Origin of the sequence: Enterococcus sp. AZ050, assembly GCF_051715085.1 — a bacterium.
GTDB classification, from domain to species: Bacteria; Bacillota; Bacilli; order Lactobacillales; family Enterococcaceae; genus Enterococcus; species Enterococcus faecalis.
The window spans coordinates 2,330,858-2,690,000 of record NZ_JBIOTC010000001.1 but is presented as its reverse complement, the minus strand read 5'-3'; the positions used below and the strand labels follow the sequence as shown (position 1 = coordinate 2,690,000).

At 36.8% G+C, this 359,143-nt stretch carries 361 protein-coding genes, 5 tRNA genes, 1 rRNA gene, 5 pseudogenes, 2 riboswitches and 5 other annotated features (2 of these 379 cut by a window edge); of the genes and pseudogenes, 76 read left to right on the top strand and 296 right to left on the bottom strand.

Going from position 1 to position 359,143, the window contains the following annotated elements:
• The 9 genes from IGJ04_RS13225 to dnaE form a co-directional block, all read right to left on the bottom strand.
• Positions 1-1,099 (bottom strand): 16S ribosomal RNA (locus IGJ04_RS13225); it reaches 462 nt to the left of the window's first position.
• 643 nt (positions 1,100-1,742) lie between these two features.
• Entirely contained in the window at positions 1,743-3,251 is a 1,509-nt protein-coding gene (locus IGJ04_RS13220; protein WP_002363430.1) for a HAMP domain-containing sensor histidine kinase, read from the bottom strand.
• A gap of 10 nt (positions 3,252-3,261) precedes the next feature.
• Positions 3,262-3,948 (bottom strand): response regulator transcription factor, encoded by a 687-nt coding sequence (locus IGJ04_RS13215; RefSeq protein ID WP_002355954.1) that lies wholly within the window; start codon positions 3,946-3,948, stop codon positions 3,262-3,264.
• A gap of 157 nt (positions 3,949-4,105) precedes the next feature.
• Positions 4,106-5,527, bottom strand: coding sequence for an NADP-dependent phosphogluconate dehydrogenase (gndA, locus tag IGJ04_RS13210; RefSeq protein ID WP_002355953.1), 1,422 nt, complete (start codon positions 5,525-5,527; stop codon positions 4,106-4,108).
• Positions 5,528-5,731: 204 nt separating this feature from the next.
• Entirely contained in the window at positions 5,732-5,911 is a 180-nt protein-coding gene (gene rpmF, locus IGJ04_RS13205) for a 50S ribosomal protein L32 (protein WP_002355952.1), read from the bottom strand.
• Between the two features lie 56 nt (positions 5,912-5,967).
• On the bottom strand, positions 5,968-6,537 hold the full coding sequence (locus IGJ04_RS13200) for a YceD family protein (RefSeq protein ID WP_002363429.1): 570 nt from the start codon (positions 6,535-6,537) through the stop codon (positions 5,968-5,970).
• A gap of 373 nt (positions 6,538-6,910) precedes the next feature.
• Positions 6,911-8,668, bottom strand: coding sequence for a pyruvate kinase (pyk, locus tag IGJ04_RS13195; RefSeq protein WP_002355949.1), 1,758 nt, complete (start codon positions 8,666-8,668; stop codon positions 6,911-6,913).
• Between the two features lie 64 nt (positions 8,669-8,732).
• Positions 8,733-9,695, bottom strand: a complete 963-nt coding sequence (gene pfkA / locus IGJ04_RS13190; RefSeq protein ID WP_002355947.1) for a 6-phosphofructokinase — start codon at positions 9,693-9,695, stop codon at positions 8,733-8,735.
• 172 nt (positions 9,696-9,867) lie between these two features.
• Entirely contained in the window at positions 9,868-13,197 is a 3,330-nt protein-coding gene (gene dnaE / locus IGJ04_RS13185) for a DNA polymerase III subunit alpha (RefSeq protein WP_002361435.1), read from the bottom strand.
• 117 nt (positions 13,198-13,314) lie between these two features.
• Here dnaE and IGJ04_RS13180 point away from each other — a divergent pair, with 117 nt between their 5' ends.
• Positions 13,315-13,500 (top strand): YjzD family protein, encoded by a 186-nt coding sequence (locus tag IGJ04_RS13180; protein ID WP_002355945.1) that lies wholly within the window; start codon positions 13,315-13,317, stop codon positions 13,498-13,500.
• A gap of 54 nt (positions 13,501-13,554) precedes the next feature.
• Here IGJ04_RS13180 and IGJ04_RS13175 read toward each other — a convergent pair whose 3' ends face one another.
• The 3 genes from IGJ04_RS13175 to IGJ04_RS13165 form a co-directional block, all read right to left on the bottom strand.
• The gene (locus IGJ04_RS13175) at positions 13,555-14,751 is read right to left on the bottom strand and encodes a multidrug efflux MFS transporter (protein ID WP_002381323.1); all 1,197 of its coding nucleotides are present in this window, start codon (positions 14,749-14,751) and stop codon (positions 13,555-13,557) included.
• Positions 14,752-14,948: 197 nt separating this feature from the next.
• Positions 14,949-16,355 carry an NCS2 family permease gene (locus IGJ04_RS13170; RefSeq protein ID WP_002355943.1) on the bottom strand — a complete coding sequence of 469 codons (1,407 nt, stop codon included), beginning with the start codon at positions 16,353-16,355 and terminating at the stop codon, positions 14,949-14,951.
• Positions 16,356-16,506: 151 nt separating this feature from the next.
• Complete coding sequence (locus tag IGJ04_RS13165; RefSeq protein WP_002394351.1) at positions 16,507-17,082, bottom strand: DUF1361 domain-containing protein; 576 nt, start codon at positions 17,080-17,082, stop codon at positions 16,507-16,509.
• Between the two features lie 205 nt (positions 17,083-17,287).
• On the opposite strand from IGJ04_RS13165, the gene IGJ04_RS13160 reads away from it, so the two are divergent.
• A complete protein-coding gene (locus IGJ04_RS13160) occupies positions 17,288-18,091 on the top strand; it encodes a Cof-type HAD-IIB family hydrolase (protein WP_002355941.1) in 804 nt (267 codons plus the stop codon).
• A 114-nt stretch (positions 18,092-18,205) separates the two neighbouring features.
• On the opposite strand, the gene IGJ04_RS13155 is transcribed toward IGJ04_RS13160, so the two are convergent.
• The 6 genes from IGJ04_RS13155 to IGJ04_RS13130 form a co-directional block, all read right to left on the bottom strand.
• Positions 18,206-19,291: a hypothetical protein gene (locus tag IGJ04_RS13155; RefSeq protein WP_163402545.1), complete on the bottom strand. Its 1,086-nt coding sequence runs from the start codon at positions 19,289-19,291 to the stop codon at positions 18,206-18,208.
• Between the two features lie 142 nt (positions 19,292-19,433).
• Entirely contained in the window at positions 19,434-21,044 is a 1,611-nt protein-coding gene (gene aspD / locus IGJ04_RS13150) for an aspartate 4-decarboxylase (RefSeq protein WP_141417161.1), read from the bottom strand.
• 159 nt (positions 21,045-21,203) lie between these two features.
• Positions 21,204-21,614, bottom strand: a complete 411-nt coding sequence (gene ndk, locus IGJ04_RS13145; RefSeq protein WP_002381321.1) for a nucleoside-diphosphate kinase — start codon at positions 21,612-21,614, stop codon at positions 21,204-21,206.
• A 109-nt stretch (positions 21,615-21,723) separates the two neighbouring features.
• Positions 21,724-22,377, bottom strand: coding sequence for a DUF4767 domain-containing protein (locus IGJ04_RS13140; protein WP_002363425.1), 654 nt, complete (start codon positions 22,375-22,377; stop codon positions 21,724-21,726).
• 42 nt (positions 22,378-22,419) lie between these two features.
• A complete protein-coding gene (locus IGJ04_RS13135) occupies positions 22,420-23,364 on the bottom strand; it encodes an aminoglycoside phosphotransferase family protein (RefSeq protein WP_438709648.1) in 945 nt (314 codons plus the stop codon).
• Between the two features lie 79 nt (positions 23,365-23,443).
• Positions 23,444-25,681 (bottom strand): amidase family protein, encoded by a 2,238-nt coding sequence (locus IGJ04_RS13130; protein WP_425137320.1) that lies wholly within the window; start codon positions 25,679-25,681, stop codon positions 23,444-23,446.
• Positions 25,682-25,842: 161 nt separating this feature from the next.
• Between IGJ04_RS13130 and IGJ04_RS13125 the strand changes: the two genes are divergently transcribed.
• The gene (locus IGJ04_RS13125; protein WP_002358911.1) at positions 25,843-28,080 is read left to right on the top strand and encodes an ATP-binding cassette domain-containing protein; all 2,238 of its coding nucleotides are present in this window, start codon (positions 25,843-25,845) and stop codon (positions 28,078-28,080) included.
• A 48-nt stretch (positions 28,081-28,128) separates the two neighbouring features.
• On the opposite strand, the gene IGJ04_RS13120 is transcribed toward IGJ04_RS13125, so the two are convergent.
• Both IGJ04_RS13120 and IGJ04_RS13115 read right to left on the bottom strand, forming a co-directional pair.
• Positions 28,129-29,184, bottom strand: a complete 1,056-nt coding sequence (locus IGJ04_RS13120; RefSeq protein ID WP_002404466.1) for an endonuclease subunit UvrC — start codon at positions 29,182-29,184, stop codon at positions 28,129-28,131.
• A 22-nt stretch (positions 29,185-29,206) separates the two neighbouring features.
• Positions 29,207-29,791, bottom strand: coding sequence for a hypothetical protein (locus IGJ04_RS13115; RefSeq protein WP_002404468.1), 585 nt, complete (start codon positions 29,789-29,791; stop codon positions 29,207-29,209).
• Between the two features lie 176 nt (positions 29,792-29,967).
• On the opposite strand from IGJ04_RS13115, the gene IGJ04_RS13110 reads away from it, so the two are divergent.
• Together IGJ04_RS13110 and mprF are read left to right on the top strand one after the other, a co-directional pair.
• A complete protein-coding gene (locus IGJ04_RS13110) occupies positions 29,968-30,702 on the top strand; it encodes an alpha/beta fold hydrolase (RefSeq protein WP_002361424.1) in 735 nt (244 codons plus the stop codon).
• A complete protein-coding gene (gene mprF / locus IGJ04_RS13105) occupies positions 30,699-33,230 on the top strand; it encodes a bifunctional lysylphosphatidylglycerol flippase/synthetase MprF (RefSeq protein ID WP_002355928.1) in 2,532 nt (843 codons plus the stop codon). The genes IGJ04_RS13110 and mprF overlap by 4 nt, the downstream gene beginning before the upstream one ends.
• Positions 33,231-33,300: 70 nt before the next feature.
• Here the strand turns inward: mprF and IGJ04_RS13100 are convergent, their stop codons facing one another.
• Together IGJ04_RS13100 and IGJ04_RS13095 are read right to left on the bottom strand one after the other, a co-directional pair.
• Positions 33,301-34,113, bottom strand: coding sequence for a pyruvate, water dikinase regulatory protein (locus tag IGJ04_RS13100; protein WP_002355927.1), 813 nt, complete (start codon positions 34,111-34,113; stop codon positions 33,301-33,303).
• Positions 34,114-34,125: 12 nt separating this feature from the next.
• A complete protein-coding gene (locus IGJ04_RS13095) occupies positions 34,126-34,755 on the bottom strand; it encodes a helix-turn-helix transcriptional regulator (RefSeq protein ID WP_002355926.1) in 630 nt (209 codons plus the stop codon).
• A 169-nt stretch (positions 34,756-34,924) separates the two neighbouring features.
• Here IGJ04_RS13095 and ppdK point away from each other — a divergent pair, with 169 nt between their 5' ends.
• A complete protein-coding gene (gene ppdK / locus IGJ04_RS13090) occupies positions 34,925-37,570 on the top strand; it encodes a pyruvate, phosphate dikinase (RefSeq protein WP_033626698.1) in 2,646 nt (881 codons plus the stop codon).
• Positions 37,571-37,683: 113 nt separating this feature from the next.
• Here the strand turns inward: ppdK and IGJ04_RS13085 are convergent, their stop codons facing one another.
• The 22 genes from IGJ04_RS13085 to IGJ04_RS12980 form a co-directional block, all read right to left on the bottom strand.
• On the bottom strand, positions 37,684-38,016 hold the full coding sequence (locus IGJ04_RS13085) for a putative quinol monooxygenase (RefSeq protein WP_002355924.1): 333 nt from the start codon (positions 38,014-38,016) through the stop codon (positions 37,684-37,686).
• Between the two features lie 193 nt (positions 38,017-38,209).
• Positions 38,210-38,283 (bottom strand) — tRNA-Arg (locus tag IGJ04_RS13080).
• A 301-nt stretch (positions 38,284-38,584) separates the two neighbouring features.
• Positions 38,585-39,100: a DUF6933 domain-containing protein gene (locus tag IGJ04_RS13075; RefSeq protein ID WP_325847827.1), complete on the bottom strand. Its 516-nt coding sequence runs from the start codon at positions 39,098-39,100 to the stop codon at positions 38,585-38,587.
• 133 nt (positions 39,101-39,233) lie between these two features.
• Positions 39,234-39,623, bottom strand: a complete 390-nt coding sequence (locus tag IGJ04_RS13070) for an ArpU family phage packaging/lysis transcriptional regulator (protein WP_325847828.1) — start codon at positions 39,621-39,623, stop codon at positions 39,234-39,236.
• A 647-nt stretch (positions 39,624-40,270) separates the two neighbouring features.
• Positions 40,271-40,357, bottom strand: coding sequence for a putative holin-like toxin (locus IGJ04_RS13065; protein WP_219376566.1), 87 nt, complete (start codon positions 40,355-40,357; stop codon positions 40,271-40,273).
• A 286-nt stretch (positions 40,358-40,643) separates the two neighbouring features.
• The gene (locus IGJ04_RS13060; protein WP_438760773.1) at positions 40,644-40,847 is read right to left on the bottom strand and encodes a cold-shock protein; all 204 of its coding nucleotides are present in this window, start codon (positions 40,845-40,847) and stop codon (positions 40,644-40,646) included.
• Positions 40,848-41,034: 187 nt separating this feature from the next.
• Complete coding sequence (locus IGJ04_RS13055; RefSeq protein WP_438760775.1) at positions 41,035-41,373, bottom strand: hypothetical protein; 339 nt, start codon at positions 41,371-41,373, stop codon at positions 41,035-41,037.
• Complete coding sequence (locus IGJ04_RS13050) at positions 41,363-41,953, bottom strand: hypothetical protein (RefSeq protein WP_438760777.1); 591 nt, start codon at positions 41,951-41,953, stop codon at positions 41,363-41,365. The genes IGJ04_RS13055 and IGJ04_RS13050 overlap by 11 nt, the downstream gene beginning before the upstream one ends.
• Positions 41,954-41,968: 15 nt before the next feature.
• A complete protein-coding gene (locus IGJ04_RS13045) occupies positions 41,969-42,292 on the bottom strand; it encodes a phage replication protein (RefSeq protein ID WP_438840285.1) in 324 nt (107 codons plus the stop codon).
• A 154-nt stretch (positions 42,293-42,446) separates the two neighbouring features.
• On the bottom strand, positions 42,447-42,596 hold the full coding sequence (locus tag IGJ04_RS13040; RefSeq protein ID WP_438840284.1) for a hypothetical protein: 150 nt from the start codon (positions 42,594-42,596) through the stop codon (positions 42,447-42,449).
• Positions 42,597-42,683: 87 nt separating this feature from the next.
• Positions 42,684-42,839, bottom strand: a complete 156-nt coding sequence (locus IGJ04_RS13035; RefSeq protein WP_438840283.1) for a hypothetical protein — start codon at positions 42,837-42,839, stop codon at positions 42,684-42,686.
• A 442-nt stretch (positions 42,840-43,281) separates the two neighbouring features.
• Entirely contained in the window at positions 43,282-44,115 is an 834-nt protein-coding gene (locus IGJ04_RS13030; protein WP_438840282.1) for an ATP-binding protein, read from the bottom strand.
• A 20-nt stretch (positions 44,116-44,135) separates the two neighbouring features.
• On the bottom strand, positions 44,136-44,987 hold the full coding sequence (locus IGJ04_RS13025) for a DnaD domain protein (RefSeq protein ID WP_438840281.1): 852 nt from the start codon (positions 44,985-44,987) through the stop codon (positions 44,136-44,138).
• Between the two features lie 2 nt (positions 44,988-44,989).
• The gene (locus IGJ04_RS13020; RefSeq protein ID WP_438840280.1) at positions 44,990-45,187 is read right to left on the bottom strand and encodes a hypothetical protein; all 198 of its coding nucleotides are present in this window, start codon (positions 45,185-45,187) and stop codon (positions 44,990-44,992) included.
• The gene (locus IGJ04_RS13015; RefSeq protein ID WP_438760793.1) at positions 45,187-45,561 is read right to left on the bottom strand and encodes a hypothetical protein; all 375 of its coding nucleotides are present in this window, start codon (positions 45,559-45,561) and stop codon (positions 45,187-45,189) included. The genes IGJ04_RS13020 and IGJ04_RS13015 overlap by 1 nt, the downstream gene beginning before the upstream one ends.
• Positions 45,561-45,719: a hypothetical protein gene (locus IGJ04_RS13010; RefSeq protein WP_438840279.1), complete on the bottom strand. Its 159-nt coding sequence runs from the start codon at positions 45,717-45,719 to the stop codon at positions 45,561-45,563. The genes IGJ04_RS13015 and IGJ04_RS13010 overlap by 1 nt, the downstream gene beginning before the upstream one ends.
• A 215-nt stretch (positions 45,720-45,934) precedes the next feature.
• Positions 45,935-46,105, bottom strand: a complete 171-nt coding sequence (locus tag IGJ04_RS13005) for a hypothetical protein (protein ID WP_438840278.1) — start codon at positions 46,103-46,105, stop codon at positions 45,935-45,937.
• A 232-nt stretch (positions 46,106-46,337) separates the two neighbouring features.
• Positions 46,338-46,622, bottom strand: a complete 285-nt coding sequence (locus IGJ04_RS13000) for a DUF7336 domain-containing protein (protein ID WP_438840277.1) — start codon at positions 46,620-46,622, stop codon at positions 46,338-46,340.
• Positions 46,619-47,341: a BRO family protein gene (locus IGJ04_RS12995; protein WP_438840276.1), complete on the bottom strand. Its 723-nt coding sequence runs from the start codon at positions 47,339-47,341 to the stop codon at positions 46,619-46,621. The genes IGJ04_RS13000 and IGJ04_RS12995 overlap by 4 nt, the downstream gene beginning before the upstream one ends.
• A gap of 104 nt (positions 47,342-47,445) precedes the next feature.
• Positions 47,446-47,757, bottom strand: a complete 312-nt coding sequence (locus IGJ04_RS12990) for a hypothetical protein (RefSeq protein WP_438840275.1) — start codon at positions 47,755-47,757, stop codon at positions 47,446-47,448.
• A gap of 81 nt (positions 47,758-47,838) precedes the next feature.
• Positions 47,839-48,027 (bottom strand): hypothetical protein, encoded by a 189-nt coding sequence (locus tag IGJ04_RS12985; protein ID WP_325847804.1) that lies wholly within the window; start codon positions 48,025-48,027, stop codon positions 47,839-47,841.
• A gap of 41 nt (positions 48,028-48,068) precedes the next feature.
• Entirely contained in the window at positions 48,069-48,278 is a 210-nt protein-coding gene (locus tag IGJ04_RS12980) for a helix-turn-helix domain-containing protein (protein ID WP_438840274.1), read from the bottom strand.
• 143 nt (positions 48,279-48,421) lie between these two features.
• Here IGJ04_RS12980 and IGJ04_RS12975 point away from each other — a divergent pair, with 143 nt between their 5' ends.
• Both IGJ04_RS12975 and IGJ04_RS12970 read left to right on the top strand, forming a co-directional pair.
• Entirely contained in the window at positions 48,422-49,036 is a 615-nt protein-coding gene (locus tag IGJ04_RS12975; RefSeq protein ID WP_438840273.1) for a helix-turn-helix domain-containing protein, read from the top strand.
• Positions 49,037-49,118: 82 nt separating this feature from the next.
• Positions 49,119-50,264 (top strand): site-specific integrase, encoded by a 1,146-nt coding sequence (locus tag IGJ04_RS12970; RefSeq protein WP_325847807.1) that lies wholly within the window; start codon positions 49,119-49,121, stop codon positions 50,262-50,264.
• A 440-nt stretch (positions 50,265-50,704) separates the two neighbouring features.
• Here the strand turns inward: IGJ04_RS12970 and IGJ04_RS12965 are convergent, their stop codons facing one another.
• The 14 genes and pseudogenes from IGJ04_RS12965 to sfsA all read right to left on the bottom strand — a co-directional run bounded on the left by IGJ04_RS12965 (position 50,705) and on the right by sfsA (position 64,669).
• Positions 50,705-51,898, bottom strand: a complete 1,194-nt coding sequence (locus tag IGJ04_RS12965; RefSeq protein ID WP_033626699.1) for a GNAT family N-acetyltransferase — start codon at positions 51,896-51,898, stop codon at positions 50,705-50,707.
• A 57-nt stretch (positions 51,899-51,955) separates the two neighbouring features.
• The gene (locus IGJ04_RS12960) at positions 51,956-53,350 is read right to left on the bottom strand and encodes a glycoside hydrolase family 1 protein (RefSeq protein WP_010707738.1); all 1,395 of its coding nucleotides are present in this window, start codon (positions 53,348-53,350) and stop codon (positions 51,956-51,958) included.
• Between the two features lie 83 nt (positions 53,351-53,433).
• A complete protein-coding gene (locus IGJ04_RS12955) occupies positions 53,434-54,711 on the bottom strand; it encodes a PTS sugar transporter subunit IIC (RefSeq protein WP_002355920.1) in 1,278 nt (425 codons plus the stop codon).
• Between the two features lie 65 nt (positions 54,712-54,776).
• Positions 54,777-55,097 (bottom strand): PTS lactose/cellobiose transporter subunit IIA, encoded by a 321-nt coding sequence (locus tag IGJ04_RS12950; RefSeq protein WP_002355919.1) that lies wholly within the window; start codon positions 55,095-55,097, stop codon positions 54,777-54,779.
• Positions 55,098-55,119: 22 nt separating this feature from the next.
• On the bottom strand, positions 55,120-55,446 hold the full coding sequence (locus tag IGJ04_RS12945) for a PTS sugar transporter subunit IIB (RefSeq protein WP_002355918.1): 327 nt from the start codon (positions 55,444-55,446) through the stop codon (positions 55,120-55,122).
• A gap of 275 nt (positions 55,447-55,721) precedes the next feature.
• Positions 55,722-56,132, bottom strand: coding sequence for a DUF3284 domain-containing protein (locus IGJ04_RS12940; protein ID WP_438840272.1), 411 nt, complete (start codon positions 56,130-56,132; stop codon positions 55,722-55,724).
• Complete coding sequence (locus IGJ04_RS12935) at positions 56,132-56,332, bottom strand: DUF3188 domain-containing protein (RefSeq protein WP_002361416.1); 201 nt, start codon at positions 56,330-56,332, stop codon at positions 56,132-56,134. Before IGJ04_RS12935 ends, IGJ04_RS12940 begins: the two co-directional genes overlap by 1 nt.
• 13 nt (positions 56,333-56,345) lie before the next feature.
• On the bottom strand, positions 56,346-56,564 hold the full coding sequence (locus tag IGJ04_RS12930; protein ID WP_002355915.1) for a hypothetical protein: 219 nt from the start codon (positions 56,562-56,564) through the stop codon (positions 56,346-56,348).
• 43 nt (positions 56,565-56,607) lie between these two features.
• Positions 56,608-58,071: a PTS sugar transporter subunit IIC gene (locus tag IGJ04_RS12925; protein WP_002369870.1), complete on the bottom strand. Its 1,464-nt coding sequence runs from the start codon at positions 58,069-58,071 to the stop codon at positions 56,608-56,610.
• A gap of 141 nt (positions 58,072-58,212) precedes the next feature.
• The gene (locus IGJ04_RS12920) at positions 58,213-58,530 is read right to left on the bottom strand and encodes a PTS sugar transporter subunit IIB (RefSeq protein WP_002355913.1); all 318 of its coding nucleotides are present in this window, start codon (positions 58,528-58,530) and stop codon (positions 58,213-58,215) included.
• 229 nt (positions 58,531-58,759) lie between these two features.
• Positions 58,760-61,465, bottom strand: coding sequence for a sigma 54-interacting transcriptional regulator (locus IGJ04_RS12915; RefSeq protein ID WP_002355912.1), 2,706 nt, complete (start codon positions 61,463-61,465; stop codon positions 58,760-58,762).
• Positions 61,466-61,509: 44 nt separating this feature from the next.
• Positions 61,510-62,807, bottom strand: a pseudogene (locus IGJ04_RS12910) (DEAD/DEAH box helicase).
• Between the two features lie 26 nt (positions 62,808-62,833).
• The gene (locus IGJ04_RS12905; protein ID WP_002355910.1) at positions 62,834-63,832 is read right to left on the bottom strand and encodes a Gfo/Idh/MocA family protein; all 999 of its coding nucleotides are present in this window, start codon (positions 63,830-63,832) and stop codon (positions 62,834-62,836) included.
• 105 nt (positions 63,833-63,937) lie between these two features.
• A complete protein-coding gene (gene sfsA, locus IGJ04_RS12900; protein ID WP_002361411.1) occupies positions 63,938-64,669 on the bottom strand; it encodes a DNA/RNA nuclease SfsA in 732 nt (243 codons plus the stop codon).
• A gap of 198 nt (positions 64,670-64,867) precedes the next feature.
• On the opposite strand from sfsA, the gene IGJ04_RS12895 reads away from it, so the two are divergent.
• The 3 genes from IGJ04_RS12895 (at position 64,868) to zwf (ending at position 67,599) form a co-directional block, all read left to right on the top strand.
• The gene (locus IGJ04_RS12895; RefSeq protein WP_002355908.1) at positions 64,868-65,236 is read left to right on the top strand and encodes a DUF4828 domain-containing protein; all 369 of its coding nucleotides are present in this window, start codon (positions 64,868-64,870) and stop codon (positions 65,234-65,236) included.
• 171 nt (positions 65,237-65,407) lie between these two features.
• On the top strand, positions 65,408-66,076 hold the full coding sequence (locus tag IGJ04_RS12890; RefSeq protein WP_002355907.1) for a metal-dependent transcriptional regulator: 669 nt from the start codon (positions 65,408-65,410) through the stop codon (positions 66,074-66,076).
• Positions 66,076-67,599, top strand: coding sequence for a glucose-6-phosphate dehydrogenase (zwf, locus tag IGJ04_RS12885; RefSeq protein WP_002355906.1), 1,524 nt, complete (start codon positions 66,076-66,078; stop codon positions 67,597-67,599). The genes IGJ04_RS12890 and zwf overlap by 1 nt, the downstream gene beginning before the upstream one ends.
• A 51-nt stretch (positions 67,600-67,650) precedes the next feature.
• Here zwf and ileS read toward each other — a convergent pair whose 3' ends face one another.
• The 17 genes from ileS to IGJ04_RS12800 all read right to left on the bottom strand — a co-directional run bounded on the left by ileS (position 67,651) and on the right by IGJ04_RS12800 (position 86,146).
• The gene (gene ileS, locus IGJ04_RS12880; protein WP_002387984.1) at positions 67,651-70,431 is read right to left on the bottom strand and encodes an isoleucine--tRNA ligase; all 2,781 of its coding nucleotides are present in this window, start codon (positions 70,429-70,431) and stop codon (positions 67,651-67,653) included.
• Positions 70,432-70,741: 310 nt separating this feature from the next.
• Complete coding sequence (gene divIVA / locus IGJ04_RS12875) at positions 70,742-71,443, bottom strand: cell division protein DivIVA (protein ID WP_002355904.1); 702 nt, start codon at positions 71,441-71,443, stop codon at positions 70,742-70,744.
• A 151-nt stretch (positions 71,444-71,594) separates the two neighbouring features.
• Complete coding sequence (locus IGJ04_RS12870; protein WP_002355903.1) at positions 71,595-72,377, bottom strand: RNA-binding protein; 783 nt, start codon at positions 72,375-72,377, stop codon at positions 71,595-71,597.
• A gap of 26 nt (positions 72,378-72,403) precedes the next feature.
• A complete protein-coding gene (locus IGJ04_RS12865) occupies positions 72,404-72,661 on the bottom strand; it encodes a YggT family protein (protein WP_002355902.1) in 258 nt (85 codons plus the stop codon).
• 28 nt (positions 72,662-72,689) lie between these two features.
• Positions 72,690-73,334: a cell division protein SepF gene (locus tag IGJ04_RS12860; protein WP_002355901.1), complete on the bottom strand. Its 645-nt coding sequence runs from the start codon at positions 73,332-73,334 to the stop codon at positions 72,690-72,692.
• 13 nt (positions 73,335-73,347) lie between these two features.
• Complete coding sequence (locus IGJ04_RS12855) at positions 73,348-74,025, bottom strand: YggS family pyridoxal phosphate-dependent enzyme (RefSeq protein ID WP_002358890.1); 678 nt, start codon at positions 74,023-74,025, stop codon at positions 73,348-73,350.
• A gap of 16 nt (positions 74,026-74,041) precedes the next feature.
• Positions 74,042-75,274 carry a cell division protein FtsZ gene (gene ftsZ / locus IGJ04_RS12850; protein ID WP_002355899.1) on the bottom strand — a complete coding sequence of 411 codons (1,233 nt, stop codon included), beginning with the start codon at positions 75,272-75,274 and terminating at the stop codon, positions 74,042-74,044.
• Between the two features lie 26 nt (positions 75,275-75,300).
• On the bottom strand, positions 75,301-76,623 hold the full coding sequence (ftsA, locus tag IGJ04_RS12845) for a cell division protein FtsA (protein ID WP_002355898.1): 1,323 nt from the start codon (positions 76,621-76,623) through the stop codon (positions 75,301-75,303).
• 173 nt (positions 76,624-76,796) lie between these two features.
• Positions 76,797-77,921 carry a cell division protein FtsQ/DivIB gene (locus IGJ04_RS12840; protein ID WP_002419338.1) on the bottom strand — a complete coding sequence of 375 codons (1,125 nt, stop codon included), beginning with the start codon at positions 77,919-77,921 and terminating at the stop codon, positions 76,797-76,799.
• 8 nt (positions 77,922-77,929) lie between these two features.
• Positions 77,930-79,021: an undecaprenyldiphospho-muramoylpentapeptide beta-N-acetylglucosaminyltransferase gene (gene murG / locus IGJ04_RS12835; protein WP_002355896.1), complete on the bottom strand. Its 1,092-nt coding sequence runs from the start codon at positions 79,019-79,021 to the stop codon at positions 77,930-77,932.
• Between the two features lie 4 nt (positions 79,022-79,025).
• Complete coding sequence (gene murD, locus IGJ04_RS12830) at positions 79,026-80,396, bottom strand: UDP-N-acetylmuramoyl-L-alanine--D-glutamate ligase (protein ID WP_002415087.1); 1,371 nt, start codon at positions 80,394-80,396, stop codon at positions 79,026-79,028.
• A 22-nt stretch (positions 80,397-80,418) separates the two neighbouring features.
• Complete coding sequence (mraY, locus tag IGJ04_RS12825; RefSeq protein WP_002355894.1) at positions 80,419-81,384, bottom strand: phospho-N-acetylmuramoyl-pentapeptide-transferase; 966 nt, start codon at positions 81,382-81,384, stop codon at positions 80,419-80,421.
• Positions 81,385-81,411: 27 nt separating this feature from the next.
• On the bottom strand, positions 81,412-83,640 hold the full coding sequence (locus IGJ04_RS12820) for a penicillin-binding protein (protein ID WP_002381310.1): 2,229 nt from the start codon (positions 83,638-83,640) through the stop codon (positions 81,412-81,414).
• Complete coding sequence (gene ftsL, locus IGJ04_RS12815) at positions 83,640-84,047, bottom strand: cell division protein FtsL (protein WP_438840271.1); 408 nt, start codon at positions 84,045-84,047, stop codon at positions 83,640-83,642. The genes IGJ04_RS12820 and ftsL overlap by 1 nt, the downstream gene beginning before the upstream one ends.
• 16 nt (positions 84,048-84,063) lie before the next feature.
• On the bottom strand, positions 84,064-85,020 hold the full coding sequence (gene rsmH / locus IGJ04_RS12810) for a 16S rRNA (cytosine(1402)-N(4))-methyltransferase RsmH (protein ID WP_172616685.1): 957 nt from the start codon (positions 85,018-85,020) through the stop codon (positions 84,064-84,066).
• A 14-nt stretch (positions 85,021-85,034) separates the two neighbouring features.
• Positions 85,035-85,520 (bottom strand): division/cell wall cluster transcriptional repressor MraZ, encoded by a 486-nt coding sequence (gene mraZ, locus IGJ04_RS12805; protein ID WP_002383402.1) that lies wholly within the window; start codon positions 85,518-85,520, stop codon positions 85,035-85,037.
• Between the two features lie 233 nt (positions 85,521-85,753).
• Positions 85,754-86,146 carry a DUF3397 domain-containing protein gene (locus tag IGJ04_RS12800; RefSeq protein ID WP_002383401.1) on the bottom strand — a complete coding sequence of 131 codons (393 nt, stop codon included), beginning with the start codon at positions 86,144-86,146 and terminating at the stop codon, positions 85,754-85,756.
• A 244-nt stretch (positions 86,147-86,390) separates the two neighbouring features.
• Between IGJ04_RS12800 and IGJ04_RS12795 the strand changes: the two genes are divergently transcribed.
• A complete protein-coding gene (locus IGJ04_RS12795; RefSeq protein ID WP_438840270.1) occupies positions 86,391-87,356 on the top strand; it encodes a magnesium transporter CorA family protein in 966 nt (321 codons plus the stop codon).
• A gap of 67 nt (positions 87,357-87,423) precedes the next feature.
• Positions 87,424-87,534 carry a DUF4044 domain-containing protein gene (locus IGJ04_RS12790; protein WP_002383399.1) on the top strand — a complete coding sequence of 37 codons (111 nt, stop codon included), beginning with the start codon at positions 87,424-87,426 and terminating at the stop codon, positions 87,532-87,534.
• A 90-nt stretch (positions 87,535-87,624) separates the two neighbouring features.
• On the opposite strand, the gene recN is transcribed toward IGJ04_RS12790, so the two are convergent.
• From recN to IGJ04_RS12725, 13 genes are all read right to left on the bottom strand, one after another.
• Positions 87,625-89,298 carry a DNA repair protein RecN gene (recN, locus tag IGJ04_RS12785; RefSeq protein ID WP_438840269.1) on the bottom strand — a complete coding sequence of 558 codons (1,674 nt, stop codon included), beginning with the start codon at positions 89,296-89,298 and terminating at the stop codon, positions 87,625-87,627.
• 17 nt (positions 89,299-89,315) lie between these two features.
• Entirely contained in the window at positions 89,316-89,765 is a 450-nt protein-coding gene (locus IGJ04_RS12780; protein WP_002355883.1) for an arginine repressor, read from the bottom strand.
• A 131-nt stretch (positions 89,766-89,896) separates the two neighbouring features.
• A complete protein-coding gene (locus IGJ04_RS12775) occupies positions 89,897-90,757 on the bottom strand; it encodes a hypothetical protein (protein WP_010706683.1) in 861 nt (286 codons plus the stop codon).
• Positions 90,758-90,761: 4 nt separating this feature from the next.
• Positions 90,762-91,310 (bottom strand): matrixin family metalloprotease, encoded by a 549-nt coding sequence (locus tag IGJ04_RS12770; RefSeq protein ID WP_002409078.1) that lies wholly within the window; start codon positions 91,308-91,310, stop codon positions 90,762-90,764.
• Positions 91,311-91,675: 365 nt separating this feature from the next.
• On the bottom strand, positions 91,676-92,491 hold the full coding sequence (locus IGJ04_RS12765) for a TlyA family rRNA (cytidine-2'-O)-methyltransferase (protein ID WP_002364633.1): 816 nt from the start codon (positions 92,489-92,491) through the stop codon (positions 91,676-91,678).
• 13 nt (positions 92,492-92,504) lie between these two features.
• On the bottom strand, positions 92,505-93,386 hold the full coding sequence (locus IGJ04_RS12760) for a polyprenyl synthetase family protein (protein ID WP_002355879.1): 882 nt from the start codon (positions 93,384-93,386) through the stop codon (positions 92,505-92,507).
• Positions 93,386-93,616, bottom strand: a complete 231-nt coding sequence (locus tag IGJ04_RS12755; RefSeq protein ID WP_002355878.1) for an exodeoxyribonuclease VII small subunit — start codon at positions 93,614-93,616, stop codon at positions 93,386-93,388. The genes IGJ04_RS12760 and IGJ04_RS12755 overlap by 1 nt, the downstream gene beginning before the upstream one ends.
• A 1-nt stretch (position 93,617) precedes the next feature.
• A complete protein-coding gene (xseA, locus tag IGJ04_RS12750; protein WP_016617625.1) occupies positions 93,618-94,964 on the bottom strand; it encodes an exodeoxyribonuclease VII large subunit in 1,347 nt (448 codons plus the stop codon).
• A gap of 9 nt (positions 94,965-94,973) precedes the next feature.
• Positions 94,974-95,819: a bifunctional methylenetetrahydrofolate dehydrogenase/methenyltetrahydrofolate cyclohydrolase gene (locus IGJ04_RS12745; RefSeq protein ID WP_033625816.1), complete on the bottom strand. Its 846-nt coding sequence runs from the start codon at positions 95,817-95,819 to the stop codon at positions 94,974-94,976.
• 102 nt (positions 95,820-95,921) lie between these two features.
• Positions 95,922-96,374, bottom strand: a complete 453-nt coding sequence (gene nusB / locus IGJ04_RS12740) for a transcription antitermination factor NusB (protein ID WP_002355875.1) — start codon at positions 96,372-96,374, stop codon at positions 95,922-95,924.
• Positions 96,367-96,798, bottom strand: a complete 432-nt coding sequence (locus IGJ04_RS12735) for an Asp23/Gls24 family envelope stress response protein (RefSeq protein WP_002355874.1) — start codon at positions 96,796-96,798, stop codon at positions 96,367-96,369. Before IGJ04_RS12735 ends, nusB begins: the two co-directional genes overlap by 8 nt.
• A gap of 332 nt (positions 96,799-97,130) precedes the next feature.
• Positions 97,131-97,451, bottom strand: coding sequence for a MazG nucleotide pyrophosphohydrolase domain-containing protein (locus IGJ04_RS12730; protein ID WP_002355872.1), 321 nt, complete (start codon positions 97,449-97,451; stop codon positions 97,131-97,133).
• A 13-nt stretch (positions 97,452-97,464) separates the two neighbouring features.
• Complete coding sequence (locus tag IGJ04_RS12725; protein ID WP_002390179.1) at positions 97,465-98,529, bottom strand: M24 family metallopeptidase; 1,065 nt, start codon at positions 98,527-98,529, stop codon at positions 97,465-97,467.
• Between the two features lie 171 nt (positions 98,530-98,700).
• On the opposite strand from IGJ04_RS12725, the gene IGJ04_RS12720 reads away from it, so the two are divergent.
• Positions 98,701-99,516, top strand: coding sequence for a metallophosphoesterase (locus IGJ04_RS12720; RefSeq protein ID WP_002355870.1), 816 nt, complete (start codon positions 98,701-98,703; stop codon positions 99,514-99,516).
• 70 nt (positions 99,517-99,586) lie between these two features.
• Here IGJ04_RS12720 and psiE read toward each other — a convergent pair whose 3' ends face one another.
• Positions 99,587-100,039, bottom strand: a complete 453-nt coding sequence (psiE, locus tag IGJ04_RS12715; RefSeq protein WP_002355869.1) for a phosphate-starvation-inducible protein PsiE — start codon at positions 100,037-100,039, stop codon at positions 99,587-99,589.
• 420 nt (positions 100,040-100,459) lie between these two features.
• Between psiE and IGJ04_RS12710 the strand changes: the two genes are divergently transcribed.
• Both IGJ04_RS12710 and IGJ04_RS12705 read left to right on the top strand, forming a co-directional pair.
• Positions 100,460-100,717, top strand: a complete 258-nt coding sequence (locus IGJ04_RS12710) for a hypothetical protein (protein ID WP_025193465.1) — start codon at positions 100,460-100,462, stop codon at positions 100,715-100,717.
• 33 nt (positions 100,718-100,750) lie between these two features.
• Positions 100,751-101,218, top strand: a complete 468-nt coding sequence (locus tag IGJ04_RS12705; protein WP_128704577.1) for a hypothetical protein — start codon at positions 100,751-100,753, stop codon at positions 101,216-101,218.
• 52 nt (positions 101,219-101,270) lie between these two features.
• Here IGJ04_RS12705 and IGJ04_RS12700 read toward each other — a convergent pair whose 3' ends face one another.
• The 30 genes from IGJ04_RS12700 to IGJ04_RS12555 form a co-directional block, all read right to left on the bottom strand.
• Positions 101,271-102,521 (bottom strand): Fic family protein, encoded by a 1,251-nt coding sequence (locus IGJ04_RS12700; RefSeq protein ID WP_438840268.1) that lies wholly within the window; start codon positions 102,519-102,521, stop codon positions 101,271-101,273.
• A gap of 166 nt (positions 102,522-102,687) precedes the next feature.
• The gene (locus IGJ04_RS12695) at positions 102,688-102,888 is read right to left on the bottom strand and encodes a hypothetical protein (RefSeq protein WP_192189258.1); all 201 of its coding nucleotides are present in this window, start codon (positions 102,886-102,888) and stop codon (positions 102,688-102,690) included.
• 84 nt (positions 102,889-102,972) lie between these two features.
• A tRNA-Ile gene (locus tag IGJ04_RS12690) sits at positions 102,973-103,046 on the bottom strand.
• Positions 103,047-103,483: 437 nt separating this feature from the next.
• Positions 103,484-104,317: a peptidoglycan recognition protein family protein gene (locus IGJ04_RS12685; protein WP_016617618.1), complete on the bottom strand. Its 834-nt coding sequence runs from the start codon at positions 104,315-104,317 to the stop codon at positions 103,484-103,486.
• The gene (locus tag IGJ04_RS12680; RefSeq protein WP_010710709.1) at positions 104,301-104,705 is read right to left on the bottom strand and encodes a phage holin family protein; all 405 of its coding nucleotides are present in this window, start codon (positions 104,703-104,705) and stop codon (positions 104,301-104,303) included. Before IGJ04_RS12680 ends, IGJ04_RS12685 begins: the two co-directional genes overlap by 17 nt.
• A gap of 29 nt (positions 104,706-104,734) precedes the next feature.
• Positions 104,735-104,872, bottom strand: a complete 138-nt coding sequence (locus IGJ04_RS12675; protein ID WP_267547946.1) for an XkdX family protein — start codon at positions 104,870-104,872, stop codon at positions 104,735-104,737.
• On the bottom strand, positions 104,872-105,246 hold the full coding sequence (locus IGJ04_RS12670; RefSeq protein ID WP_002406263.1) for a hypothetical protein: 375 nt from the start codon (positions 105,244-105,246) through the stop codon (positions 104,872-104,874). The genes IGJ04_RS12675 and IGJ04_RS12670 overlap by 1 nt, the downstream gene beginning before the upstream one ends.
• Before the next feature lie 15 nt (positions 105,247-105,261).
• Entirely contained in the window at positions 105,262-105,825 is a 564-nt protein-coding gene (locus tag IGJ04_RS12665) for a hypothetical protein (RefSeq protein ID WP_240214352.1), read from the bottom strand.
• Complete coding sequence (locus IGJ04_RS12660) at positions 105,825-106,142, bottom strand: hypothetical protein (protein WP_085443288.1); 318 nt, start codon at positions 106,140-106,142, stop codon at positions 105,825-105,827. The genes IGJ04_RS12665 and IGJ04_RS12660 overlap by 1 nt, the downstream gene beginning before the upstream one ends.
• Positions 106,135-106,452, bottom strand: a complete 318-nt coding sequence (locus IGJ04_RS12655; protein WP_438840267.1) for a hypothetical protein — start codon at positions 106,450-106,452, stop codon at positions 106,135-106,137. Before IGJ04_RS12655 ends, IGJ04_RS12660 begins: the two co-directional genes overlap by 8 nt.
• Positions 106,445-107,320 (bottom strand): phage baseplate upper protein, encoded by an 876-nt coding sequence (locus IGJ04_RS12650; protein ID WP_438840266.1) that lies wholly within the window; start codon positions 107,318-107,320, stop codon positions 106,445-106,447. The genes IGJ04_RS12655 and IGJ04_RS12650 overlap by 8 nt, the downstream gene beginning before the upstream one ends.
• A 14-nt stretch (positions 107,321-107,334) precedes the next feature.
• Positions 107,335-110,049 carry a phage tail spike protein gene (locus IGJ04_RS12645; protein ID WP_438840358.1) on the bottom strand — a complete coding sequence of 905 codons (2,715 nt, stop codon included), beginning with the start codon at positions 110,047-110,049 and terminating at the stop codon, positions 107,335-107,337.
• On the bottom strand, positions 110,046-110,795 hold the full coding sequence (locus IGJ04_RS12640; protein ID WP_438840265.1) for a phage tail protein: 750 nt from the start codon (positions 110,793-110,795) through the stop codon (positions 110,046-110,048). The genes IGJ04_RS12645 and IGJ04_RS12640 overlap by 4 nt, the downstream gene beginning before the upstream one ends.
• A gap of 4 nt (positions 110,796-110,799) precedes the next feature.
• The gene (locus tag IGJ04_RS12635) at positions 110,800-113,322 is read right to left on the bottom strand and encodes a phage tail tape measure protein (RefSeq protein ID WP_438840264.1); all 2,523 of its coding nucleotides are present in this window, start codon (positions 113,320-113,322) and stop codon (positions 110,800-110,802) included.
• Positions 113,323-113,337: 15 nt separating this feature from the next.
• Entirely contained in the window at positions 113,338-113,541 is a 204-nt protein-coding gene (locus IGJ04_RS12630) for a hypothetical protein (protein ID WP_010708347.1), read from the bottom strand.
• 8 nt (positions 113,542-113,549) lie between these two features.
• The gene (locus IGJ04_RS12625; RefSeq protein WP_010708346.1) at positions 113,550-113,912 is read right to left on the bottom strand and encodes a hypothetical protein; all 363 of its coding nucleotides are present in this window, start codon (positions 113,910-113,912) and stop codon (positions 113,550-113,552) included.
• Between the two features lie 2 nt (positions 113,913-113,914).
• Positions 113,915-114,514, bottom strand: a complete 600-nt coding sequence (locus tag IGJ04_RS12620; RefSeq protein WP_016632556.1) for a major tail protein — start codon at positions 114,512-114,514, stop codon at positions 113,915-113,917.
• Positions 114,515-114,530: 16 nt separating this feature from the next.
• The gene (locus tag IGJ04_RS12615) at positions 114,531-114,848 is read right to left on the bottom strand and encodes a hypothetical protein (RefSeq protein WP_010815465.1); all 318 of its coding nucleotides are present in this window, start codon (positions 114,846-114,848) and stop codon (positions 114,531-114,533) included.
• Positions 114,849-114,850: 2 nt separating this feature from the next.
• The gene (locus tag IGJ04_RS12610; protein WP_438840263.1) at positions 114,851-115,231 is read right to left on the bottom strand and encodes an HK97 gp10 family phage protein; all 381 of its coding nucleotides are present in this window, start codon (positions 115,229-115,231) and stop codon (positions 114,851-114,853) included.
• Complete coding sequence (locus IGJ04_RS12605; protein WP_010708342.1) at positions 115,224-115,544, bottom strand: phage head closure protein; 321 nt, start codon at positions 115,542-115,544, stop codon at positions 115,224-115,226. Before IGJ04_RS12605 ends, IGJ04_RS12610 begins: the two co-directional genes overlap by 8 nt.
• Positions 115,537-115,812: a phage head-tail connector protein gene (locus IGJ04_RS12600; RefSeq protein WP_202579501.1), complete on the bottom strand. Its 276-nt coding sequence runs from the start codon at positions 115,810-115,812 to the stop codon at positions 115,537-115,539. Before IGJ04_RS12600 ends, IGJ04_RS12605 begins: the two co-directional genes overlap by 8 nt.
• A 26-nt stretch (positions 115,813-115,838) precedes the next feature.
• Positions 115,839-115,982, bottom strand: coding sequence for a HeH/LEM domain-containing protein (locus tag IGJ04_RS12595; protein WP_010708340.1), 144 nt, complete (start codon positions 115,980-115,982; stop codon positions 115,839-115,841).
• Between the two features lie 2 nt (positions 115,983-115,984).
• The gene (locus IGJ04_RS12590) at positions 115,985-117,253 is read right to left on the bottom strand and encodes a phage major capsid protein (protein WP_202579500.1); all 1,269 of its coding nucleotides are present in this window, start codon (positions 117,251-117,253) and stop codon (positions 115,985-115,987) included.
• 2 nt (positions 117,254-117,255) lie between these two features.
• A complete protein-coding gene (locus tag IGJ04_RS12585) occupies positions 117,256-117,837 on the bottom strand; it encodes an HK97 family phage prohead protease (RefSeq protein WP_010708338.1) in 582 nt (193 codons plus the stop codon).
• Complete coding sequence (locus IGJ04_RS12580; RefSeq protein WP_016632552.1) at positions 117,834-119,054, bottom strand: phage portal protein; 1,221 nt, start codon at positions 119,052-119,054, stop codon at positions 117,834-117,836. Before IGJ04_RS12580 ends, IGJ04_RS12585 begins: the two co-directional genes overlap by 4 nt.
• 10 nt (positions 119,055-119,064) lie before the next feature.
• The gene (locus tag IGJ04_RS12575; RefSeq protein ID WP_438840262.1) at positions 119,065-120,852 is read right to left on the bottom strand and encodes a terminase large subunit; all 1,788 of its coding nucleotides are present in this window, start codon (positions 120,850-120,852) and stop codon (positions 119,065-119,067) included.
• A 4-nt stretch (positions 120,853-120,856) separates the two neighbouring features.
• Positions 120,857-121,216, bottom strand: a complete 360-nt coding sequence (locus IGJ04_RS12570; RefSeq protein WP_010708335.1) for a P27 family phage terminase small subunit — start codon at positions 121,214-121,216, stop codon at positions 120,857-120,859.
• 190 nt (positions 121,217-121,406) lie between these two features.
• Positions 121,407-121,733, bottom strand: coding sequence for a hypothetical protein (locus tag IGJ04_RS12565; protein WP_010708334.1), 327 nt, complete (start codon positions 121,731-121,733; stop codon positions 121,407-121,409).
• Positions 121,734-122,053: 320 nt separating this feature from the next.
• Positions 122,054-122,284 (bottom strand): hypothetical protein, encoded by a 231-nt coding sequence (locus IGJ04_RS12560; protein WP_438840261.1) that lies wholly within the window; start codon positions 122,282-122,284, stop codon positions 122,054-122,056.
• Between the two features lie 386 nt (positions 122,285-122,670).
• A tRNA-Arg gene (locus tag IGJ04_RS12555) sits at positions 122,671-122,741 on the bottom strand.
• A gap of 244 nt (positions 122,742-122,985) precedes the next feature.
• On the opposite strand from IGJ04_RS12555, the gene IGJ04_RS12550 reads away from it, so the two are divergent.
• The gene (locus IGJ04_RS12550; protein WP_192411245.1) at positions 122,986-123,198 is read left to right on the top strand and encodes a hypothetical protein; all 213 of its coding nucleotides are present in this window, start codon (positions 122,986-122,988) and stop codon (positions 123,196-123,198) included.
• A 19-nt stretch (positions 123,199-123,217) separates the two neighbouring features.
• Here the strand turns inward: IGJ04_RS12550 and IGJ04_RS12545 are convergent, their stop codons facing one another.
• The 17 genes and pseudogenes from IGJ04_RS12545 to IGJ04_RS12465 form a co-directional block, all read right to left on the bottom strand.
• Positions 123,218-123,403, bottom strand: coding sequence for a hypothetical protein (locus tag IGJ04_RS12545; protein WP_438840260.1), 186 nt, complete (start codon positions 123,401-123,403; stop codon positions 123,218-123,220).
• A gap of 1,002 nt (positions 123,404-124,405) precedes the next feature.
• A complete protein-coding gene (locus IGJ04_RS12540) occupies positions 124,406-124,822 on the bottom strand; it encodes an ArpU family phage packaging/lysis transcriptional regulator (protein WP_002364337.1) in 417 nt (138 codons plus the stop codon).
• A gap of 320 nt (positions 124,823-125,142) precedes the next feature.
• Positions 125,143-125,892: a phage antirepressor gene (locus IGJ04_RS12535; RefSeq protein WP_047649051.1), complete on the bottom strand. Its 750-nt coding sequence runs from the start codon at positions 125,890-125,892 to the stop codon at positions 125,143-125,145.
• Between the two features lie 210 nt (positions 125,893-126,102).
• Positions 126,103-126,927 carry a DNA-methyltransferase gene (locus IGJ04_RS12530; protein ID WP_438839846.1) on the bottom strand — a complete coding sequence of 275 codons (825 nt, stop codon included), beginning with the start codon at positions 126,925-126,927 and terminating at the stop codon, positions 126,103-126,105.
• A 320-nt stretch (positions 126,928-127,247) separates the two neighbouring features.
• Positions 127,248-127,550, bottom strand: a complete 303-nt coding sequence (locus tag IGJ04_RS12525) for a hypothetical protein (RefSeq protein WP_202579554.1) — start codon at positions 127,548-127,550, stop codon at positions 127,248-127,250.
• Between the two features lie 3 nt (positions 127,551-127,553).
• Positions 127,554-128,462 (bottom strand): DnaD domain protein, encoded by a 909-nt coding sequence (locus IGJ04_RS12520; RefSeq protein WP_438839847.1) that lies wholly within the window; start codon positions 128,460-128,462, stop codon positions 127,554-127,556.
• Between the two features lie 51 nt (positions 128,463-128,513).
• On the bottom strand, positions 128,514-128,714 hold the full coding sequence (locus IGJ04_RS12515) for a hypothetical protein (protein WP_070363873.1): 201 nt from the start codon (positions 128,712-128,714) through the stop codon (positions 128,514-128,516).
• 4 nt (positions 128,715-128,718) lie between these two features.
• The gene (locus tag IGJ04_RS12510) at positions 128,719-129,360 is read right to left on the bottom strand and encodes a putative HNHc nuclease (protein WP_002363343.1); all 642 of its coding nucleotides are present in this window, start codon (positions 129,358-129,360) and stop codon (positions 128,719-128,721) included.
• Positions 129,357-130,007 (bottom strand): ERF family protein, encoded by a 651-nt coding sequence (locus IGJ04_RS12505; protein WP_192189394.1) that lies wholly within the window; start codon positions 130,005-130,007, stop codon positions 129,357-129,359. Before IGJ04_RS12505 ends, IGJ04_RS12510 begins: the two co-directional genes overlap by 4 nt.
• Positions 129,994-130,326, bottom strand: a complete 333-nt coding sequence (locus IGJ04_RS12500) for a hypothetical protein (protein ID WP_002363341.1) — start codon at positions 130,324-130,326, stop codon at positions 129,994-129,996. The genes IGJ04_RS12505 and IGJ04_RS12500 overlap by 14 nt, the downstream gene beginning before the upstream one ends.
• A 198-nt stretch (positions 130,327-130,524) precedes the next feature.
• The gene (locus IGJ04_RS12495) at positions 130,525-130,848 is read right to left on the bottom strand and encodes a hypothetical protein (protein ID WP_438840259.1); all 324 of its coding nucleotides are present in this window, start codon (positions 130,846-130,848) and stop codon (positions 130,525-130,527) included.
• A gap of 36 nt (positions 130,849-130,884) precedes the next feature.
• Entirely contained in the window at positions 130,885-131,094 is a 210-nt protein-coding gene (locus tag IGJ04_RS12490) for a hypothetical protein (protein WP_438840258.1), read from the bottom strand.
• Positions 131,095-131,274: 180 nt separating this feature from the next.
• A pseudogene (locus IGJ04_RS12485) lies at positions 131,275-131,993 on the bottom strand (ORF6C domain-containing protein).
• A gap of 21 nt (positions 131,994-132,014) precedes the next feature.
• Positions 132,015-132,332: a DUF771 domain-containing protein gene (locus tag IGJ04_RS12480; protein WP_438839853.1), complete on the bottom strand. Its 318-nt coding sequence runs from the start codon at positions 132,330-132,332 to the stop codon at positions 132,015-132,017.
• Positions 132,333-132,390: 58 nt separating this feature from the next.
• Positions 132,391-132,519, bottom strand: a complete 129-nt coding sequence (locus IGJ04_RS12475) for a hypothetical protein (protein WP_438839854.1) — start codon at positions 132,517-132,519, stop codon at positions 132,391-132,393.
• A gap of 214 nt (positions 132,520-132,733) precedes the next feature.
• A complete protein-coding gene (locus IGJ04_RS12470; protein ID WP_438839855.1) occupies positions 132,734-133,027 on the bottom strand; it encodes a hypothetical protein in 294 nt (97 codons plus the stop codon).
• 79 nt (positions 133,028-133,106) lie between these two features.
• A complete protein-coding gene (locus IGJ04_RS12465) occupies positions 133,107-133,463 on the bottom strand; it encodes a hypothetical protein (protein ID WP_438839856.1) in 357 nt (118 codons plus the stop codon).
• Between the two features lie 207 nt (positions 133,464-133,670).
• Between IGJ04_RS12465 and IGJ04_RS12460 the strand changes: the two genes are divergently transcribed.
• Positions 133,671-133,901 carry a DUF2188 domain-containing protein gene (locus tag IGJ04_RS12460; protein WP_101732120.1) on the top strand — a complete coding sequence of 77 codons (231 nt, stop codon included), beginning with the start codon at positions 133,671-133,673 and terminating at the stop codon, positions 133,899-133,901.
• On the opposite strand, the gene IGJ04_RS12455 is transcribed toward IGJ04_RS12460, so the two are convergent.
• Entirely contained in the window at positions 133,898-134,176 is a 279-nt protein-coding gene (locus tag IGJ04_RS12455; protein WP_289867998.1) for a hypothetical protein, read from the bottom strand. The two genes, IGJ04_RS12460 and IGJ04_RS12455, sit on opposite strands and share 4 nt — an antisense overlap.
• Positions 134,177-134,279: 103 nt before the next feature.
• Between IGJ04_RS12455 and IGJ04_RS12450 the strand changes: the two genes are divergently transcribed.
• Positions 134,280-134,618, top strand: coding sequence for a hypothetical protein (locus IGJ04_RS12450; protein ID WP_192189459.1), 339 nt, complete (start codon positions 134,280-134,282; stop codon positions 134,616-134,618).
• Here IGJ04_RS12450 and IGJ04_RS12445 read toward each other — a convergent pair whose 3' ends face one another.
• The 3 genes from IGJ04_RS12445 to IGJ04_RS12435 are packed head-to-tail and all read right to left on the bottom strand — an operon-like array spanning position 134,619 to position 135,406.
• Complete coding sequence (locus tag IGJ04_RS12445; protein ID WP_192189458.1) at positions 134,619-134,834, bottom strand: Thoeris anti-defense Tad2 family protein; 216 nt, start codon at positions 134,832-134,834, stop codon at positions 134,619-134,621.
• A 44-nt stretch (positions 134,835-134,878) separates the two neighbouring features.
• On the bottom strand, positions 134,879-135,193 hold the full coding sequence (locus IGJ04_RS12440) for a hypothetical protein (protein ID WP_263306298.1): 315 nt from the start codon (positions 135,191-135,193) through the stop codon (positions 134,879-134,881).
• 3 nt (positions 135,194-135,196) lie between these two features.
• Entirely contained in the window at positions 135,197-135,406 is a 210-nt protein-coding gene (locus IGJ04_RS12435) for a helix-turn-helix domain-containing protein (RefSeq protein WP_002406956.1), read from the bottom strand.
• Positions 135,407-135,638: 232 nt separating this feature from the next.
• On the opposite strand from IGJ04_RS12435, the gene IGJ04_RS12430 reads away from it, so the two are divergent.
• The 4 genes from IGJ04_RS12430 to IGJ04_RS12415 all read left to right on the top strand — a co-directional run bounded on the left by IGJ04_RS12430 (position 135,639) and on the right by IGJ04_RS12415 (position 138,471).
• Entirely contained in the window at positions 135,639-136,052 is a 414-nt protein-coding gene (locus tag IGJ04_RS12430; RefSeq protein ID WP_010716842.1) for a helix-turn-helix domain-containing protein, read from the top strand.
• A gap of 17 nt (positions 136,053-136,069) precedes the next feature.
• A complete protein-coding gene (locus IGJ04_RS12425; RefSeq protein WP_010815441.1) occupies positions 136,070-136,498 on the top strand; it encodes an ImmA/IrrE family metallo-endopeptidase in 429 nt (142 codons plus the stop codon).
• 180 nt (positions 136,499-136,678) lie between these two features.
• Positions 136,679-137,248, top strand: a complete 570-nt coding sequence (locus IGJ04_RS12420) for a DUF3221 domain-containing protein (RefSeq protein ID WP_002403734.1) — start codon at positions 136,679-136,681, stop codon at positions 137,246-137,248.
• 68 nt (positions 137,249-137,316) lie between these two features.
• Positions 137,317-138,471 (top strand): tyrosine-type recombinase/integrase, encoded by a 1,155-nt coding sequence (locus tag IGJ04_RS12415; RefSeq protein WP_438840257.1) that lies wholly within the window; start codon positions 137,317-137,319, stop codon positions 138,469-138,471.
• 87 nt (positions 138,472-138,558) lie between these two features.
• Here IGJ04_RS12415 and rpmA read toward each other — a convergent pair whose 3' ends face one another.
• The 3 genes from rpmA to rplU are packed head-to-tail and all read right to left on the bottom strand — an operon-like array spanning position 138,559 to position 139,544.
• Positions 138,559-138,846 (bottom strand): 50S ribosomal protein L27, encoded by a 288-nt coding sequence (gene rpmA / locus IGJ04_RS12410; protein WP_002355868.1) that lies wholly within the window; start codon positions 138,844-138,846, stop codon positions 138,559-138,561.
• 12 nt (positions 138,847-138,858) lie between these two features.
• Positions 138,859-139,203, bottom strand: a complete 345-nt coding sequence (locus tag IGJ04_RS12405) for a ribosomal-processing cysteine protease Prp (RefSeq protein ID WP_002355867.1) — start codon at positions 139,201-139,203, stop codon at positions 138,859-138,861.
• Positions 139,204-139,235: 32 nt separating this feature from the next.
• Positions 139,236-139,544 (bottom strand): 50S ribosomal protein L21, encoded by a 309-nt coding sequence (gene rplU / locus IGJ04_RS12400; RefSeq protein ID WP_049095730.1) that lies wholly within the window; start codon positions 139,542-139,544, stop codon positions 139,236-139,238.
• 19 nt (positions 139,545-139,563) lie between these two features.
• Positions 139,564-139,639: a sequence feature (ribosomal protein L21 leader region), on the bottom strand.
• Positions 139,640-139,811: 172 nt separating this feature from the next.
• Between rplU and IGJ04_RS12395 the strand changes: the two genes are divergently transcribed.
• Positions 139,812-139,885: transfer RNA gene (locus IGJ04_RS12395), tRNA-Arg, on the top strand.
• A 48-nt stretch (positions 139,886-139,933) separates the two neighbouring features.
• Here IGJ04_RS12395 and IGJ04_RS12390 read toward each other — a convergent pair.
• From IGJ04_RS12390 to IGJ04_RS12325, 14 genes are all read right to left on the bottom strand, one after another.
• Positions 139,934-140,239 carry a hypothetical protein gene (locus tag IGJ04_RS12390; protein ID WP_002409071.1) on the bottom strand — a complete coding sequence of 102 codons (306 nt, stop codon included), beginning with the start codon at positions 140,237-140,239 and terminating at the stop codon, positions 139,934-139,936.
• A 7-nt stretch (positions 140,240-140,246) separates the two neighbouring features.
• Entirely contained in the window at positions 140,247-140,531 is a 285-nt protein-coding gene (locus tag IGJ04_RS12385; RefSeq protein WP_010824481.1) for a hypothetical protein, read from the bottom strand.
• Between the two features lie 19 nt (positions 140,532-140,550).
• A complete protein-coding gene (locus IGJ04_RS12380; protein ID WP_002413588.1) occupies positions 140,551-142,113 on the bottom strand; it encodes a cutinase family protein in 1,563 nt (520 codons plus the stop codon).
• Position 142,114: 1 nt separating this feature from the next.
• Positions 142,115-142,528, bottom strand: coding sequence for a hypothetical protein (locus tag IGJ04_RS12375; RefSeq protein WP_002413587.1), 414 nt, complete (start codon positions 142,526-142,528; stop codon positions 142,115-142,117).
• A 78-nt stretch (positions 142,529-142,606) separates the two neighbouring features.
• Positions 142,607-142,900, bottom strand: coding sequence for a hypothetical protein (locus tag IGJ04_RS12370; RefSeq protein ID WP_002413585.1), 294 nt, complete (start codon positions 142,898-142,900; stop codon positions 142,607-142,609).
• Positions 142,893-143,303 (bottom strand): hypothetical protein, encoded by a 411-nt coding sequence (locus IGJ04_RS12365; protein ID WP_002361395.1) that lies wholly within the window; start codon positions 143,301-143,303, stop codon positions 142,893-142,895. The genes IGJ04_RS12370 and IGJ04_RS12365 overlap by 8 nt, the downstream gene beginning before the upstream one ends.
• 78 nt (positions 143,304-143,381) lie before the next feature.
• Positions 143,382-143,666 (bottom strand): hypothetical protein, encoded by a 285-nt coding sequence (locus IGJ04_RS12360; protein WP_002413583.1) that lies wholly within the window; start codon positions 143,664-143,666, stop codon positions 143,382-143,384.
• A gap of 24 nt (positions 143,667-143,690) precedes the next feature.
• Entirely contained in the window at positions 143,691-144,086 is a 396-nt protein-coding gene (locus IGJ04_RS12355; protein WP_002414265.1) for a hypothetical protein, read from the bottom strand.
• A gap of 35 nt (positions 144,087-144,121) precedes the next feature.
• Positions 144,122-144,337 carry a hypothetical protein gene (locus IGJ04_RS12350; protein ID WP_029679792.1) on the bottom strand — a complete coding sequence of 72 codons (216 nt, stop codon included), beginning with the start codon at positions 144,335-144,337 and terminating at the stop codon, positions 144,122-144,124.
• A gap of 45 nt (positions 144,338-144,382) precedes the next feature.
• Positions 144,383-144,766 carry a hypothetical protein gene (locus tag IGJ04_RS12345; RefSeq protein WP_002373582.1) on the bottom strand — a complete coding sequence of 128 codons (384 nt, stop codon included), beginning with the start codon at positions 144,764-144,766 and terminating at the stop codon, positions 144,383-144,385.
• Between the two features lie 452 nt (positions 144,767-145,218).
• Positions 145,219-145,650: a VOC family protein gene (locus IGJ04_RS12340; RefSeq protein WP_002373575.1), complete on the bottom strand. Its 432-nt coding sequence runs from the start codon at positions 145,648-145,650 to the stop codon at positions 145,219-145,221.
• Positions 145,651-145,794: 144 nt separating this feature from the next.
• Entirely contained in the window at positions 145,795-146,112 is a 318-nt protein-coding gene (locus IGJ04_RS12335; RefSeq protein ID WP_002403727.1) for a nucleotide pyrophosphohydrolase, read from the bottom strand.
• A complete protein-coding gene (locus IGJ04_RS12330; RefSeq protein ID WP_002358867.1) occupies positions 146,105-146,404 on the bottom strand; it encodes a hypothetical protein in 300 nt (99 codons plus the stop codon). The genes IGJ04_RS12335 and IGJ04_RS12330 overlap by 8 nt, the downstream gene beginning before the upstream one ends.
• Positions 146,385-147,347, bottom strand: a complete 963-nt coding sequence (locus tag IGJ04_RS12325; RefSeq protein ID WP_438840256.1) for a helix-turn-helix domain-containing protein — start codon at positions 147,345-147,347, stop codon at positions 146,385-146,387. Before IGJ04_RS12325 ends, IGJ04_RS12330 begins: the two co-directional genes overlap by 20 nt.
• Positions 147,348-147,473: 126 nt before the next feature.
• On the opposite strand from IGJ04_RS12325, the gene proC reads away from it, so the two are divergent.
• A complete protein-coding gene (gene proC / locus IGJ04_RS12320) occupies positions 147,474-148,289 on the top strand; it encodes a pyrroline-5-carboxylate reductase (RefSeq protein ID WP_438840255.1) in 816 nt (271 codons plus the stop codon).
• Between the two features lie 59 nt (positions 148,290-148,348).
• Here proC and mapP read toward each other — a convergent pair whose 3' ends face one another.
• From mapP to IGJ04_RS12305, 3 genes are all read right to left on the bottom strand, one after another.
• Complete coding sequence (mapP, locus tag IGJ04_RS12315) at positions 148,349-149,173, bottom strand: maltose 6'-phosphate phosphatase (RefSeq protein WP_002355847.1); 825 nt, start codon at positions 149,171-149,173, stop codon at positions 148,349-148,351.
• A 214-nt stretch (positions 149,174-149,387) separates the two neighbouring features.
• Positions 149,388-150,296, bottom strand: a complete 909-nt coding sequence (locus IGJ04_RS12310) for a glucose PTS transporter subunit IIA (RefSeq protein ID WP_438840357.1) — start codon at positions 150,294-150,296, stop codon at positions 149,388-149,390.
• Positions 150,297-150,355: 59 nt separating this feature from the next.
• Complete coding sequence (locus tag IGJ04_RS12305) at positions 150,356-151,555, bottom strand: PTS transporter subunit IIBC (protein WP_438840254.1); 1,200 nt, start codon at positions 151,553-151,555, stop codon at positions 150,356-150,358.
• 280 nt (positions 151,556-151,835) lie between these two features.
• Here IGJ04_RS12305 and IGJ04_RS12300 point away from each other — a divergent pair, with 280 nt between their 5' ends.
• From IGJ04_RS12300 to bopD, 4 genes are read left to right on the top strand one after another with little or no spacing between them, the layout of a single operon-like run.
• Positions 151,836-154,130, top strand: coding sequence for a glycoside hydrolase family 65 protein (locus IGJ04_RS12300; protein WP_438840253.1), 2,295 nt, complete (start codon positions 151,836-151,838; stop codon positions 154,128-154,130).
• Complete coding sequence (pgmB, locus tag IGJ04_RS12295) at positions 154,123-154,791, top strand: beta-phosphoglucomutase (protein WP_438840252.1); 669 nt, start codon at positions 154,123-154,125, stop codon at positions 154,789-154,791. The genes IGJ04_RS12300 and pgmB overlap by 8 nt, the downstream gene beginning before the upstream one ends.
• Complete coding sequence (locus IGJ04_RS12290; protein ID WP_002376138.1) at positions 154,781-155,788, top strand: aldose epimerase family protein; 1,008 nt, start codon at positions 154,781-154,783, stop codon at positions 155,786-155,788. The genes pgmB and IGJ04_RS12290 overlap by 11 nt, the downstream gene beginning before the upstream one ends.
• A 23-nt stretch (positions 155,789-155,811) precedes the next feature.
• Entirely contained in the window at positions 155,812-156,822 is a 1,011-nt protein-coding gene (gene bopD / locus IGJ04_RS12285; protein ID WP_002388885.1) for a LacI family transcriptional regulator BopD, read from the top strand.
• A 73-nt stretch (positions 156,823-156,895) separates the two neighbouring features.
• Here the strand turns inward: bopD and IGJ04_RS12280 are convergent, their stop codons facing one another.
• The 5 genes from IGJ04_RS12280 to IGJ04_RS12260 all read right to left on the bottom strand — a co-directional run bounded on the left by IGJ04_RS12280 (position 156,896) and on the right by IGJ04_RS12260 (position 160,244).
• Entirely contained in the window at positions 156,896-157,105 is a 210-nt protein-coding gene (locus IGJ04_RS12280) for a hypothetical protein (RefSeq protein ID WP_010828626.1), read from the bottom strand.
• Positions 157,106-157,274: 169 nt separating this feature from the next.
• Positions 157,275-157,796 (bottom strand): GNAT family N-acetyltransferase, encoded by a 522-nt coding sequence (locus IGJ04_RS12275; RefSeq protein WP_002396468.1) that lies wholly within the window; start codon positions 157,794-157,796, stop codon positions 157,275-157,277.
• Entirely contained in the window at positions 157,789-158,283 is a 495-nt protein-coding gene (tsaE, locus tag IGJ04_RS12270; protein ID WP_002387026.1) for a tRNA (adenosine(37)-N6)-threonylcarbamoyltransferase complex ATPase subunit type 1 TsaE, read from the bottom strand. Before tsaE ends, IGJ04_RS12275 begins: the two co-directional genes overlap by 8 nt.
• 141 nt (positions 158,284-158,424) lie before the next feature.
• On the bottom strand, positions 158,425-159,408 hold the full coding sequence (gene pta / locus IGJ04_RS12265) for a phosphate acetyltransferase (protein ID WP_002355836.1): 984 nt from the start codon (positions 159,406-159,408) through the stop codon (positions 158,425-158,427).
• A gap of 155 nt (positions 159,409-159,563) precedes the next feature.
• Positions 159,564-160,244 (bottom strand): uracil-DNA glycosylase, encoded by a 681-nt coding sequence (locus tag IGJ04_RS12260; protein ID WP_002363309.1) that lies wholly within the window; start codon positions 160,242-160,244, stop codon positions 159,564-159,566.
• 133 nt (positions 160,245-160,377) lie between these two features.
• On the opposite strand from IGJ04_RS12260, the gene IGJ04_RS12255 reads away from it, so the two are divergent.
• Positions 160,378-161,247, top strand: coding sequence for a Cof-type HAD-IIB family hydrolase (locus IGJ04_RS12255; RefSeq protein WP_002383369.1), 870 nt, complete (start codon positions 160,378-160,380; stop codon positions 161,245-161,247).
• A gap of 51 nt (positions 161,248-161,298) precedes the next feature.
• The gene (locus tag IGJ04_RS12250) at positions 161,299-161,823 is read left to right on the top strand and encodes an LURP-one-related/scramblase family protein (RefSeq protein ID WP_002355833.1); all 525 of its coding nucleotides are present in this window, start codon (positions 161,299-161,301) and stop codon (positions 161,821-161,823) included.
• Positions 161,824-162,007: 184 nt separating this feature from the next.
• Here IGJ04_RS12250 and IGJ04_RS12245 read toward each other — a convergent pair whose 3' ends face one another.
• The 3 genes from IGJ04_RS12245 to IGJ04_RS12235 form a co-directional block, all read right to left on the bottom strand.
• Positions 162,008-162,571 carry a GNAT family N-acetyltransferase gene (locus IGJ04_RS12245; protein WP_010828625.1) on the bottom strand — a complete coding sequence of 188 codons (564 nt, stop codon included), beginning with the start codon at positions 162,569-162,571 and terminating at the stop codon, positions 162,008-162,010.
• 96 nt (positions 162,572-162,667) lie between these two features.
• Positions 162,668-163,888, bottom strand: coding sequence for a 3D domain-containing protein (locus IGJ04_RS12240; RefSeq protein WP_002397936.1), 1,221 nt, complete (start codon positions 163,886-163,888; stop codon positions 162,668-162,670).
• Between the two features lie 248 nt (positions 163,889-164,136).
• Positions 164,137-164,904, bottom strand: a complete 768-nt coding sequence (locus IGJ04_RS12235; RefSeq protein ID WP_002387023.1) for a putative ABC transporter permease — start codon at positions 164,902-164,904, stop codon at positions 164,137-164,139.
• Between the two features lie 125 nt (positions 164,905-165,029).
• Between IGJ04_RS12235 and IGJ04_RS12230 the strand changes: the two genes are divergently transcribed.
• Together IGJ04_RS12230 and IGJ04_RS12225 are read left to right on the top strand one after the other, a co-directional pair.
• Positions 165,030-166,757: an ABC transporter ATP-binding protein gene (locus IGJ04_RS12230; RefSeq protein WP_002363303.1), complete on the top strand. Its 1,728-nt coding sequence runs from the start codon at positions 165,030-165,032 to the stop codon at positions 166,755-166,757.
• Complete coding sequence (locus IGJ04_RS12225; RefSeq protein ID WP_438840251.1) at positions 166,747-168,513, top strand: ABC transporter ATP-binding protein; 1,767 nt, start codon at positions 166,747-166,749, stop codon at positions 168,511-168,513. The genes IGJ04_RS12230 and IGJ04_RS12225 overlap by 11 nt, the downstream gene beginning before the upstream one ends.
• 51 nt (positions 168,514-168,564) lie before the next feature.
• Here the strand turns inward: IGJ04_RS12225 and IGJ04_RS12220 are convergent, their stop codons facing one another.
• A complete protein-coding gene (locus IGJ04_RS12220) occupies positions 168,565-169,113 on the bottom strand; it encodes a folate family ECF transporter S component (protein ID WP_002385065.1) in 549 nt (182 codons plus the stop codon).
• Positions 169,114-169,143: 30 nt separating this feature from the next.
• Positions 169,144-169,311, bottom strand: a riboswitch (THF riboswitch).
• A 66-nt stretch (positions 169,312-169,377) separates the two neighbouring features.
• Positions 169,378-169,800, bottom strand: coding sequence for a methylglyoxal synthase (gene mgsA / locus IGJ04_RS12215; RefSeq protein ID WP_002355823.1), 423 nt, complete (start codon positions 169,798-169,800; stop codon positions 169,378-169,380).
• A gap of 185 nt (positions 169,801-169,985) precedes the next feature.
• Between mgsA and IGJ04_RS12210 the strand changes: the two genes are divergently transcribed.
• A complete protein-coding gene (locus tag IGJ04_RS12210) occupies positions 169,986-171,089 on the top strand; it encodes an ABC transporter ATP-binding protein (RefSeq protein ID WP_002355822.1) in 1,104 nt (367 codons plus the stop codon).
• A gap of 50 nt (positions 171,090-171,139) precedes the next feature.
• Here IGJ04_RS12210 and IGJ04_RS12205 read toward each other — a convergent pair whose 3' ends face one another.
• The 4 genes from IGJ04_RS12205 to IGJ04_RS12190 form a co-directional block, all read right to left on the bottom strand.
• Positions 171,140-171,757, bottom strand: coding sequence for a hypothetical protein (locus tag IGJ04_RS12205; RefSeq protein ID WP_002355821.1), 618 nt, complete (start codon positions 171,755-171,757; stop codon positions 171,140-171,142).
• 126 nt (positions 171,758-171,883) lie between these two features.
• Positions 171,884-172,771, bottom strand: a complete 888-nt coding sequence (gene rsmA / locus IGJ04_RS12200; RefSeq protein ID WP_002358849.1) for a 16S rRNA (adenine(1518)-N(6)/adenine(1519)-N(6))-dimethyltransferase RsmA — start codon at positions 172,769-172,771, stop codon at positions 171,884-171,886.
• Positions 172,772-172,789: 18 nt separating this feature from the next.
• Positions 172,790-173,374, bottom strand: coding sequence for a ribonuclease M5 (gene rnmV / locus IGJ04_RS12195; protein ID WP_002358848.1), 585 nt, complete (start codon positions 173,372-173,374; stop codon positions 172,790-172,792).
• A complete protein-coding gene (locus tag IGJ04_RS12190; protein WP_010828624.1) occupies positions 173,371-174,141 on the bottom strand; it encodes a TatD family hydrolase in 771 nt (256 codons plus the stop codon). The genes rnmV and IGJ04_RS12190 overlap by 4 nt, the downstream gene beginning before the upstream one ends.
• Positions 174,142-174,275: 134 nt before the next feature.
• Here IGJ04_RS12190 and IGJ04_RS12185 point away from each other — a divergent pair, with 134 nt between their 5' ends.
• A complete protein-coding gene (locus IGJ04_RS12185) occupies positions 174,276-176,498 on the top strand; it encodes a HelD family protein (protein ID WP_438840250.1) in 2,223 nt (740 codons plus the stop codon).
• 120 nt (positions 176,499-176,618) lie between these two features.
• Entirely contained in the window at positions 176,619-177,224 is a 606-nt protein-coding gene (locus IGJ04_RS12180) for a hypothetical protein (RefSeq protein WP_438840249.1), read from the top strand.
• 58 nt (positions 177,225-177,282) lie between these two features.
• Here the strand turns inward: IGJ04_RS12180 and IGJ04_RS12175 are convergent, their stop codons facing one another.
• The 9 genes and pseudogenes from IGJ04_RS12175 to IGJ04_RS12135 all read right to left on the bottom strand — a co-directional run bounded on the left by IGJ04_RS12175 (position 177,283) and on the right by IGJ04_RS12135 (position 186,363).
• A complete protein-coding gene (locus IGJ04_RS12175) occupies positions 177,283-177,558 on the bottom strand; it encodes a hypothetical protein (protein ID WP_002361374.1) in 276 nt (91 codons plus the stop codon).
• 99 nt (positions 177,559-177,657) lie between these two features.
• A complete protein-coding gene (gene metG / locus IGJ04_RS12170; RefSeq protein ID WP_002355813.1) occupies positions 177,658-179,667 on the bottom strand; it encodes a methionine--tRNA ligase in 2,010 nt (669 codons plus the stop codon).
• Positions 179,668-179,854: 187 nt separating this feature from the next.
• Positions 179,855-181,246: an amino acid permease gene (locus tag IGJ04_RS12165; RefSeq protein WP_438840248.1), complete on the bottom strand. Its 1,392-nt coding sequence runs from the start codon at positions 181,244-181,246 to the stop codon at positions 179,855-179,857.
• A gap of 40 nt (positions 181,247-181,286) precedes the next feature.
• Positions 181,287-182,150, bottom strand: coding sequence for a GRP family sugar transporter (locus tag IGJ04_RS12160; protein ID WP_002355811.1), 864 nt, complete (start codon positions 182,148-182,150; stop codon positions 181,287-181,289).
• 147 nt (positions 182,151-182,297) lie between these two features.
• Positions 182,298-183,323 carry a two-component system sensor histidine kinase SapS gene (gene sapS, locus IGJ04_RS12155; protein ID WP_002358842.1) on the bottom strand — a complete coding sequence of 342 codons (1,026 nt, stop codon included), beginning with the start codon at positions 183,321-183,323 and terminating at the stop codon, positions 182,298-182,300.
• Between the two features lie 13 nt (positions 183,324-183,336).
• A complete protein-coding gene (gene sapR, locus IGJ04_RS12150) occupies positions 183,337-184,011 on the bottom strand; it encodes a two-component system response regulator SapR (protein ID WP_002355809.1) in 675 nt (224 codons plus the stop codon).
• 88 nt (positions 184,012-184,099) lie between these two features.
• Complete coding sequence (locus IGJ04_RS12145; RefSeq protein WP_002355808.1) at positions 184,100-184,324, bottom strand: hypothetical protein; 225 nt, start codon at positions 184,322-184,324, stop codon at positions 184,100-184,102.
• A gap of 272 nt (positions 184,325-184,596) precedes the next feature.
• Positions 184,597-185,468: pseudogene (locus IGJ04_RS12140) on the bottom strand (VOC family protein).
• A gap of 64 nt (positions 185,469-185,532) precedes the next feature.
• Positions 185,533-186,363 carry a LysR substrate-binding domain-containing protein gene (locus IGJ04_RS12135; protein ID WP_438840247.1) on the bottom strand — a complete coding sequence of 277 codons (831 nt, stop codon included), beginning with the start codon at positions 186,361-186,363 and terminating at the stop codon, positions 185,533-185,535.
• A 112-nt stretch (positions 186,364-186,475) separates the two neighbouring features.
• Between IGJ04_RS12135 and IGJ04_RS12130 the strand changes: the two genes are divergently transcribed.
• Both IGJ04_RS12130 and IGJ04_RS12125 read left to right on the top strand, forming a co-directional pair.
• Positions 186,476-187,504 carry a YeiH family protein gene (locus IGJ04_RS12130; protein WP_438840246.1) on the top strand — a complete coding sequence of 343 codons (1,029 nt, stop codon included), beginning with the start codon at positions 186,476-186,478 and terminating at the stop codon, positions 187,502-187,504.
• 229 nt (positions 187,505-187,733) lie between these two features.
• Complete coding sequence (locus IGJ04_RS12125) at positions 187,734-188,909, top strand: SulP family inorganic anion transporter (protein WP_252654206.1); 1,176 nt, start codon at positions 187,734-187,736, stop codon at positions 188,907-188,909.
• Between the two features lie 15 nt (positions 188,910-188,924).
• Here IGJ04_RS12125 and IGJ04_RS12120 read toward each other — a convergent pair whose 3' ends face one another.
• From IGJ04_RS12120 to IGJ04_RS12110, 3 genes are all read right to left on the bottom strand, one after another.
• The gene (locus tag IGJ04_RS12120) at positions 188,925-189,440 is read right to left on the bottom strand and encodes a GrpB family protein (RefSeq protein WP_002361365.1); all 516 of its coding nucleotides are present in this window, start codon (positions 189,438-189,440) and stop codon (positions 188,925-188,927) included.
• Between the two features lie 17 nt (positions 189,441-189,457).
• Positions 189,458-189,952 carry a GNAT family N-acetyltransferase gene (locus tag IGJ04_RS12115; RefSeq protein WP_002368164.1) on the bottom strand — a complete coding sequence of 165 codons (495 nt, stop codon included), beginning with the start codon at positions 189,950-189,952 and terminating at the stop codon, positions 189,458-189,460.
• Between the two features lie 67 nt (positions 189,953-190,019).
• Complete coding sequence (locus tag IGJ04_RS12110) at positions 190,020-190,379, bottom strand: DUF1304 domain-containing protein (RefSeq protein ID WP_002370721.1); 360 nt, start codon at positions 190,377-190,379, stop codon at positions 190,020-190,022.
• Positions 190,380-190,446: 67 nt separating this feature from the next.
• Here IGJ04_RS12110 and IGJ04_RS12105 point away from each other — a divergent pair, with 67 nt between their 5' ends.
• Complete coding sequence (locus IGJ04_RS12105; protein ID WP_002385048.1) at positions 190,447-190,827, top strand: MmcQ/YjbR family DNA-binding protein; 381 nt, start codon at positions 190,447-190,449, stop codon at positions 190,825-190,827.
• 47 nt (positions 190,828-190,874) lie between these two features.
• Here IGJ04_RS12105 and rplT read toward each other — a convergent pair whose 3' ends face one another.
• The 8 genes from rplT to opp1B all read right to left on the bottom strand — a co-directional run bounded on the left by rplT (position 190,875) and on the right by opp1B (position 197,659).
• Positions 190,875-191,234, bottom strand: a complete 360-nt coding sequence (rplT, locus tag IGJ04_RS12100; protein ID WP_002355799.1) for a 50S ribosomal protein L20 — start codon at positions 191,232-191,234, stop codon at positions 190,875-190,877.
• Between the two features lie 60 nt (positions 191,235-191,294).
• Positions 191,295-191,495, bottom strand: coding sequence for a 50S ribosomal protein L35 (gene rpmI, locus IGJ04_RS12095; RefSeq protein ID WP_002355798.1), 201 nt, complete (start codon positions 191,493-191,495; stop codon positions 191,295-191,297).
• Between the two features lie 113 nt (positions 191,496-191,608).
• Positions 191,609-192,130: a translation initiation factor IF-3 gene (gene infC / locus IGJ04_RS12090; RefSeq protein WP_002355797.1), complete on the bottom strand. Its 522-nt coding sequence runs from the start codon at positions 192,128-192,130 to the stop codon at positions 191,609-191,611.
• A 54-nt stretch (positions 192,131-192,184) separates the two neighbouring features.
• Positions 192,185-192,317, bottom strand: a sequence feature (ribosomal protein L20 leader region).
• A gap of 213 nt (positions 192,318-192,530) precedes the next feature.
• Complete coding sequence (locus tag IGJ04_RS12085; protein ID WP_002388929.1) at positions 192,531-193,601, bottom strand: RNA-guided endonuclease TnpB family protein; 1,071 nt, start codon at positions 193,599-193,601, stop codon at positions 192,531-192,533.
• A gap of 40 nt (positions 193,602-193,641) precedes the next feature.
• Positions 193,642-194,598, bottom strand: a complete 957-nt coding sequence (opp1F, locus tag IGJ04_RS12080; protein WP_002361357.1) for an oligopeptide ABC transporter ATP-binding protein Opp1F — start codon at positions 194,596-194,598, stop codon at positions 193,642-193,644.
• Positions 194,598-195,656, bottom strand: a complete 1,059-nt coding sequence (gene opp1D / locus IGJ04_RS12075; protein ID WP_002355794.1) for an oligopeptide ABC transporter ATP-binding protein Opp1D — start codon at positions 195,654-195,656, stop codon at positions 194,598-194,600. The genes opp1F and opp1D overlap by 1 nt, the downstream gene beginning before the upstream one ends.
• A gap of 9 nt (positions 195,657-195,665) precedes the next feature.
• Entirely contained in the window at positions 195,666-196,718 is a 1,053-nt protein-coding gene (gene opp1C / locus IGJ04_RS12070; RefSeq protein WP_002355787.1) for an oligopeptide ABC transporter permease Opp1C, read from the bottom strand.
• Positions 196,718-197,659: an oligopeptide ABC transporter permease Opp1B gene (opp1B, locus tag IGJ04_RS12065; RefSeq protein WP_002381304.1), complete on the bottom strand. Its 942-nt coding sequence runs from the start codon at positions 197,657-197,659 to the stop codon at positions 196,718-196,720. Before opp1B ends, opp1C begins: the two co-directional genes overlap by 1 nt.
• A gap of 90 nt (positions 197,660-197,749) precedes the next feature.
• On the opposite strand from opp1B, the gene IGJ04_RS12060 reads away from it, so the two are divergent.
• Positions 197,750-198,100: a DUF3899 domain-containing protein gene (locus IGJ04_RS12060; RefSeq protein WP_002355784.1), complete on the top strand. Its 351-nt coding sequence runs from the start codon at positions 197,750-197,752 to the stop codon at positions 198,098-198,100.
• Between the two features lie 78 nt (positions 198,101-198,178).
• On the opposite strand, the gene opp1A is transcribed toward IGJ04_RS12060, so the two are convergent.
• Positions 198,179-199,849, bottom strand: coding sequence for an oligopeptide ABC transporter substrate-binding protein Opp1A (gene opp1A / locus IGJ04_RS12055; RefSeq protein ID WP_010816372.1), 1,671 nt, complete (start codon positions 199,847-199,849; stop codon positions 198,179-198,181).
• Positions 199,850-200,092: 243 nt separating this feature from the next.
• Between opp1A and IGJ04_RS12050 the strand changes: the two genes are divergently transcribed.
• From IGJ04_RS12050 to fni, 6 genes are all read left to right on the top strand, one after another.
• Positions 200,093-201,166 (top strand): FUSC family protein, encoded by a 1,074-nt coding sequence (locus tag IGJ04_RS12050; RefSeq protein ID WP_002355782.1) that lies wholly within the window; start codon positions 200,093-200,095, stop codon positions 201,164-201,166.
• Positions 201,163-201,798 carry a pentapeptide repeat-containing protein gene (locus IGJ04_RS12045; RefSeq protein ID WP_002376088.1) on the top strand — a complete coding sequence of 212 codons (636 nt, stop codon included), beginning with the start codon at positions 201,163-201,165 and terminating at the stop codon, positions 201,796-201,798. Before IGJ04_RS12050 ends, IGJ04_RS12045 begins: the two co-directional genes overlap by 4 nt.
• Before the next feature lie 269 nt (positions 201,799-202,067).
• Positions 202,068-203,012, top strand: coding sequence for a mevalonate kinase (gene mvk / locus IGJ04_RS12040; protein WP_010828617.1), 945 nt, complete (start codon positions 202,068-202,070; stop codon positions 203,010-203,012).
• On the top strand, positions 203,012-204,007 hold the full coding sequence (gene mvaD, locus IGJ04_RS12035; RefSeq protein WP_002355778.1) for a diphosphomevalonate decarboxylase: 996 nt from the start codon (positions 203,012-203,014) through the stop codon (positions 204,005-204,007). The genes mvk and mvaD overlap by 1 nt, the downstream gene beginning before the upstream one ends.
• Positions 204,008-204,009: 2 nt before the next feature.
• A complete protein-coding gene (locus IGJ04_RS12030; RefSeq protein ID WP_002355777.1) occupies positions 204,010-205,116 on the top strand; it encodes a phosphomevalonate kinase in 1,107 nt (368 codons plus the stop codon).
• Positions 205,100-206,122, top strand: a complete 1,023-nt coding sequence (gene fni, locus IGJ04_RS12025; RefSeq protein WP_010828616.1) for a type 2 isopentenyl-diphosphate Delta-isomerase — start codon at positions 205,100-205,102, stop codon at positions 206,120-206,122. The genes IGJ04_RS12030 and fni overlap by 17 nt, the downstream gene beginning before the upstream one ends.
• Before the next feature lie 62 nt (positions 206,123-206,184).
• On the opposite strand, the gene IGJ04_RS12020 is transcribed toward fni, so the two are convergent.
• The 8 genes from IGJ04_RS12020 to IGJ04_RS11985 form a co-directional block, all read right to left on the bottom strand.
• Positions 206,185-206,817 carry an ABC transporter ATP-binding protein gene (locus IGJ04_RS12020; RefSeq protein ID WP_010828615.1) on the bottom strand — a complete coding sequence of 211 codons (633 nt, stop codon included), beginning with the start codon at positions 206,815-206,817 and terminating at the stop codon, positions 206,185-206,187.
• Entirely contained in the window at positions 206,807-208,936 is a 2,130-nt protein-coding gene (locus IGJ04_RS12015; protein ID WP_104876255.1) for a hypothetical protein, read from the bottom strand. Before IGJ04_RS12015 ends, IGJ04_RS12020 begins: the two co-directional genes overlap by 11 nt.
• Positions 208,937-209,023: 87 nt before the next feature.
• Positions 209,024-209,389 (bottom strand): lactococcin 972 family bacteriocin, encoded by a 366-nt coding sequence (locus IGJ04_RS12010; RefSeq protein WP_016618016.1) that lies wholly within the window; start codon positions 209,387-209,389, stop codon positions 209,024-209,026.
• 311 nt (positions 209,390-209,700) lie between these two features.
• Entirely contained in the window at positions 209,701-212,298 is a 2,598-nt protein-coding gene (gene adhE, locus IGJ04_RS12005; RefSeq protein WP_010828611.1) for a bifunctional acetaldehyde-CoA/alcohol dehydrogenase, read from the bottom strand.
• 157 nt (positions 212,299-212,455) lie between these two features.
• Positions 212,456-212,761, bottom strand: a complete 306-nt coding sequence (locus IGJ04_RS12000) for a post-transcriptional regulator (protein ID WP_002355774.1) — start codon at positions 212,759-212,761, stop codon at positions 212,456-212,458.
• Between the two features lie 261 nt (positions 212,762-213,022).
• Positions 213,023-213,421, bottom strand: a complete 399-nt coding sequence (gene yajC / locus IGJ04_RS11995; protein ID WP_002383336.1) for a preprotein translocase subunit YajC — start codon at positions 213,419-213,421, stop codon at positions 213,023-213,025.
• A 60-nt stretch (positions 213,422-213,481) separates the two neighbouring features.
• Positions 213,482-214,627 (bottom strand): tRNA guanosine(34) transglycosylase Tgt, encoded by a 1,146-nt coding sequence (tgt, locus tag IGJ04_RS11990; RefSeq protein WP_002373528.1) that lies wholly within the window; start codon positions 214,625-214,627, stop codon positions 213,482-213,484.
• A 158-nt stretch (positions 214,628-214,785) separates the two neighbouring features.
• Positions 214,786-215,892, bottom strand: a complete 1,107-nt coding sequence (locus IGJ04_RS11985; protein WP_002425395.1) for an iron-containing alcohol dehydrogenase family protein — start codon at positions 215,890-215,892, stop codon at positions 214,786-214,788.
• Positions 215,893-216,062: 170 nt separating this feature from the next.
• Between IGJ04_RS11985 and IGJ04_RS11980 the strand changes: the two genes are divergently transcribed.
• The 3 genes from IGJ04_RS11980 to IGJ04_RS11970 are packed head-to-tail and all read left to right on the top strand — an operon-like array spanning position 216,063 to position 219,411.
• Positions 216,063-217,526, top strand: coding sequence for an ABC transporter substrate-binding protein/permease (locus IGJ04_RS11980; protein WP_002355770.1), 1,464 nt, complete (start codon positions 216,063-216,065; stop codon positions 217,524-217,526).
• Complete coding sequence (locus IGJ04_RS11975; RefSeq protein WP_002355769.1) at positions 217,519-218,241, top strand: amino acid ABC transporter ATP-binding protein; 723 nt, start codon at positions 217,519-217,521, stop codon at positions 218,239-218,241. The genes IGJ04_RS11980 and IGJ04_RS11975 overlap by 8 nt, the downstream gene beginning before the upstream one ends.
• Before the next feature lie 15 nt (positions 218,242-218,256).
• The gene (locus IGJ04_RS11970) at positions 218,257-219,411 is read left to right on the top strand and encodes a pyridoxal phosphate-dependent aminotransferase (protein ID WP_002355768.1); all 1,155 of its coding nucleotides are present in this window, start codon (positions 218,257-218,259) and stop codon (positions 219,409-219,411) included.
• A gap of 46 nt (positions 219,412-219,457) precedes the next feature.
• Here IGJ04_RS11970 and IGJ04_RS11965 read toward each other — a convergent pair whose 3' ends face one another.
• The 16 genes from IGJ04_RS11965 to IGJ04_RS11890 form a co-directional block, all read right to left on the bottom strand.
• The gene (locus IGJ04_RS11965; protein ID WP_002366283.1) at positions 219,458-219,769 is read right to left on the bottom strand and encodes a hypothetical protein; all 312 of its coding nucleotides are present in this window, start codon (positions 219,767-219,769) and stop codon (positions 219,458-219,460) included.
• Between the two features lie 15 nt (positions 219,770-219,784).
• On the bottom strand, positions 219,785-220,645 hold the full coding sequence (locus IGJ04_RS11960) for a hypothetical protein (RefSeq protein WP_002385041.1): 861 nt from the start codon (positions 220,643-220,645) through the stop codon (positions 219,785-219,787).
• Entirely contained in the window at positions 220,635-222,701 is a 2,067-nt protein-coding gene (locus IGJ04_RS11955; RefSeq protein ID WP_438840245.1) for a cellulose biosynthesis cyclic di-GMP-binding regulatory protein BcsB, read from the bottom strand. Before IGJ04_RS11955 ends, IGJ04_RS11960 begins: the two co-directional genes overlap by 11 nt.
• Positions 222,702-222,715: 14 nt before the next feature.
• Entirely contained in the window at positions 222,716-223,978 is a 1,263-nt protein-coding gene (locus tag IGJ04_RS11950) for a glycosyltransferase (RefSeq protein WP_002355764.1), read from the bottom strand.
• A complete protein-coding gene (locus tag IGJ04_RS11945; RefSeq protein ID WP_438840244.1) occupies positions 223,975-225,558 on the bottom strand; it encodes a hypothetical protein in 1,584 nt (527 codons plus the stop codon). The genes IGJ04_RS11950 and IGJ04_RS11945 overlap by 4 nt, the downstream gene beginning before the upstream one ends.
• Complete coding sequence (gene wsfD, locus IGJ04_RS11940) at positions 225,548-227,068, bottom strand: glycan biosynthesis hexose transferase WsfD (protein ID WP_192189359.1); 1,521 nt, start codon at positions 227,066-227,068, stop codon at positions 225,548-225,550. Before wsfD ends, IGJ04_RS11945 begins: the two co-directional genes overlap by 11 nt.
• 13 nt (positions 227,069-227,081) lie before the next feature.
• Positions 227,082-228,290 carry a hypothetical protein gene (locus tag IGJ04_RS11935; RefSeq protein ID WP_002390400.1) on the bottom strand — a complete coding sequence of 403 codons (1,209 nt, stop codon included), beginning with the start codon at positions 228,288-228,290 and terminating at the stop codon, positions 227,082-227,084.
• 81 nt (positions 228,291-228,371) lie between these two features.
• On the bottom strand, positions 228,372-229,301 hold the full coding sequence (gene dnaI, locus IGJ04_RS11930) for a primosomal protein DnaI (RefSeq protein ID WP_002355760.1): 930 nt from the start codon (positions 229,299-229,301) through the stop codon (positions 228,372-228,374).
• Positions 229,301-230,710 carry a replication initiation and membrane attachment family protein gene (locus IGJ04_RS11925; RefSeq protein WP_085406567.1) on the bottom strand — a complete coding sequence of 470 codons (1,410 nt, stop codon included), beginning with the start codon at positions 230,708-230,710 and terminating at the stop codon, positions 229,301-229,303. The genes dnaI and IGJ04_RS11925 overlap by 1 nt, the downstream gene beginning before the upstream one ends.
• 15 nt (positions 230,711-230,725) lie before the next feature.
• Positions 230,726-231,208, bottom strand: a complete 483-nt coding sequence (nrdR, locus tag IGJ04_RS11920) for a transcriptional regulator NrdR (protein ID WP_002381296.1) — start codon at positions 231,206-231,208, stop codon at positions 230,726-230,728.
• A 179-nt stretch (positions 231,209-231,387) separates the two neighbouring features.
• Positions 231,388-231,987 carry a dephospho-CoA kinase gene (gene coaE / locus IGJ04_RS11915; RefSeq protein ID WP_438840243.1) on the bottom strand — a complete coding sequence of 200 codons (600 nt, stop codon included), beginning with the start codon at positions 231,985-231,987 and terminating at the stop codon, positions 231,388-231,390.
• Positions 231,984-232,826 (bottom strand): DNA-formamidopyrimidine glycosylase, encoded by an 843-nt coding sequence (gene mutM / locus IGJ04_RS11910; protein WP_438840242.1) that lies wholly within the window; start codon positions 232,824-232,826, stop codon positions 231,984-231,986. The genes coaE and mutM overlap by 4 nt, the downstream gene beginning before the upstream one ends.
• Positions 232,827-232,925: 99 nt before the next feature.
• The gene (gene polA, locus IGJ04_RS11905) at positions 232,926-235,574 is read right to left on the bottom strand and encodes a DNA polymerase I (RefSeq protein WP_010828604.1); all 2,649 of its coding nucleotides are present in this window, start codon (positions 235,572-235,574) and stop codon (positions 232,926-232,928) included.
• A gap of 188 nt (positions 235,575-235,762) precedes the next feature.
• Positions 235,763-236,674, bottom strand: coding sequence for an aldo/keto reductase (locus IGJ04_RS11900; RefSeq protein ID WP_033626066.1), 912 nt, complete (start codon positions 236,672-236,674; stop codon positions 235,763-235,765).
• Between the two features lie 68 nt (positions 236,675-236,742).
• Positions 236,743-238,167: a helix-turn-helix domain-containing protein gene (locus tag IGJ04_RS11895; protein ID WP_438840241.1), complete on the bottom strand. Its 1,425-nt coding sequence runs from the start codon at positions 238,165-238,167 to the stop codon at positions 236,743-236,745.
• A 123-nt stretch (positions 238,168-238,290) separates the two neighbouring features.
• Positions 238,291-240,435, bottom strand: a complete 2,145-nt coding sequence (locus IGJ04_RS11890) for a heavy metal translocating P-type ATPase (protein ID WP_438840240.1) — start codon at positions 240,433-240,435, stop codon at positions 238,291-238,293.
• 124 nt (positions 240,436-240,559) lie between these two features.
• On the opposite strand from IGJ04_RS11890, the gene IGJ04_RS11885 reads away from it, so the two are divergent.
• On the top strand, positions 240,560-241,258 hold the full coding sequence (locus IGJ04_RS11885; protein ID WP_010828600.1) for a helix-turn-helix domain-containing protein: 699 nt from the start codon (positions 240,560-240,562) through the stop codon (positions 241,256-241,258).
• A gap of 69 nt (positions 241,259-241,327) precedes the next feature.
• On the opposite strand, the gene IGJ04_RS11880 is transcribed toward IGJ04_RS11885, so the two are convergent.
• Together IGJ04_RS11880 and IGJ04_RS11875 are read right to left on the bottom strand one after the other, a co-directional pair.
• On the bottom strand, positions 241,328-243,334 hold the full coding sequence (locus IGJ04_RS11880; RefSeq protein ID WP_002381294.1) for a KUP/HAK/KT family potassium transporter: 2,007 nt from the start codon (positions 243,332-243,334) through the stop codon (positions 241,328-241,330).
• Positions 243,335-243,667: 333 nt separating this feature from the next.
• Positions 243,668-246,313 (bottom strand): calcium-translocating P-type ATPase, PMCA-type, encoded by a 2,646-nt coding sequence (locus tag IGJ04_RS11875; RefSeq protein WP_002358801.1) that lies wholly within the window; start codon positions 246,311-246,313, stop codon positions 243,668-243,670.
• 822 nt (positions 246,314-247,135) lie between these two features.
• Here IGJ04_RS11875 and IGJ04_RS11870 point away from each other — a divergent pair.
• A complete protein-coding gene (locus IGJ04_RS11870) occupies positions 247,136-247,441 on the top strand; it encodes a helix-turn-helix transcriptional regulator (protein ID WP_002355748.1) in 306 nt (101 codons plus the stop codon).
• Between the two features lie 344 nt (positions 247,442-247,785).
• On the opposite strand, the gene queA is transcribed toward IGJ04_RS11870, so the two are convergent.
• Positions 247,786-248,817 carry a tRNA preQ1(34) S-adenosylmethionine ribosyltransferase-isomerase QueA gene (gene queA, locus IGJ04_RS11865; RefSeq protein WP_002355747.1) on the bottom strand — a complete coding sequence of 344 codons (1,032 nt, stop codon included), beginning with the start codon at positions 248,815-248,817 and terminating at the stop codon, positions 247,786-247,788.
• Between the two features lie 165 nt (positions 248,818-248,982).
• On the opposite strand from queA, the gene IGJ04_RS11860 reads away from it, so the two are divergent.
• The 6 genes from IGJ04_RS11860 to IGJ04_RS11835 all read left to right on the top strand — a co-directional run bounded on the left by IGJ04_RS11860 (position 248,983) and on the right by IGJ04_RS11835 (position 254,457).
• Positions 248,983-249,873 (top strand): ring-cleaving dioxygenase, encoded by an 891-nt coding sequence (locus IGJ04_RS11860; protein ID WP_438840239.1) that lies wholly within the window; start codon positions 248,983-248,985, stop codon positions 249,871-249,873.
• A 626-nt stretch (positions 249,874-250,499) separates the two neighbouring features.
• Positions 250,500-251,693, top strand: coding sequence for a betaine/proline/choline family ABC transporter ATP-binding protein (locus tag IGJ04_RS11855; protein WP_438840238.1), 1,194 nt, complete (start codon positions 250,500-250,502; stop codon positions 251,691-251,693).
• Between the two features lie 3 nt (positions 251,694-251,696).
• Positions 251,697-252,332, top strand: coding sequence for an ABC transporter permease (locus tag IGJ04_RS11850; protein WP_002355744.1), 636 nt, complete (start codon positions 251,697-251,699; stop codon positions 252,330-252,332).
• A 2-nt stretch (positions 252,333-252,334) separates the two neighbouring features.
• Positions 252,335-253,255, top strand: a complete 921-nt coding sequence (locus IGJ04_RS11845; RefSeq protein ID WP_002355743.1) for an osmoprotectant ABC transporter substrate-binding protein — start codon at positions 252,335-252,337, stop codon at positions 253,253-253,255.
• Positions 253,256-253,258: 3 nt separating this feature from the next.
• A complete protein-coding gene (locus IGJ04_RS11840; protein ID WP_002363261.1) occupies positions 253,259-253,921 on the top strand; it encodes an ABC transporter permease in 663 nt (220 codons plus the stop codon).
• Between the two features lie 71 nt (positions 253,922-253,992).
• The gene (locus tag IGJ04_RS11835; RefSeq protein WP_002361333.1) at positions 253,993-254,457 is read left to right on the top strand and encodes a GNAT family N-acetyltransferase; all 465 of its coding nucleotides are present in this window, start codon (positions 253,993-253,995) and stop codon (positions 254,455-254,457) included.
• Between the two features lie 36 nt (positions 254,458-254,493).
• On the opposite strand, the pseudogene IGJ04_RS11830 reads toward IGJ04_RS11835, so the two are convergent.
• From IGJ04_RS11830 to IGJ04_RS11810, 5 genes and pseudogenes are all read right to left on the bottom strand, one after another.
• Positions 254,494-256,316 (bottom strand): annotated as a pseudogene (locus tag IGJ04_RS11830) (APC family permease).
• 297 nt (positions 256,317-256,613) lie between these two features.
• Positions 256,614-257,783: a cation diffusion facilitator family transporter gene (locus IGJ04_RS11825; protein ID WP_085406564.1), complete on the bottom strand. Its 1,170-nt coding sequence runs from the start codon at positions 257,781-257,783 to the stop codon at positions 256,614-256,616.
• Positions 257,784-258,003: 220 nt separating this feature from the next.
• Entirely contained in the window at positions 258,004-260,676 is a 2,673-nt protein-coding gene (locus tag IGJ04_RS11820) for a YhgE/Pip domain-containing protein (protein ID WP_252654196.1), read from the bottom strand.
• Positions 260,677-260,796: 120 nt separating this feature from the next.
• Positions 260,797-261,027, bottom strand: a complete 231-nt coding sequence (locus tag IGJ04_RS11815; protein WP_002355737.1) for a hypothetical protein — start codon at positions 261,025-261,027, stop codon at positions 260,797-260,799.
• A gap of 78 nt (positions 261,028-261,105) precedes the next feature.
• Complete coding sequence (locus tag IGJ04_RS11810) at positions 261,106-261,858, bottom strand: tyrosine-protein phosphatase (RefSeq protein ID WP_438840237.1); 753 nt, start codon at positions 261,856-261,858, stop codon at positions 261,106-261,108.
• Positions 261,859-262,031: 173 nt separating this feature from the next.
• Here IGJ04_RS11810 and IGJ04_RS11805 point away from each other — a divergent pair, with 173 nt between their 5' ends.
• Entirely contained in the window at positions 262,032-263,510 is a 1,479-nt protein-coding gene (locus tag IGJ04_RS11805; protein WP_126268328.1) for a helix-turn-helix domain-containing protein, read from the top strand.
• Between the two features lie 54 nt (positions 263,511-263,564).
• Here the strand turns inward: IGJ04_RS11805 and lepB are convergent, their stop codons facing one another.
• The 28 genes from lepB to udk form a co-directional block, all read right to left on the bottom strand.
• The gene (gene lepB, locus IGJ04_RS11800) at positions 263,565-264,314 is read right to left on the bottom strand and encodes a signal peptidase I (protein ID WP_016618063.1); all 750 of its coding nucleotides are present in this window, start codon (positions 264,312-264,314) and stop codon (positions 263,565-263,567) included.
• A 57-nt stretch (positions 264,315-264,371) separates the two neighbouring features.
• Complete coding sequence (locus IGJ04_RS11795; RefSeq protein ID WP_016618064.1) at positions 264,372-264,698, bottom strand: hypothetical protein; 327 nt, start codon at positions 264,696-264,698, stop codon at positions 264,372-264,374.
• Complete coding sequence (locus tag IGJ04_RS11790; RefSeq protein WP_010828592.1) at positions 264,679-265,974, bottom strand: hypothetical protein; 1,296 nt, start codon at positions 265,972-265,974, stop codon at positions 264,679-264,681. The genes IGJ04_RS11795 and IGJ04_RS11790 overlap by 20 nt, the downstream gene beginning before the upstream one ends.
• A gap of 24 nt (positions 265,975-265,998) precedes the next feature.
• Positions 265,999-266,694: a hypothetical protein gene (locus IGJ04_RS11785; protein ID WP_438840236.1), complete on the bottom strand. Its 696-nt coding sequence runs from the start codon at positions 266,692-266,694 to the stop codon at positions 265,999-266,001.
• A 321-nt stretch (positions 266,695-267,015) separates the two neighbouring features.
• On the bottom strand, positions 267,016-267,393 hold the full coding sequence (locus IGJ04_RS11780; RefSeq protein ID WP_002355729.1) for a type II toxin-antitoxin system PemK/MazF family toxin: 378 nt from the start codon (positions 267,391-267,393) through the stop codon (positions 267,016-267,018).
• A 15-nt stretch (positions 267,394-267,408) separates the two neighbouring features.
• Positions 267,409-268,524: an alanine racemase gene (gene alr / locus IGJ04_RS11775; RefSeq protein ID WP_438840235.1), complete on the bottom strand. Its 1,116-nt coding sequence runs from the start codon at positions 268,522-268,524 to the stop codon at positions 267,409-267,411.
• A gap of 29 nt (positions 268,525-268,553) precedes the next feature.
• On the bottom strand, positions 268,554-268,907 hold the full coding sequence (acpS, locus tag IGJ04_RS11770; RefSeq protein ID WP_002355727.1) for a holo-ACP synthase: 354 nt from the start codon (positions 268,905-268,907) through the stop codon (positions 268,554-268,556).
• A 631-nt stretch (positions 268,908-269,538) separates the two neighbouring features.
• Positions 269,539-271,086, bottom strand: coding sequence for a degradosome RNA helicase CshA (cshA, locus tag IGJ04_RS11765; RefSeq protein WP_002355724.1), 1,548 nt, complete (start codon positions 271,084-271,086; stop codon positions 269,539-269,541).
• Positions 271,087-271,388: 302 nt separating this feature from the next.
• Positions 271,389-272,762 carry a UDP-N-acetylmuramoyl-tripeptide--D-alanyl-D-alanine ligase gene (locus tag IGJ04_RS11760; RefSeq protein ID WP_002355722.1) on the bottom strand — a complete coding sequence of 458 codons (1,374 nt, stop codon included), beginning with the start codon at positions 272,760-272,762 and terminating at the stop codon, positions 271,389-271,391.
• Between the two features lie 78 nt (positions 272,763-272,840).
• Positions 272,841-273,911 carry a D-alanine--D-alanine ligase gene (locus IGJ04_RS11755; RefSeq protein WP_002355721.1) on the bottom strand — a complete coding sequence of 357 codons (1,071 nt, stop codon included), beginning with the start codon at positions 273,909-273,911 and terminating at the stop codon, positions 272,841-272,843.
• 140 nt (positions 273,912-274,051) lie between these two features.
• Positions 274,052-274,498: a YaiI/YqxD family protein gene (locus IGJ04_RS11750; protein ID WP_002361319.1), complete on the bottom strand. Its 447-nt coding sequence runs from the start codon at positions 274,496-274,498 to the stop codon at positions 274,052-274,054.
• Positions 274,495-275,523 (bottom strand): hypothetical protein, encoded by a 1,029-nt coding sequence (locus IGJ04_RS11745; protein WP_010713844.1) that lies wholly within the window; start codon positions 275,521-275,523, stop codon positions 274,495-274,497. Before IGJ04_RS11745 ends, IGJ04_RS11750 begins: the two co-directional genes overlap by 4 nt.
• A 93-nt stretch (positions 275,524-275,616) precedes the next feature.
• Complete coding sequence (locus tag IGJ04_RS11740; RefSeq protein ID WP_010828589.1) at positions 275,617-276,627, bottom strand: sugar kinase; 1,011 nt, start codon at positions 276,625-276,627, stop codon at positions 275,617-275,619.
• 9 nt (positions 276,628-276,636) lie between these two features.
• Positions 276,637-277,380, bottom strand: coding sequence for a 2-dehydro-3-deoxy-phosphogluconate aldolase (gene dagF, locus IGJ04_RS11735; RefSeq protein ID WP_002361094.1), 744 nt, complete (start codon positions 277,378-277,380; stop codon positions 276,637-276,639).
• 3 nt (positions 277,381-277,383) lie between these two features.
• Positions 277,384-278,490 carry a DgaE family pyridoxal phosphate-dependent ammonia lyase gene (locus IGJ04_RS11730; protein WP_438840234.1) on the bottom strand — a complete coding sequence of 369 codons (1,107 nt, stop codon included), beginning with the start codon at positions 278,488-278,490 and terminating at the stop codon, positions 277,384-277,386.
• The gene (locus IGJ04_RS11725) at positions 278,480-279,589 is read right to left on the bottom strand and encodes an amidohydrolase/deacetylase family metallohydrolase (RefSeq protein ID WP_438840233.1); all 1,110 of its coding nucleotides are present in this window, start codon (positions 279,587-279,589) and stop codon (positions 278,480-278,482) included. Before IGJ04_RS11725 ends, IGJ04_RS11730 begins: the two co-directional genes overlap by 11 nt.
• An 8-nt stretch (positions 279,590-279,597) precedes the next feature.
• The gene (locus tag IGJ04_RS11720; protein ID WP_002355714.1) at positions 279,598-280,686 is read right to left on the bottom strand and encodes a DUF871 domain-containing protein; all 1,089 of its coding nucleotides are present in this window, start codon (positions 280,684-280,686) and stop codon (positions 279,598-279,600) included.
• A gap of 8 nt (positions 280,687-280,694) precedes the next feature.
• Positions 280,695-280,994 (bottom strand): hypothetical protein, encoded by a 300-nt coding sequence (locus IGJ04_RS11715; RefSeq protein ID WP_002363233.1) that lies wholly within the window; start codon positions 280,992-280,994, stop codon positions 280,695-280,697.
• A gap of 25 nt (positions 280,995-281,019) precedes the next feature.
• Positions 281,020-282,333 (bottom strand): PTS sugar transporter subunit IIC, encoded by a 1,314-nt coding sequence (locus IGJ04_RS11710; protein WP_002358780.1) that lies wholly within the window; start codon positions 282,331-282,333, stop codon positions 281,020-281,022.
• A gap of 130 nt (positions 282,334-282,463) precedes the next feature.
• Positions 282,464-283,159 (bottom strand): DUF4310 family protein, encoded by a 696-nt coding sequence (locus IGJ04_RS11705; RefSeq protein WP_002361314.1) that lies wholly within the window; start codon positions 283,157-283,159, stop codon positions 282,464-282,466.
• An 18-nt stretch (positions 283,160-283,177) separates the two neighbouring features.
• The gene (locus IGJ04_RS11700) at positions 283,178-283,957 is read right to left on the bottom strand and encodes a DUF4311 domain-containing protein (protein ID WP_002355709.1); all 780 of its coding nucleotides are present in this window, start codon (positions 283,955-283,957) and stop codon (positions 283,178-283,180) included.
• A gap of 15 nt (positions 283,958-283,972) precedes the next feature.
• Positions 283,973-284,329, bottom strand: coding sequence for a DUF4312 family protein (locus tag IGJ04_RS11695; RefSeq protein WP_002355708.1), 357 nt, complete (start codon positions 284,327-284,329; stop codon positions 283,973-283,975).
• Between the two features lie 30 nt (positions 284,330-284,359).
• Positions 284,360-284,716, bottom strand: coding sequence for a glycine-rich SFCGS family protein (locus IGJ04_RS11690; protein WP_002355707.1), 357 nt, complete (start codon positions 284,714-284,716; stop codon positions 284,360-284,362).
• A 14-nt stretch (positions 284,717-284,730) separates the two neighbouring features.
• Complete coding sequence (locus IGJ04_RS11685) at positions 284,731-285,054, bottom strand: PRD domain-containing protein (RefSeq protein ID WP_002386165.1); 324 nt, start codon at positions 285,052-285,054, stop codon at positions 284,731-284,733.
• On the bottom strand, positions 285,020-286,939 hold the full coding sequence (locus IGJ04_RS11680; RefSeq protein ID WP_002388793.1) for a BglG family transcription antiterminator: 1,920 nt from the start codon (positions 286,937-286,939) through the stop codon (positions 285,020-285,022). Before IGJ04_RS11680 ends, IGJ04_RS11685 begins: the two co-directional genes overlap by 35 nt.
• A 370-nt stretch (positions 286,940-287,309) precedes the next feature.
• A complete protein-coding gene (locus IGJ04_RS11675) occupies positions 287,310-288,275 on the bottom strand; it encodes a Gfo/Idh/MocA family protein (RefSeq protein ID WP_086281159.1) in 966 nt (321 codons plus the stop codon).
• Positions 288,276-288,378: 103 nt separating this feature from the next.
• Positions 288,379-288,720, bottom strand: coding sequence for a type II toxin-antitoxin system PemK/MazF family toxin (locus IGJ04_RS11670; protein WP_002355703.1), 342 nt, complete (start codon positions 288,718-288,720; stop codon positions 288,379-288,381).
• Positions 288,721-288,888: 168 nt separating this feature from the next.
• On the bottom strand, positions 288,889-289,518 hold the full coding sequence (udk, locus tag IGJ04_RS11665; protein ID WP_002355702.1) for a uridine kinase: 630 nt from the start codon (positions 289,516-289,518) through the stop codon (positions 288,889-288,891).
• 174 nt (positions 289,519-289,692) lie between these two features.
• Here udk and IGJ04_RS11660 point away from each other — a divergent pair, with 174 nt between their 5' ends.
• Positions 289,693-290,148, top strand: a complete 456-nt coding sequence (locus IGJ04_RS11660; protein ID WP_002386989.1) for a GNAT family N-acetyltransferase — start codon at positions 289,693-289,695, stop codon at positions 290,146-290,148.
• A 176-nt stretch (positions 290,149-290,324) separates the two neighbouring features.
• Here the strand turns inward: IGJ04_RS11660 and IGJ04_RS11655 are convergent, their stop codons facing one another.
• Both IGJ04_RS11655 and IGJ04_RS11650 read right to left on the bottom strand, forming a co-directional pair.
• Positions 290,325-291,005: a YjjG family noncanonical pyrimidine nucleotidase gene (locus IGJ04_RS11655; protein ID WP_002355700.1), complete on the bottom strand. Its 681-nt coding sequence runs from the start codon at positions 291,003-291,005 to the stop codon at positions 290,325-290,327.
• The gene (locus tag IGJ04_RS11650) at positions 291,002-291,784 is read right to left on the bottom strand and encodes a 16S rRNA pseudouridine(516) synthase (RefSeq protein WP_010828583.1); all 783 of its coding nucleotides are present in this window, start codon (positions 291,782-291,784) and stop codon (positions 291,002-291,004) included. The genes IGJ04_RS11655 and IGJ04_RS11650 overlap by 4 nt, the downstream gene beginning before the upstream one ends.
• Before the next feature lie 330 nt (positions 291,785-292,114).
• Here IGJ04_RS11650 and IGJ04_RS11645 point away from each other — a divergent pair, with 330 nt between their 5' ends.
• A complete protein-coding gene (locus IGJ04_RS11645; protein ID WP_002358773.1) occupies positions 292,115-292,723 on the top strand; it encodes a 50S ribosomal protein L25/general stress protein Ctc in 609 nt (202 codons plus the stop codon).
• A gap of 251 nt (positions 292,724-292,974) precedes the next feature.
• Positions 292,975-293,298 (top strand): DUF960 domain-containing protein, encoded by a 324-nt coding sequence (locus IGJ04_RS11640; protein WP_002355697.1) that lies wholly within the window; start codon positions 292,975-292,977, stop codon positions 293,296-293,298.
• 69 nt (positions 293,299-293,367) lie between these two features.
• On the opposite strand, the gene IGJ04_RS11635 is transcribed toward IGJ04_RS11640, so the two are convergent.
• The 4 genes from IGJ04_RS11635 to IGJ04_RS11620 all read right to left on the bottom strand — a co-directional run bounded on the left by IGJ04_RS11635 (position 293,368) and on the right by IGJ04_RS11620 (position 299,023).
• Positions 293,368-296,382, bottom strand: coding sequence for a polysaccharide lyase 8 family protein (locus tag IGJ04_RS11635; protein ID WP_438840232.1), 3,015 nt, complete (start codon positions 296,380-296,382; stop codon positions 293,368-293,370).
• Between the two features lie 114 nt (positions 296,383-296,496).
• On the bottom strand, positions 296,497-297,297 hold the full coding sequence (locus IGJ04_RS11630) for a PTS system mannose/fructose/sorbose family transporter subunit IID (protein WP_002383066.1): 801 nt from the start codon (positions 297,295-297,297) through the stop codon (positions 296,497-296,499).
• Complete coding sequence (locus IGJ04_RS11625) at positions 297,290-298,081, bottom strand: PTS mannose/fructose/sorbose/N-acetylgalactosamine transporter subunit IIC (protein ID WP_002358771.1); 792 nt, start codon at positions 298,079-298,081, stop codon at positions 297,290-297,292. The genes IGJ04_RS11630 and IGJ04_RS11625 overlap by 8 nt, the downstream gene beginning before the upstream one ends.
• A 48-nt stretch (positions 298,082-298,129) precedes the next feature.
• Positions 298,130-299,023, bottom strand: coding sequence for a PTS mannose/fructose/sorbose transporter subunit IIAB (locus IGJ04_RS11620; protein WP_002383065.1), 894 nt, complete (start codon positions 299,021-299,023; stop codon positions 298,130-298,132).
• 260 nt (positions 299,024-299,283) lie between these two features.
• Between IGJ04_RS11620 and IGJ04_RS11615 the strand changes: the two genes are divergently transcribed.
• Positions 299,284-299,991 carry a GntR family transcriptional regulator gene (locus IGJ04_RS11615; protein WP_002366233.1) on the top strand — a complete coding sequence of 236 codons (708 nt, stop codon included), beginning with the start codon at positions 299,284-299,286 and terminating at the stop codon, positions 299,989-299,991.
• A gap of 24 nt (positions 299,992-300,015) precedes the next feature.
• On the opposite strand, the gene IGJ04_RS11610 is transcribed toward IGJ04_RS11615, so the two are convergent.
• From IGJ04_RS11610 to IGJ04_RS11585, 6 genes and pseudogenes are all read right to left on the bottom strand, one after another.
• Entirely contained in the window at positions 300,016-301,794 is a 1,779-nt protein-coding gene (locus IGJ04_RS11610; RefSeq protein ID WP_010828582.1) for a glycoside hydrolase family 35 protein, read from the bottom strand.
• Between the two features lie 12 nt (positions 301,795-301,806).
• Entirely contained in the window at positions 301,807-302,970 is a 1,164-nt protein-coding gene (locus IGJ04_RS11605; protein WP_010707802.1) for a glycoside hydrolase family 88 protein, read from the bottom strand.
• Positions 302,971-303,241: 271 nt separating this feature from the next.
• Positions 303,242-304,069 carry a hypothetical protein gene (locus IGJ04_RS11600; RefSeq protein WP_033624847.1) on the bottom strand — a complete coding sequence of 276 codons (828 nt, stop codon included), beginning with the start codon at positions 304,067-304,069 and terminating at the stop codon, positions 303,242-303,244.
• 3 nt (positions 304,070-304,072) lie between these two features.
• Positions 304,073-305,812 (bottom strand): annotated as a pseudogene (locus IGJ04_RS11595) (DUF2264 domain-containing protein).
• 376 nt (positions 305,813-306,188) lie between these two features.
• Entirely contained in the window at positions 306,189-306,437 is a 249-nt protein-coding gene (locus IGJ04_RS11590) for a GlsB/YeaQ/YmgE family stress response membrane protein (protein ID WP_002355684.1), read from the bottom strand.
• A gap of 106 nt (positions 306,438-306,543) precedes the next feature.
• A complete protein-coding gene (locus tag IGJ04_RS11585) occupies positions 306,544-308,175 on the bottom strand; it encodes a peptide ABC transporter substrate-binding protein (RefSeq protein ID WP_010707804.1) in 1,632 nt (543 codons plus the stop codon).
• A 147-nt stretch (positions 308,176-308,322) separates the two neighbouring features.
• Positions 308,323-308,555: a binding site (T-box leader), on the top strand.
• A 154-nt stretch (positions 308,556-308,709) separates the two neighbouring features.
• Positions 308,710-308,952: a binding site (T-box leader), on the top strand.
• 53 nt (positions 308,953-309,005) lie between these two features.
• On the opposite strand from IGJ04_RS11585, the gene IGJ04_RS11580 reads away from it, so the two are divergent.
• The 5 genes from IGJ04_RS11580 (at position 309,006) to IGJ04_RS11560 (ending at position 312,005) form a co-directional block, all read left to right on the top strand.
• Positions 309,006-309,650 carry an amino acid ABC transporter permease gene (locus IGJ04_RS11580; protein WP_002383057.1) on the top strand — a complete coding sequence of 215 codons (645 nt, stop codon included), beginning with the start codon at positions 309,006-309,008 and terminating at the stop codon, positions 309,648-309,650.
• A 12-nt stretch (positions 309,651-309,662) separates the two neighbouring features.
• The gene (locus IGJ04_RS11575) at positions 309,663-310,298 is read left to right on the top strand and encodes an amino acid ABC transporter ATP-binding protein (RefSeq protein WP_002358764.1); all 636 of its coding nucleotides are present in this window, start codon (positions 309,663-309,665) and stop codon (positions 310,296-310,298) included.
• A gap of 10 nt (positions 310,299-310,308) precedes the next feature.
• On the top strand, positions 310,309-311,142 hold the full coding sequence (locus tag IGJ04_RS11570) for an amino acid ABC transporter substrate-binding protein (protein WP_438840231.1): 834 nt from the start codon (positions 310,309-310,311) through the stop codon (positions 311,140-311,142).
• A 175-nt stretch (positions 311,143-311,317) separates the two neighbouring features.
• On the top strand, positions 311,318-311,761 hold the full coding sequence (locus tag IGJ04_RS11565; protein ID WP_002355676.1) for a hypothetical protein: 444 nt from the start codon (positions 311,318-311,320) through the stop codon (positions 311,759-311,761).
• A 46-nt stretch (positions 311,762-311,807) separates the two neighbouring features.
• Positions 311,808-312,005 (top strand): hypothetical protein, encoded by a 198-nt coding sequence (locus tag IGJ04_RS11560; RefSeq protein WP_025188885.1) that lies wholly within the window; start codon positions 311,808-311,810, stop codon positions 312,003-312,005.
• Positions 312,006-312,372: 367 nt separating this feature from the next.
• Here the strand turns inward: IGJ04_RS11560 and IGJ04_RS11555 are convergent, their stop codons facing one another.
• From IGJ04_RS11555 to IGJ04_RS11540, 4 genes are all read right to left on the bottom strand, one after another.
• A complete protein-coding gene (locus IGJ04_RS11555) occupies positions 312,373-313,311 on the bottom strand; it encodes a glycosyltransferase family 2 protein (RefSeq protein ID WP_002376017.1) in 939 nt (312 codons plus the stop codon).
• Entirely contained in the window at positions 313,277-314,851 is a 1,575-nt protein-coding gene (locus tag IGJ04_RS11550) for a hypothetical protein (protein WP_438840230.1), read from the bottom strand. Before IGJ04_RS11550 ends, IGJ04_RS11555 begins: the two co-directional genes overlap by 35 nt.
• 212 nt (positions 314,852-315,063) lie before the next feature.
• Positions 315,064-317,478, bottom strand: a complete 2,415-nt coding sequence (leuS, locus tag IGJ04_RS11545) for a leucine--tRNA ligase (protein ID WP_002364766.1) — start codon at positions 317,476-317,478, stop codon at positions 315,064-315,066.
• Between the two features lie 120 nt (positions 317,479-317,598).
• Positions 317,599-317,831 (bottom strand) — a binding site (T-box leader).
• 50 nt (positions 317,832-317,881) lie between these two features.
• Positions 317,882-320,095, bottom strand: coding sequence for an autolysin (locus tag IGJ04_RS11540; protein ID WP_438840229.1), 2,214 nt, complete (start codon positions 320,093-320,095; stop codon positions 317,882-317,884).
• Positions 320,096-320,411: 316 nt separating this feature from the next.
• Between IGJ04_RS11540 and IGJ04_RS11535 the strand changes: the two genes are divergently transcribed.
• The 5 genes from IGJ04_RS11535 (at position 320,412) to IGJ04_RS11515 (ending at position 324,460) form a co-directional block, all read left to right on the top strand.
• Positions 320,412-321,071 carry a DUF1700 domain-containing protein gene (locus IGJ04_RS11535; protein WP_002381265.1) on the top strand — a complete coding sequence of 220 codons (660 nt, stop codon included), beginning with the start codon at positions 320,412-320,414 and terminating at the stop codon, positions 321,069-321,071.
• A complete protein-coding gene (locus IGJ04_RS11530; protein WP_438840228.1) occupies positions 321,071-322,096 on the top strand; it encodes a DUF4097 family beta strand repeat-containing protein in 1,026 nt (341 codons plus the stop codon). Before IGJ04_RS11535 ends, IGJ04_RS11530 begins: the two co-directional genes overlap by 1 nt.
• A 166-nt stretch (positions 322,097-322,262) precedes the next feature.
• A complete protein-coding gene (locus tag IGJ04_RS11525) occupies positions 322,263-322,913 on the top strand; it encodes a phosphatase PAP2 family protein (RefSeq protein ID WP_002355669.1) in 651 nt (216 codons plus the stop codon).
• Positions 322,914-322,928: 15 nt separating this feature from the next.
• Positions 322,929-323,897 (top strand): TIGR01212 family radical SAM protein, encoded by a 969-nt coding sequence (locus tag IGJ04_RS11520; RefSeq protein ID WP_002355668.1) that lies wholly within the window; start codon positions 322,929-322,931, stop codon positions 323,895-323,897.
• On the top strand, positions 323,897-324,460 hold the full coding sequence (locus IGJ04_RS11515; protein ID WP_002355667.1) for a class I SAM-dependent methyltransferase: 564 nt from the start codon (positions 323,897-323,899) through the stop codon (positions 324,458-324,460). Before IGJ04_RS11520 ends, IGJ04_RS11515 begins: the two co-directional genes overlap by 1 nt.
• A 57-nt stretch (positions 324,461-324,517) precedes the next feature.
• Here the strand turns inward: IGJ04_RS11515 and IGJ04_RS11510 are convergent, their stop codons facing one another.
• From IGJ04_RS11510 to erfC, 5 genes are all read right to left on the bottom strand, one after another.
• Positions 324,518-325,186: an ABC transporter ATP-binding protein gene (locus IGJ04_RS11510; RefSeq protein ID WP_002363221.1), complete on the bottom strand. Its 669-nt coding sequence runs from the start codon at positions 325,184-325,186 to the stop codon at positions 324,518-324,520.
• Positions 325,187-325,190: 4 nt separating this feature from the next.
• Positions 325,191-326,270, bottom strand: a complete 1,080-nt coding sequence (locus IGJ04_RS11505) for an ABC transporter permease (protein WP_002355665.1) — start codon at positions 326,268-326,270, stop codon at positions 325,191-325,193.
• A 138-nt stretch (positions 326,271-326,408) separates the two neighbouring features.
• Positions 326,409-327,014, bottom strand: coding sequence for a TetR/AcrR family transcriptional regulator (locus tag IGJ04_RS11500; protein ID WP_002355664.1), 606 nt, complete (start codon positions 327,012-327,014; stop codon positions 326,409-326,411).
• A 545-nt stretch (positions 327,015-327,559) separates the two neighbouring features.
• Complete coding sequence (gene erfD / locus IGJ04_RS11495) at positions 327,560-329,329, bottom strand: multidrug ABC transporter ATP-binding protein/permease ErfD (protein ID WP_002358756.1); 1,770 nt, start codon at positions 329,327-329,329, stop codon at positions 327,560-327,562.
• Positions 329,329-331,044: a multidrug ABC transporter ATP-binding protein/permease ErfC gene (gene erfC, locus IGJ04_RS11490; RefSeq protein ID WP_002368063.1), complete on the bottom strand. Its 1,716-nt coding sequence runs from the start codon at positions 331,042-331,044 to the stop codon at positions 329,329-329,331. Before erfC ends, erfD begins: the two co-directional genes overlap by 1 nt.
• A 253-nt stretch (positions 331,045-331,297) precedes the next feature.
• Between erfC and IGJ04_RS11485 the strand changes: the two genes are divergently transcribed.
• On the top strand, positions 331,298-331,960 hold the full coding sequence (locus IGJ04_RS11485) for a TetR/AcrR family transcriptional regulator (RefSeq protein WP_002376007.1): 663 nt from the start codon (positions 331,298-331,300) through the stop codon (positions 331,958-331,960).
• A gap of 80 nt (positions 331,961-332,040) precedes the next feature.
• On the opposite strand, the gene IGJ04_RS11480 is transcribed toward IGJ04_RS11485, so the two are convergent.
• The 5 genes from IGJ04_RS11480 to rpoN all read right to left on the bottom strand — a co-directional run bounded on the left by IGJ04_RS11480 (position 332,041) and on the right by rpoN (position 339,314).
• Entirely contained in the window at positions 332,041-332,832 is a 792-nt protein-coding gene (locus tag IGJ04_RS11480; protein WP_002366213.1) for an alpha/beta hydrolase, read from the bottom strand.
• Positions 332,833-332,870: 38 nt separating this feature from the next.
• Positions 332,871-334,337 carry an MDR family MFS transporter gene (locus IGJ04_RS11475; RefSeq protein ID WP_438840227.1) on the bottom strand — a complete coding sequence of 489 codons (1,467 nt, stop codon included), beginning with the start codon at positions 334,335-334,337 and terminating at the stop codon, positions 332,871-332,873.
• 167 nt (positions 334,338-334,504) lie between these two features.
• The gene (gene metK / locus IGJ04_RS11470) at positions 334,505-335,689 is read right to left on the bottom strand and encodes a methionine adenosyltransferase (protein ID WP_002376004.1); all 1,185 of its coding nucleotides are present in this window, start codon (positions 335,687-335,689) and stop codon (positions 334,505-334,507) included.
• A riboswitch (SMK box riboswitch) is annotated at positions 335,687-335,782 on the bottom strand. (Overlaps the previous gene by 3 nt.)
• Positions 335,783-335,904: 122 nt before the next feature.
• Positions 335,905-337,782: an acyltransferase family protein gene (locus IGJ04_RS11465; RefSeq protein WP_002373449.1), complete on the bottom strand. Its 1,878-nt coding sequence runs from the start codon at positions 337,780-337,782 to the stop codon at positions 335,905-335,907.
• Positions 337,783-337,982: 200 nt separating this feature from the next.
• Entirely contained in the window at positions 337,983-339,314 is a 1,332-nt protein-coding gene (gene rpoN / locus IGJ04_RS11460) for an RNA polymerase factor sigma-54 (RefSeq protein ID WP_002366210.1), read from the bottom strand.
• Positions 339,315-339,372: 58 nt separating this feature from the next.
• Here rpoN and IGJ04_RS11455 point away from each other — a divergent pair.
• A tRNA-Arg gene (locus IGJ04_RS11455) sits at positions 339,373-339,444 on the top strand.
• Between the two features lie 656 nt (positions 339,445-340,100).
• Here the strand turns inward: IGJ04_RS11455 and IGJ04_RS11450 are convergent.
• From IGJ04_RS11450 to IGJ04_RS11425, 6 genes are all read right to left on the bottom strand, one after another.
• Positions 340,101-340,301 (bottom strand): cold-shock protein, encoded by a 201-nt coding sequence (locus tag IGJ04_RS11450; RefSeq protein WP_002355647.1) that lies wholly within the window; start codon positions 340,299-340,301, stop codon positions 340,101-340,103.
• A gap of 233 nt (positions 340,302-340,534) precedes the next feature.
• Positions 340,535-340,942, bottom strand: a complete 408-nt coding sequence (locus tag IGJ04_RS11445) for an NUDIX hydrolase (protein ID WP_002361287.1) — start codon at positions 340,940-340,942, stop codon at positions 340,535-340,537.
• A 25-nt stretch (positions 340,943-340,967) separates the two neighbouring features.
• Entirely contained in the window at positions 340,968-342,755 is a 1,788-nt protein-coding gene (locus IGJ04_RS11440; RefSeq protein WP_002363211.1) for a glycerophosphoryl diester phosphodiesterase membrane domain-containing protein, read from the bottom strand.
• Positions 342,756-342,784: 29 nt separating this feature from the next.
• Entirely contained in the window at positions 342,785-343,294 is a 510-nt protein-coding gene (locus IGJ04_RS11435) for an SA1002 family membrane protein (RefSeq protein ID WP_002361285.1), read from the bottom strand.
• 172 nt (positions 343,295-343,466) lie between these two features.
• On the bottom strand, positions 343,467-343,850 hold the full coding sequence (locus IGJ04_RS11430) for a bacteriocin (protein ID WP_002358745.1): 384 nt from the start codon (positions 343,848-343,850) through the stop codon (positions 343,467-343,469).
• 24 nt (positions 343,851-343,874) lie between these two features.
• Positions 343,875-346,763, bottom strand: coding sequence for an isopeptide-forming domain-containing fimbrial protein (locus IGJ04_RS11425; RefSeq protein ID WP_438840226.1), 2,889 nt, complete (start codon positions 346,761-346,763; stop codon positions 343,875-343,877).
• 464 nt (positions 346,764-347,227) lie between these two features.
• Between IGJ04_RS11425 and IGJ04_RS11420 the strand changes: the two genes are divergently transcribed.
• Positions 347,228-347,632, top strand: a complete 405-nt coding sequence (locus IGJ04_RS11420; RefSeq protein WP_002383026.1) for a DUF1622 domain-containing protein — start codon at positions 347,228-347,230, stop codon at positions 347,630-347,632.
• Between the two features lie 19 nt (positions 347,633-347,651).
• Here the strand turns inward: IGJ04_RS11420 and IGJ04_RS11415 are convergent, their stop codons facing one another.
• Positions 347,652-348,170 (bottom strand): hypothetical protein, encoded by a 519-nt coding sequence (locus IGJ04_RS11415; RefSeq protein ID WP_002355635.1) that lies wholly within the window; start codon positions 348,168-348,170, stop codon positions 347,652-347,654.
• A 195-nt stretch (positions 348,171-348,365) separates the two neighbouring features.
• On the opposite strand from IGJ04_RS11415, the gene clpP reads away from it, so the two are divergent.
• Complete coding sequence (gene clpP, locus IGJ04_RS11410; protein ID WP_002355633.1) at positions 348,366-348,959, top strand: ATP-dependent Clp endopeptidase proteolytic subunit ClpP; 594 nt, start codon at positions 348,366-348,368, stop codon at positions 348,957-348,959.
• A 44-nt stretch (positions 348,960-349,003) separates the two neighbouring features.
• On the opposite strand, the gene IGJ04_RS11405 is transcribed toward clpP, so the two are convergent.
• From IGJ04_RS11405 to uvrB, 8 genes are all read right to left on the bottom strand, one after another.
• Positions 349,004-349,522 carry a DsbA family protein gene (locus tag IGJ04_RS11405; RefSeq protein WP_002401214.1) on the bottom strand — a complete coding sequence of 173 codons (519 nt, stop codon included), beginning with the start codon at positions 349,520-349,522 and terminating at the stop codon, positions 349,004-349,006.
• Between the two features lie 113 nt (positions 349,523-349,635).
• Complete coding sequence (locus tag IGJ04_RS11400; protein ID WP_085443250.1) at positions 349,636-350,559, bottom strand: DUF7916 family protein; 924 nt, start codon at positions 350,557-350,559, stop codon at positions 349,636-349,638.
• 233 nt (positions 350,560-350,792) lie between these two features.
• Positions 350,793-351,728 carry a DNA-binding protein WhiA gene (gene whiA / locus IGJ04_RS11395; protein WP_002358736.1) on the bottom strand — a complete coding sequence of 312 codons (936 nt, stop codon included), beginning with the start codon at positions 351,726-351,728 and terminating at the stop codon, positions 350,793-350,795.
• A 33-nt stretch (positions 351,729-351,761) separates the two neighbouring features.
• Positions 351,762-352,757: a gluconeogenesis factor YvcK family protein gene (locus IGJ04_RS11390; protein ID WP_002355627.1), complete on the bottom strand. Its 996-nt coding sequence runs from the start codon at positions 352,755-352,757 to the stop codon at positions 351,762-351,764.
• A complete protein-coding gene (rapZ, locus tag IGJ04_RS11385; RefSeq protein ID WP_002355625.1) occupies positions 352,757-353,644 on the bottom strand; it encodes an RNase adapter RapZ in 888 nt (295 codons plus the stop codon). Before rapZ ends, IGJ04_RS11390 begins: the two co-directional genes overlap by 1 nt.
• Positions 353,645-353,809: 165 nt before the next feature.
• Complete coding sequence (locus IGJ04_RS11380; protein ID WP_016616606.1) at positions 353,810-354,604, bottom strand: YusW family protein; 795 nt, start codon at positions 354,602-354,604, stop codon at positions 353,810-353,812.
• Positions 354,605-354,775: 171 nt separating this feature from the next.
• Positions 354,776-357,595, bottom strand: coding sequence for an excinuclease ABC subunit UvrA (gene uvrA, locus IGJ04_RS11375; protein ID WP_438840225.1), 2,820 nt, complete (start codon positions 357,593-357,595; stop codon positions 354,776-354,778).
• Between the two features lie 117 nt (positions 357,596-357,712).
• Positions 357,713-359,143, bottom strand: the 3' portion of a protein-coding gene (uvrB, locus tag IGJ04_RS11370) for an excinuclease ABC subunit UvrB (RefSeq protein ID WP_002355618.1). It continues 567 nt past the right edge of the window; the window shows 1,431 of its 1,998 coding nt (coding positions 568-1,998); the start codon falls outside the window, past its right edge; its stop codon occupies positions 357,713-357,715.

Genomic DNA, 359,143 nt, shown 5'->3' with positions numbered 1-359,143 from the left:
TCACGACACGAGCTGACGACAACCATGCACCACCTGTCACTTTGTCCCCGAAGGGAAAGCTCTATCTCTAGAGTGGTCAAAGGATGTCAAGACCTGGTAAGGTTCTTCGCGTTGCTTCGAATTAAACCACATGCTCCACCGCTTGTGCGGGCCCCCGTCAATTCCTTTGAGTTTCAACCTTGCGGTCGTACTCCCCAGGCGGAGTGCTTAATGCGTTTGCTGCAGCACTGAAGGGCGGAAACCCTCCAACACTTAGCACTCATCGTTTACGGCGTGGACTACCAGGGTATCTAATCCTGTTTGCTCCCCACGCTTTCGAGCCTCAGCGTCAGTTACAGACCAGAGAGCCGCCTTCGCCACTGGTGTTCCTCCATATATCTACGCATTTCACCGCTACACATGGAATTCCACTCTCCTCTTCTGCACTCAAGTCTCCCAGTTTCCAATGACCCTCCCCGGTTGAGCCGGGGGCTTTCACATCAGACTTAAGAAACCGCCTGCGCTCGCTTTACGCCCAATAAATCCGGACAACGCTTGCCACCTACGTATTACCGCGGCTGCTGGCACGTAGTTAGCCGTGGCTTTCTGGTTAGATACCGTCAGAGGACGTTCAGTTACTAACGTCCTTGTTCTTCTCTAACAACAGAGTTTTACGATCCGAAAACCTTCTTCACTCACGCGGCGTTGCTCGGTCAGACTTTCGTCCATTGCCGAAGATTCCCTACTGCTGCCTCCCGTAGGAGTCTGGGCCGTGTCTCAGTCCCAGTGTGGCCGATCACCCTCTCAGGTCGGCTATGCATCGTGGCCTTGGTGAGCCGTTACCTCACCAACTAGCTAATGCACCGCGGGTCCATCCATCAGCGACACCCGAAAGCGCCTTTCACTCTTATGCCATGCGGCATAAACTGTTATGCGGTATTAGCACCTGTTTCCAAGTGTTATCCCCCTCTGATGGGTAGGTTACCCACGTGTTACTCACCCGTCCGCCACTCCTCTTTCCAATTGAGTGCAAGCACTCGGGAGGAAAGAAGCGTTCGACTTGCATGTATTAGGCACGCCGCCAGCGTTCGTCCTGAGCCAGGATCAAACTCTCATAATAAAAGTTAGAACAATCTTGCGATTGTTAAGCTCAATTTGTTTGCTAGCATATTGCTTGCTTGTTAAAAATGTTTGTTGTCTTGAATTGAATCAAGACGCCCTACACATTTGGTTCGTCTATTCTTTGTTCAGTTTTCAAAGGTCTACGTTACCTCGCAGCAACTTTTATATCATAACAAACTTTCGTTTGAATGTCAAGAACTTTTTTTTAAAAAGTTTTTTAAGTTGTTTTGCTCGGTCGTTGCCGTCTGTTGTGACAACTTCTATATCTTATCATTATCTCAGTTGTTTGTCAACAACTTTTTAAATTTTTTTGTTATTTTATAACAAGTTTTTTTGATCAAACGATTGATTTAAAAGCAATCTCTTTAACGACTTTGTTATTCTAACATGTTATTTATCTTTTCGTCAAGAAAAATTTTTAACTTTTTAAAACTTTTTTCTTAACGAACTGTTTGTCAGAACAGATATTAATATACCAAGGATTTTTCTAAAACGCAACTATTATTTTGCAGAAAAATAACATTTTTTTCAATTTCGAACGATGAATATTTTCTGCAAAGAAAACATTCGTTTCTTTATCTTATAATCCCTTTTCTCTTACTGAAATGTTCGTTAATCATTCGTAAAAAAAGCAACGTACTTTATTGTACGTTGCTCTCTTCTTTTATTCCAGCGATTGGAATAAAAATTCTAAAGATCGTTCCTTGATGCAATACGCTTTCTGCATCAATACGTCCTTTATAGTTTTCGACTAATTGTTTTGCAATCGATAGACCTAAGCCATTACCACCTTTATTTCTTGCACGGGCTTTATCTACTCGATAGAATCGATCAAATATTTTCTCCAAGTCTTCTTCAGTGATTCCTTCACCAAAATCTTGCACAGCTATTTCAAATTCATTCATCGTTCGAGAAATGGAAATATGCACTTCTTTTCGATCTGTTGAATATTTAATCGCATTATCTAATAGAATAATTAGCAATTGTTCAAAGTGATTACGATAGATTTTCAGTTCAACTTCGGTTGGTAAATCGTCATCTAATGTGATATGAAACTCAGGATAAACCAATTGGAAGTTATTAAATACTTGGTAGACTACTTGTTTAGCATCTGTTCGTTCATTTGCATATTGGGTGTCCACTTGTTCAGCGCGTGAAAGGTCAAGCATTTCTTGGACCAAACTCTTCATACGACTAATTTCTTGTAAACTGGCCTTTAATGATTCATCTAAAATTTCAGGATCGTCTTTCCCCCAACGATTTAAAAGGTTTAAATGGCCTTCCATAATCGCAACGGGCGTTCTTAATTCATGGGAAACATCTTCAACAAACTGCTCTTGTTGTTCGATATAGCGTCTCATACGATCTAACATTTCATTAAAGATTTCCGAGATATCTGCTAACTCATCTCTCGTATTAATCTCCGGCATGTGGACATCTGATTGCGGGTCTTTGCGGATTGTATCCATCGTATCTCTCAATACTTTTAATGGTTTTAAGAAATAAGAAGAGAGGATAAAGCCTAAGACACTACTTACAATCAGAGAAATCACTTCTAAAACTACAAGTGTTAATAATAAATGATTACGAATTTCATAAAAAGAAGAAAGTTCATAAAACGCTTGAATATAGCCAATCTTTTCTCGTGTTTCTTTTGAAAAAATAGGTTCCACGGAATAAAAACCGGTTTTATCAAAAACGGTTCGAACAACAGGTAATTGTCGATCCAATTGTAATAACTTATCATATTCATTTTGTGTTTTAAAAACTAGCTTTTGGTTTGTGTCATACACAGATAAATAAAGTTCTGGTTGTCCTAGTTCAGATATGAAACTGTCCATTTCCATAAACGAACCTTCTACTGCTGTATGCTTATTATAGTAGTTTTCATCTCTTTCACTCGGCGTTTTTAAATAGTCAAAAACGTCTGTTACCGTTAAATTTTCATTGGCATTAGCTAATCGATTTGTTACTTCTGCAATCGTTGCTTCGACATTTTCCTTTTCTTTGGCAACAATAAGACTAACAGAAGACTTATAGGTAATCACCGCAAAAATGGTAAAAACTACAAATATAAAGAAAGAACTTGCGAAAGCCCACTTTATAGTTAAAGATGGGCCTTCCAGTTCTTTTTTAATCGTTCTTTTCATTAATTAGTTCTCACGAACGCATAACGTAGCCAGTTCCACGGACAGTTTGGATGTAGCTTTCTTCTCCAGGTACGTCAATTTTATTTCGTAAGTAGCGGATATACACATCCACAACGTTTGTTTCTACTTCTGTTTCATAGCCCCAAACTTTATTTAGTAACACATCACGTGCCAAGACAACATTCACGTTTTCCATTAGCGTTAATAGTAATTCGTATTCGCGTTTTGTTAATTCAATCATTTCAGAATTACGACGAACGACACGATTTTCTTTTTCAATTGTTAAGTCACGATATGTAATCGTTGTTTGTTTTGCAACGTTTTTATCGCCCTCAATATCAATACGACGAAGTAACGCACGTAAACGAGCTAACAATTCTTCAATTGCAAATGGTTTAACAATATAATCATCCGCTCCATGGTCTAAACCAGAAACACGGTCAATTACTGAATCACGCGCAGTCATCATAATAATTGGTGTATTTTTCACTTGGCGAACACGGCGACATACTTCTAATCCATTCAATTCTGGTAACATCAAATCAAGAAGGATAGCATCCCATTCGTTGTTAAGAGCGGCTTCCAATCCTGTACGACCATTGTAGTGTACTTCTGTCGTATACCCCTCATGTTTTAATTCAAGCTCAACGAATCTCGCTAAGTTCTTTTCATCTTCAATAATTAAAATGTTGCTCATTTGATTAATTGTCCTTTCTCTTTAAAAGCTATACTCAAGCTCAACCTTTTTATTCCTTACTACTTATTAGAGAATTACTACTCAATCTGTCTGGTTCTTTTTTAAGCCACAGTAAAACCATGAGCATGGTGAGCCAGACTCATGGTCTCCAGCGTGTTTATTCTTCGTTGTACCAGCTGTAATGGTAGATTCCTTCTTTGTCTGTGCGTTCGTACGTATGAGCACCGAAGTAATCACGTTGTGCTTGAATTAAATTCGCTGGTAAGCGATCTGAACGATAAGAATCGTAATAAGCAATTGCAGATGAGAATGTTGGTACAGGAACACCTGCTTGAACAGCAATCGCAACAACTTCACGAACGGCTTGTTGATATTTTTTCGTAATTTCTACGAAGTATTCATCTAACAACAAGTTTTCAAGTGCTGGATTTTTTTCATATGCATCGGTAATTTTTTGTAAGAATTGTGCACGGATAATACAACCTGCTCGCCAGATTTTTGCAATTTCACCAAATGGTAAATCCCATCCGTATTCTTCAGAAGCTGCACGGAGTTGTGCAAAACCTTGCGCATAACTCATTAATTTACTAAAGTATAATGCTTCGCGAATTTTTTCAATCAATTCTTTTTTATCACCTGCAAAGTTAAAGGCTGCAGGTTTTGATAAAATGCCACTTGCTTTTACGCGTTCTTCTTTGTAAGCCGAAATAAAACGTGCAAATACTGATTCTGTAATTAATGGTAATGGTACGCCAAGATCTAACGCACTTTGGCTTGTCCATTTACCTGTTCCTTTGTTGCCTGCTGCATCAAGAATAACATCAACGATTGGTTGGTCGGTTCCTTCATCATCTTTACGTGTCAAAATGTCAGCCGTGATCTCGATAAGGTAACTGTCTAATTCGCCTTCGTTCCATTCTTTGAAAATCTCTGCCATTTCATCAACAGATAAACCTAAGATTTGTTTCATTAAATCGTAGGATTCAGCAATTAATTGCATGTCCCCATATTCAATCCCATTATGAACCATTTTTACATAATGTCCAGCACCATTTGGGCCAATGTAAGTCACACATGGTTCACCGTCTTCTGCTTTAGCTGAAATTTTTTCAAGAATTGGCGCAACTAACTCATACGCTTCTTTTTGTCCGCCAGGCATGATAGACGGTCCTTTCAAGGCTCCTTCTTCTCCGCCAGAAACGCCAGTACCAATAAAGTTAATTCCTGAGTTTGCTAGTTCTTCATTACGTCGCATTGTGTCTTTGAAGAACGTATTACCGCCATCAATTAAGATGTCGCCTTTATCAAGGTGTGGTAACAATTCTTGGATTGTCGCATCTGTTGCAGGTCCAGCTTTAACCATCAACATAATTCGACGAGGTTTTTCAATTGCATTCACAAATTCCTCAATTGAGTATGTTGCTTGAAAGTTTTTGTCAGGATGTTCTTCAACCACTTCTGTTGTTTTTGATCCTGTACGGTTATACAGCGCAACTGTATAGCCTCTGCTTTCAATGTTTAAAGCAAGATTTTTTCCCATGACAGCCATGCCGACTACGCCAAATTGTTGTTTTGTCATTTTATGACCTCCTATATTATAATCAACGAAAATTCTATGAGCATTCTCTTATAATCCTCACTATTATAACGCACTATCTTTCATATGAAAACAATATAGTGCCAATAAATTTCCAATTTCTTCATATTTTCTTAAAAAAATACAAATCCCCTAGGCTCCATGGTTAGCCTAGGGGATTCAACATTTCAAAAAATGTTTTTATGCTTATGCTTCTTTAGACATTACGTCTTTTCCATCGTAGTGACCACATGCTGGACATACGTGATGGCTTTTTTTCATTTCACCACAGTTTGAGCATGCATTTAAGCCTTTGATTGTTAATTTGTAGTGTGTGCGACGTTTTGCTTTTTTCGCTTTAGAAGTTCTTCTAGCTGGTACTGCCATTGTTGTTCCACCTCCTTGTAAAGATGCGTGTATTTACATACACAATATATTCCAACCTAGCTGTTATCTTCCTCTTCAGCATTATCGCTGAGTAATTCTGATAGTTTAGCCAGACGAGGATCCACTGTTTGTTCTGCTGCTTTCTGCTTACTTTCCAAATATGCTTCTTCTGAAATCACTTCCCAGTCATTGCCACTTGGCATTTCTTGACTGTTTTGTTCTTCTTCCGTAAGCACTTGAATTGGAATGGACAATAGAATGTTGTCTTCGACAGATTCATCTAAATCAATTGTTGGCTTGTCCAATAAAATAATCTCTTCAGCTGCAAATCGTTCATCTCTTGTATCCATTTGTTCTTTTGTCATAAAGACTTCATCGACCGTGATTTGCATTGGCAAAGCCACAGGTTCTAAAGAACGGGATGAAGGAACGGTTACAGTTACCTGAATAGTGTAATGAAGTAAATATTCTGATTTATTGACTGCTAATAAGCCTTCTACTTTGATTGGACTAACATCCAACAAGGTATCATCTCGTTGAAGAAGCTCTTCTTTAAGATGCAATGTTTCTGAAAACACTAGCGGCTCTTCTTTGTATTTATTTAATTCTAACAAAGACCACTTCATAATTATCACTCCTAAGCAACAAAAGCTATTATACAGGGGTATGAAAGCTTTGTCAATGAAATTTTCTTGACAGCCCTTTCTTATTTCCTGTTTTTCTTTCGTTTTTTTTATAATTGTTTTTCTGTTGAAGATAACTTAGCGCTTATTTAATTAAATAACAAAATTTTTGTGTGAAATAACATAAATAATTTAAAACTCAGACATAATTTTACTATTTGCGCCCAACTCTTTATTTACTGAATACGTGTTTTCTGAACATTTCATACCACTGTCTTCCTTGTAAAAAAAGCTGAGACAAACTGACGAATCGGTTTGTCCCAGCTTTGCGTCCGAGTACATATTGCTTAAAATCAAATGATTGAATTAATTAGACTTAGATAGCTGTTGTTGCTCCGCGGTAAACAATACCACGACGAGGATCAACAGTAATCACTTCGTCATTATTAATTAATGATGTTGCATCTGCAGCACCTACGATAACTGGAATATTTTGCGCAATCGCTACAACAGCTGCATGAGAAGTTAAACCACCTTCTTCAACAACTAATGCTGATGCTTTTTCAATTGCAGGCATGTATTCTTTATCTGTTGTTTTTGTAACTAAAATAGCTCCTTCAGTCGCTTTAGCAACTGCTTCTTCAGCAGTTCCTGCAACAACGGCTTTTGCAATAATTGCTTCTTCGCCGACACCTTGACCTTGAACTAATTTAGAACCGATCATTTGAATTTTCATTAAGTTTGTTGTGCCTTTTTCGCCAACTGGAACACCAGCAGTGATAATGATTAAATCACCTTCTGAAGCATAACCTTCTTCTTGTGATACTTTTGAAGCTAAATTAAACATTTCATCTGTGCTTGATGGTTTGTCAGCAACTGTTGCGTAAACACCCCATGATAATGATAAGCTACGTGCTTTTTGTTCTGAGAACGTAATTGCAACGATATGTGCTTTTGGACGGTATTTAGAGATCATACGTGCTGTATGGCCTGATTCTGTTGCCGCAACGATTGTTTGGATACCCAAGTTACGTGCTGTATGGCCAACAGATTGTCCGATTGCTTCAGTCATATCTGTTTTGCTATATAATTTCAATGCGAATGAATCTTGGTTAACTAATGTTTCTTCTGTACGAACTGCAATACGAGCCATTGTTTGAACAGCTTCTAATGGGTAATCCCCTGCTGCAGTTTCGCCTGATAACATTACTGCATCTGTTCCATCGTAGATTGCGTTTGCTACGTCATTTGCTTCCGCACGTGTTGGACGTGGGTTACGTTGCATTGAATCTAACATTTGTGTTGCAGTGATAACTGGTTTACCTAAAGCATTACATTTTTTAATTAAAGCTTTTTGGACAACTGGAACATCTTCTGTTGGAATTTCAACACCCATGTCACCACGAGCAACCATTAAACCATCAGAAACTTTTAAGATTTCATCGATATTATCGATACCTTCTTGGTTTTCGATTTTAGGAATGATTTGGATGTGTGTTGCGTTTTCTTCTTCTAAAATTTTAGTGATTTCTAAAACGTCAGAAGCACGACGAACGAAGCTAGCTGCGATAAAGTCAATTCCTTGACCAATTCCGAAACGGATATCGTTAGCATCTTTTTCAGTGATCCCTGGTAAGTTTACAGAAACGCCTGGTACGTTAACGCCTTTTTTGTTTTTCAAGACGCCTTCGTTTTTAACAACTGTTACGATTTCGTTTGCATCACGGTCGATATCAGTTACTTCTAAATCGATTAAACCATCATCTAAAAGAATGTGTGAACCTACGTTTACATCATTGATTAATTCTGGATAAGTGATTGAGAATTTTTCATTTGTTCCTAAAACTTCTGTCATAGAAATACGTACTGAGTCACCAATTTTCATTGTGATTGCGCCATTTTCCATGTCATTTGTGCGGATTTCAGGACCTTTTGTATCTAGTAAGATCGCTACGCGTTTCCCTGTAATTTTTACAGCTTCACGAATGTTTTTAATACGAGCACCATGCTCTTCGTAGTCACCATGTGAAAAGTTCAAACGGCAAACATTCATACCTGCATTAATTAAGTTTACTAGCATATCAACGGATTCACTAGCTGGTCCAATCGTACATACGATTTTCGTTTTTTTCATTACTAAAACGCTCCTATTCCAAATTTGTTTATACAAAGCTAATAAGATTAGCTAATATACAAGATTAAAAAGAAATTTCATGATTTAACTCATAAAGAGATAAATCTGGTTTGTGTTTATTGTTTTCTAACGTGTCAATAATATCAGCTGCAACTACTTGGTTATCTAACATACCGATACATAAACCGCCTTTGCCTTCTTTTAGAAGTTCAACAGCATATGACCCAAATTTACTTGCTAATACACGGTCACGAGCACTTGGCGAGCCCCCACGAACCACGTGTCCTAAAATTGATACACGCGTATGGAAATCACCGTATTCAGAAAGTTTATCAGCAAATTCATTTCCGCCCATTACGCCTTCTGCTAAAATGATTAAGCAATGTTTTTTCCCGCGGTCGCGGCCTTCTTGAATACGTTTGGCAACGTTTTTCATATCAAAATCATGTTCAGGAATAATGATTTCATCTGCTCCGCCTGCCACGCCTGACCACAATGCGATATCACCAGCGTTACGTCCCATTACTTCGATAACGAATGTACGAACATGAGAAGTCGCTGTATCACGAATTCGGTCAATTGATTCCAAAACAGTGTTAATCGCTGTATCAAAACCGATTGTGAAATCTGTTCCAGGAATATCATTATCAATCGTTCCAGGAATTCCAACAGCGGGGAAACCACGTTTTGTCAAAGCCATTGCGCCATGATAAGAACCGTCTCCACCAATAACAACTAAGCCTTCAATACCGAATTTTTTCAATTGTTCGATTCCTTTTAATTGCCCTTCTTCAGTAGCAAATTCAGGATAACGAGCAGAATACAAGAATGTTCCACCACGTTGAATCTTATCGCCAACGTCAGCAACATCTAAACGACGGATGTCGCCTGCGACTAAACCGGCAAATCCATAGTTAATACCGTAAACTTCGATTCCATCAAAAATACTTTTGCGTACGACTGCACGAATTGCAGCGTTCATTCCAGGGGCATCTCCCCCGCTGGTTAAAATACCAATGCGTTTCATTCGCTATTTCACCTCATATAATATACTTTCAACTGCCAAAAGAAACCTTTTCGCAAAAATTGATATACAAAAATATTACGTCATTCATTTTACCATTAAAGAACCAAAATGTCTTGAGTTAAGAAGAAAAAAATGAAAAAAGTTGAAAACAACTAGTATTTTTTACCGTAAATCATTTGAAAATGACGTTTTGCTCGCCTAAAACGTAAGCTAATTGTTGCTGACTAGCGCTTGTATGAGCGACCCAATTTTCTTCATTTAATACTATTTTCTTTCCTGTTTTTTCAAAATAGACAATCACTGGAATGTGTCCAGCATGACGACTGAGTACCTCTTTCATTTTCTGAAAAACGTCCGTTTGTTCGACATCTTTTGTAATTCTGATAAAACACGTTTCGTCACTAATTGATGTTTCTACTTGTTGCGCTTTTTCTATTCGTTGAACCAATATTTGCAATTCTTGATTGTAAGTACTGCGTTCCACTTTTCCTTCCACATAATAAACTTGCCCTTTCTCGACACTCTGTCTTAACTGGCGAAAAACGGTTGGGAACAACGTTAGTGAAATACTTCCTGTTGTATCATCCCCATCAACAAAGGCCATTTGTTCTCCCTTTTTGGTCCGAATCGTCCGAATGTTTTTGACATAAATCAATAATTTCGTGGGCTGATTTTCAACAAGTTCATGAACAAGTTGCGTTTGCTTGGCTAAGCGTGTTTTTTTGAACTCTTCTGTCGGATGTCCTGATAAATAGACCCCTAAATATTGTTCTTCTTGTTCTAGTCGCTCTTCTAGCGGATAATCGGCAATTTCTTCTTCCTTGGGCTTCAATGTTTCTAACAAATCCATACTACCACCGCTGAGAAGAATACTTTGGATATTACTCTCTAAACCTACTGCTAATTGACGGCGATTAGGCGCAATTTCGTCAAATGCACCGATGGCAATCAATGGTTCGATATTTTCAACTTTCAACCACTTACGGTCAATTCGCAAAAGAAACTCATCGAACGTTTTGTACGGTCCATTTTCTCGGCGTTCATTTAAAATATTTTGAATGAAGTCTCGGCGGATTCCTTTTAAAGAACTAAAACCAAATAAAATTTGCTGTTGCTGATTTAGGTAAAAGCTGTAGTGACTTTGGTTAATTGACGGCTGCAAAATCGTCTGCTTGTTTTTTCTAGCTTCGCCAATATATTCTTTAATTTTTGTTGGATTATGACGAACAGAATGCAACAATGCGACATAAAAAGCACTCGGATAATGAACCTTCAAGTAAGCCATTTGAAAACCAATAAAGGAATAGGCAAATGCATGCGAGCGGTTAAAGCCATAATTAGCAAAGCGCTCAATATAATCGTACACTTGGTTAGCTGTTTCTTGGGGATAGCCTTGTTGTAACGCACCATTAACAAAATGATTTCGTTCTTCATCTAGCACATCTTTTTTCTTTTTACTAATGGCCCGACGTAAAATGTCAGCTTGCCCTAAAGAGAAGCCTGCCATTTTCGCAGCAACTTGCATAATCTGCTCTTGGTAAACAATAATTCCGTACGTATTTTCCAAAATGGGGGCGAGACTAGGCTCTGGATAACTAATTTGTTCCAAGCCTTTTTTCCGGCGGATGAAAACATCAATATTTTGCATCGGACCAGGACGATACAGGGCATTGACAGCAGCAATATCTTCAATGCTAGTCGGCCCTAATTTTCTTAATACATTCCGAATTCCAGCAGATTCAAACTGAAAAACACCACTTGTTTCCCCTTTTCTAAATAAAGCCAGCGTCGTTTCGTCATCTAATGGAATCTGATTCAAACGAATGGTTTGATTATAGACGCGTTTAACAGCTGTGAGGGTATCATCAATGATGGATAAATTTCTTAAGCCCAAGAAATCCATTTTCAGAAGACCAATTTTTTCAACATCATTCATAGTAAATTGGGTCAATAAAATTTCATTCGATCCTAGTTGTAACGGAACCAAATTCAAAAGATTTTCATCACTAATTACCACACCTGCTGCGTGCGTAGAAACATGGCGAGGCAATCCTTCTAGCTGAACAGCTGTTTTATAGAGCAATTGATTATTTGGTGAAAAATTGACCAATTCTTGCATCCGTTTCGACTCTTGGTACGCTTCTTCTAACGTAATTTTCAGCTTGTTGGGGACAGCTGCCGACCAACGATTCGCTTCACTCTGGGACAACCCGAAAACACGTGCAACGTCCCGTAAAACCATTTTCGCAGCCATCGTACCAAACGTGGCAATTTGCGCCATGTGATAATGACCATATTTTTGACTGACATAAGCTAAAACTTCCTCCCGCCGATTATCAGGAATATCTAAATCAATATCGGGCATCGTGTAGCGTTCCGGATTCAAAAAACGTTCAAAGAGCAAATCATATTTGATTGGATCTACATCTGTAATTGATAGCACATAGGACACTAAAGAGCCTGCAGCTGAACCTCGGCCAGCGCCTGTAACAATTTGATTGTTATGACAGAAGTCCATCACATCCCAAACGATTAAAAAGTAATCATCAAAGCCCATATTGTGAATGATGGTTAACTCTTTTTCTAATCGTTTTTGGTAAACTTCATTTAGATGAGGCACTCTTTCTGGTAATTTTTCTAAACACAATGTGCGTAAATAAGAACCAGCCGTTTGATTATCAGGCACAGGAAAATGCGGTAATAATTTTTGATGTAAAGGAATGTCAACTCGGCAATTTTCAGCTAGCTGAATCGTATTCTGGACCACTTCTGCACCAGCTATTTGAAGCATTTGTTCCATCGTCGTCTCTGCTTCACGCAAGTAATTCAGACCTTCTATTTCCGGTGTTTGACTTGTAATATTCAATTGATTATTTTCTTTGATGCTCTCAAGAACAGTTACGGCAAAGCCTTCTTCCCTTGTTAAATGACGTACCTCTTGCAAAGCCACGCCAGGTAATTGTTCTCTTTGGTAAAAAGAAAAGAGCGCTGGATTACGTTGTTGATTCATTGAAAAAGAATGTTCAACAAATAACGACTGGGGATCAAAATATGAAGCAAGTTGTTGGAAAGCGTGAACCGCTTGTTGTTCATCTTCAAAAAATGTTTGGGCGACTTCTCCTTTGGCTGACAAAGTCACGGCAAATAAATCACTTAATAAGGATTGATGTTCCGCTAAGTAAAAGGGACCCTCTGTCGTCATTTTGCTGCTAGATAGTTGCATTAATTGCTGATACCCTTTTAAATTTTTAGCAAATAAAAGCAATTCGGAATGCCCTTCTTTTTCTGCTGGGGTATATTCTAATCTTAAACCGATAATTGGTTGAATTCCCGCTTCTTGGCATGCTTCATAAAATTCAACCGCCCCATGCAAGACATTGATATCGGTAATCGCTAATGTTTGATAACCTAACGCTTTCGCTTGTTTTACATAGGAACGAATCCTAACCGTACTAGATAAAAGCGAATAGGAAGTAACGGTATGTAATTGTGGAAATGACATTGGACAGCTCCTTTTTGAATCCTTGCTATTTTTTGCCTCTTCTCTTATTTTCCTATCGCGGATTCTTTACTTTTAAAGAAAATATGCTAAACTAAGAGCTAGAAAAGAGGTGCTCATATGCGTTATCTTGTTGTATTTTTCTGGACCTTCGCATTAGGCCAAGTCGTTGGATATATCGGCGGTGCATTATCTGGTGGTTCATACGACTTTAAAATGACAACGATTCTATCGTTGGCAACAGCCGTTATTATTTTATTAATTGCACACTTTGCAGTACCGAAAGAAACCAAACCTGTTAAATAAGAAAAAACCAGTTACTAAAGTTATTGTAACTGGTTTTTTTATCTTTTCAACTGTTTAGAGCTTTTTATTTAAAACTTTTCGGAAATTAAAGAAGGACAACCCAATGTTTCCTAAAACGAAACAAGCGGTTACCAGAAAAACAGAAGAATAGCCAAAACCATGGGCAACTGTCGACCCTACCATCGGTCCTAAAACTTGACCGAAATTACTACACATCTGATTGTAACTATAAACTCTACTTACGCCCTCTGTTGGCGTTATTTTACTAATTAACGTATTAATTGATGGCATTAAAGCACCTGTTGAAAAACCTAAAAGGAATCGTAAAACACCTAACTGAAAAGGTGTTTGCACAAACGCCATGGGAATGTAACAAATAAAAGAAAGAATTAATCCGCCTAATAAAACTTTTTGGTTCCCAATGCGGTCCCCAATTTTTCCCAAAGTTGGAGAAGAAATAATTGCTGAAACGCCGGCAATCGAAACAATCAAACCACTAACAAATAATACATTCTCTGTATCGCCACTTAAAGATCGAATATATAGCGTTAAGATTGGGCTGATACTTGTAATTCCTAATTGTAAAATTAACGTAGTCACAAACAAACCAATCAATACTGAAACATGATCCATCTTACTAAAAATTTCTTTAGTCGTTAATAAATCCTTTTTCTCAACTGGTTGAAAATCTTCTTTAACTAAAAAGATAGTCAACAACGTTGTAATGAATAAAATAACGCCGGTAATAATAAAGACATTTTCCATTCCAAACCACTGTGCCAACGCACCGCCAATCGATGGCGCAATTAACGTCCCAGCAATTGCACCTGTTGATAATGTTCCTAGAGCCCAGCCATTTTTCTCTTTTGGCGCCTGCGATGCAATCATCGCTGTTGCGTTAGGAATATAGCCGGATAAAATCCCGTTCATAAAACGCATAATCAACAGCCAGTATACATTAGGGACAAATGCTAACGCCCCCATCGTGATCGTCATTCCTGCTGCAGCCCGAATCATCATAATTTTCCGACCTTTTCGATCAGCTAAATTTCCCCAAATCGGTGCAACAATCGCAGCAGCAAACGCCGTGACGGAAATTGCCAATCCAGAAAACAACTCTACTTGACTCTTAGGCGTCCCTAATTGTTCAACATATACTGGAATAAACGGCATAACTAAGCTAATACTCGCCCCTGTAAAAAAGCAACCAATCCATGCGACTAATAAATTCTGCTTCCATTTTATTTTCATACTTTTATCCACCTTATCACCTCTTCACCTACCACTATACTCTAAAAGAGTGAATCTCTCAAAAGAAAATTCTTTAAAAAAAAGTCTGACAGACCGGTCAAAACGACCAATCTGCCAGACTTCTTAACACTTGGGCTTAAGATAAAACGCAACACCTTCAAAGCTAACCGCTGTTATCTCAGCCTCACTTCTATTTACTATAAAATAGCTAAGATTACAAAGTTTAAGATAAACAACGCATCAATGACCCAAATAATTGGTGAAACTTCTTTGGCTTTTCCTTTGACTACTTTCACCACTGCATAAAAGATGAACCCAGCAGCAATCCCATAAGAGATGCTATAACATAATCCCATGAAAATTGAAGCAAAAAATGCTGGAATCGCATCTTCTAAATCCGTCCAATTGATGTCTTTGAAAGAAGCTAACATCATAATTCCCACTAAAATTAACGCTGGAGCCGTAGCTTGTGCTGGCACAATAGCAATAAGTGGTGAAAAAAGACTACTTAGGGCAAATAGAATTGCTACCACTACCGATGTCAAACCTGTTCGACCACCCGCACCGATTCCTGCTGCACTTTCTACATAAGTTGTCGTATTCGATGTACCAAAAATCGCACCGATAGATGTTGCAATAGCATCTGCAAATAGAGCTTTGTCCATTTTAGTGCTGAAACCCTTACTATCTTCTAAAGCTAATTCATCTTCTTTAGAGAAAATCCCTGTTCGACGTCCCGTACCGATAAATGTTCCAATTGTATCAAACGTATCTGATAAACTGAAGGCAATAATGGTCATTAAAACTTGAGGAATTTTTGAAGAATCACTAAACAATGACTGTAAGCCCTCAGCACCAAAAGCAGCGCCAAAAGTTGTACCTAATTCTTTAAATGAATTGCCCAACGAATTAGCATGCCAATCAACCGAAGCAGTGTCTACCACCCCCATTGGAATTGCGACTAACGTAGTAACCACAATGCCAATTAAAATAGCCCCACGAACATTCGTGACAACTAAAATCGTTGTTAAAACTAGCCCAATTACCGCCAAAATAATAGCTGGATTATCAAAATTTCCTAAAGCGGGCACGATACTCGAACCATTCACAACACCATTTTGAGGTTCTGCTTGTACTGTGAAACTTAGTAAGCCAGCATTTTTCAACCCTACATAAGCGACAAAAATTCCAATCCCACCACCAATAGCATGTTGTAAACTCTCTGGAATTGCTTTAATAATCATTTTGCGAATTTTTGTCACTGTAATCAAAATATTAATCAAACCACAAATAAAAACCATTGCTAATGCTTGTTGCCATGTATACCCCATCCCAAAAACGACCGTAAACGTGAAGAAAGCATTGAGTCCCATCCCTGGTGCTTGAGCGTAAGGTACATTAGCAAACAGCCCCATGATTAATGTACCGATGATTGAAGCAATAATGGTCGCTAAAAAAACAGCCTGAAAAGGCATCCCTGTTTCTGAAAGAATGGACGGATTAACAAATAAAATATAACTCATTGCAAAAAAGGTCGTGACCCCCGCCATTATTTCAGTTGATACCGTTGTCTTGTTTTCCTTTAATTTGAAAAACGTATTCATAATTGCACTTCTCTCCCTTAAAATCCATGTTTTCGAATAATTACTCTTTGATTATAAGAGAATCGCTATCTTTTTACAACAAAATATTAACTATTATATATATTTTTCTATATAACGTTCGTGTTTTGCGGATATAAAAAAAGAAAAAGCTTTACATTGCTTCTTCTTTTCCTAATAATTCGATTAGCCCAAACAACAGCATCTGTAGAAACATCATTAATAAAATAAACATTAATTTTTGAAGGGACCAGTCAAAAAAGATAATTTTCACTGTTTCAATTGGACTCATAAAAAGATAGACACTGTGTAATCGATCAAAACGTCCAACATAAATCGCCAAAGCAGACAAGAAATGAAGGCTGGCTTGAAAGCCTATAATTGTTCTATAGCCGCAATAACTTTGCAATTTCCGGCTAACAGTTGTTACTGTTTTCATCCCTAAAAGTCCATATATAACAATCCCGCTAGTTAAGCAAACAAACGCCCACCAATCACCAATTTGGTTTGCAAAAATCGTATTAAAGCCTCGATAAATAGATAGCGTTTCTAAATGAAAAAAATCCGTAAATAGGTACGGCGCATTAGGATAAAAAATTAACCAAGCAAAACCTATCAACCAATCCCTTTTACGTTTTTCTGCGTTTAAAAGATAACTAAGTTCAATTGGAATATAGGCTAACAACACGTTCAACGCCATAAAATGAAAATGCGTAGCAAATAACCACATATAGATACAATAGATTAAGGTGATCACTCGTAAATAATTTCTTGAATTTTTCAAGATGCTCTGCGCTCCTTTTTCAAACGGTTTATTTTAGTGTAGCATACTTCTTAAGCTTTTTTTTAAACCTTATAAATGAACATGCTTCTCCCCTTGATAATCTTCGGTTTTATGCTAGACTGAGTAAAAGGCATTTAGGAGGAATTTTTACTTGAAAAAATTAATTGCTATTGATTTAGACGGCACAACATTAAATGCACAGTCTTTAATCAGTCCAAAAACCGAACAAACACTAAAAAAAGCGATTGACAACGGTCATTACGTCAGTATTGCCACTGGACGTCCCTATAGAATGAGTCATCAATTTTACCAACAACTTGGCCTAACGACCCCTATGGTTAACTTTAACGGCGCTTTAGTCCACATTCCAGAGAAAAAATGGGACTTGGAAAGCGAAGCCAATATTGAACGTGACCTAGTCTTTGACATTTTGGCACAGAAAAAAGAATTACAATTAGATTTTGTTGCTGCTGAAAACAAAGAAACATTTTATATCGATACGTTAGATGGGTTCGATCCGAAATTTTTTGCTTCCAAAGCAACCTTAGATAATTTACTTACTGCTAAAAATTTACGAACCAATCCTACCTCAATGATGGTTCGGACCACACCAAACCAAGCTGAAAAAGTTGCTGATACATTGACAAAACAATATGGTGATTATATTGATGTCCGCACTTGGGGCGGTCCAATGCCTATTTTAGAAATGGTCGCAAAAGGAATTCAAAAGGCCCATGGCGTTGATCAAGTGGCGAACTTTTTATCTGTCAAACCAGCTGATATCATTGCTTTTGGCGATGAACATAATGACGAAGAAATGTTAAGTTATGCTGGTTGGGGTGTTGCTATGAACAATGCCACGGATAAAATTAAATCCGTAGCCAACGATGTCACTGAAAAAACAAATGATCAAGATGGTTTAGCAGATTACTTAGAAAATTATTTAGATCTATAAAAGGCTAAAATAAAAGTATTTCTTTAAAAAGAACTCACTTTGGTTTAGCTGATAATCTTAAGATTACGAAAGTGGGGCATAAGTCGAAACGACTTATGCCCCACTTCCGTTTTTTTATTCCTTCAATGAATTTTGAAACGTGCTGATTTTTTCAGCCAATCTTTGATAAGTCGTAAAAGACGGATGCTTTAGCTCTTGTTCTTCGTTAACGGATAAAGTTTGTTGTGTCGTAATGGCCTTTGTTAGTGCATCTACAAAATGAATAAAAGAATTGTTGGTTTGTTTATTGTATCCTGGTGAATAATATTTCGATTGACGATAAAAAGGCCGCAGGGCTGTTTCTGTGATTTTTTCCTGTTCATCTGAAAAGTATTCATCATAGCTGACATGTTTTATTTTCTGCTCTTCTGTTATCACTTGAAGTCGAGCGATTAGGCCATTGCCTAAATCTTCTGCGTAACCGATATACGTTTCTTTCGATGGCTCTTTTAGCCAAGTGTCCATCTCTGCTGCTAAAGGCATTAATCCTTCACGCGCAGAAGTTGATGAACCGCGTACCGTATAAAAATTACCTGTGACACGATTTTCGTCACGCATTTGTTTTTCTACATAAGTAATACCATTAACAACGGTGACTAACGTATCGTCTGTGCGTGTGTTGCTTGCTTGAAATTCAGGATAATCCGACAGGCGTTTGTTGACACCCGAATAGCGTGTATCATAATAAGGGTCACTAGCAAACTCTGTAAACTCAACATTCAGAATCCTTTGCGTTTCAGGTTCCGTAATAATCTCTACAATGCCGTAATTTCCGCCAGTAAATACACCTTCATTTTTATAATAGTTACCCGTCATTAATCCCAAAGGCGGTTGATTGGACCAAAACATTTTTTCCTTTTTTTCTTCTGGTGTATATTTTGCTGGTGGGGTTGTCCCAAATGTCGTTTGTGTGGCCCCTGTAACCACTTCGTAAGTGTATTCATGAGAATCAAAAGTCAATTGATTAGCAATCAGTTCGTCATTTTTAGTCGGCGCTTGTTTTTCCACCGCAGAAGTCGTTTGATTGGTGACGGTAACTTGCTTCACTTGCTTTGTCTCTTGCGGACCACTTGTTGTTTGTTTCGTTGGCTCTTGATCTGGCGTACAACCGACCAAAACAAATAATCCGATAAAAACCAACATTCCTTTAATATGTTTCATTCACTTCTCTCCTTTTTATAAACGCTTAATTTCCTCTTATCTCCAGTGTAGCAAACATTTATAAACCAAAACTGACGGAAAAATGAATAAATAATAAACAAAAACGCTAAGTCTCCTGCAGCTTAAGAGACTTAGCGTTTTTTTATTTAATTGCTTGGCGCTTTTGGCGCAACCACTCTTCTTTAATGTGTTCAGATAGGCGAATCATTCGTTTACCAACTTCACTATATTGGTTAGTAGCTAAATTAGCTAAAGAAATTCGAACTGACCATTTGTCACTCCCGAAAGCATCCGCTTTTAAAAGCATTAATTTTTCTTTTTCTGCTAACGAAGTTAATACTTTTGTGATCGTCCACGATTTCGTTAAATAACTTGAAAATTCTGGGCCATAACGTTTTTCTGTCCAATCTCTAAAGTTAATTTCACAATAGTATGCTGTATTTAAACTTGCTAAAGGCTCTTCAATGCCTAAGGTGCGGAACAAGAGCTTTTCACGCGTATGACAAATATCCATCACTTCGTCTTTATATGCTTGACCGTCTTTTAACAAAGCATACAAACTAAATAAAGCCATCATTGCTTGCTGAATAGAAGAAAGTCCCGCTGCATGGTTCAACGCAATATCGCGGCTGTCTGCGACTAAGCGGCTGATAAAGTTAATTTGGCTTGTGTCTGCATTCAATGTAGCATAACGTGCCTGTAATTCCATTTTTCGAGCCACTGGCAATTCTTTTAATAATTGATCAAAGATGTTCTCTTGACTGACCGCAATAGTCCCCACACGCCAACCGGTAGCGCCAAAGTATTTAGAATAAGAATAGATACAGGCTGTATTGTAAGGTAACTCCGTAAATAGTGAACGGAAAGCTGGCACAAAGGTTCCGTAAACGTCATCTGTTAAAATCATTAACTTAGGGTTATCCACTGCAACGATTTGTTTGATTTGTTCAATGGTAGGTTTTCCCATAGCATTAGCAGTTGGATTGCTGGGATTTACGACAAAAACCGCTTTGATGGACGGGTCTTTTAGTTTATCAATTTCCTTGTTTGAGTATTGATACGTCGTTTTTCCATCAATAATCATTTGCTCTGCTTTGATTTTAACCACGTCAAAGTCATAACGTGGTAGTTCTGGAATTTCTAAATAAGGAGCAAACGTTGGTAATAACAACGCAATACGATCACCTTTTTCTAGTAAATAATTATTTGCCAACGTATCAAACAAGTAACAAATCCCTGCTGTACCACCCTCAACGGCAAAAATATCAAACGGTTGTGCTTCGCTGGAAAATAATTCTTGATTTAAATATGCTTTAATCGGTTGTTCACACGCCTTCAAGCAACGAACAGGATTCAGATAATTATCCCCAATCACATAGTCTAACATGGCATCTAACCACATTTCCTTATCCATCCCAAAATAGTTATGCTCTGCTGTCCAAATTTCTTGTAAGAAGGTTGCCCCTTTGCTTGGATTTTCTGCTAAAAAGTTTAAGAAGCGTTGCGTTCTACCAAAACTTGGCTGAATCATACCAGCCGTTTGTTCGCTCCCCTCTCTTAACGTTTCTTTTGTAGCAAATTGACCTAATAAAAAAAAGGCTTCCCTTGGTGTTGGCGCCGTCCAATTAGGATTGCCTCGCCCTGCATTTAACAATGTTTCTAAATTATGATTTTCTTCATGTAATTTCTTCTCTAAAAATAGACTTAATTCAAACGGACTAAGGTTTTCTGTCAATTCATCACTTGTTATCATTTTATCCTCCTGAAGCACACGCGGTCATTTAGTATTTAGTATGTAGTCTATACTACTCTTCTACCTCCAGATGTCAACCATTTAAGCGGAATATTCTGACAATTAATAAAAAAGAAACAATCCTTTATAAAAAATAAAGGATTGCTTCTTTTTCGCTGATTAACCAAAGAACCGTTGCATCTCAATTTTTGCTGATTGAACAGAATCAGAAGCATGGATTAAATTTTTGGTGACAGACAACCCATAATCCGCTCGTAAGGTGCCACTTTCAGCATCTAACGGATTCGTTGCTCCAACTAATTTACGCACTTTTTTAACCACATTGTCCCCTACAACGACCATCACAACCACTGGGCCACTTGTCATATAGGCTAATAATTCAGGGAAAAATAGTTCATCTTTTAAATGCTCATAGTGTTCCTTCACTGTTTCTACTGTTAGTCGTTCGAATTTAAGGTGCAATAAGTCAATACCTTTATCTTCAAAACGTTGAATGATTTTGCCAACTAACTTTCGTTCAACGCCATCTGGCTTAATAATTACTAAACTTGTTTCCTTCATTTTTTCCATCCCTTTCAAAACTTCCTTTTGCCCTTTCCCAAGGGGTAGCTACAGAATAAAATGAAAGCGGATACTTTGTCAATGATAAATTTTCTTTTCCTTTTGATTAAATAAAAAATTAAAGATTATTCACAAGGTTTGTGAATTGTTCTTTCAGTTCTGTATTACTTGTTTCTTTTAAAAACAAATAAGGTTGCTCTTCTACTGGCTGTTCTTTACTCACATAAACTTTGGCTTCACCATTCACTAAAGTAAATAAATAGACATGCTTCTGGGCAACTTGTGTCGCACTGTCAGAGTATACTGCCACCAGACAATAACCCCCTTCGCTGCCTGTTTCTGACCAATTTAACCAAATGGGATTGTTCCCAATAGCTGGTTGTATTTTAGGTTCATAACTCAATAAATCATCAGGCACTTGAATCGTGTAAAAAGCTACAGAGTGACCTGGTTGGTACGCTTGATAGTTCTGATTGCGTTCTTGACCCCAGATTTCCATGTATTGTCCTAACTGTTTTGCTTTTTGCTGATTCCAAATCGTCCCTTCTTCTGTAACTAATTCAGTTAATTCTTGTGTTTGCGTTGTTTGCTCTAATTCCAACGCCGTGGTTTGACTAACTTCGGTTGCTGAAATCGCTCTTGTTTCTTCAGTATTTACATTGTTTGTTTGTACGGTTTGTACTTTCTGTGATTCCTCTTTCGATTTTTGCCAACCACAGCTAGATAAAACGCTTCCAACAACCGCTATCATAATAATCCCGTTTAGTTTCATTTTTTAAACTCCTGTTTTTATTTTTATTCTATCGAAATAAACCTAAAATCTCAATCCCTTTCTTTGGATAGTTGAAAACCATTTGGGAACTAGTAATTCTCCACAATTATAGTCCTCTAGTAATTGTTGGTATTGCTGTTCCATAGTCCTGATTTCTTTTTCACCAAAGCTCAGTGCCCAAACTAAAGAATAGAGTCCTGCGTGAAAAGTATAAAGCTTTTGAAACTGCCAAAATAAGGTAGGAACTTTCCCAGCAAAATAACCTTGTAATTGACCATAAGCAAACAATGGCGAAACATTTCTTGAAAAAAATTGTAACTTGTAAAATTCTTCATAAGGATCCCCAAAATCCCATCGATTAAAATCAATCACACCGACCTGCCTAGTTGGCAAGTAAATAAAATTTCCTACATGGAAATCTCCATGCTGATAAACTACAGGCCGTTGTTGCAATAACGGTAATTGTTTTTCTAAATATGAAATTATTGGCTGCTGGTACGGCATACAAAATTGAGATTCCTTATACTTATTTAGTTGGCTCTGCTTTTTTTCGTATAAATTTCGCGCAATCTCTCTTTGACTAATCCTTTCAGGCAACAAAAGCTTATGGATTTTGTTTAAATAGCGGCCTGCCTCTACGCCTAAGTTCAGTTGTCCTTTGGGAGAAAGAGCGGGTAAAACACCGCTTAAGTCTTCACCTTCTAGATACGTTAATAACATGTATCCTTGTTCACTTTCAGGAATAGGTGCACATAAAAAAGGTTTAGAACTGGGAAATCCTAACGCCGCTACTTTTTTGATAAATTGATATTCTTGTTGTTTAGCTAATAACTCTTCTTGTTGAAAAATTCGCAATAAAAAGGTTTCTTGATTTTTGGTAATTTTAAACTTTAAATCAGTTGACCAACCACGGTGAATAGCTTCAACTTTTTGCCATTGCTGAAACGCTGGAATCTTCTCAAACGCCCTCATTACTTTCGCCTCCATTTCCCTATTGGTTTTAGTATACCAAAGAAAAAAGGCTGGAGACAATTGGGGATAAATTGTCTCCAGCCTTCACTGATTATCATTTTCTAGTTTTCCTTATATAAATCGTTCCACTCGTTACTAAGAAAGCTCCTCCTAAAACAATCCAGAAAGTACTAGGTACTTCTGCACCTGCTTTTGGTAATACTTTTTTGGGAAGCTGTTCTTGTTTCCCAATCATACTTTTATTAGAAAAAGCATGCGTACTTTCTGTTGATTTGGTTCCCTGATTTGCTGATGAATTCAGCGAATTAGCTAAGGATGACTCACTAGTAGTTTTTCCAGCTTTGTCTGGGTTTTGGTTTTGGTTTTGGTTTTGGTTTTGGTTTTGATCTTTTCCTTCGATTGGTCCTTCACTTGTTTTTGTTTCTTTGTCTTTTTCTGGTTTGCCACTTGCATCTGAGTCTTTATCTTTTTCTGGTTCGCCACTTGCATCTGGTTCTTTGTCTTTATCTGGTTCGCCGCTTGCATTTGGGTCTTTGTCTTTGTCTGGTTCGCCACTTGCATCTGGCTCTTTGTCTTTGTCTGGTTCTTCTACATGTGGTTGATTTATCTTGTGGTTATTTTCAAATAAAGCACCTAATTGTAGCAATGTTCGGTCTTCATTTAATGCACTATTAAATTGAATCCCCAAAGGCAGTCCTTCTTTTGAAACGTAAGTTGGTACACTTAATGCTGGATGTCCAAATAAATTTGCTTGTTGTGTAAACGGTGTATATGTGAACGCCGTCAGCCATTGGTCATAAATCAATTGTTTTTGTTCTGCTGGTGACAATTGATCAATTTTTTCCATCTGTGCTGCATGTTCTGGTTTTAGTAACGGATTATCAATACTAGGTGCCGTGGCAGCTGTCGTTGGTGTTAATAAGATAGGATACTGTTGATAAAATTCGTCCATCGCTTGTGCTTGTAAAGCAATATCTGTCCAAGCCGCAGTTGTCTCTTCACTCGTTATATTTTTTCCTGTTTGAAAAAGCGCCCATGTTAACAGTTCTACATCATTTCGTTCAAGCGGTCTTTTCAATTTCTGCCGCGCCATAAAATCGGCAATTCCTGCTGAGCCAGCAGCTACAGTATAATAATTTTTCATTAGACGTTCCCCATCAACAGGGTGCTTCACTTCAACCAATGTGTACCCTTGGTCTTTTAAAAAAGCAACAGCTTCAGCGACCGCCTCTTTTGCTTCGGCACTTACAGGCGTTCCGGCAGGAGATTCTGTTGTATAAGCAATGGGTTGCGCTTGACTTAAATGTCCCGCAGGAAGATCTTTTTTGGTTAATAAGGTTTCAAATAATGCATTTGTATCCGCCACGGTTCGACTTAAACCAAAGTGAACAGTTTGACCTTTTGCACTATTAGAATTGCCAATGATTACTCCTCTAGAAGGTTTCAAACCTACGGTGCCTGTCCAAGAAGCAGGGATGCGGATAGAGCCACCAGCATCACTTCCAGAAGCAATGGGAACAAATGCCGCGGCGACACTAGCACCCGCTCCGCCTGAAGAACCACCTGAATAATGGTTAGGATTCCATGGATTGACGGAAACACCATATAACTTCGAATCTGAAATATTCTTCCAACCTAATTCTGGATAATTCGTTTGACCAATGATTATGAATCCGGCATTTTGTAGTGCTTTGACAAAGGTCGATGTCCCACCAGCTACTTGATCTTGGAGAAAACCAAAACCGTTCGTGTTGCTTTCACCTTTCAAGGATTGTCCTAACCCTTTTAGTAAGAGCGGCACACCTAGAAATGGTTGACCTGTATCTTGTAAAGCTTTTGCTTCTGTCAAAGCCGCTTCTTCTCGTAAAGTAATGACCGCATTTAATGTAGGATTTTCACGTTTAGTGATGGCCAACGCAATTTTTACTAATTCTTCGCTCGTCACCTTTTTTTCTCTTACTAAAGTTGCTAACTCCAGTGCAGTTGCTTGTTTATAATCTGCTTCTGAAAAAGCATTCTCTGCAGAAACAGCTTTTCCATCTGTATCACTATTTTGTATCTCATTTGTGGTTTCAGTGGTTACTGCAACCACATTTCGGCTACTGCTTTCGGCGATTGTCGAAGAGGATTCTTTTTCCTGCATCACCGTTTGGCTAGTAGTTTCAGATTCCAAGTTAGCTACCGTCTGACTGGTTTCTGTTGTTACTGATTCCGTCTCTGTTTGAACGGTTGTTTCTAGTATACTTTCTTGTGCCAACATTGGTACCCCTACCAGTGTTTGGCTAATTAATAAAATAATCCCTAACTTTTTGAACAAAATCGACTTCTTCATAAGTCACATCCTTTATCTATTAATACAGTTAAAAAATCTGTATTACTTATAGCATAAATGAAAGCGATTAAAAAGTAAAGTTCTCTTGAACATTCCCATGTTCAACTTTTAGGCTAGGTTCTTTTTATATGCTAAAATAGAATAGAAACGGAGGTTTTTTAATGGAATGGATTGAAATTAAGCACGCAACACAAAATAATTTGAAGAATATCTCTGTCAATATCCCTAAAAAGCAACTAACTGTTGTTACTGGACTTTCGGGTTCAGGAAAGTCCTCCTTAGTATTTGACACATTAGCCGCTGAATCACGTCGTGAACTAAATGATACATTTAGTTCGTTTGTTCAAAATTACTTACCCAAATATGGTCGTCCAGAAGTTGAAAAAATCGAGAATCTTCCTGTTGCAATTGTCATTGACCAGAAAAAAGTAGCAGGTAATTCTCGTTCGACAGTGGGAACGTACACAGATATTTATACGTTTTTACGTTTGCTGTTTTCACGAGCAGGTTCTCCATTTGTTGGTTATTCAGATACTTTTTCGTTTAATCATCCGGATGGAAAATGTCCAACATGCGATGGCTTAGGAAAGATTACCGAAATCAATCTTCATCAGCTAGTTGATTATGACAAATCATTAAACGAAGGGTCTATCGATTTCCCCACATTTACAGTTGGCAACTGGCGGTGGAAGCGTTATGCCCATAGTGGTCTATTTGATTTGGATAAAAAAATCAAGGACTATTCCCCTGAAGAGTTAGCATTATTTTTATATGCTCCACAACAAAAACTAGCTAATCCACCCAAAGAGTGGCCTCATACAGCTTTGTATGAAGGAATCGTCCCGCGCATGCAACGTAGCATATTGCATACAGACGAAGGCAAACGTCATCAAAAATACCTTAATCACTTTGTTACCGTAAAAAGATGTCCTGATTGTTTAGGAAGTAGAGTCAATGAACGTGTTCGTAGCTGCAAAATTAATCAGAAAAGTATTGCTGATGCTGTTGACATGCCACTCACTGAATTACATTCTTTTATTCGTTCGATGGACCTTTCCTTAATAAAAAATATTCAAGAAGAGCTACTTGTACGTCTAGAAGCATTAATTAATATCGGTCTCTCCTACCTCACATTAGGACGAGCAACTGAAACACTTTCTGGTGGTGAAGCACAGCGGATTAAAATTGCTAAGTATGTAAACAGCGCCTTAAACGATATTATGTATATTTTAGATGAACCAAGTGCTGGCTTACATCCAAAGGACATCGAACGGATCAGTCGTGCATTGCTCAATTTAAAAAATAAAGGAAACACCGTGGTTCTGGTGGAACACAATCCACAATTAATTAGAGAAGCTGATTTTATCATCGATATCGGACCTTTCGCAGGCGAAAATGGTGGCCATGTCCAGTTTTCAGGAACGTATGACGCATTTTTAGCCTCCAAAACCTTGACTAGTCAAGCCCTTCAAGAGCCGCTCCCTTTAAACGACCAACCAAGAAAAGTAAGGAAGTCTTTAACAATCGAACATGCGACACTGCATAATTTAAACAATCTATCTGTCGAAGTTCCGTTAGGAGTTTTGACTGTTATTTGTGGGGTCGCTGGTTCAGGTAAATCATCATTAGCGGAAGAAATTTATCAAAAAGCCCAGGCTGATAACCAAGAAATTATTCATCTTTCACAAAAAAGCATTACCGCAAATTTACGATCCACACCAATGACCTATCTCAATATTTTTGATAAGGTCCGCAAACTGTTTGCGGAAGAAAATCATGTTAGTCCAGCTTTATTTAGCTATAATTCCAAAGGCGCCTGTCCTACTTGCAAGGGGAAAGGAATAATTGTCTCCGATATGTCTTTTATGGAGGATGTTACTAGTATTTGCGAAACCTGTCACGGAACGCGTTACAAAGAAGAGGTGCTTCATTATCTGTATAACGGAAAAAATATCGTTGAAGTACTAGCTTTAAGCGTTAAAGATGGCTATGATTTTTTCAAAGACCAGCCTTTTGCTCTTTCATTAAAAAATTTACTAGAAGTTGGCTTAAGCTATCTTAAACTCAATCAATCGCTCTCAACATTATCTGGTGGCGAATTGCAAAGGGTAAAATTAGCAGACACACTTCACCAAAAAAAAGCTATCTATTTAATGGATGAACCTACAGATGGTTTACACTTAATTGATATCCAACAAAGTCTTCAACTTTTCAATCGAATGGTAGAAGAAGGAAACAGCTTGATTTTATTAGAACATCACATTGACGTGATTAAAAGTGCTGACTGGTTGATTGAACTAGGTCCCGAAGGTGGAGAAAAAGGCGGACAGCTTCTTTTTACAGGAACACCAGCAAATATGCTAAATTCCACTCATTCTATTACTAAAGGCTATCTATAAAATAAAAAGTACAAACGGTGCAAGCAATGAGCACCGTTTGTACTTTTTCTATTTCAATCCAACTTCCATCTTCACAGGTTGGTGATCTGTATATTTAAATTGTTCGTCCTTTGTTTTCACGCTATGAACAGCCACATTATCAGAAACAATAAAACCATCAATTACATACACTTGAGATGTTTCATAAGAGCCAGTGTAAGGCTTATTAAGCACCCGCACAGTCGGTTGTTGATCATCATAAGCAAGTGAAAAATGTTTAGGTAAGTCTGCAGGATCAATTTCTCCTGGTACCCAACCAGCTTCCCCTAAGTCAGGATATCGATGACTGCCTTTGAAAACTTGATTAAAGTCACCTCCAGCAATTACATAGTTTCCTTTAGCGTATTCTTGGGATAATACGTCAGCTAACTTTTTGCTTTGAGCAATCTTCCCATCCCCATTGTCATAGGCTTCCAAATGTAAGTTAAAAACCACTAATTCTTTGTCTGTGCCTTTAATTGAAAAGCGCGTTTCTAGAAGCGCTCGTTTTAAGTTACTAATGCTAACGGGCCAACGAAAGGGATTGGGTAAAGCAATGCGTTTAGCCTCTGTTATTTTTTCATTTGATAATGTTAATAAACCACTTTCTACTCGTCCAATCGGCGGCCAAGGAATGGGCACATAATCTACCTTAAAATTATAAGCAAATGCGCTGTTCAGCTGTAGCTGTTTTTGTAATTCTTCCTCTTGATTGACTTCATAAGAACGTTGCGAGCGACGATCGACTTCTTGGAATAAGTAAATCATCGCTGGTAATTCTTTTAAGGTTTCTTCAATGCCTGTTAAATTCTGTTGGACCATTGCCTTATTAACTGGTTGGACAGTTTTGCCACCGTCCATAAAAAAATCTTCTGTTTGTCCTAGGCCGGCATAGCCTATGTTATACGTGACTAAAGAAATGGATTGCTGTTTTTCGATGGTTTGTTCTGAAAATTGTTTATTTATAGCAACTGGTTCAACCGCTCGTGGTCGAAACTCTCGGAAGGTTAAATATCCTATCAAAATTAAAGCTATGCTTAGAAGAAGGACCATCAAGCTACCGAGATATTTAAAAAACTTTTTCATTGATTCCGATGTTCCTTTCACATTATGTCAAACCAAAAGTAGTAATTATCTTCGTTGCTACTTCTTCTGGTGTCATGTTTGAATTATTTATTTTCGTTATTTTTACATTTGGAAATGTACTTTCTAGTTCACCTTCGTGGCTTACTAATCGATGTTCTTTAAAGGTATTGAGTAATTCTTTTCGAGAAAAGTCGACATCGCGTTTTGAAGGTTTTGCCTCTAGCCGTTCTGGATGAACATTTCGTTCTAGGCGGATTGCTGTTGAAGAGACGAGTTCGACGAAATAGACGGCTTCATGTTTACTAAGAAAAATTTCTGATATTTCTTCTAAAAATTGAAAATCTTGTTCTTGATCAAAAGCAATCACCACTGTAAAAATAATGTTTTTTGTTGTATTTGTGGCTGGATTTTCGACAAAGGCATGAAAAAGTTCCTTTCTAACGGAATCAGACAATTGAAATGCACGTTCCGTATACCCAAGATAGTTTGCAAATAAGTCAATGGTTTGATGATTAAATAGTAATTTAGCATCTAACTGCTTTTCTAAAGCCTTGCCAACGGTCATTTTCCCGACAGCTTGGGCACCAATTAAAACGATTAAAGACATCAACTTCCCCTCCTCTAGCCTAATTTTTAGGTGGCTATCTTCTACTATATCACACTATATTACAACACCTTACAAAACTGTTCGGAAAATTTTCTGTTTTTTATTACAAAAAAAAGACAAAAGACTCTATAATGAGAGAGGACTCGATTGATTATAGATGAGATAGGTGACGGAGAATGGCAATAGAAAAATATTTTCAAACAATAGATGGCAGTCAAATTTTTTATCAAATTTTTGGCAAAGAAACAAATTACCCCCTTGTGTTACTTCATGGTAATGGCAATGATCATACTTTTTTTAATTATCAAATTTCTTATTTCTCCAAGGAGTATCAAGTTATTGCGGTGGATACCCGCGGACATGGACGTTCCACCAATACACAAAGTCAATTAACTTTTCCGCTTTTAGCAGAAGATTTAGCTGGTATTATTCAACAAGAACACTTAACAAAAATTAATTTATTGGGCTTTAGTGACGGAGCAAATATTGCCATGGTTTTTACCCATTTATATCCTGATTTCGTCAACAAACTCGTCTTAAATTCTGGAAATGTCACCATGTCTGGTCTGAAAAAATATGTAACGATTGCCACTTATTTTCAATATTGGTTTTGTCGTATTGGCGCCTTTTTTTCAAAAAAATTGCGCGCACGGCTCCCTATCGTGGCTCTGTTATTTGAAGATACTGGACTGACAAAACAAGATTTAGAACACATCCCCTGTCCTACTCTTGTTATTACTGGCAGTCGAGATTTAATTGCGCTTTCCCATTCACGGGCGATTGCTGATGCCATTCCTGATGGTAAATTGGTCTTGGTAAATAAACAGGGTCATTTATTTGCCAAAAACTCACCAGATATTTTTAATAAAACAATCGAAAAATTCTTAAAGGAAATGAAGGTGTCTAAATGAAACAAATTATTCATTGGATCAAAACGCATACAGGATTACTAAAAACACTGTTTGTTATTGCGGTCTCAATTATTGTTGTTGCCCAACTTTTATCAATTGGTAAAACGATCTCATTTGAACAGTTAAAACAGATTTTTGATGAGATTCCGCTATGGAAATTGTTATTGATGATGGTTATCGGTTTAGTTTCCGTTACTCCGATGCTAAATTATGACTTAACATTAAATCGCATTTTAAACTTGAAAGTCTCAAAACGGGAACTCCTTGAATCTAGCTGGATTGTCAATACCATCAATAATATTGGTGGATTCGGTGGTTTGGTCAGCATGGGACTTCGTTCTGAATTTTATGGAAATAAAACAGAGGAAAAGAAAATTTTACCTGCGTTAACCCATATTTTACTTTTTGTGTTATCCGGTCTATCTATTTATAGTATTCTTTGCTTTTTCCTTGTTCAGTTTGATCCAAAGATGGCTTATTTACAGCAATATTGGATTTGGTTATTAGGTGGCGGTCTTTATTTCCCATTACTTTATCTTATTTTACATTTCCAAAAAAATAGTTCCTTTGGTAACCTCGATGCAAAAAATCGCTTATCTCTAGTTGTTTCTTCGTTTTTAGAATGGACAGGTGTTTTAATTACCTTTATCAGTATTGGTTACTTATTAGATGTACCGATTCCTTTAATTGATATTGTTCCTTTATATGTAGCAGCTTCGATTATTGGGATTGCTTCGATGATTCCAGGGGCTTTAGGTAGTTTTGATGTCATGATGATTTTAGGACTGAGCAACTTAGGTGTCGATCGTGAAATTATTGTTTTGTGGTTATTGCTCTATCGTTTATTCTATTATATTATTCCTTTCTTAATTGGCTGTTTGTTCTTTACAAAACACTTAAGCCAAAAGTTGGATACTCATTATCGTCAATTGCTAAAACAAATTACTTTGGAAATTGCCCACAAGCTGGAAGTGGTTTTACTTTATTTTTCAGGAATTATGATGGTGCTCCTAGCCACTATTCCAGAAGCCTTCACTCAAGTGCATTGGTTAAGAGATATTAACCCCTTCCGTTCTCATATTATTATTCAAATTCCGAGTATTGTCTTAGGCTTTGCATTATTAATTATGGGACGTGGGATTGCTGATCGTGTTAAAAGAGCCTATTATCCAACGATTATTTTATTAATTGGTGCTATCTTGTATTCATTTGTTGTTGACTTTAGTATGTTTTCCATTTTCTATTTAGCTATTTTATTATTTATCGTTATTTTTTCAAAATCAGAATTGTACCGTGAACAACTGGTTTACTCTTGGGAGTGGATGACGATTGATGGGTTTATCTTTGGCTTGTTGACTTTGTTATACCTGGTAATTGGTGTTTATAATTTACCGAACTTCCCACACCATCGTCATCATTTTGTGGAATTTTTCTTGTTCCCTTCCGAACGGATCTGGTTGTCAGGATTTATCGCTATCCTCTTAGTTATGAGTTTTAACTTTCTATTTGTTCGCTACCTTCAAGGGAAAAAACACCAAGTTGGTGAGTTTCCAGAAGATAGTATCTTGCATAATATCTTAACAACTTATGGCGGGAATATTGACAGTGAACTTGTCTTTCTTCATGATAAACAGGTTTTCTTATATCCCAAAGAAGAACCGACTGTCTTTTTACAATTCAACACCATTAATAATAAATGCGTTGTGATGGGCAACCCTTCTGGGAACAAAGAAGATTTTCCTGCGGCGATTGATGCATTCCTTAAAGAAACAGATCGTTTCGGCTATGTACCCGTCTTTTACGAAACCAATGAGGACAGCGTGATGTTACTACACGAATATGGCTACGAATTTATCAAAATGGGCGAAGAAGCCTTAGTTAATCTAGAAACATTTACGATGTCTGGGAAAAAATTCAAAGGTACCCGCGCAGTGTTTAATAAAATTACCAAAGCCGGCTATTCATTTGACGTACTCCAACCTCCTTTTAGTACCGAACAAATGCACGAATTAAAAGCTATTTCGGATAGTTGGTTAGACAATCGAAAAGAAAAAGGCTTTTCACTAGGATTTTTCGATGAAGCGTATCTTCAAAGAAACCCAATTGCTGTTGTCCGAAATGCTGAAGGAGAAATGGTCTCTTTCGCTAATATCATTCCTAGTTACACAAATGAAGTTGGTACCATCGACTTGATGCGTCACCATAAAGAAAAAGCCCCTTCTGGAAGTATGGATTTCTTATTTATTCATTTATTTGAATATATGAAAACAGAAAATATTCATTATTTCAATTTAGGGATGGCTCCGTTAGCCAATGTTGGTCAATCAAGAAAAAGTTTTATTCAAGAACGGATTGCTGCGTTAATTTATGAATTTGGTTCAGAAATTTACTCCTTCCAAGGATTACGCGAATACAAGGAAAAATTTGCTAGCAAATGGCAACCCCGCTATACACTTTATTCTAAAAGTAGTTGGATTGTCTACGTGATGATCGCTTTACTCATTGTCGATCAAAAAAATATTGACTAACAAAAAGAAGCCCAATTAAGTATAAAAAGCTTGACAACTTCACTGAAATTTAGTGAGGTTGCCAAGCTTTTTAATTTCTTTCATCTAGTTTTTCTTTAATCAAAAAGGCTGTTTCTTCGACAGATTTTGCGGTTACATCAATCACTGGGATACCATACTTCGCAAAAATTTCTTCAGCATAAGCTAATTCTTGTTCAATCCGTTCAACATTGGTATAACTGGTCTCATTACCTAAACCTAAGGAAGCCAACCGACTGCTACGAATCTGTCCTAATGTTTCTGGCGAACAAACTAAACCAATCATTTTTTGTGGATCCATTTCTTCCAAAATTGGCGGCAATGGAACTTCTGGAATTAATGGTAAGTTAGAAACGCGGTAGCCTTGATTTGCTAAATACATACTGACTGGCGTTTTTGAGGTCCGCGAAACGCCTAATAACAATATATCAGAATCAAGAAACCCTTGAGGATTTTTGCCATCATCATATTTTACAGCAAATTCAATCGCTGAGATTTTATCAAAGTAAGCACGATCTAGTTGGTGGCGTCGTCCAGGCTCTTCAATAGGATCTACTCCGGCTTTCGCTTGAATTAATTCAAAAAATGGCGCCATTAAATCTAAATATAACAACCCTGTTCGTTCACTAAATTCTTTCGCCGCTGTGATTAGTTGTTTACTGACTAATGTACTGACAACTAAGGCTTTATCTTTTAAGGCATCTTTTAAAATCTCTAATAATTCTTCTTCTGTTGTGACAAAAGAAAAATTGTATCGATTAAGAAAAGAAATATCTGGATATTGTGCGCTTGCTGCAGCTAACAATTTTTGTGATGTTTCTCCAAGTGAATCGGAAATAGTATAAACAATGATCTCTTTTTTCATAATTAAGCTCCCTTATCTGTTTTGTGCGGCTTCTTTCGCTTGTTGCGTAATATAGGTTAAAATTTTCGTTTTCGTAATTTTTCCAATAACTTTTTTAGGATTTTCTTTTTCAACGACTGGCAAAGAATCCACTTCGTATTTTTGCAAAGTGTCAGCAGCTTCAAGAATAGTAAATTCTGGTGTGCAGGTTTTCACATGTGGCACTCTTGTCATACAAACAGCAACAGGTGTGCCATCAATATTTGTATTTAAAGAGGCCCGTAATAAATCTTTTCGTGACAAAACCCCTAATAATTCTTTTGCTTCATCCATGACATAAAGAGAACCGACATCATACATAAACAAGTTGGTAATCGCATCTCGAATTGAGGTGTCTTGGGCAACCATCAATGGTGGACTCATGATCTCCTGAACTTTTGTTTGAAAAACATCAAAAAAGAAAAAAGCCTCCATATTATCACTTTCGTAAGTATAACCAACTTTCGGACTTGCTTTTAAAATTCCTGAAAGTGTTAAAAAAGACAAATCAGAACGCAATGTCGCACGTGAAACGGCTAGTATGTCCGAAATGCGTTCACCACTAACTGGCTGATGCTCTTTTACAACAGCGATAATTTGCTCTTGTCGTTTACTTAATTTCATCATTTCCTCCTCAATTCCTCTTAAACAAATTGTGCATTCGCTTACAATTATACACATATTTATTGTTTTTTCAACATATTGACAAGAAACTTTTTCTATTGACAAACTTATTTCCGTCAATTATGATGTTTATTGAACATATAAGACACATATTAAACGGAGGTCACGCATGAAAAAGTTTATTTATTCTTTTAACGAAACACACAATGAAGGTAAAGAGACTCTTGGTGGTAAAGGGGCGAACTTGGCAGAAATGACACGCTTAGGTTTGCCGATTCCGCAAGGATTCACGATTACAACCCGTTGCTGTATGGACTATTTGGCAGATGCTACTTTCTTTGAAGAACACTTACAATCAGAAATTTTGAAAGCGGTTAAAAATCTAGAAACTGAAACAGGCAAATCTTTTACCGCGGACAATGAGATTCTCTTAGTTTCCGTTCGCAGCGGTGCTGCCTTCTCGATGCCTGGTATGATGGATACTATTTTAAATTTAGGTTTAAATGATCAACGTGTGAAAAAATTTGCGACCTTAACCTCTCCTGGTTTTGCTTTTGACTGTTATCGCCGACTTATTCAAATGTTTGGAGACGTCGTCTATCACATTCCCAAAGAATTATTTGACCAACAAAAAGAGCGCTTGGAACAAGAGCTAAACAAAAAAATTACCGCTTTTCAAGAAGCAGATCATTTCGCCTTGATTGTCCGCTACCAAGAAGTTTTTGAACAACATCATGTGGTCTTCCCGCAAGACCCTGTCGCACAACTTTTTGAAGCAATCAAAGCTGTTTTTGATTCATGGAATAATCAACGTGCGGTGGTTTATCGAAACTTACATCATATTGCACATGATTTAGGTACAGCTGTCAACATTCAAGAAATGGTTTTCGGCAATCGTGGACTAGACAGTGGCACTGGCGTTGTTTTCACTAGAAATCCGGTCACAGGGGAAAATCAACTGTTTGGAGAGTTTCTTTTGAACGCGCAAGGAGAAGATGTAGTGGCTGGTATTCGGACGCCAGAACCCATTCGTCGTTTACGTTTGACTATGCCAAAAGTTTATCAAGATTTTCGCCATTACGCAGAACTTTTAGAATATCATTATCGTGACATGCAAGATATTGAATTTACCATTGAAAATGAAAAATTATATATTTTACAAACAAGAAACGGGAAACGAACCGCCGCAGCTACGGTTAAAATTGCTTTAGACTTAGCCAAAGAAAATCGCATTACTAAACAAGAAGCACTGTTGCGTGTGACACCTGATACGATTGATCAATTAATTCATCCCGTGTTTGATCAAGAGAAACGACAACACATGGAACGTTTAGCTATGGGACTTCCTGCTAGTCCTGGTGCAGCAAGTGGCCAAATTGTTTTTACAGCAGAAAAAGCCAAAGAACTGACCAATCTAGGAAAGAAAGTCATTCTTGTTCGTCAAGAAACTTCACCAGAAGATATTGAAGGCATGGTTGTAAGCGAAGCAATTGTGACCAGTCGTGGCGGAATGACTTCTCATGCCGCTGTGGTCGCACGAGGAATGGGAACTTGCTGTGTGACTGGTTGTGAAAGTTTAACCGTCAATGAAGAAACCAAACAACTACACTGCGGGCCACAGGTCATCTTAGAAGGAACAATCATTTCCGTCGATGGCTCAACGGGGGAAATTTATCTTGGCGAAATTCCTACAATTTCTGTTGATAATAACGATGACCTTCAAGAGCTCTTGTCTTGGGCAGATGCGTACGCTGATTTAACTGTTCGTGCCAATGCAGAAACTACACAAGATTTAGAGACTGCTATCCGTTTTGGCGCAGCGGGGATTGGTTTAGCGCGAACAGAGCATATGTTTTTCGGTGAAGAGCGTGTCTTGGAAATGCGTCGCCTGATTTTAGCAGAGTCTGAAAAGGAAGCAACCTATGCGTTGGAACAACTTCTTCATTTTCAACAGGAAGACTTTTATCAAATGCTGAAAGTAGTTCAAGACAAGCCCATGGTGGTCCGCTTGTTAGATCCGCCGATGCATGAGTTTTTACCTCATGAAAAGAATGATATTCAATTATTAGCGAAGCAACTACAACGGTTCCCGGTGACCATCGCCAAACAAATTGAACGGTTACAAGAAACCAATCCAATGTTGGGTCATCGTGGTTGTCGCTTAGGTGTGACCCAACCACAAATATACAAAATGCAAGTTACAGCCTTATTTACTAGTGCCATTCGATTAGTCAAAGAAGGAATTACTGTTTATCCAGAAGTGATGATTCCTCTAATCGCCGAAAAAGAAGAACTTCTCTATCTCAAACGCATTTTAAAAGAAACGATTGACGGTCTCTTTGAAGAACATAAAATGACTCCTTTCCCTTACGAAATCGGGACAATGATTGAACTACCTAGAGCTTGTCTGATTGCGGATCAGTTAGCAGAAGAAGCAGACTTTTTCAGCTTTGGAACAAATGATTTAACACAAATGACCTATGGTTTTTCTCGTGATGATATCGGTAAATTCATTAATACGTATCGGGAAAAGAAAATCATTACCCAAGATCCGTTTCAATCATTAGATCAAACAGGTGTTGGTCAACTGATTCAATTAGCTGTAGAGAAAGCGCGTCGCACTAAACCAAACATGAGTATCGGCGTATGTGGAGAAGTCGGTGGTGATCCGCAATCCATCACGTTTTTCCAAACACTTGGCCTAAACTACATCTCTTGCTCACCTTATCGGGTACCTATTGCGAAACTCGCAGCTGCCCAAGCCAAAATTTTAACCGAACCGGCTGTGACTGAAGAACAAATGGTCCTTCTTTAATTTAACGTGTGTAACAAATGATTCATCCTTACAAGATAAAAAGTGCTAGGAACATCAGTCGAAACGGCTGATGTTCCTAGCACTAATTTTTAAGATCAATGATTGCACTCTGGTTATTTTCTTATAAACGCAGCATCTTTTGTCAAGGGGTCTGTTACATCTGATACATATCTTTCTACTTTCATATGCAAATCATATTTTTCTCTAAGTTCCGTAATACGGGTCATCATTGGAGAAGCGTGGTGTTTGTCTAATGCTTCCTGATCTGTCCAACTATCAATCAGCAGAACTGTTTCTTCATCGTCCATTGGAAAAAAGTATTCATAGCGACTATTCCCTTTTTCTGCACGAATCGCCTCTACAATTCCGCTGGCAATCATTTCTTTGGCAAATTCTCTTGCACCTCCATTTGTCCCACTATAATAAATATTTATAGTAATCGCCATCTGTCTTCCCCCTTAAATTTACTTGCCTTTTTACGTTCCCAACTAAGGTTATTCAGCATTTTACTGTGTTTTTCTGTGTTCGAAATCACTATAATATAGCAATTCTGTTTTGTAAAGAAAAATAGAATTCTAAAATTTTTGGCACAAATAAAACAAAACACCTATCAAATCAACATTTGAAAGGTGTTTTTTACGTTCCCGACTGGAATTGAACCAGCGACCTACCGCTTAGGAGGCGGTTGCTCTATCCTACTGAGCTACGAGAACAAATTATGTTATTTAATTAATAACATATACTCTCATTTTACTTGATACAATAGGATTTTGCAACCTAGCCTATTCTATTAAATACACATAGTTTTTATTAAAAGCACAGACCTTTGCACAGACAAAACCACCACGCTGGTAGATGTTTTTTTACATAAAAAAAAGACCTGTAGCAGGTCCCATGACGGCTGGCGTATTTAGACTACGCTTAATACTTAGTATCAGTTTCATCATGTAATCAGTCTAGGTATGATACCTATCTGTTACTTAAGCATATTGTTTTATTTCTCTAGTGTCAACATTAAATTAATTTATCTAGTTCTCTTTTAGCTATATCTTTACTAAATGAAAAGCTAGGAGTTAATCTCTTATAAGGAATATTAGCTAACTTTTCCATAATTTTTGGTTGTAAGACAGTATTAAAGTCAATATCTTCCGGATTTGATTTAATAATTTGAATCATGTTATTTGTTACGCTAATCATAGAAGGATTGTAGTTTGATAACAATTCAACTTTACCTGCCATTAGAAAGTACTTTTTTATTTGAACCGAAGAAATTCCACTATAACTAAATGTTTCCTCTATCCCTTGCTTAACATATTCCTCTAGCCACTTTTTATTTTTCGCATTGATATCAGCTAAAACTATAGATGAATTAGATAGCTCATTGACTAATACTAAAACTTTTTTTCTGTTCACAGTAAAATAGTTCGCATGCCATGAATAAAAAGAACATTCATTGTTTTCGATTTTATTTTGAGAATAATCAAAAAATGAAAATAAAGGTAACGCTTTTTTTGTTGGAATAATATTCATAATCCTACCTCCAGTGTTTGCTTCTTTCACTTCTATTCTAACCAAAGTTTCTTGTACTATCTAGTTCTTTTATAGAAAAAATAAGCTGTTCATTACATATAATTATACTCTCTTTTTTTATACAGAGAGCCAACTAAAACAAAAGATCTTCATAATGATATGCCTCAGCAAATTCTACTAACGCTAACGCGTGATGGCGTTCTAAAGATTTTATACTCCATCCCATCATATCTGCTATATATAACTGAGTTTTGTGTTTTTGATAAATGTAAATGCGTTCTAATAATTCTTTGTGTTCACTATCTAACATCTCTAGCGCCTCTGAAATGCTTTGTAAGATGTTTTGGGCATCTATACGGTTAATTAGTCTATTTTCGTTATAATTAACTCTAGAAACGTTTTTAGGCATATCTGACAACACAACAGACTTTAAAGAGTCATCTTTTCCAGCAATTCTTTTATACTTGTCATAGTTCTTTAAAACTTTTTTCGCTCGCTGCCTGATTTCTTTTTCTGATACCATCAAATCACCCTTTTATGTTATAATTGAGGTACCATAATTCTATAAGTCTATTTGCTAAACTCTCCTTTTTAACTGACCAGATGTTCTTAGGTCAGTTTTTTTATTCGTTCAAATCACTGCGAGAAAAAGGGCTTTTTTCTGCACGGTTTTGACGACTAAAAATAACGCTAAACGTTGATATTTATACATTTTTTATTCAGGAAAAAAATTTTTTAAATCCTCTCGCTATTGGAAAAGTTCCCATAACCGTTTTCCCTAGTCTCTTTTTATTCTTTTAATAAAGGGGGGTGTACGTGAGAACTTTTATTTTTTTGGACAGTTGACCCCATCCACCGGTTTGTCATTTGAGCTTTTCCGATGATTTTTTTTGGTGGGGGGTCATATGAGATTAGCCTGTGTGTTTTTCGGAGTTCCCCTCCCGTTCCCTAACCAATTTTATTTTTTTAATTAGAACGGGGGATAAGATTTCCATACCTAACAAAAAGCTTTAAACGTTCTACTAATTGATTGAATTTATCTCATTTCATGATATAATGAACTAAGAAAAAGGACGTGCTGCTAACACGCCCCAATGTAGAACCGTTAAAAAGACGGTAGCCTAGTAAATAGTTTTAGTAACCATCTACTCCTGCTAAAGTGTTAGATGGTTATTTTTTTGTGTTCGTATGGTCTATAATCAGCAAAACTAACGTTGCAAATGCAATCATTAGCGATAATGCTTCGAATACAGACATGCCTACTCCCTTCTAGGGATAAAGCTATGAACCATAGGCATCACCCCTTTATGCAAGAGATTAGCCACCATCTTTTCACTTTTCTACATGGATATTATACTAATAACTAAGCGTTTGTGCTATACTATTTTTATAGTGTCAATGTATCATAATCCTATTTATTTCTGTGTTAGCCCGAGTTATTTTTAACTCGGGCTTTTTTAGTTATCTGGCTTATTATAAGCAATTATATTTAACAAGATATGCAAAAAAGCCCATCTGGTTAGATGAGCTCATACATCGGTTATTATTTAACCACTACCACATTATAGGCTTGTGGGCCTCGTTTGCCTTCCATTACTTCATACTGGACTGTTTGCCCTTCTTCTAGTGTTTTATATCCTTCCGTTTGAATTGCTGTGTAATGAACAAAGATGTCCATTGCATCCTCTACGACAATAAACCCAAATCCTTTTTTAGCATCAAACCATTTTACAATACCTGTTTTCATATTAGAACATCCCACTTTCTTATTGATTGTAGTATTTTGTAGTATTTTTTTGGTAACAGATGGTTGCAACGTTACCTTTGGATAGTTGCAACCAATGCAACCATAAAGCGATAACCTCTAGTGCTTTGCTTTATTTTTATTGAGTTTGTTTTGAAAAAATTGAAAACTGAAATAAAAAAAAGATTTATTATTTCTTATTCTTTATCTGTTTTGCATAAGTAATCATCGCTTCTTTACTCCAGCATCCAGATTCAATCAATCGTTTCTCAATTTCTGCCATTTGTAGCCGATACTTCAAATCAGTATATAATCCTGTCTTTTCAGCATTTAAATTACCTAAAGGAGCACCACCGCCTTTGTTTCCTAGCGCGTTTTTATTTCCATATGGTGCACCTCTTTTTTTAGGTACACGAATATAAAAAACACCTTTTGAACGATTCAAGTAATAATCTCCCGTGAATAACGCACGTAGTAAATACTGAACTTGTCTTGCTTTTTCTTTAGGATGAATAGCCTTATTGCCCACTTACTATCTCTACTGACTTATCCATATACATTGTATACTCTTCTACTGCATTATTAACTAAACTTTCTGATGTCAATAAACGCATAGCATCTCCTGAATGGATAGCATTAATAAAATGTGGAAAAGCTCGTTCCAATTCTTCGACTTGTTCAATATCGGCTAAATAAGAGCGCCCTAAAACACGATACCCTTTATCTATTGCAATTTTTTCTAGGCGTCTTAAAATAGCATAATTATCCGAAAACTTTTCATAATATTTTTTCATTTCTAAAATAGTTACATCACTTTTACTAATCATTTCTAACTCTGCAAACTGTTCTGGTGTGATATTTTTAAAATAACTAGCATCTAATTCTGAATAGCGCAAAGCAATCTCTTTATCTACCAAATTTTGAGCATCTGCTTTCAGTCGCTCAAGTTTGCTATTTACTTCCGCTTTTACTTTTTCATTTACTTCATGGCAATACTCTGGTGCATACTTTTGCTTATTAGATTCTATCTCTTTCGCCAAATTCTCACGAATTGTTTTTGCTTGTTTTCCTAACTCGCTTAACTTTGTAATTACTTCTTTTAAACTCATATGTGTTACTCCTCTCTATTTATCTACTTCTAGTCCATGATATGCGTACTTAAGAACAATTCTAGCGGATTCAATGCGTATTTCTGGTACTTGCGCTGGATCACTCATCATTTCCACTAATACGGTTAAAGCATCTCCTGAAGCTCTTTGTATACGATTCGTTACTTGGCGCATTCGTTTACATTTTAACCGTTGATAAATTTCTAAAAATAATTTATCTTCCAAATACTTATGCCCTGTAGCTTCCTGTATATTAGCTTTTTTACAAGCTTGAGAAACAGTGTCACTTTCTAACAAAGCTCGTAAAAATTTCTTTTGTCTAACATTCAAATCAAGCATACTTTCCCTCCTTATTCAAATAAAAAAAGGGCTATATTTCCCAACTAAATGGGAAAATATAGCCCTCTGGGTTATCCAGTCAGACATATCATTCACTTGTCATTATTATAGCATAATTAATTCGTTTGCGGTATAAATTCATGATAAAATATAGCTATTTTTTGACAATTCTTTCTCCTGAAACCTCACTTTTATAGGTAACTACATCATCTTGAATTTTTAGCGTTATCTCCCCAAAATGGATATTCGTTGATATCTCTTGTTTTTCGCCTTTGTGATTAATAAAAATGATTGTATTTCCCATTATTTCGCCCTCTCTATATTCTCTTGCTGTGCATCTTTTCGAGTTACTTATCAATATAGGTTTTAACCTTAGCATTTCTTAGCAATCTTAGTACGTAGATTCGATGAAAAAATCAACGGGGGGAATTTTCCCTTCGTTAAGATATCCGATATATCTTCTGATATCCTTCATTAATTCTGAATGTTTCTTTCCAATCATTTCTGCTACTTCATTACTCGTTAGCGTTTGCGTTAATTGATTCATTTGTATTTCCCCCTTCATATAGTTGGTATTTCTCTTTTATAGGCAGGTCGAAATTTTCGACTTGGCTATTGATTTCAAAACAGAGTTACTAATAGTTACCTCGTTATCATTCAAAGTGATAGCGACCTAGCGAATCGCTACATCATCTCTTGGCCATCTTTCAGCTAGGTCGCTATTTGATACTTAGCTCTAATAAGTAAAAAAGTCAGGTTTAGTCAGGTTCTATATTTAAAATTTAATGTTTGGTTTTGTAAAGCTCTTTTTTAGGGCGGAAGAAACGGAAGATTTTTTTAGTTCTTCTTTTCTCCCAATCGTAAATCGTGTACCATAATTAGATAAACACCATTTAACAGCTCATATATTCGATTTAAGGCGTTCTAATCTATAGATAAGGTATTTTTACTCAAAACAAACCAAAACCCCTTAAATCGAATGTGAGCCTCTATTTTTTCATACTTCTTTTATCTCTTGTTTCTTTAAACGTTACGATGTAACCTTTACTATTCCTCAACATTCTTGATAAAACTCTATTTCCATAGGAAAACTTAAGCTGTTCTGAACTTAAATTAGTTGTATAGATAGTTGCCATATTTTGTCTAGCCTCTGTTATTGAGGTCATTATTTCGGTATCGTAATCACTTGCTTTTTTTACTTTCCCAACTTGGCCCAAATTGCTTCCCACATCATCAATAACTAGCACATCCGCCTTTTTTATTTCATTCATTGTTCCACCTACTATAAGTTTCTTCACTTGATTATCACTCATAGAGTATCTCAATTGATTTAATAACTCTTGATAATTGATAAAAAGGCATTTTTTTGTATAGTTTGATTGTTCCAGTATCTCTTTTAATACACTCATAGCTAGATGTGTTTTTCCTACCCCAACACCACCAACTAGCAATAAATGCTTGTTATTGCCTTGTTTATAACTTCTACAAAATTCTATGCTCTTTCGCTTAGCAATTGTTGTTTCTTGATTATCAGGTTCGTAATTGTCAAATGTACATTCCCATGTGCCGATGTCTGTAACAATAGAACTTTGTTTCATGTAATTAATATGCAATTGTTTAATTGATTCTTTGTGTTTAGTATCTATCAAATACTCTTCTTTCTTTTGCATCTCACCATAATGACAATTCATACACGCAGGCAAACTTCTACGAACTCCATAATCACCATCACGTAATTTCCAAGCATAAAGTGGTTCTTTACACCGTGGGCAACTGCCTACAATATCAAAATGTTCTTTTAGGTCAATCTTCAATGGTCTCATTTTTTTACCTCCCAGCTCGTTTAAAAGCCTAAATCAGCATAATCACTATCTTGTCCCCACTGGTCTTTAGTCTGTTGCTCTTCTTTGTTTTTCTTGTCGTTGGCTTCAACATCTTTAACTGATAAATACTTGTTTTGTTCCCAATCTTTCAATATAGCATTGGCGTAACCGTAGTTACGTTTATTACGGTCTATTGCTATTCCTAACGCATGAATAATTAATTCCACCGCATTCTCTTGTGTAGCGCCTATTTTTTCAAAATCAGTAATCCAATAGTCAAAATCTTGCATTGTCTTTTGTGCTAATGTTCCAAATCCATTTGATTCGTAGTAGTGGTAGATTTTTTTCAGACCTTCTTCTCTACTTCTACTCTTCTCTATATCTTCTCTATCTCTATCTCTTCTCTTAGTTACATGACTGTTACTTTCGGTTACATAACCGTTACTTTGTAACGCTTTTTCGTTACTTTGTAACGATTCTTGTTTTTTTCGTTCTCTGTACCTTCTTACACGGTCTGCGCTATAACTTTCAGACCCTAATAATTCGGGAACCCGATTCAAAAAGTATTCATCATCTTCGATAATTTCTAATAACCCCTTATTTTCTAGGTAGTTTATAGTAATGGATACATCTTCTGGGGCTTCATCTAAAGTTAATGCAATTTCTTCCGAAAAATTATCTCCAATAGCTTCAAAATACAACTTTCCTTCATCTCTAAGACTTAATAAAAGCATTTTAAGATATATGATGGTATAGGTATCCCCTCCAGCTATACGCCGTAATAACTTGATTTCCTTTTGATTAAAAAAATCTTCTTTTAACTGTAGCCAGTAATAACGCTTTTTCTTTGGATTATTTTTATACTTTGTCATAATTATCCCTCCAATGATTCAACCCACTCAGCTAACTTTATAAGAGGTATGCGGATAACCTCTTTCTTTTGTTTTTGTGCTGCCTTACGTAAACACTCAATTAAAATCTCTCGTTCTTCTGGCGTTGATTGCTTTGCGTATATCATCACTTCTTTTATTTCATCAATAATTTTTTCTGGGCAAAATTGTTTTGTATTCATCAAACTAGCACCTCCATTAATTGCAATTGTTCAAGTTCGTATTTCAAACTGTCACGAACAAATTCGGCACCTTTCAATTGATTTTGATATTTGACCCATGTATTAAACGTTTTGATCCTTGCCTCTTTTAAATCGGTCTTTTGTAACCATTCTTTGAAAATCTGCTCTTTTAAATCGTGAATTTCTGTACACGTTTCTTTATATTTAGCATGTTCTCTTAAAACGTATAAAATAGCTAATTTATCTTTATAATGTCTACCAAACCGAATTTTATCGATACTAGCCTCTAATTCTTCTATCCCTACATTGATTTCTTCTAATTTATAATTATCAAGTTGTCTCAAAATTCTAGATTCATATCTATTCATTTCCATTATTTGCGCCCTCCGTTTTCCATTTGATAAGCATGTTCGTCATAAGCCATGTATAAATACACCACTAAACCTGTGAAAATAGTTAATTTTGCGATTAATGGTAATAAGCCGAAAAATCCGCCTATTAAAAGGCATAAAATTATTAAATTTCGTTTCATTTTGTATTTTCCTCCAGTTTTGAGGGCAAAAAAAAGCCCTTATTCGTTTGTTTGAATAAGGGTATAGCAAAATACCCTTATACTTTTTGCACAGCAAACAAGCCATGCCATTGACGTATAAAGGCATACAGTGGTATTATATTTGCATGCCGTTTATACGGTGGTGCTCTCTAGTTGTTCAAACTTTGGTCGGTGGGAACAGCTAGGGAGTTTTTTTATAGATCTTCTCGCAATTTTTTTATACCTCTTCGGATAGTTTCGGATTTATCAACATTCTTTTTAGCCATATATTTATTTAAAATGTCTTCTGAATCCTTGTCTAATCTAATCGTTATCCTTTTTTCTGAAGTATTTAACGCTCGACGACCTCTTTTTTTATCAGTCAAAAAGTACTCACCTCTTTTCGTCTGACGATATAATTATATTACAAAACGTCTGACGAATTGTCAAGCACTTTTTCTAAAAAATATAAACTGCATGCTTTTATTCTACTGTCAATGTGCTATACTAGAGAAAAGTTTATAGGGATGTTCCCTACTTTTCGTGCCTTTTACTCTGTCCGCCAAGACTTGTTGAGTAAAGGCTTTTTTCTTTTCTCTCGTACATGGTTGTTTACTCCTATCCAATCAATTCATACTCTAGTTTTTTATTCCGGTATTCATGATTTAACTCTACTTCATCAATAAAAAGTATATCTGCTGTAGCTTTGTATTCGTCTTGTTTAAGTAGATAGCCTTTTTCGCTGATTGGGATATCTAAAATACTTGATGCTAACTCCAAAGCGTAACTTTGCTTTACTTCCTGTGCCTTTTCAAGTGAATCAAACACTCCGATAATTTCAAAATTAGGAAACTCCTCCACACTATCCATATGCGTATTACTCATTAATAAGTACAACTTCATCTCGCTACCTCCTTCTTTTTGGTTTCAATCGTAATGTTAATTGAATCACCTTTTAAAATCGTTGCTATATCCTTAAAGGTAAATCCAGACTCCAGAAAAACGGCTATTCGATTTAGATAATCATTGTATTTCTTTAGTTGTTGCTCATCTAATAACTCAGCTAACACTCGATCATCAGATACATCTAAACTTTTCTTATAGCTTCCTACTGATTTGTAGCCTGTTACCAACTCGCATAACAATTGAGAAAAATTAATACATCTAATTTTTACTTTTTCCGCTGGAAAATGTTTAGCGATTATAGTGTTTAAATCTTTATGACTCTCTTTGTTGATTTCTCGACGTTCTTTCCATACAAGTTGACCACGCTCTAAAGCATCTAATACACTGTATATCCAATCAAAAAAGGCATCTGCTTTTGGCTGTCCTGATTTTCGGCAAATCTCATAAATACCATGTTTACTATAAAGGATTGTTTCTTGTTCTCCTCCGAGGGGGGCGCAATTTGAGCCCCCCTTAACTTTGGCTACGATTGAAAATTTATCCATCCGGCTTTTGTTTCTTATATGAATATCCTTTATCGCTTTTCTAGGATTTTTGTACCCCAATACCTCACCAATCTGCTCACGGCTCATATAGTAATTATGTTTTGAGTCCTGCCAGACTTCGACCATTTCACCCTGAAACAATTCTTCTTGTGCTAATACTAATTCTTCCATTAGTTTATACCTCCTTAAAACTGCGAGATGTCATCCACGACTATTTATTTTCTGAAACTATGTGCTTATCTTGGCTTCTCTTCTATTGGCGTGATGGATTTTTATTATTCATTTTCGAGAAGCCAAGCAGTTATCTGACGTTTTGAAAAAACCTGTTTACGTTCTGACAGTGTTTTCCCTGTTGGTAGTCCTTTTGCTATCAATTCATCTAAATAAGCTTCGGAACAGTTGTTTAAAAACCGCCTTACACCTACTCTCGTATAGATGAGGTCATTGTCGAGCTCGCTATCTTTTCTAGCTCGCTCAATCGCTTCTAAGGTAGTCTCATACACTTGCTTACTGATTTCATTCAGTTGCTTTTTATTAAGCGTATGGCACACCTCAACGACAAAAGGTGATATTTCGACTTGCTCCATTAGTTAGCCCTCCTCTTTAGGTCTGCATATTTTTATGCCCCCTCATGTTAGGGGAGCTTGCGCTTTTTTACGCAACCCCCATTAGCTTTCTTTCTGCGCTGCTAATAATTCATCAATCGCTTTTTCTACTCGTGCTTTACGATCAGAAGTTAATTCTGTACGTAACCAAACACAAAAACGGCTGTCAGAAATTCCAATTTTTTCTGCTACTTCCCAGTTACGTAGGCGATTCATGAAGATACGATCGCGTATTTCCTGATTTGCTTTCATTTTCTTACCTCCTTTGGCGGTGTTTGCAGTTGATCCATTGATTAACCCTCCTTATAAATTTTTTCATTTACTAGCCAGTCAACTAACTTTTTATAGACTGTTTTTCGCACAGACAAGATTTTTTCATTTTCAATCTGTCCTAGCGTTTTAGATGAAATACCAATTTCTTGAGATGCCTTTTCTAAAGTGATATTTTTTCTTGCTCGGCGCTCACGTAGTTTGGCAATCATTTCTAAATCTAGTTCAAACATTTCTCCACCTCCTTCACTCACGATATGTGAATATCATATACTCACAATTTGAGAATGTCAACTTTTAAATTCACAAATCGAGAATAAAATTAGACAATTGGGATGTTAACCAGTATAATAGTTAACATCGAGAGGTGAATTTAGTGGAAAATAGAATTGCGGAATTACGAAAAGAAAAAGGGCTCACATTAAAAGAACTGGGGAAAGCTCTCAATATTCGAGATAACACCCTAAGTCAATACGAGACTGGGAAAAGAAATCCTCAGCTCGGTTTGCTACAGGAAATCGCTGACTACTTTGATGTATCAATTGAATATTTACTCATGAACACCAACCGCAGAGATTATAAGTTGAAATCGGATAGAGATGCTTTACGTCTGCTTCACCACTTGGACGAAGGTATTCTTAACTTTTATGAATTATCTAAATCCACATCATTAAATCTTGCGATATGGATTGCAAAAAATACAAAAACACTTGAATCTCCTGAAAATAAACATCTTGTATCTGCTGCAAACTCATTCTTTGCAACATTTCTTTCCGAAAATGAGGTTTTAAAACACTACAGTACTTTTAGAAAGAAAGAACAAGAACTTTTTAATGATATCGAAGAAAAGTTAATGCTAGAAGAAGATTATCACGGAGCTACTCCAAAGCAGGTACTAGATTTTATCAAAGAATCAGAACGGATTAGTTTCAAAGATATTGATAAAACTTTAGATTATATGAAATCCCTACCTGATGATGATTCAGACTAGTAATTTCCCCCTGTCCAAAACTGGACAAACTCCTATACATATCTACATACTATTGGCGTGGTGGTAGATAGGAGAAAAAACAATGACACAAATTAACAAATATACAAAAAAAGACGGTACAACCGCCTATATGTTTAATGCTTATGTAGGACGTCATCCAAAAACTGGTAAAAACGTTTATCGTAAGCGACAAGGATTTAAAACAAAAAAACAAGCACAGATTGCGCTTGCCGAAATTCTGAAAGATATAGAAGAAAATGGGTTGAATAACAAGCCTTCTGTTTTAACGTTTAAGCAACTTTACGAGAAATGGTTAGCACAGCAACGATTAAACGTTAAACCCTCTACAATCGCTCTTAACAGACGTTTTATAGAAAGGCATGTCTTACCTTATATTGGTGAGTGCAAACTTGATGAAATAACTGTAATTCAGTGCCAAGATTTAGTTAACAAGTGGTTTAAGCAAGGATATAAACAATATACTTATTTTCGCAAAACAACCTCTCAAATTATGCGCTATGGCGAATCAATGGAACTGATGCATAATAACCCAATGAGTAAAACCATTGTTCCTAAACGGCAAGAAGAAGAAAAAAAGTTGCAATTCTATACGAAAGAAGAACTAACCCATTTTTTTGATTGTCTAAAACAATATGGCAATTTTAAACAGTTAGCCTTTTTTAGACTGTTAGCCTTTACTGGTTGCCGTAAAAGTGAAATTTTAGCTTTGCAGTGGAAAGACTTAGATATACTGAAAAAAAGTGTGATAATTGGAAAAACACTTGCGCTAGATGAATTTAATAATATACTCATTCAAACACCTAAAACATCTTCTAGCACACGTTCTATCAGCCTAGACAATGAAACAATTAAAATTATGTCAAAATGGCGTACAATCCAACGGAGCGATTATTTTCAAATGGGTTTTAATACATCTAGCGAAGAACAATATATTTTCACGAACGACCGCAATGAGCTGTATTATCCACAAGTGGTTAACGATTGGTTGAATTACCTAATAAAAAAGTATAAACTGCCAAGAATTACACCTCATCACTTTAGGCATACACACGCCAGTCTTTTATTGCAAGCTGGTGTTCCAGTAAAAGAAGTAAGTGAAAGGCTTGGGCATAAGGATGTGAAAATCACTCTTGAAATATATTCTCATGTTATGCCAGAAGAAGCAGAAAAAACAGCCGATAAGTTTGCTAATTTTTTAGGTTTTTAATCTATGCACAGACAAATGCACAGACCTTTACTAATTTACAGTAAACAAAAAAGCTAGAACCCCTATATAAATAAGGTTTCTAGCATATGTAATAGGTTTACCCTACGATACTACGAGAACAATCTGTTTTAATTTTAGAAGTCTTCACTACATCTGTCAATAGACAAAAAGAAAGTATCCCGCATAAACAATTATGCGAGATACTTTCTTTCAGTGAAACACGTCGTTCGTTTATCTATTATTTTTTTTGCCGCCGATCAAGAATCATTTTTCCTAAATAATAAAGTCCTGTCGCAATAGCTATATATTGCCCAATTTTATTATTGCGTGCAACTTTTTCTTGTTTCGTTTTCGCCATTGTCCCCATCACCTTTCTAAAATAATTCTTTTTACATTTTTATTATAGTAGGTTCTGTCATTTTTTGCGAATAAACACACTTTTAAAAATAATCTTCTAAAATTGGCATGTCTTTGACTAAACGTTGGCCTAAACGTTGAACTGTCGTTGCATCTCCTTGCAAGCGTTCATAAAAAGATAACGTTTCTGCTGAACGATAGCCCAAGAATAGTTGCGTCCACGTTTGGATATCTGCTTTCAAAGCAGCAGTCCCTTCTTTTTCCACAGCACCTTTAGTCACTGTTGCTTTTCCTTGTTCGTCAATTGTGATTGTCCAAATGCCTTCATTCCATGGCCCATAGGAATCTTCAATCTCTAAAGAATACGTTTCTTTTTCTCCTGATTGAAATGGATACTTTTCCAGAAATGTTTGTAACTCAACGATTCGTGCCATCATGTAAGGTAAAATTTTTACAGAAGCTGCTGGCGTTGGCATTAAATCATTTAAATCTTTTCCAGCAAAACCATTAATCCAATGGAACGATTGAACGGAACCACTATGTGAGCCAATAAACCCAGCTAAAGCTTTAAAAGCTGTATTAGTTAAATAGTTCCATTCTACGATTTCAAAGGTGCCAGCAGCTATCCGATAAATCACATAGCCTTCCGCTTTCCCTTCTGACGAATAATAAATCGCTTGATTATTTGGTTTACTTGCACGATTCAGCGTATAATCCAGCCACCAAGTTTCACGGATCACACCACCAGAGTGCGCTCTTTGATTTTCAAGGTATACGTCTTTAATGACCTCTTTACCGTCAGCCCAAGAAACTCGTTTAATGGTACCTGGAACTCGTTTAACACGTGGCCAATCTTCCGTTTTAATTGTATACTCTGCTTGTTCAAATGTTTGTTCATAGCCATATTGACGATAAAATGGATATGAAAACGGTGCTAAGTAAGAAAGGGCAACCTTTTGTTTCGCTAAATCAGCCAACATTTCTTTCATAATAGCAGAGATGCCGCCTTCACCACGATATTCTGGATAAGAAGCCACATAGCCAATTCCAGCCATGGGATAGCGGACACCATGGAAATTCACTTGAAAAGGTGTCGCCATCACTTGACTTGTTAATTGCTCATCAATTAGGAAGCCATAGCTTTGCGTATGTGACAACAATTTTTCAAAACGTTCTTGGCGTTCCGCCGTGGGTTCCTGATTAAAAGCATAGATGACAAGATCAAACATCTCTTTCATTTCTTCTTTGCCCATTTTTTTGACTCTTTTAGTTGTCATTTTCTTTCCTCCTCGCACATTGTATCAATTCATTTTATCACAGAAACGGTTCTCTTTCTAAAAGCCGTTATTTGCTGTCATTTCTTTGAACCAACGACCGCTTTTCTTAATGGTCCGTTTCGCGTCATCATCTAAATCCACAGCGATGAAGCCATAACGATTTTTATAGGCATTGAGCCAAGACCAGTTATCCATACACGTCCACATATGATATCCTTGAACATTACTACCTTCTTGAATCGCTTGGTGCACCCATTTCAAGTGATCTTGCACGAATTCAATCCGATAATCATCTTCAATGACTCCTTGTTCATTGACAAAGCGTTCTTCTCCTTCTACGCCCATGCCATTTTCTGAAATGTAGCAGCGAATATTGCCATAATTTTCTTTTAAATTCATTAATGTATCATAAATACCTTTTTCGTAGATTTCCCAGCCACGGTAAGGATTCATTTTTTTGCCAGGCATATCGTAGACATCATAAAAATCTTCTGGAAGTAAGCCTTCTGGTCGTGTTTCAACAGGTGTTTCTTTTGCTTTGGCACGACGTGGTTGATAGTAGTTTACTCCTAATAAGTCCACAGTATTTTCAGCAATTATTGCTAAATCTTCTGGCGTTGTTTCTGGCAATAAGTCATTTGCTTTCGCCCAAGCAACCATATCTTCTGGAAAATGACCTTTAACAGCCGGGTCTAAAAACGAACGGTTAAAGAAACCATCGACAAATTTAGCCGCATTTACATCGGCTTCGTTGTGCTCATCACGAGGATAAGTCGGCGTTAAGTTTAAAATAATGCCAATTTCACCTGATAAGTTCATAGAATGATAGACGGCAATCGCTTTGGCACTAGCTAAAGCTTCATGATAGAGTACTTGAATCCCTTCTTTTAGATTCACTTTATCAGGATAATGCCAGCCATAGAGATAACCACCTTCAACTGGTACAATTGGTTCATTGTGCGTAAACCATTTTTTCACGCGATCGCCAAACAATTCAAAACAGGTTTTGGCAAAGTCAACATACAAATCAACCACTTCACGGCTTTCCCAACCGCCTTTTTCTTGAAGTACCATCGGCATATCAAAATGATACAAGTTCATAAAGGGCTCAATCCCGTGTTCTAATAAATCATCAATGACTTGATTATAAAAATCAACTGCTGTTTGATTGACTTTTCCTGTTGTAGGATCTGGAATTAAACGGCTCCATTGAATGGATGTTCGAAAAGAGTTATGTCCCGTTTCTTTCATTAACCGAATATCTTCTTGGTATTTTTTATAAAATTGTGAGGTCTTATCTGGACCGACTTGTTGAAAAAATTTTTCTGGCGCTTCTTGATACCAAAAATCCCAAATATTTTGACCTTTACCATCACCTTCAAAAACGCCTTCTGTTTGAGGACCGCTGGCTGCAGAACCCCACCAAAAATTTTCTGGAAATTGATATTTCATGTTGTTTGCTCCTTTACGATTTAATCATTAAAAAAAGGATTGAACCCTCCGTAAGAGTCCGGACGATTCAATCCTTCGATTTTTTACTCAGCTGCTTCTGCGGCTGCTTCTTGTTTCAAGTATTGATCTGTTGCTACTTTTACGAAAGGCATGTAGATCAAAATAGAAATCAATAAGTTAACAGCTGCTAAAACTCCGCCGGCGATACTCTTCGTTGCTAAAAATCCGCCAATAATTGGTGGTGTTACCCAAGGTGGCATAAAGGTTGCAGCTGGTACTAAACCAGTTGCTGTCGCCACATACGCAACAGTTACAAGAACCATTGGGACTAAAATGAATGGGATAAACATAATTGGGTTTAAAACAATTGGTAAACCGAACATGACTGGTTCATTAATATTAAATAGTCCTGGTGCTAAACTTAAGTTTGTAATGACTTTGTATGGTTTGTTACGACGACCAACGATAAAGATAGCAATTAACAGACCTAATGTTGCTCCTGTTCCACCTAAGTTTACAAATGAATCAAAGAAAGGTTTGTTTACAATATAAGGAATTGCTTTACCTGCTTCTAAAGCTTTAATGTTCGCATCAATCGCTGGTACGTTGATTGTTTGCATTAATGGGTCAACCATGTTGGCACCATGTAAACCAAAGAACCATAAGAATGGTGTAATGAAAGCTAACAATAATGCTGATGGGTAGCTGTTTGCAAGTCCCATAAATGGTTGTTGAACTGCTTCATAGAATGAAATAACGATATTGTCAATTCCTAAAGCAAATAGAATTGATGTAATTAAACTAAATAAACTGATTGTAATCATTGCTGGTAATAATGCCGCAAATGATTTTGCTACTGCTGGTGGTACACCATCAGGCATTTTGATAACTAATTTAGGATTGCCAGATAAACGTTGGAATAGTTCTCCTGAAATAAGTGCAATAATCAAAGCAATAAATAATCCAGTTGCGCCCATGCCTTCTAAGCCGCCAACTGCGAAGAATGAAGCTACAGAAACTGTACCGGCTGCAATGCCGTCTTTTCCATAAGATTTAACTAAATTGTGTGCTACTAAAAAGGCTACTAAAACGGCAAAGATTGCGAATGTACCGTTCCAAATGTTGCCACCAAAGCTTTTCCAAATTGGTGCATCGTTATACATCATTGGGAAAATTTTGTTTAAAAAGTCCTCATATCCTGGAATTGGAATATTATTAATTAATACCGCCAAAGCCCCTAAAATCATTAATGGCATCGTTACGACAAACGCGTCACGAATTGCTACCAAGTGCCGTTGCGCTGCGATAACTGACGCTTTCGGCATAAAGTGTTTCTCCATCCATTGAACAAATCCGTCCATTGTTATTCCTCCTAATTAACGCTTTCTCAAGCGCGTTTTTCTTATAAGACGCATTGACAACGAGATTACTCGTTATCAATACGGCGATAAAGATCGATAATTTCTTTTGCTAAATCTGTAAATGCAATCGCAGTCATTAAATGATCTTGACTGTGCACTGTTAACAATGTTACTTGCATGTTATTGCCTTTTGCTTCTTCTGTTAACATTCCTGTTTGCGAATGATGTGCATGTACAAGTGATTCTTCTGCATCTGCAATTTTTTTGTCTGCTAATTCAAAATCCCCCGATTTTGCTGCGGCAATCGCTTCCATTGCATCGCTTTTAGCATTTCCGCCATACATGATTAAACCCATGATTGCTTCTAAGTTCTGTTGTCCGTCCATTACCTCTACCCCATTTTCTGCTCTAGTTTGATGATCCCATTAATGAAATTGCTTGATCTAAAACTTTTTCGCCATTCATCATGCCATAGTCCGCCATGTTAATTACATCTAAAGGAATCCCTTTTGGTTGTAATTTTTGTTCAAATTGCCCTTTCATGAAACGAACTTGTGGGCCTAATAATAAAACATTTACCTCTTTATTTTCCAAGTTTGTATCTGCTTCAGAAGCCGATACTGCAAAGATGTCTGCTTCCATGCCACGATCTTCTGCTGCTTTTTGCATTTTTGTTACTAATAAACTTGTGCTCATTCCTGCGGAACAAACTAACATAATTGTTTTTTTTGCCATTTTCCTTCATCTCCTAAATTCTCTTTGTTTTGCTTTACACCTTTATATAAGCAAGAAGCGTGCCAAGTTTCAACACATTGAAAACCTTGATATGACAACGTTTTTCAACATGGAAAGCGTGTACACACTAAAAATAAAACGATTACACACAGCTTTTTTGTGTGCGTTTCCAAAATAATAGGGCCACAAAAAAAAGTGAGCGATAAGTCGAAACGACTCATCGCTCACTTTCTAAAGCTGAAGAGAATCAACTGGACAAAAGCCGCTTTTTCCCTTTAAGCAGTTTCCATTATTTTAAGCATTTTATAAAACTGTTTCTTTTTAAAATAACTTAAAAAGATACCTAATACTGCATCATTCAGTTTTTGTAACGCCCCATAAGAAACCATTGTTTCTGTATAACGCAGTTCACAGCTTTTTTCATCAATTGGCTGTAGCTCATACCGCACCGAGAAATCATTTTTAGTTGTGGATGTTCGAAATTGATAGGTCTTATTTTCTACAGCTTCTTCAATAACTATTTTCACGCGACTATTTTTACTATATTCTTTGATATATTCAAACTTACGTAACTGCTTTCTTGTAAGAGTTTTGCCTGTTTGCTTACGGATATCAAAAATAACAGAATTCATTAATTGCGTGTAAAATTCATCTGCTGAAATAGTTAATGTTTTCGTAATTTCCATTACCGTTTCACCTCATCCTTTGTCGCCTCTTCTTCAGCAACTTTTTTTCCTTTAAAAAACAGGTAACCACCAAGTCCAATGAGAAAAATCCCCGTTGTCAGACTTAATAAATCATAGTTTAAGGAGCTGGGATTCAACGAATACAAAACAATCAAGAAGCCAATACTACATAAAAATAATCCATTTCTAATCATTTTCATCCATCCTATCTTTTTAGACTACCGTTGCTTGGAAGTATAAAACGCCACCCCAAGGTTGTTCCTTAATCAGCTGTTTTGCAACTTGTGCAGCAGTTTCAGGGTCTCCTTCAACTTCAAAAAATAACTTAATACCATTCTTTTCTTTAAAAGTAAATGTTTCATTTTCCCCTTGATATGCCTCTAATAAAGTAATAATTTCCTCTTGCTTCATTGCACTTGCAATCGAAATCATGCCGCTTGCTCCTTTCTATACAAGTAATTGCTGTTTTTATTGCTTATTGCTCTCTTTCGCCTAATGCAGGATCCATTTTGTTAGCAGCGATAACAAACGGTGTCCAAATCAAGAAAGTGACTACCATACATACCAACGCTACGATTGGTGCGCGCCAGTCGGCACCTGTCGCTAAGAAAGATAATAGCAACGGCGGTGTCACCCATGCGACTTGTTGAGAAACTGGGGCGACTAGCCCAAGATACGTTGCAACCCAGCCAATTGTAGTAGCAACTAATGGCGCAATTACAAATGGAATAAACATAATTGGATTCAGAACAACTGGTAAACCAAACATAATCGGTTCATTGATATTAAAGATCCCAGGTCCTAATGATAATTTACCGACTGTTAAATAATCTGCTCGTTTGGAGAATAACAAGATTGCAATAATTAGGACAATTGTACCGCCTGAACCACCAAACCAAGCAAAAGCATCAAACGAACCACGGACCCACATGTAGGCTTTACCGTCGTCAATAGCGGCTAAAACCGCAGCTGTTCCTGTTTTTCCTTCATAACCTTTTTGGAAAATATCAATATTGATTAATTGTGCTTGTCCCCAAATTCCTTCAAGAACTGGTGCCAAAACGTTTGGACCGTGAATACCAAAGAACCAGAAAATTTGAACAAAAACTGTTACGATTAACACAGCTCCTAGTCCTTGTGATAACCCAAGGAACGGTTCCGCGATATATTTTTGAATTAAGTCAATTAATAATTGACCGCCTGAAAGTTTTGACACCGTAAAGTTAATAATCGCTACGACATACAACGCGATTGTTGCTGGTAAAATTGCCGCAAACGCTTTTGAAACTGCTGGTGGAACAGAATCAGGCATTTTTATTGTTAAATCCGCTTGCATTAATTTACAAAAAATAATGGTTGATAAAGCGCCCATAATCATCACCGTAAAGAAAGCGTTACCATTTAGATGGTTGAGATTTAACCAACCCCATGGATTGACAGTCAATTGATTATTAGCAATTGACGCACCAATTTCTGCCCCATTAATTGCGTTGGCAATCTTTTCTGGCACTTTCACAGCTAATTCAGCTGTGTTATTTGGTGCAAAAGCAACACCTGAAATTAAGGTAGCTAAACTGACAATCCCACCAGCTAGCTCATTCACATTGTATGCTTTCGCTAAGTTATAGCCCCAAGAAAAAGCGAAAATCAAACCAGCGATAGCCAATGTACCATTCCAAACAAAACCATTAATCCCAATGATGACATTCAATACTGCAAAAATACCTTTGTCTGCTTCCAAACTTGCCGCATAAGTTGAGACAAACTCTTGGGGAAGATCTCGAATAATTGCGTTAATCATTACGGCGACTGATCCAGCCATTGTCGCAGGTAATGTACCAATAAAAGCATCCCTTAGTGCCACCAGATGTTTCTGTGCACCAATTTTTGCGGCAGTTGGTAAGATATATTTTTCCATCCATGCCATTAATCCGTTCATTTTTATTCCTCCTGTATCCATTTATATTTATTAAAAAGGCAGTAGCCTCATTAAACGAATGAATCGAGCGTACAAAATAAAACCTTTGGTAACATGCACTATCCTTGTTTGCTATTCACTTTTCTTAAACGTTTTAATTCCTTATCCCATTAATGAGATTGCTTGATCTAAAACTTTTTCGCCATTCATCATGCCATAATCTGCCATGTTAATTACATCTAAAGGAATCCCTTTTGGTTGTAATTTTTGTTCAAATTGCCCTTTCATGAAACGAACTTGTGGACCTAAAAGTAAAACATTCACCTCTTTATTTTCCAAGTTTGTATCTGCTTCAGAAGCCGATACTGCAAAGATGTCTGCTTCCATGCCACGATCTTCTGCTGCTTTTTGCATTTTTGTTACTAATAAACTTGTGCTCATTCCTGCGGAACAAACTAACATAATTGTTTTTTTTGCCATTTTTTCTTCATCTCCTTAAAAGTTATGACGTTATACACTTTATTTATAGCAATAATTGTGCCAAGTTTTTTCCTCATTAAAATACTGATATAACAGCTTTTGTCATCAAAAAAAGCGTGCACACACTAAAAGAAAACGCTTACACACATGAAATTGTGTGTAACTTACAAAAAGAAAACATCAAGAAAAAAGAGAGCGTTTTCTCATTTCTTGATGTTTTTTTTATTTATTATTGTTTACTTTTAATTTCATTTTCTAAAAACATTTGGGTAACATGCGCAACTTCTGCTTCCGGGATCGTCACACGATACGCCCGTTCAATTAACATAAAATTCGTGCGTACGACATCGATTTCTAAACGATGTGTTTTAACATATTCCGCTAAGTTTGGAAAAGTTCTTGCTTCTTCTCCTTTAATTAAAGCATCTACCAGAAAAGCCAAATGAATCATGATTCCGGCATCCACCCCTGGTTCAACAATAATATGCATGTCTGTTTGTATTTGATGAACTGTTTTTTGTAACATGAGAATTAATTTTTGTAAGGAGTCCACAGAAGTAATAACGCCACTTAGTGAATGAACAATTGTATCAATCGCCACTTCATCACTAGCAATCCGTTTCAGTACATTTAATTTTTCATCATCAAAAATATCATAGACGGAAAAGAAGGGAATATTTTGATATTCAACATCCACAGTTCCCGCAATGGCCTTAATTTCATATTCTTCCATCAAGTTGTCGATATGCTTTTTAAACGTTTCTCGTTCAATAAATTGCATTTGAATCAGTTCCACTTTTGTTTCATCAATAACGGGTAAGATTCGTTGGTATAGTTTTGCGGCGACCCCTTCTCCAGTAAAGCACGTCACGATTACTGCTTTTTTAACATTTTGACGTTTTTGCAGACTAGAGCGAAATTGTTCTCTCACAACGCTTTCAAAAGAAAGTTGAATATTTTGGTAAATGTCCTCTAAGCTTCGTCCCACGCTTGCCATTCGAATAGCTTCTAAGACAATCATTGTGCTCGTCATTGTAATCGCCTTCGTTCGGATACCTGTTTCTTCAAACAACATATTTCCAAACGAATTTAATGAACCCATATCCGTCAGTAATAAAATCCCATTATTTAACGATTCTTTTTGCGTAATTACTTGGTTTCGTAATTGTTCATACATTGTTTGAACTTCCATCGTTAACGGCATATTCATCGCTGTTCCGATTGATGTTCCTAAAAGTTCTTGGGCGGTTTTCAACATACTTGAGGCAGTAGAATCCCCATGCATTAAGACGAACACACCAACATTATTTTCTGGAGTTCTTTCTTCTTTACCGACATTAATAGATAAAAACATACTAATAAAGCCAATTTCATCGAAAGGAATCTCTATGTTGTTCTCTTCTTCAATAATAGAAGATAAATCTAAGGCTACTTGAAATTCTTTTTTCATGTTTTTACGGACATTATTTAAATCAGGATGGACAATCACGTGACCTTCTTTGACACGTTCAATCGTACTTTGTAAATGAAGCGCAAAGGCAAAGCGTGCTGTTTCATTGTACGTGTGTTCCAAACGCTCTTCTGCGATATCATAAAGACGATTCGTTAAGTCCCAAATAGCTTCTGGTAATAACTCCTTATGTAAAGAATGTTGGGTTAATTCTTCGACATAATTTTTAAAATACGCATTCATATCTTTAGAAATCAATTCTTCTAAATCAACATTTTCTAAGTCAGCTTCAGACAAGTCAGCAACTTTTTCTTCGATTTCATTGTAAACTTGCATGTCTCTAGCTGGATCTTGCGACCAAACAATTTTGTTGGTACCTGGTTGGAAAGATAAATAATTACTTTTACTGTCGACAAATTGATCCAAGCGCTCAGGTACTTCTTTAATTTTTAATAATCCTTTTTGGACAGGTAACGACAAATCCCGTTTACGGATAACCAAATGTTCTAAATTGTGCGTCCGATAATAAAGAAATGACTTAGCACAAACTAATTTTAAGTCCCGCTTCACCTGACCAATATTTCCTTCTGCATCGTATAACATGAACGCCAAAACTGCTTCGCGTTCGATATCAATTTGTTGGCCCAAACGTGTTGCCTCTTGCTGAATAAATAACGAAATGATGGCATAACGCTCATCTAGCGTCCGTGCATCTAAAGATGGTAATGTAATCGACATCGGAATCCGCCGATTAAAAGTGGTTAAAAAGTTTTCTGAGGATTCCGTTGTCGCACCAATAATTTGAACAGAGGCTTCATAGGTTTGGCCACTTTCTCCTAATGGACGGTACACGCCTTTATCAATAAACGTAAAGAGCATTTCTTGACCTTCTGGCGGTAAACGATGAATTTCATCTAAAAAGAGAATCCCGCCATCTGCTTTTGCCATTAAGCCTGGACTATCTTCATTCGCACCAGTATAGGCGCCTTTTTTTACGCCAAAGATATGACCAAATAATAATTGTGGGTTTTGTGCATAATCAGCACAATTAAAAGAGACAAAAGGGGCATCTTCATCTAAGGTTTTTGAATCAATGGCAAAACGGTACATACATTCAGCAAAAAGAGATTTCCCTGTTCCTGTTTTCCCAAAAATAATCGTATGCAAACCTCTTGGTGGATATAAAATAGCCGCCTTGGCCTGCTGAATACTCACTTTTAAAGAATCATTGGCACCTACTAATGTGTCAAAACTAACAGAGGTGGACTCATCTACATGGACTTGTTCTCCTTCATTGATTGTTGGCACTGAATAGATAACAGGACGTCCAGTACTTCTAGTAATTTTCTTTTCTTTGAATAATTCATTTAAATAACGGCTGGCATTACTGCGATCAATCATTAACTGTTCTGCTACCGCTCCTGCCGTTAAGCCAGTTTCATTTTTTTGAAGTAACGCTAAGATTTCTTCCTTCCGAGATTTCATGGAATCCTCCTCGATACAACGTTCTGCTTGAAGCTCGTAAAGCGTTATTTCTTCGCTTTACGAGCTCCTTTGTTTTTCGTGTTTTTCTTTTTGTTTTTCTTCTTTTTGCGTGTTTCTTGCGGTTCTTTGACAACAGAATTTACTGTTTCTGGTTTTCTTTCATACTCTTTTTTTCTGAATACGTATCTTTGGCTACGTTCTTTTTTTCTAGTTCATCTTTGGCTTTTGGCTGCTCATGAAGTGCACCATCATATAAAAAGATTTCCTGATAAGGAATGGCCAATTGTTTCATCAAACGTTGATAATCCCTTTTGGTGCCATCGTTGATAAACGTAATCACTGCCCCTTGTGCACCCATCCGGCCAACGCGACCAGAACGATGAATATAGCTCTCTTCGGTTAAAGGAACATCTACGTTTACGACGTAAGGGACCCCTGTGAAATCTAAGCCCCGTGCCGCAATATCCGTGGTTAATAACAACTTCACTCGTTCTGCTTTAAATTGATCGATCGCCAATTTACGCAACTGTTTACTTTGATCTGAAGCCAGACCAATAGCTGGCACATTCTCATAAACTAATTTTTCTTCTGCTGCACCTAAATCAGCAACTTGATTGAAAAAGACCATGCTTCTGAATGCTTCTGTATGGGCCAAACGACGTAAGTAATCAGCTTTTTTTCTTGGTGCTAACCGAATAAAGTAGTGGGCGACTTGGCCTGCTGAAGTATCTTCTTCCGTCACATCAATCACCTGTAATTTTTGGCTTAAAGATTGCGCTTGATTCACGACACGATCAGCAGTCGCTGAATAAAAAACAAGTTGGTATTCGGTTGGTGTGTGTGTCAAAATTTGCTTGGTTAAACTTAGCTCTTCCTCTTGGAAAAGTTGATCAACTTCATCCATTACGATTGTTTTTAACAACTGAGCTTTGACTTTTTTATTCTTCATTAACTCTAAAATCCGACCTGGTGTTCCGATTAACACTTCGGGACGTTTTTTTAACTTGTCAATCTGGCGTGAAACATTTGCCCCGCCGATTAACGTTTGAACCGTTAATTGAAGTGGCTTAGCCCAAGTCCGAGCAACTTCAGCAATTTGCATAGCTAATTCTTGAGACGGAGCAATAATCAACAATTGATTTCCCTGTCCTTTTTCAACAGTTAAGAGTAAAGGCAGCATGTAAGCAAGTGTTTTTCCAGTTCCTGTCGGCGAAATTCCTAAAACATTTTCTCCTTCGCGAAGGGGCGTAAAACTTTTTTCTTGAATTGTTGATGGTTCGTTAAAGCCAGAAGCTTGCCACTGTTCTTGCCAAGCCTCTGGAAGTTGTTCTAAAAATCTCATATTGTTCCTTTCCTATCGCTTAATTCTTATTTATCAGCATCAAAAATAATGCCGGCACTATGACGTAAATCAGTGACTACTTTATTGACATTTCGAGCAAGCTCAACCCATTCTTCATACTTGGTGCCCCAATACTTATCTGTTGGGTTATTTAAAACTGCTGCAAAATCACGGGCTTCTTCAATCATTGGATTATCAGCTACTTGAATATCTAAGACATCACGTTCTTCATGTGCGCGATCATGGTACTCAGCCGAAGAAATAGCATTGACACTATCTAAAATCAAGGTCCCGTTTTCAAAGTAAATTTCGGATGGCGCAAAAGAATCACTAATTTTCCCAGTGTTTAACGTCACGTCAAACTGATCATATCGTAAAATAATTGTTCCTAAGCCATCGACACCTGTCGCAATTTTACTAGCAAAATAATGGCTTTCGTTTGGTACGCCAAACCAGCCTAAGGCTGCATAAACTAAATAAACGCCTAAATCTGCTAAGGCTCCCCCAGAAAAATGAGGAGAAAAAATATTTGGCTCTTTGCCTTCTAATACTTGATCATAGCGAGAAGAATATTTCATATACGTAAAATTCGCACCTAAAATTTGGTTTTTTAATGGCAATAATTCAGCAATTTTTTGGAAACTTTGCTCATGAATATTACGGGCCGCTTCAAAGAAATACACACGATTTTTATTCGCTAATTCAATAATTTCTGCCATCTCATCAGGCGTTGAAAAAGCTGGTTTTTCAACAATTACATTTTTTTTCGCTAAAATTGCTTGTTTCGCTTGTTCAAAATGTAATGAATTTGGTGAGGCAATATAAACCGTATCCATATGTGCAATACCAAAAAACGTCTCTAAATCAATTGCATATTCCACATCCCCATAGCGAGAACCAAATTCTTGTGCCGTTGCTAGTTTCCGAGAATAAACAGCCGTTAAATCATACGCACCCGTTTCTAAAGCTGCTGCAACAAATTGATGACTAATCCAATTGGTACCAATTACGCCTAAATGTATCATAATCAAAAACCTCCATTTTTTGTTTATTTACTCTCTTTATAATAGTAATCTCTCGTACAAAAGTCACGTAATTACCCTGACTTAAAGCGCTAGGAGTTCTTCAAGTTATTTATTAGGATCATCAAATGCCTGTAATAAATCAAAGGTTACCTGTGACTTAAGTTCAATCGTTGCTGGTGTTACGTGGCAATTGTAAGCAAGGACTTGCACACCTTGATCAATTGCAGCACCCACATTTTCAGCAAAGGCAGGTTGCATCTCTTGGTGAATCGTTGCTTGCTTAATTTCTTCAAATTGGACCACAAACAAAATGTAACAGCGGTAACCCGCTTTAGTTGCAGCCATTAGTTCAGTGACATGCTTCAAGCCACGAAGTGTTGGCGCGTCAGGAAAAGCACCGATGCCTTTATTTTCTAAAGTCATGCCTTTCACTTCGACAAAAGCTTGTTCGTCCGCATCCGTTTCCACTAGAAAATCAAATTTTGAATGTGCAAATCGTTGCTCACGTTTAACAGTTTGGATCGTACCAACTAAACCAGGAAGCACAATTTGACCATTTTTTAACGCTTCATTGACTAATGTATTCGGTACTTGGCTATCAATATTAATCCAAAAAGAACCTTTTTTTACTGCAATCAAATCGTAATCTGTTTTTCTTTTAGGCGATGGTTGATAACTAAGCGCCACAACAGCACCTGGTAAAAAAACTTCTTTCCCTCTGCCAGTATTTTTGACATGTGTGACCACTTCTTCATTCGTTTCCATTAAACGACAGTGTGCAATAAACCGATTGGGTCGTTCGATAAAATAAGCAAGTTGGACATTCGGGTACTTCATACACAGACTTCCTTTCTTACACACTATACCATAAAAAAACAAGGAAAAGTATAGACCAAAACCAACAATTTTACTATCTTGTGTCAATCATTAAATATTTGTCAATTCTCAGCGATTTAGTCGAATATTTTAGACAAGTTCTATATAATAAAGGTAACGAAGACGAATAAATGAAAATGAAGGTTAGGAGGAATTTCTTTGAAAAAACATTGGACTTTCTTGGTTGGTGCATCTTTACTTACTGGATTAGCAGGCTCTATCCTCTGGAAAAAAAATAAACAGCTCCCTTCCCCACAGGAGCTTCAACACAACTATACTGGGCATTGGTGGTTTGTGGACGTGAAGAAAGCCACGCAACACACCTTAGAAATCACCTCATCTTTCAATGTTTTCATTGATGGCAAACAAACGCATGCCTTGCTTGTTGAATTAACCCCTAAACGCTTAGTTATCTTAGACAAGTTAGGTTACCATTTAATCATTCAATGTGAAAATGGTGTCCCTGCGACGCTTTACGATGAAGCCGACGACGAAACCTACACACTAGAACGGGCCATTTACAATTAATAAATCACCCACGACACATAAAATGAAGTATGTGCGGTGGGTGATTTATTTTTTTACATCCCTTGCAAAAGCATTCAGAAAGTTTTCTTACAACTTGAATATTATTAAATAGTCAAATGCGCCTTTTTCTGATAAACTTAGGATGATGTTTTTTTGAAAGGATGAGCCCCTATGACACCAAATCGCGAAGACTATTTAAAATTAATTTTTGAATTAGGTGGCGACGAAGTTAAAGTGAATAATAAACAAATTGTTTCTGGACTCGATGTTTCGGCAGCTTCGGTTAGTGAGATGATTTCAAAGTTAGTAAAAGAAGATTTGGTTGAGCATTCTCCTTATCAAGGGGTACAATTAACTGAAAAAGGCTTAAAAAAAGCGAGTACGTTAATTCGCAAACACCGAATCTGGGAAGTCTTTTTAGTAGAGCACTTAAATTACACTTGGAATGATGTGCACGAAGAGGCAGAAGTTTTAGAACATGTTACTTCACAGACGCTTGTGAACCGTTTAGCGGATTATTTAAATCATCCAGAATTTTGTCCACACGGTGGTGTTATTCCCGAAGATAATCAACCCATTCATGAGGAGAAACGCCAAACGTTAACAGACTACCCTGTTGGCACAAAAGTTCGGATTGCACGTGTCTTAGACGAAAAAGAATTACTGGATTATTTAGTTTCCATTGATTTAAATATTCAAGAAGAATATACGATTAAAGAAATTGCTGCATATGAAGGACCGATCACCATTTATAATGAAAACAAAGAATTATCCGTCAGCTTTAAAGCAGCAAACACAATTTTTGTTGAGCCGTTGATTAGAGAAAGTGAGGAAAACTAATGAATGAAAAAGTAGCATTATTTACTATTTTCGGGGGGACAGGTGATCTTGCCAAACGCAAATTGTATCCTTCCCTGTTCCGCTTATATAAAAAAGGATTATTAGCTGAGCGTTTTGCGGTGATTGGTACCGCACGTCGGGAATGGACAGACGAATACTATCGTGAAATCGTTCGTGAAACCATTCAAGACTTAAATCCCACGGCCGAAGAGGCGACTGAATTTTCTAGTCATTTCTATTACCAATCACATAATGTGAATGATACGGAACATTATAATACCTTAAAAGAATTATCTGATCGCCTAAATGAACAATACCACTTAGAAGGCAATCACGTTTACTATCTAGCTATGGCCCCTCAATTCTTTGGAACCATTGTTAATCACTTGAAATCACAACATATTATTTCGGAAGAAGGCTTTGATCGACTAATTATCGAAAAGCCATTTGGTTCTGATTATGAATCTGCCTACGAATTAAATGAAGAAATTCGTGCTGCATTTCCTGAACAAGATATTTTCCGAATTGACCATTACTTAGGCAAAGAAATGATCCAAAATATTTCAGCCATTCGTTTTGCCAATAATATTTTTGAATCACAATGGAACAATCGTTACATTGATAATGTCCAAATCACCTTCGCTGAAAGCTTAGGTGTCGAGGATCGTGGCGGCTATTATGACCACAGTGGTGCACTAAAAGATATGGTTCAAAATCATATTTTACAAGTCGTTGCTTTGCTTTCTATGGAGCCTCCTGTTGCCTTTTCTGAAAAAGAAATTCGGACTGAAAAAGTAAAAGCTTTACGTGCCATCCGCCTTTATTCTGAAGAAGAAGCCCTTCAAAATTTCGTGCGTGGACAATACGGCGAAGGTCAGCTAGCTGATCAAACATTTGCAGCCTATCGTGATGAACCGAATGTGGCAGAAACTTCATCCACTGAAACTTTTGTTGCTGGTAAATTTTTAATTGATAATTTCCGTTGGTCTGGCGTCCCTTTCTATGTTCGCACAGGTAAACGATTAACTGAAAAAGGCACACGCATTAACATCGTCTTTAAACAAGTACCTATTAATGTCTTCAAAGATGATACGTGTGAAGAATGCGATAAAACCGATTTACCACCGAATGTTTTAACTATCTATATCCAACCAACTGAAGGATTTTCATTAACCTTAAATGGAAAAGAAATCGGTCAAGGGTTCAATACAACTCCAGTGAAACTTGATTTCCGTCAAAGTGCTGAAATGACTGAAAATAGTCCAGAAGCATACGAAAAACTTCTATTAGACTGCCTAAATGGCGATAGTACAAACTTCTCTCATTGGGACGAAGTTGCCCAATCTTGGCGCATTGTTGACATTATTCGACATGCTTGGGATAAAACAGACGTTTCTTTCCCTAATTATGCCGCTGGCACAATGGGCCCGCAAGCTGCCTTCGACTTATTAGAAAAAGATGGCTTTACTTGGGAATGGCAACCAGATAACTGGTACCGTGACCGCGGTCAACTTGATCAATAAATAAGCCAAAAAAGATCCGCTAGTTAACAACTAGCGGATCTTTTTCCTTGTTTATTCGAATCCTTCAGCAACTGCTTCTGGATAATTTTCTTCAACAATGTGTGCACAACGGCCACAAAGTGTTGGTAATTTTTCATCTGAGCCGACATCTTGACGAACGGAACGACAACGGTCGCACGTTTCGCCTTCTGCTTTTTCAACTAAAATAGCCATGTCTTCAAATTGAACAGCTTCACTAGGTGCTACTTCTTTTGATACTTCAAAGTCGGAAACAATTAGTAATTGAGCAATATCTGCATCAACAGCTGTCATTAATTGACGAATTTGTTCATTTGGATAAACAGTTACTTTAGCTTCTAACGATTTACCGATTAATTTAGAATGACGAGCTTCTTCCAACGCTTTTAAGACATTGTCACGGAAATCCATAAAGGCTGCCCATGTATCCATCAATTCTTCTTCATTAGTAAACGTTTCGTAACCTGGGAATTCAGCTAATTGCACATACTCTTCTTCTTCTTGTAAGAAACTCCAAATTTCTTCCGCTGTATGTGGAATAATTGGTGTCAATAATTTTGTTAATGAAACCAATGTTTGATAGAAAACAGTCTGCATACAACGACGTTGATAATCGTTTTCAGCTTCAATATAAACGACATCTTTCGCAAAGTCTAAATAGAAAGAAGATAAATCTACAGTTAAGAAGTTCATAACTGTCCGATAAATATGCATGAAATTATATTTTTCATAACCATTTTCACGGATTTCTTGAATGACTTGATTTAAACGAACCGTCATGTATTTATCTACAGAACGTAAATCAGCATAAGCTACAGTATGCTCAGCTGGATTAAAATCACTCGTATTCGCTAACAAGAAACGCATAGTATTACGGATTTTCCGGTACACTTCAGATACTTGGTTTAAGATATCCATTGAGACACGCACATCGGCTTCCGCGTCAACACTACTTACCCACAAGCGTAAGATATCTGCCCCCATTTGATTGATAACTTTTTCAGGTAAGATAGTATTGCCTAACGATTTACTCATCTTACGGCCTTCGCCATCGAGAACCATCCCTTGAGAAATAATTGATTTATAAGGCGCTACTCCATTGATAGCGACACTTGTTGTAATACTTGAGTTAAACCAACCACGATATTGGTCAGAACCTTCTAAATACATATCTGCTGGGAAAGTTAACTCTTCTCTTTCTCGTAAAACTCCTTCATGTGAAGAACCTGAGTCAAACCAAACGTCCATGATATCTGTTTCTTTGGTAAACTCGCCATTTGGTGAACCTGGATGTGTAAAGCCTGCTGGTAGTAACTCTTTTGCTTCACGCATAAACCAGATATTTGATCCATGTTCTGCAAATAAATTCGCTACATGTTCAATTGTTTCTGGCGTAATGATGGCTTCCCCGTTTTCAGCATAGAAGATCGGTAATGGTACACCCCACGCTCTTTGGCGAGAGATTACCCAATCACCACGGTCACGAATCATATTATATAAACGTGTTTTTCCCCAAGGAATTAGCCAGTCAACTTTCTCAACTTCATCTAAAATATCTTGACGGAATTTAGAGATTGAAGCAAACCATTGTGGCGTTGCACGGTAGATAACTGGTTTTTTGGTACGCCAATCATGTGGATAACTATGCGTAAAGAAATCTAATTTTAATAACGCGCCTTTTTCTTCTAATAACTCAGTAATCATTGGATTCGCTTTGTCATAGAAAATTCCTTCAAAACCAGGTGCTTCATCTGTAAAGACCCCACGGCTGTCAACAGGAGAAATAACAGGTAAATCATATTTACGGCTGACAATATAATCATCTTCCCCATGTCCTGGTGCGGTATGAACTAAGCCAGTCCCGGCATCTAGCGTCACGTGGTCGCCTAGCATAACAAGTGATGTTCGATCATAGAATGGATGTTGAGCTGTCATACGATCTAATTTTTCACCAGAAAATTCTCGCAAGACTTCTACTTCTTCCCAACCAACCGCTTCTTTAACTGTTGCTAATAAATCTTTAGCAATTACAAATTTACGACCGTCTGCCTTCACTTCAACATACGTAAAATCAGGATTAACTGAAATACCTAAGTTGGCTGGTAATGTCCAAGGGGTTGTCGTCCAGATGACGAAGGCTGTCTCGTTATCTAAAAGACCTTTACCATCGGCCACATTAAAAGCTACGTAAATAGAAGGTGATTTTACATCTTTGTATTCAATTTCTGCTTCTGCTAAAGAAGATTCACTTGAAGGAGACCAATAAATTGGTTTTAAGCCTTTATAAATATAGCCTTTTTCTGCCATCTTACCAAAAACACGAATTTCTGCTGCTTCATACTCTGGATCTAACGTAATGTATGGATGTTCCCAATCGCCTGACACACCTAAACGTTTAAAATCGTTACGTTGTTTATCGACTTGTGATAAGGCATACTCTTTACATTTTTCGCGATACTCAGCGACAGTCATTTCTTTACGTTTAACCCCTTTATTGGTTAACACTTGCTCAATTGGTAAACCATGGGTATCCCAACCAGGCACATAAGGAGAACGGAAACCAGACATTGATTTTGAACGAATAATAATATCTTTACTGATTTTATTCAAAGAATGTCCTAAATGAATATTTCCGTTTGCATACGGAGGGCCATCATGTAAAACAAAGGTTGGTTTTCCTTCGTTTAATTTTTGACGTTGTTCATATAAGCCTTTTTCTTCCCAGTCTTTTTGCCATTCTGCTTCACGGTTTGGCAAGTTCCCACGCATTGGAAAAGCTGTTTTTCCTAATTGCAATGTTTCTTTCATTTTCATATGCATTTGCCTCGCTTTCATTTTATCGATTTAATTGTGTTAGTTCATACTAAAGATGAACGATAGCTGATAAAAGTAGATAAAAAAAGAGTACTCCATCCCAAGGGACGAAGTACTCGTGTTACCACCCAAATTCAAAGTAGAGTTGCCCCTACTTTCTCTGAAATTGATAACGGTAATTATCCGGCAGTTCCTACTCAAGTGTTCAGAACTGCATCTAGGATAGAGGATCTGTTTAATGCCAGTGTCTGTCAAACTTTCACTATCATTGACTCGCTGCTAAGAATAAACATTAAACGTTCTGTTCTATCTATTTTGATTCTTCTTCAATTGTTTCTTCAGTGACTTCAATTACAGGCTTTTTTTCTACTACAGCATCTGTGTTCTCTTCAGAGTTTACAACAGTTTCATTTTCGTTGTCAAGGTCTTGTTCATCAAGAATTTCCTTAACTGCTGTATGTTTGTCTCCGACATAACTAGAAAAAGGCTTTAAAATCTCTTCCCACTCTTCACTCTTCACTTGCTCTAATTGAGTTTCAAGCATTAAGCTTAAGCGTTGATGGAAGACACGTGTTTTCTTCTTCAAGTCTTCTGTTTCCCCAGCTAATTGACGGGCACGTTCAATTGCTTCTGCTAAGATTTGTGTTGATTTCGCTTCAGCATCTGCAATCATTGCATTTGATTTACGTTCAGCTTCTACCAAGGTTTCTTTGGCTTGGTTATCTGCCGAAGTGATAATCATTTCTGATTCTTTATTGGCACTTGATTTCACTTTATCAGCGGTATCTTGTGCAACAATAATTGATTGGTTCAATGCATCTTTCAATTCATTGAAGTATTGTAATTTTTCTTCTGCGTGTTTTAATGATTTCTCAAGTTCACGATTTTTTTGTAATGCATCTTCATAATCACGTGTGACTTGATCTAAAAAGTCATCTACATCGTCTTGGTTATAGCCTCTCATTTTTGTTGAGAAGTCTTTGTTTTGAATATCTAATGGAGTTAATGCCATATTCCTTCACCTCTTTGGATTATTTTTGTAAAACCCCTTATGAACACATTCTCATACTAATCCTGAAATAGCAAATATCTTACTTTTTTTATTATACACAACTTCGTCTGAATGAACAGCCAAAATGGTTTTCTTAAACAAAAGTTCGAGATTATTTTCTCAATACCCCTAAGAGGACACGAAATTTTTCTTTCTTTGTTTTTCCTTCTAATTCTTGAATCTGAAGGCGCCCAAATCCCCGTATCGAAACAATATCTAATAAGTCTAAAGCAAAATCTGGTCGTGTCGTTTCTGTCCAATTGACTTTTACTTTACCAGATTCGATCAATTGTTTTGATCGCTGCCTTGAAATATTAAATACGGCGGAAATCACACTATCCAGCCGCAAAGAGCTCATAGTCGTTCGCTCTTCTTGCCAACCATCCTTCGGTATCAAAATTTGTGTATAATCCCGTTCTTCTAAGCGAACAGTAATTTTACCAATTTTGTCGACTTGGTTAACAACGAAGCCAGCTACTTCTTGTGCTATAAAAACCTGCCACTTATCACCATCGGAAATAATATCTCCAAAGGCTTCCCTACGAACCCCAACATTCATCAAGGTGCCTAAAATTTTCCCATGAGATAATGTCGCAAATTTAGATGGATAAATAATTTCAAATAATACAACACCAAAATCTGTCTCTTCTGGTATGTAATACGCTGGATAAATCAAGCAGCGTTTTCGTTCTGCTTGCTCATAACCACCATAAAAAGTAAACGATAAATCACTGTTTTGTCGAATCAACGTTTCCAAAATATACGCCTGTCTAGGATCAAGAAAGTCTGTCAAATAAGGCGCGTATTGCATCTCCACTTGCTCTAGCCAATCCCCGACAGTGTCAATAAAAGGATGTTCATCTTTGCGGAAATGTTGATACACATTTGCGTTCATAGATAAATCATCCTTTCTAAAAGTTATTAATAAACAATAGCTCGTAAAATGACTGCTAAGCCACCCGCTGCTAGGTTAAGGACAATAATCCCTACCATTACGTTAAATCCAACCATTCCAATCCTTAAATTCAAACGGTCAAACAAACTTAAGTATGGTTCACAAATTCTAGAGAGCAAACGCCCGAAAGCAGAATCATATGCTCCTGGAAACCATGAAAGTAGCGCGTAAATCACTAGTAATCCTGAATAGATTTGAACGCCTTTGTATAATAGAGTAATCAGTGTTGCGATAATAACACCTCCCTAAGGCTTAGAAATCAAAGAATTGTTTGTTGGCTAAAGATTGTGCTGTCGCACTATCAATTTCCATATTCGCTGGTGTGCATAAGAAGATTTCATTGCCAACGCGCTGAATATCTCCGTCTAAAGCATACACAGTACCAGTTAAGAAATCAACGATGCGTCGTGCTTGGTCTTCTTCTACTAATGTAAAATTAACTAGCACAGCTTCTTCAGCAAATAAATGTTTCGCAATGCTCATTGCTTCTGAATACACACGTGGTTCAATAATAGTAATTTTATGTGTTTTTGCATTGGCGGTGCTTTCTTGTGCTCGTCTTGTATTCGTAGTCGCTGATTGATTAGAACTACGCATAGAAACCACTTTTTTCTCTGTGTAAGCAGCTTGTTGTGTGTCTCTTTCTTGATGCGCTTCAGCAGAACGATAGCGTGCAGAAGGTTTTTCAACTACAGGCTCACTTTGTTGTGTATAAGCTGGCTGACTGTAACTTTCCTGTTGTTGAACAGGGCGTTGTGGTTTAGGCCGAGCTGCACGACGCGGTGGTTCATTAACTGCTTTGCGCTCTTCATATTCTTCGTAGTTATCATAATAATCATCTTCTTCGCCAGATAAGCCAAAAAAGCTCGATAACGCATCCTTGTTAAAAATTGACATAAATTCCTCTCCTTTACGCATCTCTGAATAACGCTGTTCCGATTCGTATAAAAGTTGCACCTTCTTCAACTGCGATTGGGAAATCGTTACTCATTCCCATGCTAAGTTCTGTACAAGGAGCAAAAGATAAATGTTTCTCATTTACGGTCATTTGCAGCTCTTTTAATTCTCTAAATGTTGCATGTAATACTTCTTCACTTGCCCCAAAAGGTGCCATAGTCATTAGACCGACGATTTGAATTTTGTCCAAATCAGCAAGTTCTTGAATGAAAGGTAAGACGTCTTCTTTACGAAAGCCGTGCTTGCTTTCTTCCCCAGTTATATTCACTTCAACAAAACAACGAATAACTTTCGTTGCTCTTTTTTGAATTTCTTTGGCTAGACTCAGACTATCTAATGCATGAAAATAATCTATCTCATTAATAATTAATTTTACCTTCCTACGTTGTAAATTACCAATTAAATGCCACTGAATATCATTAAATTTTTCCAATCCAGCTTTCTTTTCTAGTAACTTATCTACTCGGTTTTCAGCTAAATTCTGGACACCAAGCTGAACAAGCTCTGCTGCTTCCTCAATTCCTACTGATTTAGTGACGCCAATCATTGTCACATCAGCAACAGAGCGCTGTGAGCTTTTGCATGCTAGCTGAAGTTGATTATTAATATTTGTTAAGTTTTCAGCTATCATTTCTAATCGATGCTCCTTATCGTTTTCTGCGGAAAAATGGTGGCGTACTTAATTCGTCATCATTGTGATTTGGTTCTTCACGGTGGAATGTGTCAAATTCTTTTTTGTCTACTTGTTCTAATGAAGATTCATCAACTTTTGGACGTGTATTTTGTTCTCTGCGAATATCCCAATCGCCAAAAGCACTTGCTTCTTCTTGTGATTTTGGTTGATCCATTTCCACAGATTGAGTTGTTTGTTGCATTGGTTGAACCGCTTGTCTTGTTTGACGGTGCGGTTTTCTATCCTTTTTTGATTCATCAATACCTGTAGCGATTACTGTTACACGAATTTCGTCGCCTAAATCTTCGTTGATTGATGTACCTAGGATGATGTTCACATCACCTGAAGCAGCATTTGTAACGATATCTGAAGCATCTTGCGCTTCAAACAAGGTCATATCTAAGCCACCAGTAATGTTTAATAAGACTTGTTCCGCACCATCGATTGATGTTTCTAACAATGGTGAAGAAATAGCTTTTTTCGTTGCTTCAATTACGCGTTCTTCGCCGCTCGCTACACCAATTCCCATTAAAGCTGTTCCTTGGTTTTCCATCACTGTTTTCACGTCAGCAAAGTCCAAGTTTACGTAACCTGGTGCAGTGATTAAATCTGAAATCCCTTGAACACCTTGACGTAATACATTATCAGCTTCTCTAAATGCTTCAAGCATTGGCGTTTTCTTGTCAACGACTTCTAATAAGCGGTTGTTTGAGATAATTAATAGTGTATCAACGTTTTCTTTTAATAAGGCAATTCCTTCAGCGGCAAAACGACCACGCTTTGGACCTTCAAAACTAAATGGACGAGTTACTACACCAACTGTTAAAGCGCCTAATTCTTTAGCGATTTTTGCAACTACTGGGGCAGCACCTGTACCAGTTCCGCCACCCATACCAGCAGTAATGAAAATCATATCCGCGCCTTGTAATGATTCTGAAATCACTTGTTCACTTTCTTCTGCAGCTTTTTGGCCAACTTCAGGTTGTGAACCGGCACCTAAACCACGAGTGTATTTAGGGCCTAATTGAATCACTGTTTCTGCTTTTGAATGTTTTAATGCTTGAACGTCTGTATTGGCTGTGATAAATTCCACGCCTTTAACGTTTTCTTCGATCATACGGTTTACAGCGTTTCCGCCGCCGCCACCTACACCGATAACTTTAATGACTGCACCGTTGTTAATGTTATTGTCTAATGAAAATTCCATGATATCGTATCCTCCTGTTTGTGTGATTAGTCGAAAATGTTCGAGAAGAAGTCTTTGATTTTGCCTGTCACTTTTTCACCAGACTCACGTTCGTTGAATTCTTCGTATTCTTCTTGAGGCTGTTCAGCATATGTGTCATAGCGAACTTCTTGTTGGACAGCGACTGATTGTGCTGGTTTCGATTTTTCACCAGGGATTGCATATTTGGCAATGTGATAAATATCGTTTAGTTGCGCTGAATATTCCACAATGCTAATGACATTAGCAAAGACTGGGTTACGTAAGCCCATGTGATTTGGTACGTATAGTTTTACGTTGGCTTCAAAAATCTCTTGCGCCAAATCGACAATACCTGGCATACTAGCGGCGCCACCAGTTAATACAACGCCTCCAGGTAATTCAAACGCATCAATTTCATCCAGAACTTCTTTTGATTTTCTCAAAATTTGTTCCACACGCGCTTCAATAATTTCTGAAAGGTAACGTTCGTCCACTCTTACAGGCTCTGACTTACCGATAACATCAACAGGAAACTCTTCGTTTGCTGAAGTTCTTTCTGGATAAGCATCCCCATAATTAATTTTTAAGGCTTCGGCGTTGTTAAAAGAAGTATTCAATACGATTGAGATATCTTTCGTGATGAACTCGCCGCCTTCTTGGTTAACATGAGTAAATTTCAATTGTTTGTCGTGGATAACAGATGTCGTTGTTTGACCGCCACCCATATCAATGACAATTGTTCCAAAGTCTTTTTCGCCATCTGTTAAAATTGTTTCCGTTAAAGCAAGCGGTGTAATCACTAATTCGTTAATTCCTAAGCCAGCTTTTTCAACACATTTACGGATGTTATGGATGATTGTTTTTGGTCCAGTATAGACAACGCCAAACATCTCCATGCGAACGCCAAGCATTCCACGTGGGTCTTTGATGCCTTCAAAGCCGTCGACGGTAAAGTCTTGCGGTAAGATTGCAACAATTTGACGTTCAGGAGGAGTTGAACGAACCAAAGCTGCAGATGCGACGTTGCGCACATCCTCATCTGTAATTTCTTTTGATTCACTGCTAACAGCTATCATTCCTTGACAGCTTTCTACTTCTAATAAATTCGCTGGTAATCCAACATTTACGCTTTTAATTTGAATGCCGGCTTTTTCTTCGGCTTGTCGAACGGCCCGTTGGATTGCTTGAACTGTTTGATCAATATCGACGACAATCCCTCGATTCAAACCGTCTGATTTTGCATTTCCAACGCCGATGATGTTCATTTGACCTTCAATATATTCAGCGACAACTACTTTGACAGAAGTTGTACCAATATCGAGGCCTACATACATTCCTGTTTTTGCCATGAACGGAATTCCTCCTCCTATTAATTCCAATATCTAAGCGGACAAAGGCGTCCGTTTAACTATCTCTTTTTTAGTATTATTCACTTCTTCCAATTTTACCATAAAAATGGGGGTTTTAGAAAGCAGATTATACGAATTTGTTCGTTAATTTTTGAAACATTTTTGTAAAAAACTTATTCTGCTTGTTGCACTTCTTGATTTTCTCCATTTGTCGGCGTACCGTTATTCGCTTCATCCGTTGCTACGCCTGCATTTGGGTCCGCAACTTCTTGATTTTCAACCGCTGAATCTTCGGAAACTTCACTGCCCGTTTCTTCACTTTCTTTTTCATACGGATAAGAAAAAATGCCGACTTCCATATCAACGATTCCAGGTTTGTCCATTTGCTCGGCTACTTGTGAATAATAAGCCATTTTTTCACTTAAATCAGAAATATTAACAATCACTCGGTTTCCATCATTCATATAGACATTAATCAAGTCTTTATTGGTTTTGGATGGTGCATATTTAATTTCTGAAATTCCTTGTTTAATTTCTTGAGGTAATTTGTTGTAAGAGGCCATTAATTCAGGGATTAATTTATCCTCTTTGAAATTCTCAAAAATTGGTTTGCCACTTTCAGCAGCTTTGGTGGTTTCCGCCAAAGTTTTACCATTCTCTAAAATCGGATGATAGCCGCCTTTAGTCGCAGCAAGAGCGACAATTTGATACTCTTGAATATCAATTTTAAATGAATTAATACCATTTAACTTAATGTTCGCCTTTTTTATAATTGGAAACTTTTTCTGAATATTTGCAGAAAAATAATTTCTATTTGAATACTGCTCCCATAAGCCACTGCCCGTTTCAAGTTTTGACTGCTGAATAATCGCTTGACTCTCCACACTTTTGTTGCCTGAAACTGTTACTTCACTCAATCGACTAAGAGGCGAAACAAAATACAATGCCACTAAAATGGCTGTCCCTAAACAAGTTAAAATAAAGGCTAAACGCCTATATAAGCGCTTGTTCCGTGTTTTCTTAACGTTCGGTAAACGATCTGCAAAATGCTCCTCTTCTTCCACTGTTTCTTGTGGAAGATGTTGTTGAGGCTCTTCTTGACTTTGTTCTTGTAAAGTGATGGTGACTTCTGCTTGTTCGTTTTCACCTTTTGAAGCAGCTTCTTCCGCTTGCTTCTTCAAATATTCTTGGTTTTGTTTTTGCCAAGGTGTCAGTTCAGGTTGAGACTCTTCCGATTTTTTTGGAGGTAATGGTTTTCTTTTTTTGAATATATCGTTCTCGTTACTAATCTTCCACACCTCCTATCTCAGACTAACGTTTTCACAACTTGATACAAACGATCACTTGCATCTGGGATGCCTTCCCCTTTGGACGCCGTTGCCATCTGTTGTCTTTTTTCATTGTTTAATAAAATATCATCAATTGCCGCAACTAAACGAGCGCCGGTCAATTCTGCATCTGGAATCATTTCAACAGCACCAACTTTTACTAAGCTTTGCGCGTTTTTCGTTTGATGATCATTCGTGACGTAAGGACTCGGAATTAAAATTGCTGGTAATCCTAATGCGGTGAACTCCGCAATTGAGGTTGCTCCTGCACGTCCCACCATTAAATCGGTATTAGCCATCACTTCAACCATTTTATCAATATACGGTTGCACACTTATGTTTGTCAATTTCTTTTCAGAAAGCTTTAGACTTTCTTGAAGTTCCTGATAATATCTTTCTCCTGAAGCGTATAAAACTTGATACTCTCTCTCTTCAAACAAAGGAAAGGCCTGTTCAAACGCTTGATTGATTTTCAAGGCGCCACGACTTCCGCCAAATAAAACCACCGTTTTCTTTGCTGGATCCAAGCCAAACTCTGATAAAATAGCTGACTTTTCCACCGTTACGACTTCTTGTCCCCGCGGGTTCCCTGTTAAAATTGTTTTTTCTTTCGGGAAAAAACTAGCGACATCTGGAAAACAAATCGCAATTTTATCCACATAACGACTTAAAAATTTATTTGTCATTCCAGGGATACTATTTTGTTCATGAATAATTGTCGGTATTTTTAATTGGTGGGCCGCATAAACTACTGCACCAGAAACATAACCGCCTGTACCAATGACCACATCTGGTTGAAATTCACGAATAATTTTTTTTGCTTTATTAATGCTTGTTAAAAATAAATAAATTGTTTTAAAATTTTGAGGACTCAGCGAACGCTTAAATCCTTGAATTTTAATCGTTTTAAATGGAATTTTCGCCTTTGGCACAATTTGACTTTCTAGACCATTTTCTGTTCCCACATACAAGAATTCTGTTGCAGGTGCTTCTTTTTTGACGTGTTCGACGAAGGATAACGCAGGATAGATATGCCCACCTGTGCCACCACCAGTTACTAGTATCTTCATTTTCTCACATTTCACTTTCTTTTAATTGTTGAACAGCTTGCATAAAGGCTTCCCCGCGTACTTCAAAATTCGGGTATTGGTCCCAACTTGCGCAAGCAGGTGATAGTAAAATAGTATCATCTTTTTCCGAATAATCAAAGGCAATGGTAACCGCCGTTTGAACATTTTCAGCAAATAAAATTGTTTCAATGTTCGCTTTTTTAGCAGCTTCCGCCAATTTTTCTTTGGTTTCTCCAAATAAAACAATTGCTTTGAGTCCCAGCAGAGCAGGAACCAATTCATCAAATGAGTTACCGCGATCCAAGCCACCCGCAAGTAAAAGTAGCTTTTGGTTGTCAAACCCACTTAACGCCATCTCTGTAGCTAAAATATTGGTTGCTTTTGAATCGTTATAAAAACGTCTTTGCTGAACTTCGCCAACAAATTGCGTTCGATGGGGAACGCCCGAAAAGTTTTTCAAAGTTTGTCTAATCTGAACATTCGATACATTTTTTAATTTAGCTACACAAATCGCTGCGAGTGCATTTTCAATATTGTGACTGCCAGGAATACCTAACTCATCGGCGGGCATAATATATTCTTCATTAAAATATAATTTCCCATCTAAAAGATAAGCCCCTTCTACTGCTTCTTTCGTTGAAAAAGGCAATACGTTGGCAGCTGTGGTTTTGGCTAACGTTTGAAGCTCTACTTGATTCCAATTTAAAATCAAGGTATCCTCTGCGGTCATGTTTTTTTGAATGGCCCATTTTGCAGCAACATATTCTTTCCGCGAACCATGATAATCCAAGTGTGCTTCAAAAATATTTGTAATTACTGCAATTTGTGGGTGAAACGTCTCAATTCCCATTAACTGAAAACTAGAAAGTTCCATCACAAGATCATCCTTGGCTGTTGCTTCTTGAGCCACCGTACTCGCTGGAAAACCAATATTTCCCGCCAAACGCGCCTCACCAGCCGTTCTGTCAGCGTTTAGCAGTAAACCAATCATCGTGGTCGTGGTTGTTTTACCATTGGTGCCCGTAATGCCGACAATTGGACATTCGGCAATTTGACCTGCTAATTCCACCTCAGTTATGATAGGAATTTTCCGAGTTAGTGCTTCTGCCACAAGTGGATTTGTATAAGGAATACCAGGATTTTTAACGATTAGTTCAAATTCTTCATCCAACAATTCAATTGGATGCCCCCCTGTAACAACACGAATACCCAAGGTTAATAAATCTTGGGCGTCAGGGTTTTGATCAAATTGTTTTGCGTCATTAACGGTAACGAGCGCACCTAACTCATGTAAGAGTTTCGCTGCGCTGACACCACTTTTAGCTAGTCCTAAAACCAACACTTTTTTGTTTTGATAGGTTGTTATTTTTTTCATTGTCAATTTCCCCTTTGATAGATTAGAAAAGAATCCATAATGTGATTCCTGAACAGATTAAACCGACAGACCAAAAGACAAAATCAATTTTCCATTCAGACCAACCACACATTTCAAAATGGTGATGAATTGGTGACATTTTAAAAATCCGTCGACCAAATAATTTAAATGAAGCAACTTGTAAAATAACACTTGCTGTTTCACAAACGTAGACAAGTCCAATTAAAAGTAGCGTCCATTCTTGATGCAAAATAATTGAAATTGCTGCTAACAATCCACCTAATGCTAATGAACCAACATCACCCATGAAGATTTTTGCTGGTTTTCTATTATAAGGGAAAAAGCCAATCAGCCCACCAATCACACTTAGGCAGATAATCACAACATCAAATTGTTGTTGTTTCCAGGCAATAATTGCATAAGTACCAAATGAAATTGTTCCTAAACCAGCAACTAAGCCATCAATCCCATCTGTCAAATTCACGGCATTAGAAAAACCGACTAACCAAAAAATAATAAACACGCCATAAAAAATACCTAACGGAACTTCTGCTACTCCAAACAAATCTAAGGTGTCTGAAAAGCCTTCACTTCGATAAACAAAGTAGAAAACCAACCCACCAAAAATTTGACCAATTAATTTTTGACGAGAATTCAAGCCCATGTTCCGTTTTTTAAAGACTTTAATGAAATCATCCAAATAACCTAGCAAACCGTATAACACTAAAATAAATAGAATAATTAGTAGAGACGGCGTAAATTGGTGGAAAAATAACCCCATTGCTAGCGAAGTAATCAAGCTGGCTACAAGGAAAACGACTCCACCCATTGTAGGGGTACCTGTTTTCACGCTATGCCAAGTTGGGCCATCTTCACGAGTAACCTGCCCTTGTTTTTTCATTTGAAAATAGCCAATGAATAGTGGCATTACGCTCACTGTAATGGCAAAACTCACCACTATGGGAATAAAAATCTGTGTCCACTCCATGTTATCTCTCCTAATTATTCTACGTTATTATTCTGTGCCTTCTAAAGTCACGGTTAATTTTTTCTCCGTAATTTCAGTTTCAGCAGCGATACTTTGTTTCGTCACATAGCCTTCACCTTTAAACTCGACAGTCAAACCTAATAGATCGCCAAACTTGGTAACATCGCTCTTCGACCAGCCGGTTAAATCAGGCATATAGTTCGTTCCATTTGTGATCAAAATCAATTTCTGATTAGGCATTAATGTTTGACCAGACGGCGTTGATTGTTTCTTGATTTTTTCACCATCGCCGATAATCACAGGATCCACCCCGTTCACTTTGGCATTGGCCAACGCTTCCGCTGGTGTCATGTTTTTATAATCAGCAACTGTGACTTTATCAGAAGCTACTTTCGTTGTTTCCGGATCTGTCTCTTTAATGTCTAACGCTAATTTCATTAATGGGTTTGCAATTGCCGCCATTGCTTCTGAAGGCGAACCTGATTTTGCTTGTCTAAGTGTAATATACAAAACATATTCAGGATTATCCGCTGGGACCATTTCCACTACAGAAGACAAGACTTGACTTGCTCCATCAACGTACCCTTTACCATCTGAAATCTGGGCAGTTCCTGTTTTGGCAGCAACATGATAGCCTGGTACTTTATAAATATCATACGCAATCCCGTAAGTCGGGTCTTCAACAGTATCAATCATGTACGTACGAATCTGTTGAGCTGTTTGCGCTTTGATTGGGGTTCCTACGATTTGTGGTTCCGTAATCGTTTCTTTTCCTGTATTTTTGTCAACAATTTTGCTGATGTAATGAGGTTGCAACATTGAACCGTCATTTGCAATAGCTGAGAAACCTTTCATCATTTGGAAATTAGTAACTGTAATTGCTTGACCAAATGCCGACATTGCTCTATCTACAAAGTTTGTTCCTGGCAATTTACCAGCAGATTCACCACTTAAACCTGAATGCGTGCTCGTACCAAAACCAAATTTTTTCAAATATTCCATCCATTTTTCATCACCCATTTTTTGTTCTAGTTTTACCATACCAATATTACTAGACCAAGAAATGGCTTGACGATAATTCAAATATTCTTTCCCGTTCAACCGAGTGTAGTCATGGTCATTCACAGTTACATCCCCAACTTGAATTCCACCAACACGATTGAATAATTCATTAGGATTAAACTGTCCTTGTTCCATAGAAGCAGCTGTTGTAAATAATTTGATTGTTGAGCCTGGTTCATAAGGACTTTCAACTAATAGGTTCTGCCACGTACCATTATCGTCTAACCCTTGTTTCGTTTCAGGATTAAATGTTGGCCGTTGAGACATGGCAACAATTTCGCCTGTTTTTGCTTCCATTAACATGGCAGTCATAGAAACTGGTTCATATTTTTCATTAACTTGCGTCATTAAATCTTCTAAGGTATTTTGCAAGCGACTATCCAGCGTTGTGTAAATATCTTGACCATCCACTGCTTTTTTCTCTTCCGCCACAGTTCCTGGTAAGGCATTACCGTAAATATCTTTTTCAAAATACACACGGCCATCGGTTCCGCTTAAAATATCATTATAGGTCTGTTCTAGTCCCATCGCACCTACTAAGCCTTCTTTATCATCATCTGGATTGGCTGCTTTTGTATAGCCAATAAAGTGAGAAGCAAACTGCCCATTGGGATATAATCTGGCTGGATGTTCATTGAAATAAACACCTGAGATTTTTTTCTTTTTCAAATCTGCTTCAATTTTTTGGCGTGTTTCCAAGGTGATGTTTTGACCACCCGTACCAAATTCCACTTGATATTGTGTTGACCCATCTTCATGGATCCCATTATTCAAGTATTTCAATGCTGTTTTTTTGTCTAGTTTGGTATATTTCGCTAAAATTTCAGCAATATCATCGAAGTCTTTTTTCTCCGCATATAGCTTTTCATTATTTTGTCCCGTATATTTTTTTGATAATACGACATATAACGAATAGGAAGTAGCATCTTCTGCGATTGGATTACCATATCGATCTAAAATTGATCCTCGCTTAGCTTTTACCACTTGGCTTCCTTCATATAAAGAAGCTGTTTTTTCCTTTAGTGAGACACCGGCTACTTTGCCTGTTGCCACAATGTATGTCGTTCTAAAGGCAAATAAAAAGAACAATCCAATACTCGTAGCGAATAAAATGATGCCTACTTTTTTACGATTGTTCATCGGATTTAAGTTTTTCTTTTTCATGAATTGTTTAAATTTATGTCTTTTACTCATTATTTAACAGTCCTAACATTGTCGCCGTTATTTTCTAGTCCTTGTTTTTTAGCGACATCTTTGATTCTATCTGATTTAGAAAGTTCGCTTTTTTCTTGTTCCAATTTCAAAGCGTTATCTTCCTTTTCTTTAATGACTGCTTGTGTTTCTGTAATATCGTTCATGGTTTGGACAATTGTCGTTCTTACTTGAATTGTCGCAATTGCAATACCAATCGTTGCACAAACTAATACAACACCGATTAATTTTTCTAGTAAAGAGACATTTTTTAGTTTCTTTTTGGGTAATAGAGTGGGGACAGGTAGTGTTTCCTCTTGCATTTTTCTGTCTTGCTCTGTTGCCACAGTTGGCTGATCCATTTCTGGTGCTTCATAATGGAAATCATTTACTTTCTTCAATTCAGCCATGTGTCTACCCCTCTCTCTATCTAGATTTTATTTTTTCGGCAATGCGTAACTTCGCACTTCGTGAACGATTATTCTCAGATAACTCACTGTCACTTGGTAAAATTGGTTTTCTGGTAATTACTTTTAATTCTGGTTGAAATTCTTCTGGTACCACTGGAATGCCTGGTGGCAAATCTTGTACCGTACTGTATTCTTTAAACATTGTTTTAACAATACGATCTTCTAACGAATGGAACGTAATCACACTGATTCTGCCATTTTTCGCTAGCAAATCAATTGCTTGTTCTAGCGACTCTTCAACTGCCCCTAATTCATCATTAACGGCAATGCGAATTGCCTGGAAAATTCGTTTTGCAGGATGTCCACCTTTGCGTCTTGCTGGAGCTGGAATCGCCGTCTTAATAATCTCAACGAGTTCACCTGTTGTTTCAATTGGTTGCTTTTCGCGAACACGTTCAATTTCTCGAGCAATCTGTTTCGAAAATTTCTCTTCCCCATAACGAAAGAAAATTTTTACTAACTCACTATAGCTATACGTATTCACCACTTCGCGAGCCGTCAAGGGTGCGTCTTGATCCATGCGCATATCTAAGGGCGCGTCTTGATGATAGCTAAAACCACGTTCCGCTTCATCTAATTGTGGTGAAGAAACACCTAGATCGTATAGAATCCCATCAACATGGAACACCCCGTGTTCTGCCAATTCTTCTTTAATATTTCTAAAATTTGATTTGATGAAGGTCACTTGACCTTTGTCTACATATTTCTGCAAACGAGTCTTAGCATGTGCCAACGCTTTTTGGTCTTGATCAAAGGCATATAAATGACCGTGCTCATTCAATTGTGTCAGTAAGTATTCACTATGTCCGGCACCACCGAGTGTGCAATCTACGTATACGCCATCCGGCTTCACTTGTAATCCATCCACTGTTTCTTTTAAAAGAACGGTGTAATGGCGAAATTCTCCAGTCATCATTTGCCTCATTCCTAAAATCCAAAATCAATCATTGTTTCTGCTAATTCATCAAAGTTTTCTTCGGCTTCATCAGAGAATGCATGCCAACGTTCGTCACTCCAAATTTCAATTCGGTTAGAGACGCCGATAACAACACAGCCTTTTTCTAAACTGGCATGTGTTCGTAAATTCGCCGGAATATTGATACGACCTTGCTTATCAATCTCACATTCTGTTGCAGCGGAATAAAAGAATCGTACGAAGGTACGTGCATCTTTCTTAGCTAAGGGCATTTCTTGAAGTTTTGCTTCAAGTTGTGACCATTCATTTAAAGGATAACCAAATAAACAGCCATCCATCCCTCTCGTTACCACAAATTTTTCACCAAGTTCCTCACGAAACTTTGATGGAACGATTAGGCGGCCTTTGGCATCGATATTATGTTGGTATTCACCCATAAGCATAGCCAATACACCCGCTTTTCCACTTGATAGAACAAGTCTACCACATCCCACCACTTTCTACCACTATAAATCTAAAAACTTCTATTTTTTAACTGTTATTTAAAATTTCTGTAATATTTACAGGGTTTTATGTAACAAGCATCACCCAACAAAAAATGTTATTATAACAAGGTTTTTACTATGTTTTTTATCAAATAACCCCCAAAATAACAAAAAAACCCCACGGAGTGGGGAGTTGTGGGGGACATTTTCCCACAGCGTATTTCCCCTATTGTCTCCACGCTTTATTACAGTAGATAATGACTGATATTTAGCAAGATAAGCAACACATACAACACAAACGTTAGTAAAAACGTCAACCGCCAAAACATCTTGAAATATCGTCTATATAAAATCTCTCCATAATAATAAGCTTGAAACAGGGCAACAGCGACTCCTAATAACAAAATAGAAATCACAAAATACGGCATAATCGATTCATCATAACTATCTTTGGATAACTCATGGATCCCTATGAATAAAAACGGAATGGCCAAATCCGGTGCTTTTATTTTCCAACGTTCCGTTAGGGAAAAAGTGGACACGAGAAAATTGCACGCAAAGAGCACAATTACCGGAAAAATATACCAAAATAACATTATTGCCGAAAACGACACCATTCTCTCAACAAATCCTTTCATTCCACCTGCTATAACTATACTTCATCAACGTTACACAGATGTTTCATTTCGTTTAAATATATGTGCTAAAAGCCCTTTTTGCTTGCTTTTTCATATAAAAAACGGATTACTTATCAAACCATTTTCAAAACGAGGCCTCACCTATCACGGCCACTTATTTTTGAATGTTTTTTATAAGCTTTTCTTCTCGTATTGTGTCATACTTCTATTATAATGGATTTAGAACAAAAAATGTTGATTCGGGGTGAATCTTTTGATTAATTATTTATTATTGAAAAATGACTATTTTGAACCTTGTTCACCAGACGATGAAGCCCTAAGTTGGATTTCGGTAGAATCTCCTACAGAAGAAGAAATCGAGCGTCTCGTCAATCAATACCACTTACCAACAGATTATCTTACCGGCGTTTTAGATGATGAAGAAAATGCTCGAGTGGAAGGTTTCCGCCACGAAAAATTACAAACGCCTACGTTACTTTTATTTCGTTATCCCAAAGCTAGTATCAGTCCTAGTGGCTATCTGCAAGTAGAAACGGTGCCGATTGCTTTAATCGCAACCGTCGATAACAAACTAATTACTGTTAGCAATGGGCCTAACGACATCGTTCATGGGATCCAAAAAGAGGCGTTCACCCATCAAGATCTTTCTATTGAGAAGGCCTTAATTTTAGCCCTTTCATGGAAGATGGCCCTTTCCTTCAATAAAAACTTACAAGCACTTATCCAACAAACCAACAAACTTGAAGGAGAGCTCCAAGTAGCCACAGAAAATAGTCAATTGTATCAGATTATGGACATTCAAAAAAGTCTAGTTTATTTCGAAGCAGCTTTAACGGATAATTTAAAAGTATTAAAACGTTTATATAGCACTGAAATTTTTAATCATCCAGAAAAACATTTGCCATTTTTAAGGGATATTTTGATTGAACTAGAACAAGGACTAAATACGACTAAAATACAACTAAAATTAGTTGATAACATTAGTAATACTTTTTCAGCAATCGTTTCAAATAACTTAAATAATGTCATGAAAATTTTAACATCCTTAACAATTGTCCTGACCATTCCGACCATCATTGGAGGAATTTACGGCATGAATGTGAAACTCCCTTTTGCAGAGCATGAATATTCTTTTTGGATTATTTTTGCTATCACTACCTTAATCTGTGTAATTAGTATTCGAATTTTAAAGAAAAAGAATCTCTTATAACTTTAGGTTGCTGTTTTCAGGAAAAGGTTGTACACTATTAGCAGAAATTAAAAAGGACGTGTCATTTATGAACGACAAAGAACAAAGTCGCTTTTCAAAAATCACGAAAGTCGTGGTTTGGCTAATGCTGATCGCAATTGTAGGTTCAACTGTTTTAACAGCAATTCTTAGTCTTTAAACTGGAGAACTTTTTCACACATTAAAAGTAAAAAAACAGCCCCTTCAATTGATAGAAGGGGCTGTTTTTTTACTTGCTCAAATAGAGCGGCTATTTTTTCGCCATCGCCAACAGCTCTTGTGCATGTTCAATGGTTAATTTCGTAATTTCACTTCCTGCGAGCATACGCGCAATTTCGTTTACTCGCTCTTTTTCAGATAAAATTCGGACGCTTGTTTCTGTCCGACCCGCCACAATTTCTTTTTCAATAAAATAATGTTCATCGGCAACGGCCGCCACTTGTGGCAAGTGCGTGATACACAACACCTGCGAATTTTCTGAAATTTGATAAATTTTATCGGCAATCGCCTGTGCTACACGGCCACTGACTCCTGTATCCACTTCATCAAAAACAATACTAGTGATCCCTTGCGTTTGAGAAAAGATTGTTTTCATAGCTAGCATCACTCGCGAAAGTTCTCCGCCAGAAGCCACCCGAACTAACGGTTTTAATGGTTCCCCTGGGTTAGTAGTAATATAAAATTCTACTCCGTCTAAGCCATTTTCTTGTAAATGCTCAAGTTCTGTAAAGCGGACTTCAAATTCCGTTCGCTCCAAATACAGTTCTTTTAATTCGGTTAAAATTTGTTGTTCGAGCTCTTTTGCTAGGCGCTTTCGTTCTTTTCGTAAAGCTAACGCTTGTTGATGAGCGGCTTGTTGTTTCTCTGCAAGCAACGCTTCTAAGTCATCTGTACCACCTTCCAAAAAATCAGCCTCTGCTAACTCTTTGGTGATTTCTTCATAGTAAGATAAAATCGTTTCGATTGAATCGCCATATTTACGTTTCATTTGACGGATTAATTCCAAACGATTTTCTACTTCATTCAAGCGGCCTTCGTCTAGTTCTAAGCCATCAATCAACCTAGAAAGATCTCCACTGGCTTCTTGTAGTAAGTAGTAAGCATTTTGAACAGTATCTGACAATGTTTTATATTCTGAATCAAGGGATTCAATCGAAGCGAGTTCATTCATACTTGTTCCGATTTTATCCAAACTACTATCGTCTTCACCATTTAGCGCGGCATAACTAATCGTCAGTGCATCAGCAATCTTTTGAAAATTGTTCAGTTTATTGCGTTCTTCTAGCAATTGTTCTTCTTCGCCAGCGACTAACTGGGCACTAGCAATTTCATCACTTTGAAAATGAAGCATGTCCATTCTTTGGGCAAATTCTTTTTCATTTTTTTGTCGCTTTCTGACTTTGGCTTCGAGTGCGCGATACTCTTGATACGCCTGTGTATATTTTTCTTTGACTGCTAAAAGTTTTTTCCCACCAAATTCATCTAACATATCAATATGGCGTTCACTTTGCATCAATTCTTGATGTTCGTTTTGGCCATGAATATCTACTAAATATTCCCCAATTCTTTTTAAATTAGTAATGTTGACAATCCGTCCGTTGACACGGCAAACATTTTTACCAGAAGCGGAAATATCTCGTTGAATCACTAAAGAATCTTCTTCTGTTTCAATACCTAATTCTTCTAATAATTGCTTTAATTCTTGACTTTTCGGCATTGAAAAAAGTCCTTCTAAGGTGCATTTATTTGCTCCTTGACGAATATAGTCACTGGAGCCACGTCCGCCTGTGAGTAATCCCATTGCATCAATAATGATGGATTTCCCCGCACCCGTTTCTCCCGTTAAAACGGTCATACCCATTTGAAACTCTAATTGTAACGAAGAGATAATCGCAAAATTTTTCACGGAAAGTTCTTGTAACATCTTGTTCACCTCATTCTTTATAGATAGCTTAACAGCTCTTTATGAAGTTTTTCTGCCGCCTCCTCAGTTCGTGCAATCATGAGAACACTATCATCATCGTTGATGACGGCAAAAAGTTTCTCTTGGTAATTCTTTTCGATTAAACTACCACACGCCGCCGCATTGCCAGGAATGGTTCGTAATACGACATATTTTTCCATTTGTTCTGCAGCTACAAAGGCATCTTTTAAAAGCTTTGCAAGTTTAGCACTCGTATTAGCTTGTGTTTCTAATGGAAGGCTATATCGATAACCCCCTTCTGCAGAAGGAACTTTAATCAGTTTCATATCTTTAATGTCGCGAGAAATCGTTGCTTGTGTAACAGCTACGCCCTTTTCTTGTAAATAGTGGACAAAATCTTCTTGCTTTTGAATATTTTTTTCAGTCAATAAACGTGTAATTAAACGGTGTCTATCTTGCTTTCTCATGGCGCCGCTCTCCTTTTCAGTTTACTCTTGCCCTCATCATAGCTTATTTTTATGCATTTTAAAAGACTAAACAAAGAAAAGAATAACAAAAAGCAAGGGAAGCTCCGCTGACTTTTTGTTATTCTCTACTTCTATTCTGCTGGAAGTTCAATTCCTAATTCATCTTTTAAATAGGTAGTTAAATTAGTCGTTTCTTTGGTTGATTCATTGACAACATTCCACGTTTTGCCAATCGCTCGGCGATTCCTTTGGGTTAATTCTTCAGCAGGTTGCTGCTCGTCTTCTAAACGTAAAGAACCGTATTGATAGCCCATTATTAACCCCTTATTCCATTCCTTATCCCAATAAACATAAAACAAATAGGTCTCACCAGCTTCTAAATAAAAATCTCCTTCATACTGTAGTATTTCAACAAGCTGACGACTTTGCTGAATTGGCGCCATTCGTCTTGTTGCACGCCCACGATTCAATTTATCAACATTTTCTTTCGCATCATTTAAAAACATTCGCCCTTCTTCCATAATGCCACCTGGTCGCGCAAATTCAATCGTAGATGCTAATTCGCCTTGAATATTTTTTAGTACTTGGATTTTCCCAAATGTCCATGGATAGATTTCTCCATTATAGGGACTACTAGGATCATTAGCAGGCGCGTCTGCTTTATCTAAAGAAAGAACTTTGCCAATAACAATATTTGTTGACAAAGATTGGATATCTTTTGGGATTTCAGGATTATACATTAACAGTCGTTGCGATCCACCGGATTGATTAATAACTTTACTTTGGTCAATTTCATCAAGATATGAATAATATTTTCTTTCTGAAGAATCAATACTATTTTTCAAAGCTTTTTTCTTTAATGAAGTGGAAGTTGTTGTTATTTTTTCAGCAGCAACTTGTTTCTTCTCGTTCTCTTTAACGAAATTAATCATTAAGAAAGCGCACGCCAATAAAGAAAGCGCTAACAAAAATACTATGGGATTTTTTTTCATTTTTTCACCACCCATATATTCTTGCTAAGATATCATTATTCGCTTTATCAACAGCAAGATTTGTATTAGTACTTACAGAACGTATCATAATGCCATTTGAATGTGCAATCCCGAGCGCATGCCCAATTTCATGTCTAGCAATAGTCCCATTCTTCATCGATGAAGCCCGTGAATACATAGTATTATAATTAATTTTAGCATAGTAGTAGTTTATTCGCGGAGCTTCTCGCATCCCAGTTGCAATCATCCTATCTCTGCCATCAAAAAAATCTGTAACCCCACCTATTCCCGGATTTAACTTTGTTGAATAAAAATCAATTGATGTCCCATAGTTATTTCCTTGTTTATAAATATACAAAGGATTCCCCCACGGAGTATACATCCAATTTCTAATCGCTGTATCGGTATTACCAAATGTTGCGGTTGGTCCTAGCCAATAACTAATTCCATTAATTCCTCTCGATAATACGCCAGGAAACCTAGAGGCTGCAAATGTATCAACACTAGTACCCAAAACGATTGCTACAAAAAAACCAGAAATTAATAACTTCATTTTTTTACCTCTCTATTCAATTACTTGGTCTTACTAAAATAGTTTGTCTGATCAGAACCATCCTTAGTTTAACATTAAAAAACACATCATTAAATTAAAATTAAATTAAATAATATCTATAATGTTTTTTTAATTATTATTTAAAAAAATATTAGTTTTAAAAATGTTATTTTCTCACAATAAAACAAGAGCCAATAAGTCTATTTCAACGATTATTTTTATTTAAATTCCTTTTTATCATTATTAAATGTCTCACCAATTCATTTATAAAATAAAAAAAGACCTGAGACAGCTATACTTCTAATGACTGTCTCAGATCCCTTTTTATTTAATTGCTTAGTCTACAAAATTTGCTGCCTTTATCATCATTCCGCTAATTTTTGATGCGCATGCGCGACAACTTCTTCAATGGATTCTGGCGCTTGATAGGATCCTTCCCCTTCAACAGAAACTAAATGTGCCAAAAATTCAATGTTTCCTTCGCCACCAGTGATTGGTGAAAAATCTAAGTTTTTCACATCATAACCGTTATTCATGGCAAAGCGTGTAATTTCTTCTACAACCATTTGATGGGTTTCTGGATCACGCACGATTCCTTTTTTCCCAACAAACTCTTTGCCAGCTTCGAATTGTGGCTTAATTAACGCCACCACACTACCACCTTTTTTCAAAATATCATGAAGAGGTGGCAAAATTAAGCGTAATGAAATAAAGGAAACATCAATCGTTGCAATATCCGGCACCCCTTCAGTGAAATCTTCAGGTTTACTATAGCGAAAATTGGTACGTTCCATTACCACCACGCGTTCATCTTGCCGAATTTTCCATGCTAGTTGGTTATAGCCAACATCTAAAGCGTAACTCAAACGAGCCCCATTTTGTAAAGCGACATCGGTAAAACCACCTGTGGAGGAACCAATATCTAGCATTGTTTTACCTTGAACGTTGATTGCAAAAACATTTAGTGCCTTCTCTAGTTTTAAGCCCCCACGAGAAACATAAGGCATTACTTGGCCCTTAGTATGTAAGGGTGTCTCCACAGAAATTTTTTCCCCTGGTTTATCTAAACGTTCATTTTTATCATTGTAAACCAAACCAGCCATCACGCTGCGTTTGGCTTTTTCTCGTGTTTCAAATAGTCCTTGATTAAACGCCAAGACATCGACGCGTTCTTTTTTCATAAGTGCCTTCTTTCTATCTCAATTGTAACTGAGTTAACAAGTTTGCTAAATGTTCTTCTGAAAAGTTGGGAACATTTGCTTTGATTTTTTCTAAAACAGCGCTGCCTTCTGCTAATTGATGTGTTAGCGCATCTTTCGCGCCAGCAATCCCTAGAAGAGCTGGATACGTACTTTTATTCAACGCTTCATCTCGGCCTACTTTTTTACCTAAATCTGCTTCTGTACTTGTGGCATCTAATAAGTCATCACGAATTTGAAAAGCCAAGCCATAGTGATGCGCAAACTGTGTCAGTAAACCAATGACTTCTTCTGTTTGATTGGCTAATACGCCCCCAGCAATTAAGGCGAATTCAATTAGCGCTCCGGTTTTCTTTTCATGAACAGCCGCTAACTCTTCTAAAGTCAAGCTGACTTTTTCTCCTTCAATATCCCCCATTTGGCCGGCAACCATGCCTTGATTCCCCGCTGCCTTTGCCAGTTGTTGCATCAGTAAAACTTTTTCACTTAAGCCTAATTGGCTCAAAGAAAGTAACTGAAACGCGCCTGTTAATAAGCCGTCCCCTGCTAAAATGGCAGTCGCTTCACCAAACACTTTATGATTGGTTGGTTTGCCACGACGTAAATCATCATCGTCCATTGCTGGTAAATCATCATGAATTAATGAATACGTATGAATCATCTCTAAAGAGGCAGCCACTTGATAGTCTTGTGTTTCCATCTCTTTTTGAAAAGCGGCCACTGTTGTTAACACTAATAGCGGGCGTAATCGTTTGCCACCTGCGTGTATTGAGTAGAGCATTGCTTCTTTCAAACGCTCATTTTCAGTATATTCTGCGATAAAATCGACCATGACTTTTTCAACCAACGGTAAATGCTGTTGACTAAAATTCGTCATTACGCTTCCTCGCTCTCTTCAAAAACAATTTCTTCATTGTTTTCTGTCATCATTTTCGTTAAAGTTTTTTCCGCTTTTTCCAATGTATCTTGACATTGTTTACTTAATGCCATGCCCTCTTGAAAGGCAGCTAAGGCTTCTTCCAAAGGAACATCTCCTCGTTCTAAGCGCTGAACGATTTCCTCTAAGGCATTTAATGATTCTTCAAACGTTTTTTCTTTTGCTGGCATGTTAAAACTCCTCTTTTTTCGCTGTTATTGTTTCGACGTTTGCTTGAACTGTACCGTCAGCATAATGAATCGTTAATTGATCTGCTGGCTGTAACTCGGTAACAGTTTTAACGACACGGTCCTCTTTTGTAGTATAACTATATCCTCGACCCATAATTTTGAGTGGGCTGAGTAAGTCTAATTGTTGAACAGCAGACGTGAATTGCTTTTGTTTGTTTAGGAACAATTGTGTCATTTGTGTTTGCAAGTTTCGTTGTAAAAATGCCAATTGTTGCTGACTTTCTCTTAATTGTCCCTTTGGTGTCTGTTGTTGCAATTGAGCGATAATTCCTTGGGCTTGACGTTGTTTTTGGTGATGAATCGTTGTCATTGCTTGGAAAAGACGTTGCGTCATTCGATCTAATTTAATCGTTTGACCTTCATAAAGTCGCTCAGGTTGCTTAAACACATAAGAATTTTGTAGTCGTTGGAAACGTTCTGTTCGTTGTTGCAAGAGATATAAAAAGCTTTGTTCTAAACGACTACGCCGTTCACTAATTCTTAATAGTTCTTCATTTAAAACTGGTACCGCTAGTTCCGCTGCTGCCGTTGGGGTTGCTGCACGAACATCTGCTACCATATCGGCAATTGTCACATCTGTTTCGTGACCAACCGATGAAATAATCGGTGTGGTGGCAGCATGAATGGCCCGAGCCACTTTTTCTTCATTAAATGGCCATAAATCCTCGATTGAACCACCGCCACGTCCGATGATCATCGTATCAAAATCGCCTTGCGCATCGGCTCGCTGAATGTTCCGCACAATGTCATCCGCCGCCTGATTGCCTTGGACCAAGGTTGGAAAAAGGACCAGTTGTGCAATCGGATACCGTCTTTTGACTGTCGTAATGATATCCCGAATAACAGCACCACTAGGACTTGTAACCACAGCGATTCGTTTGGGATAACGAGGCAACTGTTGTTTAGGCCCTTCAAAAAGTCCTTCTTTTCCTAGTTTTTCTCTTAATTCTGCCAATGCTTGATAAAGTGCACCGACACCATCTGGTTCCATATGTTCAATATAAATTTGATAGGAGCCGCTGTTTTCATAAAGCGAAATCCGCCCCACCACCATGACTTTCATGCCTTCTTTTGGTTGAAACTTCAATTTTTGAAAGGCTGATTTAAACATAATTGCAGAAATCTTCGCATGGTCATCTTTTAAACTGAAGTACTGATGCGCGTTCGCTCGGAAACGAAAGTTCGAAATTTCACCTGTTAAATAGACACGTCCTAAGTAAGGATCTGCATCAAATTTACGTTTTAAATACTTCGTTAAGGCTGTTACTGTTAAATACTGTTGCGTCATTTTTTCACCTTACTTTTGTTTTTTTGCTGCCTCGACTGTTTGATACATTAACATGGTAATCGTCATTGGGCCAACACCTTTGGGAACCGGCGTGATATAGCTTGCAATTTCAGAAACTTCATTGAATGCTACATCACCAATCAGTTTTCCTTCTTGATTGCGATTCATACCCACATCAATCACTACCGCACCTGGTTTCACGAACTCTTTGGTGACAAAATGCCCGCGTCCAATTGCTACAACTAAAATATCCGCTTCTTTTGCAACTTCTGCTAAATGTTCAGTTTTAGAATGGGCAATCGTCACGGTCGCATTTTTCATTAACAATAATTGTGCCATTGGCTTGCCAACAATATTGCTTCGACCAATAACCACCGCACGTTTACCTGTTAAATCAATATCATAAGCTTCAAACATCTTCATAATTCCATACGGCGTGCAAGGAATCATTTCAGGTTTGCCTACAAACAAACGGCCTAAATTCATTGGATGGAACCCATCTACATCTTTTTTGGGATCAATCGCTAATAAAATCTTTTCTTCATCAATATGTTTTGGCAAAGGTAGTTGTACAAGAATGCCATGAAAGCGTGAATCTTGATTATATTTGTCAATCTCAGCCAATAATTCTTCTTCTGAAATAGTTTCTGGCAGTTTTTCGACCTTTGACAGAATGCCAATTTTGGCTGCTGCACGTTCTTTATTTCTCACATACGTTTGGCTGGCAGGATTTTCCCCAACTAATAAAACAACTAATCCTGGTTGGATGCCTTGTTGTGTCATCTTTTCTACATCTTTTTGAATCTCTGCTTGCATTTGATCTGCTAATTCACGACCGTTAATTACTGTACTCATTCCTTCGCTCCCTCTATTGTTTCTTTACTTCTTTAATAGTATTTATTTTAGCATATAACCCAGTATCTTACACCAGTTAGATAGTAAAAAAAGATTCAGAGCTTACGCCTCTGAATCAATTTCTTTCATTACATTCGATAACACACCATTAACAAATTTACGTGAACGGTCGTCGCTGTATTTTTTACTTAACTCAACGGCTTCATTTAATGCCACAATGTTTGGCACATCTGAAACGTATAGCATTTCAAAAATAGCTAAGCGTAAAATAACAATATCTATTTTTGCTAAGCGTTGCATAGACCAGTTATTACCTAAATGGTTCGTAATCACTTCGTCTAGTTCTGCTTTGCGGCTACACACACCGCCGACAAGTAAATCTAAATACGTAGGGACTAGGTCTTCGCCATCTTCACTGACGATTTCCCGATTATCATAAGCCAATGCATAATCAATGGCATCTTGTTTGGTTAAATCAGCATTAAAATCTAAAGGAAAAAGGGCTTGGAGCGCTTTTTCACGAATCTCGTGACGGGTTAATTCTGTTTTACTCATTCTCTTCTCCATCTTCATCTTCTGGGAATAATTCATTTAAGTCTGGTTGAGGGATTTTTTCAGGTACTACCGCTACAACATGAATATTCACTTCAACTAAATCAATATCTGTCATAAATAAGACTTGTTGTTTCACACGGTCTTGCATTTCTAATGCAACTTTTGGTACAGAAACACCGTAGTTCAAGTAACAATAGATATCGACTTTTAAGCCTTCTTCTTCTGTTCGTAAATATACACCTTTGCCGTGTGCTGCACGGCCTAATAATTCATTCACATTATTGGCGAACGTGCCACGCATCCCATAAACGCCCTCTACTTTTGAAGCAGCGATTCCGATAATTACTTCAATGACTTCAGGAGCGATCACGATTTCTCCTAAAGAATCGTTTGCATTGATTACAAGATTTTTTTCTTCTGACATTTGGTTGTCCTCCTTATCTATTACGCACAAAATCGTTAAATAAACGATTTATTTGATGAATCACTAAGTCTCTTAAGGATTCTCTTTTAAGCAACGGATGATTCTTAAAAATTAAAACAACACTGGTTTCTTCAGTTAGTTGTGAAAGAACGTCCAAATTTTGCTTATCAATACTCGTTCTTAGTTTATCATTAATTAGCCTATTTCGCTACCAGAAAAGCTAAGTTCTGACTAAAAGAACAGATAATTTCTTGTCATAAATTTCTAATTCAAGCCTTTAGACGTAAAAATAAGAAAGACCAAGTAATTTTGGCTTTCTTATTTTTACGTCTTTATTCTTCAGGATAACGTTCCATTAGTTTCGTCCGATGCTTTTGCATAATCATTTCTAAAGAGATGTCATATTTATCCGCTAAAATAAATAAATTATCCAACACATCGCCTAACTCTTCCGTTAAATTTTCCAGATTCTCTTCATCCGCCAAAACTGTTTCATCCGGTCGATCACGGCCAATTTCAATTGTCCGAATGGCTCGACAAACTTCGCCGACTTCTTCTGTTAAAAAGTTGGAACGAATAAACGGATCATATTGATACCAGTTACGTTTTTTATAAAACGCGCTAATAAACCGCTGATACTCTTGGATATCCATGTTCTCCCAACCTTTATAAAATGATTAATTCTTTTGGCGCGTGTGTCAATACACGATTACCTTCAGCAGTAATCAATAAATCGTCCTCAATACGCACGCCACCAATTCCTGGCAAATAAATTCCAGGTTCGTCCGTAATCACATTCCCTGGTACAAACTGTTTATCTGCTCGGAATGAAACATTTGGTCCTTCATGAATTTCTAACCCAATGCCATGACCAGTGCTGTGACCAAACGCATCGCCATAGCCATAGGAAGCAATATGATCCCGTGCAATCGCATCTAATTGAATGCCCGTCAACCCAGGTTTAGCTTCTGCTAACACTTTTAATTGTGCTTCTAAAACAATGTCATAAATTTCTTTTAGTTTTGGCTGAATACTACCAATGGCAAATGTCCGTGTCATATCAGAAACATAGCCTTCATAATAACAACCGAAATCCAAAGTGATTAAATCACCTTTTTCGATGACTTTATGGCTAGCAACGCCATGTGGCATCGCTGAACGTAGACCGCTGGCCACAATTGTCTCAAAAGAAACACCACTGGCTCCTTTTGAACGCATGAAGAAATCTAATTGATTAGCCACTTCAATCTCTGTCATTCCAGGTTTAATCATCTCTAAGACAAAGGCAAATCCTTGATCCGCGATGGCACACGCTTTTTCAATAATCGCTACTTCTTCTTCATCTTTCACTTCTCTTAATTCTTCAATCAAACCCATTACAGGAACTAATTCACATGGTAAAATTTCTTCCAATAAGCTATAATCAGCGAAACTAACTTGCGTTTCTTCAAAAGCTAAATTATCTAATTGCAAACGTTCAGCTAAATCTGCTACTTCGTCAAAAATATGTCCTGTGTTTTTAACGATAGTAAAACCAGTTGCTTGTTCCGCAGCTTGTTCCGTATAACGAAAATCCGTTACAAAAAAAGCTTTATCTAATGTAATCATTGCCAAGCCTGTTGTCCCAGTAAAATTGGTTAAATAACGTAAATTATACGGACTTGTCACTAAAAATCCTTGTAAATTATTTTCTTTCATTAACTCCCGTAACTTTTCGACTCTTGCCATCATTGGTTCGACCTTCTTTCTTTTTTCTCATTTTTCATTATAGCAAATTTACTTCAGAAAAGCATGAATCACCAAAAAACTTCATCGAGAAAGTTTACTGAAAATTTTACCTTTCCTTATTTTTTGCTTAACACTTTTGTAGTAAACTAATTTAGCGACTTCAAGGAGGAAATTATGAACGTTTATTTATTTCTGGCACTATTTTTCATTATTATCGGCATTTTAAGCTATAGTTTTTTTATTGAACCTAACTGCTTAGTCATACACAAAAATCAAATTAAAGTAACAGAATCAGGGAAAACCTTACGGATTGTTCAACTCTCTGATATTCATTTAAAAAAGAATTATTCTGTGAAGGCCTTAAAACAGATTGTTGAAAAAACAAATACATTACAACCAGACATAGTCGTTTTTACAGGAGACTTATTTGATGATTATGCCCGTTTCGGTATCGAAATTCAGGATGAAGTGAGTCAACTTTTCCGTAAAATTAACGCCCCTTATGGCAAATTCGCTATTTATGGCAACCACGAGTATAGCGGGTTAGATACCAATTTTTACGAAACAATCTTAGAAGCTGCCGACTTTACCGTACTAAAAAACACGGGCAAATTACTGCCTGTCTCACACCGTATCTCCTTGTACGTCGCTGGTTTAGAAGATTCGTTATATGGACAAACCGACTTAGCTGCAGCTTTAGTCAACCGCCCTACTGGAACGCCCACTCTGCTACTAACCCATGAGCCAGATGTCGCAGACTCAGCAGTCAACAAAAACATTGACCTCATTTTAGCAGGACATAGTCACGGCGGACAGATTCGCTTGCCTTTTTTCACTTACAAAAATCAGCTTGCTAAAAAATATACACATGGGCTTTATCATTTAGAAGATGAAACGCCGCTAATTGTTCACCCAGGAATCGGAACCACTAAAATCAGCGCACGCTTTGGTGTCTTACCAACAATTGAACTGATTGAGTTAACTATTTAACTATGCATTAAAAAGACCGCCCCACGTTAGAGAAAACTTCTCACGTTGGACGGTCTTTGATTATGTTCGATTAATGATGAAAATCTTGCTCGTGATCTTCTTCTACTTTCGCTTTTCCTAGCGTATAAAATTTGCTGCCATTTAACCCGAGAATAAATAGCACAACCACTAGTAAAAGAATTGATAAAGATAACAATAAAGTCTGCAAGCCATCGCCATGTGCAACCATTAATTGACGTAAAATTGCGGTTAAACAAATTAAAATCAAATAACGAATCGGAATATGGTGTCCTTCTTGAATATAGCGAAGAATCATCATAATAAACTCAAATAACATAAAGAATGAAATAATTTCTTGCATGATAACTGAAAAATTATCCGGCGTCATTGGCTTCATGAGATATGTAGCGAGGTCAACTAAATAACTAGCCATAAATACTAATAAGAAAACTCCTAAAATCCCTAATACAATATCCAAAATCAAATTCACGTACTTCTTTACTACACTAAAATTCTTCTGCATAATACCCTTCTTTCTTTTGACTCAATTATTTTATAACATGCTTGTTATTACATTAAATATATCATCAATTAACCTTGTCAGACAAGCAGTTAAACCCAATGTGAGATTTTTTTTATTTTAAGATCTTCCTTCATTTTCCGGCTAACCCTTTATGCAAGACAAAAAAAGCTGAATCCGCAGATTCAGCTTTTTAATCGTATTAGTTAGCTACTGGATAAACTGATACTTTAAGATTTATTTTTTCTAATAACTTCTAACTTTCTTCAACACTTATAAAATAGGCGTTTGTATTAAATTCTATCTTCTGATAGTTTTTATATTTTCTTAAAGAGTATGGTCAAAGTATGGTCATTTCATACCTAGACGAATAAAAATAATCTTAATATAATATAGTTAACTACTAGCAAGGAGTTGATTTCTATGAAACCAAATTATGTAGGAACAATTCATAAAATTAAGGTATTAACTACTTATCCAGAAATGTTAGTCCGCTTTTCTTTGCAAACTCAAAAAGAGACTATCAACTGCATTATTTCTAAAAAAGAATTGGCGGATGAATTACTCATGTTACCTGATGGCACAGAGCTTGCTGTTTATGGTAGGTATAATCAAAAAAGACAACTAGTTGTTGTGAAAATGTGTGTGCGGAAAATACACCACAAAAATTTAATTAGCTAATTTTTGTAAAATGGCTAAGCGGAGGATAAAAAAATGGCAATGAATGATTTAGCAAACCACATAATTGCTCGTGCACAAAATACAAAATTAGGAATTACTAATTTACAACTTCAAAAAGTACTTTACTTCACGTTAATCGATGGATTAAAACAAGAAATTATAGATGAATCATGGTTAAGCAAACAGTATGATTCCAATTTTTTTGTTTGGCGATATGGTCCTGTAGTTAAAACTATTTACGAAAAATACAGCGTTTATGGTGGAGCGGAAATTTTTGAGCCTAAAGAAGAAATAGCTGAATTTTCCAAACTAAACACTGTTATTGATTTTCAGTTAAAGCAAAAAGTATCTGAGCTAACAAGCAAAAGTCTGCAACATGATTTTTGGAAAGAAAATATGTTTTATATAGTTCGTGGGCGTAGTAATATCCCTTATCAGTTAGAAAATTTGATTAATGAAACAAAAAAAGGCTTACCTCTCAAACGAGAAGTAAGTCTTTAATTATGGACCATACAGGGCTCGAACCTGTAAGCTAAAATAAACATTACTATTATCATGATATCAGGTTATTTATATGATTAATAAACCTATTTGATAGTTTATGAGCCTTTGGGTTTCGCTGAGTTTGCACTATATATTCTTCCTCGAGTAAATATTTTAAAGCTGTATTTAATCTTTTCCTCCCCACAGAACACACTTCTGCTAAATCAATGTCAGTAATTTTATTATTAGTGTGTGAAAACAAATAATCTTGAGATAAAACAAATAGAATACTAGATTGAAGTTCATTTAAACTCAATGTATCTAAATATGATGCTATAGCATCAAACGAGGATTTACCTACTCTCAAATTATCTATAATATTTTCTTGTCCTTTCACGAGTAAACCAAACATTTCAATGATAAAGATGGTTAATTCGCCATGATTTCTAGGATTTGATGCCTCCGAAAATGCTGTTCCATATACTCCTTTTTGTTTTTTTATAGAACTACTAAAACTAATAGCTGAAAGGAAATCTAACTTTCTTGATAGATAGGAACAAGCAATAAATCTTCCTAATCTTCCATTTCCATCATAAAATGGATGTATATACTCTAAATAATAATGTGATACTACGCACTTTTCTAAAGATGGCACATCATGTTTATTCATAAATTTAACAAGCTTTTCTAGTTCAGAAATGATATATACTTCTGCATTTTTAGAATTGCCAATTCCTTGATGTACTCGTTTACCATTTTTTTCGATATAAACCTTGTCATTTCTAAAAAGATTCCCATCAGGTAAATTCTTTTTTTCAATTTCATCCTCAAGTAATATATCATAAATTTTTCTAATATCTTCAACATTTTTTATATCACTATATTCACTATCTCTAAATTTCATATATAATTTAACCAAACCGTTGAACCGTTTGTTATTAGTAATATTTTTTTCCGCTTCTTCAATTGCTTCACTTATTTCTTTACGTGTACTTTGTACCCCTTCTATATCATTGGTTGCTTTTATTTCCTCTAATAAATTGTTGATAAATACTTTTTTCTGAGCAATAGGTGGCAAACTATGCAAAAGGTTCCCTATTTCCTTTGAATTTTCATATAACTTTTCTCTAAGAAAACTAATTTCTTTCGTTGGTAAATAAAACAATTGAAATTTTTTATCAAACTGCTTTTGTTCTCTGAAAAATGGATGAATTTCAAATGGAAGTTTAATTCCAATAGGATTGTTTACTCTAGCTTCCACTTCTGCATTGTATTCAACTTGATTACCATAGCTATATTTCCTTAGATAAGTATATGTCATCTTTACACCTCTTTTTTGGAATGTATTTTGACAAATTATACCAAAAGGACAAATACAAAGCAACATATTTTACAATATCTGTTTTTTGAGTTCAATATTTTTATGTAAAAAGATGCCGCCTAATTGGGGAAAGGCGGCAAGAGGTAGTAATAAAATGAAAAATAGCTTAGTCGTCAAAATCTAACTCTCTTTCAAATACAATATCATCATCAAAGTCTAAAACATCGGTTACAAAATTTACAAAGAAACATACTCCTAAAATGCTCAAAGCAAGGAAAGGAAAAAGTACTTTCTTATTCTTTATTATCCCATAAATTAAAACCGCAAGCGCTAGAATAAAGAATAGAATTGTAAAAAGTAAGCTCAAAGTACCACCACCTTTTAAAATACTTATCTCTAATTAGATAAAAATAATTTTACATTTTCAACTATTGTAAATCAACCTTTTTTATGGACCATACAGGACTCGAACCTGTGACCGAACGGTTATGAGCCGTTTGCTCTAACCAGCTGAGCTAATGGTCCAAGTAAGAACCACCTTATTGGGGATAAAATAGTTCTTACTGGTTATAGCTTGATATATAATAATTTTACTTTACTGATTTTCAATTTTCAACAAAAAAACGACCGTCTTATTGAGAAAAGACGGTCTGCGTGAAAAAATAAGAGTTTAAATATGTATCAATATTTTACAATATCTGTTTTTTGAGTTCAATAATTTTTATGTAAAAAGTTACCGCCTCGTTTGGGAAAGGCGGCAAGAGGTAGTAATAAAATGAAAAATAAAACTGTTTGGTAAATACATTTTACCGCTTTCTTTTTTGAATTTCAACAAAAAAATGCACCTATCTTAGGACTTGGAAAAGATAGGTGCACCCTTCTTTTACTCTCATAAAAGAAGGTCAAATATGGAAATATCAAAAGGTAACTATATTTTAAATCAGATGTTTTTAAATTTCAAGCTATTTTACAACTGGACAAACAGTCTCTAAACGTTTGTACCATGGAGCATTTTTAGGCCATTTCTCTTTACCAAAGAACGGTATTTCTTTTCCGTTGTTCTCTCTGTATACTGTTTTTATTACTTCTGCCTCATCGCCATGATATAAACGTCGGCAATTCACTCCATTACAGAAGAATGTAGCCCAGTGATCCCCGTTATCTTCTAATTTTCCTGTTTTACTATTAATTGGTCGTTGATATAAACAAAACATCGTTGCTTCTCTCCCTTTTATTGTATTTTGATTGTTATTACTTGAGTTGCTATTGTTTTCGTTTTGATTTCCCATATATTTTTTTATTTGGCTAATAAAATAGTCTTTTACTGCGTTTGTTTCTTTTCCATGCAATTCCCACGAACGATGAGGACATGCTGTAGGAACAAATTCTTTGTGCAATCTTACAGTATCTCTATTAGGTTGCATTCCCCAAAACTTCATATCTTCGGCTACTTGCTTAAATGTCATTTGCTCATTCGCTAAAAAGTCTGCATCGCTAGCGCCCATCGATTGACAAACCTCATAACCAACATAGTTCAAATTTCCATCTGAATTTGCTGTATGCCAAGCTGCGTTGAATGTATCTTCTACACGTGCAATTGTATTTCGATCAATATAATAATGAGCAAAACCATTCGCTAATTGCGTAGGAGACATTACAGCTAAAGCATTAACATATTGCGCAGCAGTCGCATAAATACTTCCTGCATCGTTATGAATGACAACGCCTTTTGGTGTTGCGTTGGGGCGTCTACCAGCAATTCCTCCACAAACAGATTGATTAATTACCTGTACCATCTTTCGGTTCACCTCCTTTATCATTTTCATCTTTTAATTTGCTTAGATGATTTTTAACCCAAGAAGGTAACGGAACACCTAGCTGCCCTAAGTTTTCTGTAATCGAAAGACCATAAACAGCAATGTAAAATAAAACAAAACCATCAGCAATAGATGAGAATCCCATTATTTTTAAATATGGATAGGTCACTATAACTAAACATACAACAAGTAAATGTTTAATTAATCCAGGTAATCCCTTTGTACTATTTCCTTCTTCCCTGTAGATTCCCTTACAAATACCTGTTGCAATATCTCCTAACACAATCCAAACAAACACTTGGATAAAGCCGTTTGAAATTAAATTTTTAAATTCTGCTATTAACGCTTGATTATCAATAATCACCATGTCTTCCACCTTCCAATAATAAAAACCGCTTAGCCTTTGCTAAACGGTTTTCCTGTCATTTTTGTAAATTCATCTTCTGTTATACAAAGTGGTACAAATTCTGCGACCTGTTCAGGAGTAAACAGCCCCCAGTCAAACATTAGCTTAATGTCATCGTATGAATACATTATTCTGCACCTCCGATTTGTTCTTTAATAGCGTCAATTTCTTTTGTATTTTGAAGTGAAGTAAGCATTGTTTTAGAATTGATTTGTGCTAGTAACTCTGCTTTAGCAGCAAGTTCTTCGTTTGCTTGTTTTAAAGCCGAATTATCTACTTGTAAACTAGCAGATAGATTTTCCAACAAACTCAATTTTTTGGAATAATCTTGTGTTACAGCTTCTTCCCACTTACTTTCTTCAAAGTTAAAAAATTGTGACTGCTCATTGGCTAATCCTTCTAGCGGTTGTTCATCAACAAATGGTAAAACTACCGAATATGTGTCGTTAACTTCTTGGGCTTCAAACCCTACTGGATATAAAACTTTATAAATTGTTTTCATCTATGTCATCTCCAATTATGCTTTTTCTAAAACGTAAACTGCTTTAACGGTATATCCTTTTGAACGACTATTTGTTGAATTATAGTCGTCTCCTTGTAATCTTAAACGACCACTAACATTTGCAAATTTAATTTTCTTTAGAGCTACTTCAGGAATAGAAGATGCTGCTGAACCACCATCATAAGAAATTAACGGTTGGTAAAAGAAAGTACCTAAACGAGTTTGGGGGAAATTAAAACTATGTTCAGAATAGGCGTACCGTTCATCGTTTCCTGCGCCAGTATAGCGACCGATCAATAGAATAACTTGACTGATTTTAGAAAATTCACCTAGATCACGATTTTCAGAAGCAGCACAATAAAATCCCTCGCCCCAATTTTCATAAGCAGTCCGCCAAATTCTATCAGCAGTGACTATCTTTCCTCCTATTTGAACGCCATCTTGAAAATTTTTAGTACCTAACACCGTCTCATTACCTACAGCTTTCACTAATTTTCCTTCAACGCCATCAATGGCATCTGCGTGTGTTTTCATGTACTTAACGACACCGTTTTCTTTTAACTGAACAATATCTGCCATTATGCTTCACCTACCTTTTCAAATGTAAAAACTGGTAATGCGTCCAGTTTCGCTTTATCCGTTTTTGACATTAAACCAGCTTTTTCAGCAGTAGCATTGCCGGGAAGTGTTGGAATGATAGTCGTATCAGGCAACGCTTTTACGTCAGCAGCATTCAATACAACTTCTCCTACTTTGCCATTCACCGAGGATACTGTTCCTGCACCTGCATCACCAAGTTTTGCATCTACAAATTCGTTTAGACCTACAACACCAGTTGTACTAGTTTGTACATCAATAGCTACACCGTCTTTTTTTACTACATATAAATCAGGCATTTAATTCTTCATCTCCTTTTACTTTTTCAAACTCCACAGAAGAACCACCGAGTTCCCCAGCATCATAATCGGCTATGATTTTTAACATTTTGTCATATTCTTGTTGTGATATCATAATTCCATCGCTTGGCAAATCTAAGTCTGCACGTGTGATGATCACTGCTCCAGTTTTTCCATTGACAGATAAAACATTTGCCTGTCCGTTCATTATCTCTGATAAACCAAGGATAGCTGAAACATGTGTAATAGGAAAAAACTGACGTTTAATACCATTTTCATCAGTTTCCATCATTCTCTTAGCATCAACCATTGTCTACACCTTCAATCGTAAAAACATTTTGTTTCGGATCATCAACTGTCGCTATAATCAACGCCCCTTCTCCAATTGGGTAATCGACTGTTCCTACCACTTCAACTTCATGATTCTTAGAAAATGAATTATCCTCTAAAATTTCTAGCGTGTTTATATTACCGTATTTGATGGTGTATAGCCGTTCCTCTAACCGATGATATAAATATTCCATATCTGCCAATAAGCGGTCAGAAATTGAATTATGGCGCACTCCTTGAATGTCTACACGTGCATCCATTAGTTCTGCTAACATTGTTCCGCCTGGATCAACAGTTTTTAAAATATCTTTGATTGATTCGAACCATGAAGTGAAATCTGTTTTTTGCGCATCTCGCCATGCTTCAAACTCTTCTTTTCTGACATTCATCCAATCAGTAAAATCGCCTTTATTTTCGTTGATAAAAGCGGTCATGTCTGCGATTAAATCTTCAATAGATTGCCAATAAGAACCCATTTCGCCCTCTGTTTTAGAAGCAGCATTTATTACAAAATAAGAAAAATTCTGCGTTGTGCCGATTAAATCGTCGCCTTTATAAATACTAAAATAAGCTTCTTGTCTGTGTAACGACTGCATAGAATATTCATCAAAGGTATACTGAATAATCCCGTTTTTGGCATCTATGATTTTTGCTGCTCGTTGAATCGGGAATTTATTATTAATAATTGACTCTAAAAAAACTTTGCAGAGACTTAAGTCTAACGGCAAAGCATTTTCTACAATATTTACTTCTAAGACTTCTGTGTTCTTATTCCCTTGACGTACATTAATAATACCGACATAGTTGTATGGTTCGGTTGTACTTAGCGTTGCTTGCCATTTAACCATTTGTGCGCTCCTTTCTAAAAATTAATTACATCACGTGGATTGATTCGTTGCCATTGTGCGCCTTTCCACACTTCAAAATGAAGATGAATACCTTTAGCAAGCCCAGTGGAACCCATTATTCCAACGCGTGAATTGGTCGTTACTTTATCGCCTATAGCTAAATCAACAGAATTTAAGTGACCGTAATAGGTCCAGTAGCCATCATCGTGCTTAATCACTACATAATTTCCACCTGTTCCGTCATAAGTAACGGTTTCTACTGTGCCATTACGTGCTACATAAACTGGGGGCGTACTTCCAGCAGGAACTGAAGCAATATCAATTCCTCCATGAATAACGTTCGTTCCCCAGCCAATTTGATCCCACTCTTGCGTAATCGTATAGCTAGATCGTACAGGATTCATCCACGTTGGATTGCTTGGTTGCAACCCATGCAATTTGTTATACCAGTAAATCGCCATATCAATCCGCTCTGGATGTGTAACTGCTGGTCGCTCAAAGTTGGCTTCAAACGCCATCGTAGCTGTTCCTATATCTGTTAATGCTTTAAATTGTGCAACGGAATATGGATAAGCAGAAGTAGGAATATACTGACCGTTGTGCATATGCCAGTCCAGTAATTGAAGTTGCGTATTAATGTTTCGATAGTCACCACTAATACCAGCTTGTGCTAATAAACGTTGAACATATGCACGACCACTTTCACCAGCTACAGGTGATGTCCACTGAACTAAACCATAGCCAGGACCGCCACCACCTTCGTCAATGTCTGGCATAATACCTGATTCTTGTTCCATATTCCCTAAAATACCGGCGGCTGCTTGTTCGCTGTAGCCTTTCGATTTTAAGAACTGCCAAACCGCCCATGCGTTTTTCTCTTTTTCGGTGGTTAATTCTGGAGGAACTCCTCCTCCTCCTCCGCCAGTACCACCACCAGGGATAAGTTCCTGACCATTTGAATATATTTTCTTAGCACGAATTTCATCCACGTATAAAGTTGATTTGCCATCTTTACCGATAAAATAAATATGATTGGCCAGATGCCATTGATTCGTTCCCGCTATTAACAAACCAGTACTTGTTTGATTAGATAAACCGATAATATTTTTAGGACTATCTCCTACAAGCAATAACGATTTGCCATCTGTAACTACTGGATTTCCGTTAACATCGTTTAATTCAGGAAAAGGGTTTCCTTTTGTTCCCATTGAACCAACGTGATTAGCCCCATCCCAAAACTCCATGCCTTTTTTTGTTAACTGCATAATTTTTTTACTATTATTTCTGATTTCTAACAAACCATTGACTAATCTCAATACATCGCCTGTTTTGTTAAAAGAGTTCTGAAATACATTTGCATCGATAATTCCTGTTTTAATAAAATTCGCATTAAACTTACCGTCTAAAGTCCATGCTGTAGAAAATGGACCTTTCCAGCCTTTAGAAGAAAAACCTATACCACTTTTATTAATTCTTAGTACTAATTTTGCTTTTTCTAATTTAGCATTATCACAGAAAAATAAATCTGTAGGTCTGTTTTTTGGCCACCAAATCACGTGACCACCATCATTTCCTGAAATAATATTTGTCACAACATCAATAAAATTACTTGCATATTGTTTACCTGTGTAACCTTTTAATGTTTCAGCAATTTCTTGCTTTTGTTTCTCAAAAAACGTATATTTTGTATCTCCTGCTTCTAAGGATTCTACTCTTTCAGCTAAAGAATCATAAACAATTTTTGTTACTTGTGCAGTGATTTTGATATTATATCTTTCATGAAAAACATTAAACGTATCAAATAAACCAATTGTTCGAAACGATTTAAATCGTTTTGCTAAAGCTGAATCTTCCATTTTTCTTATATTTAATTCAATGGATACTTTAGGTTTATCACAATTAGGGTTTAGTGAAGAAAAATATTTTTTTGCAACGTTGTTTAAACTAGTTTGATTCGTAACTCCTTGTTCTTCTGTAAATTGCACATATTCTGAATAAATCTCTCCATCATAATTGTTAATATAAGGAGAATCAACTTTATTCCCGTATATTCTTTCGGTTTGCCCTTCATTATTCTGAACATCTGCATATGGAAAAACTCTTGTTAATAACCCATCAAAATTAATATCTACTTTTAATCCTGATAAATTTTTTCTATATCTAAACGTTGTAACATGGTCTTTTCCTCGTCTATTCAATAGAGAAAGTTTAAATGGCTCATGTTTCATTTCCCCGCCATAAATTTGATTCAAAGACCCCTCTGTCCCTTTTATACACTGCAAAGGATTTGTCACTTCAATACTTGCAGAGCCAACACGAGTAATATCACTAAATAATTGAATATCACTTTGTTGATCCATTGCCTTTGCTAAATATTCCATTGCTTCTTCACAAGTGGCCCGTTCAAACGTTAAATTTTTAACCGCACGATTTCCTAACTTCATTGTTCGAGATTTTGCATAAACATATAAAACCCCTGTAGCCATATCTTTGTAATGATTATAGATATAAAAAATATGGTAATCATCTTCTGCGTTAGGCTTACATTTTATTTGATAATTATGATCTTCTAATTGCTCCGAATACTTAGCATTAATTGGAAAAGCTAATTCAGCAGTATAAGCTCCATTTCCTTCTTCTGTCACCAAACACTTTTTACAATCAACAAGAACGCCAATTCCTCCCGCTTCAAAATCGGTATCTGTTGGACTATATAAAATAGGCTTCATATCTTTGTTTGCCACCTCGGTTCTAAACTAATCTTTTTTACATTACTACTCCAAGTAATATGGTTTTCTCCTGCATCTAAATAAGGATACATTTGATTGTTCAATAACTTTTTATGTTCATTTACTAAGATTCCATCTACTTCTCGGTATGTTTCCATCACATCAGGATCAGAATCAATAATAATATCTGATGTAACGTTAGAAAATTTTGTTTCTCTTCCGTTAATTGAAATAGTTATATTGCCAGAGCCATATATTTTAATCTTAGGATAAGAAATATAACGTTCTGGATTAAAAATAGAACCTTGCTTATCAAGATAAATTGGATGCATACCGAAAACATTTTTCTTAAATGGAGCAATACTCAGATCAAACGAAAAAGGAACTCCTCTTAATGTCTGAGAAGTCCCTTCAAAATTAGGTTCATTTATTACAATTGCTTGGTAAATATAACTAGGGTCCCAATAAGCTACAAAATCTACATACTCGCCTTTGGTATCTAGTGCTTCAGTGATTAAATCTTCATAATGCTGAATACGATTCATAGTAGGTGATAAATAAAAACACTCCAAGGTTTGTTCTACATTGGTATAGTAACCACCATCATTGACAGCTAGTTTATTTAATCCTGAAACTTCTTCAAGAGTAAACACTCTTTTTGCTTTTTTCTTTTTTGGTCTTTCAGTAATAAATGCATTAAACTCTTTGCTCCAATGATTTCCTAATTTAAACCAACCATCTAACATATTATCACCCACCAAATACTTCTTTATTTTTTAAATCAACAAATTTATAGGTCAAATATTCTGCAATTTGATCCAATGTCTCTTTTGGTAAATTCCCGTAAGCTGTTAAATGTAAATGAATTTCATCACTTGCTTGTTGTTTAGATAAACTTTTATCTACCGCTGTTTGGATATAGCCCATTAACTTATCTAACGGTGCGACAGCTTCTTTTCCAGCTTCACCGCCACCTAACAACTTATTTCCAGAAGCGCCAAAGATTGTTGGCTTAGTTAAAATCCCTCCATCAGCAAACCATTTCACATCAATACCTGATGGATAAGAAATATTTTTACCAAATATCTTTTTCGAATTCCATTTCAAATCAAAATGAGGCATTGGTGGTAGTTCAATTTTTGGAAATTTTAATCTTAAAGATTTAAAAATATTTTTTACAGCATTTACTTTGTCCTCGAAAGAACCAAATAAAAAGCTAGTAACTGTCTTAACTGAAGAAGATAAGATTTTAAATGCCGAATCAGCAGGATCTGAAAAACGTGCCCAAAATTCAGTCCACCATTTCTGTAGCCTATCCCATTGTTTTGAGAACCATTCTGTTATTGAACCCCAATTTTTTATCACAGCAATTACTCCTGCAATAATTCCTGTTACAGCAATAAGTGCTAAAGTGACTGGTCCGCCTAATATTCCTACTAAAGCAGTTAATGCACCTGCAACTCCAGCTAAAATTCCTACTATTGTTCCTACACCTAAAAAAGCCGCTATAAAAGTTTTAACTGGCCCTGGTAAATTTTGAAAGCTTTTAAGAATTTCTGTTAATCCTAATAATAATGGTTGCAATGCAAGAGCTAACTCTTCTCCTATTGGTACTAATGCTAGCTTTAAATCATTCCATGCACCTTGCATTTTTTGACTAGTCGTTGTCGTATCTTCATTTAATTTATCTGCTGCTCCTTGAACATCCTCATAACCACCTTTAACACTCATTAGAGAAGTTAATACTTTTAGACTATTATCTTCTCCTAGAGCACTCCAGACAGTGGAAGCTAAAGATAATGCCTCAGTTTTATTCTCCATCTCACCTAAATCAGTAAGAAGTGACTGGATAACTTCTGCTTGAGAAGCTCCACCATTTTTAAATGATTCAAACAATTCTTTTGATTTTTGAGAGAATGAATCAATATTTTCTTCAATTCTCCCATCTGTTAAAGAAATTCCTATTTCCTTAACAACATCATTTACTTTATCTAAGTTGTATGCTCCATTTCGAGTACCATTTTCTAAAATTTGGAAAGTTTCAGAAGCAGTGAAGCCCATTTGAGCCCATAATTGAGAATACTCTGCCATATTATCGCCAACTTCATCTGCCCATGTACTTCCATTTCTTTGAAGTGCTACTGTAATCATGTCTAAGGCATGCTTTCCAGTAATTCCATAGTTTTCTTGCATTGCTGCAACACCACGAATTGTTTCTTTTAAATCTACTTCAAAAGTATTTTCTAACACTTTGGCATCTTGAACTAACTGACTTAAATCTTGATCGCTCATATCTCCAAGATTTTTAGACACTAAAGCAACGGCATCTGCCGCTTCTGACATATCCTCAAATAAACCACTACGAAAAACATCTGTTAATGCTTGTTCATATTTTTTAGCAGATGCCGTGCCTGCTACTCCCATAGAAGCGTTTAATTTCTTTTGAGCATCTTCTACTTCTGTAAAAGCTTCAATTGTTTTTCCAGCCATATCTTTGGCTTTATCAGACATACCGCTTAAAGCTTCTCCTGCATCTAACAAATTTCCTTTACCTATTTTGTCATCGATTTCTTCTAAAGTATCACCAATTTTATCTAAAGCATCATCTGCTTTATTTGCATCACTTTTTAAACCGTTCAAATCAGAAGAAATTTTTTGTACAGAGTTCCCATCATCAATGGAATCTAACGTTTGTTTCATTTTATTAATATCTGCAGTTTGACCTAATGCAGCCCTACCGATTTTATTTAATGCATTCTCTAGTTGAGAAGAATTGGCTTTTCCTTCTTTAATTGCGGCTACTAAGCGAGTACCTAAAACATCCGAAAAATCATTTATATCCGTTCCTGTAGCTTCAAAAAATGTAGATAAGCGTTGCGTATTTTGAGCTAGTTTTTCTTGTTCCACTTTCATACTTGATAATTGGCCTTTATACCCGTTTAAAGCACCTTCAGTTGCCTCGATTTCTCGTTTAAACTTCCGATACTGCTCTTCACCAATTTCTCCAGATTTAAATTGCCGTTCAACATCTGCTTGAGCACCTTTCAAAGCATCTAGCTTATTCGTGGTTAATTCTATTTGTCGAGAAAGCAATTCTTGTTTTTGCGATAATAGTTCTACATTATTTGGATTTAACTTTAAAAGTCGCTCGACATCTTTTAATTCCTTTGATACATTTACCGATTGATCAACAATACTTTTCAAACCACTTGTAACGCCTTTTGTATCCGCATCAAGCGCAATTGTAATACCCGAGATTTTTTTCTTCGCCATAAATTCTCCTCCTTTCTAAAATGCATCAAAATCTGCCTGAGTTGCTTTTCTTGTTTTAATTTTTGGTTCTGATTTTTCCTGATGATTATCTATCCATTCTTGAACAAAATCTAAACATGCTCCTATTTCCATTAATTGCATTTCCTCGTTAGATAATCCTACTTGTTTACAAATAAAAAGAAATGACTCCGTGGTGAGTACTTCATCACTAGAAGCCATTTCATCATTTACTTTTTTTTTGATTGAATACTATGTGAAATTAATTCTTGAAGTTCATTGGCAAAATCTGACAAAGGTAAAGAATCTAAACTTTCTAACCAAGTAATTGGATCTGGAATACTTGAATCTGCTGCTTTGGCGAATGTCCATACAAAATTATACAACAAAGTTAATTCAACTCGTTTTAAATCATCATATGAGATATTCGTTAACTCAAACTCCCCATCCTCATTTTGATTGTCTAATGCTTTTGCCAAAGTTAATAAATCAGCAAAAAAATCGCTCCCAAACTGCATTTTATACCGTAAAGGAGTAGCTGCATTAGAAGCCAACCTGATTTTAGTCGTGCCAATTTCAATAGTTTTTTCCATGATTAAGCAGCTGCTCCTTTTTCATAAACTTTTGTAAACCATTTATCGTAAACACCTGATGGAGTATCGGGACGTGTTTTGGTTTTTACTGCTTTATCTGAAGGACGTGGGCCAGCACTAAACGTTAGCTCAGAAGTGTTTGGATCGCCAGAATCTTTTGTTGTAGAGCCAATAGTTGGTCTATTTGCAGTGCAATAATATAACACATGGCGAGTTGCTGTTTTATCTCCTTCAAATTGGAACATTAACGCAAAAGGAGAGGTTTCAGCATTTGCATACTCTGTTTGAACTTTATCCGCATCATCTACTTTTTCTCCTAAAATTTCCACTGCAAAATCTTCAGGGATTCTAGCGCATGTATATGTTCCGTCATATCCTTGATTGTTTGGAGAAGTATAGTAATCTACATTATCTGCTTTAAATTTGATTAAATCTCCTGAAGGCTCAATAGACAATTCAACCGCCCCAGGAAAACGAACAGGTGTACCATAAGTAATTTCCCCTGTTTCTGGATTTAACATTGCTTTTGCATAATATACGTTTTCTAAGCCAAACTCTACACGATTTTTTTCAGGACTTCCTACTCTTTCTTTTTGTGCCATTTTTCTTCACCTCTTATTAAATTGTAATTTCATATGCTTTTAAATACATCTGTTCAGATGCTAGATACGTTTCGTAAGTATCAAATGGAATTTTTGCTGTGTTCAGCAATTCCTCTAATTTATTTTCTTCACGAATATTTTTCGTGTTCGTATATAGTTCAATGACAATCTCTGTTTTTTTACAATAGACTGCATTGTCTGCAAAAAAATTAGTACTTGTATTTTCGTAATAAAGTAAATAGGGCAACTCTGGAACTTGCCCAGGTTGCCATTCACGATATGAAATTGGTAATTCCATTTTGTCTAATAACTGTTTCAATTCTTTTAAAGTCATTGTTACGTCAATCTCCTAACCAATTCTTTTTCTAAAGAAGCGATAGCCTTTTCTTCCGCAGCTTCTATATGCGGTTTAGCGACTACCTGGCCGACTTTTCGACCACCCCTCTTTAATGCATGCCCATTTTCTAATAAATGAGTCAAACGATAGGTTGGATCATTTTGATAAATTACTTGTTTTGTTGGCCCTTGTTTTTTCTTTCGCCAATTCCGTGCATATTTTCCTGAACGTTTTGGACTATTTTGCTTCAATTCTTGAAGCGTTTCTTTCGCTACTATTTCAGTAGCTTCTCCTACGTTGATTTCAACTTCTTCCGTGTATTCTCGAACCATCTTACTGATTTCTTTAGAAAGTTCACTAATATGGATTGCCTTAGCCATTAGCATCACCTAAGCTCAAACGACAAACCACTTCAAGTTCTTCGTAACTCTTTTGGTACGTGCGAATAATTTTGTATTTTTTCTCTTCAAATTCAAGATAGTTTTCTCCAGAATATTCATAAGGATGAATAATAAATAAATGAATATTTTCTATTCCATTTTGGCCAGCTTGATAAAATTCTCCTCTACTGACGTTTTCTTTACAAGCCATGACAGGAGTACGCTTATACTTTGGTATCTGATTGCCTATATCATCACTTGTAAAGCCATCATTTTCTAGAAGAACAATATCTAAATCCCATGTTCTATCCATTTTTATTCTCCTTTTCAGAAAGTACTAGATTATGCAAACGAAATTGTAAATTTCTAGGAAGAATACCTTCTCCTCTGGAGCGATAACGCCAAGCAGAATAATCCACAATAAACATCACATGAAGTTCATTATCTAAATCAATGGATACTCCTTGTTCTGTTTGCAATTCGTTGACGACACTTTCAATAATCGTTGATAAATAAGTATCACGATTTTTTGACATAATTCCTAAATTTACTTTTAATAACTCTAGTGTTTGATCACTCATATTTATCACCTAATAAAAAGAGGGAACTATTCTGTTCCCTCTAATAATTTTAGTAACTCTTTTTTGCTAACATTGTTTTTATACTCGATGCCTTTTTCGTCAAGAATAGTTTTTAATTCAGGAATAGTCAGTTTACTTAATGAAGTTTCTGCCAGTCTTGACTCTGGCATTGTTACTCCCCCGCTGGATCTAATGTTACTTCTACAAACGCTTCTGGAAGAACTGGTTTACCGTCATAACGTCCTAATCCTCGAACAGCCGTTTGATCCTCTCTGAATTTATAGTGACCTGACATATCAACTCGAACAGATTCACGTTCTACTAAAGTATATTTATCAAATACACCAAACAAAATTTTATCTTGTGGTAAGTAATTATTGAAAACTACTTTTAATCCTAAGAAATTAGGTTCAGCCAAGTTTGGTAATTGAACAACATCTACCCCATTAGAATTTACATGTAATGTTAACGTTGCAATTCGATTATAATAAGTTTGTCGATGCATTACTGCAACGATTTCTCCTGTGGCATCTTCCCCTGTATCAATTAAGCCCAATACTGGAATCAATTCTTCATACGTTGGTTTTTTCGTTACTTTATTTTTACCAGGAATTTTAGGAAGAATACCATCTGGTTGTTTATCATCTTTCCCTGTTCCTGTAACAATTGCTTTATCTAATCCTTTTGCGATAGAGCGTGCAATTCGTTTCGTTAAATAATCATCTAAATTAATAACAGAATCCTCTAACAGAGAATTATCAATATAGACAATTCGACCAATTTTGAATCCATCAAATTCAACTGCTGTTAATTTAGAATCATCCTCTTCTGGTAATGCGCCTCGCATTTCTAACCAAGTAGCTTCGCTAGTATCTACATCTAAAATTAATTTCACACGTCCTTTGGCAATCACTTTATCTACTAATGGATAAAGAGTGGTAAAATCACCAATGCGCTCACGAATACGATTAACAATAATATCTGGAATAATCAATTCTGCGCCGCTTGGTCCATCAGGCAATACTTGACCGTTTGCACGCATTTGTAATCTTTCACGTAATTCATCATAAAATTCTTTTACATCTGAACGTTCATGATAATCCATAAGATTTTTGTTTCGAGTTTCTTTTTTATCTCCCATTTTTCTTTCTTCTCCTTTACCTGTTGGTTTCTTTTCATTTAATCCGTCTAATTCTTCTTGTAAGGAACGAATTTCTTCCTCTAATTCTTTTTTTTGTTGATCATGAGGCTCTTTTTCTTCGTTGAATTTATTCACTTCATTTTCAACCGCTTGTTGTTCTTCTTCCGTTTCTGCTTCTTCAATTGCAGCCTCTAAATTCTTTTCTCGTGTTTTAAATTCAGCATCTTTTTCTTCTAATGATCGAAGTAATTCTGTTTTACTGGTAATTTTTCTTTGTAGCATAATTTGTTTTAATGCCATGATTAATTCCCCCTATTTTTTAATTGGCTCAATAATTTTTTACGCCATTGCTTTGTTTGTTTTTCACGGTATTGTTCTAATTGTGTATGTCTAGCTTGTACACCTGTATCTTCATATGCAGGAAACGTTACGACTGAAACCTCATGGAGATCGATTTCTTTCAATAGCCATTTAACCGTGCCATCTTCTCTCCAATCTGTTTCTTCATTCAGAATATTAAAGCCAAACGAGCATTGATCAACATCTCCTCGTTTCACACGTTCATAGAGATTTAGGGCATCTGAATCATTTTCATTAATAGTAATTTGTCCCCACAAACCTCTAGAATCAACGCTTAACTTTAATGTTCCTGATTTATTTCTACCTAAAACCAAAGTGGTTTCATGATTGGTCAACGCTCGTATATCATTGCTCAAAGAGCCGTTAAATGCTTCTGGTGAAATTTCTTCAAAAGCACCTGGCCAAAGTTCCGTTTCTTGATTAAAAACAGCGAAATAACCTTCAATGATTTTTTCCCCTGAAGTTTCTTCTCTGGTAGAAAAAGTCGTTGCCATAGAACGTGTTTGATTTTCTTTTACAGTCAATCAGAGTCGCCTCCCTTAAGTTTACTTTGTTCTCCAATCATTCCTTGAGGAATAAAGTTTTCTAAAATAATTAGCTCATCTAAACCAGGCTTAGGTGAATCTCCTATCATATTCAAGACATCATTCCCTGTATAGATTCCTCGAATATACAAATTCATCCCAATTTCCGCTAATTCTTTCGTGTCATAAGCCAATAAACTCTTAGAATTGCATTTAAAATACCAATTCGGATTTTCAAGCAAGCCCTTCGTTAACGTCTGTTGAAAAATATCTGCAATAGCTTTAATTCTTGTACGAACAAAATTGTTATACTCATCTTTATCAAATGAACCAACGCCCAAAATAAATGCTGGAACATCTAATAAAGCTGCTACTGTTTTTTTGTCTATTTCCACTGATTCATTAATCGCAATATCTTTTAAAGATAATGGCTTTACTTGTTGGACATCTAATAGTTCTGCTGGAATAACCCAAGGTTCACCTGGTCTAGATTCTCCTAAATATTTTTCTTTAATTTGATTTCTTCCTGCTTCACTTGCAAGATTTTCATTCATTGCATCTACTTTCACAATAACATTCGGCATATATTGCCCACTCATAAATGATTTTTTTGTTGCATTTGCTTGTCGTAAATTATAGGTAATATCCCTTAAAGGGATTCGATAACCCGTTCCTTTCCATGGTTGTTCTGGATCAGGATTAATTGCAAAATGTAAGACTTCATCTGGTGAATAAGTCGTTGAACCATATTTCACAGAATAGCCATCTTCAAGTTCAATAAAGCTAACTTTAGATGGTTTCAAGGGTCTTAATTCATGAATAAAACCATCTTTCATTTCGGGAAAGACAATAGCATTTCCATCGCCAGGCAATAACATAGAATAAACAATGTTATAGACCCAATTTTTTCTAGTCATATATGAATAAGGTTCAATATCAATTTTTCTAGATAGTTCATTTTTCACACGAACATCGCCATTTTTTGAATTTTCCATTAAATGAATGGTCATTCCCGATACCAAATCGGCTATTTTTTGACAAGCAGTTTTTACTTCTGGATTATCTGAAAGTCTTGTATAGCCTGGTACTAATATTTCTCGAGAAATATCAGACATAAAAAAACCAACCGTAGGATCACTTGAGCCTGATGGTTGGGGAATTTTTGGTTCTGAACGTATTTTATTTGCTTTTTTTCTCTTTTTTGCCACAATAATCATCCTTTACTATTTAATATTTACGATTTAACCACTCTGTTCCGACATTTCCATAATCCATATCTTCCAACATCTGGCAACAGCTAAATACACTCGCATCGAATAAATCGATACGTTGTACCCCACCATCACCATCTAGTTTATCGTACTGAATCATATCATCAGTTTTTTCAATCGCTCGCACATTCTGAACACAATATTCGTAGGCATCGGAATGTAAGTAATAGAACTGTTTATTTTTGACTTTCACCTCGATATGACGGAAGCCTTCTGATTTCTTATAAAAGTATTGTGGTTGATCTTTAATTTTAAATCCTGCTTTTTTCATTTTAAAAAAGAACTCTCGACCAAACTTTTTATCAAAACCAACAAGTTTAATTTTGAAGCCTTTTTGTTTCATAGAAATAAACCAATTAACAATATCATCATGTAAAACGGTAGGCGTGTTACTCATCGTTAACCAACCATCTTCTTTCCAACCAAATAAAGGAATACCATCTTCTTCTGCTTTCTTTACTGCTGCTAATTTCGGGAAAAAGGCATGCGTAATACAAATATCTATTCCTTTATATGAGCTGTATAAAGCACCTGCCGTTAAATCATGTAGTTTTGATAAGTCCGCACCGCCGTACCAAACAATAGGTAATCTTGCTAAATCATCTAATGTCCAATCGTATTGCATATCCGAACTTCTAAACTCATTAATATCGAAATAGGCATCCATTGCATTCGTAAAGACATTCAGCGTTTTATTTAAAAACTCTGTTTTTAATTGTGGTTCATTCATTGCTTGTGAAGCATCATCCAATAACTCTTCTAAAGTAACTGTGACATTAATGGACGGTGTACACATTTCTAAAACTTCAGGATCATCAATTGTGGTAATTTCTCCTTTACTATTTAAAATATTCCCTTCTTCATCTTGATCTGCTTTGCAAATAAAAATGAAATAAGAGTCATACGCAGAATCAGTAATTGACCCATTCAATACCTTCTGTAAAGTTTTTAAACGATTGGCTAAAAATCCATCAGGAATATCGCCTGCCGTTGAAATACCTATCAATAATTTATTACGATAAGCTTTCATCGCATTTTTCATCAACGTGTACTTTTTAGCTCCTGCTCTTTTCCAAGAATGCAATTCATCTAATACCAAACAATTACAGTTTAAAGAGTCCAATTTATCTTCTTGGTTAGCAATTGCATAGATGTCACTTGTCCCATCTCCAAAATTAATTGAAATCGAATGTTCTTGATTGTTATCACGTATTCGTAATTTCTCGACATCCTCTTTCAATTCGTTCACATTATCCACTAAAAAATTAAAACACTCTAGTGTTTGTTTAACTGAATTTGCGACAATATAAGCTTTTGAACCAGAACGTCTATCTAAAATACTCTTTGCTTCAGTTAGCGCCGCACTAAATGCTGTTTTCCCTTGTTTTCGAGGCAAAAAAATAAGCGCTTCTTTAAACCGCCGAATATCTGAATCTTTTTCAAAAAAACCAAATAGATTCACACAGACAAATTTTTGCCAGTCTGTTAACAATAATGGTTGTCCTTTATAACTTATACCATTTCTATCTTCTCCTTGGACGTGATGAATCGTTCCTTCAATTAAATTAATGACAAAATCAAATTGTTCTTGCCTAAAATCAATATCTGTTCGTGTTAAGTCTTTCAAAAACCTTTCGCAGGCTAGCCTTCTATCTAAATTTGCTAATATTTTACAATCAACAATTGCCCGTGCATAATTTAAAGCTGTTTCAAAATGCTTAGATGTAATTTTCGATAAATCCATCAAATCACATCTTTTGTTGCTCTAAAAGTTTAGCAAAAGCTGATTTTTCTTTTTTCGGCACTTCTACTTCAGCTTGATAGGTTCTAGCGTTTAACATCAACCGATCTGAATACGTACCTATATCTTTTCTGAGGTTTTCTAAACTTGCTAAAATAGGTGACTTCTTCCCACCACTTTTTTCTGTTTCCAAAATAATTTCATACCCTTGTTCTTCAAATTCACGGCTTAAATAGTTATATTGATAAACCATATCTGCATAAACCTCAATAATTTGATTGTATTGTGGCTTATACGTTCCTAATTCTTTCATATACTTGATTGTACGTTTTTTAATGCTTTCTCGTTTTGGAATTTTTTTAGCCAAGTTGTCACCTCCTCAAACTAAGATATATTACTGCGAAAAAAAAGGCTTTTTTCTGCACGGTTTTGACGACTAAAAATAACGCTAAGCGTTGATATTTAAACATTTTTTATTCAGGAAAAAATTTTTTCAAAATCATCTCGCTATTGGAAAAAGTTCCCATAACCGTTTTCCCTAAGCTCTTTTTCATTTTTCAAAAGGAGGGGGGCTTCAAGCGTTCACTTTTCCATTTTTCAAATTCTTTCCTTCGTTTTCTTTGCCAATACAACCCTTCTCCGATAATTTTGTTGTTTTCTCTATCGTGAAAAGTATTATGCCTTTGATGCGTTAAAGGTAATAGATTCCAATCAACATATGCTAGTTCAGGATATTCTTTTCTTGGGTAGATGTGATGGACCATTTCAGCTTTTACACTTAAACCATATCTTTTACTTTCTTGACATTCATATTGATATTGTCTCAGGATTCTATTCTTTTTCTTTATCCACTTTTTATTTCTATAGAAGTGTTCATTGTCTATCTCTTTTGATTCGCTTATTTCTGTATCAATAATGTTATGAATGAAATCATACGTAAAAGTTTCAATTGCTATATCTTCTGTTTTAAATTGTGGCAAAGCACCTAATACAGTTGGTTGTTTAGATACAGATGTATCTATTAATATTTTTTTCCCTCCTATCCCATCAGCTCTACCATGTGTAACAATTGCTTTAGGATACAGCCGTTGTATTTCTTTTGCAGTACTACAAGAAGAAGCAACTATTGTATATCTGCCATCTTCAACATAATCACGTAAGGTTTTGCTTTTCAATCTGTTCCCCTCCCCTTCCCTTATATTATTTACCTCACATACTTCTCTATATTCTCTTGTATATGCTTATCACCCCAACTACCATAACCACAATAGACTAGCTTGCACGCGTCAATTTCCTTTGGCGTGGCTTCTCTCGTCATTTCGACAATAGATGCATTCTTTTTTATCTGCACAGACATAACAACACGTACTGAATCAGTTGAACGGTTCGGCTGTGGATATTTATGTGTTAGCGATACATACCAATAGCTTTTCATGTTCTCTCTCCTAATTGTTTTTATGTACTTGATTCAATAAATCACTTCTTGCTATACTATCTATAGGTAGCAACTCCTTTAAACCAAATGTAGATGTTCACACTCATAGCTAACAAATTGTGCACGAATGCTACCTAGCCACTAGAACCCATAGTCTAGTGGCTTTTTTATGTACTAAAAAAGACCACTCATTTACGTTGAGTAGTCTGCTTTAATTCTTTTTTCAAACGATTTAGTTTTTTTGCATCTTCTTGCTTAATGATTTCAAATAACTTAAACATAACAATACCTCCAAACAAAAAGAGGCACTTTTAAGCTAGTGCCTCACGTGAATGCAGCAGAAACATCTATTGACGATTCTTTTATTTAAGTAGCAAAGCTACCTATTGGCGTGACAGGAATCGAACCTGCCTCTTATCTCGCTATATGCTCGTTGCATCCCAGATGCTACACGCCAACCGAAAGGATTTTTATACTATGCCATTTTTGAGATTGCCTACCACAAACTCAATATCGCTGGCAAGGATTTGCACCTTGCATGATTAGATTTACCCGATGGGCCAAAGCCCTACATATGAACTTATACGTTGTTCCAATGTCTAATCTCACGTACGAGCGTCTACCTATTCCGCCACAGCGATAATTTTTCATATTGTGAACCAATACACATTTGGTATAATATACTCAAGGAGGTGATACATATGCCACTTTATTATTTTAACGATAATGTTGACGAACACAATCGCCATGAAGTTCATACGGCAGATTGTTCATTTCTTCCAGATGTTTTAAACAGAACTTATATTGGTGTTGAAGACAATTGTAAAGATGCTATTGCAAGAGCAAGCAACGAGCATCCATCCAAAAATTTTGATGGTTGTTTTTATTGTTGTTCTACATGCCACAAAGGCTAAATTACCTGAGTAGCAGTTTCTACTGCTTCTCTATTTTTTGAACAATCGATTGATATTTTTCCACTGAGTGATGCTCAATTACTTCTTCGAGATGCTTTTTATATTCCCTGCATACAGCTTCTTTTTGGACCAATTCCAAATGCTGCTGTTCGATAAGTTTGATTAATTCTTCTTTACTAAATCCATCATAATTTTGTTTTAACATTATGTTTACTCCTTTCTATTGCAGCGATAATTAAAAACTCAAAAATCAACAGATTTAGGCTTTTCTTCCTGCTTCCTTTGTTTACAGTGTTATTCAGTCACATACCCAAAGAGGCTGAACTATCGGGCGCTACCCAATAGCTTCTCTTTGCTTTTTCTGTATGATCTAGCTCTACTGGCTAATAACTTTCACTTGAACATTCAGCATTTACATAAGAGTCCCATTTTTATTATTTGTCATCTGTAAATAAATTGCTGCATTAAGCTACTCGTACCGACTTCTTTCGTTAAACACTGATTTCTCAGTTTCTCTGCAAAGCGCTTGGTTTGAGGTTTCTAAGGTCTGCCAAGCTTCTCACACTTCCACCTAACTTAGATTATTCTCCACTGGAGCGTCTATTGTCACGCCCGAAAGTTTCGTACCTTACACCTGCACAAATTCCACGTAGTACTTTGCGATTAATAGCTTTTACTATTAGTCCTTTTTACATTGCTGTAAAATCCACCACTAAAATCAATCAGTATCCCAATTCATTTTAGTTATCGACTTATCCCATACTACCCTAGCACATTGTTCAAATGCTCTTCACTAGGTTTAAATCTATTGATTTTTCAATTTTTAATAGTAATCACTCACAAACCTGTAGAAAAAAGAGAGAGGAATTACACCCAATTTCTTTAGTTTGAGAACGTATGATTTGTGAGTGATCATTGCAACTTACATAGCGCTATCTTGACAAGTGCTTTCGGCGTACGTCTACGTGTAAGCTTCATGCCAAGTTTATTGCAATATTTGCTACCTATGACTAAACGAGACAGAAAGAACTGGACTTTCCACATCCTTATCTTTATTTTTTTATAGGTAGCCTCAAAAGATAAGCGAAACGGAGCTAAGATAGGTAATGCATGCCTTACCTCGTCTCCTTATCTTTCGACACTACCATAATAACATCTAAATATTGATAAAAACCGCCAACTTTCCGCCAAAAAACCGCCAAAAATTTTATTTATATGCAATTATTTTTCCATTCCTATACGCTTCGGCAAATTCAATTAAAGCCTCTGATTTCATTCGTTGAATACTTCTTTCGGAATATCCAACTTCCCTAGCTATCTTGTAATTAGAGTAATGGTCCTGTACACAGAAACTATAATGCAAAATTTGTCTGCTAGTTAGGCTCAATGCCATAAGCGCAGATAAAATTGCGTCTCTTTCTGCTTCTGCATCTGCTAATTGTACCAGTGCATCTTCTGCTTTGTTTCCGTGACTTTGGCTTTTAGGCATATCTGTAATAATTGGTGATTTTAAATCTATCAAAGAGCGACCAGCTATTCGCTCTAAACGTCTAAAATTCTTCAACACATTTCTGGCATTCGCTTTTGTTTGTCGAAAATCTACTTCTTTTAGCAATTTAATCAAGTGAAATCGCTCCTTTTGTGGTATAATAACTATGTCGAAAACATTACTCACAGTCGGAGCAATCCGGCTTTTTTTATTTACTCTTATTGAAATTTCATATTTCATCATGATATAATATGAACAACTCAATTCATCTTGAGTGGTGTCATCTAGAAAACTCGACTAGAAAAAACTAGTTGAGTTTTTCTATTTATGATAAAATATTTTTATTGTGACCAATGTTTGGGGCAAAGTAACCTCACATATCACAAGCTACCACTTTTCTGGTAAAATATTCTTCTTAGTCAACCAGTGGTCGGTTGGCTTTTTTTGTTCTCTGCTTAAGAAACGTTATCCCATAGGTCCATTTGAGGTAAATAGCCTTCATCTTTTAACAAGTTATAAATAAACAATCTACCTTTCTGCGTCCACTTCGTACTCATCACTATTTTCACTGTATTATCTGATTGCTTGATTTCACTTGTATGAGATTTAGTGTAGCCGCAATTCATATGCTTTTTGTAAAGCAACCATTGTCCGCTAACTTTTCGTTGTACGCCTAATTGATGTAATAGTTTATTTAATTGAATAGCCGACATGCCATAATCTGCTGCAATCTGAGAAGTCGTGACTGTATCTTTCGAAGCTAAAATTGTATCAAGATAAGTGATTTTAGGCTCATACTCCGCTACTTTTTGTTCAAGCATCATTTTTTCTTCTTCCAAGTCAGCAGCTAACCGCAGGGCTTCCGCAAACGAACTTGGAACATTCGTATAGCTACCTGTTTTCCTAATTTGTGGTAAGACCTCTTCCATAACCCACTCTTCAAATTGCTCGGCATTTGGAAGATTAGATTTTATTACTAGTCTGTAAATATCAGATTCAGGAATAACTTTAAACGATTGACGACGACCTAGCGAATCGCTACCCCATGTTTTTATAGCTTTTTTACAATGTTTGTTAGTAGCATCACTTGGATTTTTATAACCTAATGTTTTAGCGACATCATTTGCTACGAAATATGGAACTTCATTTATAAGCATTGTTCGCACTTCTTGTTGTCCAAAATTAAAAATTTGTGGTGTATTCATTTCCTTTATCTCCCTTCTTCATCTGCATACTCCTTTACTTCAATCAAATCTCTCTTCATAAACCAAAACACTTCACCATTATCAAATTTAATCAATAAAGCGAATACTTTTCCATCCACTTTATCAATACACTCGCCGATTTGTCCTTTCGGAACAATGCAAAAGCTCGTAATACTTGCGCTTGTTGCTTATTATCTAAACTAGTAATCGCTAAACTTGAAACCTATTTTCTTCACTAGCTTTCTTAATCCGCCCAATAGCAATATCAAAATATTCCTTTTCTTTCTCAAAACCAATAAACTGACGATTAGTGTTAATTGCAGCAACTGCTGTAGTGCCTGAACCGATGCAGTTATCTAATACCACCTCGTTTTCATTTGTGTATGTTTTGATTAAATATTCAAACAATGCAACAGGTTTTTGGGTAGGGTGTCCTGTACGCTCATGGGCATTACTTTTCACTTGATTAATATCTAAAATACTAATCGGATTTTTCCAATCTTTATCGTAGTGTCTCGAATCTACTACACCTCGTATAATTCCGTAATTATCTGAATTAGTGGATTCTGGTAAAACATAGCCTTTTGCTTGATGTTCTGCTATTCGTTTACTTACTCTTGGAATCATCTGTTTGTTGTAAGTTGGAAGCTTTTTGTAAAAAACAAGAATGTTCTCATGCACCTTCAAAGGCATCTTATTAGCTAAGAAAAAATTAGTAGAATGTTTTTTGTTCCAAATTAATTCGTATCTAAATAATTTTCTGTTACTCATGATTATGTCTGTCGTAAATGGTTGTGAGCCTGTTAAGACAATTGCGCCATTGTCCTTAATGATTCGCTCATATTGTTCCCACAATTTCTCAAACGGAATAATACTATCCCACTTATTTTTCGTAGTTCCATACGGTAAATCACATAAAATCATGTCGATGCTTTTATCTGGTATCCGTTTCATTCCTTCCAGGCAATCTTCGTTATATATTTTGTTTAGTTCCATATTTTTAAAGGAGTAAAAAGCTTTTTCTTGCGGCCGCAAATCTCCCACTCCTTTCGTTTATTTTTTCTTTATCTCAGCTAACTTTTTCGCAACACTTTGACCGTTTTTGTTGCATAACGGACAATAAAAACCTTTTTGATGTTTCAACTTATCTTTTTCCCAGACAATCATCTGTCCCTTGCACTTTGGACATGTCATCGCTTTTACCTCGCTTACTGTATGTGCCGTTTGCAATAGCAGCGTTTTTTCGTTTTCGATTTTGCTTTTTTATCCGTTTTCCTTTTTTCCCACTACTTTTGTTCCTCCAAACTCATAATTTCAATTTCTGTTCGTGGTTTCATGATAACTAATTCATTCATCTAAAATTCCTCCCCGAAATCTAATTCACGTTTTAGCTTGCTGTGAATCGATTCTAGCTCTTTTTTGTATTCTTTGACTGTTTGTATTGTTTTACCACTAGAAAGCACGTAATCGCGTTCTATTGCGACGAGAGCCTTACTTAAATTGCCATAATAACCAATCAAAGCGAGTGATTCTTTTTGTGTACCGTCTTTATCAGTCAAAATGGTTAACTCTCCGTGTTCGTTTCGTCTCGCTTTATTTACGATTACTTGCTTATCATCACTAGTAATTCGATAATCAAGTATCTTCATTTCAATCATGATTTACTCTCCTCCCGACAATTCTTGTATTTGTCTTTTTAGAGCTGCTTGCTCTTCTGGTGATAGCTTTTCTTCTTCACCGTTTGCTTGATTCATCCATTCAGGCACCTTTTCTTGCCGAACAGCTTTATTTTGATAGCTACTAATCCCTGTATTTTTTTTTCTTGTTGCATTAAATGCTTTCTGCGCTTCTATTGCTTCTTCAAGCGTGGTTATGCTTTTATCTTTCCAATTCGCAAAAATTTTATCCACGTATGATTTTAGCCATCTCATATCTACGCTGTACTCATAAGCCTGTTTAACAGCATACAAAACTAGCTCTGGACCCCATTCTCTAATCCATGGACCTAAAGCACCTTTCAACAAGTTATTAGGCTGTTGTTCCCAATGGCTTTGAATAAACTCATACACACCGACATCTTCTTCATGCTCATTTATGTTTGTGTTTTCGTTTATATTTATGTTTTGTTTATGTTTATATAATGTGCCACTGTTGCGCAACTGTGTTGTACACTTTTCCGCTACTGTTTCGCTACTACTTTGTAAACTGTCTTGTACACTCTCTTGTAAACTATTTGACGTAGAAAGTTTACGTACATCTTCTTGTAAACTTCCTTGTACACTATCTGATGTATAAAGTTTACATATATGGTAAGAAGTTGCTTTTCTTCCATTGGTTTGAAAATCAATTAATCCTAGTTGTTTTAATACATTTCGATTTTTATTTATTCCTTGGCGTGAAAGACCAGCTAGAGTTTCAAGCGTTTGATTACTTGCCGTAAACCACTCACTCCATCTTGTTTTATTGTTTATGCTCATCAATGCGCGCCATAAAGCAATTTGCCCAGATGAAAGTCCCTGATTGTACATTAAATAATCGTCAAACGCTAAAATCTGCTTAATATAGTCCATCATCGCACCTCCCTAGATAAGAGGGGAAAATTCCCTCTCTTTATTTATTCACTAGTTATCCTCCTCATCAACAACGACCGTATAGACATATTTATGCCTAATTTCTCCGTTAACGACTTTTTTTATTGTTTGTGCTTCAATAGCTATTCCTTTACCATTTCTTGAACCGATATAGACAAATGCTAATAGTTCAAAAAATAGTTTTTGACTCGATGTTAATTGCCTGTATTTTTCAAGTAATTCCTCTACCAAACTGTTAACCTCCGATATTCAACTTCTTACGTTCTTCAACATTTAGTTTTACTGGTTTAATTTGATACTTGTTTAAAAAGTTCTTAGTGCCTATCTGATGTTCTTCTTGATGATGTTGACGACAACCAGCGTAAAAAGTAAATGTTTCGTGATTAATCTTTTGACGATTTCGCCCCATACCGACTACCTCGATGTGACAAACATCGGCATGTTTCCCACAAATACAACACTTACGGTATTTAAGGCAGTAATAAAACCATTTGTTATTTTCTAGCAAGTATTGGTATCTCTTTTCTAGTGGCACATCGTTTTTCAAAATAAATTCGATTAAAAAACTAATCCATTCTGTTGCCTCATGTCGTGTAGCCTTACTGTGTTCAAAATACACACCGCTTTTAGCTTCGTAGTAATACTTTAGAACTCCTTCTATCCATTTAGGCTCGTCATAACTCCAACGAGCAATGTCGGCTATTAAAACATGAGAAAGTGCATTCTGTTTTTGAGACATTTGCCGATTATCTAACAGTTCAACTTTTGCCAAATTGTCATCATTGTTAGCTAAGAGATCGAGGAAATTTGAGTTAATTTCTTCCTCGAACTCGATAGCTAATTTATTTCCTTTATGTTTTATGATTTTTCCAATCATTCCATCACATCATTAAAAAATTGTTCATTTTCTAGCTTATGAATATTTCTATTGGTTAATTCCATTAGCTTATGATGTATTTCTGTGTCTAAATCTTCTATCTTTCCATCAAATTTTATAATCGTCAGAAATTGAGCTTCTACACTTTTTTCTGAAACTTTTTTTAAGGCAGCTATTTTTTGGAAATTTGCTCTCAATTGTTCCAATTGTTTTTTAGTAATCTTCTTTACATTTTTTTCTTGTTTCTTGTATTCGTCTGTATCTGCATCTTTTGTATCATCAATTAGATATAATCCATTTAGCGCATACTTCCGTGCATACGAAGAAGCAGCTCCAGTAATTTGACTATCATCCATTCCTTTCTTAGTAAACGATTCTCTAGCATATGCGGTGAAACTTTCTTTTATAATGCCATCGGTTATAGTCGCAGTTGCCTTAATATAATGCCAATCTCCGATTAGCAAAGGTTCATCTGATAGTGTCAAAAGCAATCCTTGCTCTTTGTTTAGTGGCTTCACAGCATTTAGAATATCTTCTGCTGATCGATAGTTATAATTTCCAAACGAGTTGTATTGCCCTTTAGGAGCTTTTAATGCTGTTTGCACAGCAATTAGTTTTTCTACAAATGTTTTTTTATCTTCTGACATGTTCTCTCTCCTCCTTATAACAAACTGACCAACGACAAGGGTTTAATCGAATATAGTCTCCTGCATCAAAAAAGGTAACTTTAATGGGAATACAATCTTTATACTCATCAAGAATAAGTTCCATGTAATCTTCTGATTTCGTAATCTTTTCAATTGTTTTCCCTGAAATAGTATCCCTAAGCGTTACTTCCAATACTTCGTCATAGATTGTCAATACATTGTCTTTCCAATCTCTAATTTCTTCATTATCCTCTTCACTAAGCGTTTCAGGCGATTCTGTTAAATATCTATCTAGTGCATTTGCTTCTCTACGATTCATTCACAAAACCTCTTTTCTGTGTTACAATTTTTCTAGTATAATTTTGTATGCGACTATTTGCTTGGCGGCGTAGTCGCTTTTTTCATCATGCAATCCCTCTGCGCTCTTTTTGTTGCGCAATGTATAGTTGACTTTTTTGTTGTTTGTACCATAAATCAGCTAATCTTTTTGCTTGATTTAACTTTTCTTTTCTAGTCATTACAACTCACCTCGTAAAAAATCTTTTAACAATGTATCTAGTTTTTCCTCATTGTTTTGTTTAGTTGAAGATGATTCTGCACCAATAAATGATTCTTTTATTTGTTTACATTGCGGACAATCACAATCATGAGCAAGTGCTTTTTCTTTAAGTGTTTCAAATAATTCACTAAATGCAATTGCTTGTTCAGGCAAAGAACCTGCAAGTAAAACACTGGATGGTTCCATTCTTTCTGGATCAACAGTTGCTAAAACAAGAGCAACTTCTCCTTTCTGGCATTCTTTTACAAGTTCCATTAATAAATTTTGAATTTTATCGTTCATTTTGGTATACTCTCCTTAGTTCATTTTGTATGTGTCCTAATCGTTGGCAGACGATTGGGGCTTTTTATTTTGTCTTTTTTGAAAATGCTGATACTCCGCTTCATCCCAGTTGAAAAACCAACGGATAAAGAGGGGTACACTTAATGTTGCCAAAACTGGCACTGAAAAATGGCTTTTCAATAACACCCCTAGCGCAATCATCAATAAAAATGCGCCTATCAATCGTGCTTCACGTATTGCTTTCATGTTGTTAACCTCCTATACTTTTTTTAATATAATTTAGTTGAAAATGAGGTGATTAATTATCAAGCTTAATCGCCAAATAGATAGCTATAATTACTAAAATCCCTAAAACTATAAATCCTTTCCAAAATTCTGGATTGATTAAAAAATTAAACATTAGCTTCCATCCTTTTATTTACTGATCTAGCTCACTTCTTTAAACATATCTCCGTTTCCATTAGCCATATCAATTCTTGCTTGTAATTCCAAGTCAGGCTTCCATTTAGGAATTAGAGCTAATGCTTCTTCATATCGAACTTTTGGAATATCTACATAAGAGGCTACATCGAATAATGCTTTCAATTGTTTATAGCAATTACTAAAGGCTGATTGCTTAATACTTGAATCCTTATAAGCCGATGTTTTTTTGCCACCTAATACTTTGATAACAGTTGATGAAACTAGGCCTTGTATCTTTCGTTGTTGGCTTCTATTAATTGTTGTTTCTGTTTCTAGCTTATCTAAACGTTGATTTACAAGAGTCAATCCACGTTCATGCTTTAGCGCAGCTTCTAATAATAATTCTGTGTTATTCATCGGTAAGTTTGATTGAGTTTTGAGCAGTTCCTCCATTTGGTTAAAAGCTTCAATGTATTTCAGTTTAAACTTAAGAGCTTTTTGACCAGTGAATCCCATTGCTAGTAGCGTGAATCCGTCACGGTTCATAATAATTTGTCTATATTTTTGTTTTGTGGATGAATATAACTATCTTCGTAAAATAGGTCTGCGTAATTTTCCGCAACCCCCTCTTTTAAATCATCAATCGCTGCTAAAACATCACGATGATTTTTATTAAACGTTTCTGCAACTTGTAAACTAGTTGTTACTGCTTGTTGGTTTTTCATAATTACTAGATTCTCCATCTTCTTTCCTCCTTAAAAAATTTAATAATCAGGCAATTCGATATATAATCGTTTTAAAAACGGTCTAATGCGTTCAGCATCAAACAGCCATTGCGCATTTACGCTATCACTTTCTTTTTTAGCTAGCTTATTCTTTTTTACATACGGATCATCAACAATGTTTTGCATAATCCACGCCCGTTTATGACGAGTGATTTTTTCCATATCTGACATTGTGTACCATTCAGGCCGTAAAAAAGTTTCACAATATTGTTCAACATATTCTTTTAGATGTTTATCAAGATATTGATTATCCACTTGTACGTTAACCTGTACTGGCACTTCGGGTTGCGAAAACATGGCTACACCTCCTAAACTGGTTGTCTTGCTTTTCACCTCTACTGGGTCAGAATGGCAGCTAAGAAATTATGATTTTAGTTTTATTTATCTCATCTAAAGTTTTTTGAAGTTGGTCAGCTTGCTCCTTTGCTTGTTTGATCAACTTCATTAGGTTTTGTAAGTCAACTTTGATAATCGCTTCTTCCATTTTTACCTACACCTCCTATGCTGGTTGATTTTTATTCATTCCTTTTGATAAAATTTCCTTATCAGTGAGAAGCCCACTGAAATAACTGATAAGGTGGTGAATCTCATGGCTAAATCCAAAAGTTGCAAACCTTCTACAAAAGTTAAACAAGCAGGCAAAACTCTTGCTACTAGTAAATCAGCTTCAAGAAAATCAAATGCCGGTAAAATATTAGCTAATCACAAGAATTCAAAGCATTAAGCAGTTCAGGATTATCTACTGTAATTTGATGAAGAGCCACTGACAATTTACAAAGCTGTTCATCATGTTCGAGACCTAATTCATAAATATCGTTGATCGCTTCAAGAATTTCATGAATTACGGTCTCATTTCTTTGTTGTTTAGATAAAGATGAATCTACCTTGATCTTCTGCTCGAATGGTGAGTATTCACCTATTCTTCCCTCATTAGCTAAGATCGTTTTGCTTTCTTCTACAGAAACTACATAGCCTGCAATTTTAATTTCCATCCTTTTCTTCCCTCCCATTGGTTTTTCATAATTACTAAGTTGTCCATTTTTCTCAGTCCTTTTATTTTCTGATATGGTATTACCTTTTCGACTTCCACAATTTGTACTCTTCTCTTGCTTGCATAAATTGTTCTAAATCATAAATCTTTGCGTTACCTCTTTTGTCAATTTCTTCTAAACGACCTATTTTTTTGATCATGTTAAATGTGTCATCACCCAACTTGAATTTCTTTTGTAATTCTTTTTTGGTAAAACTAGTTTTTTTACTAGCTACATATATTTCTTCGTTCAGCAATATATATTCACGTTTTGCAACTAGACGTTGATATTTTTCTTGAAGTTCCAATGCAGATTTTTGGCAATCAATAATTTGTTCAGATACTTCTTTTATTTCGCTGTCTAGTTGTTCTGTTAGAAAGTCAATTTCTTGCCTCACATTCTCTGAATACCTCCTAATAGAACTTATCCCTTTTTAACTTCATAGCTAAAGCCATGTTTATCAAAAAGTAAAATTCCTGTTCCTGACTCAATAATTATTTGATTATTTATCATACGTATTGACCCTTCCATCCCTCTCACCTCCTATGCTGGTTGTTTCAATATCCACCTCTTGATAAAATATTTTCGAAAGGTGGTGATTTGTATGGGTAAAAATCAATGGGTATCTCCTAGAAATGGTAAATGGGCTGTTCATGGTGAAGGAAATTCCAAAGATACAAAAGTTTTTGATAAAAAATCAGATGCAATTGAGTATGGTAAAAAGATTTCTAAAAAACAGCAATCTGAATTTATTGTCCAAAAAAAGAATGGACAAATACAATCAAAGGATAGTTTTGGAAACGATCCTATACCTCCACGTGATAAAGAACATTAATCGTATCTAGGAGTCATTCGAACTCGAAAACCTTCGCATGGTTCAATATCATCAGCAGTGATAACTGCGATTGTTTTCGGGTTTTCTTCATCTGTTTCAACAGCAATTTTCGTATATTCTTCAAGAGTTGTTACATTTAAATGCTTTTCTGAACATCGCTTAACATATTCTTCATATGCTTTAATGTACTCTTCCTTTGAGACTGGTGGATATTTGAAGCTACGTCCTTCAAATATGTTTCTAGTTTCTTTTGCTTCTTGTTGATTTTTATTCATCCTTTCCACCTCCTACGTTGGTTGATTTTTATTTATTTCTTTTGATAAAATTTCCTTATCAGTGAGTGGTCCACTGAAATAACTGATAAGGCGGTGAAAATTAATGGATGATTTATCAAAAGACGCTCAAGAATTGCTTTCTGTTATCTATAAAGAATACTTAGATAGAATCAATAACGGTATTTCAAAATCTGAAGCGAAAATATTAGGAAGTGGTGAAGAATTACACCAAAATTTTTTCGAAAATTGGTTATACGATGACTTTATAGATACAATGCGTTCCTTGGCTAACAGTGGTTATATTTCTAATAAATGGGCTTCTAATAAAATTTTCCGTTCAATTCTACTTGACAAAAGTATCGTTACTATGGAAGCTCGCTTTGGTAACGATTTAGATAAAGTAATTAACTTCATTTCCAAAATTAAAAGTATTGTCAAATAGTCAAACCACTATCCAATCATCCGCAGTTAAATCCTCTAAATCCGGATTCCATCTCTTCACAGGAGCGATGGGGTCCGTTCTAGTATCAATTAGCCAACAGCAATCCGCTGTATTAGTAGCCATTACTGATAATTTAAGTCCTATATCAATCCACTTTTCACGAACTACGTATTTCCCTTGACTATGCGCTAAAACTAGTGCTTCCTTTAAGTTCATCCCTCTCACCTCCTATGCTGGTTAATTGTCTTTTTGACCGTTTTCTACATTGCTATCTTAGTTTTCTCAAATGCTTTTCTAAGATCAGATCGCTCAATTCGAACAGTTGCTTTTTCTCCAGTTCCCCACACCATCGGCGTTGCACCATTTGCGATAAGGTAATTTAAGGTATCCTCTCCAATTCCTAATGTTCTTTTGATTTGTGACTTATTAGGCGCTGGTGGTAAATCAATCACCTTATCCCATATATCCAGCTGTTTTTTTACCTTCTCCATCACAAGTGGAACAGCTAAGTCTGCAATTTTTTCTAGGATTTCATCTGATATAAAAAGTTCATTACTCACTTGTACAGTCTGCATAAGTTACACCTCCTGTTTTTCGCTTTCTAGTAATTCATCGATAGAAATATTTAAATAATTAGAAACCTTTTTTAGACTTGATAAATTAGGATTTTGTTTATCCCATCTATAAATCGCATTTTCTCCTACACCTGATTCTTTTCCAATTTGTTTAATAGTTAAATTTTTCTCTAGTGCAATTTTCTTTATATTTGCCACAATAGAAACTGACATAATCACACCTCCAATCTTTTATGATAAAACAGTTGACAAAACTACCAAATATGATACTATAAACACAAAGAAATAAGCATAATAAATCCGCCAAGATTTTATACTATTTTTATTAGTATTTTTTTGCTCATTTCTTATATCTGAAACCAGTATACTATCTAATTCGGTAGATGTCAACCATTTTCGGTAGATATTTTTATTTAGTATACTTTTTTCTCTGAAAGGTGATTATATGAATACTTTAGAAAGAATAAAATTACTTGCTAAACAAAGGGATATTACTATTAAAGAACTTTCTATTAAATTAGGTATAGGGGAAAATTCTTTATATCGTTGGGATAAAACAAGTCCTCAATCAGACAAATTACAAAAAGTTGCAGATTTTTTTGATGTCTCAACCGACTACTTGCTAGGTCGTACCGAAAAGAAAAAATATTACGAACTAAATGACAAAGAAAAAAAAGACATAGCTATCCAAGCTGAAGAATTAATTGAGGGACTAACTAACGGTGAAAATCTCAATTTCTATGGTGAACCAGCTACACAAGATCAGAAAGACCGTCTTTTAATTGCTATACGTACTGCAATGGAAATGAATAAAGAAGAAGCAAAGAAAAAATTCACTCGCAAGGATTATAGAAATTGATTTAGCGGGGGGATATGATGAATTATTATGTAGAAGAAACATTTAACAAAATAATTAATTTATATCATCCGTACAGCGTTTATCAATTAATAAAAGAAGCGAATTGCAAATTACTATATGCTGATTTAGATGATGAAACAGGAGGTTGTACTCAAACAAATAATCGTTGCCATACAATTATTGTAAATGCAAACTGGCCTGAATATTATCAACAATTTGTGATACTACATGAATTTAGTCACATCAAATTACACAGCGGTTCCAGTACACCTTTTTATAGATCTCTTGGATTAGATTCTTTTATATCAAAAATGGAATGTGAAGCAAATTCTTTAGCTATGAAGTTGCTCATATATATGCAAGACCAAGATGTTTTAGAAAATTTAACTGAATTTCAAATAATGGATTATCTAGGTTTGCCTCCTGAACTAAGAAGGTATTTGTAATTAGATTTAATAATAAAAATATCTTCCATATTCAGACAACAAACCTATTGTTTAAACTAACACATAAACACGAATTTAGAGTCGTTGGAAAAGTGGTTTTATAAATTAGAAAAGAACCACCCAACCATTTTGGCTAGGTGGTTTTTATATAAATATTTTTTAGAAATGAGGAATTATTAAATGAAAAAAGTTTCTTTAGTATTTTTATCATTATTACTTCTTACTGCATGTTCTGGAAACAAAGAAGAGGAAAAAAATTCTAGTAGCTCATCTACTAAAATAAGTTCTGTAAAAAAAGAAGCAACTATAAAAGAAAAACATACTAGTAGCTCGAATATTAATAATACCAATATTACAAAATTCCAGGAGTACCTTCAAACAAATCCACAAGATTTTGAAAGCTTTGTGGATCAGTATTATTCAATTACTCCAACTACAGACCAATCGAAAGTATTTTCAGAATTAATTAAAGGAAAATCTTTTACATTCACAGGTACCGTAATTGAACCTATGGGCAAAAGAGTTGCCGTTATTGCTAATAATAAATTTTCTAATGAAACATGGACTAATTCAATTTCTTCTAGCCCTTTAGCTTCTTATGTAATATTTGTAAAAGATCTAAATAATACAAAAGATTTTAAAACTGGTGATAAGGTAAAATTCACTGGAATAATGAGTTCTGCTGGTGCAAATCTTAATTCTGTTCATGCTCAATGGGATATGAATAACGGAACAATGGAAAAAATATAAAGACTAGCCTCCGGGCTTTTCTTAAAAAATAAAAAACGAACACATGTTCTCGAAAAGAGGTTTTGTAAATGGCAATGATAAAACAATATCAAAAGAAAAATGGTGAAAAAGCATGGTACTTCAAAACATATCTTGGTACCGATCCGCTAACTGGAAAAAAGAAGTATACAACTAAGAGAGGATTTCGCACTCAAAAAGAGGCTAAAATTGCATTAGCAAGGTTAGAAATGGAAATTCAAAAAAATGGCATTCCCTCTTCCACTAATATAACATTCCAAGAAGTAGCATTTATGTGGCTAGAAAATTATAAAAATACCGTAAAAGAAAGTAGCTACTCTCGAACAGAAATAATCTTCAGAAAACACATACTACCTTCATTTGGAAAAATTGAAATATCAAAAATTTCAACTGCTTATTGTCAGAAAATCGTGAATACATGGCATTCAAAAGGTAGTTCAAAACAATATCACCTTTTTATAAATTATATGAATCAAGTCTTCAAATTCGCTATTAACATAGGGGTTACCAATCAAAACCCAGTGATTAATGTAATAGTTCCTAAAAATCAAGATATTATTACATCAGAAAAGAAAATTAAATTCTATACAAAAGATCAACTTCAAATATTTTTAAAAAGTATTGAACAAAGCGAAAGTACCTACATTACAATAAGAGATTATACATTATTCAGATTATTAGCTTTTAGTGGATGTAGGATAGGGGAGTTGTTAGCTCTTACTTGGGACGATTTAAACATTAAAACTGGTGAACTACAAATCAACAAAACAATTGCTAAATCTGACCATTATTATGTATCAAATACTCCAAAAACAAAAAAATCAAACAGAACACTAATATTAGATGCAAAAACAATAACTATCTTAAAAAAATGGAAATTAGAGCAAAAAAAATATCTTCTTAAACTTGGTTATACACAACCCTCACGTATTTTCACCAATGAAGAAAATGAATTTACAATAAATCAAGCTATTACAGATAGATACAATATTTATCGTAAAAAGGCTAACTTACCAAACATTGGGCTTCACGGATTTAGACACACGCATGCATCTTTATTATACTATGCTGGTGCAGATCATAAAGAAGTTCAGGAACGATTAGGACATGCAAACATAAAAACAACTTTAGATACTTATACACATCTAACAAATGATGGAAAAGAAAAAACTACCGAAAAACTATCAAAATACATCGGCTTTTAACTAGTATGGTCAAAAGTATGGTCAAATATTTTTCAAACCAACTAAAAAAGCCCAAACCTTTGATAAACAAAGGCTTGAGCTATTACACTAGTTAGCTACTGGATAAACTGATACTTGTTTTTTGTCGCGGCCTTTACGTTCGAAACGTACCACACCGTCAACTTTTGCAAATAACGTATCGTCGCCACCGATTCCAACGTTCACACCTGGATAAATTTTAGTTCCGCGTTGACGGTATAAAATTGAACCACCTGTAACTGTTTGGCCATCAGCACTTTTAGCGCCTAATCGTTTAGATTCAGAGTCACGGCCGTTTGATGTAGAACCGCCACCTTTTTTATGGGCAAATAATTGTAAATTCATAGTCAATAACATAGTCTGCACCTCCTATTTCTCAGTGATTGTTTTTATTTGAATAAATTCAGTATTTTCGTTCTCTATTGATTGTAAACCTAATAAAAGATTTTCTAATAGAATTTGGGCAATATTTTTTTGTTCCTGATTGACAGTTGTTAACATCTCGACATAAAGGTAGCCACCTTCTACATCGTCAACTTCGACAATCGGTTCAAAACCTGCTAAGGCATCAATCCCATTGACTGTGCTAATTGCTAAGGCAGAAACTGCCGCGCAAACCACATCGCTGCCATAAGGACCTGCTTCAGCATGCCCGGTTAATTCGAATGAAACGATTCGGCCGGAGCCTGTCCGTTTAAAAGAACCTTTAATCATTGATAGGCCTTCTTTCCTGTCAACAAGAGAGATTAAGCGTTGATTGCTTCGATCATAACTTTTGTATACGGTTGACGGTGACCTTGTTTACGGTGAGAGTGTTTTTTAGGTTTGTATTGGAAAGTCACGACTTTCTTTTGTTTGCCGTGTTTTTCAACAGTTCCTTCAACAGTTGCGCCTGCAACAGTTGGCGTACCAACTTTTGTAGATTCGCCACCTACTAAGATAACTTCGTCAAAAACAACTTTCTCGCCAGCCTCAACGTTTAATTTTTCAACGTAGATTGCTTGACCTACTTCAACTTTCACTTGTTTACCACCAGTTTTGATAATTGCGTACATGCTATACAGCACCTCCTTCTTCTAGACTTAGACTCGCCATCCCAAGTGATGATTACTCATGCTTAAAAACTTGTTCTGTGCGGTTGTAGCTGTGGAGACCACAATTACAACACTAACTATAATAACAGAACCAGAAAACCTCGTCAATATAAACTCTCTATTTTCTTCACTTTCTCTCTCCAAAAAAACTTCTTCTGTTATTTAAATTTCCGATTGACTTTCTAACACTACTTCCATTATAATTAGCTTTGTTGTGTTACAACTATTGTCATAGTAGCTCAGCAGGATAGAGCATCCGCCTTCTAAGCGGACGGTCGGGGGTTCGAATCCCTCCTGTGACGTAACAGACTGACAAAGACAGCGTTACCTTTAGAGGTGACGCTGTTTTTTTAGAGTTTATCCAATTCTTTTCGATATGTCCTCGTCCATTCACGTTCTTTTTCCTCTAATTGTTGTCTATAACGATTTCCTTCTTGACGTATCAAGTGATCACTTTGTTCCATTGCATGGTAAAATTGCTGTTTGTGCCATTGATCATTTTTCGTTAAATAATTGACTTTATCTACCAATTGTCCAGTTTCTCTTCTAAAGTTTACTAATTGATTACTCAGCACTTCTTGTTGGCGGTGAATTTTATTTTTTTCTTCATAATATTGTTCTTCTAAATATTGCCGTTTTCTTCGCTGTTCCTCCATTTGTCGGTCACTCTCCCTTGACAGGTGTTTTTAAATTTGGTCTCTGGCTTCCTTTTAAAAATTTTTCTGCTGATTCTGCACTTTTCCCCTGCAAAGCTCCGTTCAAGGCATTAGGTAGGGCACTATTTGTTTGTTGAAACATGGCTTCTGAAAGTTCTTTCAAACTTGCGGTTGTGTTTTGTTTGGTTGTAGCAATTCGTGTTTTTTTAGCAGTAATTACTGTCTGGATTGCTACTCGTTCACGAGCTTTTTGTTCTACTTCTAATTTTTCTTGAAATTCTCTTTCATCCATAGGAAAACCCTTTCATTTATTATTTTTGAAATAAACTACTTCTTGCTTGTTGATCGTATGCTTGAATATTTTTAGCAACAGTTGTTAATTTTCCGCTAAAATCAGTTAATTTTTGCTTGTATTGCTTGGCTTGGTTGCTAGTATTTGTTGCTTCAGCGCTATCCCAAAGACGACTTTTTTCGTAAGGAGCAATCATTGCTTGGACTTCTGCATAGGATAAATACTGTCGGATATTCATTGCACTTTCACGAATTTCCTTTGAAACTGTCTGGACTTCATCTTCTGCTTCTTGGAGGATATTTTTCACAAGTAGTTCGTATTCTTTTCCAGCTTGCTGCGCTTGTTTTGCAACTAGTTCTGCTAATTCACTACGTAATTCAATCTTTTGACTACCTGAAGCACTGGCTAAACTTTTCTGAATACGACTCACTTTCCCTTGCCATTGGCTGGCAATTTTTGCTTCGTGAATGATTTTTTCATATTCTTTGATGATTTTCTGGCGATTTTCTTCAGATAGCAGACTTAACAAAAATTGGAGACTGTTTTTAGCTAATGATTCACCTGAAGCATCCATGATTTTCCCTAAATATTTATCAATAAGTTTGGAAACTTTTACTCCTGCCGCAAAAATATAGCCATGTTCCTTTAGATTGGCTTCTTTGGGCGTACCATCAGGATTTAATTGATACTGACCAAAATCATGACTAGAACCGTATTTGTCCGTCAGATCAAAAGTAGTGGTGAACGTTTTCGGTAATAGATAATGCACCCGACCAATTTCATCTACCCCTTTTTTATTTCGATTCAACATGGAGACAATATCAAACGCATTCACATAATAATCAATTTTCCCTTGTTCTTCTAATTGTTGAATATTTTCCTGAGCTTGTTGAGACATTTTATTAATGCTTTCTCGCGCATCAGGCCCTTGAAACAATACTACTTTATCAATTTTAGCGAGATCTGCTTGGGGGAGATTGGCCACCGCTTGAATAGAAATCATGGTTCCTAAAGAATGACCTGTAATCGACATAGTCGCATTTGGGGCTTTAGCACTCATCTCCATTATCTTTTGATGCATGGCTTCATTGGCTAACTTTGCTTGAGGCAAATAGGCATTAAATAACGTAAAGGAACCATTATTATTGACCCAATCATTCAAATTATTCCCTGACCAACCTTTTTTCACGTCCATTGAAACGCCGTCACTACCGCGAGTGGCAAAATATGTATGTTGCGTTTTTGGACTCAAGGTCGGCGTATCTGTTACATAATAAGAATTATAGCCAGCTTTCTCATCTGTTAATAACCCTTTTTTATAAACCTTTTCCCTACCTACCCAGTTTTTTTCTTTGATTGTTTTTACAGTGTTGTCGGGTTGGAGGTAGACAGTACTGGCGTCATTTCCGTGGGCGTCTTTGGCGTTGGGGAAGGTGAATGGAACAGCCTCTTTATTTCGGTACTTATCTAATTGTTTATCATTCCATTTCTTTGCACTATACGGAAATTGTATGGATCTGCCATTATAAGTTGCCTGCGCTAAATCCGCGTATAAATTACTATATTTTTCTAAGTCTGCCATATTATCCTCCTTCTGTATAGTAATCGTAGTCAGCATTAATCGTATACAGTTCTTTTATTTTAGTAGGCTCATTCCAATTATTTGGTTTTATTGCAAGTCCAAATGAATTTATTTTATTGTTATTATTATCAATAATTTGTATTCGGATAGATAGAATATCTCCTGCTCCTTGCGGAAGACCATTTCCCACTGACTCTTGTTCTAACGATTCCCAACAAAACGCAACTTTAGCAATCTTTTCATTTTGCTGTTTTACATACTCCGTCATTTCTTCTTCATGCTCTTTTAAAAAAGCAATTTGTCTTTCTTTTTCTGTTGGTTCAGTCATCTTCTTCACTCCAATCGTTCCAATTATGGCTATTGCTATTATTGTTGCAATTAACACACCAAATTTTATTCGCATTTTATTTTTCACTTTTTCACCTCCTTAATATGTATGGGGAAGAGTTGCTATGTGATTTTTTCTATTTTGATTGTTTTTGATTGACTTTTTCTATGTTGATAATCCTTTTTTATAAACCGTTTCCCTACGTACCCAGTTTTTTTCTTTGATTGTTTTTACAGTGTTGTCGGGTTGGAGGTAGACAGTACTGGCGTCATTTCCGTGGGCGTCTTTGGCGTTGGGAAAATGGAATGGAATAGCTTTATCTTTTTCTAAAACTCTTTTTTGTTTTTTTGTCATACCATTTACAAAGTTGTATCTAACTCCCACACTATTTTTTCGATTATGATATGAACTTTGTGCTAAATCAGCATAAATATTATATGGACTGTCTAAACTATTCATTTTCTAATCCCTCCAATGCCTCGTCAAAATTATTGGTTGCTATTTCTTCCATTTCAGTAGGTCTTTGTATATTGTTTGGTAAAATTTGAATTGTTCCCCCGTCTATTTCATTGTTAGCTAGGTCATATAGCTCAATATCCACTATATACATGTTTCTAGTGAAAGCGCCACTATCTTCTATCCGAAATGATTTCCAATCATACTTGATAATATTTATATTACTTTTCGGATTTCTCCCTTTAATATACTCCGTCATTTCTTCTTCATGCTCCTTCAAAAAAGCAATTTGTTTTTCTTTTTCTGTTGGTTCATTCATCTTCTTCACTCCAATCGTTCCGATTATAACTATTGCTATTATTGTTGCGATTAATATACCAAATTTTATTCGCTTTTTATTTTTCACTTTTTCACCTCCTTATTATGTATGAGGAAGAGTTGCTATGTGATTTTTTCTATTTTGATTGTTTTTGATTGACTTTTCCTATGTTAATAACCCTTTTTTATAAACCGTTTCCCTACGTACCCAGTTTTTTTCTTTGATTGTTTTTACAGTGTTGTCAGGTTGGAGATAGACAGTACTGGCGTCATTTCCATGGGCGTCTTTGGCGTTGGGGAAATGGAATGTAGCATGCTTTTTGGTTTCTATTTCTTTTTTCTTTTCAGGTGTTAATCGGTCATGAGGAAAAGAGTATTTTTGAGGTCTTCCATTATAAGCTCCTTGAGCTAAATCGGCATAGATATTAAAATATTCCTTTAAATTAGCCATTGTTGTCACTACTTACTTAAATATTTAGTATCTTTCAAAATTTAATATTTTTGTCGGCTTCTTTAATGAGTCAACATCAATTAACAGTTCAAAGATTTCTGTATCATTATACAAACCAGTAATATCAATCGTATAAACTTCATAAGGAATTCCACCTGCATCTCGTTGATACGTACTGTAGTTTTCATAGTCAAAACTCACTTTTTTTACTTCAGGTTGTCCTTTTTTATTTTCTGAAGTAATATAGAATTTCTGAGATTTAATGTACTCCGTCATTTCTTCTTCATGCTCTTTCAAAAAAGCAATTTGTCTTTCTTTTTCTGTTGGTTCGTTCATTTTTTTCACTCCAATCATTCCAATTATGGCTACTGATATTACTGCGATTAAGATACCAAATTTTATTTGCTTTCTATTTTTCACTTTTTCACCTCCTTATTATGTATAGAAAAGAGTTTCTATATGCTTTTTCCGATTTGAATTGTTTTTACAGTATTATCAGGTTGGAGATAGACCGTGCTAGCATCATTTCCATAGGCGTCTTTGGCGTTGGGGAAATGGAATGTAGCATGTTCATTTATCTTAAGATCTTCTTTTTGAACTTGTGTCAATTTAGCAAACATCAACCCTTCTTTTCGACCGATGTATGCTCCTTGATCTAAATCAGCATAAATATTAGTATACTTTTCTAAATTTGCCGTTAAATTTCATCTCCTTAACTATGCAATATTTTTTATCTCAGTCGGATTTTTTACATTATCTGGAAGCACATATATTTCAAACCCATCTAATTTTTTACCAGTACCATCAAAAATAGATACTTCAACAGCTATAGTTTTTGGGCTAAAAGCCATACTTTGAACTTCAATCACTGATTGCCAATTATACGTAACTTCTTTAACATCATATTTTTTTAAAAGTACATGTTCACTGTCATACTTTACATACTCCGTCATCTCTTCTTCATGCTTTTTCAAAAAAGCAATTTGTCTTTCTTTTTCTGTTGGTTCGTTCATTTTTTTCACTCCAATCGTGCCGATTATGGCTACTACTAGTATTGTTGCGATTAATATACCAAATTTTATCCGCTTTTTGTTTTTCATTCATTTAGTCTCCCTTTGTATCTACATACAAGAATTAATCTTTCGCTTTCTCCTTTTATTCCATTGTTTTATCGAGATTTTTACAGCCAGTTTTTCTTTGTTTACAGTTTATCAAAAATCAATCTGGCATTTTCTCAATTTTTTTAACGTTAGATTAATTATTAGAGAATATTGCTGTATTTCTATGACACACTGACTTTCTATCTCCAATTTTTTACTGCCTTGTTGATCACTACAGGATCATTGGTATTTTACTTCTATTGTAAAATAAAAAAAGAGCGTGGGACAAAAATCACTTTGGATTTTTGCTCCACGCTCAAAAACTAATAAACGGCGGGAACAGAAGCAACTCCTTCGGAAATAAGCCGAAATTCTCCAAAAATTAAAGAACAATTTCCGGAAATTCCTTCTTATTTCTCGGAGTTAAACACTTCTGTCCCGACCTCTCCTTACTACATTTCTTTTTCTAAAATTTCTGTTCGCTCTTCAAAATTTAGTTCTTGGTTAATTTGATGTACCATCCACATGTAACCAAATGGATCAACAAATAACGAATTTTGAATAGCTCCTTCCATCATTTCTGTAACTGGTTGCATCTCAATGCACTTATTTGCTAAGGCTTTTTTATGAGTTTGCACAATATCTGCTACCGTAATATTGAACCAAATTGTATTGGGATGTTCTGAATCTGGTGCATTTAAACCAAATTCTTCATTAGCATCTAACATATGGAACCGAGTATCATATAAGTTAAACACTACTTCATTCCTTCCAACAGGATACTTTGTCGCTTCAACTACATGGACCTCAAAGATTTCTTTATATAAAGCTAATGCCTTTAAACTATCACTAACAATAAAATCAATTTCTGTGCCTGTAATCATTGATTGTTCCTCCTTAAAATTTTTTGCAGCAGAAAACTACTTTTTATTTCTGTTTTCCGCAAACCCTTCAGAATTTCTTAATACTGGCTATTTTCCACTTCATTATTCTTTTTTAGAAGTTCTTCGATTCATTTGTTTCAACACTTATTTTTCTGGCACTGGATATTTCACCGCATTTTTCTTCAACTTTTCTTCGATAATTTCGTCCAAATCAAACCCTAAATTATCAGCCATCATGTAGGAGTAAATGAGAACATCAGCCAATTCTTCTTTGATTCGTTCTTCTTGTTTGATGCCTTCTTCTGCTGTTTTCCATTGAAAAAGTTCTAACAATTCTGCTGCTTCTAAACAAATTGAGAGCGCCAAATCTTTTTCATTATGGTGGGGGCGCCAATTTCTTTCATCACGAAATTGATTAATTTTTGCCATTGTATCCATCTGTTCCCCTGCTTTCTTATTCATTTGATGGCAACTGAAACCCATCGAACGTTTCACCATCATAGTATTTTAATAACTGTTCTGTAGACAATAACGAGGAAGTTATTTCTTCCTCTTCAACAACTGCTTGATTCTCTTCTCTATACAACAAATAAGCCTGTAAAAGCTGTTGGTAGAGTTTTTTTCGTGAAGAGGCTTCCGCTGAAAGAAACGTTAATTCTTTTAAGTGTCCGCGATAGACAGGCAAATCATCAACGAATTCGATTGGTAATTCTACTACAGTTAACTGAAATTCTTCAAAGACTTCTTCGTACATCTGCCATTCCCTCTTTCTGTCGATATTGTTTTGGGGTCATGCCCATTTCTTCTTTAAAACGTTTATAAAAAAAGGCTTTGTCTTGATAGCCGATTCGTTCAACAATCGTTTGAATCGATAAATCTGTTTGCTTCAAGTAGTTTTTCGCCAATTGGATTCGGTAGGCTAAGACAATTTCCGTAAACGTTTTGTTTGTTTTGTCTTTTAAAAAATTCGATAAGTAATTCGGATGAAAATGAAATTTAGCGGCGACTTCTGCTAAAGTGACATGCGCAATCTGTTGCTCAATATACGCTAAAATCACCTCAACACGTTGATGATTCGACAAATAATTATCTTGCATCTTTAAAGATTCTCTAGGCAGTTGACCTAGTTCCACCACCAGCAAAACAAAGGCCGCTTTGGTCACTTTATTATTAAAATAGGCCATTTTCACAATTTGTTTCAGTAATAATAGCGAATAGACGTGAACATCCGAATTTGGTTGGCTGGCAAAAACGAAATATCGAGGAATGTTTTCAAATTCACTGCTAGCAATTTCTGTAAAAAAACGATACATGACTGGTTCTTCCGCCAGCTGATTTAAGAGCGTATCAAGAAAATAGTGCTTTTTAAAATAAAATATAATCATAGACATTCCTTGCCCCTGATAGCTAACCGAGGTGGCCTCATTGACAATCATGACTTGGCCAGCCGAAAACGAACACCTTTGTTGATCCAAATAAGCATTGCCATCTTGCTCTAAACAATAGAGCATCCGAATAAATCCTTTCGGAACGTCAATGGTTTCCGAAGATGCCAACATAAAGCCCGCAATTTCTCGATGCGGATTTTCCTTAAATTGCGCTACTTCATTCTCAAGAGCATTGGTAGTGGTTAAATAACAATCTAAGGTCTCTAAAAACTGATAAAATGCTGCATATTGCTCTTCTTTGCTTGCCAATTAATCACCTCATAATCCAACACTTTTTACTTTACTCCCTCTATTTTTTTCTTTGGCGTTTCCTTCTATACTAGATACATGGTAACACGAAAAAAGAGATTCAACAGTTTTTAGGAGGAATTTTTTATGAAAATTAGTTTTATCGGTGCTGGAAATATGGCATCCGCTATTGCCAAAGGTGCGCTAAAAAAGCAATTTATTGCCGCAGAAAACCTTTATTTTTATGATATTCAAGTCGAAAAAACCGCCGCTTTTGCACAAGAAATTGGTGCACACGCGGTTGCTTCACCACAAGAAGCCATTGCAGTAGCTGACTTAGTTATTTTAGCGGTGAAACCGCAATTCGTTCAAGCAGCTTTACTTGAAGCAAAAGAAGCAATTTTAGACAAGCAACCGTTAATTGTTTCCATTGCAGCAGGTACGACTATTGCAGAATTGTATCAACTGTTTGAGACTACCCAACCGCTCCGTCTCGTTCGTGTGATGCCCAATATGAATGCATTGATTGGCGCAGGTGCAGCAGCTGTTTGTGGCAACGCTTTTGCATCCCCTGAAGACATCCAGACTGTTTTATCGTTGTTTCGAGCAGTTGGCCAAGCCTGGGAATTAGAGGAACAGTATTTTTCGATTTTTACTGCTATTGCAGGTAGCACTCATGCGTATGCTTTCTTATTTATTGATTCGATTGCCCGAGCAGCCGTTAAAAATGGTATGAACAAAGAGTTGGCCTTAGAAATTGCCACACAAGCTGTACTAGGCAGCGCTCAAACTTTGGCAAATAGCACAGAGAATCCTTGGACTTTAATCGACCAAGTCAGTTCTCCTGGTGGAACCACGGTTGCTGGGATTGTCGAATTAGAAAACAATGCGTTTATTTCAACAGTCATCAAAGGGATTGAGGCCACCATCCTTCGGGATCAAGAATTAGCCAAACAAGACTGATAAGAATAATTACATGAGCGAATAAATAAGAAAAAGCGCTGAAAATTCAGCGCTTTTTCTTATTTTAGTTGAATGAGTAAGCCAAAATGATCACTGACTATCGGTGTTTTCCTACCATCAAAAATTACTTCATATTTTCGTACGTGCCACTGTTTTGGAACAAATGCGTAGTCAATCCGCAAGGCTGCTTCATTTTCTTCCCAGCCATCTATTTTTTTCTCTACTGTCGCTTCACCGCTTGTCTCTTCCGCTACAACAAATGCATCTTGAATCGGCAAGTAACTATTTTCCACTAATTGATAGCCAGTTGTACCAGCTGGGTTGTTTAAATCGCCTAAAATGACTAACGGTTGTTGCCCCATCGCTAAGTATTTCTCTAATTGTAGCCATTCATAGGCAAAACCTGTACAGGGTGTTTCCCACCAAGAAAAGTGACCAGAGACAACAGTAAGCGTACCTTTTGAACTCTCTGTCTCCGCTACTAAGATTTTTCTTGTTCGATAATTCGTTGGTTCTTGGCTTTCTGAAATAAGGAGAGCTTCACTAGTCAACGGACATTTCGAAAGTAGTGCGTTCCCTTCTTCATAAATAGCGTAACCAATGTGGCTCATTTCCCAACTCCAATAATAGTGTTGGCCTTTTTCAGCTAGATATTGAACGATTAGATATGCAAAATTATCTTCATGGACCGGTGTTTGGGTCGCTACGGGACAAAAAGTAGTTAACTGTTCTAACGGCACTTTCTTGGAAGCGACTTTCTGATTCACTTCTTGTAAGGCAATTATTTCACTTTCAGAAGATAAAATCACCTTGGCAATCTCCTCTAATTTTTTTAACGGTTCTTCTTCTAACCAGCTATGAGTATTGATTGTTAAAAGATTCATCTTTTCACCTTCTCTTACATGTGATTAGGTCTGTGAGTGGGACAAAAATCACTTTGGATTTTTGCTTCACGCGCAAAACCTGATAAACGGCGGGAACAGAACCAACTCCTTCGGAAATAAGCCGAAATTATCCAAAAATTAAAAAGCAATTTCCGGAAATTCCTTCTTATTTCTCTGAGTTAAACGGTTCTGTCCCGACCTCATACCTAATCATTTAAATTTCAATCTGTCCGATCACAGTTCCCGCAGTGGTGGTTCCTAGTTGATTAATAACTATTTGTTCCACTTTGTCGCTGTTTGTAAAAGCGACAATAATCGTTGTTTCTTTGCCAGCTTGTTCAATCACATCCAAGTTCATTTTAGCTAGTTTCGTCCCAGCTTTCAATGATTGTCCTTCTTTAACAAACGATTCAAAAGCAGGTGTTGCCATTTCAACTGTATCAATTCCCATATGGACAAGTACTTCAATACCTTCTTCTGTTTGTAGCCCAATCGCATGTTTGCTTGGGAAAACACTTAGTACTTTCCCCGAAATTGGTGCCACCACTTCTCCTTCTAGAGGCTTAACCGCAAATCCATCCCCCATCATTTTTTGTGAAAAGACAGGATCATTGACTTGCGCCATTGGAATAACTTCCCCTGTCGCCACAGCCACGAAATCTTTTTTCTTGCCTAAGAAATTCGTTGTTGGCACTCCTGTTGTACTTTCTGCTATAACTGGTTCTGGAATGTCAACGCCGGAAGCTAGTAAATCTTCAATATCGGATTTTAAAACATCGGCTTTTGGTCCATAAACGGCTTGAACGCCATTATCTTTCACAATCAAGCCCATTGCGCCTGCCCGTTTCCACGCCTCTTCCGAACCGACTTTTTCTCGATCCTTTACACTGACACGTAAGCGTGTCATACACGCATCAACTTCTTTGATATTTTGTTTACCACCAAGTAAGTAGACAATTTGCGCGATTTGCTGATCGACGACACCTGAACCAGCCGCGCCAGATGCGATTTCTTCGCCGTTATCATTGTCATAGTTTCCATTTCTTCCAGGTGTTGCGTAATTAAATTTTTTAATTAAGAAATTGGCTAAGAAATAAGTGACAACACCAAAAATGATGACCATTAAAACAAAATTGATTAAATCGCCACCTAAACCAGCTTTTATTGCTAGCGGTGTTCTTGTTAACAATTCAATATTTCCAAACGAATGCACACGCAATGGTAAAATATCAGCATTGCAAAAGCAGCACCTTGGATCACGGCATAAATCACATAAAGCGGCACTGCAGCAAACATAAACATGAATTCTAGCGGCTCTGTCACACCAGTTAAGAAAACAGCTAAAGCAGCAGAAAAATACATTGATTTATATTTAGCTTTTTTATCTGCATCGACATTACGATACATCGCCAAAGCCATCCCCATTAAAATCCCTGAAGAACCAATCATTTGGCCTACTTTGAATCGAGCTGGTGTCCAATTTTCTAAGACAAACTGATACTTGCTCATATCACCAGCACCTTTAAGATTCACTAAGTCTGTTGCCCAAGCCAACCATAAAGGATCTTGACCAAAGACTTGGGTTCCAGCTTGTGCGCCAGATAAAATTTCATACGTTCCACCTAATTGTGTATAGTTGATTGGAATCGTCAACATATGATGTAACCCAAAAGGTAATAACAAACGTTCCAACGTTCCATATAAGAATGGCGCTAAAATAGGTGCACTATCTTGAGATTGCGCAATCCATAACCCAAAATTATTAATTCCCGCTTGAATATTTGGCCAAATAAGTGCTAATGCAATTGAGACAATTGTTGACCACAAAATAACGACAAATGGGACAAACCGTTTACCATTAAAAAATGATAGCGCATCTGGTAATTTCCGATAATTGTAATACTTGTTGTAAGCCATCGCACCGACAAAACCAGCAATAATCCCTACAAAAACACCCATATTTAATGCCGGAGCTTCTAAGACACTTGTAAAGAATCCCTTCACCATAATCTTGGTGCCAAATAAGGTATGCGTGAAAGCTTGTTCATCTGCCAACATTTCATTTGTTACACCAAAAATGGCTCCAGTAATACGGTTGATTAAAACAAAAGAAATCCCCGCTGCAAATGCTCCACCTGCACGATCTTTGGCCCAACTGCCACCTATTGCTAACGCAAATAGTAAATGTAAGTTGCCAATAATTGCCCAACCGATACTCTCCAGAACTCCGCCTGTTGTTACTAACAAACCTAAATTAGGATCGATTAAGGGAAGCGATTTCCCAATACTAATCATTAAACCCGCTGCGGGCATTACTGCCACAACGACCATTAAAGCTTTCCCGAATTTTTGCCAAAACTCAAAACTAAACATTTTTTTCATTCCTGCCACTCCTTACGCAATCGGTTTCGTTATGTTGCCATTATATACTCCTGTTTCCTTTTTGTAAATGCTTTAATTTCAAAAATATTGTGGAAAACAATTCCCTACTACTTAATCCTTTTTTATTTTGTCTTTTAATAAAGCAAATAAAGCTCCTTCTAACCTACCTTTGTTTCAGCTTTTATTCATAAGATTACACTTTTTAAGCATTGACTATTGACTAATGCAATCGGTTGCGTTTATGATAGACCTATCAATAAAATCACTGAGGGGGATTCTCATGAAACAAATCAAACGTTTATTCCAAATTGATCCTTGGAAAATCCGTACTACACACTTAGATAAAGAAAATTTACGTTTACAAGAATCATTAACGAGCATTGGCAATGGCTATATGGGGATGCGGGGAAATTTTGAAGAACACTATTCTGGCGACCACCATCAAGGAACCTATTTAGCAGGTGTTTGGTATCCAGACAAAACACGTGTTGGTTGGTGGAAAAATGGTTATCCTGAATATTTTGGTAAAGTGATTAACGCAATTAATTTCATCGCAATGGATTTACAAATTGATGGACAAACAATTGATTTAGCCACTACACCTTACGAAGATTTTTCTTTAGAATTAGACATGCAAAATGGGGTCCTTTCTCGGCAATTCACCATCCAAACACCGAAGAACAAAGTGCGCTTCTCTTTTGAACGTTTTTTAAGCTTAGAAAAAAAAGAAGCAGCTTACATCCACTTAACAATTGAAATGCTGGAAGGTACAGGCACAATCACTCTTCACTCAAAATTGGATGGCGATGTTCAAAATGAAGACAGCAATTATGAAGAACATTTTTGGGAAGAAAGAGCTATTGAAACACAAGAAACACTTGGCTTTGTTACGACTAAGACCATTCCTAACAACTTTGAAATAGAGCGTTTTACAGTGACTGCAGGCATGCGCCATTTCATCGATGGAGCCTCTGTTGTGCCTACATATACACAACAGCCCTTGGCCTTAACCGCAGAATTGACGGTGTCTTTAAACGAAGGCGAAACGACCTCTATCACAAAAGAAGTGCTTGTCGTTACCAGTCGTGATGTGCCAGAAACGCAACAAATCACACGAGTAAACGAATTATTTGCAGAAATGACTACCTTGTACCCTGAAGCAAAAGCTGGGCAAGCTGCCGCTTGGGCAAAACGTTGGCAATTAGCTGATGTTGTTATTGAAGGAGATGACGAAGCCCAACAAGGCATCCGTTTTAATCTTTTCCAACTTTTCTCAACCTACTATGGCGAAGACGATCGTTTAAATATCGGACCAAAAGGCTTTACTGGCGAAAAATATGGCGGTGCCACATATTGGGATACTGAAGCATATGCTGTCCCACTTTACTTGGCGTTGGCTAAGCCCGAAGTTACTAAAAATCTACTGAAATATCGCCACAATCAATTGCCTCAAGCCATTCATAATGCCCAACAACAAGGGTTAAAGGGTGCGCTTTACCCAATGGTTACTTTTACTGGTGTCGAATGTCATAACGAATGGGAAATCACTTTTGAAGAGATTCACAGAAATGGTGCGATTGCTTATGCGATTTATAATTATGTCAACTATACAGGAGACGAAGATTATCTAAAAGATGCTGGTCTAGAAGTGCTTGTGGCAATCGCTCGTTTTTGGGCAGATCGGGTCCACTTCTCCCAACGCCATAAACAATATATGATTCATGGCGTAACGGGGCCAAATGAATATGAAAATAATATCAACAATAACTGGTATACCAATACCATCGCTGCGTGGGTTCTACGTTACACCCGTGAGTCTTATTTAAAATTCCAAGAAGAAACAACGCTCAAAATTGCAGACGACGAATTAGCTAAATGGGCAGACATTGTAGAAAATATGTACTTCCCAGTGGATAATGAATTAGGCATTTTTGTACAACATGACACTTTCTTAGATAAAGATTTAATGCCTGTTTCTGATTTACCACTTAGTGAGCTGCCTTTAAATCAACATTGGTCATGGGATAAAATTTTGCGGTCTTGTTTCATTAAACAAGCCGATGTTCTTCAAGGAATTTATTTCTTTAATGACGCCTTTTCTTTAGAAGAAAAACGCCGGAACTTTAACTTTTACGAACCAATGACTGTCCATGAATCTTCCCTTTCACCAAGCATTCATGCTGTATTAGCTGCTGAATTAGGTATGGAAGAAAAAGCAGTGGAAATGTATCAACGAACAGCGCGCCTTGACTTAGATAATTACAATAATGATACAGAAGATGGCTTACACATTACCTCAATGACTGGTAGTTGGCTAGCGATTGTTCAAGGTTTTGCCCAAATGAAAACGGACCATCAACAACTAAAATTTGCACCCTTTTTACCAGCGACATGGACAGCCTACTCGTTCCACATTAATTACCGGAATCGTTTACTATTTGTTGAAGTTGCAGCAGACCAAGTGGCCTTCACTTTACTCGACGGCCCTGCAATTCCATTAACTGTTTACGATCAAAAATACACATTAAAAGATCGATTAGTTTTACCGATCAGAAAGGAAGAAGTTCATGTTTAAAGGCGTTTTGTTTGATTTAGATGGCGTTATTACTGATACAGTAGAATTTCATTACCACGCTTGGAAAAAATTAGGGAACGAAATTGGAATTTCCATTGACCGTGTTTTCAATGAACAATTGAAAGGTGTAAGCCGTGAAGATTCTCTGCAGTTACTGTTAAAATACGGAAAAAAAGAAGGCACGTTTTCTTCTGAAGAATTTGCCCAGTTAGCGCAACGGAAAAACGATTATTACTTGGAAATGATCCAAGCAATTACGCCTGAAGATGTCTATCCAGGAATTCTTTCTTTATTAACGGAATTACGTGCGGCCAATATTAAAATCGCCTTGGCTTCTGCAAGTAAAAATGGGCCTTTCCTTTTAGAAAAAATGCAATTGACGCCCCTTTTTGATGCCATTGCTAATCCAGCAGACGTTCAGGCAGGCAAACCCGCTCCAGATATTTTCATTTTAGCTGCGAAAGAAATTGATTTGACACCAGCAGAATGTCTTGGCATTGAAGATGCCAAAGCTGGGATTCAAGCGATTCTTGCTAGTGGAGCGCAGCCTGTTGGCGTTGGCCGCAAAGAAGAGTTAGGCGAAGGGTTGCCCATCGTGCCAGAGACGAGCGCTTTAACGTTTGATTACTTAAAAAAAGTGTGGCTTGATCATGAAGGATAATCGTATCACCGTAACCGATATTCCAAACACAAACTTAAAAAAAATTACTTTGAAGAACGACTTTTTAGAAGTCGTTCTTCTCAATTATGGCGCGCGCCTCCATCAACTTTTGATGCCAAACAAAAATAATCATTGGGAAAATATCCTTTTATCGTATGATTCGTATCAAGATGTATTAAAGGATCAAAGCTTTTTTGGCGCCACTGTTGGACCAGTTGCTGGACGCATACGTAATGGCCATTGGCAAAATGGAATATTAGAACAAAACAGCGACGGTCATCATATCCATGGTGGCTCAAAGGGGTGGTCTTTTCAATATTGGACAGTCGAGCCCTTTGAAAAAAAGGATATCATTGGCGTTTCCTTTCATTTAACCGACACCATTTCTGGCTATCCTGGACCAATTGAGGCCACCATCACCTACCAGCTAGAGGATAATCATTTACGAATGATCAGTACTGGACGGAGTAAACAGGAAACACTTTTTAATCCTACAAACCACGCCTACTTTAATTTATCTGGCGACGGAAAGTTAGACATTCTGTCACATTTGCTATCTTTGAACTGTCAAGGTATGTTAGAATTAGACGATAATAAGCTGCCTACTGGACGGATTTTACCAGCTTCTGAACTATCCATACGTTTTAATGAACTGACACCTATCGAAACAATCCTCCAACGCTATCCAACTGGGTTAGATGATGTTTTCCCCTTAGTTGGCTCTGACTTAAGACAGCCACAATTATGCTTACAAGAACCTACTTCTGGAAGAAAAATGACGATAGCAACAACGAACCAAAGTATGGTATTATTTTCTACGACTGGTTTTGAGGCTCCTTTTTCTATTAATGGACAAGCGATGCATTCAAACTATGGCTTAGCAATTGAACCTCAAGAGTATCCAGACATTGTTCATCATCCTCAATGGGGCTCTATTTTATTACCAGCTAATAAAAAGCAAACCTACCAAACGGTTTATCAATTTAACCTTCTATAATCACTAAGAAAGGCGTGGCAAAAATGGCAATTACAGTAAAAGATGTCGCTAAGAAAGCGGGGGTTGCAACTTCAACCGTTTCGCGTGTCATTAACGATCATCCTAGTATTTCTGAATCGACAAAAAAGAAAGTGCGAAAAGTCATGGATGACTTAGGCTATGTGCCAAATATGACGGCACGGAATTTGGGTAAACGAATTTCAAGTGCCATTGGCGTAATTTTACCTCCTTTAGATTCGAAAGAACGGTTAGGGAATCCATTTTATTTAGAAATTATGGAAGCCATCAACGAAGAAGCCCGTCTTTACGATATGACTACTGCTATTGCAACTGCCAAAAGTTTTGATGTACTATTGGAAAACGTTAAAAGAATGCATCTTCAAAAACAAGTGGACGGTTTTATTCTTGTGTATTCAGATAGTAAGGACCCCGTCATTGATTACTTATATGAAAACAACATTCCCTTTACTTTAATTGGTCAACCTTACCAACATGAAACGGAAATAGTTTACGTGGATAATGATAATCAATTATTAGGGAAACAAGCGACGGAATTTTTAATTGAAAACGGCCATAAAAATATTTTATTTGTGACCAATACAACGCATGAAAGTTTGTACTTTGAACGTTACTTTGGTTATCAAAAAGCAATGATGATGCAAGGATTAACTGTTTTACCAAGCGTTGCGTTAGAAAAACCTGAAGATTACATGGCTTTCGATGATATTCTTCATCAAAATAATGCCACGGCGTTGGTGGTGATTGATGATATCTTTGCTTTGCGGACGATGCAACTTGCGCAAATCTATGGTTATCAAGTTCCTGAAACGTTATCCATTATTAGTTTTAACAACTCAATCTTTTCAACATTGACACATCCTTATCTAACAAGCATTGATATCGACACGTCAGAATTAGGTCGAATGGCGATGAAAAAATTATATGAATTAATCCACGAAGAATTGACAAATGGTGTCCGTCTCGTTATTCCTCACAAATTAATTAAGCGTGAAACAGTTATTCCTGTTCATTAAAAAAGAAGCGTAAGCAGTTTAACACTGCTTACGCTTCTTTCTATGTGTACGCTCTTATTCGTATGTATTACTTTTATAAAATAACTTTTTGCGAAATTTTTTTCCAAAACGTTTCTTCTTTTGCATCAAATTGAGCTGGTTCCCCGTCAGACAATTTTTCATTTAATAATGATAATTTTTCTTGATGTTTTGTATACTCATCTTTTTTTATTAGCTCTAAACGATACGCACGATCCAAGATCGACTCTCGATAATTAACATTCATTTTCGTTGCCTTCGCCATTTCTTACATTCCTTCCCAAAATAAATTTTCATTTTTTCGTTAAATTCTTCTATAATTATAACAAAAATATCAGAAAAATAAATATGAAACAAACGATAATTGCGAAAATTTTGTTTTTTCATGCAATTATCGTTCGATTATTTAAGAAATTAAAATTATTAACCAATAATTAATCAATCAGCAAACGCATTAAATGAACATCTAAAAATTCACCTTGGTCTGTTTTGGCGCCTCGAGGCATAATTGCTTCTGTTTCAAACCCTAATTTTTTATAGACGTGAATCGCTCGTTGATTGCGATCCTGTACCGTTAATTCCAAGCGACGAATAACATGACTTTCATGCGCCCAGCGAATAAGTTCTTCCATCAGGATACTGCCCAGTCCATAGCCCCAGTACTGTTTTAAAATACTAATGCCAATTTCACCAATATGCTCCATCCGCTTTTTAGAAGAAGCAGACACAGAAGCGGTCCCAATGATTGCTTCTCCCGCTAATGCCACCAATAAAACATTATTTGGCGATTCATAGAGTGTTGCTAGATTTTCAGCCAATTCTGTTGTCGACATGGCCATTCCTCGCTCATCCATTACCAAATAGGGCGTTTCACTCCCAATTTTTGACATCACAGATAGTAATTGATCCGCATCAGTAGGCACTGCTTCTCGAATAGAAAATGTTTGTTCAGTCATATTCGCGAGCCTCCCACGTTTTCAGAATCTCTGCTATTCTTTCTTCTGCCAATGGACCAGTTCCACGGAATTCAAGAACTCTCTTGTCAGCTTCTTGAGAATCTTTATTTAAAATAATTTCTAAATAATCTTCTGGCAATTCTTCTTCAATCAAGCTGCCCCATTCTACAACGGATAGCCCATCTCCTTCAAAATACTCATCTAACCCTAATTCATCCGCACCTTCTTCAACACGGTAGACATCCATATGGTATAACGGAAGTCGTCCTTGTGGATATTCGCGGATAATCGTATAGGTGGGACTTTTAATCATTTGGGAAATGCCTAATCCTAAAGCAATCCCTTTCGTCATTGTCGTCTTACCGGCCCCTAAATCACCAGTCAGGACAATTACATCACCAGCTTGTGCCTTTTGTCCAATGATTTTAGCAATTGCTTCTGTTTCCAATGGATTATTCAGGACAATGTTCATTTTTTTGCCTCCCATCTGCAAGAATCTATGTATGAAAGTATACCGAAAATTCAATAAGTTGACTAGTGGCAGCTTCAAAAAAATAAAGTTGAGGCCCAAGTGTCCTGGGAACCTCAACTTCTACTTTGCTTATTTATCATGCTTCGACATAGTTAATTAGTCGTTCATTAATGTTTGAGCAGCTGTAATGATTGATAATTTATAAACATCTTCTTCGTTTGCACCACGTGATAAATCAGAAACTGGTTTGTTCAATCCTTGTAAGATTGGGCCAATTGCTTCAAAGTTACCTAAACGTTGAGCAATTTTGTAGCCAATATTTCCTGATTGTAAATCTGGGAATACAAAGACTGTTGCTTCTCCAGCAACTTTTGAGTTAGGCGCTTTTAATTGTGCAACAGAAGATACATAAGAAGCATCAAATTGTAATTCACCATCAATCGCATATTCAGGTGCTAATTCTTGCGCAATTTTTGTAGCTTCAGCAACTTTTGTTACTTCTGGTGCTTTTGCAGAACCTTTTGTTGAAAAACTTAACAATGAAACTTTTGGTTCAATGTCAAATAATTCAGCTGTTTTGGCACTATCAACAGCAATTTCAGCTAATTCTTGTGCAGTTGGGTTCACGTTAATCGCGCAGTCTGAGAATAAATATCTTTCTTGGTCACGACCACGAATCATTAAGAAGGCACCACTTGTACGGCTTACGCCTGGTTTTGTTTTAATGATTTGTAACGCAGGACGAACTGTATCACCTGTTGAGTGGATAGCACCACTAACCATACCATCAGCAATACCCATGTAAGTTAACATAGTACCGAAATAGTTGACATCTTTTAAGATTTTTTCAGCATCTTCTTTAGTAGCTTTTCCATTACGGCGTTCAACAAATGCTTCGACCATTTCATCCCATTTTTCATAATCATTTGGGTTGATAATAATAAAGTTTGATGTGTTGATTCCACGAGCCATAGCAGCATTTGCGATATCTGTTGGATCACCAATTAAGATTGGTTCTACTAATTCATCAGATTTTAAGCGGGCAGCAGCACCTAAGATTCTAGGATCTGTTGCTTCAGGGAAAACAATTTTGATATTACGGCGTACGACTTTAAATTTTAAGCTATCGAATAATTCCACGATAAACCCTCCAGTTTTATATTTACAAAATCCATCATACACTATTCTCAAAGAAAATAACAGTTTTTTCTAGCTGTATTAGTCAAAAAAACCAATAATCCGATAAACTTTTCACAAACTAACTCTTCTACACTATAACAGCATACACTGTTACACTACACTGTTTCAGGAAGTTGCCAATCAATCGGCGTTTCCCCTAAACGTTCTAGAGCAGCATTCGCTTGAGAAAACGGACGTGAGCCAAAAAAACCACGATGCGCTGACAATGGACTTGGATGTGGCGATTTGATAATCACATGCCGAGTCGTATCAATCATTTTAATTTTTTCTTGAGCTGGACGTCCCCATAAAATGAAAACAACGGGTTTTTCACGCTCATTCAACTTTTCGATAATGACATCTGTCAGTTGCTCCCACCCTTTACCTCGATGGGAATAGGCTTGACCTGCCCGAACGGTCAACACAGTATTTAATAATAACACGCCTTGTTTGGCCCAGCTTTCTAAAAAGCCATGGTTGACGGGTTGGTACCCTAAATCAGCTTGTAATTCTTTGTAAATATTCGCAAGAGATGGCGGCACTTTCACACCTGGCTGGACAGAGAAACTTAGTCCGTGTGCTTGATTGGGTCCATGATATGGGTCTTGTCCCAAAATTACTACTTTTACTTCTTCAAAAGGGGTTAGTTCTAACGCTGAAAATAAATGATACATATCTGGATAAATCGTTTGTGTCTGATATTCTTTTTTCAAAAATTCCCGCAATTCTTGATAATACGGTTTTTCAAATTCAGCAGATAAAACGGTTTGCCAACTATTGTGAATAATTTCTTTCATAATGCTCACTCCTTCGCTCTCTAAGCATAACGAATTTCTCCAAACCTGACAAGAAATTTCTGGGTACTTTCTCTTGGAAAAACGTGGTAAACTATAGGTAAGCTTTAAATAGATAATGAGGTGTAGAGAATCGATGATTAAATTAATTGCTTCAGATATGGATGGAACACTTTTAGATGCAAAAATGAGCATCACAAATGATAACGCTTCAGCAATTCGCGAAGCGGAACGTTTAGGAATCGAATTTATGGTTGCTACTGGCCGCGCATATACCGAAGCGAAACCCGCGTTAGAAGAAGCTGGAATTGACTGCGCCATGATTACTTTAAACGGCGCCCAAGTGTTTGACAAAGATGGACACTCACTTTTCACGGCTGGGATCGAAAAAGAAACAGTAACCGAAGTACTAACTATTTTGAGTCAACACAATGTTTACTATGAAATCTCTACAAATAAAGGTATTTTTTCTGAACATCAAGAAAAAAGAATTGAAAACTTTGCCGCTCATATTGCAGAATCCATGCCCCATTTAACTTATAAAGTGGCGATCGCCATGGCTTCAGCACACCTATCTTTATTGCATATTACCTATGTTGATCGTTTAGACGACATTTTAAAAGATGATTCGATTGAAGTCCTTAAAATTATTGGCTTCAGTATGGATGGGCCGAAAGTATTAGGTCCTGCTGGGATGGAAGTAGAAGAACTAGATGATTTGGTTGTTACCTCTTCTGCGCTTAATAATATTGAAATTAACCACCGCCTAGCACAAAAAGGGATTGCGGTTGCGCGCGTCGCTAAAGAACGTGGGATTCCCGCTGAACAAGTCATGACTATTGGTGATAATTTAAATGACGTCAGCATGATTCAATGGGCTGGGGTAAGTTTTGCAATGGGCAATGCCGAACTGGAATTAAAAGAATATGCTAAATATGAAACAGCCACTAATTTAGAAAATGGTGTTGGCGAAGCCATCCTGCGTGCAATAAGAGAAGATTTGTAATAAGCACTACCAGTTACAGCACTCATTTATATATAGAAAGGAGATCGTGTCGTGTCTGAATTTTTTATTCAAGAACAACAGTTAGGAAAAGTTACGCGAACCATCGTGAAAGACCAAGCAGGCCGTTCACTTTTTCTATTGGTGGGGCGCTGGGGCACACGAGGAGATGCGCTTTCTTTATATGCAATGAACGGAGAAATTTTAGCCAGTATTAAACAAGTTTCTTGGACTTTTGGTACACGATTTGAGTTATATCAGCGTTTTGAAAAAGTGGGTACTCTACGAAAACTGTTCAATTTGAATGCTGATTTCTATTATGTTCAAGGCCTTCACTGGGCAGTTGTTGGTGATATCAAAGCGCATCAATATTCAATTTATCAAGTCCATAAAAAAATTATGTCAATGGATAAAACCATGCTTTGTACAGGCGACTATTTTGTTTTAACTGTTGCCAATGATGAGGACGCACCGTTGTGCATCTGTATAGCAGCTGTCCTTGACTACTGGTTATATAATAAGAAAAAACAAAAAACTTCCGATGATTTTGGATTAGATTTTGATCCTTTAACGGATTAATGAAAAATAGAGCCTGGGACAAAAATCACTTTGGATTTTTGTCCCAGGCTTAAAAATTGATAAACGGCGGGAACAGAAGCAACTCCTTCGGAAATAAGCCGAAATTATCCAAAAATTATAGAACAATTTTCGGAAATTCCTTCTTATTTCTCGGAGTTAAACGCTTCTGTCCCGACCTCTATTTTTACACTTCTTTTTGCATATGATTGTATAAGTGACCACTAATAGTCATTGTTGTGACATCTTTAAAGCCTTTGCTTGCGTATAACTTTCTCGCCCCTGGATTGTCAAAATCAACATTTAGACCCAAGGCTTGCTTCCCGCTAGCTTTAGCTACTTCAGGTAAAGCATCTAATAACTTAGAACCAATTCCCATTCCACGGAAACGTTCATCCACAGAAATCGTGTCTAAATACCATTCATTAGGCAAGGTTTCTTCTTCAATAAATAGCCGAACATCTTCTGCTAAGCCATGTTTTTTAAAGACTTCTCTTAAAGGTTCATCAATAATCTTTTCATCTTCCGCAGGATAGCCGACAGCAATCCCTGCAACTTCACCTGCATGTTCATAAACTAAAATTCGTTGATAGCCATAGCGATAGGTTGGATGCGCCGTTGCCTCTGCTAATAGGTCAATCATTTGTTCTTCTGAGACTTCTTCTAAAATTGGTAACTCCATATCTTTTAAAATAACTAAGACCAGCCGAGCAATCGCTTGACCGTCTTCTTTTGTTGCCGAGCGAATCATTGTAATTCTCCTTTACATTTAACTAAAAAAGAACTGGCTACTATCATTACTGACTTAGCCAATTCCTTTTATCTTGTCTTTAGTATAACAAATTTATTATTGAATTTCTACTGTAACCTGACGTCGTCCCCAAAGACGGCATTGGTCTACTGAATCAAAATGAACATCAATAATATTTCCTTGAATAGCGCCACCTGTATCTCCAGCAATAGCAAAGCCATAACCAGAGACTTTCACTAATGAACCTAGAGGAATTACACTTGGATCGACTGCAACTACATTGCTTTCTTTACTTAAGTCAATACCAGTAGCACTTAGATTACTTGCACCAGCTTCGCGCCAAGAATAAGCAGTTGATTCCATCTGAAGCACACGACCAGAGCCAGTTCCTGGTGTTGATGATTCGCCTGTCGATGATTCTGGCGTTGATGACGATTCGGATGAACTAGCAGAACTTGAAGATTCAGTGCTACTGCTTTCCGTACTTGTAGAAGAGCTTGATGCTTGACTGCTTGACTCTTCAGCAGCTTTGGCTTCTAGTTTAGCCGCCGCATCTGCTTGCGCTTGTTTGTCGGCAGCTGCTTGTTTCTTCGCTGCTTCTGCTTTGGCAGTTTCTGCCGCACGTTTTTTCTGTGCCTCAGCTGCTGCTTTTTCGCTGACTAAGCGTTGTTGCTCTTTCTGTTTGTCTGTCGAAATTTGAGCCAATAATTCTTCATTATTCGCCATTTTTTCTTTTAACTCAGAGACTTTATTATTCATTGAAGAAGCTTCAACTTGTAATTTCTCTTCATTTTGCTTTAAAGTTGTTTGCGTATTTTCAACTTTTTCTTGTAATGCAGCTAACTTTTCTTTTTCGCTAGTTAAGCTTTCAATCTTTTCCCGTTCAAAGTTTTGTAAAACGGTCATGGCGTAGGCCCGATTAAAGAAATCTGATAAATTTTCTGCATCTAATAAGGCTTGCCAAGTACGTTGGTCGCCATTTAATTGAATATCCTTCATACGATCGCCAACAGCTTCTTTACGACGAGAAATATTTTTTTCTGTTTTTTCTATTTCCTCTTTCGAAGTTTTCAACGTATCTTCCGCTTTTGAAATTTGCGTTTTTAAACGTTCGATTTCCGCATATTTAGCATTTACATCGTCTAAGGCTGAATTGATTTCTTTACTAATTAACTCCCCAGATTGTTTCGCTTGCGCTTCTTTTTCTTGCAATGAATCAAGTGATTCTGCTGCAGCAGCGACTGGAAGTCCAAAATTGATAAGCATCATTGTTGTTAAAAATGGTATCAACTTTTTAACCTTCACTAAATCCAACACCTTTCCTAACTTATCTAAAACACCTACTCATTATACTAGTCAGGAGGGCTTGTTTTATTTCAATCGTGTTACAATTTGTTACAATTTAAATGCAACTCTTTTTTTATCCTGCGTTTATTCATTAGTCCATTTCTATCTCAATTCTTTAAGAATTTCTTAAGACGGCTTAAAAACTAGCTTTTGACGATTTTTCTTTTTTTCATCCCATTAGACCATTGATTGAAATATTTTGTAATATTTTTTGTTAATTATTGGCCCTTTTTCTTCAAATCTTCTAAGAGATGCCGAACTTCTTTGGAATTTTTAATGTTTTTTAAAGTTAGTTTTGGGTAATTGTTAATAAAACGACGTTGTTGGAAATTTAACCGATTTTGGAAATGCTCTTTTTTGGTTCGTTCTTTTAACTTCTGCCAATCAGCTGTAGCGATTTCCATTTTTGTGTTCAACCGTTGCTTAAATTCTTGTTGGTTCGTTTCCAACGTTTGGCCCATCTCGGTAATAAGTTTTTTGAAACCTTGCATGTTCAGCAACGTATAAATTAAGTCAAGCCCCATTACAATCACTATGCAAAGGGCTAAGTAGTTGCCAAAGGTTGCTTGTAAAAAGCTGACAACTTTGGCGATTTCTGGTTGAATAACTTTGACAATCAAGACACACCCCAATCCCCAAAAAAGAGAAACCGGTAAAGCCACACGACCGTTTAAATTAAAAGGTACATCATGATAATCCCACCAAGAGGCATGGAACAGTTTTTCCAAGCCATAACTAGTGACATATTCTAAAATCGTCACTAAAACAGCCGATCCGACATACAATACCAAGAGATTGTTCTCGAAGGGTTCCACAAAATAGAGAACGCTTAAGACCCCAAATCCATAAATAGGACAATAGGGCCCTACCAAAAATCCTCGATAAACAAATTTTTTGGCTTTTAATGAACAATACACTGTTTCCCATAACCAGCCGATAAAGGAATAAATAAAAAATAACAAAATAACCTGACTCATTTTTTCCACGTTTCTGTCACACTCCACTTCTTTGCGCTTTTCTTCTATTTTAACAGAAGTTGAGAAAATGTAGCGAACAACTTTCTTTCATTGAAAGATTAGGCTACAATGAGAGCAGCAAAGGGAGGAATCTTATGTTTGGTTTATTGAAATACGCAAAAAATTATCGAAAACAAATTATCCTCGGTCCAGTCTTCAAATTTTTAGAAGCTTGTTTCGAGTTAGTCTTGCCCTTATTCATGGCTCACTTAGTCGATGTCGGTATTCGTCAAAACGACCGACAGACTGTCATAGAAATGGCCCTCTGGATGCTTGTTATGTCGTTAGTTGGTTTATTTTTTGTCATGATTTGTCAATATTATGCTTCAGTCGCTTCGCAAGGTTTTGGGACGGAGCTAAGAAATCAATTAATGAAGAAAATTAATCAGCTTTCACACAAAGAATTGAATAGTTTTGGTACAGATACCCTCATCACCCGGATCACAAACGATATCAACCAGCTTCAATTGGCTTTAGCGATGTTTATTCGGTTGGTCATTCGGACACCTTTTTTAAGTATCGGTTCTGTGGTCATGGCTTTTTACATTGACGTGCAGATGGGCTTTCTTTTCCTATTACTTTTACCAATTTTTAGCCTTATTCTCTTTATTATCATTAAAGTGACTGTGCCTTTATATCAAAAAGTCCAAGAATATTTGGATCGGTTAAACCGTCAAATTAGTCAAAACTTAAGCGGTGTCCGTGTGATTCGTGCGTTTGCTAGAAAGGAAACAGAGCAACGACATGTTGATAAAGCTTCAGATGATTTAGGCGATATTTACATTCGTGTATCGAATGTTTCTGCTTTATTAACGCCTTTAACCACTTTGATTATGAATGTTGGAATTTTATTTTTACTTTATTTTAGTGGCTTAAAAGTTTCTTTTGGTTCCTTGCAACAAGGGGAAGTTTTAGCATTGATCAATTATATGAATCAAATGATGCTCGCTTTAATTGTTGCTTCTAATCTCGTGGTAATTTTTACGCGAGCCGCTGCTTCCGCAAACCGTGTCAATGAGGTTTTAACTGTAGAAAGCCAGTTAACAGATACACCAGAATCAGCAAAAACATCGCCACAATTTGGTGATATTACCTTTGACCATGTAGATTTTCGTTATGAACCAGAGGCCGGTTTGGCTTTGGAAAATATCAATTTTACGATTCCTAAAGGCTCAATTCTCGGCATCACAGGACCTACCGGCAGCGGAAAAAGTACCTTAACCCAACTCATTCCCAGATTTTATGATGTTAGTGCAGGAAACCTTTTTATTAATGGTATAAATGTGCGCGATTGGCCGCTCTTTACTTTACGCCAACAAGTGGCAAGTGTCCCACAAACTGCCGTCTTATTTACAGGGACTATTCGAGAAAACTTACAATGGGGCAAACCAAATGCAACTGATGAAGACTGTTGGGAAGCATTAGCTATCGCCCAATGTAAAGAATTTGTTGAACAATTAGACCAAGGGTTAGACACGCCTGTTAACGAAGGCGGAAAAAACTTTTCTGGTGGACAAAGACAACGGTTGACCATTGCCCGTGCCTTGATTAGGAAACCGCATTTACTTATTTTAGATGATTCCTTGAGTGCCCTCGACTATCAAACAGATTTGAATCTGCGCCGTGCTTTACAAAAAGAACGAGCAGAGACAACCGTTATTTTAATTTCACAACGCGTGAGTTCGATTGCAACGGCGAATCAAATTTTAGTCCTAGATAGTGGAAAAGTCGCTGGCCTTGGCACCCACGAAGAATTACTTACTTCTTCTAAAGAGTATCAAGAAATCGTTGCGTCACAGGAGGAGGATACCCATGCAAACTAAAAAAATTCATTTTGGTGCCTTCTCACGTTTTAAGCCGTATTTACTACGCTATCCAAAAGAAATTATTGGCGCCTTAATCCTAGGAATTCTCAGTGGTTTTTCGACTGTCCTCATGACTTATTATATAGGTAAATCCGTTGATACAATGGTTGGTAAAGGACAAGTCAATGCTGCGCAACTCATCAAAATTTTAGGTTTATTAGCAGGGATTTTACTCGTAACCGTTCTAAGTCAATGGCTGATTCAACGTCTCGGTAATCGCGTGTCTTATTTATCGACCACACAGCTGAGAAAAGACGCCTTTGCCCATTTAAATCAATTACCGTTAAGTTATTATGACCAAACGTCACACGGAAATATCGTCAGTCGCTTTACCAACGATATTGACAATATTTCAATGGCTTGCTCGGCTGTCTTCAACCAATTATTTTCTGGCATGGCCACCGTCGTTGTTGCTTTGCTCTTTATGATTCGGCTAAGTCCCCTGCTCACATTAGTGGTTCTTATCAGTACGCCGATTATTTTTATTGTAAACTGGCTTGTTGCAAAAGCTTCACAAAAAAACTTTGCTGCACAACAAACGATTGTTGGTGAAATTTCCGGCTTCGTTTCAGAAATGGTTGGCAACCAAAAAATTGTTAAAGCCTTTCAACAAGAACAAGCTACGCAAGAAACATTTGAAGCATTGAATCAAACGTTGTATGAAAAAGGACAGAAGGCTCAGTTTTCTTCCTCCTTAACCAACCCACTTTCTCGATTTATCGACCATTTATCTTACTTATCGATTGGATTAGTCGGTGGCTTGTTAGCTTTAAGTGGCAATCCTTTAGTCACAGTTGGTGTTATTTCCAGTTTCACCATTTACTCTAGTCAGTTTTCTAAACCTTTTATTGAACTCTCAGGAATCACCAACCAAATCCAAGCAGCCTTAGCTGGATTGGAACGTACTTTCGATATGATGGATCAACCAGTTGAACGTCCTGATGCCCCGAACGCAATTGTTTTGAAAGAAGCGCGAGGCCGTGTTGAATTTAAAGACGTTGATTTTTCTTACACGCCGACGCGACCTTTAATCGAAAACTTTAATTTAATTGCTGAACCAGGAGAAACAATTGCCATTGTTGGGCGAACTGGTGCGGGTAAATCAACATTAGTGAATTTGTTAATGCGCTTTTACGAGGTCGACCGTGGCCAAATTACGGTTGATACTCACGACATTACTCAAATTACTCGGGACAGCTTACGAAAAAGTTTTGGTATGGTTCTCCAAGATACTTGGCTATTCGATAGTTCCATTCGGGAAAATTTAACGTACGGGAATCCTGAAGCCTCTGACGAAGAAATTATAGAAGCCATGAAAAAAGCCCATATTTTTGATTTCGTCATGCGTTTACCTCAAGGACTAGATACCGAGATTGGTTCCCAAGGCGTTAAAATTTCTGAAGGACAACGACAATTAATGACTATTGCACGCACGATGATTAGTAATCCGCCGATGCTTATTTTAGATGAAGCGACCAGTTCAGTTGATACATTGACCGAACAAAAAATTCAGGATGCTTTTTTACAAATGATGACTGGCCGGACCAGTTTTGTTATTGCCCATCGCTTAGCAACAATCAAAAGTGCTGAAAAAATTCTAGTTATGGATAATGGTCAAGTGGTTGAAATTGGCACCCATGACGAATTATTGCAAAAAGAACAGGGTTATTATCGTGACCTTTACGAAGCGCAGTTTAATCAAAAAGCACAATAAAAAAGAGTCACTTTTCTGGGATGATGAAAAGTGACTCTTTTAATTTTAAATTTATTGATCTAATTCAGATAATGGTTTTCCAAATAAACGTTTAAAGGGAATTTTATTGCCTAAATAATAAGTGGCAATTACTTGAATAGGAAAGAAAATAACTGTTTTAATTAAGCGTGGCACCCACCAAGCAAAATTTGCTAGATTGACTCCATACATTAAACTTAACCACAAAGGAGTTAAAATGATATTAATTAAAACGGTGACCAACAATGTCGCCAAAATCACTCGTTGCCATGTCATTTCTTTCTTATAATAGAAATAACCATAAATAGCACCAGCCAAAAAGGCATTTAAAGTAAACCCAGGAAAATAGCCTGCCTTTGGAAAAAGCAACATTCCTACCACATCAGCCACCGCCGTGCCGATTCCAGCCCAAAAAGGTCCGAAAATCATCCCAATCAATGATTCTGGAATAAACGTGAAACTGATTTTTAAAAACGTTGTTTCATACGCAAAAAAGCGTGAAAAGACAACGACCACCGCAATGAGTACGCCCATTAACGCAATGGATTTTGTGCCAAATTTTTTCTTTGTCATTTTTAGCATCTCCTCTAAGAGCTGCTACATGACGAACCATGCAGCGAATGCGAAAACAAAACCGCGAACATTAAAAAGCTGAACGTGTTGTTCTGATGATAAGCAAAGTAAGAACCTTTGCTTTCTAGCAACACACTGTTTATGTTCTTCGTCCAAAAGGCAACATCCCATCCTTTTAGCACTTAACGCTTTGTCTCCTACTCTGTTATTTTATTTGGACAAAAGTCCTCATAAAATATACCACAAAATAGTCAAAATAACCATTAAGGTTCTCTAAAAAGCTAACGGTCGACGATCGCCTTCATGGATAACTTCACGGAAGTCCGCAAACCCCGCCTCGACACCTCTCAAAAGAATTTCAGCACTGCCGATATTGGTTGCTAAAGGAATTTCATAGACATCACTTAGACGAATCAAAGCCGTCACGTCTGGTTCATGCGGTTGCGCGGAAAGAGGATCTCTTAAAAAAATAACTAAATCAATGTTGTCTTCTGATATCATTGCGCCAATCTGTTGATCCCCACCTAATGGCCCCGATTTAAAGCAATGCACGGGTAAGCCAGTTGCTTCCATCACTTTCATGCCTGTCGTTCCCGTTGCATACAATTCATGTTTTTCTAAAATATGTTTATAAGCGGTTGCTAGTTTGATCATTAATGTTTTTTTACGATCATGAGCGATTAAAGCGATTTTCATGTTATCCAACTCCTGTCTTTGTTATATTATAACAAAAGTTTATCGATAAATCCGCTGAGAGTGTTTGCCCTTTGTCACCTTGACGAAAAAGTCTTCTTTTTCTTGTGCAACTCTCCCTTGCTGAAAGATAGCGTTTTCATTTAAACTATGAGTAACAAATCAAAAAGAAAAGAGTGACGTATCAAATGGTGGAAATGGCGCTTAGAAATGTGTATAAAAAATATGACAATGCAGAACATTATTCTGTTACAGATTTTAACTTAGAAATTACAGACCGTGAATTTATCGTCTTTGTCGGACCTTCTGGTTGCGGTAAATCAACAACATTGCGAATGATTGCTGGCTTAGAAGATATTACTGAAGGTGAATTATCAATTGGGGACAAAGTCATGAATGACGTTGCACCGAAAGATCGTGATATTGCCATGGTTTTCCAAAACTATGCGCTTTATCCGCATATGACTGTTTTTGATAACATGGCTTTTGGTTTAAAACTAAGAAAATATGATAAAGCTGAAATTAAAAAACGGGTGGAAAATGCTGCGGATATTCTGGGCTTAACAGAGTACTTACAGCGTAAACCTGCGGCGCTTTCTGGTGGACAACGCCAACGTGTTGCACTTGGCCGGGCAATTGTCCGTGATGCCAAAGTCTTTTTAATGGATGAACCTTTATCAAACTTGGATGCAAAATTACGTGTAGCCATGCGTGCTGAAATCGCTAAACTACACCAACGTTTAGAAACTACGACAATTTATGTGACACATGACCAAACCGAAGCGATGACCATGGCTGACAGAATCGTAATTATGAAAGATGGCTTTATTCAACAAATTGGTTCACCAAAAGAAGTTTACAATACACCTAAAAATATGTTCGTAGCTGGGTTCATCGGCTCACCTGCCATGAATTTCTTCAAAGTTACCTTAAACAATGGGGTTATTTCTAACCAACATGGCTTAAAACTAGCAATTCCTGAAGGAAGAAACAAAGAGCTTGTTGAACATGGTTATGAAGGCAAAGAATTAATTTTCGGTATTCGTCCAGAAGATATTCATAGCGAACAAGTGGCTTTAACGGCAATGAAAGATGCGGTGATTAAATCTGAAGTCGTTGTTTCTGAATTATTAGGGGCTGAATCCATGCTTTATACAAAAATTGGTGATACAGAGTTTATCTCAAAAGTAGATGCTCGTGACTTCCACCATCCTGGTGAAATGATTGACTTAGCTTTTGATATTAACAAAGGACATTTCTTCGACCCTCAAACAGAAGAAGTCATTAAGTAAAAAAATCTCGAGGCATCCGTCACAATGACGGATGCCTCGATTGTTTCTCTTTATGCTAATTTAACCTTCTTCTTTATCACTTTGGGTTGTTTCGCTTCTGTAAAAGTTGGAATATCTACATGTTTACTTAAGGTACTTGCTAAAAAGTAGGCAATACTGAAATCCACCAAACTATGAATTAATCCACCAACGCCCATCAAAAGAAAAATAGAATACATGAAGCCGGCTGTATAATAGGTTCCTGGCAAGTTGCCCATTGTGTAAAATACAGAAACAACCACTAGCTCGGCCGCGGAATGAATCACTCCAATTCCCACGTTAAACAACTGTAATTTCCCATTTAATAAAGTGAATTTCCCCTCTTTATTGATTAAAATTTCTGGATGCTTTTGTAAAATAACTGCGCCAATGACTGCAAAAATCAAATGAGATAAGGCCCGCAAAGCAATAATCGGTGTTGCGGATAAGAAAAAACCAAAACCTGTTCCTAGACTAACCGCAATTGCCACCACTGGAGAAATAAACATGGCAATAAAAACTGGGACGTGACTTGCTAACGTAAAACTGGCTGGACCAATGGTAATTCTTGGCATAACCATTGGAATGATAATCCCCATTGCAATTAAAAGTGCTGAAATTGTTAAACGTTTTACTGAGTTTGTTTTCATTAAAACTGCCTCCTGAAGGTGTCATGACACCTTTTGTTTTTCTCAAGTGTAGCTGAACAGCCACAATGTGTCAAGACACATAAAAGAACTTTCTGTTATTTCTCATAAATAACAGAAAGTTCTTTTTTATACTGGTTTATTTTTTTCTAAAGCATTACTTAAACGAGCAAATTCTTCTAAAGACAATGTTTCACCACGTCTAGAAGGATCAATTTCTGCTTCAGCTAGGCTCTCTTTTAGCCAAGCCACCGTTTGTTCATCTTTCCCATAAAAATGCGTTAAGTTATTCCACAATGTTTTACGTCTTAATTGGAAACTGGCTTTGGTTAATTTGAAAAATTCTTTTTCATTGGTCACTGTCACCGCTGGTGTAGCACGGCGCGTCAATTTAATAATCGCCGAGTCAACATTGGGTTGCGGCACAAAAACTGTTTTTGGCACAATAAAGGCGACACTTGCTTCCATAAAATATTGGACAGCAATTGATAATGAGCCATAAGCTTTCGTTCCTGGTTTAGCAGCAATTCGATCAGCGACCTCTTTTTGCATCATCACAACCATTTCGGCTACATCTAAAGAAGATTCTAAAAAATGCATCATAATTGGCGTAGTAATATAGTAAGGTAGGTTAGCTACCACTTTAATCGGATACTTCTCTTGAAAAACTTGGTTGGTTGTCTCGACCAAATCAGCTTTTAAAACATCCTGATGAACCACTGTCACATTATCATAGCGACTTAAGGTATCCGCTAAGACAGGAATCAAGCGATCATCAATCTCAAAAGCCACAACTTGTGCCGCGTTCATCGCTAATTGCTCTGTTAATGCACCAATTCCAGGCCCGACTTCGACAACATTTGTCTGCTGATTAATTCCCGCTGTTTCTACAATTTTTCTTAAAATATTAGGCTCTGTCAAAAAATTTTGACCTAAACTCTTTTTAAATGAAAATCCATGCTTTTTTAGTATTTCTTTGGTTCTGGATGGTGTGGCAATTTCTTTATAGTCCGTCACGCTTGTTCCTCCATGTAGTTATTCTTCGTTTGCAAGTTCTTTTAAAATACGTGTCATGCTTTCTTTCAATTCTGCTTCTGTAATCCGAAACATGCTTAACCGTTTGACTAACTGTTTGCTATTTGTATAGCCAATTCTTAGGTCATCTCCTAATAATTCACGGTATTTTTTGGCATTTGCTCCCGCTATTAAACCATATTCAACTAGTGTTTGTCTAGGAATTTCTTGATAGTCTTCATCAGCTTGAACAGGTGTTACGACTTTTTTTAAGGCTTCAATAATTGCTTCATCACTAGCATGTTCAACCCCTAGGCTACCGCCATTTTTTTTAGGCACTGCGACTTTTCTTGATAAAAAAGCATGCTTTGCATCAGGGACAACTTCCATTATTGTTTTACGAATTTTTTCGCCCGAATAGTCTGGATCTGTAAAAATAATCACGCCTCTCGTTTCTTGTGCGTGTTCAATTTGTGTCAAAATTTCATCATTGATAGCAGAGCCAATCGTTTCAATCGTATCCGCTGCAACTACCTCTTGAATGCGGCGTGTGTCGTCTTTTCCTTCAACGACAATGATTTCTGCAACTTTCATTTTTTCCTTCATTTATCTATCCGAAACAAGCGATGAGCGTTGACTCTCGTTTGTTCTGCCACTTCTTCAAAGGTTAGTTGTCGTAATTCAGCAATTTTTTCCACTACGTATCGTGTATAGCCTGGTTCATTCCGTTTACCACGATAAGGAACCGGGGCTAAATAGGGTGCATCTGTTTCCACCAACATTCTTTCTAGTGGTACCGCCATCGCCGCTTCTTGAACATCCAACGCTTTTTTAAACGTCACGACTCCACTAAAAGAAATATGCAAACCTAAATCTAAAAATTTCTTCATCCACTCAGCATCGCCACTGAAACTATGCATGATTCCACCAATATCTGAAACTTTTTCATCTTTTAAAATTCGATAGGTATCTTCTAATGCCTCTCTCGTATGCACACTAAACGGTAAATTCATTTCCCGAGCAATCGCAATTTGACGGCGAAAGACTTTTTCTTGCACCTCTTTAGGATCCTCCATCCAGTAATAATCAAGACCGATTTCACCTAATGTGACAATTTTTGGCAACGTTAATTGTTCTTGTAATCGTCGTTCAACCTCTGGCGTATAGCTACCCGCTTCTGTTGGATGCCAACCAATGATACTATAAATATTGGTATATTCCTGACTAAGTAAAAGAGATTTTTCAATCGTTGGTTCATCAAAACCGACCACGGCCATCTCTGTAACACCCAATTCTTGGGCATGTGCAATCGTTTCTGGAATATCATCATTAAATTGTTCTGCATTCAAATGTGTATGTGTATCAAAAATCATTATGATTGCCTCCTTTATCTCCTCTCTACTTTATCATATTTCTTGAAAAATCTGAATGACTAGGCGACAAGATTCGCCATTTCCTCATAAACAGCGCTTGCATTTATGCTAAAAGTAACGTATACTATTCAGTCATGTTATTAAAAGGAGGAATCTCCATGACCGATGAAAAAATTTATGAACAACAGCATTTAACAACGGTTTATCATGAGCTGCAAGCGGCTAAAAAAGTTTACGAAGAGCAATTGGCGAACACAATGAAAGATGGCAAACATATGCTAGAGGAATTTGGTCGCGATTCTAAGCTGAATTTTGATAGTTATGCCGATAATCTAGAAACGTTTGCCATGTTGGAAATGAAGAACCGTGAAATTGATCAGTGGAACTTAAAAAATGAAGCAACGGCTAAAAATTTAGACAAAGTGAAACGCCTATTACAAGTTCCTTATTTTGGCAAAATTGGCGTGACTTTTGAAGACAGCCCTGAAGAGCCAGAAAACTTTTATATTGGCGTAAACGATTTTACTTCTTTAGAAGAAGAAACGCGCATTCACGATTGGCGCTCACCGATTGCTTCGCTATTTTATGACAATGTTTTAGGGAAAACAGCCTACATGGCACATCAACAAACCATTCCTGTACAACTTGATTTGAAAAGACAGTTAATTATTGAAAAAGATCAATTAATCAACTATTTTGACACAACCATTGCGATTCAAGATGATGTGTTATTGCATTCTTTAGAAGAAGATGCTTCTCCTTATATGAAGGACATTACGACAACCATTCAACAAGAACAAAATCAAATAATTCGTGACGAAACGCAGCCACTCCTACTAGTCAACGGGATTGCTGGTAGTGGGAAAACGTCTGCGATTATGCAACGGATTGCTTATTTACTTTATCAACATCGAGCAGAAATTACAGCGGATAATATTTTATTACTTTCACCAAATTCAACATTTATTGATTATATTTCTCAAGTTTTACCAAATTTAGGCGAACGAAATCCCTTGAATTTGACTCTTTTACAATTTTTGCGCTTCACTACCAAAGAAGCATGGCCAATGGAAGAAGAAACGGACTATTTCGAACGCATTACTCGCTCTGAGGCAACGGAGCAAGAGCACGTTATTCGTTCAAAAGAATTTGCAACGTTTCTTTTAAGCAATCCTGAAAAAGCGGTTGTGCAGCCAAATTTTTTCCGTCCTTTAACTTTTAAAAAGCAGACCTTATTTACTTCAGAAACAATTTTTAAACTTTATCAAGAAACACCAGCTGACTTGAGTATTCGCCAACGAATTTCAGCCACAAAAGAAAAGTTAACCAGTCTTTGGACACGGTACTTATTAAAACAAGCCCATTCTAAAAAAATGTTGGATCAATTCCAAGATTTAACAGAAGCTGAACAAGTTCGTTATTTTGGCACAGTGATTACCGAAGATAATGAAAAACATCTGGCTGATTTTGCTTTAAAACGTTTGAAGAAAAAATATCGCTCTGTCACTGCCGCTATCAAAAATGATGCTTGGCTAGATCAATGGGCCTTTTTTGAAACGTTTTATTCTTTATTCACTGAAAAATCGTATCAAAAAGAGACAGCTGTTTTCACAGCCGATGAAATTGTGGCCCTTATTTTGGTGAAACATGCATTTATTGAAAACCTCGCCAACCAGCAAATGGCTTTTATCCTAGTCGATGAAGTCCAAGATTATACAGAAGCCCAATTATTATTACTGCTGACACTTTTCCCTAAAGCTAGTTTTACTTTAGCTGGTGATGAAAATCAAGCCATTTTTAATACAGCCATTGAATTTTCTGAAGCTCATGATTTATTGGTTAACGAAACCAGCCGTTCTGTTGGAACGTATCAATTATTAAACAGTTACCGTTCAAGTAAAGAAATTACACGACTCTTCCAAACATTAGGCACTCAACCAGAGCAATTAACCATTGTGCCCATCCGGCATGATGGAGAAAAGCCGACATTTATTCCTTGTGACTCTGCGTCTGACTATCTTAAAGCAATCGTCACTTCCATTACAACTTTTGATCCGAAAGAAAGCACCGCCATTATTACTAAAACATTTGCAGAAAAAGAACAATTAACAAAAGAACTTAGTGCTTCTCTTTCACTGGAAGAGCATCCGTCACTGCAAGTTTTATCAATTGATATGGCAAAAGGTCTAGAATTTGATAATGTAATTCTTCATAACCCAAATGTTAATCGTTATTCCGACAATAAACGAGATAAAAAAATCCTGTATACTGCTATTTCTCGTGGAATGAAACGGGTCGTTTTACCTTATACCGGCACACTTTCTGAATGGTTTACACCTTACTTGGCAGCCCAGTAACTGAGACTTAAGGCGGATTTTATTTTTAGAAAAACCACTTATAATAGACGAGTAGGCACTGCTTTTTAATTAGCAGACCTACTCATTTGTTGTCTCTTAAGTTGAGAGGAGCGTGAGAAGGTGAAACAATCACCTGATTTAGAAAATTTTTTTAAAACCTCTATCCAAAAAAATGTAACTATTGAGCGAAAACAACAAAACCAAACCATTTGGCACTGGCTACTGCTTATTTTATTTGGCTTGCTAACCTTTGGCTCACTGACACAGCAGTTACTCCTAATTGGCTTGTTTACACTTATTGCCGCTATTGTTAAAGGTCCCTTAATGCTCGTCTGGGGAACCATCTATTCGGCGTTAGTGGCTTTGTTTCCACCTTTCGCTTTAGTTCTATCTTTACTTTTTTTTATAATTAATTTAGGCACCGTTATGAAAAGTTGGCGGATTACTTTAACAAGTGCTTACTTTTATCTAGTTCCTTTAGGTTTTAGTCTCTTGAAAACGACCGACCGGGTATCAACGCCTTATTTCCTGACAGGCTTGGCTTTGTTAAGTATTTTAGGGCTGCATTTTATATTAGAGTGGCTCTATAAAAATAATAGCTTAGGCCGTTTACTCACGTGGCAAATTATTAGTGTCCCTTTTTCACTCTTACTGATCATTTTACCAAGTCGCCTAACGAAAGGCCGTTTTGGTAAAAAACGAATACCTAAAAAAGTGAAACTCTAAAATAGAAAAGCCTAGGAAAAATCGCAAATGATTTTTTCTAGGTTTTTCTTCGATTCTTTTAATTTAAAAATTCGTTGATTTTCGATTTTAGGACGTCGATAAAACTGGAGAAAGAGAGTTCATTTGTTTGTGAATATGTCCAATGAGCCAATAACAGAAAAACTAAAATAACCAGTATCGCAACCACTAAAAAGGTTCTAATTCTTGCCCTTCTTTTTCTACGTTGAACTGTTAGCCGTGCTTGTTCCCTTACTCTCATAGCTTCTAAATAATACGGACGCCATTTAGGATCATTTTTTCGTTGCTCATAAAATTTAAATTTATGATAAGCCATCAAACTTCCCCCACATCAAATCACTTTTCTTCTAGTATACAAAAAAAGTAGTAAAGATAAAAGGTTACAATTCACCTTTTATCTTTACCACTTATGCTTTTATGCGATTCCTGCACCATTTGGCATTTCTTTTGGTGCTTCAACAATTTGAAGTTTACCTTCTGGTGATTCAGCTGAAAGAATCATTCCTTGGCTAATTTGACCACGCATTTTTCTTGGTTTTAAGTTAGCCACAATGACTACTTTTTTGCCAATTAGCGCAGCTGGATCTGGATAAAATTCAGCAATACCTGAAAGAATTTGACGATGGTTTTCATCCCCAGCATCTAAACGGAATTGCAATAATTTATCTGCTCCTTTGACTTTTTTACAGTCAATAACTTCGGCAACTTTTAATTCCACTTTATCGAAATCATCGTACTTAATTTGTTTTTCTTTCGTTGAAACCAACGTTGTTTCTTCTGGATTCCATTTAATATCCTCTTCTGTAGCACTTTCGCTTTGGGACATTTTCTTTTGAATATACGTTACTTCTGTTTCAATTTCTAAACGTGGGAAAATAGGTGTTCCTTTACTTGTTACTGTTACGTCTGTTGGGAACTCACCAAAATGAATATTTTCCATGTTCATTGTTTCTGGATCTAAGCCTAATTGTTCGAAAATTTTCCCTGGTGTTTCTGTCATGACTGGTTGCAATAAGATTGCCACAATTCGTAAGCTTTCCGCTAAATGGATCATGACACTTTCTAATTCGTTGCGTTTCTCTTCTTCTTTAGCCAATACCCAAGGCGCTGTTTCATCAATATATTTATTTGCACGAGAAACTAGCGTCCAGATTTCTGCAATAGCCGTATTAAATTCCATTTTTTCCATTGCTTCATGATATTTTCCAATAACATTCGCCGCAGTTGTCGATAGTTCACTATCAAATGGGGTAACTTTTGAAGCATAGGCTGGTACTTTGCCATCACAATATTTATTAATCATCGCAATTGTTCGATTCAACAAGTTTCCTAAGTCATTAGCTAAATCATAATTTAAGCGAGAAACGAAATCTTCTGGTGTAAAGACGCCATCACTACCAAATGGAATTGCTCGTAATAAATAATAACGTAACGCATCTAGACCGTAGCGTTCTACTAACATTTCAGGGTAAACAACATTTCCTTTAGATTTAGACATTTTTCCGTCTTTCATCAATAACCAACCATGTCCAAAGACTTTTTTCGGTAATGGTAAATCCAAGGCCATTAACATAATTGGCCAATAAATCGTATGGAAACGCACGATTTCTTTCCCAACCATTTGCACGTTCGCAGGCCAATATTTTTGGAATAATGAATCATCTTCTGAACCATAACCTAGTGCTGTAATATAGTTTGATAACGCATCAATCCATACGTAAACCACATGTTTTGGATCATTTTTTAATGGAATTCCCCAAGAGAAAGTCGTTCTTGAAACGGCTAAATCTTCCAATCCTGGTTTGATGAAGTTATTTAGCATCTCATTTTTACGAGATTCTGGTTGAATAAATTCTGGATGTTCTTCGTAATATTGTACCAAGCGATCCGCATATTTACTCATGCGGAAGAAATAGGATTCTTCTTTAACTAATTCGACTTCGTGACCACTTGGTGCTTTCCCACCAATGACATTGCCTTCATCGTCACGATATACTTCAGCTAATTGTGTTTCAGTGAAAAATTCTTCATCAGAAACTGAATACCAACCTTCATATTCTCCAAGGTAGATATCTCCTTGTTCTACTAAACGATCAAAAATTTGTTGCACGGCTGCCATGTGATAATCATCCGTTGTCCGAATAAATTTATCATAGCTGATATCTAATGTTTTCCATAATTTTTGAACATCTGCTGCCATTTTATCAACGTACTCTTTTGGTGTCACATTCAACTCAGCAGCTTTTTTTTCAATTTTTTGGCCATGTTCATCCACACCTGTTAAATAAAATACATCAAAACCCATTAAACGCTTGTAACGGGCCATAGCATCGCAGGCGATTGTTGTATATGAATTCCCAATATGTAACTTCCCACTTGGGTAATAAATTGGGGTGGTAATATAAAATGTTTCTTTCTGTGACATACAGAAAAAACCTCCTTTAGTCATTTTCCTAAACCCTCAGGATTTACTCCTAAACAGTATACCATAATTAGACATTATTAAACTATATTTCTTGTCGGTTTTCTCTTGAAAATGAAGAAAATGCCAGAAAGAAAAGAGAGAAACACCTGTCTATTTGACAAGTATTCCTCTCTTTTTTCGTTCATTTTTATTCTTTTGTCTCGAAACGAACGATACTATGGTGTCGTCCATAAAAGAAATAAATAGCCAAACCAATCACTACGGCTACGCCAAATACTTGCCAAGTAGCTAAAGACAATTGGAACATTAGAGCCGCGCAAACCACGATTGAAATTAATGGTAGAACCGGCACAAGTGGTACTTTAAATTCACCTGCTTGCGGTTCTCCTTTCATTGTCCGTAATTTGATAATTCCTAAAGCGAGAAACATCAGATAAAAGAGTGTCACGATATTTGTAAGTTCAGCCAACATCTCCATTGGAACAACACCAGCAAAAACCATTGCTAAAAATCCAGCTACATAGGTTGCATTCTTAGGTGTGTGCCGTTTCTCATCGATTTTGCTCATAAACTGCGGCAATAATCCATCTTTACTAATCGCATAAATCACACGGGCTAAACTGTACATCATCGCAATCGTCACTGTTAATAAGGTTAAAATAGCACCAACTGAAATGATTGTCGCAATTGCGCCATGATTAATGAAACGCATCGCAAAAGCCACCGGATCCTTGACCCCTAAATCCGTAAATGGAACAATTCCAGTTAAAACTAACGTAACAACAATATATAACAATGTTGAAATAATAATGGAACCAATAATCCCTTTTGGAATATCTTTTTTCGGATTCTTCACTTCCTCCGCGGCCATGCTGACCGCATCAAACCCTAGAAAGGCAAAGAAAACTAAAGCAGCACCACTGAAAACGCCTGAAAAACCATAAGGAATAAATGGTTGCCAGTTCGTTGGTTTCACATAAAAGATTCCCACGAGAACAAATAATAAAATAATCCCAAACTTCACGAAAACCATTAAGTTATTTAAACGTAACGCTGTTTTCGCTTCTAAAGATACCCAAAAAGTTACGGCTACAACGACCAACATGGCAATCAAATCAATATATGTACCATTTGTTGGATTATAAGCGCCACTTAACGCTTGCGGTAAAGAAAAACCTAAGCTATCCAAAAAGCCATGAACATAGCCTGACCAACCTGAAGCAACGGATGAAACCGCCAAGAAAAACTCACAAATAATCATCCAACCAGTCATCCAAGCCACAATTTCTCCAAAGACCACATACATGTAGGCATACGGCCCACCAATGACCGGAATACGTGATGCAAATTCTGCATAGCATAAACCAGATAAAATAATCGCGGCTGCTGCTACCAGAAATGATAAGACGAGCCCTGGACCTGCATAGCGTTCCGCTGCGACACCTGTCACAACAAAAATCCCTGTTCCTACTACAGCCCCAATTCCTAGAAAAATTAAGTCCATCGTCTTAAGATTTTTTTTCATCCCACCACTGTCATTGACAGTCACAGTGATTTCTTTTTTTCTGAAAATAGACATGTGTTTACCCCCGTAAAAAAAATAAGCGTAAATAAACTATTTACGCTTTCATATACCCTAAAAGAATACCACCTAGAATAACAAAAATGCAACCAAAAATAACATAAAACATTTCTTTTTTTGATTTTCTTTCGCCTAAAAGGAAGATGCCCCCAAGAGTCGAAATAATAATCCCCATTTGTGATAAAGAGAAGCTAATAGCTAAGCCAATTTCACGCATGGTTAATAACATACAAATATTTCCTAAGCCCCAAAGCAGACCCGTCGTCATATTCATCCAAACAAAACGATCAACTTTGACTTTTTTGAAGGCAAAGAAACTAGCCCCCACTAACATACCAATACTTTGTGGCAAAATAATTCCCCACGGATCTAAACCAGTGGCATTAATAATGATGGTATAGACACCATACCCAACTGTTGAGAAAATCAAGGCCCGAATCCCTTTATTAAAATCTAACATACTGTTTGAGGTTTTCGGTTGACTATCATCATCTTGTCGAGCTGTTAAATACACCCCAAAAACTAAAAATGCTAAAGCGATAAAGCCCACAACAAAGTCTTTTGTTTTTGTCCATTCATGGAAAAAAACAGCCCCTGCAACGGTATTAACAACTAACTGCATCCCAGTTGAAATTGGTAAGCCAACTGAAACGCCCATATATTTCATGCTATGAAATTGTTGATTCTGTCCCAAACTCCAGAATAAACCAGATATAAATCCAACAATTAATGTGGCTGTCGTCAACGTAGGCTGGATGACAAAAAAGACAACAATTGAAAATAGTAATGCGCCGATTGTCATACCTAACGTTTGTTGATTGGCGCTTCCACCAATTTTACCGCTGACTAAACCAATACTGCCCCACGCAATCATGGGCACTAAAGCGATAAGTAAACTCATAATATTCTCCTAACAAATTTATTTCATTTCATTCTAACAATAAAAACGTTTTCTAAACAACTAAGAAGAGTAAGAGAAGTTAGCAAGAAAGTTTTAATAAATAAAAAAAGGCCTATCACCTCTTTAATTTGCTGATAGACCTACTTTTTATTTCACTTCATTATAATAACTGAGGGAAGGGAAAAACAATGTCATCGTCGTACCTTGCCCTTCTGTCGATTCGACTGTTAAATCATGACCTAACTTTTTCGCTAAGCTATGAGCCAAATACAGACCAAGACCAGTCGAATGCTGTTCGCTTTTTCGCCCGTTTTCACCAGTAAATCCTTTATCGAAAATGCGTCGTTGATCTTGCATCGGAATGCCAATCCCAGAATCTTTTAAAGATAAATAAATACCTTGTTTATTTTTGGAAATTAGAACCGTAATCGTGCCGCCTTCTGGCGTATACTTGACTGCATTACTTAATAATTGGCGGAAAATAAAAATGACCCATTTTCGGTCGGTTAAAACCGCTTCATCTTCTCCTTCAATTGAGAATTGCAATCTTTTTTGGATAAAATAATTTGCTTGCGTACGAACAACAGATTGCACAATTTCTTTTAAAGAATATTCTTGAAGTAAATAATCTCGAGAAAAGCTGTCCAATCTAGCATAATATAGGACTTGCTCGACATATTCATCAATTTTCCCTAACTCATTTTCCAATAGATAATATTTTTTCTCTGGAATATCATCTTCGACAGATTGTACCAGTAACGTGATAGCCGCTAGGGGGACTTTGATTTCATGAACCCAAGAGTCAATGTAATCTTTTTGGTCCTGTTGGTTGTTAATTGCTTGCTGCATGGTTTGTTGGTGCTCTTGCAATAAACCGTTAATATACGTTTGGACAAGTAGTTCTTCTTCTTTTTCTGCTGTATTCAAATATTCTTGTAAAGAAGGCGGCTCTTTTTCCGTTGCCAACGAAAGCCACCACTTACGTTTTAAATAATAATCAATTGTTAAAAATAGCGATAAAAAAACACTTTGCAGTAAAAAGATATAGCCAACCACTGTCCAATCTAAGCGGACATTAGGAGCCAACCATAAAATAAAACAAGTTAAGAACAGAAAAAATAACCAACCAATTAGTAATAACCAGCGATCTTTTAAATACTTTAGAATGGTCATTGTCTACTCCTATCTAGGGCACCATATAACCGACGCCCACTTTGGTTTCAATATAGCCAGCAATCCCTGCTTGCTCAATTTTTTTTCGTAAACGATTGATATTTACCGTCAACGTATTGTCATCCACAAAACGTTCATCGTCCCATAAAGCGCGCAATAGTTTTTCACGTGTTAAAATTTTTCCGTGCTTTTTCATTAAAAGATACAGTAATCGGTATTCATTTTTACTTAAATCGATCATTTCGCCTTTGATTTCCATTCGTCCATTGTCCACATTTAAAGTAATGCCATTATGTGAAAGCACTTCACTATCCGTATCGGAATAGTTATAAGAGCGGCGCAACAAAGCATTGATTTTAGCAATTAAAACATCTATCTGGAACGGTTTTGTAACAAAATCATCCGCGCCCATGTTCATCGCCATAATCATATCCATATTGGTACTACGACTCGAAATAAAAATAATTGGTACTTTAGAAACTTCACGAATTTTTTGACACCAATAGTACCCGTCGTACACAGGTAAATTAATATCCATCAAGACTAATTGAGGATTCTCCTCTTGAAAATCATCCAATACATCATTAAAATCGGTTGTTCCAATCGTTTCAAATTGCCATTTTTGTAATTCCTCGCTAATTAATTCTCGAATGGTTGTTTCATCTTCGACAATCATGATTTTAGCCATGCAATCCCACCTCTTTTATTTCTAAATTTTCATCTTTCTTATCCTAACAAACTTCATTCTTTTTGGATATAGGACTTTATGATGATTTTTACACTATTTCAAAAATAGGCGCTAATAATTCCCATTCTGATAACATGATGAATTTGCCAACGAAAGCAAAAATACCATCTAATAATAACACAGACATATTAATTCCTAATACAATAGAAGCTTTTTCGACAATTGGCATGGACTTTTTATTTTTCAAAATAAGATATAAAACAAAGTTCGTTCCATAAGTAAAAACTGTTAACAACACAATTAACTCAATCATTTTACCACTTCCTATTTTGGACTTTTCATTTTTCCTTCAATAATTGCTACTCTTAATTATAGCATAATCTTATAAAAAAATCGGCAGAGTCCTAACCATTAAGTAAACAACATAATAGAAGTGGCTTCTTTGGAACTCGCAAGAATCGAGCCTTTTTTAAGAGTTGAAGGTCTTGATCCTTAAAAGACAAGTCCTTCAACTCTAGTATGTTCCATGTATTGGAATTGATACCAACGTACCAAAGTGTAGTGGATCAGACAACCTCAGTTTTTCTAATGATTATATTTGTCATACACTTCTTTTAACTGGTTTAAATCTATTTTTTCATTTGGTACAATTTTTTGGTCACTTCATTTGCTCTAGCTGGATTTGAGTCAGATAAATAACGTTTCAGTTCAGGATTGCCTGTTTGCCAACTGACCCCAAATTGATCTTCCATCCAGCCACACGGCCATTCTTTCCCTTTAGCAGTCACTTGTTGCCATAGCCGATCTATTTCCTCCTGATTTTCACAATCAATATAAATGGAGAAGGCCATGGTAAAATCAAAATCATGTTTATCTCGTGCATCCATTACTCGAAACGGTTGCTCCTGTAATGTGAAAAGTGCTTGCGCAATGTTCCCATCTTCATATTCAACTTTTTCAATTATTTCGCCTGGACCGAAAATCGCCAACCATTCTGATAGAGCTTTGGCTGCTTCGCCATATTTTTCATTAGCAAACATAAAGGTTGGTACAATTGTTTGTTCTTTTCCTGAAAAAGACACTTGCCAAGAGACACCAAATTTGTCCACTACCCAACCATATAAAGGACTAAAAGGATATTCCCCAAAAGGCATCAATATCTGTCCATCTGCTGTTAAATTTTTCCACAACGTTTCTGTTTGTGATAATGTTTTACATTCAACAAAAAATGAACTAGCTGGCGTAAAGGAAAATTCTGGTCCGCCATTTAAACCAATGATTGTTTGGTTCGCCAAGGTAAATTCAATGGTCATTAATGATGTTCCTTGAGGTTGATGCTCCTCATTAACGTAGTTCGTTTTACTTAGAATCGCACCTTTTTCAAAGATTGTTGTATAGAAGTTAGCAGCTTCTTCCGCTTGTGTGTCAAACCATAAACATGGTGAAAATTTAGGCATTGTGGTTCCCTCCTTCGTTTTCTTTAGTGTAGTCAAAGATTGATAAATAAACAAAGAGAACGTTTTAGTATTTATTCATTTCCTTCTGATAGAATCGATAAATTGCTTGTTTTACTTCTTGAAGCAAGGAGGATTTTAAATGTCCCCGTGTCAAAAAATAAAAGGAACGCCAATACTTTTCACCTAACGTTTGGAAGGGGATTTTTTCAGTAATCGCCTTTCTTGAAAGCAACGATTGCCCCATGCCCAATTCCAACATTTTAACAATCATTTCATTATTTTTAACCGTCATGAGTGTTGGGCTTTGATTACTTTCTTCTAAATACTGTTGGGTATAATGAAAGACCCCAGAATCCTTTTCACGTACCAACCAATTCTGATTGGCAGGGTCCCCAGCTAAAACCAATTGATCCTGAATAATTTCTTCACGAGAGGCGCCTTTCGTAATTAATGGTTTTTCGATAAAGCCAAAATCAACTTGATGTTTTTCAACTTTTTCCACTACTTCTTCTGAATTGTTCATTTCTAAAACAAAATTGATCGTTGCATACTGTGTCTGTAAATGCTGCATCAGTTGCGGCAAATAATAAACTGCAAAAGTATTAGACGCAGCAATTCGGCAAGTTTCTTTAGGTAATCTCGCCTGATGAAGAGCTGTTAATGTTTCTTGCCAATCATCAGCTAAATTTAGCAAACGATTATACAAGACTTCCGCTTGCCTAGTAGGGACTACATCTTGTCGACCATTTCTTAAAAACAATGAACAGCCTAATTCTTCTTCTAATTGTTTGATTTGATTAAAAACGGCTGGTTGTGAGATATATAGGCAGGTAGCTGCTTTGGAAAAGTTCATTTGCTCATACACAATTTGAAAAGTCTTTAATAATTTAAACATAGGCATCCTTTCGATAACTTTCTATTATAAATATTATTTTAACTATTTATTTCTCAAATGTAAAAAATTTCGTTATACTGGAAGTAATGAACAAGAAAGAGAGATTTTTTCAATGAGAAATTCAGAAAATGATTATATCCAATCTTTATTCCAAATTCTTCCCGGCTTGCTAACAGCTTTCCTTGTCGCCTGCCTTAGCAAGTTTCTTGCCATCTGGTTACCTAGCTTAGGCGCCGCAACGATAGCTATTTTACTAGGAATCTTTTTGGGAAATACCTTTGTTCGCGGTGCCAATTTAAATCGCGGAACCAAAGTAGCCGAAAGTAAATTACTAGAATTTTCTGTTGTTTTATTGGGAACCACCGTGACCTTTCAAACGATTGCCCAAATTGGCTTACAAGGTGTCGCATTTATTCTCATTCAAATGTCGCTGACCATTATTTTTGCCTATTTGATCGGTAAAAAACTGGCTTTTTCTGATAATATGTCTTTATTGATGGCTGGTGGTAATGCCGTTTGTGGATCCTCTGCCATTGCTTCGATTGCTCCAGCAATTCAAGCAGATGAGGAAGAAAAAGGCCAAATCATTACTTTAGTAAACTTATTAGGAACCGTTTTAATGTTGACCTTACCCATTTTAAGTGGGATTATCTATGGTACCAATTTGTTGGCTCGTAGCGCACTAATCGGAGGGACTTTACAATCAGTTGGTCAGGTTGTCGCCAGTGCCAATATGGTCAATGAGAACGCAGTTCAACTTGCGATGCTCTTTAAAATTATGCGGATTGTCCTACTCGTAGCAGTTGTCTATTTATTTGGACGTTTCAAGCAAAGTAAGACGGCAGAATCAGAGGCTGAGTTGGTAGAAGTCACCAAAAAAAGTAGCGCCCTACCTTGGTATGTAGTTGGCTTTTTCATTGCCTGTGTCTTTAATAGTTTGATTCATTTCCCCGTCGTGATCAGTGATACTGCTCATTTCTTTAGTTCTTGGTTTGAAATTACTGCCTTGGCAGCAATCGGGTTACGACTCGATTTTAAAAAGTTTTTCCAAGAAGGCAAACGTTTCTTAATCTATGGTTTATCAGTAGGAACTGTTCAAGTCGTCCTAGCCATTTTGTTGTTGGCACTGCTACAGTTCTAATGAGGTCGGGACAGAAGCGTTTAACTCCGAGAAATAAGAAGGAATTTCCGAAAATTGTTCTGTAATTTTTGGAGAATTCCGGCTTATTTCCGAAGGAGTTGCTTTTGTTCCCGCCGTTTATCAGTTTTTGAGCGTGGAGCAAAAATCCAAAGTGATTTTTGTCCCACGCTCATTTCAGCTTATTCATGCTATTATGAATAAGGTTTTATTAACTTAAAGGAGTTTTTCGATGTTATTTAGTATTAAAAAAAGCGAATGGTTAGGCAATGAACGAAATGATCTCTTTGCCGGTCTCGTTTCTTCTGTCGCCATTTTACCAGAAGTAATCGGGTTTGCGATTATTGCTGGTGTTCACCCGCTTTCTGCAGTGTTTGCTTCAGCTGTTACTTTACTTGTGATTACTTTTACGGGCGGCCGTCCGGCAATGGTTTCGGCGTCTGCTGGCTCAATGGCCTTAGTCCTTGCAGGCTTAATTCAAGCACATGGTTTGTCATACATGCTTGCTGCGACTATTTTAACAGGCTTTCTACAATTTATTTTAGGTTATTTAGGTATCCATAAATTAATGCGCTTTATTCCCAAGACAGTGATGTACGGATTCGTCAATGCGTTAGCCATTTTAATTTTCATGGCGCAAGTACAACAATTGCCTCATCAAACACTGTGGTCCTACGGCATGATTATCTGTAGTATCTTACTTATTTATCTATTACCTAAGTTTATTACAATTGTGCCTCCTGCTTTAATTGTTATTTTATTCATGACTATCCTGTCCTATTTTTTAAAAGGTCATTTGCAAACGGTAGGTGATCTTGGTGAAATGAGTCAGTTTCATCCAGCGATCCGTTGGCCTAATGTACCCGTCAACTTAGAAACGTTGTGGATTATTTTACCTAGCTCTGTTGCCTTAGCAATGGTCGGGTTAATTGAATCTTTATTGACGATCCCCATTGTGGACAAAATGACAGCGAGCCAAAGTGATAGCCAACGAGAAGTTAAGGCGCAAGGATTCGCTAATATAATTACCGGATTTTTTGGTGGCCAAGCTGGCTGTGCGATGATCGGGCAAGCGGTCATTAATGTTAAATCAGGGGGACGAAAACGGCTTTCTACTTTGATTTCAGGTATTACCCTCCTTCTATTCATTTTTGTTTTTAACTCTGTGATGGTAGCCATTCCTACAGCTGCATTGATTGGGATCATGATGACAGTGGCAGTCGACACCTTTGATTGGGAAAGTTTGCAGCTTTTCCGAACTTTTGAAGTTACTGAAATTGTTATTTTACTCGTGACAGTGGGTGTGATCGTCTATACGCATAATTTAGCTATTGGAATTATTCTAGGTGTTCTTTTAAGTGGTCTTCTTTATCATTTTTTCAAAAAAGAACCAAAAAAAAGTTGCTAGCTTTAGCAACTTTTTTTATTTTTCCCAATATTTCTTCAACGCTTCTTTTTCTATTTTCTTAATGAACGCATCTTTGCCATCCATATATTTATCAATGCTATCGGGGTGTGCTTGGGCCAATTGCTTTTTTAATGTACCATAGGTTGTAGCAATTGCCGGATTTTCTCGTAAATAATTTCGAAAAGCAAGATGGCGCAAAATTTCTTGCGTATTGTCAAACTGATAAATATGCACATGATGTGTTCTTTTTATCGGGCCTTTTCGTAAATAACGACGTCCTGATAGCCCAAATTCCCCCATATATTCATAACCGATTCTTTCAAATTCCCCTTGTAACAGGTCTACTTTTTCAATTTCTTCAACAATGACCAAAAAATCAATAATTGGTTTGGCTGCTAAATTAGGCACAGATGTGCTACCGATATGTTCAACTTTAAGACAATTTTCCTTTAGAATCTGTTTCAACGCTTGGGCTTCTTCTTCAAACTGTTCCACCCAGGCTGGTTGGTATTCAGTAACGATTACCCGCATGATTTCTTCCCTCTTTTCTATATCCGTTTCATATGTAAAATAGGAAACGGATTTCCTTGAGGATCTTCCTTTGATTCACCAATTACTTGAAACCCTTGAGATTGATAGAACTTCACTGCCCCTTCATTTTGTTTATTAGCATCAACAAAGACAATTGATTCTTGCTCTATTAACTTTTTGATAATTTCTCCACCATAGCCTTTACGAAAATAGACTGGGTCAATAAATAACATTTCCAAAGTTTGTTGGTTTGTTCCACTAAACCCCACGCATTTCTGTTCTTCATTTAACCACATACTTAATTGAACTTGTTGAAAATAATCAGGTAAAACCACTTCGATTTTATCAATATCTGCCTGACTCAAAAACAAATGGGTAGCTTCTACTGAAGAACGCCATAGAGAAATTAATTGAGGATAATCGGTTTTTTTTACTTCTTTTTGGTTCAGCATTTTTAATTCCTCCCTATCTAATAAACAAAGTATACCACATTTTGTCTCTCTCAATTCCATAAAAAATAGTCAAATCAACCGTGTTTTTTCTGTCGATTTGACTGTCTCTCTCTATTAACTCTGATGGCTAAACAAGTAAACTAAGCAAAGCCACGATAGCTAAACCGCCTTGTGTTAAAATGATTTTTTTATCACTAGTTAAGCTACCGTACGCCGCCACTAAAATAATATAAATCAATAAAAATTTTGTCATTTCCATCGTTGCTTGCGCAAAATAGACACTATAAATAAGTCCTGCACCGATTAGTCCATTATAGATTCCTTGATTTTTAAACAATGTAGTCACTGATTTTCTTTGTAACTCTTGCTTATCCATTTTAAAAACACGGCTTGTTGTCTCAGATGTTGGTACAATCGTTTCTAAATACATAATGTAGAAAAATTCTACAGCCACCAAGGTTACTAAAATTGTTGAAATTAATGTCATCTGCTCCCTCCTCCCATTCCTTTGAACGAAGTAATTTTATGTAATTTTTGCTATGATGTAAATAGATATGCCTAGCCTTAACGAAAGGAAGAAACCTATGACTTTTCAAGAAACTATTAGCGCCTATATCCAAGAACGTTATCAGATAACGCCCGATTTTCCTTTTAAAAAACATCCAGACTATCTCGTCTTTCGTCATCCTAGAAATGCGAAATGGTTTGCTTTAATTATGCCACTGGATGCACAACTGCTCGGCGCTACCGAGAATAAGCAGCTCACTATTTTAACCGTTAAACTTGCGCCTGAATTGATTGCCTTATTAAAGAACCAACCTGGCTATTTTCCTGCCTATCATATGAATAAAGAGCATTGGTTAAGTCTTTCTGAAGAAATTCCGCTCTCACAAGTTTTTTCATTTATAGATGAAAGTTACCAACGGAGTTATTAAAAAAAAACACCCTACTCAAGGAGTAGGGTGTGAAAGATTAATTAAGCTTATTTGCTTAAAGCGTCTTTTGCTTGTTCAGCTAACGCTGTAAATGCTGCTGCATCGTTAACGGCTAAGTCAGCTAACATTTTGCGGTTGATATCAATCTCTGCCAATTTCAAACCGTGCATTAATTTAGAATAGCTTAAGCCATTCATACGAGCTGCCGCGTTGATACGTGCAATCCATAATTTACGGAAGTCACGTTTCTTTTGACGACGGTCTCTGAATGCATAGTAATAAGAGTTCATTACTTGTTCTTTTGCTGATTTAAATAAAGTATGTTTTGATCCGTAGTAGCCTTTCGCTAACTTAAGGACTTTTTTACGACGTTTACGGGTTACTGTTCCACCTTTAACACGTGCCATGTTGAATTCCTCCTAATATCTTGTTTCTCTTGACGGTAATCTAAAAGTCACCGAGTTGTTTTATTTCATTCTTGCTAATTGTTGGCGGATACGTTTGTAATCGCCTTTTGCAACCATGCTTGCTTTACGCAATTGACGGCGTTGTTTTTTAGTTTTACCGTGGAAACGGTGAGATGTAAAGGCACGGCCACGTTTTAAGCCGCCTCCACCAGTACGTTTTACACGTTTTGCTAATCCGCGGTGTGTTTTTTGTTTTGGCATGACTAATTTTCCTCCTCAAAATCTTTGCTTCAAGTGAAAGACTCTAACAGTCACAACTGTCGAATATCCTTCTTGTAGAAATTACCAAAAGTCCGAATGCTCGGTCTCTTCGTTTACTTGTCGTTTTTCGGTGCCAGCGTTAGAAACATGCTGCGTCCGTCCATTTTCGCTTTTTGTTCCACTGTGGCGATATCCGCAGTTTCTTCAGCTAAGCGATCAAGAACTTTCTGACCAATCTCTTTATGGGTAATGGCACGGCCTTTGAAACGGATAGAAGCTTTCACTTTGTCTCCTTTTTCTAAGAACTTACGCGCATTACGAAGTTTTGTATTGAAGTCATTTACGTCAATTGTTGGACTTAAACGAACTTCTTTGACGTTGATCACTTTTTGTTTCTTGCGAGCTTCACGCTCTTTCTTTTGTTGTTCGAAACGGAATTTTCCATAATCCATAATTCGCGCAACTGGTGGTTTCGCTCCTGGCGCTACAAGTACTAAATCCAAGTTTGCAGATTCAGCGATTTGTAATGCTTCTGCTTTGGTTTTTACACCTAATTGTTCACCATCTTGTCCGATCAAACGTAACTCGCGTGCACGAATGCCGTCGTTAACCATCATATCCTTTGCTATGGTCATTCACCTCCAAAATTTTTAAGAGAAAATCCTAACGGAAGTCTGCTTTGTTTGCTAAATGCAATAAAAAAACAGGTTCCTATCCAGAACCCGCCAACAGTCTGCCTTACTTAAAAAAAATAAGGAATACTTTATCTAGCCCAGCGATATACTCAACTAAGGCGAGAAGCGGGTGCTTCTGCTTTCATTTCTCAACTTCACTAGTTTACCTTAGTTTATCCTAGTTGTCAATATATTTCCTCAAAAAAAAACGAATCTAGCACTAGATTCGTTTGAACTCGTATTTTGATCATTAATAATTAGTGGACTGTCCCAATGTGACTTCCTAGAAACAAATGGTTCAACACATGGTGTACATTTTCTATCCCCTAGGCGATCCCTGTAGTCCCTACAGTTCTTCTATTTATAAGGTTTCTCGTTTAGACAAGCCACGTTCTAAGATTTTTTGGCTTCTAAGATACTCTGAATTTTCTGTACTTTCAGAAAAAGACAACTCTGTTTCGATCTCCTCTGACTCAATACAAATGAGTTCTTTGCCATACCATTGTGCTTTATACAACAGTTTAGCTAAAAATAAAGACCAAGCTAGTTCAGAACGATCATGTTTTGGCGGCCGCTCATTACTGTGATGGGCTTTTTCAATACAAATAACATCGTAACTTGAAACCAATTCCGTTGTAATTTTGTTTAAAATATCCGTCCGTTGGTTGGCTATTTTTTCGCGAATTTTTGCGACTTTTATTTTTTGTTTTTGATAATTTTTTGCTTGCGAAAGATCGACACCTTTTTCTAAAGCAATCATTTTACGCTTGTTTAATTTTCGTTCTTCTTGACGTAGTTTTTGCTTTAAATGCTTTGAACAATAGCTTTTTTCGAAGCTTTCACCATTCGAAAGCAGCGCAAATTTTTCCCTACTGCTACAAATTCCCACCATTTTTTGTTGCTTTGTTTTCGTTTCAATCGGCGCTTCACACAAAATGGAAACATAATAATTGTGACTCGCACTCATAGAAATAGTTACAGATTTTATCTCCCCCAGCGGTTGGCGGTGTACCTTCATTTTAATTAAAGATTTCAATTTAGGTACTTTCAAATAACGATTATCCAAAATTTTGACCGTCCCATGTTGATTGTTCGTAGTGTAGGAATGCACCGTTTCTTTCTTTTTCTTTTTTGGAAAGCCCATCCCTTTTTCCCGATAAAAATTTTTAAAGGCTCGATCCAAATAAACTTGTGCATTTGCCAAGGCTAAACTATCAACTTCTCTGAGGACAGGGTATTGTTTCTTATATTTAGCTGGCGTTGGCATTTTAAACGTTTGTTGAGGATTTTTTCGCATCTCTTTGTAGATATCAATCCGGTCTTGTAACATTAAATTATACACCAAGCGAACACAAGAAAATGTTTTTTGAATAAACTGTTCTTGTTTTGAGGTTGGATAAAGTCTGTATTTATAAGCTTTCAGAGCCTTCATCTCATAACCACCCTACCAAGATAGTTAGAAAAGAAGCTGGTTATAAACCAGCTTTTCTTTTCTTCTCTTCAATTTTTTCACGGTACATTGCAACTTCGTCTTCAGCACAATAAACATAGTGTCCATTGAGAATTTCACGGAGCTCACGATCTTTCCCATCTGCCGCTGCAGGCTGGTAAACGATCCGTTTACGTGTGCGTTCATAGTCTGGATCTGGTAATGGAATCGCAGAAAGTAAACTTTCTGTATAAGGATGAACGCCGAAATTATAGACATCATCACTTGTGCCCATTTCCAATAATTTCCCACTGTGCATTACGCCAATTCGGTCACTGATATGTTTTACCATCGATAAGTCATGTGCGATAAACAAGTAAGTTAAGCCTTGTTCTTTTTGTAAATCTTGTAATAAGTTTACTACTTGGGCTTGAATCGACACATCCAAAGCCGAAATTGGCTCATCACAGATAATAAAACGTGGATTAACCGCTAAAGCACGAGCAATCCCAATCCGTTGACGTTGCCCACCAGAAAACTCATGAGGATAACGCGTACTGTGACTTGGATTTAATCCCACCGTTTTTAAAAGTTCATTGACTTTTTCTTCCCGCTCTTTTGGTGTTTTAGCTAATCCATTGACATCGATTCCTTCAGCAATAATATCATTGACTTTCATTCTTGGATTCAATGAAGCATATGGATCTTGGAAGATCATTTGAACATCGCGGCGGAATGCTTGCATGTCCGCTTTTGATTTAATTTTGCTAATGTCTTTTCCATCGAAAAGAATTTCACCAGCAGTTGGATCATATAAACGAATGACACTGCGACCAGTTGTTGATTTTCCACTTCCTGATTCGCCAACTAATCCAAAGGTTTCGCCTTCAAAAATATGAAAACTAATGTCATCAATGGCTTTTACTTCGTCTTTACGACCAACATTGAAATACTGTTTCAAACCAGTGACTTCTAATAGGACTTTTTTCTCTTCTGCCATTAATTACTACCTCCTGGATTTTTTTGACGCTCTGCATAAATTGCCCAACGACGAACAATCTCTGCTGGAGGCGTAACTTTTGGTGCTTGTGGTGCTAATAACCACGTTGCTGCTTTGTGTGTCGGTGATACTTCAAAATAAGGTGGTTCTTTTTCTGTATCAATTTTTAAAGCAAACTCATTCCGTGGATAGAAGGCATCTCCAGTTGGTGGATCTAATAAATCTGGAGGTGAACCTGGAATCGCATAAAGTTTGTCTTCTGTTCCTTCCATCGTTGGCATTGACCCTAAAAGTCCCCAAGTATATGGATGTTGTGGATTATAGAAAATTTCTTCTGCTGTTCCCACTTCAACCAGACGTCCACCGTACATGACAGCGACACGGTCAGCCACGTTTGCTACTACCCCTAAATCATGGGTAATGAAAATAATCGAAGTGCTAATTTTTTCTTGTAAATCTTTTAATAACTCTAAAATTTGTGCTTGGATGGTTACATCCAACGCTGTAGTTGGTTCATCTGCAATTAGAACTTCGGGATAACAAATTAAAGCAATTGCAATGACAATCCGTTGACGTTGCCCACCAGAAAATTGGTGTGGATAGTTTTTCAAACGTTTTTCAGCATTAGGAATGCCGACTAATTTTAGTAATTCTAATGCTTGCGCTAAGCCTTCTTTTTTTGAGACTTTATTATGTTTGATTAATGATTCCGCCACTTGTTTGCCAATTGGCATCGTTGGGTCTAATGAAGTCATCGGATCTTGGAAAATCATTGCGATTTCTTTACCACGAATGGCTTGCATTTGTTTTTCTGTTTTATGAACAATATCTTGCCCTTTAAACAAAATTTCCCCGTTATCAATATTGGCATTACTGCTCAACAAACGCATAATACTGCGGGTTGTAACAGATTTACCACTCCCTGATTCACCTACGATGGCTAACGTTTCACCTTTATAAAGATCAAAACTCACACCACGAATGGCGTTGACTTTACCTGCAAATGTATCAAAGGAGATTCTTAAGTCTTTAACTTCTAATACTTTTTCCATAGTCATTCACCACTCTTACTCTTTCATCTTAGGATCAAATGCGTCACGTAAACCATCAGCTAACAAGTTGAAACAAATCATGATAACTGAAAGTGTTGCCGCTGGAATCCACATTAAATATGGAAGGAAACGGAAAGTTTTGTATCCTTCGTTTAACAAGGTTCCTAAAGATGCGGTTGGTGGACGTAAGCCTAACCCAATAAAACTTAGGAACGCTTCAAAGAAAATTGCCGATGGGATACTGAACATCATTTGGACAATAATGACACTTGAGATATTCGGTAAAATATGTTTAATAGCAATTTTCCAACGAGATTCGCCCAATGTTTCTGCTGCCATGACAAACTCTTGGTCTTTTAGTTTCATGGTCTGGGCTCGCACAATCCTGGCCATTGATATCCAGTTTGTAATAACCATGGCCAAAACAATCGAAACAATCCCTGGATCAAAGACTGTTAGCATCAAGATCATAACAACTAAGTTAGGAATACCAGAAAGAACTTCTAAAATACGTTGCATTACTGTATCGACACGACCGCCGACTAACCCGGAAATCAGTCCATACGTTACCCCAATCGTAATATCTAGAATCGCCGCGATAAACGCAATTAATAAGGAAATACGTGTTCCCATAAATAAACGACTTAGGACATCACGACCTAAACCATCTGTTCCTAGATAAAAGTTTACGTTATCTGGAACGTTTGCTTGTGCATATTTATCAACTAATTGACCAGCAACTGTTGTTTTACCATTTAAACCATTCACGCTTTCCAAGCCAGGAATTCGTGGTGGTAAGTTAATGTAAGAAACATTTTGTTTCGTTGGGTTATGTGGTGAAACCCAAATGGTAATAATAGAGATAAAGATAATAACTGCTAAGAAACTCATTGAGATAACTGCAGCTTTATTCTTTTTCAAACGACGCCATGAGTCTTGTAAGAAACTTAAAGACGGTGTGGCAATACGCTCTCTTTCTTTTAGAGTTGAAGTGTTTAGAGGCTGAAACTCATCTGCCGGAATATCTTTAATCGCTTGTGGTAGATTATTTTTATTGACTGTTTCCATTAGCCTTTTGCACCTCCTGATACGCGAATTCTTGGATCAATTAAACCATAAAGTAAGTCAACAATCAGAATTACAACAACTAACATTGTTGAATACAAAATAGTTACTGCCATAATTGTTGGATAGTCGTTTGTCATAATTGATTTTACAAACTGTTCCCCAATTCCAGGGATGGCAAAAATATTTTCTACTACTAAAGAACCTGTCATTAAACCAACGGCTAAAGGTCCTAATAAGGTAATCAATGGAATTAAACTGTTTCTTAACCCGTGGCGGAATGCAACTTGCCAGCGACTCAAGCCTTTTGCTTTGGCTAATTCGACATAATCACTATGCAAGACCTCTACCATCTCGGTTCGAATAAACCTAGCCGAATCGGCCATTGGACTCATTGCCAAGGCAATAGTTGGTAAAATTGTGTAGGCAAAACCATTCCACATAGCAATTGGTAAGATTCTTAATTTCATTGCAAAAATGTATTGTAATAATACCGCGAAAACAAAGTTTGGAATAGAACGACCTAAAATGGCTAACAATGTTGCCAACGTATCTACCCAAGTATTTTGACGCATCGCTGCGATAATCCCCAATAAAATACCGACTAACGTACCAAAGATAATCGCTTGTCCTCCCAGTTGAAGGGATGGCCCAATTCGACCAGCTAATAACTTAGCAACAGGTTGGTTTTTAAATTGGAATGAAATACCAAAGTCTCCTGTTACCAGGTTCTTTAAGTAAATTCCGTATTGAACAATCACTGGTTTATCTAAGCCAGATTGTTTATTCAACATAGCGATTGTTTCTGGACTAAGTTTTTCTTGGTTGGTATAAGGCGTACCTGGTAATAATTGCATTAAGAAAAACGTAATCGTTGCGATTAACCACAAAGTGATAATCATGAAAAAGATCCGTTTAAGAAAATATTTTCCAAAACTATTCAATAATGACACCTCCGAGATTTTTTTGACTTCCTCAGTTATTTTCGTTAAAGTAATGACTAGATAGACCACAATAATAGATAGGGTGAACACATGAAAACTTTTAAATGGCCAATTATTACAGCCGTTATTTCCAGTATCGGCATTTTTCTTTACTTATTAATAAGTAAAGAACCTATCACTACCTCCTCATTATCAGATACCTTCTTTATCGTTTCCCTTTTCTTTTTAATTATCGGCATTGCTTTATGGATTATGTCCTCTGGCTTTTTCGATAACTTTCAGCGCTCAATGAAAAACGCGTTTCGTTTTAAAAAGAAAAATGAACCGAAAGAGTTTATCCCGCTTTCAGTCATTGGCGATGCACATCGCTCTTTCTGGCTAAAAACTGGGGGCATCTTACTGATTCTGTCTTTAGGCTTTCTACTATTTTACTTGGTCTAAGACAAGATAGCAAGAGGACCGTTGCCTTTTATTCCATGGCAAAGGTCCTTTTTTGTTTGCTATCGATCTTTTGTCAGGTTATTCTGAAATGTATGCCCATTTGTAGTCATACGTTGCGCCAGCAGGATGAACTGCGACATCTTTGACTTTTTCAGCACGTAAATGCGCTTCTGATTTTTGGAATAATGGTACCACACCCATGTCTCCCATAATCGTTTTCTCTGCATTTAACATATCATCCCAACGTTTTTCAGGATTTGTCGCATCTGCACTACTTGCAGCTTTCACTAACTTGTCAAACTCTGGATTGTTATAACGTCCACGGTTATATGAGTTATCTGAAGCAAATAAGTCTAAGAAACTACTTGGATCAGCATAGTCAGCACTCCAACCACCGATTACTGCATCAAAGTCGCCTTTGTTTGAACGATCTAAACGAACGGAGAATGGAACCGGACTAACCGTTACCTTCACACCATCTAAAGCATCTTGAATTGACCCTTGAACAAATTCAACTGTTTTCTTAGAAGAATCTGCATCTGAAGAAAGAATATCCATTGTTAAGGTTGAAATCCCCAATTCTTTTTTCGCTTTTTCCCAGTATTCTTTAGCTTTTTTCGTATCATATTCAATTTGACTACCTGCTTCTTTAGCAAAGTCTTTGCCGCCACTTGGGTCTTTTGCCATATCTGCTGGTACTAAACCGTTTGGCTCGATAGAACCATCCCCTAAGATTGATTCAACTAACGCTTTACGGTCGATTGAGTAAGAAATTGCTTTACGTAAGTTCGCATTTCTAAATGGTGATTTTTCATCACGTTGATTTAGTTCCATATATTGTGTTGATGCTTCTTTTTGACTAACAAAAGCTGGGTCATTGGCCATTTGTTGGGCTAATTCACCAGAAAGAACGACATCGTCTGTTTGTCCATCTTGGAACAAGTTCAACGCGGTTGGTGATTCTTTCACGACATTCACATCTACTGAGTCCAGTTTCACTGTGTCTTTATCCCAATATTGATCGTTTTTCTTGAATGACCATTTTGTATCTGTACCAGGACCATCAAAGCCGTCTAAGACGAATGGACCATTGTAGACAGCACTTTCGCTGTTTGATGCATAATTTTTACCATATTTTTCCACAATATCTTGACGTTGCGGGAAGAATGATGGGAAAGCTAATAAGTAATCAAAGTATGGTGTTGCTTTTTCTAAAGTGATTTCTAATTCTGTATCACTGACTGCTTTAATTCCTAATTCTGATTTATCTTTTTCCCCTTTAGCAATGGCATCACCATTTTTTACAGAGGCATACAGATAAGCATATTCAGAAGCTGTCGCTGGATCAACTGTTCGTTGCCATCCGTAAACATAGTCATTCGCAGTCACTGGTTTACCGTCTGACCATTTTGCATCTTTATTTAATTTAATTTTGTATGTTAGTCCATCTTCAGAAACTTCTGCTTTTTCCGCTGCACCTGCAGGTTGGACTTTGTTATCTTTGTCTAAACGATAAATTCCTTCATATACATTATTTAATGCAATAAAACTAATTCTGTCTGTTGCTAGTGATAAATCAGCTGTTGGCATTTCTTGTTGTTCTGTGACACGTAAAACTTGTTCGCCACTTGCCTTACCGCCACCAGACGCGCTTGAGCTATCTGACGTTCCGCCGCCTCCACAAGCCGCTAAAGTTGTTACGCTAAATAATGTAATCACACCGAATGTTAATGACTTTTTCAATTTCATAGTGTTGCCTCCTAAAATAATGCAATCTGTATTTTCTGAAAAATCAGAATTTAATAATTATTTATTGCTATGGAATATATCTTACATTTTTCATATTAAAATTGCAAGTCAAAATGTTAACTTTTTTTAATTTTTCTTCTCTTCCTATCAGAAACCACTCTTTTTCTTCCTGTCTTTTATTGCAATTCTTTTGTCAGTTTTCTAAACATTATGGTAAATTAGGAAGTAAAGGAGTGACAAAATATGAAAAATTCTACGTTTTTAAAGGATTTGTTTGCTATCGATAAAGCAAATGACGAATTATTTCGGTTAGTTGGTGTCGCAATTTGTATGGCAATTCCATTATTAATTGGTTATTTTTCCAATAATTTACTCATTGGGACCTTTGGCTCGATGGGCATTTATACGTTTATTTATTATCAGCCGCTTCCTTTGCCTCAATTATTGCGCAGACTGAATATTGTTGGCTTTTTTATTGTTCTGGGCAACAGCTTAGGAATGCTAAGTCACCATGTACCTTGGTTGATTCCCATTACAATTGCCATCGTCGCTTTTCTTGCACGCTTACTTTTTAGATTGTATGGCATTGAGAAGCCTGGTGCTTTGTTAGTTATCATGTCAACCGCAATGGGAACAAGCAACAATTTTCCTTTACATAAGATTCCCATCATGGCCAGTTTTGTTCTTTTAGGAGTAGTGACCGGCATTATCATGGGCATTGTGCTTCATTTCATCGACAAGCGCCCCTACGTTTTTCAAAAACGGATGTCTCTTCAAGAACGACTTTATATCGATCCCGCTTCTTTATTAGATGCTTTGCATTATGCGGCCATTTTATTTTTAGCGGCTTATTTAAGTCAATCGCTTCATTTAGTCAACGCCTATTGGATGACGTTTACTTGCGCAGCCATTTTACAAGGGGAAAATTTACATTCTGTGATGCAGCGAAATGTGCAACGGATTCTAGGTACGAGTCTTGGTTTGTTGCTTTCTGCAATTTTATTAATGATTCCCTTTACACCTTTACAAACAATCGGTATCATTAGTATTCTATATGCAGCTTTTGAAGGATTCATTAACAGAAACTATGCGATTGCCAGCTTTTTTATTACCCCGATGTCCTTATTATTATCAAATCTTGCACGACAGCAAGTCATTAGTAATCTTTTAAACTATCGATTAGTCGGGATTGTGTTAGGTAGTTTACTTGGTTTTGCCGGCGCTTATGTTTTCACAACTGCGCTACGTTTCTATAATCGGGCCTACTCAATTGATGAAACCTTTGAAAATCAACAAGAAGAAAGAGGCGTTTTATGAAAATAACTTATCCCTTGCCACCAAATCTGCCAGAACAACTTCCTCTATTAACGAACTGTCAATTAGAAGATGAGGCAATCTTAGAAAATCATTTGTATCAGCAGATTGATTTATCGAATCAAGAAGTTCGTAACTTAGTCTTTCGGGATGCTGTTTTCGATCATCTTTCATTAGCAAATGGCCAGTTTGCTTCTTTTGATTGTAGTAATGTGCGTTTTGAAGCTTGCGATTTTTCTAACGTCGAATGGCTGTCTGGCAGTTTTCATCGAGTGACTTTCCTTCGTTGCAATTTGACAGGAACGAATTTTGCAGATAGCTATTTAAAAGATTGTCTATTTGAGGATTGCAAAGCCGATTATGCTTCTTTTCGTTTTGCAAATTTTAATCTTGTTCACTTTAATCAGACTCGTTTAGTCGAAAGTGAATTTTTCGAGGTCACTTGGAAGAAACTCCTTCTAGAAGCTTGCGATTTAACCGAAAGTAATTGGTTAAATACTTCTTTAAAAGGATTGGATTTTTCCCAAAACACCTTTGAACGCTTGACTTTCTCACCAAACTATTTATCAGGTCTTAAAGTCACCCCTGAACAAGCCATTTATTTAGCAAGTGCCCTTGGTTTGGTGATTACCTAAGAAAATTTTAAAAAAATAGCCGAATAACTGGTTCTGTCGGTTCTTTCTTATTAAATTGTTATTAATTTTTTGGAAAAACCAACGGAACCATTTTACTTGTGCCTTATTTTTAGGTAAACTATCTTAGGTTAAGCAATCTCTTTTTTTGGAACAAGAGAAACTTTTGGAATCATTTCCTATAAATCATGAAGAGATTATGACAAACGTTCTTCTAATCCAAGAACGTCTTTTGTCCTATACTCGATTCTACTCAAAAGGAATGTCAGTGAATGAATATAAAAAAACAAGGCCTCGGTCAAGCGACGGGAAAAATCATTTTAATGGGGGAACACGCCGTTGTTTACGGCGAACCAGCAATCGCCTTTCCTTTTCAAGCGACAGAAATCACAGCCGTCTTTACCCCGGCAAAAACTATGCAGATTGATTGTGCATATTTTACAGGATTGCTTGAAGACGTGCCCCAAGAGCTAGCAAATATCAAGGAAGTTGTTCAGCAAACCTTACATTTTTTAAAGGAAGATACAGTTAAAGGCACTTTGACCTTAACAAGTACGATTCCCGCTGAACGAGGAATGGGCTCAAGCGCAGCAACCGCTGTGGCCATCGTTCGAAGCCTTTTTGATTATTTTGATTACGCTTATACATATCAAGAATTGTTTGAGCTTGTTTCCTTAAGTGAGAAAATTGCTCATGGCAATCCTAGTGGTATCGATGCCGCAGCAACAAGCGGCGCTGATCCCTTATTTTTTACTAGAGGATTTCCGCCCACACATTTCTCGATGAATTTATCTAATGCCTACTTAGTAGTAGCTGACACGGGAATTAAAGGTCAAACACGTGAAGCAGTGAAAGACATTGCGCAGCTAGCTCAAAATAATCCCACAGCAATCGCTGAAACAATGAAACAATTAGGTTCTTTTACTAAAGAAGCGAAGCAGGCAATTTTACAAGATGATAAACAAAAATTAGGTCAGCTAATGACGTTAGCGCAAGAGCAACTCCAGCAATTAACCGTCAGCAACGATATGCTGGATCGACTAGTGGCTCTCTCTCTAGAACATGGCGCTCTAGGAGCAAAATTAACCGGCGGCGGTCGCGGTGGCTGTATGATTGCCTTAACAGATAATAAAAAGACCGCACAAACCATTGCACAGACTTTAGAAGAAAATGGAGCTGTTGCTACATGGATTCAATCATTAGAGGTGAAAAAGTAATGCTTTCAGGAAAAGCACGAGCGCATACAAATATTGCTCTGATTAAATATTGGGGAAAAGCCAATGAAGAATACATTTTACCAATGAATAGTAGTTTATCATTAACATTAGATGCCTTTTACACAGAAACAACTGTGACATTTGATGCCCATTATTCAGAAGATGTATTTATTTTAGATGGTATCTTGCAAAACGAAAAACAAACAAAAAAAGTCAAAGAATTTTTGAACCTTGTTCGTCAACAAGCCGATTGTACTTGGTTTGCAAAAGTGGAAAGTCAAAATTTTGTGCCTACTGCAGCTGGTTTGGCTTCTTCAGCGAGTGGTCTAGCTGCTTTAGCAGGGGCCTGTAACGTAGCCTTAGGATTAAATCTTTCAGCAAAAGACTTATCACGTTTAGCGCGACGTGGTTCAGGTTCTGCTTGTCGCAGCATTTTTGGTGGTTTTGCTCAATGGAACAAAGGCCACTCTGATGAAACGTCGTTTGCTGAAAATATTCCAGCCAATAATTGGGAAAACGAATTGGCCATGCTCTTTATCTTAATTAATGATGGCGAAAAAGATGTTTCCAGCCGTGATGGAATGAAACGAACAGTAGAAACTTCTAGCTTTTATCAAGGTTGGTTGGACAATGTGGAAAAAGATTTATCCCAAGTTCATGAAGCAATTAAAACAAAAGACTTCCCTCGTTTAGGAGAAATCATTGAAGCCAATGGGTTAAGGATGCATGGAACAACCTTAGGCGCTGTCCCTCCATTTACTTACTGGTCCCCAGGCAGCTTACAAGCAATGGCTTTAGTTCGCCAAGCACGGGCCAAAGGAATTCCTTGTTACTTTACAATGGATGCAGGTCCGAATGTCAAGGTCTTAGTCGAAAAGAAAAACTTAGAAGCATTAAAAACATTTTTAAGTGAACATTTTTCAAAAGAGCAGTTAGTCCCAGCTTTTGCTGGTCCCGGAATTGAATTGTTTGAAACGAAAGGAATGGATAAATAAGCATGATTGAAGTTACTACGCCAGGAAAGTTATTTATTGCAGGAGAATATGCCGTTGTTGAACCTGGCCACCCTGCCATTATCGTTGCTGTGGATCAATTCGTAACTGTAACTGTCGAAGAAACAACAGATGAAGGCAGTATTCAATCTGCACAATACAGCTCTTTACCTATTCGTTGGACACGCCGAAATGGTGAGCTTGTATTAGATATTCGCGAAAATCCTTTTCATTATGTTTTAGCGGCGATTCATCTAACTGAAAAATATGCGCAAGAGCAAAACAAAGAATTGTCATTTTATCATTTAAAAGTGACGAGTGAATTAGATAGTTCAAATGGAAGAAAATATGGTCTTGGTTCAAGCGGTGCGGTAACCGTTGGAACTGTCAAAGCCTTGAATATTTTTTATGATTTAGGTTTGGAAAATGAGGAAATTTTCAAATTATCAGCATTAGCTCACTTAGCCGTTCAAGGAAATGGTTCTTGCGGAGATATCGCCGCCAGCTGTTACGGGGGCTGGATTGCCTTTTCAACCTTCGATCATGATTGGGTCAATCAAAAAGTAGCCACTGAAACATTAACTGATTTGTTAGCAATGGACTGGCCTGAATTAATGATTTTTCCGTTAAAAGTACCGAAACAACTACGTTTACTAATTGGTTGGACAGGTAGTCCTGCGTCCACTTCAGACTTAGTTGATCGAGTCCATCAATCAAAAGAAGAAAAACAAGCGGCTTATGAGCAGTTCTTAATGAAAAGTCGGCTTTGTGTCGAAACAATGATTAATGGCTTTAACACAGGAAAAATTTCTGTTATTCAAAAACAAATTACTAAAAATCGCCAATTGCTCGCCGAATTATCTTCACTGACTGGTGTGGTAATCGAAACAGAAGCCTTGAAAAATCTTTGTGATTTGGCTGAATCTTATACAGGAGCTGCGAAATCTTCTGGCGCTGGCGGGGGCGATTGTGGGATTGTAATTTTCCGCCAAAAATCTGGGATTTTACCATTAATGACTGCTTGGGAAAAAGACGGAATTACCCCACTGCCACTTCACGTCTATACCTATGGTCAAAAGGAGTGTAAGGAGAAGCATGAATCGAAAAGATGAACATCTATCATTAGCTAAAGCGTTCCACAAAGAAAAAAGTAATGACTTTGATCGTGTGCGTTTTGTTCACCAATCGTTTGCTGAATCCGCTGTTAACGAAGTGGATATTTCCACTTCGTTTCTTTCTTTTCAGCTTCCCCAACCTTTTTATGTCAATGCAATGACAGGTGGTAGTCAGCGTGCAAAAGAAATTAATCAGCAATTAGGCATTATTGCCAAAGAAACTGGCCTTTTAGTTGCGACAGGATCTGTCTCGGCAGCGTTAAAAGATGCTAGTTTAGCGGATACGTATCAAATTATGCGAAAAGAAAACCCAGATGGACTCATTTTTGCCAATATTGGTGCAGGCTTGGGTGTGGAAGAAGCAAAGCGAGCGCTTGATTTATTTCAAGCGAATGCCTTACAAATCCATGTAAATGTGCCCCAAGAATTGGTCATGCCTGAAGGAGATCGTGATTTCACTAATTGGCTAACCAAAATTGAAGCTATCGTACAGGCCGTAGAAGTGCCTGTCATTGTCAAAGAGGTTGGCTTTGGCATGAGCCAAGAAACCTTAGAAAAACTTACCTCTATCGGCGTTCAAGCAGCGGATGTGAGCGGCCAAGGCGGAACGAGTTTTACACAAATTGAAAATGCCCGGCGGAAAAAACGAGAACTTTCTTTCTTAGATGATTGGGGGCAATCAACGGTCATCTCTCTTCTGGAATCACAAAATTGGCAAAAGAAACTAACTATTCTCGGTTCTGGCGGTGTGCGTAACTCTCTTGATATTGTCAAAGGACTCGCTTTAGGTGCCAAAAGCATGGGAGTTGCTGGGACTATCTTAGCTTCCCTTATGAGTAAAAATGGTTTAGAAAATACCCTAGCCCTTGTACAGCAATGGCAAGAAGAAGTGAAAATGCTTTATACTCTTTTAGGTAAAAGAACCACAGCTGAGATAAGAACAGCTGAATTGGTGCTCGATCCAATCTTAGTCAATTGGTGCCAACAACGAGGAATTAAATAAAAAAATAAGTAAGGTCTAAGTAAGAATACTTAAATCTTGCTTATTTTTTATTTACCAAAAATTTACTTATTTTCTGTCAAATGTATAATTTGATTTGCATATTGAAACAGATTTTCATCATGGGTTACCATAACTACTGACTTATTACTTTGTGTAACTAAATTTTGTAAATAGTTTACTAAAATCATTCCATTTTCTTGATCTAAATTTCCTGTAGGTTCATCTGCGAAAAGAATATCAAAGGGTTTCAACAAACTTCTAATTAAAGCCACTCTTTGTTGTTCACCTCCACTTAAAAAAGAAACTTTTTTCTTTTTTAAGTTAGACAATTCAAATTTTTCTAAATACGCATCGACAGCTGATTCATCTGTTTCTTTATTAAATTTCAATGCTAATTTAAGATTGTCAAGTACACTCATTGACTCGATTAACCCATAATTTTGAAACATATAACTAATACAGTTTCTTCTCAACAATTGAATTCTTTTATTTGTTAATTCACTTTTATTATAGTAATTCAATATGCCAGAATGCTGATTTTCTAACAAACTCAATTCATTGATTAATGTGGTCTTTCCAGAACCACTTTTTCCAGTTATAATAATGAATTCTCCAAAATCTGCTGTAAAAGAAAAATTGGAAACGATTTGTTTATTCCCTCTCTTAATCGATAAATTCTCAGCTTCAATAATCATAAATACTCTCCTTAAAAAATTCCTTTGTCTTTCTTTTTGAAAAAACAGTAAAACAAATAATATTTAATAAAATTAAATATAAAATAAATACTACATTTAATTGATTTATGCCCAGCCAATATTGAGTGACGATTAACGTAAGTAATTCTAACCCTATCGGAAAAAAAATAACATCCATTGCTTGCTCTACGATTGAATAGCCTAACATTTTTTTTACAAACACTTTTTTTAGATATAAAGTATAGATTCCTGATACAAACAAACTATTTAATGCTGTAAGTAAGACAATCAAAAGAGCTAACTGAACACTATTTTCAATAAAACGTTTCTTATTTCGAAAAATAGCATCGCCAACATTTCTGTAAACAGATTCTGTTGAAATGATTACATTTTGTAAATTCTCTCTTCTAATATCTGTTTGCAACAAATTAAACGGTTCATCTACTCCTATATGTTCAAAATCAATAACCAAACCACCATTTTCAGTTAAAATATTCCCCCAGAATAAACCACTCATAAGATGAGGGTTCATAATTATTGCAATCGGGTCTACAATCATATTTTGATTTTCTTCTGTTCCATAATACGTACTATAAGTAAAATATCTCTGATTATTTTTTACTAAAATAGGTGTTACTTTTATTTCTTTCAATATAATCTCTTGATTCGGTGGTTCTTCTTGTAAATAAAAACGTGTTGCTTCTTCATAATTTTCTTTAATTTTACTTATTAAATGTTTGTACTTTTCTGGAATTAACACGTACAATTCATTTGAATGCGTGTTTATCCTATCTACCTCATTATTATTGACAAAAGCAATTGGATTTCTTTCTAAATAATTTTTATCGATAATAATATCAATTCCACCTGGTTCTGTTAAAAATTCTTCAGCAGTTAACCCCCGCATCTCACCTACATAAATAGGCTTGTTTGCTTTGTTTTTTTGGAGTTCTACGTAGTTGTAAGGTGCTACAATAAATGTAGGATATTTTTTGGAAATATTATGATAAAATTTTTGAGCCTTCTCAAGATAAGCCTTTTCCTCCTGTTGATTATTTCTGTTTAATTGATTCGTAATTCTCAAGGTATATAACTTTTTTGTCTGTAGCCAATTTTCTTCTTGTAAATTTAACTTAACTAATTTTTGAAAATTATTTTGTGTAACCATAGATTGTTTAAAAAACAGTGTTAAAGAAAGAACTAACAAAACTGCTAAAACAGCTAATGCTACTCTTCCTCTAAAAAAACCTTTTATTATATTTATAATGTTAATATTTTGTATCAAAATTCCCATTAACAATAAATAAACCAAACTTAACAGCAAAACAGCACTAGTAGTATATAGAATTGTTTTTACTATTAGTGTTCTATCTACAGTCCAAAAACGAATGATACAAAATGTGCTTGCTAACAAAAAACCAGATAGAACCGGTAAAAAATTCCTAAACGAAGCAATTAGCATACTTTTCAAAGGATACCCCAACATTTTTTTTATAGCAACCACTTTTTTTTGGGTAAATACTAACATAACAAGGCTTATACTAAAGAAAAGCACTAAATAAAGTAGAATAGTTAATTGGATATCGTCAGCATTTAATATTGAAGCTTTTATTGATTCTTGCACTGTAACATGTCCATAATTTTTGAATACCTCAATGAATTTCTTTAAATCCCCTTTAACATAAAAAACGCTACCCATGCCTACATTTTTCAATTGGAAAAATGAAAATAAATTAACTTCCATAAGATTATTAGGAATTTTCAACCTTCCTATATTGTTTTTCCCGCTCCTATTTGAAGCAAACTTAGTCGAATTATTTGTAGGATATCCCCCAGATTCTAACTTTAATTGTTTCTGTGGATTTGCCGAAATAATCATTAGTTTATTTATCTCAGTAAAGTTATATTGAGCCACTGTACTTTTTGTTTCTAAAGAAACTTTTTGTAATTCTTCGGCTAACTTATCGGTATCTTTATCTTTATCATAAGTTATATGGAGTTCCTTTACGTCATCATATAACAGATTTTCTAAAAGATTATTTTCTAAAACAATAAATAAAGTAAACATTGATAATGTGAATATCACACTACTCAATAAAAAAATTAACTTTTTTAGCATCTCTTTTCTTCCCTAATCAATAATTATTTTCTTATTATAAAAAATAGCTTGGAATATAAGAACTAATTTATATTCCAAGCTTATTATTTAATAAATATTCCACCAACCTGTATTTCCTCTTAACGTTGCATTACAAGTAGCATAAGCTCGTCTCCCAGCTCTTTGTTTGTCTCGGACAGAGCCTCCCCAACCATTCTTTGCTGTAGCACTGTGAGTTAATCTTCCGTGAGAGTAACTAGCCCATACTTTAAAGCCATTTACTCCACAAGAAAAATCTCCGCCCCCTGCAGCAGCTCTAAATTTAGTTTTGTATTCATCAGGTTCTCCAACAAAAGTTGCATCCATTCCACCACCAGCTATTGCCTCACTGTCCTCATTCCCGTTAGCATAAGCATACCCACTTCCAAAGACTGATACAACAACCAACAAACCTAAAAGAATAATTTTCCTCATAAAAACACCCCTTAATTAAGAATAAATTAATTATACTATAATCAAAAATAAATTAAAAGGGTTTTCAAAAAAAAATTAATAAATATTTTATAAAAATAACGAACTATCGAAAGTAACCTTACTATATAATATTAACACATACAAAAAACACATATAAATTATAATTCATCAAAGATACTGAAAATTCAAGTTTCTAAATAAATATGAAAAAATATTTATAATTTTTTAAATCATTTTTTTATAATAAAAATAATTTAAAGTTATAATTATAAAAGACCTGGCGTTTTTGCCAGGTCTTTTCCTAAATACTTTTATCCTACATAAGCATCTAAGATAATTTGTTTTAGTTCACTAATTAATGGTTCTTTCGGATTTGCAGTTGTACATTGGTCTTCATATGCAAGTTCTGCCATACGATCAACCGTGGTGTCTAATGTTTCTTGTGAGACACCTTGGGCTTTCAAGTTCATGTCAATTCCGACTGATTTACCTAGGTCTGCTACTGCTGTTGCTAAAGCTTCTACTAATTCTGCGGTAGTATTTCCTTTTAAGCCTAAGAATTTTGCAATGTCTGCATAATCAGTATCGGCGCGGAAGTAATCATATTTAGGGAACATTGCGTGTTTTGATGGATCTTTCGCATTGTAACGAATAATATGTGGTAATAAAATCGCATTTGTACGACCATGTGGAATGCCATATTCCCCACCAATTTTATGAGCAATAGAGTGACAAATACCTAAGAATGCATTGGCAAATGCCATCCCTGCCATGGTTGATGCATTATGCATTTTTTCGCGAGATTCCATATCTGGACGTTTCACTGAATTTTCTAAATGATCGAAAACTAACTTGATTGCTTGTAAACTTAAACCACGTGTGTAATCTGAAGCCATCACGGAAACATAAGATTCAATAGCATGTGTTAAAACATCCATACCTGTATCTGCAGTGACTGAAGCTGGCACAGACATTACGAACTGTGGATCAACAATCGCTACATCTGGTGTTAACGCATAGTCTGCTAACGGATATTTCACGTGTGTTTCACTATCAGTAATAACGGCAAATGGTGTAACTTCTGAACCAGTTCCTGAAGTAGTTGGGATACAAACAAATTGTGTTTTTTCTGGTTTGGCAATTTTATATGTCCGTTTGCGGATATCTAAGAATTTTTGTTTTGCACCAAAGAACTCTGTATCTGGGTGTTCATAGAACATCCACATGCCTTTCGCCGCATCCATTGCAGAACCGCCACCCAAGGCAATCACTGTATCTGGTTGGAAATCAACCATCATTTTGGTACCTGCATAAACAGTATTTGTTGATGGGTTTGGTTCAACATCAGAAAATACTTCGATTTTCACATCATTTTTACGTTTTTGTAGCTCTTTACGTACGATATCTGCATAGCCAAATTGAACCATACCTGGGTCACAAACTAACATGACACGTTCAACATTTTCCATTTTTTGTAGATATTGTAAAGAATTTTTTTCAAAGAAAATTTTTGGAGGTAATTTAAACCATTGCATATTATTTCTCCGTTTCGCTACCGTTTTAATATTAATTAAGTTAATGGCTGATACGTTTTTAGAAACAGAGTTTTTCCCGTATGAACCACAACCAAGTGTTAAGGATGGAATCATTTCGTTATAAATGTTACCGATACCGCCTTCTGCTGATGGAGTATTCACTAAAATACGACAAGCTTTCATACGTAAACCAAAAGCAACTTGTAACTCTTCATCTTCTGTATGAATTACTGCTGTATGTCCTAAACCACCTAAGTTTAACATCGCTTCACATAGTTCAAATGCATGCTCTGCATTGTTTGATTTCATCATTGCTAAAACTGGCGATAATTTTTCTCTTGATAATGGATATTCTGGACCTGCACCTTCTAATTCAGCGACTAAAATTTTTGTGCCTTTTGGTACGCTAATTCCTGCTAATTCAGCAATTTTTTCTGCAGAGTTACCGACAATCGCTGGATTTACTGCGTATTTACCTTCATTCATCACTGCATCTTCTAGTTTTTGTAATTCATTCGGTTTCACGAAGTAAACATTGTGTGCTTCAAACTCAGCTTTGACAGAAGCATAAATTTCTTTATCCACAATGACCGCTTGCTCAGAAGCACAAATCATTCCATTATCAAATGATTTTGAAACAATTAAATCATTAACCGCACGTTTTACTTTAGCCGTTTTTTCAATATAAGCTGGTACGTTCCCAGGACCAACGCCTAGTGCTGGTTTACCTGTTGAGTACGCAGATTTTACCATGCCTGCGCCACCAGTTGCTAAAACAATGGCAATCCCTGGATGATTCATCAAAGCAGATGTTGCATCAATCGATGGTTGTTCAATCCATTGAATACAATTTTCTGGTGCACCTGCTGCAATCGCCGCATCCCGTACAATACGTGCCGCTTCTGCCGAACATTTTTGTGCGCTAGGATGGAAAGCAAAAACAATTGGATTTCTTGTTTTTAAGGCAATTAGTGATTTAAAAATAGTTGTTGACGTTGGGTTTGTTGTTGGTGTGACCCCACATACCACGCCAACTGGCTCAGCAATTTCCATTAAACCGGTTTGTTCGTCTTTGTTAATTACACCCACTGTTTTATCATGTTTAATATTATTCCAAATGTATTCAGATGCATACATATTTTTGATTGCTTTATCTTCATAGATTCCACGGCCAGTTTCTTCGACAGCCATTTTTGCTAAAGGCATATGTTGGTCTAACGCCGCCATCGCCATTTGATGGACAATGTGATCTACTTGTTCTTGTGTAAAATCTTCCATTGCTTTTAAAGCGACACTCGCTTTTGTTGCTAATTCATCAATCATTGATGAAACATCAACCGTTTCTGTCTTTTCTTTTTTTACTGTTTTAACCATGTTCATCCTCCTAAGAGTTTCATTTTAAAAAAACTTTGTTAACTATTTCACATTCACATCATACAACATAAAACGAATCTTGTAAATAGTTTTTGTGATATTTTTCACAACTATTTATAATTTTTTTTATCTCAAAAAAAAAGACCTATTCTTTTTTCTAGAATAAGTCTTCAATATCATGCCAGTCCCTTAAAGGATTTTTTGATGTCTGTGCCAATAATTGTTGATAGTCAAAAAATTCATTTGGCTTAACCTTCTGAATGTCTTTACGACAGTCTTTGACAGATAAATGGGTTTGTTTTTTCCAACGATAGGTGAGTAAATAAGTCAATAAATCTTCTTCGTTGATGGAAGAATAACCTAGTTCACGAAAATTTTGGCACTTCTTTTTAATACTTTTATTGAGCATTTTTTGTTGTAACCAACTTAATTTTTCCTTTGTCATGGGCTCTTCTCCTTCCAACCAAGCGAAAGATTGCTCACTTTTTAACTATCTTCCAACACTATAAAAAGGAACCTTTTTTGTAAACTTAATAGTTAAAAAGGACTTAGGACGTAAGTCCAAATGACCTACCTTCCTAGTCCTACATTTTAAGATAAACGACACGAGCGGAATAGGAATTATCTCTTCTTATTGGCTTTCTCGTGTGACTACTGGTCACAGTTTCGCCTTTGAAAAGCCTGTTCCGCTCTCTCTAACCATTAAATGAATTAGTTGAACCGTTTAGTCTTTCTTTTCTTTTGAAGGATCTGATGTTTCAGGAACTTCAGTTACTTCTTCTGTGACTGTCTCTTCAACTTCTGTGACTGGTACACTAGTTACTGCTGAATCATTTGTAACAGCAGTTCCAGGTGTTACAGTTCGAATTGCTGCACGGTCAAATTCTAAGACAATACCTTCGCAATCGATTAAAACTGTTTTTTCGTTGATTTCACTTAAAACACCATGTAAACCACCAATTGTGACAACACTATCGCCAGTTTTCATTGCGTTTAGTTGTTTTTGACGTTCTTGCTGTTGTTTCTTTTGAGAACGTGTCATGAAAAACATCATTCCTCCTAGAAGGACTAATGTAAAAATCATTGTAAATCCGCCACCCATTTGTTTCACCTCACTCTGCATTATTCACACTACTAACTGTATCAAAAAAATGCTTGAAGAACTAGTTTTTTCCTCTAATTTTTAGAAACTTTTTGCATTCGCTTTATTAAAGCCATATTCTTCAAAAAACGCTTGTCGGAATTCTAATAAATTGTCCTCCATAATTGCTTGACGGACATTTTTCATTAAGTCTAACAAGAAGTATAAATTATGATACGATGTTAAACGGATTCCGAATGTTTCATCACATTTAATCAAATGACGAATATAGGCCCGCGTATAATTACGACAAACATAACAATCACATTTCTCATCAAGCGGACGAAAATCTCTTGCATATTGGGCATTTTTAACAACCAAGCGACCTTGTGAAGTCATACAAGTACCATTGCGCGCAATACGTGTTGGTAACACACAATCAAACATGTCAATCCCACGAATCACTCCATCAATTAATGAATCAGGGGCACCCACACCCATTAAGTAACGTGGTTTATTTTCAGGAATTAACGGTGTCGTAAAGTCTAAGACTCGGTTCATTTCTTCCTTAGACTCACCAACAGATAAGCCACCAATCGAATAGCCAGGAAAATCCATACTCACTAAATCTTTAGCACTTTGACGACGTAAATCTTCAAATCCCGCACCTTGAACAATACCGAATAATCCCTGTCTATCAGGATTCGCATGGGCTTTTAAGCCACGCTCAGCCCAACGAGAAGTCCGTTCAATCGAGCGTTTGACATACTCATAGCTTTCATCAAATGGTGGACATTCATCAAAGCTCATCATAATATCTGATCCTAATTTATTTTGAATATTGATCGCTTTTTCTGGAGAAAGGAACATTTTTGAACCATTTAAATGATTTCTAAAATGCACACCTTCTTCTTCGATTTTCCGCATATCACTTAATGAGAAGACTTGGAAGCCACCTGAATCAGTTAAAATAGGTTGATCCCAGTTCATAAATTTGTGTAAACCGCCTGCTTCTTCGACTAAATCTTCACCTGGGCGTAACCATAAATGGTAAGTATTACTTAAAATAACACCGGCACCCATTTCTTTTAATTCTTCTGGTGACATTGTTTTAACTGTCGCAAGTGTACCTACCGGCATAAACATTGGTGTTGGAAATGTGCCGTGAGGAGTAATTAATTCACCTAAACGCGCACCTGTGTGTTTATCTTTTTTTATTAAACGATAACGAATGGCTGGTTCCGTCATTCATTTCCCTACTTTCTACTATAATTTGTCCTCCCATCATCATACTTTTTTTTTATTGAATTTGCAAGGATTTCTCAAGGTTTCTTTTTTCAAAAAAGGATCCTTAAAAAACAGCAACTAGTTCAAATAATTCAAATGAGCTAGTTGCTGTTTGGCACTTATTTTGTCGCTGTATATTTTTCTAAATCTTGCATCGCTGTTTTCACAATTTCAGGGGTAATTTTTTGTTTCATATAATGAATCGTTTCGCCTTCTATACAAGCACGTTCTGCTACTTCTTGATACTCGGCTTCAGTTAAGTCCATGTCCATTTCTTTTAAAGAAATAGGCAAACCTAGTTGGTGATAGAAAGGAATTAATTCATCGATTTCTTGCCATTTCTCTTCAATGGCTAATTGAACAAACACACCATACGCCACTTTGTTTCCATGCAATTGTTGATGGCTAGCTGGCAGCAAAGTTAGTGCATCATGAATGGAATGGGCACCCGCTGTCCGACCATAATCATCGCCAAAGCCACCCACCATTCCACCAATAATTAAATTCGTTTCGATGACATCAATAAACGATTGATTTAATTGCTGCTCTTCCATCGCTTTTAAAGCATTGATACTTTCATTTAACAAAATATCGCGACATTTTTCCGCGGCAAAATGAGAAACTTGAATAGGTAACACTTGGACATCTAACTGCGAAATAATCGCATCTGCTTCGTACCATTTAGCTAATGTATCCCCAATACCTGCCACCATTAAGGACCGAGGCGAATGCAATAACACTCTTGGTTCTACCAACACCAAAGCGTTTGCTTGCGGAAAAACGTCATACCGTTCCATTGCTCCATCTTCTCGATACATTACACTCAATGGCGTGCACGGCGCACAAGTAGCTGCTAAAGTGGGTAAAATAATTACCGGTAATGCCATTTTGTGTGCTAAGGCTTTGCCCAAGTCGGCCACTTTTCCTCCACCAACAGCGACGATGGCCTCTAAATGATTGTCCAGCACTTGTGCTTCTAACTCTTGCACACGTTGATCTGTACAAACACCTCCATAGTTTTCAAAAACAGCTGTTACTTTTTGAAACGTCGGAAAATACGGTTTTGCCGCTTGCCATGACTCAGTCCCGTGTAAAATGAATACACGATGAATATTTCTGCATAATAGTTGTCCTTCTAATAATTCCCACGAACCAATTTCACAAAGATACTCTTGTGGTGTCCCTCTCACAATTAATGATTGTTCCATCTTGAAAATCCCCTTCATTTTTGACTTTTGAAAATTTTTTTGAAAAAGTTGTATTTTTTCAACTCTACTACTTTTCCTTTTACATATTCTATGATATGATAAACCACATCATAACACAATAAATTTTTATACATTTATTCGCTTTTTTTGAATATTTATAAAAATAATACAAAAAGGAGTTTACGCAAATGACCAAATGTAAAAAATGGCTACAGACGATTTTACCAATTTTATTCTTGTTGCTCTCATTATTACCTATTAAAGAAACTTTTGCAGCCGAAAACGATCCAGTCTATGACAAAATCATCCAAAAGGGAGAACTAGTTGTCGGCCTATCCGCAGACTATGCCCCTTATGAATTTCATGCAAAAGTAGATGGTGAAGATAAAATTGTCGGTTTTGATATTTCTATTGCTCAAAAAATTGCCGACGATTTAGGCGTTAAATTAAAAATCGAAGAACTAGGCTTCGATGCTCTGTTAGGGGCCTTAAAAACTGGCAAGATTGACATGGTCATCTCTGGCATGTCGCCAACGCCTGAACGATTAAAAGAAGTAGCTTTTTCTCAACCATATATGAACGTTCAACAAAGAGTCATTGTTCGGAAAGAAGACAAAGATAAATTTCATTCCACTAAAGATTTCGAAGGCGTTCGTGCAGGTGCCCAAAAGCAAACGACACAAGAAGAATTAATTAAAACCGAATTAACCGGTGCTGTCCCTACTTCTCTTCAAAAAATTCCAGATTTAATTATGAATCTAAAAAATAATAAATTAGATGCAGTCGTTATGGAAGAACCGGTTGGCGAAGCCTATGTTTCTCAAAATGAGGATTTAGCTTTTGCTGATGTTACCTTTGAAAAAGGCTCAAAAGATACTGCCGTTGCTTTTCCTAAAGATGCGCCCGTTTTGACGGAGAAAGTAAATGCCTCTATTAAACAAATTAATGATCAAAAATTAATGGACGGTTATAAAAAAGAAGCCAATCAATTAATGTTCCAAAAAGATCAAAGCTTTTTACAAAAGTATGGAAAGTTCTACCTTAACGGTGCGGGCTATACCATTTTCCTAGCTTTCATTGGTGTTTTGTTTGGTGCCATTTTAGGGGCATTACTTGCCTTAATGAAGTTAGCCAATTCCAAAATTTTACGTGGCATTGCCATTGCTTATATTGAATATGTTCGTGGCACTCCTTTGCTTGTTCAAATTTTTATTGTCTATTTCGGGACAGGCGTTCTTGGTTTAGACTTATCAAAAGTAGCAGCTGGTTGTATTGCTCTTTCTTTAAACAGTGGTGCATATGTAGCAGAAATTATTCGTGCTGGTATTCAGGCAGTTAATAAAGGACAATTGGAAGCTGCTCGTTCTTTGGGAATGAATCAAAACCAAGCAATGCGATACATCATTTTCCCACAAGCTATTAAAAATATTTTACCAGCGTTAGGCAATGAATTTGTTACAGTAATTAAAGAATCTTCCGTTGTTTCAGTCATTGGTGTTTCAGAACTAATTTTCCAAGCTGGCAACGTTCAAGGAGCAAGTTTTAAACCCTTCTTACCTTACTTAATTGTATCGTTGATTTATTTCGTCCTAACCTTTACTATCTCACGTCTATTAGGTGTTGCTGAAAGGAGAATGAGTACTAGTGATTAACATTAAAAACTTACAGAAAACATTCGGAAAAAATGAAGTACTTAAAGGAATTGACTTAGAAATTGAAGCTGGTGAAGTTGTCGTAATTATTGGCCCTTCTGGCAGTGGTAAAAGTACTTTTTTACGTTGCTTGAACTTATTAGAAACACCAACTGGTGGCAGCGTTGAATTTGAAGGAAAAAATTTATTAGATAAAAATACCAACATTGATCAACTTCGTCAAAAAATGGGCATGGTATTCCAAAATTTCAATCTTTTCCCGCATAAAAATGTCTTGGAAAACTTAACGATTAGTCCTGTTAAAGTAAAAAAAGAAGCCGCTGCCGAAGCCACAGAACATGCTCTTTCTTTACTAGAACAAGTTGGTTTATCAGATAAAAAAGAAAATTATCCCGCTCAACTTTCTGGTGGGCAACAACAACGGGTAGCGATTGCTCGTGCTTTAGCCATGCGCCCTGACGTGATGCTGTTCGATGAACCAACTTCTGCCTTAGACCCTGAAATGGTGGGCGAAGTGCTATCCGTTATGAAAAATTTAGCTATTGAAGGGATGACAATGGTGGTGGTTACCCACGAAATGGGCTTCGCAAAAGAAGTTGCGGACCGTGTCATTTTTATGGATGCAGGAATCATTCAAGAAGAAGGCACACCTGAAGAAATTTTTGATGCGCCACAAAACCCAAGAACACAAGATTTTCTAAGAAAAGTTTTATAAAAAGGAGCACCTGGTATGGATCGCAAGAATATCGCAACACGTTACCAACAACCTACTGAAAATTTACTCATGGATATTGCAACATTGGCGAAAAAGACCCCAAATTTAATCGATTTATCGATTGGTGACCCTGACTTAATTACCGATGAGCGGATTATCGAACAAGCAGCTAACGATGCCAAAAATGGGCATACAAAATATACCGCTTCTGATGGTAGCGAGGCATTCATTGAGGCGGTCATTCAGTTTTATCAGTCACATTATCAATTATCTTTTCAACCGAATCAAGTCCGGGCCACAGTTGGCGCTCTGCACGGAATGTACCTTGCCTTACAAGTGATTCTAAATCCTGGAGATGAAGTGATTATTCATGAACCTTATTTCTCTCCTTATAAAGACCAAGTTCTTTTAGCAGATGGCGTTCCGGTCTTTTTGCCAACCTATGAAGAAGATGGTTTCCAAATTGATGTAGCTCTTTTGAAAGAAAAAATCACGCCTAAAACCAAAGCGATTATTCTTAATTCACCGAATAACCCGACAGGCGCTGTTTTCTCTGAAGAAACTTTCAGAGAAATTGCACAGGTAGCGATTGAACACAACTTATACATTCTTTCAGATGAAGTTTATGAAGCCTTTTGTTTCCAAGAAACGTTTACTCCCATGGCTACGTTTGCTCCAGAAAATACTATCACTTTTGGTAGCTTTTCAAAAGCCTTTGCAATGACTGGTTGGCGTATTGGTTATATGATTGCCCCAGACTATATTAACGAAGTAGCCAAATTAATTAATGAAGGCGTTACGTATTCTGCGCCTACGTTGTCACAGCAAGCAGGAATCTATGCGTTACAACATTTTGACGAATTTGTAGACCCAATCGTTGAAGTGTTCCAAACACGTTTAGAGTATGTGGCCCAACGAGTAGCAAAGATCCCTTTCCTTTCGCTTCATCCAGTCAAAGGAAGTATTTACGCCTTCATTAACATTCAAAAAACCGGACTAACTTCCGTTCCTTTTGTGGAAAAGCTTTTAAAAGAGACACAAGTATTAGTGATTCCTGGAAAAGCATTTGGTGAAACAACAGGCGATGAGTACATTCGTTTAGCCGCAACACAAAATTTAGATTTATTAAAGGAAGCGTTCGATCGAATTGAAAGAATGACCTTTGAATAAAAAAGCTTCTGCATTAGCTATGATTATTAGCTAATGCAGAAGCTTTTTAGATTTCTTCTATCAATTCAATCGCTTGCCCACCAACATGCGGTGGAATCGACATAGTCATCGGCGGCAAGCCTACGACTGTGAAACGGACTTTGGTCCCTTTTTTCAAGTGAGACAGTGGGATACTTTCCTCTAACTGTTCAACAAGTATGTTTAAAATTACCCCATGAGAAAATAAGGGCACAATAGATTCTGGATCACTTTCTGCTTGAATATTTTCTAAATGTAATCGCATTGACAATGGCTGTGTCTCATTTAACACACCAGCCTCTGCTAATTTCCCTGTAAAAACAGCAATTTTTTCAGTCATTTGTTTGCCTCCTTTTTAAACATCATATTGAAGAGAATTAATTCCATCCCCTAAAAATTCTGAAGCGTTGTTAAATTCGGCAGGATCATATTTGGTATAGGAAACTTGTAATGTCAAAGTAATATTTCTTAAGGTTTCAGAATGGGCAAATTTCTCTTGAGCTTGTTGTTTGAATTCTTTTCTAGTGGTGTATCCGTCATCCCCATCGCGGAAAATTAATAACGCCCAAGTCGGCGGTGTGCCGTCGATAAAGTATGGTAAGAAGCGATCATCCGTTGTCTCTTTAATCGCCGCTGTCACGATTTGTAGCAATTCATTCTTTTGTTCAGGACTTAATAAGTTACGAATACTTTCCCAATAGGCCACTCGGATCACGACTAAATATAACGGCGCTTCATAACGTGTAGAAATGTCAGAAAATAAATCGAATCCTTCTTCATACATTTTTGCTGTTCTTAAATTAGTTACTGCATCTAACGCATTTAACCGTGAAGTTTCTTTACGTAAGCGAATATTTTCTTCTTCAATCGTACGAATTTGATAAGTCACTGCATAGATTGTTAAACAGTAGAGCGGCGGCATGATTAGCCAAAATAATGAGCCATAGCTAAACAAATCATGATAGACATACTGATATACAACATAGGTCAATTGTAGAAAAATAAATATAAGCGAAAATGTTAACCCCGCTGTAATTCCTACAAAATAGGTAACAATAATTAAGATAACTGAAATTAATAGACAACTTAAGTCCACAAAGAAATCATTCGTTCCTAAGGCCATAAAGATGGTTGTGCCGACAACCAAAACAATTCCTACCAACAAAGTTAAATCCAAAAGCAAGGTCACTCGTTTTTGATTCACTCTATTCCCCACCTTTCAAATTCTTCTTCACGATGAAGAACGCACTTAATCCAATAATGGTCATACCAATTAAGAAGACAAATAGATAAATCATTAATTTATGATTATTGACAATTCGTTTACCTAATGATTCGTTGCTAACGTTGCTTACACGTTTTTTGAAACGATAATCATAGCGACGATAGTTCGGATCGACCACAATGGCATCTCCTTTGTACATAGAAGTATTCTTCTCTGTATTCACTTGTGTAGAGGCTAAAAAGACACCTTGTGATTTAGCTCCCGTTAAGATTAACGCCGCGGCTTTCGCATTATATGGAGAAAACATTAGCTGCGCCGTACCGATTTGTTTGCCATAATCTTTTTCAATGCTTAGTTTCTCGTTTGAAACAAAACGTGTGAAGTCCTTATCATAATGGAAATATAACTGATCGTTTAACTTACGAATCATCGGATTATCCTTAGGCGTACCAAAAATAATCAAGTTATGATTTTCTAATGCCGCATTTTTAGGCGCTTTTTTATAATACGTAATCTCACCGACATTACTTTCGGCATAATTACCAATTAAGTTAAATAAATTGGTCAACACTTTAAAATAGTTGTCGTCCATTTTTTCTGGTAATAAAATCGCTAAATCAGCAAAAGAACGGCTTCTGATAAAAATGTTCGGATAGTTGTTAAATAATATGTCATTCAGTTCTTCTGTTTGAATAAATGCATTCGAATTATTTTCAATAAAGGCCCATGGAGTCTGACCATTTCGTAAAACTTCTGGTGATTTAACATTCAAATCAAAAGCAACTTTTAAAACAAAACTATCAGCAATTTCTAAGTTCTTTGGAAATTCGAGATTTAATTCATCACCGTTCGCACGAGCAGCGGTTAATTTCTTGCTGCCAATTGGTTTATCATTGGCGTAAACCGTCACTAAAGAAGAATCAAAATCTAAGTTTTCAGCGTATTTAAAATGTAAATGCACGCGACTTCCATTGGCATTGTTTCGATCCACTGGTAAATTGACAAAGTACGTTTGTTCTTGGTGATAGGCCCCTTCTAGCTTGTCCCCCGTTGAGGTTAATGGATAATTTCCATCAAATTCTAAAGTTGAACTAAACGTATCGGTATTCTCATCAACTGTTGTCTCTTCTTTATCTGTTTGGGTCATTAATTCATAGTTGGCTAAATAACGTCCCGCACGAACAAGTAAGTCCTCATCTTTAGAAGTAGCTACTAAAACATGCTTATCTGGTTGATTGAAAAATTTTAAGACAGCCTGGTCCTCCACGCGTTTGCTATCAATTTGACTTTTATACTGATCTGGTAATTTATCATAGCTGGCAATAATCAACTGATAGGGTGCTGACTGTTCTTTGTTCAAAGAAGCCATTGGCAACAATTCTTCTGAGGTAGTAATCAAACGAGCAGCACCAGCTAACGCATGGGTCGCTGCAGCTAATTCTTTTTCCGATGCATTTTCTGGTGTCAAAATAACACTGTGTTTATTCGCAATCGTGTCTGCTCCCACAAAATGATTATAAAAAGAATGAATCGTATTCTCTGGTAATTGTAAATCGTATTGGAAGTTTACGTTAGATCCTTCATACATCGTTAACCAATTTGCCGGAGTTTCAATTAAATTATACATGTCGTTTCCTGCCTGATTAATAATTTGGCCTTCAACAGTCAATGTATTTGTCTCTTTAATCAGTTCCAAAGGGATTTCAATCGTCTTTTGTTGAATACCAGTCGTATTTTCAGGACGCCAAGAATAAAACTTCACACCATTCACTGCCACAGTTAAATCTGAGGTCTGATTATTTTTTAATTGTGTGATTTGGTAGGTCATATTGAATGATGCTTTTTTTACGTCCCAATAATCAATTTTTGTAAAATACATGGTGCTACGGACAGAAGTACCTGTTAAAGAGATTGTTTTATTTTGAAAAGGTTGTGTAAAGGTATGGTTGTCTTGTTCTTTGTTTTCGGCGTATACGGTCGGACTTGCGACACCAATCAGAATTGACAGAAAGAACAACCCTATTAAAGTGACTGTTTTTTGTTTCATTGCACGTTTCCTCCTTATTTAAATCGTTCAGTTTTGTACCATTTTGTTTGTGTTTGTTTATGAAAAACATTTTCTTTAATATACATCACCATGCCATAAGCGGCGACTACTAGCCACATCTGACTGTATGTAATATACATCAAGGCAATAATTAAGATATTCTCTAAAGTCATTTCGCCTTTTTCGGTCGTAATACTGACAAAAGTACTGAAAATAAATAACAAAATCGCTAACAACCACAAGGAATTGCTAAATCCTTGCAAGGTCGTTGTTAAGTAACCAGACATTGATAAAACTAACATGATGTCTGACAAAACGAGCGATGTCATTAAGAGAAAATAAATGGACAAGAAATATAAAATATCAAAACGGATCCGACTCGCTTTAGGATTAAACAATAATTTAGCATTTTTAACAATAACATAAATATTGCCTTTGACCCATCGCGTCCGTTGTCGGAACCAAACTGACAAAGTTTGCGGCTCTTGCTCCCACGTCACTGCTTTTGGTTGAAACTTAATTTTATAGCCCATCATATAGATGCGAAAACTGATTTCTGTATCTTCGGCTAACGCTTTGTCATCCCAGCCGCCAATGGCTTCAATAATACTACGACGAACAATGAAATTTGTGCCAGGAATCGTGCATAACTTAAATAATTGAAAACGACCGGCTTGTGCCATCCATTGAAAGGCAAGTGTTTCGATATTAATAAAGCGTGTCAACAAGCTTGCATTGCGATTTCTCGTTCTAAATTTACCAATAACCGCGCCGTATTCCTCACTAGCGATTAACTCTCCAACTAAATAACGGAGTGCATTCGGTTCAGGTGTATTGTCCGCATCATAAATGGCAATCACGTCCCCCTTGGCTTGCTTGAAACCAATGTTTAAGGCATTAGACTTACCTTTCCCACCTGTTATATTGTCTGTATTAATAATCTGCAAATTTCGATTAACCGCCTTTTTTTGGACGTTCGCTAAAAGCTCAGCACTATTATCACTTGAGTTGTCATTAATCACAATAATTTCATAGCGATCTTGCGGATAATTAAAATTCAATAACGCTTCAACTGTCCGCACAATGACAATTCCTTCATTATGGGCCGGCACCATAATTGAAACAAACGGCGCGTCTTCGTCCTCTACAGGTGGTGGTGCGACAGGATCTGTTTTTAAATAATAAACATAGCCAAAAATAACTAAGAGAATATTTACAATTAGTAGACTCCAAATAATGATAGTTGCTGTTAACATTACAATGTCAGCAATGGTCATTTGTCTTCCTCCTTATTAATATATTTCGACCGATAATTCTTTCGTCCAATCATAAACAAAATAATCAGGATGATTAAAGTCAGCGTGACAACGCCAATCAAAATATTGTTTGTGATACTGAAAAAGAATGAAAATAACCCTGTAAATCGTTGTTTTTCAACTGTTGAGGCCCCTGTATCAGCCAAACCATTGACAATTTGATTGTTTAAGAAGAACCGATTATTCCGAAATTCGATTTTCTGCGTTTGTGTTTGAACAGTGAAATGTTGATCCGCTTCTGAAACACTAAACACTATTGGTGCTTCCTTGACTTCTTGAATTAGATGATCCACTTCTTTTTTAGAATTTGGAAATGAAAAACTAATGGTGGTCGGCATTGGAAATCGATAGTCATTCGGATTATCTTTATCCGTCCATTCAATCCCCGATAAATAATCATACGGTAAATCAAACATAGCATTCTTATAAGTGATTGATTCTCCCGTTTGGTTCCGATAAAAAACGCGTTCAATCGGCGGATTTTCTCTTAGAATCACTGTATCACTAATTGCTAGACCATCCTCTTGGTATTGAAGGTCTTGATTCCAGTATCCTGGAGCAGAAATGCCTACTGGATAGACATGTCTGTCGACCAATAAACTAATCTGCTGCTCCATCAATTGTTTCAAGGCACGTTGGTCATTTAAATCAACATTGTTAACGACCGGTGTTTCTAAGAAAATAACCCCCGTCGAAGCAAACGCACGTAACGCATTCGTAAATAGTTTATAAGGTAAAATCGTATTGTTTTGTGAAACGCTCGTACTGGATAAAATATAAGGATACGTGGTTTTAACTAATTCTTCTTGCAAATAGGTTGCCACAGACATATCTCTTAACGGGTTAAAATCAGAAATCGTCAAAAACGGCCGTGACATTTTTTCACTTTCCAGCCATTGACTAATTACGTCCAAGCTTTCTAAAAAAACAGCGCCTTTGCGTTCAAACATTGGGAGAAAAGCATGCCCATTCTCAATTACACCAAATGGATATTCTTCTGGTGCTAATTCTTGTGTTTTTAATCGACCAACTGTCTGACCTTGCGTATTTTCCAGCACAACTGATTGATCTTGAAAAGGCAATACTTGAGAAAAGCGTTTTTTTTCATCTTCTAACCGATATTGACGATGACTTAATTCTTTCCATGTACCGCTAAAATATTGTTTTTCATCGTCACGCATGTTTCGACCAATGTGTAATTGTTTGCCTTTAAAATGAACTCGATCCGCTAGAAAATCAGAGGCAATAACGCCGGCTTGTTCAGGCCAATTCACCATAGAAATCAAACTGTCATAGCCATCATTTAGCAATTCGCCAGGCACATAGTCTGACACCGCCACACTCTGAACTTCTACTCCAAAACTCGTCAACACTCGTTGTAAAGCATCCACATCATTTTCTTTTTTCCCGGCAATATTCAAGCTGTCATAGACAAGTAAGACATGTTTACTTGGTGCAGCCAGCGCCGGTTTGGCAAAGCCACAAAAAACGAAAAAGAGGAAGAAACACACCCAGCCAATAAGATATTGTTTATTTTTCAATTCCCTCTACCTCCCCAATGACTTGTGGTGTTGTATCTTGCCACATTCGTTTACCAATAACATCAGAAACAATTTGTAACAAGAGAAAATCTAAAAATACTGAGACTAAAAACAAATGACGTACTAAGTCACTATCCCCATCAATAATAATTGTTGAAATGAAAACAACTAATAAATTAAGATAAATCCCTGTCATTAAAAAGAAGCGAAAAACTAATCTGGGTTCGTTTCTCTTGAGTCCTCTGTATAAACCAACGCCATATAAACCAAACAGAATCACGCCTAATAATAGATAGAAAGCAAAGTTTTTAGGGAAAAAACTGGCTTTAATACGGTTATACACCATAAAAAATTTAGATTGTTCCAGCGGTGCACGCCCCGTTGTTTTCTCAAAATTCCCCACATTATTAGGCTTTACTAAGTAAACATTTGGGACCGCTGAATTCAGTCCTTGCCATAATTCAGATGGATAATTTAAATAATTCAATAACACCCATCCAAAACTCGTTTTATCAAAAAAATCTTTTTTCATTTGTTCAGAAGTTGGTGATACAGGACTGTATTCTTCAAAGTAGGAACGTCCCTTTTGCAACCCATATTGCGGGTTGATTCCGCCCTCTGACATCCGTTTATCTGGAACCTTACTATCCTTCATTACACCGCGCGTCATACTGTGGTAGACATCACGTTCATAGATATCGTTAGGAACGATAAAAGCTGCTAACGTTGTAAAACCAATCAACGCAATTAAAAAGGCCGTCATTGACAATCGTTGGTAACGTTGTGACAAGTAGACAAAAAATCCTAATCCAGCAATAATTACGCCAATAATCAGCAAATATTCTTGGCGTGTTGTTCCTATTAAAAGTACTACTGCTTGTGCCAAGATAACCAAAACTATTCTTCTGAGCCAAGTTCGTGGTTTCGTCACCCGATAAAAATAGACTGAAAATGCTAAGACACTCACAGAAAGTAAAAAACTCGTCGCTTCTGTATAAAAGGAATTAAAATAAATCGTATAGGAGGTATCCCCCAAGATGAAAATAACCAACAAGGAGATAAGATAACTTTTTTTCAAAGATACGCCTTCGGTTAAGCCTCGTACCAGAATATAAATTGACACTAAAAAACAACTAAGATAAACGAAACCTAAGAAACGAATATCGAAAAGTGTTTGACTATAAAAAAGTTTATTAAGCCAAATGGCAACGGTAATGAAAAATTGTTGAGTGGAAACAAAGTGCGTCGTTGTTTCATTAAAATAACGCATAATTGAAAAGTCCTTAACAAAATAGGCCACATTGTCGTAGCTATCGCCATTGACACGATAAAGACTATTTGAATTTAACACACGAAAATACTCGCCATTATCTCCCAAGCCATTAATCGGATAAACAAATAACAAAATGCTTGTCACTAACCCAATCCCTAAAACGGCCAAAAGACTTGGAGAAATATAACGACTCAACCATTTAAAAGCCGAGTTCATGTGTTTTTTGATCTTTTCCATGCTTTCACCTCACCTAGAAATCATAGGCCAAAAGAGCCATTAAGTTATTATAGGAATAGACTTGTTTCGTAACTTTATCACCAAATCCTCCATAAATCGGACTGCTTGAATCCATAATTTGAAAATTATTAAGTACTGTAATTGCCGCACGATACAACTCTTTGTCATTTTCGGCAACACCAATTAAAGCCGCTATCGCATAACTAGCTGCAGATTGATTTTTATCCACGGGCGATCCATTTAAATCATACGAGTTAAAAAGCGTCCCTTGCTGAACTTGTTTTCGCACAAAATCAATACTAGTCTGCTTCGCCATACCCACTTCACTTAAATGAACAATCGTTAATAAAGATTCAATAATATTAAGTGTTCCGTTGTTTTCGTATTTATTTGTTTGATGATTAAACTTCGTTTGATAAAGAGGTAAATCATCAGAAATATAGCCATCGTCTATTAATTGGTAATGATACTGCAAGTAGTCTGCTGAAATCCCAAATTCTTTGTATAAATAACCCAGCGTAATTAAGTCAATATAAAACAAAGAAGTTTCTGAAGACTGTTGTTTTGATTTACTATCGTAAAAATCAATTAGAATATTATCTTTCATAGAGGTTTCCATAAAACTCTTGCCTAATTTTTTAATTTCTTGATCGTACTGATCTGTTTTAAAATGCCCCCCTGCTTCAATTAATGAACGAATGATCCGTAAATCATCAATCGAGGCATTGACATTGTATTTATTGCCTTGCTCGTCAATTCGGTAACTAAATTGGACGCCGTCGTAAAAGGTGTCTTTCGTCTGCTTGTAAAAATTATCAAAACGTCCCTGCGTATCAAAAGCTAAATTACGCAAATATAGACCCGAAGACTCACTTAGCAACTCATGTCCTGTGGCGACATCTTTGCGTTCAGCATCTGGTAAATAATTGGTTAAAAAGCCGCCGTCTGTTTTGAGCCGGGTTTCAATAAAAAACTTCAACAAATCTTTGCGCTCAGCTGTTTCTTTTGTGTGAAATTCATGTTTTGTTAAAAAATGTTGTTTGTCTGTCGACATTAAGCGTTGAATTTTTGGATTCACTTTTTCCACCTCTACTTTATAGGATTTTTCTCTAAACAAAAGAAAATATCCTCCCAGAAGCACCACGAATACCCCAATAAAAATCCAAAGTTTTCTCTTCATTGTTACGCCTCTTTTCCTCACTTCTTTATTGTCAGTGTACACAAAAGTACTTGTTTTTGCTATACTTACGCTACCTCTTCAAGCGCAAGAAAAAAAGCAATCCATAAAAATAAAAGGATTGCTTTAACCGTTTCGTCGATCATTTCCTGTCATCGTAATCTCTTTTGACAGATAACGCACACGTTCCATAATTCGTCTGGCTTTTAGCGGCTCTTGTTCTCCTCGTTGCGTCACGGTTAAATGCTCTTCTAAAGCTTTTAAATCTAGATTGGAAGAGAAAAAAGTAACTAATTGTTCTTGCATTCGGTATTGCAAGATTACGCTTAAAACGTCGTCACGAATCCAACTAGTCATGGATTCCGCACCAATGTCATCAATCATTAATATAGGGGATTTTTTTACTGCATCGAGCTTTTCACCAACTTGATCGCGACCAATGGCTTGCTTCATTTCTACTGTAAATGTTGGAAAATGAACAATTGTCGTAGTAAATCCACGTTCTGCTAAAGCATTAGCCATCGCACCTAATAAGAAAGATTTTCCTACACCGAAGGGGCCTTGTAAATAGAGCCCTTTATGAAATTCTTTTGGTGTCGCAGGATATTCTCTTAAAAATTGCATTGCTTCTGCTAACGCTTTGGCTCGACCTTGAGAAGATGGATCGAAATCTCGTAAATTTGCTTCTCGGACATCTTTTGGCATGTCCATTGCCCTTACTCGATTACGAATTTCTTCTTCCTTCTGACGGGCGATTAAATCAGCCGTTGGGACATATGTTACATCAATGTAATGAAAATTCAACATTAATCTTGGCTCATAGCCGGGGGCAATCATTGCCGGATCGTTTAATTGAAATTTCTTTTTTTCTTGAACAAATTCATACAGCTTAGCATAACTTTTACGAATATCTTCATCGGTTAAACGCTCTCGGTTTGCTTGTATAAAGGCTTGAACATCTTGATCTTTCAATACTTCGTTAACTAGCTCTTCATATCGTTCATTGATGTCACGCTTCTGGATAATTTTTGACATTTCTTTTCCTACGTCTTCCATCATTGGTCACCTCCTTGGTTTAAAAATTCTTGAATTTGTCGATCTAACTCGGCTTGTTCTTCTGGGGAAAGTTTTGTTTCATCGTTTGGCTGATCGGCCCATTCTGGCAATCGCTCTTGTCGAACAGTTTGGCGTTTCCCTGAATAATTTTGTTGTCGCTGTTTTTGTTTGGTTTGGCTTTGTTTAGCCAATTCTCTGACATGTTCAATTGCTTTTTCTGGTGAATGAATGCCACTTTGTCCCCATTCATTCGCAATTCGATTCACATACTCCGCTTTTAAAGTCGGTTGTTGTTGAATATTGTAAACATAGTTAATCAAAATATTAATCACACTAGTCGGTAAGCCTGATTTAGCAACCAAATATTTCACTAATGAACGTTCTTGTGGTGTCGTATAGCCGCCTCGACTATTTTTTAAAGCTTCTAAATATTGAATAGGCGGATTCTTTTCACTATCCATAATCATTTGAATATCCAGTTCAGAAAAACCATTCATTTTTAATGCGTTATATCGATACGTTTGTTGCTCTTCCACCGTCAATTGTACTTGCTTGTTTGTCACTATGTTTGTTGGTTGTGGTTTTTTATCAGGATCAAACGCTTGATGAATCGTTCGCACTAATTCCTTAGGCAAAATTCGACTTGTATAATAGTCAAATGATTTCGAAGCAAAGTCTACCATATCTAACTCATTGATGCCATATAATTGATGAAAAACATAGACTTCTTCTTGAAAACTAGCCTCATCTTCAGGCAATTGTAAACCTAAGCGGTGCAAACCTTCCACAAAATAGTGCCAATCAAAAGAATCTGTTGATACAGAAATTTTCTTCGCTTTTTCTTGTTGAGAAAAAGTTTCTTGAATCGTTGTCAATCGGTTCGCTTCGGAAACAATTTGTTCTTCTTTAAAGGCATAAACCTCTTGAAAGCTAGCGGAAACATTTTGATAGCCCTCTGTTTTGGTAGGATGCGGTTGGAACTTTTGCACTAATTGATCAAATTTCCGTTGTCCAACCCGATTAAATAACACTAAAGCTAACACTTCATCTTTAAAAAAACGAGCGGCTGTTTCAGGTGCTTTTAAATAATATAAATAACAATCTCCTAATTCCCGATTTGTTTTTTTATACGTTTCTAGCAACCCAATGCCTTCTAATTTGTAGCAAGCTTCTTCTAATTGTTGACAACTCAAGTCCAGCAAACTAATTAAATCTGCATGAAACAGCGAGCCATTCTCCTCTGAGTCTGTTGTTTCAGATAACAAAAGCCAATATAAACTAAACGCATTGGCGCCGACAATTGGTTGATATAAAAAGGTTAAAACCTCTTTCTCTTGATCAGAAAGCGGTGAATCAATAACCGCTTGAAAAATATTTTTTGGTTGGATTCTTTGCCGATTTCCTTTCAAAGAAAGACCTCCTTTTTAATTTTCTGAGTCAGGAGAAGAAGATTTTGCTTTGTCGACAATGTCCTGTAACTCTTTCAAAAACACGCTCATATCTTTGAATTGTCGATAAACACTCGCAAAGCGGATGTAGGCAATTTCATCTAGATTGACTAAATCTTCCATCACATATTCACCGATAAGCGTTGTAGAGACTTCATTTTCCCCTAAACTACGCACTCGATTTTCAACATTATCGACAATTTGAACCATTTGTTCCATAGCAACAGGTCTTTTTTCCGCAGAGCGAATGAGCCCACGCAAAATTTTATCACGATTAAATTCTTCACGATCCCCATTTTTCTTGATTACAAGTAATGGCGCCGCTTCAATTCTTTCAAATGTAGTGAACCGATAACTGCAATTTTCACATTCACGACGACGGCGAATTGCACGTCCATCATCTGCTTGACGGCTATCAATAACACGGGAATTATTATGATGACATCTTGGACAACGCATAACGTTCACCTCTTCTATTCTGTATAATTTTTGTTGCCTATATTATAACATGAAATTGCGCTATTACTAGGTCTTTAGAACTGGTTCTTAGTTGAATCTTTGCCATTCTTTAATAAAAACAAAGACTTTCACTGTTTTTTCTGAAATTTTCAAAACATTTTACGCCATTTAAAAAATATTCACTTCTTTCCAGTTTGTTTCTCTAGCCACTTCTTCACTTGCTGTTCCGTTTCTTCTCTAGTTCCTTGGTTATCAAACACGATATCTGCTCGTTCTTTTTTCATTTCAATCGGCCATTGGCTAGCAATTCGTTGTTGCACTTCTTCTTCTGTTAATTGGTTTCGGGCCATCAGACGCTCTTTTTGAATCTTTTCTGGTACATATACCACAGCAACTTGATCCATGATCGCCTCATAATGAGCTTCATAAAGCAGAGGAATATCAACAATAACCAGGGCGGCTTTCTTTTTAGCTTCTTCAATTTGACGTAAAATTTCTTTTCTTAAAAAAGGTTTCAGCGTTTCATTTAACAGCTCTCTTTTTTGAGGACTAGCGAAAATTAATTGTCCTAACTTTTTCCGATCCAATTCACCAGTTGTTAATACTATTTCTGGTCCGAAAGTTTCAACGATTGCGGCTAAGGCTGGTTGCCCTTTTGCAACAATTTCTCGGGCGATAATGTCGCCGTCAACAATTGGATAACCCGCTTTTTTAAAAAGAGCAACAACCGTACTTTTACCTGTCGCAATCCCTCCTGTAATGCCTAAAACTTTTGTCATTTCAATCGACGACCTTTCAATTGTTGGCATTGTGGACAATAATGCGTACCACGTTGTGCCACTTTTGTTTTAACAATTGGCGTACCACAACGATTGCAAGGTAAGCCTGTTTGCCCATAGACATTCAACGCTACTTGAAAAGTCCCTGCTTCTCCTAACGCGTTTAGATAGGTGCGGATAGTGGTTCCACCTGCTTCAACAGCGCGTGCCAAGACATCAATGATTGCTTGATACAACGTAGCAACTTCCGCAGGCTTTAAGAAATCTTCTGGTTGCTCTGGATGGATTTGCGCTTGCCAAAGTGCTTCATCTACGTAAATATTCCCCAAGCCCGTCACTAGCTTTTGATCTAACAGTAATGGCTTAATTGCCTTATGATGCTTTTTCAATCCTTGTTGAAAAGCAGCTAATTGAAAAACGTCTGGTGTTGGCTCTGGGCCCAAAGCTAAAATCCCTTTATATTGATGACCTTGATTCTTAGGAACCAATGTCATACGGCCAAATTTCCGTACATCTAAATAACGTAATTGCGTGCCATCTGTAAAAGTAAACATTACATGGGTATGTTTGGCAATTTCATCATCAGCCTGATGAAACTCATATTTTCCTTCCATCCGTAAGTGAGAAATCATATCATTATCAGACAATTTAAAAATCAGAAATTTTCCTCTTCGCTCAATCCCTTCAATCGTTTGACCAGCTAATTGACCTTGAAATACATCAACTTCTGGTGATTCAATAATTCTTGGCCAAAAAACAATGACTTCTTGAATGGTTTTTCCTACAACAAGTTTTTCAAGTCCTTTTCGCACTGTTTCTACTTCTGGTAATTCTGGCATTATTTTTGCTCCTTTATATAAAGAGGTCTGAACGCTTAGATATCAACGTCCAGATCCTACTTATCCTTATTTTATTCATCGTTCTTAATGGGTAAGCTATTATTTTGCTTCATACCATGTTTTTCCCCAACTGCTATCGGTAATAAGTGGCACATGTAAGGAAACTGCGTGCTCCATCACTTCTTTGACGAGTTGATTTAATTGTTCTAATTCTGATTCTGGTACTTCAAAAACTAATTCATCGTGCACTTGTAATAACATTGTCGCTTGTAATTTTTCTTCTTTTAAACGACGCGCCATTTCAATCATCGCAATTTTTAAAATATCTGCGGCACTTCCCTGAATCGGTGTATTAATCGCTGTACGTTCAGCGAACGAACGTAGATTAAAGTTTCTTGAATTAATATCACTTAAATAACGACGGCGATGATACAATGTTTCCACATAGCCTTTGTCTTTGGCATCGCGGACTATCTCTTCCATATACTGCTTCACGCCTGGATATTTTTCAAAATAGGTGTCAATATATTGTTGTGCTTGCTTCCTAGTAATGCCTAAGTTTTGGGACAAGCCATAATCACTGATACCATAGACAATTCCAAAATTCACTGCTTTAGCTTGACGACGCATGTTAGGTGTGACATCTTCTGCTTTTTCAACACCGAAAACTCGCATTGCAGTGCTGGCATGGATATCTTGTCCTTCCACAAACGCTTCTTTTAAATGCTCATCATTAGAAATATGCGCGAGCACACGTAACTCAATTTGAGAGTAATCAGAAGAGAAAATCAACCAATTATCCTCTCTTGGTACGAAGGCTTCTCTAATTTTTCGGCCTTCTTCTAAACGGATAGGAATGTTTTGTAAATTGGGATCTACTGAGCTTAATCGTCCTGTTTGTGTCAGTGTTTGTACATACCGAGTATGAATTTTATTATCTGGCTGAATTACTTTTAAGAGTCCTTCAACATAGGTCGATTGAATTTTGGCAATTTGACGATAAGTTAAAATATCTGCCACAATTGGTGCTTGTTCTTTTAGTTGTTCTAAAACATCTACCGCTGTTGAATAGCCGGTTTTCGTCTTTTTGATCACAGGTAAGCCCATTTTTTCAAATAAAATAACGCCTAATTGTTTAGGTGAATTCAAATTAAATTCTTCGCCAGCTTCTGCATAGATTTTTTCTTCGATTTCTTTCAGACGTTCTGAAAATTCTACTTGCATTTCTTTTAAGCGCGTGGCATCAACACGGATACCAGTTATTTCCATATCGCCTAAAATACGAGAAAGTGGTAATTCCATTTTATAGAATAAATCAGCTTGATTCTTTTCTGTTAATTCGCTATCTAATTTGCTTGTTAAAAATTGAATTGCTTTAATCTTACGTGCTAAATGACCAAAGAAAACTTCTTCGTCCTCTGGCAAGCCTTTTTTGGCCCCTTTTCCATAAATCGCTTCATCAGATTGAATCGCATCATATCCGTAATGTTGTGCTACGCCTTCAATATCAGCGTTATTGTCATTGGTATCAAGTAAATAAGCAGCCAATAAAACATCAAAGGCAATTCCTGTCATTTTTCCTACATAGCGATTTAGTGCAACGTACGTCCGTTTTGCATCATAGACATTTTTTTTACGTGTCTCATCCATCAACCAGTCGATAAATGGCTGACTTTCAAAAACAGCTAAATTATTCGTGGTATAAATCTTCTTGTTATTGCCCCAAGCAAGGCCGACAATCGGTGACGTATGATAGTTATCTGCCATCATCTCAACATAAAGAGCCATATCGTCTGTAAACATTTCATTGGTTAACTGATCTTCAACTACTTCAAATAAAATATCTTCCATTTCAACAGGTTCTTCTGTAATGTCCAACTTAGCTAAAAATTGTTTAAAGTCCATTTCTTTATAAAAAGGAACCAATTTTTCTAAGTTCTTCCCTTCATATGCCAAGTCTTCCACATTGACTTCGACTGGTGCATTGACTTCAATTGTCGCTAAACGTTTAGAAAGAAAGGCTTGCTCTTTATCATTAATCAAGTTTTCTTTCATTTTGCTTTTTTTCATTTCATCGATATTCTCATAAACCCCTTCAACTGAGCCATATTGTTTTAACAGCTTAATCGCGGTTTTCTCACCGATTTTCGTTACACCTGGAATGTTATCCGACGTGTCGCCAGCCAACCCTTTCATATCAATAATTTGCTTAGGCGTTAACCCATCATATTTTTCAGCAATATGCTCAGGCGTATATGATTCAATATCGCTAACTCCTTTAACAGTGATATCTACTTTGACAGTGTCCGTCGCTAATTGTGTCAAATCTCGGTCCCCTGATAACACGACAACATCAAATTCATCTTTATCAACTTTGTTGGCTAATGTACCAATAATATCATCTGCTTCATAGTTAGGTAGTTCATAATATTTTACGCCTAAACCTTCTAAAAGTTCACGAATATACGGCATTTGTTCTTTAAATTCCCCCGGTGTTTTTGAACGTCCGGCTTTATATTCTGAATAAAATTCTGTTCTGAATGTGGTTTTCCCTGCATCAAAAGCGACTAAAACATGAGTAGGCATTTCTTTTTGCATTACATTTTCAAACATATTGTTAAATGCATAAATAGCATTTGTATGCAAGCCGTTCTTATTTTTGAATCGTTCTAATGAGTTATGTAGCGCAAAAAATGCACGAAAGGCTACACTGTTTCCATCAACGAGTAATAATTTTTTTTTGGTCATTTTTTTCCCCTCATCTTTAGCAAACTAGTTTCCTTTCTATTTTAACAAAAAACTACAGAATTTGCAGTAGACGGCGATTGCAGAATGAAAGAAAAAGGTATTTGACATAGTTCCTTAGTGACAACTATATCAAATACCAAAATCAATCAGCAATACACGCTGGATCTTCACAAGTATGAGAATCTTTTTTACGGCAAAACATTTCCCGCTGCACGATAAATATCGTACCAATCTTCGCGACTAATCACAATGTCTGCTGCTTTAGCAATTTCTTCAATTCTACCAAGATTCATACTTCCTGCGATGACTTGCATATTAGCAGGGTGGCGCAGAATCCAGCTGCTGGCTAAACCAGTTGGCGTTGTTTGATATTTTTCAGCCAATTCGTTTAATTTTTGATTTAACTCAGGGAATTTTTCATTTCCAATAAAGACACCTTCAAAATAACCATATTGGTACGGTGACCATGCTTGAATAGTCATTTGTTTCAACCGTGAATAATCTAAAATACCATGATCATAATCAATGCTTCCTGATATTTCCATATTTGTTTGTAAGCCTTGATCCACCATGCCAGTATGCTTGATGCCAAATTGTAATTGATTGGCTAATAATGGTTGTTTAACAGCTGTTTTTAAAAGTTCAATTTGTCCTGGCGTTTGGTTACTTACACCAAAATAGCGAACTTTCCCTTGTTTTTCTAATAAATGAAAAGCTTCAGCTACTTCTTCTGGTTCCACTAAAGTATCTGGACGATGCAACAATAATGCATCGACTGAATCTACACCTAAACGCTGTAAACTCCCTTCGACCGCTTCTAAAATATGTGCTTTTGAAAAGTCAAAAAAGCCCTGACGAATCCCACATTTCGTTTGTATAAAAATATCTTCACGACGAATGGTACTTTCTTTTAAGGCCTTACCAAAAATGGTTTCGCAGTCGCCGCCACCATAAATGTCGGCGTGATCAAAAAATGTAATGCCATGATCATAAGCAGTTTCAATTACCTGTTGAGGATTTTCAGCACCATTTAAGCGCATACATCCTAAGATAACCGAAGAAACTGTTTCGTCACTTGTACCAAATTGCAGTTGTTTCATTTTAATATCCTCCTCATCCATTCCTCTTACTTCTTCATTTTAACACTATTTAGACAAAATTGGACTTCTTACGGTAGATTCGCTTCGACTTTTTCAAAAAAAGCAGAAGATAATTCCTCTGGCAAATAAACAACTGTCTCAGAAGAAAGCGCTACGTTCATCTGAAACAAATGATTGACGATTACTAGATGTGCTTGGTGAAGTTGATACGTTGGTTTTCCATAAATAATTGTAATATTCTTTTTTTCACTGAAATAGTTTTTTATAGATTGCCCCAGCGCTTGTTCCTTTTCTGGAGGAAAGTCCGTCAATAGGCAAATAATATATTTTTTTTCATATAAAATCGGGTTAAATAAATCTAGGATGTGATAAAAATAGCAACTCGTCAATTCCCGTTCTTTTACTGAAGTAAAGACTGGATATAGGCGCTTTAAAAGCCTAATTAGTTTTTGTAATCTGTGCCAAGTTTGATGATAACGTACAGCGAGTGTTTGTTCCTGTTTATGAGCTGGCAACCATGCTTGTCCGTCTAATAAACTATTCATATGCGTACTTAAAAATCGACATAAATGAATTTCTTGATAATTAAAATGATGTTGTGTAAAATTTCTCCTAATTTCTTTCATAATAAAAATAGCTGTTTTTAAGCATAAACTTTCTATTTTCATTTGCTCATGAATAAAATACTTTCGCGCTCTCTTGCCAAAACAACCACCAAAATGTGCTTCAAGAATCACAAATAACGCTTTTTGTTCTTTAAGAGACATAAAAGAAGTGCTCAACACTTCCAGACGAAATAAATAAAAAAAAGCACTTGTTTGTTGAAATAAATTAGCATTTGGCACTGAAATTTCATGCCCGCCTCTATATCGTTTCTCCCAAATATAAATTAGCCAACTAAGATGATTCTGTTGTGCTACATTTAAATCCAACTCAAAAAAGGTAATGATTTTCCGAGTCATTTCTCTGTTTTCTTCCAGACAGCTTTCTTGAAAAAACAAATAAAAACAAAGGATTAACTGTCGAATTTGCCATTCATTGCCAGTTAAATCGTAATGTTTTTGACGTACAATAATATCAAAATTAACTAGCCAACGTCGAATATTAGAAAGTTTCTTCCGAAGAGTTGATTCCTGTAATCCCAATACCTGGGTCAATTGCGCATAATTGATTCGCTCTTCAATTAGACAACGTAAAATATAAAATTCGGGAATAAAATAACAAAATTTTTGTCTAAATCGAGCCAAGCCACAAACGCATAATTCACGATATTTTACAATTCCTTTGGTCGTTGTATAAATCTTACAAAGCCCTTCTATCTTAAACGTTTCCTGCTTTTTTTCAAAACGTTGAATGTAACAATGGATGGTTTTGTCGCTCACCTTTAGTTTTTCTGCAGCCATCAAAACAGAAAATGTCTGCTCTTGTTGCAGTAAATCCAACAATTCCAACATATTTTTATGTTCAAAAGACAATAATTCCTTGAAATCCATATATCGTCCCCTTTCACTCCCTTGTTATAAGAATACGTCAAATAAGGCAAAAATTTTTTTAAGAAGAAAAAAATAGAGAACAAAAAGTATTGATTACTTTCCGCTCTCTACAATTATATCGAATTATTTTTTTGAAATATGCAGTGTCATAGCATTTGCTGCTACAATAATTGTACTTAATGACATCAAGACAGCACCTACAGCTGGATTTAAAACAATCCCAATTGGTGCAAGGACCCCAGCCGCTAAAGGAATGGCGACAATATTGTACCCAGCTCCCCACCAAAGATTTTGGATCATTTTACGTCGTGTTTGTTTGGCTAAATCTAAGAACCTTAAAATATCTTTAGGATCACTATCCGTCAGTACAACATCTGCCGAATCAATCGCTACATCTGTACCAGCGCCTATCGCAATGCCGATTGAAGCACGGGCTAAACTTGGTGCATCGTTAATACCGTCTCCTACCATCATGACCTGATGCCCCTCAGTAAGATACTGTTGCACAATTTTTTCTTTATCTTCTGGTAAGAGCTCTGCGTAGTATTCCTTCATTCCTAAATAATTAGCAACTGCACTGGCAGCTGTTTGATTATCCCCTGTTAACATGACTGGCGTAATGCCTTGCGCTTGTAACTCTGCAATAAATGTTTTAGCTTCTGGTTTGACTTTATCTCCTAAAGCAATCAGTGCGACTAATTGACCAGCGATGATTAAATAGCTCAAGGTATTTCCTTGCTCTTGATAGTTTGTTTTAATTGTTTCATCGAAGGTTAACTGTAACCGTGCAACTTCTTTTTCATTGACTATTTTGACTTCTTGGTTTTGAACAGTAGCAACCAGTCCTACGCCTGATAAAGCTTGCAGATTATGGGCTTCATAAGGTTGAACGGCTTGTTTATTTAAATAGTTCATGATCCCAATTGCCAACGGATGATTTGCATTTTTTTCTAATGCTCCAATATATTTAAGTGCTTCTTCTCTAGTGAATTGTTTACTCATTAATTCTAAGCCAGTAACTGTAAATTGTCCTTCTGTTAAAGTACCAGTTTTATCCAGCAACACATATTCAACCTTATTGGCTTGTTCTAATGCATTCCGATTTTTTAAAAGTAAGCCATTTTTAGCAGCAATGGAGGTACTTCTAGCAATCACTAAAGGAATTGCTAAGCCTAACGCATGGGGACAGGCAATAATAAAAACTGTAACCATTCGTTCAAACGCTAGCGACAAATCTTTCGTTACGAGTAACCAACCGATAAATGCTAACACACCTACGAATAAGGCAATATAGAATAACCACTTGGCTACACGGTCTGAAATGGATTCTAGTTTTGATTTTTCCGATTGCGCTTGTTTAACCATCTCCATAACTTTTGACAGGTAACTATTTTCACCCGTGCCAGTTACCGAAATTTCAATCATTCCGTTGCCATTGACAGCTCCACCAATCACGGAGTCACCAATGTTTTTTTCTACTGTTTTTGATTCCCCTGTAACCATCGATTCGTCGACTGTTGTACTTCCTTTCAAAATTTTACCATCTGTCGGAATTTTATCTCCCGAACGAACAATCAAGCGATCGCCTTCTTGGACATCTTGCAAAGGAATTTCTTCTTCCCCATGTTCAGTCATTCGCTTGACTGTGTCAGGCAACAGTTCAGCCATTTTTTTCAAGGCATCACCAGCATTAGAAATAGCATTCATTTCAATCCAATGACCTAAAAGCATAATAACAATCAGAGTGGCTAATTCCCAGAAAAAGTCCATCACGTGGGCCTGATTCGTAAAATGATTCATGTAAAACGCATATAAGCTGTAAAAATATGATACCGAAATCCCCATCGCAATTAACGTCATCATTGCTGGACTCTTTTGCTGTAATTCCATTTTAGCGCCACTTAAAAATGGTTGTCCACCATAAAAAAATAGCACAGTTGCTAAAATTAAGACCAACCAATCAGAACCTGGAAAAGTAAATTGAAAAGGTAATTGAAAACCCATCATTGGTGAAAGAACAATAATCGGAATAGCTAAAATCAATGACAGCCAGAATTTTTGTTTAAAATTCCCCATATGCATTGAATGGTCCATTCCCTTCATTCCTTCATGTTGGTGTGACATAGCCATTTGTTCATGCGCCATGTCATGATTCATGTGATTCATTTTATCGTGGGACATTGTTGGCTGTTTTTCCTGATGTTGTTCATGATTATGTTTTGCTGACATATGATCCCTTCTCTTCTTAAGTATTTTCATCTTAAGCATAGCACAAGATGAAAATTGTTAGAAATAATTACTTTTTTTAGTTTAGAAAAAAAAGAGCTGAATTTTGCGTATGTATATTTTAAGAACACCTTATCCTCATATTTATTACAAAAGGAGTGTTTCAATGAAAATTACTACAAAGCAAGTCGGGGCACGCATGCGTGAAGCTCGAAAAAAGAAGAAGTACACTTTACGTTATTTAGCCAATAAAATTGGTTTATCTAGTGGAAGTACAATTAGTAACTGGGAATTAGGTTTGAATTTACCCAATAAACGATACTTAAAAAAAATCGCTAAAGCCTGTGACACAACAGTAGATTGGCTACTTTATGGTGATTTTGATCGATTTGTGCGCCAGCTATTAAAAGAAAATTTTCAAAATAAACAACTACTAAAACCACCTTTTTTTACTCAGTTGATGGTACGTTTATCTGAAGAACATCTATCCTATCACGATTCATTAAAAATTATGATTCAAGCGCAAAAGTTACAGCAGTCCTTTTATGCTTTTCCTTTAACAGTAGAAGCCCCCTCTCATTCCCAAGAGAGTATTTCTATTTATGAACCAACAACTGCAGAAGAACAGTCTGACCAATCTTATTATCATCCGTTTATTTTGTCAGAACTCCATGAATTATTTACACATTCTCAAAATCCAGAATTAGATTATTCTCTGATTATCGCTTTTCTTCCTTTGTTAAAAGTAGATCAATTAACGGAACCTCAAAAAGAAGTCTTACTGGCCATCTTTAAGCGGATGAATTCTTTTAAAGACCAAACGCTTTTAAATGAATTCTTTGTGGAATTACAGTATTTACTCTGATTCTACAAAAAAGATTGAGCCATGTATCTCAAGGACTTAGGCTCAATCTTTTAGTTAAATTTCTTCTATTTATGAACGATTCTTTCGTTCGACTAAGTGCGTTTTCCGTTGTGGGCCAATGATTAAAGGAACGGATTCATATTTGACTTCACTGTATTCCAAGCCAAACCAACTTTCAGGAGAGGTAGTTAAGTTTTTGATAGCTAATTTTGCCTGCATAATTTGTCGATCCCATTTTTTCAGTTCAGAAACGTTAGATAATTCTTCTTGAATTAACACAAATTGGAAATCGCCAACTTCTCTTCCTGGCGTTAATGAATAACGTTGTGGCTGTTTTGGCAAGCGGCCTGTTTTCATCAAGTCATGAACAATTTGTCTTAAATATACATTCACTTCTTGAGAAATATGGAAGCCTAAATATAGCTGAACTTGCACAATAAAATCAGTTCCTAGCATGTCAACAGAATACTCTTGAGTAAAGGGTTCATCTGTTACCTGAACATTAACAAACCAATAAACATTCGCTCGTTTTGGTTGTTTGTCCAAAATCGAATAAATAATATTACGATTAATTTCGCCGTCCACTCGATCGGAGGTTAAAAAGACCACGTTGGTTTGATACATAGGTACAGATGTATCTTCTTTCAAAGCTTTAAGTTGTGGTACATATTTTTCCAACGACACTTGTTCTGCCGTCGCTTCCTTAATCTCGTTGCCGCGTTCCCAAATAATCATGATGCATAACAAGAAGACTGCCATTCCCACAGCAACATATCCACCATGGAAAAACTTCGCAGCACTTGAAAAGAAAAAGACAACTTCAATGGCAGCAAAGAACAAGGAAATTAGATACGCAGACCAAGCTGGAATTTTATCCAAAAGATAAAACAACAATAAAATGGTTGTCATTAACATCGTAATCGTAATCGATAGACCATACGCAGCTTCCATGTGTGTCGATGTTCTAAAAGCCAGCACGATTGCTGAACAAGCTAACCATAAAATTAAATTCACCGCTGGAATATACATTTGACCGATATTACTCCCAGGATAAATAATTTTAAGTCTTGGTAATAACTTCAATTTAATCGCTTCAGAAACTAAAGTATACGAACCTGATATTAACGCTTGCGAAGCAATCACTGCGGCGATTGTTGCAAAAACAACGCCAAATACAAGAATACCTCGTGGAATCATTTGGAAAAATGGGTTAATTTCAGCTAATGCCTGCATTTCAGGGTTTTCTTTGACCGTTAACAACCACGCAGCTTGCCCTAAATAATTAAGAATCAAACAAATCTTAATATACGGCCAGCTAATGCGGATATTCATTTTTCCTACATGCCCTAAATCAGAATATAAAGCTTCAGCACCAGTTGTAGCCAAGAAAATATTCCCTAAAATAAATAGACCTAATTTATTTTCTGGACTGACTAGTAATTGCAAAGCATAATATGGATTTAATGCACGAATAACCGTCCAATCTTGGCTAAAATTCATTAAACCAATGATGCCTAAAAAAGTAAACCACAAGAACATAATCGGCCCAAAAGCTTTCCCGACCAATTCTGTTCCAAATCGTTGAACAGAAAAAAGAATTAAAATAATCGTCAACGTAATAACCACTATAATCGTTTGGTCATTGCCAAAACGTTCAAAAAATGCTGGAATCCCCCGTAAGCCTTCAATCGCTGTCGTCACCGTCACAGCTGGGGTCAAAACGCCATCAGCCAGTAAAGCGGCGCCGCCAATCATTGCGGGAATAATCAAATACTTACTTTTTTTACGAACCAATGTATAAAGAGAGAAAATCCCACCTTCTCCATGGTTATCAGCATTTAAAGCAATAACAACATATTTAATCGTGGTTAAGATAGTCAATGTCCAAAAAATTAACGAGACCGAACCTAAAATAAACGATTCAGAAACCCGTGCCAAGCCACCATTATCTCCTACAATGGCTTTCATTACATATAAAGGGCTCGTTCCAATATCTCCATAGACAACGCCCATGGCAACTAAGATCCCTGCCATCGTAAATTTCCGACGATCAAACCCCTCTGCTTTGTGTAACACAATACTTTCCTCCTACAAAAGAAATGACTTCGTTTAGTTTAACCAACAGCTCCATAAAAACTTTTAAAACTCTTTATTATATAACGTTTTATATATCTTTTTCATTAGTCAAAAAGCGCTTTTTGACTAACGATGCTACTCACTATAATACGTTTTAAATCGTTTAGCAAGTCTTTTTATTAGAGAATGTTCATCTTAGATAAGAAACCCACCTATTTTGAAAAAAGGAAAATCAAAAATAAGTGGGGCAGCAGTCGAAACGACTGCTGCCCCACTTGCTAACTATTAAGATAATTCCCTGAACAAAAGTAGCTCCTTTTATTCCTGTTAAATTTAAATCACTTCTTCTTCCTCTTCGACTTCAGAGAAATGGAACTTAATCATTTCATTGACGAAAATTGGCACAAAGGATAGGAAAATTGCTAACATCCAATGATTTAAACTAATATGCACTAATCCAAATAGTTCTTGTGTGAATGGTAATAAAGCAATGGTTGTGGTAATTAGTAATGCTAAAACGACCATTTCAAAGAGGGACTTGTTGCTTGATAATTTTACACGGAAAACAGAGTTCGCACTACGAACATTAAAGACATGTAAGATAGAGGAATAAGCTAAGATTAAAAATGCCACTGTTTGTCCAACTTCATAGCTGTTTGAAACATAGGCTGAAACACCTGGTACAAAGGCACCTAGGTAAAAACCAAACAAAGTAATGACTGTGAACACTGCTGCATTAATCCCAATCTTTTGCCATAAGCCTCGTGCAAAAATCCCTTCGTTTTTAGGGATTGGTGCCTCATCCATAATTCCTTTTTCCGCTGGTTCTTTTCCTAATGCAAAACCAGGTAACCCATCTGCGACCACGTTAACAAACAACAATTGAACTGCAGTAAATGGCGCACCCCAACCAAGTAACATGGCAATTAAAACAATAAAAATCTCAGAAATATTACAGCTTAACAAGAAGTTAATGGCTTTACGAATATTTCGGTACACGGCACGTCCTTGCGCCACTGCATCAACAATAGTTGCAAAGTTATCGTCCGTCAAAATCATATCTGAAGCGCCTTGGGCCACATCTGTTCCAGTAATCCCCATTGCGCAACCGACATCACTAGCTTTCAAGGCTGGCGCATCATTCACGCCATCTCCGGTCATTGCTACAACAGCGCCAGAACGTTGCCATGATTGAACAATTCGAATTTTATCTTCAGGGGTTACACGTGCATAAACGGATAAATCTTTAACACGTTTATCTAATTCTTCATCACTCATTTTTTTCAGTTCTGAACCAGATAAGGCTTCACTTTTATCTTTTAAAATTCCTAATTCTTTAGCAATTGCACTGGCTGTTACCACGTGATCACCAGTAATCATGACTGTTTTAATTCCAGCTTTTTTCGCACGAGCAATGGCGCCCTTACTTTCTGGACGTGGTGGATCAATCATGCCAATTAAGCCTAACAAGCGAAGATTTTTTTCTAAAGCCTCTGATGTAATTTCCTTGGGTGGTTCATCATATACGGCATAACCGACAGCAATAACTCGTAACGCTCGTTTTCCGAAACGATCATTAACAATAGCCGCTTGATCGACATCTCCGAAACCAAAACGTGGTAGTAACACATCAAAGGCTCCTTTAGTAATTGAGATGTACTTTTTCCCCCATTGATGGACCGTAGTCATCATTTTTCGTTCTGAATCAAAGGGAATTTCACCAATACGAGGATATTTTTCTTCAAGTTCTTCTTTAGTATGATAATTTTCTTCGACAGCACGAACAATTGCCGCTTCTGTCGGATTCCCTGTAACAGTTAGTTCATCGCCTTCTTTTTCCACAATGACATCTGTACATAAAGCAGCCATTTTCAATACTTCCATGGCTTCATCGGTCATGGCATCTTCCGTATCCGTTACTTCATCACCACGATGCCATACTCGGCGGACGCGCATTTTATTTTGTGTCAGTGTTCCTGTCTTATCAGAACAGATAACATTCGCAGTTCCTAGCGTTTCTACTGCTGGCAATCGACGAATAATCGCATGTTTCTTAGCCATTTTTTGAACACCATATGCTAAGGTTAACGTTACAATCACGGTTAGTGTTTCTGGTACAGCTGCCACCGCTAAGGAAACGGCTGTCATAAACATTTCAAGAAGCGGTTCTCCTTGCAGTTCACCAATAATGAAAACAATTGCCGCAGCCCCTAAGGCTAACAAACTAATACGTTTGCCTAATTGATTCAAGCGTTTTTGTAATGGTGTTTTTTGCTGATCGCTGTTATTCAGTAACCCAGCAATTTTACCCATTTCCGTATTCATTCCTGTTGCAGTTACTACTGCTCGTCCGCGGCCATTCACAACGGTACAGCCTTTGAAAATCATATTTATTTGATCTCCTAAGCCATCATCGTCATGCCCCACGTATGTAGGATCTTTTTCAACAGGTTCACTTTCACCTGTTAGTGCTGACTCTTCTACGCGCATTTGAGAAGCTTGAATAAGTCGTGCATCGGCTGTAATCATTGAACCAGCTTCAAGAACTAGAACATCTCCTACTACTAGTTCTTCAGCATCGACTTCGATTACCTTGCCATCTCGTAAGACTGCACTACTTTGCTTGTTCATGTCTTGTAAAGCCGCCAGAGATTTTTCAGCATTTCCTTCTTGAACAATGGCCAAAACAGCATTGATAATCACAATTGCAATAATTAAGATTCCTTCAAAATATTCGCCATGTTCTGTTACGATTGCTGTATAAAACGAAATTGCCGCAGCAACTAATAAAATAATCGTTGTAAAATCAGATAAACTGTGAATAAATTTCTTTAACACAGAATCCTTCTTAGCCTCTTCAAATTGATTGCGGCCATTTTCTTTCAGCCGTTGTTGGGCCTCTTGTTGTGTTAAACCAGTTTCAGTATTGACTGAAACTTCTTTTGTGACAGTATCGACAGTTTGCTTGTAAGCTTCCATCCTATTCCCCCTCTAATTTTTTCTTCCTATATAATAGTGTCTCTATTAAATATAACATGATTTTTTTTGAACACGCAACTTTTTTCATCTTTGGCTTAGCGTTCTCTCATATGTCCAGAAAAAACTGGTATTTTCGTTGTTGCTACAGCAATGTTTCTATTTGATTATGGGAATTTTATGAAAAAAGAAACGAATTCAGCCAAAAAGCAATGGACATTTTTTTCATTTTGTCTGATAAAAAAATAGTTTATTTCTATATATTCAACACAAAAACAACAAAAAATACAATGTTATTTGGTTCGCACGATTATTTATTTTACATGTTATAAAATAACCAGAAAAATATTATATTTAATCTTATTAATAAGCGTTATAACTTGCAATCGCTTCCAAAAGGTGCTATTATTTAAGTGTAAGGAGGACATGCAAATCAATTGGTTGAAGATTTTCTCAGTAGATAAAAATCGGTAAACTCAAAGTTGTTAGAATTGCAAGATTCACCTGTAAACAATACGTGTAGAGTAATTGTTAGTGATAACTCGTATCGGAAAATAGGGAAAGGTTATAGAAGGATGGAGTTTCTATAAAGCATTTACCCTATCTGTTATCACCTAACGCAAGTTATCCACCATCCAAGCGTCGAAACTGTATGAAAACAAGGTTTTAGTTTCACCACATCACGTTCACCTTTTGCTTTACATGTATCGCGAAATGTAAACACTTATTCAACCAATTGATGTCTTCCCGTTAACAAGGCCGAGCTTAAATTTAAGCTCGGTTTTTTCTTTTAGGCAATAAAATATATTTGTATCAAATAATCATATGTGTTATATTCAAGGTGCACATTCTATTTTATCTTCTTTTAAAGGAGGGAATGCTATGCGAAAAAAGAAAAAATCTTCGTTTGAAAGTTCAATTCATGTTTATCGTGCTATGGCTCGTATGACCCAGCAAGATTTGGCCAATCGAGTCGGTGTCTCTCGACAAACAATTATTCAACTGGAACGAAACAAGTACAATCCTTCATTACTTCTTGCGCATGACATCGCGAACGTCTTTGGCGTAACCATTGATGATGTGTTCACCTTCAAAGAAACACTGAATGACGATGTAGAACAAGAAGCCTAAACAGTATAAGCTGTACTTAACAAGACAATTTTTCTGATTGTACTTGGAGTTGCCGAGGTACAACTTAGTACCGGCAATACGAAGAAAGCACTTCTTCGTATTGTTGTTTCAATAATTAATCTTTTCTTACATAAAAAAAGAACGGCGCAACCTTGGTTGCGTCGTTCTTTTTATTCTAAGATTGTCTACTAAGCATTTTTGCTCTAGTAGCGTTTTGGTTTCTAACTTTATTATTTACAGGGGAAGAAAAAATAAAGCACACCTTTACTGTGATTCCAAAAATCACGTGTTTATCATAATATATTTTTGTTTCAATCCCAAGTATTCTGCTCACAAAGTGTCGCTTATTTAATAAACATTGCATCGCCAAAACTAAAGAAACGATATTTTTCCTCAATTGCATGTTGGTAAGCAGCCAATGTTAAGTCTTTTCCTGCAAAGGCACTCACAAGCATCACTAACGTAGATTTTGGTAAATGGAAGTTCGTTGAAAAAGCCTCTACGACTTTAAATTGATACCCTGGTGTGATAAAAATATCGGTCCAGCCACTGTCAGCCTGGATTTCACCATTAAATTTTGTGCCAATTGTTTCCAACGTACGAATAGAAGTTGTTCCAACCGCAACAATCCGACCGCCTGCTTGGCGTACTTCATTTAGTTGCTTAGCCGCTTCTTCAGTTAAACGATAGAATTCGCTATGCATATGATGTTCTTCTATATTATCAACGCTCACGGGACGGAATGTTCCTAAACCGACATGTAAAGTTAAATAAACGAGATGAACACCTTTTGCTTTGATCTCTTCTAATAGTTCTTTTGTAAAATGCAAACCCGCTGTTGGTGCTGCAGCTGAACCATTTTCTTCAGCATAAACCGTTTGATAACGATCTGGGTCATCTAGACGTTCTTTGATATATGGCGGCAATGGCATTTCTCCTAACGATTCTAAAATTTCTAAGAAAATACCATCATATTTAAATTCAATGATTCGACCACCATGTTCCAACTCTTCTTTAACCACCGCTTTTAGGCGACCATCGCCAAATTGAATTTCCGTGCCGACTTTTGCACGTTTCGCGGGTTTAATCAAGGTTTCCCATGTATCGCCTTCTGTATTTGTTAAAAGTAAAACTTCCAAATGACCGCCTGTTTCAGGTTTTTCTCCATATAAACGGGCCGGCAGTACCCGGGTATTATTCATGACTAATGCATCCCCAGGCTGTAATTCATCAAGAATATCATGGAAATGTTTATCCTCCATGTCCCCTGTTTCTTTATTTACAACTAATAATCGTGAACTAGCGCGATCTTTTAGTGGGGTTTGAGCAATTAATTCTTCTGGTAAATCAAAATCAAAATCTTCTGTACTTAGCATTTCCGTCACTCTTTCTACTAGTTTTTATCTTGGTTATTCTAACACTTTTTCTTGTTTCTGGCTATGTCAGCCTTTTAAATCAAACTAAATAGTTGTCAAAAAATGTCAGAAGCACTATACTTACTTTAAGTAAGCATACATAGTTATTTAGAGGAGGAACTCAAAATGCATGCTCAATTTCATCATGTTTCACTATTAGCGCGTCATGGTCAAGAAAACCAATCATTCTATACAAAATTGTTAGGCTTACGTTTTGTCAAAAATACCGTAAATCAAGACAACAATCGCATGCCTCATTATTTTTATGGCGATTATCAAGGCACACCGGGAAGCTTAGTAACTTTTTTTATCGTGCCCTTATTAGGCAACCGCTATGAAGAAAAAAATTATTTAGCCACGATTGGCTTAAAAATCCCCCAAAATAGCCTTTCCTTTTGGGAACAACGTTTAACAGAAAACAAAATTCCATTTAACAAAAAAGAAAAGAGCCTACATTTCAGTGATCCAGATGATACGCATATTATCCTGACAGAAGTTCCTGAAAATCCATTAAAAGAAACACTCGTTGTTTCTAACGACATTCCAGCAGCGGTTCAAATTATCGGTTTGGCCTCTACTGAATTTCATGTGCCAGATTCTGAAAAAACCTTGGCCTTTTTTGAAACATTTCTTGGTTGGCAAGCAGTTGGCAATACGATTATTTTAAGTGAGACGGAAAGCTTTTCTGTTCATCAAACAACGTCGGATAAAACAAGCCGAATGGGGCGTGGCAGTATGGATCATATTGCTTTTTCTGTGGCTGATGATGAAGCATTACAAGAACTACACACTCGCGCTTTAGCACAAGGCTGGGAAATTGAAATTTATGTAAGTCGTGGATATTTTAAAAGTTTATACATTCGTGAACCAGGCGGGAATCGGGTTGAATTTGCTACTTTGGCTCCTGGTTTTACATTGGATGAGCCTCTGGAACATTTAGGGGAAACGTTGGCTTTACCGCCTTTTTTAGAACCAAAACGGACTGCAATTGAAGCCAACCTCTACAAAGACATGTAACCAACGCTTTAGAAAACAACGGAAGACGGACGTAATAATCGGTGACAAAATTACGTCCGTCTCTCTTCCCCTATGTTTGAATGTTTGAACAAGAGAATAAAAAATGACCTTCAGATTTTTCTGAACGTCATTGCACATTCCATAAAAAGCATCCTTCGTTCTTCCACTTCTTACTTCTTAAAAAAACTGGTAATTTTTTCAAAAATTCAGTAAAATAAAAGTGATCAATGGTTTCCATTGATTGAACGGGCAACTTGATGGTCCACTTGCACAGGTGACTATTCAAGGCTTCGTGATTTAGTTGCCGCTAAATCATGAAGCGCCTTTTTTTATTTTATTCCCTTGTTCTCTTTCCATTCTAATGAAAAACTCAGCTCCCGTCAACTTGCTACAAAGGACACTTTTCTTTGTTATAGCGGCTTTTCTTCCTTCTCAGAATACTCTTTTTAACATCTTGTTTCGTTCAGATAACTTTTACTAAACAATAGTTATCTTTTCTTTTTTTTAGAACGAATTAAAAAAAATTTACCGCCTTCTTTTTCCCATTAAAAATAGATTACATTTGTCGAAATCGCATTTTTATAGCATACTAGTAATAAGATACATTTTCAAAATATTTAGTTGAGGTGAGTAAGTTGATAGAATTTCAGCATGTATCAAAATTTTATAAAGGCGGAAAAGTCGCCGTTGATGACATTAATTTGTCTTTCGATAAAGGTGAATTTATCTGCTTCATCGGAACAAGTGGTAGTGGAAAAACAACATCAATGCGGATGCTTAACCGCATGACCGACCCTTCAAAAGGAAAAATTTTAATTGATGGCCAAGATATTCAAAAAATCAATCCTGTAGAGCTACGTCGCCAAATTGGCTATGTCATTCAAAATATCGGCTTGATGCCTCACATGACCATTCGTGAAAATATCGTTTTAGTGCCTAAATTATTAAAAGTACCTGTGGAAGAACGCAATAAGATAGCCGAAAAAATGATTGATTTGGTTGAGTTACCACGAGAAATGTTGGAACGCTATCCCAATGAACTTTCTGGGGGACAACAACAAAGAATCGGCGTTGTGCGGGCTTTAGCTGCCAATCAAGATATTATTCTAATGGATGAACCTTTTGGTGCTTTAGATCCTATCACCCGTGATTCATTACAAGATTTAGTGAAAGATTTGCAAGAACGTTTAGGAAAAACTATCGTCTTTGTTACTCATGATATGGATGAAGCGTTGAAATTAGCAAATAAAATTGCCATTATGAGCGAAGGCAAAGTAATTCAATTTGACACACCAGATAATATTTTACGTCATCCAGCCAATGAATTTGTAGAAGAACTCATCGGAGAAGATCGCTTATTACAAGCCAAACCTGATTTCACCACTGTTGATGAAGTCATGTTAAATTCAGCTATTACTATCACGCCGGAAAAATCTTTACAAGAAGCGATTAAATTGATGCGTGAAAAACGGGTTGATACCTTATTAGTTGTTGATAATTCCCATGTGCTTAAAGGCTTTATCGATGTTGAAACATTAGATCAGCAACGTGGCAAAGCTTCTAGTGTCGGTGATATCTTGAATAAAGATGTCTTCTTTGTTCAAAAAACCGCTCTTTTACGTGATGCTTTACAAAGAATCTTAAAACGTGGCTTAAAATATGTACCAGTCGTTGATGAACAAAAACGAGTGGTGGGCATCTTAACACGTGCTTCCCTTGTTGACATTGTTTATGATGTTATCTGGGGCGATGAAACAACGATTAGTGAAGCTGTAGAAGCAAAACAAAGCGAGTCCGAAACTGATAAAGAGGAGGCGTAAGCAATGAGTAGCTTCTTTCAAGAATATGGATCAGAAATGATTTCAAAAAGTATTGAACATATTTATATTTCATTCTTTGCACTTTTATTAGGGGTCGCTATCGCTGTGCCCGTTGGCGTTTGGTTAACACGTTTGCCCAAAGTAGCCAATATTGTCATTGGTTTAACAAGTGCCTTACAAACGGTTCCTTCGTTAGCTTTATTAGCTTTGATGATTCCAATTTTTGGTGTCGGCAAAACACCCGCTATTATCGCGCTATTCATCTATTCCCTTTTACCTATTTTAAGAAACACGTATATCGGAATGAAAAATGTCGATGAAAATTACCGAGATGTTGCTAAAGGCATGGGCATGACCAATTTACAGTCTATTTTTAGTGTTGAATTACCCATTGCCATGCCAACAATTATGGCCGGCATTCGTTTAGCTGCTGTCTATGTCATTGCTTGGGCTACACTGGCTTCTTATATTGGTGCAGGTGGTCTTGGTGATATGATTTTCAGTGGATTAAATAACTATCAGCCAGAATTAATCTTTGGCGGGACTATTCCGGTAACTATTTTAGCGCTTTTAGCAGATGTTCTTCTTGGATTATTAGAAAATCGTTTAACGCCAAAAGCTTTAAGGGAGGGCGAATAATGATGAAAAAGAAACTCAAGTTAAGCTTACTCTTCTTAAGCAGTTTACTTTTATTGGCAGGTTGTTCTTTACCTGGTCTCGCTTCAACTTCTGATGATAACACTGTTGCCATTACAGGTGGGATTACTTCAGAAGCGCAGATTTTAGGGAGCATTGTAGCGGATATGGTTGAGCATTACACAGATAAAAAAACAAATGTGATTAACAACTTAGCCACTACTACCATCAATCACCAAGCAATGTTAAACGGAGATGCCTCAATTTCTGCAGCTCGTTATACTGGTACTGACGTGACTACTACGCTGGGCTTACCAGCAGAAAAAGACCCTAAAAAAGCGTTTAACCTAGTTCAATCAGAATTTGAAAAACGTTATCAACAAACTTGGTTCCCTTCATATGGATTTGAAAATACTTATGTATTCTTAGTTACAAAAGAAACGGCTGAGAAATACAATTTAAAAACAGTCAGTGATTTAGGGAAAGTCGCAGACAAATTAGTTGCTGGTGTCGATACTGCGTGGATCACACGTGAAGGCGACGGTTATGAAGGCTTTAAAAAGGAATACAACTTCCAATTTAAATCTATTTTACCAATGCAAATTGGCTTGGTGTACGATGCAGTCAACGCTGGAAAAATGGACGTTATCTTAGGTTACTCAACAGATGGCCGGATTGGTAGTTACGATTTAGTCATGTTAAAAGATGACAAGCGCTTTTTCCCGCCTTATGATGCCGCTCCTGTGGTTAGTGACAAATTATTAAAAGAAACGCCGGAAATTAAAGATGTCTTAAATCGCTTAGATGGTAAAATTTCTACCAAAAAAATGCAAGAATTGAACTATCAAGCAGATAATGATTTAATTGAACCTGCGGTCGTAGCCGAACGTTTCTTAAAAGAAAATAACTATTTTGAGGGGGAGTAACAGATGAATAATATGAATTTATTCCAACAATTTATCTACTATTTCCAACAAAATGGCGGCTACGTCTTTCAACAATTTTTACGTCACTTTTTAATTTCGATTTATGGCGTAATCTTTGCTGCAATTGTCGGGATTCCTATCGGGATTATGATTTCACGTAAACGTAGCTTAGCCAACTGGATTATCCGTTTAGCGAACATTATCCAAACAGTACCAGCTTTGGCAATGCTTTCGATTTTAATGTTGGGAATGGGCTTAGGCGTCAACACGGTGGTTGTAACGGTCTTCCTTTATTCTCTCCTACCAATCATCAAAAATACGTACACTGGCATGATTCAAGTGGATCGCAATATTTTAGATGTTGGTAAAGGAATGGGTATGACAAAAGTACAACTTCTTTATATGGTCGAGTTACCTTTATCTGTGTCAGTAATCATGGCAGGTATTCGAAATGCGTTAGTCGTCGCAATCGGGATTACTGCGATTGGTGCTTTCGTTGGTGCTGGTGGTTTAGGGGATATTATTATTCGTGGAACCAATGCCACAGATGGTGCTTCTATCATTTTAGTCGGTGCCTTACCAACGGCCTTTATGGCGATTATCACAGATTGGGTTCTAGGGATTATTGAACGTCGTTTAGACCCAGCTAGCAAACATTCCAATTAATAAAAAATGCAGAGCAGATCCAACATTGTTTCTTTTCAATGGGATCTGTTCTTTTATCTAGGAGATTAATAATGTCTAACTATACTATTATCGATTTAAACCAACAACCACACTTAATTCCGTCAGCTGCTCAATGGTTTAGCCAAAAGTGGCAAATCCCCGCTGAAGCGTATCAAGCAAGTATGCAGGAAATGCTAACTAGTGAAAATCACGTACCACATTGGTGGGTCTGCTTGAATAAACAGCAGGACATCGTTGCAGGCGTGGGCGTAATTGATAATGACTTCCACAATCGTGCAGACCTTACGCCAAACCTTTGTGCATTGTATGTCGAACCAACATTTCGTCACCAAGGCTTAGCAGGAATTCTTTTAACAACAGTTGGTGATTTTCTTGCTAATTCTGGATTTAAAAAGCTTTATTTGCTCACAGACCATACTACTTTTTATGAAAGATATGACTGGGAATTTTTGACAATGGTAACCACTGAAGAGCAGTCTTGCGCTAGAATTTATCAAAAACAATTACGTCAATAAAAAAATCTGCCATCAAAAGATGGCAGATTTTTTTATTTATTTTTTCAAGTGATAACTATAGGTAGCCACAATAATATTTTCCCGCCACGCTAAACGAATCCGCAAACGTAAACTTGTTTGGTTATGCAAAATATTTTGCCAACGTTTATTTGGTACAAATTGTGGTACTAAAACCGTTGTACTGTAGTTATGCTTCGTGGCATTTTTACTAACCAAATCAACATAACGTAAGATAGGGTTTTGCAGTGAGCGATACGAAGAATGGACAATTGATAGACGAACGTCCGGGAAGTGTTTTTTAAACTCTTCCTGGATTTCTTTTTCCTTCTCAACGTTTTCATCCATTGAGACATGCATGGCAACAACATAATCACCAATGGAACGCGCATAGTTCAAGGCGCCGACATTTGCCTTGGTTACGTTCCCTACTAAAACAATAACTGTATTCCCGTCAAACTCATGTAACTGTGCCCCGTCTTCTAAACATAGCTGTTCCGCCACATTTTTATAGTGAGTATTGACCCGATAAAATGCATAAATCAACACTGGCATAATAATAAAGAACGGCCAGATGTCCCCTAATCGATAAATAAACAAAATGGCGATAATCGCGAAAGAGATAAAGGCGCCGACAATGTTAGCAATTGATTTTGGCAACCAATTTTTAGTTTCTTTTCGCCATTTTACAACCATCCCCGATTGAGACAAAGCAAACGGAATAAACACACCAATTGAATACAATGGGATTAAACGTTCTGTGGAACCTTGGAAAATCAATAATAAAACAATGGAACCAGCAGCTAAAGTTAAAATACCGTTTGAATAGCCTAAACGGTCGCCACGATCCATATACATATGCGGCATAAACTTATCCTTGGCTAAGTTATAAGCCAAAACTGGAAAGGCTGAGAATCCTGTGTTAGCGGCAACCGCTAAAATTAAGGCTGTCGCAAACTGTAATAAATAATATAAAATATTTTGACCAAAGACCGCTTTCCCAATTTGTGAAAGAACTGTCACTTCTTCTTTGGGCACAATCCCATACCAATAGTTAATAAACGTAATCCCCACGAAGAAGAACCCTAAAATCGTTGCCATTAACGCTAACGTCCCAGCAGCATTTTTGCTCGTGGTTTCTTAAAGAATGGCACTGCATTACTGATTGCTTCAACCCCTGTTAAGGAAGAAGAACCAGATGAAAACGCCCGTAAAACTAAGGCAATAGAAATTCCTGGAACCACGGCTCCTGGTAAAGCTGTCGCATTCAATGGCTGTGCGCCAGTCACAATTTTAAATAGCCCAACAACAATCAGTAAGGTAATAATTGCGATAAAACTATACACTGGCAACATTAAGAACGAGGCAGATTCTCGCAGGCCTCTCAAGTTCATTAAGGTAATCAATATCACAATCCCAATAGAAATTGCTACTTGATGACCATATAACGCTGGAATCGCCGATATAATCGCCTCTGCGCCCGCTGAAACTGAAACGGCTACTGTTAGCATATAATCGACTAACAACGAACCACCAGCCAATAAACCGGCATTTCTGCCGAGGTTTTCACTACTAACAACGTATGCGCCGCCGCCATGCGGATACGCATGAATAATTTGTCGGTACGACAATGTTAAAGAAATAAGTAAAATAATAACAAATGCAGCAATTGGCAATGAATACCAAATCGCAGCCGCCGACAAAGTAACCAGAACCACCACTATTTGTTCTGTACCATACGCAATGGATGAAAGTGCATCAGAAGATAACAACGCAAGCGCTGCAAATCTGCTTAATTTATGTTCATCATTTTCGGCTGATTTCAATGGTTTCCCAATGAACAGTCGTTTTAAATCCGCCATTTTTTTCTACTCCTTTTCTCTAGAGTGACCCGCTCACTTTTTTCATTATTTTTTATCAAACAAATCCATATGCTACGCTTCTCACAATGAAAAGTCAATTGATTTTTGTTACTGAAAAAGATAAAAAAATCACCATCTTTTTTTAATCAGACACTCATTTAAAGTCCCCCGCTTCCTTTATCTTATCAAGAGAATCCAGATAACAAAAGGATTTGCATTCTCTAAACAAAAAAGCGAGAGCTAAAAGTCTATTTGACCTTTTGGCTCACGCTTAAAAACTTAGTTAATTATTCCCTTTTATTGTAACAAGTACGTATGATCGAAGGTAATTTCCACTTTATAACGACCAATTTTTTCATAAACTTGCCGCTGAATTTCCACACCCAGTTCAAATTCAGATAATTTTGATTCTGTAGGCAAAACCAAGTCGAACAAAATCTTCGGCTCTTCGCCATGGGTAACTAAGCGGATATCATGGACTTTTAAAGACGCATCAAAAGAACGAATAATCTTTTTGATTGTTTGATGAACAAATTGTTGTGTTGGGTCATACAAATTCACTGGATCAATATGACAAACAAGGTTAACATCTAATTCTTCTTTAAACTTCGCTTCAATCACATCGATTGTCTGATGGGCTTTATTTAAATCCCAGCGATCATCAATTTCAATGTGAACAGACGCAAACGTTTGGCTGGGACCATAATTATGAATCAGTAAATCGTGATATCCTACAATTGTTTCTATTTTTGATAAGACATTCTTCATTTCATCAATTTCTGTTTGGCTCGGACGCATGCCCATCAACTCATTAATAAATTCGCGAATTAACTGCAGCCCACTATAAATAATATATGCAGCAATTAAAAAACCAATATATCCATCAATTCGCAAACCAGTGACGCCTTCAATAAATGCAGAAACCAAAACAGCTAATGTAGTATAAACATCATTGAAGCTGTCCTTAGCAGAAGCAACTAATGCTTGAGAATCAATTTTTGCTGATACTTTTTTGTAAAACAGCCCTTGCCAAATTTTAATCCCAATTGACAAAGCTAAAACAGCAAATAAAATGGGTGTCACCTTGATTGATTCTGGATGCAGGATGCGATCAACGGAGGTCGTTAGAAACTCAAACCCAATAAACGTAATCACTAATGATACAAGCATTCCACTAATATATTCAAAACGTTCATGGCCATAGGGATGTTCTTTATCCGCTGGCTTACCAGCAATATAAAAACCGACTAATGTTAAAACTGAAGAAATAGTATCGGACAAGCTATTAATGGCATCTGCCATGATTGAAACACTACCTGAAAGCAAGCCAATCATAAATTTACTAACGAATAAAAATAAATTAGAAACAAGCCCAATCCGCCCGGCAAAAGCACCGAATGCTGTTCGTTTTTCCAATTTACGACGTTCAATTTTTTTCTCGTATCGTTGAAGCAATGCTTGAATCATTTTACAACCCCTACCCACTTTTTATTTCTTAAAAAAATACTATAAAACCTTTTTATACATTTGTACACAAAAAACCTCACTTTCTGAGGGAGATTTTATTATTTAGCATTGCCAAAAAGTCAAAAGCAAGAGCCCCCAAAACTTCTTTGTTAGGGTTGCCTTGAAAATAAAGAAAAACAAAAAGCCGAAAACGCTAGAGATGTTTTCAGCTTTTTGTTTTTTAATGGAATAAATGGCTCTTTTGTGCTAAAGCCGCAAATTTTTTCGATCTGTGTTCCAGATGTGGATAAAGAATTGCACCGCCAATACTAAAGACGACTGAAATCCCCACCATAATCCAAATGGCAAACCAAGCATTTGGCCAGTAAATGCCTCCTGCTGATTCCCTTAGCAAGTTCACGGCATGCGTAAACGGCAAGAACGGATTAATCATTTGGAAGAATTTACCTGAGACTTGAATTGGGTAGTTCCCACCCCCACCAGAGATGGATAGTACCAAGATTATTATCGCAATTCCTTTCCCTACATTGCCAAAGAGAGCAACAAGCACATAAACCATTATCATAAACGTAATGGCAATCAATACCGCAAACCAGACGCTATACGCTGGATTACGAACATCTACGCCTAACGCAAAGTAATTACCTAAGGTTACAATCAGTGCTTGACCAATCCCCATGACAATGAAAGTAAACATCCGTGCTGAAAATTGTTCCCGTTTAGAGAAGCGTTTTTTATCTTTTCCTTCAAGATAAACATCCGTTGTCGCAACACTTGAGAATAACACAGCGCCAACCCATAAACACAAAGCTGTATAGAATGGGGTACTTGCCGAACCATTATTAGCAATCGGATAAACAGCATGTTCTTTGACTTCAACTGGTTGTGTAAAGAAGTCACTTTCTTTATTGGCATCTAATTTTAGTAATTTAAGAATTTCGCCTAAGTCAACTTCTTTTTCACCTTTACGGATTGCATTCGCTGCTTTGTGTAATCCTGTTTTGATATTTGGCCAATCATTAATAATTAGTTCGTTGGCTTTGTCTAAGGCCGCTTCAACATCTGGCATTTTCTCATTGACTGTTTTCAAGGTATTCGTTAAATCTTTTCGGATACCTGGATAGTCATTTTGCATAAAGGCTGCCGCTTTGCTGACTTTTTCTTGAATGACTGGTAAATCGTTTTTATACAAATCAGCACCACGATTAATGCCATTGACAATGGTTTCCATATTGCCATTCAACATCGTATTCGCATCATGAATTTCTTGTTTAATTGCCGGCATTTCGGCTTGATATTTTTCTAATAAAGAAATCGCATTAGTGACCGTTTGACTTGTTGAGCTCAATAATCCTTCAAAGTCAATTTGTTGCGCTTTGTTTAGTTGACCTTGAGCGTTTTGGATGGTACTAGTTAGTTTGTTTAAAATAGTGCTTACTGTATTTTCAATTGCATCAGGGTCAATATTTTTTTCACTTACGAAGCTCTCAATTTGTTGTGCTTCTTTTTGAATTTCTTCCAATCGTTCATCAGTTACCGCGTTCACATCAATGTTATCAACATCTGTTTTTAACCTAACTACAATACCATCAATCGTTTTCAATTTATTGATAGTATCTTGTAACGCCTCACTACCTGTTGCTTCTTGCATTTGTGTAAACAGTTGAATCAGCTGTTGGATATTTTCATGTTGTTTTCCTAAGCTTTCAGACAGTTGTTGCTTAATTGCTTCTCTTTCTTCAACTGGTAAACGATGATTTTTTAAATCTTCTAGTGCTGTATTTACACCAGCGCTAATTGTTCCAATTGCTTTTAAAATCGTCCCCACACTTTGAGTAATTCCAGGTAACGCCTTTTCCAATTGAGTGGCGCCATCTAATGTGACATTCCCTAAATCATTGGCTTGATCACCTAGTTTACGAATATCTGGTAACGCCGTTTGAACTTGTTGAATGATTTCTAATCCTTGTTTTGCTTCTTGGATTCCTTCGCTCATTGTTTGTTCCACAGAGGCAAAGTCTTCATCAATCATAGCAATTTGTCGGCCAGCGTTTTGAATTTCTGGAATTTTTTCTTGTAACGTCAAAATAACACTAGCTTGTTCTTTGATGCTTGGCATTTTGCCATTTAGCTCAACAATCTTCTCTCCTAAAGCATCCACTTCAGGTAAATATTTCATCGCATCGTTGGCTTTCGCTAATTTTTCTTTTAGCTCAGGCATCTTACCATGTAAGTCTGTGACTTGTTTTGCATACGTATCAATGGTTCCAATGTTGGCATCTGTATCTAAAATCATGCTCTTAACTTTTTGAATGCTGACCATGTTTTTATCAATATCATAGCCAATATCATTGAATGTTTTGATTAACGTACTACTTGCTGTTTTGATGAATTCTTCCGAAATTTGTGACTGAATGGAAGAAGCGCCTTTTGACGTAATTTTCGGCGCAATTGCATTAATTTTTTCATTGATTGAGTATTCAATTTTAGGTTTATTGATATCACCAGAAGTAAAACTTAGCAAATCTTTGGAAAAATCTTTAGGTAAATAAATCCCGGCAAAATATTTTCCTGATTGGACCCCTTTGTCTAATTCCTTTTTCGAATCAACAAAACGCCAACCTAATTGCTTGTTTTTCTTCAAGTTTTTCAAGACTTCATCACCAATATTGACCGATTTATCTTGAAAAGTTGCTGTTTGGTCATCACTATAGACCGCTATTGGTAACTCTCCTGTATTTGAATACGGATCCCATAGTGCTTTAATGTTAAACCATGCATATAATGATGGAATAATCATTAAGGCAACAATCAAAAATGTTGCTACTGGGTTTTTAAAAATTCTTTTCCAATCTAAAATAAATAGTTCCCATGTATTTTTTATATGTTTCATAAAATCACCTGCTTTTTTTTGTGCCTGAATAACTTTAGCATAAAATACAAGAGAATAACAAACAAAAGCTTGAATGTTACGACACATTTTTAAAATGTCGTAAGTTCAAGCTAAGATTGTTTATTTCATATTTTTAGAAAATTCCGAAACGACTTGTTTAACTTCATCAATGGCTTCTGGTTTTAAATAAGCCAAAAGTTTTGGTGCTTTTGTCATCAAGTACATTTTGTCTAGTTTGCCTGTTTGTTGGCGTTCAAACATTTCTGCAAGTAGCGCTTGCATTTTTTCTTTTTTATCTTCTTTTGTTCGATCTAGTATGAACGTTAAGAATTGTTCTTGTCCTTCTTTCATTCCCTATCCCTCCTTACAAACAGATTCTTTTCTATTATAAAACTTCTTTTTTAGAAAGGATAGTCCTTTTTTTAGGATCTATGATTTTGTGTACAGACTTAGCATGTCTTTTTTGGCGGATAAAGGTAAGCCGAGTCCCTCTTTTAAATAGCCCTCTACCGAACCAAATTCTTTTTCAATCGCCTGTAAAGCGGTCGCTAAGTACTCTTTTTTCACATAAAGCAGCGTTTCTAATTGTTGAATTTCTGCTGAAGAGGTTCCATTTGCTTGATATTGTGCAATAATCTTCTCGTTAGCGGCTTTTCTTTGCTCATTCGTCTTTAAATAATCTTCTAAAATATATGAATGTTCCACACCTAAAGCACTTAATATCAAGGCTGCACCGATTCCTGTTCGATCTTTTCCTGCGAAACAATGAAATAAAATAGCTTCCTGTGGATAACTTAAAAAGTTTTCAAAAAATGTTTGGTAACCTTTGCGGCCCGAATTGGAAAGAACCATCTCTTTATAAGCCATGTCCATTGCTGCATCGGGTGAACCAACCGTTTTAAGCATTCCTTCTAATGAAGCGGTCTGTGCCTGAATATCGGCCAAAATATCTATATGTAAATAGTTGGTTCCTTGAATTGAATCATCTGGTCGTTCTTGCGTTTCTGCTGCACTTCTAAAATCATAGATTCGTTTAATTTGATAGTCCTCTACCAGTTTCTGTTGATCCGCTTGTGCAACATTGACGAGTTCACCACTCCGAAAAAAATGCCCTGTCTTGACAACTGTACCTTGTTGCGTTGGAAATCCTCCAATATCTCTAAAGTTCACTACGCTGTTCATGTTCTATCGCTCCTTCATTTTAATTATTTTGTTGTCATTTAAATACTTTGTTTTTTCTTTTTATTTCTTTTTCTCAATGATAATAAAAAACACTTCAAAAAACAATCTTTTTATCAGTTGTTTATTGCCATTTTATCATAGATACAGTATTCTTAAAAGAGAGGTGAGCAACGATGTTAAAACGAGATTTTTTAGAAAAACCGTATGATTATATGAATGATATTCTATTGTTCCTATATAATAATAAAGGCCAAGCGACACGAAATGAATTAGTAGATTTTTTCAATATTAGTTTACCAACATTGAATGAATATCTTTCTTTTTTAGAGCAATTTTTGAAAGAAGAGCAACTCCAAGAAAGCCTCACCATGACTGTACTAGGTGATACCCTTTATCTAAATAAAGCGCCAACCTTTTCCATGAAAGCAATGATCATGTTGTTCTTGAATAAATCTATTAAGTTTCATATGGTTCAGCAACTCTTTCATAAAAATAAAATAAATGGCGGGTATTTTCAACAGAATTATGCCATCAGCTCTGCTACCTATTATCGAAAAATTGTTGAATTAAATGACTTACTCAATGAGTTTAATTTATGTATCAAACGAGGAAAACTTATCGGCGAAGAAAAACAAATTCGCTTTTTCTTTTTTAATTTTTTCTGGTTTATCTTTGAAGAAAAAACAGATTTAGAAAAAGAACTGGCCAATCAATACCTAGGATTAATCGAGATATTACAAGAAATCCCCAGAATTACCTTTGACCATATAGAAATTCTTCAAATTAAGCTTTGGATGAAAATTTCTTTTCGTCGTATGGTTTTAGAACCTCTGCCAACGATTAGTCCGCATGATGCGCAACTCGATCGACCTTTATTTGAAGAAATTAATTTATCTATACATACATATATGAAAAGAATCGACCGTCCATATACAATCAACGAAGCCTATATGTTTTATGACTTTTTCTGTTCCATGCATAATTATTCTGCGAATGCTGCTTTCGCCTTTCGTTTAGCAAAACAACAACGAATCGAAAAAACGTATCTTAACGAAATGAACCGAGTTATTTTAACGTATCTTAAAGCACATGGTTATCTATCTCATTACGTACTGCCTATTCGATTACTTTATATTGAAAATTTACTTTTTCAATTACATGCGCAACTCTACTATTTTTCTGGATTTATTTTACCCTTTGATTATTGGACAATTCAGTCACTTTTGAAAGTCTTACGTCATCCTTTTAGTGAAAGTGAAGTTTACGAATTAGTGGAAATCGCTACAACGAACTTTGCCACAGAAGCCACTATTTCTAAATACCAAAATCAATTTACTGAAATTAATTATACGCTTATTTTGAATCACATTGCTGAATTAAATGAAAAAAAAATAACGATTGGTGTTTATCACTCACTGAGCAGTGCCTATAGCGAGTTGGTAGCACAAAAAATACAACAGAGTATCGCTGGAAAATATCCGCTGAAAATTGAGCCTTACAACGCAGAAAACCATTATGATTTGCTTTTAATGAATACCAATAATGAACAGCTCGTTGCCCAGTATGACCATTACTATATTTTTTCGGATATTAGTAATCGTTATGACCTGCAATCAATTGAAAAAATCATTCAATTGTTATTGGGCAAATAATCTCTAAAAAGAAAAGCTTAAGTGCCCTACTCTTAAATGGCTGACTTAAGCTTTTTATTTTACTTTCCCTATTTCCTTAAACGGCGCCATTTTAAACACCACGATTCCTTCAATCGCTTGTATCTCGACAAAGCCGAACGTACGACTATCACTTGAATGCGTACGATTGTCCCCTAAGACAAAGTAATGACCAGCTGGAATCTTCTGAAACAGGCGAAGTTGGGCTGCCGCTTCTTCTGATAAGTCAAAACGACTGGCATTCTCAGGCAGTGCCTCATTATCACTTGCTGTAGGTCCTTCCGAAAGATAAAGTTTTGTCTCGTTTACCCAAATTTGATCACCAGGAACCCCGATAATTCGCTTGACGTACGTACCTGTGCTAGCCAACGGTGCTTTAAATGCAATCACATCGTACCTTGTTACTTGCTTCGTCCGTTGTACTAAGACTCGTTCCCCTGCGTTAAGTGTCGGCTTCATGGATTGCCCAGCAATTGGGTAGCTAGATGTCTTTAACACAAAAAAGAACACAAAAATGGCGAAAAGAATAGCTGGCATAAAAAATTTAACGACTTGGATGCGTTGTTTCTTTTGGTAGGCTTGCCGCTTTTTTTTAATCTCTTCAGCAGTCATTTTTCTTTTCGGTCCTCTTATTGATTGATGGTTATCTGTTTGCTCAAGCAAATATTCCGTTGCTTTGTTAGTCTTTTGCTTTTTTAGCTGATATGTCGCAGGCAACTTTTGCTTCAAGAAGGCGCGCTTAATGTGGCGAATTGTTCGCATAACGGGCTTTATCCATTCTTTCATCGTTTTCTTAAAAGGAAAAGCTTCTTAAATAAACTTTTCCTTTCTTGCTCCTTTTTTCTATTTAACTAATTGCGTTCCTTTTTTAATATAGCTACTACGTAACTGGTTTTCCTTCATAAACTGATTCAATGGTTTCTGCGCATCTTGTGCCAGCTCCCAAATACTTTGATTTGCTTCTACAAGATATTCGCTCTTCTCTGTTACTATGTTTTTCCTGATAAGCGGTTGCCTTAGCGACTGCTCTTCCTTTGAGACAGCAGCAGCCTGTAATCGTTCTGCAGAGCCACTTAGTGTAACAGCTAAAAAAAGGACCCCAAGACAATGTAGTTTCCTTGCTCCCGTTAACTTTTTACTGACCATTTTATTAATAGTTATCTTGTTCAAGACGTGTCAGTTTAGTTAAGCGTTCCTCTAATTCGCGATAAATCTCAAGTACTTCTACTTTTGATGCTTCGACTTCATTCGAAATACTTTTCGCTCGGTTACCAATATTTAACATTTCTAATTCTGCAGAATTGATTAGGTGTTTTGCTTCTACTTTCGCTTCATTAACAATCCGATTGGCTTCTTTTTTGGCAGAAACCATCACTTCGCCAATTTCTTGTTGCGATTTTAAAGCCTCTTCTTGTAATTGCTGATTTTTCATTAATAAATCGTTAATTTGCTGTTTTGCGCGTAGCAGTTCTGTTAACTGCTCACTACTCGGTTCAATATTTTTTGAAACGGCTTGTAGTGTCTTCAATTCTTTTTGAACTTGTTCTAAATTGTCTTCTTTGGCCTCTACTTCTTTTCTTAGAGCAGCTAATTCCCCTTCGTAAACTTGCTTTTCAGCAAGATGTTTGTCATTGACACCTTGCAGTCGCCCTAATTTTACTTCTGCTTCATTTTTTTGCTGTAAACTATTTTGAAGCTCATTCTTTAACTCCTCCATGCGTTGTTTCACAATCACTTCTTGTTGGACAGCCTCTTGTAAGGCTTGTTTTTCGGCTTCTACTTTTTGTAATTGTACAGTTAGTTTTTCAATTTGTTCCTGCAATGCTTGTTGAGTCGTTGTGCTTTCTTCTAATTCTGTCGTTAACGTTTCTACTTGCTTTTCCATTCCTGTAATATCCCCTTTTTTCTCCAACTTTCCTTTTTCTTCTGCTAACTGGTTGTGTAATGTCTGGATATGTTGTTGCTGTTCAGCCGATTCTTTTTCTAATTCTGCCACTTGCTGCGTTAATTCACTTTCTAAACGTTCCATTTGATTATGTACAGTGGTTAATTGTTTTTCTGCGTTTTGCAGATTTGTTTGAAGAGTGGTAGCCTCTGTCGTGGTTTCACTGTTCGTTTCCAGTTGCTCTTCCAATTCAAAAATTTCATGTTCTTTTTGATTTAGTGTTTCAAGTAATGACTGATTTTTTTCTTCTAATGCTTGTTTTTCCGTTTCTTGTTGGTTCTTTAATTGCTCATTTTCTTCTTGAAGTTTTTTAAAGGCTGTTTCTTTTTTCTGATAGTAGGCGAGCCTTTCTCTTAACGTCGCCATTTCTTTTTCCTGTTGTTCTGGTTTGATTCCGCTAATTATTTTTTCTGGTTCGAATCCTGGCTGAAAAAAGACTTCTTTTTCAAGCGTATCATCCGAAATATCTTTAATTTTTTTAATTAAACGTCTTTTTGTCATATATATGTCCTTTCTCTCATCCTTTTAACTAATCACGACAGGCTCCAAATTTGTTTCAAGCGTCTCACGAGCATACGTATCAATGGATTTGACAAGGGTTTGCTCTTGATCTCGATAAGTAAAATTAAAATCAATCATGGTAATTTCTTTAACTGAATTCAACGCTGCAATAAGTGCTACAATATTGTCTTGGCCTGTTTGAAATTCATGGTAACTTAAGCCAACTGAAAAAACAGACAGTGTCAAGGTTTGTGTTTTTTCACTTCTAATCATTGTGATACTCGTCTCTCCGAGGTAAGGACGCCATTCACGCGCTAATTGTAATTCATAATTCGTCAAGACAGCGGCCGATTCTGCCGAAACAGCTTGCTTCCAGGGAAACTGATTTAAGGCTGTTTTTTTAATCGCTTGTTTTTTTATTTTGTCACCTTGAGCAGCTTGGCCTTGTGCCAAACGCTCGATCCGCTGTTCCATGCGGATATTTCGTTGATTTAATTGATAATATGTATAAACAATTCCTAACAATAATACGCTAAGTAGACAAATACTAAACAATAAATAAATCATTAAACGACTATTTTTCTGATACTTATAGAAATTTATTTTCCTCTTTAATGTCTGGTCCTCTGAATCCAGTTTTTCGACAAGTAATCGCAAATACAATTGATAGCTTACAAATAAAAATAAGCAACTACTCATTAAAAGTACAACAATCATCATACAAATATAATCTCCTTTATGTCATCGCTCGACAATCAAAACTTGTAAAATCACCTGTTACGCTCTTTAAAAACTCTATATAGTATTGATTGTAACATTCCGTTTGAGCCTTGCCAACAACTTTATTTAAAATAAGATGATAAAAATTTGAATTTTATATTTATATTTTAATTTTTTAAATACAAAACAAAAAAACAAGAGAGATGCCACTTGGCTATCTCTCTCGCTTTTACTCAAACTATGTTTAACGAACCGAACTAGATCAGTCGCTTTTAAAAAAATCCAATTCGTCTTTGTTGATTTCATAGTAGCTATCGTTCTTTATGTAGCTGAATTTGCTTTTGCTGGGGCTGAATCGCTACTAAGTCCAACACTGATGCCTAAGGCACGATCAACTTCTTCCATAATATCAAGTCTCAAATGACAAACTTTTTCTTTCAAGCGGCCCTTATCGATTGTTCGAATCTGCTCTAAAAGAATCACTGAATCTTTTTCAATGCCTGTTTCATCAGAATTAATCCCGATATGTGTTGGCAATTTTGGCTTTGCCATTTTGGCTGTGATCGCCGCAACGATAATCGTTGGGCTAAAATGATTACCTAAGTTATTTTGGACAACAAGGACAGGTCTGACGCCACCTTGTTCCGAGCCCACTACTGGGGAAAGGTCTGCAAAATAAATATCTCCGCGTTTGACCATAGTGGAACCTCCTATCTAGTTATATTCTCTGGGGATTCTTTGTGAGAAAGTACATGCAACTTCATAATGAATGGTTTCTAATTTTTCGGCTACCATTTGTAACGTATTTTCTTCATTGCCATCTTTTCCAACTAATGTAACGACTGAGCCGACAGGAACTTCTTCTGCTAAACGAATCATACATTGATCCATACACACTCGTCCGACGATTTCGCAACGCTTACCATTCACGAGCACTGTAAATCCTTGGAGATGACGCAACCAGCCATCTGCATAGCCGATTGGCACTGTCCCAATCCATTCTTCAGCTTCAGTTACGTAGGTTTCGCCATAGCCAATCCCTTCACCAGCCGCTAAGCGTTTTACATGGATGAGTTCACTGGTCAACCGTAAGGCCGGCTTTAACGCATAGCTTGGGGCCAGCTTATTACCTGAAGGGTTCAATCCATACATGGCTACCCCATAGCGAATCATGTTTCCTGGCACATCAGGATGCCATAACGCTGTCGCACTATTGCTAACATGGACATACCGAGGTAACTCTTCTAAAACTGCTAGAACAGCCTTAAAACGCCCTGCTTGTTTTTCAAAATAGCTTGTATCGATTTCATCAGCTGTTGAAAAATGAGTAAAAATCCCTTCCCATAAAAATTCTTTGTGGGATTGAACAAACCGCACTGCTTGCTTAGTTTCTTCCGGGGTTAAAAAGCCAATCCGTCCCATGCCAGTATCGACTTTTAAGTGAACACGTAATGGCGTGTTACTCTCAGGCGTTAGTTGTTGAAGAGCAGCTTCTAACCATTCTTGTGTAGCTACCGTTACAGACAAATCATATTGAATCAACAAAGGCACATAAGCTAAGTCTACCACACTCAAAATTAAAATGGGGTCCTGAACACCTGCTTCTCTCAATTCAATTGCTTCATCCAATAAGGCGACACAAAAGCCTGTCGCGCCACCTTTTTTCGCCGCTTTGGCGGTTTCTACGGCGCCATGCCCATAGCCGTTCGCTTTTACAACCGCAAATAAATCGGTTCCTTCTGGCAAACGTTGACATTCATTTTGGACATTTTCAGTAATTGCTTGCGTATCGATATGTAACCGTGTAGGACGATGCCATCCAACGACCATTGTACATCCTTCTTTCTTCGTTGCTTCTGTTATTCGCTTTCTAAAACAATTTGTGCAATCGCCATAGTATCTGTGTGCGTAATCGAGACAAACACTTTACCATTATGGGGCGAATTTGCTACGTACGGTGCACCTGTCTTTTCAGTCAGCACCTCAATATCTTGTAAACCAACTTTACCAATCCCTGTGCCCCATGCTTTAGAAAACGCTTCTTTACAAGCAAAACGACCAGCTAAAAATTCTATTTGACGTTTTGTAGATAACTTTTCAAAAAGGGTCAATTCGTTAGGTGTTAAAACCCGTTGAATAAACGATCCTTGTTTTTCAACAATCGGTTTTATCCGACTTAATTCTACTGCGTCAATACCAATTCCCTTTATCATTTTCCGCCTTACTTCCTATTTAATATAGTTACTACGAATTACCTTTCATTTTAACAAAATTTCAAAATTTTTCCACTGATTCGCTAAAAAAATAAAGAATGTTTTACAAGATCCTCACACAAATTGAAGTACCATACGTTTTCTTCCTATTTACATTTTTATAAAATTTTTCTGAATTTTTATAAAAGTAAGACAACAACTAAGAAGTATCGGAAAAAAATCAGGAAACTAAGCGGATGTTCTGATATTTTATAGCAAATTTTGGCTACTTATGGGAGAATAAAAAGAAAAAGGAGAAAAATGTATGACTTTAACTTCTCGGCAAAAAAAGTTACTTCGTTGCGCCCTATTTATTTTTACTTTGTTGCTCTACATATTTCCAATCTTCTTTAAAAATCCCAGCCTATTTTTTCTCTTGCAACTGGTTTGGATTATAACCATTCATTTGCTACAACAAAAACTGAAACTCTTCAGTCTAACTTCCTCGTTGAAAACTTGGATGATTTTGGCGTTTTTCTTTTTTTATATCATTTTGATGCCTTTTTTACTTTTTTTGAGTTTTTCTATTTAACGATTATCTACCAAAAAAGAGCGAGTGTTCCGTTCATAGACGGAACACTCGCTCTTTTGATTATTTAGCGTTTTCGCGAATGACGAAACCACGTTTTTTATCGTTATGACGTTTGCCGCCACGTTGATCTTTATTTTTGCGGTCGCTATTTTTGTAATTACGGTCGCCATCTTTATGGTTTTTGTTGCCACGATAGCTGCCACCTTTACCATTGCCACCACGGTTGCGATTACGGTTGTTCCCACCGCCACCACCACGGCCATTTTTGTTAAAGCCTTTTTTATTTGAAGGCAATGGTCGTTCTGGGGTAATTTTTACAGGAACCGCATCTGCTGGATCTTTCGCTACTGTTTTTAATAATAACGCAGCTAAGTCTGTCGCTGAATATTTTTCTAATAATGCTTCAGCAGATTCTAGATATTTGTCTAAACCATTTTCTTCTAGATCACTTTCGATGGTTTCAACAGCTGCACTTAATTGTCCTTTAAATGCTTCTTTTTCGGTTGGTGGACGTAATGGTGTCATCCGTTTTTTCGTTAGGTTTTCGATGACATGTAAGTAACCCATTTCGTTTGGTGTTACAAACGTCACAGACATACCGCCTTTACCAGCACGACCTGTCCGACCAATACGGTGAACATAACTTTCTGGATCTTGTGGAATATCGTAGTTATAGACATGGGTGACACCTGAAATATCTAACCCACGTGCTGCTACATCTGTTGCCACTAAGATATCTAAGTTACCATTTTTGAATGAACGTAAAACGCTCATCCGTTTTTGTTGTGATAGGTCGCCATGGATGCCTTCTGCTTTGTAACCACGCGCTTCTAACCCGCGGGCAAGTTCATCAACACGGCGTTTTGTCCGACCAAAGACAATGGTCAATTCTGGGGTTTGCACGTCTAGTAAACGTGTCATAATGTCAAATTTTTCAAAGTCTTTTGAACGTACATAATATTGATCAATTAAATCAGCCGTCATTTCTTTGGCTTTAATCTTCACATGTTCTGGTTGTTTCATGAATTTCACGCCAATATTCTTGATTGCTGGCGGCATAGTTGCTGAAAATAGAAGTGTTTGACGTTGTTCTGGCACTTGTGAGATGATTTTTTCAATGTCTTCCAAGAAGCCCATGTTTAACATTTCATCTGCTTCGTCTAAAACTAATGTTTCAACAGTTTCTAATTTCAAGGTACGACGGTTAATATGGTCTAGTAAACGTCCTGGTGTACCTACAACGATATGTGGACGATCTTTTAGTCCACGGATTTGGCGACCGATATCAGCCCCACCGTAAACGGCTTGGACGCGAATCTTTTTATCGCGGCCTAAACGGAATAACTCTTCTTGTGTTTGGATAGCCAACTCACGGGTTGGTGCAATGACTAATCCTTGAATAACGCGGTTGTCTGCGTCAATTTTGTTAAGCATTGGTAAGCCAAAAGCAGCGGTTTTCCCTGTTCCTGTTTGTGCTTGTCCGATTACGTCTTTTCCTGCTAACGCTAACGGAATTGTTTCTGATTGAATAGGGGTTGCTTCCTCGAAGCCTGCGCGTTCTACCGCTGATAATAATTCTGGCGCTAAACCAAGTTCTTTAAATTTCAAATGATATCCTCCTAGATTTTGTTTCGGAAAGAACGATTTCTTCCTAGTTTCAGGTGTCTTCACTTTCAGTTGTTAAAAAGAAATCCATTATAGTGTGCCAACTATTTCTTCTTTCCTGATTTCACCGAAAAATTCACCTTATGGCATTAGAAAAGCCAAACGTGGTCGTTCAGCTTCACATTTATTATTAAACATAGAAATAGATCTATTTTATTTACTACGATTCAATTTTTCTCGTCATCTTCCGGCAATAGGTCATTCTATCATAGAATCCCATTTTCAGCAAGTTTTATGAAACTTATTTACTTTTCCAAAAGTGCATCGATGACTTCACGAAGTCCCATCCCGTTACTTCCCTTTAAAACCACCATGTCTTCTGGCTGTAAGACTTTTTTGACAGCTTCAATCAACTCATTTTTTTCTTCTTTTTTAAAAGAATGAATGTTAGCTGGTGCATAGGTTTCTTGCAATTTATCAGCTAAATAAGCCATTTCAGAACCATATAAAAAGACTTCTTCAATTGCATCTGGGGCTAAATGCTGCGCCATTGCTTGATGCATGGCAGCAGAATCAGGACCTAATTCCAGCATGTCTCCTAAAACAGCAATTCGTTTTCCTACTTTGGACATTTTGCTAAAACTGTCCAGAACAAGACCCATAGCTGTCGGATTGGCATTGTACACATCACTTAAAATTTCGGCACCATTCGCTGCTTTCAGCCATTCTGTCCGATTCTTTGTTAGTTCCGCTGTAGCCAACCCTTTTTGAATCTCACTATCCGTTAATTGGAAATACCGACCAATGCCAATTGCGATTAATGCATTGGTGACATTATAGGTTCCTGGCACTGGAATCGTAAACGTCATTTGTGTATCACTGATTTTGAATGAGGTTTGCTCTTTGGCTTCATTTGTGACGATTCCTTGAAGTTGACTTTCCTGGCTAAAACCAAAAGTAATCACTTGTTGCGTGACTTTTTCCACCAATGGTTCTAGCAAAGGTTCATCGCTTGGCACAAATAAACTACCGTCTTTGGCTAAACCATCTACAATTTCCATTTTTGCTTGTGCAATGCCTGCTCGTGAGCCTAAATTTTCCACATGGGCTTCGCCAATCATTGTGATGGCAGCAACTTCTGGCTGAGCCAGATTGGAAAGGAAAGAAATTTCCTGAGCATGATCCATGCCCATTTCTAAAATCAGTTTTTCTGTTTCATCAGGCATGTGTAAAATAGTATAGGGTAAGCCAATTTGATTATTGTAATTGCCTTGCGTTTTGTAAGTCACAAACTTTTCAGATAACACAGCAGCAATTAAATCTTTAGTGGTGGTTTTTCCATTACTGCCAGTCACAGCGATGACATTCGGTTGCATTTTATTTAAATAATAGGTAGCTAATTTTTGCATAGCCACCAGTGGATCAGTAACATGCAAAACAGGCAATTGTTGCGGTGCATCGACTAAATCCTGTCCCCAAAAAGCGGCCTGACAGCCATTAGCCATGGCACTCTCAATAAAACGATGACCATCATTTTCACCTTGTAAAGGAACAAAGAGATTTCCTTTCACAATTTTACGACTATCAAATTCAATGCCTGTTAAAGGAAAATCAGGCCATTGTTGCCAATCATTACTGGCTTCAACCGCTTGCGCTACTTCCCAGAAGGTTAATTTCATTATGTTTTGCTCCTCTGACACAGGGACTGGGACATGCCAAAGTCTTGTCATGTCCCAGTCTTGTGTGATTTTTTCTTCTTAGTTATTATAAAATTCTTGGCGTTGTTTAAAACGATTCAAAGCTAACTGAATCAATTCCTCAATTAAATCACTGTATTTCAAGCCCATATTTTCCCATAGTAAAGGGTACATACTAAAGTCAGTAAAACCAGGCATGGTGTTCAATTCATTCAGGAATAATTCGTTTTTGCTTGTTAAGAAGAAATCACAGCGACTTAAGCCACTTCCATCTAACATAATATACGCTTTTTTAGCATATTCTTGCGCTTGATGGGCTACTTCTTCTGGAACATGCGCTGGGATTTGCATTTCAATCGTGTTATTGATGTATTTTGCATCATAATCATAGAAAGCGACATCTTTCACCACTTCACCAGGTAAAGTCGTACGGACATCTTCATTTCCTAAAATGGCTACTTCAATTTCACGTGCTTCAATCCCTTGTTCAACAATTGCTCGGGCATCATAACGGAAAGCTTCTTCCAATGCTTCTTGCAATTCTTCACGATTTTCCGCTTTGCTAATTCCGACACTAGAACCCATATTGGCAGGTTTAACAAAGACCGGATAGATTAAAGAACCTTCACATTTTTCAAAGACTTCTTTTGGATTTCCTTTCCAGTCACTTCTTAAAACTGGCACGAATGGTACTTGTGGAATGCCAACAGTTTGTAAAAGATATTTCGTCATGATTTTGTCCATTGCGTTAGCACTAGCTAAGACACCTGCGCCCACATAAGGCATATTAATGGTTTCCATGAATCCTTGAATTGTTCCATCTTCGCCATTTGGTCCATGTAAAACAGGGAAAACAATCGCTTCTTCTTCATAAATTTCCGAAGGACTGATTCGTTTTCCTGAAAATTCGCCTGTTTCTTCAGGTGTTTGTGCCCAAGTTAAATGTAAAACTTCTTTATTTTGTGGTCGTTCAGATAAGAGAGGGCCTTTTACCCATTGACCATCTTTACTAATAAAGACTAACTGTACTTGATAATATTTATAATAGATTGCATTTAAAACGGAATATGCAGACAAAACAGACACATCGTGCTCTTCACTTCTGCCGCCATACAACAAAATAATCTTCAAATGCTTGTCCTCCTAGTTTCTTTCCTGTCTTTTAGAAAAAATTATTTTTCAAATTATCCTTACTTATTTTAGCATAAAACCCAGTTTCATAATAGAAGCAAATTTAGTGAAGGCAAAATTCTTTGCTTGCCTTTTCCTTGCTAAAGACTCCGTTCCACCAGCTCAATAAGGGCTTGTTTAAACGTTATTCTATCTTGGTCTGTAAAAGGTTTAGGTCCTTTCGTTCGGCCACCTTTTCGCCGAATTTGGCCACTAAAATAGCGTTGTTCTAACAATCCATCAATATTTTCTTTCGTATATTGATAACCCAGTTGATGTAAAACTGACACTCCCTTTGGCAAGACCAAGGAAGCTAAGCCATAATCTTGTGTAATTAAAAGATCCCCTTTTTTTATTAACTGCACAATTTTAAAATCAGCAGCATCCGCTCCTTTATCAACATACACAAAAGAGACATTTTCTGGATAATCTTTTAAGGAATAATGATCTACACTAGTAACAATCACCACATCCAAAGCTTTCTCTACAGCGACTTCAATAACCGTCTCTTTCACAGGTGAACCATCGCCATCGACAAAAATTTTCATTCATTTCCCTCGATTCTTCCTTGCTCTAACCATTTGGGATGACGTTGAAAGTAGTGTTGTAATTCGTCAAAAACGACTTCTTTAACCACTTCATATAACTCTGTATTTCTTAAAATGGTTTTCGTTGCATCCGTGTAGCGGGGCTTTGGTATCGTAATGGCTAAAACAAAATCAAATTCTGCTAAAAAACTATCTGCTGTCACAGATAATGAGTAATGTTGCTCCTCTAAAAATTGATTAAAGGCGGCCACTACGCCAGCAAGAAAACCCTCATAGTGGGTTCCACCAAGACTGGGATAATGCCCATTAACAAATGTTTTTTGCACTTGCGGCGCATGATTTTTACTCAAAATAAATTGAACAAGGGCCAATTCTGTTTGCTTGGCTTGAATAATCGGTGCAGCTTTTCTAGTTAATGGGTTATCTTTTTCAAATAAATAATTACTTAAACCTTTAGGGTAATAACAAAGATTTTTTTGTTCCTCTTCTTGTGTTAAGAGAATCTTTAAGCCTGGATTCAACATGGCAATCTGTTGACATTGTTGTAAAACACGCATATAAGAAAGCGATTCTGTACCAAAAATTTGCGTATCTGGCCAAAACAAGACTTCAATTCGTTCCTGGGTTTCTTCAATAGGTAATAATAATCGTTTTTTCAATTGCCCTTGATGATAAATAAAAATAGTCCGCTGTTTTTCTTGATCGATACTGATTCCTACTTGTTTTGAGAAGGCTTGTAAAACAGATAAATACAGAAAAGGTGGTTCTAAATCGACTTGCTTTTGTTCAAAAACAAGCGGTCGTGTGGAAGATACCTGAAAAGAGATTTGTTGACGTGATAACTGTATAGCAATTTTCCCTTGATTCTTTTCAATGAAAAACTCTAATAAACCGTTAATTGTCTGAACAAGTAAATTCTCTAAGCCGACTAAGCCAGTCGTTCCAATGAACGCTTCTGGTCGTTTTTGAATCCGTTCAATAAATTCATCATTTTCTAAAACTGTTAAAAGATGTGCAACACTCATCCTGCTGCCTCCTTTGCAATCTGTTTCTTTTAATTATAATGAAAAAAAGACCAGAAGAAAAGCCACACACGACTTTTCTTCTGGTTTTCTTCTTTAACGAATTAAATCAATATTCGGATGCTCAAGAACGTGATTCACTTGTTTGACCGTTGTCAAAGGAATATCTCCTTGAATCGTATGTGCAAGGACCCCATTGACTGTGGCAAAGGTAACTGCCTTTTCTAACGACCAATTTTGGCTATAGCCATATAAAATTCCCGCCGCATAAGCATCGCCAGCGCCAATTCGATCAAGATTAAGAAGCGGTCTTTTTTCACTCTGTTGGTACTCATTTTGGGTATATAAATACCCCCTTAAGTAGTTTTGATTTTGGGAATGACTTCTCGTTGTCCCAGCAAACCATTCCAAATTGTATTGAGACATGAAGCGCTGAATCAGTTCAGTTTCTTGTGCCTCACCTTCTAAATCTGCTCGCGGAATGAACCCTAATAGCTCGACCAAATCACGACGACTGCCAAAAACAATATCACAATAAGGTAAAATGCGTTCGTACTGTTGACGCATAAAGAGTGCGCTATTTGCTGTATTCAAACTAGGTCGATAATTAAAGTCAAAACAAACTTTCTTTTGACAGGCATGCGCCTTTTGAGCAAGTATCAAAGCAGCATCACGAGTTTTTTCAGTTAAACTTAACGAAATACCACAAATATGCACCATATCTACTTCCGCTAAAAAGGCCTCAAAATCGTAGTCCTTCGCCTCGCTGATGCCAAAAGCACTCTGATGGCGATTTTGATAAGTTACTTGTGTGGGGCGGATTCCATAACCCATTTCTGCAAAAAAACTACCAATATGATCGCCCTTTTCTCCTACCCATTGATCTGAAATTCCTAACTTCCTTAGCGCTGCTTTGCCAGCTTCACCAAGACGATTGGCAGGTAATTTCGTAATCAATGCTGTTTCTAGTTGAAAATGAGCCAAATTTGCTAAGAGATTTACGCCAGTCCCTACAAAGTTCATTCTTAACTGCTCTGTTTGTTCTAACATTAGATACTCTGGCGGAGTGAAACGAAGCATGACTTCACCAAACGCAGCAATTTTCATCTTTGCCACCTACTTATTCAATGTGTTTTTCATCATGGTTAGTAACGTTTTCACGTCTTCTGTTCTAGTGTCCCCTGTTTCTTGATCGATAATTGAGCTGTAAACATGAGGAATGATTTTTTTAACGCCCGCATCCACCGCAATTTGAACAATTTCTTCAAAGTTTTCTAAATCAATGCCCCCTGTTGGCTCTAAATAAAAGTCATACTTGGCACAAGCTGCTGCTACTGCTTGGTATTCTTCTTTGTGAGCCAAGCCTTTCATCGGGAAATATTTAATGGAACTGCCCCCCATGTCTTTCAACAATTTGATGGCGGTTTCGATAGGCACTTCCGCCGCTGGCGCACCAGAGCTTAACGGACCTGTCGCAATGTTGACATAGCCAACTTTGCCTGTGGGTGAAACCAAGCCATTAATCACTGTTTCGTCTTGACGAAGTAAGGCCCGCGAAGCGCCGACACCTGTGAAAACTTGGTTCACGTGTTGCGGTTGTAGAACTTCTGATAAGCGAGCCACCATTTGACTTTGATTTGGATCGCCAGCCCCTAAGCCGACAGATAAAGCGTTGTTGGTTGCTGCTTGGTATTTTTTCATATCGTCAATGGCTGCTTCATCGGTTTCATAGTTTTTTGAAAGGACGCCTAACACAACATGCCCTTCTGCTGCTTCATAACAGGCTTGGGCATTTTCTACTGAATTGGCTAAGACGTTTAAACAAATGCGTTCTTCTAAATAATTAGGTTTTAATGACATGGCTTATTTCTCCTTTGTGTCCATAATTTCTTGTAATCGTTGCACGATTTTGTTCATTTCTTCTTGATTGACAGAACGAATGTCAAATTCAATGATGCCATTGTTGGCTTGATATTCTCGCGTATAAATAGCTGGACTTTCTGCTTTTAATGCTTGGATGACTTCCTTGGCGGTTTTTCTGCCGTTCACTTTGACACTGGCGCGATAAATGTCTCGGCCAGCGCCATCTTGGACGATTTTGGCGGTTAAATCTGGCAAGTTATTAATGGCTTCAACAAACGGTTTTAAGCGCTCTTGCATCGAAGCCCCTGATTCACTGCCATGTGCCAAGTATTCTTCCACTGCTTGCGTAAAGCCTAGGATATTGTCTTTGCCAATTTTCATTGCTCGACCAATGCCTTTGCCTTGTAGGCGCACCCAGTCAATGTATTCTTTTTTCCCGACCACTAAACCGGCACTTGGCCCTTCGATGGCTTTGGCGCCGCTGTAAATCACCAAATCAGCGCCTGCTTCAGTGTATTTGAAAAGATCTTCTTCTGCTGCCGCGTCAACAATTAGCGGCACCTGGTAGCGTTGCGCCACTTTGGCCGCTTCGGCCACCGTCAGCATACTTTTTTGCACGGTATGATGGCTTTTGATGTATAGAATGGCCGCTGTTTTTTCAGAAATCATCATTTCCACGTGTTCTGGACTGCACATGTTGGCGTAGCCAGCTTCCACCACTTGGCCGCCGCCTTGTGCTACCATGACTTCTACAGGCGTGCCGTAGTCCACGTTGTGCCCTTTAGGTAAAACAATCTCTCGCTGTTCGATCTTTTCTGTATAGGGATGATACGCGTGGTACAAGCTGCCTTTTCCAATCAAGGCAGCCACCGATTGGGCAATCCCCGCCGAAGCCGAGGAAACGATTTGGGCATCTTCTACCTTCAACAAGTTGGCTAAAAAGGCCCCTGTTTGCAGACTAAGTTCACTCATTTCAAAGAAATGTTCGCCGCCGAATCGTTGAGCCGCTAGGACTGCCTCCGAAACTTTGGAGACACCTAGAATGGTCATTTTGCCAGAAGCATTGATGACTTCTTTTAAATGGAATTTTTCGTAACTAATTGTCATAGATTTGTCCTCCAATAATTGTTTTGATTGGGCGAATTTGCTCTTTGGCTACTCGTGTCAATCCATTAGAATCAGTCAATATTTTTTCTTCTGCTTGAATCGTGAAAATCGTTAAATCAGCATCTTTACCTATTTCCAACGTGCCTTTTTGCGTTAAATGGAAATTCTCAGCAGGAGCCTTGGTTACCTTTTCAATAATTTCTGGCCAATCATAGCCGACCACACGGAGTTTTTCCATCGTTGTGGCTAAATCATAAACAGGACCATTTTCTCGGTTACGGATGTAGATATCTGTGCTAATTGATGCAGCTTTCATTCCCTCGCGCAACGCTGTTTCAGCTACGTGAAAATTGAAACTATCCGTACCATGCCCGATATCAAATACGACCCCTTTGTTGTACGCTTGCCAAGCGAAGTCTTTTATTTTATCCGTTGCTTGCTCTAAGATGCCATTTTCTTTCCCATTAAAACAATGGGTTAGGACATCCCTTTTTTCCATCAAGGCTAAAATTTCATCTAGATGAGGTGGTGCTGATCCAATGTGAACCATTAAGGGAATTTCTTGGTTTTCTTGCTGAATCTGTTTGGCCAATTCTAAAGGCGTAATGCCGTTATCGCCAATAACGGTCCTACTCATACGGGCTTTAATCCCTACAACAAAATCTGGTAATTCTTGGATCGCTTTTTTGACTAAACTCGCTTGTACTTTACTTAAATCTGCGAGTTCGTCCTGAGCAACGATGCCCCATTTAGAAATATTGACTAATCCAAAAACATTTGTTTTTGCTTGTTGCGCTAAGTCATAAAATTCATGAATGTTTTCAGCACCTGTTGTCCCAGCATCAATCACTGTCGTAACACCCTTTTTGACCCCAATTTCATCTGGATAATCATAATAAAGAGCCATTTTTTCAAAACAATGAACGTGATCATCTATCCAGCCTGCGGATACATAAGTACCTGGTTCTAAGTGGATAGTTTCTTTTGCAGAACCTGAAATAGTTGCTGCAACAGCAGCTATTTTTTTCTCTTTAATTGCAATTTCAACAGGCATACCATCTACTGTCTGTCCATTTTTTATAAGTAAATCGTAGTCCATATTCTTCCCTACTTTTCTATAAATCTAAATTTTGTCCAAGGCTTAATGAATTCTAATAATACAAGTTCTTCTTCTATAATACGCCCTACTCGGTTTTTGCGTGAGTCTTGATGTGGCTCTAAAACGACTTGTAATTCATTTTTGTATTTTCCAAATGCATCATTTCCCACAACAACATCTCCAGGTTGTAGCATTGCTTGATTATCATGTGGGGGATTAGCTTCATTTTTATATTTTTTACGCACTTCTGTGGAACGAATCATCTGCTGAGTGATATCTCCACGGCGAAAATGTTGATTTTTTGTTACGATTTCTTTTTCAATTTCAGAAGTCGCTTCTTCAAAAACAATGGTCAATTCTGTTTGATAACGATTCAACTGACCCAATGCTTCTAATTCTTCGTTGGAAGCATAAGCATTTCCAATAACAACATCATCAATTAAATTTGTTGCAAATAAATGTTTAGCTTGAACAGTGACTGGCAACTGTCTATGCATTTCTAAAGTAGGTAGCCCATCATTCACATCCCAAGGACCAATTTCACCTACCTGTGATGAAATAAAAGCAGCTGTCCGAATACCTTCCTTTTTAAAACGGATGCTACATTTTTCAAAGAAATCATACGGCAATGCAGTTCCCGCTTGTGGATAAAAGTTATGACAACCATATAAGAAAGGTCGATTCGCTTCATACGTCAAAATGTTATCAAGATAAGCGACATCATTACTCATATTCAACTCAATAGCCACGCCGAATGGATTAAACGTCAACATGGCTTCTTTATTTCCATCAAAACCTGTATCCAACCGAATCCCATCAGCTCCTAATTCGCTGAAAAAAGTCAAATCATCATATGAAATTTCCAATTCATCAAAGATACTTGGAACGACATCTAAAATTGTTTCAAATCCTAAATTTTTCGCATAACTAATTAATTCTTTAAATTTTTTCTGAACCGCTTCTTTGCCATCGGTCACTTCTAACATACTCATAAAAATTCGAGTAAACCCACATTCGCTGGCTTTTTTTAAATACGCTTTATCTTGATTGATATCACTATGATCTGGATAAACTGATACACCTAATGCTCTTTTCATCTTCGTTCTCACACTCCGCTATTTTCAAATTTATTTCGAAATTTCCAAGCAATCACCGAGCTACACAGGATTGTTGTAGAGCCAACGAGCAATACTGGTTGATTTAGAAATCCGCCAATTATCATGGAAAGAGTAATACAAACTGCCGTAAAAACCAACGTCTTTACCAAACCAAATTGATAAACAACAGTAGGCAACTGCCCTTTTTCTATAATAATTTGACTAACGATAAAAAAGAAAATGAACCAAATAATCATCTTATACGCTCCTGACTTTCTTCTCTGACTTAGAAGGGGCAGGATATTCATATCAGAACACCCGCCCTAACATTTTTTAATTTTTTGCTGCTTGTTCAGCTGCTAATTCTTCTGCTTCTTTATCCAATTGTTGTTTTTCATAAACTTTGAAAAATGGATAGTAGATAGCCATTGTAATTAAGAAGTTAACAATCACTAATACTGCGGCCGAGAAACTCCAATTGGTACTCATCCAAGCAGCAATTGGTGCTGGAATTGCAAACGCTAAACGTGCAGCCATCATCGGAATTATATTAGCGACTGTTAAGAAATAAGATAACGTTGTGGTAATTAACGGTGCCACGATAAACGGAATACCTAAAATAGGATTCATTACGATAGGCGTTCCGAAAATAACTGGTTCATTAATATTAAACAAGCCTGGTAAGAACGATAAACGGCCAAGACTTTTCAGATACGTTGATTTAGAAAACATCATTAAAACAACTAAAGAAAGCGTAGTTCCAGCGCCACCAATCCAGATAAACCATTGTAAAAACTGTTCTGTAAAAATATTAGGTAACTGATGAACGTTTGCGCCATTGGTAAAAGCTTCAAGGTTTTCTGCAATCGACATATCCCAGAAAGGACGAATAACTGGGCCCATAATCGCTGGACCATGAATCCCTAAAACCCAGAAGAAACAGATTAAGAAGACTGTTAGTAAGCCGCCAAATAAACTGTTACCAGCAAGGATACCTTTAAGTGGCATTAATAACGTACTCAAGAAACCATTCAAATCAAAACCAATTACGTGGCGAATAACCCAGAATAATAAAAGAATAACTGCTCCTGGAATTAACGCAATAAATGAATTTGACACTTCAGGCGGTACGCCATCTGGCATCTTAATCATAATATCTTTTTCAATAAAGAAGCGATAAATTTCAACAGATAACAGCGCTGTTACAATCGCACCAAATAAAGAAGCTGAACCTAAATTTGCTAAATTAATATAGCGCCCTGCTGTAATGACGTTGTCAACATCTTCAAAGACACGTGTTGGTGGTGCCGCTGTTACTAAAAAGGCCATTAATGCTAAAATTCCGCACGTCAAAGAGTCAAGCTTATAACTTTTGGCCAATGATGAAGCAATCCCAAATGTTGCATAAAGTGCAAGTAACCCCATCGTATAGCGGGAAGGAATATCTAAAATTGCTTGATAAGGTTCAATCAATTTTGTGTATGCCTCAATTGGAATATTTTGAAAAATTGTAAAGAATGAGCCCACAATTGTTAAAGGCATCGTTGCAATTAATCCTTTTCTAATCGCTGTCATATGGCGTTGCGAACCAAATTTATTCGCAATCGGCATTAACTTAACTTCCATCCACTGTACAAAACCATTCATTTGTTAATTCCTCCGTTCAACTAATAAAAATAATAATTATTTCGCATTTATAATAACATAGTAACATTATAATGTAAACGCTTATTCTTATTTGTGACAGAGAAAGTGCAAATCAAAAGGCTTTTTCTTATTATAAAGAAACCGGAAATATTGCACCAAAAATCATTGCGCCTAAAATTGCGCCCCCAGCGATTGGCTTTTTCCAAATGTAAAAACCTAAAGCGCCTAATGTGGCACCAATCCCAATAGGAATCGAAGCTCCCGCCGCACTCAAAATAATTAACGGGCCTAAGAAACGTCCTGAGGCATTACCAGCACCCATCATCACATCCGCACCAAAAGTGGAATTTCCTTGATTGATAGTAAATTTCCGGATCAACACAATCACGCCACCAACTGCTAACCCTAGTAGCGCACCTGTTAAAAGGGCTAAGCCAAAGTTTTCTACAGGTGCTTTAATTCCCATGCTGAGGAAAATTGCAGGTACGCCAATCCCAATCCCCGTTAAAATTGAGCCACCTAAATCTAAAATCCCGACTAAGGAACCTTCTAAAATTCGTGCAAACAGGAAACTTGCACCAAATGCTGCGGCAGCACCATAAGAACCACCATCTAAACCAGCTTTTAGCATCGCAACAATTGAAACTTCATTAAAGGCGCCCACACCATAAACTACATACATATGTGTTCCTGCAAAAATTGCCGCTGACATAATCCCGACTAAAATCGGAAAGCCCCAATCAGCATACCAAAAACTTTTGCCTTTTAAACCTTCTTGAATTTCTTGTTCTTGTTGTGCCCATTCATTTTTTTCTTGCTGTTCCATCTATGAGACCTCCTTTTTCTATTTAACGGTGAAGACATTGTGTAAATTATTTAACCATTGAGGAATAGACAAGCGGAAACTTTCGATCATTTCTAAGTCGAACCCTCGGAAGAAGCCACTTAAAATAAATAATAAGATAATGGCACCAAGCATGCCGCGTGTCATTCGGGTCCACCCTAAATCATCGACACCTTTACCGATTAAGATCCCTAATACAACTCCTGGGACAGCATTGCCCATGACTAATTGAGATAATCCGCCAAATAACGTTCCCCAAAAACCCGTCCGTTTTCCTGCATCTAAAGCCGCTAGCCAGAATAAAACGGGCATCACAGTATTGATTAAAATCGTTGCTGCAGGTACCAACACCGCAACTGCTGTTACTTGTAGCGATTCTGGAATTGCTGCAGCTGTACTATTTAAGAAAGCCACAGTCGCCATTCCTACAAAGGCCCCGACAATCCCCATTTTTTTGGGATTATGCATCGTTTTAGTGACATCTTTATCCTTTACCAATAAAATTGCTGCAGCCCAGTTAGGCACAATCCGGTGGGTCACATCTTGTGTAAAGGCCCCTGCTCCCACGGCCGAAGCCCAAGCATTAAAGAAAAAACCTAAACCAAAAGAAAAGTGTGATGCTGGATCTCCTTGTGCAGCGTTCATTTCTCCTAATGTTCTAAATGCCCCTAACCCTTGCGTTTGTGGTGCATGAAACATCCGAGCAGCGCCTGCGCCAGCTGCAAAACCTAGTAAACCACCAATAAGCAATGACTTCAGCAAAATGATTACAAATTCCATTCCTTCTTCCTCCCTTTATACGCCTCTTTTTGAAAGAAACGGAACTACTACTGCGTTCGGTTCTTTAATTGTTTCCGTTAAAAAATCAACTTCTTCGACTGCAATGGCTTGGATTTCCACTTCTACAGCTAGTTCGACATGATAAATCACTCTCTTTCTAGGAAAGAAGAAGAACAGAAATTTTTCTGTATAAACTTGTTCTTTTGCCTGACGAATAGTTACTTCTTTCGGTTCAATCCGGATGAGGACCTCTGTTGTTTCTTTTAATACTTTTTTTGAAACATCATTCAATGCACTTGCAAAAGCTTCATTCTTCTTATTACCTTTTCCAGAAACAATCACGGTTTGTGTTGACCGTTTTGTGGCATCCATAATTACCGCTCCTTTCTAAGTTACTACTTTCTATGCTCCGTGTTTCTTAATAAATGCTTCAGTTACTCGTTTACCAAGTTCTTCCTGATCCATAAAACCAAATCCAAGAACAGTTTTCCCATCGTTAATTGCTGTTACCCCTTCTTCGATTGATCGCATGCCATGTCTTTCGGGATACCCGTATTTAGTAGCAGCCGTTAACGCCCCTGCACCACCACTGCCACAGAAAGAAATGCCTAAATCTGCCTTTTCTTGTTGCATCACATCTCCTAAACGCATATCAGCGCCCATTCCTGGAACAACAACCGCGCGACCACCGGCTTGCTCCACTCCTTTTGCAACATTTTGTCCTTTTCCTAAACGATCTGCGATAACTACTGTAATCATAACTTTTCCTCCTATTAATTGTTTTGTTTAGCAACTTCAAAATGAACAGCTAAAACATACCATTCATCTTCTGATAACTGACCAATTGCTTCTGTTGTTTCTTGTGCAATTTTCAACGTTTCTGGTGTTAGTTCCGTAAATAACGTCCGATCAACACCAGCTAATGTCGTTCCTTCTCTTGAACGATTCAGCATCTCATTGAGATGGTTAATCAAAATCGTCCACTGTAATTCCGTTGGTTCAATTTGTGCTTCTGCTAATCGCGCACTGGTTTGTTTGATAATCGATTGTAGCTTTTCTGGTTCAGCACTTTGTCGAATGATCTCCTGTGCTTCCATTGCTAGTTCCATCCTCTTCCTCCTTTGGTTGTTCTAAATAATTAAGTAATGCTGAAATTTCAGCATGATTGACAGGTAACTCATTTTTAGCAAATAAACATTCAATTTGCCGAATTTCTTCTTGCCGTTCATGAGATACTTCTCTATTACAAGGAATCTCTTCGTATTGTTTATTAAACGTAATCCGATGTGTCATTAATAAAACGTGAAGTAAAAAGGCTTCTTGATATTCGCTCAGTAACTTTGTTTGAAACATTCGTTTTAACTCTTCATAAATAATATACGCTTTTACTAATAAATCTTGGCTTTGTATCCGTTCATTTTTTTCAATTACATCAGATTTCGTGGAGCGAGCAGTACCTTTTCCTTGACGTTTCCCTAATAAAATTTTATCGACCTCTTCCCGAATCAAACTTAAGTCTGTGTCCGTCAACAATGGACTAACTTTAATAAATGGGTATGTCATTTCTTCAATTGGGAAAATACTCAATACCAAATCGGGCTTTTCTGCTTGAATCACTTCAGTTGCATTTAAAACAGAAGCAAATCCTGCGAGTTCAACGTTTGGTACTTCCTCTAAAATTTTTTGTTCAATTAAACTGGTCACACCTAAGCCCGTCGAGCAAACATACACAATCCTAACAACTTTAGCTTCCTGCTGTTGTCGTTCCTGAGCTGCCAAAAAATGCAACGCAATATATGCGCAGAAAGAATCGTTGACTAACAAAACAGAACGTTGAATTAATTGTTTACAGGCACTTTGAATAGCTAAAAATAACGCTGGGTGTTTTCCTTTGATTTCTTCAGAAAACGGATTGTATTCATTAATAAATAAATGTTTCTTTGTAAAACGTAAGGACAGGTGGGCAAACAAGTTCGTAAATAATTGGCGATCATTTACAAAAGGATAATTCAGCTCTTTTGAAACGCTTTCAATCACTTGCTTTGTTAATTGAACCATATCTTGCCGTTGATGGGTTCCGAATAAATCACTATAAATATAAAAATATTCATCCGCTAATAAAGGCAAGTCATACCGTTCAAACACCTCTTGTAAAAGTAAAAGTGGTACTTCGTTCCGTTGTTCAAAGCGTGTTTTTTGCGATAACACTCGGTAAGTCCCAATTGTATGTGCCATCTGCATACGTGCTGCGGCAATTGCCACTCTCAACGTAATAGATAATATTTCGGCATAATCAAATTGATTTTGATCGAGTGGATTAATTAAATTTCGCATTTTTTTCAATGCACTACGATAACAACCTTGAAACAATGTCCCTGACCCAAATTTAATTTTAGGGATCTTTTCAGCCCCTTTTGTCTTTGTCACATAGTTCATAATTTGGTAAATATCGTATTCTGTAAGTTCTTTTTGAGTGATAAATTCCATCAGTAATCGTACATTGCTTTCTTCACCACTAATTGTAAACCCTTGCCGTGCTTGGCGAATTAAGGTTAAATCATATGCTTGCAGCAACCGTTCGACCTGTTCCAAATCACTGACAATTGTGTTTCGACTCACTAATAATTCATCTGCTAGCTGCTGTGCCGTTAAGTACCCTTTGACTGACAATAACTGAAAAATCAATACATTGACTCGTCTTTTTTGATCAGGATAGGTTTCAAATCGATCGACATCGATAATTTCATTTTTTAACAGTAAGCGTTTAGAGTCAGGTAAATCTAGCCAGATTCCCTTATTTCGTTTTGAATAAAGTGTCTCATCGTGCTGTTCAAACCAAGCACGAATATCTTCTAAATCATACTTAATTGTTCGAACGCTGACAGTAAAGTTCTCAGCTAATTCTTGCGTGGTAATACTCCCTTCCAAATCCAAAAGCATCAATAAAATATTTATCGCTCTTTTGGACAACAACACGGTCATGCCTTGTCACCTCTTTTCTTTTCCCTTTACACTTAAAACTATAGCGTTATTTTATCTGTTCCACAACACAAAAAAGTTGCACTTATAAAAGTGCAACACTTCTCTTTTCATACAAAAAAAATCCCTTAACAGTAGTAACTGTTAAGGGATACCACACTATTTATTTGCATAAATAGACAGAAACCTTCTCCACAAAAGTATTCTGTCCGACACGTTACAAATCCGGTAACTGATAGCCGTACTATCTGGTGTCGTTGTGTTTGACAATCACTAGCCGTCAAAACGGAATAGCCGAAGCTATCTGATTGAGTCAACTCGTCGCATAAAACACACTTTAACACAGAATAGTTTGGATAGCAAGTGATGGTAATTATTCGTTATCGAACCATTCTTGATAAAAACTTTCAACAATTTTAACGGTTGCTATCGTTAATTCTTTCGTCATTACGGGGCTAGTTAACTTTTTGTCTTGTAAACATTGATTCACATGATTGATTTCATACGTAAATTCACTAGTGAATTGTTCAGACCATTTGACAGTGTTGCCTTGAGCATCTGTATAATAAGCACAATCTGTTTTCCAGAAATTAGGAATAACGATTTGCCCTTTTGTCCCACAGATGGTCATTTCACTAGGTATCTTTAAACCAACATTAATAAAAATATTGCCCAGCGTCCCTTCAGCAAATTTCAAAGCTAAATTACATTGACTATCCGTCGCTCCTTGCTGATATGTCGCGGTTCCCGTAACCGCTTGAATCTCTTTCCCTAATACGTATTGTAAGTATTGTAATGGATAACTTCCTGAGCCATGAAGCGCTCCACCACCCGCTTCTCTCGAGTAAAACCAGGGAATATGATCCACATTGGGATAGGCAGTAACTGACTGAACCCATAAAATCTCTCCCAATCCCCCTTCTTGAATCGTCGCCTTTACTTTTTGGGTAATTGGTAAAAAGACAGACTTCTGAGCTTCCATTAGAAAAACCCCTTGCTCCTGTGCGATTGCGAAGAGTTCTTCTGCTTCAGCAGCATTTAATGTAAATGGTTTTTCCAGTAGGACGGGTTTTCCTTGTGATAACGCAAGCTTAGCTGCTGAGTAATGCCCTTGATTGTAGGTGGGAATATAAATAATATCAATTGTTTCATCCTTACATAACTCTTCATAACTGCCATAAGCTACCGGAATCGCTAATTCTTTAGCCATTTTTTGAGCATTCTCTAAACGCCTTGATGCAATCCCGCGCACTTCAGCTTGCGCGCTTTCTCGAAGCCCTGCTACAAATCTTGGGACAATTTGGGCAGTACTCATAATTCCATAACGAATTTTATCCATGTGATCGCCTCCTCTTTCACTATACGAGAAAAACAAATATTTGGAAACCATTTCAACAAAAAAAAAGAAACCGTTTCCCCAAAACGATTTCTTTATATGTAAATTAACGGATACCAACGCTAACTTTTAAAGCTTGATTGACCTGTTCCATCTCTTCACGAGAAAGTTGACAAACCTTGTGTAGCATTCGTTCTTTATCCAATGTTCGAATTTGTTCTAACAAAATAAGTGATGGCGTCCTGCACTCGTTATGGGGAATTTCGATGAGGACTTGCGTTGGTTGCAGCCGCTTGCTTACGTTACGGGTAATCGGTGCAACAATCAACGTTGGACTAAATAAGTTACCTTTGTTATTTTGAATAATCAGGACAGGTCGAATCCCACCTTGTTCAGAACCAACAACTGGTGAGAGATTCGCATAAAAAACCTCACCTCTTTTTATCATTCAGATTCCCTTCCCTCCTTTTCCTTTAAAAAATTATAGCATATTGTTTCTTGCAATATTTTCAACTTTTTAGCTATCCCTTAAAATATTTGATAAAACCACCCTTTAAAAGTCAAAAAAAGCTTAAACAGTCGACTCTGATATAGAGACGGCTATTTAAGCTAACTATTACATTTTTGTTAAAATACTATCCACTTTTGTATTAATTAAATCAATAGCGACGTGGTTTTCGCCACCTTCTGGCACAATGATATCTGCATAACGTTTCGTAGGTTCAATAAATTGGTGATACATGGGCTTGACGACTGTCAAATATTGTTCAATCACAGAATCCAACGTACGGCCACGTTCTTCCATATCACGCTTGATTCGACGAATAATACGGATGTCATCATCTGTATCCACATACACTTTAATATCCATTAAATCCCTTAAGCGGCGATCTTCTAAAATTAAAATCCCTTCAAGAATAATTACTTCTTTCGGTTCTTGGATCACCGTTTCTGTACTTCTTGTATGCGCAACATAGTCATAAACTGGCTTTTCAATGGCTTGATAGTTTAACAGTTGTTCAACATGTTGAATCAATAAATCTGTATCAAACGCAAAAGGATGATCATAATTGGTATTTAAACGTTCTTCAAAACTCAAATGGCTCTGATCTTTATAATAAGAATCCTGTTCTAACATCATAATTGAATGATCGGGAAAATTATTAAAAATCGCACGGCTAACACTGGTTTTTCCGCTTCCTGATCCGCCAGTAACACCAATGATAATTGGCTGACTATCTTTCATGTATAAACCTCTTTCTTTTCAAAAACTTCATTGTCTTTTACTATTATAATGAAAACTCTGAAGAATGCCAGACCTTTTCCAAGACTTTTCATGTGATTTTTATCTTCTTATGAAAAATCTGCCCATACTTCTTTCAAGTACAGTATACTTATCAATAAAAGGAGAATCCTACCTATGATTAAAAAAGTCAAAAAAGAAGCACTTACAACGGCGCATTACGCTCTTCTTTATGAGGCAGATCCCTCAAAAAAAATGGTGGCAGATTACATTACCCGCGGCATTTGCTTTGACTATCAGACTGAAGAACTTCAAGGAATTTTAGTCCTGTTGCCGACTCACCCACGGACATTGGAAATCGTAAACATCGCTGTCTCAGAAGAAAGCCGAGGGCGGGGCATCGGGCAAGAATTATTACATTTTGCCATTGATTTTGCCAAAAAAGAAAAGTATGATTCCTTGGAGATTGGGACTGGGAGCACAGGCTTTCAACAGCTATATCTCTACCAAAAAGTCGGTTTTCGAATGACACATATTGAACCAGATTTTTTTATCCATCATTATGATGAGCCTATTATAGAAAACGGCTTGCCTTTAAAGGATATGGTTCGCTTACGGTTACATTTAAGTTAAAAAGAGGTCGGGACAGAACCGTTTAGCTCCGAGAAATAAGAAGAAATTTCCGAAAATTGCTCTTTAATTTTTGGAGAATTTCGGCTTATTTCCGAAGGAGTTGGTTCTGTTCCCGCCGTTTATCAGTTTTTGAGCGTGGAGCAAAAATCCAAAGTGATTTTTGTCCCACGCTCTTTTTAATGCCCAAGAATTGGTAACAACTCATCTAGCTGTTGAATCGTATAATTGGGTTGAATGGTTGGTGTTGCTGGAGCGGAGGTCGGATTGAGCCAAACAGTTTGAATTTTCGCTTGTTGACCTCCTTGAATATCTGAATGCAAAGAATCGCCAATAATCATTGTTTTTTCTCGACTAAAATTAGGAATCCGTTCAAAAACAAAATCAAAATACTCTTTCATCGGTTTTTGATAACCCACTTCTTCTGAAACAAAAATATCTTTAAAATAAGGCATTAATTTCGAATCTTCCAACCGACGATACTGTGTTTTTGCCACTCCGTTTGTCACAATATATAAATCATAATGGGGTGCTAATTTTTCCAAGATACGTTGACTATTGCCAAGCAAGTCATGTCCTTGACTTAAATATTCTCGGTAGTTTTCTCCCATTTTAACGCTATCAACTTCTCGATTAAACGCGTCAAACAATAAACCAAACCGTGTATCAAGGAGAACATCTTTTGTTATTTTTCCTTCTTCAAATGAACGCCATAATCCTTGATTAATTCGGTGGTATGTTGACTCGACTTCAGATGTAAATGGTACATTTTCTTCTTCAAATAAGGCATGGAGCGCCTTCTTTTCAGCCAATTTAAAATCTAACAATGTATCATCAACATCAAAAAGCAATGTTTTCATTTCCGTTCCTCTTCTCTTTTCAAATTACTCGGTAACGCTTTGCTTGTTTGTTGTTTTTCAATAAAAAAATAAGGCAATAGCAATTGTAACTCTTCTCTTGTTAATGAACGATAAGCACCTAAAGGTAATTGCGAATCTAGCCGCAACGGCCCCATAGTTTGGCGTTTTAAAGCAGTCACTTTTTTCCCCACAGATAAAAACATTTTTTTCACTTGGTGAAATTTTCCTTCTTGAATAGTCAGGAAAACATGACTCTCCGTTTCAGTCGCTGCAAGAACAGTTATTTTTGCTGGCTTACATTGAATGCCTCCTTGCAAAACAATCCCATCTTTAAATTTAGCACAATCTTCTGCAGAGACCAAACCATTGACTTTCACTTCATAACATTTCGCTACTTCTTTATTTGGCCGAATTAATTGATACCCTAATTGTCCATTATCTGTTAATAGAAGTAACCCTTCCGTATCGCCATCGAGTCTGCCCACTGGATAAAGACCAGGGCGTCTGTCTTGTGGCGCAATCAAATCAATGACTGTTTTTTTAGATGCATCTGAAACAGCGCTAACCACACCTTTTGGCTTATTCAACATATAGTACACATGTGTCTTATGCGAAATTAATTGTCCTTTTACTTTAATCATTTGTAATTGTGCATCGACGTTTTGGCTTTCATTTAATGTCACGATGCCATCCACAGTGACCTGCTTGCCTCTGATTATTCGTTTCACCGTTTTGCGTGATCCAAACTGAAGTTCTTCTAGTAATTTATCTAATCGCATTGTTCCGCTCCATTCTGGTATTAGTATAGTGGAATCCGTTAAAGATGAAAAGTAGAAAAAGGTAATTCCTTGACGTATAAAAATATAAGTGTTACGGTTAATAAGTAAAGTAAATAAAGGTTTCTCAAAAACAGCGTAATGACCTGGGAGAGAACAACGATAACAATGAACCATTCCCATGAGTGTTGCCTGGCAATATTTGTGGGGATTTTTTGATTATTGTTAGCATTTTTCTAGACAAGAACAACTGAAAAAAGAGTTTCTTTTTTCCATTATGTTTTGTTTCTGAGTTTAACCAAATCACTCATTATTTCAAGGAGGAATTAGGTTATGTCAGTACAATTAGAAGTTAAAGAAAGAGCTATCCGTCCACGTTCACTAAGAAATCAGCTACGTCACGAAGGGAAAGTACCTGCCATTGTTTACGGTTACCAAATTGAAAGTACACCAATCTATTTTGAAGAAAAAGACTTATCAAAAATTTTACGCGAACATGGTGCTAACACCGTTATTAAAATGACAGTTGATGGCAAAAACATCAACACATTAATGTCGAAAGCACAATTAGATACCTTTACTGGTCAAATGCTTCATGTTGAATTCTTATCTGTAAATATGAAAGAAACAACAGAAGTCGAAGCAGAAGTTCAATTAATTGGTGAATCTGCAGGTGTGAAAGCTGGGGGTACCTTAGCTCAAAACTTGTACACTGTTTTAGTGGCAGCCACACCAGATAAATTGCCAGAATCAATTGAAGTAGATATTACAAACTTAGAAATTGGTGATGCTCTTACAATCGCTGATTTACCTGAACACAAAGACTATGAAATTTTAACTGATCCAGAAGAACAACTAGTTGCTATTGTTGAAGCACAAACTGCTCCTGAAGAAGAAGAAGGAACAGCTGCTGAAACGACTGAACCAGAATTAGCCGAATAAAGAAAACACTTTTGTTCAGCTGATTCTCTTAAGTTTTAGAAATGGGACGTACGTTGAAACAACGTACGTCCCATTTTCTTTTTACTGCATGTCTTGATTTCTTTATATAAATGATGACACCTGCAAAGCTAGGAAGCTACAGAGGAATATTAAATTTTTGCTAATCTACGCAATATTTTCAAACGAAACAATTTCTTTTTTTAAAATTTGCAGTATACTAAAAGTAAGTAAACAAAAAGGAGGTCATCCATATGTTTGAACGTTTTGATAGTGACCGTAGCCGCTATGCTTCATTAGGTGTTGTTTCCAGCTTACCTAGTGGCTTAATTGATAGTATTTGGTTGATTATTGACTTAAATCTAAAAGGGGTTATCCCTTTAAACGACTTACTTCACTTTGATTTGTTGAACAATAATGGCAAAGTGACTGTCCATTTTTCTCAAGAAAATAGTTCAGTAGAAATGGCCATCGACTTACCATTTAGTTATTCTACGGCATATCCGTCGCGAATTTTTGCTTTTGATGATGGCCATCGTGAAACGATTTTATTACCTGCAGAAATGTTAGAATCTTAAATAATTTCAACAAAGTAGCCTCAAATTCCGATTAAAACTGGAATTTGAGGCTACTTTAATTTCTTTTAGTTATTCTACAATAATTTGTTTACTACTTCCTGCAGCATTTTCAAAATTAATAGTAAAGGTTTCTGTTGCATCATCATAAGTGATTCCGTCACTTTGACTAATTACTCTGCTGTAATCTTTTGGTATTTTTAAAGTCAGTGTCTTAGTTGTTTGTGTGGGATCAGAGAAAGTATACGTTTTTTGGTGTTGTTGTGTCTTTCTCATTAAAGAAATAGCTTTATTTGAGGTAATCCCTGCTATTGTACCGCCAGTTTCTGACCAAATGTTAACCCCAAGATAGCCTTCTTCTTCTTGCTTAACTGCTTGAATTTCTTCTGTATTTGAGAGAACTTCTACTGTTTTTTTGGCAGCATATGTTTTTAAATCAGTTTCATCGATTCCTGGTAAAACTACATAAGCATAATGCTCGTTCGTTGGGTGTTGACCATGTTGAATCGTAAATGTTCGATAATCACCTACATATTCTTTATCACTTGGAAATGCTTCATTAATTGCTTTATAGGTTCCTTTTCTAGTTTCACTTTTAACATTTACCGTTGTTTCTTCTGGAAAATAATAACCCATATTAGCATTGGAATGATCCGACTTTAGTAATAACCATTGTTTTTTACTCGTTTCATTTTTCTCATGAATCTCCCCAATATTTGATAGCACTTGATACTGATAGGCATCATTTAACAAACGATTATCAACAACTGTCTCAATCGAAGCTTCTGTATCCCCTTTAATTCTTGCGCCTAATGCGATAATTTGCCCATTTAATACAAACCAAGATTTTTTAGCTTGTAGGTTCATAGGTAAAAGTTTCCCATTATTTTTGGTCCCGTCTTTATTAAGAGCCATCCCTACTACTGCCTGATTTTCTGACGTTACTCCACCAACCCATTGCTCTTTCGATGTGATTGTTGTAAATGCTGAAACTTCATCTGCCAAAGAAATGGTATCTACAGTTGTTCCTGGTAGTCGATAGGGATCTACAGTTGGCCAATAGCTGGAATTAAATTGAACCTCGTCATCATTATATACGTACATCATTCCGTCACCAATGTGCCAGCCACGTTTATTTTCTTTATTCCCTGCTTCAAAAGATGCAGTGCGCTTTGAATACAAGCCTAGCCCAAACATATAACTAGGTGTGCGTTGGACAAATCGATCCATCGAAGCATAAAGTTTCGTGCCTGTAAAAGGAAGTTGCCCTCCCGTAATTTCTGGATTAGTTAAAAGTTGCATAGTCATCTGTAAATCATTAAAATCACGAGCATTTGTCAAATAATAATCTGGGTTCTCCTTCATCCAATATTTAACGGCTTCTTGAAATTTCTTTTGATAATTATTAGGAGCAAATTTAGCCACAATTAATAAATTATACATGGTAGTTGAGCCATAGCCTGTTTTTCCAACTGCTGGGGCTCTTGAGATGGAACGGCCATTCACAGTTGGTAGCATTTCACCTTTATAAATCAAAGGAAGAAAGGCACGATCAACATTTTCAACAAATTCTGTCACAAGAGTTGCATCCATTTGAAAAGATGAATCTGCTGTAATGGCCAAAATTTGTCCAACCCCTTTCACCAAAACATTGCCATACGAACCTGTATAAGGAATGTTATTGTGCTGGATAAAAGAACCATCTTGGTAAAAACCATCACCTTTTGTGACTAATTTAAATACATCGACGATACTACTGGATGCTTGGTTAATTTTCCCGCTATCCTTTTGTAAAATTCCTAACCCCAAAACAGTTAAAGCTAAGTCCGTGCGGTTCGCTCCTGATGTCACAAAATTTGGGATAAAAGCTAAATCCACAAACGTTCCTTGTGGTTTTGTATACAACTGTTTAAACGGATCTGGGACATAACTGCTCAGCGCATTTGTATAGATTTGTTGCTTTTCTGGAGAAACTTTATCCTCTAAAATCATTAGAATATTAAGAAACTTCTGTGGCACACCAATTTGCCAGTCCCACCAATTTCCGTGGTACTTTTTCCCATCATACCCTTTTTGCGTTACCATAAAATCTAAGCCATCAATAATGGTTGCTGCCAATTTGTCATCTTGGTAAAGCGTACTCCCCTTCGTTCCATAGGCTAACGCTAATTTTTGCAATTTGGTAAATTGAGTCGTTAAATCAGCCGATGGCGTATTGCCAGGCTCTAGTGGCCATAAATAGCTGCGGTTCGGCTCTTTATTCATCGTTTGATCGAGTTCTGTTGCTTCATTGGAGATTTTTTGGACGTAGTCTACAAGCGCTTGGTTAGTTGAATCATATTCTTTTGAAACAAGCTGATTTCGCCATTTTTCTTTTAATTCTCGGTATTCTGCAGATGAATCGATAACAGGAATGCTACCAACGGAGCCACTTTTCATAGAAATGATATTCAGCTTTGATAGATTACCAAATAGTCTAATTCCTATAGCGCCCGTCCAGTCATCATTAATGGACGTACCATCAGGATAATGAACCTCTTCATTTTCATAAAATAATTGATCATTCAGGAATGTTTGAATTTTTTTCCCGTCATAGCGAACCAGCAGTTTATATTGTTGGCCACTTAGTAATGTTGGTCCCGGAATATTAGTTAGCCATTTACCGCCTGGTTGTCCTAATTGCCAGCGGCCGTCACGATTATAAGCAAAAGATTGCCATTGACTCGTCTTTTGTTTATCTCCGCGAAAAACCAATCCGAAGTTACTTTGTCCTTCATATAAAAAGGTTAGTTCAAGATCTCCTGAAGATTGTTCGCGTGCATCAAGATTGATAGAGACAGATTCTAGGTTTGTCCCTTGCTTCGTGTTTGCGATCCATAAACCAGCAGAATCATTCTTTTTTTCTGCTGTTCCCACCAAATCTTGCCAATGCCCAACTTGATTGGGGAAATCTGAAATGTAAGAGGGTTGCTCAATCGTTTGGCTCGCTTCGTTTTCTTCTGCAAAAGTAAGGGTGGTTCCCATAAATCCACTCGTCAAAGCAGTAAACAGTCCGACCAGCATTACCCATATTTTCCTGTTTTTCATTCTTTCTCCTCCTAAAAAATTATTGTAAAACGCTTACATACAAATCAGAGAAAAAGAGTGAAGAAAAATACTTTCTACACTCTCCGACTCTCTGAAAATCACTTAATATACTTTTTACGCCAAAATACCAAAGGCACTCAAAACAATCGATAAAATTAAAATAATCCAAATCACTCGTGTGGAATTTAATTTCTTTTGACCTAACATCCAATAAGTCAAAAGAACAAGTAAGATTGGAACTAAGGAAGGCAGAATCGCATCTAACGTATCTTGAATAACTAATTCGACCCCGTTCTTTTTATAAACAAAAGGAACTGTCGCCTTGATAACTGAAGGAATTAAGGCACCAATCACAGTCACACCAAGAACAGTTGCTGCATTCGTAAAGGCAGATAACTTGTCTTTTAAGGTCGTCACTAGTTTGACCCCTTGCTTATAACCAAGTGGTAAGAGCGCGGCCCGACCAAACAATAGTGCAATATTTGCAATAATCCAAATAACACAGCCAACCACCGAACCATTTTGAGCCAGTGTCCCTGCAACAGAGCCGAAAATCGTCCCCCAAATAACGTGGAATAAAGAGTCACCCACGCCTGCCAAAGAACCCATCAGAGCTGTTTTTAGCGCAATAATTGTTTCTTTCGCTTTATAGCCATCTTGCTCTTCAATCGCAACATCAATCCCCATAATTAAATTCCCAAAAATAGCATTGGTGTTAAAAAATTGATTGTGTGTGCGCATCATATCTTGAAATTGTGCTTCATCATGACCATAGAATTTTTTTAAAACAGGTAAGATGCCGTATAAATATCCTGAACTCATCATACGTTCATAGTTCCAGTTTAATTGGCTTCCTAAAATATAACGCCAGCTAATTGCATTTAATTCTTTTTTTGTCAGTTTATGCTTACTCATCGCCGTCATATCCTCCTTCAAAATCACCATTTCCTGTTGTTGCTTGTGTCGTGCTTTTTGCCCCATCACGTTTAAATACAAGCATCGCTGCTACCATCCCAACTATCGAAACACCTAACATTGGAACTTTTAAATAAGCCGCTAAGAAAAAGCCTAATAGTAAATAGGGGATATATTGCTTCGTTGGCAAGTAACGTAATAAAATCCCTACACCGACAACAGGTAATACTCCTCCAGCTGTCTTTAAGCCCGTCATTAGCCATTCTGGCATGTTATCGGTAATCGTTGTTACTACAGCATCCCCCGCTAATAACATTAATAAAATCGGAATGGCACGAGACAGTCCCCACAGAACAGAACCAGATAAAACTAAGCGTGGAATCCGTTTTACTTGCATCTTATCAATCGCTTTATCGACACTATGAAGTAAAAAGACATTACAAAAACGGGCCACTACATCTAGTTGCAACATCAACAGAGAAACAGGAACAGCTAAACCAATACCATACTCCGCTCCTTTTCCAGAGATTACAGCGAAAGCGGTTCCTAAAACAGCCCCTGTGAAATAATCAGGTACCGATGCTCCACCAAAAGCAGCAATTCCTAAACGCATTAATTGAAGAGTGCCGCCAACCATTAAACCAGTTTTTAAATCTCCCATAATCATTCCAGAAATCATTCCAGCAATAGCTGGTTGCGTCAACGTATTTGAAATAAGTGAGTCATTAATAGCAATAAACGCATAAATAGTAATTAAAATAATTTGATACGCTGCTAAATGCATTGAAATTTCCTCCTAAATTTAAAAATATTCTTTCTTAGTCTGACTGTTTTAGCCGCGTAATTTTTTCATAAAATCAACGACTGGATCGTTTGGAACTAATTGGGCTGTCACAGTGACGCCTTTTGAAGCGATTGTTTCAAAAATTTGTTCTTCTTCTGGTAAAACTTGAATACTTTTTGTTACTTCGCGTGCTCCTTCTTTGTAACTCATATTCCCAACATTTACAGTTTTGATAGGTCCTTGCGCTTCGATAAAGCGGAGCACATCTTTCGGATTTTTAAATAATAAAAATAAACGCTGTTTACCATATTTTCCTGATTGAATATTTTTAGCGGCAGCCTCTACTCCAAGAACAGATAAACGCATCGAAGAAGGCGCTGCCATTCTCAAAGATGATTTTTGTAAAGGATCTGTAGCCGCCTCATCATTGGCTACAATTATTCGCTGTGTACTAAGACTTGTCGACCAAATTCCCGCTACTTGTCCATGAATTAACCGTTCATCAATCCGTGTGTTTACAATATTTTCTTTTCCAGCATATTGACTATAGTTACTTAATTCTTTTTCTTTGCTGGCTTCTGAAATCTCTTGTTCTGCTTGATTCATCCCAGCTTTTACATCAACAATATTTTCTTGTGCTAAACAAACTAATTCTTTAATCGAAGCCTGTTGATTAACCACTGCTTCAATCACAACAGAGAGCGTCATCCCTGCAATAATTTCCACTCCGTCAACGTTCAAATAATTCTTAGTTGCCACGTTACATGGCGTTCCTCCTAGTAAATCAGCAATAATCAGTGTCGTACCGTTAAGGGCTTTCATTTTTTCATTTAGCTCTTTCTCAAATTGAAGATTGTCGCTATCTGGTCGTAATGAGACTGTATGCACGTGTTCTTGCCGACCAACGATCATTTCTAAGCTAACTTTGACGCCTTCAGCCATGCTACCATGACTAATTAGTACAATGTTTTCCACGAATTTCCCTCCCTAGATGTAGGTGACCCTACTTAACATGTTATGTTCTCTACGAACTTACTATAACACATACTAAGTTATCCGTAAACCTAATATCTTAATATATTGAATTTATTTTTTTGAATTCTTTAAATAAAAATTGTCTTTCCTCTTTTTCAAAGTGTTTGCTAAAGGATAGTTAACATGTTATGCTTAATTCATTCGATTACTAGAATGGAGGAAATCGCATGTTACCTAAATATGAACAAATTAAACAAGACCTTTTACGTGAAATAAAAAATCATACCTTTATTCCTGGTGATAAATTTTATTCTGAAGCCGATATTAAACGAAAATATGCTGTTAGTTCTATCACAGCTGTCAAAGCACTGAATGAGCTAACCAGTGCAGGTTACTTGTATCGTATCCAAGGAAAAGGGACCTTTGTTTCGAAATCAAAAGTTTCTCAAAATGTAAAATTTTCTGATATCGAGTTGCATTCTTTAGACTCTGAAAAAGTTAAAGTCCTTTCAATTGAAGAAGAAAATCAAGCCGAAATTTTAAAGGAATTAGGCTTACCAGCTAACGCTTCTTATTATAGAATCAAGCGTGTACGCTATTCTGAAGATACACCCTTTCTCGTACATATCACACATCTTCCCAAAAAGCTTGTTAAAGAGCCGCTCTCAAAGGACCTCACAGCTTATGCAAGTGTGTATGAACGAGTCCGTAAAGATTTTTCAGTAGACCTCTTCTCGTTAGCTTCTGTAGAAACAAATGAAATTGTCTTTCCCGAAGATGCTGAGTTATTGAACTTACTTCAATTAAGTTTTCGTGAACCCGCTGTTAAACAAGTTAAACATTCCTATCTCGCAGATGGTAGTGTTGCTGAATATATTATTAGTTATAAACATTGGAAATATTTCAAAACCAAAATAGAAGTAGAAGCCGAATAAATTTCAGCTTCTACTTCTATTTTTTTAGTCTATGATTACTTGATTCGTAAATTTCAAGTAATCAATGTCAATTCCCTCTGTTTCAAAAATTACTACTTCATTTTGTCCTTGCTGTAAAAATTCTTTGGGACAATACAGCGAATGAATGGGGCCTATTTCCCAATAACGACCTAGATGATGACCATTGACCACAACGAATCCTTTGCCGTAGCCTCGACAGTCAATATACGTGTCTGCTAGCTGTTCTAATTCAAATGTTACTTGATAAAATGAAGGCTGCAATGGATTTTTTCCAGCTGTGTAATCAATCTTGGCTAATTGCTCTTGTGAAAAAGTTAAGGGATAGTGTTGATAGCCTTGATGAAAATGAATGTCTTGCATCACTCCACCTCGAATTCCTTTACTTTGTGTCGGATTATTTAATTTAAAGCCATAATTAACGCGACCTAAATTTTCCACTAAGATATCTAACGCAAGTGTGTCTTTTTCAGTTTGTCCTGAAACGAGTAGCTCTTCTCCCACTGTCTCTTGATATTGGGTAGCAGCTAAATCTCCATCTACATAAATGTGTAAACGATCACTGGCCTCGACCACTTTTAGTTTATTTTCATGATGATAATTTTTTAAATCAAACGAATAAAGCAAGTAGCCATAGCCTGAGCCAGCTTCTTCCATACTTAATGGATACGCGGTGGTCTTCGGTGTCATCATTTGATCTTTTACTGCGAATAAGGATACGCTAGCAGTTACTGGAAAGCTTCCTAAATTCCCCAGTTTTTTCGTGCGTGGTTGTGCTTGCCAAACTTCTGGACATACTTCTTTAATTGCTTTTTGAACGGCATAATATTTTTCTGTTGGTTCTCCTGCTTCTGTTAATAAAGCATCATAATCATAGCTAGTGACTTGAGGTAAATCTTTTGCACCTCGCGCCGAACACCCATTATAAAAGCCGAAATTTGTTCCTCCATGAAACATATAGAGATTTAAAGAACCCACTGCCAGCATATCTTTTACTTCCTTCGCCAAGTCGGTACCTTCTCGCTGAATCACTGGTTCACCCCAACGATTGAACCACCCATCCCAGTATTCCATGCACATCAACGGCCATTTTTTACCATGACGAGTCATAAATTTTTTCAAAACGGCAGCATTTTCTTTCGAATGACTACCAAAATTTCCTGTCACAAAAACATCCTCTTCAATTAACGTCCCCGCATCCAAAACCTCTTCCCAAGCGCCATCAGATGTAAAAAGAGGAACCTCAATCCCCAGTTCTTCCATTATCTGCTTGGTTTGTCGCAAGTACGCTTTCTCCATGCCATAGGACCCATATTCATTTTCAACCTGCATCATGATCACTGGTCCACCTTGTGTTATCTGCAGTGGTGCTAGTTTAGGCAATAATACTTGAAAATAGTTACGAACTTTAGTCATAAAAATAGGATCTGTCGAACGTAATCGCACGCCTTTTTCTTTCAAAAGCCATGCGGGTAAGCCACCAAACTCCCATTCTGCACAAATATAAGCCGAAGGACGCAGAATAACTAGTAAATTCAGTTTTTCTGCCAAGCGGACAAATGCTTCAATGTTTTTCATTCCTTCAAAATCGTATACGCCTTCTTCTGGTTCATGAATATTCCAAGGAATGTAGGTTTCTACTGTATTAGCTCCTAAAGCTTTCAGATTATAGAGGCTATCTTCCCATTGGCTAGGTGTCATTCGAAAGTAATGAATCGCCCCGCTAATAATTTTTATTGGTTGTCCATTTAATAAAAAGTCTTCTTTAATCTCAAACGTTTGCATCTTTTTTCCCCTTTACCAGTATCTTTGCCATGATGGTTTTGCTAAACGCATTAAGGCTTCCATGTAAAAATAATCGCCCCATAAATTGGGTTCATCAATCCCTTTTCCTTCTGCATGTGCGTAAACACCATGGAGTAGCAGTCCTTCATTTTCGGAATCATTTTGCGTACGATAATATTCTCCTAATTGATAAATCATTCCTTTGGCAAGCTCTTTCGCTTGAGGAAAAGCCTGTAGTTTGTCTGCTTCCAATAAACCACATGCCGCAATTGCCAGCGCCGAGCTATCTTTGTCAGATGGCATTTGGTCATTAAAATCAAAATCCCAATAGGGAATTAAATCTGCTGGCAAATGAGCTAGAAAAACCTCCACTATTTGTGGATAAATTTCTGGAAATGGTTGGGAATGGAGAAATGTTTCGTTTAGGGGAATCCCTAAAATTGCCCAACTTTGGCCTCGTGCCCAAATGGAAGTATCACTATGTCCTTGATGCGTAGCTCCATGTTTTGGTTTGCCTGTTTCTGGATCAAAATAATAGGTATGATAAGTTGTCGCATCGGATTTAATCACCGTTTTCATTAACGTATGATAGTGACGTGAGGCAATTTCCTCATAAAACCTATTTCCAGATAATTTAGTTGCTTCAAATAAAAGCGGTAAATTCATTAATGAGTCGATAATTAATCGATATTCTTTGGGATCACCATAATGGCCCCACGCTTGGATGAAGGAGCCATTTTCTTGGAATCGTGCTGACAATACTTCAGCGGCAGCTATCACTTCTTGTTTACAGCGCTCATCACCGGTAATTTTATACCCAGCACCCGCCGATAGACTATATAAAAAACCAATGTCATGGTGGTCCAAAACAAAATGCTCTTCTAATCGTTGTTGAAAGCTGTCAATATTTTCCATTGCCAGTAAACGAAATTTTTCTTGGTGAGACCACTCATATGCCAGCCAAAGCATGCCTGTCCAAAAGCCATTGGTCCAATCATCGTTAGCTTTGAGACGATATCGACCATTCGTAGCACAAGCTGAAGGAAACTGTGTTCCGAAACGCTGCATATTTTTAGCAATTTTTGAAACGCATTCATTTAATTGCGTTTGAATCCATTCATCTGTGACATTTTCTCCTAGAGAGATCAGTCTTTGTTTATTTTCTTGACTACACATCTCCATCACTCCTTAACTTGTTAACATATTAACTTATTGTATTATAACGTAAAAGAAAATAAAAAGCGACCTTTCTTGATTATTTCTCTTAAAAACAAGAGCGTGGGACAAAAATCACTTTGGATTTTTGCTCCACGCTCAAAAACTGATAAACGGCGGGAACAGAACCAACTCCTTCGGAAATAAGCCGAAATTCTCCAAAAATCAAAGATCAATTTTCGGAAATTTCTTCTTATTTCTCGGAGCTAAACGGTTCTGTCCCGACCTCTTGTTATTTATTCCGACCGAATACTTCAATTTGGGTCAACGCTGGAAACGGAGAAGAGTCCAGCGCTTTTCGTAAGCATTTTAATGTCAAAGTTTGTGTTGTTTTCATTGGGAACTTTATTTCTTGAAAACAGGCGGTATTCGTTGTGGCAACTACTCGTTCCTCTCCATCTGAAAAGGCTAAAGTGACTTCCTCCCAATAGCTATCATGTGGGTAATCCGCCCGAAATAACAAGCGGATCCAGTCCGTTTCTACAGGCCTGCCAAAGTCAATCGTTAACTGTGCCTCCTTTTGTTGGTTAATTCCCCAAGAAGCAAATGGATACGAGCCATGAGAAAGGTTACCAAACTTAGAATCAATAGCATTTTTCGCAAAGAAAACAGCATCGTCTCTCGTTTCAACGTTTGCATACGCATGAGGATAGGCTCCTGAATATTCTTTTTGGTCATGTGTATTCATAGAAAGATTTTGATAATTGTCTTTTTCAAACGTGTGCGCTTGTCGAACCATTATTTGGTGCCTTGCTGAATGAAAGGCCGTCTCAACAAAAGCTTTTCGAGCAGATTCTTCTAATGGAATTTGATATTCCCAAACTTTTTCTTTCAAATAAATCAATGAAGGAGCCAAAGTTTCATCTAATTGAACCATCAAATAAGGGGTAGCCCCTGTATAAGTCACTACAATTTTATCGCCAACTTGATAAAGGTACTGTTTAATTGCTAATACCGCTAACGTGTCTCCCTCCGCCATGAATGGCGCTTCTGGCTTCTCGTGATCGATTCGGCCAGTAATAATCTGATTGTCTTTATTTTTCAATTCAATTTTTATCATTTTTTATTCCTCCCTTGTCACACCACCTATCAAACAAATCAGACGATGCGTTCCTATTGGTAGCTCTTTTTGTAAATAAGGTAAACTTGTTCTTGGGAAAAACAACGATGTATTGGGTTCAGGTTGAAGAATACCTGCGTGGTCATATCCTTCAATTGCAACTATTTGCGAACACAATTCTCCTGAATCGACTCTAGCCCACTCTTTACCAAGTGCTTTTTCTGAAAATTTTCCAAGTAACGGTAGACTGAATCCTCCTTCGCGCACTTTTAATGGAACCGATGTCACTATTTCATGTACTCTAACATGCCATTCTCCAAAAGGATAAATGGTTGTTTCAATTTCTACTTCTTGAAAAGGTAGCCATTTATAATAAACTTGCTCCTCTGTTAAATAAAAATCATGAACTTTCCCTTTAACACGAAAATATTCACCATCACGAGAAACAGCCAATACGTTATCAAAAGCCCCCTCCTCATAACACGTTCCAGCTTTGGGAACGCTAAAACCAAAGCGGCTAGAATAGACAAATTTACTATATTTAGCCGCAGCATGCGCTTGATTTTCAAGCCATAGTCCTGCAGGATAGCCGAGGACATGCGTTTTCATTTTAGGATGGATTAATAACATGTTTCCCTTTTCTATCAAACGCTTTTCTTCTCGTTTTATCGCCAACGGTTCAGCACGCCAAAACGGATGGTATTGATCCACAGCGAGCAACAAAAATGTTTTAAAGGCCCAATACGGAGAGCCTGGTGCGTTATAACCTTCTGCCATTACTAAATTTTCGTAATGATAGCCAATGGACAACCGACCATCATAAGTGAAAATAGCCTGTTGCATCCAACAGTGTAAATGTTTTGCTAACAGTGTTTTTATTTGTCCCCAAGGTAAAGCCTCTACTTCTGCAAATATCAAAGCTGCGAAAAATGCTCCTTGAGCAAACCGATACGTTTGACTACGTCCGTAAGGTAACGCTTCGCCCTCCTCATCAAAATAGTACAGATAGTCTTGCGCGAACATAACGGCTCGTTCTGTAAAACGTTTCGCACGAACAGGATCTCTTTCTCGCATAAATTTGACATAAATCAAACTATAATAATGAAAAGCAAACGAAATATAATAATCTCTTTGCGTAGTTTTACCATCCATATACCAACCATCACCTAAATACATGCGTTCAATCAACGCCAATTCTTCCTCTAGTTCCGCTTGGTTAATCACTTGTCCACATTCCTCGAGTGCCAAACGAATGAGCACTTTAAAAAACGTCCAATTATTTTTAGGAATTTTACAACCAAGTGCCTTATTTAACCAAACCATGATATTTTCTTGCTGTTTCTCAGAAAAACAGGACCAAAAATATGTCTTATGAAGCAATAAAGTTAAAGATAATGCTGCTGCTTCCACAATATATTGATCATAATCAACAATATCGCCCCAATAGTCTGGGGATGACGGATCGGTACCTGCGATTAATTTTTCCACATAAGCATCTCTTAAAACATCATCTTTACAAGCAACCCAATACGGTCCAATTCCCCATAATGGTCGAATGAGCGCTTCCATTTCAGCATGTTACTGATCATAGACAGCACCACTGGAGCCAAAATTCACGCCAGGTTTTTCTGATGTTAAAATAGCCGTTTTTAAAGGTGTCATGATTGTTTCAAAAGCTTCCAAATATGCTTCTCTGGTCAAAAAAAGATTACTTTTTAACGATTCCATGCTTTTCGCCCCCATTAGTTTAATTCAAAGAATAACAAGGGCACTTATTTTTTTCAACTATCGTTTAATGAATAAAACGGCGTATTATGAGAGCAGAATTTCACTCACCTTGAACTTAACATATTAATTTTTTCTTTATTTTTGTTGAGCCTTGAGCTATTCACTTTATCCAACAAAACTTCCTTTATCAAAAATGAATAATAAATGAAAAATAAGCAGTCTAACGCAGGAAATTCTCATAATAAATATTTAAAAAAAAGAGTCTATGACAAAAATCCAAAGAGATTTTTGTCATAGACTTAAAATATGAGAGAAAAGACATCAAAAGTAATGGTCTGATTAACCTTCACAAGTTTTATGATGCTTTTCAAGATATCATTTTGATACAATTTTACGCTTTGCGGTTTACAATAAAAGAGTAAATAGCGATACAGATAATCGCTCCTAGCAACGCTGAGATAATTGGAAAACCGCCGATGACTGGTCCTAAAGAAGGCAACAAGAGTGATGCTACCCAACTTCCTAAAAAGCCCACGATAATATTTCCAATAATGCCACCTGGAACATCTTTTCCTAAAATTGCGCCAGCAATTGCGCCAATAATTCCTCCGACAATTAATGCCCATAGAAAGCTAAACATTTGAAAAACCTACCTTTCATAGTTGATTTTTTTAGTTAATTTTCCTACTTTAAGGATAAAACAGAAAGCAGACTTTTTCAAAAGATAGGACTTTTCAGAAGTCAATTTATTCTTCTACATAAGCTAAACGATAGGATACTGTGCGACCAAAAGAAAATACTTGCAAACCTTGTAAGCGATCTGATTTCAAGTAACCAATGGCTCCTTGGAATAGTGGTAAAACACCAGCATCTTTTTCAATTAATGTTTTTTCTAAACTTAGTAATTCATTCCAGCGTTTTTCAGGTTCATTAGCGTAATCTTTTCTAACTTTTTGGAGACCCGCATCATACGCTGAATCGTTATAACCAGAAGTATTTAAGCCACTTTTTGAGTCATAAAATTCTAAAAAATTAATGGGATCAGCATAGTCAGGTGTCCATGTTCCAAAGGCTAAATCGTAATTACCTGCTGTTTGTAAATCCAAACGATTTTGCAAAGGCAATGATTTTAATTTGATTGTTAAACCTGGTAAATTTTGTTGCAATTGCCCTTGAACAAATTCAATGGTTTTCTTGGCAATCGCTGAGTCCGCTGAGATTAGTTCCAATTCAATTTTATCTTTGCCCAACTCTTCTTTCGCTTTGGTCCAGTTAGCTTGGGCTTCTTTAATATTATATGGCAATAAATCACCATTTTCTTTACGGAAATCTTCACCTGTATCTGGATTTTTTGCAAAATTAGCTGGTACAAAACCATTTAAAGCTGTCGAGCCATCTCCTAAAATTTCTTTTGCAAAAGTTTCTTTATCAATCGCTTGTAAAAAAGCTTTTCGAACATGTTCGTTGCCGGTGATTTCACGGCGATGATTTGGGCTTAAATAACCCACCATGGCTTTAGGTACAAAATGCGCTTGTTTTGACTCTTTATACTGAAGTGCATAAGTATCTGCTAAAACAGTGTAATCTAAGTCGCCATTATCAAAAAGATTGGCTCCTGTGCCAATTTCTTTCACTACTTGAACATCAATTTCATTCAATTTTACGTGTTCTTTATCCCAATAATGATCATTCTTCTTCAATTTCCAAGTTTCGGAATTGCCATCCCAACCTGAAATTACAAACGGTCCATTGCCAACAAAATTATCTGCAGAAGTCCCATAGGCAGTACCTTTTTCTTTGGCAAAGGCTTCATTTTTAGGCATAAAAGGTGTTCCAACTAAGACTTGGGCTAAATAAGGAATTGGATTTTCCAATGTTAGTTCTAGTGTCTGGTCATCGATTGCTTTGACACCAAATTCTTCCATCGTGGCTTGTCCTTCCCGCACCGCACGCCCATTTTTAAAAATATCCATTTGATTACTGCTACTTGAACCATACGCTGGATCGACCACGTTTCTAAACGCAACTACAAAATCCCCTGCTTTAACTGGATCCCCGTTTGTCCATTTTGCTTCTCGTAACTTGAATGTATAGACTAACCCGTCTTCACTAACTTGTGGCTCTGCTTTCGCCATAGCTAGCTCAGGATCTCCGTTTTTATCTTGTCGATACAAGCCTTCAACTACTTGACCAATCATATCGGAACTATAGACATCTGTATAATGAGCGCTGTCTAATGTCGAGAGTTCACCACCAGATGCGACGTTAATTTTCTGTGTAATTGGTTCGTTCGAGGTTGTTTTCGAACCGCCACTTCCACATGCTGCTAAAACCAAGCCCAGTGCAACAAGTCCGATTAACCACTTTTTCTGTTTCATACCAAAACTCCTCCTTCTGTTCAAACAACTTACCTACATTTTACATGATTTTCCATACATTTGTCCTTTTTCAGCACTTACTTTTTGAAAGAAAAATATTTTTTTAAGAATAAGAGTTGACAGATATTTTTTCTGGTGGTACAGTATTGAAAAACAGAGAACAGAAGAGTAACTGTTTCCTTTAGTGAAGAGAGTCTTTGGTTGGTGGAAAAAGACGTAAAGAAACAGCGAACCACATCTGGGAGTTGACTTTTTGAACCCTTAGTAGGAAAGTCCGGGACCACTCGTTAACAGGCGAAGTTATGAACTTCATAAGGTTCGTGTTGCGAAACACGAATAAACTAAGGTGGAACCACGATAATTGATTATTCGTCCTTTGGCTATTCAGCCAAAGGACTTTTTTGTTTTTTAGATGCGCTTTTCAACCTGAGAGAGTGCCTCAACTGCTCAAGTCTGTTGTCCTCTTTTCCATATCCTTAATGGGATAAGCTAGAAAAGCAACAGGTTTTCTGTTCCGTTCGAACAATTTCATACTTACAATCAAGGCTTAGGACATAGTAATTTAGCTCTTCCTTTACAGAGACTTTTTCATTGGCTGAAAGAAAAAGATGGATTCTTCTTTACTCACACCTAAAAGATGTTTTTCTGAATCCTTTAGTAAGAAAAACCGGTGACTCTATCGTTAACAGAGAGTAGTTGTCAACGCAACTACATAAGGCTTATCTTGTGAAAGATAAGTAAATTGAGGTGGCACCACGAATGCGATTCGTCCTCTTGGCTCACAGCCAAGAGGCTTTTTTGTTTTTTAATAAAAATTGTTGGAGGAAAAAATGATGGATTATATTTTAGAAATTTTACCTGCTTTAGTTAGCGGAGCTGGCATGACACTGAAAGTCTTTTTCTTTACGCTCCTTGGCTCGATTCCACTGGGGATTATCATTGCCTTTATTTTACAAAGTTCGTTTAAACCTTTACGTTACTTAATTAACCTCTACATTTGGTTAATGCGCGGCACTCCGCTATTGTTACAATTAATTTTTGTTTTTTACGGCTTACCATTAATTGGTATTGTCTTTGAACGTTACGATGCGGCCTTATTCGCATTTATTTTAAATTATGCTGCGTACTTTGCTGAAATTTTCCGCGGGGGGATTCAAGCAATTCCCCAAGGTCAATATGAAGCTGCCAAGGTTTTACGTTTAACACGCTTTCAAACAGTCACCCGGATTATTTTGCCACAAGTTGTTAAAATCGTGCTGCCTTCCGTAGGAAATGAAATTATCAATTTGGTCAAGGATACTTCTCTTATTTATGTCCTTGGCTTAGGCGATCTTTTACGTGCTGGTAAAATTGCGATGAGCCGCGATGTTACATTAGTGCCATTAGCTTTAGTGGGAGTGATTTATTTACTCTTTACGGCAATTTTGACTGTTGCTTCTAAGAAAATTGAAAAATTCTATCAATATTATAAATAGGAGGACTCTACCATGTTAACTATTAAAAATTTAACCAAACATTTTGATAACCGGACCATCATTGATCACTTAAATTTAGAAATTCCAGATGGTAAAATTTTAACGATTGTTGGTCCTTCAGGCGGCGGAAAAACCACTTTACTTCGTTGTTTGGCTGGTTTAGAAACCATTGATTCTGGTGAGCTTTTGTTGGATGGTGTTCCTTTCAATCCTGCTGAAATGGACAATGCCGATCAAGTGGTTGGGGTCGTTTTCCAGGACTTCCAACTTTTCCCTCACTTATCAGTTTTAGAAAACATTACCTTAGCACCTACATTAGTACTAAAAGAAGAAAAAGCAAAAAGTCAGCAAGAAGCTTTAGAATTACTGGAAAAATTGGGCTTGGCTGGTAAAGAAAAACTCTATCCATATCAACTTTCCGGTGGACAAAAACAACGAGTTGCACTTGCTCGTGCCTTAGCAATGAAGCCAAAAGTTCTTGGGTACGATGAACCAACGAGCGCGCTAGATCCAGCTTTACGTCAACAAGTGGAAGAAGTTATTTTAGATTTACGGAAACAAGGCATGACACAGATTGTCGTGACCCACGATATGGCTTTCGCTGAAAAAATTGCAGACAATCTTTTGACGGTTGCCCCCGTCCAATAGAAAGGAGTTTATGATGAAAAAGAAATATTCTTTAGCCTTGCTGGTTATCTGTTGTAGTTTACTCCTATTTGCAGGTTGTGGTAAAAGAAAAAGCAACGAAGATCAATGGACACGAATTAACGAAGAAAAACGGATTATTATTGGCTTAGATGACTCCTTTGTGCCCATGGGTTTTCAAGATAAATCAGGCCAAATTGTCGGCTTTGATATCGACTTAGCCAAAGCGGTTTTTAAACTTTATGGCATTTCCGTTGACTTCCAACCGATTGATTGGTCTATGAAAGAAACAGAATTACAAAATCAAACCATTGATCTTATTTGGAATGGCTACACTAAAACGAGCGAGCGGGCCGAAAAAGTTCAATTCACACAACCTTACATGACGAACGACCAAGTACTTGTTTCTTTAAAAGAAAAAAACATTGCAACAGCGAGCGACATGCAAGGCAAAATTTTAGGGGTTCAAAATGGCTCTTCTGGCTATGATGGCTTCGAAAGTCAGCCTGACGTTTTGAAAAAATTTGTTAAAGACCAAACGCCTATTTTATATGACGGGTTTAATGAAGCTTTCTTAGATTTAAAATCTGGCCGAATTGATGGGCTCCTAATTGATCGCGTCTACGCCAACTACTATCTTTCCCACGAAGATAATTTAAAAAACTATACTATTTCTCATGTCGGCTATGACAATGAAGATTTTGCTGTGGGCGTCCGCAAATCAGACAATCAATTAGTCCAAAAAATCAATACTGCCTTTGAAACGTTACGAAAAGATGGCACTCTTAGTAAAATTTCTCAAAAATGGTTTGGAGAGGACGTTACAAATAACACAAAAATAAACTAAATAACGAATAAAAAGGTGTACTGCTGACTTAGTACACCTTTTTATTTGAATCAAATTCTTAGCAAATTCTAACTTATGAAGAACTTTTATTTTTGCTACACTAGTAAAAGTCGAGAGAATTTGTCCTTTTCTGCCTAGAACAATCATTACTCTCAATAAATGAAAGGAGAAAAAAATGCCTACTAATAAAAAAGAAGGAATGCTTTTTACTACGTTAATGTGCTTTCTGATGGTTTTCGGAATGAGCACCTATAATTTATTATTGCATGGAGAATTTTCATTGTACGCCTTATCAAAAGGTTTGCTTCCTGGATTTATCGTTGCTTTTATTTTAGACGTTTTCATCGTTGGTGTCTTAGCTAAGAAAATCGCTTTTTCTTTACCCTTTAATAAAGAAAAACGGCTATTACTTATTCTGACCATTTCGAGTCTCATGATTATCGGCATGGTGACTTGTATGTCTTTATTTGGCTTATTAATGGAAGGCCAGACGTTGTCACTAAGTGCGTATTTCCAAGCTTGGGGCCTGAACTTTATTGTTGCCCTTCCTTATCAATTGCTGATTGTCGGTCCCTTTTCACGTATGATCTTAACCAATTACCAACAACGACAAACTTAGAAAATAGATTTTCATTATTTATTAACTTTTACTATACAAAAAAGAAATGAAAAAATGTATTACGCCTCCAAAATTAGAACAAAAATCTAACTTTGGAGGCGTATTTAAACTAGCAAAATATGATTATGCATTCAAGAACAAAGTAGTAAAAGCTTATCAAAATGGAGAAAAGATGCTATCAAACACTGGACAAAGCAATTTAATATCTCTTCATATTCCACTGTACAAGAATGAGTCAAAATAGTAGAAAAATTTAATTTTAAGGTCCTTCATCAAAAAACTGCCAACGGATACACCTGAATTTAAGCATTCGAAACATAATCAAAACGGAACATCCTAATTAAGAATGATGCTCTAGCTGAATCCTTTTCTTGATTTGTTTAATGATAAAGTTTTGTCCTTTCCATATTGCTAAACACTCGAATATAAAAGCGATTCTTGACAAAAGAAATTAATAAATTGATTTCCTCTAATTATCAGCGAAGCAAAACGAAACTTCGGTTCAGTGTTCAATACTGTAAACGGTTCATTTCATAAAAATACCGGCCAGATTTCTCCAGCCGGTATTCGAGCTCAATTTTGTATTTTACTAAAAAATTCTATTTTTTAATTTAGACTTCTTCTTCAATAATAAAACGTGGTCGCCCCTTAACTTCGGAATAAATTTTACCAATATATTCGCCCACAATAGACAGACTGATTAATTGAATTCCCCCTAAAAACCAGATACTGATGATAAGAGAAGACCAACCAGCTTCAACATTTCCTGTAAAATGTTGTATTAAACTATAAATCATATAAAAGATACCAATTAATAAAGTAATAAACCCTATGTTTCTAACCATTTTTATTGGTACAATTGAAAAGGAAGTAATGCCTTCCATAGCAAAATTAAGCATTTTTTTTAGCGGATATTTTGACTCACCAGCTACTCGAATATTTCTTGAATAATAAACTTTTGTACTAGGAAATCCAACTAATGGAACCATCCCTCTTAAAAATAAGTTTTCTTCTTTAAAAGTTAGTAATACCTTAGTCGCTCGATTGCTCATCAAACGAAAATCTGCATGGTTTGGTACGGTATTCACACCTAGTTTATTCATAAATGAATAAAACATTTCTGCAGTTTTTCTTTTGAACGCGGTATCTGTATCACGGTTACTACGAACGCCATAAACAACATCGTTTCCATCATGATAAGCATCAATCATTCCCTCAATTGCCTCGACATCATCTTGTAAATCTGCATCAATCGTAACAATCATATCTGCAAATTGAACCGCTGTCGTCATACCAGCTAAAAGTGCATTTTGGTGACCAAAGTTGCGACTAAATTTAAGACCTTTAAAATGTTCTTCTTGTTCAGATAGTCTTTTAATAATAGCCCATGTTTTATCTTTACTACCATCATCCACAAACAAAATGGAACTTTCTGTACTTACTTTATTCTTAGCAATCATTCGTTTTAAAAAATCCAACAATACCTTGCTGGAAATAGGTAGTACTTCCTCTTCATTATAACATGGTACTACTATAAAAAGTTTTGACATTTTCTTTTTTCCTCCTATTAGTTGCTGTTAACACACTTTCCCATCCAATTGCTGAAAGTAAATAGAAAAATGGTAAAAATTGAATTAAATAGCGTGAGCGACCACCTTCAAATAATAGTAGAAACATCATAGCTCCAATAATAGTAAGCTTTATGATTAATTCTCTATATGAAATTTGTTTTTTATCAAAAGAGACCGTTGTTAAGTACATACCAAATAACGTAAATATCCATAAAATTTGCATATAAAAACGGAGTGTCCTTGTTCTTTTTCCTTGCTGATAGTAAAAATCTCTGAAAAAACTCTGAAATTTAGATTTATTTTCTGGTTTTTGAGGAGTTCCATCGCTTCCCCAACCAAAATCACCACGATCAGTATTATTAAAATGCTTTTTGATAATAAATTTCAGATAACCACCTACTCCATAATCTTGGAGCCTTTTTTTTATTGTCTTCCCTGCATACTCTTTCCTTTCCTTAGTTGTTTTGAGCTTACTCATGGTTGATACATCTTGTGAGTTATAACCGCCACTTCCAGTTAAACCCATCATCATCCAATGTGTCATAGGGAATTGTTTTTCTTTATCATATTGAATAACCGTCTGTTGATTTTTATAAATAGTAAATGTAGTTACTGAACTTACCATTCCTATAACAAATAAACAAACACTGAGTATGTTAACATATTTCCTGTTTTTTTTGTAATTTGCAACAAAAATTACTATAAATACTATTGTCCAAGCAATTAAAAATATAATTGCAGAAGGTTTAATCAAAAAGGTAATTCCACATAATATCCCTAAAAAAAGAATACATATAAAATGATGTTTATTCTTTTTTCCAAGAAAAGAATAAACCAATAGTACTAAAGAAACAAACATAAAGGAAAGACTATCAGTATAAAGAACTAATAACCATGGTGATAATGCTAGACTAAACATAGATAGATATAAAACTAGATAACTAACTCTTTTCGAAAAAAGTCTATTAGCTGCTACTGTTAATACACCTATACCCGTATCTAAAACAACGATATTCAATAACTGCCAAAAAAGCCATGTATTACCAATATTAGGAGAAAAGTGATTCACTGAATTAATAATTCCCAACATTAAAAAAAAGAAAAAAGAATTATTAGGATACATTGATAAATAATTGCTAATGGATTCATTGGTTACATCTAAGTTTTTTAGCCCATTAAAAATACTACCAACATCCCAACCAATTGGGGCGGTAGTTACTGCTACAATAATTATTTGGAAAACAACTGTAATGGCAATCAATATAAATGTTATTTTTTTCAGATGTTTTTTCAAAAAAAATATCATATTCTCAAAAAAAATAAGGAATCTTTTTCTATAATAGCTAGAAACTATCAACATTGTCATAGCAACTATTATAAATAGAATACAAATCAGGTGAGACGCTTTTAATTCTGACAAGTTTAAATTATCGGATTGAACAGCTCCAAAAATAGTCAATAAAATGACTAATGAACTGACTATATTTATCAATTTAAAAATTGAATTTTCTATTTTCATTATCTTTATCCTTTCTCATAAACCTCCAAATAGAATACACTAACAATTAAAAAAATTTCTTATTTTTATAAAAAATAAATAATGCAAGGAAATTGTAACATGAAATATCCTATTCATTCTTATATAAATTTCCGATAGTCTCTAGCTAGAAACTATCGGAAATTTCATATGAGTATAAATGAATATTACTAGTTAGTATTAAAATATATAACTTAATTTGCAACAATATTTACTAATTTATCTGGAACAGCAATCACTTTGCGCACTGTTTTTCCTTCAATAAATTCTTTAACAGCTTCATGGTTCATTGCAATTTGTTCTAATTCTTCTTTGCTTAACCCACGAGCGACATTTTGTTTGCCACGTAATTTTCCGTTCACTTGGAAAACTACTTCCACTTCATCTTCTACTAAAGCCGCTTCATCATAGGTTGGCCAAGGGACATAAGTTAAACTTTCCTCGTTACCTAAAATTTGCCATAGCTCTTCACCAATATGTGGCGCGATTGGCGCAAGTAATTGGACAAATCCTTCCACATATTCATAAGGTAAGGCATCCACTTTATTGGCTTCATTCACAAAAACCATTAATTGAGAAATCGCTGTATTAAAGTGCAAGTTTGCCATATCTTCTGTCACTTTTTTAACCGTTTGATGATAAACTTTCGTTAAACGGCCATCATTAATTGTGGTAATTCGGTCACGCATTTTGCCTTCTTCATCAACAATCAGACGCCAAACGCGATCTAAGAATTTACGACTTCCTTCTAAGCCATTTTCATTCCAAGCAATGGAAGCATCTAATGGGCCCATAAACATTTCATAAAGACGTAACGTATCCGCACCATATTTAGCCACCACATCATCGGGATTTACAACATTGCCACGTGATTTAGACATTTTTTCGTTGTTTTCTCCTAAAATCATACCTTGGTTGTATAATTTTTGGAAAGGTTCTTTGGTAGGAACCACACCAATATCATATAAGAATTTATGCCAAAAACGAGCATAAAGTAAATGCAACACCGCATGTTCGGCACCACCAATATAGATATCAACTGGTAACCAACGTTTTAATTTTTCAAAATCAGCAATTTCATTTTTATTATGAGGATCAATGAATCGTAAGTAATACCAAGAGCTTCCAGCCCATTGTGGCATAGTATTCGTTTCACGTTTTCCCTTCATGCCAGTTTCAGGGTCGACGACATTGACCCATTCATCAATGTTTGCTAATGGCGATTCCCCAGTTCCACTTGGGCGAATATCCGATGTTACTGGTAAACGTAGAGGTAACTCAGATTCAGGAACCGTTGTGGTTGTTCCATCTTCCCAATGTATCACAGGAATTGGTTCACCCCAGTAGCGTTGACGAGAGAATAACCAGTCACGTAAACGATAAGATACTTCTTTTTTCCCTACGTGATTTTCTTCTAGCCACTCATTCATTTTAGCGATGGCTTCTGCTTTGTTTAATCCATTTAAGAAATCAGAATTGATATGCGGTCCATCACCTGTATAGGCTTCTGTTGTAATGTCGCCACCTGCGATTACTGGTAGGATATCAATGCCAAATGTTTTCGCAAATTCGTAATCCCGTTCATCATGCGCTGGGACCGCCATGATTGCGCCTGTGCCATAGCTTGCTAAAACATAATCGCCAATCCAAATTGGAATTTCTTGGCCATTGACTGGATTTATCGCATACGCACCTGTGAAAACACCTGTTTTTTCTTTTGCTAAATCCGTTCTATTTAAATCAGATTTTTTTGAGGTTTCTTCAATATATGCTTCTACAGCTGCTGTTTGTTCAGGTGTCGTAATTTTTTTCACTAGTTCTAGTTCAGGAGCTAGAACAGTATAGGTTGCACCGAACAAGGTATCCGGACGGGTTGTAAACACCGTGAAACTTTCTTCTGTACCAGCGACTTTAAAGGTCACATTGGCTCCTTCAGAACGTCCAATCCAATTTCGTTGCATATCTTTAATACTTTCTGGCCAATCAACAAGCTCTAAATCTTCTAATAAGCGATCTGCATAAGCAGTAATTTTCAGCATCCATTGACGCATTGGTCGGCGAACCACATCATAACCGCCACGTTCACTTTTTCCATCAATGACTTCTTCATTTGAAATAACAGTTCCTAGTTCAGGTACCCAGTTAACCGCAACTTCTGCTTCATAAGCTAACCCTTTTTCATATAATTTTGTAAATATCCATTGTGTCCATTTGTAATATTCAGGATCAGTGGTATTAATTTCGCGATTCCAATCATAGCTGAATCCTAGTGAATTAATTTGGCGACGGAATGTTTCGATATTTTTCTTAGTAAATTCAGCTGGGTCATTTCCTGTGTCTAACGCATATTGCTCTGCTGGCAAACCAAACGCATCCCAGCCCATTGGATGCAAAACATTATAGCCTTGCGCACGTTTCATACGTGAAAGAATATCGGTTGCTGTATAGCCTTCCGGGTGACCTACGTGTAAGCCTTGTCCAGATGGATAGGGAAACATATCTAGTGCATAAAATTTTTCTTTATTTGGGTCGTCCAATGTATTGAAACAATTGTTCTTAGCCCAATATTTTTGCCATTTTTTCTCAATCTCTTTGTGATTGTAGCTCATGTTATTCCTCCTAGTAATATAAAATTTTTCATTCTTAAAATTTGCCACCTGCAGCCATTGTCACTATTCTGACTTAAACTAGCCACTTAGTGATAAAAAAAAGTCCTATAGGAAAAATTCCTATAGGACGTGAACATACAAATGCAACGTGGTACCACCTAAATTCGTCAAAGAAACGGTCAGTCACCGTCACCTTAACCTCAAACGTCTTAACGATCGTCACCGACTTTTCCTACTTGGTTTGTTCAAAAAAGTAACTTAAAGGCGAGTTCAAAAGCTTCTGTACGTATTTCCACCAGCCATACGCTCTCTATCACATGGTTCTTTCTACTATTCCTTCTCATTGTTTTTTTCTATTATAAGACTCATGTTACCAAAGATAGCTATTTTTTTCAATCTTAAATTAACCAACTTTTAAAGTTTGACCAATATAAATTGTATCCCCGCTTAAGCCATTTAATTGTTTGATTTTTTGGATGCTGATTCCGTATTGCATTGATAAGCCCCAAAGTGAATCACCGCTTTTAACTGTATGGCGTTTGCCTGATGCACTATTTGTTGAAGAAGCATTGCCACCTGCAGAAGCGCCTTTTTTCACGATGATTGTTTGACCAGCAAAAATTAAATCGCCTTTGATCCCGTTCCATGAACGTAGATTAGCAACACTCACGCCAAACTGTGCAGAAATTTTATTCAGCGTATCACCTGATTTAATCGTGTAGGATGTTGTCGCACCGCTACCATTATTCGTAGGCTTGTTCGTATTCGTTGAACCTGAGTTGGCGCCTTTTTTCACGATAATCTTTTGACCAGCAAAAATCAAACTACCGCTGATGTTATTCCAGGCTTGTAAGTTAGCCACACTAACACCGAATTGTGCAGAAATTTTGTTCAAGGTATCCCCTGATTTAATCGTGTAGTACGTATTCGTTCCTGATTGATTATTGTTAGAACCACCATTGCTTGAGCCGCCGGTGTTACCTGAAGTACCTTTTTTCACAATAATTTTTTGACCAGCGAAGATTAAATCGCCAGAGATGCCGTTCCATGAACGTAAATTAGCAACGCTCACACCATATTGCGCGGCAATTTTGTTCAAGGTATCGCCTGATTTAATTGTGTAATACGTATTCGTTCCTGATTGATTATTGTTAGAACCACCGCTGCCTGAGCCACCAGTGTTACCTGAAGCACCTTTTTTCACGATGAGTTTTTGACCAACGAAAATTAAATCGCCAGAGATGCCATTCCATGAGCGTAAATTAGCAACGCTCACGCCATATTGCGCGGCAATTTTATTCAAGGTATCCCCTGATTTTACAGTATAGTACGTGTTCGTTCCTGATTGATTATTGTTAGAACCACCGTTGCCTGAGCCACCAGTGTTACCTGAAGCACCTTTTTTCACGATGAGCTTTTGACCAACGAAAATTAAATCGCCAGAGATGCCATTCCATGAGCGTAAATTAGCAACGCTCACACCATATTGCGCGGCAATTTTATTCAAGGTATCTCCTGATTTTACAGTATAGTACGTGTTCGTTCCTGATTGATTGTTCGAGCCGCCTGTTCCTGGATTAACTGTTCCGCCCCCAGTATTTCCACCAGAAGATGGTGTATCATATTGAGTTAAGTTATATGCGGTAATGACATTATTTAATTTAGCATTGTAGCTAGGATCTGTCGCATAACGACCTGTTAACCAAGCAGTTGCATCGCGATACGAGCTTGTATTGCTTTTCCAAGCCCCAGCATAATAGTAAACGCCCGCTTGGAAAGAAGTTGTTTTTAGCACGTGCGCATTATCTTGGAATGATTCCATGTAAGAAGGATATTTACGGAAAGGTTCTTTTTTCACTAGCCATTTGCCGTTTAAATATTCCCATGTATCCATATAGACAGATTGTCCATTGTAGCTGCCTTTAATCCCAAATAAGTTATAGTTTGGTGCCTTAGATAGCGTACTTGCTCCCCAACCACTTTCAACGATTGCTTGAGCCATCATCACTGATGCATATAAATCATTGGCTTGCGCAATAGGTTGTGCACAACGTGCTAACTCGGCAATAAATTCTGAAGGACTTTGCGTCGGTGATAATGCTGAAAAAGTTTGCGCAGAAGCTACTCTAGCTTCTGGTACTTTTACTTCATCATCGGGTGTAACCGCAGGCGCTGCTTCAGACTCGGTTGTTGAAGGAGCTACTGGCGTGATTTCTGCTACTGAAGAATCAGTCGTTCCTGATTCCACAGGTATAGTTGAATCAACTGTTGGTTGCTCGGTACTTGGTGTTGTTGGTGTTTCTTTTGATGATTCAGTTGTCGATTCAGTCGTTGTTGACGAATCCGTTGTCGGTTGTTCCGTAGTTCCTGGCGTAGTTTCTGTGGTTGGTGTCTCTACTAAGCCAGTTTCCGTAGTAGGTGCTTGGGCAACTTCCGCATTTGTTGGCTGCTCTTCTGTTGCCTCAGCAGTCACTGGTAGTAACGCAACGGGCGTTCCTACAGATGAAACAATTAACGCCGAGCTGAATAAAGTAGTGCTCTTCTTCCATTGTACTGGCGTTTTCTTTCTTTGTTGTGCTTTCCTTCTTTCGATACGTGACATTGATTCTTTCTTCATTGATACGTCCCCAACTTTCCTTTTTTAACTTATATGTAAATGTAATTTTTTAGTTTTGTTATTATAACAAGTATACCTTTTTTTCTGGCGAATTAAAAACACTTCAACAAAATTTCATATTACTGTAACTAGATTGTAAAGAAGTAATGTTTTTTAACATAGATTTACTCTCTTGTTACTACTCGGAAAAAAACTGCGACTTTAGTTGTAGACGCTTCTTTACCTTAGTCTGATTTTTTTAATTCCTCTTGTTATTCGCCCAAAAAGAAATTATAGTTTAAGATGAGAAATGAATCGTGTAGAAAGAGGGAGCGGAATGAATAAAGAACATTTTATTATTGAGCTGAAAATTTATTTAAAAGCGTTAAATCCAAAAGATCAAGCTATTATTCTTGCGAAATACAAGGCGTTATTTGATGCTCGTGTTGCGGAAGGCGAAACAGAAGAACAAGTGGCAAAATCATTGGGGAAACCACGAGTTATCGCAGAAGAAATTTTAAAAGAACAAGGCATCGAATTGACGGAACGAAAAATTGAAAATAATGGTTGGCAAGAAATTCCAGCGGCTACACCTGCTTATGATCATCCCTATGAAGAAGAATCTGAATTTTACTATGATAATGATTCTCCATACTATCAACGACCACAGCATCGGCCGCTAACCCGATTTTTCCAAGTGCTTGGTATTTTCTGTTTAAATTTTTTCTTCATGTTTTGGGTTATTTTAGGGATTGCCTTAATGTACGTCGGTTGTGGCATTGCCGGAGCTGCAACTTTATTTTCACCAATTTATGGTATTTATAGTGTTATTACCCAAGCAAATGCCGCTTCCTTTTTCCAATTATCTATGAGTCTCTTTTTATTTGGTGCATCAATCATTGGTTGGTTACTGTTTCTACCAATTTTAAAATTTTCAGCACATGTCTTTAAGCGTTATTTCCAATGGAACATTGCTGTTTTACGAGGTGATATCTAATGAAAAAAACAACAGGGATTCTCTTATCCATTGCTGTCTTAGCGATGCTAATTGGTGGATCTGGCGCCGTCTATTTTTACAAACAAGCGGAAAAATCAGTCACGCCGCTAAAAGAAAGTTATACACTAAAAAATAAACAAGCAGGCGAAGAACTTCACTTATCCTTAAAAGGCAAAGGCCCTTATACCATTTATAAAACTGATAGTAACAAAATGGGGTTACGATCACCGAATAATGCCTTTTATTCAAAAGCTGAAGGCACCTTAGATGTCAAAGAAGAAAAAAATAAAATAACAGCAACCATCAATACCACTCGCACACAAAACCAACCCGAATTGTCATTCTTTAATATTGGTATTTTTAGTGACTTCACACCGAACGTGAGTGTCCAGATTCCTAATAATGTGAAAAAGTTAGTAATTGATGGCTCAACCCATTCACAAGTTTCATTGAATGCTTTTAACGTAGACGAATTAACAACTAATCTACCAAATTCTTATGTTAGTCTATCGGGCGTTAAAGCCAAAAAAATGACGCTTAACTCTTCAGATGGTATCTACCTTTCAGCGGATACTTCCGCTAAAACAGCAACAGTTGAAACCACTGGCGGCGATATAACGTTGGATTCAGCCTATTTCGATGAAATCAAAAATACTACTACTTCTGGTGATATTCGAGTGCAAAATGCTCGTGGAAACATCCAAGCAACAACGACAGATGGCGATATTAGCGTCTATGATTTCAAAGGAGAAGCTAACTTTTCAAGTGAAAATGGTGATTTTTCTTTAGACATGCCTGCTGTGCCTAAAAAATTAACTGTCGCTCTTGTCCATGGAGATATTTATGTAAATTCTGGAGAAATTTTGCGTAACATTTCAATCAAAGGGGAATCAAAATTAGGCGATGTTCAACTTTTAAACAAAGAGCGAACATCTTATAAGAATGGTCGTGCGAATACAGAGTTTAACCTTTCTAGCGAATTCGGCGATATTACCGTTGATACTCCTGACGACGATAATCAATAAACATGGCCATTAAAAAAAGTTCTGGCAGCACAATCTCTCATTGTGGTGCCAGAACTTTTTTAATATCTGTATCCCCTCCAATCAGGCAATGAAATTATCTTTTAATTTTTTACCCTTTTGATGGTATAATACGGATTGTTGCGATTAAAATTTGAAAGGATTTTTTATGAAAAACAAACTTTATTATCAATTTGCAGGTAGTTGTTTTCTTTTAGTATTTATGTTTTTAGGCTATGTTGTTCGTTTTTATCCAACCTGGCTCAAAGGCTTTGATCAAACGATTACTTCTTTTGTTCGTCGTCCTTTTCCACAGCTAAATAACTTTTTTATTTGGTACACCAAATTTGCCAATTCATTGACGATTATCATCTTAGCGATTGTTGTCATTGCTCTATTTATTGTTTGGAAATATTATGCTGAAGCATTATGGCTCTTTATTAATACTGCCTTAATTGCTGGCGTAGGTAATTCTTTATTAAAATTATTCTTTATGCGCCAACGTCCTACTTTGGAGCATTTAGTAACTGAACATACGTATAGTTTTCCTAGCGGACATGCTGTCGGAAGTACCTTGTTCTACGGCACTATTTTATTGATTCTGCCAATTTTCATTAAAAATAAAACGGTCCGCCTTTGTGTACAAATTTTACTAGGTATTGGGATTTTCATGATTGGGGTTAGTCGAATCTATTTAGGTGTCCATTTCCCTAGCGATATCTTAGGTGGTTTTTGTCTTGGTTTAGCTTGGTTGTTATTAAGTTACCCTATTTATTTAGAAAAACGCTTTGTTTGGCGATTTCAAAGCAAACAACGCTAGAAAGAAGTCTTGATTATGCAAATTTTTCCTTATTCAGATGATCCAAATAAACGCTATCACACTTGGAACTATGCACTTCGTCAACAGTTTGGTGAAAAGATTTTTAAAGTGCCAATTGATGGTGGCTTTGATTGCCCCAATCGTGATGGGACGGTTGCCAAAGGTGGTTGTACGTTCTGTAGTGTTTCTGGCTCAGGCGACATGATTGTTGCACCTAGCGATCCCCTGCCGCTTCAATTTCAAAAAGAAATCCAATTGATGCATCAAAAATGGCCAACTGTCGATCAATACATTGTTTACTTCCAAAATTTCACCAATACACATGCGCCCGTTGACGTTATTCGTCATCGGTTTGAACAAGTAGTCAATGAAAAAGGCGTCGTTGGTTTATCCATTGGTACCCGTCCTGATTGTTTGCCTGATGAGGTAGTGAACTATTTAGCTGAATTAAACGAACGCTTTTATTTATGGGTAGAGTTGGGTTTGCAAACCACGTTTGAGGAAACTAGCGCTGCCATTAATCGCGCGCATGATTATCAAACATATCTAGATGGTGTGGCTAAATTACGGAAACACGGGATTCGGGTCTGTACACATTTAATTAACGGGCTACCTGGGGAAACACCTGCCATGATGCGCGAAAATGTGCGGCGAACTATTCAGGATTCAGATATCCAAGGGATTAAACTGCACTTACTTCATTTAATGACAAATACCAAAATGATGCGGGATTATAATGAAGGACGCTTACAATTGATGAGCAAAGAAGCCTATGTTTCAGTGATTTGTGATCAGTTAGAAATGATTCCACCCGAAATTGTTATTCATCGCTTGACAGGCGATGCTCCCTTTGAAACAATTATCGGACCGATGTGGAGTTTGAAAAAATGGGAAGTCCTCAATGCGATTGATGCGGAAATGAAACGCCGCAACAGTTATCAAGGAAAATATACTGTCATTTCAGGAAAGGAAGTTTTCAATTAATGCTACAAACAGCCCTACATTTTAGTCACCAACTTTTAAAAGAAGTAGTGGAACCTGGCGACTTCGTCATTGATGCAACAATGGGAAATGGTCATGATACAGCATTCTTAGCAGAGCTGGTTGGCCCTTCTGGTGAAGTTTTCGCCTTTGATATCCAAAAAGAAGCGTTGATCAATACAGAACAAAAGTTAACAGAACTTAATTTACTCCCACAAACTACGTTATTTCCATTAGGACATGAACATCTTCATGCTGTCCTAGATGAAGAAACAGAAATCACTGCCGCTATTTTTAACTTAGGCTATTTACCTAAAAGTAATAAGGAAATTATTACAAAACCCGCTACGACTAAACAGGCGTTAGATGGGTTACTGCCTCATTTGGTAAAAGGAAGTCGCATTATTTTAGTCGTTTATTATGGCCACGAAGGCGGTTCAGAGGAACTTGATTTGGTCACGAATTACACGCAAGCCTTACCACAAGATGTTTACAGTGTCTTACGTTATGAGTTTATCAATCAAAAAAATCAGCCACCTGTTCTTTTCTGTATTGAAAAGAAATAAGAGAACATGGTCGGATTGTCTCCAGCAATCCGATCATGTTCTCTTTTATTTGTTTTGTTACTCCGTCAATTCACCATCACGAATACGAACCACTCGATCACAGTATTTCAACAAACGCTCATCATGTGTCACCATGATAATCCCTTTATCTTTCTCTTTGGCCTCTTTCGCTAGTAATTGGACAACATCAAATGCCTTTTCTGTATCTAAACTAGCCGTTGGTTCATCTGCTAAAATTACGTCTGGCTCATGATACAATGCACACGCAATGGCTACCCGTTGTCTTTCCCCACCAGAGAGATCACGAGGATAACTATTTCGTAATTCTTTTAAACCCAACGTCTCTAACAATTGCTCTTTTAATTCACTATTTTTACGTGACTTATCAACTTTTTCAATTAAGTGAAATTGATCTTCCACTGTTAAAAATGGCACCAAATTAGAGCTTTGTAAAATAAAGCCGATTTTTTGAAAACGTTGCGCCAAACGTTGCTTTTTCGTTAACTTATTTAGTGATTGCCCGCCAACAATGACTTCGCCACTTGTCGGTGCCTGTAAACCAGCTGCAATCGTTAAAAAGGTACTTTTACCAGAACCAGAAGGACCAATTACTGCGACAAATTCACCTGGTTGAACCGCAAAAGATAATTCTTTTAACGCGATCACTTCTGTATGTTTTTCACCATATTTTTTATAAATATTTTTCATTTCTAAAACATTTGCCATGTCTTTAACCTCCAATCGCGATTAACGGATCAATTTTAGCAATCGTTCGAATTGAAAATGCCCCGCCAATTAATGCAGATAAAATCAATAGTACACTAAACAAAATCATGCGTGGTCCATTAGTTGCATAAGGCATCGCTTCTGGTAAAAAGAGCACGGTAATTCCCGTTAAAGCAAGACCAATCGCCACTCCTAGAACAGCCAATAAAGCGGTTTGTAGCATGACTGCCTTTGCTAAGAAACTAGTCGGCACCCCTTGAACTTTTAAGACACCGAACATTGCTGTTTTCTGTAAAGTCATCACAAAGATAAAAATACCGATAATGAACGCTGCAATCACAATCAAGAAATAAATCATGCCATCCAAGGTCAAGTTTTGAGCGCTGTATCCTGGCAGTTTTTCAATAAAATCTGAAATTGAAAGAACTTGGCTGTCTTTATTAGTCGTTTTAACTTCCGCGTTGTCCTTGCTGCGAACAATGAAACCATTAACCATTTTGGCCATTGCTGGATTGTCACCATATTTAATTGACCGCCAAGTATCCAGAGAAGTGTAAATAACTGGCACAATGTTATAGCTACTTTTAGAAATAAAGCCGACAATTTCTAATTGCTCATCATATTTCCCTGCAGTTAATTTGTCGCCAATTTTAAATCCTTGATTTTTCAATGTTTCTGAAGCAATCACTTGATTTTTATCAGTAAATGCGTTTCCTTCAATCACTTTTGGCATTAAAAAACTTTCTTTTTCAATCCCAAATAAGCTAACATTCGTTAATTCAGCCTTTTTGTCATCTGCTGGGCGGATAGCTAACGACTGTTGACCAATCGGTGCAATTTTGCCTCCTGAAATCGTTTCTTTCACGTTTTCATCTAACACTGATACATTTAAATTACTATTGGCCTCTTTTGATAAAACCACTTGATTCGCTTGCCATTGATCTACGGCTAAACGATTTCCTTGAGCTAAACCGTTCGCTAAACCTGACAAAATAAAAATTAACCAAGCAATCAAGACCATTACTAAGACTACAAGGACGTACCGTCCTTTTGAATACTTCATTTCATTAAATCCTAAAAACATGAATGGTTCACCTCTTTCTTCTTTTCGAAATAAACTATATCACTTATCAATCGATAAATCAATAATTATTTATCGATTGATAAGTGAATTTTACAAAAAAATAGAGAAGTCTGTTTTTCAACAGGGCTTCTCTATTTTTTATTTGTGACTTTTCAGAACGCCATGTAGCATAAATTGAATAAATTTTTTGACATCGTCATCCACTGTTTTTCGCTGGTACGTTTTTTCAATACTTAATAATGCACTAACGTTATATAAAATAAACCGAGTTGCATCATCTACACTGATGCCCTCTTGTAAGCAATTGGTTTCAGGTTCACTTTCAAAAATAGCCGCAATATTATTGATATAGGTTTTTTTGAAAATTTGATACAGCGTACGATTGTAATCAGGGCCCATTTCTTGAAACATGTCGTTCAACATTAAGAAAAGATTGGTCGGATGTTCATCTAACAAAACTTTGATTAATTGATAAAGTTTTTCTTCTACTGATGCATTTCCAGAAACAATTGGGACTAATTCTTCCTGAACACGGGACGTTAATTCTTCAATCACAGCTAAATACAGTTCTTTTTTATTTTTAAAATGGTGATAGAGATTCGGTTGGGTAATGTTCGCTTTTAAAGCAATTTCACGAGTGGAGGTATTTTTGAACCCCTTTGTCATGAATAATTCAGAAGCGACAGACAAAATAATTTGCCGTGTACGTTCTAAATCAGCTTTGCGTTTATTTGGCTTTTCCATGGTTTTCTCGCCCCCTGCTGCTTTTTATTTTAGCATATTCTCCGGCAAGAAACGAGAGACCTTTATACAAAAAACGAAAAATATACAATCAATGTGCCTACTATTTGGAGAAGAATCACGCAATAATACCACCGCTGCAGATGTATCAGCCAGCCTTTTTCGCCCCCAAAATAAATCAACCACTGCAGTCCAGATAAAAAACTATTAGCCAACAACCAAAAAAGCAGCGCCGATTTTGTCCATCGATTCTCTCTGAATACACTCAGTACAAATAAAGTATTTAGCACCAAAAACGTGCGCCGTAATTGTCGTACATTCCTCATTTTCCCCATTGATATATCTCCTTTTTCTATTTAGCATAGCAAAAAGAGCCTGGGACAAAAATCACTTTGAATTTTTGTTCCAGGCTTAAAAATTGATAAACGGCGGGAACAGAAGCAACTCCTTCGGAAATAAGTCGAAATTCTCCAAAAATTATAGAACAATTTTCGGAAATTCCTTCTTATTTCTCGGAGTTAAACACTTCTGTCCCGACCTCTTTCAACTTATTCAAAAACAAATTGATTTTTATAAAGTTCCGCATAGAATCCATCTTGTTCAACTAGTTCATGGTGATTGCCTTCTTCAATGACTTCACCGTCTCGTAAAACAATAATCCGATCCGCATTTAGAATCGTTTTCAAACGATGGGCAATCACAAAACTGGTACGCCCTTTAATTGCTTCGTCCATCGCTTTTTGGATTTTGGCTTCTGTTACTGTATCAACATTACTTGTTGCTTCATCCAAAATTAATAATTCTGGATTGGTAATAATCGTTCGTGCAATACTTACTAATTGCTTTTGCCCCGTACTGAAAAGGTTATTCTCTTCCGTAATCTCAGTATCGTAGCCTTGCTCAAGATTTACAATAAATTCATGGATATTCGCTTGTTTCGCTGCTTGAACAATTTCTTCATCCGTGGCCTCTGGCTTACCAAAAGCAATATTCTCACGAATTGTTCCTGAAAATAGAACGGACTCTTGCAAAACAATGCCTACATGTGAACGCAAGCTATCTAAATCCATTTCACGAATGTCCACACCATCAAACGTCACGGCGCCTTCATTCACATCATAAAAGCGATTCATTAAATTCATAATCGTTGTTTTTCCTGAGCCTGTCGGTCCGACTAAAGCGACCATTTCACCTTTATCCACATGAATAGAAACATCTTTCAACACAGGCGTTTCTGGATTATAGCCAAAAACAACATGATTTAAAGCCACAGCTTTGTTAATCTCTTCTAATTTTTCGCCATTTTCGGGACGAATTTCATCTGGTTCATCAAACATCTCATTTAAACGACGAGCGCCTGTAACAGCTAATTGAATCATGCTATAACCTGAAGAAATTTGCATCAATGGTTGATAATATTGTTGGGAATATTGGACAAACATAACGACTAAACCTAGCGCAGCGGCACGATCAACAGAGCCATTGATTGCTAACCAACCACCAAAGAAAATAACAATCGCCGTATTGACTAATGACATTCCTTGCATCATTGGGAAAAGTAATCCTGAATACACTTGACCTTTATACGTAGCTGCACGAACTTTTTCATTTTGCTCTAAAAAGCCGTCAATGGTTTCTTCTTGTAAGCCATTAGTGATAATCACACGTTGCCCACTAATTTTTTCATCCATATAGCCATTTAATTTACCCACTTCATCTTGCTGTAAATCGACATATTTGCGCGCCTTGCTAATCACAAAGACCGCAATTAAAATCGCAATCGGCGTAGAAGCAATTGTGGCCCATGCTAGTTCCACATTTTGACGGAACATCATGATTAAGACACCAACCAATAAGGCTATATTGGTTAATACTTGTAGCAACGCTTGGTTTAAACTGTTTTGGATGTTGTCTAAATCACTAGTAAAACGACTTAAAATTTCACCATCTTGATGAGAATCAAAGAAACGAATCGTCAATTTTTCTAATTTATTAAACAAACCAATCCGCATGCGGTTTGTCGATTTCCCCACGACTTGTGTAAAGAGAATACTATAAATGAAACTAGCGGCACTAGTTAAGACATAAAAAATGAGTAGTTTCCAAATGACAGAAACGAACGCACTTTTATCGTCTTTTCCTTGCATCACATTAACCGCATATTTCGCTAATTCCTGAATAGCTTCCCCAACGAATTGCGGCGCTTTGACTTGTAAATAAGTCGCTGCGAAAATTGCTAAGAAAATAAAGAGGAAAGAAACTTTGTAACGTTTTAAATAATGATAGAAAAATTTACTAGCTTTTATTAAATCAGTCATTAAGCTTCCTCCTTTCCTTTTTGAGTTTCGTAAATTTCTTGATACACGGGGTTCGTAGCTGCTAATTCTTCATGCGTGCCTTCCCCGACTAAACGTCCATTATCCAATACTAAAATACGATCTGCATGGACAACAGAAGAAATTTTTTGGGCAATAACGATCGTGGTAGTCTCTTTTAACTCTTTATCCAACGCTTCTCGGACTAACCGCTCCGAACGAGCATCCAACGCGCTGGTACTATCATCTAAAATCAAAATTTTAGGCTCACCAATCACACCTCTTGTAATTGATAACCGTTGTTTTTGTCCACCAGAAAAGTTATTACTCCGTTCTTCGACGGGTGCATCATAACCTTCTGCTAATTTTTCAATAAATTCCTTGGCTTGGGCGATGCCTGAAGCCCGTTCCATGTCCGCTTCAGAAGCGTCACGTTTACCATGGCGTAGATTTTGCGCAATCGTTCCAGAGAACAGGATTGCTTTTTGCAACACAAAGGAAACTGTTTTTCGTAAACTGTGTTCGTTCACTTCTCGTAAATCGACACCACCAACTTCAATCTTTCCTTCTGTCGGATCAAACAAACGTGGAATTAATTGTGCCAATGTAGATTTACCAGCGCCAGTTGCGCCCACAATCCCAATCATTTCACCTGGCTGAATAGAGAAAGTGATGTCTTTCAAGGTATCTTCTTCATCCCCAGGATAACGGAAAGATACGTGATCAAACTCAACACTACCAATTAACTCTTGTTCTGGGACTTTTTTGTAGGTAACATCTGGTTCTGTTTCCATCACTTCTTTAATCCGCTTAATGGAAACAGCGGCACGAGAAGTCATCATCATCATCATTCCGCCGATAATAATCGCCATCATGATTTGCATTAAATAGTTCATAAAGGAAGCGACACCACCGATTAAAGTTGGATCGTCCTTGACTAAGTTACTCACAAAGAAAATCGAGCCTACAACGGCTAAGTTCGCCACCAACATAAACGCTGGAATCATCACAGCAAATAAGCTACCTACGATTAAGTTATGGGTGGTTAATTCTTCACTCACTTTTGTAAAACGTGACAATTGATTTTTTTCTTGAACAAATGATTTGACGACACGAATGCCTAACAAATTTTCTTTTGCGATACCATTAATCTTATCAATCAAGTTTTGAATAATCATGAAATGCTTGCCCATTTGCGAAAAGGACAGCATAGAAATCAAAATAACTGCGATGACAAGTGCAACAATCACCCACCATAGTTGTGGCAAGGTTAGCATCGCTAAAATAAAACTCCCGATAAATAAAAAAGGAATTCTAAAAAGTGTCTGCAACGCAATCATAATAACATTTTGAATTTGAGTAACGTCATTTGTTAAACGAACAACTAAGTTACCTGCTGAAAATTTTTCGATATTGCCAAATGAAAAGGTTTGGATTTTGCGGAAAGTTGCTTCACGAATGTCAGCACTGACACCTTGGGCAACTTTGGCAGAAAAAATTGTATTAATAACCCCTGCAACGAGTCCTAATCCTGCAATGGCAATTAATTGAATCCCTAAGTTTTTCATTTTGTCGCTATCGTCATTCATAATTGCTTCCAACACTTGTTGTAACAATTTTGGTTGCCAAAGTGCTGAGACAACCATTACGATCACCGCCAACAAGGCAATAACTACCGAGCCTTTGTATTTTTTGGCGTGTTGAATAATAAGGTCCATCTTATCCCTACTTTCTTAAAATAGTTCCCTGCTTCTTCAGTGTTGGTCTGCGAATTCTTCCCCATTACAAAAAAATCAATTTGCTCATTGACTTCACCAATTTAACACTGTAAAATAAGGCCGATTCATAATTTACCATTTTTAGTGGTAAAATACAAGCGAACAAGTTAATTTTTCACAAGTTTTTCCTATCATAAAGTGTACCTTCTTTTTGATAAACTTACGAAGATAACGTTTAATAGGAGCTAAAATCATGGAACCGAAATTATCAAAAGACACGATTATTGCAGCCGCATTTTCTTTGTTAGAAAAAAGTCCCACTTTAGAACAACTTTCTATGCGTAAAGTCGCCAAACAGCTTGGTGTACAGGCGCCCGCAATTTATTGGTATTTTAAAAATAAGCAAGCCTTACTTCAAAGTATGGCTGAAGCGATTGAAGAGCACTTTCAAGAACCTGTATTATGTGGTGAATGGTATTCTGACTTACTGGCCTTCATGGAAAACTATTATGATCTCTATCAACAATTTCCCTGTGCCGTAGCCATCGAAATCCAAACCGTCCCTGCCTATCCCCAACGATTACGCCATTTGAATCAAATGATGGGCATTTTAAGAGAAGCAGGTTTTTCACCAGAAATGACTCATTTAGCAGTAACGTCTTTACAACATCTTTTATTTGGGATGATTATGGACGCAACGGAGGAAAAACAGCTCGTTTCGCAAGTGTTGAACGGAGATGACTATTTAAAAGAACAAGTGCTGCACATGAAACAATATGTCTCCGACAATGAGTTAACGTACATGGAGGAAAGCATTCAATTTCGACACTCCATCCACCAAAAATCCGCCTTTATTCAAGCCGTTAAAACCTACTTAGATGGGTTGCAAGCAGACAACACATCTTCATCTAAATAAAAAAAGCCCTTGGTCCGTCAGTCATTTCGACTGAAGGACCAAAGGTTAACTTTTAAAATAAATATTGAAAACTACTTTCTCTATTTTGGTATTGGTAGCCAAGCCAAGGCTTTTTGAATCCATTCATCCCAGAACACCCAGTCATGTTCTCCTGGTCCAGTTTCAAAAGTGTAACTTGCCTGTGCCTGTTCCAACGCTTGAGCCATCTGTTGATTAGCAGAAAGTAACATATCTTGCTCCCCACAACAAAGGTAAAATTGGGGCATTTCTGTTTGGCTTTCTACTAATTGTTGTAATAAATACAGCGGATCGTGAATGGAACCTTCAATTTGATCTAACGGGCCAAAAATACCTTCCCAATAGCTTCGCTTACGGACTTTTAATAATTCCCCAAAACTAGTGGATGATAAACTAACTGCCCCAGACAAAGAAGCAACGGCTGCAAAAGATTCTGGTTTCGCTAATCCTAATTTCAAGGCGCCATAACCACCCATTGACAAACCAGCGGCAAAGGTTTTTTCTCGTTTTGTACTTAACTGTGGAAAGAGTTGATGACAAATTCTCGGTAATTCTTCTGAGATAAACGTCCAATAGTTCATATCGTATTGTGTGTCCGTATACCAAGCTAAATCCGTGGACGGCATAATGACAGCAATCCCCAAATCAGCGACATACCGCTCAATAGAGGTTCTGCGAGCCCAGACGCTGTGATTTCCTCCCATCCCATGTAATAAATACAACACAGGAATATCTGTCAATGCTGCTTGGGTACTTGTGCCCACTTTTTTTACCGTTTCTTGTGGTAAAATTACGTTCACATTCACTTCCATTTCCAATACATTTGAATAAATATTTGCTTGTAAAAAGGCCATCTACTTTTCCCTCCAATACTCTTTCTATTAGTGTACCACTAAACCTTCGCTCGTTGCGCTTTTGCGAAAATATTTAACAAAAGAGCGACAACAACTAAGCCCGCACCGACTAAGTAAACATTATGCAGACCTGCATAGAGGATACCGCGTAATGGTTTTAACAACGCAGCTGGAATTAAATTTGCAGTATGTGGATTCACTAATTGATTCATGACATCTGCATCGACGTTTAACGCGCTCGCTTCCAATTTTGCAAACATTCCTGCGTTTAAAATCACACCAAAAATTGACACCATCACAGTCTGCCCAATTGTACGCACCAACGTATTAAACGATGTTGCAACCCCCATTTTTTCAGGCTCCACTGTACTTTGTGCTGTCACCGTAGTCGTTGTGATAGTAATCCCAAAACCAACTCCTAAGACAGAAGACACTACAAAGAAAAGCCAAAACGGAACGGCCATTGGCATTACCACTAAAAAGATGGCCCCGACTAATAGAATCGATAACCCAATCGTTAAGACTTTTTTCATAGCATATTTTTCCATAAAGCTACTTGCTATAAATGATCCAGCCATCCAAAGTAACGACATAGGCGCTAAAACTAAGCCACCAATTCCTGCACTTTTTCCTAAGACACCTTGCATCCACATCGGAATGTAGACATCAATCCCCATTAAGAAACCGCTAATAAGCGCTGCAATAAGATTTACTAAAACAAACGTTGGTTGATTAAATAAATGCAAATCAATCACTGGGTCTTGCGCGCGTTTTTCTATCATCACAAATGCTACAAAAAAGAGCACACTCAAACTCAAACAACCAAATGTTACTAATGTAAAACCATTATCGCTAATCATTTGAAAACCTAGCAATAACGTTAGCAGCACTGCCATCAAAGTAACGCTGCCAAAAATATCCATTGGCATCTTGGTCCGTTCCCGCTTTGGTTCAACTAAGAAAATACTAATCAAGCCCAATAAAACAAGTCCAATAGGAACATTAATGAAGAAAATCCAATGCCAACCGACTGTATCTACAATAAAACCACCTGCTAACGGACCAAAAATACTAGCAATTCCCCAGGCGGCACTGTTTAAACCTAAAATTTTCGCTCGCTTGTCCAATGAATACATATCGGCAATAATCGTTAATGCAACTGGTAAAATTGCGCCTGCCCCCACACCTTGAATTGCGCGGGCAATAATTAAAGTCAACATATCTTGGGCAAAGCCACACAACGAGGAGCCCAAAATAAAAATGATAATACCAATCATGAAGACAGGTTTACGACCAATTTTATCCGCAAGTTTCCCATAAATCGGTGTTAACATCGCATTCGTTAATAAATAAATTGAAAATACCCAGTTCATAATTTCCATGCCATGTAACGAGCCGACAATCGTTGGCATCGCAGTAGACACAATGGTCCCTTCAATGGCTGTCATAAATGTTGCCACAAAAACACTCACCGTGACTAATTTAACATTTGTTTCTTTTGCCATTTGTTCACATCCTTTTCTATTCAATTGTCAATTTTCTAAATTGCTCCATAGCTATTCTATACAAAAAAGAACAAAATGTCTTAAAAAAATGCTTTTTCATAAAAAAATTATTGCAAAAAAACAAGAAGTCAGCCAATACTTGGCTGACTTCTTATTTTTTTATTTAATTATTCAGCTAAACTAGCTTTTAACGCTTCAACTTTATCTGTTTGTTCCCAAGGTAAATCAATATCTGTTCGACCAAAATGACCATAAGCCGCAGTTTGTTTATAAATTGGGCGACGTAAATCTAGCATTTCAATAATACCTGCTGGACGTAAATCAAAGTTTTTACGAACTGCTTCGATTAATTTACTTTCTGGAAGAGCACTCGTACCAAACGTATTAATAGAAATAGACACTGGTTGCGCCACACCAATTGCATAAGCTAATTGGACTTCTACTTTTTTCGCCAAACCAGCAGCAACAATGTTTTTCGCGATATAACGCGCAGCATAACTAGCAGAGCGGTCAACTTTGGTTGCATCTTTTCCAGAAAAAGCGCCGCCGCCATGACGAGCATAACCGCCATAAGTATCAACGATAATTTTACGACCAGTTAAGCCGGCATCTCCTTGAGGGCCACCGATTACAAAGCGACCAGTTGGGTTGATAAAGTATTTTGTTTCATCATCTAAAAGTTCATGAGGAATCACCTCATTGATTACTTGTTCTTTAATGTCTTTTTCGATTTGTTCTAAGGTTGTTTCATCATCATGTTGTGTACTGATGACGATCGTATCCACACGTTGTGGTTGACCTTGATCATCATATTCCACTGTTACTTGAGATTTTGCATCAGGACGTAAGTAAGGTAAGACTTTTTCCTTCCGCAATTCTGCTAAACGGCGAACCAAACGATGACTTAACGCAATCGGTAATGGCATTAATTCTGGTGTTTCGTCAACGGCAAAACCAAACATTAAGCCTTGGTCACCAGCGCCAATATCGTCTTTTTCATCTTGATCACGCACTTCTAAGGCTGCGTCAACCCCTTGAGCGATATCAGGTGATTGCTCATCGATTGCTACAAGAACTGCGACAGTCTCTCCATCAAATCCATATTTTGCTCGTGTATAACCAATATCTTTCACAGTTTGACGAACAATTTTTTGGATATCTACATAAGCTGTTGTAGAAATTTCTCCAAATACTAGGACTAAACCAGTTGTTACGGATGTTTCACATGCCACGCGGGCCATCGGATCTTTCTCCAAAATCGCATCTAAAATTGCATCACTGACTTGGTCAGCTACCTTATCTGGATGTCCTTCTGAAACGGATTCTGATGTAAATAAATGTCTTTCTGTCATAATGTTATTCCCCCTAAATAGTTTCGGTTACAAGGCATCTTTAGTAAGTAACGACAATTACTTGCTAAATCCTTTCGGGAACTTGTAACAAAAACAGTATACCAGATATCTAAAAAAAAAGCTTAGGTTTTCAAGAAAATCATTAAATTACCTATATTTGCTTTTCCTATAACAAAAAACTTCCAGCCCCTTTCATCTGAGCTGGAAGTTTCTTGCTACTGTAAAATTTTCTCTGCTATAAAGTGTGTATATTGCTCGCCACCTGCCACATTTGGATGAACTCGGTCATCATAAAACCAATCATCATGGGCGTTACTATAATTAAACCAGTCAATGACCGTTAAGTTATCGTATTTTTTGTCCATTTGACTAAGTAAACTATTCACTTGATTTTGCCATCTTCTAGTTGGGACGCGAACATTAATCCAATAAACTTTTCGATTACCTAACGCTTTCATAAATTCATCAAATTGTGCCTCTGTAAAAGGACCATTCGTACCTAAACTCACTAAAACAGTATCTTTGAGCATTTTCTTTTTGTCTAGTTCACCAATTAGTGAAATGCTACTATACAATTGACGGCCCACTTCCCCATCGATAATCATTTTAGGGAAAATATCTTGTAACCCGCTAGCACCATCTAGAATAACAGAATCACCAATAGTTGTGATTTCTAAATTCTGCGCTTTTTTTACTTGCTCTGGTGTGAGTTGTGTGGGTAGAACGTCTTGGCTTTCACTCGGTTTTGTACTACTTTCTGTGGACGTGCTACTATTTTTCGTGCCACTTTCTTGGACTTCTTTTTTACGTTCTTCAATTTTTTGCTGATTTTTCGCAATATTTTTTTCTAGTTGCTCTTGTTGCGCACTTTTAGCGTTTGCTGGAGCCACAATTAAACCGAATACTGCAATCACGCTAATCACTGTCATAAAGGCCATTGTCCCTTTTTCACGAAGGTCCCACGGTTTCCGTAAGAATTCAGTGAATTGAGTCCAGACATCCTTATAAGACAATCGTGTCAGTGGATGTTCGATAAAACGATATGACAATTCGCTCACTACTAAAATTAATGCTATTTCAACCAATGAATGTAGAAAAACATGGTCCGATAAGGTCTTAATTTTGGCCTCATAAAAAATCATGATTGGGAATTGATACAAGTAAATGCCATAACTCCGTTTACCTATCCACGTAAAGACTGGATTCGTTAACCAACGATTCATATCTGCCCCTGGATGTGCAGTGACGGCCACTAAGACAGTGGCTGCCAAACTAATTAAAAACATGCCGCCGTAATAAACAAAATTTGTATGATCTGATAATGTTAAAAAGGCTAATACTAAAAGAACTAAGGCACTTAAACCAGCACCATTTAAGATTTTTTTAGAGGCTTCTGGAATTTCTTCTTTCAAACGTGTGCTTGGCCAAACATACGCCAATGCACTACCTAGTAAAATAGAAAAAACACGTGTGTCTGTTCCATAATAGACACGTGTAGGATCTGCGCCAGGAACATATAAAACGGCCATCAGCGTCACCGAAATTAAGGCGCCGATTAAAACTAAGCTGAAAATTCGACCGCGCTTACGAACAAAGCGTTCCAGAAGAATAAAAAGTAATGGCCAAATTAAATAATTTTGCGCTTCAACTGCCAATGACCAAATATGTACAAATGGCGATTGTGTCGCAAATCCATCAAAATAAGAAAACCCTTTAAAAATTTGCCACCAGTTGTTGTAATAAAAAACACTACTAGCGACAACGCTGCGAATATTGTTTAATAAATCCTGCTGAAAGAGTGTAATATAACTAACTGCACTTAAAAGCATCACAATTAATGCTGGATACAGCCGTTTCATCCTTCGCACATAAAATCCTTTTAAATCAATGGTCTGATTTTCTGCCCATTCTTGCCGCAACAAGTCGTTAATAAGATAACCTGAAACAACAAAGAAAATCGGAACACCTAAGTAGCCACCTCGCATGACTTGGGGAAAAAGGTGATACAAAATCACGCCAATTACAGCGATCGTCCGAATGCCATCAAAACCTGTAATATAGCGTTTTTTCTTGCTATTTGCTGTCTGATTCATTTGTGCTTTCCAACTTTTCTATAAAATTATTCTTTTCCTTTATTTAAAGAAGCAAGTAACTTTAATATACGTTTTTTCCTAGGAAATGGCAAGCAAACTTTGCCTCCTTTAGGCTTTTTTTACAATTCAAAAAACCAACATTTTTTAAATCACAAAAAAACAACCAAAGCTTATGAAAATCACTCATAAGCTTTGGTTGTTTACTCATATCGTTTTCGTTTAGATGAAGATGGAATCCCTAAGGCTTCACGATACTTTGCCACCGTTCGCCGGGATATTTCCATGCCTGAATCTTTTAATCGCTCGACTAATTTTTGATCAGATAACGGTTTACTTTTTACTTCTTCATCAATTAATTTTTGTAGTTGCTTTTTAACCATCGTTGTTGAGACATCCTCGCCATCTTCTTCTGATGAAAGAATACTTGTGGAGAAGAATGAGCGCAATTCAAAAACACCAAACGTGGTTTCTAGATATTTTCCATTAACCGCACGACTAACTGTCGATTCATGAATAGACAAAGCATCCGCAATTTCTTTTAAAGTCATTGGTTTTAATGGCCGATCTGCTTCTAAAAAGAAGGCTTCTTGACGGCGCACAATTTCTTGCCCTACACGTAAAATTGTATCCCCCCGCTGATTCACTGCGCGCTCTAACCATTCAAATTCGTTTTTCTTATCCTTAATATATTCTTGGACTTCTTTGTCGTCAGTCTCTTGCATTCGTTTGAAATAATTTTCTTGAAAATTTAATGTCGGTCGACCAGCTTTGTTGGAAATCACCACTATTCGATCTTCCTTGATTCGGACAGTTAAATCTGGTCGAATATACAATTCCTCGGTCGCATCAAAAATATTCCCTGGCGCTGGCGATAACGTTTGTATATAATCAAAAATCAATTGAATTTCTGCTAATTCAATCCCAAATTTTTTAGCTAACGGGCCCCATTTACGACTCACTAAGGCATCAAACTCTTCCTCCAATAAAATATACGCTAAATTAGGCGCGGTATCGTCTCGTTCTGTTTGTAGCATCAAACATTCTTGTAAATTGCGTGCCCCCACACCTGCTGGATCTAGCTGTTGTAACAAAGTTAATGCATCTAGCATTTGAATGGCGCTTGCTTCGGTTTTCTCTGCCGCTTCTTCTAACGAAATCGTTAAATAACCATTCACGTCTATATATTCTACTAAAAACAATACCAATGTTCGCAAGTATGTATCTCGATAATTCAAATGAATTTGATCAATTAAAGACTCAAATAATGATAAATGATAGTCTGGAATTTGATTCATATAATTATTTTCTTCGTCTTGGTTGGTGTAAGAACGACTAGTTATCGGAAAATCTGTGGTGTACTGCGTGTCTACTTGTAAATCAATTAATGGATTCTCTAGTGCTTTCGCTTCAACAAAGGCAGCGAGTTCTTCCGTATTAAATTGTAAAATTTGAATGGATTGTTGAAGCTGTTGAGTCATGGCCAACTTCTGGACTTGTTTTTGTTGTTGGGACATTCGTTGCTCAAATTTCATTATTTTCGTCCTCCCTCTTGTAATTTTTGTCAATATCAGCTAAACTAGTATTCGTGCCGCGCCCTTAGTGTAGTGGATATCACGTAAGATTCCGGTTCTTGAGACGGGGGTTCGATTCCCTCAGGGCGCGTTATTTAAATATGTTGATTTATCAACGTTTCTGGACACTCTTTATTCATCTAAAGAGTGTTTTTTTCTTGTTTAGGAATGATTTTTCTATCCGTAGTTTTTTCAAATGTTGCTTGTGGCAAGCTCAATCGCACTTAACGCGACAACATTTGTTCTGCTTCAGCTACAAATCCAATAAGGTTAAAATTCCTCCGTTCCTATTGTAACGCATAACGTTTCCTTTTTCTATCTGCTAAACAAAGTATTGCGACAAGCAAACACCTGCTTCTCTCTTAAAGATCCCTTTCTGATTATATAGTAAATTGCTTTTAATTTGTTAATTATTTTACCTAAAACTTGATACCCTAATTAAATAAAGAACCTGGGGCAAAAATCACTTTGGATTTTTGTCCCAGGCTTAAAACCTGATAATTGGCGGGAACAGAACCGTTCAGCTCCGACCTCTAAAATACTTAATTAGAAATATGCTACCCGCAATCACACCAATTATGATTACTAGCCAAAATAATCCACTTACAAGTAACAGTTCAGTTAAGGTCATTTTCAGATTCTCCTCCTTTAAATGGCCTCTGCTTTGTTTTGCTATGTAATTAATGGCGAGATCAGACAACAGCTATCAAAAAAACGGACCAACACGTGGTCCGTTTTCATTCATTATTAAGCTTTTACGATGTTCGTTGCTTGTAAGCCGCGTGGACCTTCTTCAGTATCAAAAGTTACTGCTTGGCCTTCGTCTAAAGTTTTAAATCCATCTGATTGAATAGCTGAAAAATGTGCAAATACATCATTGCCATCTTCACCTGTAATAAATCCAAAACCTTTGTCTGCGTTAAACCATTTTACTGTACCGTTGTTCATATATATTTCCTCCTAGTGCATAAAAATATGCAAGTTATTGCAAAAAATGTTGAGTGGCAAAAGGAGAAGTATAGTTTTTAAATATATAACTCAAATTACTTATCAAAATTGATTACTTAATTACTATAACATATTTATTAGAAATAAACAATGCCCACGACTTTTCCTTGGACTTTCTAAAATAATCAAAGATGCGCTTGACAAAGCCCTAGCAAAAAACACTCCTATTCTTTCTATTTCCAGTTAGTTTTGTTTAACTTTAAATAATCGCTACGCGCCAAATAATCAAATAGCGGAGCTAATCCTGGTGAAAAATTTACTTCCTCAAACCGCTTAATAAATTGTACGCCTTTAATTTTATTTGGTTCGTTCAGCGTAACTTTTCCTTGGGCTTGTTTGGCAAAATAAAAATGTCCTTGCCAAACGATTGAATCAAAAACGAGTGGTCCAGTAAAAATTTCTTCAAGTTCAGTAATTTCCACTGCTAACTCTTCTTTCATTTCACGAATCGCACATTCCAGCGCTGATTCACCAAGTTCTTGTTTTCCGCCAGGGAAATTCCATGTGTCTGGCCGATCTTTTAAGATAAGAATTTCATCAGATTGATTTTTAAGAAGTACTCGCGAAAATTCTTTTTTCATTTCGTTTAACCCTTTTCTTCATTTTTTATTGAGAAGCCACACTTGGCAGCATAAAAATATAATGCAAAATACGATCCGCGTACGATGGATTTTTTTCAAAGTCATTGACTTCTTCATTGACTAACTCCAAATCATCGGTAATCACTCCAGCAACGTCCATAAAGAGCATTTTACTTAATACCTCTGAGTCATTAACTGTCCAAGCATAAACTGCTTTTTTCTGTTGGTCAGCTTTTAAAATGAAGGTATCGTTCAACGTGGTAGCTTCCATTGTATACAAATCAGCTTGTGTTTCTGGAAAAGTGAAATTATAAGGCAAAATAAAACTAACTTTTACTTTTGATTTGGCTTTTTTAAACGCTTTGATCACATTGTAGTCGAGAGATTGAACCTGATGGTTATTCTTTATCAAAGGACGTTCATATTTTTCAATAAAGTTAGATAGCGCACCTTGACTATCTTGTTTAGACGTTTTAATTTCTACTAGTAATTTTTGTTTGGCTTGGTTTGCTTTCGCTAAATAATCATCAAAACTGGCAATTGGTGCTTCTTGGCCATTTTCTTTAACGGTCATTTTTGTTAATTCAGCCAACGTAAATTCTTGTGGCGTGCCATCGACGCCGGCGAGTTCTTGAAGGTTTGCATCATGCATCACAACAAATTGATGGTCTTTGGTTTCTTGAACATCAATTTCAATATAATCTGGTTTAAATTTAATGGTTCTTTCCATAGCAGGAATAGTATTTTGCACGCCATTACTATTGGTGACCCCTCGATGCGAAATAATCAAAGGTTTTGATTCTAATAGCCCTGTTAAGTAAACAGCGTTGAAAATTATATAGCCGCCAAAAATGGTGAATAGTCCTAGGCCCATTCCGATAGTCACTAATTTATTACGTTTCGTTTCTTTGTCAAAGGCAACTTTTGTCGTCGTTTCTGCTTGAACATTTAATTGTGTATATAAGAAATTAATCAGTAATACTGAAAGCCAAGCATTAGAGACAAACTGTAAAAATTGGACAACCGTTAAATTTAAAATACCACCTAGCAAGCTAATGGTGTCGCTCAAGGTATCTAACTTCAACTGTAGAAGATAAAGTAACACATAAATAACATACGTTGAAACAAATACCGCGATCGTCACAAATGCAATATTACGAATAATGAACCATAATCGTTTGTTTGTCATTGACCAACTAGCCTTAACTGCCTCGCCCGCTTTTTTTCTCTCCAAAATCATTAATGGAAGCGTGTAAATGAAACGAATAGCTAAATACCAGACTAATAACCCAAAAGCCAGTAGCCCCACCAAGTAAGGAATTCGTTGGGACAAAAATTCAACAATAAAATCTGGAATCACGAATTTCGTCAATAGATTACTTTGGAAAATTAGGTTACCAAAAGGGACAATGACAACAAAATAACCGAAAAAGAATAACCACGAACGGGCACCTTGCTTTTTAAGAACCTTAAAAGATGCCTTGGTAACTCCTTTAAAATGAAAACGATGGTCTTGCCGTATTTGAAAAATCCCTAATAATAAAAAGGTAAACTGATAAAAAACTGCACCTAAAAAAAGTAACAACAAGAGAATTAATAACACCAGAGCAAGCGGCTTTTCTAACAATAAATTCAGGTTATTAAACGAAAGATAAGGAATACCTTGAGTTTTTAGTGCGTTGGAAGTAGCCCAACTAAAAGCCCCACCCACCAATAATAATAAGACATTTAAAGTAAAAAATAACCATAAGTACTGCAAGATGTCTTTAAAAAATTGCCTTGTTCCATTTTTAAATGTTTGCCAAGCAGACATACAAACTCCTCCATTCTAAAAGTATCTGATTAAAGTTCTTCCATACGAATCCTAAATAAAACAACGGCAATCCAAATTGAAATAAATGATGGCAAAATAACAATAATGATTGCGACTGGCTCATCAATAGTCCCTTGTAACGTATTTTTTACTTCTGAAGAAACAATAAACTGATCAAAAATCACTTGATAAATAGTAACATAAATCAATACCCATTGAATATAATATTCAATTATTTTCATTAAAGCGATGGGTAAAACAATTTTTTTCGTCGTTAAATTCAATAAAAAATATAACAAAAGACTCGTACTGATGATAACGACTATCCCTAAAAGAAATAACGACTCTAACCGCTGCCCTATTACGTTTGCAACGCCCATTGTTAATAATAAATACATAGCTACCGAAATTAAGATGCTCACACTTAGCATAACAGAAAACAAAAGTAATGCCTTAAGAAAAAGCCACTTATCAACTCTTTTATTTCCAATCAATAAACCTAAAAGAATCACCGACAAAAGTAAAATCAATTCAATCATTCGTTCCTCCTTCCAAAACAAATGAAAATAAATTCATATGTTTGCGTTTATTTTATCAAACCAAAATGGATTTGTAAAATATTTCACATGTTATTTAATAAACGACTATTACTAGAAAAAGACAAGCCAAGTTTCCTTAATTTAGGAAACTTGGCTTGTCTTTTTATTCTTTTTACTTCGTTATTTTTTGATAGTTTGCGAATAATTGATTCGCATCTCCTTCTCCATCAATTTTCTTGAGATGGCCGTTATCTATTTTAAACATAGATGGCACATGTAAAACTTTATTTTCTCGGATAAATGTTGACCATTCCTTCATGGTCTCTTTGTTGGTTAATTCTACATAGTAAACCTGTTTAGGTGCTTGCAATAGTTTCTCGAAATCCTGACAATCTGAACAGTTTTTCTTTTTTAAAACAACATAAAATGTTTCGCCAGAGTGTTTTTTTTCTTGATACTCATTGAAACTTAATTCCTTTTTATGCGGAATAAATGTAAAACCTACCAACAAACTAAGTAACAAAATTAACAGACTGAACGAAATTTTTTTATTCATGTTTTTTCTTCCTTTTTAGTTTGTCTAATTTTTTCTTTTTTTATTTTTTGTTATGCCAAAGCTAATAGCCACTATAAGGACAATTAAACCTGCGATCATGTAAAGTGGATTTACTGTTGTATTAGTCATTGGTAAATGAATTCCTTTACTTGCTGATTTCCCAAAATTGACTGGGTTCGTTGGTGCTTGATGATTTGTAGGCGTCAACGGTTTTTTCGGTTTTAGCGGTTGTTTAGGTTCAGGTTTTTTTGGGTCTTCTGGCGTTGGTGCAGGCGGTGTTACGGTTGGCTTGTTGGAATGCAACACGTCACCTTCGTTGCCAAAGTTTAAGTCGGCTTGGTTGGGAATGCCACCTTGTTCAATATAAGGCGCTAATTCTTCGTCCGTTGCGTCAGCTTTAATTTTAGTGGTGATAGTCATTGTGTATGTGTGACCAGCTAAGTAGGTATAACTGTCGTCTTTTTTATTCATTTCAAAAGTTACTTTGTTATTTTCTTGTGTTACTTTGCCGTTAGCTGTAACATCTTTGCCATTTTCATCTGTGATTTTTACATCAGTGATATCTAGCACTTTATTAATGTCATCCACCATGCTAGCTTGGGTCCACGTGCTTGTTTCGTTACCGAAAGCTGTTTTGACGTTCCATTTAAATTCTTGGTCACGATTAGTTAAGTCTAAATGTTCTTGGCCTTCGATATCTTTTGTAATCGTTGGATCTTCTGGCGTTGGTGCAGGCGGTGTTACGGTTGGCTTGTTGGAATGCAACACGTCCCCTTCGTTGCCAAAGTTTAAGTCGGCTTGGTTGGGAATGCCACCTTGTTCAATATAAGGTGCTAATTCTTCATCGGTTGCGCCGTCTTTAATTTTAGTGGTAATAGTCATTGTGTACGTATGTCCAGCTAAGTATGAGTAGCTGTCTGCTTGTTTGTTCATTTCAAAAGTTACTTTGTTATTTTCTTGTGTTACTTTGCCGTTAGCTGTAACATCTTTACCATTTTCATCTGTGACTTTCACGTCTGTGATGTCTAACACTTTATTAATGTCATCCACCATGCTGGCTTGGGTCCAAGTGCTTGTTTCGTTACCGAAAGCTGTTTTGACGTTCCATTTAAATTCTTGATCGCGGTTGGTTAAATCTAAATGTTCTTGACCTTCTACGTCTTTAGTGATGTTTGGATCTACTGGCGGCGGTGTCACTGTTGGCTTGTTGGAATGCAACACGTCCCCTTCGTTACCAAAGTTCAAGTCGGCTTGATTAGGAATTCCACCTTGTTCAATATAAGGCGCTAATTCTTCGTCCGTTGCGCTAGCTTTGATTGTTGTGGTAATAGTCATTGTGTACGTATGACCACTCAAATAGTCATAGCTGTCTGCTTGTTTGTTCATTTCAAAAGTTACTTTGTTATTTGCTTGTGTTACTGTGCCATTGGCTGTAACATCTTTGCCATTTTCATCAGTAACAACGACTTTTTGGATATCTAATAATTGGTTGACGTTATCCACTAAACTGGCTTGTTGCCAAGTACTTGTTTCGTTACCAAAGGCTGTTTTGACATGCCAATCGAAACTATCTTCACGATTGGTTAAATCTAAGTGCTCTTGATTTTCGATATCTTTTGTAATCGTTGGATCTTCTGGCGTCACGTCACACGCATGCGCATTGTCATTTTTAGGAATCGTCGCTTCTGGAAATTCCTTAGCAATTGTTCCTTGATTCATTGTCCCACTACTTACAAGGGTTGCTGCATCAATCGCTGTATTTTCTTTGACTTCGTAGTGAATCGTGATGTTTCCTACGTAACCTTCTGTACTAGTTGCTGAAATGGTTTGTCCGTTAATTTGAACAGGCACATCATTTCCAGCATCGTCCGTAGCGGTCGCCGATTGAATATCAAATTGATTGGCAATCGTTAATGAAGCTGTTGCTGGTGTCGATTGCGCCAGACGATCTTTGACAATTTGTTTTAATTGGGTTGTAAAATCATCAATAGATTGGCTTGTAATAAAATCTTCTGGTGTGCTAGATCCTTGTTGCAACTCTTGTTTTACAAAAGGACCCACTTCTGTTTTATATTTATCAAAATATGAATTTACTGAACTTAAAGATTCAACACTTTCCCAATACGCATTAATCATTTCATAGCCTTGGTTAGTAATTTCTTGGTTTAACGCTAAAACTTCTGCTGCTGCACCTTGATAGTCATTACTATACTCAACCGAAACTTGAAAAGGATGTCTTGGATCTGGATATTCATTGATTGAATCATTGGTGTTGGTTTTATGCAAGTAACCATCTAAACGTGTATTAGCGACCCCATCTGTCACTAATAAGAAATATGTTTTTCGATTCGTTAAATCTCCGTGTGTTTGATTGTACGTATCTAAAGCAAGTTTCAATCCTGAGGCAGTTGGTGTACCACCATACGTCCGAACATCTCCAAAGCCAGAAACAAATTGGCTTTTATCATGGGTTAATTGAGTATCAACACGCACATTCATATCATAATCAGCTGAATTAATTTTTACTTTTCCATCAGGAAATATAAATTGTTTTCCGCCACGATACGAAGCCAGCATCACGCGGTCTTGATCAGATAATCCTTGAACCACTTCATCAATCGCTTGTCTTACATGTGGAAAATTATCTGAAAAACTACCACTGGCATCTTCAACAACCACTAAATCAACCGGTTCCGTTTCACCCGCTTGAACTGGGAAAGCAGCTTGTCCTTCCAATATCCGTTTACAATCAGCTAGACTGTCGTCTTTCACTTTCACCGTATTGGTCATTCCTTCTGTATCTCCTGCTTTAACCACTCCTTCAGCTAAAGCCAATGTGGGACTGAAATTTCCCACAACTGTTCCAGCGACAATCACCATTGTCGATAATAATTTCGTTGCTTTCTTAAACATTTTAATCCTCCCTATTTTCTTTCGCTAGTGTTTGGGACACTTGCTTCTCTTTACTTCAACTACAGCTCCTTAAATCTTTCATCAAGTCGATGTGTCTCCTTGCTTTTGTGACACATCTCTTACTCAATTTCTGATTCTATCACCTTTATAGGCTAAAACTTGGCAGTATTCGGCTCTTGAAAACGTAAAATTTGTCTTTTAAAAATTAATGAAAAGACTATCCACTGACAAAGTTGGTTTTCACTTACTTTTTGCTACTTGATTCCTTTTAAGACTCTTTTTTTACACAAAAAAAGTAAAAGAACCTTTACAGTCCTTTTACTTAATTGTTAGATGCTATCCATAATTTTCTTAGTTTTGTTCTATAAGCTGAATAGTTTAGCCTGTTTATTTCAACAATATTTGACGTTAGTCAGCCGTTTCGTTATAGTTAAAGAAAAGGCTTTTTGGTAGGAGTGAATACGATGAATGAGTGGCCCCATCAGTTAATGACGCTTTTAACCCCACTTTTTGAGCTATGTATTTTAGGACTGAATGTTTTTTCGATTATTGTTTTAGTTTGGGGTGTTTGTTTAGCAGGAAAAGATTTCATTAAAAGTGAACGACAAAATCAAAGCCGCTTTACCTTAACCAAAATGAATACGTTCATCAAAAACTTCCTTGGTAGCTACATTCTGTTAAGTTTAGAAATTTTAATTGCTGCTGATATTATTGAATCCATTGTCAAACCAACTTTTCAAGATATTTTGAAATTGGCAACCTTGGTAATCATCCGTACAGTTATTTCTTATTTCTTACATAAAGAAATTGAAGACACTATGACCGATATGGAACAACAAGAAAAAGAACCAGATACCCCAAAAAATTAGTGGGTACGCTGGTTCTTTTTTATTTAATCGCTTTAAAATAATGAAGTGGTTCGTTAGACAAACGTTGCATTTTACGTTTTTTATCTTCAATAATTGCTAAAATCTCGTCTGAAAAATTTTCTAAAATAACACGGCCGCCTTTATAGGTGTGTCCACCCATTTCAGCAACTTCGCTGGCCGTCAAAATGACTTTACGATGCGCAATTTTTTTGAAAAATTCTTCAATTAAGTACGTCGGTAAGTAAAAATTATTTTGAGCAGAAAATGATTCCAAATAAATAAAATCATCGATGCTAATGAAACAATCATCCATCGATAAGTATTCAATTGATCTGTCTATATATAATTCACGCTTTTGTAAAATTTCTTTGACTTTTTTATTTAATAAATTCAATGATTCAATTTCTTTAACCAAATGTTCTAGTTCACGATAACGTACTTCTTTTCGCTCTTTGTAAGATGAATGTAAGGCGGCACTTGCTGTGACTATTAGCGCACCGACGATTACACCGACCATTCCGGCGATAAAAACAAACATATTTTTCCCCTCGCTCTTTTCTAATTTTCCATTTTAGTATAACATAATCCAAAAGTTTCGGATAAAAAATGACACAAAATTTTTCAAGCGACTTCGTTGACCTTTATTGACCAAAGAGGTATACTTTTCATAGGCATTCAAAGTGCTTTGTGATAGAATGACTTTAAAAGTTTCTTTATATAGGAGGATTTACTTATGAATTTAATTCCAACAGTTATTGAACAATCATCTCGCGGTGAACGTGCTTATGACATTTATTCTCGTTTATTAAAAGACCGCATCATTATGCTAAGCGGCCCTATCGATGATAACGTGGCAAACTCAGTGATTGCACAGTTATTATTCTTAGATGCCCAAGATTCAGAAAAAGACATTTACTTGTACATTAACTCTCCTGGTGGTAGCGTTTCTGCAGGTTTAGCGATTTTCGATACCATGAATTTCGTTAAAGCGGATGTCCAAACGATCGTATTAGGAATGGCGGCTTCTATGGGTAGCTTCTTATTAACAGCTGGTCAAAAAGGCAAACGTTTCGCTTTACCAAATGCGGAAATCATGATTCACCAACCACTTGGTGGCGCTCAAGGGCAAGCAACAGAAATTGAAATTGCTGCTCGTCACATTTTAGACACTCGTCAACGTTTAAATTCAATTTTAGCTGAACGAACTGGCCAACCAATTGAAGTGATTGAACGTGATACCGATCGTGATAACTATATGACTGCCGAACAAGCAAAAGAATATGGTTTAATCGATGAAGTAATGGAAAATAGTAGCGCCTTAAATTAAAAATAAAAAAAATGGAAACAGCGACGGTCGCTGTTTCCATTTTTTTATTTTTCAATGTATCCTCGTAATTCTTCTTCAGTGACACTTTCGTCAAAGATATGCTCACCAATGATGATCGTTGGTACAAATTGAATGTGCGCCGCATTGGCTTCAGCAATCACTGCGGAAACAAGCGTTGCATCTTTTTGTTCTTTTAAGCCCAGATTTTTTTCAGCATACGTCGCTACTTCTTCTAAGGTTAAGTTTCCCCATTCATCTTGCGTAGCAAACATTTTATGCAATGCTGACAGTGCTTGTTCAGGCGCTGAATAGTCAATGTAGTGATGCATCACATTGCCGCGTTGTAAACTTTCTTTTTCTTTATCAAACAACTTAATGATACGTTCAACTTTACCACTTTTGACAAATTGTGCTAACAGTTCCTCAGACTCTTCAAACCATTTTCTGCAATAAGGACAGCGAACATTGATAAATTCTATCATTTTGACAGGGGCATTGCGCTCACCAATGTGAAGCCCTGTTTCTGTGTTAACTTTTGTTGCATCAATTACTGAAATATCCATAAAAAAACCTCATCCTTTCAAACCTTTATTTCTCTTTTAGTATACCGTTTTTCAATAAAAAAATCATAAGACACGAATTCAAATTTTCTGAATTCGTGTCTCTGTTCACTTTTTTAACGATTAATCGAACGAGCCATTCTAGCAACAGTATGTCTTTTCCCACGTATCGCATCAGAAAGCTCTTTAATATTTTCAATACCAACTAAGCCCATATTGGCATCGCCAATATGTTGAATATCTACGCCTAAAATTTTATTTCTAATGCCGATTGCTTGGATAACTTCAGGTTGAGCACTTTCTTGTGAAGTTCCAATGGCACTCATAACTAATTTTCCTTTTGAATGTGCAAAATCCACGACTTCTTTGACTTGTTGATCAGTGATGCCCCAAACCGTGCCGACTGCTGGGACTAAGACAATATCAGCGCCCGCTTCAATAAATTGTTCAGCTGATTTTAAACTGACCACTGGTTCATCTACGCCTGAACTGTGCATTTTTCCGGCAATAATGATGCCATCAAAATGTTTTTTGGCTAAGGCCACGTTCTCAGCAATCAAGTCGTTGGTCACGCCAGTTCCTGGATTACCTGTCAATAAGATAAAATCCAAACCCAGTTCATTGGCTTTTTTGAAAGTAGCTGCTGATGCTTTTCTACCTGGTTCAATCGAAACTCTCGTTGAAGCTAAGTCTAAATTTTCATCAACAGGTTCGACATTCATGCCAATCGGTAAACCGACTAGTTCTTTCAAACGATGAACAACCTCATCATTAGGGACACATGTTTCCGCAGTATATTGCCCTTCATAAGCGGCTACTACAATCGGTTGATTAACATCGAAAACATTCAATAAAATCATGTCTGCGCCATATGCTTTTGACATTTCCGCACAAGTGATATCACCTGCTACGGATGGATGAACTACCACATTTTCCGATAAAATTACGCGCCCTTCGCTCGCTTTAATACTCTGAAACAGCTCTTCTTTTGACATCCGTTTGATTTCTGATGCATTTGCACTAATTAATCGTTGAACCATTTTGACCCCTCCAATAGTTTTTAATGTTTTAGTTAAAAACAGCAATAAGTAATCGCTTGCATTTTATTACATGCAACATTCGTGCCAACGTCGTTTCTTTAAAACACAGGTCAACACTACATTTCAGTGCTACACACTTTTTACACACTTTAATTTTTTTTACACGCTTAAAGAAAAAGTGAAGAATAGCACTTCAAACGGAAATGTTATTCTTCACTTCTTGAGCAGAAAAGTTACGCACTTTTTTCTCGTAATTTTTCTGCAAATTCATTAATTTTTCGAATACGATGATTAATACCTGACTTAGAAATAGCTCCTGAAGGAATCATTTCCCCTAGTTCTTTGAGACTAACTTCCGGATACTCTAACCGTAATTCTGCGATTTCCTGAAGTTTCTCCGGTAATGACGTCAACCCTACTGTACTTTCAATAAATTGAATATTTTCAATTTGTTTTGAAGCCGCATCAATGGTTTTATTTAAATTCGCCGTTTCGCAATTCACTAAACGATTTACTGAATTCCGCATATCACGGACAATCCGGACATCTTCAAATTTCAACATAGAGTTCGTGGCACCAATTAACGTTAAAAAGTCGGCGATTTTTTCAGCACCTTTTAAATAACAAATATACCCGTTTCGGCGTCCCAATGTTCGAGCGTTTAAGTCATAGTAATTCAACATCTTACAAATATCATTATTGTGTTCTTCATAAATTGAAAAAATTTCTAAATGATAGCGACTTGTTTCCGGATTATTAACTGAGCCAGAAGCCATAAAGGCCCCGCGTAAATAGGAACGCATTTTTTGTGCGTTACCCATGATTTCATTTGACACATTGCCATTAAAAACGACCCCATCCATAATATCCAAATCAGCTAGAATTTTTTGTGTATCTTGTTTTAGACGCACAATGTAAACATTATTTTTCTTTAGTTTCATTTTTTTACGAACTAATAATTCTGCTTGTGCATGGTAATGATCTTTCAGCAATGAATACATTCGACGAGCAATTGCAGCATTTTCCGTTTGTACATTCAAGACAAACTGTTGATTAACTAAGCTAAGTGAGCCGTTCATCCGAATTAATGCTGCTAATTCTGCTTTCGCGTGTTCTCGATGGACTTCTAAACCAGTCAACTCTTTTTTGACATCCGAGGCAAAAGACATCTAAGCTCCTCCTCTCTTGATTCTTTTGATTAATTAATATTTCGTTCCAAATACGATACGGAAAAGTTCTTCAACAACTTTTTCCCCATCATGAAAAACTCCGCCATCTCTTAATTCTAAAAAGTCTGTCGAAATAACTCGGCATCCTTCTTCACGTAATCCTTGAAAATCATGCTTTACTTGAACCAAATATTCATCATAAATTTCAGGATCCATGTAATTTTCTGGTACTTTTTCTGTGTTAACCAGCACTGTATCAACAAACTGCGCTTGTAGATGCTCGTTTAAGACACGAACATGATCTGCATCCGTAAAATGTTCCGTTTCCCCTTTTTGGGTCATGATGTTACAAATATAGACTACTTCGGCTGCCGTTTGTTTGATGGCTTCACCAATTTCTGTAATAACTAAATTAGGCAAAATACTTGTAAAAAGACTCCCTGGCCCTAACACGACCATGTCTGCTTCTTCAATTGCTTTGACGACTTTACGCGCAGCTCTTGGCTGCTCTTCTCCGTGTGTATTTGTTACAAACACATGGTCAATCGTCTTGCGATCCAGTGCAATTTTTGATTCTCCCACCGCCACTGAGCCATCTTTAAATACAGCATGTAACGTTAATGGCCGTTCTGATGATGGATAAATCCGTCCATCAACATGCATCATTTTTGAAAGCAATTGAATCGCTTCATACGTACTTCCTCTCATTTCTGAGACAGCAGCAATGATTAAATTACCGATTGCATGATTGGCAAAATGACTATCTGATTTATCAAAACGATATTGAAAAATATCTTCATATAATTGTGGCATATCTGACAATGCCACTAAAACATTTCTTAAATCTCCCGGAGGTGTCATGTTATTAATAGAGGAACGAAGCTCGCCACTGCTACCGCCATCATCAGCGACCGTTACGACGGCAGTAATATCAACACTTTGATTTCTTAAACTTTTCAAAATTACTGGCAAGCCTGTTCCACCACCAACAACCACGATCTTCGGTTTACGAATTCGATAGGTTTTCATTAAGAGCGATTAACCGTTTCTTTTCTTTTTAAGCGGTCGCGGTGGGTAATATTTACATGGTAATCTTCCTCTTTTAATTCAGCGCCAACACGTTCTGTCAGTGCAACAGAGCGGTGTTGTCCGCCAGTACAGCCAATTGCAATGGTGACGCTACTTTTACCTTCTTTTTTATATCCAGGTAAGACTGTTCGCAGTAAATCGATAAATTTTGTATAAAATTCATCTGTTTCTGGGAAGCCCATCACATAATCATAAACAGGTTGATCCATTCCAGTTAACGGTCGTAGTTCATCAATATAATGGGGGTTAGGTAAAAAGCGAACATCCATAACGATATCTGCATCAATCGGCAACCCATATTTAAAGCCGAAGGACACCATTTCCACTCGAAATTCGTGTGTCTCTCTCGTTGCTAGTTCTTTATTCAAACGTTCCCGCAATTGACGAGGGGACAAGTCCGTGGTGTCAATGACCAACTGAGCATCCGCCTTGATTTCTTCCAGCATTGCACGTTCTTTACGAATACCTTCTGTCACTAAACCATCCATCGCCATTGGATGCGCACGCCGGGTCTCTTTATAACGAGAAACCAACTCTTCATCGGTGGCATCTAAAAATAAAATCGTTGTATCAATAAAATTAGTATTTTCAAGTTCGACTAACATATCCTGAATTTCTCTAAAGAAGGTCCGTGAACGTAAATCAATCACTAACGCAATCTTGGTAACTTTTCCAGATTCTTTAATTAATTCCCAAAATTTTGGGATTAAGCTTGGTGGTAAATTGTCGATACAGAAATAGCCCATGTCTTCAAAGCTTTGAACAGCGACTGTTTTTCCAGCGCCACTCATTCCTGTAATAATAACCAGTTGTAAATTTTCTGGCATATTCAACACTCCCTTCACTTGCATCACTATATTATAACACCCCGGGCGTATCAAATAAAGCTTTTCAATCATTCTTATAAAGATTTCTATTCTTTCATAGAAAAACAGCATTGACATTTTTGTCAATGCTGTTTTAATTGCTGAATTATACTATATAACTCTGTGTTATTTTAATACAAACTCAATTTCTGTTTTATCAGTAAAATTAGCTTCAAACTCAAATTGTTTTACTTGTTCATTCACGGCTAACTTTTTCGTAATGTGTTCTTTAATTTGTTCATTTGTAGCTGTTTTGATTGACAATCCATCTAAAAGAGTCATGATTTTGTCTTGTGCTGCCTTACCTTCTAATTCTAAATCAGCAGATTCATCTTCATACGTTGCTTCAATTGTTCCGTTCGATTTTATTTCATAGGTGAACTCAATTTCATTTTCGTCGTATTCGATTTCTACGTCAATCTCTTGAAGACTGGCAACAGTTGGTGTCGGTGTGGTTAGTTCATTGTCTGCTGTTTCATGGTCCCCACCAACTTCAGGAGTTACAGTTTCCCACTTAAAGGTACCAATTTTAGCTGTTGCTAGATAGGGATTATTAATGGTAATGACTTTCAATTGAAGTTCTGAATGGTTGGCGATATCTGTTAAAATCCCCAGAGCCTGATATGTATTTTGTGTAAAACGTGTCGCAATATTTTGCGCATCAATTGTGGAATAGCCTAATGTTTCCCAGGTGATTTGTTGCTTTAATTCCTGATGAACGGCTTGTACTGTCGCCGGCTCCAATTGAATGCCCGTTGCTTCTTTTAAGTCTTTCTTGGTAAAGCTCATTACTTTTTCATGGTCTGATTGTGAAATTAAGGTCGCTGCTTCCATTGTGTTACTATGTACAAAAGGTGTGATTCCGATAGCTAAGACCATTCCTGCTGTTAATAAACCTGTTGTTATTTTTTTGTTTTTCATTTAAGACTTCCCTTCGTGTTCATTGTTATTTTGTTAACAAACATAGTATATCTTTTGATTACACATTAAGTAAACATTTATTTTTAATTTTAATTAAAAAATTTTTGTTATTTTATAATAAAAGAACCTTGTTTCCCATAAAAACAAGGTTCTTTATCTAATCATTAATGTTTATTTCAGAACACGTTTTAAATAATATCCTGTGTAACTGTCTTTGACTTTAGCAACTTCTTCTGGTGTTCCTGTCGCCACGATCGTCCCACCACCGTCGCCACCTTCTGGCCCTAGATCAATCACATGATCCGCAGATTTGATGACATCCAAGTTATGTTCAATCACTAAAACGGTATTGCCCGCTTCCACTAAACGCTCTAATACTAGAAGCAACCGCGCAATATCATCGGTATGCAAGCCTGTTGTTGGTTCATCCAGAATATAAAAGTTTTTCCCATTAGAATTTTTATGAAGTTCACTCGCTAGCTTCATCCGCTGTGCTTCTCCACCAGATAAAGTAGTTGCTGGCTGCCCCAATGTCACATAGCCTAAGCCTACATCCACAATTGTTTGCAATTTACGATGAATTTTAGGGATATGTTTGAAAAATTCTACGGCATCTTCCACCGTCATATCTAAAATATCAGAAATGTTTTTGCCTTTATAATGAACTTCTAACGTCTCAGAATTATAACGTTTGCCATGACAAACTTCGCAAGGCACATAGACATCAGGTAAAAAGTGCATTTCAATTTTGATGATACCATCCCCGCGACAAGCTTCACAACGGCCACCTTTGACGTTAAAACTAAAGCGACCTTTTTTATAGCCACGAACCTTGGCTTCATTTGTTTGGGCAAACAAATCGCGAATGTCATCAAAAACACTAGTATAAGTCGCTGGATTACTTCTTGGTGTTCGGCCAATCGGACTTTGGTCAATGTCAACAATCTTTTCAATGGCTTCATAACCAGTGATACTTTTGTGTTTCCCAGGTTTATTGGAATTACGATTTAATTTTTGGGCCAGCGCTTTTTTCAAAATTTGATTGACTAAAGTACTTTTCCCTGAACCTGAAACGCCTGTGACAGCAACAAATTCACCCAGCGGAAATTCAACACTGACATTTTTTAAATTATTTTCACTGGCACCAGTGACTTTGATCACTTTGCCATTACCTTTGCGACGTTCTTTTGGTACAGGAATCACTTTTTTCCCAGAAAGATATTGTCCGGTCAATGAATGCGGATTTTTAGCAACCTCTTCCGGCGTACCAGCGGCTACAATTTCACCGCCCAGATGTCCAGCGCCAGGTCCCACATCAATCAAGTAATCCGAAGCCATCATTGTATCTTCATCGTGTTCCACCACAATTAATGTATTGCCTAAGTCCCGCATTTTTTTCAATGAGTCAATCAAGCGGTTGTTATCTCGTTGATGCAAACCAATTGATGGTTCATCTAAAATGTAAAGGACGCCTGATAAGTTTGAGCCAATTTGTGTTGCTAAGCGAATTCTTTGTGCTTCTCCGCCAGAAAGTGTACCAGCAGCTCGACTTAAGGTTAAGTAATCTAACCCGACATTTTTTAAGAAGGTTAACCGATCTTCGACTTCTTTTAAAATTGGCCGAGCAATCGTTGTTTCTTGTTCAGATAAAGACACACCTTCAAAAAATTGGACCGCATTTTTTATTGCTAATTCACTGACTTCACCAATGTGCGTGCCATTGATTTTTACAGCTAAAGCTTGTGGATTCAAACGATACCCTTGACAGCTTCGACAAGTCAATTCTGTCATGTATAACCGCATTTGATCTCGTGTAAAATCGCTATTTGTTTCATGATAACGTCGTTTAATATTTTTTAAAATCCCTTCAAATGGCACTTCCACATCACGAACACCACCAAAGTCATTTTCATAATGAAAATGAAAGTTTTTCTCGCCAGAACCATTTAAAATAATTTCTTGTTGGTCTGCAGGTAATTCTTCAAACGGCGTATCCATATCAATCCCAAAACTGGTGGCTGCTTGCTCCAACATTTGTGGATAATATTGGGAACTAATAGGGTTCCACGGAACGATGGCTCCTTCTCTCAAGGTTTTAGTAGGATCTGGAATCACTAAGTCTTTGTCCACTTCTAATTTAACACCTAAACCATCACAATCGGGACAAGCGCCAAATGGTGCATTAAATGAAAACAAGCGCGGTTCCAATTCACCGACTGTAAACCCACAATAAGGACAAGCATAATGTTCACTAAACAACATTTCTTCTTGACCAATCACATCAACAATTGCGTAACCTTCAGCTAAACGCAAAGCCGCTTCAAACGAATCAAACAAGCGAGAGCGAATGCCTTCTTTCACAACGATACGGTCAATCACAATCGCAATATCATGTTTTTTATTTTTTTCAAGTTCTGGTGCCTCACTAACATCATAGGTTTCACCATCCACCCGCATTCTGACATACCCTTCACGTTGGATCATTTCAAACACTTTTTTATGTTGGCCTTTTTTCTTGACCACAACAGGCGCCAAAATTTGAATTTTTGTTCGCTCTGGTAGCTCTAAGACTTTATCAACCATCTGTTCAACAGACTGACTGGTAATTTCAATATGATCGTTAGGACAAATTGGATGACCTACCCGAGCAAATAACAATCGTAAATAATCATTGATTTCTGTGACCGTCCCTACTGTTGAGCGTGGGTTCTTACTTGTCGTCTTTTGATCAATTGAAATAGCTGGACTTAAACCATCGATGCTGTCAACATCTGGTTTATCCATCTGTCCCAAAAATTGTCGCGCATAAGCAGAGAGACTCTCTACATAACGTCGTTGCCCTTCTGCGTAAAGCGTATCAAATGCTAATGAACTTTTACCAGAACCAGATAGTCCAGTTACAACAACCATTTTGTCACGAGGAATCGTGACATCAATATTTTTTAAGTTATGGGCGCGTGCACCATGAATCACAATTTTATCATTTGCCATATATGTTCTCCTTTTACTAAATCTCTTACGTCAAATCATTTCAAGTCATTCTATAGAGAAAAGATTAGTAAAAGATACGATAGTTCATCGTATCTTTTACTTAATCCGTTGGTTGACTTATTTGGCAGCTTTCAATTCAAGAATGGTATCTCGTAATGTGGCTGCAGTTTCGAAGTCTAATGCTTTGGCCGCATCTTTCATTTCTCTTTCAAGTTTCATTAATAAATCAGCTTTTTCTTGTCTTGATAAATCTTCATATGATTTATCCAATTGAACCACTGTTTCATCTTTATCAGCTGTTTTGGAAATAGAAATCAAATCACGAATTTCTTTAATAATTGTTTTTGGTTCAATGCCATGTTCTTCATTATATGCTTCTTGGATTGCCCGACGTCGTGCCGTTTCATCCATAGCTCGTTGCATCGAATCGGTGATTTTATCTGCATACATAATGACTTTTCCTTCGGCGTTCCGGGCAGCCCGTCCCATCGTTTGCACTAACGAGCGTTCACTACGTAAGAAGCCTTCTTTATCCGCATCTAGAATCGCAATTAAGGAAACTTCTGGCACATCGATTCCTTCACGTAATAAGTTAATACCTATTAGAATATCAAATTCGCCTAATCGTAAATCGCGAATGATCTCCGTTCTTTCCAGTGTTTTTATATCACTATGCAAATATTTAACTTTTAAGCCTAATTCTTTGAAATAGTCGGTTAAATCTTCGGCCATTTTCTTCGTTAAGGTTGTGACAAACACCCGCTGATCTTTTTCGATCCGTTCATGAATTTCGCCCACCAAGTCATCAATTTGACCCATAATTGGGCGGATTTCTACTTCTGGATCTAGTAAACCTGTTGGTCGAATGATTTGTTGAACAACCGTCTCTGTTTGTTCCATTTCATAAGGGCCTGGTGTTGCCGATACATAAACAATTTGGTTTACATGTTGTTCAAATTCTTCTAAACGAAGCGGTCGGTTATCAAGTGCACTTGGTAAACGGAAACCATAGTCCACTAACATTTGTTTCCGTGCTCGGTCGCCATTATACATTCCTCTAATTTGCGGCATTGTTACATGAGACTCATCGATTACAAGTAAGAAGTCATCTGGGAAAAAGTCCAACAGCGTATATGGCGGCTCCCCTTCTTGGCGACCATCCATATGTCGAGAGTAATTCTCAATCCCTGACGTATAGCCCATCTCTCTCATCATCTCAATATCATAGTTGGTTCGCTGTTCCAAACGTTGGGCTTCCAATAATTTGTTTTCACTGCGAAGCACTTTCAAACGTGCTTCTAATTCTTCTTGGATCTGCGATATGGCATGTTCCATATGTTCTTCGTTCGTCACAAAGTGTGTTGCCGGAAAAATAGCGACATGCTCTGTTTCGCCGACAATTTCACCAGTTAACGCATCTACTTCACGAATTCGATCAATTTCGTCTCCGAAAAATTCAACACGTAGCGCATGCTCATCCCGTGAAGCTGGGAATATCTCAACCACATCACCGCGGACACGAAAACGCCCCCGTTGAAAATCAATATC

Coding starts and splice junctions, on each gene's coding strand:
- coaE (WP_438840243.1), bottom strand. CDS start 231,987: ATGACAAAAGTTTTAGGCATTACAGGAGGGATTGCGACAGGTAAAAGT.
- IGJ04_RS11400 (WP_085443250.1), bottom strand. CDS start 350,559: ATGGTTCAACGATTAATTAGTGCAAATGCATCAGAAATCAAACGGATG.
- IGJ04_RS11785 (WP_438840236.1), bottom strand. CDS start 266,694: ATGATGATTGTTGTACTTTTAATGAGTAGTTGCTTATTTTTATTTGTA.
- IGJ04_RS12765 (WP_002364633.1), bottom strand. CDS start 92,491: ATGAAAAAAGAACGCGTCGATGTCTTGGCGTTTAATCAAGGACTATTT.
- IGJ04_RS11625 (WP_002358771.1), bottom strand. CDS start 298,081: ATGCATTTAGCAGCGTATCAAATTATTTTAATTACTATTTATGCGTTT.
- IGJ04_RS13170 (WP_002355943.1), bottom strand. CDS start 16,355: ATGAATACGTTTTTCAAATTAAAGGAAAACAAGACAACGGTATCAACT.
- IGJ04_RS12560 (WP_438840261.1), bottom strand. CDS start 122,284: ATGAAAAGCTATTGGTATGTATCGCTAACACATAAATATCCACAGCCG.
- IGJ04_RS11780 (WP_002355729.1), bottom strand. CDS start 267,393: ATGGTCAAACGCGGAGATATTTATTTTGCAGACCTTTCCCCAGTAGTG.
- IGJ04_RS11405 (WP_002401214.1), bottom strand. CDS start 349,522: ATGGATATTTCAGTAATTGATGCAACAAAAGTTAACACAGAAACAGGG.
- erfC (WP_002368063.1), bottom strand. CDS start 331,044: ATGGACCTTATTATTCAACACGCCAAAAAATACAAAGGCTCGGTAGTT.
- mprF (WP_002355928.1), top strand. CDS start 30,699: ATGAAACAAATTATTCATTGGATCAAAACGCATACAGGATTACTAAAA.
- IGJ04_RS12955 (WP_002355920.1), bottom strand. CDS start 54,711: ATGGACGGATTTGTTCAATGGATGGAGAAACACTTTATGCCGAAAGCG.
- IGJ04_RS12165 (WP_438840248.1), bottom strand. CDS start 181,246: ATGTCTATTTTCAGAAAAAAAGAAATCACTGTGACTGTCAATGACAGT.
- IGJ04_RS13120 (WP_002404466.1), bottom strand. CDS start 29,184: ATGAAAAAGTTTTTTAAATATCTCGGTAGCTTGATGGTCCTTCTTCTA.
- IGJ04_RS12105 (WP_002385048.1), top strand. CDS start 190,447: ATGCCTAGCCTTAACGAAAGGAAGAAACCTATGACTTTTCAAGAAACT.
- ndk (WP_002381321.1), bottom strand. CDS start 21,614: ATGGAAAAAATGAAGGAAACAAGTTTAGTAATTATTAAGCCAGATGGC.
- IGJ04_RS11660 (WP_002386989.1), top strand. CDS start 289,693: ATGATTAAAAAAGTCAAAAAAGAAGCACTTACAACGGCGCATTACGCT.
- IGJ04_RS12650 (WP_438840266.1), bottom strand. CDS start 107,320: ATGGTTAAATGGCAAGCAACGCTAAGTACAACCGAACCATACAACTAT.
- pfkA (WP_002355947.1), bottom strand. CDS start 9,695: ATGAAACGCATTGGTATTTTAACCAGCGGGGGAGATGCCCCTGGAATG.
- IGJ04_RS12595 (WP_010708340.1), bottom strand. CDS start 115,982: ATGCCAGAGTCAAGACTGGCAGAAACTTCATTAAGTAAACTGACTATT.
- IGJ04_RS13200 (WP_002363429.1), bottom strand. CDS start 6,537: ATGAAGTGGTCTTTGTTAGAATTAAATAAATACAAAGAAGAGCCGCTA.
- IGJ04_RS12415 (WP_438840257.1), top strand. CDS start 137,317: ATGGCAATGATAAAACAATATCAAAAGAAAAATGGTGAAAAAGCATGG.
- mvaD (WP_002355778.1), top strand. CDS start 203,012: ATGCTTTCAGGAAAAGCACGAGCGCATACAAATATTGCTCTGATTAAA.
- IGJ04_RS12855 (WP_002358890.1), bottom strand. CDS start 74,025: ATGATAGCTGAAAACTTAACAAATATTAATAATCAACTTCAGCTAGCA.
- IGJ04_RS12280 (WP_010828626.1), bottom strand. CDS start 157,105: ATGGCGAAGGCAACGAAAATGAATGTTAATTATCGAGAGTCGATCTTG.
- IGJ04_RS12635 (WP_438840264.1), bottom strand. CDS start 113,322: ATGGCGAAGAAAAAAATCTCGGGTATTACAATTGCGCTTGATGCGGAT.
- IGJ04_RS12710 (WP_025193465.1), top strand. CDS start 100,460: ATGAAACCAAATTATGTAGGAACAATTCATAAAATTAAGGTATTAACT.
- IGJ04_RS11500 (WP_002355664.1), bottom strand. CDS start 327,014: ATGGAAAAGCCAAATAAACGCAAAGCTGATTTAGAACGTACACGGCAA.
- IGJ04_RS12760 (WP_002355879.1), bottom strand. CDS start 93,386: ATGACGAATTTTAGTCAACAGCATTTACCGTTGGTTGAAAAAGTCATG.
- IGJ04_RS12445 (WP_192189458.1), bottom strand. CDS start 134,834: ATGAACTTAAAGGAAGCACTAGTTTTAGCGCATAGTCAAGGGAAATAC.
- IGJ04_RS13100 (WP_002355927.1), bottom strand. CDS start 34,113: ATGAAAAAAGAGATCATTGTTTATACTATTTCCGATTCACTTGGAGAA.
- dnaE (WP_002361435.1), bottom strand. CDS start 13,197: ATGTCATTTCCACAATTACATACCGTTACTTCCTATTCGCTTTTATCT.
- IGJ04_RS12950 (WP_002355919.1), bottom strand. CDS start 55,097: ATGGACGGACAACAGAACTTAGAAGCAATCATGGGTTTAATCATGTAT.
- IGJ04_RS13095 (WP_002355926.1), bottom strand. CDS start 34,755: ATGAAATTAAGTAAACGACAAGAGCAAATTATCGCTGTTGTAAAAGAG.
- IGJ04_RS11650 (WP_010828583.1), bottom strand. CDS start 291,784: ATGCGATTAGATAAATTACTAGAAGAACTTCAGTTTGGATCACGCAAA.
- opp1F (WP_002361357.1), bottom strand. CDS start 194,598: ATGGCAGAAGAGAAAAAAGTCCTATTAGAAGTCACTGGTTTGAAACAG.
- IGJ04_RS11715 (WP_002363233.1), bottom strand. CDS start 280,994: ATGAATATCCTGCCCCTTCTAAGTCAGAGAAGAAAGTCAGGAGCGTAT.
- IGJ04_RS12925 (WP_002369870.1), bottom strand. CDS start 58,071: ATGAACGGATTAATGGCATGGATGGAAAAATATATCTTACCAACTGCC.
- IGJ04_RS11725 (WP_438840233.1), bottom strand. CDS start 279,589: ATGGACTACGATTTACTTATAAAAAATGGACAGACAGTAGATGGTATG.
- IGJ04_RS12940 (WP_438840272.1), bottom strand. CDS start 56,132: ATGGAAATTACGAAAACATTAACTATTTCAGCAGATGAATTTTACACG.
- IGJ04_RS12480 (WP_438839853.1), bottom strand. CDS start 132,332: ATGTTTTCGCAACCCGAAGTGCCAGTACAGGTTAACGTACAAGTGGAT.
- IGJ04_RS12745 (WP_033625816.1), bottom strand. CDS start 95,819: ATGAGTACAGTAATTAACGGTCGTGAATTAGCAGATCAAATGCAAGCA.
- IGJ04_RS12675 (WP_267547946.1), bottom strand. CDS start 104,872: ATGTATTCATACGATGACATTAAGCTAATGTTTGACTGGGGGCTGTTT.
- rpmF (WP_002355952.1), bottom strand. CDS start 5,911: ATGGCAGTACCAGCTAGAAGAACTTCTAAAGCGAAAAAAGCAAAACGT.
- IGJ04_RS12945 (WP_002355918.1), bottom strand. CDS start 55,446: ATGGCAAAAAAAACAATTATGTTAGTTTGTTCCGCAGGAATGAGCACA.
- IGJ04_RS11590 (WP_002355684.1), bottom strand. CDS start 306,437: ATGTTTAGCTTTCTATGGGCATTAATTGTCGGAGGAATTATTGGCGCA.
- IGJ04_RS13000 (WP_438840277.1), bottom strand. CDS start 46,622: ATGAAGTTGTACTTATTAATGAGTAATACGCATATGGATAGTGTGGAG.
- IGJ04_RS13050 (WP_438760777.1), bottom strand. CDS start 41,953: ATGAGTTTAAAAGAAGTAATTACAAAGTTAAGCGAGTTAGGAAAACAA.
- nrdR (WP_002381296.1), bottom strand. CDS start 231,208: ATGCGTTGTCCAAGATGTCATCATAATAATTCCCGTGTTATTGATAGC.
- IGJ04_RS12980 (WP_438840274.1), bottom strand. CDS start 48,278: ATGTTTGAACTAGATTTAGAAATGATTGCCAAACTACGTGAGCGCCGA.
- IGJ04_RS12015 (WP_104876255.1), bottom strand. CDS start 208,936: ATGCTAAAAAAGTTAATTTTTTTATTGAGTAGTGTGATATTCACATTA.
- IGJ04_RS12660 (WP_085443288.1), bottom strand. CDS start 106,142: ATGCCTGATTTATATGTAGTAAAAAAAGACGGTGTAGCTATTGATGTA.
- IGJ04_RS11535 (WP_002381265.1), top strand. CDS start 320,412: ATGAATAAAGAACATTTTATTATTGAGCTGAAAATTTATTTAAAAGCG.
- IGJ04_RS12335 (WP_002403727.1), bottom strand. CDS start 146,112: ATGAATAAGAAAGCAGGGGAACAGATGGATACAATGGCAAAAATTAAT.
- IGJ04_RS12630 (WP_010708347.1), bottom strand. CDS start 113,541: ATGGCTTCTAGTGATGAAGTACTCACCACGGAGTCATTTCTTTTTATT.
- IGJ04_RS11450 (WP_002355647.1), bottom strand. CDS start 340,301: ATGAACAACGGTACAGTAAAATGGTTTAACGCAGACAAAGGTTTTGGA.
- IGJ04_RS12890 (WP_002355907.1), top strand. CDS start 65,408: ATGACACCAAATCGCGAAGACTATTTAAAATTAATTTTTGAATTAGGT.
- IGJ04_RS11580 (WP_002383057.1), top strand. CDS start 309,006: ATGATGGATTATATTTTAGAAATTTTACCTGCTTTAGTTAGCGGAGCT.
- wsfD (WP_192189359.1), bottom strand. CDS start 227,068: ATGGAAAAGATCAAAAAACACATGAACTCGGCTTTTAAATGGTTGAGT.
- IGJ04_RS12440 (WP_263306298.1), bottom strand. CDS start 135,193: ATGCAGACTGTACAAGTGAGTAATGAACTTTTTATATCAGATGAAATC.
- IGJ04_RS12020 (WP_010828615.1), bottom strand. CDS start 206,817: ATGATTATTGAAGCTGAGAATTTATCGATTAAGAGAGGGAATAAACAA.
- IGJ04_RS12935 (WP_002361416.1), bottom strand. CDS start 56,332: ATGAAAATGATTAGAAATGGATTATTTTTATGTAGTATTGGCTTCTTG.
- IGJ04_RS11745 (WP_010713844.1), bottom strand. CDS start 275,523: ATGAGTGTTGCACATCTTTTAACAGTTTTAGAAAATGATGAATTTATT.
- IGJ04_RS12290 (WP_002376138.1), top strand. CDS start 154,781: ATGAAGGATAATCGTATCACCGTAACCGATATTCCAAACACAAACTTA.
- IGJ04_RS13125 (WP_002358911.1), top strand. CDS start 25,843: ATGGAATGGATTGAAATTAAGCACGCAACACAAAATAATTTGAAGAAT.
- IGJ04_RS11640 (WP_002355697.1), top strand. CDS start 292,975: ATGTTTGAACGTTTTGATAGTGACCGTAGCCGCTATGCTTCATTAGGT.
- IGJ04_RS12870 (WP_002355903.1), bottom strand. CDS start 72,377: ATGAACGCAAATGTGTATCAACATTTCCGCAAAGATGAACATCCTTTT.
- IGJ04_RS11750 (WP_002361319.1), bottom strand. CDS start 274,498: ATGAAAATTTTTGTCGATGGCGATGGTTCACCTGTGAAAGAGACGGTT.
- proC (WP_438840255.1), top strand. CDS start 147,474: ATGAAAATTAGTTTTATCGGTGCTGGAAATATGGCATCCGCTATTGCC.
- opp1D (WP_002355794.1), bottom strand. CDS start 195,656: ATGACTATGGAAAAAGTATTAGAAGTTAAAGACTTAAGAATCTCCTTT.
- IGJ04_RS11425 (WP_438840226.1), bottom strand. CDS start 346,763: ATGTTTAAGAAAGCAACGAAATTATTATCGACAATGGTGATTGTCGCT.
- rapZ (WP_002355625.1), bottom strand. CDS start 353,644: ATGCCAGAAAATTTACAACTGGTTATTATTACAGGAATGAGTGGCGCT.
- IGJ04_RS12800 (WP_002383401.1), bottom strand. CDS start 86,146: ATGAAAGGATTTGTTGAGAGAATGGTGTCGTTTTCGGCAATAATGTTA.
- IGJ04_RS12430 (WP_010716842.1), top strand. CDS start 135,639: ATGAATACTTTAGAAAGAATAAAATTACTTGCTAAACAAAGGGATATT.
- mutM (WP_438840242.1), bottom strand. CDS start 232,826: ATGCCAGAATTACCAGAAGTAGAAACAGTGCGAAAAGGACTTGAAAAA.
- IGJ04_RS11485 (WP_002376007.1), top strand. CDS start 331,298: ATGGAACCGAAATTATCAAAAGACACGATTATTGCAGCCGCATTTTCT.
- rpmA (WP_002355868.1), bottom strand. CDS start 138,846: ATGTTATTGACTATGAATTTACAATTATTTGCCCATAAAAAAGGTGGC.
- IGJ04_RS12345 (WP_002373582.1), bottom strand. CDS start 144,766: ATGAAAAACAAAAAGCGGATAAAATTTGGTATATTAATCGCAACAATA.
- IGJ04_RS12520 (WP_438839847.1), bottom strand. CDS start 128,462: ATGGACTATATTAAGCAGATTTTAGCGTTTGACGATTATTTAATGTAC.
- IGJ04_RS12110 (WP_002370721.1), bottom strand. CDS start 190,379: ATGACATTAATTTCAACAATTTTAGTAACCTTGGTGGCTGTAGAATTT.
- ftsZ (WP_002355899.1), bottom strand. CDS start 75,274: ATGGAATTTTCATTAGACAATAACATTAACAACGGTGCAGTCATTAAA.
- IGJ04_RS13180 (WP_002355945.1), top strand. CDS start 13,315: ATGCGTTATCTTGTTGTATTTTTCTGGACCTTCGCATTAGGCCAAGTC.
- infC (WP_002355797.1), bottom strand. CDS start 192,130: ATGACCATAGCAAAGGATATGATGGTTAACGACGGCATTCGTGCACGC.
- IGJ04_RS11850 (WP_002355744.1), top strand. CDS start 251,697: ATGAGTAGCTTCTTTCAAGAATATGGATCAGAAATGATTTCAAAAAGT.
- IGJ04_RS12030 (WP_002355777.1), top strand. CDS start 204,010: ATGATTGAAGTTACTACGCCAGGAAAGTTATTTATTGCAGGAGAATAT.
- IGJ04_RS13115 (WP_002404468.1), bottom strand. CDS start 29,791: ATGTCTTTAATCGTTTTAATTGGTGCCCAAGCTGTCGGGAAAATGACC.
- IGJ04_RS11585 (WP_010707804.1), bottom strand. CDS start 308,175: ATGAAACAGAAAAAGTGGTTAATCGGACTTGTTGCACTGGGCTTGGTT.
- IGJ04_RS11555 (WP_002376017.1), bottom strand. CDS start 313,311: ATGTCAAAACTTTTTATAGTAGTACCATGTTATAATGAAGAGGAAGTA.
- IGJ04_RS11860 (WP_438840239.1), top strand. CDS start 248,983: ATGCATGCTCAATTTCATCATGTTTCACTATTAGCGCGTCATGGTCAA.
- IGJ04_RS12255 (WP_002383369.1), top strand. CDS start 160,378: ATGATTAAATTAATTGCTTCAGATATGGATGGAACACTTTTAGATGCA.
- IGJ04_RS11685 (WP_002386165.1), bottom strand. CDS start 285,054: ATGGAAGCACAGGAGATCATTCGACAAAGTGCTGAACCAGAAAAGCTA.
- leuS (WP_002364766.1), bottom strand. CDS start 317,478: ATGAGCTACAATCACAAAGAGATTGAGAAAAAATGGCAAAAATATTGG.
- IGJ04_RS13020 (WP_438840280.1), bottom strand. CDS start 45,187: ATGAATACAAAACAATTTTGCCCAGAAAAAATTATTGATGAAATAAAA.
- IGJ04_RS12360 (WP_002413583.1), bottom strand. CDS start 143,666: ATGGCTAATTTAAAGGAATATTTTAATATCTATGCCGATTTAGCTCAA.
- IGJ04_RS12500 (WP_002363341.1), bottom strand. CDS start 130,326: ATGAATCGTAGAGAAGCAAATGCACTAGATAGATATTTAACAGAATCG.
- IGJ04_RS11525 (WP_002355669.1), top strand. CDS start 322,263: ATGAAAAACAAACTTTATTATCAATTTGCAGGTAGTTGTTTTCTTTTA.
- IGJ04_RS12495 (WP_438840259.1), bottom strand. CDS start 130,848: ATGAACGATAAAATTCAAAATTTATTAATGGAACTTGTAAAAGAATGC.
- IGJ04_RS11890 (WP_438840240.1), bottom strand. CDS start 240,435: ATGCTTAAGATGAAAATACTTAAGAAGAGAAGGGATCATATGTCAGCA.
- IGJ04_RS11870 (WP_002355748.1), top strand. CDS start 247,136: ATGTGTTATATTCAAGGTGCACATTCTATTTTATCTTCTTTTAAAGGA.
- IGJ04_RS12625 (WP_010708346.1), bottom strand. CDS start 113,912: ATGGAAAAAACTATTGAAATTGGCACGACTAAAATCAGGTTGGCTTCT.
- zwf (WP_002355906.1), top strand. CDS start 66,076: ATGAATGAAAAAGTAGCATTATTTACTATTTTCGGGGGGACAGGTGAT.
- alr (WP_438840235.1), bottom strand. CDS start 268,524: ATGGTCGTTGGATGGCATCGTCCTACACGGTTACATATCGATACGCAA.
- IGJ04_RS13010 (WP_438840279.1), bottom strand. CDS start 45,719: ATGAAACGAAATTTAATAATTTTATGCCTTTTAATAGGCGGATTTTTC.
- IGJ04_RS12425 (WP_010815441.1), top strand. CDS start 136,070: ATGAATTATTATGTAGAAGAAACATTTAACAAAATAATTAATTTATAT.
- IGJ04_RS11550 (WP_438840230.1), bottom strand. CDS start 314,851: ATGAAAATAGAAAATTCAATTTTTAAATTGATAAATATAGTCAGTTCA.
- IGJ04_RS12125 (WP_252654206.1), top strand. CDS start 187,734: ATGTTATTTAGTATTAAAAAAAGCGAATGGTTAGGCAATGAACGAAAT.
- IGJ04_RS12135 (WP_438840247.1), bottom strand. CDS start 186,363: ATGTTTAAATTATTAAAGACTTTTCAAATTGTGTATGAGCAAATGAAC.
- IGJ04_RS12310 (WP_438840357.1), bottom strand. CDS start 150,296: ATGGTCATCATTTTTGGTGTTGTCACTTATTTCTTAGCCAATTTCTTA.
- IGJ04_RS12920 (WP_002355913.1), bottom strand. CDS start 58,530: ATGGCAAAAAAAACAATTATGTTAGTTTGTTCCGCAGGAATGAGCACA.
- IGJ04_RS11955 (WP_438840245.1), bottom strand. CDS start 222,701: ATGAAACAAAAAACAGTCACTTTAATAGGGTTGTTCTTTCTGTCAATT.
- IGJ04_RS11675 (WP_086281159.1), bottom strand. CDS start 288,275: ATGGATAAAATTCGTTATGGAATTATGAGTACTGCCCAAATTGTCCCA.
- tsaE (WP_002387026.1), bottom strand. CDS start 158,283: ATGGGAGGCAAAAAAATGAACATTGTCCTGAATAATCCATTGGAAACA.
- IGJ04_RS12820 (WP_002381310.1), bottom strand. CDS start 83,640: ATGAGTAAAAGACATAAATTTAAACAATTCATGAAAAAGAAAAACTTA.
- tgt (WP_002373528.1), bottom strand. CDS start 214,627: ATGACGGAACCAGCCATTCGTTATCGTTTAATAAAAAAAGATAAACAC.
- IGJ04_RS11710 (WP_002358780.1), bottom strand. CDS start 282,333: ATGAATGGTTTTGTACAGTGGATGGAAGTTAAGTTAATGCCGATTGCG.
- IGJ04_RS12670 (WP_002406263.1), bottom strand. CDS start 105,246: ATGAAAACAATTTATAAAGTTTTATATCCAGTAGGGTTTGAAGCCCAA.
- IGJ04_RS11740 (WP_010828589.1), bottom strand. CDS start 276,627: ATGAAAATTGCTGCGTTTGGTGAAGTCATGCTTCGTTTCACTCCGCCA.
- IGJ04_RS12645 (WP_438840358.1), bottom strand. CDS start 110,049: ATGAAGCCTATTTTATATAGTCCAACAGATACCGATTTTGAAGCGGGA.
- IGJ04_RS12190 (WP_010828624.1), bottom strand. CDS start 174,141: ATGATTTTTGATACACATACACATTTGAATGCAGAACAATTTAATGAT.
- bopD (WP_002388885.1), top strand. CDS start 155,812: ATGGCAATTACAGTAAAAGATGTCGCTAAGAAAGCGGGGGTTGCAACT.
- IGJ04_RS11825 (WP_085406564.1), bottom strand. CDS start 257,783: ATGATTCAAGCATTGCTTCAACGATACGAGAAAAAAATTGAACGTCGT.
- IGJ04_RS11705 (WP_002361314.1), bottom strand. CDS start 283,159: ATGGAACAGCAAGAAAAAAATGAATGGGCACAACAAGAACAAGAAATT.
- IGJ04_RS12965 (WP_033626699.1), bottom strand. CDS start 51,898: ATGACAACTAAAAGAGTCAAAAAAATGGGCAAAGAAGAAATGAAAGAG.
- IGJ04_RS12915 (WP_002355912.1), bottom strand. CDS start 61,465: ATGAAATCTCGGAAGGAAGAAATCTTAGCGTTACTTCAAAAAAATGAA.
- IGJ04_RS13065 (WP_219376566.1), bottom strand. CDS start 40,357: ATGTCTGTATTCGAAGCATTATCGCTAATGATTGCATTTGCAACGTTA.
- IGJ04_RS11790 (WP_010828592.1), bottom strand. CDS start 265,974: ATGACAAAAAGACGTTTAATTAAAAAAATTAAAGATATTTCGGATGAT.
- IGJ04_RS12230 (WP_002363303.1), top strand. CDS start 165,030: ATGTTTGGTTTATTGAAATACGCAAAAAATTATCGAAAACAAATTATC.
- IGJ04_RS13165 (WP_002394351.1), bottom strand. CDS start 17,082: ATGTGGTTATTTGCTACGCATTTTCATTTTATGGCGTTGAACGTGTTG.
- IGJ04_RS12300 (WP_438840253.1), top strand. CDS start 151,836: ATGAAACAAATCAAACGTTTATTCCAAATTGATCCTTGGAAAATCCGT.
- IGJ04_RS12535 (WP_047649051.1), bottom strand. CDS start 125,892: ATGAATACACCACAAATTTTTAATTTTGGACAACAAGAAGTGCGAACA.
- IGJ04_RS12640 (WP_438840265.1), bottom strand. CDS start 110,795: ATGTTAGATGGTTGGTTTAAATTAGGAAATCATTGGAGCAAAGAGTTT.
- IGJ04_RS12340 (WP_002373575.1), bottom strand. CDS start 145,650: ATGATTACAGGCACAGAAATTGATTTTATTGTTAGTGATAGTTTAAAG.
- IGJ04_RS12685 (WP_016617618.1), bottom strand. CDS start 104,317: ATGGTACAGGTAATTAATCAATCTGTTTGTGGAGGAATTGCTGGTAGA.
- IGJ04_RS12615 (WP_010815465.1), bottom strand. CDS start 114,848: ATGACTTTAAAAGAATTGAAACAGTTATTAGACAAAATGGAATTACCA.
- fni (WP_010828616.1), top strand. CDS start 205,100: ATGAATCGAAAAGATGAACATCTATCATTAGCTAAAGCGTTCCACAAA.
- IGJ04_RS12600 (WP_202579501.1), bottom strand. CDS start 115,812: ATGAGTGATCAAACACTAGAGTTATTAAAAGTAAATTTAGGAATTATG.
- IGJ04_RS12060 (WP_002355784.1), top strand. CDS start 197,750: ATGAAAACTTTTAAATGGCCAATTATTACAGCCGTTATTTCCAGTATC.
- IGJ04_RS12085 (WP_002388929.1), bottom strand. CDS start 193,601: ATGAAGGCTCTGAAAGCTTATAAATACAGACTTTATCCAACCTCAAAA.
- IGJ04_RS11885 (WP_010828600.1), top strand. CDS start 240,560: ATGAAAATTACTACAAAGCAAGTCGGGGCACGCATGCGTGAAGCTCGA.
- IGJ04_RS12735 (WP_002355874.1), bottom strand. CDS start 96,798: ATGTCAGAAGAAAAAAATCTTGTAATCAATGCAAACGATTCTTTAGGA.
- metG (WP_002355813.1), bottom strand. CDS start 179,667: ATGTCACAGAAAGAAACATTTTATATTACCACCCCAATTTATTACCCA.
- IGJ04_RS11645 (WP_002358773.1), top strand. CDS start 292,115: ATGTCAGTACAATTAGAAGTTAAAGAAAGAGCTATCCGTCCACGTTCA.
- IGJ04_RS12220 (WP_002385065.1), bottom strand. CDS start 169,113: ATGCTAAAAATGACAAAGAAAAAATTTGGCACAAAATCCATTGCGTTA.
- mvk (WP_010828617.1), top strand. CDS start 202,068: ATGAATATAAAAAAACAAGGCCTCGGTCAAGCGACGGGAAAAATCATT.
- dagF (WP_002361094.1), bottom strand. CDS start 277,380: ATGTCATTAAAACCTAATTATTTAGAAGAACGCATTTGTTTAAACGTC.
- IGJ04_RS12370 (WP_002413585.1), bottom strand. CDS start 142,900: ATGAATAGTTTAGACAGTCCATATAATATTTATGCTGATTTAGCACAA.
- rpoN (WP_002366210.1), bottom strand. CDS start 339,314: ATGAAATTTGAGCAACGAATGTCCCAACAACAAAAACAAGTCCAGAAG.
- IGJ04_RS11515 (WP_002355667.1), top strand. CDS start 323,897: ATGCTACAAACAGCCCTACATTTTAGTCACCAACTTTTAAAAGAAGTA.
- IGJ04_RS12590 (WP_202579500.1), bottom strand. CDS start 117,253: ATGGCATTAAAACAAATTATGCTACAAAGAAAAATTACCAGTAAAACA.
- IGJ04_RS11900 (WP_033626066.1), bottom strand. CDS start 236,674: ATGAAACAACTGCAATTTGGTACAAGTGACGAAACAGTTTCTTCGGTT.
- IGJ04_RS11380 (WP_016616606.1), bottom strand. CDS start 354,604: ATGAAAAACAAAAAAATAACAACAGGTTTATTAACAGCAGGAATGGTC.
- IGJ04_RS11420 (WP_002383026.1), top strand. CDS start 347,228: ATGAATGAGTGGCCCCATCAGTTAATGACGCTTTTAACCCCACTTTTT.
- IGJ04_RS11435 (WP_002361285.1), bottom strand. CDS start 343,294: ATGATTGAATTGATTTTACTTTTGTCGGTGATTCTTTTAGGTTTATTG.
- ftsA (WP_002355898.1), bottom strand. CDS start 76,623: ATGGCAAAAACAGGAATGTATGTAGGCCTCGATATTGGTACAACTTCT.
- yajC (WP_002383336.1), bottom strand. CDS start 213,421: ATGCAGAGTGAGGTGAAACAAATGGGTGGCGGATTTACAATGATTTTT.
- rplU (WP_049095730.1), bottom strand. CDS start 139,544: ATGTACGCAATTATCAAAACTGGTGGTAAACAAGTGAAAGTTGAAGTA.
- xseA (WP_016617625.1), bottom strand. CDS start 94,964: ATGACGCAACAGTATTTAACAGTAACAGCCTTAACGAAGTATTTAAAA.
- IGJ04_RS11615 (WP_002366233.1), top strand. CDS start 299,284: ATGTTACCTAAATATGAACAAATTAAACAAGACCTTTTACGTGAAATA.
- IGJ04_RS12725 (WP_002390179.1), bottom strand. CDS start 98,529: ATGATGGCAAGAGTCGAAAAGTTACGGGAGTTAATGAAAGAAAATAAT.
- IGJ04_RS12620 (WP_016632556.1), bottom strand. CDS start 114,514: ATGGCACAAAAAGAAAGAGTAGGAAGTCCTGAAAAAAATCGTGTAGAG.
- IGJ04_RS12680 (WP_010710709.1), bottom strand. CDS start 104,705: ATGGTGATTATTGATAATCAAGCGTTAATAGCAGAATTTAAAAATTTA.
- IGJ04_RS11700 (WP_002355709.1), bottom strand. CDS start 283,957: ATGGAATTTGTAATCATTTTGCTGAAGTCATTGCTTATTGGTGGTTTA.
- IGJ04_RS11415 (WP_002355635.1), bottom strand. CDS start 348,170: ATGTTTGTTTTTATCGCCGGAATGGTCGGTGTAATCGTCGGTGCGCTA.
- IGJ04_RS12605 (WP_010708342.1), bottom strand. CDS start 115,544: ATGGATAGAACATGGGATTTAGATATTGTTCTTCTAGAAAATGATGGC.
- IGJ04_RS11690 (WP_002355707.1), bottom strand. CDS start 284,716: ATGATTACAGTAGTTATCGCAGATCGTTTAGGAAAAGGACAAAATGTT.
- IGJ04_RS11560 (WP_025188885.1), top strand. CDS start 311,808: ATGAAAAAATGTATTACGCCTCCAAAATTAGAACAAAAATCTAACTTT.
- IGJ04_RS13060 (WP_438760773.1), bottom strand. CDS start 40,847: ATGAAAACAGGTATTGTAAAATGGTTTGATGCTAAAAAAGGATTTGGG.
- rnmV (WP_002358848.1), bottom strand. CDS start 173,374: ATGAAGGAAAAAATGAAAGTTGCAGAAATCATTGTCGTTGAAGGAAAA.
- IGJ04_RS11845 (WP_002355743.1), top strand. CDS start 252,335: ATGAAAAAGAAACTCAAGTTAAGCTTACTCTTCTTAAGCAGTTTACTT.
- IGJ04_RS11510 (WP_002363221.1), bottom strand. CDS start 325,186: ATGGCAAATGTTTTAGAAATGAAAAATATTTATAAAAAATATGGTGAA.
- IGJ04_RS12045 (WP_002376088.1), top strand. CDS start 201,163: ATGAAAATAACTTATCCCTTGCCACCAAATCTGCCAGAACAACTTCCT.
- mapP (WP_002355847.1), bottom strand. CDS start 149,173: ATGAATCTTTTAACAATCAATACTCATAGCTGGTTAGAAGAAGAACCG.
- IGJ04_RS12470 (WP_438839855.1), bottom strand. CDS start 133,027: ATGGAAATTAAAATTGCAGGCTATGTAGTTTCTGTAGAAGAAAGCAAA.
- IGJ04_RS11620 (WP_002383065.1), bottom strand. CDS start 299,023: ATGGCTGAAGGCGTCAAAGTTAGCTTAGAAATGATCGTTGGTCGGCAA.
- IGJ04_RS12130 (WP_438840246.1), top strand. CDS start 186,476: ATGAGAAATTCAGAAAATGATTATATCCAATCTTTATTCCAAATTCTT.
- IGJ04_RS13175 (WP_002381323.1), bottom strand. CDS start 14,751: ATGAAAATAAAATGGAAGCAGAATTTATTAGTCGCATGGATTGGTTGC.
- IGJ04_RS12610 (WP_438840263.1), bottom strand. CDS start 115,231: ATGGCTAAGGCAATCCATATTAGTGAACTTTCTAAAGAAATCAGTAAG.
- IGJ04_RS13040 (WP_438840284.1), bottom strand. CDS start 42,596: ATGGGAAATACAATCATTTTTATTAATCACAAAGGCGAAAAACAAGAG.
- IGJ04_RS12450 (WP_192189459.1), top strand. CDS start 134,280: ATGGATGATTTATCAAAAGACGCTCAAGAATTGCTTTCTGTTATCTAT.
- IGJ04_RS12720 (WP_002355870.1), top strand. CDS start 98,701: ATGAACGTTTATTTATTTCTGGCACTATTTTTCATTATTATCGGCATT.
- nusB (WP_002355875.1), bottom strand. CDS start 96,374: ATGAGTAAAACAGAATTAACCCGTCACGAGATTCGTGAAAAAGCGCTC.
- IGJ04_RS12145 (WP_002355808.1), bottom strand. CDS start 184,324: ATGATTGAGTTAATTGTGTTGTTAACAGTTTTTACTTATGGAACGAAC.
- IGJ04_RS12505 (WP_192189394.1), bottom strand. CDS start 130,007: ATGTCAGAAGATAAAAAAACATTTGTAGAAAAACTAATTGCTGTGCAA.
- IGJ04_RS11565 (WP_002355676.1), top strand. CDS start 311,318: ATGCCTACTAATAAAAAAGAAGGAATGCTTTTTACTACGTTAATGTGC.
- IGJ04_RS11635 (WP_438840232.1), bottom strand. CDS start 296,382: ATGAAAAACAGGAAAATATGGGTAATGCTGGTCGGACTGTTTACTGCT.
- IGJ04_RS11950 (WP_002355764.1), bottom strand. CDS start 223,978: ATGACCATTGCTGACATTGTAATGTTAACAGCAACTATCATTATTTGG.
- erfD (WP_002358756.1), bottom strand. CDS start 329,329: ATGACTGATTTAATAAAAGCTAGTAAATTTTTCTATCATTATTTAAAA.
- ppdK (WP_033626698.1), top strand. CDS start 34,925: ATGAAAAAGTTTATTTATTCTTTTAACGAAACACACAATGAAGGTAAA.
- IGJ04_RS11600 (WP_033624847.1), bottom strand. CDS start 304,069: ATGATAAAAATTGAATTGAAAAATAAAGACAATCAGATTATTACTGGC.
- IGJ04_RS12525 (WP_202579554.1), bottom strand. CDS start 127,550: ATGATTGAAATGAAGATACTTGATTATCGAATTACTAGTGATGATAAG.
- IGJ04_RS12275 (WP_002396468.1), bottom strand. CDS start 157,796: ATGACTGAACAAACATTTTCTATTCGAGAAGCAGTGCCTACTGATGCG.
- IGJ04_RS12185 (WP_438840250.1), top strand. CDS start 174,276: ATGTTATTAAAAGGAGGAATCTCCATGACCGATGAAAAAATTTATGAA.
- IGJ04_RS13110 (WP_002361424.1), top strand. CDS start 29,968: ATGGCAATAGAAAAATATTTTCAAACAATAGATGGCAGTCAAATTTTT.
- recN (WP_438840269.1), bottom strand. CDS start 89,298: ATGTTACAAGAACTTTCCGTGAAAAATTTTGCGATTATCTCTTCGTTA.
- IGJ04_RS13220 (WP_002363430.1), bottom strand. CDS start 3,251: ATGAAAAGAACGATTAAAAAAGAACTGGAAGGCCCATCTTTAACTATA.
- udk (WP_002355702.1), bottom strand. CDS start 289,518: ATGAAAGATAGTCAGCCAATTATCATTGGTGTTACTGGCGGATCAGGA.
- IGJ04_RS11520 (WP_002355668.1), top strand. CDS start 322,929: ATGCAAATTTTTCCTTATTCAGATGATCCAAATAAACGCTATCACACT.
- IGJ04_RS11430 (WP_002358745.1), bottom strand. CDS start 343,850: ATGAATAAAAAAATTTCGTTCAGTCTGTTAATTTTGTTACTTAGTTTG.
- IGJ04_RS12860 (WP_002355901.1), bottom strand. CDS start 73,334: ATGTCAATTTTTAACAAGGATGCGTTATCGAGCTTTTTTGGCTTATCT.
- IGJ04_RS11670 (WP_002355703.1), bottom strand. CDS start 288,720: ATGATAAAAAGAGGTGAGGTTTTTTATGCGAATCTCTCACCAGTTGTT.
- IGJ04_RS12985 (WP_325847804.1), bottom strand. CDS start 48,027: ATGAAAGCAAATCAGGAAATACGCGATCGTATCTTCATGAATCGCCTA.
- IGJ04_RS12510 (WP_002363343.1), bottom strand. CDS start 129,360: ATGATTGGAAAAATCATAAAACATAAAGGAAATAAATTAGCTATCGAG.
- pgmB (WP_438840252.1), top strand. CDS start 154,123: ATGTTTAAAGGCGTTTTGTTTGATTTAGATGGCGTTATTACTGATACA.
- IGJ04_RS12770 (WP_002409078.1), bottom strand. CDS start 91,310: ATGAAGTTATTAATTTCTGGTTTTTTTGTAGCAATCGTTTTGGGTACT.
- IGJ04_RS11390 (WP_002355627.1), bottom strand. CDS start 352,757: ATGAAAACCTATCGAATTCGTAAACCGAAGATCGTGGTTGTTGGTGGT.
- IGJ04_RS12160 (WP_002355811.1), bottom strand. CDS start 182,150: ATGAGTTTACTTATCGCTTTAGTGCCCATGATTGCGTGGGGCAGTATT.
- ileS (WP_002387984.1), bottom strand. CDS start 70,431: ATGAAAATGAAAGAAACATTGCAATTAGGAAAAACAGCTTTTCCAATG.
- IGJ04_RS13070 (WP_325847828.1), bottom strand. CDS start 39,623: ATGGTATCAGAAAAAGAAATCAGGCAGCGAGCGAAAAAAGTTTTAAAG.
- whiA (WP_002358736.1), bottom strand. CDS start 351,728: ATGTCTTTTGCCTCGGATGTCAAAAAAGAGTTGACTGGTTTAGAAGTC.
- lepB (WP_016618063.1), bottom strand. CDS start 264,314: ATGAAAGAATGGATAAAGCCCGTTATGCGAACAATTCGCCACATTAAG.
- IGJ04_RS11835 (WP_002361333.1), top strand. CDS start 253,993: ATGTCTAACTATACTATTATCGATTTAAACCAACAACCACACTTAATT.
- IGJ04_RS12330 (WP_002358867.1), bottom strand. CDS start 146,404: ATGTACGAAGAAGTCTTTGAAGAATTTCAGTTAACTGTAGTAGAATTA.
- IGJ04_RS12115 (WP_002368164.1), bottom strand. CDS start 189,952: ATGGAATTGAGAGAGACAAAATGTGGTATACTTTGTTTATTAGATAGG.
- IGJ04_RS11760 (WP_002355722.1), bottom strand. CDS start 272,762: ATGAAATTAACCTTCTGGGAAGTAGCGCAAGCGGTTGAAGCCAGTAAT.
- polA (WP_010828604.1), bottom strand. CDS start 235,574: ATGACCAAAAAAAAATTATTACTCGTTGATGGAAACAGTGTAGCCTTT.
- IGJ04_RS13035 (WP_438840283.1), bottom strand. CDS start 42,839: ATGAATCAATTAACGCAAACGCTAACGAGTAATGAAGTAGCAGAAATG.
- opp1A (WP_010816372.1), bottom strand. CDS start 199,849: ATGAAATTGAAAAAGTCATTAACATTCGGTGTGATTACATTATTTAGC.
- IGJ04_RS13015 (WP_438760793.1), bottom strand. CDS start 45,561: ATGGAAATGAATAGATATGAATCTAGAATTTTGAGACAACTTGATAAT.
- IGJ04_RS12420 (WP_002403734.1), top strand. CDS start 136,679: ATGAAAAAAGTTTCTTTAGTATTTTTATCATTATTACTTCTTACTGCA.
- IGJ04_RS11445 (WP_002361287.1), bottom strand. CDS start 340,942: ATGAAAAAAGAATTTTCGCGAGTACTTCTTAAAAATCAATCTGATGAA.
- adhE (WP_010828611.1), bottom strand. CDS start 212,298: ATGGTTAAAACAGTAAAAAAAGAAAAGACAGAAACGGTTGATGTTTCA.
- mgsA (WP_002355823.1), bottom strand. CDS start 169,800: ATGAAAATCGCTTTAATCGCTCATGATCGTAAAAAAACATTAATGATC.
- rsmH (WP_172616685.1), bottom strand. CDS start 85,020: ATGACTGGAGAATTTCGCCATTACACCGTTCTTTTAAAAGAAACAGTG.
- metK (WP_002376004.1), bottom strand. CDS start 335,689: ATGACAGAAAGACATTTATTTACATCAGAATCCGTTTCAGAAGGACAT.
- IGJ04_RS12705 (WP_128704577.1), top strand. CDS start 100,751: ATGGCAATGAATGATTTAGCAAACCACATAATTGCTCGTGCACAAAAT.
- IGJ04_RS12380 (WP_002413588.1), bottom strand. CDS start 142,113: ATGGCAGACTTAGAAAAATATAGTAATTTATACGCGGATTTAGCGCAG.
- IGJ04_RS12960 (WP_010707738.1), bottom strand. CDS start 53,350: ATGAAATATCAATTTCCAGAAAATTTTTGGTGGGGTTCTGCAGCCAGC.
- IGJ04_RS12575 (WP_438840262.1), bottom strand. CDS start 120,852: ATGGATTTATCGAAAATTACATCTAAGCATTTTGAAACAGCTTTAAAT.
- IGJ04_RS11575 (WP_002358764.1), top strand. CDS start 309,663: ATGTTAACTATTAAAAATTTAACCAAACATTTTGATAACCGGACCATC.
- IGJ04_RS11815 (WP_002355737.1), bottom strand. CDS start 261,027: ATGAAAGAAGGACAAGAACAATTCTTAACGTTCATACTAGATCGAACA.
- dnaI (WP_002355760.1), bottom strand. CDS start 229,301: ATGGAAGACGTAGGAAAAGAAATGTCAAAAATTATCCAGAAGCGTGAC.
- rpmI (WP_002355798.1), bottom strand. CDS start 191,495: ATGCCAAAACAAAAAACACACCGCGGATTAGCAAAACGTGTAAAACGT.
- sapR (WP_002355809.1), bottom strand. CDS start 184,011: ATGGCTAAAATCATGATTGTCGAAGATGAAACAACCATTCGAGAATTA.
- IGJ04_RS12225 (WP_438840251.1), top strand. CDS start 166,747: ATGCAAACTAAAAAAATTCATTTTGGTGCCTTCTCACGTTTTAAGCCG.
- IGJ04_RS13030 (WP_438840282.1), bottom strand. CDS start 44,115: ATGAGACCATTGAAGATTGACCTAAAAGAACATTTTGATATTGTAGGC.
- sapS (WP_002358842.1), bottom strand. CDS start 183,323: ATGACCATTCTAAAGTATTTAAAAGATCGCTGGTTATTACTAATTGGT.
- IGJ04_RS13215 (WP_002355954.1), bottom strand. CDS start 3,948: ATGAGCAACATTTTAATTATTGAAGATGAAAAGAACTTAGCGAGATTC.
- IGJ04_RS11680 (WP_002388793.1), bottom strand. CDS start 286,939: ATGACCGTGTTGTTGTCCAAAAGAGCGATAAATATTTTATTGATGCTT.
- IGJ04_RS12930 (WP_002355915.1), bottom strand. CDS start 56,564: ATGATTTCGATTGCAAGTGCAATGAAGCAAGAGGAAATTATTACTTTA.
- IGJ04_RS11970 (WP_002355768.1), top strand. CDS start 218,257: ATGGATCGCAAGAATATCGCAACACGTTACCAACAACCTACTGAAAAT.
- IGJ04_RS12775 (WP_010706683.1), bottom strand. CDS start 90,757: ATGAAAAAAAATCCCATAGTATTTTTGTTAGCGCTTTCTTTATTGGCG.
- IGJ04_RS11505 (WP_002355665.1), bottom strand. CDS start 326,270: ATGTTTTTAGGATTTAATGAAATGAAGTATTCAAAAGGACGGTACGTC.
- IGJ04_RS12655 (WP_438840267.1), bottom strand. CDS start 106,452: ATGGTTGATGCTAAGAGAATGATGGAAACTGATGAAAATGGTATTAAA.
- IGJ04_RS12120 (WP_002361365.1), bottom strand. CDS start 189,440: ATGCGGGTAATCGTTACTGAATACCAACCAGCCTGGGTGGAACAGTTT.
- IGJ04_RS12475 (WP_438839854.1), bottom strand. CDS start 132,519: ATGGAAGAAGCGATTATCAAAGTTGACTTACAAAACCTAATGAAGTTG.
- murG (WP_002355896.1), bottom strand. CDS start 79,021: ATGAAGATACTAGTAACTGGTGGTGGCACAGGTGGGCATATCTATCCT.
- IGJ04_RS11540 (WP_438840229.1), bottom strand. CDS start 320,095: ATGAAGAAAGAATCAATGTCACGTATCGAAAGAAGGAAAGCACAACAA.
- IGJ04_RS12205 (WP_002355821.1), bottom strand. CDS start 171,757: ATGAAAACAAACTCAGTAAAACGTTTAACAATTTCAGCACTTTTAATT.
- IGJ04_RS11630 (WP_002383066.1), bottom strand. CDS start 297,297: ATGAGTAAGCATAAACTGACAAAAAAAGAATTAAATGCAATTAGCTGG.
- IGJ04_RS12010 (WP_016618016.1), bottom strand. CDS start 209,389: ATGAGGAAAATTATTCTTTTAGGTTTGTTGGTTGTTGTATCAGTCTTT.
- IGJ04_RS12905 (WP_002355910.1), bottom strand. CDS start 63,832: ATGATACATTTAGGCGTAATTGGTACCAATTGGATTAGTCATCAATTT.
- IGJ04_RS11980 (WP_002355770.1), top strand. CDS start 216,063: ATGACCAAATGTAAAAAATGGCTACAGACGATTTTACCAATTTTATTC.
- sfsA (WP_002361411.1), bottom strand. CDS start 64,669: ATGAAGTACCCGAATGTCCAACTTGCTTATTTTATCGAACGACCCAAT.
- IGJ04_RS12405 (WP_002355867.1), bottom strand. CDS start 139,203: ATGATTAAAGGTTCTTTTAAACGGACAGGCTCCGGCCGAATCGTTTCA.
- IGJ04_RS12990 (WP_438840275.1), bottom strand. CDS start 47,757: ATGGAGCAAGTCGAAATATCACCTTTTGTCGTTGAGGTGTGCCATACG.
- IGJ04_RS12260 (WP_002363309.1), bottom strand. CDS start 160,244: ATGAAAGAAATTATTCACAATAGTTGGCAAACCGTTTTATCTGCTGAA.
- IGJ04_RS11895 (WP_438840241.1), bottom strand. CDS start 238,167: ATGGATTTCAAGGAATTATTGTCTTTTGAACATAAAAATATGTTGGAA.
- divIVA (WP_002355904.1), bottom strand. CDS start 71,443: ATGGCATTAACTCCATTAGATATTCAAAACAAAGACTTCTCAACAAAA.
- IGJ04_RS12460 (WP_101732120.1), top strand. CDS start 133,671: ATGGGTAAAAATCAATGGGTATCTCCTAGAAATGGTAAATGGGCTGTT.
- IGJ04_RS11440 (WP_002363211.1), bottom strand. CDS start 342,755: ATGTCTGCTTGGCAAACATTTAAAAATGGAACAAGGCAATTTTTTAAA.
- IGJ04_RS12050 (WP_002355782.1), top strand. CDS start 200,093: ATGAAAAATTCTACGTTTTTAAAGGATTTGTTTGCTATCGATAAAGCA.
- IGJ04_RS12755 (WP_002355878.1), bottom strand. CDS start 93,616: ATGCCAGCAAAAGAAAAAACGTTTGAAGAATCATTAAATGCCTTAGAG.
- IGJ04_RS12970 (WP_325847807.1), top strand. CDS start 49,119: ATGACACAAATTAACAAATATACAAAAAAAGACGGTACAACCGCCTAT.
- acpS (WP_002355727.1), bottom strand. CDS start 268,907: ATGATAAAGGGAATTGGTATTGACGCAGTAGAATTAAGTCGGATAAAA.
- mraY (WP_002355894.1), bottom strand. CDS start 81,384: ATGGAGTGGACACAGATTTTTATTCCCATAGTGGTGAGTTTTGCCATT.
- IGJ04_RS11805 (WP_126268328.1), top strand. CDS start 262,032: ATGTTAAAACGAGATTTTTTAGAAAAACCGTATGATTATATGAATGAT.
- IGJ04_RS11475 (WP_438840227.1), bottom strand. CDS start 334,337: ATGGCAAAAGAAACAAATGTTAAATTAGTCACGGTGAGTGTTTTTGTG.
- IGJ04_RS13140 (WP_002363425.1), bottom strand. CDS start 22,377: ATGAAACTAAACGGGATTATTATGATAGCGGTTGTTGGAAGCGTTTTA.
- ftsL (WP_438840271.1), bottom strand. CDS start 84,047: ATGGCTGAATTGAAGAAAGTAAATGATTTCCATTATGAAGCACCAGAA.
- IGJ04_RS11730 (WP_438840234.1), bottom strand. CDS start 278,490: ATGACAATTAGTTACGAAAAATTCCATTTAAAAGAAGTCATCAATGCT.
- IGJ04_RS11605 (WP_010707802.1), bottom strand. CDS start 302,970: ATGTGTAGTCAAGAAAATAAACAAAGACTGATCTCTCTAGGAGAAAAT.
- gndA (WP_002355953.1), bottom strand. CDS start 5,527: ATGACAAAACAACAATTTGGCGTAGTCGGCATGGCTGTCATGGGAAAA.
- IGJ04_RS12780 (WP_002355883.1), bottom strand. CDS start 89,765: ATGAGAAAGCAAGATAGACACCGTTTAATTACACGTTTATTGACTGAA.
- IGJ04_RS12245 (WP_010828625.1), bottom strand. CDS start 162,571: ATGATTCGCTCGGCAACAAAAGAAGACGGTCAAGCGATTGCTCGGCTG.
- IGJ04_RS13075 (WP_325847827.1), bottom strand. CDS start 39,100: ATGAATATTATTCCAACAAAAAAAGCGTTACCTTTATTTTCATTTTTT.
- IGJ04_RS12490 (WP_438840258.1), bottom strand. CDS start 131,094: ATGAAAGCAATACGTGAAGCACGATTGATAGGCGCATTTTTATTGATG.
- IGJ04_RS11965 (WP_002366283.1), bottom strand. CDS start 219,769: ATGACTGAAAAAATTGCTGTTTTTACAGGGAAATTAGCAGAGGCTGGT.
- psiE (WP_002355869.1), bottom strand. CDS start 100,039: ATGCAGAAGAATTTTAGTGTAGTAAAGAAGTACGTGAATTTGATTTTG.
- IGJ04_RS12175 (WP_002361374.1), bottom strand. CDS start 177,558: ATGGCTTATCATAAATTTAAATTTTATGAGCAACGAAAAAATGATCCT.
- IGJ04_RS11810 (WP_438840237.1), bottom strand. CDS start 261,858: ATGAACAGCGTAGTGAACTTTAGAGATATTGGAGGATTTCCAACGCAA.
- IGJ04_RS13130 (WP_425137320.1), bottom strand. CDS start 25,681: ATGAAGAAGTCGATTTTGTTCAAAAAGTTAGGGATTATTTTATTAATT.
- clpP (WP_002355633.1), top strand. CDS start 348,366: ATGAATTTAATTCCAACAGTTATTGAACAATCATCTCGCGGTGAACGT.
- IGJ04_RS11875 (WP_002358801.1), bottom strand. CDS start 246,313: ATGGAAGCTTACAAGCAAACTGTCGATACTGTCACAAAAGAAGTTTCA.
- IGJ04_RS12580 (WP_016632552.1), bottom strand. CDS start 119,054: ATGATTATTGTGGCAAAAAAGAGAAAAAAAGCAAATAAAATACGTTCA.
- IGJ04_RS11985 (WP_002425395.1), bottom strand. CDS start 215,892: ATGAAGGGGATTTTCAAGATGGAACAATCATTAATTGTGAGAGGGACA.
- IGJ04_RS11820 (WP_252654196.1), bottom strand. CDS start 260,676: ATGAAACATATAAAAAATACATGGGAACTATTTATTTTAGATTGGAAA.
- IGJ04_RS12730 (WP_002355872.1), bottom strand. CDS start 97,451: ATGGATATCCAAGAGTATCAGCGGTTTATTAGCGCGTTTTATAAAAAA.
- IGJ04_RS12545 (WP_438840260.1), bottom strand. CDS start 123,403: ATGTTAAAACAAAATTATGATGGATTTAGTAAAGAAGAATTAATCAAA.
- IGJ04_RS12385 (WP_010824481.1), bottom strand. CDS start 140,531: ATGGATGAAAGAGAATTTCAAGAAAAATTAGAAGTAGAACAAAAAGCT.
- IGJ04_RS11465 (WP_002373449.1), bottom strand. CDS start 337,782: ATGAATCAGACAGCAAATAGCAAGAAAAAACGCTATATTACAGGTTTT.
- IGJ04_RS13045 (WP_438840285.1), bottom strand. CDS start 42,292: ATGCTTGATTTGAATGTTAGACAAAAGAAATTTTTACGAGCTTTGTTA.
- uvrA (WP_438840225.1), bottom strand. CDS start 357,595: ATGGCAAATGATAAAATTGTGATTCATGGTGCACGCGCCCATAACTTA.
- IGJ04_RS11610 (WP_010828582.1), bottom strand. CDS start 301,794: ATGCAAACGTTTGAGATTAAAGAAGACTTTTTATTAAATGGACAACCA.
- IGJ04_RS13025 (WP_438840281.1), bottom strand. CDS start 44,987: ATGACAAAGTATAAAAATAATCCAAAGAAAAAGCGTTATTACTGGCTA.
- IGJ04_RS12210 (WP_002355822.1), top strand. CDS start 169,986: ATGGTGGAAATGGCGCTTAGAAATGTGTATAAAAAATATGACAATGCA.
- IGJ04_RS11695 (WP_002355708.1), bottom strand. CDS start 284,329: ATGGATGCCACAAAACGGTCAACACAAACCGTGATTGTTTCTGGAAAA.
- IGJ04_RS13155 (WP_163402545.1), bottom strand. CDS start 19,291: ATGAAACATATTAAAGGAATGTTGGTTTTTATCGGATTATTTGTTTTG.
- IGJ04_RS11655 (WP_002355700.1), bottom strand. CDS start 291,005: ATGAAAACATTGCTTTTTGATGTTGATGATACATTGTTAGATTTTAAA.
- aspD (WP_141417161.1), bottom strand. CDS start 21,044: ATGATAACAAGTGATGAATTGACAGAAAACCTTAGTCCGTTTGAATTA.
- IGJ04_RS12550 (WP_192411245.1), top strand. CDS start 122,986: ATGCCACTTTATTATTTTAACGATAATGTTGACGAACACAATCGCCAT.
- IGJ04_RS12435 (WP_002406956.1), bottom strand. CDS start 135,406: ATGTCAGTTTCTATTGTGGCAAATATAAAGAAAATTGCACTAGAGAAA.
- IGJ04_RS12665 (WP_240214352.1), bottom strand. CDS start 105,825: ATGGCAGATATTGTTCAGTTAAAAGAAAACGGTGTCGTTAAGTACATG.
- IGJ04_RS11480 (WP_002366213.1), bottom strand. CDS start 332,832: ATGGCCTTTTTACAAGCAAATATTTATTCAAATGTATTGGAAATGGAA.
- murD (WP_002415087.1), bottom strand. CDS start 80,396: ATGAAAAAAATAACAACCTATCAAAACAAAAAAGTGTTGGTTTTAGGA.
- IGJ04_RS13135 (WP_438709648.1), bottom strand. CDS start 23,364: ATGGAGGCGAAAGTAATGAGGGCGTTTGAGAAGATTCCAGCGTTTCAG.
- IGJ04_RS12455 (WP_289867998.1), bottom strand. CDS start 134,176: ATGAATAAAAATCAACAAGAAGCAAAAGAAACTAGAAACATATTTGAA.
- IGJ04_RS12305 (WP_438840254.1), bottom strand. CDS start 151,555: ATGAAAAAAATGTTTAGTTTTGAGTTTTGGCAAAAATTCGGGAAAGCT.
- IGJ04_RS11840 (WP_002363261.1), top strand. CDS start 253,259: ATGAATAATATGAATTTATTCCAACAATTTATCTACTATTTCCAACAA.
- IGJ04_RS12390 (WP_002409071.1), bottom strand. CDS start 140,239: ATGGAGGAACAGCGAAGAAAACGGCAATATTTAGAAGAACAATATTAT.
- IGJ04_RS12790 (WP_002383399.1), top strand. CDS start 87,424: ATGAACGACAAAGAACAAAGTCGCTTTTCAAAAATCACGAAAGTCGTG.
- IGJ04_RS12995 (WP_438840276.1), bottom strand. CDS start 47,341: ATGGAAGAATTAGTATTAGCACAAGAAGAATTGTTTCAGGGTGAAATG.
- IGJ04_RS11570 (WP_438840231.1), top strand. CDS start 310,309: ATGATGAAAAAGAAATATTCTTTAGCCTTGCTGGTTATCTGTTGTAGT.
- IGJ04_RS11720 (WP_002355714.1), bottom strand. CDS start 280,686: ATGAAAAGAGCATTAGGTGTATCAGTTTATCCAGATCATAGTGATATC.
- IGJ04_RS11530 (WP_438840228.1), top strand. CDS start 321,071: ATGAAAAAAACAACAGGGATTCTCTTATCCATTGCTGTCTTAGCGATG.
- IGJ04_RS13085 (WP_002355924.1), bottom strand. CDS start 38,016: ATGGCGATTACTATAAATATTTATTATAGTGGGACAAATGGAGGTGCA.
- rplT (WP_002355799.1), bottom strand. CDS start 191,234: ATGGCACGTGTTAAAGGTGGAACAGTAACCCGTAAACGTCGTAAAAAA.
- queA (WP_002355747.1), bottom strand. CDS start 248,817: ATGCTAAGTACAGAAGATTTTGATTTTGATTTACCAGAAGAATTAATT.
- opp1C (WP_002355787.1), bottom strand. CDS start 196,718: ATGGAAACAGTCAATAAAAATAATCTACCACAAGCGATTAAAGATATT.
- pyk (WP_002355949.1), bottom strand. CDS start 8,668: ATGAAAAAAACGAAAATCGTATGTACGATTGGACCAGCTAGTGAATCC.
- IGJ04_RS12700 (WP_438840268.1), bottom strand. CDS start 102,521: ATGACATATACTTATCTAAGGAAATATAGCTATGGTAATCAAGTTGAA.